Consider the following 380,716-nt stretch of genomic DNA (forward strand, 5'->3'; position numbering starts at 1 on the left):
GATGGCCGCATCGACTGAGCCCGACTGAAGGGCCGGAATCAGACCGTCAAAGGGCAGGCTCTCAAACTCTACTTCCAGATCAGCCTGCTCGCCAATGGCCCGCATCAGATCAATATCGAAGCCCTCTAGCTCACCGCCCGGCCCTTGGGACTCAAACGGCGGAAAAGCAGGTTCGGTACCCACCCGCAAAACGCCGCCAGCCGCTGGGGCCGCTCCGCCAGCGGTTTCGGTTGGGGTCTCAGCCTGCTCGTTTCCTCCACAGGCCACAACCATCAGAGCAGCTCCCAGACCTAGAGCAGCTTGCCGTAAAAACTTCGAACGGGTTATCATCCAACTCATTTTGAAAGGTCCTAATCCAAATTGCTTGAAAACAGGGATTTTCCCGTAAGGGCATGGTAATAGCAAACCTGATGACAGGCAGCACTATCCCCAAAGCAGTATCAAAACTACCCCAATCCCATTAGGCTGGTGGTATGCTTTGAGCCAATTCTTACTAAAGACAACCCCATACACATAAGGACGGGCGCGAGGAATGCAGGACGGAATGCCAGCAATTCTTTTCCGAAATCTCCACAAACGCTACGGTGCCCTGGAGGTGCTCAAAGGGATTAACGGGCAGATTCAGCGGGGAGAAGTCGTTGCGATTATTGGCTCTTCTGGCTGCGGCAAAAGTACCCTACTGCGATGCTTTAATCGGCTGGAGACGATCAATGATGGTCAGCTGATAGTCAACAATCTGGATTTATCAAACCCTGTACTGAGCCGCAAGACCCTGCTGAATCTGCGGGCCAATGTGGGAATGGTCTTTCAACAGTTCAATCTGTTTTCTCACATGAGCGTGCTAGAAAATCTCACGCTCGCGCCCTGCAAAGTGTTAGGAAAGTCTGACAAAGAAGCTGCTCGCACGGCCCGCACTTACCTCGATAAAGTCGGGCTTTTGGAAAAAGCTCATGCCTATCCTGACCAGCTTTCCGGCGGACAAAAGCAGCGAGTAGCCATTGCCCGCGCCCTCTGCATGGAACCCGACGTCATGCTGTTTGATGAACCTACTAGTGCCCTAGACCCCGAACTCGTAGGTGAAGTGCTGCTAGTCATGAAACAACTGGCAGACGAGGGTATGACGATGGTGGTGGTTACCCACGAGATGCAGTTTGCCAAAGAGGTCGCTAGCCGCGTTATTTTTCTAAATCAGGGCCACGTGGAAGAGGAGGGAGACGCCCGTGAGGTGTTGAACTATCCGAAGAGTGAGCGACTAAAAGCTTTTTTAAGCCGAATGAACTTTGCTAAAACGTGAATTATTCCTTGCCCAAGTTTGTAGCTGGGGTTTGCTCAGGGAGAAGCTCTAGATCCTAGGGTTAATTGGTATAAATGCTGTATTAGCCTCTTTTGTGACAGGTTGAGCTGACTTAAACTGACTGCTTAAGCAGCTATCGGGCTTCGCTGGAGTTAAGGTTCAAAAGTTAACTTACGCTCTCCTAAACGGCACTCTTAACGATTAAATGTGACTGAAAAGTGACAGATTCTAAAAACAGTCCTACAGAAGTAACAGGGCGTTTTTTCTGTACATTGTGACGGGTTTTGCAGTCCACCCTTTGAGTGATGGAACCGATTGCGCTGTCTGGCTATTATTCAATCGTGTTGAACGAACTCTTAGGAACTCAAATAATGAACATTCTGGCTTGGGTTATTTTAGGATTTTTGGCAGGTGCGATCGCAAAGATGATCTACCCTGGCACTCAAGGAGGCGGATTCCTTAGCGATATCATTCTGGGTATTATCGGTGCTGTAATTGGGGGTAGCGTCATGTCGCTGCTTCAGACGGGAACGCTGCAGCTAACGGCAGCCTCTCTAAGCATTCCTGGCATTATCGTAGCCGTTATCGGTGCGATGATTGCTATCTTCATTTGGGAATCGTTCATGCGGCGCTCTGTTTAATTGAGTGGCCTTGGAGTGATGGCAACGCCTTCTCGATTCTCCTTTCTCCTGCGTTAGAAACCAACCTACAAGTATTGTTGCTACAGCCCAACTGGTTAAGCAGAAATTGGGCCAGCTGCAGACTCAATAGAGATGCCGTTTGAAGGGCACCTGAGGATCAAGTAAGCTCAGGTGCCTTTTGCTATTTTGCAGCTTGACGACATCAGCGAGATTGAAGCAGGCTAACTCTTCTTTAAAGTCTCTTCTTAAAAACTGTAGCGCTGATTAAACAGCGTAGGGCCGAATTGATCTGCTCAACCTTAGACAGGGTAAGCTTTCTGACGAATTGCTGCCCATTTTGTGGCCATCGTTATATGAAGACTCTGCAAGGCTTCCTGGTTGTCCTCAAGCTTTTTGGTAAAGGGTTAGAGTTGGCAGGGAAATTTCGTTGTCCTGTCCTGTAGGGAACATTAGTTTAAATACTGTCCTATGTGGAGACTGTGAGGACCATGACGCCTGCAGAGTCATTAACAAGTGCCGAAACTTTAGAAACTGCTTCATTGCCCTTGGCTGATAAGCAGGAAGAGGCGGTTTTATCTCTTCCCTCAGCGCTGACCTTAGTAGAAGCAGTTGAGTTTGAGAAAACGGTGCAGGGTTTCTACCAGGCCACGCCCAACCTGAAGAGCCTAGTGCTGGACTTTAGCCAGACAACGTTTATTGACAGCAGCGGCCTAGGGGCTCTGGTCATTTGCTATCGCCATAGTAAGGCCCACAGCAGCCAGCTGATTCTCAGAGGAGTTCAGGCTCAGGTGCGAATGGCCCTGGAAATGACAGACCTCGACCAGCTATTCACCTTCGAGGCCTCCACTTCAGCGCCAGAACCCGCCGTACAGGCTACAGTCCTCGCTTCTCCGCCGTCAACCCATCCCTCTGTTAATTCCTTCGGTAAGCGGCTAATTGATGTGGTGGGCGCTTTGGTGGGCCTGGTGATTACAGCTGTGCTGCTGGTGCCGATTGCGATCGCAATCAAGCTAGAAGACGGCGGCCCCATCTTCTTCAGTCAGGTGCGCTGCTCCTGGCTGGGCAAGCGATTCAAGATCCATAAATTCCGCTCCATGGTGACGGATGCCGAGGCGCTTAAGCACAAGGTCCAAAACCAGGTGGAAGGGCCTTTGTTTAAGAACGAAAGCGATTTCCGCATTACCCGCGTAGGCCGCTTTCTCCGGAAGACCAGTCTGGACGAGCTGCCCCAGTTTTGGAACGTGCTTAAGGGCGAGATGAGCCTGGTCGGCACCCGTCCGCCCACGCCTGATGAGATTGAGCAGTACAAAGTCCCTGAGTGGCAGCGGCTCAATGTCAAGCCAGGCATGACTGGAGAATGGCAGGTCAACGGGCGCTCCCAAGTCAAGAGCTTTGAAGACGTCATTCGCATGGATCTGGCCTATCAGAAAAACTGGAACCTGCTCTATGACCTCCAGCTAATTCTAAAAACCGTCTTAGTTGTGTTCTCTAAGCGCTCTGGAGCTGCTTAAATCAGGTCAAAGAAGGCTCTATACACTTGAAAACCCAGCTACCTTAATCACTGAGCCTACTTCACGGGTGGGTCAGCGACATCAAAGCTGTAACCGTTTTCAGCAGGTGCTCTGGATCAATAGGCCGGGTCAACACATCATCGGCCCCGGCTTTACGGGCAGTGTGTTCTTGGTCGGGCGTGTGGCCATCGGTCAACGCCAACACTTTAATGTCCAGCGTGCCGACATAGCGGCGCAGAGCGCGAATAATGTCATAGCCATCAGAGCCCAAGAGATTGACGCTGGTAATGACCGCCGCTGGCTGCAGCACTTCTACCTGCTCTAGTACACGAGAGCCCTCAATCACCCAGATCACCTGATAGTCAGCTGCCGTCAGCATGTCGCAAACGAGGCCAGCGCTTTCCTCGTTGTCTTCTACCAGCACAATGCGCCCAACACTGGGTTCGACCGGCAAAGGCCGCACCGTTTCCGCCTTTGAATGCTTGGTCAACCGCTGGATCGGCAGGCGCACGGTGAAGACAGAACCCATGCCAAGCTTAGAGGCTACGCTGACAGAGCCGCCGTGCAAGTCAACCAGCTGCTTGGTCAAGGCCAGCCCTAGTCCGGTGCCCTGGTATTGCCTGTGCCGACTGCTCTCTAGCTGCTGAAATTTCTCAAATAGCAGAGGTTGCTGGCTTTCAGAGATGCCGATGCCAGTATCTTCTACCTGCAGGGTCAGCATGTGCTGGTCTCGCCGCAGGCGCAGCACGACTCGTCCCCCAGCCGGGGTGAACTTAACCGCATTGCTCAGCAGGTTTGAGACAATCTGGCGCACCCGCCGAGAATCGGCCACAAAGATATCTTGGTCAGGCAACAGCTTCAGATCTAGGTGCAGGTCAATGCCGTGGCTAGTGGCCTCCATTCGATAGGCATCCAGGCTCTGCCGCCCTAGGGTGGTGATAGAAAACTCACTCACCTCCAGCACTGTGCGACCTGACTCAATTTTGGAAACCTCTAGAATGTCGTTGATCAGGGCCAGGAGATGGGCTCCGCTGTCGTGGATGGTGTTGAGATACTCCCGCTGCCGGGCGCTCAAATCACCAAAGGACCAGCGCAGCAGCGTGGCCGACATCCCAATGATGCAGGTCAAGGGCGTACGGAGTTCGTGGCTCATAGTGGCCAAGAACTCGCTTTTGGCCCGGTTGGCAGATTGAGCAGCCCCTAGCGCATCGCGCAGGTTTTGGGTGCGCTCAATGACGCAAGCTTCCAGGTTGTAGGTCTGCTGCTGGAGCTGCTGATAGAGCTGGGCATGGCTGATGGCAATGGCCAGATGTTCGGCAATGTGCTGCAAAAACTCAATTTCCCACGGCTGCCACTGGCGCGAGTCAAGGCACTGGTGGGCAATCAGTAGACCCCAGAGCTTTTGATTGACCACGATGGGCGCAACCAGTTTGGAGCGCACCTGCACCTGCTTTAGAAAAGCCTGCAGGCAGCTGGAATGCGCGTAGGTAGACTGCACATCGTCTACAGCAAAGGCTCTTCCCTCTAAGGAGCGCAGGCGGCAGTCAGACTGGTCATCAAAGCAATAGGTCTCGGTGTAGTTTAAGGTTGAAGAAATTTGTTCGCTGGCCCGTGACTCGTAGGTGATATAACCGCTGTGCTGGGCTGCGCCGCTGGCAGGCGCAACTGCTGTCACCTTGCTAGCATCATTCATTGAGCGAGTGTCGGGCGTTGCCTCTAGGTCGAACTGGTAGATTAGCAGCCGATCGGTTCCCAAAAACTGGCGCACCTCAGCTACTGTGGTCTGCAAGATAACTGACAGTTCCAGGCTTTCTTGAATTTTGGTGATTACCTGTCCTAGCAGAAGGCTCCGCTCAACCTGCTGGTCAAGGGCTTTTTGAACCGGCTGACAGGCTAGGGTTTGGTCGGTCTGTAGCGTAGCTCGGTTGAGGCTTTCTAGTAGAGCCAGCGTAAAGTCTCCCTGAGCTGCAGGATCAGAAGGATGCAGTTGCGCAATTAGGCTGCTGAGGGTTTTTCGGTGAGCGGCTTTTAGGCTGGGGCGGGCCAGTAAATCCGTGAGGAAATGTGCGATCGCATCGACCTCAAAGGTCATGCCCACCTGGCACTGAGTGGGATCTTGCGGCTGAGGTTGGCTGTTAATCAGCACTGTCAACTCTGGAGACAGCAGCAGCCAAAACTGACTCTCTTGAGTCGCCGCTTTCGGAAACCGGGAATCTGTGATCAAGGTGGCCTGGTCTGCTTGGGCGTATTGCTCTAGGAGCCGTCCAAATTCACCTAAGACTGCACAGGGTAAGATGCGGCAGGAAACACCATCGGAAAAACGAGGCATAAAGCACTATGGGCAAACCAACGCCCACCTGGTTTGGTAAGGGATTCGGAGAAATACTGTAGACACAGGCTTTGGATGCAGACTCTAGACGAGACTTAAGGACGAGGGCATGGTCTCCTGGTTAAGCCCTGATTAAGTAGCCGTCCTATTTATCTATCAGAGTTTGTCTATGTCTGCTATTGATACAGATGAATTGAAGCAGCTGATTGTCGACATTGGCTTATGCTAGCTTTCAGATTCCCCTATCCCCCCCATACACTAGAGTTCCTTCAGATTTAGCAGTTGCTTTAGATTTCATGCACCGCTTAGCAGCAACCCCCGGCGGCTGGACGCCTAGCTCAGAAGGCGTCATTTTTATTGAGCAAACGCCTGCTCCTGTGGTCTTTCTCACTGCCGCCGATACCGAAATCCAGTGCCTAGCCCAGGCCATGTCGAGTTTGCCTGCCGCTTTCCCAGAGATGCGGGTGACCAACCTGCTGCAGCTCCAGCAGCAACTCACCATCGACACCTATGCTGAAGCTGTGCTGCAGCAGGCGCAGATTATTATTGTGCGATTGCTGGGAGGACGGGCCTACTGGTCCTACGGGCTGGAGGTGGCCAAAGCCACTGCCGCTGACTCTGGGGCAGCTCTAATTGTGCTGCCAGGAGACGATCGGCCTGATCTGGAGTTAATGAGCCATTCAACAGTGCCGCTGCAGGTGGCTAACGCGCTCTGGCGCTACCTGATAGAAGGGGGCGTAGAAAATATGAGTCATGGGCTGATGGCAGTGTGCGATCGCATTCTCGGCACCCAGTTCAACCCGCCCGCCCCAATAGCCGTGCCCAAGGTGGGTATCTATGGCAGGGCGCAAAATTCAGCCCAGCCGCAAGGAACCGCCCGGGCAGGCATTCTCTTTTACCGCGCCCATTATCTGGCGGGCAACACAGCGCCCATCACAGCCCTCAGTCAGGCTCTAGAAAAGCGAGGCATCATGCCGCTGCCAATTTTTGTCTCTTCGCTGCAGGAGCCGGAGGTGCAGGAGGATCTGCTGGCGCAACTCAAGCCAGTGGGAGAATCCAGCATCGACATCCTATTAAATACGACCAGCTTTTCGGTCGCCAAGCTCGATGGGGCTGATCTCCAGCTTGACCTGTGGCAGGCGCTCGATGTGCCAGTGCTGCAGGTCATTCTCAGCGGCGGCACTCACGACTTTTGGCAGCAGCAGCCGATGGGGCTGGCCCCCAGAGATATTGCAATGAATGTGGCCTTGCCAGAGGTCGATGGCCGCATTGTGACCCGGGCCGTTTCGTTTAAAGCAGCCCACCAGCACAGCACTCGCTTAGAAACAGATGTCGTGACTTATGAGCCGGTAGCCGACCGGATTGAGTTTGTAGCTGAGCTGGCGGCAAACTGGGTGAAGCTGCGCCAAACACCCCCAGCCGAGCGCCGAGTTGCTTTGATTTTGGCCAACTATCCTAACCGTGATGGACGGCTGGCTAATGGCGTGGGGCTAGACACGCCCCAGAGCTGCATCGAGATTTTGCAGGCTCTGAAGACAGCTGGGTATACCGTAGACGACATTCCTACATCAGGCGATGCCCTGATCCAGCGGCTCACGGCAGGGGTGACTAACGACCCTGAGGGCCGGGAATTTCGAGTGGTGCAGCAGAATCTGCCGCTGACGGCTTACCAGGTGGCATTTGCCAAACTGCCCCTAGCGGTGCAGGCGGGCATGGAGCAGCGGTGGGGCACCCCGGGATCAAGTCTGGAACCAGGCTCCTCAGAATTTGCCATTGCTGGGTTACAGTTCGGCAACGTCTTTGTCGGGGTTCAGCCCAGCCGGGGCTACGATATTGACCCGAGCCTCAACTACCATGCCCCCGATCTGGAGCCAACCCACGACTATCTGGCTTTTTATACCTGGCTGCGGCAGCAGTTCCAGGCACAGGCAATTGTGCATGTAGGCAAGCACGGCAACCTGGAGTGGCTGCCCGGTAAGAGCCTAGCGCTGTCGGCCAGCTGCTACCCCGAAGCCGTGTTTGGCCCCATGCCCCACCTCTATCCCTTTATCGTGAATGACCCTGGGGAAGGAGCCCAGGCCAAGCGCCGCGCCCAGGCCGTCATTCTCGATCACCTAACGCCGCCGATGACGCGGGCTGAGCTATACGGCCCGCTGCAGCAGCTAGAGGCGCTAGTGGATGAATACTACGAAGCCCAAAGCCTGGACCCAAAGCGGCTGCCGATGATTTGCGATCGCATCCTCACCCTGCTAAAAGACACCCACCTCTGGCAGGAACTGGGCCAGCAGACCACCCCAGCAGCCAAAGGACAAAACTCCCTGCAGCCAGCAACCCTGACGAACCTGCTGCCTCATATTGACACCTACCTGTGCGAACTCAAGGAGGCCCAGATCCGCGATGGGCTGCACATCTTCGGGCACTGTCCGGCGGGGCGGCAGCTGCGAGATCTGGTAGTTGCGATCGCGCGGCATCCAGGGCCAGGGCGATTGGGATTAACGCGAGCGCTCGCGGCGGATTGGGGGCTAGAGATTGACCCGTTAATGGACGATTTAGGGCAGTCATGGGAGGTTCCAGAGGCTGTAGAGACGCCATTAATCGCATCTCTACAGGGATGCCGGATGGTGGGGGATGTCGTAGAGGTGCTGGAGGCCGAAGCGGCACAATTGGTAGAAGCTTTAATCGCCGAGCCTGGCTCCACAGAAGCCTTCATAACGTGGGGAATCGGGAATTCTTTAGAGAAAGAGCTGCAGTGGATTCGATCTACGCTCCTACCCGCCCTCCGACAAACCCCCCAGGAGTTGACGAATCTGCTGCGAGGGCTAGCAGGCCAATACGTGCCCAGCGGCCCCTCAGGGGCACCCACTCGCAACCGGCCTGAGGTTTTGCCCACCGGACGCAATTTCTTCTCGGTCGATATCCGGGCCATTCCCACAGAGAGCGCCTGGGACGTGGGCCGCAAAGCCGCCGAAACGTTAGTAGAGCGCTACGTTCAGGAAAACGGCGAATACCCTCAAACGCTGGGCCTGTCGGTCTGGGGCACCTCGACCATGCGAACCGGCGGCGATGACCTGGCCGAAGCGCTGGCGCTGATGGGCGTGCGGCCTGCTTGGGATGGGCCTTCGCGGCGGGTAGTAGACTTTGAGATTTTGCCGCTCTCGGCCCTAGGGCGGCCTCGGGTAGATGTAACGCTGCGCATCTCAGGCTTCTTCCGCGATGCCTTTCCCAATTTGATCGACCTGTTTGACCGGGCCGTAGCTGCTGTGGCGGCATTAGATGAACCCACCGAGCAGAATCCTCTAGCGGCGCGAGTACAGCAGGAAACAAAGACCTGGCAGCGGCAAGGGTTAACGGCAGAGCAGGCCCAAGTGCGATCGCAATACCGCATTTTTGGCTCCAAACCGGGGGCCTACGGCGCGGGATTGCAGGGGCTAATCGAAGCTCAAAATTGGACCGATGACACCGATCTGGCCCGCGCCTACATTAACTGGAGCAGCTACGCCTACAGCCGTAACGCAGCAGGCCATGCCGCTCCCGAAGCCTTTGAGGCCCGACTCAGTCAGCTGCAAATCGTGCTGCACAACCAGGACAACCGGGAACACGACCTGCTCGACTCAGACGACTACTACCAGTTCCAAGGCGGAATGACGGCAGCCGTACGAGCTGTGCAGGGGCAAAATCCTCAGACCTACTTTGGCGACCACGCCTTGCCAGAAAACCCTAAAGTTCGCACTCTGCAGGAAGAAATTGGCCGGGTCTACCGATCACGGGTGATCAATCCTAAGTGGATAGAGGGCGTGATGCGCCACGGCTACAAGGGAGCTTTTGAGATGGCGGCAACTGTGGACTACCTGTTTGCCTACGATGCAACCGCCCACTGCGTAGCCGACTATATGTACCAGGGCGTAGCCGACGCCTATGTGCTCGATCAGCAGGTACAGGCGTTTGTGCAGCAGGCCAACCCCTGGGCCTTGCGGGACATGGCAGAACGGCTGCTGGAGGCTCACCAGCGAGGCCTTTGGCAATCGCCCCAGGCAGACATGCTAGATCAGCTGCGAGACATTGCCCACCAGGCAGAAGGCGTTTTAGAGGCTCGCCAAGTTTAAGCCTAAGTTCCCTCAAGCTCAGCAACTTTAACCAAGCTCAACACTAATGTGAGGAGAAGATGATTACTGCATTCCTATGAATGGCTTGAAAAATGAAATTGTTGTTAAAATAACGGGGATCGTTCTCAACACACCTCGATTGGAGTAAAACTCAATGGAGACGGTGCCTACGGAGGTGGTGCAGCAAGTTGCTGAATATTTCAGTGTGCTGAGTGAGCCCATGCGACTGCGGCTGCTCAACCTGTTGCGGGACGGGGAAAAGTGCGTGCAAGAGCTAGTTGAAGCCACTAAAACCAGCCAGGCCAACGTTTCGAAGCACCTCAAGGTCATGCTCCAAGCAGGCATTCTGTCTCGCCGCACCGAAGGCACATCAGCGTTTTACAGCGTTTCTGATCCGCTGATCTTTGACCTGTGTGGGCTGGTCTGCGATCGCATTGCCAGCCGTATTGAGCAGCAGGCCCAGCATTTCCGTAACTTCAGCCTTGCCACTCCTCGGAGCTAATTGAGCAACCGAGTGTCGCCACAGTAGATGAGAATTAATCTCGATTAGTTCTCATTAGCCAGGTTGAACAAAAAATTGTAGGTTGGACCAAGCGCAGCGCGACCCAACCTTTAATCCAGTATTCACTGTGTTGGGTTTTGCTTTGCTCAACCCAACCTACGGGGATGAGCATACGGGCTATAGGTCAAAGGCCGCCTTAACGTCGTCTCGGGTCATGGGCTGACTGACTTCAATACCTTCGCCGCCTAGGAGCGTTAGCGGCTTGCCCTCCACCGAAATCCAGACAGGCGCATCAGGGTCCAAAGCTGTAGCGGTATAGACAATCTGACCCAAGCGGCCAATCATCGATGTGCTGCCACCGCCTGTTTCAAAGGTCTGCGACAGATCCACATGCACCCCGTCAGACTCTACACTGACATCGAGCACCTGAGTTTTGTCGGGAATGGTGGTGACGGCATCTTGAGAGGGGTTGCCTGGCTTGGAGAACAGGGCCTCGAAGGCGGCCTCAAGCTGCTCATCTGAGGTGCTTCCCGGCAGGCTGACTGATTCGGGTGACAGCGCTAAACGGCCATCGACATCTTTAACCCAAAAGATTTGTCCTGCTGCTTCCTGAACTGCTGGCGCAGTCGGTGGCGCTTCCTGGGCAGGCTTTGGCACAGTAGGGGTCTGGCTGCTCTCAATCGGAGGGTCAACCGGGGCCTCGCTCTCAGGCTGACTAATGACCGGAAACTCAGCAACTGGAGGCTTGACGGGGTTGAGCGTGCGCCATGTGAACCAGGCAGCAGCGCCTCCTGAGGCCAGCACAACAGTCGCCAGCGTGGCCACAATGCCAAGGGGAATGCGTCGAATCCCTTGAATACCTTTTCCTTGAATACCTTTTCTATCTTCCATATTCGTCCCAAGAGTGCGGCAAGGAGGGGGCGGGCCACTAAGGCAGGTAGAGCGAATTTTAAGGGCTGCCTGGAATTGCAGAAGAGTTTGCCTGCTGATTGTTGACCAGCCAGGGAGAGGATGGGTCTACCTTAGCAAAGACGGCAACTTCTAACTCATTGTTGCGAATTTGAAAGTTTAGCACCCGCGCCACGATGCCAGATCGCTCCAGCAAACGCAGGGTCAGCTGCCGATTGGCCCCGTCTATCAAGGCGGTTAGCAACTGGGGTGGTGCTTCTTGGCCGTCAATGCTGAGGCGAGGGTCGATCAGCTGGAGCTGATGGCCGTTTGCGATCGCAAGGCCCAGATCAACGTCAATCGCAATGGTTTCGTTGAGCACCCGATCCTGTAAATCCACGCTCAGGCCAACCCGACCACCCTCCAGAAAGCTGAGCACCGGATTGGTTAGGCCGTAGCGGGCAACCTGTCGGTCGCCGCCCTGCCCAGGTAGGTTGAACTGAAACCGATCAAGCCAACCCTGCACCCGTTCTGTCTGCAAAAAGGCGTTGATGTCGTCTGCCTCTAGCACTAGGCGCAGGGCAACAGCGGCAGGTTCGTCTAACTGCAGGCGGCCCTGCTGCAGGCTGGCCAGGTCAACATCAATAGGGTCGGTTTCCAGGTCAATGGTGCTAATCCGCAGTTCCGGAATCGGGTAAACTCCCCGGCCTGCCATCCGAACGTGCTCTACCCGACCATTGATGAGCTGATAGTTGGGCACGTTGTCGATCCGCACCGACAGCTGTTCGGCCCCACTGATCTGATTGCGAATGGCATCTTCTGCCAGCCGATCGACGACCGCCCCCACAGGAGAGGCAATCGAGAGGAGCCCAGCCAGAATAGCCGCGATAATTTCCATCTGACCCCTTAGCGTCTAACCTTTTAACGCGTCGTCAACCCAGCCCCTTAAAGTAGATACCACTTCCGAGACCACCAATTCCTGAGAGGAATGGGTGGCTCGCTGCACCACCTCCACCTTTCCATCTTTCAACGAACGGCCTGTCACCACCCGGAAAGGTATGCCAATTAAATCAGCGTCCTTAAACTTGACCCCGGCCCGTTCGTCGCGATCATCTAGCAAGGTTTCGATGCCAGCGGCATTGAGGTCTTGGTAGAGCTGTTCAGCGGCGGCTACCTGGTCTTTATCAGCAATGTTGGGAATAACGACGATAGCTTGGTAGGGTGCGATCGCAACCGGCCAAACAATCCCGTCTTTGTCGTAAGACTGCTCCACCGCTGCCTGAGCCAAACGCGACACGCCCACGCCATAGCAGCCCATCACCAGCGGCACTTCCTCACCCTGCTCACTAGTAAACGTCGCGCTCAAGACCTTGGAGTACTTCGTCCCCAGCTGAAAGATATGGCCGATCTCAATACCGCGCGCCGTCTGCAGGGTCTGGGCCGAATCGTGAATCGCCCGATCCCCGGCGCTAGCCTTGCGCACATCGACCGCTAACCGAGGCAAGGTAAGCTCACTGCCCCAGTTAGCGCCTACGACGTGGTAGCCAGCCTCATTGGATCCGGTGACAAAGTTTTTTAGCTCAACAGCCGTTTTATCGACCATGCGCAGAAACTTCGGCGCTAAGTTTTCTACGCCTTTCTGAATGTGGTCATCGGCCAAGTCAGGGGCAATATAGCCCAGAGGCAGCGGCTTAGCGGCCCACTTCTCTTGGGCTTCAGCGGCGGGCACCTCCAGCGCAATCACGGTGCTGCCACCGTAGTCCTTAGCGAGCTTAGTCAGCTCGTTAATCAGCTTCACCTCATTGACATCTTGATCACCCCGAATGCTGACCAGCACCAGCACCATTTTGCCGGTGTCGTAGGTCACCTGGTAGAGAACGTTTTTAACGATCTGAGTCGGGGAGCACTTGAGAAACTTGGCCAGAGAGTCAATGGTGGGGGTGTTCGGCGTTTCTAGCTTTTCGTAGGACTGGAAGGCAGAAGGCTCAGCATCAACCGGCAAAGACACAGCCTTTTCAACGTTGGCGGCATATTTGCCGTCCTCAGTAAACAGCACCTCGTCCTCTCCGGCCTCGGCCAGCACCATGAATTCGTGGGAGCCAGAGCCGCCAATTGCCCCAGAGTCGGCTTCCACGGCCCGAAACTCGAGTCCACAGCGGCGCAGGATGTTGCTGTAGGCCGTATACATCTCCTGGTAGGTCTGCTTCAGGCTGGTCTCATCTGGGTGAAACGAGTAGCCGTCTTTCATGATGAACTCACGCCCGCGCATGAGGCCAAAACGGGGCCGAATCTCATCTCTAAACTTGGTCTGAATCTGGTACAGGTGCAGCGGCAGTTGGCGGTACGAGCGGATCATGTCTCGTGCCACAGCAGTGATGACTTCCTCATGGGTCGGCCCTAGGCCCATTTCCTGCTGCCGCCGATCTACCAGCGAAAACATAATGCCTTCGGCTTTAGTGTAGGTGTTCCAACGGCCCGACTCTTGCCACAGGTCAGCGGGCTGAAGCTGGGGCAGCAGACACTCTTGGGCACCCGTCGCGTTCATTTCTTCGCGGACGATGGCAGAGACTTTGCTGAGCACTCGCAACAGCAGCGGCAAATAGGCATAGACACCGCTGGCAATGCGGCGAATGTAGCCCGCTCTGAGCATGAGCTTGTGGCTGGGAATCTCTGCCTCTGCCGGATCTTCCCGCAGGGTCACAAAGAGCATCTGAGACAGTCGCATGGGTTCCTTTCCTACGTCGAAAAGCGCCTATTCCGTTAAGTCTAGAGCATTTGGGGGTATTTCCGTAGGCAGTTACTAGAAGGCCAGAGGGGCTGTCAAACAACCTCTCTGGCCTTCTGGCAATGGGTTAAACGGCAGCGGATCAGGAAACCTAACCCCCTACACCAAACCAATCTGGAGGGCGCAATTTTGCATCCAATTCAGATGGGTCGCTACAGATCAGATCTACAGAGGCTGGGCCGAGACGTGCTGGTTGAGCAGTTCGGCGATGGCCCGATGTTCAACCGGCGGCTCTGACGGAAACTCTTGGCGAGTATCGGTGATCAGCCAGTCTAGAGCAGCTGCCTGCATGTCGATAGAAGCGCCAGTCTTATCTACACAGTAGCGGCCAAACACCAGCTTATCAACCAAGCGCACGCCAGGGCCAATGCGGGAGTATTCGAAGATAACACTATTGTCGACAATCGCACCGCTGCAGATGCTGCAGTTGTTGCCGATAGCGCTGGGGCCAATAATGGTGGCTCCGTCTTCGATGTGGGTCATGCCGCCAATGTAGACAGGGCCTTCGATTTTGACTTTGTCCCAATTGGCCTTGACGTTCAAACCGGCATAGACACCAGGGCGAATCTCTTCACCAGGGATATCAACCAGGGTGACTTTGCCGGTCAGGACGTCCTGAATGGCCTGCCAGTAGTCGGGGACTTTACCGATGTCCACCCACTCAAAGTCCATCCGGATGCCGTAGAAGGGCGCGTTGTCGGCCACTAGGCAGGGCAGCAGATCACCGCCGATGTCGAAGGAGGTGCCGGGGGGAATGTACTTGAAGATTTCCGGTTCAAAGATATAGATGCCGGTATTGATGTCGGTGCTGAGGGCTTCTTCAACGGCAGGCTTTTCCTGGAAGGACTTAACCCGTCCGGTCTCGTCGGTAACGACAACACCATAGCTGGGCACCTGCTTTAGGGGCACTGCGCGGGTAATAATGGTTGCGATCGAACCCTTCTCCCGATGTCGCCGCACTGCCTCAGTCAGATCTAGATCGATCAGCGCATCTCCACAGAGAACGACAAACGTATCGTCGAAGAAAGGATAAAAGTCCTGAATCTTACGCATCCCACCGGCAGAGCCGATGGCTGCGCCCTCTAACTTGCCGTCTACAATACGTCCTTCAAAGGAGTAGGCAAGCTCCACGCCAAATCGCTGGCCATCTCGGAAATAACCTTCGATTTCGTTGGCTAGATGGCTGACATTCACCATGATTTGGGTAAAGCCGTGCTGACGCAGCAGTTCCAGCAAGAACTCCATCACTGGCTTTTGCATAATGGGGATCATGGGTTTGGGAATCGTGTAGGTAATTGGCCGTACCCGAGTTCCCTTACCCGCAGCCAGGATCATGGCTTTCATAGAGACTCTTCCTCTGTTGTGACAGTAAGTTGTGAAGTAAAAATATTTCTTCTGCTAACGGAAAAAACACAAAAACCGCAGTGCCCTGACGCTCCGAAGGCCATCAGCGGCACCTCGCCATGCTATCAACGACAACTTTGAACCGTAGAGGTGCCGGGATAGACTTCAGCAATTCCTTACATGGCTTTCCAAAATATTAACTAATTTGAACATTTCAGGGGCTATCCTTTCCGGATGAGCAGCGGTAGTCTATGGGCTCAATCTGGTAAAACAAAAGAGGGCAGCTCATCGCCTTCCTCTAGGGGCACCCGTTTCAGGTTCTTTACCTTGAGATCTCGGTAAAACTGCTCCTGAGAAAGCTCGACCTTAGACTGGGCTGACAAAAACAGTAGCCCCCAAAAAACGCCCACCTTCTCATGCACATAGGCGGCCTCGGCGGTATCAAAATGATGGCTGTCCTTCAGTTCTTCCGGCTGGAACTGGGGCCAGGCAACGAGCAGAGCCTCGAAGTCGAGCCACTGCAGGTCGCCCTCTAGCTCATCCCAATACTGATCTAGAAAGGTTTCTAGCGCCGCCGCAATTTCTGACAGGTTTTCCTGGTGAGCCAGTTGGGCAATGGCCCGTACTGCCTGCCGCACGGGCTGGGGCCGAACTCGGCGAGCCCGGTTGTGGGGAGCTTGATCGGTCATCACCTCGGCCATGGCCTCTAGCTGTTCGATCAGCTCTTTGAGGGTGACTCGCCGCTGCTTTGGGGGCGCAGCTACGGCACGGCGATGCAGGTGCCGCTCCAGGTTACGGGGCAGCTTGACCTCAGGCCACTCCTCCTCCTCGACCAGTTCCTCGACTGGTAGGGCGGCTGCATGAGCTTCGACTTCAGCCCGCACTAGGGTATCGGCTTTGAGCAACACCAGCATGGAGGCATATAAGAAAGCCTGCCCTGACTCTGACAGGTTGGCCTCATAGGGCGAGCGCCCATGAGTCTCCTGGGGCTGGGCCTGAGTCTTGAGGGTGTTGAGAAAGCGATCGATTACGGCGATCACCTTGACATCCCAGGGATCAATTTCTCCCTGCTCAGCTAGATCGATGAGAAATGCGATCGCAGTTTGGGCCAAGGAGACAGACATGGGTGCAGCCGTCGCAAAGATTAGTTCACCGAGATTCTCCCGATTCTACTGGGCAAAGACCTGATTAGCATCAGCATCACTGGCATTGGCAGAGGCGGGCAGCATCGGCTTTTGCTCCTCAAGCTCAACTCGGTAGCGCTCTACGTCCTCCTCAAGCTGCTGAATGCGGAGTTCCCGCTGCTCCATCTGCTTGCCGACCGACACGTAGCCCTGCACCTGCACCCAGACGCTAAAGACCCAAGCCATCACAGCCCCGACGCCCATAGCCATAATCAGTTCGATACAGAGGGGCGCTTCTAAATCCAGCCCTCTGACGATATGAATAATGACAGGCTCAGTATTTTCAATGCCAAACAGCACCAGAGCCAGACAAATCACAAAAATAACGACAAAGTTAACCTGCCGCATGGATCACGCCTCAATTCACTACGTCGATTTTGCCAGGGTGGGGATGATCTAAGGACACACAGCGTTTGCTGGACTGCCCTTATTCCCGACCGTTAGCTCCAGACTAATATAGCCTCTAGCAACGGCCCAACGAATTCACTAAAACCTAATCTTTAAGGGAAGCCCAGAGGAGATGAAACTTCTCTCTTCTAGCCCTTAACCTCCGGATTTGGCCTGCCGCCGCCCGCGTCGCAAGCCGTACTTAAAGAAGTATCCCAGCAGTACTAGAGCCGCGATCGCAAGGCCGCCCAAGCCGAGCGGGCTAGGCACCCAAAATACCGCATCGATGTGATTGATTTCCCCCGGCTGCAGCAGCCACGTCCGAACCGGGCCAGTCCCCTCTGGAGCCAGAGAATCAGGCCCTAGAGGGCCGAGACCCCAAGGCGTTTGCAGGGTAAAGTGCAGCTCTAGCCAGTCTGTTGCGCCCCCCAGGAGGCCAGGAATATTTTGCGGCTGCCGAGGCAGGGCGCGCAGATCCAGATCGCAGACCAGGTGGTTGCGGATCGCGACTACCCGATTTTGCTGGCTGAGGCTGAGGCGGGAGGGCAGGTCGGTCAAATCGGCAATGGCCGCTCCCGCTGCGGCCTCAGCCTGAAAAAGTTGATTAAACCGCTTGACCAGGTCGCTGCCGTTGCCAAACGGCACGATAAGCCGCAGAGTTTCTGAATCGGGTCGGCGCACTTGACCGCCTAGGCTGCGAACTTGAGTTTCTAGCCCAGCCAGCCAGGTCTGAACGGCACTGCCCCCCAAAGCAGCAGCCCGTTCGCTGAGCCGGATCTGCTGCACAATTTGGCCGTGGGTCTGGCTATCAAACTCAATGCCCAGATCGTACTGAAAGCAGCCAGAAAGCAAGAACATCAATAGGCTCGACAGCAGTAGCGGTAACCATCGCCGCTGGGGCTTTGCAGCCGGTGCTAAGGCCGCTACGATGATGGCCTGCTCAGGGCTGGCGGGGGGGGTGCCTTTAGCGGTGGGGGGGGGCTGGTGAGTTGACTCAAATGGCGCTTTCAAGGGGCAATTTCTCCATTGTGTAGCCTTGAAGACTGCAAACCAGGCTGCTTTTGCTTACGACTGATGCAGATGACGGGTGAGGAAAAAACGTGACCGAACATGACAAGACAGGGGTAACTCAGGGCAATGGGGGAGCAGGTGCGATCGCAACCTACTTTAACTTCGATGCCCTCAAAACTAACCTGCGCACCGAAACTCTAGCCGGGGCCACGACCTTTGTGACGATGGCCTATATCCTTATTGTTAACCCGGCGATTCTCTCTAACGCGATCTTTTTAAATGAGCCGCAGGATCTCTTTGGTGAGCTTGTGGTGGCAACCGGCATTTCTGCCGCCATTGCCACCCTGGTAATGGGCCTCTATGCCAAGCTGCCCTTTGCGCTGGCCCCCGGCATGGGCATCAACGCCTACTTCGCTTTTACGGTGGTGCTGGGCCTGGGCATAGATTGGCGGATTGCCCTAGCGGCAGTGTTTATTGAGGGCATTCTCTTTATTCTGCTGACCCTCACCAACCTGCGCAGCAAAATTGTCACAGCGATCCCAGAGGCGGTGAAGCACGCGACAACCGCTGGGATTGGCCTATTTATTTCCTACATTGCGCTTAAAGGGGCTGGCATTATCGTGGCCTCAGAGGCGACGCTGACAACGCTGGGAGATCTAAGAGAACCCACTGCCGCCATGGCGATTTTGGGGATCTTGATCACGGCGGCGCTATTTGCTCGTCGGGTGACGGGGGCTTTGCTTTGGGGCATTTTTGCAACGGCGCTGCTGGCCTGGATCTTTGGCGTGTCGCCTTGGCCTACAGGCTTCCTAGCCATTCCCCAAGCTCCGGTAGATCTGTTTGGTCAGGCCTTTGTAGGGCTAGGCCAACTGTTGCAGACCAGTATTTGGCAGATTGTCAGCATTACCTTTGTCTTTCTGTTTGTCGATTTGTTTGACACCATTGGCACCCTCACTGGCCTGGGCATTCGCTCGGGCTACATTGATGAGCGGGGCGGTTTCCCGGGGGTAGAAAAAGCCTTTATGGCCGACGCCATTGGCACCACTGCCGGAGCCGTGATGGGCACCTCTACCGTGACGACCTACATCGAGTCGGCCTCTGGCATCTCTGAAGGGGGGCGCAGCGGTTTTACGGCAGTGGTGGCAGCGCTGCTGTTTATTCTGTCGCTGCTGTTTATTCCGCTGTTTGCCGCGATTCCTGGCTTTGCCACCACGCCTGCTCTACTGATTGTGGGCGTGATGATGATGGCCGGAGCCCGCAACATCAACTGGGATGAACCGGCAGATGCGATCGCAGCGTTTCTCACTATCTTGCTGATGCCGCTGGCGTACTCCATTGCCGAAGGTCTAGCGATGGGCCTGATCGCCTACCCATTAGTCAAAGCCTTTCAAGGCAAGCTGAACGACACCACAATCGGCATGTGGGTTTTGGCGGTGATCTTTATCCTGCGGTATGTTTTTGCCGTTGGGGAGTAGAGGGCAGGCGCTAATTTTCTCCCCTGAGATACTAGTTATCCCCTCGGTTCATGGTCTACCCTGCGAATCAAGCTTCCGGCAGGCAGATTGAACAATGACAGCCATACTGGTTATCCTGGGGGCCGCAATTATTTTGTTTGTGGCCCTTGATATTGTGATTACTACCCTTACGGTAGGCGGAGCAGGGCCGCTCATGAAATGGATTGCTGGCAGTATGTGGTGGCTGGCTTTGAAGATCCATCATCGCCGCCACAATCACACACTGCTGGTAACAACCGGGTGGACGATTCTAGTGCTGATGGTGGTGGTCTGGCTGCTGTTGACCTGGGTTGGCTGGACTTTGGTTTTCTCCGCCGCTGAGACAGCTGTGGTTAATACCGACACCAGTGTTCCGGCTACCTTGTGGGAACGGATCTACTTCACAGGCTTTACCATTGCCACCTTGGGCATCGGCGACTACAAGCCGCAGTATCCCTTCTGGCAAATTTCTACAGCAGTGGCTGCTGCTAATGGGTTTTTCTTTGTCACGCTGGGAGTTGCCTATCTACTGCCGGTGTCTTCTGCTGTGGCAGTGAAGCGGGGATTGGCCCTATACATTTCAACCCTGGGTGGCACTGGGGATGAAATTCTGTCTCGCAGTTGGAATGGGCAGGACTTTGGTCAGCTTGATCAGCACTTGATCAACCTGGTTCCGATGATCAGTCAGCTAGGAGAGTCCCACCTAACCTATCCAATTCTCTACTACTTCCACAGTATTGACCGCTCCCGCAGCATGCCACTGAGCATCGCTGCTCTAGATGAGGCCCTAACCCTGTTGCAGTACGGCGTGCTGGCCGAGTACCGCCCGGATAGCATGGCCCTCGACACTATGCGACGGGCCAACGCCGCTTTTCTTAATACGCTCAGAGCCATCTATTTAAACCCCAACCAGGACGCGCCAACGCTGCCTAGTCTAGATTTGTTGCGATCGCACGGCATTCCCACTGTCAGTGATGAGGAGTATCATCGTGCCGCCAAACGATTGGGTCAGCGGCGCAAGCTGCTGCTGGCTCTGCTGACCAATGATGGCTGGTCCTGGGATGCGATCGCCTCTAGCCAAACCACTAACCGCACCAATCATTTGGATGATGAAGTTTCTTTGATCAACGAGGAAAGCCCAAAAAATATGTTTGGGATGCCTCATCTTTGACAATTTGCTATATGACGATTGCTATACGACTTGAAGCTGTTTGAGCTGATGTCTGAGTTCTACTTGGGCTCCCAGAAATCCTCGGATTTAGGGCTGTTATCGTACAGTTTGGTTGCCACATTAATATCGGGAATGTGTTGATATGCCCATTCCCCCAAAATAGCAAGTGGTTCAGCCAACGACTCACCAAGAGCAGTCAACGAATAGTCAACCCGAGGTGGAACAGTAGGAAATACCTCTCGTTCAATCAACCCAGATCGCTCTAGATTCCGAAGATTTTGCACCAGCATCTTAGGCGATATGCCGGCAATCTGTTGTTTGAGATCGCTGTATCGCTTTTTCCCCTGAGTCAGGGCGTAAATAATTAGAATTGTCCACTTGTTAGCAATTTTTTCAAGGATCTGATGCCCCTCACAGCTGGTATCGAAGATCCCCATATTGGCAATGCGATCAAGTGCGGGTTGAGGCAGGTAGCTCAATTCAGCTTCACTTGCATTGAGATTAGGAGCCATATTGACTTACCAAAAGGTAACTGATGCACTTTTCCGTAAATCCTTTCAGGTGCTTATTCGCCGATGTTACTTGTTTAATACAGTATTTCAGCGAATCAAACAGCTATGAAAGCTATTGTAATCGAACGTTTTGGTGAACCCACCGTTTTCCAAACGGCAGACTTACCCGTGCCTGAAGTTCTGCCTCATCACATCCTAGTTCGCGTTGCGGCAACTAGCATTAATCCAGTAGACGTGAAGATCCGAGCGGGTGCTGTTGCTGATATTGCACCTGCTTTCCCAGCAGTTTTGCATGGGGATGTGGCCGGTGTGATTACAGCCATCGGAGACGGTGTTGACAACTTTAAAGTCGGCGATGAGGTCTATGCCTGTGCTGGGGGCGTAAAAGGAACTGGAGGCGCTTTAGCTGACTATATGCTTGTAGATGCCAACCTAGTTGCTCATAAGCCTCAGTCTCTAACAATGGTGGAGGCTGCTGCACTGCCGCTCGTGTCAATTACGGCCTGGGAAGGTCTCATTGATCGCGCCCAAGTTCAATCGGGTCAAAAGGTTTTAGTCTATGGCGGAACTGGGGGCGTAGGTCATATTGGTGTGCAGTTGGCAAAGTGGGCAGGTGCAACCGTCTATGCATTGGTGTCGAGTGATGAGAAGGCAGCCATTGCCCGCAAACTGGGTGCCGATGTTGCTATTAACTACCGTCAAACTCCTGTCGAAGAATTCGTTGCAGAATACACTGATGGACAAGGCTTTGACGTTGTGTTTGACACGGTTGGAGATGATAACTTGCAAAACGCCTTCAAAGCAGCAAAGCTCAACGGCACCGTCATTTCTCTCGTCTCTTTATCCCAGCAAGACTTAACTTTACTCCATGCCAAGGGATTGACCCTGCATCTGGTTTATATGTTGCTCCCCATGCTGTTTGGTGTAAATCGCTCCCGCCACGGCGAGATTCTTTCAAAGATTGCCCGTCTCGTGGATGAGGCTCACGTGCGTCCCCTTTTAGATGCTAAATCGTTTACCTTCACGGATATTGCTGCTGCCCACGCCCATGCTGAGTCAGGAGCCGCCATCGGCAAAATCGCTTTAAAGGCTGTCTGATTAGAGCAGTTATCTAAGGGCATTTAGAGGGAAATAGACCTCATGCTTTAACTTCCAGTCACCGCAAGAATTGGAGCTTACTTCGGCTCTAAAGCAGCTTTTCACTAAGCCCTATCAGTTAATTCCGCCTACTCTAAGGAAGGGAGTAAACGGGTGCAGGTGAATGCAGGATGCAGACATAGTTGTGATTGGCGGCGGCATTGGTGGGCTAGTGGCAGCGGGGTTGCTGGCCCGTTATGGTCGCCAGGTTATTGTCTGTGAAAGCCATTCAGTGCCGGGTGGGGCGGCTCATGACTTTACCCGTAGCGGCTTTCGGTTTGACTCGGGGCCTTCGTTTTACTGTGGGTTGAGCGATCCCAACTCTCTCAACCCGGTGCGGCAGGTGCTAGCGGTGCTGGGGGAGTCGATTGAGGCTATTCCCTACGATCCGCTGGGCTATTACCACCTGCCGGAGGGCACGCTGCCGATCTATGGCAACGGTGAGCAGTATAGGCGTGCGATCGCACAGTTTAGCCCCCAGGGAGCCAAAGAACTGGCCGACTTAGAGCGGCGCTTTTTGGGCCTGTACGAAGCCCTGCGGGGAGTGCCACTGCTGGCTCTGCGCTCAGACTGGCAACTACTGCCGCTGCTGCTGCGCCGCTATCCCCAACAGCTGCTCAAGCTGCTGCCCCAGCTGCCCCTACTGGGAGCCTCTGCCGGACAGGTGCTAGACCAGAGCGTGCGCGATCCTTGGGTACGACGGCTGTTTGACCTAGAGTGCTTTCTGCTCTCAGGCATGAAAGCCCATGAAACCGTAGCGCCAGAAATGGCCTTTATGTTTGGTGAGCGCCATGCCTCAGTGGTGGACTACCCGGTGGGCGGCAGCGGGGCCATCATTGCCGCCCTAGTGCGAGGACTGGAGCGGTGGGGGGGTGAGCTGCGGCTCAATGCCCACGTTGAGCAAATTCTAGTGGAATCAGGCCGGGTCGCTGGGGTGCGGCTGCGGCAAGGAGAAGTGCTGCGGGCCCCGATCGTAATTTCCAACGCGACTGTATGGGACACCCTAACTCAGCTGCTTAAGCCAGAGGACGTACCCGCCGAGTATCGCCAGTCATCGCTACAGACGCCAGCGGTAAACAGCTTTATGCATCTGCACTTGGGGATTCGTTCTGAGGGGCTAGAAGATTTGGCTGTTCATCATGTGGTGCTGCACGATGGCGATCGCGATCTCACAGAGCCGGGCAACACCTGCATGATTTCTATCCCCTCGGTGCTGGATCCGTCCCTGGCCCCGCCGGGGCACCATGTTATCCACGCCTATACTCTGGAACCTTGGGTCGGCTGGCGGCGCGATCGCACCTACAAGCAGCGTAAGCGTGAGCGGGCAGAACCTCTCTATCGGGCTCTAGAGCGGGTGATTCCAGACTTGCGATCGCCCCAGTTTGCGGGAGAATCGCGCGTAGTGCTAGAGCTAATCGGTACGCCGCTAACTCACCAGCGATATCTCAGGCGCTATCGGGGGACCTATGGCCCGGCCATTGCAGCGGGTCAGGGGGTGTTTCCTGGCTGCGTCACACCGATTGCCGGCCTGTATCGAGTGGGAGACTCGACCCGGCCTGGAATTGGAGTGCCTGCGGTCGCCGCTTCGGGCATTCTGTGCGCTAACTCATTGGTGTCGGCTGCACAGTCTTGGGGTTTGGTGAGCGACTTGGCAGCAGGGGCAGCGGCAATGGGCAGCCGCTGATTGAGGTTAACAGCCCTAGGCGATGACGATGCTGCAGGCAGGTCTTCGGTAGCTTCTTCACAGCGGGCGGGCGCTTGAGTCGAGGGCCGCGCTGTCAGCGGCAGCCTCTCCTGGAGGGGCAGGCTGTCAGGGAAAACCGCTTGTCTCAACGCCACCGACAGAGGCCGATTAATGGTTTGGCGAGCGTCAGAGGCAGCCGTTGAACTGTGAGCCTCTCCTGCGGCGGGTAAGATGGGGCCTGGCACCTCAGATGTAGAGAAGTGAGGCATTGCCTCGCCATGAATGGTGGGTGTGAGGGTGGCCGGAGCGACAGTGGCCGGGGGCACCAGAAAGGGATTGATCCCAGAAGACTGGTGAGGCAGACTGACGGGTTGGGTTGGAGCCGTGGCGGTTTGGGCTGCTGTCTGCCTGCCTGCGGGGCTCTCGGAGCGCAGCAAATTGGGGCTCACCTCGCTCTGGCGGGCGGGAGCGGCCGGGGCAGCCTGACTCGTCTCTGATGAAATGGTGCCCATTGAGCTGATGTGTCTCCCCGGCTGCACTGCTGGGTCAACGGCAGCGGTTACAGGCTGCAAGGAAAGGCCGTTGGGCCGCGCAGCTAGGACTTGCGAGCGATGGGGCGGAGTTTCCCGGGTTGCTGGGGTGATGGCGGTAGGTGCAGTCGCAACAGTGCTTTGGTTGACCGAAGCAGTGACAGCACTAGTGGGGGCACTACCGACTGCTCCGTTACTCGCAGGCTGCCGAACTGGCTGTAGAGGCGCACCAGGGCTGGGGGCTTGTGAGGGCGTTAGAGGCGCTTGATAGGTTGATGTGGGTTCTAGAGGGCGGGCAGCCAGGTCTGGCAGCGCTGCTTCAGGCTGGGCAGCTGCTGGAGGCTGGGGCAGGGTGGAGCTGGCCTGAGCCTGGGGCGGCTGTGGCTGCACGCGACTGGGGGTGGCGGCGCTGGGGCGCACAGCAATTTGGGGCAGGGTGGGCCGATCCTGACGACTAAAGGAGGGGCCTGGCTGCAGTCGAGGCGTGGTGCTGGCGCGCCGGGTTCGAATTTGATTAAGATTTTGCTGGAGTAAGGCCTGAGCCTGAGTCGAAGGGCGAGGGCGCGCTGTGAGATCGATACTTTCTGTTTTAGGTTGGGAAACGATACTTTCTGTTTCGGGTTGAGAAACGGTCTTTTCTACCCGCCGCTCTAGTGTGTCCTGCTGTTTTTCGATGATGGAGTCATTGCCTTCTGGAGAAGGACCCTCCTTAACCAGGTCTTGGGTGACCTGTTGATTTGCTGTGCAGGCGGCAAGAGTAACCAGAGTACCGCAGGAAGCAAGCGCCCAAACACGCATAAAATCAAACTCCGTGATTGACAGAGGACTCAGACGAACAGATCAATTCCCTTTACAAAGAAAGACGAAGATTATCAGGCTTAAGTTCATGAAGATTCTGTAGAGAATACCTTTGCCTTTTTCCTAAACCTTTTTAGGGTGCTGTTGAGCAGCTGGGAAAGACACTCTGCGCGAAGATAGGAAAGTCTGGTTTTACCTTCATTATCTACCCTCGAGGCAATCTGTGATCGACTCTATACTGGCTGTTCAAGGAGAGCTGGCGGCCTTGACAGCCGCTTTTTTGTGGGCAGCCTCAGCGGTGATTTTTGGCCGCTTAGGGAAGTTTCTCTCACCCTTGGTGCTGAATATTACCAAAGGGCTGATAGCTCTCGTATTTATCAGTTTAACGCTGAGCCTGCAACAGCGCCAGACCACCGGGCTAGGCCAAGGAGAAGTTGTCCTACTGCTGGCCAGCGGGGTAATCGGCATTGGTTTGGGCGATACCGCTTATTTTGCCGCTCTCAATCACCTAGGGCCACGTCGGGCCTTGCTGATGGAAACCCTAGCTCCACCCTTGTCGGCGGTGCTGGCCCTATTTTTTTTACAGGAACAGCTCTCGCTGCAGGCCTGGACTGGAATTTTACTGACGCTGATCGGAGTGTGCTGGGTAGTTTCAGAGCGGGTGCCAACGGCCCATCAGCCCATCGGGGGTGAGCTGGGGCGCGGTATTTTCTATGGCGGCATGGCGGCCATCGGGCAGGCGGCTGGCGCAGTCATGTCGCGGGCGGCCTTGGCAAATACGGCGGTGGACCCGCTGTGGAGTACGCTGCTGCGGTTAGGGGGCGGCCTGGTGATCATGGTGGGGATGCTGGCTAGCCAAGGCAATCTTGTGCCCCGGCTGCAGCCGCTACGGTCGGGGCGGCTATTAGGGCTGGTTGCGATCGCAGCCTTTTTCGGCACTTACCTGGGCATCTGGCTGCAGCAAACGGCGCTAAAGTTTGCCCCCACCGGCATTGCCCAGGCTCTAATTTCTACCAGTCCCCTATTTATCCTGCCGATTGCAGCTTTGTTGGGAGAACGCATTAGTTTTCGGGCGGTTCTGGGGGTCTTAGTCACCTTGGGCGGCATCTGGCTGCTGGTGGGCTATCGCTAAGCGAGCCCATCCGGCAGAATAGTTTTAAGCCCAGTGCTGGAGCAAGGGCCACGTATCTTTCAAGCCAGCGTTTACTCTAGAGTCAAGCCTGTTCACGCATTTCTATGGCTTCTATTCTGGATCCGGCCATTCCTGTCAAAATTACCAAGATGAAGGCTCGGGTGTGCTGGCAGCACCCAGCCATTCGCGATCGCAAAATCGATCAAACCCGCCTAGCGCTAGAAACCCCTGACTCAGACCAGAGCGAATTTTCCTTTTTGGTCATTGGCGACAGCGGCTCGGGGCCTCATACCGACTACAATCCCCAGCGGCGAATAGCCCAAGCCATGCTGCCCCATCTGCAGGATTGCCGCTTCTTGCTGCACACAGGTGATGTGGTGTACCAAGTCGGCTCCAGCGAGCAATATCCCCAGAACTTCATTGAGCCCTACCGGGAGTGGCTGGTCGGCGGTGAACGTCCAGAGAGGATCGCCTACGACAAGATGGTGTTTCAATTTCCTTTTTTGGCGGTCCCTGGCAATCACGACTACTACAATCTGCCCTGGGCCTATGGCCTGTTGACTCAGGTCATGCGACCCCTGCGGCGATTGTTGGGAACCAACCTCAATCCCAATATTGGCTGGCACGGCTCCCACGAAGGCGACGCTTACGCCCGAGCTTTCCTAGATTACCTAAAAGCCATCCCGCCCGAGCAGCTGCCGGCCCACCTCGATGCGCACTACACCGGCCAAACTGAAACCGGGCGCTGCCTCCAGTACCGAGTAGGAGAGTTTACCCGCCTGCCCAACCGCTACTACAGCTTTCGCTCTGGCGGCATCGACTTTTTTGCCCTCGACTCCAGCACCTTTAATGCGCCTTCGCCACTGCCCCAAGGGCCGTTGGGCTCTGACTACCGCCACCTACTGCGTTCCCAGCGAGAGGCAGTTGAGGCAGAAAAACGGGCAGTCGTAGAAGAAGCGATTCAGCTTAGAGAGCAAGCACCCCACGCCCAAGAGCGGCTCGATGACCTGCAGGGCAAGATTGAGCAGCTTGATGAGGTGCTGCTTGATATTGAAAAGCAGTTAACCGCCTCGCCCATGATGTCGATTGATGCGGAGCAGCTGCTCTGGCTGAAGGACTCTCTAGTGAGCTCTTGGCGCAACCCTGAGGTGCGAGGGCGAGTGCTGTTTTTCCATCACCCGCCCTACGTGACTGAGGTGACTAAGTGGCATCAGGGGCAAACCCTGGCAGTACGCCATCACCTGCGCTGGGTTTTGAACGAAGCGACTAAGGAACTAGGAAGAGAAGCCGGGGATCGGCCCGTGGTCGATCTGGTTCTCTGCGGCCATGCCCATTGCTTTGAGTATCTCAGAACCTTAGATACTGGCCATGCCGACTCCCATATCAACTGGCTGGTCTGTGGCGGCAGCGGCCTCAGCCTGCGGCGGCAGCGGCCCGACGGGCCAGAGCTGTTCGAAACCTTTCTAGGCGCAGACAGACAAACCTCAGAAAGTCGGCTGGTGGCCAAATCTCAGCTGTACATGGGCCTGATCGGCCATAAAAGCGAACGCCGCAGACCCTATTCCTTCTTACGCATCGACGTTAAAGCCGGGACACCGCCTCGCTTTGAGGTGAAGCTGCACGTCTCAGAGCGGTATCACCAAGACTGGGAGGAGTATGCCTTAGATCCCCTGATGCTTTGAGCCTCCTGAGGTTCTAAGCAATGGTTTGCCCGAACCGCCAGCCCCTGCAAGCATGGACTGGCTACAAACATACCTGAGGCAGACGCTACTGCGGGGATCAACTGGTTAACCTGTTCTTTACCTGAATGGGCAGTTCGTCTGCTCAGGGTCTGCTCAGATCGGCTCTCAAAGACGGGTTCTATGGCAAGGCGTATTGTTTTTCCGACTGCCCAGGCGTGGCAGTTTGAGCTAGAGGATTTCATTCGAGGTATATCCGGCGGTTTTTTGTTTGGCATTCCGCTGCTCTACACCATGGAAGCCTGGTGGATTGGGTCAATTACTGAACCGCCGCAGATGCTGGCCTTACTGGGGGTGACCTATCTGATTGTGTTTCTGCTAAACCGGACAGACGGCTTTCGGCAGGTGCGGCCAGACTCGGTTCGGCAGGCGGCGATGGATAGTGTGGAGGCACTTGCGATCGCAGTTTTCTGCGCCGTTTTGATGCTGATTTTGCTGCGCCAAATCACGCCCTCAACGCCTCTCAATGAAGCCGTTGGCAAAATTGTCATAGAGGGCATGCCCTTTGCCCTGGGAGTTGCCCTAGCCCGTTCGATTCTGCAAGAGGAGGATGAACCCGATACCCACTCTGATGCGTTGGATTGTTCGCCACCCCCGCCCCCACCCCCACACGAGGTAGCCAAGGAACTGCTGAAGGACGTTGGAGCCACGCTGGTTGGGGCCATTATTATCGGCTTTAGTATCGCGCCCACCGATGAAATTCCCATGCTAGAAGCGGCGATTTCGCCCCTCTGGCTGCTGGCGCTGCTTCTTGTTTCCCTGGTGCTGTCTTACTGCATCGTGTTTGTAGCGGGGTTCACTGCCCAGCGGCAGCGGCGGCAGCAAATCGGGCTGTTTCAGCGCCCGCTGACAGAAACGGTGCTCACCTACCTAGTGTCGCTGCTGACGGCAGCCTGTATGCTGTGGTTTTTTCACCGGCTAGGCTTGCGCGACCCCTGGTTCCTCTGGTTTAAAGAAACTCTAATTTTGGGCCTGCCTGCCACCCTAGGCGGAGCCGCCGGACGGTTAGTTCTATGAAACCTATTTCCCAAACAAAATCACCCCGTCGCCAGCGACCGCTGCACATCTCTGCAGAAGTCGTGACGTTTGCGATCGCTTCTCTCATCGTTGCCATTCTAGTGGGCCTAGTGCTCTTTATCTGGGCTACCCAGAGCAACGAAGACCCCATTCTCGCCGTCAACCGCAACGGCGACGTCCACGCCGAACGGGGCTATTACTACGTGCCCTTTAGCGTCACCAACGTCGGGGGTGGCACTGCAGAAGCCGTAGAAGTTGTGGCCGAGCTGCGCCGCAACGGCGAAATCGAAGAAGAAGGCCAGCAGCAGATCGACTTCCTCTCCAGCCAGGAAGAACAGGAGGGCGTCTTTATCTTCGAGCACGACCCAGGGCAGGGGGAGCTGACTCTGCGGGCGTCGGGGTATCGGTTGCCATAAGACTGGCGGGGAAAGGCCGCGTCCCTCCTACGTCTCTCTTAATAGGAAGTAATCAACAGCTCCGTAATCTTCCCCCGACGACAAGCTTTAGAGTTAATCGCTCTAGTGGCCTGGATCGTGTGGATGTTAAATCCGGCGTAAAGGTCTCGAATGAAGGGACAGTCGGAATTGGAGAGCATCACCTGGACACCGCGCTCGGCTAGGGTAGCAAACACCTGGCTAAGCTGCTCTTGGTCGGCTGTGGTGAAGCCGTAGCGACTGTAGCCTGTAAAGTTGCTGGTGGCGCTGATGGGATAGTAGGGAGGGTCGAAGTAGACAAGGTCGTAGCGGCTGGTGGCTCGCTGTAAAACGAAGTCAAAAGATGCCTGCCTTATATGGGCTGACTGTAGGGCCAAAGCTGCCGATCTGAGCAGGTCTGGGTCACAAATTGCTGGTTTTTTGTAGCGACCCATCGGCACATTAAAGTGCCCCTTGGAGTTTTCCCGATATAGGCCGTTGTAGCAAGTTTTGTTTAAATAAATTAGTCGGGCGGCGCGCTGCACCGAGCAACTTAACTCGGTTTGCGATCGCACTGCATAGTAATGCGTTTGGCTGTGCTGCTGCCTGTGTTCCTGGAGTAGCGCAATCAGGTCTTCTACCTGGTTGCGCACACACTGATAGACATTGACCAATTCAGGATTGATATCGGCCAAAACGGCGGTGCGAAAACGGCCCGTCAGGTGGAAGAAAATTGCGCCTCCCCCTAAGAAAGGCTCGTAATAGGTATCAAACGACTTGGGAAAGTAGGGGTAGTACTGCTCTAAAAGCCGCCCTTTACCGCCTGCCCACTTAAGGAAGGGACGGGGCCAGGTCTGAGTCGAGAGGGCAGCAATCACCATGATGGCGTCGAGAGAATTGTAGGGACGACCCATCTCCCCCTGTGGAGATCAAGATCAAATGTACGCGTCTGTTGAAACTCACTATATCAAAAGCTTGAGAAAGCGGGGTTTTTTCGTCGTAGGCTAGGATATTGAAAAGGTTAAATCCTGTTTTTTTGGCAGGATTGCTCTCTCAAATTGCTAGGGAACGCTGGCCTGATCCATGAAAGAATTTTTTGAAAACGTCATTCGCTATCCGCGCTACCTCATCTCGTTCACGCTGGGGATTCTCTTCAACGCAATTCAGCCCCTTGTTCCTCTGCTGCAGCGGCCTACGACGGCAGTTGCGCTGATTGGAGCCTTGGTGGCAGGATTTTTATTTCTCACCTTTACCCTGCGGGCAATGCTGGGCCTCAACATTGCTTAAGCTGAAGCTGTGAACGGCGATAACGCCTGAAAGGAGAAACAATATGCCTAATGACCGTCGGATGGCGCGAGTAGCGTCACTGATCAAACGGGAAGTAAGCCAAATGCTGGTAGACGGCATCAAAGATGACCGGGTAGGGGCAGGGATGGTCAGCGTCACCGACGTAGATGTTTCGGGCGATCTGCAGCACGCCAAGATCTTTGTCAGTATCTACGGCACTGATGAGGCCCGAGCCGAGACGATGGAGGGGCTTGGTGCGGCAACGGGCTTTGTGCGCAGTGAGATAGGCAAGCGCATTCGTCTGCGCCGTACGCCTGAAATCTTGTTTAAGGAAGACCGCTCGGTAGAACGCGGCACCCAAGTGCTGTCGCTGCTAAATCAGCTGAGCCAAGAGCGGGCTGAAAAGGGCGATCCAGACCTGGAGAGCGATGCTGAAAACGGCCTACAAGACAGCGGCGGCACAGAAGAGGACTTGTTCCTGAGCGAGGAAGAGTAGCCTTGGTTAGCACGCTGACCCCCTCAATTCTGCCCCCTGCCGAAAGCCTATCGCTGGCTGAGCAGGTGGCGCAGATGGTAGTTGTTCGCACTACCGGCCATCTGTTTGACCACGAAATTCGCTACCCGGCTTGGGAAGCCACTCAGGCGCAGCTGCACCGCTACCTGCAGTTGGGGGTAGGCGGCGTAATTTTGCTGGGGGGCAGTGCGGCAGAGGTGGGAGTGCGATCGCAAACTCTGCAGTCGCTATCGGCCATTCCGCTGCTGATGGCGGCTGATATTGAAGAGGGGGTGGGCCAGCGCTTCAGTGGGGCCACCTGGTTTCCGCCGCCCATGGCGCTAGAGGCCATCGCCCAGCAAGACTTACCTCGGGCGCTAGAGCTGGCCGAGCAGTTCGGTGCCGTGACAGCCCAGGAAGCGCTGGCGATTGGGCTGAACTGGGTGCTGGCTCCGGTAGTAGATGTCAACAACAACCCGGCCAACCCGGTGATCAACGTGCGCGCCTTCGGTCGGTCATCGCAGCTGGTTTGTGATCTTACCCGCGCCTTTATTCGCGGGGCCAAGCGCCAGCCGGTGCTGACGGCCGCCAAGCATTTTCCAGGACATGGCGATACTGCCGTTGATTCTCACCTGGCGCTGCCGCTGATTCCCCATGATCGGCAGCGGTTGGAGCAGGTTGAGCTTGAGCCTTTTCGAGCTGCGATCGCAGCCGGGGTTGATACCGTCATGACGGCCCACCTGCAGGTACCCGCGCTCGATGCCCAATACCCAACCACGCTCTCTCGGGCCACACTGACCGATACCCTACGGCAAGATCTTGGCTTTGACGGGCTGATTGTCACCGATGCGCTGATCATGGGAGCCATCACCCGGACCTACGGCCCCTACGAAGCCGCTGTGCTGGCCGTCGAAGCCGGAGCCGACATTCTGCTAATGCCGGTTGACCCTGAGGGCGCAATCAATGCTGTCTGCGAAGCCGTGGCCGTTGGTCGCATTTCTGAGGAGCGAATTTTGGCCTCAGTAGAGCGCCTATGGCGAGCTAAGCAAAAGGCCACCTCACCGCTGGGTCTGCCGCCAGCATCTGGCCATGCTTGGGAGCATTTGCCGCCGCCACCGATCCAGCTGGATCTGCTGGCCCAGCCGTCTTCCCGTCAAGCAGCGGTTGCCATCCTGCGCGAATCTGCCACAGTGCAGGGCCGCCTCGATTTGACTGGGTTAAACAGCTCAGATGAGCCTGGGCAAGACAACATTGTGGTTGTGGAAGATGGCGTGAACTGCCCTTTCTTAGGACGGACGGCCAGTGCGATCGCATTGCCCCAGCAGTACGGCTATCGGCTCAAGCTGATTGATAGCCAAGGCTGCTGCCAGTTTCCCGATCCAGCCTCTCTGCGACCCAGCCTGCTGCAACTCTTCATTCGCGGCAACCCCTTTCGAGGCTCTGCTAGTCTCACTGAGATTGCCGATGCCTGGTTCCGTGCCCTGCTAGAGGCTGAGTGTCTACAGGGGGTGGTCATCTACGGCAGCCCCTATGCCTTTGAGCAGTTCCGGGCTGACCTGCCGGAGGGCATTCCCTATGCCTTCACCTACGGGCAAATGCCGGAAGCTCAAACCCAGATTTTGTCAGCACTGTTTGGCCTGCCAGATCAAGATCTTGCAGCTAGAGATCAAGACTTCACAGATTAAGCACCGGGCGCTCTCTGCCAAATCAACAGGCCCAAAGCTATGGAAGACCTCGTCATTGCGAGCAAAGCGCGGCAATCTCTAGAGAGAGCACGCCTATAAAAACTGCCGCAGTTTGCCCTCCACGAGAAGCAAGCACGCACTAAGATGCCGTCAATTCTGAGCTGTCTCGAATTGCTGCCTCAAACCGGCAGCGGCCCATCGACAGATCCATCAGATGCAGGCCAAACTCTTGAGATAACTCCTCAAACACGCGCAGGCCGCGGACACTGTTGCCGTGCCCATCTAGCAGTGGTGAAAAGACCGCAATGCCAACCTGATTGGGCACCACGGCTAAAATTCCTCCAGAAACACCGCTCTTTGCCGGAATGCCCACCCGATAAGCCCATTCTCCAGCAAAGTTGTACATGCCGCAGGTGTACATAATGCTGAGGACATCTCGCACATACTCAGGATGGAGGGCCTGCTCTCCGGTCAGCGGGTTTTCGCCCTGATTGGCTAGGGTAGCCGCCATCACCGCCAGGTCGCGGCAAGTCACAAGAATGGCACACTGCTGGAAATACAGGTCCAGGGCTTCGTCTACTTTCTGGTCAATCATGCCGAAGTTGAGCATGAGGTGGGCCATTGCCCGATTGCGGTGCCCGGTCGAACGCTCAGACACAAACACCGGCACATCAATAAAAACTTCGTGCCCCACATACCGCTGAAACAGAGTCAGCAGGCGGTTGAGCCGCTCGGTGGGGCCATCACCCTTGATCAGGCTAGTAGTTGCGATCGCACCCGCATTCACCATCGGATTATCGGGGCGTTTTGAGTCCTCATCCAGCCGAATTAAGGAGTTAAACGGGTCTCCGGTTGGCTCCACACCTACCTTTTGCAGCAAGCGCTCCCGCCCGTGCTCTTCTAGCGCCAGTCCATAGACAAAAACCTTTGAGATAGATTGAATCGTGAACTTCTGGTCTACATCGCCTGCCTGAAAGACCCGTCCATCGCGGGTAACGGCGCAAATGGCAAACGAGTCTGAGTTGGCCTTGGCCAGTTCAGGAATGTAAGAGGCAACTTTGCCCTCATTCACATCCCGGTATTTCCAGTACAGCTTTTCTAGAAAGGCCTGAAAATCAACCATCAGAGCACCTTTGCCAGCGCAGAAAATAGCCCAATCTCTCTCAACTTTACCGGAATGTAAGGCATCCTACGCATCGCCAAAGCCCCGACTCTACGGCAGGACTTGCTGGGCGAGATTTAGTGGATGCGATCGCAATTTGAGTGTGGCATTTTGCCATTTATCCCAACAAAAATGCAGTTAGTGCATAGTCAGAATCCCCTTTTCGCATCGCCTCTTAAGATAATGTGACTAGATTTACAAAACCTCACCTTTTCTATTCATAAATTGATATGCATCGCAACCAGCACTTTAGTTAAGACAGCAATTTGCAAGCATAGATACTTTCGGAGTTTTTAAAGTCCAGGTTTTTGTTTTGAGGTTGACTGCCTCTTTAGCCTTATCGCTAAGGCAGGGAGTTTTAAGCAAGGTATTACTAGCTCAATGCTCCAGGCAAAAAATACCTCAAGACCGCTCCGTAATTTGAAGAAGCGATCTATTTTGTAAATTTAAATACAGAAAAGGTCAAATCTTCTGAGGCTTCTAGAAGAGCTTCGAGTTTTTCCTGTGAGCAATGGCTGATATTTCCCCGTCAACCTGCATTGTTTAATTGATAACAACCAACGTAAGAATTTACAGATTTAATATCAGTAAATTCTGTTATCAGCCAGACAGCAAATTATTTAAGCCAGCCCTTAACCCCCGTTGCCCTGTTCTATCTTCGTTGCTTTTGGCTCACCCCAAAATGCACCCCGGATGCATTCCTAGTTCAATCCACGCAGTTTCATTCAAAGGACTCTACTGAACTATGTCTAACCTGTCTCGCCGCAAATTCATCGTTACTGCTGGGGCAACCACCGCTGCAACCCTGTTCCTGCATGCCTGTAGCTCTAACAATCAGGGCGGATCTGGCCAGGCAGACACCAGTGCCTCAACGGCTGCACCGGGTCCAGTAGCGGCAGCTGATACGCCAGAAGTCACCGGGGCTAAGCTCGGATTCATTGCCCTGACCGATGCCGCTCCTCTGATTATTGCTAGGGAGAAGGGACTGTTTGCCAAATATGGCATGCCCGAAACCACGGTTGAGAAGCAGGCTTCTTGGGGCGCTACCCGCGACAACCTGGTGCTAGGCTCGGGCGGCGGCGGCATTGATGGGGCGCACATTCTCACGCCCATGCCTTACCTGATCAGCAGCGGCAAGGTGACCGACGGCAAGCCCGTACCGATGTACATTCTGGCCCGCCTCAACGTTAACGGCCAAGGCATTCAAATTGCCAATACCTATAAAGACGTCAACGTTTCCCTCGACAGTACACCGCTCAAGGCAGCCTTTGCCCAGCAGAAGTCAAGCGGCCGGGACATCAAGGTAGCAATGACCTTCCCCGGCGGCACCCACGATATGTGGCTTCGCTACTGGCTGGCAGCAGGCGGCATTAACCCCGATACCGACGTTTCAACAATTACTGTACCCCCGCCTCAGATGGTTGCCAACGTTAAGGTTGGGGCGATGGAAGCGTTCTGTGTGGGCGAACCCTGGCCGCTGCAAACCGTTAACCAGAACGTAGGCTACAACGCCCTGACCACTGGCGAACTCTGGCGCGATCACCCTGAGAAGGCGTTTGCCATGCGGGCCGACTGGGTAGATCAAAACCCCAATGCCGCCAAAGCACTCACAATGGCGGTGCAGGAGGCCCAAATCTGGTGCGACCAGATGGAAAACAAGGAAGAAATGTGCGACATCTTAGCTAAGCGGGAGTGGTTCAAGGTGCCCGTCGCCGACATTTTGGACCGTTCTAAGGGTATTTTCGACTTCGGCAATGGCCGTACCCTAGAAGACACCACCCTGATGCAGACCTACTGGGATCGGGCTGCCTCCTATCCCTTCAAGAGCCATGACCTGTGGTTCCTCACTGAGAATATTCGGTGGGGGTATCTCAGCCCCGATGAAGACATTACAGCCCTGGTAGACCAGGTGAACCGAGAAGATATTTGGCGCGAAGCTGCCAAGGCGCTTGGTCAAGAGGCCGCCATTCCGGCCAGCACCTCGCGAGGCGTTGAGACGTTCTTTGACGGGGTCAGCTTTGATCCAGAAGATCCGATGGGCTATCTCAAGAGCCTTGAGATTAAAAAGGTTCAGGTCTAGAGAAATTAGCTGTTTCGTCGGAGCCTGACTGTCTAAAAAGACACCGACGCACCGAAGGTTACCTGGTCTGAGCAGGTTTAGCCTGAAGCCCATCTCGATATCTCAATAAGCTCTGGCTCAACCTGCTCTTTCTCTGACTCCGATTAACGCTTGTTGTCTTCACCTACTTCGATACTGATATGGCTTCTTCTTCTTACCGTCGCCCGCGCACCCGTTCTGCCCCACCGCTTGTTTTGAAACTGCTTCAGGGATCGAAACGCTGGCTGACCTCTGCGATCGCACTGTTTCTCTTTCTCGCCATTTGGGAGCTGCTCACCCTCAGCCCCGACGCCAACCTGCCCGGTCCCATCCGCGTTCTGCAGGAAACCTGGCCGCTGATTATCGACCCTTTCTTTGACAACGGCGGCACCGACAAAGGACTCTTCTGGCAGATCTTGGCGAGCCTCAAGCGAGTCGCTATTGGCTTCTCCCTATCTGCTGTGGTTGGCATTGCCACCGGCATGATCATTGGCAGCAGCCGCCTGATCTACGACGCCCTCGACCCGATCTTCCAGGTGCTGCGGACAGTGCCGCCGCTGGCCTGGCTACCGATTTCTCTAGCGGCGTTTCAAGATAGTGAGCCTTCCGCTATCTTCGTTATCTTCATCACCGCCATTTGGCCCATCATCATCAACACCGCTGTCGGCGTTCACCAAATCCCCCAGGATTATAAAAACGTTGCCCAGGTGCTGCAGCTTTCTCGCACCAAGTACTTTACAGACGTACTTTTTCCGGCCACAGTCCCCTATGTCTTTACCGGCCTACGGATCGGCGTCGGTCTCTCCTGGCTAGCCATCGTTGCCGCTGAAATGCTGATTGGCGGCGTCGGTATCGGCTTCTTCATCTGGGATGCCTGGAACAGCTCTCTCATCAGCGAAATCATTTTGGCCCTGGTCTACGTCGGCCTAGTAGGACTTCTGTTAGACAAGCTCATGACCCTCGTTGGGAACCGAGTTGTTAAGGGCTCTCAGCAGTAGAAGGCAGAAGAGACGCGGGTAGCGGGAGACACCTTCAAGTTCTCCTCCTTCTCGATTTTCCCCGCGTTCCCAGGTCTCCCCCGCTCCTCACCCTCATTCCTCAAAAAGCCATGTCAGTTTTCGTCGAAGTCGATCACGTCGATAAAGTCTTTAACCTGCCGGATGGCGGTCAGTATATTGCGCTGAAGAACATTGAGCTAAAGGTGCGCCAGGGTGAGTTTGTCTCCCTCATCGGCCACTCCGGCTGCGGTAAGTCTACGCTGCTTAATATCATTGCAGGGCTAGACAAGCCCAGTACAGGCGGCGTCATTTTAGAGGGGCGGGAAGTGCGTCGCCCTGGCCCTGACCGCATGGTGGTGTTTCAAAACTACTCTCTGCTGCCCTGGAAAACGGTGCGTCAGAACGTGGCCCTAGGCGTCGAGTCGGCGCTAGGAAATCTGCCCAAGGGTGAGCAGCGCAGCATCATTGAGCACCACATCAATATGGTGGGGCTGAAACGCGCGGCAGACAAATACCCCCATGAACTGTCGGGGGGGATGAAGCAGCGGGTTGCGATCGCACGTGCCCTCGCTATCCGGCCCAAGCTACTGCTGCTAGATGAACCCTTTGGCGCACTCGATGCGCTGACGCGGGGCAACCTGCAGGAACAGCTAATGCAGATTTGCCAAGAAAGCCAGGTCACAGCCATCATGGTGACCCACGATGTGGATGAGGCGCTGCTGCTCTCCGATCGGGTAGTGATGCTGACCAACGGCCCCGAAGCCCGCATCGGTCAAATCCTCGAAGTACCGATTCCCCGACCTCGCCACCGCATGGAGGTGGTCAACCATCCTCGCTACTACGCCCTGCGCAACGAGATTATTTACTTCCTCAACCAGCAGAAGCGATCTAAGCAGCGGCAGGCCAAGCCCACGGTTGCAGTTGCCCGCCACGGTCTAGAAAAAGTTAATCTTGATATTGGCTTTATTCCCCTGACCGATTGCGCGCCCCTGGTTGTGGCTCAGGAAAAAGGCTTTTTCAAGAAATACGGCCTGGAAGAAGTCACCCTGTCGCGCGAGCCGAGCTGGCAGGCAATTGCCGATGGCGTAGCTGCTGGCCGCCTAGATGGAGCCCAGATGGTGGCTGGTATGCCCCTGGGCATGACCCTGGGCATGGGCGGCAAAGCCCCGCTGCCGATTATCACCGCCCTAGTACTAAGCCGCAACGGCAACGCCATTACCTTCTCTCGCCGCCTCTATGACCAGGGCGTGCGCTCTTTGGCTGACTTTAAGGCCATCTTGAGCCAGACCCCAGACAAGGTCCATACGCTGGGCATGGTTCACCCCGCCTCGATGCACAACCTGATGCTGCGCTACTGGCTGGCCTCCGGCGGCATCGATCCCGATAGTGATGTGAGCCTGACCGTGATTCCCCCGGCCCAGATGTTCTCGACCCTCAAGGCAGGCACAATTGACGGCTACTGCGTCGGCGAACCCTGGAACTCGCGGGCTGTCAGCGAAGGGCAGGGCGTGGTCATGGCTACCGACCTAGATCTGTGGGCCGGGCACCCCGAGAAAGTCTTGGGCGTGCGGGAAGACTGGGTCAACCAGCACCCCGAAACCCACCTGGCTCTGGTCAAGGCCCTGATGGAAGCCTGTGAATACTGCGACGACCGCCGCAACCGGGAGAGCGTGCTGGAGCTAATCTGCCGCCCCGAATATGTCGGCTCAGACCCAGCCTACACGCGCCCCGGCTTTATCGACCCCTACCGCTGGAGCCTCGACGAGCCGCCCGCTAGCATGCTGCGGTTTAACCAGTTCTACGTCGACAGATCTACTTGCCCAGGCCGTAGTGAAGGGCTGTGGATTCTCACTCAGCTAGCTCGCTGGGGCATCACCCCCTTCCCCAAAAACTGGATTGAAATTCTGGAGCGGGTGCGGCGCGTGGATCTCTTTGGTGAAGCAGCGCGGCAGCTGGGCTGGCCCGATCTAGAGGCCGACCGTGAGCCCTTTGCCCTGTTTGATGGGGTGGTCTTTAACCCCGACGATCCGTTGGGCTACCTGGAGCGCCTAACCCTGGGCCGTCGCCCGGTTCAGGTTGAGGAAATTTTGCTTCAGCCCCCAGCGGAAACGCTGTCTTCCCGCTAAGCCCCGTTGGGTGGGCAAGCTCACCCACAATCTGCTCAAATTGCCACTTTAGAGAGCTCGTTGCGATCGCTATGCAAACCCTCACTCCCCAGACAACCCCGGCACCTGAGATGCAGGCAGACTTTCTGCAAATTAAGCAGGTCTCCAAGGTATACCCCACCTCAAAGGGCCCCTACACCGTTCTAGAAGACATCAACCTGACGGTAAAAGAAGGCGAATTTGTCTGCCTAATTGGCCACTCTGGCTGCGGCAAAACCACGCTGCTCAACATGGTGGCAGGCTTTAACCAGCCGACCGTGGGCGACATTTATCTGAAGCATGAACCCGTAGTGCGCCCTGGTCTAGATCGCATGATGGTGTTCCAAAACTACTCTCTGCTGCCCTGGAAGACCGCCTTTGAGAACGTGTATCTGGCAGTGGAGTCGGCTAACCCCAACCTGTCTCGGGCGCAGCGGGTAGACATCGTCAATGAGCACCTGGCGATGGTGGGGCTGACCGAGGCGGCCAAAAAGCGGCCCAGCGAACTCTCTGGTGGGATGAAGCAGCGAGTTGCGATCGCACGCGCCCTAGCCATTCGCCCCCAGGTGCTGATCCTAGACGAACCCTTCGGCGCACTCGATGCCATCACCAAAGAAGAGCTACAGGAAGAGCTGCTCAATATCTGGCGAAGCCACCGAGCCACCGTCTTGATGATCACCCACGATATCGATGAAGCTCTCTTTCTAGCGGACCGAATCGTGATGATGACCAACGGCCCATCTGCCAAAATCGGCGAAATCGTAGAGGTGCCCTTCCCCCGGCCCCGCAACCGCGCCCGCATCATGGAAGACCCACGCTACTACGAGCTACGCAACTTTGCACTAGACTTCCTCTTTCGCCGGTTTGCCCACCACGAGGAAGACTAATAGCCTTAGGGGTGCCGCTGCAGGGCACCCCTCCAGACTTAGACATCTCGCTCTAATAGGACGCAAACGCCTGCGTCCTATTTTCTTGCTTTTACGCCTGGATTAGCGGACTAAATTGCCTAATTAATAGACGCTCCAATCCTTGATCTCATACTGGCTCAAGGCCTGCGTAGCCTGGTTCAGCTCATCTTCAGAGCCTTCGACAATCACCAGGTACTGCCCGGCCAATAGCGCATCGCCATAGTCGCTGGCCTTGTCTTCAGGAATACCTAAAGATGAGAGCGCCTGATAGAGATTATTTGAAGCTACGGCGCTGACTCCGGTTGCAGCGGCAGTCGCAGACAACGCGCCTACTAGAGATCCTGCTGCCAAGATCGGCCCCAGGCCCGGGATGACTAGGCTAGTCAGACCAAATAGAACCACTCCAGCGGCGCTGTTGCTAACCGTATCGGCAACAGCGGTCGCTGCGGGCTTGATTTTGTCTTCACCAACTCGGTCATGGGCCGTAGCCCCGCTAACGTCGGCTCCCTGCTGAGCATCCTTGCCAATCACGGAAACCTTGTCCATGGAGAACCCGGACGACTGTAGCTCCTGGCAAGCTTTCTCAACCGTTTGGGCATTGGAAAAGAAGCCAACGCCTCGTTTCTGCTGGCTAGTTACCATATTCACTCCTGCTAGGTAAGTTAATTACTTACACCCTAAGGCAGCAAACGCTTACCTTCCTTTTCCCTAGGGCAGATTCAAGCAGCGAGTTTTTTAGATGTTTAATGCCTCACGGAGTATACAGGCTGTAGGCATTCAATCACCTTTAACAAGGTTTTTGCCAGACCAGCGAATAACGCCAGAGCAGATGCCTTTTGAAACAAAATCCAGGAACAACAGTGCCTGCAACCACTTTAATCTGCTCAACCGTTAGCCGAGCAGGCCGAGTGGGTGCGATCGCAGTTGACCCGGTGATTGATGCCCGATGCCATTGCAAAAACAAAAAGTTAAGCGGAATAGAGGCGAGACTGTAAGCATAGTCAACGAGGGTTTTCTCTCGATAAAGCCCAAGAATTAACAGCTTTCCAGAAGGGCGCAACAGCAGCTTCATCTTCTTCAAAGCCGCTTCCATATCCATGTGATGTACAGCAGCAATTGACACAATTACGTCGTAGGCTGCCTCAGGTAAGTCCGCTGTCAGAAAGTCAGCTTTTAAGTAAGCAATATTAGGAGAACAGTTAATAGTGGAGGCCCCTGTGAGGGTAGCATCGTCAACATCCAAGGCATCCACAAAGTCGCATTGCTCTGCTAGCTTCCGAGCAAAATGACCTAGACCGCAACCGACATCCAACGCACGGTCAACTCTTTTAGGAATTCGGTGCAATAGATAGCTATGGTAGTGGGTGTTGTGGTTCCACATTGCTTACCCTGATAAACCCAGGTACCAACTCCAGGTACCAACTTGATTGTTACCCAGCCACTTTTGAGGCTCTCAATTGGCCGCAAGCAGCGTCTTTTTCTAGCCCACGAGAATAGCGAACGCTGACAGCGATGTGCTGATCCTCTAGGGCTTTGACGAAGGCCCGAATGCGGCTTTCGCTGGGGCGCTGGTAATCTACTTCGCTGATAGGGTTGTAGGGAATCAGGTTGACGTGGCTCTGAAAGCCGCGCAGATGACGGGCCAGTTCCAAAGCGTGTTCGGGGGTGTCGTTAAGTTCGGCTAGCAAAATGTACTCAAAGGACACGCGCCGCCCTGTCTGCTTGACGTAGTCGCGGCATTCTTCCAGGAGCCCCTCTAGGGGGTAAGCCTGGGCGCTGGGGATTAGCTTCGTTCGTAGGGCTTGGTTAGAGGCGTGCAGGCTGACGGCCAGCGTAACCTGGAGCTGTTCTGCCGCTAGTCGCCGGATGCGGCCTGGAATGCCGACTGTAGAGAGGGTTATGGTGCGCTGACTGATGCCAACGTCCTGATTGAGGCAGCGAATGGCGGCAACCACGTTGTCACTATTTAGCAGAGGTTCGCCCATACCCATGAAGACGATATGGCTAACCCGTTGATCAAAGTCTTCCTGCACCGTCAGCACCTGATCCACAATTTCGTGGGTGGCTAGGTTTCGCAGAAAGCCGCCTTTGCCTGTGGCACAGAAGTCGCAGGCCATCGGGCAGCCCACCTGGGAAGACACGCACACCGTTAGCCGTCGGGGCGAAGGCATGCCAACTGTCTCGATGATGTGACCATCGGCCAGCTTCAGCAAATATTTGACTGTACCGTCGGGAGCTTCTGAGCGGTGATGGATTTGGGCGCGACCCACCGGCACATCGGCAATTTGCTCTCGCCAAGCTTTTGAGAAGACCGTAACTTCTGCTAGGGAGTGAATGCCCTTGTAATAGAGCCAGTCGTGTAGCTGCTTGGCTCTAAAGGTGGGCTGGTTTTGCGATCGCACCCACTCCGTCAGCGCCTCCAAAGATTGTCCCAGCAGCGGCGTCTGAGAAACAGGCCCAGCAGCGTCTGTGAGGATTGCAGATTCAGGAGTGGTCGGCGTGACAGTCATGGCCCTGTGCTCAATGCCCAAAACTCCATCGTAATCTCGAATTCTCTTTCCTGACCACAGACTTCTGTAGGGATTTTTTTCTTCTATAAAAGCCTTCTGAAAGATCGCTGCCATATTCAGACCCACCAAAGTTCACCTGCGGTCTCTGCCTTTCGACCGAAGTAACCGGGAAATTGAGATTTTAGGCTGACAGCAAGAGTATTCATCCCTGCCTATATGTCTAGAGGTCGCCGATAAAGACCTTGATAACGGACTTATTAGACAGGTTGAGCAGCAAGACGTGACGCATTGAGAACGCAAGGATTTTATGGAAAATACCATGAGTACGCGGACCGAGGCAGACCAGCAGCCAGGCGATCTGGAGCGATGGGCTTCCGTGATTGGTGGCGGAGCGATGGTGTTGATGGGCCTGCAGCAGCGGTCTCTGCGCGGGGTTTTGACGGCCCTAGCCGGGGGCGGGCTGGTATATCAGGGCGCTAGCAACAAAAGCACCCTAAAACAGGTTGAAGAAGCCGTGGGCATAGACAAGGCCATCCGGGTTGAAAAGACGGTGACCATCAATCGCCCTGCCTCAGAACTCTACAATTTCTGGCACAACTTCGAAAACCTGCCCCGATTTATGCGCCACCTGGAATCGGTAACGGTGCTCGATGGCAACCGCTCCCACTGGGTCAGCAAGGCTCCTCTAGACAACCGAGTGGAGTGGGATGCCGAGGTCGTCACCGACGAACCCGACCATCTGATCGCTTGGCGCTCTCTAGACGGTGCTGACATCGAAAATTCTGGCTTTGTTCGCTTCCAGCCTGCCACTGGCAATCGTGGCACCGAGGTCAAAGTGGTGATGGAGTACAGCCCGCCGGGTGGAGCGCTGACGGCTGCGATCGCAAAACTCTTCGGCGAAGAACCCGAGCAGCAGATTGGTGACGAGCTAGCCCGCTTCAAGCAGCTAATGGAAGTCGGCGAAATTGCCACCACAGAAGGTCAGCCCCGAGGCGCGTAATCAGCCTGCCCCCATCCATTCCTTAGTAATTTGCCCACCGTGCATTTTCGTGATCCTATGAAATCTCATCTATCTAACCTAAAAAGCTCCCTGAGTCGGCTGGCCCTGATTGGCCTACTGCAGCTTGCCCTATGGCTAGGGGTCAGCCTAATGCCGATGGCTCCAGCCCTAGCTGCCGCCACACCAGAAGCCGAAGCCTATCAAGCCGGACCCAACCGCCAGTCCTACAACCCGCTCAGCGGCGAAAGCACTCAGGGCGGCGTTGATCTAGAAAAGGCTGCCGAGAAAGCCGAACAGCTTTCTAAGGATGTGTTTAGCGGTCAGGAGACCACTATGCGCATTAAGGGCAAAACCCCGCAGCGCAACGAGGCCATTTTGCATGGCCGCGAAACTGCTAGCCAAAAGCTGAGGGACATGGCCGAGCGGGCCCGCAGCGTCGACGCCCCGGCCGACCTCTCGCCCAAAGAGAGCCGGGTCTTAAAGAATTACCAGGGACAGCAGTAAACCAGGAGAAGCATACATGAAGGCAGTTTGTTGGCACGGTGCCCAAGACGTTCGGGTAGATAACGTTCCCGATCCCAAAATTCTCAATCCCCAGGATGCCATTATTAAGGTCACGTCCACGGCCATCTGCGGCTCAGACCTTCATCTATACGATGGCTATATTCCCACCATGAAGTCAGGAGATATCCTGGGCCATGAGTTTATGGGCGAAGTGGTCGAAGTTGGCCCCGAGGTGAAAAAGCTGAAGGTAGGCGATCGCGTGGTCGTGCCCTTCACGATTTCCTGCGGCCACTGCTTCTTCTGCAATCGCGACCTTTGGTCTCTGTGCGACAACTCCAACCCCAACGCCTGGATGGCTGAAAAGCTCTGGGGCCATTCTCCAGCAGGCCTATTTGGCTACTCTCACCTGCTGGGTGGCTATGCCGGAGGCCAGGCTGAGTATGCTCGCGTCCCCTTCGCCGACGTGGGTCCGCTGAAGGTGCCCGATGGCCTATCTGATGAAAAGGTGCTGTTTCTGACAGACATTTTCCCCACGGGCTACATGGGCGCTGAGAACTGCGACATTGAGCCAGGAGATACGATTGCCGTGTTTGGCTGCGGTCCGGTGGGTCTGTTTGGCATCGCCAGCGCCTTTATGCTGGGAGCCGAGCGGGTGATCGCTATCGATCGCTTTCCAGAACGTCTGGCCTTGGCCCAATCACTAGGGGCAGAAATTATCAACTACGAGGAGATGGATGCCGGGGTTGCCCTGAAGGAAATGACCGGCGGACGTGGCCCCGACGCCTGTATGGATGCGGTTGGCTTAGAAGCCCACGGCACTGGGGTTGTCGCCCTTTACGACACAGTAAAGCAGGCAGTTCGCATGGAGACCGGCCGGGCCATGGTGCTGCGTCAGGCGATTGCTGCCGTTCGTAAAGGCGGTCGAGTCTCGGTACCGGGAGTCTACGGTGGCTTTATCGACAAAATGCCGATGGGCTCATTCGTGAACAAAGCCCTGACGATGAAGTCAGGCCAAACCCACGTTCAGAAGTACCTGCGCCCTCTGCTAGAGCGCATTCAAAATGGAGAGATTGATCCTTCCTTTGTGATCAGCCATAGGCTGCCGCTGGAAGAGGCTCCTCACGCCTACAAGATCTTCCGCGATAAGCAGGAAAACTGCACCAAGGTTGTGCTCAAACCCTTTAGTCAACCTGCAGAAGCGGCGGCGGTCTAGTCGTCTAGTCGGGTCAAGGTTCTGCTAGACAAGGGCCGGGGTAAGAGAGACTCAGAGACGCGGGGATTGCTCAGATTGAGCTCATCGCGTCTCTCTGTTTTCCAGTTCCGGGTTTGCTTTGAAGCACTCAGTCAGCTCAGAAATAAGGAGTCTAATCTAAGAAAACGGCTCTCGTAGGTTGGCCTCAAGCGCAGCGTGACCCAACAAACCGGCCAAGGATCGAGAGCAGTTTCAGGGTCATCTCAGTTTTGCCCTCTGCCCAAGTCGTAAGATCAAAAGGCATTTTTCCGTTAGACAATGCCTTGATCTCTGTTGTCTTGCCCTGTCTCAATGAGATGCGCCACGGCTATCTAGAGCGCATCTTGGTCAATCTCGCTGCCCAAGCCGGAGCCAAGGAACTGATTGCTGTTGTCAGCCCTTGCAATGACGACACGCTGCAAACGCTGCGCCAACATCCCCAGTGGCGAATTTTGGAAACCGATGCCCAGAATCGGGCGCAGCGCCTAACCGCCGGCATTTACGCCAGTAGCGGCGAAATTGTGTTGCTGCATCATCCAGCGACGCTGCTGCCAGAAGGAACCGCTCTGATACAGATTGAGGCACTGATGGCCGATCCTAAAGTAGCTTGGGGCGGCTTTCACCATAGCTTTGACCTGGATCACTGGCTGCTGCGGTTTACCTCCTGGTACTCCAATCGGGTGCGATCGCACTACAGCCAAATTCTCTACCTAGACCACTGCATTTTTGCGCGTCGCTCGTTGCTAGAAAAAATTGGTGGCGTCCCCGATATGGATATTTTTGAAGACACGGTGCTGAGCCAGCAGCTCAGCCAGTTTGGAGCCCCGGTGCTGCTGCCAGACAAGATTATTACCTCAGCCCGTCGCTTTCGGCAGCGAGGGGTTTATCGGCAGGCCCTAGTAAATCAGCTCTTGAAGGGGATGTATCACGCCCGCCTCGACCCAAGCTGGATGAATTGGCTTTACGAGCGGCAGAGCCAGATCAACGTGGCCTACGAAGCTCAAGAGCAGCAGAGAACTAAGCCAGAACCAGAAGAAAAAAAAGGATAAAAAAATTCCCCAGCCGAAGCCAGGGAATTAATCAGGGTGCATCTACCAATCCACTCTTCCCCACTTACAGCTGCCATCCGGAAACTCTTTGGCAAACAAACCAAGGTCTAATTTTTTTAACGCCCTGTCAGGCTAGGAAAGGCCCCCTAAAGCGCCTTCCCTAGCCCTAGAACACTCGACCGCATATAGGTTCTCAGGGTATGGCTGAGCCTGCCTCTGTCAAAGGTCGTATTCCTGGCTTTGCTTACCCATGCCAAAATGAACTATTGCTGATTCGTTGCTCCCATGACGACCTCATCTACGCCGTTGAACGCAACGTTAACCGCCTACGACCTGTGGAAATGCTATGGCGATAGTGCGGTGGTGCAGGGCATCAACTTCGTGCTAGAGCCGGGGGAAATTGTTGGCCTGCTTGGGCCTAATGGGGCCGGAAAAACAACCACCGTTGGGATGCTCTATGGGTCGGTAGTGCCCTCGCGAGGGTTTGTTCAGTTTGGGCCTTGGCAGATGCCGGCTCAAGGCCCGCAGGCCCGCACCCAAATGGGCATTGTCACCCAGGAAGACAACCTCGACCCTGACTTTACAGTTTTTGAGAATCTGACCCACTTTGCCCATCACTATCGCATCCGGGGACAGGCAGCCCGTCAACGTGCTGGGGAACTGCTGGATCTGGTCAACCTGCGGGACAAGGGGCATTACCAGATCGATGAACTTTCAGGCGGCATGAAGCGGCGGCTAGTGCTGGCCCGAGCGTTGCTCAACCATCCTCGGCTGGTTTTTCTAGACGAACCCACCACTGGGCTAGACCCCGATGCCCGGCAAGACTTTTGGCGACTGGTGCTGCACCTAAAGTCGGAGGGCTGCGGCGTGCTGCTAACCACTCATTACATGGATGAGGCGCAGCGGCTGTGCGATCGCATTCTCCTCCTGCAGCAGGGCAAAGTCATTGACGAAGGTCAGCCCCTGGATCTAATTGCGCGAGTTGTAGGGCGAGAAGTAGCCGAGATAGAAGGCATTGCTCCCGAAAAGCTGCAGGCCCTAGCCGATCAGTTTGGTGTCTGGAGTCGCCCCTTTGGCAACGCCACCCTGATGACCCTACCGTTAGAGCAGCCCGACACCCTTTGGCAGCAGATAGAAGCCCTCCATCCCCAGCGGTTGGCGCGGCGTCAGGCCAATTTAGAAGATGTATTCCTGCGTTTGACTGGGACTTTGTTGGAATGACTGGAGTTAAGCGAGTTGCCGTTACCCCTTGGGGCGTTTATTCCGTTTGGTGGCGGCACTTTCAGGTATATCGCAGTACTTGGCTGGTGAACTTTTTACCGCCTATTTCTGAGCCCATTATCTATCTGGTGGCCTTTGGCTACGGGCTGACACCGCTGATCGGCGATGTGGTTTACCTAGATCAGCCAGTTTCCTACCCCCAGTTCATCGCCCCCGGCATGATCGCCATTGGGGTGCTGTTTCAATCCTTTTTTGAAGGAGCTTACAGCAGCTTTATTCGACTCAACTTTCAAAAGACCTGGCAGGCGCTGCTGACTGCTCCCCTTAGCTTCACCGACGTTTTCTTGGGTGACTGGCTCTGGGCTGCTACCAAAGGCAGCATTGCTGGGACACTGACCGGACTCGTTTCGGTTGTAGCTGGCCTATACGCCTTGCCCCACCTGCTATTGTCGCTGCCCCTGATTGTGCTCGGCAGTCTTTTGTTTGGAGCCTTTGGCCTGTTCATAGCAGGACTGGTTCGCAAAGTCGATCAGGTCAATGTCCCGATCTTCCTCGTGATCATTCCGATGTTCACCCTTTGCGGCACCTACTTCCCCCGCGACACCTTGCCCCGTGTGCTGCAGGGCATTGCTGGAGTCTTGCCGTTGGCCTCGCTAACGGATTTATTGCGCTGGCCGATGGGCCTGCCAGCCTGGTGGCCGTTTTCCCTGCTCTGGCTGGTGGTGGCTACTGTAATCATGGCGCGGCTGGCCGCCCTAAAAATCTACCCCAAGCTGTTTTCGTAAGCTGCAGGCTAAGCTGTGTGCTTAAGCGGATGATTGAGTTCGGTTAACCCATTTTTCAACTATGCCCAAGCTAGAATCCGCTTCTGCCCCTTCTCAACCCCCCAGCCCCTGGCAATACAAGCCCTGGTGGTGCCAGCCCTGGTCCATCGCCCTCACGGGTGTGGGTCTAATTGGCGGTAGCTGGATTCTCCTAGAGCGCTGGTGGCTCACCCTCCTCATCGGCATCCCCGTCACTGTCTGGATGGCTTTTTTCCTGCTGCTCTGGCCCCGGTTGATGGTTGAGTCGGGTTTGCTGGATTCGCTGGGTGAGGGGAAGGATTTGTAGGGGAAGTGGGTAGATGAGTGGATGGGGCTTCAGGGAAGGCTTGACGGCTCGTACCCAATTTTTAGGCTCATGCAGTGCAGAAACCTCGCTTCCCCATCTCCCCTATCTCCCTCACCTTTTCTGCCATGCTCGACTGCTCCCCCGCTCCTCCACGTCCTACTTCTCCGGCGGCTTCAACACCTGATAGGCGATAAACGTCAAAAAAGTGACGTAGCCAATCGTCAGAGCCCAATCCTGCCAGCTGCCGTAAGTATCCATTGAAGGCCGATCTCTAGGGTAGATTTTCATTGTCTCCGATGGGAGGGGCTTGCTCCTGGTATCAACGGCTATGTTGCCGGGAGCTGAGATGCGCTATTGATGGAGACATGGCAAAACATCGGGTTCAGTAGCCCCCTTATGGTTTGGCTAATGGCTCAGGGCGCGGGGGATAGCGCTTTTACAAGGAAAGGGGGCAGTTAAATGAGATTTAGCCTTAAACGGTTGCCGCTGCGATCGCAACTTCTATTTGTCAGCATTGCGGTGGGGATGCTGCTGCCGGGGGGCTACGTCTACGCCTTTTTGATTCGCTATGCCGTGATGGCAATGCTGTTTCTGTCGCTGCTAGACTGCCGCGTTTCGCTAAAGCTGCTGCTGCATCCTCATCTGTGGCGGCTTTTGGCGATGATGGGGGGAATTGCGATCGCAACCTTTGCCCTGTTTCGCCTAATCAATACAGACTTGGCGCTGATTGCTTTTCTACTGGCCGTTACGCCGACCGCCACTGCCGCGCCTGTAGTCACCCGATTTCTTAGAGGCCGGGTGGACTACGTTACGGCCTCCGTCATTTTGACCAATGGCCTGATGGCGTTAGCTATTCCGCTGCTGCTGCCGCTGCTCAGTGACAGCAGTTCAGCCAGCATGGGGCAAATCCTAAACGCCACTCTATTAGTGATTGCCGCGCCGCTGGTGCTCTCTCAAATCTTGATCCGGACCTCTCCTAAGGTCAGCCAGCAACTCACTGCAATCAAGGATCTGTCTTTTTACCTCTGGCTGCTGGCCCTGCTGCTGGCCTCTTCTAGAACCAGTCACTTCATCCTGTACGAATCCGGCAACTGGAACTCTCTGCCAGGCATGGCTTTAGTCGCCCTCGTTCTCTGTGCCCTTAATTTTGGGGTGGGTCACTGGCTAGGGAAACCCACAATGGCTCAAGAAACCAGCCAGTCCCTCGGCCAAAAAAATACCATGCTTGCCATCTGGCTCTGTCTGACCTTTCTCAATCCCCAAATGGCCCTAGGGCCAATGTTCTACGTTCTGTTTCAGAACCTATATAACTCGTATCTAATAGCCGGGGTAGCTAAATCGTGAAGGGAGCGGGGAGCAGGGAGTAGAGGAGATGAGCATTAGGACAGTACAGACACGCATTAACTTATGCTTTTTCTCCCCTGCCCCTTCTGCCCTACTTTGCTGCCGCCTGCATCATTGGCTCAACTGCGCCTGCCAAGGTTCGCAGCATCTTTGCGGTGGTTTCAAAGTCCACGCAGGCATCGGTGATGCTCTGACCGTATACTAAGGAGCTCAAATCTTGGGGGATAGGTTGGTTGCCTGCTTTGAGGTGGCTCTCGATCATCACACCCAGAATGTGCCGGGAACCACTGCGCATCTGCTCAGACAGATTCTCTAGCACAGGCACCTGCTGCATGTGGTCTTTGTTGGCGTTGGCATGGCTGCAGTCAACCATGATGCGGGGGTTGAGGTTGAGCTTGATTAGTTCTGCCGCTGCCTGGTTGACGTGGTCAGCGTTGTAGTTGGGGCCGTTTTTGCCGCCCCGCAGCACCAGATGACAGTCGGGGTTGCCCGTTGTCGTGACGATGCTGGCCAGCCCGTGGTGGTTGATCCCCAGGAAATGGTGGGGACGGCTGGCGGCTAGCATGGCGTTGGTTGCGGCCTGCAGGCTGCCGTCAGTGTTGTTTTTAAAGCCAATCGGCATCGACAGCCCAGAGGCCATTTCTCGGTGGGTCTGGCTCTCGGTGGTGCGCGCGCCGATGGCAGTCCAGGAGATGATGTCTGCGATGTATTGAGGCGTGATCGGGTCTAGCAGTTCGGTGGCTGCGGGCAGGCCAATGTGGGCCAGATCGAGCAGCAGCCTGCGGGCCAACCGCAGACCCGTATTGATGTCGTAGCTGCCGTCTAGGTGGGGGTCGTTGATCAGGCCCTTCCAGCCAATGTTGGTGCGGGGCTTTTCAAAATATACCCGCATAATGATTTCGAGCTGGCCTGAGAGTTCGTGGCGCAGCATTGAGAGCTTTTGACCGTACTCGTAAGCGGCATCGACATCGTGCACAGAGCAGGGGCCAACGATGACCAGCAGGCGGCGATCTTCGTTGTAGAGAATGTTGCGAATGCGATCGCGAGTCCCAGCCACGATCTCGGCAGCCTCTGCGCTGAGGGGCAGTTCGTGGTGCAGCAGCGCCGGACTGATCAAGGGACGGGTTTCTACAACGTGTAGGTCTTGAGTCTTGTGCATGGAATTGGCTAGAGTGCGGGGATGGTCTCGGAAACGGGCTGAAATAATTCTTACCTGTAGGCCAGGTTGCTTTTCCTATTGTGACGGCTACCTGGCCCATTATGGGAGGAGCCAGTTAGAAATCCAAACGGTTGCAGAGTTTCTCAATATTCTCAGCCCAATGTTCTCACTTTTCTCACGGCCCTAGTCTGCAAATGCCTACAGCTCAGTAGCAGGGGAGTTAAACACTAGAACCCCCAAAAACCTCTGTATGATCAGGGCAGATTTGTCTGGGAGAAACCCGCCGATGTCTTCTCTAAATCGCCCCCTTCGCCTCATCATCAGCTTCATTGCAGCGATAGCCTTGGCCCTGGGTGTAGCGCCAGCCGCCTGGGCTGCTACGGGAGGGACTGCTCAGGCCGTTCTTTACAGCACCACCGATGAAAACCTGGCTCTAGGCGTAGCTCACTTAGAAGAAACCGCTGAGGGTCTCGACATTCAGGTCAGCTTTTTAGGTGCGCCCACCGGCACCCACGGCTTTCATATCCATGCGGGGGATAGCTGTGAGGATGCGGGCAATGCGGCAGGCGGCCATTACAACCCCGATGACGTAGAGCACGGCTACCTAATCGAAGATGGGTTTGCCGCTGCCCACGCGGGTGACTTGGGCAACGTCGTGATTGGGGAAGACGGCACCGCCCTTTATACAGCTCTCGTTCCAGGGCTGACATTGGCAGCAGGAGAGCATCCAGTAACCAATCATGCCTTCATTCTGCATGCCAATCCCGACGATTTTAGCCAGCCTGTCGGCAATGCGGGCAGTCGAGTAGGCTGCGGCCTTATTGTCCAGGACTAGCGGCTGCAAAGCCTGAAGCACAGCTACTCAAGGCGAAAATAGAAAATTAGCGCCACGACTCCAGCCAGGGTTGCCGCCTGCATCAGGTCTAGCTGTAGGCCTAGGCTCAGCCCGTAGTACAGCCCAGACCAAAGCATTAGAGAGAGCCCCAGGGCAGACGTTAAAAATTCTAGAAATGCCAGGATCTCAAGCAGGGCGGCGAGCCAAACCATCGAGACTGCCTCCAGGGGGGCGAGATGACTTAATTATGGTGAGTTCGTCGGTTGGCGAACGGAACATATAGTTAAGAAATCACGGGCTGAAGCGGGGTTTACGGTTAGCGTGCAAAATACTTAGCCCAGGAGTGCTTCCCTTGACCCAGCTAAACGCTCAATCCCACCGGCTGTCTTACCTGAAGCTGGTTTTAACAATGTTTTTGTGGGGCGGCACTTTTATTGCCGGACGTTTGGCGGTGCGGGAGGTAGGGCCTTTTACTGCTGCATTTTGCCGCTTTGCCATTGCTTCTCTCTGCCTGCTGCTGCTCACCTACCGCTTTCAAGGCTCGCTGCCTCGGCTCAAGCGCCCCCAAGTTTTACCCATACTGCTGCTGGGGTTGACCGGCATCTTTGCCTACAATGTCTTTTTCTTCTCGGGGCTGAAGACGATTCCGGCGGGTCGGGCTTCTTTGATCATTGCTTTGAACCCGGTTGCGATCGCACTCGGCTCGGCCCTGGTCTACCGAGAAAAGCTATCGCTGCTAAAGCTGGCAGGTATTGGCCTGTCTCTGCTGGGGGCAGCTTTGGTGATTGGCAACGGCAACCCGCTAAACCTGCTGGCGGGCGGTGTTGGCATTGGCGATTTGTTTATGCTGGGCTGCGTCCTGAGCTGGATGGGCTATACCCTAGTGGGCAAGTCGGTCATGGGTCAGCTCTCGCCTTTTGTAGCCACGACCTATGCCTGCCTAGTGGGGGCGCTTTTGCTGCTGCTGCCCGCGATTGCAGAAGGGTTGGCGGGAGCTGTCACTCAAATGTCTACAGTCACTTGGTTGGGCGTTTCCTATTTGGGCATCTTTGGCTCTGCCGTTGGCTTTGTCTGGTACTACCAGGGCATCCAGGCACTGGGGCCAGCCCGAGCCGGGGTTTTTATCAATCTGGTGCCGGTGTTTGCGATCGCGCTAGCAGCTCTAGTTCTAGCGGAGCCAATCGCGCCTTCGCTGCTGTTGGGAGGCAGCCTAGTGATCGCGGGCGTCACCCTGACCAATCGAGCCAAGTAAACTACACCTCAAAAATTTCTTCAGCTCTACAATTGGGGAAACTTTTTAGTCCCCTTTAGCAGTACTCAAAAATCGTATGGTGCTAAAGCCAAAAGGTCGCCCCTCATCGCGCATTGCTTCACGGGCAGGCGAATTTTCTGACGTGGTGCGCTATGGAGAGACTCACTTACCCTGGAAGGACATCTATCACCACCTGCTGAAGATCTCCTGGCCCGGTTTTATTGGGCTGATGGGTCTGGTTTATCTAGCGATTAATGCCCTCTTTGCCTTGGCCTATCTCCTGGGGGGCGAGGGTGCGATCGCAAATACCCGCCCCGGCTCCTTTACCGACCTGTTCTTCTTCAGCGTGCAGACTCTGGCCTCAATTGGCTACGGGGCCATGTATCCCCAAACCCTCTATGCCCACGGGCTGGTCGTGATCGAAGCTTTTATCGGACTGCTGTTTATTGCGATAACGACCGGCATCAGCTTTGCCCGCTTTTCCCTACCCAGCGCCCGCATTTTGTTTAGCAACTACGCCGTGATCGCTCCCCAAAATGGCGTGCCGACGCTGATGTTTCGCACCGCCAACAAGCGGCGTAACCGCATTCTAGAAGCGCAACTTTGGGTCACGCTAGTGCGCGATGAGATAACTGCCGAGGGGGAGTTTTTCCGGCGTTTCTACGACCTCAAACTGAGCCGTTCCCATACGCCGCTGTTTGCCCTATCTTGGACGGCAATGCACCCAATTGAGGCCAGCAGCCCTCTCTACGGCGAAACAGCAGAGTCTCTGGCTGAAGCAAATGGTGAAATCGTTGTGATTCTAACCGGCATTGACGAGACCATCTCTCAGACCATCCACGCCCGCCACTCCTTCTTAGCCCAGGAAATTTTCTGGAATTACCGGCTGCGCGACATTTTCTGCTGGACTAAAGACGGGCGACGGGCCATCGACTACTCAAGCTTCGATCTGGTTGAACCGATCGCACCCGCACCCGCATCGCCCACTGATGCTGACAGCGACCTGCCTCACCCAACCGCCGGAATTGAGCGGGGGTAGCGCTCCATCAAGCCTCGCACCTGCTCAGCGTGGTAAGAACTGCGAGTCAGCGGCGACGACACCACCTGCAAAAAGCCCATCTCCTCGCCCGCCTGCCGCCACGCCTCAAATTGCTCCGGCGTCACAAAAGTCTGTACCTGTAAGTGCTTGGCGCTGGGCTGCAGGTATTGACCAATGGTGAGAATGTCGCAGTGGTGCGATCGCAAGTCCGTCATCACCTGGCGCACCTCCTCATCGGTTTCGCCCAAGCCCACCATAATGCCAGACTTGGTGTAAACCCAGGGAGCCAATTCGCGGGTTCGCTGCAGCAGTTCCAAAGTGCGATCGTAGTTGCCCTGAGGCCTGACTCGTCGGTACAGTCGGGGCACCGTTTCTGTGTTGTGGTTCAAGACCTCAGGGTTGGCCGAGAGAATCACGGCCAGAGCCTCCCAGTTACCACACAGGTCAGGAATCAACACCTCAATCGTAGTGCCAGGAGAAGCCTGACGCACCGCTTCAATACAGCGAACAAACTGCAAAGCACCGCCATCGGGCAAGTCATCCCGGTTAACCGAGGTAATCACCACATGGTTCAGCTTCATTCGCTGCACCGCCTGGGCCAGCCGTAGCGGCTCTGTCGGATCTAGCGCCTGGGGCTTTTTCTCAAAGTCAATATCGCAGTAGGGGCAGGCCCGCGTGCAGGCCGGACCCATAATCAAAAAGGTGGCCGTTCCAGCATTAAAGCACTCGCCAATGTTGGGGCAAGAGGCCTCTTCACAGACAGTATTTAAGCCCAGATCCTGCAGAATCGCTTTGACATTGCCAACTCGCTCCCACTGAGGCGCTTTTACCCGTAACCAATCTGGTTTTACTGCCACGCTGCCTACCTGTCCCATGCTGTCTAGGACTTATCTTAACAAGACTTGGGAGGGCAGTCAGGCCGGGTTTAAGCGGTTATCCTAGGGGAAAGAGAATCTCATTGCCGAGGCCGGTTTACAGGTTAGACCCATGACTTCCCAATCGCCCATAAAGCGATGTTTTATGGCGCTTTGCTACACAGCAGCCGGACTATTAGCGACGGGGGCATGGCAAGGCTACCTAACCGGTGCCAACGTTCCCAACGACTCGCTGTTTCAATCTAGCGGCACATTGCGGCTGGCCTTTGCCCTAGAGCACATTCCCACTGCCCTGACCGGCAGAAACCAGCAGATTGTAATCGACCTGGGCCAGCGGCGGCTAGAGCTATACCGGGAAGACGAAGTCATTCTCAGCTACGACGTTGCCATTGGCCAAGACGATTGGCAAACTCCCGCAGGCAACTTCATTGTCCGAGACATGCGGCAAAATCCCGCGTGGCTCCACCCGATTACCCAAGAACCCGTTGGCCCCGGCCCTGACAACCCTCTAGGCTCCCGCTGGATCGGTTTTTGGACCGATGGCGAGCACCACATTGGGCTACACGGCACCAACGAGGAAGACTTAATTGGCGAGGCGGTTTCCCATGGCTGCGTGCGAATGCGGGAGTCTGACATTCAAGCTCTCTACACTCAGATCAGCCTGGGCACTCCCGTTCTAGTTAAGCCATAGCGCCTATAGCAAGCTACACAGAAACAGCGATATCCAGATCCATTGAAGCCAGGTCAATCGACTGCCAGCTCTTGCCATCTAGCGCCATCTGCTCAATCAGGCTGGCCAACCGTAGAGCTTTAAGGGCTTGCTCCCCGCCAACTGAGGGCTGCTCGCCCCCTCGCACGCAGTTAACAAAGTGCTCTAGCTCAGCGTGGAGAGGCTCAATGTTACTGGTGTAGACCTTTTCAATCAAACCGTCTTGGCGGTAGAGTACTTGGCCGTAATCGGTCAAACAGTTGGCCGTAGTCTGACGGTGAATCAGAATTTCGTTGTTGAGAAAGTCAGCTTCTGTCAAAGACTGCTTGCAGTGAGCCGTAATAGTGCGAATTTTCCGGTGAGTTACCTTACTCGAGGTCAAGGTGGCAACAATGCCGTTAGCAAACCCTAGTGTGGCCGTTACATAGTCTAGATATCCAGAACTAGAGGCTCGACTGCCTCGCGCTGTCAACGTCACCACAGACGATCCAGCCAATTCCAGTAGCAGGTCAATGTCGTGGATCATCAGATCCAATACGACAGATACATCGTTAGCCCGCTGAGAATAAGGGCTCATGCGACGAGCTTCTAAAGCCAGTAGCTCTTCAGTTTTGAGAACCTTGTGCAGTTCTTGAAAAGCCGGATTAAACCGCTCGATATGGCCTACCTGCAAAATGCAGTTAGAGGCAGCAGCAGCATTCACCAAAGACTCCGCTTCAGTAATGCTGGCAGCAATCGGCTTCTCAATCAGCACGTGTACCCCTGCCTGCAGACAGGCCATGCCGACAGCATGGTGGAGCCGCGTAGGAACAGCAATACAAACAGCATCTACATGCTTAATCAGATCGAGATAATCCTCGAAAAATCGAATGCGATACTTGCCTGCGGTATCTAAACCCCGCTCAACATTGACATCAGAAACGCCAACTAGCTCTACATCCTTCAAGCGGCTCAAGACCCGAGCATGGTGCTGGCCCATATTGCCAATACCAATCACGCCAACTCGAATAGGCTCTGGGAGATTTCGGTGTAAATGCATTTCTTCGGAACTTACGGAAGCCATCTGATCCTGCACGCCTGTCCCTCCTTATACGGGATTCAGGGGGTTTTACTTGGAAAGAGTCGTGTGTGCTAGCGGAAAGTCAAACAGATATTACCACAATGCTTTGCTCTGTAAAGATTCTATGCGGCTCTTTAAGCTAGACCTCAAGCAGCTTGAGCAGAGGGGTTTCTGTTGCCAGTATGTTAGGCAGAATATTGACCGCCTTTTGGCTCTGTGGCAGTTTCTTAAGCGTCCCTAAAGGGCTCTGGAAACAATAAGGGCTGCTCAGATGCGGTCGAAAGTGCAGGCTCTTCTAGAGCCGCTGCCGCATCTGGTCCCTCTAAACGACGGGCTCGAATGTCCTGCAAACGAGGGCCATCTACCGACAACACTACCCACTCAAACCCTTCGTAGATGAGACAGTCTCCCTCCGTAGGAATTTTTTGCATTTGGTAGATCAAAAATCCTCCTAGAGTTTGATATTCTTCGGCAAAGGGAAGATTGACTCTCAACAGCTCGTTGACCGTTTCAATATTGGTCTGTGCCTTTACTAAAAACGACTGATAATCCAACATTTTGACAAGGACTTCAGCCTCATCATCCGCTTCGTAAATGTCCCCAACGATCTCGGAGGTTACATCTCGCAACGTTACAAGCCCAGCAGTGCCGCCAAACTCATCGACGACCATCACCATTTCCTGGCCAGTGCGCTGCATGGTGTGTAGCAGCTCATGGAGCGGCATATACTCTGCGACAAATCGGGCCGGGCGAATGCTGGTCTGAATTGAGCTGTCGAGGTCTAGCTGATCTCGGGCCAAAAGCTGCAGCAGATCCCGCAGGTCAATAATGCCGCGAATATCATCTAAGGATTCGCCAATAGCAGGGTAGCGGGAATGGCCAGCTTCAGCAATGAGCGCCAGCACCTCTTGCAGGGAAGCCTCTTGAGGAACCGAGTCAATTTGGGTACGGGGAATCATAATTTCCCCAGCAGTGACATCTCGAAATTCAAAAACGTTGTTCAGCAGTTCCCGCTCATCTGCCTCTAGGCCGGGAGATTCAGCAGAGGTGCTAATAATTAGCTGCAGTTCCTCCGGGGTGAGACGGCTATAGCCAAACTGATTGCTGTACTTGATGCCAACTAGACCCAAAAGCCATCGAGTAGATTGATTGAGAATCCAAATAAAGGGGTTGAATAAGCGGGCAATGGTGAGACTAGGCGGCCCCAAAAACCGGGCCAGCTGCTCTGGGTAGAGAATCGCGACGGATTTGGGACAGAGCTCACCTAGCACGATTTGCAGGTAAGCAATTAGAAAAAAGGCGAGCGGAATCGACAGGGAGTGAGACATTCCCTGAATCACAGTAGGGGGCAGCGGCAGGCGAGCAATCCAAAAGGACAGGATAACGGCTAGGGTGCTCTCACCAATCCAGCCTAGAGCCAAACTGGCCAGGGTGATCCCTAGTTGGGTGGTTGACAGTAACCGATCCAGGCTGCGCTGGAGCCGCTGCACGGTTTTCGCCTGAGCATCTCCTTGAGAAACGAGCTGGCTTACCCGAGAACGGCGCACCGAGACAATGGAAAACTCGGCTGTTACAAAAAAAGCGTTTAAGCCAATGAGGAGCAGCACCGCCAGCAATCGGGTCGAGATATCTGCAGCTGTTAGTTCGGGGGAGATTACCACAAGCAGTACGTCGAACCAGGGGCACATCCTCTAGCAGGGCTAACACTAGCCGTGAAAGGAGAGAAGGCAAAAACCCAGAGCAAAGAACAGTGGGAATAACTGCTCAAGTTAAGTGACTGCTGTTAGCAGGCTAGGTGCGATCAGACCAAGCTGCAATTGCGACGCTCCTAGACTGAGCTAATACCTCTCATCCGTCATTGTAGTGGCATATTTTTCATCCTGAACCAGGAGATGCTGAGCCTGCCTCAGAAAACTCAGTTGCTTGAGGCCGACCCCCCACTTTGAATGCGGGACTTGACCTCTTGAAGAATGTCCGCTTCGCTGAGAAATGCCGCTGTTCCGTCGCCCCCAGCGCCACTCTCTCGCGTTACTGGGGTGCCGCTTGTAGGTCGGGTCTCTGGCTGCCGGACTCCCGTCAGCGCCTGGCTCCCCAGCGTATATCCCCAGGAAGCACTCACAACCCCTCCCCCAATCATGAGGGACAGCAGAATGAGCGTAAATGCAACAGCAGGATTCACAGAGAACTCCTTTTCATATAAGCAGGGGATGAGAGTGAATAAACAGGGAAGAGTCAGGTGAAATGGCTGAGCCGCCAGAAAATTTGCCGGAAAATTATTGGGCCAGCGTGCTCTTCTGCGAAGATTTGGCTATAGTATTGCGACAAAGGATGCACCTTTGGTTCTTAGTAATAGAATAATAGAAACAAACCCAGGGTTGGCCGAGCGGATTAGGCAGCGAACTCATAATTCGCCCCAGACAGGTTCGATTCCTGTACCCTGGATCTGCCTCGTTAGTCTTACCCAAACCCTTTGCTCCAGAGCACTAGCGTCTGGGAACGGTTTCGAAGATGAACTGGCTGCCTACAACGCCGCCTGAGCTTTGGTAAGTGGGCAGCAGCAGCAGGGTTGTGTTAAAGGGGTTAGCTAGATCGGGAACCCGAATTGTGGGATCAATGGTATTTTGCACAGTCAGCTGATCTTGAATGATGGCGCTGACTGAGTTGGAGTCCCAAGCAATTTGCTGCTCGGAGAACCCTCCTAAACCCAATATTGAGCCGGCGCGCCCCGTAATCGACATATTCTGGAAGAAGTCGCCTGAGTAGTTGAAGAAAGCTTCATCAACGGCTTCTGGAATAGTTGGGGCATTTTGGGCAAAGGCGGCTGGCGCAGCGGCTAGGCAGGCAGCGGCCAAAGCAACGGTGATGCCGGTGATGCGCTTAAGTGGGATACCCATGAATTGACTCCTCAACACTGCTCACGTAAATGTTATTGGCGGTTTTGGCAGACCTCTAGGGCATTCAACTTTAGCCGTTCGATCGCGGCGGCGTGAGTCGGTCTGGCTGGAGGGTCTGTTTGCTAGTCCTTTATACCTCAAACCTTCGAAAAAAGCTCAAGTACAAGGAATTTCATGACCATGAATCATCTGCTGGAGATTGACCTGGGTGCGTTGAAACAGGCAAGTAAGCCAACGCTACGCCAGCACCTACTGAATTTGTTGTGCCAGGTGGCCTACAAGGAAGGAGATTTTGTCCTCTCTTCAGGGCAGCGCAGTTCGTACTACATCAATGGTAAACAGGTAACGCTGCACCCTCAAGGAGCCTGGATGGTGGGCTGGCTGCTGCTGGAGCAGTTACCGGCAGAGGCCCAGGCCGTAGCGGGGCTGACGCTGGGGGCTGATCCGATGGTGACGGCTGTGAGTATGGCGGGGGCTGACTGCGATCGCACTCTCTTTCCTCTAATCATTCGCAAGGAGGCCAAAGGCCACGGCACCCAGGCCTATATTGAAGGCGTAGCTCTGCCCGAGGGCACCCCAGTTGTGGTGCTGGAGGACGTCGTTACCACGGGGCAGTCGGCGTTAAAGGCGGTAGAACGGTTGCGGGGCGCAGGCTACCAAGTTAATCAGGTGCTGGCCTTGGTAGATCGACTGCAGGGTGGCGCAGAGCTCTATCAGCAGCAGGGGCTAACCTTTGAGGCTCTCTTTACAATTAAAGATCTTCAGTCCCGCTGGGCTGAGATCAACCCGGCTTAGCAGGCCATACAGCCAGAACTCTCATGTCATTGCCCCCATCGCGGCCCGATATTGCCTTCATTCCCACCCCAGCAGATGCCATTGAGGCCATGCTGGATCTAGCTCAGGTTACGGCAGCCGATCGGTTCTACGACCTGGGCTGTGGGGATGGGCGGCTGCTGATCCGGGCGGCTCAGCGGTGTGGCTGCCGGGGCGTAGGCATTGATATCGATCCGGTTCAGATTGAAGCTGCGATCGCATCTGCCCAACAAGCAGGGGTGGGCGATCGCATCGGCTTCCGCCAGGAAAATCTCTATGCCAGCGACTTCGCTGATGCCACGGTCGTAGCGATCTATCTGTTGCCCCACCTAAATTTGCGGCTGCGGCCCCGGCTGCTGAGCCAGCTGCGGCCCGGTACTCGCATTGTCTCGCATCAGTTTGATATGGGGGATTGGCAGCCCGACCGGGTGGTTAGGCTAGAGCCCTCAGAAGAAGACTCAACCCTGTACCTCTGGATTGTGCCTTTTGACATCCCTTCTAACCTGGCAACGACTTGAGCTAACCCGATCAAAGCTCAGACTCTAGGGAAAGCTCAACCAGTGCTCGCCCCGCGGCCAGGGCCATCTGGCTTGTCTCGTAGTCTTCTCCATCGTTGAGCACGACCAGTTCAGGGGTAATTACCCAGCAGCGGTAGAGGCCCCAGTTCAGGCTGACCCCCACAATCCACCCCGGGAACGCTACGATTTCTATCAGCCTGCCTTCATTCATGGCCCTCACCTTGCGATCGCACTTACGACTATCACAGCCGTTAATTTGAATGGCTTGCCAGCCCCCTGGGAAAGATTAGGGCAGCAGAGCACAGCCCACTGGCAAAATAAAATCTATTAATTTAGTTCAAGTGTACTATACTTGAGCTTATAAGTGTAAAAGACAGGCAAGTTCAAGTTTTCCCAACGTGAATTCCTTGCCTGCCTGGCCCTGTTGTTGTGGGGTAGCGGTTCTGACCCAAGGTCGGCAACCGCCCTCGGCTGACCTTGCCCGCCCTCTGTTATCCCAGTTATCTCAGGATTATGGCCACTAAAAACGAGTCTAAAAACGAATCTTCAGAGAAGCAAAAGGCACTCTCTCTGGTAATGAACCAGATTGAGCGCAACTTTGGCAAAGGCTCGATCATGCGTCTCGGAGAAGCTAACCGAATGCAGATCGAGACCATTCCCACCGGAGCCCTAACCCTTGATTTGGCGCTAGGCGGTGGACTGCCCAAAGGCCGGGTAATCGAAATTTACGGGCCAGAAAGTTCCGGTAAAACCACTGTCGCGCTCCATGCCCTAGCAGAAGTGCAGAAGCGCGGTGGCGTTGCTGCCTTTGTCGATGCCGAGCATGCTCTCGACCCAGTCTATGCCCAAGCTCTAGGCGTCGACATTGATGAACTGCTGATAGCCCAACCTGACACTGGGGAAATGGGCCTAGAGGTCGTCGATCAGCTGGTGCGCTCCTCTGCGGTTGATGTGATCGTTGTAGACTCGGTGGCGGCTCTGGTGCCCCGCGCAGAGATCGAAGGAGAAATGGGTGATGTCCACGTAGGTCTGCAGGCGCGCTTGATGAGTCAGGCCCTACGAAAAATCACTGGCAACATCGGCAAATCTCAGTGCACCGTTATCTTTTTAAACCAGCTGCGGCAGAAAATTGGGGTTTCCTACGGCAACCCGGAGACTACTACCGGCGGCAATGCCCTCAAGTTCTATGCCTCCGTTCGCCTCGACATTCGCCGCATCCAGACGCTTAAGAAGGGCACCGAGGAGTACGGAATTCGGGCCAAGGTGAAGGTGGCGAAGAACAAGGTAGCTCCGCCCTTCCGCATCGCTGAATTCGACATTCTCTTCGGCCACGGCATCTCCACCCTAGGCTGTCTGATTGACCTAGCTGAGCAGACCGGCGTCGTCAGCCGCAAGGGAGCCTGGTACAGCTATGAAGGTGACAACATCGGCCAAGGCCGCGACAACACTATTCAGCGAATGCAGGAAGACCCAGCCTTTGCCCAAAAGGTTGAAGATCAGGTCAAGGAAAAGCTGCAGATGGGAGCCTTGCCCCTAGCCACCACCAGCATTGAGGTAGAGGATGAAGTTCTAGAGGATGAGGAATAACCCCCTAAATCCCTCATAAGTCAGACGGTACAGGAGCGAATGTTCGACACACTGGGAGTAAGTTTCAACCGCAAACCCAGCAACAGCAACCTTCGCTCCTATGGCTTCTACTGTTCTAATTACCGGCGCATCCCAAGGAATTGGTCGTGCGATCGCATCTCTCTTTGCCCGCCACGGCTATAACCTGATTTTGGCAGCTCGCAATTGCGATCGCCTCAATCAGTTTGCAGAAGAGCTTGTTGCCAACAACCATTCTGTTTTAGTAGTCCCCACAGACGTAAAAGACGCTGCCCAAGTCGAGGCACTGGTTCAAAAAGCCCTAGCGGAATTTGGCACCATTGATGTCTTAGTCAACAACGCCGGCATTTACATCTCTGGCCCAGCCGATGAATTTTCTCTAGAAGACTGGCACCAAGCCATCGACACCAATCTGTGGGGCTACATCCACACCATTCATGCCCTGCTGCCTCACTTTGTAGCGCGGCGGGCAGGCACAATCGTCAACCTTGGGTCCATTGGCGGCAAGGTGCCTCTGCCTTATCTAGTGCCCTACAGCACCAGTAAATTTGCCGTCACTGGCCTCACTCGCTCTCTCCACGCAGAGCTAGCCCCCAAAGGCATCCACGTCTGCGGCGTTTACCCCAACATAATCAAAACCAGCTTCTTAGAGCGGGCCATTTTTAGCGGCAACAGCGAGGCCGACAGAGAAGCCCGTAGAAAGCAGGTAGAGCAGGTAGTCCAAGTTCCCTTTGTAGAAAAACCTGAAAAAGTAGCTGCAGCCGTCTGGAAGGCCGTTACTCAACGCCGCCGAGAAATTGTCGTTGGCTCTGCAAAACTATCCGCCGCAAGCTACCGCCTCCTTCCCCAAGGTATGGAGTGGATGATCCGTAGAGTTTTTCAGAACAAAGACCCCATGGGGCAGAGCAGCCCTGCTCCAGACTAAAACTCCTGAGTCAACACAGGGCGATAGCGCCTTGGAAAACTGTCACGCAACTGGCCTTCTCACGTCGTGCAAAGGAGTGGGTAACTCAATTTCAGAGAAGTCAGCATTGACCAACTCAACAAGATCTTTGAGCTTTTCCTTCCGACGCTGCAGTGGCAGGGTCAAAGCCAGGTTGGCATCCTCCAGGATGTGCTTCCAGGTGTAAAGCCAATCGTATCTTTTCAAAACATTGACCAAATTATCGCGGCGAATTTGGGCTACCCGCTCCGGCTGACTGTCCAGCTCAGCCAACACGTCGGCAATGTTCTCCATGTCAAAAGGCAGGCGAATAACGGCATCAGGCCAATCGAAGTACTGCTCAAAGATTTCTGTATCTGGTGGAGTGCCTAAAACAACTGTACCTGCTGCCAAGCCTTCAAAAAAACGCCAGCCAAATTCTGGGGGGCGTCCCGCTGTAGACGAGTCGTTAATCTTACTGCGGTTAGCAAAAAAATAAGTGGTGCGCTTGAGCTGATTAGCCAGTAAACTCCGGTGCTCACGGTGGTTAGGAGTGCGGAACACCTTAGCCGTATCGTATAAGTAGAAAAACGATTCCTTTTCAGCCAGCTCCATCAGAGCTGCATGGGTGACTTGGGAGCGCCGCCCAATATAGCTAACTTTAATAAACCTTTCTGGCGGGTTGGGATAGGGGCAAAACTTCACTGCATCTATCGTAAAAGGCAGGTATTCGCAGGGGCGTCCTGTCGCTTCCGTGATCTCCTCTGTGGTGTAGAACGTATTTGAGTAGATCTTGTCAAACTCAGCATATTCTCTATGCAGAATTTTCAGATCGTCAATCTCCTTCTGCCACAGCTCAACAAAGTGAGCTACTGCATAGCGGCATTTCTCACGCCAGTTAGGAATAGCCTGCAGGCTGAGAATCTCCCAAGGCTCTGTCAAAATAACGTAGAGCAGATCGTACTCCTGATCTAGCGGAGTTGCACTGACTTTAGGGGCTACAAAGCGCTTGAACGATGTTGTCCAGGCTATCTTTCGCATCAGTTTAAAGACGCCCTTTGTCAACCTATTTGATTGCAGCTTAGTTTTCAGCCACTCCTTGAGAGATCTCTTCAAACCCGTAGTTTCTCTGGCGGCACCAACTTTAGAAGCCTCAGTAGAAGCACGTCCTAGCAAGTGCTGAGGGGTGACAATGTCAGCTGAGTCCATTTCAATAATCCAGTCTTCGAACTCGAAGGGAACTGAATTGGCAACTAGATCCTTACCGGGATTATCTCGCTGAGAGATAACCAGCACACGTTTTCGGTTGTTGACTCGGCGACTGGATTGCATAAGACTTAGTGAATAGCTGAAGGACACTGAAAAACAACATCTAAGGATGTCATCTCAGCTACTCTAATCGGCTGATACTAACAGCAAGTTGGAGCAGCTAACCCTAGTAGATCCCCTCGTGCTCGCTTTGTTAGTAACACAATACCTGGATTCACAAACTTCGGCTGAAGTGATATCTGCATGCTTCACAAAGACTTTGCATAGAAACGTATTTTCTTAACTCTAATTGGAGTAAATTGCTGTTTTAAGTCGTGGTATTTATATAGAAAAATTAACCCCACAACCCTTAGCCTCTTGGCTTATACGCTTTGCTCGCAATGACTAGTTCTGGCTACCTACTTACCAAAAGACTGCTGCGCTTCACAGTCCACAAAAAGCAAGTAGCGCAGTGACAATTTGTTTGACTTGGGCCGCTTGCCTAACAAAGTGAAGCTCTCTCTGGTTTAGCCTGTGGTTTTACAGTATGGTTTTGCTGTAGGTCTTGGGTCTTGCCTAAGACCATTTCCCACAAATAGACTCGACAGCAAAGTGCAGCCCTATGTCAGCCCCCTTGAACTCCAACGCTTTCGTCAAACTAAAAACGGCGTGGCTAATAGCCATTCCCGCTGTGATCATGCTGCCCCTAGGTTCCGTCCTCGCTGCAACCACAGCTCCCCCTGCGACCTCAAACTTGGGCAGGACTGAGCTTCTGCTGGCCCAAGAATCTATCACTGAAACCGTGCTGTACTTCGAAACCGCTAGTAGGGCGGTGCGCATCTATCGGCGCGGCAGTGACCTATTTATGAACCTCTACAACCGTAGAACAGACGTGGTTGAGGTCAACAGCACCCCCGCAGAACTGGTACCCAGCACTCGCGATCAGACAGTGTATAAAAACAGTCTGGGAGAGGTAGATCGGATGGCTCGAGTCACCATTCGGGGCGAAGCTGAACTCGAGATTGTGGCTGCTGATGGAGAAGTCATCTTAAGCGAGCCCGGCAGCAGCACCGTTGTGGGGGTACCTTCGGGAGAAACAGACTTCCAGGGCAACAACTTTGCCCCAGGGACTGGAGCTATTGTCTTAGCCTCACGTTATGCCAATCTTCGCCAAAGTCCTAATGGAGGTAGCAATGTGATTACGACCGTACCTCGCCGGGAATTTGTTGACGTGCTAGATCGGGTGGGCAGCCTCCGCGACGGCTTTATCTGGTATCAGGTGCTTTACAACGGGCAAACTGGCTGGGTGCGTGGCGACCTGCTACAGCCTACCTAGGGAGGCAGCCTACTGCGATGCTCCGCTGATGACTAGCTGGCCTTCTTGAATCTGGATATCTTGTAGGGTAATGCCGCTTTGGGCCAGTGCTTGGCCTAGCTGTGCCTCTAGCTGCTCTTGAGATAGCCCTACTTGACTAGCCAGTTCGGCCAGCGGGAGTTGAAAGCGCCCAATCGTAACAACCGTATTCTCATCTAGCACCAAGCGGCCCGCGTCTATTCGGGGGCTGCCTTTGACCCCGATATAAATATCGCGATCGGCAAGAACCGGAAATCTTTGGGTCAGCTGCGAGAGGGCCTGCTGACCCTGGGCCGGTAGGGCACCTGGAGGAATATCAGATAGGTTGACTACCATGCCGCTCTCAATCTGATTATTTTCTAGAGAAGTATTAATCCCTTTGGCGGCTTCTAGAAGCTGGGCGGTGCTGGGCTCCTGTGCGATCGCACCCAGCACCACCTGATTGACCTCAGCCTCGGTGAGCGTAATAGATAGAGGCGCGTCAGCGGAGTCGGTTGTAACCATTTTGCTGACCAGCAGGTCATTGGCAGTGCCAACCTGCTCAGGCAGAGGCTGGCTCGCTGCAGTGTACCAAGTAGGCAGATGAGTCGCCCGAGTCCACGAATAGGCAGCAACGCCCCCAACAACCCCAAACACAACAGCGACGCTCAGAAAAAATGCCTTGTTCACAGTCAAAAGGTGCAGAGTGTATCGGGCCTACTGTAGCTTAAGCAGGAGAAGATTGACACTAGTAGAGCCAAGGCACCCCACTGCCTGCCTGCTTAGGTGAAGCCTTAAGCTTTCCTTCTGCCCTCTGCTTTTCTCCTTCTGCCTTAAACTAAACCACCTTCAAAACCATACCTTCACGGGCCAAATAGGCATTGGGAAAATGGCCTTGAATCTTAAGCTCTAACTGATCCAAGCAGTCATCGTCGTGGCGAGGATCGTGGTGAAACAGGATCAGTTCTTTGACGTTGGCACTCTTGGCCGTTTCAACCCCAACCTCCCAAGGCACAACACCTTGAGCTCCGTGACCATAGTAATCAGGGTCAGCGTAGGTGCCATCTAAAATCAAAACATCTGCCCCAGCCGCCAAATACATCAAATTAGGGTCAACCCGATGCTGGCTATGGTCAGTATCAGTTGCATATACCAGCGAATGGCCTTGCCAGGAGACCCGATACCCCAAAGCACCCGTACAGTGATTCAGGCCAATCGTCTCTATTACCACTTCGGCTAAAGGAATAACGCTGCCTGCATTGATATTGTGGAAAACAAGCTGGGCCTGCATCTGCTGAAGCGGAGTAAAGAAGTTGGGCCGCAGCATTTGCTCAGTCAAGGACTGTTTAATAGAAGCGCCGTTGTGGGCAGGGGCCCCGTAGATATGGAACGAGTTGCCCGTCTTAAAAGCAGGTAGGAAAAAAGGGAATCCCTGAATTCGATCCCAGTGAGTATGGGTGAAGAAAATTCGAGCCTCCACGTCCGAAGGCTGTCGGGCAAGGTGCTTACCCAGGCTTCGTAGGCCCGTACCGCCGTCAAAGATAAGGCGTTGCCCGCCCACTAAAACTTCGACACAGGACGTGTTGCCGCCATATTTGAGGGTATCTGCACCGGGAGTTGGAACACTGCCACGCACTCCCCAAAAGCGAGCTGTAAAACCGCCAGGAACTTCTAAATCCCTGGTCTCTTTGTCAAAGACCACTGCAGATTTATTCTCTTTTAAGGGTGCGATTTCAGACTCAGTCATTTCCTAGCAGGCAGGTCGAGTGGGGGTGGAAGATCACAAGTTAGCGTAAATGCCCTTGCATCTTTAGAGGCAGCAAGTGAATTGGCTAGAGTTAGCGGCTACCAGCCCCTTGAGTAAGCCGTAAGGGCCTAGGGAACTCAACACCCGTAATGGACAACAGCTAGATCAATAGACTACTGATATTTCGTATATTCAGCAACGCTGCCACGGGTCGGGACGATTGCCGTTAAAAAGGGCAAGACATTTCTAGTAAAACCCGCCACGGTTTCGGCTAGAATGCCCGGCCCTCAAGCGGTTAGAGCTTGTAGAACGCACTTTAAATTTAGGGCTCTGATGACAGATCCTAGCTTTAAGAGTACCCAACCCTGGAATCAAACGCTGCTTTAAGCCGAACTACTTTTGACCTGCTGCCACACAAGCTTCTACCAGGGGATTAACGTGCTCCACATTCTTCCAGCCCAGGATTTCGGTCACCTTTTTCTCTAGATTCTTGTAAGTCCGGAAAAACTCGGCAATCTCATCTAGGCGATGGGGGGCAACGTCGTCTAGGGTCTTGACTTGGGTATAGCGCGGATCAGCAGCAGGCACGCAAAGAATTTTCTCGTCGCGATCGCCGCCGTCAATCATCTCCAGCATCCCAATGGGGCGGGCTGTAATGACGCAGCCCGGAAAGGTCGGCTGATCCATAATGACCATACCATCGAGCGGGTCCCCATCATCGGCTAGGGTGTTGGGCACGAACCCATAGTCGTAGGGGTACTGAACCGAGGCAAACAAGACCCGGTCTAGAGCAAAGGCATTCATATCCTTGTCAAATTCGTACTTATTCTTGCTGCCGCCTGGGATTTCGATCAGCACGTTTAGTAGCCCAGGTTTAGGCTGAGCAGGAATTCTAGAAAGATCCACAACGCTTCTCCAAGTTGATTCATCCAAGACACAAGTCAAGGCAGGCCAACAGACCGCAGGACCGACTTAGACAGCCGATCAGAAGAACCTCGAGAAATCGCTTTTTCGGGGAGTCTCTGCCGTTTGGCCCAGCCTTTGACACTTAGCATTGTACGAGGAATTGACCCCTGCCCTTCAAGGCAGACAGCCCAAGTAACACCGACCCTTTAAAGAGGATCTGGCAGTGGGCAGCAAAAGCTGCCCTATCCACCAAGTGCCTAGACTTAAACTCTGCCGCAAAACCTGCAAGTGGTCTCTAAAGGCCCGGGGTCAGCAGTTGCTACTCTCGTCGAGGCTGGCTAAAAGCTGCCGGAGGCGGTTCTAGGGCATCGATTTGGGCAGAGGAAAAGTGCGCGATCGCAAAAATGGGCAATGTTAACGTCAAAAGCGCAACCACTATTCCGAGCAAACTAGACGAACGACTAGGAGGTTCTTGCGGAGGGTTGTCAGATTGACTGGCAGATTCCATACAAAAATAGTTGAGAGCAATAACCCGTTGAGACGCCAACTCCAAAGCCAAGGGCTGTGGGTGTGCCCCAGACTAACTCAGGGAGCAAAACCCGACGCCTACCTTATCAAACAATCTTAAGGTTCTTCCAACGGCTGGCTGTCTTCAGGGCAACAAAGTGGCCAAAACCACTTCATGAAAACCTAATATTTCACCTTCAACCCTAGCATCTCCTACCCGGAGTGGCACCGTAAAAACCGAACAACTTTGTATTTCTCAAGAGCGAGATTTTAGCAGCTCATGGATGCTCTGAAGCTCTAATAGGATGGCCCGCAGCAGCTCTTGAGTGACGGTTTCAGGGGGCGTTTGTACTTCAATTGTCGGGTTTAGCCCCAAGACATCGCGGGCAAATCGCCTCACTTCTTTGGGGTGAAACAGCAGGGGATCCTCTCGGTTAGTGCGAACTTCGGGATTGAGCTTTTGGGGATCAAAAGGGGGGTTGAGCAGTTCGGAGTCGGTGTTGGCGTAGCGGTAAACTGAGGCTCGCGAACGCTTCAGCTGCTTTTGGACATCTTCGACGGTGAGCAGGGCGGGCTCATCATTGGGAACAGAGGGGGCCGCTTGGGAGACTATAGATTGAAGGCTAGATTGAGTTGAATCGGGGTTCATCGATGAGCAGTACCCTGGCATACATGGCTACTTTATCAGGTCTCGGGTCTCAGGCGTCTCAAGCCGGTTCTGCCTGCCTTCACCCCTCTGTTGAGGCCTCTGATCTTCCAAAATCAATCCTTTTGATAAAAAAACGAATGCTTAAGGGCAGGCTGTGGTAAAACACGTGGCAGGCATCGGGCAGGCATGAACAGAGATCATATGGATGGGGAAGCGTGAGGGGTTCTAAACGGCGTTTACTGCAAAAATACTTGACGGTGCTGGGGCTGAGCACGTTTGGCGTCGGCATGTTGGCGGGATTGGCCGCCTACCGACTCGCTCCCAAAAATACTCAGTCTATCGATCCTAAAACGGCTGATCTAGAGCCCGCCTTGACACTAGGACAGGGCATCGCCCAACCGCTCCAGTTCAACGGTCGGCCTCGGCTCCATCCCTTACCGGCCGCGCAGGAGGTGTGGGAGTGCGAAGTGGCAGTCGTTGGCGGGTCTTTAGGAGGGATTGCCGCTGCCGCTCACGCTATGCAGTCGGGAGCCCAGATCTGCCTGATTGAAGCCGCTCCGTGGCTGGGAGGGCAAATCAGCTCTCAGGGCGTCTCGGCTCTAGACGAGTCGCTCCTGATGCGGCGACAGCAAAATTTTTCTAACAGTTGGGTTCGCTTTAGAAATTTGCTGGAGCGGCAGCCAGTTCAGCTGCCCGACTGGAGCCCTGGCGCTTTAAATCGGCAGGTAGCTGACATTAACCAGTGCTGGGTCGGCACTCTGTGTTTTCCGCCTAAGGCTGGAGCGACTGCCGCAGAAGAACTGCTGCAGAGCTTTGCGGCAGAAGCTCCCGGCAGCCGGTGGGGCAGTGCGATCGCATTTAAAGGAGCGACTTTTGACACCACAGGGCAGACGATTACAGCCCTCCATGCGGTCAAGCGAACTCCTAAAGATCCCAACTACCTGCCCAAGGGACGGCTCTCCGAAGAGCTGGCTGAGTGGTATAGCTGGTCGCCCACAGATACCTTCGATCGGGTGCCCATTCGGCTACAGCCCCCGCCTGGTAAGCAGATGCTGGTAATTGATGCCACCGATACAGGAGAGCTGGTTGCTTGGGCCAGGGTGCCTTATCGGGTTGGCTCGGAGTCGAACCGGACTACGGGCGAAGTTCACGGGGCTCGGTTTGACAATCCGCAGTGTACTCAAGCCTTTACCTATCCATTTGCGATCGCAATTCACGATGACGGCGGAGACAGCCTAGCGACGCTCTCACGCCTTAAAACCACCTTCGCCCTCCACGAACATCAGGCGGAGTATGACCTGGAAGGCTTTCCTATGTTCCAGGAAAAGAGCGTTTTTCACTATCGCCGCATTGTCAGCCATAGCCGCAATAACCCCTATTACGGCACTCCAGCTCTGGGCGACATCTCCATGATCAACTGGAACCGGGGCAATGACTGGAACTGGATGAATCCGCCCCTGATCCTGCAGGATCAGGAACTGGCTGACTCGGGGCAATACCAGAACTGGATGGGAGGTTTGTCTCAGTCGGCCCTCAAGTTTGGCGAAGAACATGCCCTCAAATTTGCCCGCTGGCTGATGGAGACCCAGGCCACACCCGAATATCCCTTGGCCTATCTCTATGGCCCTGACAGCCCTATGGGCACCCTTTCCGGCCTCAGCATGGTGCCCTATTTTCGAGAAGGGCGGCGCATTGTTGGCCGCCCTTCTTACAATCAAGAGGAGTTCCAGATCCGGGAGAATGACCTGCGCTACGACTTCCCCAATCAGCGCAGCTTCGGCCCTTCCGCGGTGGGCCTAGTTCACTACGCCATTGACATTCACGGCTGTCGCTACCGCAACTGGCTGCCCTCAGGAGAAGCCGTTAGTGCTCCCGCTGAAGAACCCCAAGTGAGGCCTCTGCAGGTTCCGCTTGAGAGCCTGGTTCCTCAGGGGGTGGAAAACCTACTGATCGGGGGTAAAGCGCTAGCAGTGACGCACATCGCTAATGCAGTCACCCGCATTCACTACAACGAATGGCAGATTGGCGCTGCCGCCGGAGCCACCGCAGGCTGGTTAGTTCGGCAAGACAGTACCCTTGCCCCGGCAGAGATTATTCCCAGCGGTCAAATGAGTCCGCTCCAGGAGCACTTGGGGCAGCAAGGACTGCGACTGAATTAATCTCCTAAGCTCTACACCTGCTCTTGATGAGGCTGCCGCATTAAAAGCCAGCCCGATATAGCAATTAACCCACTGATCACTAAAAACCCGATGTCGTAGGTGGCTTCGTAGGGGCCCGACTTGACGTGGTGAATGCCGAGGAGATGGTGGTCAATCATCCCCTCAAAAATATTAAAAAGGCCAAACCCTAGCAGCAGTGCCCCTACAAATAATGGAGTAGAGCGGACAACTTCGTCCCGCTTAGCCACCTGCCAGAGCAGAAAAATGCCCAGCAGCGTCATCAGCCAGTCAAACAAGTGAAAGAGCCCATCTCCAAACGTATTGAGCTCCAGACCGGCGACGGTAGCATCTGTTTCGACACTGGAAAACATGTGATGCCACTGCAGCAGCTGATGGATCACAATGCCATCAAAAAAACCAGCCTGACCAATTCCTAGGGTGATGCCAGCCGCTATTAATAGACCGCTGTTTGCCGTTTTCAGCTGATCGACAGCCATAGCCTGACAGTAAACACTGCACTCCAAACTAGGCTGGATTTTGCCATAGAAAATCTGCCTTCAGTAGGAGTTCCCAAGTCAAGATTTTTTCAAATACCGACTGCTAGTTGCTTGAGCTGCTGGTTCTCCAACTGTAGCCTTTGATTTTCTACCAGCAGTCTTTGATTCTCGACCTGAAGGTGCTGTAATAAATCGGCTAGAGTCGCCGGGTTGTTCTCCGGGCTCTGCTCCAGAGGCTGTCCAAATAAGAGGCTTGAATTATGGAATTCCTCGACTAAGCTTGAGAATTTCTTCTTGAAGTATTTAGCCAGAAACTGAATATAGAGATTGGTGGTGTTGATCATGGACTGGGAATGTACCCGGTAGGCGCTGAGCACTTGAGGCACCAGCTTGACGGGTTGCTGGGCGTTAGCCAGCTTCAGCCACATGTCGTAATCTTCCCAACCAAACCATCCGTACTGAATCAGTTCTGTTGAGTACCCGCCCAGGCTTAGCAGTACATCCCGCTTGAGCATGGCCATCGCATCAATGTAGTTGCCGTGAAGCAGATCTGGAATGCTCCATTCATAGAAGGAAAGCAGCCCAATTCCCTCCCCAGTTTCGCTATCAAAGCGATTGATGATGCCGTAGGCAGCTGTATAGTCAGACTCTGCGATCGCACCATACAAAACGCTGAGGCAGTTAGGATAGATCCAGTTGTCGGCATCTAAAATAAAGACATAAGGGGCTCGGGCCAACTTCAAGCCCAAGTTACGAGCATCGGCCAACCCCGTATTGAACAGCTTTTTTACGAGCGCAATAGGCACATCAGATCGCTGGTTTAGATAGTCCTCAGTCACCTGAATCGAGTTATCTGAGGAGCAATCATCAATCACTAAAATCTCTAGCCCGCCCGGTAGATTCTCTGTAATGGCAGCGCAGACACTGTCGAGACAGCCCGTGATGTAGTTAGCGTAGTTAAATAACGTCACGATCACGGTTACAGTGGGAGCAGTCTGAGCTTCGTAGGCCGAGTTCGAGGCTACCTGCCAGGGATTTTTACCCAGACTTTCGGAGAGCTTGGAAAGCTCTACCCGATTCATGACCGCAATTCTGGCTAGTTCGATAGATTGCATATCACTGGGGATTTAACTGCAAATTTTTCCAGCAGGGGAGCTGCCAGCAGGGCTGAGGTATGTTCGCGCTTCAAGAACTCGTAAGCTCGATTAACAATCGAGAGTCTTTCTTCTTCGTGTTTGAGGTAGTACTCACAAGCCGCCGGGATTTCGTCTAGATCGCACATTATAAAATGCTGACCGCTCACCAATGGCTCGATGGCCTCGCTTGTTTCTGAGACTACTAAGCAGCGATTTGCCAGCGCTACCAGCACTCGGTGCCATTCCAGATAGGTGCGATCGCTGGAATGAACATTCACCAGAATTTTGCTAGAAGCTAACAGCTCATTGCGCGCTTTGCCGGTATAAAAACCGGGAGTATTGACTGACCTAGGTTTTTCTAGGCGCGTGATGATCAGCTGGGAGCGAAAGGCATTGAAAAAGCTGGCGTACTTGGAGATAAAACGCTCTCTTTTATTAGACCAAACTCCCATAAAGAGCAGGTCGATTTCCTGGCTTTTGGTCTCAGCACAATGTCCTTTTAGTTCCAGGCAAGGGCTTAACCCTAGCGGAGCATAAACAGCTTCAATACCACGCTGCTTAAATTCTGAAACACCCTGAGCGTTAATATCAAATACGCCTCGGGTGTAGCGGGCATAGTTATAGGCAATTTCAAACCAGCTACTGCCCGGTTGCTCTACGGTTAAGAAATAGACCGATTGAGTAAGATCAATAATCTCATCGTCGCTCTTTTCTTCCTCGAAAAACAAGGGATAAAACTCATGGGGAGCGACGATAACCTGGGGAGATTTATCGGTTTTTGAAGGAAGAACGTCAATCAGCAGTTCTGCCTCTATGCCAGACTGCCTAATGCCCTCTATAAAGATCTGGGCAATTTCAATCATGAACCAGTTGCCCAGGGAAGTTGCGAAAAACTTAATGGGATGAGACTGCATCCTAATGCTCTGGTCCTAACGCTTTTGGAAAAACTGGGACGCGCTGATACAGGATGATATCACTTCAGAGCATTTTGGACAACGCTTTCAAATACACTTTCCAGCTCAACAAATGCACAGTAAATCAAGGGACAGTAGGTAGAATTCTGCTGGCTTAAGGGAAAAGCTCTAAAGTGGGGCAAATTGTTTTCCATGAGTTTAGACTCAGGTTTTGTCAAAATGTGCCCGCTGCGATCGCAAATAATCCCTCTGGTCTAGCTGGAGATAAATCGCTGAATTCTCACGCTCCGCTCGACCGCCAATCCATAGCGATACATTTGGGCTAATGACCACCGCACCCAATTCTCAATTCGTTACCGCCGCTACCGAGTATGGGTCAATAAGGCGTGCTTATTGGTGAGGAAGTGCGATCGCACAAACAAGGCGCTGATCCCCGGTACGCTGCCGCGTTTGCTCGGGATCAGGCAGCAAGCAGGTAACTTTTAACCTGCTCTTACTGAATTGCTTCACAAGCATCACAGAATATTTAAGGATAGAGGTAGGCAGATATTAATACCCTGTATTAATGAGCTGGGCCGTTTTCCTGGCAAAATCGTTTGCCCCTATATTTTTACCTTCTGTAGCCAGCCGATAGGACACCGACACCATGACGAGTTTTCCCATTGATCTGGGCGCATACCAGCGGATCTCCCTCGATGCGTCAAACCCCACCCTCACCGACGAGCAGCGGAATGCTCTCAAGGCCAACATTCAGCTCTGCCGCGATGCGATCGTGTTCTTCACAGCAACGGGAGCAGCCAGAGGCGTTGGCGGTCATACCGGCGGCCCCTACGACACTGTGCCCGAAGTGGTGATTTTAGATGCGCTGTTCCGGGGCAAGCCTGATGCCTACGTGCCCATCTACTTTGATGAGGCAGGACACCGCGTTGGCACCCAGTACCTAATGGCAGCCTTAGCTGGAGATATCCCCGCCGAACAGCTCATGCACTACCGGGAAGCCCACCACGATCTCCCCGGACACCCCGAACTCGGCCTCACCCCCGGTGTGAAGTTTAGTTCTGGGCGGCTGGGCCACATGTGGCCCTACGTCAACGGCGTCGCCCTGGCAAACCCCGGCAAAACTGCCTTCTGCCTTGGCTCCGATGGTGCTCAGCAGGAAGGCAACGATGCCGAAGCAGCCCGTCTAGCGGTGGCTCAGCACATCAACGTCAAACTGCTGATCGACGATAACGATGTCACCATTGCCGGTCACCCGTCGGAGTACCTGGGCGGTTTCAACGTTCGCAAAACCCTGGAAGGCCACGGTCTGAAGGTGCTAGAGGGCGACGGCGAAGATGTCGATGGCCTCTATACTCGCATTTGCGAAGCGATCAACACCCCTGGCCCCGTTGCCGTGATCAACAAGCGCCCCATGTGCCCCGGCATTGAAGGGCTAGAAGGCTCTAACCACGGTCACGATGTGATTTCGGTGAAGGGTGCGATTCAGTACCTAGAATCCAAGGGCTTGACTGAAGCGGTAGAAATTCTCAAGGGCATTTCCGGACGCAAGAATGATTACACCTTCCTGGGTGCTAGCGACAAGCAAGGCTCTAACCGCAACGTCTTTGGTGAAGCGGTGGTCGAAGTCCTCGGCACCATGAGCGAAGAAGACCGCAAGAACAACGTTCTGGTGGTCGATAGCGACCTGGAGGGCTCCTGCGGCCTTACCCAGATCCGCAAGGCTCACCCCGAAGTCTTCATCAGCGGCGGCATCATGGAGCGGGGCAACATTTCGGCAGCGGCAGGCTTTGGCATGGCCGAAGGCAAGCAGGGCATCTTTGCCACCTTCAGCGCTTTCCTAGAGATGTGTATCTCTGAAATCACGATGGCGCGGCTTAACAGATCCAACCTGCTGTGCCACTTCTCCCACGCCGGGATTGACGACATGGCCGACAACACCTGCCACTTCGGCATGAACAACATGTTCGCCGACAACGGGCTGGATGACGGCTATGAAACTCGCCTGTACTTCCCTGCCGATGCCAACCAAATGCGGGCCTGCGTGAAAGCTGTCTTCCACAACCCCGGTCTGCGGTTTATCTTCTCTACCCGCTCCAAGGTGCCCATTCTGCTGAACTCAGAGGGCGGTGAGCTGTTTGGCGGTGACTACACCTTCACCCCAGGCAAAGATGAAGTTCTGCGCGAAGGATCAGCAGGCTACATCGTGACCTATGGTGACTCGGTCTATCGCGCCTTGGATGCGGTAGAGCGGTTAAAGCAGGAAGGCCTTGATGTCGGCCTGATCAACAAGGCCACTCTCAACGTTGTAGACGAAGAGATGATGGCCAAGATTGGCAAGGCTCCCTTTGTGCTGGTGACCGAAGCCTTTAACCGTCGCACCGGATTGGGCAGCCGCTTTGGTACCTGGCTGCTAGAGCGGGGCTACACACCCAAGTATGCTCACATGGGCACTCACCACGAGGGCAGCGGCGGACTGTGGGAGCAGTACGAACACCAAAACATCGGTTCCCCAGGCATTATGGCCAAGGTGAAAGAGTTGGTGGGTTAATTAAGATGCTCGTGAAGGATCCCCCAGTTACTCGAATCGCTAGTTTCTCGATGCCCCCCTATAGCCCTTACGGGCATGCGCCAAAGGCGTAGGAAAAGGGGGCAGGGGGATCCAAGCTCGGCCTTCGAGTATTTCGAACCCCAATTCAACGCATTTCTGCGAACGGGAGCATCCTGAATGCTCTCGTTTTTTATTTCAACGACTTGTGTTGAGAGATACAGAGCAATCCTGCAAAGTATATTCAACTGGAAGTACTTGCGATCGCTGTCCTTCCTCCCCGAGGGCTTGAGTGGCTGAACTGGTTCATCCGTTGCTAGATTCCACTCGCCTTTTATTTGACCTGCAGCAAGTGGGTCAGATTGCGCAGGCCATTTCGGGGTGTCTGGATGCGGGTGCGATCGCAACCCAAGTCACCAATGCCCTAGTAGACCAGTTCGACTGCGTTTTTGCCCGCATCTGGCTAGTTGAGCCAGACCAGCAGACCCTACGGCTAGTCGCCTCCTCCGGGCTCTACACCCACACCGACGGCTCCTTTGCCCGGGTGCCGATGGGAGCCTATAAAGTTGGCAAGATTGCTCAAAACCGAGTGCCCTTTCTCAGCAACCAGCTGCCCGAAGAGTCTTGGGTAAAGGACCGGGACTGGGCTATTGCCAACAACATTCAGGGCTTTGCTGGCTATCCCCTAGCCGTGAAAGACCGAGTCATTGGGGTGCTGGCTACCTTCAGCCATTACCCCCTAGCTCCAGAATTTCTAGAGGTGCTGCAGGTGCTATGCATGACCACCACCATTGCCCTCGATGCCGCACTGCAGGCGCAGCGATCGCTGCAGGTTCTACAAAACAGCCGTCCTGTCGGGTCTGCCGCAGCCCTACCCCTATCTGATCAGCTAGCAGCTGTCCTCACCTCAACTCGGCTCATGCTCATGGGCACAGAGCAATCTCTATCCCCCTGCGTCGTCCACGTCTTTTTAAGAGCGGCAGAGGTCTTAAACCAGCTTGGCTGTAACTACTGCCGCCTCACCTATGGCGACCAAAGCGCGAACCTGGAGGCTTTAATAGCCCTAACGGTAAGCGGACTGCCTACAGACACCGCTCAAACAGCACCTGCCCTCACACCACCCCAGTTTCTCGAACTGCAGTGGATGGCTACTTGTCTAGGAGGCACCCTAGAACTTCAGGTAGGTACCCAGCGGCGAGCACTCCAGTGCTTGCTCCAACTTCCTTACGTCAACCCGTTCCCCCAGGCCATCCCCCTCACCCCCGTACAGACAACTGCCGACCCCCTTCAGGCTGCTCCACCAGAGATTGAAGACAGCAGCCAGCGGCTATCGGAGCGGGAGCGAGAGATCATTAAGCTCCTGGCTCAGGGGATGCGCGATCGCGATATTGCCCGCGAACTCCACATCAGCGAAAGCACAGTCAAGTTCCACATCAACAACAGTGCTGCCAAGCTGAGCGCCAAAAATCGCTACCAGACCGTCTATCAGGCAGCGATTCGCGGCTGGGTTTAGGAGCCAATCACCACTTCGCGGAGCAGCGCTACCTCATCGAGGGTGTGCGTTCGCGGGGCTGCTTTGGATCGCTGACGCGAAACAATATAGTCGGCCAAGTAGCGCGCATCACGAGCAATGCCGGAGAAGCGGCCCGACCCCCAGGTGTAGAGCCAGGGCAAACCCAGGAAGTACAGCCCTTTAACCGGGGTAACGCCCCGATCATGGCCGGGATAGCCCTTGCCGTCAAACACCGGAATTTCTACCCAACGGAAATTAGTTTCGTAGCCAATACTCCAGATCACAGTCTTAATATTGGCCACCTGATAGTCAAGGGATAAGACTTCTTCTTCGGGTTCCCACACCGGACGATAGGGTGGATCGGTTGGCGCATCGATCTGATTCTTGTCGATAAAGGCATCAATCGTTTTCTTGATGCTTTCGGCGACAGCATCAGCCTGGTCTAAGTTTTGCTTGAGATTGCCGCAAAACTCCAGCCCGTTATCCTGAATCTCCTTCAGCCTGCCGTACAGCTTCATCCCCTCTAGGGCAAACTGACGCAGATCAATTTCCCGCCCACCCCCGCGCCCTGTGACATAGTGATTGGTGCGGTGCCGCAGAGTCTCCTTCTGGGGGTGCTCATCAATGGGCAGGTCATAATAGCCCATTTGATCAAGCCAATCGACCACATCTTTACCCCGATATCGTCTGGGGGAACGGGGGGCACCCCCGACACACAAATGCACCTGCCGACCCGCTAAATGGAGATCTTCAGCAATTTGGCAACCCGACTGCCCAGTCCCCACCACTAAAACGGCTCCCTCCGGCAGCAATGCTGGATTGCGGTATTCCGAGGAGTGAAGCTGCACCAGCTCATCCGGCAACCGCTCTGCTATGCGCGGAATTTTCGGCAGGTGGTATCCGCCCGTAGCTACAACGACCTGATCGGCTGTGAAATCTCCAATAGAGGTTGTGACCTCAAAGATCCCTAGCCCGTTTTGGCCTACCCGCATGACCTCAACGCCCTCTTTAAGCAGCGGCTCAAAGGAAGCTGCGTAAGCCTCGATGTAGCCAACAATCTCATCTCGCTGCATAAACCCATTGGGGTCGTCTCCTTGGTAAGCAAAGCCTGGCAGCATACATTGCCAGTTCGGAGTTACCAGACAGAAGGTGTCCCATCGTTTAGAACGCCAGGAATGCCCAATCTTCTCCTTCTCAAATACCAGATGGGCAATGCCCCTTTCTTTGAGGCAATAGCTTATAGACAGGCCCGCCTGTCCTCCACCAATGACGAGAACAGGATAGTGTTTTTCCATAGCGTAGCTATTTGGAGACTTTACGGCTTTGATAACAGCAACTTAGACGGTTAAAAACAGTAGTTCCTGTAACGCTAGCTACACTTCTCAAAGGTTTAGCAATACCAACAGGGAACAAACAAAAGTGTAGCTAGGAGAAGTAGGGACAATAGCCTTGATTGACCTATCACTTTAAACAGGTTTCCGAAATTTTTCGCCTATTTCCTCAGCCTGTAAGGGGCTACCCCTATCGATTGAGGCAGACCTTATTCTTTTGTTACGGCTGATACAGGTGAGGTTTTTTAACCCGCTTAAGGTGCTGGGTAATCAACGCCACAACAGCGCTTGTCGCGACAACAATTTGAGGAATTCAGTTCATGCCTGAAGTAACAATGCCTGCTCACAAATCCGGCGACTTTTTCGTGGATTACGAAGAAAAAGTCTTTCCTGATGTCAAAGCAGATCCTGGTGAAAAGGCTCTAGTAACATTCCACACGGTTGCCTTTGAAGGGTCAATTGGTCTAGTCAACCTGCTTCAAGCAACTCGCCTCATTCGTAAGGGGTTTGAGACCTCCGTTCTGCTGTATGGTCCTGGGGTCACCCTCGGCGTTCAGCGCGGTTTCCCGAAGCTGGGAGACGAAGCATTTCCAGGCCACCAAAACATGAACAATCAGCTTATGAAGATCATGGAAGAGGGCGGCAAGGTTTATGCCTGTCGTTTTGCTCTGCAAGCTCTTTATGGTCACGGCGAGCCCTCTTTGATGCCCGGCATCCGGCCAATTAGTCCCTTGGATGTCTTGGATTTAGTGTTGATTCACCGCAAGGAAAACGCATTTATTCTCGATACCTGGACACTGTAATATAATCAGCTACGGATGAGGGGATTTCTTCTAAAATGAGTCGGCTGTGTGTTGTCTGTTTACTCCTTTCATCCGCTCATAGGCTCTTTGCTTCAGGCCTATTTTTGTAGAGTTTCGCTGCTTGAGTAAGCAGTTCGCAGCAGGGCTTATTCAACCTCTGGATGTCTGCTTTTAACTAATTTTAGCTTGCTTTTTCCTGTCGAATTCTGGTTCGTTGCCGTGGATGATTCCCGCATTGTTCGAGCAGCGGCTGTGCAGATATCGCCTGTCCTGCACAGCCGAGAAGGAACAGTTGAAAAAGTGCTGGATGCGATCGCAACTGCCGCCGCCCAAGGGGCTCAGCTCATCGTCTTCCCCGAGACCTTTGTGCCCTACTACCCGTACTTTTCCTTTGTGCTGCCCCCAGTCCTAATGGGCAAGGAGCACATGAAGCTGTACGAGGAGGCAGTAGAAGTGCCAGGCCCCGTTGTAGAAGCCGTCAGCAGCGCTGCTCGCACTCATGGCGTAGTTGTCGTCCTCGGCGTGAACGAACGCGACCAAGGCTCTATCTACAACGCCCAACTCATCTTCGATGCCGACGGCACTCTACTGCTGAAGCGGCGCAAAATCACCCCGACTTACCACGAGCGTATGGTCTGGGGTCAAGGCGACGGGGCCGGTCTAACCGTCAGCCATACCGCCATCGGTCGCATTGGAGCCCTAGCCTGCTGGGAGCACTACAACCCACTGGCCCGCTACAGCCTGATGGCCCAGCACGAGCAAATCCACTGCGCCCAGTTCCCAGGCTCAATGGTCGGCCCCATCTTTTCCGAGCAGACCGAAGTCACCCTGCGCCACCACGCCCTAGAGTCTGGTTGCTTTGTGGTCAACGCTACCGGCTGGCTCACCCCCGAACAAAAAGCCCAAATCACTCCCGACCCCAAGCTCCAAGTCGTGCTCTCAGGCGGCTGCTACACCGCCATCATCAGCCCCGAAGGCGTGCATCTCTGTGAGCCAATTCGAGAGGGCGAGGGGATTGCGATCGCAGATCTCGACTTCAGCCTGATTACCAAACGCAAGCGCATGATGGACTCAGTCGGTCACTACGCCCGCCCCGACCTGCTCCAGCTTCAGCTCAACGGCACCCCCTACAGCAGCTTTTCAGCCCCCGCGATGGCCCCTGTCAGCCCTATTCCTTCGCTTGTGCACGAAGACCCTAGCCCCGATGGGGTTCTGTCCCCCACACCGTAGTGGGAGAGAAAGGCGCGTCTTCCCCTCCCACTCATTCACTCCCTGCCCATCCACCCCCTAACCTTTCCACTTATGAACGCCCAAGAGGTTATCACCGAACTCCAGTCCAAAGGCCTCAAGCTACTTGACCGAAACCAGGGCGCATCCGGCCGCAGAGGGGGAGCTGGCCCTTCCGATCACAAAGCTATCCAGGTGGGCGAAACCACTGTCATGGTGCCCGTCTTTACTGATACGGCAGCAGACTCTCCCTACACGGTGCAGCTTCAAGAAACTGGAGAACTGCCCATCCTGACCCGAGAGGGCACAGTGATTGGCCCGATCGCCTTTCCCAAGCAGCCCCAGTTCTACGGCCTCCAGACTGCAGACGGCATTCCCTACTGGAAGATTGCGCTGCTGCACAGCCACAACGTGCTCGCTACCACGGTTTTGCAGACCTGCATTCGCTACGACAATCGCCGCACTGCCTGTCAGTTTTGTGCGATCGAGCAATCCCTAGCAGCAGGCCGCACCATTGCCCAGAAGACACCAGAGCAGCTGGCAGAGGTAGCAGAGGCCGCCGTTCGTTTAGATGGCGTCGAAAATCTGGTGATGACTACCGGCACACCTAATACCACCGACCGGGGAGCCGCCTATCTAACCGACTGTGCCCGAGCCGTCAAAGCCCGCGTCAACCTACCGATTCAGGCTCAGTGTGAGCCGCCTAACGACTTCATCTGGTTCGAGCGGCTGCAGGCAGCCGGGGTCGATAGTCTGGGTATGCACCTGGAGGTAGTCGATGCGGCGGTGCGCGATCGCATCATGCCCGGCAAAGCCCGCGTCCCCGTTAGCTACTATTTCCAAGCCTTTGAGGCTGCCGTCAAAGTCTTCGGCTGGGGCCAAGTCAGCACCTACCTGTTGGCCGGCCTCGGCGACAGCCTGGAAACCCTGGTCGAAACCAGTGATCGCCTCATCCAAATCGGCGTCTACCCCTTCGTCGTGCCCTTTGTCCCCATTGGCGGCACCCCCCTAGCAGCCCACCAGCCCCCCTCCAGCGAATTCATGTTCACCCTATACCAGCAAGTCGGTGCTCTGCTCAAAAAAGCCGGTATGTCCTCCGATGATATCAACGCTGGATGCGCCAAATGTGGAGCCTGCTCCGCCCTTAAAGCCTTCGAGAAATAACGGTCTGGCCCTCAAAAACGCTTGGTTAGGAGCACAAGGGTTTGCACCTGATCTCCGCAAGATTCAACCCCATTCTCCTTGTCAGAACAAGCCTTTGCACGAGGCGCAAGCCCTTGCACCCCAACGAAAAACCTTTCCTACCTTCCCACCCACTGATCCACCCCTTATCCATCCACTTTCTACCCGCTCACCCATCCACCCATGACCACCCGCACCTATCGCTTCCAACTCGCCCACACCGACGCCGACATTACCAGCTACTTTGAGCTGCGGCGGCAGATCTTCTGCGAGGAGCAGGGCCTTTTCAATCAGCACGACCGCGACAACCTTGATACCCTTGCCTACCCCATCGTGGCGATTGTCGAAGAACCCGGCCAGCCGGATCAGATCGTAGGCGTGGTTCGGATCTACGAGGAACGACCTCGCCTGTGGTATGGCGGGCGACTGGGCGTGCATCCCGACTTTCGCCGCGTGGGCCGCATCGGCAAAGGATTGATTCAAAAAGCTGTGACAACGGCAAATACTTGGGGATGCGATCGCTTTCTAGCCACGGTTCAGCTACAAAACGTTCGCTTCTTTCAGCGGCTCCACTGGGAATCGCTCCAGGAGATCGATATCTGCGGCCTGCCCCACCACCTGATGGAGGCTGATTTGGCCCACTACCCAGCCAATGGCGAAATTCGCCCCCAGCTACCTGTCCCCTCCGTTGCCTAGGGATACCCGCTTGAACCTGACCGATCTCATTGCCCAACTCCAGCAGTCTGTCGGTATCCTTGGCAAGCGCGACATCCAAACTGCCGCCAAAGCCTTGGTAGATCAGCACGCTTCCGCCCCAGCTATTCGGCCAGGCGACGACTGTGCTGCTATTGCCGACGCCGATGGCTTCCTCCTACTAGCCGCTGAAGGTATGCTGCCCCGGTTTGTAGCCGAAGAGCCCTGGTTCGCTGGCTGGTGCGGGGTGATGGTCAACGTGTCTGATGTCTATGCGATGGGGGGTACTCCCATTGCCGTGGTAGATGCGCTGTGGAGCCAAACTCCGGAAGCGAGCAAACCCGTCTGGGAAGGTCTGCAGGCAGCCGCTAGCGCCTACGGCGTGCCCATTGTTGGCGGCCACAGCAACTGCGCTAGCCCTCACGAAGGGCTGGCTGTCGCCATTTTGGGCCGAGCCCAGCACTTGATTACCAGTTTCGATGCCCAGCCGGGAGATACCTTAATGGTGGTCGTTGACCTGAGGGGCAGTTTCTTTCGCCACTACCCTTTTTGGAATGCGGCGACTGAGGCCGATCCGGCTCGGCTACGGGGCGATCTGGCGCTGCTGCCGGAGCTGGCTCAGGAAGAACTGTGTCGGGCGGGCAAAGACATTAGTATGGGCGGCATTGCAGGCACCCTGCTGATGCTGATGGAAACTTCGGGCTGTGGGGCAGTGCTGGATCTAGATCTGCTGCCCAAACCCGCAGGGGTTGACCTGGAGCGGTGGTTGACCTGTTTCCCTAGCTTTGGTTTTTTGCTGGCAGTACCGTCAGAGCAGGTCGAGGCCGTTAGAGCCAAGCTGGTGCAGCGCGATTTAGCCTGCGAAGCCGTAGGCGTGGTGATGGAGGGTCACGATGTTTGGCTCAAGCTAGGAGACGACACTGCTTTGCTTTGGGACATGGCAAAGTCGCCTCTAACTGGATTTGGGCCTGCCTAATCTATGCCTTTGACCTATGAGTGATTCTCTACGCATTGCGCTGCTAACCTACTCCACCCAGCCCAGGGGCAGTGTAGTTCACACGTTGGAGCTAGCACGGGCGCTGAAAAAGCTAGGTCATCAGCCCAGCGTGTTTGCTCTAGACAAGGACGGGCAGGGGTTTGGGCAGGCTCTACCGTTTGAGACCTATAGTGTTCCAGCAGGCCCCTCTGATAGTGGGGTAGATGGACTGATTCGGCAGCGGATTGAGGAATTTGTCAGTTATTTTAAGCAGCACAGCTCAAGCTATGACATCTTCCATGCCCAGGACTGTATTGGGGCCAATGCCCTGGCAGTGCTGCGGCAGCAGGGGCGCATTCCTCATTTCGCGAGAACGGTGCACCATGTAGAGGCGTTTGAAAGCCCCTACCTACGGGATTGTCAGGATCGTTCGATTCGGCTGCCAGATCAATGCTTGTGTGTCAGCCAATTCTGGCGGGAGGCGCTATGGACAGACTATGGCCTTCGGGCAGAGCGCGTTTTTAATGGGGTCGATACCGATCGCTTTAGCGCTGCACCTAACGGCACAGAAGCGGATCTAGCAGTTGCCTTGGGGATAGCCGGTGGGCCTATCTACCTGACTGTCGGAGGTATCGAGCCCCGAAAAAATTCGATTCGGCTGCTGCAGGCTTTCGCGCAGGTCTTGGTCCAATCTCCCCAGGCTAAATTGGTGATTGCGGGGGGAGCAACCCTATTCGACTATCAGCCTTACCGTCAGACATTCTTAGAGACTGCTGCCGAGCTAGGAATTCAGCCAGGACAGTCTTTATGCTTGCCGGGGGTGATCGCTGAGCAGGATTTGCCTACGCTGTACCGGCTTGCAGATGCTTTTGTTTTTCCTTCGACAAAAGAGGGCTGGGGGCTGGTGGTGCTGGAGGCGATCGCAACTCACCTTCCTGTCATCACCTCAAACCAAGCCCCTTTTACAGAGTTTCTGACTGAGGATCAGGCCCTGCTGGTCAATCCTGAGTCTGTAGATGCGATCGCAACCGCCATGCTGCAGGTGACTCAGCCCAAGGTGCGTCAGCGACTGATTGCCAATACCCGGGGAGTTTGCGATCGCTTTACCTGGATCCGTTCTGCTCAGCATCACATCACTGCTTACCGCTCACTGCTGCTTACAAGAGACTACAGCCATGCCTGAAATTCGCTTTCGCATTGAATGGCCTGATGGAGCCCAAGAGCTTTGCTATTCCCCCTCCCTGGTGGTCAAAGACTACTTCGCACCCCAGCAGAGCTATGACCTGCACGACTTTTTGCAGCGCTCGACAGAGGCCCTACAGATTGCCAGCGACCGAGTGCAGGCCAAGTACGGAATGCCTTGCAACCTAGCTCTGGGGCAGATCCAAAAGATTCAGGCAACGGCTAAACGGTATCAGAACGTTCCAGAGGCCAAAGTTAAGTTGCTAGGCTTTCTCGAGGCAGCGGTTTGAAGTGGCACAATATAGGCTATTCAAAATCGTCAAACCGGTCTCTTAGACTGCTTGAGTTCCTATGGACTTTGCCAGTGATGATGAGCTGCAGGCATTTTTAACGCAGTGGCTAGAAGAACACGGCCATAACGTCTATCGGGAGGTTGCCTGTCCCGACGGCGGAACCATCGACATCCTGACTCAGAAATATGCGATTGAGTGCAAACGCGATTGGTCTCAAGCAGACTTGTCTGCCGCTGCCGAACAGCTGCGGGCCTACGGGCAGCATTTTCCTGAGCAGCAGCCTGTCATTGCCGGACTTGCCTCTGCGCCTGCAGACACCGACTTTGATGCTGCCACCGATCGCCTCAAGACATCAGGGGTTGAAATCTGGTTTATTGACCAGATGGAGGCCTTCACCCACTATTACCGGGAGCTAGAAGCGCGCTCTAAAAACCCTACGCCCCGCCGCCGGTTCAAATTGCCGCCGCTTATAGCCGGGGTAGCAGTTGCCCTGGGGATCGCCGCAATTTTGGCCGGGAGTTTTGCGATCGCATATCACATTCTAGAAGACACCGAAACCCGCCTAACCATTACCGCAGAAGACAAAGAGCAGTGGGATGCCTTTCACAGAGCCGCTGAGGTCTGGGACATTAATACTGCCCAAAATAGCCTAACGCCACTGGCTCAAAGCAAAAATCGCTGTGTTCGGGCCTTTGCGACCCGTCAGCAAGACAGCCTTAATGCCAATGCCGCCGAAGGATTTCGAGAGCTAAACGACATCAAGCGCAGCCTCAATGACCAGGAAAACTGTAAATTAGAGGTCACTCCTTTCTCTTTTTCGCCATAACTCCCCCTGATACAGAGGCCGCTTGAAGAGAAATTGCCTACGCTAGCAGGGAGAAAGCGCTCGATAAAAAGCATCTAGGACTCAAAGAACCCATGCCGGACCTGCTGAGAAATCTCTTCGCTTCGGGTTCCTTCATTCCCCACGGGCACTGCTATCTCTGGCAGCCGGGACTCGTCTGGCTTCACATTTTGTCAGATGCTCTGATTGGCCTCGCCTACTTTTCTATCCCTATTGCCCTCGTTTATGTGGTTAACAAGCGCCAGGAGGCCCCCTTTAGCGGGCTACTGCTGCTGTTTGGGGCCTTCATTACAGCCTGTGGAACGACCCACTTGATGGAGGTCTGGACCCTCTGGCACCCTACCTACTGGCTATCAGGCGTACTCAAAGCCATTACTGCGCTGATCTCGCTGTATGCCGCTTTTGAGCTGATCATGCTGCTGCCCCATGCGATCGCACTGCCTACCCTAGCCGCGACCAACGAGAAGCTAGAGGAGGAAGTCACCGAGCGCAGACTGGCAGAAACGGCCCAACAGCGCTACGCCCAGCGCGTAGAGGGCATTAACGCCATTAGCGGGGCAATTCTGGCCCAGCAATCCTCTAGGGAAACGGCGGAGGTGGCCTTACTACACCTGCGACGACTCGTGCCCTGCCACTGGGCAGCCGTCACCCTATTCGACTTTGCCCGAGGTCAGGCCAAAGTGGTAGCCGGAGATCTCGATGGCGAGCAGCTGTTCCCAGAGGGCAACTGCCTGCCTCTAGAATACTTTTCTACTCAAGCTATCCTGACGCCTGGCTCCGTATACTACGTTGAAGATATTGCCTCCCTGGAGCATCCCTCTTTGATGATGCAGCGCCTGCTGGCTTCAGGCATGTGCTGTTGTATGGTGGTGCCTCTGTTTATTGAAGATAAGCTGATTGGCGAACTCAAGTTTGCCAATACCCACATCCCTGCTTTTACTTCAGAACATGAAGAAATCGCCATCGAAGTTGCAGCCCTGCTAGCGCTGGCGATTCAAAAAGCGCAGATGCTGGAGCAGACCCAGAGCGACCGTGAGCGCTTACACACCCTTTCTGCCCAACTCATAGACGCCCAGGAGACCGAGCGCCGCCACATTGCCCGCGAGCTGCATGACGAGATCGGTCAGGCGCTCACCATCGTAAAAATCAATCTCCAGTCGCTCAAGCGAGCCGCCCAGACAGAGGCAAGTCCGTCCAACCCCTCCCCAACGGCTCAAACCGCAGTTCAAGATAGCCTCGATATTGTGGAAGTTGCTTTGCAGCAGGTACGCGATCTCTCACTCAATCTACGGCCTTCGCTCCTAGATGATTTAGGGTTAACTGCCGCTCTACGCTGGTATGTTGATCGCTACTCCCAACGCACCGGTATTCCAGCCGCCTTCTCTGCCACTTCACCCCCACCTCAGCTCCCACCAAACCTGGCAACCGCCTGCTTTCGCATTGTTCAAGAAGCGCTAACAAACGTTGCTCGCCATGCCCATGCCCATCAAGTCACGATTGAGCTGCAGCCACTAGAGAAGGAACTGCACCTGCTGATTCAAGATGACGGCGTTGGCTTTGATGCCCATGCTGCCCACAAGCGGGCAATGCAGGGGGGCAGCCTAGGTCTGCTGGGCATGGAGGAGCGGGCTCTGCTGGTAGGCGGCCATCTCACGATTCACTCCAAACCCACGGCTGGCACCCAGATCCACGTTCACATCCCGATCACCGATCAATCGCTGATCCCTGCCCCCGCAGAAAAGGGGGGTTGATGCAGCCGATTCGGGTGTTACTTGCCGACAACCACACGCTGATTCGAGCCGGGTTGCGATCGCTATTAGAGTCAATGGAAGCCGTTGAAGTTGTGGCTGAAGCTAGCGACGGTCGAGCCGCCATTCACCTAGTTAAAGCCCACCAGCCCGACGTGGTACTGATGGATGTTGCAATGCCGGAGATGAACGGTTTAGAAGCAACCGCGCGAATCGTCAAGGAGTTTCCCAACACCCACGTGATGATCCTCTCCATGCATGCCAATGAAGAGTATGTCATGCAGGCCCTACAGGCAGGCGCAATGGGCTACGTGCTCAAAGATGCAGGCGTGGCTGAACTAGAGCTAGCCCTCAAATCTATTTCTAAAGGCGAGGCATACCTCAGTCCGGCAGTTTCTAAACACGTGATTGCAGATTATGTGCGGCGCACTGGGGGCGAGTCGAGTACCCCCAGCCATCTCACGCCCCGTCAGCGCGAGATCCTGCAACTCTTAGTCGAAGGGCACTCGGCAAAAGAAATCGCTGCTCGGCTCGTCATCAGCATCAAGACGGTCGAAACGCACCGTTCTCAAATTATGGAGCGGCTAGATATTCACGATGTTGCCGGTCTAGTGCGCTACGCCATTCGCACCGGGCTAGTCACAGCAGACGAGTAGCCGCTGCGCTTGGGCCAATACCTCGGGGTTTTCTGAGAGAGATCTCAGGGTTTCCCTGATATCGCTCTCAAGACCCTCAGGGTAAATTTGAAATTAAGCAACCCCCCCGTAACTTCAGGTTTCCAGCCAAACGCTACCACGCTTGAACTGGCTGACTCAGGGAGAGAGCTTACAGGACGTAATTGTTGTGGAAACAAGCCCATGCCGCCCCTGCGTATTCTGCTAGTAGACGACAGCCTGCCATTTCTAGAGTCGGCCACTCGCTTTTTGGCGACAGAAACCTATCTTGAGATCGTCGGGCGGGCACTCTCTGGTAAGGAGGCCCTAACGCAGGTTTCACAACTGCGCCCTGATCTAGTGCTGATGGATCTGGCCATGCCAGAGATGAACGGTTTGGAAGCAACTCGCCAAATCAAACTGCAAACAGACGCACCCTACATCATCGTTCTGACCTTGAACGACAACAACGAATACCGAATTGCGGCTGAGGCCGTAGGAGCAGACGGTTTCGTTCCCAAACTGGATTTTAGCGATGCGCTACTCCCGCTGATCTCCAGCCTGATTAAGTGACCCAGGTAAGGGCAGCGCCGCCCACCTAACCTTTTCGCGGATACCCATTTTTGATCATGCCAACTTCCGACTACCCGCAAACTTCCGACACATCGTTAGCGGTAGCTACACCTGCCAGCAGCAGTGCTTTCTCAGGGCGCAGCCGCGAAGAGATTACAGAAGAAATTGCAGCCACCTTTGGCTTTGTGCCGCCCTTTTTTGAGCCTGCCGAGTCTCCGCAGGTTCTAGAAAACCTGTGGCAGCAAACGCTTTCTGCCTATGTCCACAATCCGCTGCCCGCCTTATTTAAGGAAAAGCTGTCGGCGTATCTGTCGCGCTTCTGCGATGTGCCCTACTGCATGGTCTGCCACAGCTGTTCACTGCGGCCGCTAGGTTTAAAGGCACGACAGGTATTAGAGCTACTAGATGCGCCCCCACCAGTAGAGACTGACGTTGAGAAATATCTAGCCGTTCTAGCGGCTCAGCCAGTGCCGCTGCAGCCTTGGGCAGAAGCAAACTCGGCGCTAGAAGAGAGCCTGCTGTACTGTGCCATTTTTATTGGTATTGAACATGCTCAAGCTGACTTCTGTCGGCAGGAACTACGACGTATCTTAGGGGCAGCAACGTATCAGCATCTGGTTTCCTTCATTGCCTACACCAAGATGTGCCATGCCTGGATTGAGGCCCATCCTGAAGTTACCTACGAAGTAGACCAACGGGCCCTAGAAAATCTAGGAGCGCTGCTGAAAGAGGAGCCTGACCTAGAAATTTTCTTCCGCGACTACCGTGAGAAAGTCAAGTACGAAAACCAGAGCCGCGCGGCTCAGATCCTAGAGTTGGCAGAGCGCAAGCGCCGGGAGGAGGCACTGCGGCAGCAGATGGAGCGAGAACGGTTGGTCGCTGAAATGGCTCAGCGCATTCGTCGTTCGCTGAATCTAGAAGACATTCTGCACACAGCCGTTTCTGAGGTGCGGCAGTTGCTGCAGGCAGACCGGGTGTTTATCTACCGCTTTGAGCCCGACTGGAGTGGCGTGGTTGCAGTAGAAGCCGTTGTTCCCGGCTGCTTGTCGATTCAATCCGCTCGAATTACAGAATCTTTCTTCATGTCAGCAGCGGGACGTGAACTCTACAAGCAGGGGCAGATTCATGCTGTCCCCGATACTCAATCGGCAAATATCACTCAGTGTCACTTTGATTTCCTGACTCGACTGCAAATCAGAGCAAATCTGGTCGTTCCCATTGTTCAAGGCGAAAAATTATGGGGGCTACTGGTTGTTAATACTTGTTTTGAGCCACGCGAATGGCAACCCTTGGAGCTGACCCTGATCAAGCATCTGGCCACTCAGCTTGCGATCGCAATCCAACAATCTGAGCTGTACCAAAAACTTCAGGTAGAGCTCGAGGAACGGCAGCGCTCAGAGGAAAAAAATCGCCAGCAGGCAGCCCTGCTCGACATCACCAGCGACGCTATTTTTGTGCTCAATCTCGACAGCCAAATCCTGTTTTGGAACAAGGGCGCTGCCACCTTATATGGCTGGCAGGCAGACGAAGCCCGAACCCAAATGATTGATCAGCTGCTGCACCCCAACAGGCCCTATCTCAAAACGTTAGCCACGCTAGCTGAAAAAGGTAGCTGGCAGGGCGAGCTTCAGCACACCAGCAAAGATGGCAGAACCATTGTCGTAGACAGCCGCTGGACTCTGATGCAGCCAGAGGGGCAGCCCCACTCGATTCTGGTAGTCAATACCGACATCACCCAAAAGAAAAAGCTAGAGCAGCAAGCTCTCCATGCCCAACGCCTGGAAATTTTGGGCACCCTTGCCACCGGCATTGCCCACGACTTAAACAACGTCTTCACGCCGATTCTCGGCATTGCCCAGCTGCTCCAGCTCAAGCTGCTAGACGCCGATAAGTCTACCCAGGAACTGCTTCAGCTGCAGGAGTCTAATGTTAGGCGGGGGGCAGCTTTGGTCAAGCGAGTGCTCTCTTTTGCTCACAAAGCCGATAGCAAGCCCACTGTGCTTCAGGTAGAGCCGCTCATTCTAGAGCTGGTTCAAACTGCCCGAGAAACTTTTCCTAAGTCAATCGAGATCCAGACGGAGATCGAGCCCTACCTATGGCCTATCTTTGCTGATGTTACCGAGCTCCATCAGGTGCTGCTAAACCTTTGTGTCAATGCCCGTGATGCCATGCCTCGCGGCACCCTCACAATCGCGGCTGAGAACGTGGTGATCGATGAAGCCGATACCCCCAATCCAGATGCTCAGATTGGCCCTTATGTTGCCATCACCGTATCGGATACAGGAACCGGCATTGCTCCCGACGTACTTGAGCGCATCTTTGAGCCGTTCTTTACCACCAAAGAACTGGATCGAGGCACAGGGCTTGGGCTTTCTACCGTAATGGGCATTGTCAAGAACCAGGGCGGGTTCATTGATGTTCACAGCCAAGTTGGCCAAGGCACTCAGTTCAAAGTATATTTGCCCATGCACATCGAGCGCTACGGACTTTAAGAATTCTTGACTGAATTTCGCTGGCCTGAAGGAAAATGCCATGAAATTGCTGATCTACTATGTGGCTTGCAGTGTTGATGGCTTCATTGCCCATCAAGACGGCTCCTTTGATGGCTTTCTTCAGGCCGGAGATCACATCACCGATTTAGCCGCAGTCTTTCCTGAAACCATTCCGGCCCATTTTCGGGAAGCCTTGGGCGTGAGAGGAGAAAATCAGCATTTTGATACGGTGCTGATGGGGCGCAAGACCTACGAAGTGGGGGTACAGGTAGGCATTACCAGCCCCTACCCCCATCTCAAGCAGTATCTGTTTTCCCGCAGCCTCAAGGAAAGCCCCGATGCTGAAGTTGAGCTTGTCTCACAGGATGCTATCGCTCGAGTCAAACAGCTGAAGCAGGAGACCGGCAAGGGGATTTGGCTCTGTGGTGGGGCCAGTCTAGCGGCCACGCTATTTGCCGAGGACTTGATTGACGAGCTGATCCTTAAAGTCAACCCGTTTCTAATGGGATCTGGCATTCCCCTGTTTTCTAAGACGATACAGCAGAGTGCGCTGGAGCTGTGCGATCGCAAAATCTACAGCACCGGCGTTTTACGGCTACACTACCGGGTCAACCCCCAGTTTTAACAGCAAACCTTAGCCACAGACCAAAGACTCCACAGCCTCAGCCGTATTGGGCAAACCCACCGTCAACACCTCACAACCCTCTGCCGTAATCAGCACATCGTCTTCAATGCGAATGCCGCGCACATCGGCAAACTGCGACAGCCGCTCCCAGTTCACCGAGTCCCGGTAGCGCTCCCGCCGAACCGGGTCTTGCAAAATACCTGGCACCTGATAAAACCCAGGCTCAATCGTGATCGCCATGCCTGCCTGCAAAGGCCGATCTAGCCTCAAAAAGGCAAGGCCAAAGCGATCACTGCGGCTGCGGCCCGATGCATACCCGGCCAGATCGCCTAAATCTTCCATATCGTGCACGTCTAGCCCCAGCAGATGGCCGACGCCGTGGGGAAAAAACAGTGCGTGGGCATCTTGCTCCACCAGCGTCTCTGGCTGCCCTTGAAGGATACCTAAATCGACCAGACCCTCGGCTAGAACCTGGCAAGCCAGCAGGTGCACATCGCGGTACTCCACCCCCGGTCGTGCTTTGGCAATACAGGCATCGTGGGCAGCCAGCACCAGATCGTAGAGATCGCGCTGGGTGGGAGAAAACTTGCCCGAAACCGGCCAGGTGCGGGTGATGTCCGAGGCCCAGCCAGAAGCGGCCTCTGCCCCGACATCGGCCAGCAGCAGATCTCCCGACCCTAAGCGGTGATGGTAGTGCTCGTTGTGCAGCACCTCCCCATGAATTGTGACAATGCTGTTGTAGGCGCAGGTCATACCGTGGGCCATGATTACCTGCTCCATAGCGGCCCGCACTTCAGCTTCTGTAGCTGCCTGACGAGTTGCCGCCATACCCGCCCGATGCGCCTTGACCGATACGGCTGCCGCCTGCCGGATCTCGGCAACAGCCCTAGCATCGTGGCATAGCCGCACCTGCACAATCGCCTCTGCCAACCGTTGGTCCTGGTTCTGTGCCTGGGCTATGCCCACAGAACGCCCCAGCAGAGCCTGCTGTATCGATCGCGTTGCCGCATCGAGCACTGGCAGGGTTGCCGCCTCTGCCACCCACTGGGCTAGCTCAGCTAGAGGGTAGGCAGCATCAGCCCCTATCTGCTGCGCCAGTTCCTGCCGCGTGGGCGAAGGGCCATGCCACAGTGCCTCCGCTGGCGTAGCCTCATCCATAAACAGTGTCAGCTGGCCCCGCTCTAGTCGGATCGCCGCATTTGCTAACGGCACCCCGGCAAAGTAGAGGAAGTGGCTGCTGCTGCGAAAAGGGTGAGTATTTGCCGGGAAGTTACGCGACTGAGGCTGCCCCGACCACAGGACAACCGGAAAATCAACGTGCTGGGCCAGACGTTCGCGGCGCTGGCGCAAGGCGTGGATGAGGGAGGGAGTGGCAGTGATCAGCATAAGGCAAGAAAAAGGGAAGCCAGGAATGAAGATGACACGCAGCAGCCTTTGACTATCGGACTATCGCAAGCCCTTGCCCCTTGTTCCCAGGCAGAGCCTGGGAATACCCGCTAGAGGCTCTGCCTCTCCAATGCCAGGAACAGAATTCAGGCCCTGCTTAAGCAGCCCAGAGGATTTGCCAACAGTCTCTCTGCTATAGCTTATTATCACTCTGGCCAGCTGTCTGCGGCTCTACCGGGCTCAGGCGCTCTAGCCAGTGACCTGTCGCCCGCACAAACTCAGCCGTCGACTCATAGGGCATGACATTGCGTCCGACAATCAGTTCGCCCTCAGCCTTGGGCAAATGCCTCAGGTAAGCATCCAACCGTTGCTGGGCAGGCGTGTCTCGGCTGGCCCGGTCAATGCCCGAGGCCGCTTCGCCAAACAGCACCAACGTTGGCTGCTGAATCTGCTCAATGGCCTGGGTATAGTCCTTGCGCCAAAAACCGGCGAGAAAGGCAAACACGGCGTAGCGGCTGGCAGGGTCTGCAGCTCCTTGATTCAAAGTCCCCAGCCATTCCTGGTCCACATCGGCGGCCTCGGCAAACAGCTGCCGTTGCGAAAAAGACTCGATAAAGGCTTCTCGACGGGCATAGCGGTAAAAGGCTCGGCCCAAGGGACTATCAAACAGCAGGTTCCATAGCAGCTTTTGCAGCAAGGGCGACATTTCCTGAGAAACTAGCTGCCAGCCAGGCGGGCCAGACAGCACCAGCCCCCGCACCCAATGCCCCTCCAGCCGCTGCACCAGCCGAATCGCCACAGAGAACAAGGCTCCCTGCACCACGAGCACCACCGGTCGCTGAATTACTTTTTCAATCAGGTGCTGCAGCTGAGCTGCCCAATCATCGGGAGTATAGGCGACCTGAGGCATATCGCTCTCGCCACAGCCCAATAGGTCTGGGTTGTAAATGGCCTGCGGATAGCCCTGCACAGACCACTCCCGACAAAATCGATCCCAAAAATGCCGGGATAGCCCCACCCCAATAGGATGGATCAACAGCAGGGCAGGCTGCGCCGTCGTTTGGGGCCCGTGCACCTCATAGGCGCAGCGATAGCCGTTCCATTCGTAGAACTGGGTTTGAGACATGGTTTGGAGCACCAAAGCCAGATTGGGTTAACAAGAACTGTGTTTATGCTGACACAGCGGGTGAGAACTTCCTTCTTCCACAGGCGTAACCCTTCTTAGAATAAGTAAAGGAACTTTAGACTTTCTTTAGCAGTTCGTTATGCCCCTGGCTGAACAGTCCCAACCTCAGGTCAATCTCTCGGTCGATTCTCCTGCCTGGAAAATCAAGCTCCTGTATGACGGGCAATGCCCGCTGTGCGTGCGAGAGGTAAATTTTTTGCAGAAACACGATGCCGGACGAGGGCTAGTTGCCTTTGTCGATATCGCCGACGATACTTACCGTCCCGAAGATCATGGCGGCGTTGACTTTGAAACAGCAATGGGCCGAATTCACGCAGTGCTGGCAGATGGCACCGTAATCAAAAACGTGGAGGTCTTTCGCCAGGTCTACACCGTGCTGGGCATGGGTTGGGTGTATGCCGCTACTGGCTGGCCTCTGGTTGGCCCTCTAGTAGACCGGCTTTATGAGCTTTGGGCCGACTGGCGGCTGGCGCTAACCAGACGACCCGATCTAAAGACGTTAATAGCCGAGCGGGAACGGCGTTTAGCCAAAAATACTAAAGGGCAGTGCCGGTTGGATCAACCGTCCTAAGATGGATCCGAAGGGATTAAAAAAAAGTTAAAGTAGCGAGCAATGCTCATCTTTTGAGCATCTCAAGATAGATCTGAAATGTGGGTAGACATAAAGCCTAAAGTAGTTTTTATGTACTATTCTAAGAGAACATCATCTACTGCCTTTTGGGGGTGCTGACTATGCCTTCGATGACGATTCGGCCCGGTTCGCATATTCGCCTCAAAGGGCAGTCTCAGTATGTGCCAGATTTTCTGGTTGTCCGGTGTGAGGGAGACCAGTGTTGGGTGCGGCAGCAAACCTGGAACCTTGATGCTCAGCTCCAGATTGGGGTGACTCAGATTGCTATTCCTGACGTGGATCCGGCCATCATGGCGCAGGCAAGGGGCAAGATAGTTTCTCTCAATGAGTATCGAATGCGTCGGAAGGGATAAGCATTTCTAGGGATGATTGGGGATAATTAGTAACAATTAGACATAGAGTTGTTTGAGTGTGCTCTACCTCTAGTCCGATTCCCCATTGTGGACACTTGCCATGAGTCTACTTGCCCAACTGCTGCAATTCCTTCGTTTTTTGGAAAGTTTGCTGGAATTTTTGGAGTTTTTAACGACTCCAATTGGGTTGGTAGCGCTAGCTGGGCTAATTGTTTACTGCCCCCTTTGCGTTCTGGGCTTAGACGCTCCCACCGCGATGACTGTTGCGGGTTCTGTGGCCTTGACGCTAAGCTGCATTCTCATCAGACCTGAGTTTTAACTCATGCAGCAATCCTTGCGGCGATTTGTTCGCCTGGCAGGCTGGCTAATGCTGGGCTGCCTCTGCCTTTGGATCATCAATCTGGCTCAGGTACAGCCTGCTGCTGGCCTAGCTTCTGCCTCTACCCAACCTGGTCAAGCTAGTCTGTCTCAGCCAAGCATTTTAGAAGCACTGGCTCGAGCCGAAGTGGTTTACCTGGGCGAAACTCACAGCAGCCCAGCAGATCATGCGGCTCAGCTAGAGATTATCCAGGCGTTGGTGCAGGAGAAAGTTAGAGTTGCGATCGCACTCGAAATGTTTCAGCGCCCCTACCAGCCCATCCTCGATGCCTACCTAGCTAGCGAGATTGATGAAGCTGCTCTGGTGGAAAAGACCGAATATGAGCAGCGCTGGGGCTTCCCCTGGGAGTACTACGCACCAATTCTGCGGTTTGCCAAAGCCCAGCAGATGCCTGTCCTCGCCCTTAATACCCCTACCGAAATCACCCGCAAAGTAGCTCAGGCTGGGTTAGACAGCCTCAGTGAAGAGGATTTTCGCTACATTCCTCCCGTCACTGAGATTCATACTGATAATGCTGCCTACCGGGCTTACATTGAGGATATTTTTACCCAAGCCCACGCAGGTCACGGTTCGGCCCTGTCCTTCGACAACTTCTTTGCTGCCCAAGTGCTGTGGGATGAGACGATGGCTGAGGGCATTGCCGACTTCCGGCAGGCTCACCCTGACTACTCAGTAGTCGTTCTCGCTGGGCAGGGGCACGTCATCTATGGCTACGGTATTCCCGATCGGGTAGCCCGCAGGCTGGGAGACGATCTGCAGCAAGCTATTGTCATTCTCAATCCCGATGCGGCGCTGCAGGCTGAGTTTGAAAATGGAGTGGCTGACTACTTCTGGTTTACTGAAGACAGCGCCCTAACTTCGCCGTCATTCTAAAAGCCCTGAGATTTCCCCTTCCCCTATGATTCCTGCTGCCGAAGCCGAAGCGCTTATTCTCAGTCAAGTTGTTCCCCTGTTTTCCCACCACGATGCTGAGGTTATCAACCTAGAGCAGGCGACCGGAAGAATTCTCGCCACCGAAGTCATCAGCCACCTCGACTTCCCCCACTGGGACAACTCGGCCATGGATGGCTATGCCGTTCGCTACGAAGACGTGCAGGCAGCTTCGGCAACCAACCCTGTCACGCTCACCCTTAGCGAAGAGATTCCTGCCGGTAAGCCGCCCCAGCGCCTCCTCCAGCCAGGAGAAGCAGCCCGCATCTTGACCGGATCGATGATGCCGGAGGGGGCCGACACGGTGATTATGCAGGAAGTCACCGAGCGCACAGAAACTCAGGTCAGCGTTCTAGAAGCCCCTGAGCCACAGCAGTTTGTGCGACACCGGGCCAGCTACTACCAGGCCGGCAATCCCCTGCTATCTCCGGGTCTGCGGCTAAATGCACCTGAGGTTGCGGTTCTGGCAGCGGCTCAGTGCGTTCAGGTATCCGTTTTTCGGCGTCCCCGAGTCGCTATTCTCTCGACCGGCAGCGAGCTGGTAACGCCTGATCAGCCGCTCCAACCCGGCCAAATTGTTGATTCTAACCAGTACGCTTTAGCAGCACTAGCGCAGCAGGCTGGAGCAGAGGCCCGCTGTTTAGGCATTGTCCCCGATGACCCAGCAGCGCTCAAAGTTGCTATCGCCAACGCTTTGACCCAGGCTGATATAGTGCTCTCCTCGGGGGGTGTCTCTGTAGGTGACTACGACTATGTTGACCAGATTTTGACTGACTTGGGCGCAACCCTACACTTTCGGGCCGTGGCCGTACAGCCAGGGAAGCCCCTAACCTTTGCGACCTTCACTGCCCAAGACAGACTCGGCAACTCAGCCTCTAGCCGCTCGCCTCTATACTTTGGGCTGCCGGGAAATCCTGTGTCGGCCCTAGTCAGCTTTTGGCGCTTTGTAGAGCCTGCTCTGCGCAAGCTTTCGGGGCTGCCCCACTCCTGGGCTCCCACCTTTGTTACCGCCACCACTCGCCAAGACCTGAGATCTGGCGGCAAGCGAGAAACCTATGTATGGGGTCAGCTACAGCAGACAGCAGCAGGCTATGAATTTATGCTGGCAGGAGGCACCCGCAATTCGGGCAATCTGATTAACCTGGCTGGCACCAATGCTTTGGCAGTTGTGCCCATCGGCCAAAATAGCGTGGCTGCAGGCAGTTCTGTTCAGGTCATGCTGGTGGGTCAGCCCATTCTAAACTCGGGGCAGTAGTAAAGCTGCTCTGATTAACTCGCGTTTTCAGGAATGCCAAAAGCTTTTTCTTTGTAAAAAATAAAGGCAGCTTTTTGGCCTGCAAATGCTCCCAACAGGCTGCGCTGCTTTAATCTGCAGTTAATCCTCGGCTCAGGCCCCCTGATTACAATGGGGGCTAGTTTCAGCCCTCATAACCAGGAGAGAGACATGGCACGGAGTTTGTTGGAACAGCTTCGAGAGATGACCATCGTCGTTGCCGATACGGGCGATATTCAAGCTATTGAAAAGTTCACCCCGCGCGACGCCACGACGAACCCTTCCCTAATTGCAGCTGCGGCTCAAATGCCCCAGTATCAGGAAATCGTCGATGAAACTTTGCTAAAAGCTAAGAGCGATGCCGGTTCTGGAGCGTCGGACAAAGAAATTGCCAACCTGGCCTTTAAGCGACTGGCCGTAGCTTTTGGCCTGAAGATTCTCGAAATTATTCCAGGCCGGGTTTCTACCGAAGTCGATGCTCGTTTGTCCTATGACACTGAAGCCACTCTCGCCATTGCCCGTGACCTGATCGCTCAATATGAAGCAGCAGGGGTAAGTCGCGATCGCATCCTCATCAAGATTGCCTCCACTTGGGAAGGCATCAAAGCTGCCGAAGTTCTCGAAAAAGAGGGCATTCACTGCAACCTCACCTTGCTATTTGGCCTGCACCAAGCTATTGCTTGCGCCGAAGCAGGCATCACGCTGATTTCGCCCTTTGTGGGCCGCATTCTTGACTGGCATGTCAAAGAAACCGGCAGAGACTACGCGCCCCAAGAAGATCCGGGCGTCATCTCCGTCACCACTGTCTATAACTACTACAAAAAGTTTGGCTACCAAACCGAAGTTATGGGCGCTAGCTTCCGCAACCTCGGCGAAATTTGCGAACTGGCCGGGTGTGACCTGCTAACTATCTCCCCCAAACTGCTCGACCAGCTCAACAGCACCGAAGCCGAGCTAATTCGTAAACTTGATCCTGAAAAAGCCGCCAGCATGGATATCGAGCGCATCCCCATGGATGAAGCCAGCTTCCGCCAGATGCACGCTGAAGACCGCATGGCCTCCGAAAAACTCGATGAAGGCATCAAAGGCTTTAGCAAAGCCTTAGAAACCCTGGAGCAGTTCCTCGCCGAACGGCTAACTCAACGGCTAGAAGGCGAAAAGAAGGTCAACCACGCTGCCGATGACTTGTTCCAAGCCTATGACCTCGATGGCGACGGCTTTATCACTCGCGAGGAGTGGCTCGGCACCGATGCTGTCTTCGATGCCCTCGATATCGACCACGACGGCAAACTCACCCCGGCTGAGATCGGCTCCGGCCTAGGATCAGCATTTCAGGTCGTCTAAAGGCAGGGCATTTGAATAGAGACACAGGGAGGAGAAGACGCGGGGAAAGGGAGAGATTTGTAAAACCAATACCTTCTACCTGAACTGCTTATAGCCAACTCCTCCTCATCTCGCCCCTTGTTAGTCCAGTGTTACGGGATAATGACAAGGGGGCATTGAGCATGCTGAGATTGGACTAGGGGTTCTCCAGCAGTAGCCGCCCGCTTCTGATAGTCCTCTGCTGGTTCCTCATGGCTTATTACATTGCACCTCGGTTTCTCGACAAGCTGGCTGTCCATATCACCAAGAATTTTCTGGATTTGCCGGGGGTGCGGATGCCGCTCATTCTCGGGGTCCACGGGCGCAAGGGCGAGGGCAAAACCTTCCAGTGTGAGCTGGTGTATGAGCGCATGGGCATAGAGGCCGTCCACATTTCAGGCGGCGAGCTAGAAAGCCCCGATGCGGGTGACCCGGCCCGGCTGATTCGCTTGCGCTACCGAGAGGCGGCTGAGCTGGTGCGGGTACGCGGAGTGATGACTGTGCTAATGATTAATGACCTCGATGCGGGGGCGGGCCGCTTCGATGCCATGACCCAGTACACGGTCAACACGCAGCTGGTCAACAACACGCTGATGAACATCGCCGACACCCCCACAAACGTGCAATTGCCCGGCAGCTACGATGAAACGCCGATTCGCCGGGTGCCGATTATTGTTACCGGCAACGACTTCTCGACCCTCTATGAACCGCTAATTCGAGAAGGGCGGATGGAGAAGTTTTACTGGGAGCCCGACCGGGATGACCGGGTGGGTATCGTCAGCGGCATTTTTGAGCCCGACAACCTCAGCAAAAGAGATATCGAAACCCTAGTCGATACCTTCCCAACCCAGGCGATTGACTTTTATGGGGCAATGCGATCGCAAATCTACGACGAGCAAATCCGCAGTTTCATCTACGAAGTCGGTCTAGACAACGTCTCTCGCCGCGTCGTTAACTCCACCAATCCGCCCACCTTCCGCAAACCCGACTTTAGCGTGCCCCACCTGATCGAAGTCGGCCATCGCATTGTCCGCGAACAGCAGCGAGTCCAGACCATGCGCCTAGGCGACCAGTACAACCGAGCCCTGCGGGAAAAATCGGGTCGAGATGCCCCCTCACCAACAGACCAGGCGGCTCTTCCCCAAGATCCTTTCTACCGGGCTTATCAGGGACCAGGAAATGGCCATCAGCAGCCCCCTTCCCCTGCAATGGCCTCAGGCGCAACAGCCTCAGCTCCAGCTTGCCCCATAGACAGCCCCCCTACCTCAACCAACGGCGCAACTAACGGCAAGCTCAAGCCCGAAACCATAGACCAGATGAAGCAGCTCCTCAACCAGGGCTACCGCGTTGGTATAGAACACGTTGATCAGCGCCGCTTCCGCACCAACGCTTGGCAAACCTGCGCCTCCATTCAAACCAAAGACATCGGTGAAGCAACTGCCGCCCTAGAGAAATGCCTGGGCAGCTTTCCCAATGAGTACGTGCGGATCATTGGTGTCGATTCCAAGTCGAAGCAGCGGATTTTGGAGCAGATTATTCAAAGGCCATAGAAAGCGGGGAGTAGGGAGTGAGGGAGCAGGTAAGCAAGGGAGCAGGGGCTAAACGTTTTTCCCTAAACCTTCAAAAGCTACAGCTGTCTCCTCCGCCCCCTTACTCACCACGGCGCATCCGGCAACCACGGAATGTCGGTAGCGCCATAGTCATAACCGAGCTGGCTCAGCAGTGTGGTCAGCTGTCCCCGATGATGGGTCTGGTGGTTGAACAGGTGGGTTACCAGTACCCAGGTTGGCAGCACTCGGGTTTTGCCGTCCACGTTGCTGGTGTACTCAAAAGGTTGGGCCAACCACTCCTCTGAGAGCGCAGCTGCCCAGCTCAAGATCTCCTGATCCATTGCTTCCCGTTGAGAGCGCAAATCATCAAAATCTTCGTAGAGGTCTTGCCCCATCTGCTTGAGCGAGGGGAGCTTTCTCTGAAATCGCTCCATCCAGGCGCGATCGCCGTAGAGCAAGTGATTCAAGGTGCCGTGAATTGACCCAAAAAAGGCTCCCCGATCTTGCTTGCGGGGCTCATCGGGGATGCTTGCGCACACCTTGTACAGCCGCTCATTCATCCACTGGTTATAGGTTGCCAAGGCATAGCAGTAATCAGGCGTAATCATATGGGGTGCAGGCTTCGAGGCATTGTAGGGCGGGCATTGTCCACCAAAATTTGGGGTTAATCTCTAGCTCCCGTCACCTCTATCTTCACAAAAGACTCAACCCAAAACTATCAATATCTTCTTCCATATTTATCGGCTTGCCCGATGGCTTTAAAGGCAAAGTATTGCAGAGGATCCCTTGCCAGTTGCGATGCTGCCCGCAATGCTTTGCCCCTAGAGTGCACCATTAATCCTGGCGTTAAACCCATAGACCTGGCGTTCCCCGACTAAGGGCACCAACGTCACCTCGCGCTCATCTCCCGGTTCAAAACGCACTGCCGTGCCCGCCGGAATATCTAGCCGCATGCCTCGCGCTTGGTCACGGTCAAAGCTCAGGGCATCATTCACCTCAAAAAAGTGAAAGTGGGAACCGATTTGAATCGGTCGGTCGCCCGTATTGGCAACGGCCAAGGTCACCGTCGGCCTACCGGCATTCAGCTCGATTGTACCCTCTGCGGGTATCAGCTCTCCTGGAATCATGACCTTACTCCTAGCTGGCTAATTAAATCCTGTCGCTGCTGGTTGAGTTCCCGCTCGGCAGTCTGAAGCGCTTCCTCTAGCTCCCGTCGGAAGGCAGGTTCTTGAACCCCTTCTAGAAGCTGGGTCAGCACAATCAGATGGGCTGTCTTGGGAGCCAGTTCTGCAGGCACCTTCACATCGGGAATTACCCCGGTTCCGTTCCAGTTGGTGCCCGTAATAGGATTAATGGCCCGCCCATTGGGAATGAAGACCCAGAAGTGGTCGTGAAGCCGATGGCCCGACCCCGGATGGGCACCGCCCCGGCTTGTTTCACCTACAATCGTTGCTCGCTGATGGGTTTGTAGGTTATAGGCAAATTCTTCTGCTGCCGAAAATGTTGTCTGCCCGATCAGCACAAAAACCGGCTTGTCGAGATAGCGCTGACCGGGCACGTAGGGCAGGGTCCACCACTGGTGAGTCGAGTCCGTCGTTCGCCAGTAGAGATCGTTCAGGTGTAGAGACGGGTAGGCCGGAAACAAATAGCTGCACAGGAGCGCTACCATGCCTGGGGAGCCACCTCGGTTATGGCGCAAATCGATAATTAGAGCGCTGGTATGGGCCAAAAAGGCCATTGCTGCGGCTGCCGTTTCTCCCGCAAACTCTGGCGGCTCAAAGCCAAACAGCTCCAGATAGCCGACGTTGCCGCGCCACCGCTCAACCCGGTTGAAGTCAAAGTTACGCAGGCTGCTCAAGTGCTGCTGACGGGCGATTTCGGCGGGCGTCGGCTCTGCTGCTGGTTCTAGGTGGGGCAGGGGGTCGGGGCTAAAGTAGAGCCGCAGCTGGGGGTCTTGGCTGAGGGTCTGCAGTTGAGCGGTTACGGTGTCAGCCAGCTGCATCCCGCCAGTAACGTCTCCATAGCCGCCGTTGGCCAGCCGCTGCTGGATATCCTGCCGGATTTGCTCAGCTACCTCTGGGAAAACATAGCTGTCTAGCTGGTCTAGCAACCCAGTCAGTACGGCCTGTCGCACTGCCGGGTCGAGGGGAAAATCTTCTGGAGAGGAGTCGGCAGCAGGTTGAGACATTGGGCCTCTAGCGGATCGGATTGTGGACAGTGACCAGTTTAGTCCCATCCGGGAACGTTGCTTCTACCTGAACCTCGTGGATCATCTCTGCTACCCCGTCCATTACCTCATCTCGCGCCAGCAGGGTGGTGCCATAGGCCATCAACTCTGCCACGGTCTGACCATCGCGCGCCCCTTCTAAAATAGCGGCAGAAATATAGGCAACTGATTCTGGATGGTTGAGCTTGAGGCCCCGGTTTTTGCGCCGTTCTGCCAAAAGCGCTGCCGTAAAGATGAGGAGCTTATCTTTTTCTTGGGGTGTCAGCTGCATAGGGGTGGTTAAGTAAAAATGGGTCGGGCAGAGCCTGCGCCACGGGGAGAAAACAGACCGATATCAGGCCAGGAAAACCTGACTAGAAGGCTAGTCCCAATATCAAGGACAGTTTAGAGGATTTCTGCTGGAATTTCCTATGCGATCGCAACCTCCCCCTCTACCGCTCCCGAAAGGTCAATTCCGCGTTTCCCCTCAAACCCCCCATATCCGAGAAACACAAGCCGGTCGCCCTAAATAAACAGGCCGCAAACAGCTCCAAAGCGCCACAAACCACTGCCGCGCCATCTGACTTGAAGGGCCTCGGTAGCGACAGAGCAGCCCCTGCTGTAGCCGCGTTATCCCCACCTCTGCCGGGGCATTCGGTCGCTTCAAAGCCCGCAGCTTTTCCAGGTCGTCAGAAGTTGGGGTATAGCCCACTAGCACCAAAGAAGCCAATACGGGATGCCCAGCCAATCCATGCAGGTTAGTTAGCGTTTCACTACCACCTGCCAGAAACTGCCGGTCTAGCCATAGCGGTCGGCCCGCCTGCCAGATCTCTAAATGGGATCGCCAATGGCCCTGTTGAAAGGTTTCGCCCCGAGCGCTGCGGCCAAAGCGGGTGATGTCCCACCCCAGCCAAATGCTTCCTGCTGTCAGATCAACTCGGGTCTGCTGATAAAAGTGGGCTCCGTTAAACACAATGGTTTCCTGGGGCAGCCATTCCAAACAAGTGTTTTCTGATAGGGCAAGCTGCGTGACTTGCTGGGCCGTTTGGCCCTGGCTACGGTAAATCTTATTGGCCGCCGCTGAAGTAACTAGGGCGCGGCTGGTTGGGGCTAGATCGGCTTCAATGTGAATGCGATCGCTACCCACCATGCCCCCTGCCGTATGCACCAGCACACTGTGACAGACCGAGTCGCCTTCTGGGTAGAGGGGCTTTTGCAGCTTCAAAGGAGCCTGAGCATAGTTCTGAGCCAGCACAGTCTTACCTTGATCATGGGCATAGACCAGCCGAGCTGAGCCACGCCAAAATTGGGCAGAGTCGGAGGGTAGGGTTGCAGGGTTGGAGGCCATAGCGACTAAGCAGCTTTGCCTGCCGCTTGATACCAGGCCGGAGCCTTAAAGTCTAACAGCAGCACGGTACGATGACGCTCATCTAAATTCCAGGCTTCGTGCTCTGAGGTATCGTCAAACACAAGGCACTTGCCGTTTTCCCAGCGGCGAATCTCTGGCCCCACCCGCAAGCCACAGCGAGGTGGCACATCAATGCCCATGTGGCAGCGCAACACCCCCACCGGCTTACCGGAGTGGGGCACAATGTGGGCTCCCGGTGCAAGTCGCGAAAAGCCTGCGGTAACCAAGCCCGGAATGGCTCTCACCAGACTGGCTGTGCGGGGGCAAAGGTCACAGTTAAGGTCGATTTTGACACCCAAAAAATATAGGCCCACAATGTCCCAGCCGGTTCGCTTATCGAGCAAGTATCGCTCTGGGTAGGGTACAAACACCTCGGGCGGCAGGGCCTCTAGTTCTGCTTTGATGGCGGACCCGTGCTGCTCTAAAGCTGGCACAAACTCAAACTGGCTGGCATCGCAATACATAGGTCCCCCTAGTCGAGGCCGTCTTTGGGCAGAAAAGGTTTCCAGAGAATCAGCCCAACTATAAAGCGGCAGCGGTTGCGCCAGCCCCGAATGCGAGTCGATACCCGCCAGATAAAACGAACATATTCTAGCCCTTGCCCCAGGTCTTGAAGGAGGGTCGAGCGGGTAGACGAGAGGCGAGGCGGTGGACCTTCTAGGGGAGCAGAGTCAGACAGTTGAGGCGGAAGGGTTGGGGGGGAGGGTTCCATAGAGTTGGGAGAAAAGTTTTCGGCTAGAAAGGGCGGACTATGGCTGAAAATAGCGCTCTGGCAGCGGGGCAGGGCTAAATCCGGCTAGGGACCGAAGATTCTGGCAGCGGATTAGATCGATGGCATTGAGGCCGCTGCGCCCCTCAATGCTGGGCACGGTTTCGATTACCGTCAGCAGGGCTTGGGCAGCCTCGGCAGCAGTGTAGCCCCGCCGCTGGGCCACCTCAACCGCTCTCTCGTCAGCGGCAGTTTCCACTCGCACTCCTCGGCTGGTGCGCCAAAGCTGAACGCCTGCCAGGGTAGCTAGTCCGGCTGCGGTCAAAACTCCCACAGCATCGCCCTGCGACAGTTCAAACAGTGTACCGACGATTCCGGTCGCTGCCAAACCCTGGTACCAGCTGGGCCTGAGCAGGTTAACGGCAGTGACCCAACAGATGGTTCTTAGAAACAGCAAATCCCGCTGAGGCTCGGTCAACTGCTGCCAAAGTGCCAGATTGAGGGTAACCGGATGAGTTTGGTTCCAGGGTCGAGGGACATCCGCCGAGATCAGGCCAGGCTGGCTTTCGCTGAGCATCAGCCGGGTCTTCATGCGACCGGAGGCGGGCATTAGATCTCGCAGCCGGTTGATTTCAGCATTTGGGTCAATCACGTTCCCACTGAACAAAAACCACTCCCTAGACTATCAGGCATTGACTTTGTTCTGACCCGTCCTTCGAATATTCTGCTATTTCTGACTCAGTACAGCCTAAGCAGAACTTTAAAGTGCTTTGAGAGTAGGGGCGAGGGATGCGATCGCATCTCCTACCTGAGCCGCGCCAGCGTCTGTCGCTGCCACCGTCAGCAGAAAAACGTTTTCCCCCTGCTGTTTAGCCAGAATAGTACCCGTGACCGGCGCAGGTGGCGCACTGCCCTGGCTCAGTCGGCCTCTCCAGCCAATCTGCAGACCGCCGCCATTAACCGCTTGAAAGCCCGTCGTCTGAAACCCTTCGCCTGAGCCAAAGGCTTCTTCGGCAGCCCGCACCAGAGCCACATCCGGCAACGGATCGGCTGAGCCTGGAGCTAGTGGCACCACCACCACGGTATAGGCTAGACTGCCATCCGGCCGCTGAAACAGTGGACTACCCCCCGCCGAACTGACGGTCATGGTTTCCAGTAGACCAATTTCAAAGCGAGCCTGGGGGTCAGTAAAGGTGCCCCCTAACGGCAGCGGGGCTGCCGGGGCTGCCGGAGTCGGTGTAGGAGTCTGAGCTGATAGCTGCGCCTGAGCCGCTGGCATCCCCCATCGCTGGAAAAGGTTGGCCCCATTACTCAGCACCAGCGCGGCTAGCAGTGCCACCATCGCCAGTGCAGCCCACCCGGTCTGACGGATTTTCATGTCCTACCCCTGTCAGCTGAAATCTTGCCCTAGCATAGCGGCAGATAGACCCTCTGCGCTGAAAAGCAGACGGTTTTTAACGCGCCCTAGCCCGCACAGTAGGCTTCTACACAGCGAACAAACATTTCTACCCCCATCGGCAGCACCGTCTCATCAAAGTCAAAACGGGGGTGATGGTGAGGATAGTCGAGCTGTTTCGCCGCATTGGCCGACCCCAGGAAGAAATAGCAGCCCGGTACCCGCTGTAGGAAAAAGGCCATGTCTTCTCCACCCATGGTCTGGCACTCAGGCACAACGCCGGCAGGAGTCTCCACTACCGACAGCGCTACCGATCGCACCAGCTCGGTAATGGCCGCATCGTTGACAACAGGTGGATAGAGCGCCTGGTATTCAAGCTCATAGGTCGCTCCGTGGCTCTGGCAAATACCGGCCACAATTTGCTCAATGCGCTGGCTAAAAAACCCATCGTAGCCCCGGTCGAAGTAGCGCACTGTACCAGCGATTTCAGCGCTGTCGGCAATGACGTTGCGAGCCGAACCAGCATGGAATTGACCGATAGTAACCACAGCCGATTTTAGCGGATCGACACTGCGGGAAACGATGGTTTGCAGTGCATTCACCACCTGAGACCCCACTACAATCGAGTCTACCGTCTGGTGCGGAATTGCGCCATGACCCCCCTTGCCCTGAATGCGGCAGCGAAACAGCTCGGTCGCCGCCATTAGCGCTCCAGTGCGCACGCCGATGGTGCCTAGAGGCAGGTTATTCCACAGGTGCAGACCGATGATTGCATCCACATTGGGGTTGCTCAGTGCCCCTGCTTCAATCATGGGCTTGGCTCCCCCTGGCCCCTCTTCAGCAGGCTGGAAGATGAATTTCACGGTGCCGGCAAAGTCTGGATATCGGGAAAGGTAATGGGCCGTTCCCAGTGCGATCGCAACATGCCCATCGTGGCCACAGGCGTGCATAACACCGTCGTGCTGCGAGCGGTAAGGCACCTCATTGAGCTCCTGAATCGGCAGCGCATCCATATCAGCCCGGATTCCGAGAACCGGCCCTGGACGATGACCACTCACTATTGCGACAATTCCCGTACCCGCCACGCCATGCTGATGAGGAATGCCCCATTGCGTTAACTTTTGACGGATGAAGTCAGCCGTTTGATGTTCACGAAAACCCAGTTCGGGCTGCTGATGAAGCCGTCGCCGCCAGTCAATCAACTGAGGCTGCAGGCTAGCAATGGTCAAACGAATACTGTCTGACTGAAGAGAGGTAGATTGAGGAACCGCTGAAACCATGACACAAAATTCAATACTGAAAGAAGTTTTCTTAATACAGACGCAATTGGGGGGATCGATTTGAGGCAACTGACAACAGTGTGCAATAGTCTTTCGACAGACGCTGCTAGATTGCCCCTAGAGCATCAGACTTAAGCACAGGGATTAGATTTGTAAAATTGTTATGAACTCCCTGCTACCTCTCTTACACCGCTTAACCGGCTGCTATCCGCACACTTTTCAAATAAGTTGCTAAATCTAAACAAAGTACCTACACCGGGAGACCCAAAACCAGATCCGTGAAAAGCCTGAAGAGGAAGACGGGATCGATGGTTGTGCAAAGCCCAGCCGTTGATCTATGGTATCGCTCGTTAGCGGGCCACTGCACTATACCTATGGTTGAATTGTCCGGGCTGCGGCTTGATACAGGCGAGCTAAGGCTTGGGGCTCGGGCCCTTTACAGCAGCAAGCCCAAGGCTTCAAGCTGAAGCGATGAGCCGACAGCTGAAAGCTTCTCCAGGTCTTCTGGATCGTCTAAGTAGGGCAGCGTTCCCAAAATAGGAACCTGGGTAAGCCGCGTGATTAGCTCGGCAGGAGCCCATTGGGCAACGTCTTCTGGCGATCGGGGCTGACAGCAGTTGAGCACAATGCCGCGCAAGTTAACCTGGCATTGTCGAGCCAAAGCAACGTTGGCAACCGCCTGTGCGATCGCACCTAGCTGCACCGGCACCACCAGCACCACCGGCAGATGCCAGGCCGCCGCCAAATCGGCCACCGCCAATTCCTCGGTTACAGGCGAGCCTAGGCCGCCTAGCGACTCTACCAGCACCCAATCCCGCTCCTGGCACAGCCGTTCTAAAGTTTGCCAGACTGCTGTGAGATCGAGCGATCGCCCCTCTAGAGCCGCTGCCAAAGGAGGTGCCAGAGGGGCTGAAAAATATTGGGGAGTAATCGCCTCCAAGGGCTGATCAGGCAAAAACAGCCGCTGATACAGTTCCCGGTCTCCTACCCCTGCCTGCACTGGCTTTAACAAACCCAGAGAGCGAGAGGATAGAAACTTCTGCCAGTAGGCAGCTAGAGCACTAGTCAGCACAGTTTTACCGACCTCTGTATCGGTACCTGCAATCATCAGGGCATTGAGAGCAGCCATAGGCTAGTTTGCTACCTCAATTCTCAGGGTGAAATTAGCCTGGCTCGCCGACTGCACATCGATTAAAAAGTCTCCGCCGACCGGCAACTGGCCCTCCCAAGCCAACACACCTGAGGCCCCTGGCACCGGTTCCCCTCCCGGAAACCGCACATCTAACCGCACCGGGCCACTGACGTTAGGAGCTTCTGCACTCAAAACCTGGCCCTGCTGAGCGTTGACGACATAGCGGCGGATCCGGCCTGGTCCTACCGACCCCGATACCTGAGTGCTGGTGGCTCCGCCCGGAATTTGTACTCGCTGCTCTAAAACCTCAGGTTCGGGTTCGGGCGTGGGTTCGGGCGTAGGTTCGGGTGTAGGTTCAGGCGTGGGTTCGGGTTCGGGCGTTTCCGGTGCAGCAGGTTCTTCTAGCGTGACATTTAGCGCATAGTTGCTTTGAGAAAGCCCCTGTACCGGGCTTAAGCGGATCACATGCTGGCCTGTAAACGGCAGTTCTCCCTGCCAGCCCAGCACCCGCTGAGCCTGATCATCAACCGGCTCACCGTTAGGGGCTAGAACCGTCAACAGCACCCCTTCACCTTCCATGTTGGCACTTAGCCGCTGCCCCTGAGTACCTTGAAACTGGTAGTTTACCGTCTCATTGGCCCGTAGGCTGCCCCGCACAGTGCGCTCCTCGCCCAGATTCAGAGACAGCTGCTGGCTGTACTCTACAGGCTGGGTGGTAGGTGTCGCCGTTGGAGATGGCGTTGTTGGAGTTGTCGGCCGTGGGGTTGGATTTAACGTAATTTCGGGTGTTGGTGACGTGACTACTGCAGGTTCTCGATTGAGCAGTCTGACTACAGTCCAGCCCGCAAGGCCAGCCACCAAGGCCAGGGCTAGGCCAATCACAGCGACGGCCCAGGGGTTTTCCCAGACAGAAGGTTCTTCTACCGTTCGCGTCACCGGACCTGTTCGAGGCACTGGAGTCGTCACCGAACGGGTCGGCTGATAGGCGCGGCCCACCGCCACCGTCTTCATGGCAGAGGGGTTGGCCGGCACCGCTGCCGCCGCGGCTGGCGGCGGCGCAACAGTCGCTGTCGATTGACCTGCTACCCCCAGAGCCTGAGCCATCTCACTGACCGACTGATAGCGATCGCCGGGCCGGTAGCTCAGGGCTTTATTCAGCACTTGGGCCAATCCTAAACTGGCATTGGGGCAGAACCGCTGCCAGTGCCAGGTCAGGTTGACATCGTCAAAGATGTCTTGGGGTTCGCGCCCAGTCAGCAGCACAACTGCCGTCACCGCCAGGGAATACAGGTCGCTGCTGGGGTAAGCCCGACCCGACTGCATTTGCTCACTGGGGGCATAGCCTAGCTTGCCAACGGTCGTCGCTTGCTGAGTCAGGGTGTCTCGCTGCAGCCGAGTGACGACCTCTTTAACCACCCCAAAGTCAATCAGCACAGGCAGGCCGTCAGCCTGACGACGAATGATGTTGTCTGGGCTAATGTCGCGGTGAATAATGCCTTTAGCGTGAATATGAGCCAGCACCGGCAGTATCTGCTGCAGAAACTGTCTGACTTCGGCCTCATTGAAGCTCATGCCCTGCCCTAGCCGCTGGTTGAGCAGATCTCGGTAGTTTGTCCCCTCAACATAGTCCTGCACCAGAAACAGCCGCTGGTCTTCTTCAAAGGTGGCCCGAAACTGGGGAATTTGCGGGTGCTGGATTTGATAGAGAATGGTTGCTTCTCTCTGAAACAGCTCCGTGGCCTTACCTGAAAAGTGATCGGAGCCCTGCAAAGGCACAAATTCTTTGAGAGCACAGCGTTCGTTGAACCGTCCTAGGTCTTCAGCCAGATAGGTTCGGCCAAAGCCGCCCTGCCCCAATATTTGGAGCACACGGTATCGACTTTGCAGCACAGTGCCAGCAAGAATGGGTGGTTGCATGGTAAGGGGACTTACAGCGCAGGTATTAGAGAATGAGAGTCTACAACAGGAGCTTCCTGAAATACGGACCGGAATACGGAATTTAAGGACAGCTTATAGACTATAGCCTCAGTAGTCTATTTTAGATTCTCGGTTCCATTCTCAAGTCTATCTCCGTGGGATCTCAACAATGGCCACAGCAAGGCGGCTAGTCCCAAGCTTCTCCAAAGAATAAATAAAAGGGGAAATTAACCCTCAATAGGGTGTAAACCCCACTGGGAAGGAGGGCAGCCACCTCTGTAAAATAGAAGCAGCGAATAGAAATAGAAAGAACTGAGGCATCTGGCATCCTGCCGGTGCTCCTAGCAGATTCACCTCACACTCCCAGGACAATAGTAGGGTAACCATGCTCGCAAAACGGCCTATTCTGATTGGCGGCCTCGGTCTGTCGGCCACACTCTGGTTGCTAGATACAGTCCAGTTCCACATTTTTGACTCTTCCACGTTGTTAAGTGCGATCGCACTGGGTTCTGGTATCTGGTGGTGGCGACGTCAAAGCAAGTCGCCCCAGCTAGGAGAGCCCAAGCTTACTGTTGCCGATCGCCCTGCCGTTGAGCGAGCTGTGGCCCAGCTGTTGACCCTAAGAGCAACCTTGGCGACAGCGGTTGAAACAACCCTCAGCCCCAGCGCTCAGGAATCTTGGCAGGCAGTGCTAGCCGCCTTTGAGCAGCAGGTTGCCGACCTTAAGACGGGGCTAGAGCGACAGACGCTTCAGATTGGCCTGGTAGGTGAGCCTCGCAGCGGCAAGAGCACTCTGCTGAGCCATCTGCAGACAGGCACCCTTACGGCTGAACTGAGTGCGGTCAGCCTCAACTTTCAAGAATTTCCTCTGCCCGCAGATTCGGCTACTGTCCCCGATGAACTGACCCACCAGGATGCCGTTTTCTTTCTTACTGCTGGAGACTTAACCGATTCTGCCTACAGCTTCTTAAAGCAGCGACTGCTGTCTGGGCAGCGGCTAATGCTGGTCTTCAACAAGCAAGACCAATACCTGCCTGCAGACCGGGAGAGTATTTTGCAGCAGCTGCGGCAGCGGGTGGCAAGCTTACCTCTAGCAGCGACGGTGGTTGCGATCGCAGCTGCTCCCCGCCCCATTAAAGTGCGCCGCCACCAAGAAGACGGGCAGTTCAAAGAATGGCTGGAACCGGTATCTGCCGACCTCACAGCCCTCACCCCCGCCCTGGGCCAAGCGGCAGCTGACCGGGCAGCCCTGGTCTATGCCACCACCCTACGCCAGAGCGAGACCCTGCGCCGAGAAATGCAAACTGCCCTTAACCAGGTGCACCGAGAGCAGGCCCTGCCCCTGGTAGAACAGCTTCAGTGGATCGCCGGAGCAGCGGCCTTTGCCAGCCCTGTGCCCAGTTTGGATCTGCTGGCAGCTGTTGCCATCAACGGGCAGCTGATTATGGATCTGGGACGGGTCTACGGCTTCCAGTTCTCGTTGGAAGAGGCTAAAACTGCGGCGGCTACCCTGGCCAGCCTAACGGTCAAGCTAGGGCTGGTAGAGCTCTCTACCCAGGCCCTGACTACTGTCCTTAAGAGCCATGCAGCTACCTACGTTGCGGGGGGTGTAGTGCAAGGGCTGAGCGCCGCCTATCTCACTCGCCTAGCCGGGCTCAGCCTCATCGAGCATTTTGAGGCCGCCGCCCTAGCCGGACAGACCGCTCCAACGCTCTCCTTAGAAGGCTTTGGTCAACGTCTGCAGGCGCTATTCCAGCAAAATAGCCAGGGGGCGCTGCTGCTGCGCCTGGTGCAGCAGGGCCTAGAGCGCCTGCGGCCCGCGCCTGCTACTCAGCCCGCCCTACCCGCTCAGGTCTGAGCCCACCCCGAAATGTCTCCCGCCTCTCCTGCGACCGATCCCTCTGCCTCACCTCCCTCTTTCCTAGCCCAGACACGGCAAACGCTGCAGCAAACCCTGCAGCGTTACACTGCGCTCCGTCCGTCTGTCTCGCCCGCTGGTAAAAACACCGCTCCCGAGACAGACGGGCCAGCATTGCAGTCTCGGCTGGAACAGCTAGAGAGCCTCAATGCTCGGCTGACCTCCCACACCTTGAGAGTGGCCGTGTTTGGTCTGGTGAGCCGAGGCAAGTCTGCCGTTATCAACGCCCTCATGGGAAAGCCGGTGCTAGAGACCGGCCCCCTTCATGGCGTGACCCGATGGCCGCGTTCAGTTTACTGGCAGCCTGCAGCGCCTCAGGAGAACGTGGCAGACCCCTGGCAGATTGAGTTTATTGATACCCCCGGCCTCGATGAAATTGAGGGAGCCGGGCGGGCTGAAATGGCCCAGATTGTGGCTCAGCAGGCTGATTTAATCTTGTTTGTGGTCGCGGGCGACATCACTCACACCGAATATACGGCCCTGCAGCAGCTCCAGGCCGCCCAAAAGCCGCTGCTGCTAATCTTCAACAAAATCGATCTCTACCCCGATGTCGATCAGGAAGCCATCTCTGCGAACCTTAGCCAGTTGCAGCAAGCGGCGGCTGAACAGGCTCCTGAGACAGCGCCCCTTTCCATTGACAAGGTGATCAGGACTGCTGCTAATCCGGCCCCGCTGCAGGTTCGAGTCGAATGGCCCGACGGGCAAACTCGTTATGAGTGGGAGCAGCCCACCCCTGAGATTGAAGCTCTACAGACAGCATTGACAACGCTGCTATACCAAGATGGTGCTACCCTAGTGGCGCTAAATACCCTTAGAGAAGCCCGTCAGCTAGAGGCCCAGTTGGTCAACCAGGTAACCACGCTACATGAGGGAGCCGCAGACGATTTGATTTGGCGGTTTGCCCGCTATAAGGGTTTAGTTGTGGCGCTCAACCCAGTTGCCCTACTAGATTTGCTGGGCGGACTGACCTCAGATCTGGTAATGATTCGCTCCCTGGCCCGACTCTATGGGTTTCCTATTACCAACTACCAGGCCAGCCAGCTCTGGGGCACGATTTTGAAAAGCTCCGGGCTGCTGTTGCTGGGAGAACTGACCAGCGGTCTTTTGGGGGCAGGTAAGTCCCTATCAGCGCTGTTTAGCCTGGTCAGCAGTCCGGTTGGCCTGCCAGCTCTGGGCAGCGCTATGATCGTTCAAGCGGCGGCTTCGGGTTACGGCACCTATACAGTAGGGCAGGCAGCCAAACGCTATTTGGAGCAGGGCTGCACCTGGGGGCCTGAGGGCCTGAGCCGAGTCATGCAGACGGTGCTTGAGGAGGCCGAAACTTCTGACGTTTTGGCCCGACTGCGCCAGGATTTGCAGCGCAGCCTCAACCCGTTTGTTGCCCCAGACGATACTTCCAGTTCTGCGCCCAAATCCCAGTAGCTATTTGTCAGTTTTTTCTACTCCAATTCAAAACTAGGAGCCATATTTAGGGTATTGGTTTTGAGCTGAGAATGTCTTCTGCGCGCGCAGAGGACATTCTCCAGATTATGGGCACCTTTGTCGAGTGGCAGAATAAGACTTATGTCACCCATGCGATCGCATCTGGGTAAGCTAACTGCTGATTTACTCCGCTTAGATTCCCCTCAATCTGCCCGGTTCTCACCAGAGCTCTCAACCCCCAGGGTACGATGACACTTTCCCCGGTTTCAGACGATACGGCACAGGTTCACCAACTTCTGGAACCCGGTCTTCCCACGCTGCCGCCCGAAGCATCAATTCACTCAGCGGCTGCCTTAATGCAGGGCTTACCTCATAGCTGCGTTTGGGTAGTCAAAAGCCAGGCCTGCTTGGGTGTGCTGACTGAGCAGGAAATTTTTCAGGCGGTTGCTAGCGGGCAGGATCTGACCCAAACTCCGGTCAGCCAGTTCATGCTGGCCCACACCGAAACGGTAGCCGAAACCGAAGGCATCTTGCAGGCCCAACAAAAGCTCCAGCGCAGCCGCTTGCCCTATCTCCCAGTCGTCAATCAGCACAGCGAGCTGATTGGGCTGGTCACTCGGCAGAGCCTGGATCGAGCAGCTCTAACCCTGCAGCTGCCCGAACACCGAGCCTTACCCAGACAGCCCTCAGCCCAGGCAGCCCTGCCCATTCCCAGGCGAGAAAGCTATCTGGCTACGCTGGTGTTGGTCCATCAGGAGCTAGTGGGTCTGCAGCAGCGCAACCGCCTGCGGATCTTTAATCGGGTGCTGCAGCTGCTGGGGCTAGCCACCAACGTCTCTCGGGTCTACCTGTTTGAGAACCATGTCGATGCCCAGGGCAATCAGGTCAGCAGCAAGCGAGCTGAATGGTGCAACCAGGGCATCAAATCAGAGATTGACAATCCTGTTTTGCAGAACATCAGCTACCGCGACTTTGCGCCACGCTGGTACGATTTGCTCTCTCAAGGAGAACCTGTGGTGGGCTCTGTCACTGATATGCCCCCCTCTGAACAAGAACTTCTTGAACCCCAAGGCATTCAGTCCATTCTGATTTTGCCGATCCGCACAGCCAAGTCGTCAATGGCGCTAACCTTTGGCCAGTTTTATGGCTTTATCGGTTTCGACGACTGCACCCAGACCCGCCAGTGGGACGTTGAAGAAATCAACCTGCTCAAGACGGTCGCTGCCAGCCTATCTCTGGCCTACGAGCACCAGCAGGTACAGCAGATTCTCAACCAGACACAGACCGTTTTCTCCAGCGTCTTTCAGTGCTGCCCTGACCCTATCTCTATTGCCACCTTTCCAGAGGGGCGCTATTTGGCACTCAATCCCAGTTTTGAAGTGCTGGCTGGAGGGGTGCCGCGATCGCAAATCCTGGGCCATACCCCGGTTGAATTAGGGCTCATTCCCAACCCGCGTCAGGTAGCGCGGCTGCTGCGCCTGCTGCGGCAAGGCGGCTCCCTCGAAAGCCAGGAAATGGACTACCGCCAAGGGGTTGAGGGGCCAATCCGCACCCTGCTGATTTCCTGCGAACTGATTGAGTTTGAAGGCAAGACCTGCGTTTTGGCTATCTGTAAAGACATCACTGATCGCAAGCAAATGGAAAATGCTTTGCGTCAGAGCGAAGCTCGGTTTCGAGCGATCTTTGAACAGGCCGGTGTGGGCATCTGCATGGCTGACCTCTCAGGCGTGATGATCGAAGCTAATCCTGGGCTGTGCCAGCTATTGAACTACACTCAGGCAGAGCTGGCCCAAAAGAACTTTGTTGAGATTACCCATCCTGAGGATGTGGAGTCAGATCTGGCTTACCACCGGCGACTTCTGGCAGGCCAGATCCGGTCCTTTTCTATTGAAAAACGTTACCTGGACAGGGCAGGGCAGGTAATTTGGGTCAACCTGACCGTTTGTTTAGTGCGCGACAGCGAAGGCAATCCTCTTTTTAGCATTGGCGTTTCTCAAGATATCAGTGACCGCAAAGCCGCTGAACTGGCCCTGCGCCAAAGCCAAGAGCGTTATGCTCTAGCCACCCGCGAGAGCCGAGTTGGCGTCTGGGACTGGGACTTGACCACCGACCAGATTTACATCAGCTCCAACCTCAAGGCCCTGCTGGGCTATCGCAATGAAGACGTTACTAATCAGATGGAGCGATGGAGAGAGCTGCTTTATGCCGAAGACCGGGCCAAAGTAAACGCCGCCCTGCAGGCCCACTTGGAGGGGCGTACGACCGAGGTCGCCCTTTCCCATCGAATGCTCCATCGAGACGGCAGTATTCGCTGGATTTTGACGCGGGGCGTTGCTGTGCGCGACAGTGCAGGCAAGCCTGTGCGGATGGCGGGCACCGAGACTGACATTACTGATCTCAAATACGCAGAAGATGCTTTAATGCAGTCCCATCGGCAGGTAGCTGACATTCTCGAAAGCATTACGGATGCCTTCGTTGCTCTAGACGAGTCTTGGCGGTTTACCTACATTAATCAGCGAGCCGAGCAGCTGCTGCATCAAAGTCGAGAGCAGCTGCTCAGTCGAGTGATTTGGCAAGAATTTCCTGAAATCGCTCAGCTTAGCTCCTTTACGCAATTTCATCGGGCCGTAGAGGAGCGCATCAGCCTCACGCTGGAAGAGTACTACCCCTCCTTTGATGCTTGGTATGAAGTCCGGATCTACCCGACTCCAGGGGGTTTGGCGGTTTATTTCCATGATATTAGCGATCGCAAGCGCGCCTACGAGCAGCTGCAGCAGCAGATTCGGCGAGAACAGGCCCTCAATCGGGTACTCCAGGCCATTCGCCAGTCCCTTGATCTCGATACCATCTTTTCCACTGCTGCCGCCGAAATGTTTAGCCTGATGCAGATTGATCAGGTTATGTTCTGTCGTTATCAGTCCGAGGCTGCCTGCTGGCAGGTCATTGCAGAGCACCAGCAAAGTCCCAACTTGCCCTCTGTATTGGGCCAGGTCATTCCCGATCAAGCCAATCCTTTATCAGATCGGCTGAAACAGCTCAAGGTCGTGCAGGTCAGCGATACTAATTTGCTAGAAGATACGGCCACCCAAGAGATGGCTCAAAAGCTTCCAGGAACCTGGCTGCTGGTGCCCCTGCATGTTTTAGGCGATCGGCTTTGGGGCTGTATGGTGCTGCTGCGATCGCAGCAGCAAAGCCAGTGGCAAGATTCAGAGATAGAGCTACTCCAAATTGTGGCCAATCAGCTTGCGATCGCTATTCAGCAAGCCCACACACTGGAGCAGGCCCAGCGTGAGCTGGCCGAACGGCAGCGAGCCGAAGCCCGACTGAAGCAGGCCCAGAACATCTCCCATACCGGTAACTGGGAATGGGACCTGACCACCCACGAGATCACCTGGTCCGATGAGATGTTTCATATCTTTGGGCTTACCCCAGCAGATCAGGCTCCTGGGCAGAGCACCATCTGCGCTCGGGTCAATCCCGAAGACCGCGAAGCTTTGTACCAGATGGTCGAAGCCGCAATTCGTACTGGCGTGGCCTACAGCTTAGAGTTTCGCCTGCTCTACCCCGACAACACGTGTCGCCACGTCCATCTGCTAGGTCAAAGCCGCCAGAACGAAAATCATCAGGTAGTTCAGCTCTTTGGCACCCTGATGGATATTACCCAACGCAAGCAAATCGAAGCCCAGCTCGTCTACGAAGCCCTGCACGATTCTTTGACCGGAGCGCCCAACCGCAACTACTTCATGGAGCAGCTCAATCAGGCCATTAATCTGGTTGAACTCAACCCGGGCTACGCCTTTGCTGTGCTCTTTATCGATCTCGATCGCTTCAAGGTGATTAACGACAGCCTGGGGCATCTAGTCGGCGACCAGCTGCTGATTGAATGCACCCAGCGGCTCCAGTTAATCATCCGCAGCGATGATCTGATTGCTCGGCTAGGGGGAGACGAGTTTGCCGTGCTGCTCAGCGCCATTGAAAACATTCAGGAAGCCCTACACGTTGCCGAACGGATTCACGAAGTGCTGCGTCAGCCCTTTGAGCTGGAGGGTAGGGAGATTTTTATCAGCGCTAGCGTCGGTGTTTCGTCAAACTTAACGGGTTCGCTGGCCGCCGTAGATTTCCTGCGAGATGCCGACACCGCCATGTACCGGGCTAAAGAGCTGGGCCGGGGCCGTTCGGCTCTGTTTGACCCCAGCATGTATGAACAGGTAAACCTCCAACTCACCTTAGAAAACGATCTACGTCGGGCCTTGGAGCGGGAGGAGCTAGAACTCTACTACCAGCCCATTTTTGACCTGCAGAGTCAGCAGCTAATTGGTTTTGAGGCGCTGATCCGTTGGCACCATCCCCAGTGGGGCTGCATTGGGCCCTCTATCTTCATTCCCCTAGCCGAAGAAACGGGGCTGATCCTGCCCATCGGCACCTGGACTATTCAAATGGCCAGCCAGCAGCTCAAGTGCTGGCATGATCAAATTCCCCAGGCCGCCGGGCTGGTGATGGGAGTCAACCTGTCGGTCAAACAGTTTGCCAGTGCCAACCTAATTCAAGATCTCGATGGCATTCTCACCAATACTGGGCTAGACAGCTCTCGCCTGCGCCTCGAGATCACCGAAAGCGCTCTGATCGATAACCCCGAAACCGCCGAAGCCATTCTAGGGGCGATCAAGGCGCGGGGCGTTCAGCTTTGCATTGACGACTTTGGTACCGGCTACTCCTCTCTCAGCGTGGTGCATCGGTTTCCGGTACATATTCTCAAAATTGATCGCTCCTTCGTCAGCCGCATGGAAGAAGATAGCCGGGGGGTGGCAATGGTGCAGGCAATTCTAGCGCTGGCTCAGAGCTTGGGCATGGTTGCGATCGCAGAAGGCGTCGAAACCGTCGATCAAATGAACCTTCTGCAAACGCTCAACTGTCCCTATGCCCAAGGCTATTGGTTTGCCAAGCCGCTACCCGCAGCCGAAGCTGAAGCCCTCATTCTCAAAACCTGCAAGCACGACGCTGACTCAAGGCCTCTTAGCCAATGATGGGTAGACTACAGACCCCCTGACCCAGCTTTCCTATACTGGAACCTTGTGGTCACGCCCCTTGCACCATGCCTCCTCTGCTACACCGCACCAAAATTGTCGCCACCATTGGCCCTGCCAGCAGCTCCAAACCCGTTTTAGAGCAGATGCTGCAAAATGGCCTGAGCGTAGCCCGACTCAACTTTTCCCACGGCAGCTACGAAGACCATGCCAACACCGTCGCTCTGCTGCGGCAGGTAGCCAAAGCCCAAGACACCCCCATCACACTGCTTCAAGACCTGCAGGGGCCTAAAATTCGAGTAGGGCAGCTCCCCGATGGAGCCATCGACCTAATCGAAAATCAGCTTATCGACCTGGTGCCGCTAAGCGAGGCGACCCACAGTGCAGATGTGGGTATCGACTATCCTTACCTGGCCGAGGAGTGCCTGCCGGGGATGCAAGTGCTGCTAGATGATGGCTTGCTAGAGCTAGTCGTCGAGGCGGTCGAGCCGCCCAAAGTGCGCTGCCGGGTGATTCAGGGAGGCCTTTTGAAAAGCCGTAAAGGGGTTAACCTGCCTGATTTGAACCTGCGGCTGCCTTCTCTGACCGACAAGGATCAGCGCGACGTCGAATTCGGAATTTCCCAGGGCGTTGACATCATTTCCCTCAGCTTTGTCCGTCAGGCTGAAGATATTCTTGCCCTCAAGCACCTGCTGGCCCAGCACAACCGAACTGACATTGCCGTGCTAGCAAAGATTGAAAAGCCCCAGGCAATCGAAAATTTGGATGCAATTCTAACAGCCTGTGATGCCGTTATGGTCGCCAGAGGCGATCTCGGAGTCGAGATGCGGAGCGAAAAAGTGCCCATGCTGCAAAAGCACATCATCCGCCAGTGCAACCTGCGCAGCATTCCTGTAATCACCGCCACTCAAATGCTGGAGAGCATGATCTACCAGCCCCGACCAACGCGGGCCGAGGCTAGCGATGTCGCGAATGCCATTATTGACGGCACCGATGCCGTGATGCTGTCGGGCGAGTCTGCTGTAGGTCGCTACCCGGTTAAGGCCGTTCAGATGTTAGGACGCATTGCCATCGACGTCGAGCAGGATCTAGAGTTTGTCAACAATCCCCCTGCCCACAACGATGCTACCCATGCCCTGAGCGAAGCGCTTAACGTCATCGACAGGATGCTTGAGCTATGCTGCATCGTCACGTTTACAGAGACCGGCTACTCCGCCATTATTGCCGCCGGAGAACGCCCTCGAGCGCCGGTAATTGCCTTTACCCCCAGCGAACGAGTCTACCACCGACTCAACTTGATCTGGGGCGTTCGGCCGATTCTAACAGAGCAGTCTGTCGATACTTTTGAAGCAATGGTGGCCCAAGCAGAAGAGTACCTGCTGGCCCGCAGCTGGGTTCAGTCAGGAGACAAAATGCTGCTGATGGGAGGCATTCCCGCAAGTCAGCCACAGGGCACTAACTTCCTCAAGATTCATACCGTCAGCGGAGTCTGAGGCGATAGGCCAAGATTTGCCCTTTAGCCGTTATAGCTTTACTGAGACTGAAGAAAGGCTACCTCGACGATGAGATCGTTATAGTCGTCAAGTTGAGGGACGTCCTCAAAGCGAATTTGAAAGAACAGACCGTTTTCGTGCCGAACACGGGTAACTTGCACACCCTCATCATTCCTCCAGCCCGATCCCTGACGATGGTCTCCATCGATGTAGTAGCTGTATCTACCGCGCTCAGAGTTGAGGGCATACCAGCCAGTGGGCGCGCTGGTGAGGATTTCTTGTACTAGGGTAGACAGGGGAGGCAGGCTGTTATCTAGGCGAGGTCCAGCATTTTCTCTGTATATCCTGAGCCGCTGCCGAAACAAGGCTTCGCCCCCTGAGACGCGAAACCAGACTTGGTGAGAGGTTGCCTCACTGGTTGCCCAAATGGCGTAGGCAGATGCGCCGTCTTGCCTAATCGGCTCGTACTGCCGGATAACTCTACCTAAAGACGGTGGAGCCCCTGTCAAGACCGCTTCTTGAGTCTGGGCATGGGTCAGGCTGCTGGTAAGAACAAGGGCCAGAGCGGCCAAAAACGGAACTAGCCCCTTTAAGGGACCTCGCAGGGCTTTCATTTTGATATCTTTTAGAGCTTTCTGCTAAAAGATACCCAAATTCCCTAAAAACAGTGCACTTTCTCACGAACCCTGCGCTTACTTACGCAGGGCAATTCTTTCAAAGGAGGCTTAAATCAGTTTGACCTAGCGGGCTATTAAGCTGCTGCGTAAACCACCTCGACCGGAAAACCGGCAGCTTTCCAGGCTGCCACTCCGCCCCGCAGGATGGAGACATTTTTGTAGCCCGCACTTCTGAGGTGCTGCACAGCAACCGCCGCTTCTTCATCGGTGTCGGCATAAACATATAGATCGCGCTCAAGCTCTAGGCTAGCTATAGCCTGATCGACCAAAGAGTCGGCGGGCATTGAAATTGCGCCCATCACATGGCTCTCATGGAAGCTGTCACGCACGCGAGTATCAATGATGGTAAGAGCCGGTTCGCCCCAGTCCAAACGATCTTTCAAATCATAAACTCGGGACCGAGGCCGGATAGGAGACGGCTTGGGAATCAGGCCAAAAAGTCTGTGCATGGCGGTAAGGTTTGGGCGTGAGAGGCGCTATACCTGAACCGTAACAAATATCCTCTAGGTCTGCAAATTTTTGTTTAAAGAGCTGGACAAAAAGTACTTGCTCCCCATCTTCGTCGTTGATTTCTTTAGAAGATAAGCCCTGCTGTCGTCGGCATTCTACGAATGTCTACAGGGTGTGAGCTATCTATCAAAAGAGGGAGCGCGAAAGAGGAGCCCTCAAATCAGCCTTCCTCAACCAGTCAGTACAGAAGTATTGAGCTGAATGTTAGCCTGGTAGGCAAATCAACAATTCTTCCTTTGGCTTGCTGGTGTACTGATTTTTGTTCACTGGCCCAAGATTCTGATCAACTTCCATGTCTGGCATGACATCCCAAATTCAGTCCTTACCCATGGAGGTCATTTACCAGATTGCGGCTGGAGAAGTGATCGATTCTTTGGCGGCGGTGGTACGAGAACTGGTGGAGAATGCGCTAGATGCTCAGGCTACTCGAATCACCCTGGCCCTCTGGCCAGACCAAGGACAGGTGAGGGTAGCCGATGACGGCCTGGGCATGGCGCTAGCAGATCTGCAGCGGGCCGCCACGCCGCATAGCACCAGCAAAATTCGCTCCCAGGCCGACCTCTGGCAGATCAAAAGCCTGGGATTTCGAGGGCAGGCACTCCATAGCCTCTGCCAGGTGGGAGTTCTAGAAATCTGCAGTCGCCCCCAACTCGATTCTCAGGCCTCGGGCTGGCGCGTGAGCTATTCCAGCCAGGGCGAACCGCTGCAGGTAAAGACGGTTGCGATCGCACCTGGCACCATTGTCACCGTCTCTGATTTATTTGCCGCTTGGCCTGCCCGGCAACAGGCCTTGCCCTCTATTTCCCAGCAGCTCAGGGCGGTACAGCTCTGCCTGCAGCAAATGGCGCTGTGTCACCCCCAGGTAACCTTTCAAGCTGAGCTGAGGGGCAACGCTTGGTTTGCGATCGCGCCTGCAGCAACTGCCCGCGAACGTTTGCCGCAGATCCTCAAAACTTTGGTTCTGGCTGACCTACGGGACTTGGATCGCTCGGTTGACGCTTTACCTGTTGCCGAAAGCCCTACGCCGGAGGTTCTCGATGCTGCTCCATCTCATCTCGGATCGCTATACCTTCTAGCAGGACTGCCCGATCGCTGTCACAGGCAGCGGGCCGACTGGATCAAAATTGCGGTGAATGGGCGGCAGGTGCATTTGCCTGAGGTGGAGCAGGCCGTCATTCGGGCCTTCCGGTTCACCCTGCCGCGAGATCGCTATCCCATCTGCTTCATTCACCTCTATCCTCACCCCAATGCAGTTGACTGGAACCGGCATCCCGATAAATCAGCGATTTACCTACGCGCCCTTGATACCTGGAACCAAGCAGTTGCTCAGGCCATTACCGACCTGCTGCAGCTCAATCCTGAAAGCCTCTCTCAAACAGGTCAGCACCGTCGGGTGCAGCAGTTTCTCAAGGCGGCCGAGTCAGCAGGCCCGTACCCAGCCCCTTTATCTGAGGAGGCTGCAACAGCGCCCCCTGAAGCCAACCGATTGCCTTTGCTCAAAGCCGTTGCCCAGGTGCAAAATCGCTACATCCTGGCTGAACATCCTGGCGGTATTTGCCTAATTGAGCAGCATATTGCCCATGAACGCGTGCTGTACGAGCAGCTCGAACAAAAGTGGAGCCTGGTTCCTCTCAACTCCCCAATCATTCTGGAGCAGTTATCTCAGCCTCAGATCGAGAATCTGCAGCAGCTGCAGCTAGAGATTGCGCCCTTTGGTCCTCAGCTCTGGGCTATTCGCACTGTTCCTGCCCCCTTAGCCCAGCGGCAAGACTTAGCCAATGCCCTGCTAGAACTGAGTTTGAGCAACAGCTTTGATCAGGTATTAGTCGCGGTTGCCTGCCGTACCGCCATCCGCAACGGCACTCCACTTTCCCTAGAGACCCTGCAAACTCTCCTGCAAAATTGGCAAAACACTCGCAATCCCTACACCTGCCCGCATGGACGTCCAATCTGCCTTGCACTCGAAGAAACTAGCTTGGCCCGCTTCTTCAAACGCCATTGGGTCATTGGCAAAAGCCATGGTATCTAGCTCGACAGCCTCTTTACTGGCCCAGTTCTACGCTCCTGCCCAACAAATACCCTCGCGTTGTGGGAGGACGATCCCAAGTTCCACCCTGGCCTGTCCTAATAATTGCCCTACAATTTTGATTGCAGCAGTCGCACTACTCAGTCAAGCTGCACCATTTTTACTGCAGGGTGAGTAAAATCCCCCCACTACCTGCCCTGTCTTTTCTCAAGTCCTGCCAGAATGTATTCCGGTACGCCAATGCGATCGCGATACATCGCTCAAATTAAGCTATAGCAGCGCTTCCCGTTTCGACTTTAGTCCTAGGCCACCCACCCAAGTGTCTTCTGATGCAGATTCCAGGCTTTTTTCGACAAGGTCAGCAGTGGCTCATCAAAACTCCCGAGCGGGCACTCGATCAGGCTTACGAAGCTGCCCAGATGATTGACGCTCTTGAGAAAGAGTACTTTAGCGGTAATCCTATCGCCCCCCAATACGGCAACTATGGAGAGAGTGCCCAAGCATACTTTCAGGGTGAGCTCAAGAAATACCTGAAACTGATTCGGTTTCGATTGGTGGAATTTAGAGCCAGCAGCTCAATAGTGCGAGTGTCAGGCCCTAGGATCACAGAAATTCAGATCCCCTCTCCCGATCAAGACAACCTCACCATCGATCTCATTGACAAACCAGCTGTCTTCTTTCGTAAGCTGCGGTTCATTGACGATGTGCTGGCCCGCTACAAAACGCTCGAACCTCCTGCAGTAGAGCGCACCATTACCCTTTCCGAAGCAGAGAGCCAAACCCCTTTACGGCCCGTCAGTAACGTGAGCGCCTTACAGGCCGCCAACGGGCGCAACGGTAAACTGGCTCCGCCCAAGGCACCCTCAGAGGTAGCAGCAGGTCTAGAAGAAACACCCAATCGGGCTGATGCCCTTAGCGATCGCGCTAATGTCCTGCCTCGCTCTATCTTGCGCACCGTAGACCGCATTCGCCAAGACCTAGATCCGCAAGCGGAGCAGCAGGTAGTCAAAAACTTTCGCAGTTCCAAGGCTAAGACCACTACTGCAGTCAAATTTGTCCTGCTGCTGATCATCGTGCCTTTACTCACTCAGCAGTTCACTAAAAATTTCGTGGTTGGACCGATTGTGGATACGGTTCGCGATCGCACCCACGCCGAAGTCTTTCTCAATCTCGAAATGGAGGAAGAAGCCCTACACGAGCTGCAGCAGTTCGAGGAACGCTTGCGTTTCGAAGTTCTAATTGGCAAAGCAGCTCCCATGCCCGAACGAGAGATTGAAGCAACCGTTCGAGAAAAAGCGACTGAAATCGAGGAAGACTACCGTCACCGCAGCGCCGATGCCGTTAAAAACCTCTTTGCCGACATTGCAGCCGCCGGTGCGTTTGCTCTGCTGCTCATCTCCCGGAAGCAAGAAGTCAGCACCCTCAAAGGCTTTATGGACGAGATTGTCTATGGCCTTAGTGACAGCGCCAAAGCCTTCATTATCATCTTATTCACCGACATGTTTGTCGGCTTTCACTCCCCCCACGGATGGGAAGTTCTGCTAGAGGGTTTATCGCGCCATCTAGGGTTTGCCGCCAATCGAGAATTCATCTTCCTATTTATTGCGACTTTTCCCGTCATTCTCGATACGGTCTTTAAATACTGGATCTTCCGATATTTAAACCGTATCTCTCCTTCCGCAGTCGCTACTTATCGCAACATGAACGAGTAAAGGCGTGGCCATAAGCCTCGCTCTATCTTCGTTCACGCTAGTTATTCTGCATATTGTCCTGAGCATACTCCTGATAGTTTTTGCCTAGCAGTCCTGAAAAACTACCTAGACCGCGACAAATCAATAAAAAGGAGGACACAAGCCTATGTTTTCCCAAAAACACAGAAAATGGAATATAAAAAGAACCCATAACAATTAAAATTGTTGCTTTTACAATCCGCATAATCCGAACACTGATGGAAGGGTAGAGAATGCTCTCGCACAAGCTATGGGAAGCCCAGGTGCGATACCCTCTCTTCAAAATCCAATTGGCAGTAGCTCGGCTCTCTGGGATTGTCTCATAAACAACAGCAGAGTCTGCCCAAACTATCTTATAGCCAGCTTTATAAGCCCGCATAAAGAAATCAGTGTCCTCTCCCCCAGTTAAAGCAAACTTATGATCAAATGCTCGTTCCATCTCCTTAAACAACTTGGTGCTAACCAAAGTATTATTTGTAAATGCAACCTTCAAGCTTTGGCCTTCAGAAAACTTTCTCGCCTGGAAATATTTCCCACGCAACACCCAGTTTGGAACAGACGTGGTTTCGAATCGAGGCTCCACTGGGCCGGTAACAATATCAGCTCCATATCTTTTCTGAGCTAGTAAGAGTTCCTCAAGCCAGTTTGAGGCAGGCACTTCATCATCATCGATAAAAACGACAAAATCCGCAGATGGATGACTACTCTCAATAGCTTTATTACGAGCGTAAGTTACGCCCTGACGAGGTTCTTCAAAACACTTGAGAGTCCACTTGAAGCTAGATTCAAACTCTTGACAGATTGCTTTGGCTTTACCCTGAGCCTCATTGTCAACAATAACAACTTCAATATTAGAAACTTCAGTTTTATCTAGAATTAGCTGATTAAGACCTATGAGCAGGCTCTTCAAGCCCTCAGGCCGCTTATAGGTTGACACACATATAGAAACAAACAAAACCGGCCTCCCCATAAAATCATGTGTTTTGGAATGAGCCTAGCACTTCTTGTATTTTTGAAGTTTGCGTTAGAGCCTATTTGCTAGCTGGCAGTCTAGAGCCTTGAGCTGCACAGGAGGTGTCAACTCAACCAATCTAATTTTTAGGTACTACTTAAATGTTAGAAAATCGACGTTTTACCTTTCTAAAAGCACTTACTAAGCTTGCAGGTATAGGTAATTTGTCAAGTCTAGATGGCGTAATATCACTGCGGGAACTGCGTTGCCCTCCTAAATTTGGGCAGGTAATTAAAGAGGTCACACCTGGAGTTTGATTCCTAAACAAATGGAGTACCGTATCGTAGTAAGCCCCATCGAGAACTAGGTGCCCTTCAGTGGTCGTGAACGGCTCTCTCTGGCGTCTCTCAAGAAAAGTTTCAAGAAACTGAATCAGTGGAGCAAGGCTTTCCCCTTTAACGCCATAGAAGTGAGAACCTGCTGGAGGTAGCGCACACTGCTTCAGAATAATAGGCTGATCCTCTGAGAGACCCTCCAAATCTTCACCATAATAGTCATCGTAGCTATATCCCTGATAGGGAAAGAATCCCAAATGAACAATAGACCAGTCTTGTTGAGACAGCAAATTAACTAAATAGGGTTCTGATTTTTTAAGATTTTTTGAAAAGGCAATGTCATCTTCAATTATTAGAACATTTGATAGCCCTTCTTGATTAGCTTGTTTGAGCACTGCCAAATGGCTTAGAAAGCATCCTAAGACCCCTATACTTGGAAATGCAAGGGAGTCTTCAGGACGAATAGCAGAGAAAATTTCTACCTTCCCCTTCTCTAAGGGCATATCAATAGAATCCAGTTCGTCAGCCACCTCAAGTCTGCGGTCTGCCCGTTCTGGAAGATTAATGATATAAGTTCTTTCGAAAAAGTCTTGAAGTCTATACGCTTTGCTGTTTACTGAAGTTATCATGGCTCACTCAAGACCAATTCTTTGACAACACCAGATAGTTTTACATTAATAGGGCTTTTAATAAGCTGTTTTCTTAAAAATGCCTTCAAAAAAGCGTACTCATCAGGGAGGCATGAGGGTAAACCCTCCTCAGAGTATATTGTTACGCACAGATTCAATGCAAGTAGGGCAGGCAGCGACACAGCAAAATTCATCTAGACTTAACACTTGCAAGTCAACACCTTAAAGGAAAAACATATTTACAATCATCGAGCCTAGGAGGCTTTTGTATAATTGTTCATGGTGCCACCAAACCTTGAGCAGGTATTTCTATATAAGTGAGGCTGTTCACGTCTGTGTAGGATCCATCAATAAGCAACTAGATCTTTACCTGCGAACAAATTCAACACTAAGTTGTAAATTCGTCCGGTCAGGTATTAATTGATACCATGCAAGAGGTGTTTTTAAGTGAAGAAGATCGCGCTTGAAAAAGGAATACTTTTGTTCGAGAAAGTGTTCTTTTTTATATGTGTTATGCACTATTCAGCGGCTATAGTTCCCCTACTGATCACAGGAGGAGCTAGTGAGGGAGACAATATCCCAATGACCAGTTTCAATTGGACTCCCAGCTCTTCTTTATATCTGTTAACCTATATTATTGCTTTTCTACTGTTAACTTTTCGGTGGAAGAAAGTTCTTTCTTCCATGCGAGTAAGGGACTTTCTGTTGCCACTTCTCGTGCTTTTCGCGCCACTGACGACCCTGTGGTCACTTACTCCCGGCGAAACCTTTTCATCAGCAGTTGCCCTCATAGGCACAACCGTTCTCGGCTTCTACTTTGCTAGTCGGTTCACTGTAAGGGAACAGCTTCGCCTCCTTGGTTGGTCCTTCGTTCTAATTCTTATTCTAAGCTTTTCATTTATCGTTCTCATGCCCCAATACGGGATTGAGCATGGAGTGCACGCAGGTGCCTTCCGAGGGGTATTCACTCACAAAAATACTTTTGGAAAGTTCCTAGTTCTCACCGTCATCTTATTTCTAACCCTTGTGCTGGTAGAAAAACCTAAAAACATAGCCGTTTTTAGGTTTGGTCTACTGATGAGCTTCATTTTTCTGCCACTATCGCGATCATCTAGTTCACTTCTGAACGCTTGCTTCTTGGCTGTTCTCGCATTTCTTCTGTATCGAATTTTACACTTCAAGGTTAAGGTTCTTATTCCTTCCGTTATTTTAATTATTTTATCAATTTGGGCATTCTCTTTTATATCCCAGGGAATTGCTGAAACGTTTGCCGGTTTCTTCGGCAAAGACCTGACGCTCACTGGAAGAACTGAGATTTGGGGAGCTGTTATCGAAAAGATTCAAGAACGTCCCCTACAGGGCTATGGATTTAGCTCATTCTGGGCTCAATCGCCGAGCAACATTTTGAGAACTTTTGGGTGGATGCCTCCGAATGCCCATAACGGCTTCCTAGATTTAGCCCTAGATCTAGGTGTTACTGGGCTTCTACTCTACTGCCTAATTTCTTTAAGGATTCTGGTTAAGTCTTTCTTCCTGTCTAGAAGGATCTATATTGACAGCGTTTCTTTCTGGCCGTTCATATTTTTTCTGTTCACACTTTTAACCAATTTGACTGAGAGCGGGTTATTTGGGCGTAATAGTATTTACCCTCTGCTCTTTATCAGTTTATACTTTTCGTTTTTCTACTTCCCCAAAGGTCCTGCTCTCACCTCCCAGTAGAGCGCTTTATCTCAGCATTTCCTAACCTCGGCTTCGAGGGATACTTTTTCAAGATGGAAGGTTGTAGAAACTTTGAACAAGATCAAGTCTATATTTCATGAGCTACGCCAAAAATCTTTGGTTAGAGATAGCTTTTGGATGTTACTGTCGCAATGCTTTAGCATTGTTTTTCAGACATTCTATTTTGTTTTACTAGCAAGAACCCTGGGTGCTCAAGAATATGGAGCCTTTGTTGGAGCTCTTAGTCTCGCGAGCATTATTACTCCATTTTCAGGATGGGGTGGGCCGCACATAATATTTAAGCATGTCTCAAAAGACAGAAATCTATTAAATGTCTACCTAGGAAATGCCCTTATCCTAATTGCCGCCTCGGCTCCTTTGCTGACTATTTTAGCTCTCTTATTTTCTCCAATTATATTTTCAGGCAAAGTACCTTTAATTGTCGTACTTTGCACCTTTGTAGCTGACTTAATTGGATTAAAGCTGATTGAGGCATCTACAGCATCATTGATGTCTACTGATTCAGCAAAGTATGCTGCTCTAATAGGGATTCTACTACACGGTTCTAAATTCAGCGCGGCTCTAATTTTCAGTTTTCTATTTTCGAACCATACCGTCACCACCTGGGCGCTCCTTTATTGCTCAGCTTCTTTGTTTGCCGCTCTAGTAGCCATCTCAGTAGTTATTAAGAGATTGGGCTTTCCGAAGTTTCGGGTTAATACCCTAAAGCCGGAGTTGCTAGAAGGATTCTACTTCTCAATTAGTGGCTTTTCAGACAGTATTAACGGCAGCTTAGATCAGACAATGCTAGCCAGCATATCAACACTAAAGGCCGCAGGAATTTACAATGCTGCGGCGCGATTTATTGGTATGGCAATGGTTTTCATGATTTCTTTTGCAGGAGCTTCTTACTCCAAATTCTTTCAGCATGGTGCAGCTGGTATTAATGGAAGCTGGCGTTTTGCCAGAAAATTACTGCCGCTAGCCTTTGGCTATGGAATACTTATCTTTTTTGTGTTCATCTTTGCCGCGCCATTTATTCCTTATTTGCTAGGTGAAAGTTTTGAAGAGGCAGTTCCTATATTGCGCTGGTTTGCACCTCTTATCTTAATGATCGCGCTGAGCTATTTAGCATCGGATTCATTGACTGGTGCAGGTTTCCAAGGGGTAAGAAGTAGCATCCAAGTATCATCTGCTCTACTCAACTTTTTTCTGAATTTATGGTTGATTCCTCGGTACTCGGTTTATGGAGCAGTATGGGCTACGTTGGCAACTGAGTTGGCTAAGTTAGTCGGTCTTTACACGACAGTGTTCATTCTAAACCGTCGACAGATAGCAAAAAGCAGTAGTCTTTAAGATAGCCGAATTTGTGAAGCCAGGTAGACAAGTCTCTCTTAAATTCTATAATCTGAGAAAGTTTAGAGTACACAATGCAGTTTAACCAACGTTTGGGTAAGTTTGAAGGACTCTAAATATGGCTGAGAAAAAGTTAAAAGCTTTACTAATTGTTGAAAGTTGTAACCCGGATTGGGCGGCAGTCCATTCAGTTGGATATGGATTCTATTCTGGAATCAAAAACTTTGTAGATGTAACACTCATTACTCACGAAAGAAATAAAGAAGCGCTGCAAAAGGCTTTCCCTGATGAAAATAACATTGTCTATGTTTCTGACAGCAATTTAACTAAGCGCTATCTCAAGTTTGTAGATGCCGTTACAAAGTTTGGCGAATTAACAATTTGGCCGCTTTATAACGCCCTGATATATCCAGCTTATGAGGAATTTAATAACACAGCCTTCAACTTGTTTGGTGATGCTGTTCTAAACGGGGAATTTGATATTGTTCATGCTATTACTCCGGTAATACCACGCTACCCAGTTAAGATAGTTGACGTTTGCCAAAAGACGCCATTCTTCATTGGTCCCTTAAACGGAGGGCTGCCATTTCCACCAGGCTTTCAGGAAATATCTAGGAAAGAGTTTTCCTTCTTCAACTTCTTACGGACTGTTGGTCGCTTAACGATTCCAGGTTATCGAAAAACTTACAAAAAAGCCGACAAAATTCTGTCCGGTTCGCTTTATACATTGAACTGGATTAAGGAGTATTTCTCTATTGAGGATGAGCGCATTGGGCTCATACATGAGAATGGAATTGACCCCTCATTTCTAAAGGGCCGTGCAAAGGCAGAAGAACAAAGGAACCCAGGGAAACAGCACCTAGAACTACTTTTTGTGGGTCGCCTTGTTCCTTATAAGGGAGCAGACATGCTCATTGAGGCAATAAACAACTTACAACCTAGTATGAGGGAAAGGGTTCGGCTGACTATTGTAGGAGATGGTATTGAGCGAGATTCCCTTGATCAAAAGATTCTCGCTTACAACCTACAGGACAAAGTCTCTATAACTGGGTGGATTCCGAAGCAAGAGACTTTGCAATACTACAGCAAGGCGGACGTATTTTGCTTTCCATCTATAAGAGAATTTGGTGGCGCTGTTGTTTTAGAAGCTATGGCTAATGGCTTGCCCTGTATTGTCATAGATTATGGCGGTATTGGAGAGTATGTCACAGAAGGAACTGGCTTCAAAATTCCTCCAGTTTCTAAAGAGTATGTAGTCGAACAGCTCAAACATCACATCGAATGTTTGGCTGAAGATGAAAAGCTGCGTGATCAAATCTCACAGCAAGCTATTCAGCGTGCTCAAGAATACACTTGGGAAAATAAAGCTAGGCAAGTTGTTACTCTTTATGAAGAAACTCTCGGCTTGAAAAAAGAGGTAGTTAATGGAGCCAAAAACTCTTAACATCTTCAGCTCTGAAAATTCTTCTGATGTGGCAATAAGCCAAGTTATTCTTGGCAAACTAATTTTGGCACGTAGTCTTTAGTTTTGTATGGGCAAACATTGGCATAAGCTGTTTGCTTTAAGTTGTGGCCACACTGCTTGTATTCGTAACTGTAGGCGGTTGCCCAGCCAAATTAATGCTACCTATAAATATGCTTCGCATACCCAAAATTCATAGAAGGTTTCTTCTATATTGCAGCGTATTTTTAATAACGCTGTTAGTTTCTTGTTTAAGCTCTTTCCAGTCATCAAACATAGCTGCGGTCGAACCTGATATCTTTGTAGATCAGTTTGGCTATCGGCCCCAGGATCATAAAGTTGCTGTCATTAAGCTGGAGGTAGAGGATGCTTCTCAGACTCCAGAGGCTAGCCAAAGTTTTAACGTTCAAGATGTAAAAACGAGAAAAATAGTTTATTCGGGAAATGCGACTTTGTGGAATCAAGGCAAAGTCCATTCTCAATCAGGGGATATTACTGAGTGGTTTGATTTTTCGGCAGTGACTGAACCAGGCGAGTATATCATTGTCTCTCCACAAGGTAAAAGGTCCTTCCCATTTGAAATATCGGAGGACGTTTACCGTAAAGTACTTGTTGCTGCGACGCGCATGTACTTTTATCAGCGGAGCGGCTATGCTAAAAAACCTCCCTATGCAGATTCAAGATGGCAGGATGAAGCAGCATTTTTGGGACCTCGGCAGGACACTGAGGCTAGATATGTCAATGATAGGGAGAATGCTGCTTCAGCACGTGACATGCAGGGAGGATGGTTCGATGCTGGCGACACGAATAAATATGTAACTTTTGCAACCTCTCCTGTTCATCAGTTACTCCTTGCTTATTCTCAAAATCCTGCCGTTTGGACGGATGACTTTAACATTCCGGAATCCGGTAACAAGATTCCAGATCTTCTAGACGAGATTCTGGTCGAGTTGGATTGGTTGAAACGAATGCAGGATGAGGATGGTGGCGTATTTATTAAGCTAGGAACATTAGATTACAGTTCCAATGAGAGACCAAGCTTAGATCGTCGACCGAGGTTTTACGGGTCTAAATGCTCTTCTTCTACCATTGCTGCAGCAAGCATGTATGGCCATGCGGCATTAGTTCTTGAAGATTTTTCTGAACTGGCAGAATATGCGGATGATTTAAAGTTGCGGGCAGGTAAAGCTTGGAACTGGTTTAAGTCTCATCCTATCGAAGACAATTGCGACACTCAGGAAATTAAGTCTGGCGATGCGGATACCCCTGCTGGCGAACAGGTCGCTAACGCTGTTGTTGCAGCAGTTTATCTCTTTGCCCTTACGGGAGAAGAGCAGTATACAAGCTATATCCAGGAAAATCTCGACAGTACAATCCCCTTTTCGGAAGACGTTTGGGCACGGTATGCGGCTCACCAAGGAGACGCTTTATTGTTTTACACCCAATTGCCTAACGCTCAACCAGATTTGCGAGACCGTATTCTTGAGCGGGCCAGATCGCTTGTTCGAACAAATGCTGGGGCTTATGGAGATTCGGGTCAATTAGATCCCTATCGGGCGTACATGCCTGATGACCAGTACCACTGGGGTAGCAATGCTGTAAAAGCAAACTATGGGAACACAAACTACGATGTCACTCTTTATCGGCTTACTGATAATGATTTGAGAGCTTATGAGGCTCGGGCTCTTGATACACTGCACTATTTCCACGGAGTCAACCCTCTTGGACTGGTGTATTTGACAAACATGTATGAGTACGGAGCCGAGTATTCTGCAAACGAGATGTGGCATGAATGGTTTGGGCAGGGCATCTATAAAAATGCTTTGAGTTCTTCTGTAGGTCCTGCACCTGCCTATTTAACAGGCGGCCCCAACAAGCACTACACGGGCTCAGCCCCTATCAAAGACAAACCTCCTATGAAGGTTTACTTAGATAGTAATGAATACGAATTCAGTATGTGGGAAATCACAGAGCCTAGTATTGGATATCAAAGCGCTTATATTAAACTGTTGTCCAAGTTTCTGGAAAAGTAAGCTGTAGTCTGAGAGAGTTTTGCTTATAGGGTAAAGGCAAAGCAGCTTCCCTCAAGAATCACTGGAGCTGTGACCACAGAAATATGTGGTTTTATCCGGATGCCTTCTATTCCCACAGTTTTCCCTTAGTCTAGATTCCTGAGCGCAAACTGAAGCAACTCAAGCAGGCTTATACGCCTCGAGAATAGCTGCAATTCAACAACGATCGGTGACGTTACTCTCCAGGCTACGCACATAATCTCTGGTGTTGCTCAAGTTGCTATAAAAAGATTTTGTGAAGAAATTAAGATTCTAACCAACGTTCCCCAAGTTAGCGAAACAACTAAAAATCTCCAAGGTTTGCATTGTCTGAAAGCCTTGAAAAAAGAGGATCGAGCCGTGTGATCGTTGGCTTGATATGTTTCGGCTTGTTAAGATTGCTACCTTTACTAGAAAATTGACTCGTGCTAAAGCTCCCTTGATACGAGGCCTTTGGGAATTAGTCCAAACAACTCATATAAAAAAAGAATTGTCAATCCGTGGAATATCCATAGAGAAAACCTATGAAGAAATTATGGCTCTAACGAGGTTTTATAGAAAAGAATTTAAAAATACAATAATGAAATCGACCTAAAGGATTACTTTTAGAGCCTTTAGGCAATAATGGTGTTACTCCTGATGGAGTTTGGGTAAGCAATAGCAAGGCATGCTGTTGCTTATGCTCCTATAGCAATTCTTAATTTCCTAAAGTACAGGGTGACTTGTACTTCAAGAGGCTAGGAAGCGCTGTAATGTGTCAGGAAAAATTCAAGCATTAATCTACAACTTATAGTGGGGCAGGTCTTTCAGATGCCATTTCCTGAAAGACCTGCCGTGAGTAGTTTTGCATAGCTTAGTGGTTCCTTTAAGCCTTCTTAAAAGGGTTATAACCCAAAGGATCATTGTTCATGAAAAGAAAACAGTTATCGCGCTTGTTTCACCGGATAAAAATTACTTCTGGACAGCTTTCTTATCCTTTTTTTGATGCCCTGTATAGATTTCGAATGGGCTCTGCTTCAAGGCTGCGTCAAGTTCTCTTAAGTCCACAGGCATCACCTGACTGCAAAAGCTCACTCTTGCTTTATCCAACTCCTCTGTCAATTCGCGAGCCGGAATACTTTGCACCTGGCCCGATAGAAAAAGAGTATTTAAAGAAGTTTAGGGTTCCTAGACGGGGTGGAGAGAGAGTTACTTGCCCGGCAGGAGTTATATCTGCTAGGGATGTAAATGTATCTCTGCCAGTAGGAATGCATCTGTGCAACGGCAGGGTGTTTGATGAAGCTCTTCTCGATCCAGTATTGCTGACTAACCCGAAGTATGTTCTTGATCTGGAAAAAATATCCTTCAAAAAGAAGATAAGGATTACTGAGCCAGTCGTCTTTCTATCTATGCCCTGGCACCACAATCTTTATCACTGGCTCATCGAGATCCTTCCTAGGCTGTTCTTATATGACCAATCCACAGACATTAACCATTTGCGGATTGTCATGCCCAGCTCGGTTCCAGGATTTATCAGAGATAGCCTTGCATTAGCAGGATATCTCGACAAGATTCTGTTTTTAGATGACGGAGTTTATCAATTTGAGGAACTGCATCTTTTAAGTAGACTCTCTCCATCTAGTATGCCTTCGCCCATTGCAATTAAATGGCTTAATGAAAATCTAGCTGAACCAAAAAGTTCTCGGAAGAGACGAACTTATGTTTCACGCGCAGATGCAAAATATCGCTTTGTTACCAATGAATTAGAAGTTCAGGAACTGTTATCTGAATTTGGGTTTGAGACCGTTGTATTGAGCGAATATACGCTTGAAGAAAAAATCCAAATTTTCCGGGAATCCGAGATGGTGCTAGGCAGTTCAGGAGCAGGTTTTTCGGGAATTGCCTTTATGGAACCAGGATCACTGTTCCTAGAGTTCTTTTCAGAAGGGCACTATGCTGACTGTTTTTACAATATGGCCAACCTAAAGAACCTAAAATATGGATTTTTAGTAGGCAAGAAGGATGGTCTTGGATTCTCTGTAGATACATCGCAACTGAGGATGGTTGTGGAGCAGGCTGTCAGGGATGGTCTTGTGAGTGAAGCTAGCCAAGAAGCGTCTCTTTAGGGCGCAGACAGAGGTTGACTGTTGATCTTTGATGTAGCTGTGAGCTGCAAGAAACTTCTATTTTGTCAAGCGTTGGGCTAATGGCTCTAGCCATGACGGCGTTACCTTATGAACTGCTGAAAATCTGAGTGTCTTGCTAAGCTCAAACTTTACTGGTGTGGGTATAGATGCGATCGCACCTACACCCACACCAGTTCCTTAACAGCCAGTAGACTGGACAAACAGCTAGTAGCTCTGTAAAGCTAGGGTGTGCGCTAATCGTTTTCACGAGGAGCCAGGCTGAAGATTTCACTGAGAGTGAATTTTACAGAATCACCTATAAAGATGAAGAAGGTAAGAAGAAGGCTACAGGCAGCTTCAATTCCTGAATCGCCATAGATAGCATAATTTATAAGCCTTCCTAGTTCCAAAACCCCTAGTCCCAAAATAAGAACTAATCAAATGGCAAACAATTGTCAGCCACGCGTTTTCATCGGGATGCCAGTTTACAATGGCGAGAAGCATATTCGTGAAACCATTGATTCGATCCTTAGTCAAACTTTTACAGATTTCCAGCTGCTAATTAGTGACAACGGATCGACTGATCAGACGGGTGAAATTTGCCGCGAGTATGCGGAACGCGATGAGCGTGTGGTTTATTGCCGCCAGAAGGAGAATCTGGGAATGGCAGGCAATTTCAATTATGTTGTACAGCCAAATGGCGCTGATTACTTCAAGTGGGCAGCACACGACGATACTCTAGAACCAGATTATCTACTTAAATGTGTTGAACTGCTTGACAGCAATCCATCCTTAGCGATGGCTCACTGTCTTACTAACAGAATCAGCGATGACAGTACTTGGCTAGAAATCTATAAGGATTTAGGCCTGAGTAGTTCTCGCGTTAGCGAACGCTTCTGGCGGGTTTTATGGACAGTTAATATCTATGAGATTTACGGTGTCATTCGGTCTGAGGCGATTGAAAAGACCAGACCTGTTGGCACGTTCTTTGGTTCTGAGAGAAATCGCCTAGCCGAAGTTCTCCTACAGGGCGATATTGGTTACTTGAAAGAAGCTCTGTTTTCCCGGCGTGATCATGAGAGCTCTTTAACTGCTCTACACCTTGATTCTAAGGAGAATGACAACTTCACTGCTATGCAGGAAGCTCATGCTCCAAAGGCAAAAATGTCTAGTATCCAAGTAGCTGTTCTTAAGCTCAACGAGTATTTTGAATCAATCTTTAGATTCCCCATGCCCTGGTCGGAGCGTATTTCCTGTGTGGGCATTCTCCTAGAGTGGAGCGTCAGGAGACTATTGGAAGGGTCTTCTGAAAAGTATCGGGTCAAGCTCTACTCCACAGCTGAAAGCATGATGAAGATTCCTGAGCCTAGCAAATTGAGCGCCTAAGCTGACGGAGTTTTAGCGCTTCTGGATTCTGAATGAATTGATAACAGCAGTAGGGATACGTCGTCGACCAGTAGCAATGATGAGTTACTAACCTAACTATCCCTGCATTGTTTAAGCCTCTATCTTGCCCCAGCTCTACTAGAGCTTTGGGCTTAAGATGGGGGCTTAAAACTACTTTTTACTTATTTTCTGCCTTTTGTAGTCATTTCAGAGATTGTAGCAGGCAGAATTTCTTATATGCTAGTGCTTACGGGCGAGGTCAAGCATATCTGGGCTGGCATATTTTAGAGGCTCGTAGATTCACTTGTACTCCCCTTATTAATCATGCTTTTAATCATTTCAAGTATTCCTCAGTTCGGCTGCTAGGGACACAAAGCCCTGATTCATGAAGGGTTCTAAAGCGCGAAGTGAATACAGAAGCAGACTACATCACGATCTGCTTTTTCTTACCAAGCAACCTCTTCAGTAAGCGTTAAGCGCTGCTTAAACCTTTCCTCTGACAGATTTTAATACTGAAGATGTTGAGTAAACTTTACGGGTACTTTTCCCCGTCGGTTCCGTAGGGTGAATTACCGAACTTGACTCTTTCCGGCCATCTTTCTTTGTTGTGCTCTTTGATTTGTTCTGAGGCAGCCAAGAAATCTCTATTCCTTCAGGGAACCTTTAGAGCCGTCTTTTAGGATGGCTAGTTCTTGAAGCAGATACGGGTTTTGGCCTTGTTTTGCGTTGAGCACTTCAAGATTTAAGACGTTTCGGCTTAGTTTAGATATGAAAACTCAAGAGAAAGTAGTTCGAGCTGAAGATTCCCTAGAAGGTGCCGCTCGTCTTCGTTCACCTAGTAGGTCTGCTGATAAAAGAATAGGCTATTTAATCCCTGAGTTTCCGGGTCAGACACATAACTTCTTCTGGCGGGAATCCCAGGCGCTCAAGGAAATTGGCCTAGAAACTGTTTTAATTTCAACCCGTAAGCCTCCTAAGGAAATCATGTCGGCTAGCTGGGCTGAACAGGCTCAGAAAAGGACAACTTATTTACTTCCTCTCTCCTGGTCAGAAATTATTCAGGTGTTGACCGTTGTCTTGTCTGCTGGCCCAAGGGCATGGTTGATGTGCACCAAGATGGTGCTTGATGCGTCTGATATGACTTCTCGGCAGAAGCTGCGGTTAATTTTGCTCATTCCCTTCGCTGCTAAGCTGGTGTGGCTTAGCCAAGAGCAGGATTGGTCGCACATTCACGTTCACTCCTGCGCGGATGCTGCCAATATCGCGATGCTCGCAACCTCTCTATCGAAGTCAAGGCTGACCTATAGCTTGACGCTTCACAACCCGCTTTGTGTGTATGGCCCAAATCAAGCCCAGAAGTGGGGCTTTTCAAAGTTTGCGGTTGTGATTACCCAGAAAATTTATCAGGAAGTGGTCAGTAGCCTTAGGAACTGTTTACCTCAAAAGATTGAGGTCTGTCCTATGGGAGTAGATCTGGCTAGTTTTAGAAGGGACTTAACGTATGCTCCCTACGATGGCTCCGATGCATTTCGTGTGTTTAGCTGTGGCCGATTGAATCCCTGCAAGGGATATGAGTACCTCATTCGTTCAATTAGTCTTCTCCGCAGCCAAGGACTGAATGTCAGGTTGGAGATTGCAGGAGAAGATGAGCAAGGAGGAGCTGGCTATCGACAGGAACTGGAAAGGCTGATTGGTGATCTGGATTTGCAGGACAGCGTCACCTTACTAGGCGCTGTTTCTGAAGAGGCTGTTAAACAGGGTCTCAAGAAAGCTCATGTTTTTGTCTTGGCTAGTTTGGAAGAGCCCCTTGGCGTTGCCACTATGGAAGCCATGGCCATGAATGTGCCTGTCGTAGTTACCAATGGTGGCGGTGTATCAGAGTTGGTAGACGATGGGCAGAATGGCATTTTAGTGCCTCCTGAAAATTCAGATGCGATCGCACAAGCCCTCCTCCGAATCTCGAAGAATCAAAGACTGGCGATTGAGCTAGGCCAGGCCGCCCGAGAAAAGGTGGTTCAGTCTTTTAGCTATCGCAGAAGTGCTCAGGCTATTGCTTCTATGCTCGAACAAGCCTAGCCGCTACAGCGGATCAAATCAGTGAAATCAAAAAGATGGCAGGGTTGTTCAAACCCTGCCATCTTTTTTGCTCTAGACAGATAATCTGGTGAAAATTAGGCGGCTAGAAGCTGTCGCAGCACGTAATGGAGAATGCCGCCATTACGGTAGTACTCGACTTCATCCAGGGTGTCTATGCGGCACACTAGAGGAACTTCTTCATGGCTGCCATCAGCCCGGTGGATTACCAGCGTGACGATCATACCTGGCTGGATGCCTTGGCTGAGGCCGGTAAGATCAAAGGTTTCACTGCCATCGAGATTGAGGGTGTTGCGATCGCACCCCTCCACAAACTGCAAGGGCAACAGCCCCATACCGACCAAGTTAGAGCGGTGAATACGCTCAAAACTCTCGGCAACTACCGCTTTGACGCCCAGCAAGCGGGTTCCCTTGGCAGCCCAATCGCGGGAAGACCCAGTACCGTACTCCTTGCCAGCAAAGACAATCAGCGGTGTCCCTTCAGCCTGGTACTGCATTGCTGCATCGTAGATGGACATTTCGGTGCCATCGGGCATGTGCTTGGTGACGCCACCTGAAGATCCTGGCACCATTTCATTGGTTAGCCGGATGTTGGCAAAGGTGCCACGCATCATCACTTCATGGTTGCCACGTCGAGATCCGTAGGAGTTGAAGTCAGCAGGCGTGACCTGGTTGCCAACCAGATAGCTGCCAGCCGGGCTGTCGGTTTTAATCGATCCGGCAGGCGAGATGTGATCGGTAGTGATGCTATCGCCCAAGATCGCCAGGGGACGAGCCCCCTCAATATCGGCAAAACTGTGACCGTTGACCTCGGAGCTCATGCCCTCGAAGTAAGGCGGGTTTTGGACATAGGTGCTGGAGCCTTCCCAGGTGTAGGTCTGGCTGTCGGCGGTGCCGATCTGCTGCCAGGCTGGGGTGCCGTCAAAGACATTGCCGTAGCGGCTGCGGAACATCTCAGGCGTTAGCGCTTCGGCCATTACGGACTTAATTTCTTCGGTAGAAGGCCAGATGTCTTTCAGGTAAACCGGACTGCCGCTGGAGTCTTGACCAATGGGATCATTTTTGAGGTCGATGGCTAGGTTGCCTGCGATCGCATAGGCCACCACTAACGGAGGCGATGCCAGGTAGTTAGCCTTTGTATGAGGGCTGACCCGTCCCTCAAAGTTGCGGTTGCCAGAGAGCACCGCTCCCACAACCAGATCCTTCTCATTGATGGCGCTGACGATGGGATCGGGCAGCGGCCCAGAGTTACCGATACACGTGGTGCAGCCGTAGCCCACCAGGTTAAAACCCAGAGCATCTAGGTCTTCCTGCAAGCCAGCTTTTTGCAGATAGTCAGACACAACCTGGCTGCCAGGGGCTAGAGACGTTTTTACCCAAGGCTTAACCGTTAGCCCTTTTTCTCGGGCCTTGCGGGCGACCAGACCAGCTCCAATCATGACTGAGGGGTTGGAGGTATTGGTGCAGCTAGTAATGGCAGCAATTACAACCGCTCCATCGGTTAAGTCATAGGAAGCATCGGGAACAGGAGCGGAGCGCTTTTCGCTGTAGGGCAAACTACTGAAGCTCGTGAAGTCTTTTTCTTTAAACTGGACCGCTAAGTCAGACAGCAGCACCCGGTCCTGGGGCCGCTTTGGCCCGGCTAGAGATGGCTCAACCGTACCCAGATCCAGTTCCAGCGAGTCGGTAAAGACAGGGTCAGGCATATTAGAGTAGCGCCACAGCCCTTGAGCCTTGGCATAGGCTTCTACCAGGGCCACTCGCTCTGGCTCACGCCCAGAGAACTCCAGATAGCGGATGGTTTCTTCATCCACGGGAAAGAAGCCGCAGGTAGCGCCATACTCAGGAGCCATGTTGCTGATCGTCGCCCGATCGGCCAAGGTCAGGTGGGCTAGCCCCTCGCCATAGAACTCAACGAATTTGCCTACTACTCCTTTCCGCCGCAGCATCTGCACTACGGTCAGCACTAGATCGGTGGCCGTCGCCCCTTCTGGGAGCTGGCCGGTCAGCTTAAAGCCCACCACTTCAGGGATTAGCATGGAGATGGGCTGGCCTAGCATAGCCGCTTCGGCTTCGATGCCGCCCACACCCCAACCCAGCACGGAGAGACCATTGACCATGGTGGTGTGGCTATCGGTGCCGACTAGCGTATCGGGGTAGGCAACGGTCTCACCGTTTTCCTCTTTAGTCCAAACGACCTGAGCCAAATATTCCAGGTTGACTTGGTGGCAAATGCCGGTGCCAGGGGGCACTACCCGGAAGTTGTCGAACGCTCTTTGGCCCCAGCGCAGGAAGGCATAGCGCTCGTGGTTGCGCTGAAACTCCATCTGAACGTTGGATTGAAAGGCGTTGGCACTGCCGAAGCTGTCTACCATCACCGAGTGGTCGATCACCAGATCCACAGGAGACAGGGGGTTAATCTTGTTGGGGTCGCCGCCTAGGTTGACGATCGCATCTCGCATAGCCGCCAAATCGACCACCGCTGGCACCCCGGTAAAGTCCTGCATCAGCACGCGGGCTGGACGGTAGGCGATCTCGCGATCGGAGGTGCGGGTCTGGAGCCAGGTTGCGATCGCACGCACATCATCAGCACTGACAGTCCGCCCGTCCTCGTAGCGCAGCAGGTTTTCTAGCAGCACCTTAAGACTATAGGGCAGGCGACTGACATCCCCCAGGGTCTTAGCCGCCTCTGGCAGACTATAGACGGTGTAAGTTTTGTCGGCAACGGTCAAGGTAGTTTTGGCGTTGAAACTGTTCACGGCAGTGTCTCTCCGAGGCTCTACGGGCGATTGACGAATGAAAAGAAGGGCTGTCGCTGGGCAGGCTAAATGTGTTGCGCTATGTTAACGATGCAATCTTACATCTTACCTAAAACTTCGCTGTAAGCTGGTTAGCCAATTCACAATTGGCAGTTCACAGTTGAGGGCACTCACCCATCACTTCTATTGTCCGCAGGACGACCCTCTGCTGTGTACAAGATCATGCCGTGTTGATCTAAAAAAGTTGGATTAGAAGCCAGCGGTTCAACCCCTGTATTACGAAACAGAGCGGTAAACGCGCCTGCCCCTAAACCCGACTGGGGCCAGAGCCGGTAGCAGGGCCAGTTTGCCAAATGGGACTGATACGATGCTAGTGAGCTCACCGCAACAGGTTTGAACTGGGGAAATTTGCTGAGAAACCACTCACACACCTGCTCATTTTCTTCAGGCGAAAACGTGCAGGTCATGTAGGCGAGATACCCCTGTCCGGCTACCACTTCAGCTGCATTAGCCAGAATCCGCTTTTGTCGATTGGCATTCTTGTTGAGGTTGACCGGATGAAAGCAGCCCAACGCCGTCTCTCCCTTAGCCAACAGCGATTGACCGCTGCAGGGCGCATCCACCAGCACTAGGTTGGCCGATCGAGGCATCTGCTCGGCAAAGACTGACGGATCGAGGTTAAACACCAGAGATGAGGTCGCCCCACACCGCTTTAAGTTAGAAATTAAGATTCTCACCCGCTTACGAATCACCTCATTGCACCAGAGATGGTCCGGCTGCAGCGCTTGCCAGGCAAAGAGGCTTTTGCCGCCAGGAGCCGCACACAGATCCAAAACGGTTGAAACTGGCTCAGCGATCCCAGCCAAAACCGTCGCCGCAAAAACAGAGGAGAAATCAAGACAGTAGAAGTAGCCTTCGCCATGCAGAGGATGCTGGCCGGGTCGAGTGGAGGGACTCAATCGATCTACCCAACCGGGCTGCCAGGACAGAGGAGCCTCCTTTGGGAACGGATCGACCTCAGGGCGCGAACGTGTCCACAGAATTGCGGACGCAAATTCTTGAGGCTGGATCAGGGCCTCAACAAAGGCATCTCGCTCGCCCGGTTCTGGAAATAGCCGCTGGCTCAGTTTGATCAGGAGGTTGGAAGGTTGCGCCACAGACTCCTCACCTAATCAATGCTGAAGCCGCGTACGGTTTCTGCCTTTTTGACTCCGGTAGCAACGGGAGCTTGCTCAATCTGGCGCGACTTAATCCGGTGGTTTTGAAAATGGCCCATCCACTCCTGGGGCGCATCCATCGTTTCGCCGCCATGCTTAGTCAGGCGCTTGCGGATTTGGCACAAGACTGGCGTGTTGACGCAGGCCCCCGAAATAATGACCTGACCTTTGGTCAGTGAAGGCAGTTCCTTAAGCAAGTCCCGGCCTGCTGCTTCAACGCCGTACTTCAGGCTCTCCTGATCCACTGGGTTAACAATCCGCATCAGAAACTGGCTCATGCACTGAGAGAGCACATCGGAGTCGAGCTTACCGGGGCGTTGGGTGATTAGGCCCACGCCCATGCCAAACTTACGGCCCTCGCTGAGAATGGTGCGGAGAATCATTTTGCAGCGGGAGGGTTCGTTGGCTGGGGCAAAGCGGTGGGCTTCTTCGATCAGAATGAAAACCGGATAGGGCAGGTAGTTTTCATCGTCGGCACTGATTTTGTCCCGGGCCGTGTTCATGCGGGCCTGATAGCTCTGGCGCAGCACCGCTGCACAGATCACCTGCTGTTCCTCCTGGCTAATCTCGTTCATTTGCAAAACCGTTACCCGGCCCGGCTCAAACAAATCCTTGGGAGCCAGGTGCTGCATCCGGTGAAAGTACTCGGAGCGCTCTAGCTTGCTGAGCTTCCACTCAATAGCAGGAGCCGAGGAGCCAGTTTTTTCATTGCCTTCTTCGTCGGTGCTGCGATCGCTTTCATACACCGCCGAAATCAAATCCTGCACATCCCAGCGATAGTCGCCCTTGCGGTGCTTCGTCAGCAGGCTAAAGGCCTTGTTGAGAATGGCCTGCTGGCGATCGCTCATGTCCGGCAGCAGGGTCAAAATATCGTAGTAGTCGAGGGAAGACATGCGAATGCGAATGTCTTCTGGCGTCAAGATCTTCACATCCGGACTATAGCCGTCCTCTGCCTCGAAGCTAGTATGCCCTCGCATGTCGGCTAGGGTACCGTACTCACCGTGGGGGTCGAAAATGAGGACGGCAGCGCGGTTGTAGGGCCGCATCAGTTCTTCAATCAGCACCCCTGCCGTATAGGACTTGCCGGAACCCGTCCCAGCTAGAATCGCCATGTGAGTGCTGACCAGTTCCTTCACGTCTAGGGCTATGGGAACGGCATTACCAGGGCGCAGCAGCAGGGAGCCAACATGGGCTGAGCCAACATCACCGGGCTGTTTTTTGTTGACTACATGGCGCAGCGTTTCATCATCGGTCAGGCAAACCTTCGCCCCCGGATCGGGCGTGATGCGCGGGTTGATGAAACCAAGGGCTGGGTGAAAGTAGCCGATGACATCGACGGTAACTTCGTAGATCTCGGGGTTGGGGTAGGCAAAGCCGACTAGGGCTGCGATCGCATCCGGGCTGATCTCGGTATCAGCAAAAATGCGATCAGGCAGGTGGTCGATTAGGCAGCGGTCGGAAATCTTGCCCAAGATTTGAGCCGTCTCGCCCAGATCTGGTAAGTCGATGCTGTAGTAGACAAATTCCCCAATTTTGACCTGCCGGTTGTTAGCCGTAATAAAAACGTATTGATTACCGTTTTCCCCCGGTCCTTTGACCGTGCCAATTACCGGGGATTCCTTCGGCTTTGCTGCCCGCGCCATAAGCTTCTCGGTGTGTGGAACGTCTAATACAAATGTCCTTGTGTCGTTTATAGCAGACCCCAGCTCTGCTGAACATCGCGGCTTAAAAACACTGGAGTAACAACTCTTGTCTAGTATTCCTCTATTTGGGGAGCAAAAGCCTTGTTCTGCCGTTCATTGATAGCAGAATTGCGGATTTGACTGAAGAGTCTTTAGGAAAAAGACTGGAGGATTCACGGATATCGACCGGGCTCTGGATGGATAGGCTATGGGTAGCAACGCCGCAGACTGGGGTCGTGGGCTGACGATCAAGAGCGCACCGCTAGAGGCTACTTGTCAACTCCTAATCGAGACTATGGTACTCAACAATTCTCTAATGCTGTTGGCTGTGCCCTCTTCAAAGGGTACCTCTGGTGCCGCCGGTTCTCTGCCCGAACAGCGAGTTGCTTCGTTAACGGACATGAATCTTCTCACCCGCACTCTCACCCATGCGCTTTATAGCGATAGTCCGCTGCCAGATCTGGCCTCGGGATTGGGCATTCAGCTAGCGGCAGATGCCTGTGTATTTATCGGACGGCACCTGCCCACAGGCAAGATTACCCTGACCCTTTGGCAGCCTCAGACCTTGGCCCAGGTTTGGCAATTTTGCCCAAACTTATCCGCTAGCCTAGAAGCTGCTCAGCTCGCTCTGAAACTGATTCGAGAAGCCTGTCGAGCTGCCGACGCCGAGTGGCAACAGGCTCTAGAACGCCTGCTCAGTCTAGGGAATGGTGGGGATTGGCTGAGGGAAATGAGATCGCACTACATCACCCCGATCAGAGCTTCGGCTGAAACCGAGGGAATTGTGCTGCTGCTGAGTCAAGAAGAGCATTCAGGGCGAACGCTCCATCCCGCCTTGGCCGAAGAGATCGGGGCTTTGGTGGCCCTAGCTTTTCACCAGCACCACCTGCACCAGCAGGCCCAACACAGCCTTGAGCAGCTGCGCTACCTCAACCAGCTCAAAGACGACTTTCTCAGCACCCTCAATCACGAACTGCGAACACCCTTGACTAGCATGATGCTGGCCATTCGGATGCTGCGGCGACCTGATCTAACGCCCGAGCGCAAAGCAATGTATCTAGACATTCTGGAGCAGCAGTGTTCGCGGGAGGTGACGCTGGTCAACGATCTGTTGGCCCTTCAGGCGATTGAATCGGGCAGCGCTCAGGTGACCCTGTCGCCTCTCAATCTGAACCACTTTTTGAGATCGCTGGCAACGGCGCAGCAAGACAGCTTCGACCAAGCCAATTTGAGCCTGCACCTGGAGTTGCCCCAGCGGTGGATCACCGTAGAAACAGAGGCTAACAACCTATCTCGAATCTTTCAGGAGCTGTTGAGCAATGCCCGCAAATATGCCGAGCCTGGAACCACCGTGATCCTTTCAGCTGACTCCAACTCAGCCGATCCTGATTCTGTAATCATCAGGCTGCAGAGTGAAGGAGCTGGTATTGAGCCAGCAGAGTTGCCCCACATCTTTGATAAATTTCGGCGTGGGCAGGGCGTTACTCAACGGGCAATTCCGGGAACAGGGACAGGTCTGGCTTTGGTCAAAGGGCTAGTGCAGCAAATACACGGCCAAATATCAGTTACCAGCCAGCCCACCGCTCAAAAAAACTGCTGGAAGACCTGCTTCACAATCTACCTACCGCACCATGCCGTCAAGTCCCTCGTCACAGGATAATTCACTAGATCTTGCAGTGATCTTTACAAGTTTGCTGCTATTCTGTTGCATGAGTGGATGCTAGGCAACGTTACTCACCCAACGCGCTTAAAATGGTCCTATGAGCCAACATCCTACCAACACCGACCGCTCAGTTCCCATCGAGCTCTCCGTAGCTGACCCGCTGGCCAATGTGCCCACGGGAAGTACGATGCAGGTTGCTCTGGGAGAGGTTGAGATTTTTACCCAAAAGCTAGAAGGACGGCAGCGACGTATCACGGCTGCTATCCACATTCCTTCGGGCCTGGATCAGGTCTGGCAGGTACTCACTGATTACGAGCACTTGGCTGACTTCATTCCCAATTTGACTCAGAGCAAGCGGCTGCCTCACCCAGCGGGCGGCATTCGGCTAGAGCAGATTGGGGCTCAGTGCTTCCTTAATATCAAGTTCTGCGCTCGAGTCGTGCTAGACATGGCCGAACGCTTTCCCCAGGAACTAAGCTTTTCTATGGTGGAGGGAGACTTCCGCCAGTTTGAAGGGGCTTGGAAGCTAGAGCCGATCTCTTTGGCCGAAGGTGAAGCGACGCGGCTGGTGTACGACCTGAAGGTGCTGCCGCCCCGAGCCATGCCCGCCGGACTGATCGAGCGGCACATCCGCCACAACCTATCAGAGAATCTGACGGCAATCCGCGATCGCACCGTGCAGCTATTTGCGATCGCATAACTCCCTTCCATTTCTAAAACGCAGCCCTCTATAGAGACGCGGTCAGACAGCCCTAGCAGACATGCCTGGTTCAACGCGTCTCCACGTTTAAGGGGTTACTAACGGGTCACGACGACGGCACTAGAGGTTTTTGCCGTTCGGCAATCACCGCGTAGAAAGGATCAGCCCCACCCATACCCAGCATTTGCAGGAAGGGGGGCACTGAGGACTGTTGAGAAATCACCTCAGGCGTGCCAAACCCCGGCACCGACTGAAAATACTGCTTCACCAATTCCACCCGCTGGGCCTCCGACCCCTCTCGCCAAGCTGCGATCGCTTTTTGGTAAAACATTCGGTTGGAAAAGCTGAAAATAGCAATTCCCCCCGGCTTGAGAATTCGGTAGACCTCAGCAAACACCTGCTCGGGATACTGCAAGTATTGGACAGAAACCGTATTCAAAACGGCATCAAAGGACTGATCTTCGAGAGGAAGCTGGGGGTTTTCGTTGAGGTTCTGCAGAAAGTAGTGGTTGAGCCGAGGATTCTTAGCCAGCTCTTCTTCATTCAAGCCGTGGCCCTCAACCCACTCAAAATCCACTCCATCGGGCAGGTGAGAAACCCAGCTGCTCATCATGTCGAAGATCCGGCTACCGGGCCGCAGCCGCTGCCGGTACAGATCGGTAAGCTGCTGAATAAACCCATCGTCTACGTGGGTAACAAAGCGAGGATAGTCGTAAAAGAGCGTGTCGCTAGACGAGTCTAGCTTGGCGCGCTGTTCGGGATGCAGCATGGGTTAACCAGATCAATGACGGCTTTTCTTTGAGTGTAAACAAAGATTAAGCCAGTGACATCGCCATTGAGGGGTCAGGCAAACCATTCGGCCAACTGCTGATTCACGTCTTTCGAATCGAAGTGTTCGGGATTGAAGCTCTCACCCGCCTGCTGCCAAAGGGCGTCATACTCTGGATCTTCGGGGTCGTTAAGGCGCTCTAGAAACTCCTCATAGCCCCAGACACCGCCGCTTTTTTCGGGTGGACAGGCCCGTTCGCCATCGATGCAGCAGAGGGCGGCCTGCTCCGGTTGCTCCAGCACTTCGTTGAGTTCTAAGCGGTGTAGCCAGCCCTCAGCCGGGTCATAGGTGTAGAAACAGGGCTGGGGATCAAAGGAGAAGATTTCGGTAAGTGCGATCGCACCTTCATCCTCAACTGCAGATCCAGCAGAGGCCTGACCGTACCGTTTGTCGTTGACCTTAAAGAAATGGGGATACTGGTCCTTCCAGCCCATGACCGATTGAAGCACTGTATGAAGCTGCTCAAGCGTGAATCGGGCCGGCACCTGGAAGCATCGCCAGATAGGCGGGTAGCTGTCTACCAGTTCAACATAGAACTGATAGAGGATTTCAGCCGAGGTATTGTTCATGGAGCGTTGGGATGACTCTAGGGGGTGGAAGGCGAAAGGGAAGGCAAAAGGCAGAAGGTAGGAATCTTTGGGTGTTTGCCTGAAAGCTTTTCTTAACAGCTAAGGTCTTTTATGGCTACCTTGGCCTTCTGTTGTGCTGCCCTAGCCATTTTACCGTGACTGGTTCTATGGAATGGCTGTGATCAGTTTGGTTAGGAAGTTGTCTTCCTGCACCCAGACTGAAACAGAGCCGCCCTGACAACGAAATTCGCCCCAGCCGTCAGCGTTAGTATCAATGGGAGTTGGGATGTGGCCTGTCATATCTATGAAGCGGGTGTTGGGTTTGCCAACTTCCATCCATTTTGAGCCCTCAGCACCATTGCTCATAACTACTGCTAAAGCGCGAGGATTGGCCGCATTACCCAGGCGAGTCCAACCGATGGTGTTGGGGTGATCAAAGTAGTCGTACTGTGGCCCGTAGGCGTAGTACTGTCGGGCGGAGAGCAGCTTGTCTAAAATTGGTTTAAAGCAGGGCATATGGATGGCATATTCGTTGCCATCTTTGCCTTTATCTGTGTAGTCGGCCCCATAGTAGTCGGCATAAAAAATGCACGGATAGCCTTCCTGGCGTAGCAGGATGAGGGCGTAGGCTAGGGGCTTAAACCAGGGTTCCACAGGAGACTCTAGCGCCTGCAGAGGTTGGGAATCGTGGTTTTCTACAAAGGTTACCGCATGGGTAGGGCGGTGCTGCATCACTGTGCCTTCTAGGATCTGGCGCAGGTCGTAGTGGGAGCCTTCTTTGCTAGCCCGGTAGAAGCTGTAGTGGAGACACACGTCAAAGACCGACATTCTGCTGCCCACGGCGTCTATGTACCAGAGCAGAGTGTTGAGATCTGGCACCCAATACTCTCCCACTACAAAGAGGTCTTTACCTACGTGCTGCTCTAGGGCGTCGAGCCAGTTTGGGAAAAACCAGGCTGAGATGTGCTTAATGGCGTCTAGTCGAAATCCGTCTACCCCAGTGGTGTCGAGATACCACTTGCCCCAATCGGTAATTTCGCGGCGCACCCCCTCATTCTGAAAATCAAGATCACAGCCCATGAGGTAAGAAAAGTTGCCCTTCTCCAGGGCGACGTAATCATCGAACTGCTTGCCTTCTACCAGGTAAACGGTGCTGCGATCGTCTGGGTTTGTGGCGTTGTAGTCAACAGCATCGAAGTGGTGCCAGTGCCATTCAAACTGGGAGTATTTTCCCTGACGACCAGGAAAATTGTAGTAGGTGTAGCTCTCGATCTCGTGCAGTTCCCCTTTAGGATGGAGCCGATCGCCTTGCCAGAAAGGAGTTGCTCGAAAGGTTTCCTTGGCATCACCGCCCATTTTGTGGTTCAGCACAGTGTCGGCATAAACCTGGATCTCATTTTTCTGTAGGGCTTTTATTGCCTCTAGATACTGTTCGCGGGTGCCATACTTCGTGCGAACGCTGTCTTTCTGGTCAAATTCGCCCAAATCATATAGGTCATAGACCCCATAGCCAACATCGTATCCGCCGCTAAGACCTTTATAGGCAGGCGGTAGCCAGAGGGCTGTAAAACCGACATCAGCCAAATCCTTCGCAGCTTTGTTAACTTCACTCCAAAGGGTACCATCGGCGGGAGTGTACCAGTGGAAGTACTGCATCATGACGCCGTTGCTTTGTGCCACGATCTGCCGACCTCTGTTGAATGCAATAGCGGAGACAATACCGTGAATTATTGCCTGACGTGGATCAGAACGGTTTAATTAGAGAGCTTTTCTTTAGCTTTCCTCAGACTGAGTAACGGGCGTTGAATTGAGTGCTCACTTAGCCTTGTTTTACAGCAAGTTGGGGAGCCCGTCGCCACAGGTCAAGCCCGACTTGAATGGCACAAATAAGGGTGAGAATAGCCACCAGATTAAGGGATGAAATCTGGCTTCCGCTTACTGCAAGTAGAAGAATCAGAGCGGCAGCAGTTAATCGATAGGTGCTGAGCACCCTGCGGAATCGAGGCGTACCCAAAGTGCAGGTCATCCAATGAATGCCCGCTAAGACGGAAAGGGAAAGTGCGATCGCACCACACAACAGCCACCGCTCCGCTGTTTCCGGCGGCATTCCAGGGCCATTTTCGATCATTCGCCCTACCCCCACACCAGCAGCCGTAAGGCTAGCCGCCAGCGGTAAGTGCGCATAGAGCCAGGTCAACCCGATGGTCATTTGACCTCGCTTCATAGACTGCAGAGGAGATCCGTCAGCAGAGTCGAAGTAGAGCCACCAGAGACTAAAAGCCAGGCTCAAACCTAAAAAAGCGGTCAAGCCCGCTTCAAAGCTCCACTGCAGTTCCTCCAAGCCATTGACCACAGCAATAATAGATTCTCCCAGCACAATGATAGTGAATAGGCCAATTCGCTCTGGAATGTGGGTCAGGCTAGGGGGAATCAGCACTACCAACTTCCTTGCTGTTAAAGGAGTGCCGAGGTCAACCAACATACCTACCGCCCAGAGCACATAGCGCCAGGGCACCGGCACAAATATGGAGGCAAGCCAAAGCATGACACTACTGCCAAAGCCCAGAGCATAACGAGTGGTTAAGCCACGCGCTTCGGCAATAAAGTGCCCAGCAATTAAGTACTGCACCACCAGCAAGCCTCGAAAGAGGACATAGCAGAGGGCAAATCCAACTGAACCGTCTTCCAATCCGTGGTGGGCGTTGACCGCCATCGCTGCCACAATTCCCATTTGCAGAAAGGTGAGCAGCCGGTCAGGAATAGCATCATTGTCAAAGCGGGTGGCGTAGAAGGTTGCCCCTACCCAGCACCACCAGATGGCAAAAAAGAACAGCGCAAAACTCATTAGGCCCCCACCTGACAGGTGATCCCTCAGGTAGTGAGCCAACTCTCCAATGGCCGCTACAAAGACCAGGTCATAAAACAGCTCCAGCCAAGTTGCCCGCCGTTCTTCTGATTCTTCTCCATCCCGTCGCAGGGTCGGGGGTTGCCACAGGGCTCTCAACATCGAGTTCACCTTGATAGCTGGGCTATTGGGCCGTTTCTATAGGTCAGTCAGTTAGAATACCGCTTCTACAATGAAACAGAGCTAAGAGCACTGTCAGTATTTTGGAGTACCAAAAATCCTCTGTTCTCTTATCCCCGCTTTTCCTTTAGCAGTCTTATCAGATTAACTTTTCAGCAGCGGCTCTTTCTAGGACTTGAGGTGGCTTCTGTCAACGTTGGTTGCCCCAAGGTGAAGCCTGAACAAGCAGACTCCACCTTGGAGGAGATTAGGCTGCCATGTCGAACAGCAGCACTTCAGCTTCGGTGGCGGCAGCCAAGGTCAGGACCTCTGAATGGGTGACAGCGGCCCCATCCCCTGCCGTAAGAGTGTAGCCATTGAGATCAATGGTTCCTCGCGCTACCTGCAGCCAGGCAACTCGCCCCTGCCGCAGCGCATGGTCTACAGCCTCACCCTCCTGCAACGAAGTGGCATAGAGATTCACGTCTTGGTGAATGGTGACTGAGCCTTCTCGACCGTCGCGAGAGCCTACCAGCCGCAGCTTACCCTGCTTCTCTTCAGAGGAGAAATGGGTTTGCTCATAACCGGGTTCAATGCCGCTCTGATCCGGCAAAATCCAGATCTGCAGAAAGTGAACCGGGTCGGTTTTGGAGGCGTTGTACTCGCTGTGGAGAATGCCAGTGCCTGCCGACATCCGCTGCACATCGCCAGGGCGAATGATGGAACCATTGCCGATGTTGTCTTTGTGCTCCAGGGCTCCCTCAAGGACGTAGGAAATAATTTCCATGTCTCGGTGGCCGTGAGTACCAAATCCTTGGCTAGGAGAGACTTTGTCCTCGTTAATCACTCGCAGGGTGGCAAAGCCCATGTGATTGGGGTCGTAGTAGTTACCGAAAGAAAATGTGTGGCGACTGTCTAACCAACCAAAATTCGCCGCACCTCTTTCATTTGCCGGACGAATCGTGATCATGGGAAACCTCCTAACGTGTATTTGCGGAAGATCGTTCATAGCTTGGAACCAACCGCATAGTCCTAGAATAGATTGAATCTAAATAAAAGACAATACTCTATAATGGAAACAGTTTGTCTCTTATTCGGAAGCAATAAACAGGTTTAGCGATGGACAGGTTTGAAAGCATGCGGGCCTTTACCCGAGTGGTAGAAGCTGGAGGATTTGCGGCAGCAGCGCGCGAGATAGGGCTGACGCGATCGGCCGTTAACAAACTGGTGATGAACCTAGAAAATGACTTAGGGGTGCAGTTGTTGCACCGCACTACCCGCAAGGTCACCCCAACGGATACCGGAATTGCTTTCTACGAACGTTGCGTGGCTATTTTGGCGGACTTAGAAGAAGCTGAGCTAGCCGTTACCCAACTGCATGAAGAACCCAAAGGGACGCTTCGCATCAATGCTCCCATGAGCTTTGGCACGCTGCACTTGGCTCCTCTGGTAGCAGACTTTTTGGGGCAGTATCCAGACTTGCGGATTGAGCTGGTGCTGAGCGATCGCATTATTGACCCCATCGAAGAAGGCTTTGACATCACCGTGCGAATTGCCCAGCCCCCAGAATCTGCCCACCTCATTGTCCATGAACTGGCACAGGCTCCAATGGTCATTTGTGGGTCCCCGAGCTATCTGGCACAAAAAGGCATTCCCAACCACCCGCAGGATCTCAAACACCACAACTGCCTGCATTATGGCCACATTGCCTCGACCAACTACTGGCAATTGATAGGCCCAGATGGAGAGCACCAAGTCAAAGTCCACGGTCCCCTATGTTCAAATAATGGGGAAGTTCTACGAGATGCCGCCATTAAAGGGCAAGGACTGGTGCTCCTACCCATATTTATCGTCGGTAACGAGCTACAGCAAGCCATTCTCAAGCCTGTTTTAGAAAAATATTACGCTCCCAAACTTTCTATTTCCATTCTCTACCCCGTCAACCGGCATCTCTCGACTAAAGTGACCCTCTTTACCGAGTTCCTAAGTCACTCCATCAAAAATAATCCTCTACTTCAAGCACAGAAGTAGCCCAACAGCATGCCTTGACCGGCCTTTGAGAATAAACAGAGAGCCTTTGTGCCCCTACAAGACATGCTCAGGCCTCAGTTCCTATTTTCCAGCTTTGACGAAATATTTACGAACTTCTTCAAGCCCAAATTTTTTGCATGAACCTTGTTCCCAAGAGTTGCCAGCGTTTCTAACACTTCGCTAAGTTAATACGTAATTCTACGGATATGGATCTTTTGTTTAGTTCCAGCAAATTTAGGAACATTGCCAAGGCTGGTCTAAAGGGAGATTAGTCTTGCCTGGGCAAAACCTGTTTTGCCGGATCTATTGCAAGCGTTTCCTACAGCTGGCTTCATACCAGGCTTGAGCATCTCCAAAGAACTAAGTGGGCGCATCCTACCTTCCCTCTCTTACGACCTACTTGAAATTATTGGAAGCTACAGGATGGTTAGGAAGCAACTTCTCAGCATGTTTTGCCTGAGTATTTTGAGCACAGGTGTCGGGCTGGTATTTTTTTCAGAGATAGCTCTAGCAGTAGCTAATGACGCTCCCCAGAACGGAGCTCAAGATTACAGAACAGGCTCTCCAACGAATGGCTCCAGGGAGAGCTCAAGCAACCTAGTTGGCCAACCCTTTACTGTTGCCAGTGAGGACATTACCCTAGAGAGTTTTTCATTCCGGATTCGTGGCAGTTTTAATAACTCCCAACCGATGTCATTCACTGCCTATGTGAGCGAGTGGACTGCTGCGGGTCCTACTGGCGAAATCCTGCACACAAGCACCATTCAAACTAAAGCTGCGGATGAGAAATCTGAGCAGTTTAGCTTTGCCGCCAACATGCTTGAGTTAAAGGCAAACAAAAGTTATGTCGTGTTTGTGACAGTGAATGACTTTGGTGGTAGCACCAGCTTAGAGATTGAAAACGTAGAGTTCAAAGCTTCACGTAAGTCGACCGGTGGCAGCGGTGGTGGCGGTGGCGGTGGCGGCGGTGGCAAAAGCCTTCAAGCAATAACGACTCTAGCCAGTCCCCTCATCGGTTATCTGTTGAGCTCTAGCAGCCCCAACAGGAGTTCCCAATCATTAAAGGCAACTGTCTCAGAGACAGTTGCCCGTGGTTCTTCACCAAACTCGAAGACTGAACCTGAAGGGCCACAAACGCCTAACCCAGAGAATCCTTCTGTAGGGAAGAACCCCAAGGATCCAACCCCCGATCCAACCCCCGATCCAGCCCCAAATCCAACCCCAGATTCAAGGGCTGTTCCCACACCGGCTTTGCTCCCAGGATTAATTGGCATGGGGGCTAAACTTTGGACGAAGCGAAAAGCGGAAGCGCTGGAACCAGGTAGTAACTAGCATTTGGCCAACATCTATGCCAACTGGCTAAGAAACCTACAGACTTCTTGACCAGTTGGCTACCAAACCTAGATCAAAGCCGGTTGCCGTGCTCGTCAAGCCAGTCTTTGCCCAGCTGAATTGTTACATCCGAATCAAGAATGCCGGTGCTCTCGACCCGCACCTCTCCCACTCTCAAGAAGCGGTGCAGCATTTCTGCGCTGGCAACATCTCCCTGCTGAGCCAAGATGCGAGTGATCGGCAACTCATTATTCCAATCCTGATCGGTGTAGACGTTGGTGTAGCCGCTCTCGTACAGTGTGTCGATTAGAGCCTGAACAGCGACTGAATCTCCTGTGCTGTCTTGAATTGCAATCCGAACGTAGGAGGGATCGTGAACAGTAGAAGCGGTAGCCGCCCTAAAGCCGAAGTACTGATCGACCATGGAGTCGATCGCACTGTAGTCGGGTAGCCAGTAGCTCAGCTCAAAATCATCGGGATTGCTGAATTCACCTGGCAACATCAGCATCTGCACATTAGAGCGATTGGTTTGAGCACTGTAGCCTACCAGAGCTAGCAGCTCTTCTATGGTTAGGTTGGTATCAACATGCTCCTGAATCACCGACAAAATCTTCGGCATGCGGGCAATGGTAGCCGGGTTTAGGGTCTGCTCTACGACAGCCCGCATCATCATTTGCTGGCGCTGAATGCGGCCAATATCGCCTTTTTCATCGTAGCGGAAGCGCAGAAACTGAAGAGCCTGGTTGCCGTTGAGATGCTGTTCTCCGGCTTTGAGATTGATGTAGAGGTGCTGACTGTCATCTTGGTACTTCATGTCCTGGGGGACGTTGACAGTAACACCGCCTAGGGCATCAAACAGCTTCTCAACACCCTGCACATTAATTCGCACATAGCGATCGACGGCAACTCCGCCCAGCAAGTCGCTGACCGAAGACGCCGCCAAGGCCGGGCCTCCGTCTCGGTTAGCCTCGTTTAACTTGGTCAGACTGCCATTGATTTGGGTGCGGGTATCGCGGGGAAGTGAGAGGATGACGAGCTGCTCGGTCTGAGGATTAAACCGCAGCAGCAGCATAGTATCGCTAAGCCCTTCAAAGGAATTGACTAGGGCATGGTATCCCAAGTCTTGTAGCTCTGACGGCGCATCTTCAACATCTGAGCTGAGGACTTTGGTACCCAGCACCAGGATGTTCACTGGCCGGGTGAGCCGAGGCAAACGCAGATTGCTCCCAGTCGAGATCGGGTTACCTTGGCTAAAAATCTTAGCTTCTTCTGGGCTTAGCTGCCCCTGCATCAGCGGGGTGCTGGACAGAGACGTCGCTAACAGGGCTCCAGCTGTTGCTGAAATACTGGCAACCCCTGCCAGAGCAATACCCAAGCCAATCCACCGGGGAATACGTGCAGGCTTTTTCTGAAAACTTTGTTTAGATGGTTTGGGTGGAATAGGGCGGTTTGGGTTGTGTGTGGACACCAGATAACCTCAGATGTTGATCAGACAGGGGTACGTATTGGATCGGTAGGCCTTCACCCAGATTCTCATAGGTGCCATGAGCCGCTGAAATTATGGGCTACATTGGCGAAATGGTCAATTCCTAGGATTTTTAAGCAGCAGTTTAGCAGCTATTTCCGGAAGCAGATTAAGAAGTCTCTGGTTTATCAATTAATTTACGTTAAACCGCCTGCGCTCAAGGCTCTAGGGAAGACGATTACTCAACTGACTGATACCTGGCAGCTTGACCGGCTTGCCTTTTAGCAGGCGGATCATCAGCCAGAGATTGGTTGTAAAGTACCCAGTCGTTACTAGAGTGCTGCTGACCAGCAGCCGAAGCGAGAGAGAGGGCGCAAGCTGACCCCCCACACTGAGAATGCCAAAGGTCAACAGCCATCCTATAGCTAGGGTGACAACCAGGCGGCTAATAGCCTTTTCCTGGCGGCTGCCCTGCTTTAGATACAGGCTCCAGAGGGCTGGGAAGAAACCAAAAACAGGCACCAGATAGAGGAGCAGCTGCAGGCGCTCCAGGGTTTGGCTAGCGTCGGGATCGGATTTAGGCATGGGGAGACGGGTGGGGTTGAAGGGTGAGGTGGGGTTTTGGTGGGCAGGAACCCACTACCCCGGTTCCGCTTGAGCGTACCCTAGCGCCCTGCAAAAATTAAGGCAAGGCGCTTTTGGGAGGTTGTCAGAGCCGCTTCGGGAGGCTCTCCTAGAAGGCTGGCTTCGATGGCACGACCGAAGTTTTCAGACAGGTAAGTGTAGCCGGGAAGAATGGGTCGGGCTTTGGCCCACTGCATCTGGTCGAGAAATACGTTCAAGGTCGGGTTCTCGCGGATGAAGTCTTGGTAGGCTTGGCTCGCGCGCACCTTTACGTTGACCGGCAGGTAGCCAGTGGCCAGAGCCCATTCCTGCTGGAAGGTTTCGCTGAGGACGTACTCAAAAAAGGTCAGGGCAGCCCGGGTCTTTTCGGGGGTAGTTTGGCAGAGAAAGAGGTTTTCACCACCGACTACGGCAGCGGGCTGCTTGGCTACGGGAAAGGGCATTACGCCAAAGTCAATGCCTGCTGACTGCATTTGGGGCAGGTTCCAGGGGCCTGTGACTTGCATGGCCACCTTCCCAGCAATGAAGCTATCGGTTTCATAGCCTCGCTCGGGCGGCGAGAGGATAGCTGAGCCGTCTTGAATTAGGTCTTGAGCGAATTGGAGGGTTGCGATCGCACCCGCATTCACCAAGTCAGGCCGATCGGCCTGACTGATCCAGCCACCCGAGCTGTAGACAAAGGGCAGCCAGGCAAACACCGACCACTCGCCCTTCCCCAGTGACAGCCAGATGCCATGCTGATCGGCGCGACCGTCATTGTTTGTATCTTGGGTAAGCTGCCGAGCGGCTGCCCGCAGCTCCGGCCAGGTTTTGGGCAGCTCTGTAATGCCAGCAGCTTCAAACAGGCTGGGACGGTAGAAAATAGCTGCATTGTTGGTAGCAAAGGGAATCGACCAGAGATGCCCTTCTAGGCTCATGGTGTCGAACAGGGCTGGGTCGATCTGGGCCTTGAGAGGCGACTGATCCAACCAGTTCTCCAGCGGCTGAATTGCCTCTAGTTCAACCAGTTGCCCAGTGAGCTGAGGCACGTACCAGAGAATGTCTGGGGCGGCATTGCCGACAATGGCTGTGAGAATCTTGGGAATCTGCTGGTCGGGCTGCCCAACGTATAAAGACTCCACCTCAATATCAGGATGGGTCTGATTAAACTGAGCCACCAGAGATTGAAACACCTCGCGGTTAGCGGGAGGGCTAATGCCCTGCCAGAGCGTGAGATGTACCTGCTCAGGGGAAGCCGTTGGCTGCGTCTGACAGCCTGAGAGCAGCAGGACACAGGCCAGAGCCGAAAATAGCCAGCGACGCCATTTACCCATTTCGCGCGTTTTCTAACTTATTACTGAACTCTAGCAGGGCAAAAAGAGCCTTTCTCCCGGTTTGCTTCTAAAATCCGTCTATGGTTACGAGGAAATTCCATGGAACCGGCTAAACCAATCCGCCAGCTAACCTTGATCGTGCAAGAAACGGCCCAAGCCATTTTGCAGGATCTTTCTGCCGTGCGCTGCATTGGCGACCACATCTGGCTGGGCTCCGATGAGGGAACAGATCTGGAGCGGCTAACGCTAGAGGGCGACACCACCAGCGACCACCAGAGCATTCCCGTAGCCCGGTTCCTCGACCTGCCGGAGGGTGAAAGCAAAGAAATCGATATCGAAGGGCTGTCCTATGCCGACTATTACCTGTGGATTGTCGGCTCCCACAGTCTAAAGCGCAAAAAGCCCAAGCTAGACAGCTCCCATGAAGAAGCTTTGGCACGGCTACAGGTAATCACGCGGGAGGAAAATCGCTACCTGCTGGGCCGCATTCCGCTGGTAGACGGGCAGCTATATCGGGAATACCCCCATCCAGAAGATCCCAAGAAAATGCTCACTGCTGCCCAGCTCAAGCGCAAGCAGCAGGGCGGCAACCAGTTGACCCACTGCCTGCAAGCTGACCCGCACTTGGGGGCGTACTTGGCAGCAGCTATTCCCGGCAAGGAAAACGGCTTTGACATTGAAGGCGTGGCCGTGAAGGAGAATCGCGTCTTTCTGGGGCTGCGGGGGCCAGTTTTGAGAGGCTGGGCCGTTTTGCTAGAGCTGAGCCTTACAGACGATGGACCAGGTCTCTTGAAGATCAAGAAGCTGGAGGGCACGCAGCGCTACCGCAAGCATCTGCTGGATCTGCAGGGGTTGGGCATTCGCGATCTGTGCTGGGATGGCGACGACCTGCTGGTGCTGGCAGGCCCAACGATGGATCTCTCGGGCTTAGCTGAGGTCTTTCGCATTCCAAACGCAGTCGAGACATTGAGCCAGAACGCTTGCCTAAAACCGGAGCCCATTCTAGACCTCTTAGATAAGAGAGACAGCGACAAAGCTGAGGGCATTAGCCTGATGGCTGGTTCGCCGGGGTCAGTCCTTGTGGTCTATGATGCTCCTTCGGCAGAACGGCTAACTGATTACACCGTAATCGCCGATGTCTTCTCCCTTAACCAATAGCCAGGCTAAACCCAAAACGTTAAATTGTTTGTCAGGATGTAGCCAGCTACTGGGAAGCTGCCCAGGTGCAATTCCCAGCGGCTAAACGGCATTGAGGTCACTTTTTAGCTATGCAACCTCGCAAACTTGGCAATACAGATATTTCAATTACGCCTGTTGTGTTCGGCACATGGCAGGCGGGCAAACGAGGCTGGGTTGGCGTTGAAGATGAGCCGGTGATTTAGGCCATGCAGGCCGCTTTCGAGGCTGGCGTAACCACCTTTGATACGGCTGAGATCTACGGCGAGGGCTATTCCGAAGAACTAGTGGGCAAGGCATTGGCGGAGGTGCGCGATCGCATTATTCTCGCTACCAAAGTTTTTCCTAACCACCTCAAGGCCGACCAGGTAATCACTGCCTGCGAAGACTCCCTCAAGCGCCTCCAAACCGACTACATCGACCTCTACCAGATCCACTGGCCTGCCGGAGCCTTTAACAGCGAAGTTGTCCCGCTGGCCGAAACGATGGGCGCGTTGACCCAGCTCAAAGATCAGGGCAAGATCCGGGCGATTGGCGTGTCTAATTTTTCGCGATCGCAACTCCAAGAAGCGATGCAGTACGGGCCTATCGACAGCCTGCAACCGCCCTACTCTCTATTCTGGCGGCAGCTCGAACAAGAAACGCTGCCCTTCTGCGTTGAAAACAACATTACCGTTTTGGCCTACTCCTCCTTAGTCCAAGGCCTGCTGACCGGCAAGTTTAGCCCCGACCATGTCTTTCCCCAAGACGACATCCGCAGCAAAAACAAACTGTTTCAGGGAGAGCTGTACCAGAAAGCTCAGGCCGCTCTAGATCAGCTTCGCCCCCTAGCTGCAAAATATCAAACTACCCTGGGCAACCTGGCCCTGGCCTGGCTCATCGCCCAGCCCCAAACCTGTGCGATCGTCGGAGCTCGTAACCCCAAGCAGGCCCAAGAAAATGCCTTAGCAGCGGCGATTAACCTCTCAGCAGAAGACTTAGCTGAGATAGACACCATTAGCCACAGCGTTACGGAGCATCTAGATCAAGACCCAGTAATGTGGCGTTTTTCTGCTTAAGATAGCGATTATCTTTTTCAGGCTGCTCGCTCTACTAGCGCGTCTAGCTTAAACTGTTGGGTTGTTTTGAGGCGCTAGAGTCCTTAGAACAGGCTTTATAAGGCGGAAGGCTAGTGAGCCATTCATCCACCCGAATGACTCGCTTGTGTCCTGATGTCTCTTTGCCTTGCAACCCCAAAGCATTCTGCTTCCCGATCTCGATCTGAAGCGTTTGCCCCTTCGGATTTTGTGTCGTGCCACGCTCGTATACATCTATGAGTTCCGCACCGACAGCCAGTGGTGTATCCACGGTACAACGGTAGCGCCAGCCATAGTTGGGCAATTCCGTTCGGTAAAACTGCTGAACACGATGGGCTGCTCCTTGATCGATTTCAAATTGGGTGATCCGCTCCACATCGTTGGAGGGATGGAACACCTTGAGGGAGGTGGCCTCTGCTGGAATGGGAGGCTGCACATGAAATCGCCAGCGCCACTGCGGATCATTCGATAGGACAAGGACACTTAATCCAATGGCAATAAAGCTCAGTAGGCTAGCGATCCCAACCCAGGCCTTACGGAACCACATCTGTTTCATAAAGATTGTAGGCTAACGATTGCACTAATACATTCGTCAGTACTATTCCCCTTTCCTGATTGATGCAATTAGGATTTCTGGGAAAGGCTAACGGTGAAGTTGTGCGGCGGCAGATAACCTCGAACTCCCACCGATAACCTCTATACCGTCCGCACCAACGAGGTGTTAGGCGGCTTTAGCGAATATAGGGTTGCTCCAGACTCAAGCCTGAGATGACTTTGTAGTGCTTCACTGCCCCAATCCTCCATTTGCCCCGGTTACAAAAGCAATTGAATTTGCAACGTCCATGATCTCTCCTAAATAATTCAAAAGCCTACAAAATGCCGCCGTTCACTTGAATGGTCTGCCCGTTCACCCATCGGGCATTGTCAGAGGATAGGAAAGCAACCACATCAGCAATATCCGCCGGCTGTCCTAAGCGTCCTAGGGGAGTGGACTGAACTAATTCTTCCAGGGCATCCGCAGGCATAATTAATCCATCAGTGTTGGTCACTCCGGGTGAAACCAGATTCACCGTGATTCCCCGATGCCCTAATTCTTTAGATAGAGCAAAGCTAAATTGCTCGATCGCAGCTTTACTTGCAGCATACAACCCTCCTGTGGGAATGCTTTGCTTGGTTGCACCACTTGACAAACTAATGATGCGGCCACCATCGTTGATATGCTTTGCGGCTTCTTGTAGGGCAAAAAATGTTCCTTTAGCATTGGTGTTGAAGACTAAATCAAAATCGAATTCTGTAATGTCAGCCGTAAGTTTGTAGACCGATACACCAACGTTATTGACAACAATATCAAGCTGGCCAAACGTGTTGATAACTTGCTGGAAAAGGTTGCGAGTTTCTTCAATTTTGCTTATGTCTGATTGGATTGCGATTGCCTGTGTTCCATTTTTTTTGATCGTTTCGACAACGGCTTCCGCCTTCTCTCGACTCCCGGCATAGGTAATGGCAACACTCGCACCGTCACACCCTAACCGTTCGGCGATCGCCTGACCAATTCCTCGCGATGCACCTGTAACAAGTGCTACTTTTCCTGCCAACGACAGCATGTACAGCCTCCCCAATTCCCTAGAGGTGAGATTAAACCAATTATTAAGGTATACTCTCACTGTTTTTTTAGGAAGTACTTACTTTTTTGTAAGCTCTAATAAACTGGTAAGGAGGTAATTTTCATGCAATCAGAACAAACTGATGCTACAGTCTTTGTGCAAACCACCCTTAGTGTATTGGGTGGCAAATGGAAGCTTTTGATTTTATGGCACCTCAAGATGATGGAAAGCGTTACAGTGAATTGAAACGATTGATTCCTGCAATTAGCGAAAAAATGCTAATTCAGCAGCTTCGAGAGTTGGAAAAGGACACAATCATTAGCCGCAAAACCCTATCAGAGATGCCCCCTAAAGTTGAGTATTCCTTCACAGACTACGCCAGAACTCTCATACCTGTCTTTCAACCACTGTTCGATTGGGGGCAAACGCACTTTAAACGAATGAATATAGACAAATTAAGTTGATTTAATGAGGATTTTTATATCGATCTGTCTACTTAAAGCCTTGCGTTGCAAGATAGTCCGAATAAACCGATCTATGAAAGTAATCATAAGGCGGCATGATAACCACAGCCAGAAAATCAAGCCGCATAACAATTATTTAGAGGAAAATTTTCTGCCTAATACCCCTATAAGGGTGATTAGGTAGAATTCCGTCAGCCTAATACCCCTGTGGGGTGATTAGGTGGAAATTTGTCAGCCTAATCCTCCTGTAGGGGTGATTAGGTGGAAACTTTCTGCATAATATCCTGCCAATGTAGAGGAGTCGGAAACTTTAAGACTGTCTTTAATGTGCGATGGTCGTACATCCCTCAACTGTTAGGTTGCCCTCTCTCAGTAAGCCTTAACCAACAAAAAAGCGAGCTTCTTCAAGAAGCCCGCTTTTGGGTGTATCGGTTTTTACTTGAAATCGAGGATCAGATCGGCTAGTATCTTTCCTCATAGCTGTGTACAAGCAGCTTGTCTTCCCCCGAAAACTTGGTCTGCGGCACTGGCAAATGCTACCAACATCAACCAGCGCCTAACCCGTTGACAGAACACACCTGTCTCAGGGCTTTGCCTATTTTAGGTCGCTCTGTTAATTCAGCAATGTCAAGGGCTGCCATTTTTTCGGGGATTCCTACCCGTTGATTTCAAAGGAATCCCTGAAATGATTCAAATTCAATACTTTCTGTCGTCTCCCTACACCGAGACGACACGGCCTGCTGCGCGTCAAGTTCCTCTAGTGCAGCCTCGGCGCAGGCGCTTGCGTCTGTATCTAGTCGGCTCCAATGTCGATACCCGCAGCGCCATTGCCAGTCTCCACCATCTTGGCTATGCCGAGCAATTTGAGTGGAGCCACGTCATCGACATTCCCGAAAATGGCTTGTTCGTGCAGCCCGACCCTGGCGACGTGTTGCGCTATCTCCAGCGCTACCCCGCTCCCAGACCCCCTGTGTAGTTTCTATCAGGAATGGCATTGACTAAGGTGGGTAGGGCTCTGGGCATTGTCCAACCTACTCGTGCGTCTACCTCAAAATGTGGGTGGGTGCCGAGCCTTACACCCACCCTAGCCAAGTCGGTATTTGGGCGTAGACGCACTACTTCATTAAGGGGAGAGGTGCGATCGCATTTCCCCACCCCAATGCCGTTCTGCATAAGGTGCACTGTCGCCCTTTGCCCATCTTTTAGAAGCCTATGCTGTGACGGGCACACTTTGCTTTGCCCAGCCTACGAGATCCCAACTGTAAGCCTTACTTGCAGACTAAAGAGTCAAACACCGCTCTTGCATTTGTCTCTGCCTGCTCACCATTAGCCAATACCCAGGCAAAACGGTTTGTCCCGGCGTAGTCTACTGCAGCCAGATAACTCACCGACTGTAAAACTTGATCAGCGCTTCGAAAGGTACCTTCTTCGATCCGCACCGGGACTGTTTGACCACATAGAGGCAGATTTTCGGTTCGCTGAGTTTCCGCCGTATACTCTCCTTCCTGGGACATGCTTTCCTGAAAAGAGTCCAACATAGACGTTTGAGCAGCCTCATCCTGCAAGTAGGCAGGCAGTCTACCCACTGTCAGCAAAACTCCAGGCGGGTCTTGCGCATCTGCTACCTGCGCCAGCTCCACCCCCATTACATTCATGTTGAGCAGCCCTCTCGTCTCCCCTGGAATTTCGTACTCAAAGAGTTCTTGGGCCTGCTGCTCTACGTTCTCAGGATCGATTGAGAAATTTAATGCTCGGCTGAAGAAAACTGTCAATACAACTATCGACAAAACAGAGAGCCCCAGACATCCACCACAGCCAAGAGCAAGCCACTTCCAAGTACCATTGCTCTTGGCTGCAGAAGGCTGAGTCGGTTCAAAGTCCTGCATGATTTTCCCTCAGGTTTGTCAGGGCCTATGCCCTCAATTTTGATACAGCTACAGTCAAGGAATAAAGAATTCCACAATCTTCAAAACAAAATAGGCCCATAGCAAACAGGCCCAAAACAAACCTGCCCAAAGCAAACCAATTCAAACTAAACAGGCCCAAAGCAAACCAATTCAAACTAGACAGGCCCAAAGCAAGCAGACTGACTGCCACTGGCGCGGGTATGGCCTCTGCTCCCCCGGGCCACAAAGCCTTTTGTTAGACTAGAAGGGCATGATTTGCGATACCCCTACTGGCGTAATACTTGGCATGACGGTTGCAACCTCGCCTCTAAACCTGCTTCGCACTCAAGAAATTCCCAACCTGCAGTACAGCGCTACCCGTGAGCGGTTTGATGCTTCCTGGGAGGCCCCTCTCTCTACATTGTTGGGGCTAGGTCGGGCAGCAGGTGCCGATTTTGTTGAGTTCTTTTTGGAGCGCAATAACTACATTAGCTGTCTCGCTGAAGACGATGCGATTACCAGCATTTCTCCTCGCCTGACAACGGGAGCAGGAGTGCGCGTCTTTCGCGGCAAGGCTGACTGCTACGTTAGCACCAACGACCTCTCCTTTAGTGGATTAAAAGCCGCCCTAGAAAAAGGGCTGTCGATTATGGGGCTATCTTTGCCCGGCCCAACCGCCCATATTCCTGAGATCAATCTGGAGATGCTGCGGGACTACGCCACTGTTCGAGGCAAAGAAGCCTGGCTGGCAGCCTGTAGCTCCATGCAGGAAATGGGCGATGTGCTGCTGTCTGCCAATGGAGCTTTGGCGCAGAAGGCAAGCCACGTTCAAGCCCGCCGCGCTGCCTACTTTAGAGACTGGCAGGAGGTTCTAGTAGCCTCTAGCGACGGCACCTTTGCCCGTGATATCCGCCTGACTCAGTCAGTAGGTTTCAACCTACTCTGTGCCGATGGTGAACACCGCGCCTCTATTGGTCAGCGAGATGGCAACACCAGCGATCCAGCCTTTCTGCGAACCTGGAATTACCAAGACACCGCCGCTGCCGTCTCTGAGTCGGCAGGCAAGATGCTCTATGCCGACTATGTAGAGTCGGGGTCTTACCCAATTATCATGGCCAACCATTTTGGCGGCGTGATTTTCCATGAGGCCTGCGGCCACCTGCTAGAAACCACGCAGATTGAGCGGGGCACAACCCCCTTCATGGACAAAAAAGGCGAAAAGATTGCCCACGAGAGCCTAACTGCCTGGGATGAGGGGCTATCTGAGGATGAGTTTGGCACTATCGACATGGATGACGAGGGCATGCCTGCTCAGCGCACCCTGCTGATTGAAAACGGCATTCTCAAAAACTTCCTGTCGGATCGGGCTGGCTCTATGCGTACAGGTCATCCCCGCACCGGCAGCGGTCGCCGCCAGGGCTATACCTATGCGGCGGCTTCTCGCATGCGCAACACCTACATTGCCCCTGGTGACTACAGCCTTGAGCAGCTATTTGCCTCGGTTGAGAAAGGCATTTACTGCAAAAAGATGGGCGGCGGTAGCGTTGGCCCAACTGGCCAGTTTAACTTTGCCGTCGATGAAGCCTACCTGATTGAAAACGGCCAGATCACAAAGCCGCTGAAAGGAGCCACTCTGATTGGAGAGGCCAAGGAGATCATGCAAAAGATTTCTATGTGCTCGAACGATCTGGGCCTAGCGCCGGGCTTTTGCGGCTCGGTGAGCGGCAGCATTTATGTGACCGTAGGCCAGCCGCACCTAAAGGTCGATTCGATCACTGTGGGTGGACGGTAACTCCCCAGAAATTTATTGCCTGAAAAGCACAAGAATAGCTATAAGAAGAAGCTCATGCCGACTGTTCAAGATATTGCGGCCTACGCTGAAACCAGTGCCAAGAAACTGGGCATTCACAAGTACGATGTCTACGGGTCTTCGGTCGATGAGACCAGTGTGCAAGTAGACAAGGGCGAGCCCAAACAGGTAAAAGCGTCTAACCGCTCCAGCGTGATTGTGCGGGTATGGAGTGACCAGGGTTTGTTAGGCGTCACCAGCACCACAGACGTTGACCCAGCTGGGCTGGAACTGGCGCTGAAAACGGCTCAGGAAGCCGCTGCCTTTGGCGCTAAAGAAAACATTCCTGACTTTAGCCCGGAGGCGACTGTGCCAACGACAGAGGTGCAGGTAGATAACCTACCGCCTGCTCCAGTATCAGACTTGATCGAGGGGCTGGTGGGATTGGAAAAGCGATTGCTGGAGGCACACCCTGCGATCGCAAGTGTGCCCTACAACGGGCTAGCCCAGCGCGACATTGACCGCTTCTACCTCAATAGCGAAGGAGCGCTGCGCCATGAAAACCGCTCCTATGCTTCGGTCTACCTCTACAGCAAGACTGAGCAGGAAGGCCGCAAGCCTCGTTCTGCTGGGGCCATGCGAATTAACCGGGGACTGCAAAACCTAGACCTGGAAGGCTGCTTAAAAGAGGCGACTGAAAAGACCCTCAGCCATCTGGACTACCAGAAGATTGCCACCGGCAAATACCGCATTGTCTTCTCGGCAGAGGCTTTTTTGAGCCTGCTCGGGGCTTTTTCCAACCTGTATAACGCCCAGAGTATTTTGGATCGGCGCAGTTTGGCGACCCCAGAATCACTGGGCACACAGATTGCCTCGTCGCTACTCTCTGTCTTTGACGATGCCCTCCACCCTGAGAACATCGGTGCTGAAACCTTTGATGGGGAAGGCACACCGACCCGCCGGGTGCCCATCATCGCTGAGGGGGTGCTGACTCAGTTCCTTCACAGTGCGGGCACCGCTAAGCGAATGGGAGCTTCTCCAACAGGCCACGCTGACATTGGCGCTAAAGTCTCTATCAGCCCCAGTTTCTACCACGTAATGCCCGGTCAAAGTGACAGCAACGGCTTTAGCCTAGAGACGGCAGACAACGTGATTTTGATCGACGATTTGCAGGCTCTCCACGCCGGGGTGAATGCGCTACAGGGGTCTTTTTCCCTGCCCTTTGATGGCTGGCTAATTCGCCAAGGTGAGCGCATCAGCATCGAGTCGGCTACCGTGGCCGGAGATTTTCGGGAGGTGCTGAAATCGATCATTCATGTCGAACCTGAGGCTGAAGTTACCCCTGGCGGCATTTGCCCCCGGATCTGGGTGGATGAGCTTTCTGTTACGGGAGAGGCTTAACCTCAGAGGGAAATAGCACGTCCAGGCTGAAACTACGAGAACCGTAGATTGGCTTGAGCATAGTGAAACCCAACAGCTTCAGGGGATGTTGGGTCGCGCTGCGCTTGACGCCAACCTACCGGAGTGATTTTTAGAGTGGTATTAAGGAACCCAGGCTGACTCAGCGGTGGGTTCCTTTTGCTGTAGGCGTTTTCCGCTGATCTGCCCACGGCTTTAAAGAACAGTCGATATAGTGAAGGTGAAGTACCTATGGGGCATCGGACAAATGGCCGTGTCTATGATGACCGAAGTGCAGCACCGCTTCATTGAAACCAACGGGATTCGCCTGCATTATGTGACGCGGGGGGAAGGGCCCCTGCTGCTCTTACTCCACGGATTTCCGGAATTTTGGTATTCCTGGCGGCACCAGATTCCTGAGTTTGCTCAAGATTACACCGTGGTGGCTTTGGACCTGCGGGGCTACAACGACAGCGACAAGCCCGAAGGCGTAGACGCCTACCGCATGCCGGAACTGGTGAAGGACATTGCGGGCGTAATTCGGGGGCTGGGGTATGAGCGCTGTGTGCTGGCAGGACACGACTGGGGCGGTGCGATCGCATGGGCCTTTGCCTATGAGTATCCCGAACTGCTAGAAGCCCTGATTGTGCTCAACATTCCCCATCCGGCTCGGTTTAGGGCGGGTTTGCAGATGCCCCAGCAGCTCCTAAAGAGTTCCTACATCGGCTTTTTCCAGCTGCCCGTCCTGCCCGAACTGGTGATCCAGGCTGGAGACTATGCGGCACTCACCTACGCCTTTCGAGGCATGGCCGTTCGCAAAGACACCTTTTCTGACGAAGACATTGCGACTTACAAAGAGGCCGCGTCGAAGCCAGGGGCGTTAACCGCCATGCTCAACTACTATCGGGCAATTCCCAGTTCACCCTTCTTTCAAAAGTCTTGGGGCATTTTAGAGGTGCCCACGCTGATGATTTGGGGAGAGGAAGACACCGCTCTCAGCAAAGAACTCAGCATGCAGACCGAACAATATGTGAGCGATTTCCACCTGCGCTATATCCCCAACTGCAGCCACTGGGTGCAGCAGGAGCAACCTGAGCAGGTTAACCGCTACATGCGAGAGTTTTTGGCATTAGAGCGACGACTGCACGGGCAGGCTTAGATCTACCAATTTGCTACGGGCTGCTAGTTAGAGAGGGCATCGCTGCCAGTTTGGAAGGAGGACGGCCAAAGTCTTTACGCCCTACCATCGGGAATGCGAAGGCCTGCTCCTGTAGCTGTAGCTGAGGTGGCCTGATGGACGCGCCTGCGATCTTGGGCACCTTAGATGCTACTTTCCCCTAAGCACCCATGTCTTTTGCTGCCAGCGTACGGCATTTCCAGACCCTGGTTCTGGCCTTTCATCCGGCAATTGTAATTGAAACGGTTGAGGAGGAGCGGGTTCATACCCTCATCACCAAAGCCTGCAACGAGCTGCAGATCTCGGTGTTCGAGTGGAGTGTTGCCCAGGGGCTGGTGCGATCGCAAGGCAACCTGCACAACCGCTGGCAAAACGAATACGCCCCACCCAACACTCAGCGGCCTCAGCCGATCGAGCAAACAGCTGATCCGCTAGACATGCTAAGGCACATCCAAAGCATGAGCTGTCGGGGCATCTACTGGCTCAAAGACTTTGCTGAACACCTGAAAGATGCAACCGTCGCCCGCCAGTTTCGAGAGGTCGCCGACCAGTTTGCCTACAACCAGTCCACCCTAGTAATCACAGGCGATGATGTAGCCCTACCGGCCTCCATTGCCCACGACGTAATTTACTTCGACGTTAAGCTGCCAGAGCCCGACGAACTGTACCAGACCATTTCAGAAGTGGTGCGATCGCTCAAGGGCAAAGTCAAAGTCGAACTCACCCCCGAAGACATCCATGCCTTGGTGCAGGCAATGCAGGGCATGACCCTAAAGCAGGCCCGCAAAGTCATTGCCTACGCCGCTCTGTACGATGGCAAGCTCAATGCGGAAGACATCAAGCGAGTTTTAGAACGCAAGGTGCGCATTCTCCATGAGGAGGGGCTGCTGGACTATTTTCCGCCAGAGACCAACGTGGCCCAGCTAGGGGGCTTTGAAGGGCTCAAGCAATGGCTAGCCTGTGCCAAAGTCGGCTTTACTCCCCAAGCCAAAGCCTTTAACCTACCCGCTCCTAAAGGTATCTTGATCGTCGGCATTCAGGGCTGCGGCAAATCCCTCGCGGCCAAGACTATTGCCCGCGAGTGGAGCCTGCCCTTACTCAAGCTCGATGCTGGGCGGCTCTACGACAAATACGTGGGCGAGTCGGAGAAAAACTTTCGGCGGGCCATCACCCTGGCTGAAACAATGGCCCCTTGCGTACTGTGGATTGACGAAATCGAGAAAAGCATGGGCCAGTCGGGCAGCGATGCCGATGGCGGCCTGAGTCGTCGCCTGTTTGGCTACTTTCTCACCTGGCTGCAGGAAAAATCCCAAGAGATCTTTGTCGTCGCCACTGCCAACGACCTCGCCCAACTGCCGTCCGAACTGCTGCGAAAAGGCCGCTTTGACGAAATCTTTTTCGTCGATCTGCCCGAGGCTCCAGAACGGCAATCGATTTTGCACATTCACCTGACCCGACACCAGCAGCAGCCTTTGCGGTTTGACCTAGCAGCTCTAGTCCAAGCCACCGATGGCTTCAGCGGAGCCGAAATCGAGCAGGTGATTATCTCAGCCATCTACCGCGCCATTTACGAGAAACGCCCCGTCGATACGACCCTGATCATAGACGAGGTCAAGCGCACAGTGCCCCTATCTGTCTGCCGCCGCGAAGATATTCAGCGCCTACGCACCTTTGCCCAATCTCGTTTTGTCAGCGTAAAATAAGCCGCCCAGACACGCCAGACTAAATGCCTAGATCTGCCAAAACAGCCTGAAACGCCTCCCAACTCACCCCCTGCTCCAAATACTGAGGGTTGCTGGGGTTGTAAGGCCCTAGCAGTCGATCAATGGAGCTAATCACAGCCTCCTCCGGCAACACCGGCACATCTGGGTCAAAGGCAGTAGGCCGCATCAAAGAACTGGAGAAACCCCGAAACACCAAGATCTGATCTGCCTCACCTGCAACTTCAGCAGCGACCAGTAGAACTTCCTGTGGCCGCTTCAGAGTGTATTGTTCCAAGCGTTTCCCAGCATCCATAAACCGCGTCTTAAATAATTGCGCCCTACTTAAGCGTTCTTCTGACCCTTGAGCCAGGCTCTTACACCCCTAACCCCTTCTCATTTCTAGGCACAGGCCCATACACCCCTACCAAAACCCCTTCCGCCCTTATACCCTCTACCCTTTTGCCTTCCCCTTAATTAATCGCCTGCCGCCCCTGCTTACCCAGGCGCACAAAAACAAACCAGGCCAGAGTCAGCATATAAATAATCAGGCCGACAATACCGAAAAAGCCTAAAAACCCGTTGGTGTAGTTGGCGTGTAGAAACTCCTTATAGAGTAGGGGAGCTTCTAGCCATGCCTGACAGCTAGCAGAGGCCAGCCGCGCATTAGAGAAGGCGCAGGGTAGATAGGTCAGGGAAATGGCGGTGCCAATGATGCCATAGAGAGTGACGGCCCAACGCCAAGAGTTAAACGTCAATTTCAGAGCACTATCGGGCTGCTCTCGGATTTCCTCATTGAGATCCACCCAAAACCAGAGACCAACAGGAATTAAAATCCGCGCCATGACCGCCGAGACGAAGCTGATGCTAAAACCGCCGATCATCAGGTAGATCGTAATCATCAGCAGACTGGACACTTTCCAGTAGATCGTCAGCAAATGCTGGATAGCTGTATTTCGCTTGTAAGCCGCCCAAATTAGCAGCACCAGCGGAAAAGAGACGAGAAACAGCACTGCTAGCCGATAGTCGGTCCAGACCAGGGATCGCAGTATTAGAGGGTCCAGCATGATAGGTTTTGACTCGCTTGTCGAACGGGCGATACAGCCGCAAAAATTTCGCCATTTACCAGATTAACACTCGACATAGAGCGGTTGGTTCTAGAGATGTTTCTTCTGCTTGGTCTTAGTGTTGGTGTAGGGGCAAGCGAGGGCCTATCCTGCACCCCTTAGGCCAAACGAATCTGCCGCAGCATCTGCCGGTGCTGCTGGGCTGAGGCCAGAGTGTTGGCCGTGATTAGGCCGCTGGCGGCGACTGCTGGCAGACCAATGCCCGGAAAGGTTGAGTCGCCGCAGCAGAGCAACCCCGGCAGCGGCGTTTTGGGGCCAGGGAAGAAGCCATCGCTGGCGGCTATGGCTGGGCCATAGGTGCCCCGGTGGCGGCGCAGGTAGCGTTCGTGAGTCAGAGGTGTGCCCACCAGGCTGACCTCACAGCGGCGGCGAATATCGGGAATGACTCGCTCCAGCGCCCACCACATAACCTCGGCTCGCTGCTCTTTAAGTTGGGCGTAGGTTGGGCTGTTGCGATCGCATCCCTGCCACAAATCATAGGGTTCGCTGCCGGGGGTGTAGACGTGGATAGCGTGTTTACCCGCCGGGGCTAGTGTGGGGTCGAGCACAGAGGGAATTGAGATCAGCACTACGTTTTGGGGCGCAGTAACTCCTGGAGTCCAATCGTTCACCACGATGTAGTGGCAGGCTAGATCGGCGGGCAGGCCATTGCCGTCAATGCCTAGGTGCAGGTGCATGAAACTTTCACATTCTGGGGTGGACTGCCGCTGTTCGACGAACGACTTGGGCACTGCATCCTGGGGCAAAAGCTTTAGCGTGTCCCAAGTAGAAGCATTAGAGACGACAGCTCGCTGCGCTCTTAAAACTTCTCCACTCCGCAGCCGCACCCCTGTGGCCCGACCCTCCTCGACCAGGATTTCTTGCACGTGGGCGCTGAATCTAAGGGAGCCGCCAAACTTCTCCAAACCTCGCACCAGAGCATTGACCAACGCCCCGCTGCCGCCGATGGGGTAGTCGAGTTTGACACCGGGACGATACCACTCAGCAAACATAAAGGCCGTCTCTGCCGCACTGGTGCCGCTGGCTGGCAGACCAGAGAGCAAAAAGCACAGCAAATCCAGCCAGTTGCGCAGAAACTCATCTGTAATCACCCCGTCCATGACTCGGCTAAAGGGACCATTGAGTTGACCCAAGCTGGGCGCGTGTCGCAGCAGTTTTGGGGCAAAGGGGGCAACTGTGCTCAGCACTTTCCAGTCAAAGCGCAGGGCGGCGGGAGGCAGTGCGATCGCACCTTGCCCCAGCGGCCCCATCACCTGCTGCAAAGCTCGCCATTCCTGTACGGCCTGTTCACCTCGAATCTGCTGCAGCACCTCACAAAACTGATCGGCCCCCACCGTCGTCAAAAAATCGCCCTCCGGCAAACACACGCCCCAGGTATCGTAAGTGGCCCAGTCCAAGTCTTCCTCAAGGGCATCGAGCACCTGCCGCAGAGGATTCGTTGAGGGGCTGTGGGAGAGACCGGAGTAAAGCGAAGGGCCAGAGTCAAAGGTAAAGCCGCTCCGCTCAAAGCTATGGGCCGCTCCACCAGCAATAGAGTGGCTTTCGCAGACTGTTACGCTATTGCCATAGCGGGCCAGCAGTGCCGCACAGCTCAAGCCACCAATGCCGCTGCCGATTACCAAAATGTCTGCGGTCATACGGTTTCATCCCCTATCAACGGTTCACCTTGAGATCCTAATGTTCTGATGAACTGACGGGCAGGCACAGTACCGATTCAGCGCGACCGGATATGGTGAAAAGGATCTAGAAGGATCTAGACAGTTACATTAGGGTGAGAAAAGTAAAGATGGTGAAGTTGGTATACGGCGATCGCATTGGCAGGCTAGGTCACATCATCGTGGGCTGTTCTGCCACCATTCGAGACGGTAACTGGGAAAAAGTACTGCTCACGCGCCGCACCGACAACGGTCGCTGGTGCCTGCCGGGAGGCCGCATGGACCCAGGTGAAAGTATTGAGGAAGCCTGTTGCCGAGAAGCTTTGGAAGAGACGGGGCTACAGGTCGCGGTCAAGCGGCTACTGGGGATCTACACCAGTCCACACTGCCTGCTGGAATATGCTGATGGAGAGCGCTGCCAGGTAGTCGCCATGAATTTTGAAGCCGTAGTGATCGGAGGCGAGCTGCGGCTCAGCGACGAAACCACAGAATACGGCTATTTTTCTGCAGCCGAGATCGATCAGCTCGATGTCATGGAGCACCATTTAGAGCGCATCCACGATACCTTTGCCAGCCATGGCAGCCCTCTAATCAAGTGATTCCAGTTGGCTCGGCGAATCAAAAATGTGCCCTAAACAAAGGAGCACTTCCAGATCCCTGGGTTCTCAGGAAAAGGCAGAGATCTACACCTACGGTCAAGAACCCAGGGATCTCGCGTAAGGAGCACTTCCAGATCCCTGGGTTCTCAGAAAAAGGCGGAGATTTACGACTACGGTCAAGAACCCGGGGATCTCGCACAGGGGACGCCTCCAGCTCCCCGGGTTCTCGGGAAAAGGCAGAGGTCTATAGCTCTAGCGAAGAACCCGGGGATCTCGCATAAGACGAAGATCTGCGGCTACCGGCAAGAACCCGGGGATCTATAGGCTCACCGAATCACCTCGCCAATATTAAAATCTATCCGAATCCAGCTTTGCAGCTTTCGCAGATTGTCTAGAACCAGCAGGGGAATCTGCCAGTGATGCACCATCAGAAACGGCAGCGGATCGTTGACCTCAAAAATAGCCTCTTTGCCGCGCCAGATATTGCGCCACCAGGTTTGAAGCTGAGAGAGCGATCGCACCTCATTGAGCCGCCAAAGTTCGTGGTAGAGCCAGTAGGTGGGCCTGCTGTTGACCAAAGGCTCTAGGGGTTCGCCTGAGAAGGCAGGATCGAGATAGGCCTCTGCTACCTGAGGATGGTTGTAGAACAGGGTAATGGCTGAGTGCGTGCGGGGGTTGCACTCAATGGCATAGGCCGTGCCATCTGGGGTCTGAATAAAGTCAAAAGAGGCTTGCCCAAAGCCGTCAACCCCTTTCAAAAAACGACGCACCCACTCGCTAATTTGGGGGTTATCGACTATTTCGTAATTGACCTGAAAGGCAGACGACTCGCAGCAGCAGTAAAGGGTCGATTGCCCACTACGGACAGTGCTGTGGGTGCAGTATTCTTGGCCGGGGATGAACTCCTGCATAATCCAGGGCGTTTTTTCGCTGATGGGCAGGCTGTTGACAAAGGCGGCGGTCTCTTCGGGCGTAGGGCAGGGCAGCTTGGTCAGATTGAGGCGGCGACAGGCATCGTAGGGAATGCTCTTGAGAATGTACTGCCGCTGCTCCTGAGAAAAATCAAAATTGAGCACCTGCTCCGGCGCGGTGATTTTGAAGGATTTGGGCACCGAGAGGCCGAGCGATCGCGCTTTCTCAGCAAAGGCAAATTTGTCGTCTAGCATGCCGGTGACAGCGACATCAAAGTGGCATACCTCACAGTAACCTGCCAGCGGGTGCTGCTCCATCCCCTCCGGATAAACCACAGAAAAGATGGCAACGGGAATAAACAGATTGATGTTTTCCTGCTGGGCAATGGCCTGGAGCTTTTGGGTATAGCCCGCTAGGTCTTTCTGCGGGTCGGGAACGGTGTAGAACCCGGCAACCGCGTTGGAATATTGATTTCCGTTGAGCCAAAACTTTTCGGTGTCGATCAAAATCACCCGATGCCCAGCCGCGTGAAAAGTACGGGCCAGCAGCAGGGTTTTCGTCATCCTGGCCCCAGCAATAAGAATGTTTTTGGGGGACTTAACCCTAACGGGTGCCTTATGAAAGGGGCGGCTCACCCAGCTCCACACCAGCGCTAACAGCACAGCCACACAGTTGAAGGGAAACGCAAGGGCCAATAGCATCAGCGTGCCCAAGTTTTGCCAGAGGGCTTGAATTGGGCTGTCTGAGCTTTGCCCCTCAGACGGTAAAGGTTGGGCAGCCTGCTGTGAGGCTGCGGTTGTTTGAGTCGGCGTCTTAGTTTGCATTAGCTATCTCAGAGAAATGGCAGTAAATGCTAGTGGCTGCCCCAACAGGTGCAGGGCAGCCACAGCCCCAATGGGGGAGCGTCTAGCGGTTGCGAGACTACACGCGCCGAATCAGAGTCAGCCCGTCTCGCAGCGGCAAGATCACCTGCTCCACCCTAGGGTCGGCGGCGACCACCTGGTTGAACTGTGCGATCGCAGCCGCACTCACTGAGCGCTCGGCCTCAGGCAAATAAACCTGCCCTTGAAACAGCGTGTTATCGACGCAGATGTAGCCCTGGTCTGAGAGCAGGCCGCTGTCTAGCAGCCTCTGGTAGTACTGCACGTATTCCTGCTTATCGGCATCGATAAACACAAAGTCAAAGCACTCACCGTGGGCGGCCAGACGCTCTAGCGTCTCCAAAGCTGGCCCTAGCTCAACCTGGATCTTGCTGCCGTAGGGTGACTTTTGAAACAAGGTTTGGGCAAAGCGGGCAGCGTAAGGATCGACCTCACAGGCAATCAGGTGACCGTCGGCGGGGAGGGCTTCGGCCATCGCCAGCGCCGAGTAGCCGGTGAACATGCCGATGTCCAAAATGCGGCTGGCGCGAATCATGTGAACAAACAGCTTCAGCGTCTGTCCTTCAATATGGCCAGAGAGCATTTCCTGCTCCAGGGGACGAACGGTTTCGCCTTCATCAAACTTTGCCTGCCAGGGTTCGTGGTGGGTTCTCTCGGCAATTTCTGTGAGCGCCGCAGAGGCTGGCGTTGCGGTCTGCTCCAGGTAGGGATCTAGCCCCGACATCAGATCAAACGCTTTTTGCAGGTGGTGTGCCGCCTCGGCAGAGAGGTTGGTTGGAGAATTGGCTGCCTGGTTTAGCAGCGTAATGGCAGACTCTAGATGACCCACCGCAATGCCCAGAGGCGTGACCGGACGCGGTGCATTTGGGGTCGTTGGGTTCGCGGCTGCCTGCATTACGCTTTGCCTCCTACCAGCGTGGGTGCGGGCTGTGCAGACTCCCCGTCGCCGACGTAGGCATCGATGCCAGCTCCAGATCGAGGGTAATCGGCACAGAGTCGCTTGTGAGTGCTGAGAGCAGCATCAAGCTCTGTTCGGGTCAGGTCATTGATGAATGCACAGACGCCGATGGGCTGGGGCACGGCTGCCCGCAGCAGGCCATCGCGGGTGAGGGTGATCGACTGCGTGGCCTGCCAGAGCAGGTCGCTGTCCATTAGGGGGTGATCAAGGGCCAAGCCCAGACGGCTCATGAGATTGAGAATGCGATCGCGATCGGCCACCGTAATGTAGCCTCGCTCGGCAGCCAGAGTCGCAGAGAGCGCCATGTCAATGTTGACAGCATGACCATGCAGCAGCGGTGGCTCTGGCGTCAGCTCCAGCGTGGGGCTCCAGGTGTGGCCATAGGCAATCACGCGATCTAGCATCAGCTCGTGCAGGTTGGACGTCTCTAGCTCCAGCATGGTCTTGATCGCCCCGTAGTTGACGCGATGCCCCACCTGGCGCAGGAAAGCATCGTCAGTTAGATAACCGAAATGACTGTAGAGCAAGTCTTCGCCGTAGCGATCAAGCAAATCAAACACCTCAGCATTAGCAACTACGGCAATTTTGACCAGCTCTGCCATGCCGTTGCGGATTTGATCAACCGGTAAAGTCTTGAGGAATGAAAAATCGAGAAAGATTTCCTTGGGCGCATGATAGGCCCCCAGTCGATTCTTAAGCTTGCCGTGGTTGACCGCAACTTTGATGGCAATACCTGCATCGATCAGGCCAATCAGCGTCGTAGGAATGCGGATGTAGTTTGTGCTGCGGCGATAGGCGGCGCAGGCAAAGCCCGTTACATCTAGAACTAGCCCGCCGCCAATCACCAAAACCGGCTCTTTTCTTAAGAGGTTAAACCGGCAGAAGGCATCAATAATGGTTTGAAACGTTTCGATTGTTTTGTCTGGCTCTTCAATCACTACCGGAAAGACTGTCAGTTCCACACCATAGTGCAGGAAGTACCGGTGCAGTTGAGCCCCGTAAAACTGATAGACGTTGTGATCTACGATGGCAAGACAGCGCCTGAGTGCAGTGTAATGGCTGGCTAGATCGGGCTTTTGAATATCAAAAATCCCTTCAACAAACTGAAAGTCCAGCTCAATCTTTTCGTACGCTTCAACTCGAAAGCTGGTTTCAGAAGTAGATAGCTGCGCTTGTATGTTGCTCATGATGACTATGCAAAGATTAAGGTGTGCAATTGGTTAGGGCAGAGGCAATCGCCCAACACGGCGCATCGATTTATTAGGTTGCCTACTGCCGAGAACTAACCCAGATTCTGTGTCGCTGAAGTGTTCAAACTACAGGTAAATACTCGCTCTGTGCGAAGTTGACAAGGTACTCCAAAGTGCCTGCCGGACCCCTTGCTTCAGACACGCTGAAAATTACCCTTGCCTCTGGTCGCTAGGCACTATAATCCTGTGTTCTAAAGGGGCTGCTAACGACCACATAGAACGGTTGAGTAGCCAAACAAATCAGCCTGTCACCAACTAGAAATTGGCGACAGCGATGTATCCGCTTAAGGCTCAGTTGCCAAAAGCAGACAGCGGCTTCTAGAAATGTCAGATAAATCTTTAACGGGGTTTAAGCCCTTACCAGCCAATCTGTCGCCGAAAATTGCGAACAGATAAAGACACGGATACGAATAGATTTGGCGAACTCCCAGTAGATGACGAGTCCAAAAATACCTTTGATCTGGCTCATTTGCGGAGCACACCATAGACTGAGAGTAGCTTAGTAAGTCCTCGTGCAGAGCTCAAACTGTCGATAGAAGTAGAGCAGCTCTCTCCAAAGGTAGAGAAGTACATCTGTATGCATAAAATTTGAACCCCCAAGATCAGTTTTAGAAGAGGTTAAATACACGCTGGGCGAGAATCACCGCTTTTAGGGAGAGTTTTTTTGCGTAAGGTTATGTCACTTTGGGGCAGTAAGCTTAAGCAGGAGAAGACCATGACCCTTGAGGGCGTGATTTTAGATGTAGATGGCACTCTAGTCTTGAGCAACGATGTTCATGCTCAGTGTTGGGTAGAAGCCTTTGCAAAGTACGGCTACACCGTTGATTTTGAGAAGGTGCGCCCGATGATGGGGATGGGGGGCGATAAGGTCATTCCTCAATTGTTTCCGGATTTGAACGACGAAGAGGGGCCGGGTAAAGAGGTTGCCGACTACCGCAAGGAGCTGGTGCTAAATGATTTCCGCGATCAGATTGAGCCAGCCCAGGGGTCACGGGCACTGGTGCAAAAGCTACGGGCAGAAGGATTAAACCTGATTATTGCCACTTCAGCCTCTGCAAAAGAGCTTGAAACTATGTTGAAGATTGCTCAGGTTGACGATTTGCTGAAGCAGGCTACCAGCTCAGATGATGCCGACGCGTCTAAACCCTCTCCAGATATTGTAGAAGCGGCTCTGCACAAAGCTGATCTCGACCCCAGCCGTACCGTCATGCTTGGGGACACACCCTACGATATTGAGGCTGCGGGAAAAGCAGGCGTGGATGTCATTGCTTTTCGCTGCGGTGGCTTTGATGATGAGGCGCTGAGAGATGCGATCGCAATCTACGATGACCCTGCCGATCTGCTGAATCACTATGACCAGTCTCCGCTGGCACAGAAAGCTTAGCAGTAGGCTATTTGGGGCTTTGGCTCTGTCTAGGGATGGACTGTTAGCACCTGAGTTTCCCTCTTCTGAATCACCAGAGCGGTAGAGTCGGCGAACTGCTCAGTCAGGTAACTTTAACCTTGAATGGAATATTTCAAACGAGGTTAATTATGCTGACTTTTTTAGCAACTGCTGCTGATATAACTGCTGCTGATGGTCCCCATTTTCCTATTTCGGCAACCCTGGTTTATGTAGTTGGTTTTATTGCAGCTACCACTATCGGGTCTATCGCCTGGTACAACTCCAAGCGTCCGGTTGGCTGGGAAAATAAAGAGCGCCCCGACATCGTTCCTGAAGTCGATTCAGAAGTTTAAGGCAAAGCTAATTGGGGCTCAAATGCCGTAAACCCCAAAGGGCGAAAGCCAGCTCGCATCTGCTAGAACTGCGCGGACGCCCTCGCCCCTTTCCCTGGCCAGAAGAAGTCAAGCTGCCTTGTTAAGCAGCCCCTCACGCTGAAAAGCACTAAAACAATGGGTACTGTCTTAAACAGGCGATCTCAAAGTAGTCATTGTGAGCAAAGCGTATAAAGTAGCTGCCACGAGGCTGCTGCGCTTCGCACTCCACAAAAAGCAAGCTACGCAGTGACAGCTATACCTAATTAGAACACTCACTAGCGCTGTCCCCTAGACGAAACGACGTCTGGGGGACGGCGCTAAAGTGGCTGCTTCTAAAAAGTTCCTTATTCCTAAAGAAACTTCCCTAAAAGAAAGATTAGTTTATGTAGCGTGACCAAAAATAGTTCGGATTAACAGACGTCATCAGCAAATCTTCAACGTCTGTTAAGAACTTCCACGTTTTACGTGAAGCGCCATTCTGTTACCTAGGGAACATATCTACACTGGAGTCATGCTATGAAATGGCTGGCTTTTAACGAGGGTGACTCAGCCTCCTGTCTACGCGCGTTAGCCTCAAGCTAGATGCGCTGATGACTTCCCCCGCAATGAGCCTTGAGAATCGTCTCATCCTCAAAACCAGCCATCGCTATTTTGAGACTGTAAAAGGAAGTGAAATTATGATGCAGGTTCCGCCCCAAAGTGTGTATGACAAACTTCAGGAACTCGACAGCGTAGACATCGCAACCAGTGCAGCCTACCGCCGGCTGGCCCAAGAAGTTTTGGCCGACGATGACATCAGCTTGAAATGGCGCGAAGCCATTGCTGAAAGGCTAAACCAAGCCAACCAGCTACTGGGTATTCAAACGGTCGGTGATAAAGACGACAGCTACTAAACAACATCAACCAGCGGTTTCAACCAGTCTATGAGGTCAGCAAAGCCCTCGCACTCATCCGTAGAGTGTTTTCTGGCTAGACGTGACTTGAGTGATTTTGAGCTGGCTTGAACCGTCCATATTTGTGACATTTTAAGTTTGAGCTATACAGTTGCTTCTGGGTTTATACTCAGGAGCAACTTTTTATTGTGGTCTAGTTACCGCTGAGACTAAGGGCTGACCTGTGCCTGAGCGCTTTGGGGAGACTGTCATAAAAAGCCAACATCATCTCAGCCATTTCCTCGGAAACACCTAAAGTTCTTAATAAATGACCTGGTAACTGTAATCCATATGTGACAATTTCCTTAAGACATGGCGCTCGTTTGCCTTTCTTGCTAGAAAATCCGTTTTAGCTAGAGTAAGGTATTTTTTCCAGCATAGAAAAATAAATTGGGCTTACCAGTCTACGGATTTAACAGAGGGCCTAACGAAAACTCTCTGTGAGAATCTGACTGACTGCTTGCCGTTCTCTAGATGACTCCCTCAAGGCCGCTTCCCGGGTTTTCAAAATGACACTCTTCAATTTGCCCTCCAAACAGGGTCTATACGACCCTCAATTTGAGCACGATGCCTGCGGTGTCGGCTTTATTGTGCACATGAAGGGGAAACCCTCCCACGATATTGTTGAGCAAGCGCTGACTATTCTGCTGAACCTGGAACACCGGGGCGCGGTCGGAGCCGAGATCAATACTGGCGATGGTGCCGGTATTTTGATGCAGATACCGCACCAATTTTTCCAGAAGTTCGCAGCGACACATGCGATCGCACTGCCTGCTGCAGGCGAATACGGCGTTGGCATGATCTACAGTTCACCTCAGGCGGCTGACCGCGAGCAGGGGCGGCGAGCTTTTGAGCAGATTGTGGCCGAGGAGGGGCTGCAGGTTTTGGGCTGGCGCGATGTGCCGACAGACAATGCCTCTCTGGGAGATACGGCCAAAGCCAGCGAACCCTTCATGCAGCAGGTCTTTATCCAGCGGCCTACAGGACTCGATGAGCTGGGGCTAGAGCGCAAGCTGTACGTGATCCGCAAGCGATCCCACAGCGCTATTCGGGCAGCGGAGATTGATCCCTACTGGTACCCGGCCAGCCTCTCCTGCCGCACCCTGGTTTACAAGGGCATGTTGACGCCAGCCCAGGTCGGCGAGTATTTCCTAGATCTGAAAGACCCCGATCTGACCAGTGCGCTGGGGTTGGTGCATTCTCGCTTTAGCACCAACACGTTCCCGAGCTGGGAGCGATCGCACCCCTACCGCTACATTGCCCACAACGGCGAAATCAACACCCTGCGCGGCAACATCAACTGGATGCACGCTCGGCAGTCGCTGTTTGAGTCAGACCTGTTTGGCGATGCTCTCAAGCGAGCGCAGCCGGTGATCAATATCGACGGCAGCGACTCGCTGATCTTTGATAACGCCTTGGAACTGCTGGTGCTGGCCGGACGCTCCCTGCCCCACGCCATGATGATGATGATCCCCGAACCGTGGGCCGCTCACGAGTCTATGAGTCCGGAGAAAAAGGCGTTTTACAAGTACCACTCCTGCCTGATGGAGCCGTGGGATGGCCCCGCTTCCATTGCCTTTACCGATGGCACCATGATGGGTGCGGTGCTCGATCGCAACGGCCTACGCCCCTCTCGCTACTACGTCACCAAAGACGACCTAGTGATTATGGCCTCTGAGGCGGGCGTACTGCCGATTGAGCCAGAGCGAATTGCCCAGAAGGGCCGCCTCGAGCCGGGGCGGATGTTCCTAGTAAATATGGAAGAGGGCCGCATTGTCTCAGATGAGGAGATCAAGAGTGCGATCGCATCTGAGCAGCCCTACCAGGAATGGCTCGATCAGCATCTAGTGCCGCTGGCCAGCCTGAAGGAAGCGCCAATAGATCGCACCTTGCCAGAAATTCCCCTGCTAAAGCGCCAGATGGCCTTCGGCTATACCTTTGAGGAGCTGCGCCTGCTGCTGACCCCGATGGCGCGAGACGGCGTGGAGGCGATTGGCTCAATGGGCACCGACACTCCCCTAGCGGTGCTATCAGATCGGCCCAAGCTGCTCTACGACTACTTCCAGCAGCTCTTTGCCCAGGTCACTAACCCGCCGATTGACTCCATCCGAGAAGAGATCATTACCTCGCCAGAGACGACGGTGGGAGCTGAGCGCAATCTGCTCAAGCCAGAGCCTGAAAGCTGCCACCTGATCGAGCTAAAATCACCGATTCTCAGCAACGGGGAGTTGGCCAAGCTCAAGCATGAGTCGGGCGACTTCAAATCTGTTACTCTGCCCATCCTGTTCGATCCCCAAGCCGGAGTGAAGGGGCTGGAAGCAGCGCTGGAAGGTATTTCTGCCGCAGCAGATAAGGCGATCGCCTCAGGCACCAGCCTGATCATTCTTTCTGATCGAGAGATGAATCCGGCCCAGGCTCCGATTCCCGCTCTGCTGGCGGTTTCGGGGCTGCACCACCACCTCATCCGCCACGGCACTCGCACTCGCGTTGGCCTGGTGCTGGAGTCGGGTGAACCGAGGGAGGTGCATCACTTTGCGGTGCTGATCGGCTACGGCTGCTGTGCTATCAACCCCTACCTAGCCTTTGAATCAATTGACTCGCTGATTCAGCAGGGTCTGCTGGTCGATACCGACTACCCCACGGCCTGCAAAAACTACATCAAGGCCGCCACCAAGGGCGTGATCAAGATTGCCTCTAAGATTGGCATCTCCACTATCCAGAGCTATCGGGGAGCGCAGATCTTTGAGGCAATCGGTCTAAACCAGACTCTGATCGATCGGTACTTTACCTGGACGGCCTCTCGGATTGAGGGAGCCGATCTGGCGGTGATTACCCAGGAAGCCATTTTGCGCCACGCTCATGCTTTCCCTGATCGGGAGGCTGACAGCCCCACCCTAGACGTGGGCGGCAGCTACCAGTGGCGCAAGGAAGGAGAGCGGCACCTGTTTAGCCCCGAAACCATCCACAACCTACAGAAGGCTGTGCGCACCAACAGCTACGAGCTCTACAAAACCTATGCCGCCCTGATCAACGATCAGGACAAGCACCACTTCACTCTGCGCGGTCTGCTCGGTTTTCAAGAGCGGCAGCCGGTGCCGCTGGAGGAGGTAGAGCCCATTGAAGCGATCATGCAGCGCTTTAAGACCGGGGCCATGAGCTATGGGTCAATTTCGAAGGAAGCTCACGAGTCGCTTGCGATCGCAATGAACCGCATCGGCGGCAAGTCCAATACCGGCGAAGGCGGCGAAGACCCCGAACGCTACACCTGGACCAACGAGCAGGGCGATTCTAAAAACAGCGCCATCAAACAGGTGGCCTCTGGGCGCTTTGGCGTCACCAGTCTCTACCTATCTCAGGCCAGGGAACTGCAGATCAAGATGGCCCAGGGCGCGAAGCCCGGTGAGGGTGGCCAGCTTCCAGGGCGCAAGGTCTACCCCTGGATTGCCAAGGTGCGTTACTCTACCCCCGGCGTGGGTTTAATCTCGCCGCCACCCCACCACGACATCTACTCCATCGAAGATCTAGCTGAGCTAATCCACGACCTCAAGAACGCCAACCGCAAGGCCCGCATCAGCGTCAAGCTGGTGTCGGAGGTGGGCGTCGGCACTATCGCTGCCGGAGTCGCCAAGGCCCACGCTGATGTGGTGCTAATCTCCGGCTTTGATGGCGGCACAGGCGCATCTCCCCAGACCTCGATCAAGCACGCCGGACTGCCTTGGGAACTGGGCCTAGCCGAAACCCACCAAACCCTGGTGCTCAATAACCTGCGTAGCCGCATTGTGATCGAGACGGACGGGCAGATGAAGACCGGGAGAGATGTTGCGATCGCAGCCCTGCTCGGAGCCGAAGAATTTGGCTTTTCCACCGCGCCCTTGATCACCCTAGGCTGCATCATGATGCGCGTCTGCCACCTCAATACCTGTCCCGTTGGAGTCGCCACCCAAAATCCGGAGCTGCGCAAGTACTTCACAGGCGACCCGCAGCACACGGTCAACTTCATGCAGTTCGTTGCCCAAGACCTGCGGGAGATCATGGCCCAGTTAGGCTTCCGCAGCCTCAACGAAATGGTAGGCCGCACCGATGTGCTGGAGGCCAAACAGGCCGTCAACCACTGGAAGGCCAAGGGCATTGACCTGTCAAAGATTCTTTACCAGCCCCAGATGGGCCCTGAGGTTGGGCGCTACTGCCAAATTCCCCAGGATCACGGTTTAGAGAAGTCTCTGGACATGACCGTGCTGCTAGATCTGTGCCAACCCGCCATCGAACGCGGTGAGAAGGTGAAAGCCACTCTGCCTATCCGCAACGTGAATCGAGTCGTCGGCACCATTCTGGGCAACGAAATCACCAAACGCCATTGGGAAGGTCTGCCAGAAGACACCATTCACCTACACTTCCAGGGCAGCGCCGGACAGAGCTTTGGCGCGTTCATTCCCAAAGGCGTCACCCTGGAGCTAGAAGGCGATGCCAACGACTACCTGGGCAAGGGCCTCAGTGGCGGCAAGATCGTGGTCTATCCCTCTTCGGGCTCAACCTTCGTGCCCGAAGACAACATCATCATCGGCAACGTGGCTCTCTATGGCGCAACCGGCGGCGAAGCCTATATCTATGGGGTAGCTGGGGAGCGCTTCTGCGTTCGCAACTCCGGCGTCAACACCGTTGTCGAAGCAGTGGGCGACCACGCCTGTGAATATATGACCGGCGGCAAGGTAGTCGTGCTGGGTCACACCGGACGCAACTTCGCAGCCGGTATGAGCGGCGGCGTCGCCTACGTGTTTGACGAAACCGGCGACTTCCCCACGCGCTGCAACACCCAAATGGCCGACCTGGAAACGCTAGAAGATCCCGAAGAAATCGCCGATCTGCGTCAGCTAATCCAAAAGCATGCTGACTACACCGGCAGCCAAAAAGCCCACACCATTCTCGCCAACTGGGAAACGCTGCTGCCCAAATTCGTCAAAGTCATGCCGCGCGACTACAAGCGAGTTCTCCAGGCCATCAAGCGAGCCTTGGCCGATGGCCTCAGTGGCGACGATGCCCTAGCAGCAGCGTTCGAGGAAAACTCCCGCGACGTCTCCCGCATCGGCGGTAGCTAATCTACACCTCCAGATCCCCAGATCCCCGGTTTCTTAAAGAAACCGGGGATCTGAACCCCCCTCGGCACCCCCTATACCCTTCACCCCTCACCTAACCCATGGGAAAACCAACCGGCTTTATTGACTACCTACGCGAACTGCCGCCCGAGCAAATGCCCATTGAGCGCGTTCGCAACTGGGACGAGTTTCACCTGCCCATGGAGGAGGAAAAACTCCGCACCCAGGGCGCGCGCTGCATGGACTGTGGCACTCCCTTTTGTCACACCGGCGACATGCTCAGCGGCATGGCCAGCGGCTGCCCCATCAACAACCTGATCCCTGAGTGGAATGACCTAATTTACCGAGGATTGTGGAAGGAAGCGCTGGCCCGGCTGCACAAGACCAACAACTTCCCGGAGTTCACAGGTCGAGTCTGCCCCGCTCCCTGTGAAGGTTCCTGCGTGCTGGGCATCACCAACCCGCCCGTCACCATCAAAAATATTGAATATTCCATTGCCGAGCGCGGCTGGGAAGAAGGTTGGATTGTCGCTGAACCGCCCCAAAAGCGCACTGGCAAAAAGGTTGCCATCATCGGCTCTGGCCCCGCCGGGCTCTCAGCGGCCGCTCAGCTCAACAAAGCAGGCCACTGGATCACGGTCTATGAGCGGGCCGACCGTCCGGGTGGGCTGCTGATGTACGGCATCCCCAACATGAAGCTGGACAAGCAGGACGTGGTGATGCGCCGCATTGAGCTGCTCAAAGCCGAAGGGGTGCAGTTTGTCTGCAACACCGAAGTGGGCAAAGACTTGCCAACCGAGATGCTGCTGAAAGAATTTGATGCCGTTGTGCTCTGCACTGGGTCAACCCGTCCCCGCGACCTGCCCATTGAAGGGCGAGATCTAGCCGGCATTCATTTCGCTATGGACTTCCTAACGGCCAACACTAAAGCAGTCCTAGAGGGTCAACCTGGCGATGGCTATCTCTCTGCCGCCGGTAAAGACGTGGTTATCATTGGCGGCGGCGACACTGGCACCGACTGCGTAGGCACCTCCATCCGCCACGGCAGCAACAGCGTGGTACAGGTTGAGATCATGCCCAGACCTCCCTTGGAACGGGCAGCCGACAACCCCTGGCCCGAGTATCCAAAGGTCTACCGCCTCGACTACGGCCAGGAAGAAGCCGTCGCCAAGTTCGGCAACGACCCCCGCACCTATCTCACAACCGCCACCGGCTTTGTTGGCAATGACAGGGGCCAAGTCGAAGGCGTTCGCACCGTACAGGTCGAATGGCAGAGAGACGAGCAGGGGCGGTTCACCCCCAAGCACGTTCCCGGCAGCGAGAGGGTGCTGCCAGCCCAGCTAGTCCTGCTGGCAATGGGCTTCCTCGGCCCCGAACAGCCCTTGCTAGACAGCCTGGGCCTAGATCGCGATCCGCGCAGCAACATCAAAGCAGACTACGGCCAATATGCCACCAGCCTTCCCGGTGTCTTCGCCGCAGGCGACTGCCGCCGAGGCCAAAGCCTAGTGGTGTGGGCCTTCAATGAAGGAAGAGGGGCGGCGCGGGAGTGCGATCGCTATCTCATGGGCACGACTGAGTTGCCGTAAGCGGAGACATGGGGACACGGAGACACGGGGACGTAGGCATGTCTCACTACCTGTGTTCCCTCTACTGAACCGGCCTCATCTCTGCATCTCCGGGTTTCCCATTCCCCGCATCTCCCCTTTGGTAAACTGCTCTCGCACCTGCTCATGAACAAACCGATAGCCGCCACCCACTTTTTGGAGGAGGCGCTGGCTGGCGGCAAAGTTGAGAAAGTGGGCGTAGTTCCAAGGCGTTGAGCCACTGGCGCTGAGGAGAGCCCGAATGACAAAATGCTGGATGCTGTAGGAGGCCCACAGGCCAAAGGCGAGACCTGTGGCTAGGAGCCCTTGCAGGAGATCGGTATTGACCAAGTCGCGGACAGCAAGACCGCTACTTAGGTTCAGCAGGGTCAAACCAACCTGCACCAGCACTCCCAAAAGGGCGAGGACGATGAATAGGTTGCGCACTGCATTAAAAATGTCTTGGTTGGGCCGCCGCCGTACTTGAATGCTGCTTTGCAAGCCCGAGCGCAGCTCAAACAAACAGCCGAAAATCAGGCCCAGTCCCAACCCAATCAGGCCGCCCAGGGTGAAACCTGTTCCACCCTGACCAAAGCGACCGCCAACCAGTCCGGCCAGTCCTCCTAGCACCAGGGCCAGCAGCAGCCCTGGAATAAAGGCCCGCAGCAGAAGCGATAGACCACTGCCCCAAGAGAGCGATGCAATTGACAGTTTGTATTTGGGGTACGCCTCTAGATCTACCTGGGAAGCCATAAGGCCCACAGCCAAGCCAAACATAGGATGCACAAATACTCCCGTCAGCAGGCCCAAAATTAGCCCTACCAGCAGGCGGTACAGCCAGCGCTGAGAGTCTAAAAGCGCGCTTGAATCAAGAGACTCAATGTAGAAGGTGCGATCGCGTTTCTCCAAGTGATTTGCTAGCCAGGTTAGATACCGATGCCTGTCTCTAGGGGAAAAGGGCTTTTTCGGAGCACCGCCTATCGTGATCTGATGGGTAATAAAGCGCTGCAGCAGATCGCCCTGATTGGCTACTGGCTGACCCTCAAAAAATTCTGCCAAACAGTTGAGCAGAAAAGGGGAGCGGGCCAGGGGCTGCAGTACTTTACTGGCCTTAATGCCCTTCCAAAGGTCGGCCTGGTCCAGACCCGTGGCGTAGTCCTTAACTTGCTGAGCCCCTAGCGGCATTAGATGCACACCGCCATTGAACTGGTCAAAGGGAATGCCCGATCGCTCCATCACCTGACGCTGACAGCAAAGTGCCAAGGTCTGATCCACATTGCCCCGCAAAAAAGCATCGATCTCTGCTGCACAGGTACGCTGCTGGCTCACCTCCAGATTGTCAAAGCCATCCAGCATTAGAGTCAGTTGGGCATTGATGAGCCAAGCACGGGCGCAGTTGTCAGGTACCCGGTAGAGTTCCCAGAGCTTGGCAACGGCCCAGCTAGAAATAGGTTCTCCCCGCCAGCTAGATAGATCTAGCAGCACCGGGACAGGAGCCGTTGAGGTACGAGACTTCTTTAATAAGTCACTCGCTAGAGTTAGCAGCGTCTGAGTTTTGCCAGACCCCGGCTCTCCCAAAATCAGCAGGCGGCCATCCATACCGTCCCGCTGAAACAGCTTGACAACCTCTGATGGGGAAGACAGTTTCTGGGTGGCCTGCTTCCCCATCTGCAGAGACCAAATTTGGTATTGCAAAGTGACCAAAGAAGGAACAGATTTAACCGCAGTGGCTTGGGCCGTTGACTGCCTACCGCTGCCTACGGCAACCGTTGTACGGCGTTTAGCTTTGGCCTGTTGCAGAACGTGTAGCGCAGTCTGCTGCTGCCAAGCAATCTGCTGATTGACAGCAGTAATCAGCAGAGCGCGATCATAAGCACTCGGGGGTCTTAGCGGCGTTAAATCTAGCAGAGAAGGGGTTGCCATAGGGGGCTCACTGAGGCAGCAGAGGGCCTAATTGTAAGGGGTACTGGTCACAACTATAACAACGGTTCTTAACTGCAGCATTCAGGAGACAAAGTCTTTAAGTTAGGGCTCTTAGAGATAGGTTGGCTTTCTTTATAAAGCAGTAAACCCTTGACAGGTGTGCCTTTTGGCTTAGTTCCTGCGACCGAGGTAATGCCAACAGAACTCGTTACGCTGCAGAAAGGTAATGGTTCTAAAACTCAGCTCTAAAATTTAATGACTGCTATTCAACTCAAGCCAATCAATCAGCAAGTGGTTGCAGTGGTCGGTGCCTCTAGCGGCATTGGTCGAGCCACCGCGCTTCAGTTCGCTCAGCAAGGGGCTAAGGTTTCTGTCTCAGCCCGTAGCCAATCAGGGCTAGATTCTCTGGTTGAAGAGATTAAGGCAATGGGGGGAGATGCGATCGCAATTACCGCCGATGTCGCCGACTTCGATCAGGTCAAAGCCATTGCCGACAAAACCGTTGAGTACTTCGGACGGCTCGATACCTGGGTTCACGTGGCCGCCACCGCCGTGTTTGCCCGCTTTGAGCAGCACACCCCCGAAGAGTTTCGGCGCGTCATCGAAGTTAACCTGATGGGCCAAGTCTACGGCGCAATGGTCGCCCTGCCCTACCTGCGTCAAACCGGTCAGGGTGCGCTGATTAGCGTCGGCTCTGTGGAAGGACACCGCTCCCTGCCGCTGCAAAGCGCCTACTCCTCCTCCAAACACGCCACTGAGGGCTTCCTCGACTCTCTACGAGTCGAACTGATCCACGACAAAGTGCCCATCAGTGTCACCAACATCATGCCCGCTACCATCAACACTCCCTTTTACAACAATGGCCTGACCAAGCTAGGGAGAAAACCCAAAGGCGTGCCCCCCTTCTACCAGCCCGAGCTGGTAGCCCGCTCCATTCTCCATGCCGCTGAAAATCCAGTCCGCGAACTGATCGTGGGTGACGTAGGCCGCATTCTCGATATTGCCCAGAAGCTCGCCCCCGGCCTGGTCGATGTCGCACTCGCCCTAATCGCTGTTCCCGGCGAGCACAGCAGCGAGCCCAAATCCGAAACCGACCCCAACAACCTCTATACCCCCGTCGAAACCGACAACCGAGTGCGCGGCGATTTCGATAACCAGGTCATCCCCAGCTTCCTCGACTGGTTTGACTGGCACCCCGCCGCTAAATGGGGCACCGTCGCTGGCATCGCGGGCCTAGCCCTGCTGGCCGTTCAGAACCTGAGCGACAACAACCCCGCTTAGGAGAGTGGATGAGTAGATGAGTAGATGAGTAGATGGTGAAATCGTTGCCCTAACCCTAAACCCTCTATCTTCTGCCCCATCCCTACCTCTAAACTCACCCACCCCCTACCCATCTACCCCCATACCCCTTTAACCCTAAACCCTCAACCTCCTAACCCCTTATGAAAGCAGTCTGCTGGCGTGGAGCCACCGATGTTCGGCTCGAAACCGTCCCCGATCCTAAGATCCTTAACCCTCGGGATGCCATTCTCCGGGTCACCGCTACCACGATTTGTGGCTCTGATCTGCATATCTACGACGGCTACATCCCCACCATGCAGCCCGGTGACATCATTGGGCACGAGTTTATGGGCGAAGTTGTCGAGATCGGCAGCGAGGTGAAAAAGCTGCGCGTGGGCGATCGTGTGGTCGTCTCCTCCATCATTGGCTGCGGCCATTGTCTCTACTGTGAGAGCCAGCGCTGGTCTCTCTGCGACAACTCCAACCCCAACGCCTGGATGCAGGAACCAGCTATGGGGTTTGGTACCGCTGGCATCTTTGGCTATTCCCACGCCTTTGGAGGCTACGCCGGGTCATTTGCCGAGTATATTCGGGTGCCCTACGCCGATTTTGGTGCGATCAAGGTGCCCGATGGGCTGCCGGATGAAAAGGTGCTGCCCGTCTCCGATGCCTTCCCTACAGGCTTTATGGGTGCGGATATGTGCAACATTCAGCCGGGGCAAATTGTTGCAGTCTGGGGTGCAGGGCCAGTGGGCCTGTTTGCCATGATCAGCGCTTACATGCTGGGGGCTGAACGGGTGATTGCCATTGATCACGTACCCGAGCGGCTGCAGATGGCTCAAGACTTTGCCAAAGCCGAGCCGGTCAACTTTATGGAAATTGACGCCGGAGAAGCTCTTAAGCAAATGACTGGCGGGCGCGGCCCCGATGCCTGTATTGATGCGGTGGGGCTAGAAGCTCACGGCATGGGACCAGAGGGCCTCTACGACAAGGCCAAGCAGGCAATTCGCCTAGAAACTGATCGACCCCACGTGCTGCGGCAGATGATGTTGGCCTGCGGCAAAGGCGGCACGCTCTCTATTCTGGGAGTCTACAGCGGCTTTATCGACAAAGTCCCGATGGGTGCAGCGATGAATAAGAGCCTCACTTTCAAAATGGGGCAGATGTACGGCCAGAAGTACATCCCCATGTTGCTAGAGCGGGTTGCCAATGGGGAAGTAGATCCCTCTCGCGTCTTTACTCATCAGCTACCGCTGGAAGAAACTCGCCAGGGCTTTGAGTTGTTTAAGCACAAGAAAGACAACTGCATTAAGGTGTTGCTCAAGCCTTAGTGCTTATCTGTAGAGACGCAGACTTAATAGTCCCTTGAGCCATAGTTCTTCAGGCCATAGCCCGAAGGACTGTGGCTGCTTGGGGCTTTACTAGCGCGTCTCTAACACTGTTTGTTTATCTGTGCGCTATGGCTATGCGATTCGGCAAGATCCTCACACGGCAGACGGATAAGTACATATGAACTAAACAGCTCCCCAGGTAGAGGGGAAAAGGCTGCTAACCCTCTACAACAGATATGGTGACAAGGGAAATTAGTGAATGGTGACGAATATGGCACTTGAAGAACTGCGGAAAAGTGATGTAATGGCCCATCTGCTCGACGCCCTTGAGTCTGGGCAAGATATTGGCCACTACGGCAGATTGGTATTTACCATGGTGGCCCACCACTTTATGGCAGAAGATGAGCTGGTGCAGTGGCTGCAAAAAGACTCTGACCTGAGCGAGCAAGAGGCGCGGGCGCTGTACCTGCAGGTGCAGGGTAAGGACTACAACCCTCCCAAACGCGATCGCATCTTAGAGTGGCAGAAGCAGCAGGACTTTCCTATCTGCCCCAACTCAGACGATCCCGACGCTTGCAATGTCTACAAAGACCTGTCCTTCCCCGAGCAGGTGTACGAACACATCGCCGAATACTACGAGCAAAAGTCTCACTAGTGCCTACGGCTTAAAGATCTCTGGAGACCCCTGCTGCGATGGGTTCCCGTTCGCGGCTAGGGGTCTGCCAACGGTTCATCACGTCTTTGACCAGTACTTCCCGCAGCCAAACCTGCACTACCAAGAGCAGCGGGATAGCCATAAACAGCCCCAAAAAGCCAAAGAACACGGAGAAGACAACGACAGAGAGCAGGGTAAATAGGGGCAGTATAGAGACCTCATGCTTCATCACAAACGGTACCAGCACAAAGCTCTCAAACTGCTGGATCAACACATATAGAATGACCACAGCCACTGCTTTCCAAGGATCCACTAGCAGCGCCAGCAGCAGCGGCGGAATGACAGAAAGCGTCGGGCCAATATTGGGAATGAACTCCAAAAGGCCTGCTAGCAACGCATTCACTAGAGGCAGCGGCACTCCCAAAATCAGTAAGCCTAAATAGCTGACCGCAGCCACGACGGTCATCGCAACAAAGGTAGCGCGAATCCACCCCACGAGCGAAAGCTCGCATTCGTCCAGTATCTGGTTGATGCGGGGGCGATAAAAGGCAGGAAAAGCCATGATAAAAATGCGCCGATACTGAATCGGGTTGATCAGCAGCATGATGGCAGCTGCCAAAAAGAGCAGGAAGTTGAGCACAATTCCCACCGAGTTGGTAACAAACGAAAAGAGGTTACCAACAGCCAGCGTTGCCCAAGTCTGCAGTTCCCGAATCAGATTGTCGATGCCCTCATTATTTGGCAGCAAATTTCCAGGAATTCTAGCCTGGATACTGCTATAAGTAATTTCCAAACGATCTACAACTTCTGGCAAGACCTGCAGCAAGAGCTGAAACTGCCCGGCTAAGCGCGGTAGGATAATCGCGAAAAGACTAAATAGCGCTAGCAGCAGCAGCAACAGGGTAATTGCGATCGCAGGTCCCCGCTTAACATGCATTCGCCGCAGATAGCGCACTACTCGGTTAAGAATAGTGGACAACACAGCGGCAGCGAACAATAGCAAAAGCACATTCCGGATTTGCCACAGAATGTAGATCGCAATCCCGAGGGCGAGTAAACTAACCCATTGCCCTAGCCGCACAAGCCTGCCTCCTTAAGCCACCTATAAAACCATGACCCTGTCCGCAGGCAGGGATTGCCTTGACAGTAAAACAGACTACATTCATGAACATCTATTGCTAGGAAGAAGAATTCTCTGTGAAGCAAAGAATTAGCCTTTACTCTTAGACAATTCCTTTCTCATATGCAGGTATTGCTTGCCCTTTTCGGTAATCTCAACCGTTTCTTTGAGATCTCCATCTGCAGGTAAGGTCTCAATTGGTTCAATCGACTCAATCAAGCTTAGGTTACAAAGCCGCTTCAACTCATCCAAAAGATGATCGTTTTTCTTATAAAAGAAAGGATCAGGGCCATTTAATTTGCTCAAATGGTCAAATTCGTAATCGGTCACAAAACTGTTGATGATGAATTCAACATTCTCAGATTGAGGAGTCAAATCCTCTTGAATTTCGACTGGGCCGATTTTGGCCTTATTAATATTGGTCTCAGAGAAGTTTTCTAAAAGCTTGAGTAAGGGCTGGCGAAAAATCAAAACAGCCACAAAAATGACAAAAGGCCAAGAAAATATAATTGGACCTACTACCGAAATCCAATCAAGAAGCGTTGCTGAGTTTTCCATTTCAATAGACCTGCCGCAAAAATGCCTTTAAGCATCCTGCAGATAAAGATATAATTTTCTTCGTTAACTGGCGTCTATCCTAGGGATAGATACTGTCGCGTCGTGCTGCTTAGATCTACTTGACTGGCAAAAAAAATTGGTTAAACTCAAGTGCTGAAACAGGTCTGCCAAACAAGTATCCCTGCCCCATCTGACAGCCGTGAGACAGCAGAAAATTAAGCTCCTGCTCTGTTTCAATTCCTTCGGCAATCAAATCTAGATTCAACTCCTTAGCAAGCTGAATAATGATGCGAGTAATGGGAATATTGCCAGGGTTTTGATGAATGTTGCGAATGAAAGACTGATCGATCTTCAAAACATCAAAGGGAAACTGCTTAAGGCAGCTGAGGGAAGAGTACCCCGTCCCAAAATCATCTATAGCAACCTCTATGCCCAAAGCTTTGAGATCTTCAAGGGTAGACAGGGCTTTTTGAGTGTCTTCTAAAATTGAGCTCTCGGTCACCTCCAGCACCAACCCTTGGGGAGCTAGCCCCGTCCTCTGGAGAACGCTTTCAACCTGGCCCGTCAAATCCGGCTGGTGAAACTGCCTAGCAGATAGGTTGACGCTGATGGTGAGAGATTTAGCCAACGCTTGCTGCCAGTAGCAAGCCTGTCGGCAGGCAGTTTCTAAAACCCATTCTCCAATCGGAATGATCAGCCCGGTTTCTTCTGCAATTGAAATCAGCTCAATGGGCGAGATATATCCTCGCTCAGGCAAGTACCAGCGAATCAGGGCTTCTGCCGCTATCAGGCGCTGACTAGCCAACTCCACTTGGGGCTGATAAAAAACCTGCAGTTCATCGTTCTCTAAAGCGTGGTGCAACTTCGATTCCAGCGTCAATCGCTCCAGCGCCCGAACATGATGCTGCGGGGTATAGAAATAAAACCCCACATCCAGAGGCTTGTCGCCTTTGTACTTGTTTCCTTTGTAAATGGCTCCCTCAGCGCAGCCCAACAGCCGATCGAGCACCTCTCCATTTTCTGGGTATAGAGAAATGCCGATAGTCGGCTTAACAAAGATTTCTTGGCCGGCTACTAGAAAGGGTTTTCGCAACTCTTGCAGCAGAGACCCTGCCAGCTCAGCGATCTGAGCCTGTCCCATGGCAGGACGGCTCAGCATCGCAAACTGACGACCGCCGAGATAGGCAATTACCTCTAGGGAAGGCAAAGCGGCGGAAAAGGCCATTAGTCTTTGAGCAAAGGACTCTAGCAGCAGCTTGCGCATCCGGTGACCGAGAGTCGCGCTGATGTGCTCTAGCTGGTCTAGCTCCACCACCAAAACCGCCAGCGACACAGTTTGCTGTTGGGCGTAGATTTTGGCAAGGTCAAAGTGCTTCTCTAGAAGCTGATAGTTGGGCAGCCCAGTATCCCGGTCGTAGTGCTGCAGAAACTGAGCGGCTTCCTTGGCCTGTTCTAGCTGTTGGTTGAACCGATCAACCAGGCCCAGGTGTTTGTTGAGGCGCACAGACACTGCTTCTAACAGGTCTTCGGGCGAAAATGGCTTTCTCAGGTAGTCGTCAGCCCCTAGCTGCATCCCTTGGCGCAGCGCGTCTTGCTCAGAGCGGGCCGTTAGGAAAATAAAAGGCGTATTGGCGGTTTCAGGATGCTGCCGAAGTTCTGTTATCACCCCATAGCCGTCTAGGCGAGGCATCATCACATCGCAGATGATTAAGTCGGGGGCCTGCTGTTTGGCCAACTCCACACCGCTCATGCCATCTGCTGCTGCCAGAGTGGTGTAGTCAGCCAGCTCTAAAATTTCGCAGATGTTTGCCTGAACCTGAGGTTCATCCTCAATCACCAAAATTGTGCTCATAGTTTTGGGGGAAGGCGTAGCAGTGGAGCAGGTTCCCGCTTCGCTGGTAGAGCCAGGAGTGTTAGAGCCATGAGTAAGGCTGTCCTGCGGGAATACTCGGGCGTTAATGTTAAGATTACCCAGCTTAACCGGCCAACTTTACACCAGAGTTGGGGTCGCCCACTGCACACCGCTGTTTTGGGGAACCTCAGCGAGGAACTGATCGAGCTGCTGTAGGGTGAGCGGAGTAGGCATAGGGAAGCGGTCAGGAAGCTTTTTGAGCTCAGTATAGTGGCGAACGAAAGAAGCGCCATCTCGGGGATATTTCCGCTCATCTACGCCGAGAAAATGGCCCTGACGGGTAGCCTGCTTCAGCACTGTTCGCCACTCCTCAATAGAGGCACCTCCCAAGGCCTCTAAGCCATTGGAAAACAGCGTTAGATAGATATCGTCGTAAGGGGGGCTGCTGTCTAGATAGCGGTTGAGCAGTTCTAGAGAGGTGCGATCGTTAAATACTTTCCAGTACGGCACTAGCCCCAGCCGCAGTGCCCACCAGGGCTGCAAGTAGACAAAAGACTCGACGAATAAGCGATTGCTGGGCAGACCCCGCTGTTGATACCACCAGCGATAGAGATCAGCCACTAAGGGGCTCAGATCCTGGGGGTCGTTAAAGCAAATTCGGCGCACCCGAAATCCGTTCTCTCGGGCAAAGGCTTCCACGTCTTCGCGCAGCTCTGCGTCAAAACCCCACTCTGACTCGGGTATCCAACCGCTAGCGAGGGGCGGCTGCCAGCGGCGGTGCTTTGACCCGCGCTGGTGGAGAAACTCGGCTAGCTCAGGGGTGGGCTGGAAATAGTCGATGGGGGTAAGCTTTCCCTTGCCGCCGAACTGAAAGGAGTGGCGCTCATCGGCCTGAGTTGCCAGCCACTGATACTCACACTCCAGCAAAAACAGAGTCGCTCCAGGTTCTAACGTGTCTTTGAGAAACTGCTTATACTGCTCTCCTAAGCGGGTGCGCTTGAGCCGGAAATAAGTGACATGCCCCACCTTCAACCGATCCTGGTTGGGATCGTGCATTTGATAAACCTTAAGGTCGGGGTTGTTTTTTAGCAGGCGTTGGGCAGGGTCTGTAGCCCAGGCTAGCTCTTGTTCAGGGTCGTCTTTATCCACGGAGTGGCGCAGACAGGTAAGCAGGGTTTGGGGCAACCAGGGCATACCCAAGGCTGCACAGAGATGGACGGCTGCGCCATTGGACGAACCGATCATGGCCCCAGGGTAGTGACGCTTGGGGTATAGGTTAACGACCCAGCGCGATACCGTTTCTGCCCGCACACTATCGGCTACCCAGGGACCAGAGGCATCTAACCAGCCGGAGAAAGTAGAAACTGTTTCAACCCACTTGTTGGGGAGGCGGTTGCCAACCTCAGCCAGAGTCGCCATTAGTTCAGGCGCTACTCCTCCTGATCGCAGTTCTTTGCCATGCAGATACTGAGCAATGCCCTTAAGCGCTACCGTGGCTGAATCAAGCCCAATGACGTAACCGGGCTTACGTCCTTTTGAAACGAGGTAGTCAGTTAAGCGGGCGTAAAGGGACGAAACAGGCATGAGGCTGAGCTGGTTTTCTTCCCCTAAGTTACGCAACCTCAGTCTTAAGGAAATCGGGCCAGAGGCAGAGAACAGAGGTTAGCCTTTCAGTAGAAGCCTTTTGGCTGACTAAAACTTACTTTAGGGGGGATGTTTTGCTGCTGCGGCTGACATCGAATAGAGCGTTTGCTCTGCCTTGAAGTGTTTTGGGATGGCCTATGGGGTTTCTGCACAAGGTGATGTTGCGGGTTCAGGCGCTGCTGCGATCGCTATTTTTTCTCCAGTTTCTTCCAGCCTCTTTTCTCTATGCTTTTAAGCGCGATCGCAACGAGCGCCGCTTTGCCAGCTCTGCCGCCCCCGCCGATCCGACCGCCCCTGGAAAACTGCAAAAGGCGGCAGCTACGGAGCGGGGCGCTCACTTCGTCTTTGAGCAGGCCACCCTTGATCTAGAATTTCTCGCCGCAGACTTGGTGTGCCTTACCTGGCAGCCAGGACTTTTGCCAGTGCCCTATGCCATTGCCCGTCAGGACTGGGAACAGGTCCAGACTACACTCAAGCCCTCTGAAGCAGGCTGGATGCTGACCAGTGAGGCGCTAGCGGTGACGGTGGAGCCAGCGGGGGCAGTAAAGCTGTGCGATCGCAACAACAATCTCTTGCGCCAGGACGATCCCCCAGAGTGGCGCGGAGAGACTTGGACCCATCGCACGCCGCTGCCGCAGGAGGCTCATATCTACGGCCTGGGCGAACGGATAGCCGGGCTCAATCTGCGGGCCGCCCGCAATGCTCAGGGCCAGCCCAAGACCTTCAGCCTGTGGAACACCGACCCTGCCAATATCAGCGAGCCAGGGCAAGACCCGCTCTACATCACGATGCCGGTGTATCTCGGGCTGCATCACCAGGGCAGCTACCTAACGTTTTACGAAAATTCTTTTAGGGGGGAGATGCAGTTTGGGGAGGGGGATGCGATCGCAAACTTCTCTGGTGGAGCCTTGCGCTACTATCTGGCAGCAGGCGATCCGCCCCAGCTACTAGAGCGCTTTAGTGAGCTGACTGGGCGAGCCCCTTTGCCGCCCCGTTGGGCTTTGGGCTACCACCAGTCGCGCTGGGGCTACCGCACCGAGGCCACAGTGCGGGCCGAGGTGGCGCTGTTTCAGCGCCACGACTTGCCGATTAGTGCAGTACATCTCGACATTGACTGCCAGGTTGGGCACCGCTCCTTCACCCTCGATCCCGACCGCTTTCCTAACCTCTGCCAGTTCACCCATGAGCTGCGAGAAGCCGGGGTGCGGCTGGTGGCAATCAACAACCCCGGCATTAAGCACAGCCGCCACAGCAACCTGTTTCTAGAGGGCCGGGTGCTCAACGCCTTCTGCACCTATCCCGACGGGGAGCTGGTGGTGGCTCCGGTGTGGCCCGGGCAGACCGTCTTTCCCGACTTTACCAACCCTCAGGTACGAACCTGGTGGAGCTACCAGTTTGCCTACCTGCTAGATGTCGGCATCGCCGGGTTTTGGAACGATATGAACGAGCCGGTGACCTTTGTCAGCTGGGGCGAGGCCACCCTGCCTTTGGTCACTCAGCACAGCTTGGAGGGGCGCGGCGGCGACCACCGCGAGGCCCACAACCTATACGGCATGTTGGAATCGCGGGCAGCCTATGAGAGCCTCTGCCAGCACCGGCCAGAGCGGCGGCCTTTTATTGTGTCGCGCTCTGGCTGGGTGGGCATGCAGCGCTACGCCTGGACTTGGACCGGCGATACCCTCTCCACCTGGGAAGCCCTGCGGTTGACCGTAGGCACGGTGGTGGGCTTGGGCCTGTCGGGGGTGCCCTTCAGCGGCCCTGATATCGGCGGTTTTTTGGGCAATCCTTCGGCAGAGCTATACGTCCGCTGGTTCCAAATGGCGACGTTTTTGGCCTTTTATCGCACCCACTGCTCCATTGGCGTTGACCCGCGTGCGCCCTGGACCTACGGCGAACCGACTCTCAGCACCATTCGCTATTTTCTGCGGCTGCGCTACCAGCTGCTGCCCTACCTTTATACGCTGGCTTGGGAAGCGGCTCAAACAGGTCATCCCCCGGTTCGCCCCTTGTTTTGGTACCACAGCGATGATCCCCAGCTTTGGGGGATTGAGGATCAGTTTTATCTGGGTGAGGCGCTGCTGGTCTGCCCAGTGGTGCAGGATGGGTTGCGATCGCGCCCCGTCCACTTACCTCAGGGCCACTGGTACGACTTCTGGAGCGATACCTGCTGGGAGGGTGGCAAAACTCTTGAAATAGAAGCCCCGCTAGAGCGTCTGCCACTGCTGGTTAAGGCGGGCACCGTGTTGCCGCTGGAAGCAGAGGAAACGCTTACCCTGCACCTCTATCCACTGCCCCAGGGCGAGAGCCAGAGCCAGATCTACAGCGATGCGGGAGAAGGGTACAGCCCTTCCCGGCTAGATCACTTTTGCCTATCTCGCCAGGACAATGAACTCACCCTGTCTTGGACCGCCTCTGGAGACTATCCTTGGCCCTACCAAAAGGTGAGGCTACAGGTTCACGGCCTGTCGCTGCAAAAAGCTTGGGTAGACGACCAAGAGGTTCTACTCCAAGATAACCAGGTAGAATGCCTGCCCTTTCAACAGGCCCGACTGGTCTGTGCTGCTCAACCCTGACAACTCAACTCTGACAATAGGAGGGCAGCGTAACGGTGAACGTCGTGCCGACCCCCAACTCGCTGCTGAGCTGTACTGTGCCGTGGTGTAGGTCTACGCATTTCTTGACAACCGATAGACCTAACCCGGTCCCCTGAATAGTGCCGACATTGCTGGCCCGATAAAAAGACTCAAACAGCAGTTCAATATCTGCCGCCGGAATGCCCAAGCCCCAGTCCTGCACCACAAAGCGGGCCTGTCCCTCCTTTAGATACAGGGAGAAGTGAACTGGGCTGCCCTCAGGTGAATACTTGATGGCATTGACCAGCAGATTTATCAGAATTTGCCGCAGCAGCTTTTGATCCATGCACACGACGGGCATATCTGAGGGCGGCTGTGACGTGCCAGCACTTGAATACACCGAAAATTGCAGGCTGTGATGATCACTGCTGAGCTGCAGTTCCTGGGTCAGCGTCTGGCAAAACGGGACTAGGCTAAAGGTAGTAGGAATAAAGGCTAGCCTGTCGGCCTCTGCCCGGTTAAGCAGCAAAATGTCATCCAGCAGATGGGTGGTGTGCTGAACGTAGGTTTGAATGGTTTGCAGATGCTGCTGCTTTTTCTCTTCACTAAGACGGCTGCCAAAGCTCTTGAGAATGCCTGCAGAGGAGGCAATGACCGCTAGCGGTGTCCGAAATTCGTGGGAGGTCATGGAGATAACGCGAGATTTGAGATCGCTAAGCTCCTTTTCTCGGGCCAGAGCACGGTGCATCTCCTGTTCACTGCGCTTGCGATCGGTAATGTCAGTCACCCGCACCAGATTAATCACTTGGCCCTCAACGGGAATGGTGCGAGCGGCAAGATTGCCCCAAAACTCATTGCCTTTTAGGGTGATGTACTCAACCTCTCGGCTCCAAAAGCCTTTCTGGCTCATCTGCTCGACAATGGCCTCTAGTTCTGAGTCACTAAACAAATGCTTTTGCAGCGCTTCTCCGCCCACAATGCCAATCAAGTCTGCTTTGCAATCAGCTTCGAATAGTTCTACTGCTCGGTCATTGCAGTCAATCGTCAGAAAAGTTTCTGCATCTACTAGAAAAAGGGCATCGGTAGAGTTGTTGAAGATGGCGTCTCGCAGTTTTTGGGAGCGCTCGATTTCGGCTTCGACCTGCTTGCGCTGGGTAATATCGAGGAACAAACCGTCCCAAAGAATAGAGCCATCTTCCCGCAATTCTGGTTCAGACATGCCCTGTACCCAGACCAAGCGACCCGAAGGGGTATAAAAGCGGCCCTCCCAAATCCAGCGGGTCAGAGTAGCGGCGGAGGCTTGAATAGTTTGGCTTAAAGAGTCCTGGTCGTCTGGGTGGAGCAGCCTAAGAGCAGTGTCAGCCTCCTGCTGAATGACGGCAGCATCGATTTCTAAAATTTCGGTGATGCGATCGCTCATATAAGGAAACTCGCGCCGCCCATCGCTGTGCAGCACAAACTGATACATGGCCCCCGGTGCGTTGGCAGCAATGCGCTGAAAGCGGGCCTGGTTGCGGCGAACGGTTTCTTCTGCGAGACGACGGGCCGAGATGTCACGAACCATGACCAGCACCGTATCGTCTTCGCAAAGCGTTAGGCGGGCCTCCTCATGTACGGTCTGACCGTTGATAACAATCTGGTACTCCTGAGTGCGGCTTACCCCTGTATCTAGAACCTGACGCACACAGTTCAGTCGGCTCTGGGCAAGGTCTGGCGGCAAAACGTCAAAAATATTGGCTCCTGGCATCAGCTTTTCCAAGTTGACCAGGTGCACTCCGGCACTCCTAAAGATATCTAGGTACGTACCGTTGCGGTCCACTCGCACCAGCAGATCAGGAATGGCATCAATTAGGGCTCGCTTGGTTCCTTCACTCTTTTGCAGAGCGGCCTCTGCCAGCTGCCGCTGAGTGACATCGCGGGCTGTGCCGACAAACTGCAGCACCTTTCCCTTTGAGTCTCGCTTAAAAACAGTGTCGTGGCTCTGAAACCAGCGCCAGGAACCATCGGCCAGTCGGATTCGGTACTCGATTTGCGCTATTTCCCCTTCGCCCAGATTTCGAATCTGCTTGAGATAGGCAGACAGTCTCCCCACATCGTCAGGGTGGATATAGGACTGAAAGAAGCTAGCACCCATGCTCAAAATAGATTCCGGCGGGTAACCCAGGAGATCTTGAATGGCACGGTTTATATAGACATAGCGACTAGCCGACAGATCGTAGATATAGAGGATGTTGGGGCTCCTATCGGCAATGCTTTCAATGAACTGGCGACTTTCTCGCAGGGCTGCTTCAATCTCCTCTCGCTGATGAATCTCTAGCAATAACAGGTGATTGCTCTCTGCTAGCTCCCGGGTGCGGGCAGTAACCCGCTGCTCTAACTCCTGATTGAGGTTGAAAAGCTCCAGTTCAGCCTGCTTGCGCTCGGTGATGTCGCGCACAATCACCATAGACTCATCTTCACCGCAGGGCACAATTCGCACTTCCTCACGGCGTTCTTCCCCATCTAAAACAATGGTCTGCTCATAGACCTGCAGCTTCCCGGTTTCTAAGGCCTGCTGTAAGTAATGTAGGCGCTGGCGGGCGATGTCTTCGGGCAGTCCATCTGCCGCCATGTTTTCTGAGACTATCGGGTTAGGTAGCGGAATGAAGCGAACCCCACCGCCGCTAAAGAAATCTAGGTAGCGACCCTCTACTGTCATCCGCATAATTAGGTCGGGTAAGGCTTGGAGCATAGCCCGGTTTTTGGCTTCGCTGCGGCGCAGAGCTTCCTCAGCCTGCTTGCGCTCGGTCATGTCGCGCACCACCACTAGAGCCTCATCTTCGCCACAGGGAACAACGCGCACTTCTTCGCAGTGCGGTTCGCCCTCAATAATCATGGTCTGCTCATAGATCTGCCGAGACTGCGTTTCAACTGCCAAGCGCAGGTACTTCAACCGCTTGTGAGCCTCTTCGTCAGTCAGGGCGTCAAAGACAGTGTTGTCGGAAGTGGTAGGGTTGGGCAGCGGTACAGTTTTGAGATCTCCACCGCTAAAGAAATCTAGGTAGCGGCCATCGACTGTCATTCGCATAATCAAATCGGGCAGCGCCAGCAGCATTGCCTGGTTGCGAGCTTCGCTGCGTCGTAGGGCTGCTTCGATACGCTGATGCTGGGCTATGTCGTGGTGCGCAGATGGCGTTCCCTGACAGGCGAGCTGAGTCTTGGCCCTGACAGCTTCAATGGCCCAATGCAGCGCCGCTGGGGTCAGTTCCTCCCAGTTTAGATAGGCCTGGGCTCCTGCCTCAATTGCTCGGCTGATAGTCGTCTCATCCCCCGGATTCACTAGAATCAAGGCTGGGAGAGGCTGACTCCCCTGCTGCCCCAAAGCCCGGAGAACTGTTAGCCCATCTATTGCCGGAGGCTGATGGCTAATCAAAATAGCCTCGGGCTGAGAACTTTGGCAGTGCGACAGGGCTGCTGACTCTGTTGCTGCTTCTGCTAGGGAGTATTGGGTAGTCGGGTGATTCAGGCAATAGCGCAGGCGGTGGCAGTCTTCTGAAGCGCCTACCAGGAGTACATTGCAGAAATTCATAGCGGGTTTTGCAAAGACTGGGCAAAGGAAACGCGATCGCACCCGGACATGACCGTTTCTTAGAGTATGCCTTGCGTCTGCCTTTACTGGCCTTTGGCTAGCTGCAAAATCATCCGCACTAGCTTTAAAGGCTCTACGGGCTTGCCAATGTGCATCTGAAAACCTGCGGCTAAAGCGCGCTGTTGGTCGTCTCCGCGGACGTAGGCAGTGAGGGCAGCGGCGGGAATTTGGCCGCCTGCTTGGGGAGAGAGAGTGCGGATTTTGCGGATCAAAGAGAAGCCATCTTCCTGGGGCATCCCGATGTCGCTGATCAGGATGTCGGGTGGGTCTTGCTGGAAGTAGGTGAAGGCTTCTTGGGCGGAGGCGGCTGCGATCGCGACCGCGCCAAACTCCTCCAGCACAGCCAGCAAAAACTCGCGGGTATCGGCTTCGTCGTCTACTACCATGACCCGTAGCCCAACTAGAGACAGCCTTGGGCTGAGGTCGTCCGACACGGGTATGAGGGCATGGGATGGAGATTTGGGGGCGAGCAGCGGCAACGCCACAATAAAAGTAGCGCCCTGCCCTTCTCCGGCGCTCTCGGCCCAGGCCGTACCGCCATGCAGCTCAACCAAGTTACGCACAATCGCTAGTCCCAATCCTAGACCGCCTTGGCTGCGGGTCGAACTGGCGTCGGCCTGGCGGAAGCGATCAAACACGTGGGGCAAAAAGTCCGGCTGAATGCCATTGCCGGTATCCCTTACCTGAATCTGAACTAGAGTGTCTACCTGCTTGAGAGTAATCGTCACCTCACCGTGGTCAGGGGTGAATTTGATGGCGTTGGAGAGCAGATTCCAGACGACCTGCTGGAGCCGTTCTGAGTCGCCGGAGACAAGGCCCACCGGGGTATCGAGGTGGCTTTTTAGGCAAATGGACTTAGTGCTGGCTGTGGGCTGCACGGTATCGACAGCGGCCTGAACCACCGTTGCTAGATGAAGGGGCCGCAGGTGCAGCCGGATCTTGCCCCGAATAATGCGGGAAATGTCGAGCAGGTCTTCGATTAGCTGAGTTTGGGCCTGAGCGTTGCGCTCAATCGAGGCCAGGGCCTGCTCTGTTTTTTCGGGGCTGAGTTTGCGATCGCGCAGCAGCCGCGACCAGCCCAAAATTGCATTAAGAGGCGACCTCAGCTCATGGGAGACAATCGCTAAAAACTCGTCCTTCATCCGGCCGGCCCGCTCCAGCTCCAGACGGGCCGCTCGTTCTCGCTCTAGGGCCTGAACTCGCTCTTCGACAGCCAACTTCTGGTCATGAATATCGGTGCAGGAGCCAAACCACTTCAAGATGTGGCCCGCTTCGTCACGCAGGGGCAGCGCCCGGCCCAAGTGCCAGCGGTATTCGCCATTGCTAGCCTGGCGCAGGCGATACTCGACCTGATAGAGATTGCCTGTCTGCAGAGAGTCTTGCCAGATAATTTGGGTGTGCTCAATATCTTCTGGGTGCAGAATCGTCTGCCAGCCTTCACCTCGGGTCTGCTCCAGAGTTGCCCCTGTATAGTCGTACCAGCGCTGATTGAAATACTCGTGGTAGCCGTCGGGTTGGGTGATCCAAAACATCTGAGGCATGGCATCAGCCAGGGTGCGGAAGCTCAGCTCACTTTGCCGCAGCGCCACTTCAGCCAGTTGCCGCTCGGCCTCAATGCGTTTTGAAGCACTGACATCAACATTGACACCAACCATTCGCAGGGGTTGGCCGGTACTGTCAAACAGCACCTTAGCTCGGCACTGCAGCCAGTGCATGCTGCCATCTGGCCAGAGTACCCGCCAGTCGGTAAACAGCTCCCCAGCTTGAAGGGCCTGCCCAATCTCAGCCTCTACCCGAGGCAAGTCTTCAGCATGAACCATCTGGGCCCAGTCTTCATAGGTACCGCCAAAAGTACCTTTCTCCAGCCCGTAGAGGGCTTCAATCTCAGGTGACCAAAGACTGATCTGGCCCTGGATATCCCACTCAAAGCTGCCAATTCTAGCGACGGACTGGGCCAGATCTAGCCTTTCCTCAGCCCGTTTACGCTCAGTGATGTCTTGCGTAATGACCATGCCTGCTATCACGGCACCGCTGCTGTTGTGAAGGGGCAGAATATGGACATCATTGACACGGTCGCCGAAGGGAATCTCTAAATGGCAAGACTCTCCAGCTAGGGCGCGATGGTAGGCTGGGACGACAATGGCGGCAGTAGCGGGTGAAACGACCTCCCAAACCGCCTTACCCACCAGCTGTTCACGGCTGCGCTTGACTTCAGCCAGCCCCATGCCCTCGGCCAGCAGGTAGCGCAGATCGGCATCAAACAAAAAAACAGCCCCATTGGGAAAATTTTCGAGCACCGCCCGATTCAGCGCTTCACTGCGGCGCAGCTCGGCTTCTTTCTCCTTTAAATGAGTGTTGGCATCGCTTAGCAGGCGGTTGAGCTGAAGGAGCTCTTCGCTAAACTGGGCTCGGGTTTCGTACTCGGCCCGGCGCACCTGCTCCTCAGCTAGAGCAGACTGGATGGCCACTCGCTCGGAAATGGCGGTGCCGACGAGCAGTGCGATCGCACCCTGTAACAGCAAGCTGAGCTTATGGGTGTGCAGCAGCTCTGGATCGACCGGAAAAAAAGGCAGATTTAGGGCCTGGGGGTAGACGATTAGGTAGGCCAGGAGAACGATAAAAATCCGCAGGCTGGCAGTCAAAATGCCGCCTTTGACGCCAAACCGAATCGCCGCCCAAATCACCGGAATAAAGCCCAGCAGGGAAAGCTGTAGGGTCAAAAAAATGCTGGTTCGGGTTCCAAACACCGTCATCAGGGCAGTGCCAATGGCCAGCGCCAGAATGATCGCCCCTTCCCACCCGTGGGTACGAAAGAGGGGAATGCTGCCTTGGCTTGGGCGGTTTGACTCAGACAGCGTCAGCCAGCCCCGTCGCTGCAGAAGGGGGGTCAACAGCAGTAGGGCCACTGGCACTAGGGTCATCGTTCCCAGAGCGTTGCCTAACCACCAGTGAGCTAAGGTTGCCCCTATCGCTTCTGGCGCAATCCGGCCCAAACCAGTTAGCACCAGGCAGCCGACCGTCGCTGAAGCCGCACAAGCTGCCAGGGGCGCACTGAGCAAAAAGGCAATGACGCTGTGCAGCCCCCACAGCGTTAAAGAGCCGCTAAATAGCTTGCGGTAAAGCAGCCAGGCCACCGCAGGCTCAACGACATCAACTAAGCCCACCAGCCTAAACCAGCCCTCGCCGCCCCAAGCCGGAGCCACCATCACCGAGGCCAGCCCAGTTAAGACAATTCCCAAAGGCCCAAGCCAGAGGGTCAGTGCGATCGCAACCCCCGAGGGCGGAAACCAAAGCGAAACAGCAGGCTGAATTCTAAAGAGCAGGGCTGCCCCATGAGCCAGCAGCAGCACCAAAAACCCTAATAGAAGCGCCGACCAATTAATACGAACGCTGCTTGCGGAGCGGGGATGATCCTGCCCTTTCACCGTAACCCTGCACTGCTAATGTTGCTCCGCTCTTCGCCACCAGGCCAGGAGCCGCCCCTAGGATAGATCCCTAAACGACAAACATACTATAGCGACCATAAATCCAGGTCTATCCTTAGATAGACCTGCACCTAACAAAGGGGCTAACACTGCCGCAGCCCTAAAACTTACCGAGCAGCACCTCTACACAGCGTTCGCAGATAGCGGGATGCTCGGCGTTTTGACCGACCTGGGTGGAATAGTTCCAGCAGCGATCGCACTTTGCCCCTTCGGCATCGACCACCCCAACCCCTAAAAAGTCGGCTTCGCTGCGGTACGGCAATTCCTTCAGAGCATCTGCCGACTCTAGCAGCTCAACCTGGGATACCAGAAAGAGATAGCGCAGCTCATCGACATGGGCACTGCCCGGAGCGATGCTGTCTGCTGGGTTCATTGCCGTTAGCGCCTGTCGCAATTCTAAATCGGGCACGTAGAGCAAGAGCTTAGCCTCCAGAGAGGAGCCAATTGCCTTGCCGGTTCGGGCCTGCTCTAGAACCTTATTAACCTCCTGGCGAATGGCTCGCAGCTGAGTCCAGCTCTGGGCTAGCTGGGGCTGCTGCCACACTTTCTCCAGCTTCACCCAACCCGCTTGAAAGACCGACTGATAGGGCGTGGAGTAGGGCAGGTTTTGCCAAACATCTTCGGCCATGTGGGACAGCACAGGTGCGATCGCACGGGCCAGGTTTTCAATTGCGATCGCCAGCACGGTCTGACAGCTACGCCTGCGGAACGAGTCTGCCTCGCTGATGTAGAGGCGATCTTTAGCGATATCGAGATAGAAGTTAGACAGGTCCACCACACAGAAGTTCTGCACCGTCTGGAAGAACCGGAAAAACTGGTAGCTCTCAAAAGCATCCTGCACATCGCCAAAGATCTCCGTCATGCGGTGCAGCATGTAGCGATCTAGCTCCGGCAGCTGGTCATAAGGAACGGCATCCTTAGCTGGGTCAAAGTCATACAGGTTGCCCAGCAGGAACCGAGCCGTGTTGCGGATCTTGCGGTAGACATCGCTCAACTGCTTGAGGATGTTTTTACCCAGAGGCACATCCGAAGAATAATCAACCGACGACACCCACAGCCGCAGCACGTCCGCCCCGTAGGGTGGCTCTTGCTTCTGGTTTTTCCCGCCCTCGATCACAATGCGAGGATCGACCACGTTGCCCAGAGACTTGCTCTGCTTGCGGCCCTGCTCGTCTAGCACAAAGCCGTGGGTCAGCACCTGCTTATAGGGAGCTTGGCCGTGGGTAGCCACGCTGGTTAATAGGCTCGATTGGAACCAGCCCCGGTGCTGATCCGACCCTTCCAAATACAGATCCACAGGGTAGTGCAGCTCAGCTCGCTGCTCTGCCACCGCTGCCCAGGATGAACCTGAGTCAAACCACACGTCCATTGTGTCAGTACCCTTGCGGTAGGCGCGGCCATTGCTGCGGTAGGGTTCTGGCAGCAGCTCCGACTCGGGCCGTTCCCACCAAATGTCAGAGCCATGCTCGGCAAAGAGCTGCTGCACATGGGCAATTGTCTCTGCATTGAGCAACGGTTCACCCGTCTCTTCGTCGTAAAACACCGGAATCGGCACGCCCCAGCTGCGCTGACGCGAGATACACCAGTCAGAGCGATCAGCCACCATTGACGTGATCCGGTTCTCGCCCTGCGCCGGAATCCACTCGACCGTCTTGATCGCCTGCAGCGCCTCATCCCGGAAGCCCTCAACCGAGGCAAACCACTGCTCAGTCGCTCGGAAAATTGTCGGCTTTTTGGTGCGCCAGTCGTAGGGATATTTGTGGGGATAAGGCTCGTGCTTCAGCAGCGATCCGGCCTTTTCCATCGCCTCGATCACCGCTGGGTTGGCATCTTTGAGCACGTTTAGGCCCTCAAACTGCCCAGCTTCAGCAGTCATGTTGCCGCGCTCGTCCACCGGAGAGAGCACTGGCAGCCCGTAGCGCTGCCCCACCCTAAAGTCTTCTTCTCCATGTCCAGGCGCAGTGTGCACCAGGCCCGTCCCCGACTCAGTCGTAACGTAGTCACCCCCGATCAAAATGGGGCTGACCCGGTCAAACAGCGGGTGCCGGTAGGTAGAGTGCTCTAAGGCAGCGCCTTTGAGTTCAGCTTTCACCGTCAGGCCCGTTCCCAAAACCTGGGTCATGCGCTCTACTAGATCTTTGGCGATGATCAGGTAGCGGAAGGGGTGAGCCGATTCGACTTCAACTACGGCATAGGTGAGGTCGGGGTTAACCGCCACCGCCAGGTTCGCCGGAATGGTCCAGGGCGTCGTTGTCCAGATGGCTACGCCCAATTCAGCCAGGTACGGCTCCAGTGCCGCCTTAGCGGTATCAGACGCGCTCACCATTGGAAACGCTGCGTAGATACTGGGGGAGATGTGGCCTTCGGGGTACTCCAACTCAGCCTCAGCTAGAGCCGTTTGCGATGACGGGCTCCAGTGGACAGACTTGAGACCCCGGTAGATGTAGCCTTTCAGGTACATCTCACCAAATACGCCGATCTGAGCCGCTTCGTATTCGGGCTTGAGGGTGAGGTAAGGCTGTTCCCAGTCGCCCCACACCCCGTAGCGCTTGAAGCTGTCTCGCTGCTCGTCAATGGCTTGAAGCGCAAAGGCAGCCGCTTTGCGGCGCAGGTTGATTGGGGTAAGCCCTTGCCGCTCTTTAGAATCCATTGCCTGCAAGACCTTCAGCTCAATCGGCAGGCCGTGGCAGTCCCAACCAGGGACGTAGCGCACCTTGCGGCCCTGGAGCAGCTGATACTTATTAATCGTGTCCTTCAGAATTTTGTTCATGGCGTGGCCAATGTGCAGGCTACCGTTGGCGTAGGGCGGGCCATCGTGCAGCACAAACAGGTCGCCGGGGTTTTCCTGTGCCAGCTTTTCGTAAATCTGATGATCTGCCCAGTACTTCTGAATCTCAGGCTCTCGCTTGGTGGAGTTGGCCCGCATGTCAAAGGCGGTCTGAGGCAGCAGAACGGTTTCTTTGTAGCTCTTGGTGTCTGTCACAGCTGGAAGGACAACGATTACAAGATGTATCTATATAAGGGTAGGTCAGGTTTGCGCTTAATGGCAGTATCCGCCCTGAGGTTTTGGTAATTGCCTAAAGCTCTCGTTCTTAGCCGTAAGGCTTTGCCACTTGATTTTTGTGACTTGCAGGGGCCAAGATCCCCGGGTTCTTCTGCGCTAGTGCAGTTCAACTTCTAGCACCCAAAAAGAACCCGGGGATCTGCAGGTGGGGATCCTCAGGGTTTAGATCCCAAGGTTTACGGATACTCAGAGTGATAGATTAGCCCGGAGGTTGAGAAACCGGGTTTCTTCTAGCAACAAACATATTTTGATTTGCTAGAGGAGAAACCCGGTTTCTGATAGATCGATTAGGGAGAGGGGGCAAGTGCGATCGCATCTCCCGCTTTTTCCTTGTTTGGGCCTTCTGCCTGCGTGTTTACGTGGGAAAAAGGTGAGTCAGGCATGTAAACAATCAGGTCAAACCAGAATGTGGTGCCCACCCCGACCTCACTGACCAAGTGCACCTGGCTGCTGTGCTTTTCGATAATATTTTTGACGATTGACAAGCCCAGGCCAGTGCCCTCTAGGGTATGGACCCGGTTCTCTACCCGAAAGAAGCGATCGAAAATAGCCTGCTGATCTTCAGGGGCAATGCCGATGCCCGTATCGGAAACCTCAATTCGAATGCTGCTGGAGCGACCATGCCCAGCTTCCAAGCAGGGCAGCGAGTAGGCCCGCAGCAAGACTTTCCCACCCGCTCGGGTAAATTTGAGCGCATTGCCCACCAAGTTGCCAAACACCTGCAGCAGCAAATCATAGTTGCCCAACACAGGCGGCAGATCTGGCTCGATTTCGTGGCCCAGTTCAATTTGCTTATCGCGGGCATTGAGCTGGTAGGTTCGCAGAATCTGCTCGACAGTCGGCACAACCTCCACCGAAGTGAGCGGGTACTGGCGGTTCGACTCTAGGCGCGAGAGATCGAGCACATCGTTGACCAGACGGGTAAGACGGTCGGTTTCGTGGTTGGCCGTTTCCAGAAATTCCTGCCGCTCGTGATCGCTGAGGTCTTCCCCGTACTCGTGCAGAGTTTCAATGAAAGATTTGATATTAAACAGCGGCGTTCTCAGCTCGTGGGAGACGTTGCTGATGAACTGGGCTTTGGCCTCGTTGAGGGCCACTTCGCGAGTAATGTCCTGCACTGTAATGGCAATGCCTTTGACGTTTTCTCGCGCCTGGTCTAGCACCGTATTGAGCAAAATCCGGATGGTGCGAACGCTGGGCTCATGTAGGGAAATGCGAAACTCCATGCCCTCTGACTGGCCTGCTACCGCCTGGAACAGGGGCCGGGTCAGCTGCACTCGCACTTCGCTGGGTAGGTGATCTAGTGCATTGCCCTGATCCAAATCCCGCCCCTCCCAGCCAAATATGCGGCGGGCGGTAGGGTTAACCAGCACCACGTTCATGCTGGTATCGAGCAAAATCGCGCCATCGGCAATGGTCGACACCAGGGTTTCGAGCTTGGCTTTTTCGGCAGTCATCTCTTCGATGTTCTGCTCTTCGTAGCGCTCTAGTCGCTCAGCCATATCGTTGAAGCTGTAGATCAGCTCCCCCAGTTCTCCGCCTAAGGGCAGATCGATGCGCTGCCTAAAGTTGCCCGCCGCAATATTTTTCACCCCCACCAGCAGCTCTTTGATCGGCTGAGTAATGGTGAGGGCATTAAAGACAGCTCCCAAAATCACCATCACCCAGATCGAGACAAATACCGCAATCGTGACATCGCGGGTGAGGTGGGAGGAGGCAACAACAGTCGGATTGGGGTTGATGCCCAGGGCCAACACGCCCAAATGCTTGCCGTTGTAGTTGAGCGGCACAAAGACATCGGTGACTTCTCCCGCTGGGGTCAGGTGCTGCCGCACCATCGGCTTGCCAGTATTGCGAGCATAGTCTTCGGGCAGCTGCATACGCCGCCGCAGCGTGAGGGAGTTTTGAACGGCTGCTTCAGAAAACGGAATGCCAAAGAAAATGCTGCCGTCTTCGTCGGCATAGAGCATGTAGCGAACGCTAGAGGTGCTCTGGTAAAAGCTGTAGGAGAAGCGGGCCAGCTCGGTGCGGTTGTTTTCGCTGACCAGAGGGGCGACGTTGGCCGCGAGCAGCAGCCCTAGGTCACTGCCAAAGCGGGTGTCGTTGAGGCGGGCATCTTGCTGAATTGTGTTAACCGCCCAGAAGGTCAAGCCACTCATGATCAGAGACACCACGAGGGTGGCCCCGGCCATTAACCGGGTCTGGAGGGTGAAGTCGCCCCACCAGCGCACGATGAGTTCTCGGATTTTTTTGAGTAGCTCAATCAAGACGGTTCAGGGTTAAGGATGCAAGTGCCTTTATTCTGGCACGATCTTTGACAGTTGCTGCCCTGGCACGCCAATTGGCTGCCTGATAAAGGGAGGGAATCTGCTGTCGCTACCGAGCCTTCACCCGATGACCAATGTCCCGCCGGTAGTACATGCCGTCGTAGCTGATGCAGGCGGCGGCGGCGTAGGCATTTGCGATCGCACCTTCAAAACTATCCCCGACCCCAGTAATGCCCAACACCCGACCGCCATCGGCTATCGTCTCCCCCTTCAGCTTGCGAGTCCCGGCATGGAACACTAGCGCCCCCGTTTCTTCAGCAGCGTCTAGCCCAGAGATAGCCATACCCTTGCGATGGGTGTCTGGATAGCCCTCAGCAGCAGCTACCACACAAGCCGCGGCCCCCGGCTTCCACTCTAGCGGCGGAAACGACTCCAGACGGCCTTCTACACAGGCCAACATCAGGTCAGCTAGGGGAGTTTCTAGCAGCGGCAGGATGGCCTGAATTTCAGGATCACCAAAGCGGCAGTTAAACTCCACTACCTTGGGATCGCCCTCCGGCGTGATCATCAGCCCAGCATAGAGCACACCTCGGTAGTCAATCCCTTGATCCTTAACCGCCTGCAGCGCAGGCTCTAGGATTTCTCGCTGCACCCGCTCCATCAAGTCTGGGGTGACGATAGGAGTAGGGGCATAGGCTCCCATACCGCCCGTATTAGGGCCTGTATCGCCCTCGCCAATAGTCTTATGATCCTGGGCTGGCAGTAGCAGTCGCAAGGTTTGACCATCGGTCACCGCCAGTACGGAGGCTTCTTGACCGATCAAAAACTCTTCGATCACCACCCGCTCTCCAGCAGCGCCAAATTTGCCGCTAAAGGCGGCCTCAATGGCGGCTGTCGCCTCATCTAGGCTATGGGCCACGGTTACCCCTTTGCCTGCGGCCAAACCGTCTACCTTAACCACAATAGGGAAACCCTGGTGCTGCACAAACGCCAGAGCCGACGCCGCGTTGGTAAACACCTCAGATTGGGCCGTTGGAATACCGGCCTGAGCCATAAGTGCTTTAGACCAGGCTTTGCTGGCCTCGATCTGGGCTCCGGTCTGGGTCGGCCCAAACACCTTCAGGCCCTGCTGCTGCAGAAAATCAGCAATCCCATCAGCTAGGGGCTGCTCAGGGCCAACAACAACCAGGGGAAAGTTATTCACTAGAGCAAACCGGGCGATGCCTTCAAAGTCATTGACGCCCATTCCCACATTGCGGCACCTGGGCAGAGCCGCAGTCCCGCCGTTGCCCGGAATGCAGACCACCTCGCTCACTTTAGGCGACTGAAGCAGTTTCCAGGCCAGTGCGTGTTCACGCCCACCGCTTCCAACAACAAGGGCTTTCACCGTTTTTACTAGCTCCCCTAAAGATCAAGCGCCTCCCATTGTCCCACGTGTATGAAGGGATCGGTAAAAGTCGTGGAAAGGGAAGTGAAAAGAAGGGGGTAGGTGAGGTGCCTGAGCAATCTTCCCAAGTTCAAAAGAATAAAGAATGATGTCCAGAATACCGATCGATGCCTGCAGTATGGTTCATATTAGAAAGCCCAAGGGTGCAACCACAAATCTGTGCGGATTGTTCTGGCCCGTGATCTGTCGCCATGGCGTCTATCGCCAGTCTGTCATCATAGTAAAGAGACACACTGAGCGAGCAGATCAAATCGAGCGGATCAAACAGAAGCCAGGTGGATCTTGATAACGCACAGTCTGTGAACTGTGCTGAGTGAACTGTCTCAACTAGATCCACAACTTTCTCACAGTCCAAACCGGAATCACGCAGCACAGATGCGTAGATGAAAGTAGGTTGGCGCACCTTGTAGCTTGAGCTTCTTATGACTGAAAAACTACCCTTGACGGCTGGCAAGCTGAGCCAGAGGCCGCAACACATGGCTGTCTCAGTGGTGGGAGACAATACTGACCTATCTCAGGCTGACATCTCGCGGGAGCTAGAAGCGCTGCGGCAGGAAAATCAGCAGCTGAAACAGGAGGTGTGCGATCGCACCGCCACGGTCGACCAGTTAAAGCAGCAAATTGCCCGGCTAGAGCAGCAGTCTGAAGAGCATACAGCTGCCCTGCGAGAGTCAAACGACAGCCTGATTGAAGAAATTGTAGAGCGGCAGCAGGCAGATGTTGCCCTTAGAGCAGCCCATGACCAGCTTCAGGCCATTCTAGATGCGGTTCCCGGCATTGTGTCCTGGATTAGTGCTGACCTGCGCTACTTAGGGGTCAACCGCCACCTAGCTAGCACCTTCAATCTGCCCGCAGAAGCTTTTATCGGGCAGGATATTGGCTTCCTGCACACCAGCAACGAATTCAACACCTTCGTCAAAGACTTCTTTGCCGCCGACCAGCAGGATGCCTACCGAGAAATCTCGGCCTATGTAGGCGGCTCCAAGCGGCGGTTTTTAATCGTGGCCCAGAAATATAACCAGGGCCACGCCGCTTTTACAGTCGGCATTGACATCTCCCAGCGGAACGAGGCTGAAGAGGCACTGCGAAAAGCCGAGGCCAAATACCGCAACATCTTTGAAAATATTGTCGAGGGCATTTTCCAGACCACTGCCGATGGCCAGTACCTCAGTGCCAACCCCGCCCTAGCTCGAATCTACGGCTACAGTTCGCCTGAAGAAATGATGGCGAATCTGACCAGTATTCAGCAGCAGCTCTACGTCAAGCCCCTGCGCCGCGAAGAATTTATCCAGGCGCTGCTGCTGCAGGGCGAAGTCAAAAACTTTGAGTCAGAAATTTACCGCAAAGACGGCAGCGTTATCTGGATTTCAGAAAACGCCCGAGCGGTGCGAGACGAGACGGGCACGCTGCTCTACTTTGAGGGCACTGTCGAAGACATCACAGAGCGCAAAGAAGCTCAGGCAGCCCTGCAAAGGGCCAATGAGGAATTGGAGCAGCGAGTTACCCGCCGCACCGCCGCCCTCACCGACTCCAACCAGCGCCTGCTGGGAGAAATCCGCGAACGCCAGCGCGTAGAGCGGGCCCTGCGAGACTCAGAAGCCGAACTGCGGGCGCTCTTTGCCGCCATGACCGACGTGATCACGGTATTTGATGCCGAGGGTCACTACCTCAATATGGTCGCCACCAACTCCGAACTGCTCTACAGCCCAGATACTGAGCGCATTGGCAAAACGGTCTACGAGGTGCTGCCGCCTTACCAGGCCACCCTGTTCATGCGCCACATTCATCAGGCACTCAATACAGGGCGCGCCGTTCGCCTGATGTATAGCCTGCCAATAGGGGAGTGGACAGGACAAAATCCAACGAACGGTGAAGTGGCCGCTGATGACTTTGAAAAAACGGCCTGGTACAGCGCTATAGTGTCGCCGCTGCCAGGCAACCGGGCAATCTGGGTAGCCCGCGATATCACTCAGCGCCGACGGGCAGATATCGCCCTGCAGCGAGCTGAGGAAAAATACCGCAGCATCTTTGAAAACGTGGCAGAAGGCATTTTGCAGGTCACGCCCGAAGGCAAATTCCTCAGTGCCAACCCAGCCCTAGCCGACATGCTGGGCTATAGCAGCCCGGCAGAGCTGATGGGTCAGGTCAGCGACATTAACCGGCTTTATGTCGATCCCGAGCTTCGCCGCCAGATGGTGGAGCGCCTCCACAGCCAGCCTGAGGGAATCACGGGGTTTGAGTCTCAGGTTTACCGGGCCGATGGTGAGATCATCTGGGTTTCAGAAAATAGCCGGGTCGTACGCGACAACTACGGAGAAGTCCTCTACTACGAGGGTACCGCTGCCGATATCACCCAACGTAAACAGGCAGAGGATGCCCTGCAGGAAAGCCAACGGGCACTGGCGACCCTACTGGGCAACCTGGCGGGTATGGCCTACCGGCGTCTGTGCAACGACGAGCGCATCTTAGACTTTGTCAGCGATGGCTGCTTTGAGCTGACCGGCTATCATCCCGAAGATCTCATTCACCAGTCCAAGCTGTCCTTTGGCTCTCTGGTTCACCCTGAGGACCACGGATACGTGGGCACCTATCTAGAAGCGGCCCGCTTAGAGAAACGCTCCTTTGAGATGATCTACCGCATCATCACCGCCTCTGGGCAGGAGAAGTGGGTGCTAGAGAAGGGCATTTGGGTCTGGGATGAGGCTGAGGAGCCCGTGGCGATTGAGGGCTTTGTTACCGACATCACCGATCGCAAGCGGGTCGAAGAAGCCCTGAAGGCCGAGCAGGAAGAATCGGAGCGGCTGCTGCTCAACATTCTGCCTCAGCCCATCGCCGAGGAGCTAAAGCGTGAGCAGAAGTCGATCGCTTATCGCTTTGATGAGGTGACGATCTTGTTTGCCGATATCGTCAACTTCACTGGGCTTTCTTCAGCGGTTTCACCGGCTGAGCTAGTCGATACGCTCAATCAGGTGTTCTCGACCTTCGACCGGCTGGCTGAAAAGCACGGCCTGGAAAAAATCAAGACCATTGGCGATGCCTACATGGTAGTGGGCGGGCTACCGCAGCAGATGACCCGCCATGCGGAAGCAGTGGCTCAAATGGCGCTGGACATGCAGCAAGCCATCAGCCTATTCAAGCGGAGCGACGATAACAGCCCCTTTAACCTGCGAATTGGCATGGACACAGGGCCAGTCGTCGCTGGTGTGATTGGCATGAAGAAGTTCTCCTATGACCTCTGGGGCGATGCTGTCAATGTCGCTAGCCGTATGGAGTCGCAGGGCCAGCCCAACCGGATTCAGGTGACGGCGAACCTTTATGAGCAGTTAAAAGACAGCTACCAGTTTGAGCGGCGCGGCATTATCGATGTCAAAGGCAAGGGCCTGATGACGACCTACTGGCTGCTGGGCCAGAAGTGAGCTGATCACAACCCGCTATGCCCAATCCCTCAACGGTGATTGCCATGCCGCTGAGGATGCTGGATGATCAGGGTGGTTTCCGGCTGCTCTCATGCCCACAGATATCCTTGAACGAATTCGTCAGGACTACCAGCGATTCCCCTACGACCAGAGCTACGACCTCTACGCCAAAGGGGTCTGTTTCAAAGATCCGCTGACTCAATTTCAGGGCGTTGACCGCTATCGCCAGATGATCGGCTTCATGGCGCGGTGGTTTAAGGCAGTCCAGCTTGACCTACACGCCATTGAGCAGCCAACGGCAGAGCTGATCAAAACTCACTGGACTTTGAGCTGGACGGCTCCGGTTCCCTGGCAGCCCCGCATGAGTATCTCTGGTCGGAGCGAGCTGCGGCTGAACGAAGCTGGCCTGATTTGCGCCCACATCGACTACTGGAACTGCTCTCGCCTATCCGTACTACGTCAACTGTTTGGTGGGTAGTGAATAGGATGGACAAAGGGCGATAGCCCATCTTTTAGGGACATGAGCTTTGATGAGCACGCTTTGCTTTGCCTATCCTACGGTACCGTTTGGTCGGCAGCTCTCGTAGGTTGGGATTTGCCGAGCCTCAACCCAACAGCTTCAGGAGTTTGTTGAGTCTCGCAAGTCCCACACCAACCTACAAAACATAGCAATACGGCACGGTGGGGGTCATAGGGAGATTAGAGTGCCGCCGGTTTGGAGGGATTGGGATAGAGCGGTTAGGGTTTTGACGAGATGGGTTGCGATCGCACCTCCCGAAATCTCCGGCTCTGCCTGTCCTTGAATGCGGGCTAAGAAGTGTTTGCACACCTGGGTTAGGGGCTGGGTGCGGTCATCTGGAAGAGGCAGAGGGTCAACCCCGCTCGGCAAAAACGGCGCAGCTTCGCCCTGAATTGCGCCCTGATATAGGGTTAGCCTGTTTGGAGCCAGTTCATCAAAGACCAGCGTACCCTGGTCACCCACGACTCCCAACCGCCGCTGCTTGTCGGCATTGAGCCAGCTGACGTGTAGGGTGGCCTCAAACTGATTGGGATACACTAGCCGCACCCAACCGACATCAGCCAGCCCAGCGGGAAACAGGGGCTGGGGCTGGGGCTGCAGCCAAGCCTTGCCCCAGGCTGCAACCTGAACCGGGACGGCTTCTAGCCAAAAGTTGAGAATCGCAATGTCGTGAATTACCAGATCCCAAAGCGCATCTACATCAGAGCGCACTGGGCCGAGATGGGTGCGGGCGGCGTAGCCATAGCGCAGGCGGCCCAGGCGGTTTTCTACAAACACTTGCTTGGCGGCTTTAACGGCAGGATGGAACAGGTAGGTGTGGTCTACCACGAGCTGAAGCTGGTGCTGTGCCGCCAGGGTGCACAGTTCCTGGCATTCTGCCACGGCGAGGGTCATGGGCTTTTCGGTCAGCACATGAAGATGGCGCTCTAGAGCCGTTTTTATTAAGGGATAGTGAGTGGCGGCTGGGGTTGCGATCGCAACGGCCTCTAGCCCCGGCAGATCCATTGCCGCTCGCCAGTCAGTTAAGCCCTGCACACTATCTGGCAGCTCAAACTGATCCTGCAGCCGAGCTAGAGCCTCAGCTTGGGGGTCAATAACGGCCACTACCCTAGCCTCCGGCAGGGCCAGAAAATTTCGAACCAGATGCTCACCCCAGCGGCCCAGCCCAAAGATCGCCAGCCGAATGGGAGCCGTCATGGGGTTGCAGGTTGCGCCTGTTCCAGGTGCTGCTTGAGATCGGTATAGGCCTTTTGGGCAGCAGTTTGCTCTGCCTGCTTCATGGAAGCGCCTCGGCCACTGCCCCAGCACTGATCCATAAACCACACTTCCGAGGCAAAGCGCTCGGCATCGCCGTGGATATGGCTGACCTCCTGGGTTTGGTATTGGGGCAGCGTCTTAAAATGGGCTTGGGTCAGCTCCTGCAGGGCCGCTTTGTAGTTTTGCAGGGTGGGGTCTTGCCAAATCTGCTGGGCCAGTCGCTGCAGGTGGCTGTCGAGCCACACCCGAATCAGGCTAAGGTTGTGGCGCTCCAGATAAAGTACGCCCAGCACCGCCTCAAAAACGTCTGCCAGTCGGGAGCGCCGTCCGGCCTTGTCGCCCCAGGCGCTGCTAGACATTTGCAGGAAGGGTTCTAGACCTAGGTCATCAGCCAAGTCGGCCAAGGCCTGATCGCTTACCAGTCGCGATCGCACTGCCGCCAATTCTCCCACCGAGGCTTCAGGATAGGTCTCCATCAAAAACTCAGCTGCCGCCAGCCGCAGCGCCGCATCCCCCAAAAACTCCAGGTACTCATAGTTGGCCGAAGAAGACGCGGAGGAATGGGTAAAGGCCAGATCCAGCAGATGCCAGTTAACGGTGGTTTTATCAGGCAGTCCCAGCCGTTGCAGGCAGCGCTGCAGCTGTCTTTGGCGAGCAGGATCGGGCAGATCGGTCATAGTCGTGTCAATCAAAAAGTGGGGAAAGAGCCGGACATAAGCCGGGTTCTGTTCTCCTGACGGAGGGCGGTTATCTATCTGGGACGGCTGTTACCAGCCGCCTCTTGCGGTTCTCTTTAGCGGAGCTGGAAAAAGACCAACCATCGCCCCTGCGACCTTGCTCCCAACCGGGGTTTACCGAGCCAGCACCTCTCGATGCTGCTGGTGCGCTCTTACCGCACCCTTGCACCCTTACCTGTAAAAGACCAGAAACCAGAGACTCAGGACAAGGTTTCCCTTCTATCCGCTGCCTTCTGCCCTCTGCCTTCCCATCGGCGGTATGTTTCTGTGGCACTCTCCTCACGGTCACCCGCACTGGGCGTTACCCAGCAAGTCTGGTCTTTGGGGAGCCCGGACTTTCCTCAGACGGGCCTAAACCCGCCCGCAACTGCCTGCGCCAACTCTTTCCTTAGCTCTTAGTCTAGTCGAGATGGCTCCCCCTGACGTGATCTTGCAGACAGAATCTTGTAGTCGGAGTTGACCGGTTAATCACTCAAGATTCAGCGAAGTTTGCCGTCCACCTTTCGGTTGGTATTCTCGTCGCGTCGGCTCAATATCCAGCGAAATAGCGGAATTGCGGGCTGGTCTGGCAGCACACCAATTTCAAAGCGAAACGGCAGCAGCAGCCGAATCACCGGCTGGTTAAGAGAGACCATTGGTTGAATACCAATTAGCAGCTCTAGAGCGTAGGTTCGCAGGGGTGGCGGCAAGGCCAGAACCTTACCGAGATTAACCAGTGGAGCAGTCGGCTGCAGGAGCTGAGTGTCAGGGCTGCGGCCAAAGGAATCTTCACTGGTGACGGTGGCGCTGAAAGACTGGCGAGGGTTGATCACGCTGTGCACCTGAGCCTGCACCAGATCCATCCGCATACCCGGAGTTTGGCGAATGACGCGACGGCCCAGGTTGTTGTGTAGGCTGAGGCTGCTGCTATCCCAGTCCACAATGACCTGAGCGGCGGGAACGGTGTTGACGATCTGCACTGTCAAGCCACCAATGGGTGGCTCAATGGGCCGGGTGCCCTGGGGTGAAACCTGAACGGCAATAGTGCCTTCCACCACCTCATCCTGCACCTGAATCGGTATTGTCAGACTCAGGCAAGCGGCCCGATTGAGCGGCATCGGCCCGGCATCTAGGATCTCCACCGGCAAATCTTCATAGCCCTGCTGCTGCAGCTGGTTTGCCACCGAACTCTGCAGCAGCTCTCGATCCAGCTGAATTACGATCTGGTCTTCTAGCTGGGCCTCGACAGACAGGGCCATCTTATAGACCACGTAGGAGACGACAATGAAGTAAATGGTCAGAAGTAGGATGTCAATTTCCATGCCAGTTCCCGCCTGCGCCCCTCATCATATCGCTGAACCCAGAGCTTGAATAATTTTCAGCGGCAGAGTGGCATTACAAAGCGTGGCATGGGACTACGGCCAATAAAAAAGGGATGCCTTTGACAGGCATCCCTTGAAGCTTTTACCTAGCCTTAGCCCAGCAGAGCCTTGGCGCGGTCAACAACGTTGTCTACGGTATAGCCAAACTTCTCCATGACGATGCCGCCGGGAGCAGAAACACCAAAGCGATCAACGCTAATGCTGTCGCCTTCAGAGCCGACATAACGGCACCAGCCGAAGCTGCTGGCTGCTTCTACCGCCAGACGCCTGGTTACGGCCTTGGGCAGTACAGACTCCCGGTAGGCAGCATCTTGAGCATCAAACAGCTCCCAGGAGGGCATGGATACCACTCGCACCTGCTTGCCTTCAGCCCGCAGCTTAACAGCCGCCTCAACGCAAAGGAAGACTTCGCTGCCGGTGCCGATCAGAATCAGGTCGGGCGTGCCTTCGCTATCGGAGAGGATGTAAGCTCCCTTGGCAACCGCATCAATGGAAGATCCTTCCAGCTGCGGCAGGTTTTGGCGGCTCAGGGCCAGCAGGGTCGGGATTTTGCGGTTTTCAACGGCTACCTTGTAGGCTCCGGAGGTTTCGTTGCCGTCGGCAGGGCGAATCACCACTAGGTTAGGAATGACCCGCAGGGAGGCAATGGTCTCGACTGGCTGGTGGGTAGGGCCATCTTCGCCCAGACCGATGGAGTCGTGGGTCATGACGTAGATGACGCCTGCGCCAGCTAGAGCCGAGAGACGGATGGGGGCGCGCATGTAGTCAGCAAACACCAGGAAGGTGGCGCAGTAGGGCACCAAACCCGAGTTGTGCAGGGCAATGCCGTTGCAGATTGCGCCCATGCCGTGCTCCCGCACACCAAAGCGCAGGTTGCGGTTTTCGTACTGCCCCTTCAAGAAGCTGCCGGAGATTTTCAGCTCGGTCAGGTTGGAGTGGGTCAGGTCAGCGGAACCCCCAATCAGCTCAGGCAGCACCGGAGCTAGGGCATTGAGGGTCATCTCGGAGGTTTTGCGAGTAGCAATGGCCTTGTCGCCAGGGCTGTAGGTAGGCAGCGCGTCGGCCCAGCCCTCGGGCAGCTTGCCTGAGATCATTCGCTCTAGCTCAGCGGCTTCGGCGGCATACTGGGTGCGGTAGGTGGCGAAGGTTTCTTCCCACTCGGCCTCTAGGCTAGCGCCGCGCTCTATAGCTTGGCGCATGTGGTTGAGGGCATCTTCGGGCACTTCAAAGTCGCCGTAGGTCCAGCCTAGGTTTTCGCGGGTGGCTTGGATTTCGTCGCTCCCCAAAGCAGCTCCGTGTACCCCAGCAGTGTTTTGCTTGTTGGGGGAACCGTAGCCGATGGTGGTGGTGACTTTGATCATTGTGGGCTTGTCGGTGACCGACTTGGCCTCTTCGATGGCTTTTGCGATCGCATCCAAATCCGTATTGCCATTCTCCACGTGCAGCACGTGCCAGCCATAGGCTTCAAAGCGCTTGCTGACGTCTTCGGTGAAGGAAATATCGGTAGAGCCGTCAATAGAGATGTGGTTGTCGTCGTAGAGCGCGATCAGCTTGCCTAGGCCCAGGTGTCCTGCCAGGGAGCAGGCTTCGCCAGACACCCCTTCCATGTTGCAGCCATCGCCTAGGATGACGTAGGTGTAGTGGTCAACCACGGTGCAGTCAGGCTTGTTAAAGCGAGCGGCCAGGTGCGCCTCGGCCATCGCCAGACCCACACCATTGGCAATGCCCTGACCCAGCGGGCCAGTGGTCACTTCAATGCCAAGGGTCTCGAAGTTCTCGGGGTGGCCCGGCGTGCGAGAGCCCCACTGGCGGAACTGCTTGATGTCATCGAGCGTCACGCTGTCATAGCCGGTCAGATACAGCAGAGCATACTGCAGCATGCAGCCATGTCCGGCAGAGAGGACAAAGCGATCGCGGTTGAACCAGGCAGGGTTCTTGGGGTTAAACCGCATAAACTTGTCCCACAGGACAAACGCCATAGGCGCTGCGCCCATCGGCAGACCAGGGTGGCCCGATTTAGCTTTCTCAACGGCAGCAATCGCCAGAAAGCGGATGGAGTTGATACAAAGCTCTTCCAGTGTTTGGGTTGCGACAGCCATAGTTTCCACAGCTCAACGACGGTTTACCAGGGGCCAGCCCGGACAAGAAGCCCAGAGATTAGCCATCAACAGAAATTTCTACCCCGTTGCCCTAGAAAAGGCTGGGGAATACGTAAAAAATCAAGCTTTTCACGAAGGAGCAGTCAGAAGACCCTAAGAGCACTCTAACCCCTCCCCCGAGAAAATCTTGAAGTTTAATAAAGCTCACTTAATGAGTCATTATACCTATGAACCTGTAGCCTCAATTACGGTATTTCTGGAAAACCAGCGTCACGTTGTGCCCGCCGAAGCCAAACGAGTTGGACAGGGCCACATCTACCGTTAGAGCGCGACTCTTACCCGGCACGTAGTCTAGGTCGCAGCCCTCATCGGGAGTCTCCAGGTTAATGGTGGGGGGAACCTGGTCGTGTGCGATCGCAAGTGCCGTGGCCACCGCCTCAATACCGCCCGAGCCGCCCAGCAGGTGCCCAGTCATCGACTTGGTAGAGCTGACAGAAACTTTGTAAGCAGCCTCGCCCATCGCCGTTTTAATCGCCTGGGTTTCGGTCGGGTCGTTAGCCGGGGTGCTGGTGCCGTGGGCATTGATGTAGCTCACCTGCTCTGGGGTAATGCCCGCATCCTTGAGCGCAAGCTGAATGCACCGAGTTGCCCCAGCACCACCCGGCACCGGAGCCGTCATGTGATAGGCATCGCAGGTCATACCGTAGCCAACCATCTCCGCGTAGATGCGGGCTCCTCGGCTCTTAGCATGCTCTAATTCTTCCAAAATCAAGATGCCGCAGCCTTCGCCAATCACAAAACCATCGCGGTCTTTGTCAAAGGGGCGACTGGCGTGGGTGGGGTCGTCATTGCGAGTTGAAAGCGCGCGAGCCGAGCCAAACCCAGCGACGGACAGAGGCGTAATGGCCGCCTCGGTACCGCCGCAGATCATGGCCTGAGCATAGCCACCCTGAACTAGGCGAAATGCATCACCAATCGCGTTAGACCCAGCAGCACAGGCAGTCACCGCACAGGAGTTAGGCCCTTTAGCCCCGGTGTGAATTGCCGTTAGGCCAGCGGCCATATTGGCAATCATCATTGGCACCATGAACGGGCTACAGCGGCTAGGGCCTTTGGTGAGGTACACCTCTTGCTGCTCTTCCATCACCCGCAGCCCCCCCACGCCTGTGCCAATGGCAATCCCGATCTGCTCCGCATTGAGATCGGTAATCTCCAGCTGAGCATCTTGCAGCGCCTGCTGGCTGGCAACCACCGCAAACTGAGCAAAGCGATCCATCCGCTTGGCCTCCTTACGGTCGAGAAAGCTAGTCGGGTCAAACCCTTTAACTTCCCCAGCAATCCGGGCTACGTGCTTAGAAGCATCAAAGGCCGTAATTAGGCCGATGCCGTTACGACCTGAGGTCAGCCCCTCCCAGTATTCTGCCAGCGTGTTTCCAATGGGAGTAATGGCCCCCATTCCCGTTACCACAACGCGCTTTTTCTCAAGATTTGCCATGATCTAACTCGGTTTTAGAGGCAAAACGCCCACTATCGAAAACCGCCAAAGGCGGCTTTACAGGTCAACAGATAACTTCGCTTAGGCAGCAGTTTTTTCTTTGATGAAATCAACGGCGGCCTGTACCGTGCCAATCCCTTCTGCAGCTTCGTCAGGAATTTCGATGTCAAATTCCTCTTCGAGCGCCATCACGAGCTCAACGGTGTCAAGGGAGTCTGCCCCCAAATCGTTGGCAAAGCTGGCTTCGGGCTTGACTTCTGCCTCGTCTACCCCGAGTTGCTCGGCCACAATTTTCTTGACTTTCTCAAAAACCTCTTCGCTCATATCACTCCTTAAGAACCTTTGCGCAGCGATTGACAGTCAGCACAATACCCTAAAACCATGAGCTTTGTCCGATTTCTGTACAAAAAACCGGCCCATCGGGCAAGAGAAAACTCATAGAAATAGGCATCTCTTCATCTTATAAGAAAGCGTGACTGACATTGGGGAAATCCTGACCAGATTGACTCACTAACGCTCTAATGTGGATCCTGATCAGCCTGGCCTGAAAGGGCCGTCAATATTACGTTCCATTAAGGTTTTCAAAGGCCAGGGGTAATGGGCGAAAAGCGTCGCTATAGACTATTCAATGATTGGGAAACCCTTACTGATAAGCAGTTCTGGTAAACCTGATTTTTAAGGTTCGCCTAGTCTGTCTAGACGCAGTAAATTAACATTGGAGTCTTCATTCAATGTCTCATACAGTCAAAATCTACGATACCTGTATCGGCTGCACGCAGTGCGTACGGGCTTGTCCTACGGACGTTCTGGAGATGGTGCCCTGGGATGGCTGCAAGGCCGGTCAGATTGCCTCTTCCCCTCGGACTGAGGACTGTGTTGGCTGCAAGCGTTGCGAGACGGCTTGCCCAACCGATTTCCTGAGCATTCGGGTTTATCTCGGTCCTGAGACTACCCGCAGCATGGGTCTGGCTTACTAGATCCCACTTTAAGAAACTTCGTTTTTCTTAGCTCTTCCAGATTTCTTTCTGGGAGAGTTTTTTTGGTTTGATACAGGAGAAAGGGTTGGTGCGGGGTGGATTACACGAGGGTTGCGGGCTGCCTTTGGAGTCCGTCCCTGAGGCCCTTTAGCTTAGCCAGTAGGGTGTGTATGTGTCGCCTGGCGGAACACAGCCATTCGCAGCGAATTCGCCAACGGAACCCGCTTCTCGCTAGATTGGGTGCGTCACGCATTGCGATAACACACCCTGCTGGGGCTATCTGGGGCTACCTGTTTAGCGACGAAGCCTAGCGCAGGGCAAACTTGCGTACCGCTAGTAGGCTGCCCATCAACCCCACTAGCATCCCCATGCCCAGCAAAGAGAGCGGCAGCATGATCAGCTGCTGAGCGCTGAGCTGCAGACCATTGGCGAGAAACTGAATGAAATCAGGCTGCTGACTGGCCACTTCCTGGATAAATTGCTGAATGCCGAACAGCAGCCCCCAGGCAATACCAGCTCCGGCTAGGCCAAAGGTAGCTCCCTGCAGAATAAACGGCAGGTAGATCCAAACGTGAGTGGCTCCGACGAGCTGCATGACTTCGATTTCGCGGCGGCGGGCCATCACAATCAGGCGGATGGTGGTGGTGATGACAGCGGTTGCAGTCAAGCTCAAAATGCCGATGATAAACAGACTGACCCACTTCAAGCCATCGTTGAGCTGGGCCAGACGAGTCACTGCTTCATCAACGTAGCGCACTTCGTCAACACCCTGCATCTCCGTGAGTTTGGTGGCCAGGTTGGGAACATCTTCGGAGGAGCGCACCTTGACCTTAATTTCGTCTACCAGCGGATTGCCATTGAGCTGCTCAGTGGCTCCTTCAATGTCAGAAATACCCAGGTCTTCAACCAGTGCCTGCCAGGCAAACTCTTTGCTTACGGGCCTGACCGAAATCACCTCCGGCATTGCCTGCACAACAGGCAGCAGGGTATCTGCCTGCACACCGCTCTCTAAATACGCTGACACCTCTAGCTGGCTGCCAAACTGGTTGAGCAACCGCTCAACCTGCCAGGTTGACTGCAGGCTAATGCCAAACAAAAACAGCAGAACGGTAATGGTGCTGACGGCGGCCCAGTTCATCCAGCCGCCCCGGCGTAGGCCGAGCAGCGTTTCTCGCAGCAGGTAGTCGGTCTTGGTCAGGAACTTCAACATAGCTAGTCCTAAACACGGCGGGTGAGAGGGTGATTCAGACTCGATGCTGCCCCGATGAAATTGCCCAATGACTCATTCAGTGAATGTCCAGAGTGAAATTGTCCAGTAGATCGCGCTAAGCATGGTTTAAGCTAGGCGGGGATTGGGCCTCTGTCAAGCCTAATTTTGCAATTGATCACGCTGTTTTTGAGAGTTTCTGTAGCCTTTTTTTGAAGTTGCTGTAGCATTGAGCATCGCAACTCCTGCTGGCATCCTCCAGTAAGTTCATCAATTTTCCGTAGAAATCGCGCCAAGTCTGGATTTCGTTGCTACACTCACGATCGATTGCTCCCCTTTTTGCCCCTTCATGTCGAAGCGTCGCTACCGTTCCCTGCCTCTCAAGCGTCAAAGAAGACAGCGTCGCCTAACTCGCCTCTCGGTGCTCTGCACGGCTACCATGGGCGGTGCGGCGGTGCTGCTACAGGCTTTTATCACCGTGGGCAACTTCTTGAGTCAGCCTGGGGCACCGCTGTCGCAGGGCCTAAGAGAAGGGGCTGCCCAGGCCGAATCGGGTGCAGAGGCAGAACCGTTGATGACGGCCAACGGACGGCCCAGACTCGATCCTCTACCCCAAGCAGCAGAAGTTTGGGAGTGTGAAGTTGTGGTTTTGGGCGGCAGCCTGGGTGGGGTGGCAGCCGCTTCCCACGCCATGCGAACAGGAGTGACGACCTGCCTGATTGAGCTGACGCCCTGGCTAGGCGGGCAGATCAGCGCTCAAGGGGTATCGGCTCTGGATGAATCGCGGGCAATGCGATCGCGCGACAATTTCTCTCCCAGTTGGGAGGCCTTTAAGCAGCTTATTCGCAATCAGCCGGTCAACCTGCCCAGCTGGACAAACCTGCCCTCGACTCTACCTGTATCCGAGCTCAACAACTGCTGGGTGGGGGAACTGTGTTTCTCGCCCAAAGCAGGCGCGACAGCAGCTGAAATGTGGATGCGTGCTGCATCGGCCGAGTCTCCTGAGAGCCGCTGGTCTACCTCGACTGCCTTTAAGGGGGCTTCGTTTGATGCCTCAGGCCGCCAAATCACCGCTGTCTACGCAGTTAAACGAGTTCCGCGAGATTCTAGCTATGTGCCTGAGGGGCGGCTGTCTAAGGAGCTGAGCGCCTGGTATTCCTGGTCGGCTGATGCCGTTTACAACAAAGTTCCTATCCGGCTGCAGGCTCCGCCCGGTGGCCGGATGATGGTCATTGATGCGACTGACACGGCAGAGCTTGTGGGTTGGGCCAACTTCCCCCACCGGATTGGTTCTGATGCCCAAGCCGAAACCGGGGAAGTCAATGCCGCTTCTATGGCCAATCCTGACTGCACCCAGGCTTATACCTATCCCTTCATTCTGGCAACGTTCGACGATGGCGGCGAAAGCTACAATCGGCTGCAAAAAATCGAGTCTGACTATCCTCGTGAGCGACACCGCCAGCAGTTTGACCTAGAGGGCTTTCCCTTTTTTGATCGGGGCAGCGTTTTTAACTACCGCCGCATGGTGGGCCGCTACCCGGGCGCAGGAGCCGATTTGTCTCAGCCCGGAGAAAAAACGCTGGTCAACTGGAACCGGGGCAACGACTGGCACATCATGGAGCCACCCCTGATTCTGACAGAAGAGGACATTGTGCTCTCGGGGCAGCGGCAAAACTGGCTTGGCGGTCTCTCCCTCAAATCTTTGAAAGACGCCGAAAACCACGCCCTGATTTTTGCTGAGTGGCTAATCGAGACCCAGGCACAGCCCTACTTGCCGCTGTCGCTCCTATCCGGACCAGATGCGCCTTTGGGCACGCGCTCAGGGCTTAGTATGGTGCCCTACTTCAGAGAGGGGCGGCGGATTTTGGGTCGCCCTGCCTACGGCCAAGACAACCTCATGCTGGTAGAAGCAGATCTGCGAGAGGACATGACCGGCGGGCGCAACTTTAGCCCTACTGCCGTAGCCCTAGCCCACTACGATATCGATATTCACGGCTGCCGCTACTGGGACAAGCGCCCCACCTACGAAGCCTCTGGGGCCAGCATCAAAGAATTTGTCGTGCGCCCCCTGCAAATCCCGCTGGAGGCCCTAGTTCCTCAAGGTGTAGACAACGTGCTGATCGGCGGCAAAGGGATTGCCGTCAGCCACATTGTTAACGGCGTCACCCGAGTTCACTACGGAGAATGGAGCGTCGGCGCTGCGGCAGGAGCCACCTCAGGCTGGCTGCTGCAGTATGGCCGACCCACGGACTTGAATCCGTCTCAGGTAGTCGTGACCGGGCAAATGCCAGCACTGCAGCAGTTTTTGATTGATCAGGGGTTGAGGTTTACTTGGTAAAGCAGAAGGCAGATGCTCTTGGCTCCCCCTTCCCCAGCTCCCCACCCCTCGAATGTGGCAGCTAACCCCTAATTGCTATAGCCTGGGCACAAGCTAATGTGAGGAGCCCTATGCGTCAAATATTCAAGCTCTGGTTGGCGGTTGGCTTGGTGGGTCTGCTGCTGCTGGGAGGCTGTGCGATACCTCGGGTGAAGGCTGAGGATCGGTTGTTTCTCAGGGTGTCGGTGGACTATCTAGATGAGTATCGGCTGCCTCAGCAGGATTTTGAGGGGACGACGGTGGGGGGGCTAAGTGCGATCGCATATTCCCCCCAGACCAATCAGCTCTATGCCCTCTCTGATGACCGGGGCCGCCTGGGGCCACCTCGCTTTTATACGCTGACGCTGGGGCTGACCTCCGATAGTGCAGGCACGCCTGCCTTTGAAAGCCTGGCTGTAGACTCTTTCACGGAGCTGACAGATCCAGAGGGGCAGTCCTATGGTGTAGGCCAGCTTGACCCTGAGGGCATGGCTCTGTCGCCTCGGCAAACGGTTTTGATCAGCAGTGAAGGAGACGCTAGCCAGGGCGTTGCTCCGCTGATTGGGGAGTTTGACCTAGCGACAGGGCAAATGCAGGCGGCTTTTCGGCTGCCGGAGCGCTACCTGCCCAATGACGAAACACCGCCTAGCCAAGGCATTCAAAACAACCTCAGCCTAGAATCTTTGACCGTGAGCCTGGGGCAACCGAGCAACGCCCTGATCGAGCCGTTTCGCGTCTTTACCGCTACAGAATCGGCCTTGGTGCAGGACTACGACGATGATCCGGCCCGGTCTCTCAACAACCGCTTTTTGCACTATCTGATTGGGGAAAGCCAGTCTACAGTCATTGCCGAGCACCGCTACCCTCTAGATTTAGAACCCCAGGGGGCTCTGCTCAATGGCTTGACTGAGCTACTGACCCTCGATCAGGGAGGGCATTTCCTGGCCTTGGAGCGGGCCTTTGGCCTGCGGGGTTTTCAGGTCAAGCTGTTTCAGCTAGCGACTGGGGGAGCCACCGACATCTCAAGGGTTGCTAGCCTCAAAGGAGACGTGGAGGGCATCCAACCGATTCGCAAGCAGCTGGTGCTTGATCTCACGGCAGCCGGTATCGCCGCTGAAAACCTGGAGGGGATGACTCTAGGGCCTCGCCTGCCCGACGGCAGTCAGAGTCTCTTGATGGTCAGCGACAACAATTTCGAAGAGTCTCAAGAGACTCAGTTCCTGCTGTTTCGGCTAAAGGTGGGCTGAGGCTAAACCTTTTAGTCTGAGAGTTTTAGGTGTCATCAGCAGTATTCCTGCCTACCGAGATCTTGCGTTGGGTGGTTTACAGGTTCACCAAACCTGATACATTGGGCGAGTATCAGCACAGTGTTTGAATAAGCGACATGAGAGTCCTAGTAATTGGTGGCGACGGCTATTGCGGGTGGGCAACTGCTCTGTATCTTTCCAATCGCGGGTATGAAGTCGGCATTTTAGACAGTCTGGTGCGGCGGCACTGGGATGCTCAGCTCTGCACCGAGACCCTGACTCCGATTGCCCCCATTCAAGCTCGCCTCCAGCGCTGGAAAGACCTCACTGGGAAAACCATTGACCTGTTCATTGGTGACATCAACGACTATCCCTTCCTAGAAAAGTCGCTGCTGCAGTTCCAGCCAGATTCTATTGTTCACTTCGGTGAGCAGCGGTCTGCCCCGTTCTCCATGATTGATCGGGAGCACGCCGTGCTAACCCAGTCAAACAACGTCATTGGCAACCTCAACCTGCTCTACGCGATTCGCGACCATTTCCCTGACTGTCACTTAGTGAAGCTGGGCACGATGGGCGAATACGGCACGCCCAACATCGACATCGAAGAGGGCTACATTACCATTGAGCACAATGGCCGCAAAGATACCCTGCCGTACCCCAAGCAGCCGGGTTCGTTCTACCACCTGAGCAAGGTTCACGATTCTCACAATATTCACTTTGCCTGCAAAATCTGGGGCCTGCGCGCGACTGACCTAAACCAGGGCGTGGTTTACGGCGTGCTGACCGAAGAAACCGGCATGGATGAGCTGCTGATTAACCGTCTCGACTACGATGGCGTGTTTGGTACGGCGCTCAACCGCTTCTGTATTCAGGCCGCTGTGGGCCACCCTCTAACCGTGTACGGCAAGGGCGGCCAAACCCGCGCCTTCCTCGATATCCGCGACACTGTGCGCTGTGTGGAGATTGCGATCGCAAATCCCGCCGAAGCCGGCAAGTTCCGGGTTTTCAACCAGTTCACTGAAATGTTTAGTGTTGGCGATCTGGCCATGATGGTCAAGAAAGCCAGCACCACAATGGGCTTAAACGTAGAGGTTGACTACCTAGACAACCCCCGCGTGGAAATGGAAGACCACTACTTCAACGCCAAAAACACCAACCTGCTAGACCTCGGTCTGCAGCCCCACTACCTCTCTGACTCGCTGCTCGACTCGCTGCTCAACTTCGCTGTGAAGTACAAGCAACGGGTTGATAACGAGCAGATTTTGCCCAAGGTGCAGTGGCGGCGGTAAAAAGAGTAGGAGGGAGGAGAGAGGAGCTAGAGGAAGGCGGAGGGCAGAAAGGAACAACAAGGCAAAAGCCTCAGATCTTCCCGCCACCCCACTCCTCCACCCTCCTCACCCCCTCTATCTCCCCCACCCCCTAACCATTCACCCATCCACCCCCTACCCATCCACCCTCTATCTAGCCCCTATGCGGATCGCCCTCTTTACTGAGACCTTTTTGCCCAAGGTTGATGGCATTGTCACGCGCCTGAAGCACACGGTAGAACATCTCCAGCGATCAGGCGACCAGGTATTAGTCTTTTCTCCCGAGGGGGGGCTGCGCGAGTACAAAGGGGCAAAAATTCATGGCGTGTCGGGCATGGCGTTTCCGCTGTATCCGGAGCTGAAGCTGGCGCTGCCCCGGCCCTCAATTGGCGAGGCGCTGGAGCAGTTCAACCCCGACCTCATTCATGTCGTGAACCCAGCAGTGCTGGGACTGGCCGGGATTTACTACAGCAAGTCTCTAAACCTGCCGCTAATGGCTTCATACCACACTCACCTGCCCAAGTACCTGGAGCACTATGGGCTAGGCATGTTGGAAGGGGTGATGTGGGAGCTGATCAAGGCTATGCACAACCAGGCCCAGCTCAATTTGGTGACTTCGACAGCAATGCGGTCGGAGCTGAGCGAGCATGGGGTGGAGCGGGTAGAGGTGTGGCAGCGTGGGGTAGATACGGAGCTGTTTCGGCCTGAGTTGGCAAGTGAAGAGATGCGATCGCACCTCTCCCAAGGCCACCCCGAAGCGCCGCTGCTGCTCTACATCGGCAGGCTCTCCGCTGAAAAGGAAATTGACCGTATTAAGCCTGTCTTAGAAGCGATTCCTGGGGCACGTTTGGCCCTAGTGGGCGATGGGCCGTTTAGGGCTGAGCTAGAGAAGCACTTTGCCGATCTGCCGGTTCACTTTGTCGGCTACCTGGCCGGGGAACAGCTTGCCTCTGCCTATGCCTCCGCCGATGCCTTTGTTTTCCCCTCCCGCACCGAAACGCTGGGGCTAGTGCTGCTAGAAGCGATGGCGGCAGGCTGTCCGGTAGTGGCGGCAAACTCTGGCGGCATTCCCGATATCGTAACCAACGGTGTAAACGGCTATCTGTTTGACCCTACCGATGAGCAGGGAGCCATCAAAGCCACCCAAAAGCTGCTAGAAGTGAAAGCCGAACGCGAACAGATGCGGCTCAATGCCCGTGCTGAAGCCGAAAAGTGGGGCTGGGCTGCTGCTACTCGCCAGCTACAGCAGTTTTACAAGGCCATTTTGGATCAATCCTCGCTGCCAATGGCGGCATAAGGTTCCTTTGTTGTTAGAAGCCGTTGTTGTTAGAAGCCAGGCTTCTTGAAGAAGCCCGGCTTCTCGAAGGAGTTAGGGCGAACGGTAGCGTTGCAGATAGCGCAGCACGTCGTCGGTGTCGGGGCGTATTACCAGGCCATTTTCGGGCATGGCGATGACTCGGCTCCACTCGAAGCGCTCAGCATAGCCCAGGATATGCAGGCTATCGATGGCGCTGCGGGTATCGGCTTCGGAACCGACTAGGTACAGCCGCAACCGTCTGCGCCTCGGCTGGACTGTAACGTTTACAGACGCAGGAGGCTGTGCCGACTCTCCTAAAGGAGCCGACAAGAAGTATTGAATTTGAAGCATTCCAGGGATTCCTTTGAAATCAATGGGTAGGAATCCCCGAAAAAATGGCAGCCCTTGACATTGCTGAAATAACAGAGCGACCTAAAATAGGCAAAGCCCTGAGACAGGCTGGATCTGTCAATGGGTTAGGCGCTGGTTGATGCTGCTAACATCTGCCAGTGCCGCAGACCAAGTTTTCGGGGGAAGACAAGCTGCTCTCACACAGCTATGAGGATGAATCGTAGCCGATTTGATCCTCAATTTCAAGTAAAAACTGATACATCAGAAAGCGGGCTTCTTGGCGAGGCCCGCTTTTTTGTGAGGTGGGGAGTGGCGGGGGTGGAGGGGGGGGGTGCGATCGCACCTTGAAAACGTTAAGTACGCTAAAAAGAGTATGAAAGTTTCCAGCAATTCTCACATCAGCAAAATATTATGCAGAAAGTTTCCACCTAACACACCAGATCAGCGGTTAGGCAGAAACATTTCTATCTAATTGCCCTACAGGTGGGTGATTAGATAGAAATGTTTCCACCTAATCATCCCAAATAGGTGATTAGGTAGAAAGTTTCCCTCTAAGTAGTTGTTATGCCGACTATGCTTGGTTTGGTGAGTATCTGTGACCTTCAAGATCAAGCATGTTCAAGACTACTGGTGAGAAAGTGCTTTTGAAATTGCTGGCAGGATAGCAAGGGTAAGTTAAGTTAGGAGCGATCGCAAATACTAAGGTATGAACAGCTCAAGAAGTTTCACTCTAAATCGTTCTGGTTATTTAGCAAAGCTCCTCAGACTAGAGGATGCGACAGTATTGCAAAACCTTTACGAGCAATGCACGGAGTTTGCTCTGCTAACTGATGGTCAATCGCCTTCATCGACGGCAGCGCGTGACGAATTTGATGCTTTGCCAGATGGAAAAATGACTGAGGACAAATATATTCTGGGGTTGTTCAATCCACAGGATGTGCTGATCGGGATGATTGAATCGATTCGACATTAACTCAGACAATCAAACATGGTGGTTAGGGTTGATGATGTTGAGTCCCCAGCAACGAGGTCAAGGATTAGATTCAGAGTTTTATCAGGCGTTTGAAAATTAGGTATCAGCACAGGGAGTCAAGCAAGTATCATTGTCTGTAATTGAAGCCAATGAGTTAGGCTTACAGTTTTGGAGAAGCTTGGGATTTGAGGTTATCCGCAAGACAGAACCTCGACAATTTGGCAATAAAATTCATGCAGTTTATGTGATGAGTCGTCCTGTAGCAGCGACGGCATAACAAGCCGCTTGCACACCGACCGTATCAAGATGGTTGCTTGAGAACGAAAGGTTACCAGCGGCGGGTGAAGCGGAACGTTATGCCACTTAGGTTATCGGTTAGGGCAGTTTTTGGGAATGCTCTTATAAGGAGAGTTTTGGTTTTACTAGGGATATATGAAGACTCTGTTTTTAGACATGGAGTGGGGGCAAGTTTATGGTTCTTATAGAAGACATTTTATTCCCATAGAAGTCGGTGTAGTCATCTCTGGTTCAGAAGATGGTGTGCCTGTTTTAGAGGGCAGAAAGTTCCGTCATGATATTGATCTAGTCATACGAAAAAACACTATTAATCAAATAGGTAAGACAATTGGGTTTTCAGAATGGGTTGCCAATGTTGGGCGAGGAGAATATCAAAAACCATTCGACCCCAATTACCGGCTCAAGAAAACTGAAAAGATAGAGGCAGGAAAGCTATCCCTCAAAGCTCTGGGCAAACTGCGTCAATATCTTCACAGCTTGTTAAAGAAGTACCAAGTTTCTCAAATTGTATTGTTTGGAGGGCGTGAAGATCTCAACCTGTTGCGGAAAGCAAATATCAATACATTCAACATTACTATTGTTGATATACAGCGTATTGTTCAAAATGAAATACATTACTTGTTTTCCCTTGATAAAATTTCATTGATTATTAGCTTTTACTCAAATAACAAGACTTTTGGCTCTAAAAATCTTCGATACCCGTTACCAGAGCGCTACAGATACTTGATTAAGCCCCATAAAGCTATTGGGGATGCGTGTAGAATTTTCGTGATTTATGAAGAGTTTTTCAAGGTTAATCCTGAGTTTGTTCAGCGATGTAAAAACTATCTTCACGCAAATCAACAAGCGACCACTAATGTTTCGGCAAAGTCGTTATGACACGGCATAACAATTCGGGCGCAGCGGATTGACGAGAGTTTCTTGTGATGTTGAAGATTTTTACTAGATTTCTTGGGATGGGCAAAGCAAAGCGTGCCTATCCCAGGATAAACCTCTAAAAGATGGGCACGGGCTGTTGCCCTTTGCCTATCCTACAAATGTTACTTGTGCGATCGCGGTTCAACAATTCGGTTGGAGCAGGTTACCAAGAGCCCTCGGTGAAAATGCGAAGGTTGCTTGCAGCTGCTCAACAGAGCCGTTAGACTGCCGTTAAAGGGCGTGGCTAGGATGACTAACAAACAATCGCCAAGTTTTGTGGTTGCTATAAGTGGCCCCTCTGGATCAGGAAAAACTTCTCTGGTTCAAAAAGTAACCGGGTTGCTAGAAGATGCTGTATCTTTCTATTTCGACGACTATGCTTCCGTATCGAAATACCCCTCGGACTTCTCTGAGTGGATTAGAGAGGGAGCTGATCCCAATCAATGGGAAACTCCACAGCTCCTTAAAGACTTGCAGATGTTACGGCATAGGGAAGCTGTTTCTCTCCCCAATAACAAAGGAGTGATCAAGGCAGCCAGCTTCATTGTTATAGAGGAGCCGTTTGGTAGAGAGCGAGCCCAGATGAACGAGCTTATTGATTTTGTAGCGGGTATCGACCTTCCGCTAGAAGTTGCCTTAGCACGTCGATTGCTTCGAGATATTGAATGGTGTCTCAGTGAGAAAAATCCAGAATACCTGGCAACCTATCTCAAAGAATACCTAACAGGGTATCTCAGTGGTGCTACCCGCGAAATGTATCTTGAAGTAAACGCAAGGGTCTTGAAGAATTGCGATTTAGCTCTAGATGGAGTCAAATCTCTGGATGAACTGGCAGATGAGACAGTCGCTGCGATCAAAACAAAACTGAGAACAGTCTAACTGTGAGTCCGAAAAGTCACTAGCGGCGGGTGAACGGGGTCGTTAGACTTAATTCACTATACATAATACATATTCAGTTTGGTAGACTTAGGGCATTAATTGGGCCAAGTTGACCTATGACTATTGCAGTCGATCAAGCAATTCAACAGAAGCCACTTAGCTTTGACGAATTTCTCGCTCGTCATGGTGGCGACAACCGCTATGAACTGATCGACGGAGAGGTATTTGATTTGGAACCAACAGGTTTACATGAAGAAATTGCCGCCTTCATTACCGCAAAGATCTGTGTCCAGATTGACGCAATGGGCTTACCTTGGTTTGTTCTCCAGCGAGGCCTATTACGCCCTTCTAACACTGGTATGACAGCATTTCGACCTGACGTTGTAGTGGTTGATCGCGGTGAACTGATTAAAGAACCGCTTTGGTCTGAGCAATCAATCTTAACGCTGGGCAGCTCAATTAAATTTGTGGCAGAAGTGGTCAGTAGCAATTGGCAAAACGACTATGCTCGTAAGGTCGAAGACTATGCAGTTTTGGGCATTTCGGAATATTGGATTGCAGACTATGCAGGATTGGGTGGGACTCGACACATTGGGAAACCCAAACAACCCACTCTTTCTGTCTGTACGCTAGTGGACGGGGAATATGAAATTCGGCAATTTCGGGGTAATGAGGCTATTGTCTCTCACACCTTCCTAGATCTAAAACTAACCGCTGAACAGGTTTTGAAGACTGCTGGGTAACACCGCATGATTCGCCTGTGCTGGTGTGAAATCTATATTTTTCAAAGCTAAACTGAAAAGAAATCTCAGATTTAGCTGTGAGCAAATTTCGTTGGTGAATTGGTGCGCCGCGCTAAACGACGACGCACCCTGCCGATACTGCCCCCTCAACAATTTAGGGTAAGTCAGCTTTGTTTACGGATTGGCAGTGCGCGGCATTTGAATGTAGCCCCACTTGCCACCCCGAAGCTGGCTGGAATAAAAGCAGCCGTCACTTTGGGTACAGCCCGTCTGCACTCGCGTCCAGGTGCCGCCCACATTGACCCGTGCCATGCCATCCGAGACACGATCAGCATCTACAAACTGAGTTGCGATCGCATATCGCCCCGTGCGGTCAATGAACCCAGCCTGCTCGCCCCGACGCACCATGGCAATGCCCCCCGAAAAGGGAGTCGTCACTGGGCCTTGATACTCTGAATGGGCAAAGAATTGAGGTTGAATGGCAGTTTCACCGACGCGGTTAATGTAGCCCCAGGTTCGTCCGTCACCATTGAGGCCAAGAACGGCAGCCAATCCCTCAGAAAAAGGCTCAGCATCGTAATACTGAGGCTCGATGACAAATGCCCCGGTGCGATCGATATAGCCCCACAAAGCACTAGCTGTGGGAGAAGGACGCACTTTCACAGCGGCCAACCCGTCTGAAAACGCTCTGACTTGCTCAAACCGAGGCTGAATCACCATTGCCCCCGTTTTGTCGATAAAGCCAGATTGACCATTTACTGAGATTGCGGCTAGCCCTTCCGTAAAAGAGGTCGCGTAATAGGGCTGAGGCTGAATTGCGATCGCACCCGATTTGTCGATGAATCCAGTCAGTCCACCCTCAGTGCGAATGGCCGCCATGCCATCAGAGAAGTCGTCAGGGCGGGTCGTAAACTGCAGGGGAATGGCGTAGGCTCCCGTGCGATCGATAAAGCCCCATTGAGCCCCTACCCGCACAGCCGCTAACCCGTCTGAAAACGTTCCCCCCTCGTCAAACTGCGGCGCAATTACAGTTGTCCCCTGTTGGTTCATATATCCAACTTTTCCATTGAATAAGAAGGACACTAGCCCCTCTGAAAAGCGATCAAACCCTCCCATCTCCGGAGGAATCGTAAACACCGTACGATCGCCTGCCACATACTGTACGGGCACCGTCCGAGCAAGGTTGAGAGACTGGCAGATCAAAGCCGCCACCTCGCCCCGAGTGATGGCTCGATTGGGCTGCAGTTGCCGCACGTTCGGATGGTTCACGACTAAGCGCCCAACCGTTCCGGCTGCGATCGCATTTCTAGCGTAGGCTGGCACCTGCTGAGCATCGTCAAAATATCGCTGCAAGACGGTTTCCGCTGTTTCTGGGCTGCTCATGTGAGTAGCATTCGCCAGAATTGCGATCGCCTGCACTCGGGGAATGGCTTCTGTAGGTCGAAACGTACCATCTGGATAGCCTGAGAAAAATTCCCGCGCGTAGGCGTCTCGAATAGCTCGATAGCCCCAGAAGGTAGCGGGCACATCTCGAAACGTCGGAGCACTACGAGTCGGCTCAACATCGCCAAACGAATTGAGCATGAGAACAGCGAATTCAGTGCGAGTAAGGGTTGCCTGGGGCCGAAAGCTGCCCTCGGGATAACCACTCACGCGACGTTGCGCCGCTAATTGGTCAATACAGGTGGCTGCCCAATGAGATTGGGTGTCTGAAAAAGCAAGGGCACTGGAAGCGGCTAAAGCCCAAGCGAAAGTTGCGGTTGCTGAGAGGACAATGGAGCGAAGCAGGTTAGGAGCGGTCATTCTACACCAGATAGGTCAATGAAATGGAATGCAGCTTTAAGAATTATCAGCAGACAATAGATGATCAATGTCTAATTGTTTCATCTGTTAAAACTATTCCCACCTCTATAGCTATAGTCAGGCTCAAAATAGGGCTGGATACAGACGTACCTGCTGAATGTGCCTGCTGATAGATGCTGAGGCCGCTGCCTGTAACGATAGGATGTTCACGCCCTTACTTACAGGCGATCATGCTAGATCTTTGGTACAAAGACGCCGTCATCTACTGCCTTGATGTAGAAATCTACATGGATGGAAACGGAGACGGTATTGGAGACTTTGTCGGGTTAGTCGATCGCCTTGATTACATTGCAGGTTTGGGAGTCAACTGCCTCTGGCTAATGCCGTTCTACCCGACGCCCAATCGAGACAATGGCTATGACATTACCGATTACTACAATGTCGATCCTCGGCTAGGAACATTAGGCGATTTCGTTGAATTCACTCGGCAAGCAGAGCAACGTGGATTACGGGTGATTGTAGATTTGGTGGTGAATCATACCTCGACAGATCATCCGTGGTTTCAAGCTGCCTGCAAAGACAAAGGCTCTAAGTACCGAGATTATTATGTCTGGGCTGACGAGAAGCCAGAAAATGCTGACGAAGGCATTATTTTTCCGGGATACCAAGACAGCACCTGGACTTATCAAGAAGAAGCCGGAGCCTACTATTTTCATCGCTTCTACGATCACCAGGCAGACCTAAATGTCGCCAATCCTAAGGTGCGAGAGGAAATCTACAAAGTCATGGGCTTCTGGCTGCAAATGGGAGTATCCGGCTTCCGAGTAGATGCAGTCCCTTTTCTAATTGAGCTAGAAGGCATCAAAGACACCGCTGAAGCCAAAGATCCGCTGCTGTTCCTCAAGGAAATTCGCAACTTTCTGTCTTGGCGTCGAGGAGATGCGATTGTCCTAGCAGAAGTCAACGAACCGATGGACAAGATTGCCGACTACTTCGGTGACGGCGATCGCATGCAGCTATTGTTCAGCTTCATGGGCAATCAGACGTTGACTCTGGCGATAGCTCGAGAAGAGGCAGCCCCCCTGATCAATGGCTTAAAGGCACAACCCCATCCGCCTGAGATTGGGCAATGGGCGTACTTTGTGCGAAATCATGATGAGCTGACGTTAGACAAGCTCTCAGATGAAGAACAAGACGAGGTCTTGCAGCGATTTAACCAGAATAAGGAAGACGTGTGGATTTTTGATCGCGGCATTCGTCGCCGCTTTCCACCCCTACTAGACAACGATCCGCGTCGAATTCGCCTAACGTATAGCCTGATGTTGACCCTACCCGGAACGCCAGTGCTGTTTTATGGCGAAGAAATTGGCATGGGGGATGACCTGTCGCTCGAAGCCCGCGACGCTCTGCGCACACCCATGCAGTGGTCGGCTCAGAAGAACGGTGGATTTTCAACCGCTTCCCCTGATGAGTTGGTGCGTTCGGTTATTGACGAAGGCCCCTATGGCTATCAGCAGCTAAACGTCATTGCTCAACGACGCGATTCCGAATCGTTGCTCAACTGGATGGAGCGCGCCATCCGCATGCGGAAGGAGTGCCCTGAGTTCGGTTGGGGCAGTTGGGAAATCATTGATACAGATAATCCGGCTGTTTTTGCCCATCGCTGCCAGTGGAAAGATGGCACCGTAATCGCAATCCACAACTTATCAAGAGAAGCTTGTGTCGTGACGCTAAAGCTGAAAGACGACGAGGCAACGTGTCTCACTGACCTCTTGGAAGACCAGCCCTATGAGGCGGTTCAGCAAGGGTCTCATGAAATTCAATTAGAAGGATACGGGTATCGGTGGTTTCGGGTGGGCGGCATTCATCTTTAGGTCATTAACCGTCAGTTTACTGCGCGCTGCTAGGGAAAGAGCAGGTTGTACGTATAGAGTTCGGCAAAAGTAGTTGCGATCGCAAGAGCCATATTTCCAATTAAATTCCAGATTAAGCGAGCATTCTTTGCAGATTGACTAGAGAGAAATCGCACCTATTCTAATCGGGCTACATAGCGAAAATTCACCTTGCCAACTCAAAATATCATTAAGTCGAAAGATATCTTGCGCCCACGATGTAACCAAAAAGAGAGAAGATTTCTAAGGAGATATTTAATAAACTTAACAATGTAGACAAAGAAACAGTTCAGTATGAAATTTTTGACCCAAACAACCGCGAAGCTTGCCGTATTTGCGAGCATTCTCGGTTCAGGTGCACTAATAACTGCTCCTGCCCTAGCAGACAAGCATTTTGATTCGTCTGGTTCATCTAACTCCATGGAACAAATGGAGATGCAGCCAACAGAGATGAATCAGCCTGGTGCTGCTACGACAAACAACATCGTAGATATCGCTGCTAACGGTGAATCATTCAGTACATTGGAACAGGCAGTGCAGTCAGCAGGACTGGTTAATACGCTGTCGGGCGAAGGTCCTTACACGGTGTTTGCGCCTACGGATGAAGCCTTTAGTCTGCTGCCCGATGGTGCAATAGAGTACTTGTTCCAGCCTGAAAACCAAGACTTGCTGCGGCAAGTTCTGACTTATCACGTGGTTCGTGGCGAAGTTACGGCTAGCGAAATTGCGACCGGCCCCGTTGAGGCAATTGGTGGTGGACTAGCCGTTCGAGTGGCTGATGATGGTCGCGTTATCGTCAACAATGCCAGCGTAGTCAATGCCGATATTCAAGCTAGCAACGGCGTCATTCACGCGGTGAATCGAGTTCTCCTACCTGAGACGCTGCAACAGACTTTGGCATCTCGCTTAGGTCTGCAAGATATCTACCAGTAGTCTCTGAATCGAGCAATCGCGCGCTGATCTTTACGTAGATTAAGACAGTAGAGATGAATCAGCAAGCTTGCCCATATCGTCTCGACACGACTGCTCTCAACCATTTCACTATCGCTGCTCGGACCACCGGGTGGCGTTTTGTTCTTCCACGGAACTAGCATCAGCGCTTCTACTGATGTAGCGCCTCAGAAGGCTACCCAACCAGCCACCCCCCGGCCACCGCTCGCTCAGCTTTCAGGCAATAGCAGTCAGTCCTCAAGAAACCGTTGCACCCCTCGATCGAGACCCTTGAATCGGAAGTTGAATCTTAAACTCAGCGCCTTCACCCGGAGCTGACAGGCAGATCAGTTTACCGCCATGCTTCTCTACGATTTGATAGCTGATTGACAGTCCTAAGCCGGTGCCTTCCCCAACCGGCTTAGTCGTAAAGAAAGGATCAAAGAGCTTAGAGTGAGTCGCTTCACTCATACCAGGTCCATTGTCTTTGATGGCAATCTCTACCCAGTCTGCATCAAGCTGATGAGTTTTAATAACGATGGTTCCGGTAGCTGCTGTGAAGCCTTTTGCCGTTTGGGCATCCGCCTGCTGATGCAGAGCATCAATAGCGTTATTAATGACGTTCATAAAGACCTGATTGAGCTGTCCGGCATAGCACTCAACCAGAGGCAAATCGCTGTATTCCTTAATGAGAATAACGGCCAGGTGTTCTGGTTGGGCCTTTAACCGATTTTGCAGAATCAGCAGCGTGCTATCGAGCCCATCATGGATATCGACAGGCTTCATCTTGGCCTCGTCTAGCCGCGAAAAGTTGCGCAGCGTCAGCACGATTTGACGAATCCGGTCTGAGCCAAGCAGCATTGATGACAGCAGCTTGGGCAAATCTTCCTGCATGAAGCCTAAATCCATCTCCGAAATGCGCTTCTGCACCTGGGGGTCGGTGTAGGCATAACCCTGCTGATACAAATCAACCAGGCTCAATAAATCCTGCAGATAGTTTTGAGCGTGGACAACGTTGCCATGGATGAAGTTGATGGGGTTATTGATTTCATGAGCCACCCCAGCCACCATCTGACCCAGGCTAGACATTTTTTCGGTGTGGATTAGCTGAGTCTGGGTCTGCTTTAGGTCTTGCAAAGCCTGCTGTAGGCGAATGGCCTGCTTCATCGCCGTTTCTGCCGTGATGCAGCTACGCTCGTACAGTTTTGCCTGCTTGATAGCAATCTCAGCCTGCTCAGCTAGCTGTTGCAGCAGCGCTATTTCAGTTGCTTTCCACTGCCGAGGGGCGCGGCATTCGTGGGCGACTAGCAGACCCCAGAGCTGGCTACCAATGCGAATCGGCACAACTAGGTTGGACTTGACCTGCAGGCTCTGCAAAAACTGAATATGGCAAGGGTGCAGAGACGAGCCCTCTACATCATTGACGACGCTGACCCGGTTTTGGTCGCGGTACTGCAGAGCATATTCGAGGGGAAAGCAAATATCGTCGTAGACTTCGTGAAGGATCGAAATCCACTCCTCTTGCACATCCTCGACAACAACGGTGCCCTGGTAGTTGCGGGCGAATTTGTAGATCACCACCCGATCAGTATTGAGTAGCGATCGCACTTCGCGCACAATCGTTCGCAGCACCAGCTGATAGTCGAGCGTGCTGCGAATCTGGTCGGTCACCTGCCGCAGCAAATGAGCTGACTCTAGCGACTGCTGCAGCTCAGCCGTGCGCTCCTGCACCTGCCGCTCCAGACTGCTATTGAGGGTTTGCACCTGCTCGTATAGAGAATGATGCTGAATCGCCATGGAAAACTGGCGCTGCAAAACTTGGGCTAGATCGATGTCCCTGGGTTGCCAGCCACGAATTTGTCCCCGCTTAAGTTCGCGCCAGGCAGCAAAAGACTGACGCGGCTGCTGCTGCTCTTGGGCCGGGTTAAACCGACCGGCCCACCAGGTTTCGGTCTCGGTTTCGTGGCGAAAAACGCTCAGGTAGCCCAGCAGCACCTGATTGTACTGCAGCGGCACTACTAGCAAACTGCGCAGCCGCTGCGGCTGAAACGCCTCAGCAATAGGCTGGAGCGCAGCTTCTTGAGTAAGGTCATCAATAGCCCAAATGCGATCGTTTGGCCCCTCGGGATGAACAGTCTGTTGCCAGAGCGGATGGTGCTCCACTGGGCACAGGTGATCCTGGGAGAGTAAGATCGGCTGCTTACCTACTGTGTAGACCTGAGCAAACAGGTGATGATCGGTGTTGAGGTATAGCCGTCCACCCACGCCCTGTAGCAGCTTGACCGTTTCCTCTAGCGCCTCGTGAAGCTGAATTTTAGGAAGAGAGTGCAGCAGGCTAGTAATTTTATTGAGAGCCGCTTCCCGCTGCGCCTGCTGCTGCGCCTGAACTAGCAGCGTCGCCTGGGCAATCGCTAGCGCTGCCTGATCGGCAATCTGCTGCACCAGCCGCAGCTCCTTCACCTTAAAAGATCGGGGTTGGGCATGGTGCGCCACCAGCAGACCCCACAGCTGCGGCTCAACCTGCTGCTGCTGCAGGTCGTAGTGCAAAATGGGCACCACCAGCGACGCCTGCACGCCCATTGCCGTTAAATACTCAACGTGACAAGGGCTGACCGTCCGGTAGTGAATATCCTCAACGGCCAGCGGCTCACCATTTTCAGGGCAAAGTAGGGGACTAAAGCCAATCTGCTGCAGATGCACATTCACAATCGATCGCTGCCGCGCCCTAAGATATAGCTCCCGCGCCCACAGGGGAATATCGTCGGCTGGGAAGTTAAGCCCTAGCAACGGCGGTAGGCAGCGATCGCGAATCGTTTCAGCAACCACCTCACCGCTGGCATCGGCATGAAACTGGTAGAGCATCACCCGATCTAGGCTAAGACAAGCCCGGACCTCTTCTACCGTAGTTTCTAGAATTGCACTTAAATCCAGGGAGCGCCGAATGCGGTTGATGGCCCGCTGAAGAGATATCTCCTGCTGACCACTCAAGGTGGACTCGCGTTGCTGATACATAAATTTATATTTGATTAAAAAATTTTGCCCCTTAGAAAATAGTATTCATGAGCGCAGCCGAACTTAGCATTAAAACTAGACCAACCTACACAAAAATTAAGTAAACCTTAAGTAGGTACGTTGCTGCAACGCGTTCAGTATCACAGAGTCGGCAAATTTTAAAAAAGCGTTGGGGCAGGTTGCGTCTGCATCGTAACAGCTATTCAATGAATATTGAGTTTGCTTAAAACCTTCCGGGTTTCTACAGAACGGACTGAATAACGAAGACTTCGTGCCTCAGACAGACTCCTAGTGTTTTTTGGGAACACAGCTCTGTTACTTTTGGTCATTATGATCAGCCCTTTGCATGAAGTTGTTCTACCGAAAACTTCTATAAGCTTGAGAGTGGGTAAATTAATCTAGCTAATATTGCCTTGTCAGATATTTGACTATGGCAACTAGTCTAATATTTCTCCCTTTAGAGGCTTTCTTTAAAGATTTAGAAATAGGGAGAAATAGTTGGAGCTTAATTATTTTCTAAACCCCTTTTGACAACGTTAAAGCAGATATTTGAGGACGCGTGAGTATGCTTCAATTTTCAAAATGGCAGCTAGGTGGGGCAGCCTTAGTCGCCCTTGGAACCGTTTCTGGGGTAGCTAGCACTCTAGTCACTACGGCTCCTGCTGAAGCCCAACAGGCAAACTTTTCGGATGTTAGTTTTGGCTACTGGGCTCGCCCCTTCATTGAGCGCTTGGCTCAGGAAAACATCATTGCTGGCTTTCCTGATGGCACCTTCAAGCCTAACCAGCCGGTAACTCGGGCCCAGTTTGCGGCGATTGTGGAGCAGGCGTTTGACCAGCCTGGGACCCGTTCAGCCCCAAATTTTCCTGATGTGCCTAACAACTACTGGGCTGAAGACGTAATCTCTGGGGCCTACAGCAGCGGCTTCTTATCCGGCTATCCTGACGGTAGATTCCAACCTGCCCAGGAAATTCCCAGAGTGCAGGCGCTAGTGTCTCTGGCTAACGGACTGAACTTTAGCCCTCAAGGCAGCGTTAATGAGGCTCTAGATCGTTACCAAGATGAGGGAGAGATCCCTCGCTATGCCCAGGAGGCTGTAGCTGCCGCAACCCAGCGTAACGTGGTTGTAAGCTATCCCACCCCTAACACCCTCAACCCGCAGCGGCCAGCTACGCGGGCTGAAGTTGCGGCCTTTGTGTACCAGGCTCTAGTCGCCCAAGGTAAACTCCCTGCCCTAGAGGCCAATTCGGAAGCCGCAAGGTACATTGTCGGCTACGGAACAGGTACGGCTACAGGTACAGGTACAGGTACAGGTACAGGTACAGGGTCAAATCCGACTACCTCAACTAACCAAAACTCAAACCTGAGGGTTGAGGCGGGCACTCCCATCAGCGTGCGCTATCCCAATGCGGGTGCCAACCGGATTGATATCATTGTGGCCCCTGGGCAAACGGTTGCGACCTCTCTAGAAGTCGCCCAGCCTATTCGTAATGCAGCGGGCCAAGTGCTGGTGCCAGCAGGCAGCACCCTTCAGGGCCGGATTGTGCCGGTCAACATTCAGGGCTCGTCGATTACGGCAGCTCAGTTTGTAGCCGATTCACTGACAGTTGGCAATAATAACTACCCAGTCCGGATCGTTTCTAGTCCGGTTGCGGCTACCCAAAACGTCAACCAGGCTACTCTACAGGGTGCGCTGGTCACCACGGCAGCCCAGTCAATTCTAGGGCCTCTGGTGGGGAACCAGAATATTGGCAATGTGATCGGTCAGGTGATTACCGGCAGCGGCAACACTACCTCTCAAAATGCGGTGGTTGTAATTAATCCTAATCAGCTGGAGCTGCGGGTAGATTCTGCGTTCTCTGTCAATTCGGTTGCACAGAACTAGTTCAGTTCTAGGCATCTCAATGAGTTGAATCATCAGAAAACCCCGGCAAGACCGGGGTTTTCTGTGGAGCTGTCTATTGCTGCTCAGAGCGGGCTCCATTGAGCGGCTTGCTTTCCTCAAAGTTGCGCTGGTCATAAAAGTGCAGAGTGCGGATGGGGTAGGGGATGCTGATCTGGTTGCGATCGCAAGCCTCCTTCAGCGCCATAATTACCCGCGAACGGGTTCGTCGCACGTCAGCAATTTGCGGTGCCGTCCAATAGCGCACCTTAAAATCGATAGAGCTGTCGCCAAAACCTACTGCGTCTACCTCCGGGGCCGGTTCCTTCAGCACTCCTTCAATATCGCTGTTGAGCACATTCAGAAACGCTTCTCTGGCTAGCGGCAGAGGTGTCGTGTAATCCACCCCAATATCTAAGTCAGTGCGACGGCATTGCTTAGCTGTGAGCACCCGCACAGCATTGGTAAAGACGATGGAGTTAGGAATTTCAACCAGTTCTCCCGTGTAGTTGAGAATGCGGGTCGTGCGAATCTGAATTGATTCAACAATGCCCTCATACTCATTGACCACAATTTGATCGCCCAGCTGAAACGGCTCCTCGATCAGCAGCAAAATGCCCGCCAAAAAGTTCTTAAAAATATCTTGGAAAGCAAAGCCAATCGCAACAGAGCCTAACCCCAGCAGGCCAATAATGTCTCCTAGCCGTAGGTCAGGAAAAGCCACAACCGCAGCAATCATAATGCCTACAACCCAAGTGCCAATGCGGCAGCTCTGGGTAAAGAGAAGCTGTAGAGAACGGCTCTTTAAGATGCGCCTACCAAACCGCTTACTAACCTGATTGACCCCCCGCACCACATACTGGGTAATCAGCAGAATAACCAGCGCCAGCAGGATTGCCGGGAGCAGCCTCACTGCTCCGCCCACCAGATCTAGTAGGCTCTCTTGAACTCTTTTCACCAGTGCGTTCATAACCTTTCACAAATTGTCGCCTTGTCGTTGCTCAGTGGGGCCTATAGCCCACTAGAAGCGGTTGTAAAACCCCTAATGTCTTAACGCATTCTGGCGCGAACGGAACGTTCAGGATCTGCTACCTGTCTCTCAAAATCCAGGGACACTCACGAAAGCCCTTAAACTCGTTAATAGGCTATCGTGTGGGCTGGAGGCATTTCTGTGGCGAAGTTTCAACGCCTGCACCCAATTTATAGCTGGTTTTCGAAGCAGGGTTGGCAGCCGCTGGCGTTTCAGCAGAAGACCTGGGAAGCTTACCTATCGGGCAAAAGCGGCCTAATCCAGGTGCCCACTGGGTCAGGCAAGACCTACGCAGCCGTCATGGGACCGATCGCAGCCATGCTAGAAACGCCGGGGACAGGGCTGCAGCTGCTCTATATTACGCCGTTGCGATCGCTATCGAGAGACATCGAGCAGTCCATCCGGCGACCCATCGAAGAGATGGGCTGGGGCCTGCGGGTAGAGTCGCGCACTGGAGACACCAGTTCAGCCCGTAAAGCCAAGCAGCTCAAAGCTCTACCCGACATTCTCATCACCACACCCGAATCGCTATCGGTAATGCTGTCTTACCAGGACGGGGCTAAGCGGTTCAGTACCTTGCGCTGCGTGATCTTAGACGAGTGGCATGAGCTAATGAGCACCAAACGGGGAACGCAGACGGAGCTGTGTTTGGGCTATTTGCGATCGCTTCAGCCCAACCTGCAAACCTGGGCCGTCTCTGCCACTCTAGGCAATCTAGAGGAGGCGGCTCAAACCGCTGTAGGGCTGGGGCCGAAACCCGCCATCATCCAATCGGACTTGAAACGAGAAACGGTGATTAAGAGCATTTTGCCGGAGTCGGTAGACACCTTCCCCTGGGCGGGACACCTGGGCCTGCGGATGTTCGAGACGCTGGTAAACGCCCTCGATATTGAAAAGTCTACGCTCATCTTTACCAACACCCGCAGCCAGGCAGAGCGCTGGTTTCAGGCCCTAGCCTTTGCCCTCCCAGAGCACTTAGACAAGATTGCTCTGCACCACGGCTCTATCGACGTAAAAGAGCGGGAGGCAATCGAGGCCGGAGTAAAGCGGGGCGGCATCAGGTGGGTCGTCTGCACCTCCTCTTTGGATCTGGGCGTAGACTTTCAGCCGGTAGAGCGAGTTGTGCAGATCGGCAGCGCCAAAAAACTAGCGCGACTGCTGCAGCGGGCAGGCCGTTCAGCTCACGTTCCCGAAGGCACCTCAGAAGTATTCTTTCTGCCGACCAACGCGCTGGAACTGCTGGAAATCTCGGCCTTTCGACGGGGATTAGCTTGCGGGGATGTTGAAACCCGAAAACCTCAAAACAAGCCTTACGATGTGCTGGTGCAGCATTTGGTGACGCTGGCTTGCGGCGATGGATTTGAGCCAACATCAATTCTGAAAAACCTGCGGCAGACCATAGCCTACTCTGATCTAAGTAACGAAGAATTTGAGTGGATTCTTAACTTCACTGAGAAAGGAGGCAAATGTCTCAGTGCCTATCCCCACTACCGCAAAGTAGGGCTGGAAGAAGGCATGTATCGCATTGCTGATGACAAGCTCGCTCGAATGCATCGGATGGGCATTGGCACCATCACGTCTAATGCAGCAGTTCGCATTGTCTACACCAACCGCAAAGAAATTGGCACGGTCGAGGAAGGCTTTGTCTCCCGGCTGAACAAAGGAGATGTCTTCTTTTTTGCGGGGCGACAGCTAGAGTTTTTTCAGATGAAAGACATGGTGGTGTATGTCAAAAACACCCAGCGAAAATCGACCGTTACGCCTACTTGGGGAGGCAGCCAACTCGCCATTTCAGACACCCTCAGCCGCCATCTGCGACAGGAAGTGGAATGGGTCCAGCAGCAGACTAAACCCAATGAGGAGCTAGCCTGCATCCAGCCGATTCTAGCAACTCAAAATCGCCTTTCCTCACTGCCCACAACCGAGGAACTGCTGATCGAATCCTGCAAAACTCGCGAGGGGCAACACCTCTATGTCTTTCCCTACGAGGGACGATTTGTGCATGAGGGCTTGGGCTTCTTGTGGGGCTATCGCTTTGCCAAACAAAAGCAGGCAACCTTTACAATTTCAGTCAACGACTACGGCTTTGAGATTCTAGGCCCCAAAGACTACCCCTACAAAGACCTGTTTTCAAAGGACTTTTTTAGCCTCGATAACTTAGAAGACGACATCAAAGCCAGTCTCAACATTTCAGAGCTGGTTCAGCGCAAGTTTCGAGGTGTAGCCCAGGTAGCAGGGCTGGTGTTTAAGGGCTATCCGGGGTCGCGCAAAACCGCCAGTCAGCTGCAGGTCAGCTCTTCTTTGATGTATGACGTCTTTAGCAAATACGAACCCGACAACCTACTGCTAAAACAGGCAGAACGCGAAGTCTTGCAAGATCAGCTAGAAACGCATCGGCTAGCAAAGACCCTAAACCGCCTCAACGAGTTGTCAGTAGTTTGGAATGAGACCAAGCGCCCTTCCCCCTTTGCCTTTCCGCTACTGGTCGAGCGCCTGAGTTCCCGCATGTCAAATGAGTCTCTGCTAGAGCGCATTGAGCGAATGAAACAGCAGTGGGGCAAAAAGTAGACGGTCTTGCTGACTCTGTCACCAGCTCAGACAAGCAATGTAGTAGAGCAGCTAGTCCTTTTTTGTAGGTTGGTGTCAAGCTTGCGCTGGCGTAGCCTCCTCTTTGGAGATAACCCAACAAACCTCTAAAACGGTTGGGTTTTGCTGAGCCTCAGTCCAACCTACTTGAGGCCCTATCCAAATCAGCCTTTTTGGTAGAGATTCGCTATTTCTACGGTAGACGCTGCTGAACCCCAGCAAAATCCCGTAATAACGCTGGCGAATTTTCGATGAAGCACTGGGCTCCCTGGACGTGGTGCATCAGAGAAAACAATGGTTGCCACTGCTGGGATTGTGCTTTGCCTGGCCTACTGTGTTGGGCTGTTTGTTGTGAGTCTGCTGGTTCAACATATTGGACTCGAGCCGCTACCAGGAACGGTAATCAGCAGCATTGGCCTGCTGGGATTAGGAGGATTGGCCGCAATTCTGATGCCGCGCCGCTGGCGGCTGGGTCCCCAAGCTCAAACCTGGCTGCTCGCCACCCTCTTCGCTCTACTCGCAGCCCTTAACTACTGCTGGCAGTGGCCGAGTCCAGCGCCCAACGACATTAGCCAGGTTTTGAACCGGGGAGAACTGGCCGGGGCAGAGCAGGTAATCTGGGGCACGGTGCAAGACACGCCGCGCCAGAACCGGGCTGGCCGAGGGCGGTTTTGGCTCAAAGCAGATCAGGTTCGCGCCCTTGATCAGACAGGCAACCCCTTTGGCAAACCCGAAGCTGTCAGCGGCAAAGTTTACGTAACGGCAGCGTGGGAAAGGGCAGAGCCATTCTATCCGGGGCAGAAGGTTGAGGTCACAGGTAGCCTATACGCTCCTAGCCCAGCTAAAAATCCAAACGGTTTTGACTTTCAGGGCTATCTGGCAGACAACAGTAGCTTTGCTGGGTTTACGGCAAAGCGAATCGCGCCTCAGGAGAAAGGGTCGCCGCCCCAGTGGCGACTCTGGCAACTCAGAAAGCGGATTGCCAAGGCGCAAGAGGCTGGGCTAGGGACACCTGCAGGGCCGCTAGTCAGTGCAATGGCACTAGGCAGGCAGGCGGTTAATCTGCCCTACGAGATCCAAGATGCTTTCATGCAGGCTGGCATGGCCCACACCTTGGCGGCGTCTGGCTTTCAGGTGTCATTGATGCTGGGCGTGCTGATGGCAGTTCTGAAAAACCAGCCTCCGCTGTTTAAGGTCGGTGCTGGCGCATTTGCTCTGCTCAGCTTTGTGGGCCTAGCTGGGGCAGAACCGAGCGTCATGCGGGCGGCGCTGATGGGGGGTGGTGTGCTGATTGGGTTAGCCCTAGAGCGCAAGGTCAGGCCACTGGGCTGTCTGCTGCTGGCGGTGACGCTGCTGCTGGTCTGGAACCCGCTGTGGATCGACAGCATTGGCTTTCGCCTGAGCGTGATGGCGACCTTTGGGCTGATGGTGGCGGCTGCGCCGCTGACAGAGCGGCTGGACTGGCTGCCGAGTAACCTAGCTTCCTTGGTGGCGGTACCCATTGCCGCCTACGTTTGGACCATTCCCCTTCAGCTCTATTACTTCAACACAATCTCGATTTACAGCATCCTTTTGAACATTGTGACGACGCCCCTGGTAAGCCTGCTTAGCTTGGGCGGCATGGCCAGTGCGGTAGTTGCAGCCCTAGTGCCGGGGGTAGGCAGTATGCTGGCATGGCCGCTCTACTGGCCTACGCACCTGCTGATTGGGCTGGTGAATTGGGAGGTGGGGCTACCGGCCAACTCCATCGCGACGGGGCATATCTCCCTGATTCAAATGTTGGGCCTGTATGGGCTAGTGTTTTTGGCTTGGCTACAGCCCTGGTGCCGCAGACGGCAGTGGGCCTTAGGACTGGTGGCTTTTGTTGTGGCGGTGGGGCCGCTGTGGTATCACACCAGTACTTCCGCTCAAGTGACCGTGTTGGCAGCGGGCAGCGATCCGGTGTTGGTGGCGCAAGACCACCGCAAGACACTGCTGGTCAACAGCGGTGAACCCAAAACGACCTTCTACACGGTGCTGCCGTTTCTGCGCCAGGCTGGGGTAAACCGTCTGGACTGGGCGGTGGCGCTGCCGGGGAATTTGCCCGAAGCCTGGGAGATGGTGGTGCAAAAAACGCCAATTGAGATTCTTTTTAGCTCTGACGGTAGCCGTCCTTGCGAGGCGGGCATCAAATCATTTCAGCCGCTACAGGTAGGGCATAGCCTCGAATTTGGGTCAGGGCAAATCCAGAACCTGGGCACAGAGAACCCGATTCTGCGGCTAACGCTGGTGGAGGGGCAGGGATGGCTGATGCTGCCGAAGTTGGGGCTGGAGGTGCAGCGGCACTTGGCTAAGGCTGGAGCGGTGCTGGCGAGCGAGGTGCTTTGGTGGGATGGCAGCCCGCTGGCGGATGAGCTGGTGATGGCGGTAGGGCCGAGGGTTGCGATCGCATCTACCTCCCACCTCAGTCCCAAAACCGAAGCCCAACTTCAGCAACAAAACATTCAGGTCTTTGTCACCGAACGAGATGGGGCTATTATCTGGACACCAGAAGCCGGATTTGAAGCGTATTTGCACGGCCAGCATCGCCGCCAGGTAGACCTTGATGGGGCAGGCTGACTCTGAATCCTTCTACCAAGACCCCTCAGAATCGGTCAAACAGAGGTAAAATAGCTGGACACCTGGAGAGGTGGCAGAGTGGTTGAATGCGCTTGACTCGAAATCAAGTTTGGGGTCACACCCAACGAGGGTTCGAATCCCTCCCTCTCCGTTGAATTTTTAACTCTATCGGTCGTCAGACGCCTCTTACTGCTGCCTTATTTAAGATCATTAAGGATAGCTTGGCAGAACTAAGGAGCGTAGATGGAGCGGGAAGTCACCGATGGCGAGGGCATTACCTGGACCTGTGTGCAGCCGTTGAGCGGCATTTCTGAGGCGGCGGCTCAGGTCGAGGGGCAAGACGCTTACTGGGTGGTGTGTACACCCAGTGGCGGGGCGCAGTCGGTCAGGGTGCAGCTCGGCAAAGATTGGCAAACAGATTGCCCAGATGAAACGCTGCTGGAGAAAATTGCAGCGGCCCAGGAGGACTAGGGGTGTTGCAGGAATCGCAGGACAACGCAGCTACAGGTTCGAATCAAGGAAGTTCTGTCAGCCTAGAGCCAGCAGGCGAGGTCAATGCGTTTGAGCGGTTTGCGATCGCAGCCGAACAAATCGCTGCCACAACCAAACGCTTGGCCAAGGCCGCTATTCTAGGCGAGTATCTAACCGCGTTGGCCGATGAAGATTTGCGTTTAGCGGCTCGCTACTTTGCCGGGTCGCCCTTTCCCCTGTCGGATCAGCGGGTGCTCAACGTTGGCGGGGCAGCTCTACTGAATGCGCTGCAGGCAGTTAGCGGTGCAGAGCGCTCATCCTTACAGGAAGCACTGGTCAAGCGGGGGGACTTAGGCGATGTAGCGCGTGAGGTATTGCCCGCAGCAGATTCTCCCACGCTACTGCTGACGGACGTCGAGAAATCCCTGGCAACGCTAGTAGAGACGCGAGGCAACAAGCGCAAGCTAGAGGTGATTACGGCGCTGCTGCAGCGGGCCACGCCGCTAGAGGCCAAGTACCTGATCAAGCTGATGACGGGGGATCTGCGGATTGGTCTGCGGGAGGGAGCAGTCGAGGATGCGATCGCACGTCTAGCCCAGGAAAAAGTTGAGCGTATTCAGTGGGTCAACATGCTCACAGGAGACATTGGGGAAGCGGCAGTCTTGGCCCGACATCGCCAGCTAGACCAGGCACAGATGCGGCTATTTCACCCAATCAAGTTCATGCTGGCCAGCCCCGTCGAAGACTTCACTGAAATCACCAGCCGCATGCCTGAGGGCTTTGCCGTAGAAGACAAGTACGACGGCATCCGCGCCCAAGTTCACATTGCCCCTGTGAGCGATAACGCCGACCCGTTGCTGCATGGCGTGCCCCATGCCGGTGCTCGCGTAGCCCTGTTTTCCCGCACGCTTGACGAAATCACGCCCAGCTTTCCCGACCTGGTAGAGCCGCTGGCTTCGCTGCCGCCTGTAACCTTTGGAGCAGGACTCATTCTCGATGGCGAGATCGTGCCCTACCGAGACGAGCGCATTTTGCCGTTTCAGGCATTACAAAAACGCCTGGGCCGCAAAACCTTGCCCGAAGATCTGCTGCGGGAGGTGCCGGTCGCCTTTGTCGCCTACGACATTCTCTACCGCGACGGTCAAGTGCTGATTGAAGAACCCTACCAGGCACGACAGGTTATGCTGGCAGCGCTGGAGCTGAACACGTCAGCCCTCCAGCGAGCTGCCTCTCAACAGTTCACAGACGCCACGGCTCTAGATGACGAGTTTCAGGCAGCCCGCGATCGCGGCAACGAAGGGCTAATGGTCAAGCATCTGCAGTCACCCTACAAACCCGGTAAGCGCGGCAAAGACTGGCTGAAGGTGAAACGTGCGATCGCAACCCTCGATGTCGTAGTAACCGCCGCCGAAGTCGGGACTGGCAGACGGAGCCGTTTCCTCTCCGACTACACCTTTGCCGTTCGCGCCAGCGAAGACGACCCCACCCTGCTCAATGTCGGCAAAGCCTATTCAGGCCTTACCGATGTCGAAGTCACTGAACTGTCAAACTGGTTCAAAGCCCACACAATCGAAGAGTTTGCCCACGGCAGAGTGCGAACCGTCGAACCCAAAATCGTGCTAGAAGTCACCTTTGATCGAGTGCAGGCCTCTAAGCGGCACAAAGGCGGCTACGCCTTGCGCTTCCCCCGCATTTTAAGAATTCGAGACGACAAACCACCAGAAGAAATCGACACCTTAGAGACGGTTCGCAAGCTGGCTGAGCATATGGCTGAGTAGGTTAAGTTGTAACGAAGAACGGCATAAATTCTATTTCTGAATTGGCCCTAGCTTAGCGTCTACCACTTTGAGATAATCCGCCGGAGACAACTGCAGCATACGTCCTCGCTTACCCGCCGAAACTGTAATCTGCTCTAGCGCCATTGCAGAATCATCTAGATAAACTGGGTATGGCTTCTTGCAGGCTAGAGCCGTGACACCCCCTCGGATATAGCCAGTTAAGGGCTGCACTTCCTTTAGGGGAACAGTATCTACTTTGCGATCGCCCGTCACCTTTGCCAGTGCCTTCAAATCCAGTTCTGCACTAGCCGGGATAACGGCGAGACAAACGCCGTGACGATCTCCTCGCACTACCAACGTTTTAAACACTTGCGCGTAGGGCAATCCTAACTTTTCTGCGGCCCGCTCAGCTGCCAAGTCTTCTGGATCGACATCATACTCCAGCAGTGTGTAGGAGATTTTTTGCTGATCTAAAATACGGGCAGCATTGGTCTTCATGGAGAGGGATATGAACGGTAGTTATCCCCAGGTTAAAGTTAGAGAGCAGAGGGCAGAAGGCGAGAAGCAAACCTGATTCCATAGCCTTAAAAACATTCAACAAACACACGACTTCTTGCTCCTCACCCCCCCTGTGCTTAGGGATAGCTCTTCCATGCTTTGAGTAAACGATTGAGGAACTGCCGATCTTCATCGCTTTGAGCAGTTTTGAGAGTCTGCTGCAGTTCTTCAACCTTTTTGTATTTCAAGTTCAGTATTTCTTCAGTGGTCATTACTCTAGCCTCTATCAACATCAGCGATTGCAATACAAACTACTGAGCAATCGGGAAAAAGTGGAGATAATGTAAGCCCTGATGTTTTTAAAGATACAGAAGTTCAGACAGAACCCCGTACTCCTACTGACAGATTTGCCTGGGGTATTTATTCTTCCGCTGCGATATAGCGCAGCTGTTCACTAAGATAGGTTTCTTCATCTTCGGCAGCAGCTACCTCTAACGCTGCCAAATCCAGCAGCAGTTCGTCTCGGTAAGCTGCCAGCTCAGCCGGTAAGGAACGGCCAGCAACCAGCGCCAGAGCGTCATACCACAGACCAGCCTCAGCGTAGTGCTGTGCTAGCTGCATCGGATCGGCAGCAGCATCAGGCATTAGCGCATCCGTGGGGGCAATCACCTGAAGCTCGGCAGTGGTCACCAAGTCCCTAGAGGGCAGACCTACTACACAGGTAGACACAACTTGCCAGCGGTAGATTCGTCCAGCCTCTAGACCTGGCTCACTCTCCGGCCAGGCAAAGGCCATGATACCCGCCGGACCCTCCTCTAGCGTGAAAGTGCTAAGCCGTTGCCATTGACCGCTATCACTCTTCTCATAAACCTCCAACTCCAGCGGTTGGCGAATGTCTGCCGGAACGAACCAGGTCAGCGTTGGGTGGCTGGACAGCGTCTGACCAATGTGGTGCTGCGGCGCTAGGGCTATGAGATCGATGTCCCCAGCTCCTTGGCAACCACCCCGTCGTCCGCCACTAGTAGAGCGGGAGGTGGGGGCATCGGCATCCGCCGGGGGGACGTATCCGGCTAAAGCCGACGGCATCAGGCCAACTAAAACCGTAGCAAACCCGGCAAAAACCCCTAAGTAAGAAGACATATGGCGTTTTTTAACCCCTATTGATACCATCGTGTTTGCCTCCTAAATCGGCGCATGGAAAATCGCTGATAGCAGAATTGCACAATTTGTATAGTCCAGTACAGCGTACTGAGGACAAGCAGCATCGTTCCCAAGCACTGCAGCCAAGGCAGATTCAGGCCGAGGTTGGTTACCGCCAGAATAATTGCATCATCCAAAAAGCTCAAAGCCAGGGGAAAAGCCTTCTGCAAGACGGATTGGAGTAAGGGGGCGGGGTCTACTTGCATGATGTCAGAGGTGTTTTCTCAGCGACATCTCTAAGGTAGAAACTTTACCTTTGCAAGGCAGTAGATCTTTGAGCCAGGTTGCTGACCGGATGATGCCACTAACCTTGCAGTTTTCGGCAAAGCATCTATCGGACCCAAACACTTCATTAGCCTGTAAAGTGCCTCGATTCAAACACCTTTAGTTCAAACACCTTTAGTACGGTGAATGCTCCCTATTGGATGCCCTTTACGCTAAAAATTTCCAGCGGTGGGGCGGAGCGGCAGGCCATCGCAGCTCGCAGCACATGCCCTTGGGCGAGACAGGCGATCGCAAAAATTCTCCCCTCAATCGCCGCGCTAGCTGTTGAGCCTGCTGAGTGCCCCGACCGCCGATGCGGGGAGGGTCAGTGGGTGCCGCTGAGACAGCCTGGCCGTTGTCCTGTACTCGAATCAGATTTTCGCCGTTGGTACATAGGCAGGTAACGGTGAGCCGGGTAATTCCCTGAGCATATTTGCCGACATTGCAGAGGGCTTCTTCTAAAAAGCGGCAGAGGGCACGTTTGTCATCGGAGGTGAGGCGAGGCGTCACCATTGGCTCAAATTTCACCACATGAACGCGAATCGATTTGAAGTGGGGAAAGTCTCGCTCTAAGGTTTGGGTGTAGACAGCATAGAGCACTTCGTGGAGCGGGTTTTGCAGATCGAGGGGGCGCTGGCCGCTGTCAAGGGAGAGCTGGTTGCTCTGGGGCTGCGATTCCTTTAACAGCATGTTGTAGATGTCGCGCAGCTCTCGATTGAGGTCGTGCAGTTTGGGTAGGGTCTGTTCCCAAGTGCGCTCGTCGTCTTCCTGGCGCAGGACTTGAGCCAAGGTTTGCAGTGGCCCGTTATGAATGGCGTCGTAGGTTTGGTCGATGACCCGCTGGCGCTCGTCAATGCGCGATCGCAACGTCTGGTCATACAGATAAAACCCAGGCAGTACCAGGCCATTAAGGGTAAACGCTACCAGCGTTGGCACCACCGGAATCCACCAGCCGCCTAGCCACAGCAAGGCAAAGCTCCCTCCCAACAGCCCCAGCCCCGACAAAACAATCACCGGCAAGTAGGCAGAAGGTTTCGGCAGCCACCGCACTAGCACCATGCCTGCGCCCCCCCAAAGCACAATCCATAAATACTCCCAACCCTCCGGCCAGACCCGCAGGAGAGGCCGTTCCTCCTGTACGGCACTGAGGATCTGGCTAATGGCATGGGCCTGCAGCTCTACCCCGTTGACTAGACCAGGATTGTCAGCCACTACCGCTGCTGAATTCACCACATCCTTGGTGCTGAGTGAGGTAATGCCTATCAACACGATCCGATCCCGGACCCAGGCCGGATCAACATTCCCCGCCATCAAGTCCTGATACGACACCACGCGAAAAGGATTGGCTCCGCTACGCACGTTGAGCAGCACCTGATTGCCCCCGGCATCGGCCCCCACGTAACCGCCAGTATTAGCCCGAAAGCGAGTTAGTTCTGTCTCCCCCAGCCGCATTGCTGCCAGGTCTTGAATGCCGTTTCCCAGAAACACATCCTCTGCTGCCAGATAGTGCTCCGCCAAGCGCAGCGCCAAAGAGAAGTGGTATTCGCCTACCTCATCCACTGTCCCCAGCAGGCTGCGGCGAATAAACCCGTCCCGATCGCCAATAAAGTCTGAAAAGCCCACCCGCTCTGGCGGCAGAAACGGCGGCGGTGGCACTGCTGGCTCTAGCACCTTCTCAATGCCAAAGACATGGGGCATTGCCTCAACTGTATCTAGCAGGTTCTGGTGGCCCGGTTCTACGGCAAAGTCTCGAAAAATATCTAGACCAATGGCTCTCGGCTGGTACTGAGCCAGCGTTTGCAGCAGTTGAGTCACTGTCTGATCTGGCACGGGGTAGGTGCCGATCTGTTGAATAGAGGCATCGTCGATACCGACAATCAGCACCCGCTCATCTAGCGGTTCGGCAGGCCGCAGCCTGAGAAAGGTATCTAGTGCCCGCCATTCCAGACCTTGAAACAGACCCAGCAGCCGCGCCAGCACCACCAACCCCAGCACCGTTAGGCCGGGCAGCAGGCTTCTTTTCCAGGTCGCTAGCCCCGGCAGCCGCTCCCCAAGCCGGAGCCTATTCTGAGCAGCCATGACCTAGTCAATCAGCCCTTCTTCGCGGGCTCGAATTTCGGTCTGAATGCGGATATTTTTGCCCGACTCAGGATACACGTCTAGGGCATCTTGCACCTTGGTCCAGTAGTGGCGCACAGTACGCTCAGAAACGTTCATGCGATCTGCGATCGCTTTGTCCTGCAGCCCCTCCTGAAAGGCCAGATGCAGCACATCTAGCCACTCTGGCTTGACTTCCAGCCCAGTTCGCATGTCCCTAGGTGTGTAGATAAGACCCTGCATTGCCCAGTCCACTTTGGTCAGCATCTCCCGCAGTGGCAAGTTTTTATCGGCAATCGTAAATCCGGCCTGGTGGGTATCGATGATCGGCTTCAGCCGCACCAACGCCTTGACGTGAGCACTCTGCACCACAATGTTCAATTCTGGGTAGCGCTGCATGAGCGATCGCAACATTTGAATGCCTGTCTCTGTCTGAGCGGTATCTCCCGACTTCTCAGGAATCGACAGATCCATCACCAGCAGATCGGGCAGCGCCAGGGCCAGAGACTCCGTGGCCTCCTGAGCAGTGCGCGCGGTGCGGATATCAGCGTCGGCGTACTGCTTCTCTAGCGCAGCCACCGTCCCCCCGAGGACTGCTTCGTGATCATCGACAACGAAAATTTTGGTTTTGGTTTGAGGAGCTGGCATAGGGGTGGGAGAGTGGATGGGTAAAGGGTGAAGGGGTGGATGAGGGAGCAGGGAGGATGGGAGCGGGTTGAATAGAGGGTAGTAGCACTGCTTCTTTATTGAAAATCTGCCCAGTGTAGAGACTACAGCAGCCTTTAGGAAGTGTAAGTTTTCTGCTGGTTACTTGGGCTGATTTAACGAAGAATCAGGGGTCCAGCTGTGGCTTACACAAAAACTGGACATTCCCGCCTTTTACCTTTTACCCTCCAATTAAGTTTGCCCTGAATGCAGGTTCACCACGTCAACACCCAAGTCAGGGCATGAGCTTGCTGATCCATCTGGGTAGTGCCGTTGCTGAGCCATTGAAATGTTTGCAGTAGAGAGGTCATGTCTTCTGACTTGCTCAACTTTGCCAGGGGTTGTGGCAGGTTTCGGGAGTAGTTTACCTGCAGGGTGAAGGCTTTAGCGGCTGCTTGGTGCTTTAGGGAAACGTATAGTCGGTGAGGGGTTTCTTGAGCGGATGCTACTGCCTGGAGCACCTGATTGAGCAGGGCCAGCAACACAGCGATGTGCTCAATCGGTTCAGTTTCCCAGAAGCCCATCAGCTCAACCTGTAGATCTAGTCCAGACCGCCAGGGCTGAAGAAAGTGCTGCAGAGCTAGGGGTAGCGACTCTTCTAGGTAGGGGGAGCTAATGCGATCGCTAAGGGCCTGGAGGGATTTGTAAATATGCTCAACCTCTTGCAGGCACGACTCATAGGAGTTGCCGTGATCCTGAATTTCAGGCTGGCTAACCAGTTCTAAATGGCGGCGCAGGGCAAAGACATCTTGAAGCACACCATTGCGCAGGCTGTCGGCCTCTTCGATCAACAGTCGGGTCTGATACTGATACCACCAGCGCAGCAGTGATTTGGCCTTGCTACATGGGTCAACAGGTTCACTCAAAACACTGTTTCCTCCCTCAGCTTGGAATTGACGGTGGGCTATGGTTTTGAAGCGTACAGTAGAAGTCACGTTCTCACCTCAGAGCTTTCGGACAAATTAACGGCATCTTTTGGCAAAGTCCTTTGCAGAAAAGTACAAAGTCAGAATCCAACTTCACTGTGCAACAACCTCATAACCGAGTTCACCCAGGCCACCAGCGTTTCTGCCAGTTCCTGCGCCAGATGAGGATAAACCCAGCCAAAAGCGCTCCAGCCCCGACGGTTGTAGTGCTCTAAAGCTTCTCCTGTAGTCTCTTGTGAACGCTCCTGCTGAGCCTCCCGCAGTTCCTGCTGACAAAGGGCATCGAGCGTGGCTAATAGCTCTCGCTCCAAATTGGCTCTGGCCGTCATAGGAACACCCTGATACGCCGCCCCCACCCGCGCGATGAGCTGCTGCCGCGCTACCCAGATAAAGGGCAGCAGCATGTCCTTAAACCGCACCTCGGCCAGAGGCAAGCCAAAGTAACTGTCCATGTTTAGAGCCTGCCAGCTACCGGGCGCAGTTGTCAGCGCTACAGACTCAACTGCTTGCAATACCTGCCGATAACTTAGAGCCGGGAAAGTGTTGTCAGAGAAACTAGCTGCAGAAGGCACCAATGACACAGGCCGGGTAGAACATTCAGTCATCATCATGGGGGGAACCTCGGGTGGAACTACAGCTCAGAATAGGGGGAATGCCGCTGCTAATCTGGGCTGCTGTCTGCCAACCCTCGGGGAGGAATTAGCCAACTCGGTTACTGGAAAGTGCAACTGGAGACGCAGGGACGCAGAGAAGAGGAGATAGAGGCCACAAGGAGCGTAGTTTCTGGGAAGGCTCTCTCACTCATCTACCCCTACCCCAAGCCCTCATAAATCTCCAAATGCTGCTGCGCGATCGCATCCCAACCAAACCCTTGCACAAACGCATATCCGCTTTGACTCAAGCGGGTTCTAGCATCGGCGTCCTCCAGCAGTTGGGTTAGGGCTATCGCTAGGCTGTCTGAGTTACGTGGCGGCACCCGGTCTACAACTTCTCCGGTAGTGAGGACAGGGTCAGTTTCTTTGGATTGGGTAATGAGGGTAGGCAGCCGATGGGCTAGCAGGGCCAGCAGAGAGCCGCTCTTGAGGGTTACCCCAGGGTTAAACGGTAAAACGCCGATGTCGGTTCCTGACAGGTAGCGAGAAGCGTCTTCGGCAGGAATGTAGCCTGTGCAGGAGACGTGGTCCTTGAGGCCAAGGTCTGTAATTTGCTGCTGTAGCTTGTCCCAATAGTTCTGGGCATCTGTTCCTTGTAGTGCCAGGGTTTCGACGCCGCCGATTAACAGCAGCCGAGCCTGGTCGTGGGTTTCGATCACCTGCTGAAAGGCCGGCAGTAGGGTTTCTAACCCTTTAACTGGGTGCAGAAAGCCGAAAAAGGCGACGACGGGCGATGCTTGGGGCCAGCCATAGGACTGCCGCAGGTGTTGCCTTGCAGTCTGAGTTTCGACTGGGGCAACTTCAATATTGGCAGCAATGGGAATGGGGTAGATGCGATCGCACAGCCTTGGCAACCGTTCGCCCATGATGCGGGCAATGTTGTCGTTGGTAGTGATGATGGCGGCGCTGTTGGTCAGCAGAAAGCCATCTTCCCGATCCCACCAGCCTCGCTGCTGGCCCCACTGCTTGAGGAATTCCAGGGCAGGGGCGGGCAGCCAGCGGGGTTGCCACTCCCACCAGCCATACTCGTGGGTGGTGGTGACAATCGGCTGTCGGTAGCCCAATCGTTTTAGCAACTCCGGCAGCAGAAAAATGGGCCGCTGAAATTCAAAGCTGCCCGCCGCATGCTGAATGTGGAGGATATCAGTTTCGGTGGCTAAAATCTTGCGGGCTAAGGGTAGCAGGTTAGCCAGATTCCAACGATTGACTGCACCCTGCACGCTGGGGTCTTGGAACGTTTGGGCAGCGGCGTAGGTGGTAATGACTGTAGAGGCAACTCCCTTTTTGAAAAGGTGCGATCGCAAGTTAGCCGTATAGTCTGCCACCCCGCAGCGGTCAGGTCGGTAGGCTCCAGTAACGAACGTTACTCGCATCACAAACTTCCCTCCATAAGAGCCTGTGCTGTTTGCTGTTGCAGGGTGCGGTAGCGATTACCCACAGCCGTCAAATGCTGGCAGCGAGCGTCGTAGTTCCTGTCAATTTGGCTGACCAGAGACAGCAGGTGATCGAGATCGAGCGCATCTGTTTTGGCCGCAAATTCTAGACAGTCAACTGATGACAAAAAGTCATCACACTTAGGCGCATACTTTAACGCCACAAACGGCACCCCACAACCACAGGCCAACACAATAGAATGGAGCCGCTGCCCAATCACTAGGTCATAGCTTTGAATCCGTTCCAAGGTCAATTTCGCCTGGTAGAAATGGGGCCAGAGAGACACTAGAGTCGGCTTAAATTGCTGAGCAATGAATCGGCTGATTTTAAGGTCGCCCGGATCAAACGGCAGCAGCTCAACTCGCCAGCCTCTATCGATTAGTTGCTGCACCAGTGCGGTGACGATTTGATAAACGCGTTCCTGATCACCCCAGAGGGTACCGTGACTGCCTACGTTGAGACCGATTGTGCCAGTGCGCCTGTGAGGCGTAATTCGGGGACGGCACATTGACAGAGCCGGATCGCCAATGAACTCAGGCCGAGGCAGCCCATAGCTAGCCAAAATCTGAGCTGAGTGGGGACCGCGCACTTTCACCACAGCCACATCTTTTAAGACAGGTATCCACTGCTTGATCTGCTGCAAAAAGTCTTCGCTGCGGTCCTGCTCATGCCAAAACATAGGGTCGGCTACGCCTGTACCAAAGACCGCGCAACGGTACTGCTGCACAGCATGGCCCAAACGGCTGAGATAATGGCGGCGGTTGATGAGCGTACCTCCGCCTAAAAAAACCAGGTCGTAAAAAGGCCCTGGTTTGACGACGCGGCGGTAGAGAGCCAGCTCAGCCGGATAATAGCTGAAAGGAGGGTTATGCACCCGATCAACAGCTCCGTCGTAGGCCAAAAGTTGCAGGGCCGGAAAAAGCTTCTTGAAGGCATCGAACAGGATTTCATCCCCCAAGTTTTGGTGCCCCAAAAACCCAATGTAGCCAGCGATTGGCTGAGGCTGAAGGTAGGCCATTGGTGAGTTGAGCTGTTTGGCGGTGCGATCGCAAAACAGCAGCTGATTGGCCTGCTTTACTCTTGTCTGAAAAGTTGTAAGTAGACGAGTGGCCAAGGTGGGGAATCGGGCTCTACTGCTAACACCCTAAGTCGTTCATCTCTGCCCTCAATCATTCTCAAGGGAGAGTTACAAGCAAAGAGAGATATCAGAAACTGTCGTTATGCAGAAATTCCAGAAAGGCAACCCTGCCCTACTGCTCGCCAATCTGCTAAAAACAGCTCTCTAAAAACTCCCTTTTAAACAGCCCTCCACACCCTGGAAGGCCAAGCTAGGGAGCTTACCAAGCCCAACTACAGCAGGAAATTGTCAGCCGCCAGATGTCGAAGAAGCATTTTGTTAAAAAATGTGACTTAGATCTGCCTCAATAGCCGCTGTGGCCTCGTAGCTAGAGACCCACCTGTTTTTTCCAGCTTGACGGCTTCTGGAAGTTACGCGAAACTACATCTAGTTGATGTGCAGACTCGCCAGTTCAATAAGCTGCATTAAATTTCACAATGAAACTTTACTCATAATTCTCAGATTGCTCAGTAGGATTAAGAAAAGTTTCAGGCCTACACAGTTCGATTCATAAGTCAATCGATAGAGGCTAGTGCAGTTTACAGAACTTAATGTAGTAGCAGTAAGAGGTTCAGAAGCTGTATGGAAACACTTGAGTTCATCATTTATCCTGACGGACGGGTTAAGGAAATGGTGACGGGCATTGTTGGAGCTTCCTGCATGGAGGTTACTGCTGCTATCGAAGAGCAGCTCGGTCATGTAGTTTCTCAGCAGATGACGTCTGACTATTACACTCAACCTGTAACTCAAGCGGTTTCCGAGCAGACCCAGGCTCAGGTTTCTTACAGCGAGTGGTAATTGGGTTTTAGTCCTCCTTTATCTAGTTCACCCCGGTTAACATGTCACACTTTAGCCAGATTAAGACCAAAATTCGTAACATCGAGTCTCTGCAAGCCGCTCTAACCGATCTGGGCACTGACTGGAAGTCTGGCCCAGTAGAGGTACGTGGTTATCAGGGACAAACTCAGGTAGCTGACGTTGTCATCGAGCAGGAAAACGGTTACGACATTGGCTTCCGCCGCAACAGCGACACCCAAGACTATGAATTAGTTGCTGACCTGCAGTACTGGAAGCAGCCGCTGACCGTAGACGGGTTTCTCAACCAGATAACTCAGCGCTACGCCTTCCACACTGTGCTCAATGAGTCTACCCGGCAAGGTTTCCAGGTAGCCGAGCAGCAGGTCAATCAAGACGGCTCCATCCGCCTGGTAGTTCAGCGCTGGAACGGCTAAAGCTCCCAACTTCAATTTGGCTGTCGAGACAGGGGGCGCAGGCCCCCTGTTTTGTAAGCGGCCTGATCGGCTCATTAGTGAGCTTCTAATGAGCCTTTGTTAATCGATAGGATATCTCCCAGCGATGGACGCACCGTTTGACCCCCAATCATTTGCCCCAGAAGCCTTTAGTTCTGAAGACCTAGGCGATCAGCCAACCGGGTTAGAGCCTGAGTTGGGCGGCTTCTTGCGGGAACAGGAAGATCGCACCGGCTTTGAGCCTGAACTAGGCGGGGTATTACGCCAGAAGGGCGTCTACGTGGATGAGATTACCTGCATCGGCTGTAAACACTGCGCCCACATTGCCCGCAACACCTTCTACATGGAGCAAGAGCACGGTCGCTCTCGCGTCTACAACCAGGACGGCGACCCTGAAGAGGTGATTCAAGAAGCGATCGACACCTGCCCAGTAGACTGCATCCACTGGCTTGACTACACCGAACTTAAGAATCTAGAAGAGGAACGCCGCTTCCAGATAATTCCAGTGGCGGGTTTTCCGGTAGACAAGGCGATGATTGTAGCTCGCCAGCGGAGAGCAAGGAACCGCAAGAAGAAGACTGGCGAGAATTGAAGAAGACAGAGAGCGGAATGCACGCACTGTGCTTGACGCTAACCTACAGCTTCTCTCCCAAAGCCTTTCTATCTCCCTCATCCTCTCCCCTCGCACGTTTCCCCCTCGCCGCGTTTCTCCCTCCTGTCTGTTCCGGCGCTTTCTCTAAAACTGTCACATCAATCAGTTTTTCCTCATCAAGGCTGTCCACAATCGAGCCATCAGCGCCGTAGCGTACCTGATTTAGAGGAGATACTGTGATGCGAGTTGGCTATCTCGGCTTGGGATTGGTCCTGTTTATGCTGCTGATTTTTGGGATATTGCAGTGGTGGCAAATTCCGGTGGGCAGCTTTGCGGATTGGGTAGTGGCGGGGGCGACTTTTGGCTGGCTGCTAACAATTACGACCGTGCCTTGGAACATCCACTTTGAGGCCAAAGAAGCGGTAGGTGAAGCGGCCCTATCGGCAGAAAGAGGCATCGCTGTAGATAGCCAGCAGATAGCTTATGTGCGGTTGGTGGCGAGGCGATCGCTGTGGGCAGCGGTGCTGCTGCACTTGGTGTCGGCACTGGGGCTGTATGGTCTAGCGATCGCAAATGTCAGCCAAATCGGTTATTGGGGATCTGCCGCGGCTCTACTGCTGACGCTGCTACGCCCTGCCGTTCGCACGTATCAATACTTCGCGGCTCGCATTGCTCAGATTCGCAGACAGTTTCAGTACCCACGTGAAGACGTGGTGGAGTTGCGCGATCGCATCACCCAAACTGAAACAGCGCTTGAACTGCTGCAAACTCGGCTCGATTCGGAAAATCCGGCTTCTTGGGCAGCGACCCAGCAGCGCCAGTGGGAGGCTCTACGCGCCGACTTGACTACCACAATGGCTGAACTCTCTACGCTTAAGGCCACCAACCAAGCCGAACATGAGCGTCTCTCGCGAGAAGCTAGAAATGCGATCGCACAGCTCAGCACCGATGGTCAGGTCCTTGAGCACGTTCGTGAGATTATCCGCTTCTTCAAGACAGCCTGATCTCCATACCGATTTTTTGTCTATGGCAGAAATTGTCTCAGGAGGGAGTAGGGGTGTGATCTCCCATCTCGCCAAACCGCGCTGCGTTTAAAGTGTTGCTGATGTTCAGCGGAGTTTTATAGAGCCCAGTAGGGTGGCTACCGCTGAGCAAACTCTCTACGCTTTGCAGGTAATGCGATGATTACATCCGAAGATGTATTGCCCCTCTTGCTGGAGGTCTGTCTCTCCTTCTCAGAGCGCTGGACGGAGCAGCGGGCGTTTTTTGGAGAAGGATTTCTCTATGGCGATCTAGATGAGTTTATGCAGCACATCGTCGAACTGCATGAAGCAGGTCAAACAGAAGAGCTGCCGCGAGTCTTTGAGGTGCTAGAAAGGTTTTACCTAGACGGGGACGATGAAGTGCAGGCGGCAATCACCAACGTCGTGCTAGAAGGAATTCGAACAACGGCTAAGGATACCGATGAATTTATCCCATACCTCCAGCCAGAATCGATTAAGCAGTGGCAGCAGTTAGAGAACTTTTGGGAGGATGAAATCCCGTTGGAGGAAAATTCCCTTAACGAGGCATAGCCCTATCTGGCCGCACAGCAGATCTAATTGGTTCGTTTAAGGGCCGTTGGCGCGATCGCAAAAATCAGTTTCTTAGAATGGACTCACTACCGCCCCCTTTGTCCCCCGAGGGGGGCGAGTCCTTCTCTTCAAGGCAAACAGAATGGAAACTGCAACGCTGAATCCAGCAACGGCCCAACAGCCGCCTCTAATTCCCCGAGAAGTGCTCTTTGGCAATCCGGAGCGCACTCAACCCCAACTCTCACCTGATGGAGCCTACTTAGCCTACATTGCCCCCAACGAACAAAACGTGCTGCAGGTGTGGCTGCGAACGGTGGGTCAGGAAGATGACCGACCCCTGACAGCAGACCGCAAGCGAGGTATTCGAGCTTACTTTTGGGCCTACGACGGCAGGCACCTGATCTACTTACAGGATGCCGATGGCGACGAAAACTTCCACTGCTACTCAGTGGACATTCAGTCCCAGGCGGTGCGGGATCTAACGCCGTTTCAGGGGGTCAAAGCCCAGCCGATTGAGCTAGATCCAGCCTTTCCCGATCAGTTCTTGGTGGGATTAAACCTAAGAAATCCTCAGGTTTTTGACGTGCATCGGGTCAACCTGACGACTGGGGCAGTGGAGATCGACACCGAGAACCCGGGAAGTGTCTTGGGCTGGACAGTTGACGCTGAGTTTAAGGTCAGAGCTGCGATCGCAGCCACCCCCGAGGCGGGTTCTGCCCTGCTCTACCGAGAAACCGTAGACCAAGACTGGCAGACCCTACGCGAATGGGGGCCAGAGGAGGCGGGCAGTAGCGTAGGCTTTTCGGTCGATGGCCGCACGCTCTACCTCACAGCTAGTCACGATGCCAATGCCGAGCGGCTGCTGGCGCTAGATCTCGTTAGCCGAGAAGAAACGGTAATTGCTGAAGATGCCCAGTACGACGTGGGCGGCGTGGTGACTCACCCGACTCAGCACACGCTGCAGGCAGTGGCCTTTTACCGGGAGCGGCTGGAATGGCAAGTGCTAGATCCGGAGATTGCAGAAGACTTTGATGCGATCGCAGCTATCCGCACCGGAGAGTTTGGCATTGTTAGCCGTACCCTGGCCGACGACCGCTGGCTAGTGTCTTACGCCACCGACGATGGCCCCGTTTACTACTACACCTACGACAGAGCCAGCCGCACCAGCACCCTCCTGTTCAGCAACAAGCCTGCTCTAGAAGATTTGCCTCTAGCCCCGATGCAGCCCATTCAGTACACCTCGCGAGACGGCCTCACTCTGCACGGCTACCTCACGAAGCCTGTAGAGAGTACAACTCCGCTGCCTACGGTATTGCTAGTGCATGGCGGCCCTTGGGCTCGCGACCGCTGGGGCTTTAGCCCACTGGTACAGTGGCTAGCTAACCGGGGCTATGCCGTGCTACAGATCAACTTTCGCGGCTCCACCGGCTACGGCAAAGCCTTTCTCAATGCGGGCAACCGGGAATGGGCCGCCAAAATGCACGATGACCTGATTGATGGGGTCAACTGGCTAGTAGAGCAGGGCATTGCTGACCCGGCCAAAATTGCCATCATGGGCGGCTCTTATGGGGGATATGCCGCGCTGGTCGGGCTGACCTTTACACCGGAGGTGTTCGCTGCAGGCGTGGATATCGTCGGCCCCAGCAACATCCTCACCCTGCTCAACAGCATTCCGCCTTACTGGGAAGCAATGCGGGCGCAGATGTATCACCGCATCGGCAATATCGAAACCGAAGAAGACTTCCTTAAGTCCAGATCGCCCCTGTTCAAGATCGACCAGATCCAAAAGCCGCTGCTGATTGCCCAAGGAGCTAACGACCCCAGGGTAAAACAGGCAGAAAGCGACCAGATCGTATCAGCCATGCGCGAGGCGGGCAAGCCGGTTGAGTACGTGCTCTACACCGACGAGGGCCACGGGTTCGCCCGACCGGCCAATCAGCTGCATTTCTATGCGATCGCAGAGGCCTTCCTGCAAAAACACCTGGGCGGACAATGCGAACCCGCCACTGACATTGCCGGACATTCTGGCGTACTGAATTAATAGGCGGAACGTCCCTGGCCTGGTAAGGGCCTGCACCCACTGTCCCCGTGATCAGACCAAGAGAGAACCCATAAAAAGCAGGCCGAGGTCTAGCTAGTTTGCTAAACCTCGGCCTGCTCGTAACTAACGGGTCATTTCGCGATCAGCAGCCCCCACACTGCTCTACCGGGCGGGGAAACCCTGGATCAACCCACGGAGGTAGACCGGTCTGCGGTGCCGTTGATTCGGTTGGAATAGCTCGGCCGTGGGTGGCAGATGCGATCGCATCCAGCGGTATCTTCGGCGTGCGGTCGATATAGAGCAGGCCGTTGGCCTCCTGGTAGGTGTCGGTCAACTGGGTATAGCAGAAGCCACTAAATATCTCGACCCGGTTAACCGCTGCCAGCAGGCACCCATAGCGATGCTGAAAATCAGAGGCATCGCCAGAGCGAGCATAGCCCCAGGTGTTACTGGCTGCCTCATCGTCTGGGCGGGTAAAGGCAATGCCGCCAAACTCAGTCAGCATAATCGGCTGCCCTTGGTGGGAATAGCCGTCTAGAGTTAAGACCCGCCCCCCCGGACGCTGGGTCTGAAACAGGTCAGCCAGCTTCACTTCTGGGCCATAGCGCTTGGCCAAGCTGAGTGGGTTGTTGTCGTAGTCGTGAATTGCCAAGATATCGGTCGTGGTGCTTTCCCAACCATCATTGCCAATCACCGGACGGGTAGGATCGAGGGTTTTGGTCAGGTAATAAAGCGCCTGGACGTAGTAGCGATGGGCGGGCGTTTCGGTCAAGTTTGGCACACCCCAAGACTCGTTAAACGGCACCCAAGCCACAATGCAGGGATGGCTAGAGTCACGCTCAATCGCCTCTGTCCATTCCCGGGTAATCCGCTCTACAGCTTTGGGGGTAAAGCGGTAGGCGCTGGGCATTTCCTCCCAAACCAGCAGGCCCATAACGTCGGCCCAATAGAGGAAGCGTGGGTCTTCAATTTTTTGGTGTTTGCGCACCCCATTAAAGCCCATTCGCTTAATTAGCTCTACATCCTGGCACAGCGCCTCGTCAGAGGGTGGCGTCAGCATAGTGTCGGCCCAATAGCCCTGATCCAGCACCAGCCGCAGATAGTAGGGATGGCCGTTGAGCATGAAGCGATCGCGCTGCACGCCGACGGTTCGCATGGCGGTGTAAGACTTCACCTCATCTAGCAGCTGGCCGTTGCGCCAAAGCTGCACCTGAGCATCAATCAGAGTCGGCTTTTCGGGGCTCCAGAGCAGCGCGTTGCGGTAGTCGTCAATACCGGGGTCGGAGAGCGCAATGCGGCGATGAATCTCATTGTTGACCACCTCATAGAGGTCGTTGGCGAGCAGCCGGTCGCCCACCATCAGCCGTACCTTAATCTGTAGATCTTGGTTCTGCCCGCCTGCGACAAAGGCTTCAAAGCCAATCTCCCAGCGCTCAAAGTGAGGAGCCCAGCAGATTTTCTCTAGATAGGTCTCAGCTACCCGCTCCACCCAAACGGTTTGCCAAATGCCAGTGGTGCGAGGGTACCAAATACTGTGGGCCTCTAGCTGCCAGTCTTGTTTGCCCCGAGGCTTAGCTAGATCGTGAGGGTCATCTTGAGCCCACACGGTAACCTTTTGCGGCCCCTCAGCAGACAAAACCGAGGTAATGTCTAGCTTAAAGGGCGTGTGCCCCCCCTGGTGCTCTCCCACAAACTGGTCATTGACCCACACCCGAGCGCAGTAATCGACCGCGCCAAAGTGCAGCAAAACTCTTTCAGGCTGGATCGCTAGCGGGGGCTGATCTAGATCAAAATCCCGCTCGTACCAGCAGTTGGGATGAAACCCCTGATCGCCGATGCCGCTGCGCTGCGACTCGGGGGCAAAGGGCACTTCAATCGTGTGGGTCCAGGTATCGACATCTGCAGGCTGTAACCACTGCCCTGCATCATCATAGGCAAACCGCCAAGGACCATTCAGATTAAGCCAATTGGCTCGTTGAAACTGGGGCCGGGGGTAGCCCGTTTCGAGCTGGCGAAACCGGGCAATCGTGCTGGATTCAGAGAGAGGGTCGTTCTCGAGAGGTCTACCAAGTAATTTCATCGCCTGAACCGTATCCACTAAAGGAGGGTGCCCCTGAGGGCTAGCCCCAAAACATGAGCTCGCTGAACTTTGGCTGAACTTTAAAGTATGAATCTGGCTAGGAAACCGAAATCAGTTTTCAACAGCAACCTTCTAAGCCCTAGGGCAAGCCGCTGCCATTTCCATGAAATCAAGTTTTAATAAAGCCGAAACCAGGCATTTTATGGTTTATGCCTGCGCTGAAGACACTTAGATTAAGACGTCTTGATACTGCGCTTTAAAGCACTCCGCCTAGCCGCTAGGGGCGTAGCAAGCTCTCTCTATTAATACTTAGGAGAGTTGGGGCCGGATGGGACAGGCTCGACTCAGACTGCGCAATTATACTCAGCTGCTTCGATTCAACCTCTTGAAAACAGCGAAATTAATCGTTCTATCTTCCATTATTACGTCTTTGGGACGATTCGAGAGCAGGTAAATCAGTGAATTAATTGGGCGGGTGGAGGAATGTAGCCGGTGGCGAAATATTCAGTAAATTTCGTTGATCAACGCCCACTATCGAACGATATGTCGCTCGATCTAGTGAAAGCTCGTTAATACGCAGCGTAATTCAATTTGTCGGAGAATAATGCAGCCAGAGATCGTCATTGTCGGAGAATAATGCAGCCAGAGATCGTCATTGGCAATGCTCAGCGGGAAGGCAACCTGCGAAAGGGCTGGTTTGTCGGTCATTTTATGCCATCGGAGAGCGGCCCCTGCTCCACTTCTGAGGTAGAGGTCAAGTGGGGAGTTCATGCAGCCGGGGAAGGTAGATCAGAATGGGGCGTCAATCCCCAGGCAACGACGCTTTCAATTTTGATTAGCGGGCGGTTTCGACTGCAGTTTCCCCAACAGGAAGTGGTGCTGGCAGAACCAGGCGATTATGCGCTCTGGCTTCCGGGTGTGGGGCATACATGGTTAGCCGAAGCGGACTCGACAATTGTATCGATCCGCTATCCTTCTGTACCGAGTTAATTTGCAGTTGGATGCTCAGTTAAAGAAGGTGCGTTGCGCCGAGGCGACAACACACCCTACCTAACTACTAAGTGACTTTATCTAGCCGTGCCGTTGCTGGTGCCACTGCCAGGCGTCGCGGATGATTTGAGTCAGGTCATCGTATTGGGGCTGCCAACCTAAAACGGTGCGGGCTTTTTCGCTGCTGCCGACCAGAGTGGGGGGATCGCCAGGGCGGCGATCGCTTTCAACGATTGGAATGTCTCGCCCGGTGACCTGCTGCGCTGCCTGAATTACTTGACGCACTGAGAAGCCGCTGCCGTTACCCAGGTTAAAGACTTCGCTCTCGCCGCCCTGCTGCAGGTACTTGAGACCAAGAACGTGGGCTTGGGCCAGGTCGCTGACGTGAATGTAGTCGCGAATGCAGGTGCCATCTTCGGTGGGGTAGTCGGTGCCGAAGATGGTGATGTCGGGACGCTTGCCTAGAGCTGCCATCAGCACCAGGGGAATCAGGTGGGTTTCGGGGCTGTGGTCTTCACCTAAGCGGCCTTCAGGATCGGCCCCGGCAGCATTAAAGTAGCGGAATCGCACAGACTTTAGGCCGTAGGCAGGGTCGAAGTCAGCCAGCATTTTTTCCACCATCTGTTTGCTGGTGGCATAGGGGCTGATGGGGGCCTGAGGGTGGTCCTCGGTGATGGGGACAAATTCGGGCGTGCCGTAGAGGGCACAGGTTGAGGAGAAGACAAACCGCTTGATCGAGGCGGCTACCATTGCCTCTAATAGGGTCAGGGTACCAGCGACGTTGTTGCGGTAGTACTTAGCGGGTTCGCTAACCGATTCGCCGACCGCGATAAAGGCCGCGAAGTGCATCACCGCATCGATGGTGTAGCTGGAGAAAATATTGTCAAGTAGGGTGCGATCGCAAATATTGCCCACGATCAGTTCAGCCTTTAACCCCTGCTCAACCAGTTCTCGGTGGCCGTAGGACAGATCGTCTAAAACAACCGGGTCATACCCAGCCTGTTGCAGCGCGAGTACAGCGTGAGAACCAATATATCCAGCTCCTCCAGTTACCAGAATTTTCGATTTGGGTTGTGACATCATAAAATTTCTTTGGCTATATTTTTACTCAATAATCTAACTGGAAATTCAATTTTTATCAGGACGACTTCAGAAATATCTTAGAAAAAACACACTCCTTGCAGTCAATGCCAGGCTTCATCCTAAGCCCCAATGAATGTTATGGCATCTATATCCAAGGAAATAGTCTATGTTAACTCCTCAAGTTCGAACATTCAAACTAGCTGGCCATTCCAGCAACTGAATTACTTTTTTCCTGCCCAAAAACCAAATCAATCTATCCCTAAACTTCTTGAGTTTACCTAGGGAATTAGTTCTCAAGGTAGATGCTTTGCGGCGCTAAGAACTGTTAACTTTCATTTGCAATCAAAAAACATTAGCTTTTTGACGCCTTTACCTGTCAGTTTCTCTTCTATTCCAGAAAGCTGCTTTTTGATTCAAATGTCCTGTCTATTTCTGTTAGCTTTCTGTTAGTTATTTTTTGGTCACTCTTCAACCATTAATTCTTACACCTAATTGAGGTAGAAAATGTCCTCATACCAAACTCCAAACAATGCTAATCGCATTGATTTGTCGATACATCCAGATACTGCTGGAGCTGCTCAGGCCAGCTCTAACAGGCTGCGGTGCTCTGAGCAGGACAGAAAAAACCTGGAATCTGCCGCTTCAGGCGGGCCAGATCTAGTCTGTCTGTCTCACCTGCGGTGGGATTTTGTCTACCAACGACCTCAGCATTTACTCGGGCGATGTGCCCAGGCCAGAAGAACCTTCTTTTTTGAAGAACCCGTAATTGAGTTCACTGATTCTTGGTGGATCGACGTTAGCCAACGAGACTGTGGTGTGTGGGTTGTTGTGCCGCACATTCCTGAGTTTGTCAACGAAGAGTTGGCGGCAGCTATGCAGCGCAGCTTGATCAACGAACTATTTGATTGCTGCGGCATCGCCAACCCCATCCTGTGGTACTACACTCCAATGGCGCTGACCTTCAGTGACCACCTGCAGCCCTGTGCAACGGTGTACGACTGTATGGATGAACTCTCGGCTTTTCAAGGTGCCCCGCCCGCATTGCGAGCACTGGAGAAAGCGCTGCTTAACCGGGCAAATGTTGTTTTCACAGGTGGGCAGAGTCTGTATGAAGCCAAGCAGCATCAGCATGACAACATCCACGCCTTTCCCAGCAGTATTGAAGTAGCCCATTTTGCCCAAGCCAGAATGCAGCTCGACGATCCCGCTGACCAGGCTGCAATTCCTCATCCTCGGCTAGGCTTCTATGGGGTGATCGATGAGCGCATGGATCTAGAGCTGATCGACGGCATCGCCCAGGCGCGGCCCGACTGGCACCTCGTCATTGTGGGGCCTACGGCCAAGATTGACCCGGAGCAACTGCCGCGCCATGCCAACATTCACTACTTGGGCGGCAAGACCTATCAGGAGCTGCCCCATTATCTAGCCGGTTGGGATGTGGCTATTTTGCCCTTTGCCCGCAATGAATCAACCCGCTTTATCAGCCCCACCAAGACTCCAGAATACCTAGCTGCCGGAAAACCCGTTGTCTCTACCTCGATTCGAGACGTAGTGCGTCCTTACGGTCAGCAAAACTTGGTGCATATTGCCGACACCGTAGAAGAATTTGTGGCCGCGGCTGAGCAGGCGCTGGATCAAGCCCGGCAAGATTCGAGCTGGCTACAGCAAGTTGATACCTTCTTAGCCAATACCTCCTGGGATAAGACCTGGGCTCAAATGAATGGGCTGATTGAAGCTGCCATTGCTCAGGATATGGCTCTGCAAGCAGTGCCCAACTCCAGGCAGAGTGTTGCTGCAAATGCCTCGCAGTCCTCAAACTCTTCCAAAGCTTCTCGCAAGGGCTATGCGGCTCCCGTTGCGAACCTAACCAAATCTAACGTTGGCTAGGCCGTTTTTGTCGTCATCTTTAGCATTACCATGTTCGATTATTTAATTGTCGGTGCAGGCTTTGCTGGCAGCGTTCTAGCAGAACGACTCGCCAGTCAGGACGGAAAGAAGGTACTAGTTTGCGATCGCCGTAGCCACATTGGTGGCAATGCCTACGATCACTACAATGATGCCGGCGTTTTGGTGCACCGCTACGGGCCACACATTTTTCACACCAACTCCCGTGACGTATTTGAATACCTCTCTAACTTCACGGAGTGGAGGCGCTACGAGCACCGGGTCTTGGCCAGCGTGGATGGTCAACTAGTGCCAATTCCTATCAACTTAGACACAATTAACAAGCTCTATAGCTTAAATCTAACTGCCTTTCAGGTAGAAGAGTTTTTTGCCTCCGTAGCTGAGCCTAAGGATTCTATTCGCACCTCAGAAGATGTAGTGGTGAGTAAGGTTGGGCGAGAACTGTACGAAAAGTTCTTCCGCAACTACACCCGTAAACAGTGGGACATGGATCCCTCTGAGCTAGATCGATCGGTGACAGCTCGGGTGCCGACCCGCACCAACCGCGACGATCGCTACTTCACCGATACTTACCAGGCAATGCCGCTGCACGGTTTTACCCGCATGTTTGAAGGCATGCTAAACCATCCCAATATCAAGGTCATGCTGAATACGGACTACCGTGAAATTCAGCAGGTCATTCCTTACAAGGAGATGATTTACACCGGGCCAGTGGATGAGTTTTTTGACCTGCGCTTTGGCAAACTGCCCTACCGCTCCCTGCAGTTCAAGCACGAGACGTTGAACGAAACGGTGCATCAGCCTGCAGCGGTGATCAACTACCCGAACGAGCACCTGTATACGCGGGTGACGGAGTTTAAATATCTGACCGGGCAGGAGCATCCTAAAACCAGCATTGTTTACGAGTATCCCAAAGCTGAGGGCGATCCCTACTACCCAGTGCCTCGTCCCGAGAACGCGGAACTCTACAAGAAGTACAAGGAGCTAGCCGATTCGACCCCCAATGTTCACTTTGTGGGACGGCTAGCTACCTATAAGTACTACAACATGGATCAGGTGGTGGCTCAGGCTTTGGCGCTCTTTGCTAAGCTGAGCGAACGCCAGAGCTGGCATCCTACTGAGTCTCAGGTTCCTGAGCAGCCACAAAAAGCGGTTGCTCTATCGACTGCGAGTCAGCCAAGCGGCAACGGCAAAACCCCTTCTCTGAACTAGTAGAAGACAATGGTCGGGTAGGCAGTGCCCACCCGACCCCCTATTTGAGCACACTGAGTTGAGGGTGGGAGCTGTCCATCCAACCGACCGCAACACGCACCTTTGAGCACTGCTGAGTTGACGGTGGGCATCGCCTGCCTTCCTTGCCGTGCCCTTACTTAGGGCTGGCTTGAAATATTTCAAATCAACATTTTCTCAAGAATTGCGATCGCACAGGAGACTCCCATGAGTGCAGAGCCGATGACCCCGCTAGAGGTGTGGGCGGGAATAGAATGCACAGTAAATCGTGTTGGCGATAATTACAGTGACCAGCTGCAGCGCAACGGTCATGACAATCGCATTGAAGATCTCGATTTATTTGCTTCGCTGGGCATTCGCGCTATCCGCTACCCGGTGCTGTGGGAGCGCACAGCCCCCAATGGTGTAGAGCAGGCCGATTGGTCTTGGGCTGACCAGCGACTAGAGCGGCTGCGCCAGCTCAAAATCTGCCCCATTGTGGGCCTGCTGCACCACGGCAGCGGCCCTCGCTACACCAGCATGGTTGACCCGCTCTTTGCCGAGAAGCTGGCCGAATATGCCGAGGCAGTTGCTACCCGCTACCCCTGGGTGAGCCACTACACCCCCGTCAACGAGCCTCTAACCACGGCCCGCTTTAGCGGCCTATATGGTCACTGGTATCCCCACGGCACAGACGATCGCACCTTTTTCCGCACCCTGCTGAACGAGTGCCGCGCCACTGTACTGGCCATGCAGGCCATCCGCCGGGTCAACCCCCAGGCTAAGCTGGTGCAGACCGAAGACTTGGGCCACATTTTCAGCACGCCTCTGCTGGCCTACCAGGCTGATCTGGAAAATGAGCGCCGCTGGCTCAGCCTGGATCTGCTGTGTGGTCGGGTTAACCGCAACCACCCGCTCTGGAGCTATCTCTGTAGCGGAGGAGTTGAGGAGGCTGAACTGCAGTGGTTTGAAGAAAACCCTTGCCCGCCAGATATTGTGGGCATCAACCGTTATCTGACGAGCGATCGCCTGCTAGACGAGCGGCTGGAACGCTACCCGGCTCAGTTTCATGGCGGCAACGGCAAACACCGTTACGCTGATGTCGAAGCGGTGCGCGTCTGTGCCGACGGCATCCCCTCACCCTATACGCTGCTCAAGGCGGTATGGGAGCGTTACCAGCTGCCTGTTGCCGTCACCGAGGTCCACCTAGGCTGCACTCGCGAAGAACAGCTGCGCTGGATTAAGGAGGTGTGGGAGGCGGCCCATCAGCTCCGGGCCGAAGGTGTAGACTTGCGGGCCATCACTGCTTGGTCACTGCTCGGTGCTTTCGACTGGAACAGCCTGCTGACGCGGGTCGCTAACTTTTACGAGCCGGGAGTTTTTGATCTCAGATCACCCGAGCCTCGCCCCACTGCGATCGCACAGATGCTGCGTCAATTAGCCCACGGTCAAAATTACGATCATCCCCTGCTAGAAGTTCCCGGCTGGTGGAAGCGAGACGAGCGGCTATTTTATCCCCCAGTACGCTCTGTAGGAACAGGGGAAGGTCTACTGTCTCTGGTTGAAGATACGACACCAGACGCAAGCGCTTTCGCCCCCACCTATAGACAAGTCACAGACACCGCCCCTGCAAGTTCCACCCATCCACCCACCCACCCATCTACCCCTTCACCCTTGCTGATCGCTGGAGCTACCGGCACCCTCGGACAGGCTTTTGCTCGACTATGTGAAGTGCGGGGCATTCCCTATCGGCTACTGAGCCGACAGGAGATGGATATTACCAGCCCTGCGTCCGTCAAAGACGTTTTGAAGGAGCTGCGCCCCTGGGCAGTGGTGAATGCGGCAGGCTATGTGCGAGTCGATGATGCTGAGCGAGAGCCGGAGTTGTGTCGGCGGATCAATGCAGAGGGAGCCGCCATTTTGGCCGAAGCCTGCATGGAACAGGAAGCCTCCTACGTCACCTTCTCCTCGGATTTAGTCTTTGATGGGAACGAATCTGAGCCTTATGTTGAGAGCAGCGCCGTCGCTCCGCTCAACGTCTACGGCCACAGCAAAGCCGTTGCCGAACGTTGGGTTTTAGACAAGAACCCCTGCTCGTTAGTGATCCGCACCAGTGCCTTCTTCGGCCCCTGGGATGAGTACAACTTCTTGGCAGTGATGCTGCGATCGCTAGCCTCTGGCAACCCTTTTATCGCCGCTGAAGATGCGATCGTCTCGCCTACCTACGTGCCAGATCTGGTCAACACCGCCCTGGATCTGCTGATCGATGGCGAGTGCGGCCTGTGGCACCTAGCCAATGCTGGGGCTATTTCTTGGGCTGCCCTAGCTCAAGAAGTCGCTGTTCTAGCCGGGCTTGACGCCTCTCAGGTTGTGGCCCGTCCCTCTAGTGAATTGGACTGGCTGGCTCCTCGGCCGACCTACAGCGCCCTCACCAGCGAGCGGGGAATTTTGCTACCCGAACTCGATCGAGCCATCGGCTGCTACCTCAACGAGCGCGTCTGTTAGATCCTGCAGTGGTGTAGCTAGTCCTTTTTTGTAGGTTGGTGTTGAGCTGGCGCTGGCGTAGCCTCTCCTTGGGAGATAACCCAACGAGCCCCTGAGCTTGTCAGGTTTTGCCGAGCCTCAACCCGACCTACAGCTATTTCAAGGGGATTTTTCACCCTAACTCTTGCCTATTCGAAAGAGGTTTCTTCTAGGGTGACGTCTTCGTATAAGGCAGTAAGAGTATCTAAGAAGTCAACACTATTGAGGCGAAAACTGTTTGTCTCAATAGTGTAGTACTGCAGCACCCAAAGGCCCGCTTCGCTGCGGCGAAAGCACTCGACTCGCTGGTGGCGAGTGTTGATCAAAACATATTCTTGCAGGCTTTCTAGGAGTTGGTAATCGGCGAACTTATCGCCCCGGTCAAAGGCTTCTGTAGAGTCAGAGAGCACTTCGACAATTAGTTTCGGGAAGCGCTTGTAGTCCGAGGTTTCCTGATCACGGGGGTCGCAGGTGACCATTACATCAGGGTAGTAAAAGCGGTTGCGGGCTTCGATACGGGCTTTCATATCCGAGATGTAGGCTCGACAGCCAGTGCCCCGAACATGGCTCCGCAAGAGGGCAAAGAGATTGCCTGCAATGGTAACGTGAGCATCGCTGGCTCCGGCCATCGCATAGACTCGGCCGTCGATGTACTCATGCTTGATGGCGCTTTGGGCCTCTAGCTGAAGATATTCATCGGGGGTAAGGGGAGGCTGAGGTGAGGCAATCATAAGGGCCGTTGGAGTCAGGGATATGAGCAGTCAGCCTGAGAATCTTCGACGGTTAAAACTTTAGCCTTATGTGTTAAATGTTACTTGTCTTCGAGGATCGGATGAACTAATGTCGATCCTCATAGCTGCTGCAAAGCGGCTTGTCTTTCCCCGAAAACTGGAACTGACGCTACCGGCAAGTGCAGCAACACAAACCGGCAGCTGACCCGAGACAGAAACAGCCTGTCGTGCGGGCTTCGCTTATTTTAGCGGCCCTGCTACTCGCAAACGTCTTTGGAAAAACCAGGATTCGGGGATTCCTACCCACAAACTCAAGAGGAATCCCCTGATCATGCTGCAAATTCAATATTTCCTGTCGGCTCCCCAGGCGTTTACCTGGCAGGAGGCGACCCAGCCTGCTGCGTCCCAAATTCCCCTGGTGCAGCCCCGGCGTAGGCGGCTGCGCCTGTATTTGGTGGGGTCTGATGGGGATACGCGGGGTGCGATGGTCAAAGACCGGCCCCCAAGGGCCATCGCAAGTCTCCATCACCTCGGCTATGCTGAGCAGTTTGAGTGGAGCCACGTCGTTGACATTCCCGAAGGCGGTCTGCTGGTACGGCCCGACCCTGGCGACGTGCTCCGCTACCTTCAACGCTACCCATCGGTAAAGCCGCTGTAGGGTCATGCTGGGATGGGCACGCTTTGCTTTGCCCATCCTACGGAACTGAGGGTTACATCTCTGTTTCGGCGGCGGCTATTAACCGCTTGAGCAGGGGTTGAAGCAGTTGGGCCTCTTCATCACTGATATGAGTTGCAAAGTGGGCGGCGATGGCTTCGCTGTAAACCGCCCACATCTGCTCCTGCATGGCTAGCCCAGCCTCAGTCAGCACCGCAAAGGTGCCTCGGCGGTCGTTTGGGCAGGATTGCCGACACAGCAGTCCTGCCCGCTCTAGTCGATCAACGAGACGAGTAAGGTTGCTGCGGCTCAGCAGCACTTTGTCGGCCAGATCGCTCAACCGCAGGCGATGGTCGGGCGCTTCTTTGAGCGTATACAGTACGTCGTACCACTCCATAGACGGTAGATCGGCCTGGGCCAGCTTTTGCTCCATCCGCTCTAGCAGGCGGGTGTGGGCTGTTAGAAATAGTCGCCAGAGTGAACTTCTCAGGCTGTCTAGCGGGAGTTGAGTGCTCATAGTACCAGTATGCCGAAAAAGTAGTTGCACTTTCAACTACTGGGTGTTATTTTGAGTTTAGTTGCAAATGAAATTACTTCAAATGCAACTATACAAAGAGTCCTTAAACCCTGTTTCTTTTGGAGAATCACCATGAGTACCGAACTGCAAACCGCAACTGATCTGAGAGCCGCTTTTGAAGATATCAAGCAGCTTTTCTTTCAAGGCAAAGCCCTAGAAGCCTTTGAAAAGTACTACGCCGACACCGTAGTCATGCAGGAAAATGAAGCTCCAGCCACCGTAGGCAAAACCGAAAACCGCCAGCGAGAAGAAGAGTTTTTCGGCAAGGTGACCGAGTTCCGGGGCGCAGAACTCAAGAGCGTAGCCTTTGGTGACAACGTCATCATCTCTGAATGGTTCTACGACTACACCCATGCCGATTGGGGCGATCGCAAATACCACCAGGTATCGGTGCAGCGCTGGCAAGACGGCAAGGTCGTTCACGAGCGGTTTTATTACGGCGCATAGGTGGGATAGTGGGGTGGTGGGGTAGCAGCCTATTACGCACCCACCATCCCGCCTTCTCACTATCCCATCCACTAGGGAACCAAAACACTCCCCTGATGCCCAGTCTGCCGATAGCGCTCCAAGGCAGACTTTGCGATCGCAACTCCCTCCCCAGCCTTCACTAGCGCTACGCAAGCTCCGCCAAACCCGGCTCCGGTGAGGCGTGCACCAAACACGCCCGGACTAGCCTGGAGAATGTCTACTAGCTGATCGAGCCCTTCCACAGAAACCTCATAGTCATCGCGCAGGCTGGCGTGAGAGGCATTCATCAGCTCTCCAAACTTCTGAGCAGACACGCCCTGCTTAGCCTGCAGCACTCGGCCATTTTCAGTGATCACGTGGCGGGCTCGTTGCTGCAGCGGTTCGGCTAGAGGTGCGATCGCATCTAAGTCAGTTACATCCCGCAGCGCTTTTACCCCAAGTTCCTGGGCGGCTTCTTCGCACTCAGCTCGCCGCTGGTTGTAGCCGCTGCCTGCCAGGGTGCGGGGGATGCCGCTGTCCATCACCACGATTTCTGCGCCTTCGGGCAGGGGCAGCAGCGCCCGTTCCAGGGTGCGTGTATCGAGAAACAGCAGGTGCTCGGCATCGGCCAAACTAGAGGCCATTTGATCCATGATGCCGCACTGCACGCCCGCATACTGCCGCTCGGCCTGCTGACCTAGCTGGGCAATTCGCACGTCGTCGAGATCGAGGCTGAGGAGCGATCGCAACCCTCGCAGCACAGCCACTTCTAGCGCGGCACTGCTCGATAGGCCAGACCCCATTGGCACTGCCGAAGTGACGTAGATATTCAATGGTGGCACAGCAGTGCCCTGCTGCTCCAAAACACGAATGCAGCCCACAATATAGCTGGCAAAGTCTTCTGGGGCGTCGTCGGTGGGAAGCAGGCTGATCTGCTTGTCTAGCTCCTGAGAATAGATATGGTGCTGTTCGTCGGGGCTAAGCCCCAGGTAAACCGTTGTTTGCTGAGGAATGGCCGTTGGCAGCACAAAGCCATCGTTGTAGTCGGTGTGTTCGCCCAGCAGGTTGACTCGTCCGGGAGCACTGGCCTGAACCTGGGGTTCTGTGTTGAAGATTTGTTGAAACGTTGTCATTTGAGGGGTTTTCAAGTCGTTTTACCGGACCCACGGCACAGGACGCTTGCGCCCCTGTACTTCAACGTGAGGCCAGTTGGGATCAAAGGTTAAATTTTCCAGGCTGCCGTCGTCGTGCAGCAAGAACGTGTCTTCAATCTTGGCCCCTCGCAAGCTGGGGTTCCAAGCCATGGCAATGGGGGCAGAAAGAAGATCGTCGGTGGTGGGGTTGGCGACTACTTCACGCGAGAGATAGCCGGTGGTGCCGCCTTGGTGGTGCTCTGCGATCGCATTGGCATAGCCCTGCTGCTCATAAGCCTGCTTTAGCGTGAAATAGACCTGATTCAACGGGGTTCCAGCCTGGCAAGCATTTAAGGCAATGGCCTCGATTTCGCGGACCTGCTGGTGCAGCTGCTCGTGCTCAGGAGAGAGCGGGCTAAAAGAGACAAAGCGGGTCAGGTTGGCATATAGGCCAAAGCCACGAGCGCAAAAAACCAGCATGGCTATCTGCCCTAGAGGTTCTGCCTTAGCCGTTGCATGGCGGTAGAGCGGCAGCCGCCGTTCCCCTGCCACCAGAGTCAGAGTGGGATGCAGCCCCCGAACCCATAGGGCGGCAGCGCCCGCTGCGGCTAGCTGGTACTCGGTCCAGTCAGGTTTAGCTTTAGATAGCGTTTGGGTCATCGCCTCACTGGCCAATCGCCCCACTTGGCGGTAGCGCTCGATCTCGGAGAATAGCAGGGTGCGCTTGGCCTGCATCAGTTCAGGGGGCAGGGCAGCTTCTGCCTCAGTCGGCAGATCGCTCAAAACCTTGCCGTGGGTGACCGATCCTACAAACGCCTCACGTTGATCTGCCATTGCCCAAGGGTTCACTGCCCACTCAAAGCCAGTGGGCACCTCCTCATCCTGAAGCCGCTGGGCCTCAATTTCATCGGTCAAGATCCAGGCCCCGTCCAGGGTTATCAGCACCTCAGCCACGCCTGTTTCTGCTGCTAGCAGCACTGTGTTTGAGCCGCCAGCCGTGGCCCAGGCAAACCAGTCTGTTCCCCGCAGGCGCACACCTGTCGCTCCGGTATTGGCTAACACGGTTCGAACTAACTTCAACTTGTGGGTAACTTCTGCGGCGCTCATAGACGGACGGGCTCTTCTATTGTGATGGCAACGGCCTGCAATTCCTGGGCTTTCTCCTCGGGCAGGGCGTCATTGGCAAACATGCCTGCCGCTAGCTCTGTTCCCGCCAGGTACTTGAGCTTGTCGGGGGTGCGGTAAGGTGGGTAAAACTCGGCATGCAGGTGAAATTCAGGATGGGGCTGACCGTCGATGGGGGCCTGATACCAAGCCATCAGGTAGGGGAAAGAGCGGTTCCACAGTCCATCGTATTTAAGCGTGACGGTCTTTAAAGCCCTAGCTAGGCTGTGGCGCTGCTCATCGGTCAGATCTGCCAGCGTGGCCACAGGCTGAATGGGCGCAACCCAAACTTCGTAGGGGTAGCGGGCGCAGATGGGGACAAATGCGATCGCACTCTCATCCCGATACAAGATCCGCTGGTCATCGGCAATCTCCTGGTGGATCAAGTCCTGCAGTAGGCTGCGCTGGTGCTCACCGTAGTAGGTCTGCTGCTGCTCCAGCATCCGAGCAGGCACAGGCGGTACGAAGGGATAAGCGTAGATCTGTCCGTGGGGATGGTGCAGCGTCACGCCCACCTCTACTCCCTTATTCTCAAAGGGCAGAACGTACTGAATTTGAGGAATCTCACCGAGGGCGCGAGTGCGATCGCCCCACACCTCAATTAGCAGATCCAGGTGATCTAGCGGCAGAGCGCTGAGCGAAGTCTGCGGATCTTGGGTAAAGACCACCACCTCACAAGCCCCATTAGCAGGCAGCGTATCCACAATCAGATCTGGTGGATTGGCGGCCTGAGGCTGCAGCGAGGGAAAGCGGTTGTCAAACACCGCCACATCGTAGCGACCCTGAGGCAACTCAGTCGGCACCGCCGGATTGGTAGTCGGGGCCAGCGGATTGTACTCCGGCGGCGGCATAAAGGTGCGACCCTGGCGATGGCTGGCATAGGCCACCCACTCCCCCCGTAGCGGATGCCAGCGCAGATGAGGATTTGCCTGCACCGGCTCATTGCTAGGGCTAGGAGCCTCGATGTCGGGCTCAATGGGGAAACGGCTATAGAGGGTTAGTGCCCGTCCATCCGGTTTACGGAGTTTCTGAAAATGCATATCGATCTGCCTATCTAGAGCCACGCCCAGCGGCAATAGAGGCAGTCTACAGCCCAATTTGAAGCGTTAACCCCTATCAAAGGAGACATCCATATAGGGATTGCTTCGCTGCGATCGCACAACAGCGCAATATCAGCGACATCAGAAGGTCGAGTTGGCAAAAATCTGGTCGTACTTCTGGTTTAAGAAGGCCCCAACTGCAATAGGCTGAGCCTCTGAATGAGCTTGACCTAGCAGCGACCCCGGATACACCACACAGTCATGGTTTGTCTCACAGAAGAATGCAACTGAGTACCGAGTTTTGGCCAGCTGTTGGCGATTGGTAACCCGCACCCGGTGAGGAGCCGAATGCAGCGTATTGCCGCTCCACCGCTGCATCACTTCACCCGCAATCACCCCAATACAGCCAAGAGGAACGTCAACGGCAACCCACTCACGCCCAGGGGTCAAAATCTCTAACCCCCCGGTTGAGTCTTGCCACAGCAGCGTGATGCCCGAGTAGTCTTGGTGTGCCCCCAGCCGAATCGAGCCCACGGTAAAGTGGGGCGCGGGAGGATAGTGCAACAGCCGCAAAGTGCTGTTTTTGCCGTGCTGATTCACCAAAGTACCGGCAGGCTGACCGTAGACTGTCTCCAACGCGGCCAGTATGTGATTGGCCTGCTCCTGAAAAGCGCCAAAGGTTTGGTAGAGCGACTGTGCTACCTGGCTCAACATCTCACCCTCAGCCAACCGAGAGTCAGAAGTGGGGGAGAAGCCCTCAGCCAGTCGCCGCGCCTTCCACCGATTGATCCAGCGAGCATAGGTGCCGCTTTCGAGATTGAGATCGAGCACTTCTTTATGATCTTGCTGGTCGTCCGCTAGCTGTTCCTGGCCTAGTGCAATAAATATGCCCTGCCAAGGAGAGGTTAGCTGCTGAGCCAGGCTTCGCTTTTGCAGCTCACTGAGATGGAAGAAAGACTGTAGGGTATGCAAGAGGTTGCGATCGCAAATCCCCTGCGCCACCGGAATATAGGCTGCCCCCACCTGAGAGAGCGCAGTCGAGAGCTGCCGCGCAAACTCTGCCTGCTGAACTACTGGATCAGGCAATTGAGGAATACAGATTGCTGTCTTCATAGATCAGGTGCGTGGGGTATCTCGTTGCAGTATGAATGTTTAGCCCTATCTACCACCCGCTCCTAACGGCAGAATCTTGATGGCAGATGTTTACTGACAAATCCAGAGCCGATTGCCTAACCTTTTGAATTTTTTAGCAGCAGCTGACAGCCACAGGAAAATGGATTGGGGCTCTCAATTCGAGCGTCTTGAAGCACTTCGATTGGCAGGTTGCTGCTGTAAAGTAGCTCGTCATAATCCATCAGAGCATTCCACTTAACTTTGCCCGTTGGGAAACCAGTTTGCGATGCGGTATCAAAAATCAGCTCCTGCCACTTCTGAACTTCAGGGTCGCGCGATTTGCAGTAGTCAAGAACCGCAATCAGCGCCCCCGGCTTGGTGACTCGCAAAATCTCTTGCAGGGCTCGAACCGGATTGTCAACAACGCAGAGGGTAAACCCCGAGGCTGCCGCATCAAAGCTGTTATCAGGCAAATCTAAATTTTCCAGGTCTGATATTTTTAAGGTGATGTCAGCAGAGACCTGCTTCTTACGCGCTTCTTCAAGCATGCCCTCAGACAAATCAACTCCCGTTACCTGCACCCCAGCAGGGTAAGCCGGAAGGTTAAGCCCTGTCCCTACGGCAGCATCCAATACCGTTTGTCCTACACTCAGCTCCAGAGTTGCAATGAACGGGCCGCGCTCAACGTGCCAGTAGCGCGCCATAATCGCTTCGTACTCTGCGGCCCCTTGGCTGTAGGTCTCAATGACTTGCTGGGTCTGCATACGCTCTTTGCGGTAAATCCTATCAGTAGAATCCCTGTAGTTTATCACTTGAGATTAGTAGGCAAAGCGGGGACAGCAGCTACGGATTCTCCCGCTTAAGAAAAAATACATACCAAAAGGTAGAGGTCAACACCTGAGTTAGAGAAGAGAATAAAAGACTTAATCAACAAAAGTTTGATAAGGAAACTGCACCTCGGGCCAACAGCTCGAGGTTTTTTCATAGTTCCTTTATAGCAACGCTTGGCCGCAGCGCAGACGGGCACCTCATCGAGAGTGAGCCGTCTAATTCTTTGTCATTGCAAATAAACGGACAAGGGCTACAGCCGAAAGACAGAGGCTTTAGAGGTTAGGGAATCTAACCTACGAGGCTTTTTCTAACTCAACCCCTTTTCCGATGATGCAGAACACTAGCCTAACCTCGCCCAAAGAGGGCTGGGATGAATGAGGCTTAGCAAAGCGTGCGGGAGCTCAAATCATGAAACTGCTACAAGAGGCAATGCTGCTGGTTAGCAACGATGCCGAGTACACTCTGCCCAACTACGTCAAGCTGCTTGAACTGCACAACCAGGCCAGCGGCGACGAAGCCAGGCAAATTGGTCAACTCATTGAGACGTTTTTGGTGAAAGTCCCTATGGAAGTCTTGAGCCAGATCATGAAGATGATTTGAGGCTGTAGGCAGCAGCAAAGAGCCTGCACTTGCCTCGTCTAGCCTGTCATGGCAAGGCAGCATTGCCGCATTTGCTAGTGGCGTTGGCCTGTTGTCGCTTCAAAGAGAAAGAGCCGCTCTAGATCTAGGCGAATGGGCAAGGTGTCGCCCGGCTGGAGCACAACATCAGGGGCAGTTTGGAGGTGAAGCACCTGAGGAATGGTGCGAGCGCTGTCGGGTAAAATGCCGCGTACCAACGTTTCTCGGCCCAGCGGCTCAACTACAGCGACCCGGATATGCAGGTGGGCTGCTTCGGGCGAGGTGATATGGATGTGTTCAGGCCGAATGCCCAGGTTTACTAGCTGGCCTTTGGTGGCAGGTAGGGCATCGACAAGCTCTCCGGGACAGGCAAACTTTTGGGTATCTACCCGGAAAATACCGTCGTTCCAAGTGGCTTCTAGGATGTTCATAGGAGGGTTGCCGATAAAGGTGGCAACCATGCGGTTGGCGGGCTGAGCATAGACCTCTTGAGGCGTACCGATCTGCTGAATCTGGCCCTGATGCAGCACTACAATTTTGTCGGCTAAAGTCATGGCTTCAACCTGATCATGAGTAACGTAAAGAGTCGTAATGCCAAACTGCTGATGGAGCTGCTTGAGTTCGGCTCGCGTATCATCGCGCAGCTGAGCATCCAGGTTTGAGAGGGGTTCATCCAGCAAAAAGACGCGAGGCTGTCGTGCGATCGCACGCCCCAATGCCACCCGCTGCTGCTGCCCCCCCGAAAGCTGCCGGGGTTTTCGATCCAACAGGTGGGCAATATCCAGCGAGCGGGCTACAGCTTCAATCCGGGCCTGACGCTCTGCCACAGGAGACTGCCGCATCCGCAGCCCAAAGGCCAGATTTTGGGCCACGCTCATGTGGGGGTAGAGAGCATAGTTTTGAAACACCATCGCCACATCGCGATCGCGAGCGGCCACTTGGTTAACCAGGGCATCGCCAATGTAGAGGTTGCCCTCGGTAACAGGTTCTAGCCCCGCAATCGTCCGCAAAATGGTGGACTTGCCGCAGCCAGAGGGGCCAACCAACACCCAAAAAGCGCCATCGGGCACCTCAAAGGTGATGTTGTGGATGGCGGTGCTGCCGCCAAAACGGCGGGTAATGTTGTCGAGTTTAACCCTAGCCACAGTGATTTCGGAGAAGGAAGTTTTTAACAGCGGCTGTGCGAGACTCAAGAGCGGCCCTTGAAGCGATCGCAGCGCAACTTCATCTTACGGGGGAAACCCAAAGCAAGCACAAGATTGAGCAAATTTGCTGATGCCTGCGTGCTAGTTAACCGGCGACTCTAGAGACCCGACATATACTTTGAGCGCTTCAATAATAGTGACATTAGCCTTAGGGAAAGGATACTCCTCGATCTCATCTAAGGTGACCCACTTCACTTCGTCGCACTCAATCGGCTGCGGCTCCCCCGACAGATGGCGGCAGTGATGCACGTTCAGCGTCACCTTGAAGTGGGTGTAGGCGTGTTCGACCACAATCAGCCGCTCGCCCACCTCAATCTCGATGCCCAGTTCTTCCATGATCTCCCGCCGAATGCAGTCTTCTACCGTTTCATTCGGCTCGATCTTGCCTCCCGGAAACTCCCACAGACCGCCCAGCAGGCCCTCTTGGCGGCGACGATCAATCAAGATCTGGCGCTGCTCATTCCAGATCACGGCTACGCCAATCTGCTTGCGCGGCAAGGGTCCACGGCTCTCGGTCATAGGAATCTCCGACTGTAGGTTCAATAGGTAAGCCCGACAGTGCTCTCGCCAGGGGCAGAGCAAACAGGCCGGGTTATGTCGAGTGCAAAGCGTCGCACCCAAGTCCATCAGCGCCTGGTTAAAATCGCGCGGCTGATGGAGATCGAGAATAGCTTCTGAAGCCTGCCAAAGCTGATCCAGCGCCTGACTGGGCGGCAACTCTAAGGCCAGCAACCGGGCCAGTACCCGTTTGACATTACCATCTAAAATCGGCACGGGTTGGTTAAAGGCAGCACTGAGAATGCCGCCTGCAGTCGTGCGCCCGATGCCCGGCAAAGCCATTGCCTGGTCAAACTGCTGCGGGAACTGCCCCCCGTGGTGCTGCACAACGGCCTGAGCCGCCCGATGGAGGTTACGGGCGCGAGCATAATAGCCCAGCCCCTCCCAAGCTTTGAGCACCGTCTGCTGCTCTGCCGCCGCCAACACCTCGACAGTAGGAAACTGCTGCAGCCACCGTTCGTAGTAGGGGATGACCGTCTTTACCTGGGTCTGCTGCAGCATGATCTCTGAAATCCAGATGGCGTAGGGGTCGCGGCTACGCCGCCAGGGCAGGTCGCGCCCCTGGGCGGCATACCAAGCCAACAGCGCCTGCCGCAAGGCCTCTACGGCAAAACCCGACGAGTCGCTCAGAGGACTCGTCGGGTCAGTGGAAGCTGGGGAGCTAGGAAATACAGCAGAAGCGATGCTCGTTTTCGCTGCATCGCCCGCCTGCTTCACTTCAAGTTCGCCGCTCGATTTAGCAGACCTCACTCGGCCTCAAAGGAGGATTCGGTTTCGTTGGACATAATGGACTGTTCAAAGGCTAGGCGCTGCTCAGCCCCGCGCAGAAAATATCCGCTCATCATAGCAGAGGCCAACAGGCGTCCTAAGTGCTCCCGGCTGGTGGTAACGCTGATATCAAAATTTTGAGTAGGCAGCCCACCCAGCAGCCCAATAATGTTGTGCTCCATCACCTGCATCACTTCTGAAGAGACCGGTCGAGAGAGATGGGCAATGGTCTCAGGCCCCATCGCCTGCACATACTGCAGGAGTGCGTTGGCAGACTCGGTGTGGCCACCGCTATTACCGCTATTGAGGAATTCAGGAGTTTGTCCGGGTAGGTTCTTCACAGTCAATACCTCTCTTGGTGAGCAGCAAAGTGCTAGTTAGAATGTTGCGTCTTCTTAATATGCAATCAATGTAACAATTGCGATAGCTGGATCAGAGTCGGTAGAACCGAACTTGAGAAGGGTAAGTTTCACCCTTTTAGATACAGGTTTAGATACAAGTTGGGTTTCCAGCTTTCCGCAGCTGCTTTGGCCCTTGCCGCTTTAGCCCTTACTGCAAGGATAGTGGGCCGCAAACCCTCCTTGAAAGAAAGCCCAAGGCCAGCAGGCTACCAGGTGGGATCTACGTAGAGATTGATCGTTAGGGTTGAACACCCCGATGGCACTGCCGCGATGCAGGCACAGACTGGCTCTGTATCATCTTCAAGTTCGACCTCACAGGCATGGCAAGATCCCATGAGACAGCCGGTGGGAATAGAAACCCCGGCCCGAGCTGCGACCTGCAATAAGGGTTCCCCAACCTCTGCCTGAATGACAACATCGTTGGGTAAAAACCGGATGGAAACAGTCATGGGCGTGATCGAGCGTGATTGGGATCTGAGAAAATCAGTGGGCTTGGTCCTGTTTGAGCATGGCGACCAGGGTGTGGTGAGCATCTTGTGCGCCGGTCAAGGTGTGGTCAAAGGTAACTCGCACAGGCACAGGCAAGCCTTCTACTGTAGCAGTCAAATCCATGCCCTCAGCATCGATCGCGTTCATTACGGCCGAGGTCGCTTCCTGCTTGCCGCCATAGACTTGGGCGTACATCAAGATTGAGTCAGCATGGTCGTCGTTCATGTGCTTGCAAATGCGATCGCTCACCGCAGGCGTAATTGGCTCAGCCATGACTCTTCCCGTAAACTACTTCAAAAACATTATGTTTTATTAACGATGATACCGTCTTTGCCCCAGGAATCGGAGCAACCTTGGCCCTCAGGTCACATCTTTCAAAGCCCCGGTGCCCACCTGACTTATCGGGTAATTGGCCCCTGCTGCCGCCTCTTTGACCGAGAGGAGCTGCCATGGCCCTGCTGCCGCATTCAATGGCGCGGCAAAGAGCCTAGCTGGCGGCGCATCGGCAAGCGGTTTGTGCCCGATCTGGCTACCCGGCGCTATCCCTCCTACAGCGTAGAAATCGTCGGCCAAGGATACCGAGCCGAGCCCTTTGTCATTACCCTGTTTACTGCCCCTCTCGAACGATCTGCCCAGGCTTGGTGGCATGCTCAGCGGGTTAGTCAGGATGAATAGGGAGGGAGTGGGAAGCAGCAAGCAGGTCAGTACAAATCCTTACAGTTCTGAGTCAGCACTACCCTCAACGGCTTCAAGCTTCTCCACGCTTCGGCAGTCACGGCGGTACTCACCGTAAGACATTTCGGCTCCGCAGAGGGTTGCCCCGGTAAAGTCGGCGCTGACAATACGAGCTCGGCTCAACCTGGCCCGAGATAGCAGGGCATCGATAAAGAGAGTCCCTTCGATGTAGGTGTAGTCCATGATAGCCCCATAGAGGGAGGCTCCGGTAAGGTCGGCTCGCAGCAGGCTGGTACGGCTGAGGTCGGCAATGTTGAGCACAGCGCCCTGGAGACTAGCCTCGCCCAAGTTGGCGCGCTTTAGGTTGGTGCGGGCCAAATTAGCGCCATCCAAACGGCTGCGAAAGAAATTGGCGTTTTCCAGGTTAGACCCTTGCAGGTCAGCCTCAGACAGATCTAGGTGGCGCAGGTCGGCATCGCGCAGATCACAGTTGAGGCATTGTCGAGTCTGCATTAGAGTCTGCAGATCAGCCGGATCAAAGGCATAGCTAGGCTTAGTGACAAGGGTCACAGCCGCTACCAGTGCCAGCCGGAGAAAACGCTGCTGCAAACGCTGTTGGGAAGTCGGCGGCACTATGACCTTTCCTTGCAATCTCAGTGGTTAATTAATGATTAAGCCGCAGCCCAATCCCTCTCATAGTGTCAAACAGAGTTGCAAGGTGGCAACTGAAAATCATGACTGCAGTTGTCCACTTTGTAAACTGGTCTGTTTTAACCGTCAAAGCATGGCCTCAGCGGAGATACTGAATTTCTAAGAATTTTGTTGAAGGTAAAGTGTTCGCCAAAGATTACCTTTTACAATAATGGGGCTTAGAGCCTGCTAGCTAACGGGTTTAAGCTTTCATGGGTGGAGTTAGACTCGCTATCTAGTAAGGCAGTGAATAGCTATTTACAGTTCACTTGCCGTTCTTGTTCCAGTTGGATGATTAGTTCTTAGAAAAGTCAGCGCTGGTGATCCCAATCTAATGTGTTTTGTTTGGGTCGGCTGCTGCAATTTGGATAACACTACCGATATCTTTGAAGGGTGACTTATGAAATCGCTAAAGCACTTGAAAGTCGCTGCACTCGCTGCTGCTGCACTGGGGGTATTTGGGGGAGTGGGAAGTGCGATCGCATCCACCACTAATTCCCATAATGCTGTCACTATTAACCAAAGCTTAACCCAATCCACGCAACTGTTAGCACAGGCTCAGCAGTTTGGTGAGCAACCGGTTATTGATCAGAGCCGTCTGCTGCTGGTGGCTGCCCCCGGTAGTGCGCTCAACCCCAACCAGTTTTTTATCATTGAGCAGCAGAGCAACGCTCGTCCCTGCTGGAATGAACCCAGCCCCGGTACGATTGATCCCCTGTGGACCACCTTTGACTTTACCGGCATTTGCGGTCGGGTTTCTGACAGCAACGGCTACTCGATCCGCACCAACGGGATTGATCAAGGAGCCAATTATCAGTTCAAGCTGGAGCCAAGTGGCAATGACTTGGTGCTCTACGGTCTACCTAGAGCTACCAACCCCGACAAACGGCGGCTCGTAATCGGCCGCACCAACGGCAGAAGCACTACCGGCTTTGCTCGGATCAACCTGGAGCCAGGCTGGTCACTCGCCAAGCGAACCTTCAACGGGCAGACGTTGGGCCACGTTTACACCACTAACCAAACTGCCCTAGCTCAGCTGCTAGATGCTGGTGGGGCAGCGCCCACTCCTACCCCCGGCACCCAGCCTCCTGTGGTAGTTCGTCCCCCTGCAACTCCCGCGCCTTTCCCCGACATTCAGGGCAACCTCTATGCCGCTCAAATTGCTCGCGCATCTCAGCTGAACTTAATCTCTGGCTTTGAAGACGGATCCTTCCGACCCCGTAACACCTTGACCCGCGAACAAGCGGTTTCCATCGTAATGGAGGGCCTTCAGCAGAGAGCACCGCAGTCAGTGCTGGCTGCCCTGCCTCAACGGGCTACTGCCAATCCCTTTCCAGATGTGACAACCAACCGCTGGAGTGCCCTTAAGATTGCTCAGGCAAAGCAGCTAGAGATTATCACAGGAGACTTTGGAACAGGGCGCTTCCGTCCTAGTGACAACATCACTCGGGCCGAGCTGATAGCGATGCTGAGGAAGGCTGCCATGGTCGAGTTCTCTGAGCAGACTACAGTTGCGGGCACCCCGACTGCAAGCTTAGTCCCCACTCAGGCTCCAGTCGGCTTTACCGACATCAGCGGTCACTGGGCAGCCAATACGATCACGGAAATGTCTGCTTACTGCGGTATTGCCTCGCCCCTAAACGAAACGGGCGGCAGCTTTGCCCCCAATACTCAGGCATTGCGAGACTTTGCTTCTGCCGCAGTTGTGCGCTGGGTTGACTGCCCTACCAGACGGCAGGGCGTCTAAGCGTCAGGCTTTTATGACTTAGCCATAGCCTTAATTAAGGTTTATCAGGGAGTCTCAGGTGAGGCTCCCTTTTTTGCAGATATTTCCCCTCAGCGGATTCCCGTCAGCAACCCATAGCGAATCGTTCCTTGCTGGAACCCCTGACGCATTAGACCGAGGGCAAAGGTGCCCTGAATAGTAGGCCAGCCCGCTTTTATCAGACCTGCGATCGCATCCCAGTTAAGTGCCGACTCAATTACCCGATCCCAAAAAGGGGCAACTGCGGTGGACCAGTCTGCGGTACGGATCTGCTGAAAGCCGCACTCAGTTGCGATCGCTTCGTACTCTGGTAGAGAGATCACGTAAGGCAGGGCATAGAGCCGATAGATCTCGGCTAACAGGCGCTGCTCGTCAGCGGTCAAGGCTCCAGCTAGAGAGGTCGTCGGGCGATGGCACCAGGTCGCCATTAAGAACCGTCCCCCCGGCTTTAGCAGCCGATAGCACTCCCTTACAAAGGCCCCCTTATCGGGCATGTGTTCACCGCTTTCCATTGACCAGATCAGATCAAACTGCTGGTCTTCGAAGGGGGTATCTTGGGCGTCGGCTACTTGAAACGTAGCCCGGGTGCTCAGACCCGCAGCAGCGGCGCGTTCGGTTGCCCGCTCGGCCTGCACTGGGCTGAGGGTGATCCCGATTACCTGAGCCTGGTACTTCTCAGCCAGGTATAGGGCGCTGCCGCCAATGCCACATCCGGCATCCAGGATTTGGGTAGCGGCTGTCACCTCACCCCAAGCCAAAAACTCTTCATTTAGATCAATCTGAGCTTGTCTGCGCTGCTTCTGAATCGTGCCGGTAGGGCCATAGTAGCCATGGTGCATGTGCTCTCCCCAGGTCTGCTCCCACAGGCCCGAAGAGGCATCATAAAACTGCTGAATCTGCTGGTATAAAGTCGAGGTCATAGAGAAGAAATCTGCGACAGGGCTGCAAGCTCTACGGGCATAGTAGCCGGGAGAGACAACTCATGGAAATATAGGGGATGCCCGACCTTTATCCCTACCGATGCCGTAGCCTATACGCATGACGGTTTCTCGAACTATTTGCCTGGGCTTTCTAATCATGATTGTCCTGGGCACTCTGCTTCTGTTTTTACCTCTGGCGACCAACGATGGTCAGTGGAACGATCCCCTCGTAGCTCTGTTTACGGCGACCTCTGCTGTTTGCGTAACCGGGCTGATCGTGGTGGATACAGGCACCTACTTCTCAACCCAAGGACAGGGCATTATTTTGGGGCTGATCCAGCTGGGTGGGCTGGGCTATATGACTGCCACTACCTTTTTACTGCTACTGCTAGGGCGGCGGTTGGGCCTACGCGATCGCTTGGCTGTCCAGCAGTCCCTCGATACGGCAGAACTGGCCGGATCACGCTCCCTGGTGGTCTCAATTATTGCCATGACGCTAGTGTTTGAGCTGACTGGGGCTTTTCTGCTGATGCCTGTGATGATTCGCGACTACGGCCCAAGCTCTGGGATTTGGCTCTCTATTTTCCACAGCATCAGCGCCTTCAACAACGCTGGATTTAGCCTATTTGAAGATAGCTTGGTGCGCTATGCAACCTCAACCTGGGTGAATTTTGTCATCATTGCCCTGGTTGTTTTTGGTGGCATTGGCTACCAGGTCATCATGGAGGGGTTTATGTGGATGCGCGATCGCATTCACGGTAAGCGAGAGCGCATTGTGTTTTCGCTTCACTTCAAGGTCGTCACCAGCACAACCATTACCCTGATCATCTTGGGAACTTTGGCCATACTAGCCATTGAGTACTACAACCCGGCCACGTTAGCGGAGGTTAATCCTGACTACCGGCTACTGATAGCCCTCTTTCAATCCGTCATTACCCGTACTGCTGGGTTCAATACCATCGACATCGGGGCGATGGAGGGAGCCTCTCTATTCATTGTCATTGGGCTAATGTTTATTGGTGCTAGCCCGGCCAGCACTGGCGGCGGCATTAAAACGACGACTCTGCGGCTATTGTTTACCTGCACCCGCACGGTGTTGCGAGGTAAGGAAGAGGTGATTCTCTACCAGCGACAAATTCCCTCCTCACGGCTCTTAAAAGCAGTCGCAGTGATCTTCGGTTCACTCATGGTAGTGACGGCGGTAACTACGCTGCTGTCTCTGTTCGACCCAGAGTTCAGGTTTATTCAACTCCTGTTTGAGACGGTTTCTGCCTTTGCTACGGTCGGCATGTCTACAGGCATTACTGCCGATCTGACATCAGTTTCAAAGCTGCTAATTATTGTCACGATGTACGTAGGTCGAGTTGGGGTGCTGTTGCTGATCGCTTCTCTTTTGGGCGATCCTCAGCCCAGCGTTATTCACTATCCTGAAGAAGATGTGCTGATAGGCTAGGGCAGACGAACCGGTGGAGGCCCAAAAATGAGGCAATGCGGGCAACCCAAAAGCTTCCCTGCAGCTACCGGCGACAAAGCACGCTAGATCTCTCCAGTAATCGGGCGCTGCTGATTGCCGTTAACCTCCTGGGCACTGCCTTGTTCTTTACACCGAGCAACTTTTGGATTCAAGGGGTCTATGCGTTTGCAGCGGCCCCCAAGTGGTACATTCTCCGCAACCAGCACCTAGTCATTACCCTGGCCCCACTGGTGCTGATTACGGGCGCAGGGCTGCACTGCTGCTGGCTGTGCCGCTAGCGGTCGTGCCAGGGCTGCTGCTGGCGCTAGTAGTTAATGCTGCAGGGGCGGTGGGCGACCTGGTAACAGCGGGCTGGCTCTTGACTCAGCCCAAGCAAGCGTATGTGAATGACTACGGGGATGGGATGGCGATTTACTATGCTGAAAACTGCGATCGCATTGTCTGAAAATGTAGCTGTTTAGCGAGTTGGCATCTCCTATTTTGGGATTACGGGCAAAGGGTGGTCTCTTACGCCCGCCCCCCATCACACAAGGAGAACCCTGCCATGCGTACCTTCCTCCCCCCAGGTATTCCATCCTTAAGTCATCTTCAGGCTGCTGCAATAGCCAAAGGTCGGCTCTCAAGAGCGATTGTGCTCTCCCTTGGCTCTGCCTTGGCGCTGTCAAGCTGCACCTTTACTGTTTACCTGTCTCAGGAATCAGTTGAAAAGGCAATTGCCGAGGGCTACCAGGAGCAGACTCAAATTGCCCTCGACTCAATTAGCTGTCCTGAGGAAATGGCGGCGACTGCGGGTGAAGTTTACGAGTGCAGCGGCAAAAACGCAGACGTGAGCATTCTCTTTACCGTTCGGCCCACGGGCGAAGGCACCGACCTTGAGTGGGAGACAGCTCAAATTGCTATGACCGACACTGCTGTTGAGGAACTGCTTAAGGTCGGCATTGAGGAGCAGATAGAGGTGACCCTTGACTCTATTAACTGCCCCGGCGAAATGATTGCCGAAGTGGGCCACCTCTATGAGTGCACCGTTACCACCGGCGAGGAGACGGCCACAGTAGTAGTAGAGCCTACAGGTGAAGACACGCACTTTAACTGGAGCTTGAAGCAATCCAGTTAGGGCCTTGAATTTCCAGATCGCTGGCTACACGGTTTTTTTAGATTGAATTAAGCTGTCTCGCTCTTATCGGGCGAGACAGCTTTGTATCTAGGCCAGAAAACCGGCAGGAAAGGAAACTAAGGTTTTTAACAAAGCTTAATCGAACTTTGGCTTAAGTTCATAAACGCGATTTTCGCACTGGTTCGCTACAGGGCTGACGGTGGGGTGTAGCTTGGGCGTCTTTGGGCAGGTAGCGCCTAGTCCACAAAGCTTTCGGATGTTGGTGCTGGAGAGTTGCGATCGCAAAGAACGCCTATGAACGGTTACTTGTCAAGAATATTAGCCTTTTCAGGTTTACTTTTATTAATATTTTTTGTTAGATTAATTAATAATTCCGCCCATTATTCATCCATCCCCAAAAGCTAATTCTATGATTGCGACTGCTCGGCTCGCTGCTCTCTTCAAGCCAAATTTCAACCCCAACTTTGCCTCTCAAACGACCTGGGCCATTCTCCGCGTCGTAGTCGGAGTCATGATGATCCACAACGGCCTAGACAAGCTCGGCAATATCGAGAGCTTTTCCAAAGCCTATGTCGAGTTTATTGGCCTGCCCTTTCCTATCTTCTTCAGCTATGTAGCTGCTTTCACAGAGCTGATTGGCGCGCCGCTGGTTGCCATCGGCCTGTTTACCCGCCCTGCCGCCCTAGGACTGTTCTCCACAATGTGCGTGGCCATGTATCACCACATCCTAGTAGCCGGGTTCAGTCTGCCCTACCTCGAACTCTCAGCCATCTACGCTTCCTGCTTCCTGTTTTTCCTGGTCAATGGAGCAGGGCTGTTTTCAACCGATGCACTAATCGCCAACTGGCTAGACAGCAGCGCCCTCTCTCTACGAGCTAAGCAAATCATGCGTTTAGAGAAAGCCTTGCAGGGCACAGAAGCTCGTCAGCCAGAAACCAGCCTCTAGTTTTCATCAGAGGCTACGCTGTCATAGTCCTTTGTGGCTCGTGAGCAGATAAAGTCAAAGAAACTAACTGAATAATAAAAGGGGTGCAGATCTTATAGATCTGCACCCCTTTTATAGGAATAGAAACTTACGAGGAACTCAGCTTAGTCAGCTGTAGCCAACTCAGTGCTGCCCCGACGACGACGGCTCGTTAGAGTATTGAAGAGCATCTGACCAATAGCCTTGATCAGGTTGCCTTCTAGCTCTTGGAACATCTTCATGTTGAGGCCAAACGCGTCGTTTGCTTCTTCAACGATGAGATCGGCCATGGCTTCATCCACTGGAGCCTCATCCAAGTTCTGGCGGTACTTATCTTTAAACGCTTTCTCGTCAGAGATGTCGGCAAACTCATAAAAGGCAGTGCCTTCGCCCTCGGATAGGTTCATAGCTCGTTGAGCAATGCCCTTGAGGATTTGACCACCAGAGAGGTCGCCGATATAGCGGGTGTAGGAATGGCCTACCAGCAGTTCGGGTTGAGTATTGGAGACTTCCCGGATGCGGTCTACGTAAGCTTGACCAAATTCTGTGGGCGCAACCTGCTCTCGCCAGTTGGAACCAAAGTAAAAGGTCAGGTCTTCTTCCAGGGTGGCTTTGCGGTGCAGCTCAGGGAAGTAAACTTTGGAGATGACTGGATGGTCCTTATGGCGCTCCAGTTCTTCTTCCATCGCTGTATAGACAAAGTAGAAGTTAGCTACCAGTTTGCGGTAGGAGTTTTTTTCTACAACGCCTCTGAGAAAGCAGCGAACAAAGCCCATGTTCTCTGCTGCCGTGTGGGCCTTTTTCGTGCCTTCGCGGAGTTTGGTTGCCAGATTGCTACTCATGCTCAACGTCTCGCTAAATGTCTCTCTAAACGTTTGACTCTAAAGTTTGGAGTGCCGGTTTAATAAATCACATGATTGTTAAGGTAGACCCTTTTGATGAGCGTTTTCATTACAAATTCTTACGCTAAAGGGCTAAACCAACCGACCGGAAGAGCCATTTTGCGGCAGATGTTTACATAATTCTAGCTTTGTCTACAGAATCCCTGCAAAAGGAAAAATAGCTTAATCGAGGTCAGACCTTGGATCAGACGCAAGTGCTGGCCACATAGATTATGAGGCCTGGCTAGCAAGGACTCCCCCTACCCCCCAGAGGAGGTTGAGGGAGTCCAGATAAGCTCTACTACTTCTCAAGCAGGCTCCACACCCAGATTGAGCCGAGTTTAGATGTCGAGATCTTGCAGCTTCAGACGAGGGCCATGAGTTTCGATAAACTCCCGACGGGGAGCTACCCGATCACCCATCAAGATCGTGAAGATCCGGTCGGCTTCGGCGGCGTCTTCGATCTCTACCTTCTTCAGCATGCGGGTAGCGGGATTCATAGTGGTATCCCAAAGCTGAGTCGGCATCATCTCGCCTAGACCCTTAAACCGCTGTACGGTGTAATTGGCGTTAGACGGAAACTCGCGCTCAATCAAGTTTTGCCGCTCCCGTTCGTTGTAGCAGTACCAGTGGTTGCGGCCCCGTTCTACTTTGTAGAGCGGTGGGCAGGCGATATAGACGTAGCCCTCATCGATTAGCCCTCGCTGATAGCGGTAGAAGAAGGTCAGCAGCAGGGTGCGAATGTGGGCCCCATCCACGTCTGCGTCGGTCATTAGACACACGCGGTGGTAGCGCAGCTGAGATGCGTCAAACTCTTCGCCTTTGATGCCTAACCCCAGGGCCGTAATTAGAGCCTGGATCTCGGTGTTTTTGTAGATTTTGGCGTCGTCGGTCTTTTCGATATTGAGGATTTTGCCTCGCAGCGGCAGGATGGCCTGGAATCTGCGATCGCGTCCCTGCTTGGCACTGCCACCTGCTGAGTCACCCTCTACGATGAAGATTTCGGACTCTGAGGGGTCGCGGCTGCTGCAGTCGGCCAGCTTACCCGGCAGGGTAGAAGATTCTAGCACCGACTTACGACGCACCAGTTCTCGGGCTCGCCGCGCTGCCTCTGCTGCGTTAAACGCCTGCACCGCCTTCTCAATGATGGAGTCGGCCACATTGGGGTGGAAGTCCAGGTATTCAGTCAGGGCTTCGCCCACTACCGAATCGACAATGCCGCGCACTTCGGTGTTGCCCAGCTTGGTCTTGGTCTGGCCCTCAAATTCCGGGTCAGGCACCTTCACGGAAATAATCGCAGTCAGACCTTCCCGGATGTTTTCTCCGGCCAGGTTATTCTCGCCGTCTTTGCGCTTATTGCGCTTGCGGGCGAAGTTATTGAGGGTGCGGGTCAGTACCGCCTTTAGACCTTCTAGGTGGGTACCGCCATCAATGGTGCGGATGTTGTTGGCAAACCCCAGCAGGTTGTCAGAGTAGGCATCGAGGCACCACTGCAGCGCTGCCTCGACAATTACCCCATCTTTCTCTGCTGAGATATGGATGATTTCTTCGTGGAGAGGCTGCTTATCGACGTTGATGTAGGCAACGTATTCATTGATGCCGCCCTCATAGTAGAAGGTGCTGACACGGGGCTGTTGGCTCCTTAGCAGTTCCAGCCGGTTGTCGGTAAAGATGACGTTGATGCCCGCATTCAAGTAGGCCAGTTCACGAAACCGACCTGCCAGGGTATCGTAGTCGTAGGTGGTGTCGGTCGTGAAGATTTGGGCATCGGGCTTGAACGAAACAGAGGTGCCCTGGCGATTTTCAGGATCGGGTGCTACCTGCAGCTCGTTCATGGGCACGCCCCGCTCGTAGCGCTGTCGGTGGACTTTCTCCTCCCGCCAGACCGTTACTTCGACCCATTCTGATAGGGCGTTGACCACAGAAATGCCCACCCCGTGGAGGCCACCAGACACCTTATAGCCACCGCCGCCAAACTTACCGCCAGCGTGCAGCACCGTCATCACGGTTTCAAGGGCTGACTTGCCAGTGCGGGGATGAAGGTCAGTGGGAATGCCGCGCCCGTCGTCAGTGACGCTAACGGAACCGTCGGCATTGAGGGAGATATCGATGCGAGTGCAGTGGCCTGCCAGGGCTTCATCGACGGAATTATCGACAACCTCGTAAACTAAGTGATGGAGCCCACGGGGTCCAGTGCTGCCGATATACATGCCTGGACGTTTGCGAACAGGTTCAAGTCCTTCCAGAACCTGAATCTGATCTGCACCGTAGTTGGTTGTCATTCTGTGCTCCTCTATATTGGCTTGAAGCCAGTTGAATACTCTTCAGGGCAAAACACAAGTAAATTCTAGCACAAACGGGTCAGGCGCGGTTTTGAGGCGGTTCTAGATGCAGTCTGAGGGTAGGGTCAATCAGGTAAATTTTTTCCGATTTCAACCGGCTGCTTTAGACCCTAGCAGAATTAGTTCATCTGTACCAATTTTAATTGTAATCGGTGGGGCTACTGCAACGGGTAAATCGGGTCTTGCGATCGCACTGGCCCAGCGGCTAAACAGCGCTATTCTAAGTGCAGATTCCCGACAGATCTATAAAGAATTCGATATTGGGACGGCTAAGCCTTCTCCGGCAGAGCAGGCGCAGGCTCCTCACTATTTAATAGATATCTGCGAACCAACCGCCACGCTCACCCTGGCCCAGTATCAGCAGGCGTCCCAAAGCCTGATCCAGCAGGTACAGCAGACGGGAGGTGTGCCGCTGCTGGTGGGCGGCACAGGTCTCTATATAGATGCTGTGGTGCGAGGGCTGAAAATTCCGCCGGTTGCGCCGCAGATAGAGTTGCGATCGCAGCTCACTGCCCTAGGCCAGCCCCACTGCTACAGCTTGCTACAGCAGCTCGATCCCCCCTCCGCCCAGCGCATCCACGCCAACGACTCAGTCAGAACTCAGCGGGCTCTAGAAGTCTTTTACGTTACGGGTCAGCCCATCTCCCATCTCCAGGGCGAACAGCCCCCGACCTACCCCATTCTTTATCTAGGGCTAGACTGTGAAACCAGCGACACCCTCAGACACCGGATTGAAACCCGAACCCACGCCATGCTTGACCAAGGGTTTGTCGCCGAGGTAGAACGGCTGCTGCAAAAACATGGCCCCGACCTCCCCCTCATGCAAACCCTTGGCTACGCCGAAATGCTCCAATACCTTCGGGGCGACCTTACTTTAGCCGAAGCCGTCACTTTGACAGTCCAAAACACTCGCCAATTCGCCAAGCGCCAGCGCACCTGGTTTCGCAATCGAGCTAGCGTGACCTGGCTTGATGCCGATGCCCCTAATCTGATAGAGCAAGCTTGGGACCTCATTGGCCCCTTCTTGAAACAGATCACAGGCTAGTACTGCAGCAGTCCTGCTAGTAGACCCAATAAGACAGCTAGCTGGACTCAAAATGTGTCTAAGCCATCCCAAAAAGAGAGCACTAAAGATCTTTTTCCCTTCTGCAGAAACCAATAGATTTACTTTGGCAGCATTACGACGAACCGTCCCCTACGCCTTCTTGAAATCAATTTTCTAAATAGCCACTACTCATCTGCCCATCCACTCTCAAACCCATCCACTCTCGCACACCCCTATCCGCAGCACTTTTTTCTGAAATTGGTACCATCACCCATGCCAAACCCCTTTGAATACACCCTGCCGCAGGACGACTCAGACGCTAAACGCCTTAGCCAGCTGCTAGGCCAAAGTTTTGTGGTCGATCCTGATGCCGAGCTAAGCTACATGACCCGCATTGGCTACCAGCAGATGCGAATCATGCGCCAGGGAGAAGCCCTGCTCGGTGGACTTGCTATTTTGCCGATGGGCCAGTGGTTTGGCGGCCAAAGAGTCACCATGAGCGGCATTGCTGCCGTGTGCATTGCGCCCGAAGCCCGAGGCAGCGGCGCGGCTCTGGCAATGATGCAGCAAACACTCCTGGAGCTACACAAAAATCGGGTGCCCCTCTCCACGCTCTACCCCGCAGTGCAGCAGCTCTACCGACGTGCCGGCTACGAGCAGGGCGGCACCTACTGCCACTGGACCGTTAATCCTGCTGCCATTGCCGTCAAACAGTTACCCCTACCCCTCACCCCCATCACCCTAGAGCCAGCAACCTTAGCCCCCTTGGCCCAGCAGCAGGCGCGTCACCACAATGGACTGTTAGATCGACATCCCTTGATCTGGCAGTGGGTCATCTCTCCGCCCGATCAGCGTTGCTACGGCTACGTCATCGGCCCCGCCGAAGCCCCAGAAGGCTATCTTGTCTTCACCCAGATCCGCACCGAATCAGGCACCCGGCTAAAAATTCTCGACTGGAACGCCCTAACGCCCCAAGCCGTCACCAGTCTGTGGGCTTTTTTAGCTAGCCACCGCTCCCAGATTGAGCAAATCCAGTGGATTGGTGGAGCAATTGACTGGCTATCCCTGGGCCTGCCAGAGCAAACTGCCAAACTACACAGCATCAGTCGCTGGATGACCCGCATCGTCTGCGTACCCGAAGCACTAGAGGCGCGGGGCTATCCCTCATCCCTCACAGGAGAGCTGCATTTGGCCATTACCGACGACCTGCTGCCCGAGAACCAAGGTAACTGGCTGCTGACGCTAGACCAGGGCCAAAGCCATATCACCCAAGGCGGCCGAGGCGAACTTAAACTCAGCATTCGCGGCCTAGCCTCCCTCTACACCGGCCTATTTTCCCCCCACCAACTCCAGCAAATGGGTTATTTAGACGGCCCAGAACCCTCACTCTCCCTAGCCGCTCAAGCCTTTGGTGGCGCTTCTCCCTGGCTGGCAGACTTCTTCTAGAGGACAGAGAGACGTGGGGAAGGGGACGCGGGGAGTTCAATCTTCAAGTTCCCCGGCCTTCCCCATCACCCCCACCTTCCCTATACCCCCTGCTCCCCGTGCCTCCACGCCTCCCATCTGTGCCTCCAACGACCAAATTCACCCCACCAGACTGTTACGCTTGTCATAACAAGTGTGGAGCTGCCTATGCCCGAGCAGATGTGGAGAAACCACGACCTCAAATCTTCCTACGATGTGGTGATTGTGGGTGGCGGTGCCCACGGACTGGCCACAGCCTATTACTTAGCCACGCATCACGGCATCACCAACGTGGCGGTGCTAGAGCAAAAGTACGTGGGCTTTGGGGCCTCGGGCCGCAACACTGCCATTCTTCGGGCCAACTACCGCACGGCAGAGGGCATTCGCTTCTACAACCAGAGCCTGAAGCTGTATGAAAATCTGGCTCAGGCGCTAGACTTCAACCTCATGTTTAGTCAGCAGGGACACTTCACCCTGGGCCACAGCACCGCTTCGATGACGGCCCTGACTACCCGCGCTGAGATGAACAAGGCCGAGGGTGTGGACAGCTATATGGTGACACCCCCAGAAATTAAGCGAATGATTCCGGAGATCGACATTTCCAGTCGGCCCCGCTACCCGATTCTGGGTGCTCTATATCATCCCCCTGGCGGCATCATCCGCCACGACGCGGTGGTTTGGGGCTTTGCCCGAGGGGCCGATCGCAATGGCGTTCACGTTCACCAACTCACCCAGGTAGAAGACATTCTCACGGAGGGCGATCGCATTGTCGGTGTCAAGACTAATCGCGGCACTGTGGGCTGTGGGGCCGTTGTCTCAGCAACGGCTGGCTGGAGTTCAGAAATTTGTCGGTTAGTCGGCATTAAGCTGCCCATTGCCACCCATCCCCTTCAGGCGTTTGTGACGCAAGGGCTCAAGCCTTGGCTGCACCACGTCGTCGTCAGCTCAACGCTGCATATCTACTTGAGCCAGAGCGATCGCGGTGAACTAGTTTGTGGTGGTGCCGTCGATAGTTTCCCCCAATATTCCCTCCGCTCCACACTAGATGTGCTGGAGAGCTATGCAATGCACGTGCTGGAGCTATTCCCGATGCTGCACAACATCAAGGTGCAGCGGCAGTGGGCCGGGATGTGCGATATGACTCCAGACTATGCGCCCATCCTCTCGCCTATCGATGCCTACCAAAACTTCTACATTACCTGCGGCTGGGGCACCTGGGGCTTTAAGGCAGCCCCAGCCAGCGGCTATAACATGGCCGAACTGGTAGCCACTGGCAGCGTTCCTGCCACCATTGCCCCCTTCAGCTACGACCGTTTCCTCAAAAACCAGCTGCTGGGTGAAAAAGCCGCCGCCTCAGTCGGCAGTTAACCCAGGTAATACCCTCTCCTTAAAAAGACGCTGCCCTGGGCACAGCCCCCTGTGCCTCTAATGCCAGTTCCAGAAAAAAGTGCTGCAGATGGGGGTGGGAGAGTGGATGGGTGGATGAGTAGCGGCTATCTAGAGAATTGGTATAGATAGGCGTCTCTGTAGGCAAACTTTAGCGAACTGATAGAAAGCGGAGACGCAGTGGAAGATAGGCAACCTGCTTTCCACCGCGTCTCTACTCTCCGCGTTCCCGCGTCTCTCAAAAATCGTCAATCTCGACTATCAAACCATTAGGTTTCAGAGGTTGAAGATTTATTCAAGGTTGGGGTAAGGTAAGCAACCAAAAGGCCAATGGCAAATCCTGCACAGTTGCGGATCAGCGGCAGCAGATCATGGGTGCGGGTGACGACGGGACCAATCCCAAAGGCAATGAAGAGAATGCCCCATAGCGGCGAGAAGATCAGCGCCCACTGCCAGGCAAAGGCCTGACCTTCCTTGCGGGGATGGGCCGCAAAGCCACAAACCACCCCACCTACAACAGAAGTAATCAGCGTCAAAATCCACTGTTCTTGGGGCAGGCCGGGGACGACCTGACAGCCGCCTTGGCGCAGGCACTGCTCAATGGAGCCGAGGGCTTCGAGAATAGAGTTGTCTTCACCGTTTTCTCGAACAAAAAATTGGTTGCCGTAGCGAGTTTGCAGTTCAATCCAGAAGGTGCGGGGCAGCAGGTCGTATACGGCATCTCCCACGCTGAAGTTAAGGAGGTTACCGCCTCGCGGATCGGCCACTAGCATGATGCTGTGGTCATCTAGGCCCCAAAAGTCTTTTACGGCTCGACCAGGGGTGCGGTCGTACTGGGTAAGCACGCGCAGCTTCCATCCAGTCTCTTGCTCTAACTGAGATAAGCGGTCGTTCAGCGTGCCTTCCTGCACCTCGGTCAGGGACTTGGCCAGATCAATAATCGAGGTGGGCTCGTCTGGCAGCAGATCCGGGTTGTCGTAGGCATGGGCCGCTGGCATGACTCCCCAGGAGGCAAGAAACACCAAACACACCATTGCCACCTGAACGGTGACTTTGGCAAGAGATCTTATAGAGGAGTGAGGCATAGCGGATCGCACTCTTAATAGGGCTAAAAACGAGTGCCCAAACCGACAGCAGACACAATTGGCGGCTGCCTCTGGGCCTCGTTCAACTTTGTTACAGTTGTTTACTTAATTCTAATAATATGGACGGATGAAAGAAACCGTCAATCAACGTCAGCAATTTCATGGCCTGGCTCTGTAGGCTGGCTCAGATTAGAGGGGTCTATCAACTCCTCTGGCATAGAGGCTTGGGGCAGTTTTTGCTGGGTCGGCGTGGGCGCTGGCCGCGCTCTACGATCGGTTGCTGGGAGCCGGGACTTGGGGGCTGATGGAGCAGAGCCCTGGAGCGATCTCAACTCAGGACTGCTGCCATTTCCTTTGCGAGTGCGGGATGGGGCAGGCCGATCTGAAGTGATGGCGGGGGGACGCGATCGCAAATTACGCCCCTGCGGCGAATATTTCTTGGTAGCAGGTGGACGCTGCCAGGCTTGCCAGGCGGCTTTAACCCCAGCCATGAGGCTCTGAGTGCCTACCTGTAGCTGCTGGGCCTGATGCCGAGCCGAGCTCACGCTCTGATCGACCTGCTGAATAACTTTGCCCGCCTGATTGACCCCTTCACTCACCTCATCAGTCAGCTCTGTAAGCTCCAGCCCGGTCAGCCGAATGGCCTCTAGGGTAGGCGGTAGTTCCCGATTAAGCGTGTCAAACAGTTTCTCCGCGCTGCGTGAGGCCCGCCCTAATTCACGCAGCGCTGGCACTGCCGCCATCAGCACTGCTGTCAGACTCACGGCTACCAGCAGGAGAGACAGTGCCAGCCAGAAGAGAGGATCAAACACAGGAAAAAGATTAGGGAAACACTACTCAGCTGTGGACTTGCCCACCCCTACAGAGCGGGGCTGACGGGAGAGGGTTTCGTATTCCCGCTGGCTAGCGACTTGGCCCGCTGCAATGGCCTCGCGTAGACGATTGAGGGTCTGCTCCCAGTTACTTAGGGCTGTCTCAGACAGTCGGTCAGCCTGCAGCTGCACCGAAGTCGAGAGGTCTTCGACCAGTTCTGGCAGCGCATCTGCTGACTTCTTTAAGATCTGCCGCGTTTCCCGACCCGTTCGGGGAGCTACCAACAGCCCAGTCACCGCTCCAATTGCGGCCCCAATCATCACACCGCCCAAAAACGAGCCTGATTTGCCTGACATATGTCTCTCCCAGCCAGCCTTGACGACACCACACTGTTTCTAGTTTCTACACCGTTGCTTCAAGAGCAAAGTTGCTTTGAGCGCAAACTTCTTTAAACCATAGCGCCATTACCGGCGAAAAAAGCGGCGTTTACGGCCCTGCCTAAAGCCACTCTCTGGTTTGCGCCGCACCCACCGCCATCCCAGCGGGAGCAGCCCTACCAGCGCTATTAGCTGCTGTAGCTGGCTGATTTGCCGCTGTAGCTGACTGTAGTGCGATCGCAGCTCGGCAGCCCCTCGCTGCCCCACCAAAATTAGTTCCGGGGTGGTTTCAGCGTGCAGCAGACGGTGGCTCTGGCGTTCCCAGGCAGCCAGCGCATCCGCCATCTGGGCCAGACTAGCGCGCCAGCACCAGATGCGCCAAGCCGTGTAGAAACCCAGCAGGGAAACTAAGATATTGATGCTGACAACAACTGCAACCACAGAGCTGACTCCCTAGTCACCAGGCAACTTTTCGCCCCAACAGCTTTGTGCAAGATCTCACATTGAGCAGGGCCACCAAGCACTTTGATGTGGCTAAATCATATCTGTAATCTCAGCTCACTGTCGTTCATAAACCCTAGTTAGGGTTAAGGCATGGTTCAAACCGTCTCCCAAGTCCTCCAGGTTGACCCCCGCAGCGGCCAAGACCCGCCGCAGGGAGCAGCCACCGGCCCCTTCAAAACCCTCACAGCAGCGCTGCGGCAGGCCAGCGGAAATACCCTGATCCAGCTGGCTCCGGGCACCTACACCCAAGAGAGCGGTGAGAGTTTCCCCCTGGTTTTACCCGCTAACACCCTGCTCAGCGGCGATGAAGCTAATCAGGGCAAGGCGGTCATTATCCGAGGAGGAGGCCCTTTTCGAGGCAGCCAGCTGGGAGAACGTAGCTTCACGCTGGTGCTGCAGGGCGAGGCCCAGGTGCGAGGCGTGACCATTACCAACCCCCAGGGCGTTGGCATTGGCATTGAGATGGGGCGGCCTTTGGTGCGGGCCAGTCAGATTCTCCAGTGCAGCCAAGATGGTATTGCGATCGCAGGTGCGGCCATGCCCGCTATTCTCGACTGCCAAATTGAGAGCATCGGCAGCAACGGCATTTTGTTTAGCCAGCGAGCCAAGGGGGAGGTGCGGCGCTGCGGCCTGCGGCGGTGTGGCTACGGCATTGCCATCCAAGACGAAGCGGCTCCCCTAGTGAGCGAGAGCCAGTGTGTCAACAACCGGGTCGGCATCGGTATCTTCAAGACAGCCCGGCCCGTACTGCGGCGCAACCAGCTGGCGCAGAACCAGTCCGTTGGGCTGCTGGTACAGCAGACAGCCTGGCCAGATCTCGGCCAGCCCCAAGATCCGGGGGGCAACGTGATGCGCTACAACACCGAGGCCGACGTGCTGAATGAAACCGGTCGAGCCTTGATTTCTGTGGGGAACGATGTCTTGCCACAGCAGCTAAAAGGGCCAATTTCTCTAGGGGCTAGCCAGGTTCCCGAGGTGGGAGCGGTGCCGCCGGTTCTAATTGGCAGCACTCAGGTCGGCCAGCCTGCCCCAGGAGGCCAACCCACGCCAGGCAGCACAGTGCTGCAGCCACCCGTTTCTAGTGGAGCGACTAGCCGCTTTAGGGATATGGTCGGGCACTGGGCCGCTGCTTACGTAGAGGCGCTGGCAGCAAGAGGACTGGTTCGGGGACTAGAAGACGGCAGCTTTCAGCCTAACCGAGCGGTGACGCGGGCTGAATTTGCCGCACTCATGGTGTCTAGCTTTCCAGCGGTGCCTGAGAGCAAACCTGCCGTTCGATTTGTCGATGTGGGGACCGGTTTTTGGGCTCAAGGCGCGATCGCAAAAGCCCAGCGACAGGGGTTTCTCAGCGGCTTTCCAGACCAAACCTTTCGCCCCAATGAGACGATCAGCCGAATTCAGGGGATTGTTGCGATCGCAAACGGCCTGGGCCTACCCACTGGACCTGCCAGCAGCCTAGTGGTCTACCGAGATCGGGCGCAAATTCCTAGCTATGCCGTCTCAGCCACTGCTGCCGCCACGCAAAATCGGCTCATTCTCAATTTTCCTGACCCTAACCAGCTCCGCCCCCTGGCCGCCCTCACCCGTGCCGAAGTGGCTACTCTGGTCTATCAGGGGCTGGTCTACCAGAACAAAGCCCCCGTCATCGAATCTGGGCTGATTCCCCGGCTCAGCGACTCCGCACCTGGATTTAGTGACCTGTCAGGTCACTGGGCTAGGCCCTTCATCGAAGGACTAGCTCAGCATCAGCTGATCAGCGGCCTAGAAGCCGGCCAGTTTGCCCCTAATGCTGCCATGACGCGGGCTCAGTACGCGGCTCTGCTAGCCAGAGCATTTCAGCCCCAGCCCAAACAGCCCCCTACTAGCTTCGTGGACGTGCCGCCTAACTTCTGGGCGGCCGATGCGATTCAGATGGCCTACCGGGCCGGTTTTCTATCGGGGTTTCCAGACTATACCTTTGCCCCTGACCATTCTCTGCTGCGGGTGCAGGCCTGGGTGTCGCTGGTCAACGGCCTGGCGCTACTGGCAGAGCAGCCGAGCAATCCTAGCCTGCTCAGTCGCTTTGTTGATAGCCAAACCATCCCAGCCTATGCCCTCAATGCCGTTGCCAAGGCGACCCAGCTGGGCCTAGTGGTCAATGCGCCCGACCTGCAGCAGCTCCGCCCCAACCAGGTAGCCAGCCGAGCTGACATTGCTGCTGCCGTCTATCAAGCCCTGGTGGTACAGCAGCGACTACCGGCAATCACTAGCCAGTACATCGTCAAAGTCTAGGTAAGCGCAATTCGCCATTTTTCCCTGACCGATAAAATGTAACAATATATGTTTAATCTCTTAATGCTTCAATAGGAAAAATTGGTATGGCCGAAATTCAATTTGCCCGTGGGATCGCTGAAGAAGTTATCCCCGATGTTAAGATGACCCGCGCTAAAGATGGCACCAACGGGACAGCCACCTTTTACTTCGACTACCCCAAAGCCCTGTCTCAGGAAGGCATCGAGATTACGGGGATGTATCTGGTCGATGAGGAAGGCGAACTGGTCAGCCGAGACGTCAACGGCAAATTCGTCAACGGGGAGCCTGCTGGCATCGAAGCTCGATACATCATCAAGAGCGTTGAGGAATGGGAGCGGTTTATGCGCTTCATGAACCGCTACGCCGAACAAAACGGATTGGGCTTCACCAAGAGCTAACCCCCTCCCATGACAGTCCCCCACCCCGATACACTTAACCAGCCGGTTGCCTGCGCCGTTGTCACGCTCAGTGATACTCGCACTGCTGCTACTGACAGTAGCGGTCAACTGATGCAAAAGCTGCTGACCGAGGCCGGACATCGAGTGGGGGATTATCAAATTCTGCCAGACGAGCCCAATCAGATCCGGGCGCTACTCTCGGCCTATTGCCTGCAGCCCCAGATTCAGGCAGTCATCTGCAGCGGCGGTACCGGCATTGCCCCCCGCGACACCACCTATGATGCGATCGCAGCCTTGCTGGAAAAAGAACTGCCGGGCTTTGGCGAGATTTTTCGCTACTTGAGCTACCAGGAGATAGGCTCACGTGCGATCGCATCTCGCGCTACGGCTGGCATCTACCAGTCCACCCTAATTTTCTCCCTTCCTGGCTCTAGCAAAGCAGTCAAGCTAGCGATGGAAGCCCTAATTTTGCCCGAATTGGTTCACCTCACCCGGTTAGTGAATAAACCCAATCAGGCAAACCCCTAGAATCATTCCGGCTCTCATGGTCTCAACAGCAAGCGGCACAGCAAAATGCTGCACCGCTTACCTGATTAGCATGAGTAGTGGGTCATCTCAAAACGTGGCAGGCCACTAGTAAGCGTCCTGTAGCTCATAGAAATCGGGCGAAATGTAGTCCTTACGCAGCGGCCAGCCAACCCAGTCTTCTGGCATCAGCAGACGCTTCAGATTGGGGTGCCCCTCGTAGAGGATGCCGTACATGTCGTAGCTTTCGCGCTCCTGCCAGTCAGCAGATTTCCAGATCCAGTAGACCGAAGGCACCCGTGGATTATCGCGCGGCAAAAAGACCTTGACCCGCACCTCTTCAGGCCGGTCGGCATCGTCTGCCAGCTTAATCAGGTGGTAAAAGCTGACTAGATCTCCACCAGGCCCCGTATCATAGGCTCCCTGGCACTGCAAATAGTTAAACCCGTAGGCATACAGAGCTGTGCAGATAGGGACTAAAAACTCAGCCTCGACCTTGAGCATTTCTACGCCCGAATGGTCGCGCTCCATGATGTCGTGGCCAAAGCCATTCTCAGTCAGCCAGCTAGAAACCGCCCCTGGTTCAACAATAGAGGCGATTTCAACCGATTCAACCGATTCAGCCGATTCTGTAGACTTGTTTTCTTCTTCAGCCATGCTTACACTTCCTCTTTCTGAACCGTCTCAATGAGCGCAGGCTCTACCGGCAGGCCCATTGACTCCATCAGTTCCTTGGGCGGAGCCTGACGAGTATCAGAACGCAGATAGCTGCCGGTCAAAATTGGATCGACAGAATTCAGGCCGTGGTTGCGGGTGTAGAACCGGTGGGTCTGCATTGTGTAAGCCCGTTCCTGCATAGACTCGTTGGCGATCTTTTTACGCAGCTTGATGATGGCATCAATGATCGCTTCTGGTCGGGGCGGGCAGCCAGGAATGTAAACATCAACCGGAATTAGCTTGTCTACGCCTCGCACCGCTGTCGGCGAGTCGCTGCTAAACATACCGCCGGTAATGGTGCAGGCTCCCATCGCAATGACGTATTTGGGGTCGGGCATCTGCTCATACAGCCGCACCAGAGCCGGGGCCATCTTCATGTTGATAGTGCCCGCAGTGATAATCAGGTCGGCCTGACGGGGGCTAGAGCGAGGCAGCAGGCCAAAGCGGTCAAAGTCAAAGCGAGAGCCAATTAGAGCCGCAAACTCAATAAAGCAGCAGGCTGTTCCGTAGAGCATGGGGAACAGGCTAGAAAGCCGGGTCCAGTTGTAGAGATCGTCAACGGTGGTGAGAATGACGTTCTCTGAGAGATCGTGGGTGATGCTGGGAGGAGCTGCAGGGTTCATCAACCGCTCATCCGGAGCAAGCAAAGCATTTTTAGGGGAAATTGAGCCAGGATTCATGACCATTCCAGTGCTCCTTTACGCCAAGCGTAGACAAGGCCGATAACAAGAATTGCAATAAAGATGAGTGCTTCAAGGAAAGCCAACAGGCCCAGCTGGTTGAATGCAACGGCCCAGGGGTAGAGGAAAACGGTTTCTACGTCAAAGATGACGAAAACCAGAGCAAACATGTAATAGCGAATGTTGAACTGAATCCAGGCGGCCCCCATCGGCTCCATGCCCGATTCGTAGGTGGTGCGCCGAGCAGGGCCGCGGCTGACAGGCCGCAACAGCCGAGATAGCCCCAGCGCCACTGCGGGCACCAGGCTAGAAATCAATAAGAAAACGAGGAAGTACTCGTAGCCACTTAAAACAAACACCAGTCTTTCACCGTAGGTAACACAAGGGAAAAAACGGTCGGGCGCTGCGACTCTCGTCACGCTCACTCCAGTTTACATCCCCACTTCTCTCTAGCAGATAGCCTCTGGCAAATGAAAACCTGCTCTGCTGGCTCGGTTGGAGTGCGATCGCAGCCAGACGCTCCAGTTGGGATCGGCTGGGATCAGAGGGAGGAGACCATTTGTGTCATAATTGTTAACACATCCTTATTTTAAAGCGGATGCGCCGAAGGTGCTATCTGTTCTGAAATAGCGATTCAGAATTGTCGTCATTAATGAGTCCTATGAGTGCCGAGTCTGAGACACCCCTACCCTCCTCAGCAGAGACTCCTGCGACTGAGATGCCTGCCGCTGAGGTTTCTGAAGCCGAGGCTCTGGCAACCCCGCTAGAGCCCAAGGATATGGATCGCTACGAGTGCCGCGCCTGTGGCTATGACTACGAGCCAGTCAAGGGCGATGACCGAGGGAAAATTCCAGCGGGCGTGCCCTTTGAGGAGATTCCTAACAGCTGGAAATGTCCCGTCTGCGGCGCTCAAAAAACTCAGTTCAGCAACATTGGCCCAGCAGGATCGCCTTCGGGCTTTAAGGAAAATTTGGGATACGGCTTGGGGGTTAATGCCATGCCGCCGGGTCAGAAGAACATTTTGATCTTTGGCAGTCTGGCGCTGGCAGTTCTGTTCTTTCTCAGCCTCTATGGCTTGCGGTAGGCCAGGACCGAGATTCCAACTAGTTTCCAAAGCGTTCTAGTTTTCAAAGCGTCTAGAGCCTAAGCCCTACACGCTTTACTCGCTTATTCCATCGGTTATTGCTATTAGATTAGGTTGTTTAAATCCAATGCATCCTGTATTGAGCTGGCTTAGAAGAGGGTTAGTGGTGGCCGTAGCTGCGATCGCACTGATGGCGACCGGCTGCTCTAACGCCTTCCTCCCCGACCTGCAGCAAAATCCCTGGAAAGTCATTCAGCTTCCAGTAGAAACCAATTTTTCTGATATCGCCTTTACTAAAGACCCCAACCACGGCTGGCTAGTCGGCAACCGCAGCAGCCTGCTAGAAACCCGCGATGGCGGCGAAACTTGGGAAGAGCGACAGCTAGAGCTGGGCGATCAGAGCTACACTTTTACCTCCGTTGATTTTGCTGGGGACGAAGGCTGGATTGTGGGCGACCCCAGCCTGCTGCTGCACACCACCGATGGCGGCACCACCTGGGAGAACTTGCCCCTCAGCGCCAAGCTGCCCGGCACTCCTTTTCTGGTGACGGCACTGGGGCCTAAGTCAGCTGAAATGGCAACCAACATCGGCGCTATCTACGTCACTCAAGACGGGGGACGCAACTGGAAAGGTTTGGTTGAAGGCGCTGTCGGCGTCGTTCGCAACATGGCCCGTTCAAAAGAGGGGCGCTATGTTGCTGTTTCATCTCGCGGCAACTTTTACTCCACCTGGGCTCCCGGTCAGCGAGAGTGGCTACCCCACAACCGGAAAAGCTCTCGCCGCCTGCAAAATATGGGCTTTGACGCCGAAGGTAAGCTCTGGCTAGTAGCTCGGGGCGGGCAAATCCGTTTCTCCGAAACCCTGGGCTCCGACGCCTTTTTAGACGCGATTACCCCTGAGTTTTCCACCAGTTGGGGGCTGCTAGATATCGCTTACCGCACCCCTCAAGAGCTTTGGGTAACCGGCGGCGGCGGCACCCTACTGTTCAGCCCAGATGGGGGCCAGACCTGGTTAAAAGACCAAGCCGTAGGCGATGTTCCTTCGAACCTCAACCGGATAATCTTTACCGATGCGAATCACGGGTATATCCTGGGTCAGCGGGGAGTTTTGCTGAAATACGAGGAATCTAGCAGCGCTGCTTAACCCGACAGGAAAAATAACTGCTTGTAAGGGCCTGCAGCGTTCCGTATGATTGTTATTAAGCTTTCTTTGCCTAAGTAGGAGACGTCGACATGGCAGGTACAACTGGCGAGCGTCCATTTTCGGACATTATCACCAGTGTTCGCTATTGGATTATCCATAGCATCACGATCCCCATGCTGTTTATTGCCGGGTGGCTGTTTGTGAGCACTGGGCTAGCCTATGATGCCTTTGGCACGCCCCGTCCCAACGAGTACTATCCCGACAACCAAATGCAGATTCCCATCATCAATGACCGCTTCGATGCGAAGCAGCAGATTGATGATTTCACATCACGTTAGCAGTTCAACTTGAGTTTGAAATAAGCCCTATGCAGTCCAACACACCCGGCGAAATTACCTATCCCATTTTCACCATACGCTGGCTGGCCGTACACACTCTGGCCGTCCCCACCGTATTTTTCCTAGGCGCAATCGCCGCAATGCAGTTCATTCAACGGTAGGAGACACTCGTGGATCGGATACCCAACCCTAATAAGCAGCCCGTCGAACTCAACCGAACATCCCTCTTTCTGGGCTTGCTGATGGTCTTTGTTCTAGGACTCTTATTTTCCAGCTACTTCTTTAACTAAACCCTGTTAGTCAGATTTGTCTGTCTAGTTTGCCAGACAAGCCTGACCCAAATTTTCTAGCTGTGTTTGAGATAAACGGTAGGAGGTGTTAGCAATGCTTCAAAGTGGTCGGATTCCTCTGTGGATTGTTGCAACTGTTGCAGGTACGGGCGTTTTAGTGGTTGTGGGCTTGTTCTTCTACGGGGCCTACGCCGGTGTCGGTTCTTCTATGTAGATTGGGCTGACCCGATTTTGGATTGCCTCATCTAGGTAAGAGAGATCGCAATAATTGCGATCTCTCTTGCTCTAAAATTGCCTCGAAATCGCCAGAAAGCTTTCCTGGCGATTTCGCATTTAAGGCTGACCAATGGGAAACTCGTCAAATTTGACGGCTGCCGAACTGGGTTGGCGGGTATCAAAGTAGTAGCTGCTGATCAGCCCAGTGCCCGTATCAAAAATGCTGAAAACGGTCACCTCATTGCTAGCCAAAAACGGCTGCGGAGTTTCCGTGTCGTTTGGCGGAGAGACCAGAGTCGGCATGACGGGTTCCAAACCGTTGGGATCGCCCGTAGCGGTGTAGTAGCTTGCGGTAAAGCCCGCATCCCCTGAAGGCACCGGACGCGCCTTGTCTTGCCAGTACGCCCCATAGGTATTGCCCACGTTAGAAGCTTCTAGGTAGTGGGTACCGCTGGGGCTAATAAAGCGATTCCAGAGGTGGGAGTGGCCGTAAAACACCAGGTCTACCCCAGCATTCTCCAACAGAGGCACTAGATCTCGCATGATTTGGTCGTCGGGCTTGGGGTATTCGTAGCGAACCGCCTTCAAACTGCCGTCGGGCCAGCGGTCATATACCGGCACCGGGTCGGCAAAGGGCGGCACGATGTTATCGCCCAGCGTATGCGGCGGATGGTGAAACATCACCACCTTATAGCGGGCCCGCCGAAAGGCCTCGCTGGCCAGCTCCTGCTGCAGCCACTGATACTGCAGGCTGCCTTGGGCAATAGACTCAAAGATGTGATGGCCATACCCCCAATTTTGGGGCGTGCCTAAATCCTGCTCTCGCTCCTGGTAGCGGCCTCTGGCTGTGGGGCTAAGATCCGGCGTGCGCCAAATTTGAGCCACGTAGAGCGACACCAGACGGACATCACCAAAGGTCACCGCATAGTAGCGAGACGTTTCCTCTGGCCGCTCTGGATTGAGCACCGAGGTCACGGGCAGGCTAAAAATTTCCTCATAGGTGTCTGAGTTAAAAGAGTTATTGACAATCCACTGGCGGCGCAGGCCAGGGTCGTTGCTGGGGTTGAATAGATCGACGTTGGCTTCATAGGTTTGCAGCGCGGCACTGCGGGGCAACGGGTTGCCGAACTGGGCATTGAGCGAGGCGCTACTGGAGTAGCGGCCCATGACCTCATGGTTACCGAGGGCTGGGAAGAGGGGAGCGTGCTGGATCAGCTCTCCCCCCCGGTAGCGGGTTGTCGTGCCGTTGCGCTCTAGAGAATAGTCGGCGCGGCCTTGGAGCGAGGGAAAAAAGGCATTGCCCAGAGCATGGTCAAACCACTCTGAAGCCCGATCGGGAATGTTCACCAGATCGCCTGCCAGAAACACGGCATCGACCTGACCTACGGTTTCCTGCACCTTTTGTAGGTTAGCTGGAGTCATGGGCATAAGCTGGTGGTCGGAGGTCAGCAGGATTTTAAGAGGCTGGCCTGGAGACGGTGCCGCAGCCAGGGTAAAGACGCGGCTTTTGACCACGCTGCCATCGTCGCGCTGGCTGATCACGTGGTAGGGCACACGAACGCCGGGGGATAGCCCGGTTACCACAGCTTCATGCCGCCAGATGGCACGGCGAACGGCCTGCTTTAAGTCTTGAAACTCAGGCTGGGTAACTTTAGAATCAGCATCTTCGCGGGTTCGGCTGAGTTGGGTGGTGGTTGCGATCGCACGCCGTTCGCCTTCGTTCCCAGCCTCCAGAACCTGCGTGCTCTGCCCCGGCTGGCCATAGATCACCTCGTGATCTTGACCCTCAAATTCTGTGAACCAGACCACCCGAGTTGAGGTCGAAGTTGGGTACTGTAGGAAGGGATCGCTCAACAGACCTGTCTTCATTACGACCGGCTCCTGTCCTTGAAATAAAGAAGAAACTCGTGGCTCAAGCGTCACCAGCAGCAACGTTGTTAGCACCAGCAAAAGGCCGGGTATCAGTAAAGTAAAGTCTTCACGCCGTCTCATAAACCCTGAGAACCCTCTTTAAAGCACCTCCAGCCTAGACTAGCCGCAATAGAGCCGCTTAAGAAACTGTCTGCGCAACTGTCATTAGCAAGAAAATGTTGTAACACTGAAAAGACCCGGTACTGAACTCGGATTACTCGAAGGAACTATGGCGTCCTGCCAGACTTCATCGCCCAAGCGCCGAAAGATCAAACTTTTCCTGGGAGCACCGCTGCTGCTGGCATCCTTGGCCTTCCATGGGCTAGTTTTGTCGCTGCCGATGCCGGGCGAAGAGACCGAAGAAGAGGCTGTCGTAGAGCCTGGCAGCCCTGAGGCACCCCTTGACGCCATTCAGGTGTCGCGGCTGCCCTCAGCGGCAACCCGCCCAGATCCGCCTTCGAATGAGGCTTCTACCAAAGCCAAACCACCCCCCACCGCTGCCCAACCTGCGGCTCCCACTGCCACCCCAGCCCCAGCTCAGGCCCAAGCACCGGCCCCAGTTCAAGCTGAGCCTGAGCAGCAGGCCGCTGCCGATCCGCCCCCACCGTCAGATTTAGAACCACTGCCCGCCGAACCTCCACCCCCCACGTTGGAGGAACGATTGCGTGATTCATCCTCCTACACGCCTAACAACCTCGCTAAAGAGGCAGCGGGCACCTCTGACTTCACCAACTGGTACCTCGCCGCCCTTTCTACTCAGGGCGACGGTTCGTCCCTAGAGATGGGGGACAAGGGTCTAGAGCCGCTGAGGATACAGTATCCGCTCAATACATGCCTGACCCCAGCCCCGGTAGAAGGCGGTCTAGGGGTAGTGGTTAATCCCGATGGTACGGTCAACCGAGAACCCGAGATCTTGGCCAGTACCGGCTACGACGTTCTAGATGATCAGGCGAAGGCTGCCATTTCTAACTATCCCTTCCCCCAGAGAGGGGCGCTGGTAGCCTATGGTCTGTCAGTCGTGGTGGAGTACGATGCAGCGACCTGTGTGCCGCCGAATTAGGTTTGATGCTCTTTCGTTAAAGGTGTGAGGCGCAAAGATCGGATGTTTGGGGCATTGAGCTTGCGATCGCACAAACCCGCTAGAACTCTAGCCGCAGCTGCACATAGTCAACTTCGACAGGCGTAAGGTTAGATAGGGTAATGCCGAGCAGGCGAACGGGCTGCTGCCGCTCCAGGTGGGCCAGCAGCAGGTCTTGGGCCAAGGGCAGAATTTCAGTGGGCTTGATCGGCTCTGGTAGAGTACGGCTGCGGGTGACCTGGCGGTAGCTGGCATATTTGATCTTGAGGGTGAGGGTGTGGCCCTGGCGGCGCTGCTGGATCAACCGCTCGCTAACTTCTGCCGCGATTTGCTGTAGAGCTTGAGTCATGCTGTCCAGGGTTTTTAGGTCGGTAGCAAAGGACTGTTCAGCCCCAATCGACTTACGGATACGGTTAGGATTGACCGGGCGCTCATCTTGGCCTCGGGCTACTCGGTAGTAGAATTGGCCCGCTTTGCCAAAGCGCCGCACCAGATCAGCTTCAGGCCACTGCTTCAGATCAGCGCCTGTGTAAATGCCGAGCGATCGCATTTTTGCCGCTGTTTTTTCACCAATACCGTGGAACTTCTCAATCGCCAGAGTTTCTACAAATGCCTCGGACTCTTCTGGAGCGATTAGGGTCAGGCCATCGGGCTTGTTCAAACCAGAGGCCATTTTGGCCAGAAATTTGTTGATCGACACCCCTGCCGAGGCCGTCAGATGAGTTTCCTTGAGAATGTCCTGCTTGATAGCCCGTGCGATCGCCATCGCGGAAGGAATGGCCCGCTTGTTCTCTGTCACATCTAAGTAGGCTTCATCTAGAGATAGGGGCTCAACCCAGTCCGTGTAGCGGTGAAAGACCTCTCGAATCTGCTGCGAGACCTGCCGATACACCTCAAACCGAGGCTTGACAAAGATTAGCTCTGGGCAGCGCTGCTGGGCAATGCGCGACGGCAGCGCCGAATGCACCCCAAATTGGCGGGCCTCGTAACTAGCAGCCGCCACGGCTCCCCGCTGATCGGGGCGACCGCCTACAGCAATCGGTTTGCCCCGGTAGGCCAAATGGTCGCGCTGCTCAACCGAGGCGAAGAAAGCGTCCATATCAATGTGGAGAATCTTGCGCAACTCAGCCATGTCAAGGCCTATCTCCAGAAGGACGGTTATACACCCTTAGGCAGAGAGCTTTCCAGACCCCCAATCCCACCCGCCTCTTCCACCATTTAAGTATGGATATTTTAGGCACGGTTACGTGCTGATACAGCGAAGGAGGACGACATGCTGCGCTCACCTTGGTCACCCATGGAATCTTTAGGCCCCAACTATCAACACATGGCAGCGCTCTGGTCGGCGCTGGCTCCCCTAGATGGCTTTGCCAGCCAGGCCGTTCCCTCTCTAGAACTGCGGGAAACCGAGGATAGCCTCTTAATTACCGTCACTCTACCTGGCCAAGATCTCAGGGATGTACAGGTGCAGGCCACACCCCACAGCCTGATGCTCGTTGGTCAACAGCAGCGCGGCTATCAAGACCGCTACGGCTACAGCGCTGGCTACGCGCAGTTTCAGCACACCATTCCCCTCCCCGTTCCGGTACAGGACGACCAGATGCAGGTTGCTTTCCAAGGAGAACTCCTAGTAGTGACGTTGCCTAAAGCTCGGCAGCAGCCGTTTTGGCGCAGCCCTACCCAAAAGCTGGGCACTGCACTGGAAGACTGGACGCTGATTGACGAGGTGAAGCACCAAGGCCACCGGCTAGGCCGAGGCTGGCGACAGTTCAAGCAGTGGCTGGGCCGACAGCTGCACCGGATAGGTGACTTACTTTTACAAGATTAGTCAGCGAAATCTAAAGGCTCGCTAAGAAAATGCAACGGTTACACCCTTGTGAGTGACACTAAAAATCTACTGTTGCGAAAAACTAACTTCAAATGAGCGAGTTCTTTGATTTCTTGAAACACAAGTACGCCTATGTTGCTGTGGGCGAATTCAAGCCGGGCTGTTTTGGCGAAGCCCGCCAGCTTTACGAAAAAGCAGTTTCTACTTATCGCAAGGGCTTTAAGGGAGCCTATCTGCTACAGGAACCCGGCACAGAAAAGGGCATTGCCGTTATCCTTTGGGACAGCATCGAGGACATGGACGAGCACAAGAACGAAATCTATAACCAAACGCTGGCTAAAATCGCTCACCTCTATGCCGCACCACCTGTCACTTCGTTTTATGAAGTCTGTAGTGAAATTGGCCTGCCGGGTGAAATCAAATCGGCTGAGGCAATTGGCAGCTGAAGCAGTTGGCCGCTAAACTCTGGCTTGATTTTCTGGCGGTTTGCCACTTCTGACTGTTTGATAAACAACCCTTTAGAATCTTAAAAGCAGATTTGTCAGTACAGCGTTTAGAAGTTATGGCGAAACATACCCAGGCCCATATGTCCCGAACGGTGCCCAAGAGTCAGTCGGAGTTTACTAAGCAGCGCACCCGTAGCCAGATGGAGTACTACATGGGGGCAAAGCTGATTGAGGTGGGCGTTAACCCCAAGTCGGCTATCTACCGCTGGGCCACCGAGGACAAGGGCAGCAATGAGGTCTGGACCTACAGTGCCTACTGGGGTGATTCGCGCGAAAAAATCGAAGCGGAAGAATCATTGACCTAACGAGTCAGCGCCACCATAAAAAAGCCGTCCATATTATGCAGATGGGGCCAAACCTGCACCCAACCCTGCTCAGTAACCCAGGGAGCAACGGGTGAATCGGCAGGTGGCGCTTGAATGTGCCAGTCAGGGTGCTGCTGTAAAAACTGCTCCACTACGCCCTCGTTTTCTTCGGGATTGAGGGTGCAGGTGGCGTATACCATCGTGGCTTCGGGTTTGGCCCAGCGGGCGGCTTCTTCTAACAGCGCTCGCTGTAGCGTCACCAGTTCGTGGGCTGTTTCGGGACTTTGCCGCCAGCGAGCATCGGCATGGCGGTGCAGGGTGCCCAGGCCCGAGCAAGGAGCATCGATCAGCACTCGGTCGGCCTGCCCATGAAACTTGGGTAGGTCGCGGCTGTCGCCGGTGTAGGTCTTTAGGCTATTGAGCTGGAGGCGGGCACTGTTGGTCTTGATTTTTTTAAGGCGGGAGGTGGTGCGATCGCAAGCCCATACCGTTCCCTGGTCGCCCATGAGTTCAGCCAAGTGGGTCGCTTTGCCGCCCGGTGCAGCACAGGCATCGACAATGACTTCTCCCGGCTGTGGGTTGACCAGATAGGCCACTAGCTGAGCGCTGGCATCCTGCACGCTCCACCAGCCCTCAGCATAGCCAGGCAGCGCCGTGACAGACCCAGCTGGGTTGGTTAGGCGCAGCGCATCTGGCAGCGGGTTCAGCCGCTCCGTTTGAACTCCGGCAGCGGCGAAAGCGGCTTCTACATCTTCTAAGGCAATTTGGCAGCGGTTCACCCGCAGATCGATGTGGGGCGACTGGTTAAACCAGCGGCAGAGGTCTTCAGTAGCTTCTAGGCCCAGCCGCTCATACCAGAGCCGCACGATCCAATCAGGATAGCTGTGCCGCACGGCCACGGCAGCCACCGGATCGGAAGGCAGCCAGAGGGGATCTTGAGGGGTGTCGGATTCTCCTTTTTGCAGGCGCAAATACTGTCGTAAAATGCCGTTGACGACGCCAGACAGACGACTCAAGCTGCCCGCCTTGACCAGGTCGACGCTGGTGTTGACTGCTGCTGAGGGCGGCACGGTGCTCAGATAGCGCAGCTGATATAGCCCCAAATGCAGAATCGCCCGGATCTCGGCCGGTTGCTGGTGAGCCTTCTTTTTGCCGAGCTGGTCAATCAGCGTATCGAGCGTGCGCTGACGGCGCACGCTGCCATAGACCAGTTCGGTGACAAAAGCTCGATCTAGATCGCCGAGCGGCACTTGAGCCAGGGACCGGTGGAGCGCCACATCTGCGTAAGCCCCTTTATGCACCGCCAGCAATACCTCATAGGCCAGTTGCCGGGCAGATGGTTTGGGTGGGGTGGGTAGAACCAACAAACCTCTCCTCAGAATCGTCTAAAAACACAAAAAACTCGGGGGATAACTGTTGAGCAGTTTCCCCCGAGTTAAAGAGCAAATCGAAATTACTTATCGCTTCGAGCGCCGTCGGGGTTGCTCCTGGTCGCGTTTACGACGGCGACGGTCTCGCCACTCGGCAGCCGTCAAGTAGACGATGCCTCCGGTCACCACCACCATTAGCGCCAGTGCCAGAACCGCCAGAATGCTATAGGCTTGTGCCTCTAATGGGGCTTCCATTGTTGTGCTAATCTCTTGCGCTCAGGATTAGAAGCCGTTGCGGCCCCAAACAACCATTGACAGGGAAAAGGTGAAGACCACCAGCATAGAAACCCAACCTAGCGAAAGAATGTCCATATCTGTCAGCAATCAGTAGGTGTTAAACAGCTTTTTTCCATCATACGGTAAAGCCTTACCCATACGGAGCCGCTGTAGGCTAGAAAGTTGCGGCTGGAGCTGCGGCTTCGATGTGGGTTGCGATCGCACCTAAAAACTCCTGCTCCAGATAGGGTTTAGTGAAGTAGGCAGTTGCCCCTAGCTGCATTGCCAGCCAGCGGTGCTTGTCATTGCTGCGCGAAGTTAGCATCACTGTTGGAATTTCAGTCAGTACCGGGTTTTGGCGGCGCTGCGTGAGAAATTCAAAGCCGTTCATGTTAGGCATTTCAATGTCGCAAACCACCAGTCGCACCCAGGGATTTTGCTCCAGCTGCTCTAGCGCTTCCTGTCCATCTCTAGCCTGCAAGACCCGATATCCGGCCCGTTCTAAAGACAGGGTAAGAATGCGCCGGGATGTCACCGCATCGTCTACTACCAGAACCGTGTTGGCCTGATTGATGCGGATGACGGGCTGTTCCTGAGGGGCTGCTGTCTGCAGCACTATTGTCTCTAGGGCCTCGGTGACCGTGGCAGCCGGGCGCTCAGCCAATTCCCGGTTAACCAGCGTATCGAGAAAAGCCCGACCATCAATCACCGGAATCAGGCTGCCGTCTCCCAAGACAGTGCAGCCGTAGGCATAGCTGGGCGGTGTCAACGCCGAACCAAAGGGTTTAATCACCGACTCTTGCTCCGTCACCAGCCGCTCAACCTGCAGGGCAAACGCCTGATCACCGCGCTTGAGAATCAGCATTGGCGCTTCCCAATCAGCAGGCGAGGGCACCGCTGCCAGCACTTGGCTAACCGGCCTCTCCGGAATCGGGCAGGCGTAGGACAGCAAATCAGACAAACGGTAAGCCGGAATGTCCTGTTCCTGCCAACGCAGCTTCTGCTGCTGCCCCTCCCAGCTCAGCTGCTCTGGTCGAGGAATGAGAATTTCTGTAATGTTGTCGCTTCGCAAGGCTACCGGAGTTGAGCCAACAAAGCACACAAGCAGGTTTACTATGCTCAGCGTTAGCGGCAACGTCAGGGTAAAGGTAGTGCCTTGGCCAGGGGTCGACTGCAGGGCCACTGTTCCCTGCAGCAGCTCTAGCTGTTCCCGCACGACATCTAGACCAACGCCACGACCAGAGAGGTCGCTGACCTCCGAGGCGGTCGAGAAGCCCGGTTGGAAGATAAATTCGCTCAGCTGGTTAGGGGGAGTAGCCGCTGCTGCTGCCGCCTCCAACCAGCCCAACTCCACGACCTGCTGACGAATGCGCTCTAGATCCAGCCCCTGCCCATCGTCGCGCACCTCAATGACAATCCGGCGGCCCTGATAAGACGCTTGAATATCAATTCGTCCCGTTTCAGGCTTGCCCTGTTGCCGCCGCAGATCGGGGGCTTCTAAACCGTGGTCAAAGCCATTTCTCAGCAGATGCAGCAGCGGGTCATAGAGCTTTTCCAGCACAGCCCGGTCTACCAGCAGGTCAGTTCCCTGCAGCACCAGTTCGGCAGGCTTATGGTAGGTGTTCGACAGGTCTCGCAAAATTCGGGGAAACTGGTTGAGCACTTCCCCCACAGGCACCATGCGCGCCCACATCAGCTCATCTTGAATCTGCGAGAGCATTTTGCGGTGCTGCCGCAACATCTGGTCAGACTGGCGGTTGAATAAAAAGAGGTCTTCTATGCCTTCCTCTAACTGCAGCATCTCCTCTAGCAGGGTCTGAGTCTGGGTGTAGAGAATAGTGTAGGAGTCCATCTCCAGGGAGTCGAAACTGGCCTGGCGCAGAGTATCGACCGCCATCATCGGAGGCTTGCTGGCATGGCCATTTGCGGCTGGTGTGCTGCGCCGCTCAGGGGCGATCAGCATTTGGTCGGATAGGGTCTGCAGCTGCTCTACGGTAGATCGCAGGCGATCAAAACGGCTCATCAACTCCCGCAGCCCCAGACGCAGCTGATCGTTCTGCAACGCTAGACCATTGCGGTTGATTGTCAGCTCACCCAGCGTATTGTCCATCCGGGCCAGCCGCTCCGTATCCACCCGGACGGTGAGGCTAACGGCGGCTCGGCGCTGGGGTTGGGGCTCACTGCGAATAGGAACAGGGGCAACCTGGGCAGCGGGTTTAAGGCCCTGCTCCAATGCTCCCTCAGTTGCCTCCTTAGTGTTTCCCCTAGTGTTTACCTGCACTGCCAGTGGTGCGGCCTTGTCACTGCTCAATGGAGTGATCTGGGGGTCTGGTTCTCCCGGCTGGGGCCAATCCTCTGGCGGCTCCAACAGCTCTGCCGCCAGCCCAGAGAAGATTTCTTCGATCTCAGCTGCCTCGAACTCTGGGAAAAGCAGTTCGGTAGTACTTTCGGCGTCTGTTTTAGAATCAGACTCCAGGGCCAGGGCCTCCAGCTCAAAGCTAGGGAACAGCTGAGTCACACTAGCAGCCGCTAGTGCTTCATCACTAGAAGTATCTACAAAAGGATCAACAGGAGCATTCTGGGCAGTGACCTCCTGAGCAGCGACCTCCACATCCTCAGGCAAGAATAAATCGCCCACAGAAGCATCTGTGCTGCCCAGTAGGGCAACCAGATCAATCACGTCTACCGCCTCTAAGCCAGTGCGGATAGGATCTGCCAGCGCCATCAGCGCAGCTGATGGCGAGCCTCCCTCGCTTACCTTGCCCGCCAAAACTTCCTCCCGACCGGCGCGAAAGTCCTCCCAGGCCAGGGCCGCGATTTCTAGCGCCTGATCAGGGTTGTGCTCTAGCGCCTGCAGGGCAGTTTGGGCAATGTGAGCAAACCCAGGCAGGCTGAGCAGCTCCGCGAATCCAATGAAGACTTCGGCCTGGGCCCGGAGTTCTCCAGCAACTTCATAGCTAGCGGGACTGTCCAGGATTGCTTTGAGATGGTCTAGCCCTTGGCCCACGTCAATGTCGAAGATTGACAGGGCCATGTTGATGCCCAAATCGGTAGAGCTAGGGATGTAGTTCTCAGTTTCGGTAATAGCCTGCTGAAACCGAGTCTCTAATTCCGCCAAAACTGGATCGGCGGTAGCCAGAGCCTGTTGAGCATCAAAGTAGCCTTGGGTTAGCTGCTCAGTCAGGGGTAGCCGCAGGCAGTCAAACGCCCTCAACAGCTGGCTCTCCAACTCGCTGTCGAGCACCAAGCTGTCGCTATAAAGGGCTTTGAAGAGGGTCTCTAGCCGGTGAGCAATGGCCTTGATGGCATCCAACCCCACACTGGCGGCTCCCCCTTTCAGCGAGTGTGCGGCCCGCATAATCTGGTGAACCTCCGCCGTATTCCGCTCTTGGCGCAGAGTAAGCAGCCCGGTTTCAATGGTTTGCAATAACTCCGGGGCTTCTTCAACGAAGAACCGATAGGCCTGGTCACGGATATCAGAGTTACTTGCCATAGGGATTTGGTTTGAAAGCGGTTTGGGAGGGGGGACGCAGGAAGGTGGGAGAGGGTGGGGAGGCTTGTGTTGGGTGGGTCTGGAGGATAAGGAGAGGGGCTTTGAGCCTTTTTAGAAGACCCGCCCTTCCTGCCTTCTGCCTTCCTCTTCGGTTAGCTCACCTTGAATCGAGCCACTTCACTCTCCAGGGTCTGGGCTACGGCGCGAAGTTGCTCGAAGGATTGAGAGACTTCGTTGGCGGCGGTGGAGTTGTCGGTTGCGATCGCAGCCACCGTGTTCATCACCTCCGTCACGTTTTCAGAGGCTTGGGACTGGGTGACAGTGGCTTGGGCAATTGATTCCACCAGTTCGCTGATCTGGCGGCTGACTGCAGTGATTTGGTTGAGGTTTTGGCGGGTTTCGTCTACCAGCTGAGTACCGGCCACTACCTGCTCCGTACCGGCCTCCATGGCGGTTACCACTGCATTCGTCTCGGACTGGATGCTGGCCACCAGCTTTTCAATTTCGGTAGTGGCTTCCGCCGACTGCCGGGCCAGTTCTCGAACTTCTTCAGCAACGACTGCAAAGCCTTTGCCGTCTTCTCCAGCGCGGGAGGCTTCGATAGAGGCGTTGAGTGCCAGCATGTTGGTCTGGGCAGCAAAGCCACTAATCAGGTTGACGACGTTGGAGATTTTTTGGGAAGACTCGCCCAGGCGCTTCACCTTTTTGGTGGTTTCGGCCACCGTCTCTCGGATGGCCATAAAACCTTGCACTGTACGGTTCATGGCCTCGTCCCCGGCCTCTACCGTTTCAGCGGCCTGCTGCACCGCCATTTCAGCTTTTTCAGCGTTGGTTGAGACTAGGCGCACTGAGTTGGCCATGTCCTGAACCCGCTCAAGGGCTGCCAAGATTTCTGCGGCTTGCTGTGCCGCAGAATCTGATAGCGATCGCACCGAGGTCTGGTTGGTATCGGTTGTCTCCGACACCTGTCGAGCTGCCTCCTGCACTTGGCCTACAATCTTTCGCAGGCTGCTAATAGTAGCGTTGTAAGAGTCAGCTACCGTACCAATTTCATCTTCTGTCACCTTGGCTCGCACGGTCAGGTCGCCCTGGCTCACCGGGTCAACGTCCATCAAGAGCTGTAAAGCATTGCGCTGCAGCCCTTCCCTAATCTGTCGCTGCTCCTCAGCCAAGAATCGGGTTTGCTCCAGCAGGTTTACCCGGTCGATTACCAGACCTACCTGCAGACCGATCTGCTTGAGGAAGTCGATTTCAGCCGGTTGCCAGGCGTGTATTCCTTTGCAGTGGTGGGTAATCAGCAGGCCAAAGAGTCGCCCCTGGCTCAGTACTGGCACGCCTAGAATAGATTTGACCTTCAGGTTGTGCAGAAGCGCCTTGTGTTCGGGGTGAAACTTAGCATTAACGACATCTTTTTCGACCAGCATGCCCTCCGACAGGTACTTCTCCAGAGTTTCTCGGGGAATACAGGGATCGCCCAACTGCTGCTCATAGGCGCTAGGTAGAGCAGCCTCTACCGACTCGGCTACAATCGCACCACTCCAGTCTGAATTAAACTGATAGACCACCATCCGGTCAGTTTGAAGAATCTCACGGGCTTCTTCAACAACTCGGCTGTAGAGGGACGGCAGCTCCTCTGTAGATAACACCTTGGAACCTGTAATTTCTGCCGCTAGGGTCGCTCGGCGCGCATTTAAGGTCTGTTCCCGCAGTGAGGCCTTTACCCGAAAGACCAGGTCATTAAAAGTTTCAGCCAGCGTCCGAGTCTCAATCGAGCCCTGAGGTTCAGCCTTAACGTCCAGATTTCCCCCAGACACCTGCCTAGCTTTGATAGAAAGTTCATTCAATGGGGCCGACAGCCGCTGTGACAGCGCAACCGTCAAAGCCGCCGCCATACCTCCCAACGCCAGCGCCAGCAGACCCAAAACAACCAGGTTTCCCTGTCCGGTAGCTCGAATTTCAGAAATATTCATGGAGGCCACAGTTACCCAGTCCAGCTGCGGCACAGTGGAAAGGACATATCGCTTGCCCTGATAGACAAAGGCAGCAATGAGTGTCTCTTCTGCATCTTCACCATTACGCCCAACTCGAGTAGAGGAAATCTCCAGATTTCGCACTGGAAAATCTGAGCGCAACTGTCTCTGAAGATCTTCGTTACTGAGCTGCTCCTGGGCTGTTTTAGCCCCTACCAGCTGCACAGCGATATCTTTCACGACATCTTCACCGTTAAGAGTGAGAGATCTGGGAGTCAAGGCAATCTCTTCGCCCTGTGCACTAAAATTAACCAACACGTAGTTAGCGCTGGTGTCGAGCAGCTGCACCTGCTGCGATCCTTGGATACCAGCATTGGCCAGGTAGTCATTGAGTTGCTCAAATTTAAGGGCGGTTACGAAGAGCTTGGTCACCCCCAGGAACTTGCCGTTGTTGGGATCTAAAATCGCACGGCTGAGGTTAAAGCCTACGCTAAACGTCACCTCATCGTAGCTTGGATCGCCCATCCAAATAGTTTGTTCTTTCGCCTGATTCCACCAGTCCTCATCTTTTTGCACAAAGTCAGAAGGGAAGCTACTGTAGGCAACGTTTAAGCCATTAGCTTCAGCTACGATAATCTCGGCCACGTTCTGGGTGCCAGCGGCCCTAGCAAGATATTTATTGAGCGCAGCATTGGGCTCAATCTGCTTGTTAAGAATAAACTGGCGTTCTAGATCCTCTATGGCAGCCTGATCCAGCTTGTCTGCCGCCGCTATTCTGCTTCCTTGGCGCACCTTCTCCAAAATCACTGGATTCTCTGAAAAGAGCTGGGCGGCTCTAAATTCATCAACAATAGTTTGGCTCACAGTTTCACTGGCCAATAGCGCTTGACCTTGAAGGGCTGTGGCCACCTCTGCCCGAGTACGACTCTGAGTCAGCACATAAGTTATCAAGCCTTGGCTAGCTAGAGGAATAAGAGCTAGAGGTAATACTGTAAACAAAAGCTGCTGCCTCAGGTTGCGACCCCGCCGGGAGCTAACCTTCAGCCCAGTCAAATAAGAAGCTATGGAAGCAGGGCTTGAAGACTGCGGTATTCCCGTCAAACTTACATCTTGATCTGTAAGAGAGGATTTAGGAAAGGGAGGCACTTGGGTCATAGCGAGAACCTATAGCATCTAAACAGGTGAACAAAAGTAGCCGCTGGTGACTCAACGACTGCAAGTTATTAGTGAGTACTGCTGAACAACAAATTCAGGAGGATGGGCTCACGGCTCTAAATGGGCTGCTGCTCTTAAAATTGCAGTGCTATCGAGAATCAGGTGGTTTGCTCCGGTGCCTGCCTGCCATACTCCACTCAAAAAGGGCATCAGACCAGGTTCAGCAAATCCCGTCGGCAGGGGTTGAATAGCCTCTGAAGGAGACGACACCATCCCTTCGACTCGATTGACAATAAGCCCTAAAGTAGGCCGATTATCTTTGGCCCACTTCTCTGCGGAGCGCGGAGCTTTAATCACAACGGCTGTGTGTTTGGTCATTGAATTGTCCTGCTCGTACCAGGGGGGCAACCCCAAAAAATGATTGAGATCCATCATCCATAAAACTTCCCCCCGGCAGTTGTAGACGCCCATGACCCAGGGAGCCATTTGGAACATAGGCACTACCTGGTCAATCGAGATTTTTATAATCTCAACTAGAGTTTTCACTGGCAGCAGAAAAGACAGATCTCCATCTAGATAAATCTGCAGAAACTGTTCTTCTGAAGAAGACGCCTCAAGCTCCTCTAGAGAAGCTTCAGACAGTACCGTAGCCACTTCTTCCAGGATCATTTAACTGCTCCTCTATTCTTTTTTCTTGACCAGGTTATTAACGATTTGGGTCAGCTCTTCTTGATTAATAGGCTTAGCCAAATAAGCATCTGCTCCCTGCTTCATACCCCAAAATTTGTCCATTTCAGTGCCTTTGGTAGAGCACATAATGACAGGAACTTTTCGAGTTGTCTCAGCATCTTTAAGCTCTCGACAAATCTCGAATCCGCTCCGATCTGGCAAGACCACATCTAAAATAATGACGTCAAACTGGTGGCTTTTAATTTGGTCAAATGCCTCTTCTGCGCTTTTGGCGGTTAATACAGTGATGCCGCAGTTTTCTAAGCATAGCGACAAGACTTCTTTATCAGTCAAGCTGTCTTCAACAATCAGAGCTGTTCCCATGTCTCACCTTTTTTGTAAATATGAAAAACTTAGTAGATTTAGTCCAAAGCAGATCTGATGGCTCGCAGCAGTATTTGCAAATAGGCCTCTTTGAGACAACGGCTAGCTGAGCATTTTGTAGCGCTACACCATCGCTATCTGCCCCAGATACTTTTGAATAACGCTTAGAATAACAACAGGCTCCATTGGCTTACTGAGAAAATCTGTTGCCCCCAATAGGCGAGCCCGCACTTGATCGACCAGGCCATCGTTGCCACTCAAGATAATGATCGGCGTTTCCTTAAATAAAGAGATCTTTCTCAACTGACTACAGATTTCATAGCCATTAGTATCGGGCATTACCAGGTCAAGAAAGATCAGGCTGGGCCTCTTGATTAACAACATTTTGATTGCTCTAGTCGCCTCCGTAATAGAAATAAATTCATAGCCTGCAGATTTAATCACCTGCCCTACAGACTGACAAATCATAGGACTGTCATCAATACAGGCAATTAGCGGGGCAGATTTGCTGGAGGGATTACGCTTCACTTCTGTCCCGCCTGGAACAGAAGGATGGTCAGGAATCTTAATCAGCTCTAGCCAGCCCGCTTCTAGATAGGGTTTTAGCGCCTGGGTAAACTGTAAAATCTCTCGTTTTGTCTTAGTTGCAAGGTCACGCAGGCTCTGTTTCCCATCTAGCAACACAGTTAGCCCTCGATATGCTTGGGGTGATACAGCCGCTTGCATCGCTTCGGGGTTGACAATAATAGGTGCGAAGGAGGGAGAATAGCTCTCCAGACCTGAGCCGGACCAGTCTTGCCAGAGAGTTTTAACAGTCTCAACTACCGTCTCTTCAGGAATAGCAAACCTAGTATTTTCAAGCGAAGGATCTTCTGTTTTGTAAAGCTCATGCCTAACGGTGTCTACTTGAACTACGTCAAATAGAATTTCACTGATAATTTGGCGTATAAACTTGGCATGGTCCGCTGCAGCAAATCTTTCCTGCTCTACCCAGCTAGACAGCAGACTATATTCCTGTAGTGCCGCATAAATCAGCTCTGGCGTCTCTGCAGTATCAGCCGTCAATACATTCAACTCATGGCATAAAGGCGCGTATTGAGGCTGAAGATAGCGGTAGCGCCGTCGCCGAGGATGTAAACCTCCCGCTGCATATAAGATGTCACCAGAGCTAAGCAAAAACACCCACTGCTGGCCTCTAGGTGACGACCAGATGAGTTGACCACTAAAACGCAGCCGACTGAGAACCTTCAATAGCTGTAGGCGGTTAGTTCTTGAGAGACTTTTGAGATGGTGATAGGTTTGAGTGTTGTCTAATTTCATGTCTATGCATTGCAGTCAAGAGTCTCGAAACAACCAAATGATTTTTAGGTAGAGGAATATCTGTCCTAAGCCAATCTATTTGTAGAGCGAGAGCCTCAGCAGAATTGTGAGGAATCGGAAGGGAAATGCCTACCTCGAATATCGAAACTCAATCTGCTGAGCCACCGCTAATGTTACGGCCGTCAATTAAGGCAGCAGCAAAAAAGGTATCTAAAAGAACTCTATCGGCGATAGCAGTGTCTTCTAGTTAGAGCAAGCCAACTGACTCCAATGAACGTACGACTTGGTAGGAGCAGCTTGATTTTGGTTAAAAGATAGGGCAATAAACGGTAGAGGTGCTTATTCGTTGGCCAGAGCTGATTGATTTATTAATTACTGTAATACTCTCAGCTACAGCCTGTTTCACCAAGGAAACACCCTTAAACTTTGAAGGGAATTTATTTTCAGTAAAGCAATATCAAGAGAATGTTTGTTTTTGCTTTCTTTTCAGGTTTTGTAATTTCGGCAATTTTAGCTTTTCAGAACTGACTAACTGAGGGGTCAGACCCCTCAGGGGATGTGTTGCAAGGAGTCGGTAAATGGCAGCGGAAAGTTCATTCAGCCCAGCAGAACGTTTGGAATCGCTAAAGGCAGCAGTACTCACGGGCTTTAATGCCGGAGTTGTAGCGGCCCTACTGCTAGTCGCTCACCGGACCCAGAGCTTAGGTTGGGCTGCCGCCTTTGCTTCGACCACTGCAGCTGGATTAAGTGGTTGGGGATTTTGGGTCGGGGTTGCCATCTCAGCTTTTTCCGGCAGCCTCTTTGGTTTGACCTACCGGTATGCCGTCCGCCGAGATTCAAACCCCCAGCTTAAATTGGGGGTGGTGCTGGCCTTTGTGCTGGTCAGGGGGTTAGCTCAGGTAGATATTGGCTCAGCTCTAGCCCAGCGGGGGTGGCCCTTTTTAGCAGCCCTGACCGAAAGTCTGCTGCTGTTTGCTACTGCCGGAATTTTGTTGGACCTGGCTTTGCAAAATCACTGGATTAAGCCCTTTGGCAGTGATTAAAGAGCCAAGACGGTTTTCCGCCCACCGATGTGCCCAAATGAGTCGGTAAAATCAGAGTAAATAGTGCGATGGATATCAGCTCCATGATCCCAACCGTTATTGAACAGTCTGGCCGTGGCGAACGTGCCTTTGACATCTACTCTCGCCTACTGCGGGAGCGCATCATTTTCCTGGGCCAGGAAGTAACCTCCGATTCGGCCAACCTGATCGTTGCTCAAATGCTCTTTCTGGAAGCTGAAGATCCTGAGAAAGATATCTATCTCTATATCAACTCCCCTGGGGGCTCGGTGACAGCTGGTTTGGGTATTTACGACACCATGAACCATATCCGTCCTGATGTCTCCACTATCTGTGTGGGTCTTGCGGCCAGTATGGGGGCTTTTCTGCTGACAGCTGGCAAAAAGGGTAAGCGTATGAGCCTGCCCAACTCGCGGATTATGATCCACCAACCCCTTGGCGGTGCTCAGGGACAGGCCACTGACATCGAAATTCAGGCCAAGGAAATTTTGTACCTGAAGCAAAGGCTCAACGAGGCTCTAGCTGCTAATACCGGGCAGCCTTTGGAGAAGATTGCCTATGACACCGAACGGGACTTCTTCCTGTCTCCCCAAGAGGCGATGGAGTATGGCCTGGTGGATCAGGTGATTGATCGGCAGTCGGTGGGTAGCCGCCCTCTGCCCATAGGCTAGGTACGGGCTTGTCCCGCAGATTAGCGTTCTATGGGAGACGGTTGAGTCTCTAGGAACAGCAGAAATTCTAGCAGTTCCTGATCAGTGAGATCGTGGCGCGACCGCTTCCCGTAGGTCCTTTCTAAAAATTCACGCCCCTGCCCTACAGTCCACCCTAATCGCCGCAGTTCTACATCTGTTTGAGCGATGATATCTGAAAGATCAACCGGACTAGCAGTACCTATATGCTGTCCTGCGGTAGGTTCATTTGGGGTCGGCCTATCTGGCGGTGGGGGCGGGGCGGGTTTAGGCTGAGTGAGGGGTTCTGGCTCAAGCTCTGAAGTTGGAGCGGAACTACTTGCCCAAGGTGCTGTTTCTGTCATCGACAACAGAGGGAGAGCAGCTTTTTCTGGCAAGGGCAATGGGGGCACTTCGACCGGATCTGGGGTCAGGGTTGGGGTTGGGGCTGTCCATGGCGGCTGTAGCTCAGTTCCCCCGTTAGCCTCGATGAGCCCAGGCGCTGGGAAGGGAGTAGCTGAACTAGAAACAGCTGGTTCAAGGCTGAGTTCGACAGAGTCTGCTTCTGGGCTTGAATTCGGCAAACTCAGGCACTGTAAGGTCCGTAGGCAGGCCCTGTCTTCTGCGGTTTCTAGGACAGGGTCGGCGGCCATTGCGCTGGCTAGCAGTGCTCCCTCAACCCAAACCTGGGCTCTGACAACATACTGATTGTCATGGATCGCTAGCAGATCCGTTCTCAGGCAGGCGGTTGGGTATTGGCGGCGAAACTCGTCAAGTTGGGGAATGGGCACGGGCCGTTTTGACCTTCTGCGGGCTAGAGACTATCCGATCTATTCTAAGGACACGGGGCAATCGCGATGCTGATTCATACCTGGTTCATGGCATCGGTTTGAATAACCCTTTAAGATATTTAGCCGTTAGAGACTGTAGGACCCAACTGAATGCTGGATAGACTGCTCGAACTTTCCAACAACATTGGGGTAGATACCCTGCTGCTGCTACCGGTGCTGATCGCACTGGAAGCGATTTTATCAGCAGATAATGCGATCGCACTGGCTGCCATTGCCCAGGGCCTAGAATCAGAAAAGCTACAGCGCAATGCCCTAAATCTGGGCTTGGTCGTTGCCTTTCTGCTGCGAGTAGGTTTGATTTTAACCGCCAAATGGGTTTTACAGTATTGGCAGTTTGAGGTAATGGGAGCGGCTTATCTGCTGTGGCTGGTCTATCAACATTTCATGACCGACAGCACAGACGCTGAAAGCTCTCATCACGGTCCTCGATTTACTACGGTCTGGCAAGCCATTCCCACCATTGCTCTGACAGATCTGGCCTTTTCCCTGGATAGCGTCACAACGGCCATTGCCCTATCTCGCGATATTTTCGTGGTGCTCCTGGGTGGCATGATTGGCATTATCACCCTGCGCTTTATGGCCGGTCTCTTCATCCGCTGGCTGGATGAATATGAGCACCTGGAGGATGCAGGCTTTGCTACCGTGGCCTTCGTTGGCGTTCGCCTGCTGCTGCGGGTTGTGAATCCAGACTGGGTGCCGCCCGAGTGGATCATGATTTCCTTTATCGCCGTCCTGTTTACTTGGGGCTTCTCCAAGCGCATTGAGGTAACTACCGCTGATGGTGCTGCAGCCTCTTTACCAGAGGGTGAAGCTGAGCGGGGTGCTCACGATATTGACAACGCAGAAAAAGATGCTGAAGAAGCATCTCAGTCTGATGTGGAATTTGTAGAGCAGCCCTGAGAGGCTCTACTCTACTTACTCTAAAGGTGAAGCACTGCAGCCATCGTTCCAGCAAACTCGCTAAAACGATGGCTGCAGTGCTTCACACCTACGAAACAAATGCTTTGCCTAGCTAGCTAGATACTCCCGAATAACGGCCTGGCGCTTTCTTAGCTTAAGCAGAGCCTCGCGCTCAATCTGGCGGACTCGCTCGCGGCTGATGTGGAGATGGTCACCAATTTTTGCCAGAGTCATCATCTGTCCGTCTGCTAGACCAAAGCGCATTGAGATGACTTCTCGCTGCTGAGGTGTCAATTCAGCCATTAGAGCTTCAAGGTCTTGGCGCAGAGAGGTTTGAGTTGCAAACTCTTCCGGCGATTGGCCCATGTCTTCCAGCAGCTCGCCCAATTCAGTGTCCTGGTTATCTCCGACCTTGAGATCGAGAGAGAGCGGTGTCCGTGATTTCTCTAGAAAATCGCGTACCTGCTTGGGAGTGAGCTCTACTTCTTCTGCTAGTTCGGCAATGGTCGCTGCTCGACCAAACTCCTGCGCTAGCTGGCGTTGGGCTTTCTTCAGCTTGTTGAGCTTTTCGGTAATGTGGATGGGCAGGCGAATCGTGCGGCTCTTTTCTGCGATCGCACGCGTAATTGCCTGGCGAATCCACCAATAAGCATAAGTTGAAAAGCGGTAGCCCTTAGTCGGGTCGAACTTTTCAACGCCCCGCTGCATCCCAATTGTGCCCTCTTGAATCAAGTCCAGCAGGTCAACGTTGCGCTTGATATATTTCTTAGCCACAGAAACAACCAACCGCAGGTTAGCCTCTACCATCTTTCGTTTGGCTACCTGACCGGCCTGAAGCACGCGGTTGAGTTCGGCCTCCCTTATCTGGGCAGCTTCTGCCCACTCTACCGGGGTCGGCTCCCGGTCTAGCTGCTCTTTGAGGGCTTCCCGCTGCGACTCGAGAGCGACAAGCTGCTGCACCTGCTTGCCGTACAAGATTTCCTCTTCATGGGTCAACAGTGGAACCCGCCCAATCTCTTTCAAGTAGGTACGGACTAGATCCGTCGAATTTTGTGCAGTTCTCATAACCAGTCCACCTAAGTTGGCAACAGCAATTCCCTACGGACGAAGACACGCAGCTTAAAAAGCTTGAATAGAACTACCGCAACCTGCGGCGCTCTTTCACAGGAATAGGAACTAAGACAGGCTCTGACTCAGCAGACTGCTCAGCTTCACGGGCGATCGCGCCTAAGCCAACTAAAATTGCCAATCCAATCAGGGTTTCTAACAGAGTTTCCATGATGCTGTCTTATTCATTTGTTGCAATCTATGTAAACAAGTGTAACATTTATGAATGAAACGGGGAATGAACAAAAATACCTACTCCTTTAGGCAGAGCAGTTAAGTAGCTGTAAGAATAGGCTAGCAAAGGGTTGGGTGTTGCATCGGGGGCAACAAAAAATCGCTAAAACCAGAAGAAAAGATTAAAATTTGCGGGAAACATTAAGAAACAAAGCGTCAGAAATCCATTAATCTGAGATTCTGCGGCTAATTCTTTTAGGATCCGCTGCCCAAAATCCTCCGTTTGATGGAGCGATAGGAAGGGGCTCAGTTTCTGATCGTTTCTGTCCCTCCTCCTATAGAAAGAGGCAGCCCTTCAGGTAAATCTCTAGAGCTTAGTGAATAACCACGGAAGCATCTGTCAACACCGATGCCTACCATAACAAATTCAGTACATTAGAACTATACATCGAGCTGCTGATTTATACCATTGCCCAAAGTCAGGCTATAGATCACCCTGTAGAAGCTTAGGGGTCTATATGTATGCAGCAGTTGCAGCGTTAATAGGAAAAACTGGTTTCGCGGCGAATTTTTCTGCATTTCATCAAACAGCTTTAGCGCGGCAGGTATGGCCTGCCGCGCTAACATCCAGAATATTCGAAGATGGGATTTAGAAGCGAGACGAATCCTGTCACTAAATCCCGCCATGTCACTACCGGAGTTGGCTAGATTAGGCCGTCATCGCCACCTAGCCCAGCAACCCCTTGGCCCGTGCCACAAAGTTCTCAGCTGTAATGCCATTAAAGGCCATGACTTGGGCTGCGGTTGCTGCCGTTTCTCCCCGCTTCCAGGCAAACACGTCGCGAGGCAGGGTGCTGCGCAGCATTACAGGTTCCAGCATCGCTGAGGTGCCGCCAGTTACGCCGATTAAAGCGTCCCCGCCAAACAGCCGCTCAAACCCAGCATCGTCTAGGAAATCCCCATCAGCTTCAGAGCAGGTATCCCAGGCAGTATCAGTGGGGCGATAGAGGCGACGGGGGCTAACAATTGAAACAATGCGACTGCCAATGCCTGCGGTAGCCAGTTGCTTAGCGGCCTCAAGCACCGGAATCAGCGTCATGTCCCCAATTACGGCAAACACAACGGTTTTGGCCCCAGAGGTAGACTGAACGACGACACCGCCTTCCTGGAGCGCCTGTCGAGTCTGATCAAAGGTTGTGTAGACAGGCAGGGCCGACTTACTGGCCGTAATGGTAACGCCCTTATTGCGGGTGCCCAGTGCCCATTCATAACAGACCTGAATGCTATTGGCATCGGTTGGGAAAAGAGGAAATACGTTGCCATTGCGCATCATGGCCGCAAAGTAGTTTTCGATTTCCGGTCGCTGGTGAGTCCAGCCGTTGCGACCCTGCTCTAGGGCTCCGGCAGTAAACAGGGTGATGGTTGAGGGCGTAGGGCGGCGCAGCTCGGCCATTGCCTGGGTAACGGTTTGCCAGATCGGTAGGCCATTGACTGCAAACGATTCGTAGGAGCACCAGAGGGTACGGGCCCCAAAGAGCGCCTGGGCTGCAGCCAATCCGGCGCACGCATCTTCACTTAGCGGTTCATAGACTTGACCGCTAGGCCCCTGGTAGTAAGTGTCGTCAGGGGTGGGGTGAATGATTTTAAGCGCCTGGTTGATGTTGTTGATGCCAGAGGCAGCGTTGCCGTCAGCATTGGTCACAACGAACTGCGGGTCTTTTTGGCCCACATCTCCCACCAGCACGCCCATGGCTGTGGTTGCGACTTTTTTCTCCCCATCTACAGCGAACTCTTCTAGGGGCAATTGGCCTAGATCAGCTAGGGGCAGCACCGATTCGGTAACGGCGGTTTGAGCGGCAGGGCCTCCAGCTGAGCGCTCATAGTTGGTTCGCACCAGATTCCAGGCGGCAGGGGACAATGCCCGAGCACTCAGGGCATTGACAATATAATCACGGGTGAGGGAGTCGCCAGGGTAAAGGTTGTGAGACTGAGCACCGCGCTTGTGCACGCCTGCCCCTTTGAGCTGCTTGATAATCAGGGCGGTAAGAGTGCCGCCTAGGGCAGATTTTGCAGCTCTGTCGGTGGCTTCTAGTACGGCTTGGGTAAAGGCTAGGCGTTGCTTCAAAGAGAACGCAGTGCTGTCAACGTAGTCACCGGGCTGGTTGGCATCGTCGTAGTCTTTGGCATTCACCAAAATCACTTCTTTGAAGCCGTTGCCACGCCAGTAGGCGACCATCTCTTCATTGGTCTTGGTGGAGACCATACTGTGGTGCTCTTGAGAGTAGCCGTTCCAGACCAGGATGGGCAGGAAATTAGTGGCGTTGGGGTAGGCAGTATTGAAGTGGCCGAAGCTGCTCATGATGTAGGGTTCGCCCAAGCCACCGTCGCCGATGGTGACAGGAAAAAGGGTGCCGGGGTGGAGCTTGGCTCCTGCCATGGCAAAGTGCTGACCCTGGCCCAAAGGACCAGCAGGGCTAAGCAGTCCAGGCATCTGGCCTGAGAGGTGGCCTAGCAGGCCATGGGTTTCGCGAAAGCGATCGCAAAGCTGCTGCACCGTCTCAATCCCCATCACTTCTAGGGATCGATCGAGAAAGACGTTGCTGTAAAAGCCGGGGGCGTGGTGGCCGACTTCGGTGGTGATGTTCTTGTAACCCAGCATGACCAGGGAGGCAATGCCCTCGGCTACGCTGGCAAACCCGCCAGGGTGGCCCGACTCTTTGCTGGCGGTCACTTGCAGGGTGAGGTAGCGCAGAGCATCGGCAGCTAGCAGGGTTTGGTAGACCGCCGCAGGGTCGCTGGGAGATGCGATCGCATTTGCTCCCTCGGCAATGGCCGGAGCCTGTCCATAGGTGTCAAACTCTGGCATTGCTTCGCCAAAGTGCTGAATACCATCGCAGAAAGCGGGAGTTGCGGATTTAGTGGTTACAGCCGTCATGCTTCAGATACCTAACGAGCGCCAGCAAAAGATTATGAAAAGAGTAGTACTTATCCGACCCAAGAAGGAGAAACGCTCTAGCCATGAAAATCGGCACTCGGGCTTGAAGCTGCCGAATGGCCGGGACTTGTGACCTTTGCAGGCCTGGCTAATGTTCTTGGCCCTGTTATAAAACGATCAAATTTACTCTTTCAGTAAACACCATACCAGCAAACTTGACTCAGTTAAATACTGAGAGCCTAGCTCATTGATTTTTATCAATTTATCCAACGATAGCTGTACCTGATGTTAACCAGAGATATAAAGCTTCCTACGGCAATGGAGGGTGCTCGCACCCTCCATCGGTACCTTCAGTTCTGAAGCCTCTTGGTAGGGCTAAGGCTACCCACATACCTTCAACACAGGCAATGCCTGAGCCCTATCCCACCAGGCTCTCAACGCAGCATAGGCTAAGAACTTAGCAGTTTTGGCACCACCTGTTCATACAGCGGTAATTCAAAGCCTTGTCTATGCGAACAGACGCATTTAGGCCTGCAGCTTAGTTGCCACTTCAGCGACTCGTTTACCTAGGGCGCGTGCGATCGCAAGATCCTCCGGCGTGGGCTGCAATTCCCCCTGTCCCCCAGCCGTAGTTGAAGGCCCATAAGGCGTACCGCCCCGACCCTCAGTGTGAATCATGCCTTCTACCGAGTAAGGCACGCCCATGACAATCATCCCTAGGTGCAACAGCGGATGCATCATCGTAATCAGCGTCGTTTCCTGCCCGCCGTGGGTGCTAGCCGTCGAGGTAAAAACTCCACCGGGCTTGCCTTCCATCTCACCGTTTAACCACAGGCCCGACATCGTATCAAATAGCTGCTTCATCTGCGCCGCCATGTTGCCAAAGCGAGTAGGCGAACCAAAAATAGCACCATGAGCCGCTCTCAAATCATCCAGCGAACACACCGGAATCTGCTGCTGCTCCTGCCAGAGCTGCTCCACTGCCGGATTCCCTTGAATCGCCTTCTCCTTAACAATGTCAAATTCCTCAACTCGACGGAGCATCGTCTCTACACCGGGAACCCCCTTTGCGCCCTCTTCAACTGCACGAGCTAATTGCAGAGTGTGGCCGTACAAGGTGTAGTAAACGATCAGGATTTTTACAGAATTCTCAGCCATTTTAGCTCCATTTTGGCGTTTTTCTTCGTATTTAGGATAAAAGCCGTAATCACTTTGCCCCTCTTTCTGTGGGTAGAGGATAGGAGAGAGGGTATAGGGTAAAGGGTTTAGGGTACACGGCAACGATTTCCCCTTATACCTTGTACCTTACGCCTTACACCCTCTTCCCCCACCCTCTACTCGCTTAAACCTCCCGCACCACCCGACACGGATTCCCCACCGCTAACACCCCTGCCGGAATGTCCTTCACAACTACGCTGCCTGCACCAATGGTGGTGTCTTCGCCGATGGTTACACCGGGGCAGACAATCACACCGCCGCCTAGCCAGCAGCGAGAGCCGATGGTAATAGGCCGAGCCGACTCGGGGCCAGCTGTCCGTTCCGCTGCATTGAGGGGATGGGTGGCGGTTAAAAGCTGCACATTAGTCGCCAAATAGGTTTGTGCGCCAATGTGAATAGAGGCACAGTCGAGAAAAACGTTGTTCATATTGATGTAAACCCCATCTTCTAGAGTGATTTGGGTGCCGTAGTCGCAGTAGAAGGGCGGCTCTACCAAAACATCGGTGCCGAGGCTGCCCAACAGGGTTGTGAGAAGTTCAGTGCGTTGGCTTTTCGCTTCGGGGTCGGTGGCGTTGTACTGCTGCCAGAGTCGTCTGGCCCGGTTTCGGCCCACTACCAGTTCCAGGTCTCCGCCGAGGTAGAGATCGCCTCTCAGCATTTTGTCGCGTTCAGTATCGGCCATTTTGGCTGCCCTAAGCCTATTTACTCCTGAATTGTAGTCAGCCGTGCTGGGGAAGCTAAATTCTCAGGATCAAAGTTAGGCCATCAAGGAGGCGATCAAAGCAAGTTCCTGCCGCTGCTCGCTTTTTCTTCCTGTAACAAAATCCAGTCCTTACGTTGCGGTCTTCAAACCTGTGCAAAGTTTCTTGCTGTTGCCCCCCAAGCCTGACTGGCTCTGATACAACCAAGGAAATAGGCTCGTCGTTGTACATGGCCCATCCTGCCGGGAATTGCCAACCGGTCACTCTCGGCAGGTGTTTCATTTTTAAACATGGTTAAATCTCCCCTCGCCCGGTCACGACGCACGGCACCTGCCGCCTCGCTTCAGGAGCAAATTCAGCTAGCGCTGGCGCTGGCCGATGAGGGCAGCTTGCGATCGCTCCTCACCGATAGTCTGCCAGCCATCGCCCGACCCCATGAAATCGATCAGGTGCGGGCCGAGGTTGGCATTCCGGTGCCGGGTGCCAACAGCCGCTGCGTAGATGGTTTAATTCGCTTTGAGCAGATCCGGTGTGTGCTGGCTGGTTCGCGGCCCGATCTAGCCCTGCCTCGACTAGCTGAGCACCCTAACTATCAGCACTTAACAAACTGTCAGTCTGAGCTGGTGACCTTAGCCCAAAATATTGCGCTCTCTGATGCGATCGCACTGCTCTCCCATGCCGGGTTTGATGCCAAGCAAATTTCTCAAATCTTGCACTTGCCCAGTCAGGCCTGGCACAAGTCCTGGTGGTTCATGGCTGACTTTGAGGGCAGTTTGACCATTCCCTTTCAGCGGCTGATGCGGGTGCGCCACTTTGGCGACGGCACCCTCACACTTCAGTACAAAGACTTTTACGCCCAAGAGCGCCCCCCCGAATTCAAAGGGCACCTGGTTCACGTCCCGGTCGTGATCCGCCAGCCGTCAGAGGGGTTTTTCGCAGTCTTAGAGCGGATCAACGTCACTCGTCAGGCATTTGGTACCCCACAAGTCATTCTGATTACAGAGCAGATTTCAGAGCTAGAAGCCGAAGGCCTCATCCGCCAAAACGTGAGCCTGTTCACAGCTCAAGACAGACTGCGAATACCGGAAACAGCAGACTGCAGCCGTTGCCAGCAAAGCACCTGTCCGCTTCAGGGAGAGACTCATTCACCCGTAGTTAAGTGCCGTGCCTTTATCACCCAAAAGTAGGGTAGTCAGCCTGCCCAGTATCTAAGCGATCGCGCCAAAGTTGCTGTAAGAATCCGGAACGCCTCAAGTTATTGCCCCTTCACGGACAGGTCTAACCTGATAGACCTGTCGAAACGATCCGAGCGACGCCTAACCTAGCCCCAGCCAGGTCAAAACGCCTTTGCCGGTCACTAGCTCAATCAACACCACCAGCACGAAACCCACCATCGCAGCGCGACCGTTGAGGCGCTCAGCATAGTCATTAAACCCTGCCTTGGGCCGCTGAATATTAGGAGTGACGGTAGGGTTTAGGTTAGCCATTGTTCGTTACTTAACTTTGCGTTACTTACAGTTCTATTCTCATAATCCGCTTCCCAATCGTCAATACCGATTTGCCGATCAGCCTTGGTCTGCAATACCGCCAATCTGCTTGAAGAAACCTCGATAAGCTAGGGATAGTACAGGAGAAATCCATGAATATTGGCGTTCCTAAAGAAATTAAGGATCAGGAATTTCGAGTCGGTCTCAGCCCTAGCAGCGTCAAAGTTCTCAGCGATCGAGGGCACCGAGTAGTCGTGCAGACAGAAGCCGGCTCGGGGGCGGGGTTCACTGATGCAGATTACCAGGCCGCCGGAGCAACCCTCACTGACTCGGCTGAAGATGCCTGGAATCAGGCATTGGTAGTCAAAGTCAAAGAGCCTCTGCCCGCCGAATACTCGCTAATACAGCCAGGACAGCTTCTCTTCACCTATCTGCACCTGGCTGCCAACCGCACCCTCACAGAGAGTTTGATCAAGAGTGGGGCGCATGCGATCGCATACGAAACCGTTGAAGTCAATCACCAGCGCCCGCTGCTCACCCCCATGAGCATCATTGCCGGACGGCTCTCAGTTCAGTTCGGGGCTCAATACTTAGAGCGCCAACGAGGCGGGCGGGGCGTTTTGCTCGGCGGCGTCCCCGGCGTTCGCCCTGGCAATGTCGTTATTTTGGGCGGCGGAGTCGTCGGCACCGAAGCCGCCAGAATGGCTGTAGGCCTAGGCGCACGCGTGCAAATTTTTGATGTCAACGTAGAGCGGCTAGGTTATTTAGAAACCCTGTTTGGCTCTCGGGTAGAGTTGCTCTACAGCAGCGCACCCGAAATTCAAAGCGCTGTACCCACCGCCGACTTGGTAATTGGGGCCGTGCTAGTACCCGGTCGTCGCCCACCGATTCTCGTCTCGCGCGATCTGGTAGCCCAGATGCGCCCCGGCTCAGTTATTGTTGATGTCGCCGTCGATCAGGGCGGCTGTATCGAAACTCTGCGCCCCACTTCCCACAGCGAACCCACTTATGTTGAGGCAGGTGTGTTGCATTACGGCGTGCCTAATATGCCGGGGGCTGTTCCCTGGACCGCTACTCAGGCGCTAAACAACAGCACGTTGCCCTACGTCATCAAGCTTGCCAACGAGGGATTAAAAGCACTAGACAGCGATGCGTCTTTAGCGGAAGGCCTAAACGTCACCGAGCGTAAGCTGATACATCCGGCTGTTAAAGAAGTCTTTCCAGATCTGTAGGCAGTTTCTATCGAGTACCTTTTGCCCAGACTGTAGAGCTATTGCACTACAGCGGCTCTTTTTTAACCCAGCTGATTCCGGAATAGCGATTCACCGTGTAGTATTTGTATTATATGTAGTTTATCAATCCGGAGGGTAGGTCTATGCGTACTCGTCCCCAACGGTCCATTCTGTTTAGACTGGCAACTCACCTTCTGCTGTACGCCATCTTGACCCTATTTGGCCTAACCCTGTTCGCCGGATTGTCCACCATTTTTGCCGGACAGGTTCTGGTCGAGTGGTTGGCCTACTGGGTTGGCTTCGGCATCTGGCGAGTTGCGATCGTGATTCTCTGCCTGCTGGCCGGAGGCGTTTTAGCAGAGTCGTTACGGTAATGGCACTCAGCCTTGATGCCTGTCTAAGACAGGCCACGCCTGCAGATCTAGAAGTACTCCTGACGCTTGTTCAGGAGTACTACACCTACGACCAAATCGATTTCGAGGAGTCGCGCCAGCGAACAGCCCTGACAGGGCTGCTGCAAGAACCGTCCCTAGGCCAAATATGGCTGCTGGAACAGGGCCAACCCTTTGGCTATGCAGTACTCACCTTCGGCTACGCCATCGAGTCCGGTGGTCGCGATGCCATCTTAGATGAACTGTACCTGCGTGAGGCTTATCGAGGGCAGGGCCTTGGCTCCCAGGTGCTTGCTTTTATAGAATCTTTTTGCCGACAGGCAGGACTCACTGGACTTTACCTGGTCGTTGAACGCAAGAATCTCCGTGCTCAGTCGGTCTACCGCAAGCTCAACTATGTTGAGTCAGACCGACTGATTTTTGGCAAGTTTCTAGATTGAGAGACTGAATTAGCCTTGTAGCAATGACCGTCCTTGAAATCTAGTGGGGCTGTTGATCACAATAAAAAGGTAGGCTCTCAATTCAGCTGATGCCTGACTGTGTGAACTGCCAGCTTTGCAATCGCACCCTTCCCTCTCTTACCGTTCACCACCTCATTCCCCGACAGCACACCAAACGCCGCAAACAGGACCCCGGCCCCACAGTTGATATCTGTGCCGCCTGTCACAAGCAAATCCATACCCTCTTCGACAACCGTTACCTGGCTCAAGAACTCAATACCCTAGAGAAGCTGCGAGATCATCCCCAAGTGACCAAGTTTATTGCCTGGGTACAGAAACAAAATCCTCAGAAGCGGGTCCGTAGCTTTCGCAGGACGGGCTAATACCAATTCAGAAAGTAGATGGGGGTGGGGAGAGTGGATGGGTGGATGAGTAGCAGCTATTTAGAGAATTGGTGCAACCCGAAAAGGTCAAATGGTGCAAAAGAAGACCCGATGGATACCATCGGGTCTTCCTCATAGATCGGGCTAATTCATTTAGTGATCAGAGACCACCTTACAGCCCAACCCCCTCATACCGGGCAATAGAGGACTTGTCCAGCATCCGGCGACCGTCTACCACCAGCGGCGGCTCGGCCAAAGTGCTCAACATTTCAGGCAGTGCATTGAACTCGGCCCAGCGAGTCATCACCAGGATGGCGTCAACTCCCTCAATGGCTTCCGCCAGAGATTCGCAGTACTGGATCGGCTCGTTCTCAAACAGTTTCTGGGCCTCATGGGTCGCTACTGGGTCATAGGCTTTGACCTTGGCAGATCCCTTGAGCAGTTCCTGCACTACAGGGATAGCGGGAGACTCTCGCATATCGTCAGTACCGGGCTTAAAGGCCAGGCCCAAGACAGCGACCTTAACCGCATCCAGGTTGGGGAAATGCTTATAGAGGCGAGTCATCACCTGCTTGTACTGCTCTGCATTGACCGCAATGACTGACTCTAGCAGCTGCATTGACTGGCCTTGTTGAGCCCCAAAGACGTTGAGCGCCTTCACATCCTTCGGGAAGCAGCTGCCGCCGAAACCGCAGCCCGCTTCAATATAGGTGGTAAACGAAGGAATGATACGCTCACCGCTGTCGAGAATTGGAGTCAGACGCTTGTCTAAATGCACACCGCGCATGACTTCTACTACGTCAATACCGCCCACTGCTGCACTCAGGTTGCCAATCTCATTGGCGAAGGAAATCATCGTGGCTAGCAGGGAGTTGGCTGTGTACTTGATCATCTCTGCAGTTTTGCAGTTAGTCTCAAGCTTATCGACCCCTTCAAAGACGTCGTACAGCTCACGCAACAGCGCGATGCTTCTCTCGTCAATCCCACCCAGAACAATCCGGTCGGGATTCATGAAGTCTTTGATGGCTTCCCCTTCCTTCAGAAACTCAGGGTTCATGCCAACCCCAAAGTCAACTCCGGCCTTTTTGCCAGAGGCTTCTTCCAGGATAGACAGCACCACTTCATCAGAGGTACCCGGCACTACTGTGCTCTTGACCACCACTAGGTGATAGTCATCTTTATCCTTCAAGACGGTGCCGATCTGGCGGGCAACTTCCTTCACGTATTTGAGGTCAATCTCATCGCCCTTAAAGGGAGTGCCTACCGCAATCAGAGAAATCTGGCTGTTGAGCACCGCATCGCGCAGATCGGTGCTGGCCGTGAGACGAGTACCAATATTAGCCTTCAGCAGATCCTCTAGACCCTCTTCATAGATGGGAGGAATGCCCTGGTTGATCTTGTTGACTTTATTCTCATCGATGTCAATGCAGACAACCTGGTGCCCTTTGGCAGACAGACAAACGCCCGATACCAGACCAACGTATCCTGTTCCAACGACTGAAACTTTCATTTATGCGTCCTCCGCCTCACGATTATCTTGGTACCAAACCATCGACCGCTTCAAACCCTCATCGATGGTGATGCTGGGGTCATATCCCAGATCAGCACGGGCCTTGTCGATGATCGGACAGCGGCGGTTGGGGTTGTCCACCAGGTAGTCCTTATCGGCACTGGCCTGACGCACTACCTTGCCCTCGTAGCCCCAAAGTTCTTTGGCCAGGGTGACCACCCGCTCAGCCAACTCGGCCATAGAAATTTCGGGAGTTTCCACGCCGATGTTGTAGGCTTCGCCGGGCCGACCTTTGGCCAGAATTTTGTAGTAGCCCACGATCGCATCTGCAATGTAGCAGAACGTGCGTGTAGGTGCGCCATCGGAGAGCATAACAATGTCGCGGCCATTGAGCACGTCCCGCACAAAGTCAGGCAGCACCCGGCGATCGGTGATTTTGAGGCCAGGGCCGTAGTTGTTGAAGGGGCGCGCCGTTTTGATCGGCAGGTCGTACTGCTGAGCAAAGTTGACACACAGGGTTTCGCCGTAGCGCTTAGACTCGTCGTAGCAGGCCCGAGGCCCGGTGCAGGAGACATTACCCCGGTAGGTTTCGGGGGTGGGGATGTCACCTGGCGTGGGGTCGCCATAGATCTCGCTGGTGGAGTAGAAGAGGAAGCCCTCTACTGGGGTACCAGCTTCTTTTTGTTGGCGGCAGTACTCTAGCAGGTACCGCAGACCGTTGACGTTGGCATCCATCGTCTCGATCGGATACTTCCGATAGAAGATTGGGGAAGCAATGGAAGCAGCGTGGATGATGAATTGAAAGTTGCCGATGTCAGCCGGTAAGGGGTTGGTGATATCGTGCTTCACCAGGGTCAAGTTGGGGTTGTCCTTAAGGTTAGTCAACCAGTCAGGAATACCGCGAATAAAGTTTTCGTAGATAGTCAGTTGAATGGGCGGCTGACTGGGATGAATCGTATTCCAGTGAAATACTGATTGAACCAGGTAATAGCCCAAGAATCCGGCTCCGCCTGTAATCAGAAGCTGCTTGCCCGACATGGCAGCGAACTCTTCTTTTAGATGATCGCAGATGTAATTAAGATCTGCCTCAATGACGTCTTGAGCCGTGTTTAGCTCAACTAAACTGGGTGCTTGAACCATTGCTTTAATAACTCCTTATACCTGGTTGAAATTAAGCTATAGATTGACTGCGAACTCTAGGGAAGAGGTTTGTACTCCTCCCAGAGAACCTGTTTATACGGTGGCTGGAACTTTGCGGGTAGCAAAGTAGGCGTCTTGCTCTACTCGCAGCCGATGGGCTGTCCGGCCCTCGGGTAGTTCAACATCGTCATAGGTGAGCACCTGATCTTTGGGCACATCCCGCTTTAGGCGGCAGCCCTCAGCCAGCCCCATCGGCAACAGATTGTCAGAGGCGACAAGCTCTGAGTTTTCGCACATGCCGTAGGTCAGGTAACCCCCAAGGCCGTCTAAGGTCTCTCCAGCTTGGAGATTAATTTTGGCAGTGGTGATAACGTCTACCACTGGTGCGCCAAGGGGGGCAATGACGACATCGCGGAACAGCACAGCGCGGGCAGCCGAGAGGGGCACCTCAAAGACAGTGAGGTGGTAAGGCACATAGAAGCTGTAAAGCGGGCCTCCCCCAAGTTTGCCGTAGTTCAGGTAGTGGGCCTGGACGGGATCGTCGTGGGTGGCGTAGACAAATACGCCAGGGCTGGGCTTGGTGCCAACGACGTATTCCACAATGCCGCCTAAGGACTTGAGCTGCTCGACATCGTAGCGATCGACCATGTCGTCGATGTGGCCGTCGTAGTGATACCCCAACATGCCCCGCTGAGCCACCTTCATCCCAGTCGCGTTGGCAACGATGGCCTGCTCAAAGGAGATTTTGGTGCCGTCAGCAAAGCTGGTGACCATGTGAGCGGTCTGGCCCCACTGCTTGGCAAAGCTTTCTTGAGTGGTGGGGTTGCGGTAGCGATCTTGCAGACCTTTGATATTGCCACACACAACTGGAGTCAGGCCGATGCTCTGCACAAACCGGTAAAGGTTCATCTGCACACCGGGTTGGTCACCGTCGCAGCCGGTCAGCACGACTCCGGCCTGATCAGCGTATACCTTCAGGATGGGGCCTACGGTGGCATCGAGCTCAGCATTCATCAAGACCATGTGCTTTTTGTGCTTAATGGCCTCTAGCGTGACCTGAGCGCCATACTCCACATGCCCTGTGGCTTCGATTAGAACGTCGATGCTTTCTGACTGGCAGAGGATGCTGGGGTCATCGGTGACGGCATATTGCCCTTGGGCAATGGCATCTTCTAGCTCGGCAACCGTTTTGACCTCTTTAACGTTTTCAACGCCCACTTTGGTGTAGGCATCCATTGCGTTGGAGACGGTGCGGTTTGCGATCGCAACCAGTTCCATACCTGGAATGTAGTTGGCAATCTGGTTAACCACTCCACGGCCCATAAAGCCTGCGCCAATCATGCCGACTCGCACCGGATTGTTTGCTTCGTGGCGAGCCTTCAGGGCAGTATCTACAATAATCATAGGTAAACCTCTGGTTTAACGGAGTTGAGCAGGGGCCATGCAGTGTCTTTCTCAGAGATTTCGGTCACCGGCAAAGGCCATTTGATATTAAGGGTTGGATCGTCATAGCGCAGCCCTCGTTCACAGCCCGGCGTATAAAACTCGCTTACCATGTAAAACGCTTCGGAGCCGTCGGTGAGCGCCTGATAGCCGTGGGCAAACATCTCTGGAATATACAGAGCACTTTGGTTATCAGAAGATAGCTCGATGCCAAAATGCTGCAGGTACGTTGGAGAGTTGGGGCGCATGTCAGCGATGACATGATAGTTAGCGCCTTTAATGCAGCGAAACAATTTAGCTTCGGCAGCCGGGGGAACCTGATAATGCATTCCCCGCAGAGTGCCTTTGACAAAATTGCCAGCCAAATTACACTGCACCCCCACAGGCTTTAAGCCATGTTCCTCAAACTCCTTAGAACAAAAAGCGCGCGAAAAAAAGCCTCGGTGATCTTCCTTCTTCTCCAAAGAGATGACAAAGGCACCACTCAGATGGGTTTCTTCAAAAATCATAAAGGGTTAGGGTTAGCAGAATTTTGACAGCCTTATTTGACAGCCTCAAAGGAGGCTAAACCTACACAAGAATTCCCTAACTAGCCACGGGCTACCAGACTTTCCAGGGAGCTTTACCCTTTTTCCAAAGATCTTCTAGATAGTTTTTATCGCGTAGCGTGTCCATGGGCTGCCAAAAACCGCTGTGGCGATAAGCGGAGAGCTGATCCATCTGGGCCAACTTTCGCAGGGGTTCCTGTTCCCAAATGGTTTCGTCGCCTGCAATAAAGTCGATTACCTGGGGCTCTAGCACAAAATAGCCACCGTTAATCCAGGCACCGTCTCCCTCAGGCTTTTCTTGGAAGGTCGAAATTTTGGTTTGCCCTTCTGTCAAAGAAATCGCCCCAAATCGCCCAGGAGGCTGAACTGCCGTCAGGGTAGCCAGGGTGCCTGCTTCCTTGTGGAAATCGAGCAGTTCCGTGACATTGACGTTGCTGACGCCATCGCCATAGGTGAAGCAAAAGGTTTCCTGACCGATGTGCTCTCGAACCCGCTTGAGACGACCTCCGGTGAGGGTTTCCTCGCCTGTGTCCACCAGAGTTACCCGCCAGGGCTCTGCTTTACCGTGGTGAATATTCATTTGATTGAAGCGCATGTCGAATGTGACGTCTGACATGTGCAGAAAGTAATTGGCAAAATATTCTTTGATGACGTAGCCTTTGTAGCCGCAACAAATAATAAAGTCATTGATACCGTGGGCTGAGTAGGTCTTCATAATGTGCCAAAGAATTGGCCGCCCACCCACTTCAACCATTGGCTTAGGTTTGATACTGGTTTCCTCGCTTAGACGAGTACCCAGCCCACCTGCCAAGATGACTGCTTTCATAGAAGGAACCCTAATTTGAAAGGATAAAATTTGGGGTTGAAACTCGCAGCTCTCTAGCTGATTGTTCTCAGTAGCTGCATCAAGATAAAACTTACTGGCTTTCGAAAACTATCCCCAGAAAAATTTCGCAAGGCCTCAAACTTCAAGACATTAAAGACTAGACGGCCTATGGGAATCAGTCACAAAAGTCAATTAAACAACAGGGAACATATCCAAGACTGGAAGACGTTGTTTATTGTTTCCTGTCTTATGCTGAGCGTAACAGGAATTTCAGAACGGGTTGTGAGGTCACGATAAACAAAGCCTCTCTCTATGTGAAAACCCTGTAAAAAGCGCATTGAGGTAGATTTTCGCCCCTCAAAAAATAGTCCTCCAAGCATCTCAGAAGGGAGTTGGAGGAGCATTTTTTATCAAGATTTCGTGGGTTGAAGGAGCGATCGTAGCTCTCTACGTGATACTTACATGAATTTCTGAAATATCCCTAGTTAGGGACAAGACATCTTTGGGGTGAACCCGTAGAATATATGCTCCCTTTTCTGTCATGGCTTGAGTGGTGTGCTGCGTCTGGGTGACGGGGTACCAGTCCAAGGGAAAGCAGTCTCTGGTGTAGAGGCTCAAGAAAAGGCTGTGGGTGTTGAGCAGATCTGGGGGAACCTCTAGTCTGACCGCTTCGTCTGTATTTAAGGCACCGTAGTAGAACTGCGTCTCGGGGTTGGGCACTGGAAGAAAGGTCTGCTTGACGAAGGCTGAGGGGAGCCAACGGCGGTAGCGCAGCAGGGGATAGACATAGAAGTTCAGCCAGGTGTAAAGCCAGCCCCGACGGTGAACTAGGTTTCGGTAGAACTGGTTGAAGTTAGCAGGAGCCGTCAGCGGTTGAGCGGCCAAGGCTGGCTGGTCATCAACCTGAATCGCGGGCAGCTGAATGGGGTCACTCCACTGATAATGGCGAACACCAACCAGATAGCGACCTGGGGGCAGCTCAATACTCTGCCAGTCGCGATCGGTAGGGATGCTGAGGGAGCTGACGCTGGTGATAGTTTTGTAGCCCTGGAGGGTATAGACTACCGCTGTCCAAGACTTGGCCGAGCGATTGAGAGCGGTCAAGTCTAGAGACAGGGAGCTGCTGACGCTGAAGGGGCCTGCGATCGCAATCAGCGAGTGCAGGTTCCAGCGGGCTCGGCTCATGGTCCACAGCAGCTTGACTGGCCCCTTGAGAAACTCCGCAGACACCACCTGCCACTCTGGCTGGGAGCGCTGGCTAGCTGGGTTGTAGTAGCGGCTGACGAAAGTCAATGTCCACTTAACAACCCGAGAAAACAGGTAAGACAACACCCCTAGAGGGACTTCCCACAGCGCTTCGAGTTCAAATCCCTGCTTCATGAATGATTTCCTGAGAGTTGATTCAGCATCAGTGCCGCGATTTGGCCGGGCACTTCAGCAGGCAGATTGTGGCCGCCCTCTAGCATAATCCGCTGAGCTTGGGGCAGCGCTTCTTGTTGCAGGGCCAGATCTTCAGGCCGGTTGAACTGGCTGTGGCTGCCGTAGACCAGAAGAGTCGGCATCTGGATTTGCTGCAGCAGCTGTTCGTACTGCTGGCGGCTGAAGGCACCGCCGATGCCAAGACTGGTGCGGGTCTGCAGGCGAGCATCCCAGCGCCAGCGAACGCCCTCTGCATGGGGTTCGATCAGCCGCTCTGCCAGCTTTAGAGCGGCGGCTTCGGGCAGAGCCGAGTTAAACTGCCGCAGCCGGGCCGCAGCCGCAGCCAGATCGGGGAAGGTGGGATGGGTGGGAGCCTGAGCCAGGTAACCCAAGTGCGCCGTTAGCTGACTAGCCACCGATTCAGCCGCACCTGTACCGGGCACAACTGGTTCAATTAGCATTAGCTGCTGGAAGCGTTCAGGCCGGAGGCTGGCCAGGGTCGCTGCCAGCACTGCCCCCATCGAGTGACCCACCAAAACCAAGGGCGTCTCCGGCAGATCCCGCAGCAGAGCATCGATATCGCCCAGGAAGTCGAGGAACTGGTAGCTGCTGTCGAGGCCAACATGGCTGGAGCGGCCATGCCCACGCAGGTCAGGAGCAATAATGCGGTAGCCTCGGTCGGCCAGGGGAGATGCAATCGCATCCCACGCTGCCCCCTGGTCTAAAATGCCGTGCAGACAGAGAATTAACTGCCCTGCTGATAGCCCCCAAGTGCAGAGGCCGGTCTGCAGCCCGCGTAGCGTGATTGTTTCCTCGCGCATTGTGGCTAGCGGTTCACCAACTTGAGGCAGCTCTGGGCGAGGTGTAGTAGCCGCTGTAGATTCTCGCGGCAGCTCGTAGCCAAAGTCGGCAGATAGGGCCTGGGTCGGTGCAGTCAGAGTCAAGGGCAGCTCGACCGCTCGCCACGCCTCTGCTAGATTGGCCTCAATTCGGCGGCGCTGCCGGAAGTTAGGGTCATCAACCGCCATTGAGTTAGCGCGAACACCATCAGTCATGCGCTGGCCTTCGTAAGGCGTGAGCACAGCCGGATCAAAGGGTAGCTCTAAGAACGCACAGAGCTGCCGCATAGCGGTTTCTGGGTCGGTGACTAGGTCTTCGTAACGCAACACCTGCTGCCGCTGTGGATCGACCTGCTGCAGGAAGGTTTGAATGTTGCGATTGCTAACGTCCCAGACCTGTTCGGCCAGCTGATACGGGTTTTCCGGCTCCAGGTTAAAGATTTTGTGCATCCGATTCTTTACAAAGGAGTCGATTACCGCGTAAGGATGCCGCACCAGATGAATGAATCTAGCATTTTCAAACAGCAGTTCAGACCGCTGCAGGGTTGCTAGGCTGAGGCTGTAGGTGGGCGACTTGTCCACCAAGAGACGATCTCCGGCTAGCTGCTGCAGCTTGTCATAGATAGCTTGAACCGGGGCGTTGTGCTCCATCCACTCACTCACTAGGCTTTGAGTGGCATCGGCATCTAGCTGCATTAGCTCCATGAGTGCCCGCTGCAGTCCTTCCTCCAGATAGCTACCGCCTAGAGCTGCATGGCGATCGCCCAATGTATCAAAGGGCAGTAAATGCAGTTCGGGCGGGCAGAACAGCTGGGGATGACCCGCCAGCATCACGCGCAGCAGGGTAGAGCCGGAGCGGGGGCTGGAGAGCAAAAAGACCATGCTGCGGTTGCGCTGGGGGGGGGCTTCTGGAAGGGCATGGCTGGTCCAGAAGCCTTCGGGGAGGGGGTCGGAGGGTGGAGGGGTAGAGGGGTGGAGGGTTAGAGGAGTGGGGGTGGGGTGCGATCGCACCAATTCCTTAGCCATGTACTGGGCTAGGGCTTGGATTGTTGGGTGGGCAAAGACTTCGCGGGGGTACAGGGTAATTTTCAAATCTCGCTTGCAGAGATTTAGCAAGTCCACTGTCATTAAGGAGTCGATACCTAGATCCAGCAGGGGTCGATCTACCGGGGCTGTGCCCTGCAAGCCCAAAACCTGGCCCACCTCTCGCTGCAGGTAGGTAGTCAGTTCGGCTTCTCTGTCCGGGGTGGGCAGCGTCAGTAGGTGGGCAAGCAGCTCTGGCTGTTTGGGGACTGCTGGGCTGGCACTTGCTGCGGTCGGGGCCGCTGGCTGGGCCTGTTTCTCAAGCACTCGGCTGAGCAGAGGAGGCAGATCAAAGGGTGAGCTTTGTGCGATCGCAGCCCAGTCAATCGCTGCTAGTCCTAAATGGGGTTGGGGTGCCGTTAGCGCTTGGCGCAGCAGGGCCAGCCCCCGCTCTGAGGAGAGCTTTTGCAGGCCGCGTAGGCTTTCTGTTCCGGCGTCTTCGCCAGCAGCCATACCTGCACCAGCCCAAGGGCCCCAGCTAAGACTTTGAGCGGGCAAGCCCTGCTGCTGTCGGTAGTGGGCCAGCGCATCTAAAACGGCATTAGCGGCAGCATAGTTTCCTTGCCCTGGCGAACCGAGCAGGGAGGCAATGGAAGAGAAACTGACAAACCAGTCAAGCGCATCTGCCAGGGTAGCTTGATGGAGATTCCAGGCTCCCTCTACTTTGGCCGTCATCACTTTAGTAAACTGAACGGCAGTGAGATTTAGCAGCGTGCTATCGGCCAGGGTGCCTGCTGCGTGGAGCACGCCTCGCAGGGGTGGAAGCTGCTGTCGCACTCGCTGGAGCAGCGCCTCCAGTGGGGCCGCCTTGGCGACATCTGCTTGTTCAACCCATACCGCAGTCCCGGTCTGTCGCAGAGCTTCTAGTTCGGGCTGATGCTGGGCTGAGACTCCGCTACGGCTAACTAGAACCAGGGAGCGTGCCCCCTGAGCGACCAGCCAGCGAGCTACTATCAGGCCCAAAGCTCCGGTTCCCCCGGTAATCAGGTAGGTTCCTTCGCCGTGGACCGAGAGTGGGGCAGAAGCCTCAGGTAAGGTCACGGTTTCTAGCCGAGCGACGTGCCGCTGCCCTTGGCGAAAAGCAGCTTCGTCCTCCCCATCCTGGGCAAGCAGATGCTGCACTAGCACTTGGGCAGACTGCGCTGGACTGTCTAGGGCATCTGCATCTAGATCGACTAGCCCACCCCACAGTTCAGGATGCTCTATTCGCAGGGTGCGCCCCAAGCCCCAAAGAGCGGCTTGGCTGGGATGGGTCAAGTCAGTTTGCTGGGTGACGGCCTGAGCCGATTGGGTAACTAGCCAGAGCTGAGGCAGGGGTTGCCACGAACCTGTCAATAGGTGCTGCAGTAGCGTCAGCAGCGCCAGACTGGCGCTGTGGTCTGCTGGGTTGGCACGATCTGATGTGTTGGCCAAACCCCATAGGTAGAGAGCGCCGCTCCAGGGCGCATCAGCATCGGCAGATAGGCTCTGGAAGAGTTGCGAGTAGTCCTTAGGCTGGGTGGGCGAGAGCTGAAACTGGTCGGTGGCCAGCCTGCAGAAGCCGTCCCCTGGCCTAATCTGAATGGCCTGGCCACCGGCAGCCTGAATTTGGGCTGCTAGGGCCTCGCCTAAACCATTAGGGTCAGAGAATATCAGCCATCGCCCGCTGATCGCTGGGTTTGCAGAGGTTACTAGGGGTTGAGGTTGCCAGGCCAGCTGGTAGGCATTCTGAGCAAAAGATTGCTCAGGGACTGTTCTAACTTGAGCCGCAGGTAGCTCGGTTGTCGGGGGCAGAGCCACAGGCAAGTCAATCCAGTAGCGCTGCCGCTGGAAGGGATAGGTAGGCAGGGAGAGCTTGCGCCGCTGGTAAGGCTGATCAAAACCGGCCCAGCTGATCTTGACGCCCTCGCAGTAGAGACAACCCAGGCTAGCCAGCAGCGTTTCCCACTCATCGGTGCCTTTGCGGAGAGAGGGTAGCCACTGCATTGCCGGATCGGCGATGCAGCGTTTGCCCATAGCGCTCAGGATAGGCTGCGGGCCAATTTCCAGAAAGACTCGGTAGCCCGCCTGCTGCAGGGTTGCGATCGCATCGCCAAACCGCACTGGCTCCCGCGCCTGACGTCGCCAGTAGGCTCCATCTAGCACTTCTCCCGCTGCTAAAAATTGCCCGGTCAGGTTCGACACTAAGGGAATTTGAGCAGGCTGACAGGGAACGCGCCGGGCCGTGTGCTCAAACAGATTCAGCACCGGATCCATCAGGGGTGAGTGAAAAGCGTGGGACACATCCAAGGAGCGGCTGCCAATGCCCCGCTCCCGCAGCTGAATTAGCACCTGCTGCACGTCCGCTTTAACTCCGGCAATGACGGTATTTTCAGGGCCGTTGAGAGTGGCTAGGGAGACTGTGTCGGCAAACGGTGCGATCGCTTTTGCTACGGTGGCTTCATCAGCAAAGATCGCGGCCATGCCGCCGCCTGCGGGCAGAGACTGCATCAGCTTGCCTCGCTGGGCGATCAGCCGCAGCCCGTCCTCCAAGCTAAATACGCCAGCGATGCAGGCCGCGACATACTCACCGACGCTGTGCCCCAATACGGCCGCAGGTTCTACCCCCCAGGTGCGCCAGAGCTGGGCCAGGGCATATTCAATGGCAAACAGCGCGGGCTGGGTGTACTGGGTCTGGCTCAAATCTCCGTCGTCTGCCTCAAACAGCACGGCCAGCAGAGATCGACTGAGATAGGGCCGCAGCAGCTCGTCGCAGCGCTCCAGGGCAGCGCGAAAGTCAGGCTGAGTTTCGTAGAGCTGTCGCCCCATCGCCCAGTACTGCGACCCTTGCCCGGTAAAGAGAAACACGACTTCCGGTGCCGTCGCCTCAGAGGCCTGGCCTAGGTGCCCCGTGGTTAGGGAGTCTCCGGCGGCGAGGGGGGCTAGCTGATCGGCTAACTGGGTAGGGCTGGTGCCTGCGATCGCAAGCCGGTGAGAAAACGCCGTTCTGCCCACGTTGGCTGTGTAGCAGATAGAGGCCAAGTCAGCCGCATCGGCCGTCTTGAGAAAAGCACTGAATTGATGAGCCTGATCGCGCAGGGCAACGGCGGTCGGTGCAGACAGCGTCAGCAGATGGCGGGGCCGCTCTGGCTGGGCAGCTACCGGCTTAATGTCTGGCACCGCCTGGAGCACCATATGGGCATTGGAGCCGCCAAAGCTAAAGGAGCTAACCCCGGCCACCGGCAGCTGGCCTGAGTCGGTCCAGGGTTCCTGAACCTGCTGCACTCGGAGCGGCAGCCGATCAAAGGGAATGTAGGGATTGGGGGTATGGAAGTGAATGCTGGGCACCAGGGTGCGGCGCTTCAGGCAGAGGGCAACTTTGATTAGGCTGGCAACCCCGGCAGCCGCCTCTGTGTGACCAATGTTGCTCTTGAGCGAGCCAATTCGCACCGGGTTTTGCAAAGACCGTTCAGACTGAAAGACATTGCCCAGAGCTTTGGCTTCAATGGGGTCACCGAGCAGGGTGCCGGTGCCGTGGGCTTCGATGTACTCTACCTGACGCAACGCCACGCCTGCCTGCTGATAGGCCTGCCGCAGCACCGCCTCTTGGGCTTCGCGATTGGGCGCAGTGAGGCCGTTGGTGCGGCCATCCTGGTTGACAGCACTGCCTCGGATCAGGGCATAGATGCGATCGCCGTCGGCCAACGCCTGAGACAGCCGCTTCAGGACCACTACGCCCACCCCTTCTGATCGCACAAAGCCGTTGGCCGAAGCATCAAACGCCTTGCAGTGACCGTCGGGGGAAAGAGCCGTCAGCTTGCTAAAGCCTACCGTCAGCGCTGGCGTCAAAATCAGATTGACGCCCCCTGCTAGGGCCAGGTCCGTTTCTCGCCGCCACAGGCTCTGACAGGCCAGATGAGCCGCTACTAGGGAAGAAGAACAGGCCGTATCAATGCTGAGGCTAGGCCCGCGCAGGTTGAGCAGGTAAGACACCCGATTGGCCAGCATGGTCGAGGCCAGACCAGTGGTCGTGTAGGTGCCGATGGTCTGAGAGCCGTGCAGCAGCAGCTGACCGTAGTCTAGGGTAGAAGATCCGGCAAACACACCGGTCTGGCTGCCGCCTAGCTGCTGCGGGACAATCCCAGCATCTTCCAGAGCCTCCCAGACAACCTCTAGAAACAGGCGCTGCTGCGGATCGATGTAGGGCACTTCGCGGGGAGCGATGCCAAAAAACTCAGGGTCGAACTGATCTACCTGGTCTAAAAAGCCACCCCAGCGGCAATAGCTTTTGCCCGGTGCTGCTGGATCTTCATCGTAGAAAGTCTCGACATCCCACCGGTCGGGGGGCACTTCCCGCACCGCATCGTGGCCTTCGCACAGCAGCTGCCAAAACGCCCGAGGATTCTCTGCACCCGGCAAACGGCAGCCCAGACCCACAATCGCAATGGGTTCGGGCAAACCTTTCTTCTTTTGCAGCTCTATTTCTAATAGCAGCCGCTTCTCTGGCGAAAGATTGGCAATTCGCCGCGCGAGATCCTCCACAGGTTAGCTCCTAGCTTTACTAGTTATTTTGCTGGCCCAGCAGCGCTTGAATTTCTGCGTCTGACAGCATTTCTAATTCTCTGACGAGCTGATCGACCTCAATGTCCCCCATCTCAGGAGCCGATTCAGTCACAACAGACGCAGTTGCGGGCGTTTCCTGGCGGGCCAAGTGGCGAGCCAGGGCTTCAATGGTGGGGTATTCGTAGGCTAGAGTTGGCTCCAGGGTGAGGCCCAGAGCAGTTTCTAGAGCATCTGCCAACTCCACTGCAGTGACAGAGTCCAAGCCATACTCGGCAAAGGGCCGCCGGACATCAATAGTGGCTTCAGGAGTTTGTAGAGCCTGAGCCAGCCAGCGCACCATCCAACGCTGAATGTCCTCAGCACTAGAGAGGGTGGCGGCTTTGACCACCGGGCCGGGGGACGGCGATGCGATCGCATCTGCAAGCCGCTCCTTAAACACCGCACTACTCGCCTGCCGCTCCTCAGGCTCCTCAAGGACGCCTTCCGACTCCTCAAACGATAGGCTAGAGAGCGTCTCCGATTCCCAGGTATAGACCGCATCGAGCTGTCGGTCCAAAAAGCCGCTGCGACAGAGAAAGCGCTGAATCTTACCGCTAGAGGTCTTGGGCAAACTGGTGGTCTTGAGCAGCACAATGGCCGACACCTGCAGCTCATGCTGCTCGGCCACACTGCGGCGGATAGCACTACAGACGGCCTCATGATCGGCCTTACGCAGCTGACTGCGCTCAAGTTCCTGCACAACCACTAGCTGCTCCGCATTGCCTAAATCGACCGAAAAAGCGGCCCCAGCGCCCGCTCGTAGAGCTGGGTGGGCCGCTTCTACTGTTGCTTCAATGTCTTGGGGATAGTGGTTGCGGCCCCGGATAATAATGAGATCCTTGAGCCGACCAGTGACATAGAGCTGTCCTTGGTGTAAAAAGCCTAGATCGCCCGTTCGCAGGAAAGGCCCTGTGCCGCCCTCCACCAGTTCTGCCGCGAAGCTGTACTCGGTTGTATCCGGTCGCTTCCAGTAACCCTGAGCGGTACTGCGAGAATGGGTGACCCAGATTTCTCCAATCATGTCTTCCGGGCAGGGCTGCCGGGTTTGCGGTTCGACGATCTGCACCTGCTCTGGGCTGGCTGGCTGGCCGCAGCCTACCAGCCATCGCACCTCATGGTTTTCCTGCGGTGGCTTCACCTGGTTGAGCTGCAGGGCTTTGGCGTCAGCTTGGCGCACCTGCGGCGGCTGCCCTTTCTCAGTACCAGTCACCATCAGTGTGGTTTCGGCCATGCCGTAGCAGGGGTAAAACGACTCCCAGCGAAAGCCAAAATTACCAAAAGTTTCGACAAACCGCTGCAGAGTTTCGTGGAGAATCGGCTCTGCGCCGCTAAAGGCCAAGGTCCAGCTCGACAGGTCTAGATCTTGCCACTGATCGGGCGTGGTTTTACGCACACAGAGGTCATAGGCAAAATTGGGGCCGCCGCTGGTGGTCACCCCGTAGTGGGAGATAGCCTGTAGCCAGCGAATGGGCTTTTGCAGAAAAGCCACCGGGGGCATGAGCGTCATCGGAGCACCGACATAGAGCGGCTGCAATAGCCCTCCCACCAGCCCCATATCGTGGTAAGGCGGCAGCCATGAGACGCCCGAACTGGCGGGAGTATCTTGAAAGAACTCATTGATCAGGCTGGAGTTGTGCAGCAGGTTGTCGTGGCTGATCATGACGCCCTTGGGCGCGGCTGTTGAACCTGAGGTGTACTGCAGCAGGGCCAAACTCTCTGCCCCGATGCCGGGTCGCTGCCAGGCATCTGATAGCTGCTCATTTAGAGCATCGGTGCTGAGCCAGTAGAGCGATCGCAACTCTGGGCACTCAGCAAACCGCTGCTCTAGCTTAGAAAGCACAGCTTCTTGGGTAAGGGCCACCGTCGCGCCTGAATCTTGGATGATGGCCTGGATCCGCTGCAGCGAGCGGTTGGGTCGGGGCGGATAGGCCGGCACTGCGATCGCACCTGCATACAGGCAGCCAAAGAAAGCCGCCACATAGTCTAGCCCCGCCGGATACAGCAGCACCACCCGCTGCCCCTGGCACTGGAGTTCGTTTAGCAGAGTTGCGATCGCCCTAGCCCGGCAGTCAAGATCGCGATAGGTCATGAGCACCTCATCGCCAACCACCCCCTCCGGCAAAAACCGATAGGCTATTTGATTAGGTTGCTCTTGGGCTCGCCAGTGCAGCAGATCGACGAAAGTGGTTAGCTCAGGAGATATCTTAGCCGGGCCTCTACTCATGGACACGCTTCTCTATAACCTTGATTTAGTGCTTTCTTTCTAAAACTCACTCTACAGTTGCGACCCTTGGGCCGCAGCAGTCTTCCAAGCAAAACCGTTGACCAGGCTGATTTAGCCCAACGACCTGCCACAAGTCTGCACTCTGCAAAACGCCTTAAATATATCCACGACCCATTCCAAGCAACTCAGTTCCAGCCTCAGGTCAAACAACAGCCCGAAATTCAGAATAATCCTAGATCCTATTGTCCTAGATTTAAGGCTGAACTGCCTCAAATACCTCAGTCTATAGAAGCGCGATAAGTTGTTTTTCAGTATAAAGGGCGAGATTGAGCCCAGTGCTGGCAGCCATAGGAGATTCTGTCAGCGGGCGAAGCCAAGGTCAGAAGCCGCTCGTTCTAAATGGAACCCTAACGCCACCTGACATCGAGCAATTTTAGACACAGCCGAGAATAGCGGGCATTTTGAGCATTAGGTTAGATGTAGATCTATTACTCCTCACCAGCAAGAGTTTTTGCCTATACCAACAGGGGGAATTCCAGAAGTGGTAAACTAGCATCTCACCAGGGGCGCAAGTGATGCAGTGAACTAGATGAACTGGTGTTTCGGGCTTTCCCAGTGATTACTGATGGTTGAGGCATGGCAACAACTGAGCGACGACCCATTCTGCTGGATTTTGAGAAACCGCTGGCTGAGCTAGAGGCCCGAATTGCCCAAATCCGGGATCTGGCTGAGGAGAACGAAGTTGATGTTTCAGCCGAAATTCGCAAACTAGAGTCGCGCGCCAATCAGCTGCGGCAGGAAATTTTCACCAGCCTCACCCCGGCCCAGCGCCTACAGGTCGCCCGCCACCCTCGCCGTCCTAGTACCCTGGACTACATTCAGGCGATGACCGACGAATGGATCGAACTGCATGGCGATCGGCGCACCGGCAAAGACGATCCGGCTCTAGTCGGCGGCGTAGCTCGATTGCAGGGCCGTCCAGTAGTTATGCTAGGGCACCAAAAGGGCCGAGACACTAAAGACAACGTGGTTCGCAATTTTGGCATGGCTTCCCCTGGGGGTTACCGCAAAGCGATGCGGCTGATGGAGCACGCCAACCGCTTCAAAATGCCGATTATCACGTTTATTGATACGCCAGGAGCCTACCCTGGCTACGAAGCTGAGGAGATGGGCCAGGGAGAAGCAATCGCCTACAACCTACGGGAAATGTTTGCCCTGGAGGTGCCTATTTTGTGCACTGTCATTGGAGAGGGCGGTTCTGGAGGAGCCTTGGGGATTGGTGTGGGGGACCGGCTGATTATGTTTGAGCACTCGGTCTACACGGTGGCTAGCCCCGAAGCCTGTGCCGCAATTCTCTGGAAAGATGCCTCTCGTGCCGCTCAGGCAGCTGAAGCACTCAAAATTACGGCCTGGGATCTGAAAAATCTGGGCATTTTAGACGACCTGCTGCCAGAGCCGGTCGGCGGTGCTCATGCCGATCCGCTTAAAGCAGCAACCATTCTCAAAGACGCCTTGCTGCGGCACCTAGAGGATCTGTCTAAGCTGTCACCGCAGGAGCTCCAGCGTCTTCGCTATGAGAAGTTTCGGCAAATTGGCGTTTTCTCTGAAACCGTGGGCTAGCGCCCCGACTGGTGCCCGTTTTAAGCGGCCGTTAATCTCTTTGGGTTCCAAGACGGAGTATTCTAGCGAGGAGACCGAACTTCGGGAATCAGACAAAAGCTTCTAATATTCTCGTAACGTTTGTTAACATATTCCATAGCAAGCGGCGATCAGGGCTGCAGTTGAGTCATGTTCTCCATTGAGATCTCCTGGCTCTAGGTTTCCTGAGTCCGTACCGTTGCCGCTTTCCCCACAAACGGTGTGTTGATTTGGACAATTGGATGAATCCCAGTACCCCCCACCGCGCTCTGATTACGGGCGCTAGTAGCGGTATCGGCAGGGCTACTGCGATCGCATTTGCAAAGTCAGGCTTTGACGTAGCGCTGGTCAGCCGCTCCCTAGAGAAGCTACAGGCCGTCGTTGCCGAACTAGCAGATACCGGCATTAAGGCCAAAGCCTATGCAGTTGATCTGGCAGATGTGGACCACGTTTCTGCTGAGATTCATCAGGTGTTGGCAGATTTCGGGACCGTCGACGTGTTGGTTAACTGCGCCGGTATGGGCTACACAGGCTCGCTGGCAACTATGTCCCTAGCTGACTGGCAGCAGGTCATAGGGCTCAACTTAACCAGCATCTTTCAGTGCATTCAGGCCGTTTTACCTGATATGCGGCAGCAGCACCGGGGCACCATTGTTAACATTGCCTCGATTGCTGGGAAGTCTGCTTTCCCGGATTGGGGCGCTTACAGCGTCAGCAAAGCCGGTCTGATGTCCTTGTCCCGCGTTTTGGCCGTTGAAGAGCGCGCACATGGGATCCGAGTTGTGACTGTTTCTCCAGGGGCCGTGAATACGGCTATTTGGGATACCGCCACCGTGCAGGCAGATTTCGATCGCTCGCGCATGCTCACGCCGGAGGTGGTGGCCCAAACCATCTTGAATACCGTTGTCCTGCCCGAGTATGCCGTCATTGAGGACCTGACACTCATGCCCAGCGGTGGAGCCTTTTAGGTCAAGCTGCCGCCAGGGTATCGTCAGTCACAAATGATGGCTTGACTTTCTTGTGTTTATTTGGAGTTACAAAGAATCACTATGACTATTGCGTCATCAAATGGCTTCAACGGCAATCCAACCGCAACTCCTCTAGGCAGCAGCGGTGCCAAAGAGGTTCAGCCGGTAGTTCGCCCTGATCGGACCACCAGCCACGGTCACGAGGCCTACCCCTATCCTATCCCCGAAACGTCTCAGGACGATATGCAGGACGCCGTCCACACCATTCTGCGATCAGTCGGGGAAGACCCAGAGCGGGAGGGGCTGCTCAAAACTCCTAAGCGGGTTGCGGAAGCTATGCGCTTTCTCACCAGCGGTTATCAGCAGTCACTCGACGATTTGCTGAACGGGGCCATTTTTGACGAAGGTCATAACGAGATGGTGCTGGTGCGAGACATTAACCTGTTTAGCCTGTGCGAGCACCACATGCTGCCGTTTATGGGCCGCGCCCACGTTGCCTACATTCCCAATCAGAAGGTGGTGGGCCTAAGCAAGCTCGCCCGCATTGTGGAGATGTACTCCCGTCGTCTGCAGGTGCAGGAGCGGCTAACCCGTCAGGTGGCTGAGGCGATTCAGGAGATTCTAGAGCCTCAGGGAGTGGCAGTGGTGGTAGAAGCCAGCCACATGTGTATGGTCATGCGCGGCGTGCAAAAGCCTGGTTCATGGACGGTGACCAGCGCTATGTTGGGCTCTTTCCAGGATGACTCCAAAACCCGTGAAGAGTTCTTGAGCCTGATTCGCCACCAGCCCTCATTCTTCTAAAACCAATTTGGTAGCCTAATCCGTTTTAGGTGTTCCGTTTTAAGTGTATAGAGACGCGATCAATCGCGTCTCTATTTTTTTTGGGACTATTCTTCCAACCACGGCCGCAGCCGCTCAAACAGCCGCTTAACCTGGTCTAGGTCTTTGACGCCAGGAGAAACTTCCACGCCGCTGGAGAGGTCAATGCCGTCGGGAGAGAGCTGAGTTAGGGCATCAACAACATTGTCAGGCGTTAGTCCACCCGCTAGCAGCCAAGGACAGGCCGGATGGAAGGATTGCAGGGAGGCCCAATCAAGGGTCTTGCCCGTACCGCCGAGGAGCTGGGGGTGGTAGGCATCGAGCAGCAGGCCATCGACCTCAGGCTCAAAGCGAACTGCCTGAATTAAGTCTTGAGCAGATCGAATTCTCAGCGCTTTAATAATGGCGATGCCGGGCAGCTGCTGCCGAATCAGCTGGCATAGTTCGGGAGACTCATTGCCGTGAAGTTGAATGCTGCTAAGTTGGCCCGTTTTAACGGTGGTTTCTAATGTCTTGAGGTCAGCATCTGCGAAGACTCCGACCGTTTCTAGAGAGCGCTGAATCGTATCTTTAAGCGCTTCTCCAATATTGCCAATGTGTTCTGGGGTAATGTAGCGGGGCGAGGCCGGAACACAAATGAAACCAAGGGCTGTAGCGCCCAAATGTGCGATCGCAACCGCCTGGTCTGCCTGAGTAATGCCGCAAATCTTAACCCGCATGTTAACTCTATTAAACAGTTCGCAAGATTGATTCTACGGCTCTTTATAATCCTTAGTGTTTAGCAAATATCGATATTATTTGCGGGGGGATTAGACTTTGTTAACTTTTGCTATTTTACTGGCTCAATCTGTGCCCACCACACCTCAGTGGTCACCCAAGGTCGCCATTGTCATGATTGCCTGTAACTTATTTGTTTTAGCAATCGGCAAATATGCGATTAGAAAACCGGGAGCCGGGCCTGCTCTCCCGTTTCAAATGCCCATGCTGTTTGAAGGATTTGGTGTGCCCGAACTGCTGGCCATCGCGAGCTTTGGCCACATTTTAGGGGCCGGTATGATTTTGGGCATGGGCAACGCTGGTTTGCTGTAGCTCCTGAGCACTGTAGTCCTCAAAAGCGGCTTCAGGCAGTCATTTCAAGCTCATCCTTCACACTCCAAGCCGAACCTGCTCCAGGGAGGTACCTCTGCGGCACCTCCTTTTTTTAGGTGAGGTTATCCCCAAAGTAGCCTCTCTTAGCCCACCGTTAGAATGGGGCTAGGGCTGTGAGGGCGCTGGTCACACCACTCCTAAGCAACCCCATCAACGAATTCAGGATTTCAGCCTATGCAATCGGGTTGGCGCGTTGGCTCCCTGTTTGGCATTCCCTTTTTCATCGACACCTCCTGGTTGGTCATTCTCCTATTGGTGACCTATTCCTATGGAGTTGACCCTGTGTGGCAGAGCGCTTGGGGCACTTTAGCTTGGGGCATGGGCCTGCTGCTGGCCCTGCTGCTGTTTAGCTCGGTGCTGCTGCATGAATTAGGCCATAGCCTAGCTGCCAAGAAGCAGGGCATTCAGGTCAACTCGATTACCCTCTTTCTCTTTGGGGGAATTGCCGCCATTGAGCAGGAGTCTAAAACGCCGGGAGAAGCATTTCAAGTTGCGATCGCAGGCCCTCTAGTCAGCTTTGGCCTGTACCTGTTGCTGTCTGCCCTAGGCACCCTGCCCGCCTTGCCAGAACCAGCCCAGGTGGTTGCTACCAATGTGGCTCAGATTAACCTGGTGCTAACCCTATTTAATCTAATTCCAGGACTGCCCCTAGATGGCGGTCAGGTGCTCAAAGCGCTGGTCTGGAAGATTACCAACAGCCGCACCAAAGGAATCCGCTGGGCCGCTCGTTCTGGGCAGTTGCTAGGCTGGCTGGCGATTTCCCTGGGGCTGTTTGCCGCCCTGGTATACCAAATCTGGTTTGGCCTGTGGATTGCCGCAATTGGCTGGTTTGCCCTCCGCAATGCGGCCACCTATAACCGGGTCACCGACCTGCAGGAGGCAATGGCTTCCCTCACCGCTGCCGATGCGATGGGGAGAGAGTTTCGGGTGGTTGATGCCAACATTACCCTACGCCAATTTGCCGACGACTACGTGCTTCAAGAAAAACGCACTCCTGTGTATTTCGCCGCCTCCGACGGTCGCTACCGAGGTCTAGTAGCAGCAGACGACCTGCGCGAGATTGAACGCAGCGAGTGGGAAACCCGCACACTACACAGCATTGCCCATCCCTTGCTAGAGATTCCCTCAGTGCGTGAGCAGACTCCCCTGCCTGACGTGATCAACGCTCTAGAAACTAACCTGCTGCCGCGCATTACCGTGCTCACACCAGCCGACGCTGTTGCTGGCGTTGTGGATCGAGGAGACGTCGTCCGGGCACTGGCCGGGCAACTTGGATTTGCCATCTCAGAGAGCGTGATTCAGAACATCAAGGAAGAGGGCAAGTATCCGCCGGGCCTGCAAATTCCGGCCATTGCCAAGGCTGCTCTAGAGTAAGGTTCTAAAGGGGGCTGGTTAGGAGAACCGTCTAAACCGGCAAAGAAAACGCCTCTACTGCCGCCTCTACCTCTGCTTCCGTCAACGCTGCCACGTCGAAACAGGTATTAAAACAGCGTTCAGCGGCTGATTTTAGCTCCGCGATCAGCCGCTGAATTCGGATTTCTTCAGGCAGTTCCGCCAACGCTTGCGGCAATGGACAGACCGAATTTCCCGGTTCCCCAAAGACCTCTCGATATAGCTCACTATCAGCAGAAAGCCGAATTGAGCCGTGCTGTAAAAGATAACCGGCACTCCAGAACTGAGCACTGCCTATTATCTTCTGGGCTGGATCTGCCGCCCCAACTAAATCAGCTCCCGTTGCAGTGCCAAAGCAGCTGGGATTGTGAATGTAGCCCCGCCCTGCTGCCCCCAACACAAGCCGCACACCCAAAGCCTCTAGCCCCTCCACCAAAAACTGACAGACCTGTCGGTACACCTGCAGACGTTCTCCTTTAAAGCCAGAAGCCACCAGGGCATAGGTCAAGTCCCCTGCGTGGAGTACAGCCCGTCCACCACTGGGTCGCCGCACGAGGTCTACCGGCTGCCCCTGCCAAACTAGGTTGCGCCACGACTGGGGCCAGCGCCGCTGATGATAGCCCAGGGAAATTGCCGCCGGAGACCAGGTATAAAACCGCAAAACAGGAGGAGATTGGCCTTGCTGGTGCTGATGCAGCAGCCAGCGGTCGACAGCCATCTGCACGGCTCCAGGAGCCGCCATAGGGGGAATAAAACGCCAAGGCTCGGTCAACGCCAATCCTTCAGGTATGCAGCTTCAGCGCAGGAAAAGAGGGATTTTTCAACCCCCTTTTCAGAGGGCAGAGGGGATTGCTAGAAAGCCATGCTCTGCTCGATTGACCCCTTAAACAGCACCATACTCTTCAGCCAAAGCCTCATCGTTATCGTCGGCAATCGTTGCGACAATCGTCATGAGGCGAGAAATTTCAGCCGGAGTAATCCCCTGCAAAATACGGCTAGACAGCACCACTACCTGCTCACCCAAAATACCGAAACAGGCTTCAAAGGTTTCTCCGCAATTCATCTCAAGCAGGTGCCGCATGAGCCGAGTTTCTTCTCGGGCAGGTAAAGACAAGACTGGAGACCACACAGTGAGCGTGTCGGTTTCCTCAGTGCCGGTTAGCTGGACATAAACCTCTACGCTGCCGTACTTAAACTTCCAGAGGTGGCCGTCTTCCGTATGGCTGACCAGAGCGCTATTGTCCTGGTCGAGACTAGAAATAACAGTCTCGATAACATCGATATGGTTGGCAGTATCAGCCTCAGAAATTTCTTCCATCAACATGATCAGCGTAGTTCCATCGCGTAAGTTGGCTTAAGCCACATCCTACACAGGCAAACAGCAAGAAGCAGTCACCCAAAGGCATGACCTAAGCCAACTGTATCGCTAGATAGCGTTTTTGCCTGGGGGTCTGTAGATATTTTTTTGCGGCTAGAGTTTCCTAGTGCCGATGCTCTACAGCTTCCCCAACAAGTTTCCTTGCCTAGGCAGGCTTACGACAGATCCAGTACTTACTCATAAAGTGAACCTGGTTTGTGACTGCCTCAAACCCCGCTTCGCTCAGGCGTACATTCAGGTCGTCCGTCACATAATGCCGGTAGTAGGGTTCATGGAACAGGGAGGGGAAGTTTTCCATCGTCACCTTCAGCTCCGGCGAATCGCTTACCTGAATGGAGTCACAAATGACAAAGGTGCCTCCTGGCTGAGTCACCCGGAAGGCTTCGTTGATGACGTTTTGACGGGCAGCCGCGGGCAGCTCGTGGAATAGGAAGACGCTCGCTGTTGCCTCAAAGTAGTTGTCTACGAAGGGCAGCGACTCGGCGTTGGCCTGCACTAGCTGCGGCAGCACACTGGGCTTTTGAGACAGCGTTTGGTTAGCCTTACGCAGGTAAGCCGGGGAGAGGTCAACCCCATACAGCGACGCCTTGGGCAATGTTTCGCGGATCATGTTCAGGGTACGCCCTGTGCCGCAGGCAATGTCTAACACCTTGCCACCGCCGGACGGGCTGAGAGCCATTAGTCCCTGTTTGAGGGGCGCTAGAATGCGGCGACGCATAGCGTCAGCCGTGCCATTAAAGAGAATCTCGACCTGCAGATCGTACAGATTGGCCGACAGGTCGCTGAGATAACCGTTGGTCTGGTGGTGGAAGTTTTGCAGATAGTACTTGGGATAGCCCGATGTATCAATATCTGAGTCAAACCGATGGTACTCACGATTGTTGGCCCGATCCCAAATCATGGGCGTATCGAGGCACATGAGCGGGTAGTAGCGAAAAAAATCGTCCCAGGGATTGTCAAACAGGAGATCTTTGGGATAGACCCCAGCTTCGGCATCCTGCCAGTCTGTCTCTAGCAGAGTCTCCATACGACCGTAAATCAGCCTCAGCAGGTCTGGATCAAGCGGCTTGGATTGGATAGCTTTGGGCGGACTAACCATTTGTAGAAGCTGAGCGCTCACAGTTTTATGAGTCAACCCAAAGAAGCTTTTTCCCTGCTGGAAAGTTTGATAGGCCAGCTTTGTCAATGTGTCGGGCATATGACCAGATCGATGTAATTCGGTGAGGAACTTTCCTTCTGTAAAAGATTGTAACGAGAATCTCTCAGAACTGGGGTCTCGCATAGTCCCTCAAAAGACAGAAATAGGGACGTGGTCATCACGTCCCTATTACAGGCCCCTATTGCGGGCTATGAGTGCCGAAGTTACAGCTTGTAAAGAACCTTAGCAGTCGTAGTAAAGCGCCAACTCATAGGGATGGGGCCGTAGACGCATGGGGTTGACTTCGTTGTCGAGCTTGTATTCGATCCAGTTGCTAATGAAGTCTTCGGTGAAGACACCCGTGCTGGTCAAGAAGCTGTGGTCGGCTTCCAGTGCCTTAAGGGCGTCCAGCAGCGAGCCGGGGGTCGAAGGAATCTTCGCTAGCTCCTCGGGGCTGAGGTCATAGATGTCTACATCTAGCGGATCGCCGGGGTCGATTTGGTTTTTGATGCCGTCGATACCGGCGCAGAGCATCGCTGCAAAGGCCAAATAGGGGTTAGAGGTGGCATCCGGACAGCGGAACTCAAGGCGCTTGGCCTTGGGGTTGTCGCCAGACAGCGGAATGCGCACAGAGGCCGAGCGGTTGCCCTGGGAGTAGGCCAGGTTTACCGGCGCTTCAAAGCCGGGTACCAAGCGCTTGTAGGAGTTGGTCGTGGGGTTGGTTAGAGCCAGCAGCGCCGGAGCGTGCTTGAGGATGCCGCCGATATACCACAGGGCCATTTGGCTTAGCCCAGCATACTGATCTCCAGCAAAGAGGGGCTCACCATTGTTCCAGATGGACTGGTGGGTGTGCATGCCAGAGCCGTTGTCGTTAAACAGCGGTTTGGGCATGAAGGTGACGGTTTTGCCCCACTTCTTAGCAACGTTCTTGATGCAGTACTTATAGATCATCAGCCAGTCGGCGGCTTCGATCAGACGACCAAAGCGAATACCCAGCTCACACTGGCCGCCGGTAGCCACCTCGTGGTGGTGCTTTTCGATGGGCACGCCCAGCTTGGCCATGGTCAACAACATTTCGCTGCGCATGTCCTGCGAGGTGTCGGTGGGGGCGACAGGGAAGTAGCCCTCTTTGTAGCGGGGTTTGTAGCCCAGGTTGCCGCCTGCTTCTTCGCGACCAGTGTTCCAACGGCCCTCGACGCTATCGACGTAGTAGTAGGCGGAGTGCTCGTTCTGGTCGAAGCGTACGTCGTCGAAGATGAAGAACTCAGCCTCAGGACCAAAGAAGGCGGTGTCGCCAATACCGGTGGACTTGAGGTATTCGATCGCCTTGGTTGCGATCGCACGCGGGCAGCGGGAATACAGTTCGCCGGTACGGGGCTCTTTGATGGTACAAATCATGCTCAGGGTCGGTTCCGCCATGAAGGGGTCGAGCCAAGCGGTGTTGGGGTCGGGCACCATCATCATGTCCGACTCATTAATGGCCTTCCAGCCGCGAATGCTAGAGCCGTCGAAGGCCACCCCATCGGTAAAGCTGCTCTCGTCAATCTGGCTTTTGTGCAGGGTAAGGTGCTGCCAGATACCGGGCATGTCGATAAATTTCAGGTCAATTAACTGAATGCCGTCATCCTCAATCCACTTCAGGATGTCTGCTGGGGTTGCCATGAATTACTCCTTAACCTCTCTAGCGTTCAAAATTCAGGAGAAAACGTGATTTTCAGACTCAACGGGTGCCTGGATGCCGTGCGACGGTTAGGAGCCAGCTGGCGACTTGCGACGTTGCCTGTCTCTAAATCCATGCCCATAGCGCCGAACCCTGGGGCGAAAAGCAGCAGATGCAGGACTGGTAGGCCAGCCCTGCCGTCCGTTTGCTGATCAACGTCCAGGCATTTACTCATCTGACATATGGTAGGAATAGGGTTACACCAGTTTTGTATCAGAAATCACACTTTTTCACGAGTATGCCAGTCAGTCCTCCAAAAGCCTTGATATCAGAAGATTACAGGCTTCAAGGCAGGCCTTTAAAGGTTTTGCCACGCAGGCTTTACACCTGAGGTCGCCGCCGCTAAACCTCATTAAGTGCGAGAAGGGGTAATATCTTTCAGGTATTCCTACTCATTCAAGCTGACATCCTAAACTGGGGAGCGCAGCTTTTTGTTTGGGTTGGATTATTGCAAAAATTTTCGGATTGTAACAATCCACTCATTTAAGCCGTTACCTTCAGGGACTAAGGCGGTTTGCGCCTAATCCAGCGTGATAGACTGACTCCTGGTAAACCTAGAACTACCCGCTGGGCAGGCTGACAGCCCCGGATTGTTAACGTTGACACGACCGTTAATTAGTCAGTTTTAAGAAAATCATTGCTGTTTGCTGAACGAGAGTTGGGAGACTATATCAATGCGGGATGCCGTAACGACGCTCATCAGAACCTATGACAACACAGGACGCTACCTCGATCGCAGCGCCCTAGAGTCCCTCAAGTCCTACTTTGATACAGGTCTAGATCGGGTGAAGGCGGCTGCCGTTATCAGCGCTAACGCCGCTCAGATTGTCAGAGAAGCCGGGGCTAAGCTGTTTGAACAAGTGCCTGAGTTGATTCGGGCCGGTGGCAATGCCTACACCACTCGCCGCTACGCAGCCTGCCTGCGCGATATGGACTACTACCTGCGCTATGGCAGCTACGCCCTAGTAGCCGGAGACCAAGACGTTTTAGACGAGCGGGTGCTCACCGGCCTGCGGGAGACCTACAACTCCCTCGGTGTACCCATCGGCCCTACCGTCATGGGTATCCAGATCATGAAGGAGATTGTGAAGGCCAAAGTCGAGGAGGCTGGTGTGGCCAATGCGGCCTTTGTAGAGCAGCCTTTTGACTACATGACCCGCGAACTGTCTGAGAAAAACGTGTAAAACCCGACGAACCACAGCTTTCTGCGGTGAAGGTAGCCAGTGGGGCATCTGAGGATGCCCCATTTGCGTATCTAGGCATATTTAGGACGGCCAATGAACATAGATTTGGCACTGGGAATTGACTTCGGTACGTCTGGAGCCCGGGCTGCTGTGCTAGACAGCGATTATCAGGTGGTTGAGGAGGTTCGCTGCGCCTATCCCTCTACCCAAGCTGATGAGCTGGCTGAGGGCTGGAGAAAAACGCTATTTGCCCTACTGAACCAGCTCTCCCTTGAGTGGCGACGGCGGGTGGGTGCGATCGCAATTGATGCCACCTCTTCCACAGTCCTGCTGTGCGATACCCAAGGACAGCCCCTAACCGCGCCCCTACTCTACAACGATGCGCGGGGACGCTCCCTCGTACCTCAGGTGGCCCAGGTAGCTCCATCCGGCCACACCGTTTGCAGCAGCACCTCCAGCCTGGTAAAACTGCTCTGGTGGCAGCAAACCCTGCCCCCTGAAGTCTGGTCGCAAGCCCGCTTTTTGCTGCACCAGGCTGATTGGCTAGGCTTTTTGCTTCATGGGCAGTTGGGCCTGAGCGACTATCACAACGCCCTCAAGCTGGGCTACGACGTGGGCAGCTTGCGCTACCCTGACTGGTTATTGAACTTGGAATTCAGCCATCTGCTGCCAGAGGTAAGGGAGCCGGGAGATGCGATCGCACCCCTATCCCCCGACATTGCTGCCCACTATGGCTTTCCAAGCCAATGCCAGGTCTGTGCTGGGACTACCGACAGCATCGCCGCCTTTCTCGCCAGCGGGGCCAGCCAGCCCGGCGATGCCGCCACCTCGCTGGGGTCTACCCTGGTGCTAAAGCTGCTCAGCACCACCCGCGTTGATGACAGCCACTACGGCGTTTACAGCCACCGGCTAGGCGATCTGTGGCTGGTAGGAGGCGCTTCAAATACGGGGGGAGCAGTGCTGCGCCAGTTCTTCTCAGGTGAAGAATTGACCCAGCTCAGCACCCAGATTGACCCTGACCGAGCCAGCTCTTTGGACTACTACCCACTGCTCCAGCCCGGTGAACGGTTCCCTGTTAACGATCCAGATCTGCCCCCTCGACTAACCCCATCGGCAGACTCTCCTGTGGCGTTTTTACACGGTTTGCTGGAGAGCATGGCCCGAATTGAACACCAGGGCTACCGCCTATTAGAAGATCTAGGGGCCAGCCCTGTGCAGCAGGTCTATACAGCCGGAGGCGGGGCCCAAAACCCTACTTGGACCGCTATTCGGCAGCGCCTTCTACAGCGGCCTGTCAGCACAGCTCGCTACCCAGAAGCAGCGATTGGATCAGCCCATCTAGCTCTACAAAAGCTCAGAGGAACTACCTCATAAAACTCACCCCTAAAAATAAAAAATTCCGCCCGGTTTAAACCGTGGCGGAATAGTGCCTTAAAGCTTAAGCCTGGTCTAAAGGCCGAGCTGATCGCCCCGGCGATACTGCTGATAGGCCGCCACAAACAGGCCCAACAGAGTGATGGGAATCAGACCTAGCACAATTCCAGACAGTAAGGGTTCTACCACGCCAGTTCTCCTCTAAATTGCTTTAGCAACAGTTAGCATCTGGTTCAGCTGCTTCTCAGTTTTAGTGTAAAGGGAAATGCCCTCCTTTCGGGAGCCTATTTAAGGCTTTAAGCCAGTGACAGCAGAAATCCTGGGCCGCCCCTTAACTGAGAATCCTTAAGATTCTGTAGCAATCCCCCTGGGTATTCTTTAAAATGCGTAATCATAACGAAACGTAACTCAACGGCTCAGGCTTGACACAGGAGACCTTCGAAGAACAGCCTTCAGAACTCACAGTGCTGCTGCAAAAAGTGGCCCGGGTGCTGGTTGTGCTATTTGCAGCTGTGCTGACGGCAATTCTTTTGAGCCGTTATCTAGAGGCAGCAGACCCCTATATTCATCAGGTTTTGGCGCTTGAGGGAAGCCACAATCGAGGTGAGGCTATTTTTAGAATGAATTGTGCTGTTTGCCACGGTCTTGAAGCAAGTGGGGAAGTTGGCCCCGACCTTCGAGGCGTTTCAGACCACAAAACCAAAGTCAACCTAATCAAGCAGGTCACGAGTGGCAAAACGCCTCCCATGCCCCAGTTCCAGCCCAATCCTCAAGATATGGCCGATCTGCTGGAGTATTTGGAAGGACTTTAACTTGCCCCACCAATTCTAAGTTTGATTTCGGGTCTCTTATTTCCAGGTTCCGGCTTCACAGGTCAGCAGCTTATCTAGAGTTGTCACATCTCCTAGAAGCCGGTTTGTGGCCGTTACATCCACCTCTACCTGCCGAATCTGCGCCTCTACAGCCACGTTCACTAGCTCCATCCGCAGGCGCTCAGCATAAGCTTGCCGAATATCATCACTGCCGCTGATTCGCTGGCCCAATTGGTTTTGGCTGAAGGACTGGCTCAAGGCAAACCCTAATTCCTGCGCTAACGATTCAACCACAAACCGCTGCTCTGGGCGGGCGGTCTGTAGACTGTCAGCCAACGGGCGGGAGATCGCCTGCTGCACAAGCGCCTCAGAAGCCTGCCGCTGTAACCAAGCTTCTGACGTAGAAATCGGCAGATCCGGCGTGACGGCATCGACTTTAGAGAAGGCATGGGCTTCGGCAAAGGACACTTGGCCGTTTTGGTCGTAGTCGGCAGAGGGAACCGGGTCGCCAATGCGATCGCGCCCGCTCAAGCCCGCAAAAAAGCTGGAGCTGTAGTCTTCATAGTCAGACTCATTCACCAGCGGCGTGCAGCCTACCGAAGGGCGAGTTTTAACCGTGGCAAAGAACCCACAGCGGGTCTGCAGCGCCACCGGACGATCTGAATCACCATTCTCATAAATCAAGTTGGCAAAAGATCCGGCATAGCACTGGGCCATCATCGTGACAAAGGGCTGGTCTGCTGGCAACGTATCTAGCTTCTGGGCCAGTTCTTGAACCGATAAAAAGTCTTCACCCCAGAGAATCATGGCATTGTTGTCTGGGTTTTCTCGGTTCAACGCACCATGCCCTGTGAAATAGAAAAAGGTTGGGCAGGCTTGTGATCTCAAATCCTCAAACCAACCCATGACGTTATCCCAGGTAGCTGCCCCCAGCAAATGGGGAACTTCCGGCACCTTAAACTGCTCTCGCCCTAAAAAATCTAGGTAGCGAACTGTAGCCTGCCTATCATCACCATTGGCAAAGTAAACGCTAGCAGCTGCCGGATCAATGCCCAACTGGGTCAACGTCCGCTGGAAGTAGTGAACATTTTTTTCGAGCGCGATTTCGTTGTATGCCGGAGCACCACCCCCAGCCACCACCAAAAACCGAGTCTCTGGAGAAGCGGCAAAAACACCTGCAGGCTCAATGGCTAGGTGACCCTCGCGAGCCTCATCGGGTAATCCCGCAGCATCAAGCCAATGGCTCGCCACAAAGCCGCAGCCCGCAATAGTTCCTAATGCTGCGACAAAAACTTTCCAGCTAACCCTTAGCAGCATCCTAACCTCACTCACTCAAGGGTTCTCTTACCCGGCCTCACCCAGCACATCATTCGCCAAGCTCCAGATCAAGGTTTATTACTGAGAGCTTCGGTCGCTGCACGTTCGGCGGCGCTCTCAGTTTTGGCGCTTCCCTCTAGCGCTCTCATTTTTAGTGTAGCAAGGGGGGCATATCCAACCGGGCAGCCTCTCATCTGTGCCCTCAAGCCCAAGTGTCAGAGGTTGTTACAGGTTTGTTACAGGCTCTGGGAAAAATATCTCAGGCCGTAAATCTTTCTCTAGAGGCTAGAAATAATCATTAATCTCCTTGGAAGAGGGAAAATCTGCCAAATCAGCTATACCGGCTGTCCCAATCGCTAAAAAATGCTCACAGTCTCGGCTTTAAGCCCTAGCCTCACCCTGGGCCAAACTAACCGATTATGAGAAAGGTAACTCTTTTCAGCAGGTTGGGCTTTACAAAACTCCATGCTTTGCTTTAATATTCAGTTACGCGGAAGCACATAAGTTCATCCGCTTACCTTGAAACTAATAAATACCAAGGAATTATCCATCATGACGACTACTCTACAGCGGCGCGAAAGCGCCAACCTGTGGGAGCAGTTCTGCCAGTGGGTGACCAGCACCGACAACCGCCTCTACATTGGCTGGTTCGGCGTACTGATGATCCCCACTCTGCTAGCTGCAACCGCTTGCTTCGTAATCGCCTTCATCGCCGCTCCTCCTGTTGACATCGACGGTATCCGTGAGCCCGTTGCGGGTTCTCTGATGTACGGCAACAACATCATCTCTGGTGCTGTTGTGCCTTCTTCTAACGCCATCGGCCTGCACTTCTACCCCATCTGGGAAGCAGCTTCTGTCGATGAGTGGCTCTACAACGGTGGCCCTTACCAACTGGTCATCTTCCACTTCCTGATCGGTGTATTCGCATACATGGGTCGTGAATGGGAACTGAGCTACCGCCTCGGCATGCGCCCTTGGATCTGCGTTGCTTACTCTGCTCCTGTAGCAGCAGCTTCTGCAGTCTTCCTGATCTATCCTCTGGGTCAAGGCTCCTTCTCTGACGGCATGCCTCTGGGCATCTCGGGCACCTTCAACTTCATGCTGGTGTTCCAGGCTGAGCACAA

Annotated in this window: 322 protein-coding genes, 2 tRNA genes, 1 other RNA gene and 4 pseudogenes (1 of these 329 only partly in view); 168 read left to right on the top strand and 161 right to left on the bottom strand. The window is 54.2% G+C overall.

The annotated features are described in order from the left end of the window. Positions 1–339, bottom strand: a pseudogene (locus H6G13_RS07835) (basic amino acid ABC transporter substrate-binding protein); its annotated part reaches 486 nt to the left of the window's first position; the annotation flags it as partial. A 193-nt stretch (positions 340–532) separates the two neighbouring features. Between H6G13_RS07835 and H6G13_RS07840 the strand changes: the two are divergent. From H6G13_RS07840 to H6G13_RS07850, 3 genes are all read left to right on the top strand, one after another. Then, on the top strand, positions 533–1,294 hold the full coding sequence (locus H6G13_RS07840; RefSeq protein ID WP_190482575.1) for an amino acid ABC transporter ATP-binding protein: 762 nt from the start codon (positions 533–535) through the stop codon (positions 1,292–1,294). A gap of 371 nt (positions 1,295–1,665) precedes the next feature. Continuing rightward, positions 1,666–1,935 carry a GlsB/YeaQ/YmgE family stress response membrane protein gene (locus tag H6G13_RS07845; RefSeq protein WP_190482576.1) on the top strand — a complete coding sequence of 90 codons (270 nt, stop codon included), beginning with the start codon at positions 1,666–1,668 and terminating at the stop codon, positions 1,933–1,935. Positions 1,936–2,423: 488 nt separating this feature from the next. Continuing rightward, positions 2,424–3,446, top strand: coding sequence for a sugar transferase (locus tag H6G13_RS07850; RefSeq protein ID WP_190482577.1), 1,023 nt, complete (start codon positions 2,424–2,426; stop codon positions 3,444–3,446). Positions 3,447–3,507: 61 nt separating this feature from the next. Here the strand turns inward: H6G13_RS07850 and H6G13_RS07855 are convergent, their stop codons facing one another. Beyond that, the gene (locus H6G13_RS07855) at positions 3,508–5,775 is read right to left on the bottom strand and encodes an ATP-binding protein (RefSeq protein WP_190482578.1); all 2,268 of its coding nucleotides are present in this window, start codon (positions 5,773–5,775) and stop codon (positions 3,508–3,510) included. 296 nt (positions 5,776–6,071) lie between these two features. Between H6G13_RS07855 and cobN the strand changes: the two genes are divergently transcribed. Then, positions 6,072–9,878, top strand: coding sequence for a cobaltochelatase subunit CobN (gene cobN, locus H6G13_RS07860; RefSeq protein ID WP_190482579.1), 3,807 nt, complete (start codon positions 6,072–6,074; stop codon positions 9,876–9,878). 154 nt (positions 9,879–10,032) lie between these two features. After that, positions 10,033–10,380, top strand: a complete 348-nt coding sequence (locus H6G13_RS07865) for a metalloregulator ArsR/SmtB family transcription factor (RefSeq protein ID WP_190482580.1) — start codon at positions 10,033–10,035, stop codon at positions 10,378–10,380. Positions 10,381–10,557: 177 nt separating this feature from the next. Here H6G13_RS07865 and H6G13_RS07870 read toward each other — a convergent pair whose 3' ends face one another. The 7 genes from H6G13_RS07870 to H6G13_RS07900 form a co-directional block, all read right to left on the bottom strand. Continuing rightward, a complete protein-coding gene (locus H6G13_RS07870; RefSeq protein ID WP_190482581.1) occupies positions 10,558–11,271 on the bottom strand; it encodes a GerMN domain-containing protein in 714 nt (237 codons plus the stop codon). A gap of 58 nt (positions 11,272–11,329) precedes the next feature. Next, positions 11,330–12,166, bottom strand: coding sequence for a DUF2993 domain-containing protein (locus H6G13_RS07875; protein WP_190482582.1), 837 nt, complete (start codon positions 12,164–12,166; stop codon positions 11,330–11,332). Between the two features lie 15 nt (positions 12,167–12,181). After that, a complete protein-coding gene (locus H6G13_RS07880) occupies positions 12,182–13,993 on the bottom strand; it encodes a proline--tRNA ligase (RefSeq protein WP_190482583.1) in 1,812 nt (603 codons plus the stop codon). Positions 13,994–14,218: 225 nt separating this feature from the next. Continuing rightward, positions 14,219–15,397 (bottom strand): NDP-sugar synthase, encoded by a 1,179-nt coding sequence (locus tag H6G13_RS07885; protein ID WP_190482584.1) that lies wholly within the window; start codon positions 15,395–15,397, stop codon positions 14,219–14,221. Positions 15,398–15,654: 257 nt separating this feature from the next. Next, positions 15,655–16,521 (bottom strand): segregation/condensation protein A, encoded by an 867-nt coding sequence (locus tag H6G13_RS07890; RefSeq protein WP_190482585.1) that lies wholly within the window; start codon positions 16,519–16,521, stop codon positions 15,655–15,657. Positions 16,522–16,566: 45 nt separating this feature from the next. Beyond that, a complete protein-coding gene (locus H6G13_RS07895; protein WP_190482586.1) occupies positions 16,567–16,929 on the bottom strand; it encodes a LapA family protein in 363 nt (120 codons plus the stop codon). Between the two features lie 195 nt (positions 16,930–17,124). Beyond that, positions 17,125–17,979, bottom strand: coding sequence for a DUF3153 domain-containing protein (locus tag H6G13_RS07900; RefSeq protein WP_190482587.1), 855 nt, complete (start codon positions 17,977–17,979; stop codon positions 17,125–17,127). An 89-nt stretch (positions 17,980–18,068) separates the two neighbouring features. Here H6G13_RS07900 and H6G13_RS07905 point away from each other — a divergent pair, with 89 nt between their 5' ends. Together H6G13_RS07905 and H6G13_RS07910 are read left to right on the top strand one after the other, a co-directional pair. Continuing rightward, a complete protein-coding gene (locus H6G13_RS07905; protein WP_190482588.1) occupies positions 18,069–19,454 on the top strand; it encodes an NCS2 family permease in 1,386 nt (461 codons plus the stop codon). Positions 19,455–19,548: 94 nt separating this feature from the next. Next, entirely contained in the window at positions 19,549–20,643 is a 1,095-nt protein-coding gene (locus H6G13_RS07910; protein ID WP_190482589.1) for a two pore domain potassium channel family protein, read from the top strand. Positions 20,644–20,702: 59 nt separating this feature from the next. Here the strand turns inward: H6G13_RS07910 and H6G13_RS07915 are convergent, their stop codons facing one another. Continuing rightward, complete coding sequence (locus H6G13_RS07915; protein ID WP_190482590.1) at positions 20,703–21,155, bottom strand: helix-turn-helix domain-containing protein; 453 nt, start codon at positions 21,153–21,155, stop codon at positions 20,703–20,705. Between the two features lie 105 nt (positions 21,156–21,260). Here H6G13_RS07915 and H6G13_RS07920 point away from each other — a divergent pair, with 105 nt between their 5' ends. The 6 genes from H6G13_RS07920 (at position 21,261) to H6G13_RS07945 (ending at position 29,608) form a co-directional block, all read left to right on the top strand. Then, positions 21,261–22,253 carry a zinc-dependent alcohol dehydrogenase family protein gene (locus tag H6G13_RS07920; RefSeq protein ID WP_190482591.1) on the top strand — a complete coding sequence of 331 codons (993 nt, stop codon included), beginning with the start codon at positions 21,261–21,263 and terminating at the stop codon, positions 22,251–22,253. Between the two features lie 163 nt (positions 22,254–22,416). Further along, positions 22,417–23,976 carry an NAD(P)/FAD-dependent oxidoreductase gene (locus H6G13_RS07925; RefSeq protein WP_190482592.1) on the top strand — a complete coding sequence of 520 codons (1,560 nt, stop codon included), beginning with the start codon at positions 22,417–22,419 and terminating at the stop codon, positions 23,974–23,976. 1,551 nt (positions 23,977–25,527) lie between these two features. Further along, on the top strand, positions 25,528–26,436 hold the full coding sequence (locus H6G13_RS07930; protein WP_347277442.1) for a DMT family transporter: 909 nt from the start codon (positions 25,528–25,530) through the stop codon (positions 26,434–26,436). Positions 26,437–26,540: 104 nt separating this feature from the next. After that, a complete protein-coding gene (locus H6G13_RS07935; protein ID WP_190482593.1) occupies positions 26,541–28,118 on the top strand; it encodes a metallophosphoesterase in 1,578 nt (525 codons plus the stop codon). A gap of 180 nt (positions 28,119–28,298) precedes the next feature. Further along, positions 28,299–29,192: a TIGR02587 family membrane protein gene (locus H6G13_RS07940; RefSeq protein ID WP_190482594.1), complete on the top strand. Its 894-nt coding sequence runs from the start codon at positions 28,299–28,301 to the stop codon at positions 29,190–29,192. After that, positions 29,189–29,608, top strand: coding sequence for a TIGR02588 family protein (locus tag H6G13_RS07945; RefSeq protein ID WP_190482595.1), 420 nt, complete (start codon positions 29,189–29,191; stop codon positions 29,606–29,608). The genes H6G13_RS07940 and H6G13_RS07945 overlap by 4 nt, the downstream gene beginning before the upstream one ends. A 38-nt stretch (positions 29,609–29,646) precedes the next feature. Here H6G13_RS07945 and H6G13_RS07950 read toward each other — a convergent pair whose 3' ends face one another. Then, positions 29,647–30,486, bottom strand: a complete 840-nt coding sequence (locus tag H6G13_RS07950; protein WP_190482938.1) for a DNA adenine methylase — start codon at positions 30,484–30,486, stop codon at positions 29,647–29,649. Between the two features lie 202 nt (positions 30,487–30,688). Between H6G13_RS07950 and H6G13_RS07955 the strand changes: the two genes are divergently transcribed. From H6G13_RS07955 to H6G13_RS07965, 3 genes are read left to right on the top strand one after another with little or no spacing between them, the layout of a single operon-like run. Continuing rightward, positions 30,689–30,892 (top strand): DUF751 family protein, encoded by a 204-nt coding sequence (locus tag H6G13_RS07955; protein WP_190482596.1) that lies wholly within the window; start codon positions 30,689–30,691, stop codon positions 30,890–30,892. Positions 30,893–30,935: 43 nt separating this feature from the next. Continuing rightward, entirely contained in the window at positions 30,936–31,388 is a 453-nt protein-coding gene (gene rbfA / locus H6G13_RS07960; RefSeq protein ID WP_190482597.1) for a 30S ribosome-binding factor RbfA, read from the top strand. Positions 31,389–31,390: 2 nt separating this feature from the next. Then, on the top strand, positions 31,391–33,070 hold the full coding sequence (locus H6G13_RS07965) for a glycoside hydrolase family 3 N-terminal domain-containing protein (RefSeq protein ID WP_277882484.1): 1,680 nt from the start codon (positions 31,391–31,393) through the stop codon (positions 33,068–33,070). Between the two features lie 139 nt (positions 33,071–33,209). On the opposite strand, the gene glsA is transcribed toward H6G13_RS07965, so the two are convergent. Beyond that, the gene (gene glsA, locus H6G13_RS07970) at positions 33,210–34,193 is read right to left on the bottom strand and encodes a glutaminase A (protein WP_190482598.1); all 984 of its coding nucleotides are present in this window, start codon (positions 34,191–34,193) and stop codon (positions 33,210–33,212) included. Positions 34,194–34,977: 784 nt separating this feature from the next. Between glsA and H6G13_RS07975 the strand changes: the two genes are divergently transcribed. From H6G13_RS07975 to H6G13_RS07990, 4 genes are all read left to right on the top strand, one after another. Then, entirely contained in the window at positions 34,978–36,312 is a 1,335-nt protein-coding gene (locus H6G13_RS07975; RefSeq protein ID WP_190482599.1) for a CmpA/NrtA family ABC transporter substrate-binding protein, read from the top strand. Between the two features lie 179 nt (positions 36,313–36,491). Then, the gene (gene ntrB, locus H6G13_RS07980) at positions 36,492–37,328 is read left to right on the top strand and encodes a nitrate ABC transporter permease (protein ID WP_190482600.1); all 837 of its coding nucleotides are present in this window, start codon (positions 36,492–36,494) and stop codon (positions 37,326–37,328) included. A gap of 110 nt (positions 37,329–37,438) precedes the next feature. Next, positions 37,439–39,454 carry a nitrate ABC transporter ATP-binding protein gene (locus H6G13_RS07985; protein ID WP_190482601.1) on the top strand — a complete coding sequence of 672 codons (2,016 nt, stop codon included), beginning with the start codon at positions 37,439–37,441 and terminating at the stop codon, positions 39,452–39,454. 71 nt (positions 39,455–39,525) lie between these two features. Continuing rightward, positions 39,526–40,359, top strand: a complete 834-nt coding sequence (locus tag H6G13_RS07990) for a nitrate ABC transporter ATP-binding protein (RefSeq protein WP_190482602.1) — start codon at positions 39,526–39,528, stop codon at positions 40,357–40,359. Positions 40,360–40,482: 123 nt separating this feature from the next. Here the strand turns inward: H6G13_RS07990 and H6G13_RS07995 are convergent, their stop codons facing one another. The 3 genes from H6G13_RS07995 to rlmN form a co-directional block, all read right to left on the bottom strand. After that, on the bottom strand, positions 40,483–41,022 hold the full coding sequence (locus H6G13_RS07995) for a general stress protein (RefSeq protein WP_190482603.1): 540 nt from the start codon (positions 41,020–41,022) through the stop codon (positions 40,483–40,485). A gap of 145 nt (positions 41,023–41,167) precedes the next feature. Next, positions 41,168–41,761, bottom strand: coding sequence for a class I SAM-dependent methyltransferase (locus H6G13_RS08000; protein ID WP_190482604.1), 594 nt, complete (start codon positions 41,759–41,761; stop codon positions 41,168–41,170). Positions 41,762–41,810: 49 nt separating this feature from the next. Continuing rightward, positions 41,811–42,890: a 23S rRNA (adenine(2503)-C(2))-methyltransferase RlmN gene (gene rlmN, locus H6G13_RS08005; protein ID WP_190482605.1), complete on the bottom strand. Its 1,080-nt coding sequence runs from the start codon at positions 42,888–42,890 to the stop codon at positions 41,811–41,813. A gap of 319 nt (positions 42,891–43,209) precedes the next feature. Between rlmN and H6G13_RS08010 the strand changes: the two genes are divergently transcribed. The 7 genes from H6G13_RS08010 (at position 43,210) to H6G13_RS08040 (ending at position 49,005) form a co-directional block, all read left to right on the top strand. Further along, positions 43,210–43,890 (top strand): SRPBCC family protein, encoded by a 681-nt coding sequence (locus tag H6G13_RS08010; RefSeq protein WP_199305762.1) that lies wholly within the window; start codon positions 43,210–43,212, stop codon positions 43,888–43,890. Positions 43,891–43,947: 57 nt separating this feature from the next. Beyond that, complete coding sequence (locus tag H6G13_RS08015) at positions 43,948–44,394, top strand: hypothetical protein (protein WP_190482607.1); 447 nt, start codon at positions 43,948–43,950, stop codon at positions 44,392–44,394. Between the two features lie 16 nt (positions 44,395–44,410). After that, the gene (locus tag H6G13_RS08020; protein ID WP_190482608.1) at positions 44,411–45,607 is read left to right on the top strand and encodes a zinc-dependent alcohol dehydrogenase; all 1,197 of its coding nucleotides are present in this window, start codon (positions 44,411–44,413) and stop codon (positions 45,605–45,607) included. 302 nt (positions 45,608–45,909) lie between these two features. Continuing rightward, positions 45,910–46,674, top strand: coding sequence for a glycosyltransferase (locus H6G13_RS08025; RefSeq protein ID WP_242028188.1), 765 nt, complete (start codon positions 45,910–45,912; stop codon positions 46,672–46,674). A 285-nt stretch (positions 46,675–46,959) separates the two neighbouring features. Continuing rightward, positions 46,960–47,895 (top strand): ABC transporter ATP-binding protein, encoded by a 936-nt coding sequence (locus H6G13_RS08030; protein ID WP_190482609.1) that lies wholly within the window; start codon positions 46,960–46,962, stop codon positions 47,893–47,895. Further along, complete coding sequence (locus tag H6G13_RS08035; RefSeq protein ID WP_190482610.1) at positions 47,892–48,680, top strand: ABC transporter permease; 789 nt, start codon at positions 47,892–47,894, stop codon at positions 48,678–48,680. Before H6G13_RS08030 ends, H6G13_RS08035 begins: the two co-directional genes overlap by 4 nt. A 61-nt stretch (positions 48,681–48,741) precedes the next feature. Then, on the top strand, positions 48,742–49,005 hold the full coding sequence (locus H6G13_RS08040) for a DUF6737 family protein (protein WP_190482611.1): 264 nt from the start codon (positions 48,742–48,744) through the stop codon (positions 49,003–49,005). 156 nt (positions 49,006–49,161) lie between these two features. Here the strand turns inward: H6G13_RS08040 and H6G13_RS29075 are convergent, their stop codons facing one another. After that, a complete protein-coding gene (locus H6G13_RS29075; protein ID WP_277882485.1) occupies positions 49,162–49,293 on the bottom strand; it encodes a hypothetical protein in 132 nt (43 codons plus the stop codon). Between the two features lie 171 nt (positions 49,294–49,464). Between H6G13_RS29075 and H6G13_RS08045 the strand changes: the two genes are divergently transcribed. Beyond that, positions 49,465–50,349 (top strand): hypothetical protein, encoded by an 885-nt coding sequence (locus tag H6G13_RS08045; protein WP_190482612.1) that lies wholly within the window; start codon positions 49,465–49,467, stop codon positions 50,347–50,349. A gap of 91 nt (positions 50,350–50,440) precedes the next feature. On the opposite strand, the gene H6G13_RS08050 is transcribed toward H6G13_RS08045, so the two are convergent. Continuing rightward, positions 50,441–51,508 carry a 3-deoxy-7-phosphoheptulonate synthase gene (locus H6G13_RS08050; protein ID WP_190482613.1) on the bottom strand — a complete coding sequence of 356 codons (1,068 nt, stop codon included), beginning with the start codon at positions 51,506–51,508 and terminating at the stop codon, positions 50,441–50,443. A gap of 286 nt (positions 51,509–51,794) precedes the next feature. Between H6G13_RS08050 and H6G13_RS08055 the strand changes: the two genes are divergently transcribed. Further along, positions 51,795–52,343 carry a superoxide dismutase family protein gene (locus tag H6G13_RS08055; RefSeq protein WP_190482614.1) on the top strand — a complete coding sequence of 183 codons (549 nt, stop codon included), beginning with the start codon at positions 51,795–51,797 and terminating at the stop codon, positions 52,341–52,343. A 23-nt stretch (positions 52,344–52,366) separates the two neighbouring features. Here the strand turns inward: H6G13_RS08055 and H6G13_RS08060 are convergent, their stop codons facing one another. Beyond that, positions 52,367–52,555, bottom strand: a complete 189-nt coding sequence (locus H6G13_RS08060; protein ID WP_190482615.1) for a hypothetical protein — start codon at positions 52,553–52,555, stop codon at positions 52,367–52,369. Positions 52,556–52,695: 140 nt separating this feature from the next. Here H6G13_RS08060 and H6G13_RS08065 point away from each other — a divergent pair, with 140 nt between their 5' ends. Continuing rightward, complete coding sequence (locus H6G13_RS08065; RefSeq protein WP_242028189.1) at positions 52,696–53,595, top strand: DMT family transporter; 900 nt, start codon at positions 52,696–52,698, stop codon at positions 53,593–53,595. Positions 53,596–53,671: 76 nt separating this feature from the next. Further along, positions 53,672–54,634, top strand: a complete 963-nt coding sequence (locus H6G13_RS08070; protein ID WP_190482616.1) for an ion channel — start codon at positions 53,672–53,674, stop codon at positions 54,632–54,634. Here the strand turns inward: H6G13_RS08070 and lipA are convergent. Further along, entirely contained in the window at positions 54,604–55,491 is an 888-nt protein-coding gene (lipA, locus tag H6G13_RS08075) for a lipoyl synthase (RefSeq protein WP_190482617.1), read from the bottom strand. The two genes, H6G13_RS08070 and lipA, sit on opposite strands and share 31 nt — an antisense overlap. A gap of 130 nt (positions 55,492–55,621) precedes the next feature. On the opposite strand from lipA, the gene H6G13_RS08080 reads away from it, so the two are divergent. Continuing rightward, a complete protein-coding gene (locus tag H6G13_RS08080; RefSeq protein WP_190482618.1) occupies positions 55,622–56,200 on the top strand; it encodes a L,D-transpeptidase in 579 nt (192 codons plus the stop codon). Positions 56,201–56,213: 13 nt separating this feature from the next. Here the strand turns inward: H6G13_RS08080 and H6G13_RS08085 are convergent, their stop codons facing one another. The 3 genes from H6G13_RS08085 to H6G13_RS08095 all read right to left on the bottom strand — a co-directional run bounded on the left by H6G13_RS08085 (position 56,214) and on the right by H6G13_RS08095 (position 59,457). Beyond that, positions 56,214–57,281, bottom strand: coding sequence for a Gfo/Idh/MocA family oxidoreductase (locus tag H6G13_RS08085; protein ID WP_347277443.1), 1,068 nt, complete (start codon positions 57,279–57,281; stop codon positions 56,214–56,216). 224 nt (positions 57,282–57,505) lie between these two features. After that, positions 57,506–58,966 carry a hemolysin family protein gene (locus tag H6G13_RS08090; RefSeq protein WP_190482619.1) on the bottom strand — a complete coding sequence of 487 codons (1,461 nt, stop codon included), beginning with the start codon at positions 58,964–58,966 and terminating at the stop codon, positions 57,506–57,508. Positions 58,967–59,193: 227 nt separating this feature from the next. After that, positions 59,194–59,457 (bottom strand): hypothetical protein, encoded by a 264-nt coding sequence (locus H6G13_RS08095; RefSeq protein WP_190482620.1) that lies wholly within the window; start codon positions 59,455–59,457, stop codon positions 59,194–59,196. Between the two features lie 190 nt (positions 59,458–59,647). Here H6G13_RS08095 and H6G13_RS08100 point away from each other — a divergent pair. Further along, positions 59,648–59,720 (top strand) — tRNA-Ile (locus H6G13_RS08100). Between the two features lie 41 nt (positions 59,721–59,761). Here the strand turns inward: H6G13_RS08100 and H6G13_RS08105 are convergent. Further along, the gene (locus tag H6G13_RS08105; protein WP_190482621.1) at positions 59,762–60,172 is read right to left on the bottom strand and encodes a hypothetical protein; all 411 of its coding nucleotides are present in this window, start codon (positions 60,170–60,172) and stop codon (positions 59,762–59,764) included. 180 nt (positions 60,173–60,352) lie between these two features. Between H6G13_RS08105 and pyrE the strand changes: the two genes are divergently transcribed. After that, positions 60,353–60,967, top strand: coding sequence for an orotate phosphoribosyltransferase (pyrE, locus tag H6G13_RS08110; RefSeq protein WP_190482943.1), 615 nt, complete (start codon positions 60,353–60,355; stop codon positions 60,965–60,967). Between the two features lie 23 nt (positions 60,968–60,990). Continuing rightward, on the top strand, positions 60,991–61,503 hold the full coding sequence (locus H6G13_RS08115; RefSeq protein WP_190482622.1) for a class I SAM-dependent methyltransferase: 513 nt from the start codon (positions 60,991–60,993) through the stop codon (positions 61,501–61,503). A gap of 10 nt (positions 61,504–61,513) precedes the next feature. On the opposite strand, the gene H6G13_RS08120 is transcribed toward H6G13_RS08115, so the two are convergent. Then, positions 61,514–61,714: a hypothetical protein gene (locus H6G13_RS08120; RefSeq protein WP_190482623.1), complete on the bottom strand. Its 201-nt coding sequence runs from the start codon at positions 61,712–61,714 to the stop codon at positions 61,514–61,516. Positions 61,715–62,016: 302 nt separating this feature from the next. On the opposite strand from H6G13_RS08120, the gene recA reads away from it, so the two are divergent. Next, on the top strand, positions 62,017–63,090 hold the full coding sequence (gene recA / locus H6G13_RS08125; RefSeq protein WP_190482624.1) for a recombinase RecA: 1,074 nt from the start codon (positions 62,017–62,019) through the stop codon (positions 63,088–63,090). 100 nt (positions 63,091–63,190) lie between these two features. Continuing rightward, the gene (locus H6G13_RS08130; protein ID WP_190482625.1) at positions 63,191–64,033 is read left to right on the top strand and encodes an SDR family oxidoreductase; all 843 of its coding nucleotides are present in this window, start codon (positions 63,191–63,193) and stop codon (positions 64,031–64,033) included. Positions 64,034–64,075: 42 nt separating this feature from the next. On the opposite strand, the gene H6G13_RS08135 is transcribed toward H6G13_RS08130, so the two are convergent. Next, on the bottom strand, positions 64,076–65,362 hold the full coding sequence (locus H6G13_RS08135) for a glycosyltransferase (protein ID WP_190482626.1): 1,287 nt from the start codon (positions 65,360–65,362) through the stop codon (positions 64,076–64,078). Positions 65,363–65,900: 538 nt separating this feature from the next. Between H6G13_RS08135 and H6G13_RS08140 the strand changes: the two genes are divergently transcribed. Beyond that, positions 65,901–66,614 (top strand): SH3 domain-containing protein, encoded by a 714-nt coding sequence (locus tag H6G13_RS08140; RefSeq protein ID WP_190482627.1) that lies wholly within the window; start codon positions 65,901–65,903, stop codon positions 66,612–66,614. A 9-nt stretch (positions 66,615–66,623) separates the two neighbouring features. Here the strand turns inward: H6G13_RS08140 and H6G13_RS08145 are convergent, their stop codons facing one another. The 4 genes from H6G13_RS08145 to H6G13_RS08165 form a co-directional block, all read right to left on the bottom strand. After that, on the bottom strand, positions 66,624–67,301 hold the full coding sequence (locus tag H6G13_RS08145; RefSeq protein ID WP_190482628.1) for a hypothetical protein: 678 nt from the start codon (positions 67,299–67,301) through the stop codon (positions 66,624–66,626). 148 nt (positions 67,302–67,449) lie between these two features. Continuing rightward, positions 67,450–68,358, bottom strand: coding sequence for an MBL fold metallo-hydrolase (locus H6G13_RS08150; RefSeq protein ID WP_190482629.1), 909 nt, complete (start codon positions 68,356–68,358; stop codon positions 67,450–67,452). Between the two features lie 393 nt (positions 68,359–68,751). Continuing rightward, positions 68,752–69,264 (bottom strand): inorganic diphosphatase, encoded by a 513-nt coding sequence (locus H6G13_RS08155; protein ID WP_190482630.1) that lies wholly within the window; start codon positions 69,262–69,264, stop codon positions 68,752–68,754. Positions 69,265–70,027: 763 nt separating this feature from the next. Beyond that, positions 70,028–70,420, bottom strand: a complete 393-nt coding sequence (locus tag H6G13_RS08165; protein WP_242028190.1) for a resolvase — start codon at positions 70,418–70,420, stop codon at positions 70,028–70,030. 215 nt (positions 70,421–70,635) lie between these two features. Between H6G13_RS08165 and H6G13_RS08170 the strand changes: the two genes are divergently transcribed. Then, the gene (locus H6G13_RS08170) at positions 70,636–72,579 is read left to right on the top strand and encodes an FAD-dependent oxidoreductase (protein ID WP_347277444.1); all 1,944 of its coding nucleotides are present in this window, start codon (positions 70,636–70,638) and stop codon (positions 72,577–72,579) included. An 11-nt stretch (positions 72,580–72,590) separates the two neighbouring features. Here the strand turns inward: H6G13_RS08170 and H6G13_RS08175 are convergent, their stop codons facing one another. From H6G13_RS08175 to H6G13_RS08185, 3 genes are all read right to left on the bottom strand, one after another. After that, a complete protein-coding gene (locus tag H6G13_RS08175) occupies positions 72,591–73,076 on the bottom strand; it encodes a DUF2243 domain-containing protein (RefSeq protein WP_190482632.1) in 486 nt (161 codons plus the stop codon). Positions 73,077–73,165: 89 nt separating this feature from the next. Next, a complete protein-coding gene (locus H6G13_RS08180; protein ID WP_190482633.1) occupies positions 73,166–74,191 on the bottom strand; it encodes a glycosyltransferase family 2 protein in 1,026 nt (341 codons plus the stop codon). Next, complete coding sequence (locus H6G13_RS08185; RefSeq protein WP_190482634.1) at positions 74,173–75,126, bottom strand: glycosyltransferase; 954 nt, start codon at positions 75,124–75,126, stop codon at positions 74,173–74,175. The genes H6G13_RS08180 and H6G13_RS08185 overlap by 19 nt, the downstream gene beginning before the upstream one ends. Before the next feature lie 646 nt (positions 75,127–75,772). On the opposite strand from H6G13_RS08185, the gene H6G13_RS08190 reads away from it, so the two are divergent. Both H6G13_RS08190 and H6G13_RS08195 read left to right on the top strand, forming a co-directional pair. Continuing rightward, positions 75,773–77,674 (top strand): transketolase C-terminal domain-containing protein, encoded by a 1,902-nt coding sequence (locus H6G13_RS08190; RefSeq protein ID WP_190482635.1) that lies wholly within the window; start codon positions 75,773–75,775, stop codon positions 77,672–77,674. Between the two features lie 310 nt (positions 77,675–77,984). Continuing rightward, on the top strand, positions 77,985–79,184 hold the full coding sequence (locus H6G13_RS08195) for a LuxR C-terminal-related transcriptional regulator (protein ID WP_190482946.1): 1,200 nt from the start codon (positions 77,985–77,987) through the stop codon (positions 79,182–79,184). Here H6G13_RS08195 and H6G13_RS08200 read toward each other — a convergent pair. After that, positions 79,181–80,479, bottom strand: a complete 1,299-nt coding sequence (locus H6G13_RS08200; protein ID WP_190482636.1) for an MSMEG_0569 family flavin-dependent oxidoreductase — start codon at positions 80,477–80,479, stop codon at positions 79,181–79,183. The genes H6G13_RS08195 and H6G13_RS08200 overlap by 4 nt on opposite strands. Positions 80,480–80,835: 356 nt before the next feature. On the opposite strand from H6G13_RS08200, the gene H6G13_RS08205 reads away from it, so the two are divergent. The 13 genes from H6G13_RS08205 (at position 80,836) to H6G13_RS08265 (ending at position 93,806) form a co-directional block, all read left to right on the top strand. Continuing rightward, a complete protein-coding gene (locus H6G13_RS08205) occupies positions 80,836–81,318 on the top strand; it encodes an MSMEG_0572/Sll0783 family nitrogen starvation response protein (RefSeq protein WP_190482637.1) in 483 nt (160 codons plus the stop codon). 219 nt (positions 81,319–81,537) lie between these two features. After that, entirely contained in the window at positions 81,538–82,548 is a 1,011-nt protein-coding gene (locus H6G13_RS08210) for a Nit6803 family nitrilase (protein WP_190482638.1), read from the top strand. Between the two features lie 72 nt (positions 82,549–82,620). Then, positions 82,621–83,709 carry an MSMEG_0568 family radical SAM protein gene (locus H6G13_RS08215; RefSeq protein WP_190482639.1) on the top strand — a complete coding sequence of 363 codons (1,089 nt, stop codon included), beginning with the start codon at positions 82,621–82,623 and terminating at the stop codon, positions 83,707–83,709. Between the two features lie 201 nt (positions 83,710–83,910). Continuing rightward, positions 83,911–84,423 (top strand): MSMEG_0567/Sll0786 family nitrogen starvation N-acetyltransferase, encoded by a 513-nt coding sequence (locus tag H6G13_RS08220; RefSeq protein ID WP_190482640.1) that lies wholly within the window; start codon positions 83,911–83,913, stop codon positions 84,421–84,423. After that, complete coding sequence (locus H6G13_RS08225; RefSeq protein ID WP_190482641.1) at positions 84,380–85,396, top strand: sll0787 family AIR synthase-like protein; 1,017 nt, start codon at positions 84,380–84,382, stop codon at positions 85,394–85,396. Before H6G13_RS08220 ends, H6G13_RS08225 begins: the two co-directional genes overlap by 44 nt. A gap of 16 nt (positions 85,397–85,412) precedes the next feature. Then, positions 85,413–86,579 carry an MSMEG_0565 family glycosyltransferase gene (locus tag H6G13_RS08230; RefSeq protein WP_190482642.1) on the top strand — a complete coding sequence of 389 codons (1,167 nt, stop codon included), beginning with the start codon at positions 85,413–85,415 and terminating at the stop codon, positions 86,577–86,579. After that, entirely contained in the window at positions 86,572–86,868 is a 297-nt protein-coding gene (locus tag H6G13_RS08235) for an MSMEG_0570 family nitrogen starvation response protein (RefSeq protein ID WP_190482643.1), read from the top strand. Before H6G13_RS08230 ends, H6G13_RS08235 begins: the two co-directional genes overlap by 8 nt. 61 nt (positions 86,869–86,929) lie before the next feature. Then, entirely contained in the window at positions 86,930–87,697 is a 768-nt protein-coding gene (locus H6G13_RS08240) for a hypothetical protein (protein WP_190482644.1), read from the top strand. A 92-nt stretch (positions 87,698–87,789) separates the two neighbouring features. Then, complete coding sequence (locus H6G13_RS08245) at positions 87,790–89,466, top strand: GAF domain-containing sensor histidine kinase (RefSeq protein ID WP_190482645.1); 1,677 nt, start codon at positions 87,790–87,792, stop codon at positions 89,464–89,466. Then, the gene (locus H6G13_RS08250; RefSeq protein WP_190482646.1) at positions 89,466–90,119 is read left to right on the top strand and encodes a response regulator transcription factor; all 654 of its coding nucleotides are present in this window, start codon (positions 89,466–89,468) and stop codon (positions 90,117–90,119) included. Before H6G13_RS08245 ends, H6G13_RS08250 begins: the two co-directional genes overlap by 1 nt. A 201-nt stretch (positions 90,120–90,320) precedes the next feature. Beyond that, the gene (locus tag H6G13_RS08255) at positions 90,321–90,689 is read left to right on the top strand and encodes a response regulator transcription factor (protein ID WP_190482647.1); all 369 of its coding nucleotides are present in this window, start codon (positions 90,321–90,323) and stop codon (positions 90,687–90,689) included. Between the two features lie 56 nt (positions 90,690–90,745). Continuing rightward, on the top strand, positions 90,746–93,181 hold the full coding sequence (locus H6G13_RS08260; RefSeq protein ID WP_190482648.1) for a GAF domain-containing protein: 2,436 nt from the start codon (positions 90,746–90,748) through the stop codon (positions 93,179–93,181). 40 nt (positions 93,182–93,221) lie between these two features. Further along, the gene (locus tag H6G13_RS08265) at positions 93,222–93,806 is read left to right on the top strand and encodes a dihydrofolate reductase family protein (RefSeq protein ID WP_190482649.1); all 585 of its coding nucleotides are present in this window, start codon (positions 93,222–93,224) and stop codon (positions 93,804–93,806) included. A gap of 9 nt (positions 93,807–93,815) precedes the next feature. Here the strand turns inward: H6G13_RS08265 and H6G13_RS08270 are convergent, their stop codons facing one another. Beyond that, entirely contained in the window at positions 93,816–95,192 is a 1,377-nt protein-coding gene (locus H6G13_RS08270) for an aminopeptidase P family protein (RefSeq protein ID WP_190482650.1), read from the bottom strand. A 193-nt stretch (positions 95,193–95,385) separates the two neighbouring features. Next, the gene (locus H6G13_RS08275; RefSeq protein WP_190482651.1) at positions 95,386–96,318 is read right to left on the bottom strand and encodes an alpha/beta hydrolase; all 933 of its coding nucleotides are present in this window, start codon (positions 96,316–96,318) and stop codon (positions 95,386–95,388) included. Between the two features lie 139 nt (positions 96,319–96,457). Between H6G13_RS08275 and H6G13_RS08280 the strand changes: the two genes are divergently transcribed. From H6G13_RS08280 to H6G13_RS08310, 7 genes are all read left to right on the top strand, one after another. Further along, positions 96,458–96,949 (top strand): DUF393 domain-containing protein, encoded by a 492-nt coding sequence (locus tag H6G13_RS08280; RefSeq protein ID WP_190482652.1) that lies wholly within the window; start codon positions 96,458–96,460, stop codon positions 96,947–96,949. A 161-nt stretch (positions 96,950–97,110) separates the two neighbouring features. Beyond that, positions 97,111–97,362 (top strand): hypothetical protein, encoded by a 252-nt coding sequence (locus tag H6G13_RS08285; RefSeq protein WP_190482653.1) that lies wholly within the window; start codon positions 97,111–97,113, stop codon positions 97,360–97,362. A 100-nt stretch (positions 97,363–97,462) separates the two neighbouring features. Then, a complete protein-coding gene (locus H6G13_RS08290) occupies positions 97,463–97,681 on the top strand; it encodes a hypothetical protein (RefSeq protein WP_190482654.1) in 219 nt (72 codons plus the stop codon). Between the two features lie 3 nt (positions 97,682–97,684). Beyond that, positions 97,685–98,614, top strand: coding sequence for a ChaN family lipoprotein (locus H6G13_RS08295; RefSeq protein ID WP_199305766.1), 930 nt, complete (start codon positions 97,685–97,687; stop codon positions 98,612–98,614). Between the two features lie 25 nt (positions 98,615–98,639). Then, the gene (glp, locus tag H6G13_RS08300) at positions 98,640–99,926 is read left to right on the top strand and encodes a gephyrin-like molybdotransferase Glp (protein WP_190482655.1); all 1,287 of its coding nucleotides are present in this window, start codon (positions 98,640–98,642) and stop codon (positions 99,924–99,926) included. A 189-nt stretch (positions 99,927–100,115) separates the two neighbouring features. Further along, positions 100,116–101,288 (top strand): transaldolase, encoded by a 1,173-nt coding sequence (locus H6G13_RS08305; protein ID WP_190482656.1) that lies wholly within the window; start codon positions 100,116–100,118, stop codon positions 101,286–101,288. A 230-nt stretch (positions 101,289–101,518) separates the two neighbouring features. Further along, a complete protein-coding gene (locus H6G13_RS08310; protein ID WP_190482657.1) occupies positions 101,519–102,856 on the top strand; it encodes a ribulose bisphosphate carboxylase small subunit in 1,338 nt (445 codons plus the stop codon). A gap of 104 nt (positions 102,857–102,960) precedes the next feature. Here H6G13_RS08310 and H6G13_RS08315 read toward each other — a convergent pair whose 3' ends face one another. The 12 genes from H6G13_RS08315 to H6G13_RS08370 form a co-directional block, all read right to left on the bottom strand. Then, positions 102,961–103,464: a DinB family protein gene (locus H6G13_RS08315; RefSeq protein ID WP_190482658.1), complete on the bottom strand. Its 504-nt coding sequence runs from the start codon at positions 103,462–103,464 to the stop codon at positions 102,961–102,963. Positions 103,465–103,677: 213 nt separating this feature from the next. After that, a complete protein-coding gene (locus H6G13_RS08320; RefSeq protein ID WP_190482659.1) occupies positions 103,678–103,983 on the bottom strand; it encodes an urease subunit beta in 306 nt (101 codons plus the stop codon). Further along, a complete protein-coding gene (locus tag H6G13_RS08325) occupies positions 103,980–105,044 on the bottom strand; it encodes a S41 family peptidase (RefSeq protein WP_190482660.1) in 1,065 nt (354 codons plus the stop codon). The genes H6G13_RS08320 and H6G13_RS08325 overlap by 4 nt, the downstream gene beginning before the upstream one ends. Positions 105,045–105,051: 7 nt before the next feature. Then, positions 105,052–105,354: an urease subunit gamma gene (ureA, locus tag H6G13_RS08330; RefSeq protein WP_190482661.1), complete on the bottom strand. Its 303-nt coding sequence runs from the start codon at positions 105,352–105,354 to the stop codon at positions 105,052–105,054. A 195-nt stretch (positions 105,355–105,549) separates the two neighbouring features. After that, positions 105,550–106,410, bottom strand: coding sequence for an urease accessory protein UreD (locus tag H6G13_RS08335; protein WP_190482662.1), 861 nt, complete (start codon positions 106,408–106,410; stop codon positions 105,550–105,552). 5 nt (positions 106,411–106,415) lie between these two features. After that, a complete protein-coding gene (locus tag H6G13_RS08340; RefSeq protein WP_190482663.1) occupies positions 106,416–106,934 on the bottom strand; it encodes an aspartyl/asparaginyl beta-hydroxylase domain-containing protein in 519 nt (172 codons plus the stop codon). Positions 106,935–106,942: 8 nt separating this feature from the next. Beyond that, the gene (locus H6G13_RS08345) at positions 106,943–107,182 is read right to left on the bottom strand and encodes a hypothetical protein (RefSeq protein WP_190482664.1); all 240 of its coding nucleotides are present in this window, start codon (positions 107,180–107,182) and stop codon (positions 106,943–106,945) included. A gap of 37 nt (positions 107,183–107,219) precedes the next feature. After that, positions 107,220–107,846 carry a DUF3318 domain-containing protein gene (locus tag H6G13_RS08350; protein ID WP_242028191.1) on the bottom strand — a complete coding sequence of 209 codons (627 nt, stop codon included), beginning with the start codon at positions 107,844–107,846 and terminating at the stop codon, positions 107,220–107,222. A 93-nt stretch (positions 107,847–107,939) separates the two neighbouring features. Further along, entirely contained in the window at positions 107,940–108,557 is a 618-nt protein-coding gene (locus H6G13_RS08355; RefSeq protein WP_190482665.1) for a hypothetical protein, read from the bottom strand. A gap of 86 nt (positions 108,558–108,643) precedes the next feature. Continuing rightward, positions 108,644–109,855: a M20 family metallopeptidase gene (locus H6G13_RS08360; protein WP_190482666.1), complete on the bottom strand. Its 1,212-nt coding sequence runs from the start codon at positions 109,853–109,855 to the stop codon at positions 108,644–108,646. A gap of 436 nt (positions 109,856–110,291) precedes the next feature. Next, positions 110,292–110,984: a dethiobiotin synthase gene (bioD, locus tag H6G13_RS08365; protein ID WP_190482667.1), complete on the bottom strand. Its 693-nt coding sequence runs from the start codon at positions 110,982–110,984 to the stop codon at positions 110,292–110,294. Between the two features lie 3 nt (positions 110,985–110,987). Beyond that, complete coding sequence (locus H6G13_RS08370) at positions 110,988–112,904, bottom strand: serine/threonine-protein kinase (protein ID WP_190482668.1); 1,917 nt, start codon at positions 112,902–112,904, stop codon at positions 110,988–110,990. Positions 112,905–113,289: 385 nt separating this feature from the next. Here H6G13_RS08370 and H6G13_RS08375 point away from each other — a divergent pair, with 385 nt between their 5' ends. The 4 genes from H6G13_RS08375 (at position 113,290) to pyk (ending at position 122,761) form a co-directional block, all read left to right on the top strand. Beyond that, entirely contained in the window at positions 113,290–114,762 is a 1,473-nt protein-coding gene (locus H6G13_RS08375) for a YcjF family protein (protein ID WP_190482669.1), read from the top strand. Between the two features lie 12 nt (positions 114,763–114,774). Then, positions 114,775–116,244, top strand: a complete 1,470-nt coding sequence (locus tag H6G13_RS08380) for a DUF697 domain-containing protein (protein ID WP_190482670.1) — start codon at positions 114,775–114,777, stop codon at positions 116,242–116,244. A gap of 248 nt (positions 116,245–116,492) precedes the next feature. Beyond that, a complete protein-coding gene (locus tag H6G13_RS08385) occupies positions 116,493–121,268 on the top strand; it encodes an EAL domain-containing protein (RefSeq protein WP_190482671.1) in 4,776 nt (1,591 codons plus the stop codon). Between the two features lie 68 nt (positions 121,269–121,336). Next, positions 121,337–122,761: a pyruvate kinase gene (gene pyk / locus H6G13_RS08390; protein WP_190482672.1), complete on the top strand. Its 1,425-nt coding sequence runs from the start codon at positions 121,337–121,339 to the stop codon at positions 122,759–122,761. Between the two features lie 38 nt (positions 122,762–122,799). Here the strand turns inward: pyk and H6G13_RS08395 are convergent, their stop codons facing one another. Both H6G13_RS08395 and H6G13_RS08400 read right to left on the bottom strand, forming a co-directional pair. Beyond that, positions 122,800–123,375: a hypothetical protein gene (locus H6G13_RS08395; protein ID WP_190482673.1), complete on the bottom strand. Its 576-nt coding sequence runs from the start codon at positions 123,373–123,375 to the stop codon at positions 122,800–122,802. Positions 123,376–123,512: 137 nt separating this feature from the next. Then, entirely contained in the window at positions 123,513–123,887 is a 375-nt protein-coding gene (locus H6G13_RS08400; RefSeq protein ID WP_190482674.1) for a rhodanese-like domain-containing protein, read from the bottom strand. 362 nt (positions 123,888–124,249) lie between these two features. On the opposite strand from H6G13_RS08400, the gene mutL reads away from it, so the two are divergent. Together mutL and H6G13_RS08410 are read left to right on the top strand one after the other, a co-directional pair. Continuing rightward, entirely contained in the window at positions 124,250–125,977 is a 1,728-nt protein-coding gene (mutL, locus tag H6G13_RS08405; RefSeq protein WP_190482949.1) for a DNA mismatch repair endonuclease MutL, read from the top strand. Positions 125,978–126,303: 326 nt separating this feature from the next. Then, entirely contained in the window at positions 126,304–127,686 is a 1,383-nt protein-coding gene (locus tag H6G13_RS08410) for a proton extrusion protein PcxA (protein WP_190482675.1), read from the top strand. A 37-nt stretch (positions 127,687–127,723) separates the two neighbouring features. Here H6G13_RS08410 and H6G13_RS08415 read toward each other — a convergent pair whose 3' ends face one another. Both H6G13_RS08415 and H6G13_RS08420 read right to left on the bottom strand, forming a co-directional pair. Then, positions 127,724–128,659 (bottom strand): glycosyltransferase family 2 protein, encoded by a 936-nt coding sequence (locus tag H6G13_RS08415; protein ID WP_190482676.1) that lies wholly within the window; start codon positions 128,657–128,659, stop codon positions 127,724–127,726. 154 nt (positions 128,660–128,813) lie between these two features. Beyond that, a complete protein-coding gene (locus tag H6G13_RS08420) occupies positions 128,814–129,620 on the bottom strand; it encodes a glycosyltransferase family 25 protein (RefSeq protein ID WP_190482677.1) in 807 nt (268 codons plus the stop codon). A 447-nt stretch (positions 129,621–130,067) separates the two neighbouring features. On the opposite strand from H6G13_RS08420, the gene H6G13_RS29380 reads away from it, so the two are divergent. From H6G13_RS29380 to epsE, 7 genes are all read left to right on the top strand, one after another. Then, complete coding sequence (locus H6G13_RS29380; protein ID WP_190482678.1) at positions 130,068–131,339, top strand: O-antigen ligase family protein; 1,272 nt, start codon at positions 130,068–130,070, stop codon at positions 131,337–131,339. A gap of 72 nt (positions 131,340–131,411) precedes the next feature. Continuing rightward, positions 131,412–132,695 carry an oligosaccharide flippase family protein gene (locus tag H6G13_RS08430; RefSeq protein ID WP_190482679.1) on the top strand — a complete coding sequence of 428 codons (1,284 nt, stop codon included), beginning with the start codon at positions 131,412–131,414 and terminating at the stop codon, positions 132,693–132,695. A 118-nt stretch (positions 132,696–132,813) separates the two neighbouring features. Then, the gene (locus tag H6G13_RS08435; RefSeq protein ID WP_190482680.1) at positions 132,814–134,139 is read left to right on the top strand and encodes a glycosyltransferase family 4 protein; all 1,326 of its coding nucleotides are present in this window, start codon (positions 132,814–132,816) and stop codon (positions 134,137–134,139) included. 125 nt (positions 134,140–134,264) lie between these two features. Continuing rightward, complete coding sequence (locus tag H6G13_RS08440) at positions 134,265–136,190, top strand: glycoside hydrolase family 9 protein (RefSeq protein ID WP_199305768.1); 1,926 nt, start codon at positions 134,265–134,267, stop codon at positions 136,188–136,190. A gap of 926 nt (positions 136,191–137,116) precedes the next feature. Beyond that, positions 137,117–138,313, top strand: a complete 1,197-nt coding sequence (locus tag H6G13_RS08445) for a glycosyltransferase family 61 protein (protein ID WP_190482681.1) — start codon at positions 137,117–137,119, stop codon at positions 138,311–138,313. A gap of 441 nt (positions 138,314–138,754) precedes the next feature. Further along, entirely contained in the window at positions 138,755–139,699 is a 945-nt protein-coding gene (locus H6G13_RS08450; RefSeq protein WP_190482682.1) for a glycosyltransferase family A protein, read from the top strand. A 768-nt stretch (positions 139,700–140,467) separates the two neighbouring features. Further along, entirely contained in the window at positions 140,468–141,775 is a 1,308-nt protein-coding gene (epsE, locus tag H6G13_RS08455) for an exopolysaccharide biosynthesis GT4 family glycosyltransferase EpsE (protein ID WP_190482683.1), read from the top strand. Positions 141,776–141,870: 95 nt separating this feature from the next. On the opposite strand, the gene acnA is transcribed toward epsE, so the two are convergent. The 3 genes from acnA to H6G13_RS08470 all read right to left on the bottom strand — a co-directional run bounded on the left by acnA (position 141,871) and on the right by H6G13_RS08470 (position 147,412). Then, complete coding sequence (acnA, locus tag H6G13_RS08460; protein WP_190482684.1) at positions 141,871–144,552, bottom strand: aconitate hydratase AcnA; 2,682 nt, start codon at positions 144,550–144,552, stop codon at positions 141,871–141,873. Positions 144,553–144,722: 170 nt separating this feature from the next. After that, a complete protein-coding gene (locus H6G13_RS08465) occupies positions 144,723–145,709 on the bottom strand; it encodes an RsmB/NOP family class I SAM-dependent RNA methyltransferase (protein ID WP_190482685.1) in 987 nt (328 codons plus the stop codon). Between the two features lie 11 nt (positions 145,710–145,720). Then, positions 145,721–147,412 (bottom strand): ATP-binding protein, encoded by a 1,692-nt coding sequence (locus tag H6G13_RS08470; protein ID WP_190482686.1) that lies wholly within the window; start codon positions 147,410–147,412, stop codon positions 145,721–145,723. Positions 147,413–147,659: 247 nt separating this feature from the next. Between H6G13_RS08470 and H6G13_RS08475 the strand changes: the two genes are divergently transcribed. Together H6G13_RS08475 and H6G13_RS08480 are read left to right on the top strand one after the other, a co-directional pair. Then, positions 147,660–149,111 (top strand): HAMP domain-containing sensor histidine kinase, encoded by a 1,452-nt coding sequence (locus H6G13_RS08475; RefSeq protein WP_190482687.1) that lies wholly within the window; start codon positions 147,660–147,662, stop codon positions 149,109–149,111. 100 nt (positions 149,112–149,211) lie between these two features. Next, positions 149,212–149,814 (top strand): SRPBCC family protein, encoded by a 603-nt coding sequence (locus H6G13_RS08480; RefSeq protein ID WP_242028192.1) that lies wholly within the window; start codon positions 149,212–149,214, stop codon positions 149,812–149,814. A 106-nt stretch (positions 149,815–149,920) separates the two neighbouring features. Here the strand turns inward: H6G13_RS08480 and H6G13_RS08485 are convergent, their stop codons facing one another. The 5 genes from H6G13_RS08485 to H6G13_RS08505 form a co-directional block, all read right to left on the bottom strand. Then, positions 149,921–150,583 (bottom strand): class I SAM-dependent methyltransferase, encoded by a 663-nt coding sequence (locus H6G13_RS08485; protein WP_190482688.1) that lies wholly within the window; start codon positions 150,581–150,583, stop codon positions 149,921–149,923. A 74-nt stretch (positions 150,584–150,657) separates the two neighbouring features. Then, positions 150,658–151,212, bottom strand: coding sequence for a plasmid pRiA4b ORF-3 family protein (locus H6G13_RS08490; protein WP_190482689.1), 555 nt, complete (start codon positions 151,210–151,212; stop codon positions 150,658–150,660). Between the two features lie 165 nt (positions 151,213–151,377). After that, positions 151,378–152,892 carry an alpha-amylase gene (locus tag H6G13_RS08495; RefSeq protein WP_190482690.1) on the bottom strand — a complete coding sequence of 505 codons (1,515 nt, stop codon included), beginning with the start codon at positions 152,890–152,892 and terminating at the stop codon, positions 151,378–151,380. Between the two features lie 139 nt (positions 152,893–153,031). Further along, entirely contained in the window at positions 153,032–154,219 is a 1,188-nt protein-coding gene (locus tag H6G13_RS08500) for a low temperature requirement protein A (protein ID WP_190482691.1), read from the bottom strand. Positions 154,220–154,484: 265 nt separating this feature from the next. Then, on the bottom strand, positions 154,485–155,186 hold the full coding sequence (locus tag H6G13_RS08505; protein WP_190482692.1) for a pirin family protein: 702 nt from the start codon (positions 155,184–155,186) through the stop codon (positions 154,485–154,487). A 149-nt stretch (positions 155,187–155,335) separates the two neighbouring features. Between H6G13_RS08505 and H6G13_RS08510 the strand changes: the two genes are divergently transcribed. Beyond that, a complete protein-coding gene (locus tag H6G13_RS08510) occupies positions 155,336–156,247 on the top strand; it encodes a LysR family transcriptional regulator (protein WP_190482693.1) in 912 nt (303 codons plus the stop codon). 294 nt (positions 156,248–156,541) lie between these two features. Beyond that, positions 156,542–157,579, top strand: a complete 1,038-nt coding sequence (locus H6G13_RS08515) for a PTPA-CTERM sorting domain-containing protein (protein ID WP_190482694.1) — start codon at positions 156,542–156,544, stop codon at positions 157,577–157,579. Between the two features lie 73 nt (positions 157,580–157,652). Here the strand turns inward: H6G13_RS08515 and H6G13_RS08520 are convergent, their stop codons facing one another. The 3 genes from H6G13_RS08520 to H6G13_RS08530 all read right to left on the bottom strand — a co-directional run bounded on the left by H6G13_RS08520 (position 157,653) and on the right by H6G13_RS08530 (position 160,981). Further along, the gene (locus H6G13_RS08520) at positions 157,653–159,050 is read right to left on the bottom strand and encodes an LCP family protein (RefSeq protein ID WP_190482952.1); all 1,398 of its coding nucleotides are present in this window, start codon (positions 159,048–159,050) and stop codon (positions 157,653–157,655) included. 219 nt (positions 159,051–159,269) lie between these two features. Further along, on the bottom strand, positions 159,270–159,629 hold the full coding sequence (locus H6G13_RS08525) for a hypothetical protein (protein ID WP_190482695.1): 360 nt from the start codon (positions 159,627–159,629) through the stop codon (positions 159,270–159,272). Between the two features lie 80 nt (positions 159,630–159,709). Further along, complete coding sequence (locus tag H6G13_RS08530; protein ID WP_190482696.1) at positions 159,710–160,981, bottom strand: ABC transporter substrate-binding protein; 1,272 nt, start codon at positions 160,979–160,981, stop codon at positions 159,710–159,712. A 99-nt stretch (positions 160,982–161,080) separates the two neighbouring features. Here H6G13_RS08530 and H6G13_RS08535 point away from each other — a divergent pair, with 99 nt between their 5' ends. Next, entirely contained in the window at positions 161,081–162,139 is a 1,059-nt protein-coding gene (locus H6G13_RS08535) for a DUF3616 domain-containing protein (protein WP_190482697.1), read from the top strand. 110 nt (positions 162,140–162,249) lie between these two features. Then, a pseudogene (locus tag H6G13_RS08540) lies at positions 162,250–163,215 on the top strand (aldo/keto reductase). Positions 163,216–163,258: 43 nt separating this feature from the next. On the opposite strand, the gene H6G13_RS08545 reads toward H6G13_RS08540, so the two are convergent. Beyond that, positions 163,259–163,789 (bottom strand): hypothetical protein, encoded by a 531-nt coding sequence (locus H6G13_RS08545; RefSeq protein WP_190482698.1) that lies wholly within the window; start codon positions 163,787–163,789, stop codon positions 163,259–163,261. A gap of 313 nt (positions 163,790–164,102) precedes the next feature. Then, positions 164,103–164,837 carry an SDR family oxidoreductase gene (locus H6G13_RS08550; protein WP_190482699.1) on the bottom strand — a complete coding sequence of 245 codons (735 nt, stop codon included), beginning with the start codon at positions 164,835–164,837 and terminating at the stop codon, positions 164,103–164,105. A gap of 123 nt (positions 164,838–164,960) precedes the next feature. Between H6G13_RS08550 and H6G13_RS08555 the strand changes: the two are divergent. Together H6G13_RS08555 and H6G13_RS08560 are read left to right on the top strand one after the other, a co-directional pair. After that, positions 164,961–165,301 (top strand): annotated as a pseudogene (locus H6G13_RS08555) (winged helix-turn-helix transcriptional regulator). A gap of 685 nt (positions 165,302–165,986) precedes the next feature. After that, complete coding sequence (locus tag H6G13_RS08560; RefSeq protein WP_190482700.1) at positions 165,987–166,277, top strand: hypothetical protein; 291 nt, start codon at positions 165,987–165,989, stop codon at positions 166,275–166,277. On the opposite strand, the gene H6G13_RS08565 is transcribed toward H6G13_RS08560, so the two are convergent. Together H6G13_RS08565 and H6G13_RS08570 are read right to left on the bottom strand one after the other, a co-directional pair. Continuing rightward, positions 166,250–166,474: a hypothetical protein gene (locus H6G13_RS08565; protein WP_190482701.1), complete on the bottom strand. Its 225-nt coding sequence runs from the start codon at positions 166,472–166,474 to the stop codon at positions 166,250–166,252. The two genes, H6G13_RS08560 and H6G13_RS08565, sit on opposite strands and share 28 nt — an antisense overlap. 95 nt (positions 166,475–166,569) lie before the next feature. Beyond that, positions 166,570–167,187 carry a hypothetical protein gene (locus H6G13_RS08570; protein ID WP_190482702.1) on the bottom strand — a complete coding sequence of 206 codons (618 nt, stop codon included), beginning with the start codon at positions 167,185–167,187 and terminating at the stop codon, positions 166,570–166,572. Between the two features lie 307 nt (positions 167,188–167,494). On the opposite strand from H6G13_RS08570, the gene H6G13_RS08575 reads away from it, so the two are divergent. The 4 genes from H6G13_RS08575 to H6G13_RS08590 all read left to right on the top strand — a co-directional run bounded on the left by H6G13_RS08575 (position 167,495) and on the right by H6G13_RS08590 (position 173,254). Next, positions 167,495–168,979, top strand: coding sequence for a TldD/PmbA family protein (locus H6G13_RS08575; RefSeq protein ID WP_190482703.1), 1,485 nt, complete (start codon positions 167,495–167,497; stop codon positions 168,977–168,979). 54 nt (positions 168,980–169,033) lie between these two features. Next, positions 169,034–170,377, top strand: coding sequence for a TldD/PmbA family protein (locus H6G13_RS08580; protein WP_190482704.1), 1,344 nt, complete (start codon positions 169,034–169,036; stop codon positions 170,375–170,377). Positions 170,378–170,642: 265 nt separating this feature from the next. Next, positions 170,643–171,533: an alpha/beta hydrolase gene (locus tag H6G13_RS08585; RefSeq protein WP_206756516.1), complete on the top strand. Its 891-nt coding sequence runs from the start codon at positions 170,643–170,645 to the stop codon at positions 171,531–171,533. Positions 171,534–171,721: 188 nt separating this feature from the next. Continuing rightward, positions 171,722–173,254 carry an AAA family ATPase gene (locus H6G13_RS08590; RefSeq protein WP_190482705.1) on the top strand — a complete coding sequence of 511 codons (1,533 nt, stop codon included), beginning with the start codon at positions 171,722–171,724 and terminating at the stop codon, positions 173,252–173,254. A gap of 19 nt (positions 173,255–173,273) precedes the next feature. Here the strand turns inward: H6G13_RS08590 and H6G13_RS08595 are convergent, their stop codons facing one another. The 3 genes from H6G13_RS08595 to H6G13_RS08605 all read right to left on the bottom strand — a co-directional run bounded on the left by H6G13_RS08595 (position 173,274) and on the right by H6G13_RS08605 (position 176,015). Further along, entirely contained in the window at positions 173,274–173,567 is a 294-nt protein-coding gene (locus H6G13_RS08595; RefSeq protein ID WP_190482706.1) for a hypothetical protein, read from the bottom strand. 157 nt (positions 173,568–173,724) lie between these two features. After that, positions 173,725–174,318, bottom strand: coding sequence for a DUF3177 family protein (locus H6G13_RS08600; RefSeq protein WP_190482707.1), 594 nt, complete (start codon positions 174,316–174,318; stop codon positions 173,725–173,727). Positions 174,319–174,476: 158 nt separating this feature from the next. After that, positions 174,477–176,015 carry an NAD(P)/FAD-dependent oxidoreductase gene (locus H6G13_RS08605; protein ID WP_190482708.1) on the bottom strand — a complete coding sequence of 513 codons (1,539 nt, stop codon included), beginning with the start codon at positions 176,013–176,015 and terminating at the stop codon, positions 174,477–174,479. Positions 176,016–176,164: 149 nt separating this feature from the next. Between H6G13_RS08605 and H6G13_RS08610 the strand changes: the two genes are divergently transcribed. Beyond that, positions 176,165–176,632: an NUDIX domain-containing protein gene (locus tag H6G13_RS08610; RefSeq protein WP_190482709.1), complete on the top strand. Its 468-nt coding sequence runs from the start codon at positions 176,165–176,167 to the stop codon at positions 176,630–176,632. A gap of 326 nt (positions 176,633–176,958) precedes the next feature. On the opposite strand, the gene H6G13_RS08615 is transcribed toward H6G13_RS08610, so the two are convergent. The 3 genes from H6G13_RS08615 to H6G13_RS08625 form a co-directional block, all read right to left on the bottom strand. Then, complete coding sequence (locus H6G13_RS08615; RefSeq protein ID WP_347277453.1) at positions 176,959–178,245, bottom strand: ATP-grasp enzyme; 1,287 nt, start codon at positions 178,243–178,245, stop codon at positions 176,959–176,961. 220 nt (positions 178,246–178,465) lie between these two features. After that, positions 178,466–179,320, bottom strand: a complete 855-nt coding sequence (locus H6G13_RS08620; RefSeq protein ID WP_190482711.1) for a class I SAM-dependent methyltransferase — start codon at positions 179,318–179,320, stop codon at positions 178,466–178,468. After that, positions 179,320–180,570 carry a sedoheptulose 7-phosphate cyclase gene (locus H6G13_RS08625; RefSeq protein ID WP_190482712.1) on the bottom strand — a complete coding sequence of 417 codons (1,251 nt, stop codon included), beginning with the start codon at positions 180,568–180,570 and terminating at the stop codon, positions 179,320–179,322. The genes H6G13_RS08620 and H6G13_RS08625 overlap by 1 nt, the downstream gene beginning before the upstream one ends. Before the next feature lie 778 nt (positions 180,571–181,348). Here H6G13_RS08625 and H6G13_RS08630 point away from each other — a divergent pair. The 5 genes from H6G13_RS08630 (at position 181,349) to gltD (ending at position 189,999) form a co-directional block, all read left to right on the top strand. Next, positions 181,349–182,017, top strand: coding sequence for an HAD family hydrolase (locus H6G13_RS08630; RefSeq protein WP_190482713.1), 669 nt, complete (start codon positions 181,349–181,351; stop codon positions 182,015–182,017). A gap of 149 nt (positions 182,018–182,166) precedes the next feature. Continuing rightward, a complete protein-coding gene (locus H6G13_RS08635; protein ID WP_190482714.1) occupies positions 182,167–182,370 on the top strand; it encodes a hypothetical protein in 204 nt (67 codons plus the stop codon). A gap of 611 nt (positions 182,371–182,981) precedes the next feature. Beyond that, positions 182,982–183,284: a hypothetical protein gene (locus H6G13_RS08640; RefSeq protein ID WP_242028195.1), complete on the top strand. Its 303-nt coding sequence runs from the start codon at positions 182,982–182,984 to the stop codon at positions 183,282–183,284. Positions 183,285–183,832: 548 nt separating this feature from the next. Continuing rightward, the gene (gene gltB / locus H6G13_RS08645; RefSeq protein ID WP_190482715.1) at positions 183,833–188,416 is read left to right on the top strand and encodes a glutamate synthase large subunit; all 4,584 of its coding nucleotides are present in this window, start codon (positions 183,833–183,835) and stop codon (positions 188,414–188,416) included. 98 nt (positions 188,417–188,514) lie between these two features. Further along, entirely contained in the window at positions 188,515–189,999 is a 1,485-nt protein-coding gene (gltD, locus tag H6G13_RS08650; protein ID WP_190482716.1) for a glutamate synthase small subunit, read from the top strand. Positions 190,000–190,074: 75 nt separating this feature from the next. Here the strand turns inward: gltD and H6G13_RS08655 are convergent, their stop codons facing one another. Beyond that, positions 190,075–191,919, bottom strand: a complete 1,845-nt coding sequence (locus H6G13_RS08655) for a hypothetical protein (protein WP_190482717.1) — start codon at positions 191,917–191,919, stop codon at positions 190,075–190,077. Positions 191,920–192,183: 264 nt separating this feature from the next. On the opposite strand from H6G13_RS08655, the gene H6G13_RS08660 reads away from it, so the two are divergent. The 3 genes from H6G13_RS08660 (at position 192,184) to H6G13_RS08670 (ending at position 195,186) form a co-directional block, all read left to right on the top strand. Further along, a complete protein-coding gene (locus tag H6G13_RS08660) occupies positions 192,184–193,200 on the top strand; it encodes an SDR family oxidoreductase (protein ID WP_190482955.1) in 1,017 nt (338 codons plus the stop codon). Between the two features lie 161 nt (positions 193,201–193,361). Next, positions 193,362–194,531 carry a zinc-dependent alcohol dehydrogenase gene (locus H6G13_RS08665; protein ID WP_190482718.1) on the top strand — a complete coding sequence of 390 codons (1,170 nt, stop codon included), beginning with the start codon at positions 193,362–193,364 and terminating at the stop codon, positions 194,529–194,531. A gap of 271 nt (positions 194,532–194,802) precedes the next feature. After that, the gene (locus tag H6G13_RS08670; protein WP_190482719.1) at positions 194,803–195,186 is read left to right on the top strand and encodes a hypothetical protein; all 384 of its coding nucleotides are present in this window, start codon (positions 194,803–194,805) and stop codon (positions 195,184–195,186) included. 10 nt (positions 195,187–195,196) lie between these two features. On the opposite strand, the gene H6G13_RS08675 is transcribed toward H6G13_RS08670, so the two are convergent. The 4 genes from H6G13_RS08675 to H6G13_RS08690 all read right to left on the bottom strand — a co-directional run bounded on the left by H6G13_RS08675 (position 195,197) and on the right by H6G13_RS08690 (position 200,300). After that, positions 195,197–196,267, bottom strand: coding sequence for an AI-2E family transporter (locus H6G13_RS08675; RefSeq protein ID WP_190482720.1), 1,071 nt, complete (start codon positions 196,265–196,267; stop codon positions 195,197–195,199). Positions 196,268–196,396: 129 nt separating this feature from the next. Beyond that, on the bottom strand, positions 196,397–196,864 hold the full coding sequence (locus H6G13_RS08680; protein ID WP_190482721.1) for a hypothetical protein: 468 nt from the start codon (positions 196,862–196,864) through the stop codon (positions 196,397–196,399). 115 nt (positions 196,865–196,979) lie between these two features. Continuing rightward, complete coding sequence (locus tag H6G13_RS08685; protein WP_190482722.1) at positions 196,980–198,716, bottom strand: EAL domain-containing protein; 1,737 nt, start codon at positions 198,714–198,716, stop codon at positions 196,980–196,982. 138 nt (positions 198,717–198,854) lie between these two features. After that, positions 198,855–200,300 carry a hypothetical protein gene (locus tag H6G13_RS08690; protein WP_190482723.1) on the bottom strand — a complete coding sequence of 482 codons (1,446 nt, stop codon included), beginning with the start codon at positions 200,298–200,300 and terminating at the stop codon, positions 198,855–198,857. A gap of 197 nt (positions 200,301–200,497) precedes the next feature. Here H6G13_RS08690 and H6G13_RS08695 point away from each other — a divergent pair, with 197 nt between their 5' ends. Continuing rightward, the gene (locus H6G13_RS08695) at positions 200,498–202,933 is read left to right on the top strand and encodes a glycoside hydrolase family 31 protein (protein ID WP_190482724.1); all 2,436 of its coding nucleotides are present in this window, start codon (positions 200,498–200,500) and stop codon (positions 202,931–202,933) included. Positions 202,934–202,937: 4 nt separating this feature from the next. On the opposite strand, the gene H6G13_RS08700 is transcribed toward H6G13_RS08695, so the two are convergent. The 5 genes from H6G13_RS08700 to purD all read right to left on the bottom strand — a co-directional run bounded on the left by H6G13_RS08700 (position 202,938) and on the right by purD (position 216,764). After that, the gene (locus H6G13_RS08700) at positions 202,938–206,501 is read right to left on the bottom strand and encodes a PAS domain S-box protein (protein WP_190482725.1); all 3,564 of its coding nucleotides are present in this window, start codon (positions 206,499–206,501) and stop codon (positions 202,938–202,940) included. An 83-nt stretch (positions 206,502–206,584) separates the two neighbouring features. Continuing rightward, positions 206,585–209,986: a PAS domain-containing protein gene (locus H6G13_RS29385; protein WP_190482726.1), complete on the bottom strand. Its 3,402-nt coding sequence runs from the start codon at positions 209,984–209,986 to the stop codon at positions 206,585–206,587. A 160-nt stretch (positions 209,987–210,146) separates the two neighbouring features. Then, positions 210,147–213,029 carry an isoleucine--tRNA ligase gene (gene ileS, locus H6G13_RS08710; protein ID WP_190482727.1) on the bottom strand — a complete coding sequence of 961 codons (2,883 nt, stop codon included), beginning with the start codon at positions 213,027–213,029 and terminating at the stop codon, positions 210,147–210,149. 368 nt (positions 213,030–213,397) lie between these two features. Beyond that, positions 213,398–215,377 carry a two-component system sensor histidine kinase NblS gene (gene nblS, locus H6G13_RS08715; protein ID WP_190482728.1) on the bottom strand — a complete coding sequence of 660 codons (1,980 nt, stop codon included), beginning with the start codon at positions 215,375–215,377 and terminating at the stop codon, positions 213,398–213,400. Positions 215,378–215,486: 109 nt separating this feature from the next. Beyond that, positions 215,487–216,764, bottom strand: coding sequence for a phosphoribosylamine--glycine ligase (gene purD / locus H6G13_RS08720; protein ID WP_190482729.1), 1,278 nt, complete (start codon positions 216,762–216,764; stop codon positions 215,487–215,489). Between the two features lie 482 nt (positions 216,765–217,246). Between purD and H6G13_RS08725 the strand changes: the two genes are divergently transcribed. Further along, positions 217,247–220,240: an adenylate/guanylate cyclase domain-containing protein gene (locus tag H6G13_RS08725; protein ID WP_190482730.1), complete on the top strand. Its 2,994-nt coding sequence runs from the start codon at positions 217,247–217,249 to the stop codon at positions 220,238–220,240. A gap of 91 nt (positions 220,241–220,331) precedes the next feature. Then, positions 220,332–220,718, top strand: coding sequence for a DUF2358 domain-containing protein (locus tag H6G13_RS08730; protein ID WP_190482731.1), 387 nt, complete (start codon positions 220,332–220,334; stop codon positions 220,716–220,718). A gap of 210 nt (positions 220,719–220,928) precedes the next feature. On the opposite strand, the gene H6G13_RS08735 is transcribed toward H6G13_RS08730, so the two are convergent. From H6G13_RS08735 to acpP, 7 genes are all read right to left on the bottom strand, one after another. After that, entirely contained in the window at positions 220,929–221,957 is a 1,029-nt protein-coding gene (locus H6G13_RS08735) for a Gfo/Idh/MocA family oxidoreductase (protein WP_190482732.1), read from the bottom strand. After that, a complete protein-coding gene (gene rnc, locus H6G13_RS08740; protein WP_190482733.1) occupies positions 221,954–222,694 on the bottom strand; it encodes a ribonuclease III in 741 nt (246 codons plus the stop codon). Before rnc ends, H6G13_RS08735 begins: the two co-directional genes overlap by 4 nt. 22 nt (positions 222,695–222,716) lie before the next feature. Next, positions 222,717–223,138: RNase P RNA component class A (rnpB, locus tag H6G13_RS08745), an RNA gene on the bottom strand. Positions 223,139–223,233: 95 nt separating this feature from the next. Then, on the bottom strand, positions 223,234–224,055 hold the full coding sequence (locus H6G13_RS08750) for a hypothetical protein (RefSeq protein WP_190482734.1): 822 nt from the start codon (positions 224,053–224,055) through the stop codon (positions 223,234–223,236). 152 nt (positions 224,056–224,207) lie between these two features. Further along, a complete protein-coding gene (gene tkt / locus H6G13_RS08755) occupies positions 224,208–226,214 on the bottom strand; it encodes a transketolase (protein WP_190482735.1) in 2,007 nt (668 codons plus the stop codon). A 241-nt stretch (positions 226,215–226,455) separates the two neighbouring features. Further along, positions 226,456–227,709 carry a beta-ketoacyl-ACP synthase II gene (gene fabF, locus H6G13_RS08765; protein WP_190482737.1) on the bottom strand — a complete coding sequence of 418 codons (1,254 nt, stop codon included), beginning with the start codon at positions 227,707–227,709 and terminating at the stop codon, positions 226,456–226,458. Positions 227,710–227,790: 81 nt separating this feature from the next. Next, positions 227,791–228,033 (bottom strand): acyl carrier protein, encoded by a 243-nt coding sequence (gene acpP / locus H6G13_RS08770; RefSeq protein WP_190482738.1) that lies wholly within the window; start codon positions 228,031–228,033, stop codon positions 227,791–227,793. A 407-nt stretch (positions 228,034–228,440) separates the two neighbouring features. Between acpP and psaC the strand changes: the two genes are divergently transcribed. After that, positions 228,441–228,686 carry a photosystem I iron-sulfur center protein PsaC gene (gene psaC, locus H6G13_RS08775; protein ID WP_190482739.1) on the top strand — a complete coding sequence of 82 codons (246 nt, stop codon included), beginning with the start codon at positions 228,441–228,443 and terminating at the stop codon, positions 228,684–228,686. Positions 228,687–228,993: 307 nt separating this feature from the next. Here the strand turns inward: psaC and H6G13_RS08780 are convergent, their stop codons facing one another. Beyond that, positions 228,994–229,896 carry an ABC transporter permease gene (locus H6G13_RS08780; protein WP_190482740.1) on the bottom strand — a complete coding sequence of 301 codons (903 nt, stop codon included), beginning with the start codon at positions 229,894–229,896 and terminating at the stop codon, positions 228,994–228,996. Positions 229,897–230,242: 346 nt separating this feature from the next. On the opposite strand from H6G13_RS08780, the gene H6G13_RS08785 reads away from it, so the two are divergent. The 4 genes from H6G13_RS08785 (at position 230,243) to H6G13_RS08800 (ending at position 236,100) form a co-directional block, all read left to right on the top strand. Beyond that, entirely contained in the window at positions 230,243–232,231 is a 1,989-nt protein-coding gene (locus tag H6G13_RS08785) for an FAD-dependent oxidoreductase (protein WP_242028196.1), read from the top strand. A 110-nt stretch (positions 232,232–232,341) separates the two neighbouring features. After that, on the top strand, positions 232,342–233,496 hold the full coding sequence (locus H6G13_RS08790; RefSeq protein ID WP_190482741.1) for an esterase-like activity of phytase family protein: 1,155 nt from the start codon (positions 232,342–232,344) through the stop codon (positions 233,494–233,496). Between the two features lie 137 nt (positions 233,497–233,633). Further along, positions 233,634–234,785, top strand: coding sequence for an NAD-dependent epimerase/dehydratase family protein (locus tag H6G13_RS08795; RefSeq protein WP_190482742.1), 1,152 nt, complete (start codon positions 233,634–233,636; stop codon positions 234,783–234,785). Positions 234,786–234,966: 181 nt separating this feature from the next. Then, complete coding sequence (locus H6G13_RS08800) at positions 234,967–236,100, top strand: glycosyltransferase family 1 protein (RefSeq protein WP_190482743.1); 1,134 nt, start codon at positions 234,967–234,969, stop codon at positions 236,098–236,100. A gap of 72 nt (positions 236,101–236,172) precedes the next feature. Here H6G13_RS08800 and H6G13_RS08805 read toward each other — a convergent pair whose 3' ends face one another. After that, entirely contained in the window at positions 236,173–236,451 is a 279-nt protein-coding gene (locus H6G13_RS08805) for a hypothetical protein (protein ID WP_190482744.1), read from the bottom strand. A 706-nt stretch (positions 236,452–237,157) separates the two neighbouring features. Here H6G13_RS08805 and H6G13_RS28300 point away from each other — a divergent pair. From H6G13_RS28300 to H6G13_RS08825, 4 genes are all read left to right on the top strand, one after another. Beyond that, entirely contained in the window at positions 237,158–237,424 is a 267-nt protein-coding gene (locus tag H6G13_RS28300; RefSeq protein WP_199305770.1) for a hypothetical protein, read from the top strand. 432 nt (positions 237,425–237,856) lie between these two features. Next, positions 237,857–238,600, top strand: coding sequence for a hypothetical protein (locus tag H6G13_RS08815; protein WP_190482745.1), 744 nt, complete (start codon positions 237,857–237,859; stop codon positions 238,598–238,600). A 288-nt stretch (positions 238,601–238,888) separates the two neighbouring features. Next, positions 238,889–239,518 (top strand): hypothetical protein, encoded by a 630-nt coding sequence (locus tag H6G13_RS08820; protein ID WP_190482746.1) that lies wholly within the window; start codon positions 238,889–238,891, stop codon positions 239,516–239,518. Between the two features lie 116 nt (positions 239,519–239,634). Further along, entirely contained in the window at positions 239,635–240,261 is a 627-nt protein-coding gene (locus H6G13_RS08825) for a Uma2 family endonuclease (protein ID WP_190482747.1), read from the top strand. Positions 240,262–240,435: 174 nt separating this feature from the next. Here the strand turns inward: H6G13_RS08825 and H6G13_RS08830 are convergent, their stop codons facing one another. Continuing rightward, complete coding sequence (locus H6G13_RS08830) at positions 240,436–242,064, bottom strand: WG repeat-containing protein (protein WP_190482748.1); 1,629 nt, start codon at positions 242,062–242,064, stop codon at positions 240,436–240,438. A 230-nt stretch (positions 242,065–242,294) separates the two neighbouring features. Here H6G13_RS08830 and H6G13_RS08835 point away from each other — a divergent pair, with 230 nt between their 5' ends. After that, on the top strand, positions 242,295–243,938 hold the full coding sequence (locus H6G13_RS08835; RefSeq protein WP_190482749.1) for an alpha-amylase family protein: 1,644 nt from the start codon (positions 242,295–242,297) through the stop codon (positions 243,936–243,938). Positions 243,939–244,376: 438 nt separating this feature from the next. Then, on the top strand, positions 244,377–244,889 hold the full coding sequence (locus H6G13_RS08840; protein WP_199305771.1) for a fasciclin domain-containing protein: 513 nt from the start codon (positions 244,377–244,379) through the stop codon (positions 244,887–244,889). Positions 244,890–245,144: 255 nt separating this feature from the next. Here the strand turns inward: H6G13_RS08840 and H6G13_RS08845 are convergent, their stop codons facing one another. Beyond that, positions 245,145–247,898 (bottom strand): GAF domain-containing protein, encoded by a 2,754-nt coding sequence (locus tag H6G13_RS08845; RefSeq protein ID WP_190482751.1) that lies wholly within the window; start codon positions 247,896–247,898, stop codon positions 245,145–245,147. Between the two features lie 565 nt (positions 247,899–248,463). On the opposite strand from H6G13_RS08845, the gene H6G13_RS08850 reads away from it, so the two are divergent. Continuing rightward, complete coding sequence (locus tag H6G13_RS08850) at positions 248,464–249,783, top strand: S-layer homology domain-containing protein (protein WP_190482752.1); 1,320 nt, start codon at positions 248,464–248,466, stop codon at positions 249,781–249,783. Between the two features lie 73 nt (positions 249,784–249,856). On the opposite strand, the gene H6G13_RS08855 is transcribed toward H6G13_RS08850, so the two are convergent. Further along, positions 249,857–250,750 (bottom strand): mechanosensitive ion channel family protein, encoded by an 894-nt coding sequence (locus H6G13_RS08855; protein WP_190482753.1) that lies wholly within the window; start codon positions 250,748–250,750, stop codon positions 249,857–249,859. A gap of 201 nt (positions 250,751–250,951) precedes the next feature. On the opposite strand from H6G13_RS08855, the gene H6G13_RS08860 reads away from it, so the two are divergent. The 5 genes from H6G13_RS08860 to H6G13_RS08880 all read left to right on the top strand — a co-directional run bounded on the left by H6G13_RS08860 (position 250,952) and on the right by H6G13_RS08880 (position 258,243). Next, positions 250,952–253,378 carry a ligase-associated DNA damage response DEXH box helicase gene (locus H6G13_RS08860; protein WP_190482754.1) on the top strand — a complete coding sequence of 809 codons (2,427 nt, stop codon included), beginning with the start codon at positions 250,952–250,954 and terminating at the stop codon, positions 253,376–253,378. A gap of 312 nt (positions 253,379–253,690) precedes the next feature. Beyond that, entirely contained in the window at positions 253,691–255,994 is a 2,304-nt protein-coding gene (locus H6G13_RS08865) for a ComEC/Rec2 family competence protein (protein WP_190482755.1), read from the top strand. Between the two features lie 64 nt (positions 255,995–256,058). Continuing rightward, a tRNA-Ser gene (locus H6G13_RS08870) sits at positions 256,059–256,145 on the top strand. A 92-nt stretch (positions 256,146–256,237) separates the two neighbouring features. Next, positions 256,238–256,465, top strand: a complete 228-nt coding sequence (locus H6G13_RS08875; protein WP_190482756.1) for a hypothetical protein — start codon at positions 256,238–256,240, stop codon at positions 256,463–256,465. 2 nt (positions 256,466–256,467) lie between these two features. Further along, positions 256,468–258,243, top strand: a complete 1,776-nt coding sequence (locus H6G13_RS08880) for an ATP-dependent DNA ligase (RefSeq protein ID WP_190482757.1) — start codon at positions 256,468–256,470, stop codon at positions 258,241–258,243. 30 nt (positions 258,244–258,273) lie between these two features. Here H6G13_RS08880 and ybaK read toward each other — a convergent pair whose 3' ends face one another. From ybaK to H6G13_RS08920, 9 genes are all read right to left on the bottom strand, one after another. Continuing rightward, complete coding sequence (gene ybaK, locus H6G13_RS08885) at positions 258,274–258,741, bottom strand: Cys-tRNA(Pro) deacylase (RefSeq protein ID WP_190482758.1); 468 nt, start codon at positions 258,739–258,741, stop codon at positions 258,274–258,276. A 137-nt stretch (positions 258,742–258,878) separates the two neighbouring features. Then, entirely contained in the window at positions 258,879–259,013 is a 135-nt protein-coding gene (locus H6G13_RS29090; RefSeq protein ID WP_277882486.1) for a hypothetical protein, read from the bottom strand. A 148-nt stretch (positions 259,014–259,161) separates the two neighbouring features. Further along, the gene (locus H6G13_RS08890; RefSeq protein WP_190482759.1) at positions 259,162–259,881 is read right to left on the bottom strand and encodes a DUF928 domain-containing protein; all 720 of its coding nucleotides are present in this window, start codon (positions 259,879–259,881) and stop codon (positions 259,162–259,164) included. Between the two features lie 492 nt (positions 259,882–260,373). Further along, positions 260,374–262,284, bottom strand: coding sequence for a CHASE2 domain-containing protein (locus H6G13_RS08895; protein WP_190482760.1), 1,911 nt, complete (start codon positions 262,282–262,284; stop codon positions 260,374–260,376). Positions 262,285–262,287: 3 nt separating this feature from the next. Beyond that, positions 262,288–262,950, bottom strand: coding sequence for a response regulator transcription factor (locus H6G13_RS08900; RefSeq protein WP_190482761.1), 663 nt, complete (start codon positions 262,948–262,950; stop codon positions 262,288–262,290). 272 nt (positions 262,951–263,222) lie between these two features. Beyond that, positions 263,223–263,942: a hypothetical protein gene (locus tag H6G13_RS08905; protein ID WP_190482762.1), complete on the bottom strand. Its 720-nt coding sequence runs from the start codon at positions 263,940–263,942 to the stop codon at positions 263,223–263,225. A 71-nt stretch (positions 263,943–264,013) separates the two neighbouring features. Then, positions 264,014–264,544, bottom strand: a complete 531-nt coding sequence (locus H6G13_RS08910; protein ID WP_190482763.1) for a hypothetical protein — start codon at positions 264,542–264,544, stop codon at positions 264,014–264,016. 200 nt (positions 264,545–264,744) lie between these two features. Continuing rightward, positions 264,745–265,959 (bottom strand): glycosyltransferase family 4 protein, encoded by a 1,215-nt coding sequence (locus tag H6G13_RS08915; protein ID WP_190482764.1) that lies wholly within the window; start codon positions 265,957–265,959, stop codon positions 264,745–264,747. Next, positions 265,959–267,134, bottom strand: a complete 1,176-nt coding sequence (locus H6G13_RS08920; RefSeq protein ID WP_190482765.1) for a polysaccharide pyruvyl transferase family protein — start codon at positions 267,132–267,134, stop codon at positions 265,959–265,961. The genes H6G13_RS08915 and H6G13_RS08920 overlap by 1 nt, the downstream gene beginning before the upstream one ends. Positions 267,135–267,719: 585 nt before the next feature. Here H6G13_RS08920 and H6G13_RS08925 point away from each other — a divergent pair. From H6G13_RS08925 to H6G13_RS08950, 6 genes are all read left to right on the top strand, one after another. Further along, a complete protein-coding gene (locus tag H6G13_RS08925) occupies positions 267,720–267,935 on the top strand; it encodes a DUF2997 domain-containing protein (RefSeq protein ID WP_190482766.1) in 216 nt (71 codons plus the stop codon). Between the two features lie 41 nt (positions 267,936–267,976). After that, positions 267,977–268,369 carry a DUF1257 domain-containing protein gene (locus H6G13_RS08930; RefSeq protein ID WP_190482767.1) on the top strand — a complete coding sequence of 131 codons (393 nt, stop codon included), beginning with the start codon at positions 267,977–267,979 and terminating at the stop codon, positions 268,367–268,369. Between the two features lie 124 nt (positions 268,370–268,493). Then, entirely contained in the window at positions 268,494–268,979 is a 486-nt protein-coding gene (locus H6G13_RS08935) for a ferredoxin (RefSeq protein WP_190482768.1), read from the top strand. Between the two features lie 239 nt (positions 268,980–269,218). Then, on the top strand, positions 269,219–269,983 hold the full coding sequence (locus H6G13_RS08940) for a hypothetical protein (protein WP_190482769.1): 765 nt from the start codon (positions 269,219–269,221) through the stop codon (positions 269,981–269,983). A 177-nt stretch (positions 269,984–270,160) separates the two neighbouring features. After that, complete coding sequence (locus tag H6G13_RS08945) at positions 270,161–270,553, top strand: hypothetical protein (RefSeq protein WP_190482770.1); 393 nt, start codon at positions 270,161–270,163, stop codon at positions 270,551–270,553. A gap of 142 nt (positions 270,554–270,695) precedes the next feature. After that, positions 270,696–272,594, top strand: coding sequence for a S9 family peptidase (locus tag H6G13_RS08950; RefSeq protein WP_190482771.1), 1,899 nt, complete (start codon positions 270,696–270,698; stop codon positions 272,592–272,594). 142 nt (positions 272,595–272,736) lie between these two features. On the opposite strand, the gene H6G13_RS08955 is transcribed toward H6G13_RS08950, so the two are convergent. After that, a complete protein-coding gene (locus H6G13_RS08955) occupies positions 272,737–274,674 on the bottom strand; it encodes a sugar-binding domain-containing protein (protein WP_190482772.1) in 1,938 nt (645 codons plus the stop codon). A gap of 636 nt (positions 274,675–275,310) precedes the next feature. Here H6G13_RS08955 and H6G13_RS08960 point away from each other — a divergent pair. Beyond that, entirely contained in the window at positions 275,311–275,664 is a 354-nt protein-coding gene (locus H6G13_RS08960; protein ID WP_190482773.1) for a signal peptidase I, read from the top strand. A gap of 81 nt (positions 275,665–275,745) precedes the next feature. Here the strand turns inward: H6G13_RS08960 and galE are convergent, their stop codons facing one another. Then, on the bottom strand, positions 275,746–276,744 hold the full coding sequence (galE, locus tag H6G13_RS08965; RefSeq protein WP_190482957.1) for a UDP-glucose 4-epimerase GalE: 999 nt from the start codon (positions 276,742–276,744) through the stop codon (positions 275,746–275,748). Between the two features lie 507 nt (positions 276,745–277,251). Between galE and H6G13_RS08970 the strand changes: the two genes are divergently transcribed. Both H6G13_RS08970 and glf read left to right on the top strand, forming a co-directional pair. Further along, positions 277,252–278,634, top strand: coding sequence for a glycosyltransferase family 1 protein (locus tag H6G13_RS08970; RefSeq protein ID WP_190482774.1), 1,383 nt, complete (start codon positions 277,252–277,254; stop codon positions 278,632–278,634). A 30-nt stretch (positions 278,635–278,664) separates the two neighbouring features. After that, positions 278,665–279,864, top strand: coding sequence for a UDP-galactopyranose mutase (gene glf / locus H6G13_RS08975; RefSeq protein ID WP_190482775.1), 1,200 nt, complete (start codon positions 278,665–278,667; stop codon positions 279,862–279,864). Here glf and H6G13_RS29095 read toward each other — a convergent pair. Next, positions 279,861–279,995, bottom strand: coding sequence for a hypothetical protein (locus tag H6G13_RS29095; protein ID WP_277882487.1), 135 nt, complete (start codon positions 279,993–279,995; stop codon positions 279,861–279,863). The genes glf and H6G13_RS29095 overlap by 4 nt on opposite strands. A gap of 94 nt (positions 279,996–280,089) precedes the next feature. Here H6G13_RS29095 and H6G13_RS08980 point away from each other — a divergent pair, with 94 nt between their 5' ends. Next, entirely contained in the window at positions 280,090–282,366 is a 2,277-nt protein-coding gene (locus H6G13_RS08980) for a family 1 glycosylhydrolase (RefSeq protein ID WP_190482776.1), read from the top strand. A gap of 167 nt (positions 282,367–282,533) precedes the next feature. On the opposite strand, the gene H6G13_RS08985 is transcribed toward H6G13_RS08980, so the two are convergent. Next, positions 282,534–283,115: a Uma2 family endonuclease gene (locus tag H6G13_RS08985; protein ID WP_190482777.1), complete on the bottom strand. Its 582-nt coding sequence runs from the start codon at positions 283,113–283,115 to the stop codon at positions 282,534–282,536. 331 nt (positions 283,116–283,446) lie between these two features. Between H6G13_RS08985 and H6G13_RS08990 the strand changes: the two genes are divergently transcribed. Beyond that, complete coding sequence (locus H6G13_RS08990) at positions 283,447–283,773, top strand: hypothetical protein (RefSeq protein WP_190482778.1); 327 nt, start codon at positions 283,447–283,449, stop codon at positions 283,771–283,773. A gap of 52 nt (positions 283,774–283,825) precedes the next feature. Here the strand turns inward: H6G13_RS08990 and H6G13_RS08995 are convergent, their stop codons facing one another. Next, on the bottom strand, positions 283,826–284,287 hold the full coding sequence (locus tag H6G13_RS08995) for a MarR family transcriptional regulator (protein ID WP_190482779.1): 462 nt from the start codon (positions 284,285–284,287) through the stop codon (positions 283,826–283,828). A 132-nt stretch (positions 284,288–284,419) separates the two neighbouring features. Here H6G13_RS08995 and H6G13_RS09000 point away from each other — a divergent pair, with 132 nt between their 5' ends. Further along, positions 284,420–284,794 (top strand): nuclear transport factor 2 family protein, encoded by a 375-nt coding sequence (locus tag H6G13_RS09000; protein WP_242028198.1) that lies wholly within the window; start codon positions 284,420–284,422, stop codon positions 284,792–284,794. 71 nt (positions 284,795–284,865) lie between these two features. Here H6G13_RS09000 and galK read toward each other — a convergent pair whose 3' ends face one another. From galK to H6G13_RS09025, 5 genes are all read right to left on the bottom strand, one after another. Then, complete coding sequence (gene galK, locus H6G13_RS09005) at positions 284,866–285,927, bottom strand: galactokinase (protein WP_190482780.1); 1,062 nt, start codon at positions 285,925–285,927, stop codon at positions 284,866–284,868. A 21-nt stretch (positions 285,928–285,948) separates the two neighbouring features. After that, on the bottom strand, positions 285,949–287,034 hold the full coding sequence (locus H6G13_RS09010) for a M24 family metallopeptidase (protein WP_190482781.1): 1,086 nt from the start codon (positions 287,032–287,034) through the stop codon (positions 285,949–285,951). Next, positions 287,031–288,131 (bottom strand): galactose-1-phosphate uridylyltransferase, encoded by a 1,101-nt coding sequence (galT, locus tag H6G13_RS09015; RefSeq protein WP_190482782.1) that lies wholly within the window; start codon positions 288,129–288,131, stop codon positions 287,031–287,033. Before galT ends, H6G13_RS09010 begins: the two co-directional genes overlap by 4 nt. Positions 288,132–288,272: 141 nt before the next feature. Then, positions 288,273–289,244 (bottom strand): isopenicillin N synthase family oxygenase, encoded by a 972-nt coding sequence (locus H6G13_RS09020; protein WP_190482783.1) that lies wholly within the window; start codon positions 289,242–289,244, stop codon positions 288,273–288,275. A gap of 116 nt (positions 289,245–289,360) precedes the next feature. Continuing rightward, positions 289,361–290,008, bottom strand: a complete 648-nt coding sequence (locus H6G13_RS09025; protein WP_190482784.1) for a class I SAM-dependent methyltransferase — start codon at positions 290,006–290,008, stop codon at positions 289,361–289,363. 475 nt (positions 290,009–290,483) lie between these two features. Between H6G13_RS09025 and H6G13_RS09030 the strand changes: the two genes are divergently transcribed. Then, positions 290,484–290,675, top strand: a complete 192-nt coding sequence (locus tag H6G13_RS09030; RefSeq protein WP_190482785.1) for a hypothetical protein — start codon at positions 290,484–290,486, stop codon at positions 290,673–290,675. Positions 290,676–290,749: 74 nt separating this feature from the next. Here the strand turns inward: H6G13_RS09030 and ugpC are convergent, their stop codons facing one another. From ugpC to H6G13_RS09055, 5 genes are all read right to left on the bottom strand, one after another. Further along, the gene (gene ugpC, locus H6G13_RS09035; RefSeq protein WP_190482786.1) at positions 290,750–291,838 is read right to left on the bottom strand and encodes a sn-glycerol-3-phosphate ABC transporter ATP-binding protein UgpC; all 1,089 of its coding nucleotides are present in this window, start codon (positions 291,836–291,838) and stop codon (positions 290,750–290,752) included. Between the two features lie 141 nt (positions 291,839–291,979). After that, complete coding sequence (gene mutY, locus H6G13_RS09040; RefSeq protein WP_190482959.1) at positions 291,980–293,053, bottom strand: A/G-specific adenine glycosylase; 1,074 nt, start codon at positions 293,051–293,053, stop codon at positions 291,980–291,982. A gap of 149 nt (positions 293,054–293,202) precedes the next feature. Further along, complete coding sequence (locus H6G13_RS09045) at positions 293,203–293,565, bottom strand: DUF760 domain-containing protein (RefSeq protein WP_190482787.1); 363 nt, start codon at positions 293,563–293,565, stop codon at positions 293,203–293,205. A gap of 266 nt (positions 293,566–293,831) precedes the next feature. Next, positions 293,832–294,074 carry a 2Fe-2S iron-sulfur cluster-binding protein gene (locus tag H6G13_RS09050; RefSeq protein WP_190482788.1) on the bottom strand — a complete coding sequence of 81 codons (243 nt, stop codon included), beginning with the start codon at positions 294,072–294,074 and terminating at the stop codon, positions 293,832–293,834. A gap of 34 nt (positions 294,075–294,108) precedes the next feature. Next, a complete protein-coding gene (locus tag H6G13_RS09055; protein ID WP_190482789.1) occupies positions 294,109–294,387 on the bottom strand; it encodes a DUF2470 domain-containing protein in 279 nt (92 codons plus the stop codon). Positions 294,388–294,432: 45 nt separating this feature from the next. Between H6G13_RS09055 and H6G13_RS09060 the strand changes: the two genes are divergently transcribed. Then, positions 294,433–294,789 (top strand): hypothetical protein, encoded by a 357-nt coding sequence (locus H6G13_RS09060; RefSeq protein WP_190482790.1) that lies wholly within the window; start codon positions 294,433–294,435, stop codon positions 294,787–294,789. 39 nt (positions 294,790–294,828) lie between these two features. Here H6G13_RS09060 and H6G13_RS09065 read toward each other — a convergent pair whose 3' ends face one another. Beyond that, on the bottom strand, positions 294,829–295,422 hold the full coding sequence (locus H6G13_RS09065; protein ID WP_190482791.1) for a pentapeptide repeat-containing protein: 594 nt from the start codon (positions 295,420–295,422) through the stop codon (positions 294,829–294,831). A gap of 457 nt (positions 295,423–295,879) precedes the next feature. Here H6G13_RS09065 and H6G13_RS09070 point away from each other — a divergent pair, with 457 nt between their 5' ends. Next, positions 295,880–297,226: a DUF3747 domain-containing protein gene (locus H6G13_RS09070; protein ID WP_190482792.1), complete on the top strand. Its 1,347-nt coding sequence runs from the start codon at positions 295,880–295,882 to the stop codon at positions 297,224–297,226. An 89-nt stretch (positions 297,227–297,315) separates the two neighbouring features. On the opposite strand, the gene H6G13_RS09075 is transcribed toward H6G13_RS09070, so the two are convergent. Then, positions 297,316–298,164, bottom strand: a complete 849-nt coding sequence (locus H6G13_RS09075; RefSeq protein WP_190482793.1) for a methyltransferase domain-containing protein — start codon at positions 298,162–298,164, stop codon at positions 297,316–297,318. Positions 298,165–298,282: 118 nt separating this feature from the next. Between H6G13_RS09075 and H6G13_RS09080 the strand changes: the two genes are divergently transcribed. From H6G13_RS09080 to H6G13_RS09100, 5 genes are all read left to right on the top strand, one after another. Beyond that, on the top strand, positions 298,283–299,617 hold the full coding sequence (locus tag H6G13_RS09080; protein ID WP_190482794.1) for a TrkH family potassium uptake protein: 1,335 nt from the start codon (positions 298,283–298,285) through the stop codon (positions 299,615–299,617). Between the two features lie 35 nt (positions 299,618–299,652). Next, positions 299,653–299,916, top strand: coding sequence for a hypothetical protein (locus H6G13_RS09085; protein WP_190482795.1), 264 nt, complete (start codon positions 299,653–299,655; stop codon positions 299,914–299,916). Continuing rightward, entirely contained in the window at positions 299,907–300,083 is a 177-nt protein-coding gene (locus tag H6G13_RS09090; protein ID WP_190482796.1) for a hypothetical protein, read from the top strand. Before H6G13_RS09085 ends, H6G13_RS09090 begins: the two co-directional genes overlap by 10 nt. 99 nt (positions 300,084–300,182) lie before the next feature. Next, on the top strand, positions 300,183–300,752 hold the full coding sequence (locus H6G13_RS09095; protein ID WP_190482797.1) for a DUF4333 domain-containing protein: 570 nt from the start codon (positions 300,183–300,185) through the stop codon (positions 300,750–300,752). 409 nt (positions 300,753–301,161) lie between these two features. Further along, positions 301,162–301,698 carry a DoxX family protein gene (locus tag H6G13_RS09100; protein WP_190482798.1) on the top strand — a complete coding sequence of 179 codons (537 nt, stop codon included), beginning with the start codon at positions 301,162–301,164 and terminating at the stop codon, positions 301,696–301,698. Between the two features lie 143 nt (positions 301,699–301,841). On the opposite strand, the gene H6G13_RS09105 is transcribed toward H6G13_RS09100, so the two are convergent. Beyond that, positions 301,842–302,558: a heme oxygenase (biliverdin-producing) gene (locus H6G13_RS09105; RefSeq protein ID WP_190482799.1), complete on the bottom strand. Its 717-nt coding sequence runs from the start codon at positions 302,556–302,558 to the stop codon at positions 301,842–301,844. A gap of 380 nt (positions 302,559–302,938) precedes the next feature. Further along, positions 302,939–304,879 carry a DNA topoisomerase (ATP-hydrolyzing) subunit B gene (gene gyrB / locus H6G13_RS09110; RefSeq protein WP_190482800.1) on the bottom strand — a complete coding sequence of 647 codons (1,941 nt, stop codon included), beginning with the start codon at positions 304,877–304,879 and terminating at the stop codon, positions 302,939–302,941. A gap of 106 nt (positions 304,880–304,985) precedes the next feature. Between gyrB and miaA the strand changes: the two genes are divergently transcribed. The 3 genes from miaA to H6G13_RS09125 all read left to right on the top strand — a co-directional run bounded on the left by miaA (position 304,986) and on the right by H6G13_RS09125 (position 308,816). Beyond that, entirely contained in the window at positions 304,986–305,984 is a 999-nt protein-coding gene (gene miaA, locus H6G13_RS09115; protein WP_190482801.1) for a tRNA (adenosine(37)-N6)-dimethylallyltransferase MiaA, read from the top strand. Positions 305,985–306,257: 273 nt separating this feature from the next. Next, positions 306,258–307,430, top strand: a complete 1,173-nt coding sequence (locus H6G13_RS09120) for a GNAT family N-acetyltransferase (RefSeq protein ID WP_190482802.1) — start codon at positions 306,258–306,260, stop codon at positions 307,428–307,430. Positions 307,431–307,616: 186 nt separating this feature from the next. Continuing rightward, the gene (locus H6G13_RS09125) at positions 307,617–308,816 is read left to right on the top strand and encodes an FAD-dependent oxidoreductase (protein WP_190482803.1); all 1,200 of its coding nucleotides are present in this window, start codon (positions 307,617–307,619) and stop codon (positions 308,814–308,816) included. Positions 308,817–309,103: 287 nt separating this feature from the next. Here H6G13_RS09125 and H6G13_RS09130 read toward each other — a convergent pair whose 3' ends face one another. The 4 genes from H6G13_RS09130 to H6G13_RS09145 all read right to left on the bottom strand — a co-directional run bounded on the left by H6G13_RS09130 (position 309,104) and on the right by H6G13_RS09145 (position 311,550). Further along, positions 309,104–309,868, bottom strand: a complete 765-nt coding sequence (locus tag H6G13_RS09130; protein WP_190482960.1) for a TPM domain-containing protein — start codon at positions 309,866–309,868, stop codon at positions 309,104–309,106. Between the two features lie 191 nt (positions 309,869–310,059). Beyond that, the gene (locus H6G13_RS28630) at positions 310,060–310,731 is read right to left on the bottom strand and encodes a DUF948 domain-containing protein (RefSeq protein WP_347277445.1); all 672 of its coding nucleotides are present in this window, start codon (positions 310,729–310,731) and stop codon (positions 310,060–310,062) included. 21 nt (positions 310,732–310,752) lie between these two features. Further along, positions 310,753–311,088: a YtxH domain-containing protein gene (locus H6G13_RS09140; protein ID WP_190482804.1), complete on the bottom strand. Its 336-nt coding sequence runs from the start codon at positions 311,086–311,088 to the stop codon at positions 310,753–310,755. Between the two features lie 108 nt (positions 311,089–311,196). Continuing rightward, on the bottom strand, positions 311,197–311,550 hold the full coding sequence (locus H6G13_RS09145; RefSeq protein ID WP_190482805.1) for a hypothetical protein: 354 nt from the start codon (positions 311,548–311,550) through the stop codon (positions 311,197–311,199). 153 nt (positions 311,551–311,703) lie between these two features. Here H6G13_RS09145 and H6G13_RS09150 point away from each other — a divergent pair, with 153 nt between their 5' ends. The 3 genes from H6G13_RS09150 (at position 311,704) to H6G13_RS09160 (ending at position 314,831) form a co-directional block, all read left to right on the top strand. Next, positions 311,704–313,884, top strand: a complete 2,181-nt coding sequence (locus H6G13_RS09150) for an S-layer homology domain-containing protein (protein WP_190482806.1) — start codon at positions 311,704–311,706, stop codon at positions 313,882–313,884. 86 nt (positions 313,885–313,970) lie between these two features. Then, positions 313,971–314,303, top strand: a complete 333-nt coding sequence (gene psb28, locus H6G13_RS09155) for a photosystem II reaction center protein Psb28 (protein WP_190482807.1) — start codon at positions 313,971–313,973, stop codon at positions 314,301–314,303. 9 nt (positions 314,304–314,312) lie between these two features. Further along, positions 314,313–314,831, top strand: coding sequence for a molybdenum cofactor biosynthesis protein B (locus H6G13_RS09160; RefSeq protein ID WP_190482808.1), 519 nt, complete (start codon positions 314,313–314,315; stop codon positions 314,829–314,831). Positions 314,832–314,936: 105 nt separating this feature from the next. Here the strand turns inward: H6G13_RS09160 and H6G13_RS09165 are convergent, their stop codons facing one another. Genes H6G13_RS09165 through ndhC form a run of 3 tightly spaced genes read right to left on the bottom strand, consistent with a single transcriptional unit; the run spans position 314,937 to position 316,584 of the window. Next, a complete protein-coding gene (locus H6G13_RS09165) occupies positions 314,937–315,485 on the bottom strand; it encodes an NAD(P)H-quinone oxidoreductase subunit J (protein ID WP_190482809.1) in 549 nt (182 codons plus the stop codon). 2 nt (positions 315,486–315,487) lie between these two features. Then, a complete protein-coding gene (locus H6G13_RS09170; protein WP_347277454.1) occupies positions 315,488–316,168 on the bottom strand; it encodes an NADH dehydrogenase subunit K in 681 nt (226 codons plus the stop codon). 53 nt (positions 316,169–316,221) lie between these two features. Continuing rightward, positions 316,222–316,584 carry a photosynthetic/respiratory NAD(P)H-quinone oxidoreductase subunit C gene (gene ndhC, locus H6G13_RS09175; RefSeq protein ID WP_190482962.1) on the bottom strand — a complete coding sequence of 121 codons (363 nt, stop codon included), beginning with the start codon at positions 316,582–316,584 and terminating at the stop codon, positions 316,222–316,224. Positions 316,585–316,943: 359 nt separating this feature from the next. Between ndhC and H6G13_RS09180 the strand changes: the two genes are divergently transcribed. The 6 genes from H6G13_RS09180 (at position 316,944) to H6G13_RS09205 (ending at position 319,295) form a co-directional block, all read left to right on the top strand. Beyond that, a complete protein-coding gene (locus H6G13_RS09180) occupies positions 316,944–317,309 on the top strand; it encodes a rubredoxin (RefSeq protein WP_347277455.1) in 366 nt (121 codons plus the stop codon). 127 nt (positions 317,310–317,436) lie between these two features. Next, entirely contained in the window at positions 317,437–318,453 is a 1,017-nt protein-coding gene (locus tag H6G13_RS09185) for a photosynthesis system II assembly factor Ycf48 (RefSeq protein ID WP_190482811.1), read from the top strand. Between the two features lie 89 nt (positions 318,454–318,542). Next, positions 318,543–318,791, top strand: a complete 249-nt coding sequence (psbE, locus tag H6G13_RS09190; protein WP_190482812.1) for a cytochrome b559 subunit alpha — start codon at positions 318,543–318,545, stop codon at positions 318,789–318,791. Positions 318,792–318,820: 29 nt separating this feature from the next. Next, complete coding sequence (gene psbF / locus H6G13_RS09195; RefSeq protein WP_190482813.1) at positions 318,821–318,952, top strand: cytochrome b559 subunit beta; 132 nt, start codon at positions 318,821–318,823, stop codon at positions 318,950–318,952. Between the two features lie 9 nt (positions 318,953–318,961). Further along, entirely contained in the window at positions 318,962–319,081 is a 120-nt protein-coding gene (locus tag H6G13_RS09200; RefSeq protein WP_190482814.1) for a photosystem II reaction center protein L, read from the top strand. 94 nt (positions 319,082–319,175) lie between these two features. Then, positions 319,176–319,295, top strand: coding sequence for a photosystem II reaction center protein J (locus tag H6G13_RS09205; protein ID WP_190482815.1), 120 nt, complete (start codon positions 319,176–319,178; stop codon positions 319,293–319,295). Between the two features lie 119 nt (positions 319,296–319,414). Here H6G13_RS09205 and H6G13_RS09210 read toward each other — a convergent pair whose 3' ends face one another. Continuing rightward, entirely contained in the window at positions 319,415–321,289 is a 1,875-nt protein-coding gene (locus H6G13_RS09210; RefSeq protein ID WP_190482816.1) for a metallophosphoesterase, read from the bottom strand. A gap of 148 nt (positions 321,290–321,437) precedes the next feature. Between H6G13_RS09210 and H6G13_RS09215 the strand changes: the two genes are divergently transcribed. Further along, positions 321,438–322,268, top strand: coding sequence for a hypothetical protein (locus H6G13_RS09215; RefSeq protein ID WP_190482817.1), 831 nt, complete (start codon positions 321,438–321,440; stop codon positions 322,266–322,268). A gap of 79 nt (positions 322,269–322,347) precedes the next feature. Here H6G13_RS09215 and dinB read toward each other — a convergent pair whose 3' ends face one another. Further along, positions 322,348–323,418, bottom strand: a complete 1,071-nt coding sequence (gene dinB / locus H6G13_RS09220) for a DNA polymerase IV (protein ID WP_190482818.1) — start codon at positions 323,416–323,418, stop codon at positions 322,348–322,350. A gap of 141 nt (positions 323,419–323,559) precedes the next feature. On the opposite strand from dinB, the gene H6G13_RS09225 reads away from it, so the two are divergent. The 3 genes from H6G13_RS09225 (at position 323,560) to H6G13_RS09235 (ending at position 324,925) form a co-directional block, all read left to right on the top strand. After that, positions 323,560–324,114: an Hsp20/alpha crystallin family protein gene (locus H6G13_RS09225; RefSeq protein ID WP_190482819.1), complete on the top strand. Its 555-nt coding sequence runs from the start codon at positions 323,560–323,562 to the stop codon at positions 324,112–324,114. A gap of 92 nt (positions 324,115–324,206) precedes the next feature. Then, positions 324,207–324,560 carry an antibiotic biosynthesis monooxygenase gene (locus H6G13_RS09230; protein ID WP_190482820.1) on the top strand — a complete coding sequence of 118 codons (354 nt, stop codon included), beginning with the start codon at positions 324,207–324,209 and terminating at the stop codon, positions 324,558–324,560. Between the two features lie 116 nt (positions 324,561–324,676). Beyond that, the gene (locus H6G13_RS09235) at positions 324,677–324,925 is read left to right on the top strand and encodes a hypothetical protein (RefSeq protein ID WP_190482821.1); all 249 of its coding nucleotides are present in this window, start codon (positions 324,677–324,679) and stop codon (positions 324,923–324,925) included. Here H6G13_RS09235 and H6G13_RS09240 read toward each other — a convergent pair. From H6G13_RS09240 to H6G13_RS09275, 8 genes are all read right to left on the bottom strand, one after another. Continuing rightward, the gene (locus H6G13_RS09240) at positions 324,922–326,292 is read right to left on the bottom strand and encodes a 16S rRNA (cytosine(967)-C(5))-methyltransferase (RefSeq protein WP_190482822.1); all 1,371 of its coding nucleotides are present in this window, start codon (positions 326,290–326,292) and stop codon (positions 324,922–324,924) included. The genes H6G13_RS09235 and H6G13_RS09240 overlap by 4 nt on opposite strands. A gap of 90 nt (positions 326,293–326,382) precedes the next feature. After that, on the bottom strand, positions 326,383–326,550 hold the full coding sequence (locus tag H6G13_RS09245) for a hypothetical protein (RefSeq protein WP_190482823.1): 168 nt from the start codon (positions 326,548–326,550) through the stop codon (positions 326,383–326,385). Positions 326,551–326,577: 27 nt separating this feature from the next. Next, positions 326,578–326,667: a cytochrome b6-f complex subunit PetN gene (gene petN / locus H6G13_RS09250; protein WP_190482824.1), complete on the bottom strand. Its 90-nt coding sequence runs from the start codon at positions 326,665–326,667 to the stop codon at positions 326,578–326,580. 79 nt (positions 326,668–326,746) lie between these two features. After that, positions 326,747–330,064: a hybrid sensor histidine kinase/response regulator gene (locus tag H6G13_RS09255; RefSeq protein WP_190482825.1), complete on the bottom strand. Its 3,318-nt coding sequence runs from the start codon at positions 330,062–330,064 to the stop codon at positions 326,747–326,749. Positions 330,065–330,216: 152 nt separating this feature from the next. After that, on the bottom strand, positions 330,217–332,973 hold the full coding sequence (locus tag H6G13_RS09260; RefSeq protein WP_190482826.1) for a methyl-accepting chemotaxis protein: 2,757 nt from the start codon (positions 332,971–332,973) through the stop codon (positions 330,217–330,219). 324 nt (positions 332,974–333,297) lie between these two features. Beyond that, positions 333,298–333,858: a chemotaxis protein CheW gene (locus H6G13_RS09265; RefSeq protein ID WP_190482827.1), complete on the bottom strand. Its 561-nt coding sequence runs from the start codon at positions 333,856–333,858 to the stop codon at positions 333,298–333,300. A 12-nt stretch (positions 333,859–333,870) separates the two neighbouring features. Beyond that, the gene (locus H6G13_RS09270; protein WP_190482828.1) at positions 333,871–334,242 is read right to left on the bottom strand and encodes a response regulator; all 372 of its coding nucleotides are present in this window, start codon (positions 334,240–334,242) and stop codon (positions 333,871–333,873) included. A gap of 123 nt (positions 334,243–334,365) precedes the next feature. Further along, positions 334,366–335,562 carry a response regulator gene (locus H6G13_RS09275; RefSeq protein ID WP_190482829.1) on the bottom strand — a complete coding sequence of 399 codons (1,197 nt, stop codon included), beginning with the start codon at positions 335,560–335,562 and terminating at the stop codon, positions 334,366–334,368. A 578-nt stretch (positions 335,563–336,140) separates the two neighbouring features. Between H6G13_RS09275 and H6G13_RS09280 the strand changes: the two genes are divergently transcribed. Next, on the top strand, positions 336,141–336,605 hold the full coding sequence (locus H6G13_RS09280) for a hypothetical protein (RefSeq protein ID WP_190482830.1): 465 nt from the start codon (positions 336,141–336,143) through the stop codon (positions 336,603–336,605). Between the two features lie 83 nt (positions 336,606–336,688). Then, a complete protein-coding gene (gene clpP, locus H6G13_RS09285) occupies positions 336,689–337,294 on the top strand; it encodes an ATP-dependent Clp endopeptidase proteolytic subunit ClpP (protein ID WP_190482963.1) in 606 nt (201 codons plus the stop codon). 20 nt (positions 337,295–337,314) lie between these two features. Here clpP and H6G13_RS09290 read toward each other — a convergent pair whose 3' ends face one another. Beyond that, positions 337,315–338,082 (bottom strand): hypothetical protein, encoded by a 768-nt coding sequence (locus tag H6G13_RS09290; protein WP_190482831.1) that lies wholly within the window; start codon positions 338,080–338,082, stop codon positions 337,315–337,317. A 150-nt stretch (positions 338,083–338,232) separates the two neighbouring features. Here H6G13_RS09290 and H6G13_RS09295 point away from each other — a divergent pair, with 150 nt between their 5' ends. Next, positions 338,233–339,042, top strand: a complete 810-nt coding sequence (locus tag H6G13_RS09295) for a DUF475 domain-containing protein (RefSeq protein ID WP_190482832.1) — start codon at positions 338,233–338,235, stop codon at positions 339,040–339,042. Positions 339,043–339,150: 108 nt separating this feature from the next. Here the strand turns inward: H6G13_RS09295 and H6G13_RS09300 are convergent, their stop codons facing one another. From H6G13_RS09300 to H6G13_RS29100, 5 genes are all read right to left on the bottom strand, one after another. Then, positions 339,151–340,107, bottom strand: coding sequence for an RNA polymerase sigma factor, RpoD/SigA family (locus tag H6G13_RS09300; protein ID WP_277882488.1), 957 nt, complete (start codon positions 340,105–340,107; stop codon positions 339,151–339,153). A 73-nt stretch (positions 340,108–340,180) separates the two neighbouring features. Next, positions 340,181–340,321: a hypothetical protein gene (locus H6G13_RS09305; protein ID WP_190482833.1), complete on the bottom strand. Its 141-nt coding sequence runs from the start codon at positions 340,319–340,321 to the stop codon at positions 340,181–340,183. Positions 340,322–341,050: 729 nt separating this feature from the next. Then, positions 341,051–343,258: a phosphoketolase gene (locus H6G13_RS09310; RefSeq protein WP_190482834.1), complete on the bottom strand. Its 2,208-nt coding sequence runs from the start codon at positions 343,256–343,258 to the stop codon at positions 341,051–341,053. A gap of 525 nt (positions 343,259–343,783) precedes the next feature. After that, positions 343,784–344,416, bottom strand: a complete 633-nt coding sequence (wrbA, locus tag H6G13_RS09315; protein ID WP_190482835.1) for an NAD(P)H:quinone oxidoreductase — start codon at positions 344,414–344,416, stop codon at positions 343,784–343,786. Positions 344,417–344,600: 184 nt separating this feature from the next. Then, positions 344,601–345,158, bottom strand: coding sequence for a sugar O-acetyltransferase (locus H6G13_RS29100; RefSeq protein WP_190482836.1), 558 nt, complete (start codon positions 345,156–345,158; stop codon positions 344,601–344,603). A gap of 309 nt (positions 345,159–345,467) precedes the next feature. Here H6G13_RS29100 and H6G13_RS09325 point away from each other — a divergent pair, with 309 nt between their 5' ends. Then, complete coding sequence (locus H6G13_RS09325; RefSeq protein WP_190482837.1) at positions 345,468–346,364, top strand: hypothetical protein; 897 nt, start codon at positions 345,468–345,470, stop codon at positions 346,362–346,364. A gap of 129 nt (positions 346,365–346,493) precedes the next feature. Here the strand turns inward: H6G13_RS09325 and H6G13_RS09330 are convergent, their stop codons facing one another. Then, complete coding sequence (locus H6G13_RS09330; protein WP_190482838.1) at positions 346,494–346,664, bottom strand: hypothetical protein; 171 nt, start codon at positions 346,662–346,664, stop codon at positions 346,494–346,496. Positions 346,665–346,816: 152 nt separating this feature from the next. Here H6G13_RS09330 and ald point away from each other — a divergent pair, with 152 nt between their 5' ends. The 4 genes from ald (at position 346,817) to H6G13_RS09350 (ending at position 349,111) form a co-directional block, all read left to right on the top strand. Beyond that, positions 346,817–347,896, top strand: a complete 1,080-nt coding sequence (ald, locus tag H6G13_RS09335; RefSeq protein WP_190482839.1) for an alanine dehydrogenase — start codon at positions 346,817–346,819, stop codon at positions 347,894–347,896. Positions 347,897–348,039: 143 nt separating this feature from the next. Further along, on the top strand, positions 348,040–348,270 hold the full coding sequence (locus tag H6G13_RS09340; protein WP_190482840.1) for a hypothetical protein: 231 nt from the start codon (positions 348,040–348,042) through the stop codon (positions 348,268–348,270). After that, positions 348,270–348,728, top strand: a complete 459-nt coding sequence (locus H6G13_RS09345; protein ID WP_190482841.1) for a GNAT family N-acetyltransferase — start codon at positions 348,270–348,272, stop codon at positions 348,726–348,728. The genes H6G13_RS09340 and H6G13_RS09345 overlap by 1 nt, the downstream gene beginning before the upstream one ends. Before the next feature lie 89 nt (positions 348,729–348,817). After that, on the top strand, positions 348,818–349,111 hold the full coding sequence (locus tag H6G13_RS09350) for an HNH endonuclease (protein WP_190482842.1): 294 nt from the start codon (positions 348,818–348,820) through the stop codon (positions 349,109–349,111). A gap of 172 nt (positions 349,112–349,283) precedes the next feature. On the opposite strand, the gene H6G13_RS09355 is transcribed toward H6G13_RS09350, so the two are convergent. From H6G13_RS09355 to H6G13_RS09390, 8 genes are all read right to left on the bottom strand, one after another. Next, positions 349,284–350,621 carry a UDP-glucose/GDP-mannose dehydrogenase family protein gene (locus H6G13_RS09355; protein WP_190482843.1) on the bottom strand — a complete coding sequence of 446 codons (1,338 nt, stop codon included), beginning with the start codon at positions 350,619–350,621 and terminating at the stop codon, positions 349,284–349,286. Further along, complete coding sequence (locus H6G13_RS09360) at positions 350,622–351,761, bottom strand: NAD-dependent epimerase/dehydratase family protein (RefSeq protein ID WP_190482844.1); 1,140 nt, start codon at positions 351,759–351,761, stop codon at positions 350,622–350,624. Between the two features lie 93 nt (positions 351,762–351,854). Then, the gene (locus tag H6G13_RS09365; protein ID WP_190482845.1) at positions 351,855–353,165 is read right to left on the bottom strand and encodes a Gfo/Idh/MocA family oxidoreductase; all 1,311 of its coding nucleotides are present in this window, start codon (positions 353,163–353,165) and stop codon (positions 351,855–351,857) included. Further along, positions 353,162–353,713 (bottom strand): dTDP-4-dehydrorhamnose 3,5-epimerase family protein, encoded by a 552-nt coding sequence (locus H6G13_RS09370; protein WP_190482846.1) that lies wholly within the window; start codon positions 353,711–353,713, stop codon positions 353,162–353,164. Before H6G13_RS09370 ends, H6G13_RS09365 begins: the two co-directional genes overlap by 4 nt. Before the next feature lie 91 nt (positions 353,714–353,804). Next, positions 353,805–354,578 (bottom strand): glucose-1-phosphate cytidylyltransferase, encoded by a 774-nt coding sequence (rfbF, locus tag H6G13_RS09375; RefSeq protein ID WP_190482847.1) that lies wholly within the window; start codon positions 354,576–354,578, stop codon positions 353,805–353,807. A gap of 447 nt (positions 354,579–355,025) precedes the next feature. Then, positions 355,026–355,958 carry a DUF6208 family protein gene (locus tag H6G13_RS09380; RefSeq protein ID WP_190482848.1) on the bottom strand — a complete coding sequence of 311 codons (933 nt, stop codon included), beginning with the start codon at positions 355,956–355,958 and terminating at the stop codon, positions 355,026–355,028. Continuing rightward, entirely contained in the window at positions 355,955–362,419 is a 6,465-nt protein-coding gene (locus H6G13_RS09385) for a type I polyketide synthase (protein ID WP_190482849.1), read from the bottom strand. Before H6G13_RS09385 ends, H6G13_RS09380 begins: the two co-directional genes overlap by 4 nt. A 19-nt stretch (positions 362,420–362,438) precedes the next feature. After that, the gene (locus tag H6G13_RS09390; RefSeq protein ID WP_190482850.1) at positions 362,439–364,703 is read right to left on the bottom strand and encodes an AMP-binding protein; all 2,265 of its coding nucleotides are present in this window, start codon (positions 364,701–364,703) and stop codon (positions 362,439–362,441) included. Between the two features lie 636 nt (positions 364,704–365,339). Between H6G13_RS09390 and accA the strand changes: the two genes are divergently transcribed. From accA to folE, 3 genes are all read left to right on the top strand, one after another. Continuing rightward, entirely contained in the window at positions 365,340–366,323 is a 984-nt protein-coding gene (accA, locus tag H6G13_RS09395) for an acetyl-CoA carboxylase carboxyl transferase subunit alpha (protein WP_190482851.1), read from the top strand. A 260-nt stretch (positions 366,324–366,583) separates the two neighbouring features. After that, positions 366,584–367,309, top strand: a complete 726-nt coding sequence (locus H6G13_RS09400; RefSeq protein WP_190482852.1) for an SDR family oxidoreductase — start codon at positions 366,584–366,586, stop codon at positions 367,307–367,309. A gap of 81 nt (positions 367,310–367,390) precedes the next feature. Continuing rightward, complete coding sequence (folE, locus tag H6G13_RS09405) at positions 367,391–368,110, top strand: GTP cyclohydrolase I FolE (RefSeq protein WP_190482853.1); 720 nt, start codon at positions 367,391–367,393, stop codon at positions 368,108–368,110. A gap of 86 nt (positions 368,111–368,196) precedes the next feature. Here folE and H6G13_RS09410 read toward each other — a convergent pair whose 3' ends face one another. Then, complete coding sequence (locus H6G13_RS09410; RefSeq protein WP_190482854.1) at positions 368,197–368,847, bottom strand: phosphoribosylanthranilate isomerase; 651 nt, start codon at positions 368,845–368,847, stop codon at positions 368,197–368,199. A gap of 130 nt (positions 368,848–368,977) precedes the next feature. Between H6G13_RS09410 and psaK the strand changes: the two genes are divergently transcribed. Together psaK and H6G13_RS09420 are read left to right on the top strand one after the other, a co-directional pair. Further along, a complete protein-coding gene (psaK, locus tag H6G13_RS09415) occupies positions 368,978–369,217 on the top strand; it encodes a photosystem I reaction center subunit PsaK (protein ID WP_347277446.1) in 240 nt (79 codons plus the stop codon). Positions 369,218–369,451: 234 nt separating this feature from the next. Further along, a complete protein-coding gene (locus H6G13_RS09420) occupies positions 369,452–370,651 on the top strand; it encodes a site-2 protease family protein (protein WP_190482856.1) in 1,200 nt (399 codons plus the stop codon). 31 nt (positions 370,652–370,682) lie between these two features. Here H6G13_RS09420 and H6G13_RS09425 read toward each other — a convergent pair whose 3' ends face one another. From H6G13_RS09425 to glnA, 4 genes are all read right to left on the bottom strand, one after another. Next, the gene (locus tag H6G13_RS09425) at positions 370,683–371,441 is read right to left on the bottom strand and encodes a lipoate--protein ligase family protein (RefSeq protein WP_242028200.1); all 759 of its coding nucleotides are present in this window, start codon (positions 371,439–371,441) and stop codon (positions 370,683–370,685) included. A gap of 111 nt (positions 371,442–371,552) precedes the next feature. Beyond that, a complete protein-coding gene (locus H6G13_RS09430) occupies positions 371,553–371,987 on the bottom strand; it encodes a YbjN domain-containing protein (RefSeq protein ID WP_242028201.1) in 435 nt (144 codons plus the stop codon). Between the two features lie 205 nt (positions 371,988–372,192). Continuing rightward, entirely contained in the window at positions 372,193–373,245 is a 1,053-nt protein-coding gene (locus tag H6G13_RS09435) for a class I SAM-dependent methyltransferase (protein WP_190482858.1), read from the bottom strand. A gap of 183 nt (positions 373,246–373,428) precedes the next feature. Continuing rightward, positions 373,429–374,847 carry a type I glutamate--ammonia ligase gene (gene glnA / locus H6G13_RS09440; protein WP_190482859.1) on the bottom strand — a complete coding sequence of 473 codons (1,419 nt, stop codon included), beginning with the start codon at positions 374,845–374,847 and terminating at the stop codon, positions 373,429–373,431. Between the two features lie 732 nt (positions 374,848–375,579). Between glnA and apcB the strand changes: the two genes are divergently transcribed. Then, the gene (gene apcB, locus H6G13_RS09445; protein ID WP_190482860.1) at positions 375,580–376,089 is read left to right on the top strand and encodes an allophycocyanin subunit beta; all 510 of its coding nucleotides are present in this window, start codon (positions 375,580–375,582) and stop codon (positions 376,087–376,089) included. A gap of 99 nt (positions 376,090–376,188) precedes the next feature. After that, complete coding sequence (locus H6G13_RS09450) at positions 376,189–377,463, top strand: FGGY family carbohydrate kinase (RefSeq protein ID WP_190482966.1); 1,275 nt, start codon at positions 376,189–376,191, stop codon at positions 377,461–377,463. 75 nt (positions 377,464–377,538) lie between these two features. On the opposite strand, the gene petG is transcribed toward H6G13_RS09450, so the two are convergent. After that, positions 377,539–377,652, bottom strand: a complete 114-nt coding sequence (petG, locus tag H6G13_RS09455) for a cytochrome b6-f complex subunit V (RefSeq protein WP_190482861.1) — start codon at positions 377,650–377,652, stop codon at positions 377,539–377,541. Positions 377,653–377,885: 233 nt separating this feature from the next. Between petG and H6G13_RS09460 the strand changes: the two genes are divergently transcribed. Further along, the gene (locus H6G13_RS09460; protein WP_190482862.1) at positions 377,886–378,275 is read left to right on the top strand and encodes a cytochrome c; all 390 of its coding nucleotides are present in this window, start codon (positions 377,886–377,888) and stop codon (positions 378,273–378,275) included. A gap of 36 nt (positions 378,276–378,311) precedes the next feature. Here H6G13_RS09460 and H6G13_RS09465 read toward each other — a convergent pair whose 3' ends face one another. Further along, complete coding sequence (locus H6G13_RS09465; protein WP_190482863.1) at positions 378,312–379,592, bottom strand: Caspase domain-containing protein; 1,281 nt, start codon at positions 379,590–379,592, stop codon at positions 378,312–378,314. Between the two features lie 552 nt (positions 379,593–380,144). Between H6G13_RS09465 and H6G13_RS09470 the strand changes: the two are divergent. After that, a pseudogene (locus tag H6G13_RS09470) lies at positions 380,145–380,716 on the top strand (photosystem II q(b) protein); the annotation flags it as partial.

Origin of the sequence: Pseudanabaena sp. FACHB-2040, from assembly GCF_014696715.1 — a bacterium.
Taxonomy (GTDB): Bacteria; Cyanobacteriota; Cyanobacteriia; order Phormidesmidales; family Phormidesmidaceae; genus JACVSF01.

Bases quoted from the DNA above. Each gene is read 5' to 3' on its own strand.
- H6G13_RS08265 (WP_190482649.1), top strand. From the start codon at position 93,222: ATGAAATTGCTGATCTACTATGTGGCTTGCAGTGTTGATGGCTTCATT.
- H6G13_RS08590 (WP_190482705.1), top strand. From the start codon at position 171,722: ATGTCTTTTGCTGCCAGCGTACGGCATTTCCAGACCCTGGTTCTGGCC.
- H6G13_RS09030 (WP_190482785.1), top strand. From the start codon at position 290,484: ATGAAACTGCTACAAGAGGCAATGCTGCTGGTTAGCAACGATGCCGAG.
- H6G13_RS09265 (WP_190482827.1), bottom strand. From the start codon at position 333,858: ATGATCCTGGAAGAAGTGGCTACGGTACTGTCTGAAGCTTCTCTAGAG.
- H6G13_RS08055 (WP_190482614.1), top strand. From the start codon at position 51,795: ATGTCTTCTCTAAATCGCCCCCTTCGCCTCATCATCAGCTTCATTGCA.
- H6G13_RS07940 (WP_190482594.1), top strand. From the start codon at position 28,299: ATGGCAAGGCGTATTGTTTTTCCGACTGCCCAGGCGTGGCAGTTTGAG.
- H6G13_RS08135 (WP_190482626.1), bottom strand. From the start codon at position 65,362: ATGCAATCCAGTCGCCGAGTCAACAACCGAAAACGTGTGCTGGTTATC.
- H6G13_RS09160 (WP_190482808.1), top strand. From the start codon at position 314,313: ATGACAGTCCCCCACCCCGATACACTTAACCAGCCGGTTGCCTGCGCC.
- H6G13_RS08080 (WP_190482618.1), top strand. From the start codon at position 55,622: ATGACTTCCCAATCGCCCATAAAGCGATGTTTTATGGCGCTTTGCTAC.
- H6G13_RS08245 (WP_190482645.1), top strand. From the start codon at position 87,790: ATGCCGGACCTGCTGAGAAATCTCTTCGCTTCGGGTTCCTTCATTCCC.
- H6G13_RS08325 (WP_190482660.1), bottom strand. From the start codon at position 105,044: ATGTCTCAACCTGCTGCCGACTCCTCTCCAGAAGATTTTCCCCTCGAC.
- H6G13_RS08490 (WP_190482689.1), bottom strand. From the start codon at position 151,212: ATGAACAATACCTCGGCTGAAATCCTCTATCAGTTCTATGTTGAACTG.
- H6G13_RS09055 (WP_190482789.1), bottom strand. From the start codon at position 294,387: ATGGCTGAGCCAATTACGCCTGCGGTGAGCGATCGCATTTGCAAGCAC.
- H6G13_RS08185 (WP_190482634.1), bottom strand. From the start codon at position 75,126: ATGCAGTCTCATCCCATTAAGTTTTTCGCAACTTCCCTGGGCAACTGG.
- H6G13_RS07870 (WP_190482581.1), bottom strand. From the start codon at position 11,271: ATGGAAGATAGAAAAGGTATTCAAGGAAAAGGTATTCAAGGGATTCGA.
- H6G13_RS08795 (WP_190482742.1), top strand. From the start codon at position 233,634: ATGAGAGTCCTAGTAATTGGTGGCGACGGCTATTGCGGGTGGGCAACT.
- H6G13_RS08470 (WP_190482686.1), bottom strand. From the start codon at position 147,412: ATGGCGCGGGCAGCAAAGCCGAAGGAATCCCCGGTAATTGGCACGGTC.
- gyrB (WP_190482800.1), bottom strand. From the start codon at position 304,879: ATGACAACCAACTACGGTGCAGATCAGATTCAGGTTCTGGAAGGACTT.
- H6G13_RS08825 (WP_190482747.1), top strand. From the start codon at position 239,635: ATGACTATTGCAGTCGATCAAGCAATTCAACAGAAGCCACTTAGCTTT.
- H6G13_RS07845 (WP_190482576.1), top strand. From the start codon at position 1,666: ATGAACATTCTGGCTTGGGTTATTTTAGGATTTTTGGCAGGTGCGATC.
- H6G13_RS09150 (WP_190482806.1), top strand. From the start codon at position 311,704: ATGGTTCAAACCGTCTCCCAAGTCCTCCAGGTTGACCCCCGCAGCGGC.
- H6G13_RS07950 (WP_190482938.1), bottom strand. From the start codon at position 30,486: ATGGTGATTGCTGCCCTCTCGACTCAGACCTGGCCCCGTCCCTTCCTT.
- H6G13_RS08220 (WP_190482640.1), top strand. From the start codon at position 83,911: ATGACCACCCGCACCTATCGCTTCCAACTCGCCCACACCGACGCCGAC.
- H6G13_RS09310 (WP_190482834.1), bottom strand. From the start codon at position 343,258: ATGACGGCTGTAACCACTAAATCCGCAACTCCCGCTTTCTGCGATGGT.
- H6G13_RS08930 (WP_190482767.1), top strand. From the start codon at position 267,977: ATGTCACACTTTAGCCAGATTAAGACCAAAATTCGTAACATCGAGTCT.
- H6G13_RS08385 (WP_190482671.1), top strand. From the start codon at position 116,493: ATGACACTTTCCCCGGTTTCAGACGATACGGCACAGGTTCACCAACTT.
- H6G13_RS07920 (WP_190482591.1), top strand. From the start codon at position 21,261: ATGAAAGCTATTGTAATCGAACGTTTTGGTGAACCCACCGTTTTCCAA.
- H6G13_RS08175 (WP_190482632.1), bottom strand. From the start codon at position 73,076: ATGGCTGTCGATCAGCTGAAAACGGCAAACAGCGGTCTATTAATAGCG.
- H6G13_RS08335 (WP_190482662.1), bottom strand. From the start codon at position 106,410: ATGGCCTCCAACCCTGCAACCCTACCCTCCGACTCTGCCCAATTTTGG.
- H6G13_RS08235 (WP_190482643.1), top strand. From the start codon at position 86,572: ATGCCTGAAATTCGCTTTCGCATTGAATGGCCTGATGGAGCCCAAGAG.
- glf (WP_190482775.1), top strand. From the start codon at position 278,665: ATGTTCGATTATTTAATTGTCGGTGCAGGCTTTGCTGGCAGCGTTCTA.
- H6G13_RS09050 (WP_190482788.1), bottom strand. From the start codon at position 294,074: ATGACTGTTTCCATCCGGTTTTTACCCAACGATGTTGTCATTCAGGCA.
- H6G13_RS08785 (WP_242028196.1), top strand. From the start codon at position 230,243: ATGTCGAAGCGTCGCTACCGTTCCCTGCCTCTCAAGCGTCAAAGAAGA.
- glsA (WP_190482598.1), bottom strand. From the start codon at position 34,193: ATGGTTGATTTTCAGGCCTTTCTAGAAAAGCTGTACTGGAAATACCGG.
- H6G13_RS08615 (WP_347277453.1), bottom strand. From the start codon at position 178,245: ATGCTATTGGCCCTTGCGTTTCCCTTCAACTGTGTGGCTGTGCTGTTA.
- galE (WP_190482957.1), bottom strand. From the start codon at position 276,744: ATGTCACAACCCAAATCGAAAATTCTGGTAACTGGAGGAGCTGGATAT.
- H6G13_RS09180 (WP_347277455.1), top strand. From the start codon at position 316,944: ATGCCTGCCGCTGAGGTTTCTGAAGCCGAGGCTCTGGCAACCCCGCTA.
- H6G13_RS08595 (WP_190482706.1), bottom strand. From the start codon at position 173,567: ATGGATGCTGGGAAACGCTTGGAACAATACACTCTGAAGCGGCCACAG.
- H6G13_RS09275 (WP_190482829.1), bottom strand. From the start codon at position 335,562: ATGAAATTAGACAACACTCAAACCTATCACCATCTCAAAAGTCTCTCA.
- psbF (WP_190482813.1), top strand. From the start codon at position 318,821: ATGCAGTCCAACACACCCGGCGAAATTACCTATCCCATTTTCACCATA.
- rnc (WP_190482733.1), bottom strand. From the start codon at position 222,694: ATGACCGATCTGCCCGATCCTGCTCGCCAAAGACAGCTGCAGCGCTGC.
- H6G13_RS07955 (WP_190482596.1), top strand. From the start codon at position 30,689: ATGAAAGAATTTTTTGAAAACGTCATTCGCTATCCGCGCTACCTCATC.
- H6G13_RS08070 (WP_190482616.1), top strand. From the start codon at position 53,672: ATGGTGCTAAAGCCAAAAGGTCGCCCCTCATCGCGCATTGCTTCACGG.
- H6G13_RS08585 (WP_206756516.1), top strand. From the start codon at position 170,643: ATGGCCGTGTCTATGATGACCGAAGTGCAGCACCGCTTCATTGAAACC.
- ntrB (WP_190482600.1), top strand. From the start codon at position 36,492: ATGGCTTCTTCTTCTTACCGTCGCCCGCGCACCCGTTCTGCCCCACCG.
- H6G13_RS08840 (WP_199305771.1), top strand. From the start codon at position 244,377: ATGGAACAAATGGAGATGCAGCCAACAGAGATGAATCAGCCTGGTGCT.
- H6G13_RS08180 (WP_190482633.1), bottom strand. From the start codon at position 74,191: ATGCAATCTATCGAACTAGCCAGAATTGCGGTCATGAATCGGGTAGAG.
- H6G13_RS09280 (WP_190482830.1), top strand. From the start codon at position 336,141: ATGGCAGCGGAAAGTTCATTCAGCCCAGCAGAACGTTTGGAATCGCTA.
- H6G13_RS09410 (WP_190482854.1), bottom strand. From the start codon at position 368,847: ATGCGGGTTAAGATTTGCGGCATTACTCAGGCAGACCAGGCGGTTGCG.
- ybaK (WP_190482758.1), bottom strand. From the start codon at position 258,741: ATGAAGACCAATGCTGCCCGTATTTTAGATCAGCAAAAAATCTCCTAC.
- H6G13_RS08020 (WP_190482608.1), top strand. From the start codon at position 44,411: ATGAAGGCAGTTTGTTGGCACGGTGCCCAAGACGTTCGGGTAGATAAC.
- H6G13_RS08865 (WP_190482755.1), top strand. From the start codon at position 253,691: ATGGTTGCCACTGCTGGGATTGTGCTTTGCCTGGCCTACTGTGTTGGG.
- H6G13_RS08730 (WP_190482731.1), top strand. From the start codon at position 220,332: ATGCCCACAGATATCCTTGAACGAATTCGTCAGGACTACCAGCGATTC.
- H6G13_RS09125 (WP_190482803.1), top strand. From the start codon at position 307,617: ATGCCCGAGCAGATGTGGAGAAACCACGACCTCAAATCTTCCTACGAT.
- H6G13_RS08485 (WP_190482688.1), bottom strand. From the start codon at position 150,583: ATGCTGCATCCCGAACAGCGCGCCAAGCTAGACTCGTCTAGCGACACG.
- H6G13_RS07985 (WP_190482601.1), top strand. From the start codon at position 37,439: ATGTCAGTTTTCGTCGAAGTCGATCACGTCGATAAAGTCTTTAACCTG.
- H6G13_RS09170 (WP_347277454.1), bottom strand. From the start codon at position 316,168: ATGAACCCTGCAGCTCCTCCCAGCATCACCCACGATCTCTCAGAGAAC.
- H6G13_RS07945 (WP_190482595.1), top strand. From the start codon at position 29,189: ATGAAACCTATTTCCCAAACAAAATCACCCCGTCGCCAGCGACCGCTG.
- H6G13_RS09060 (WP_190482790.1), top strand. From the start codon at position 294,433: ATGATACCGTCTTTGCCCCAGGAATCGGAGCAACCTTGGCCCTCAGGT.
- H6G13_RS09345 (WP_190482841.1), top strand. From the start codon at position 348,270: ATGGCACTCAGCCTTGATGCCTGTCTAAGACAGGCCACGCCTGCAGAT.
- H6G13_RS08360 (WP_190482666.1), bottom strand. From the start codon at position 109,855: ATGGTTTCAGCGGTTCCTCAATCTACCTCTCTTCAGTCAGACAGTATT.
- H6G13_RS08045 (WP_190482612.1), top strand. From the start codon at position 49,465: ATGAGATTTAGCCTTAAACGGTTGCCGCTGCGATCGCAACTTCTATTT.
- H6G13_RS08370 (WP_190482668.1), bottom strand. From the start codon at position 112,904: ATGCAACCACCCATTCTTGCTGGCACTGTGCTGCAAAGTCGATACCGT.
- H6G13_RS09105 (WP_190482799.1), bottom strand. From the start codon at position 302,558: ATGAGTAGCAATCTGGCAACCAAACTCCGCGAAGGCACGAAAAAGGCC.
- H6G13_RS29100 (WP_190482836.1), bottom strand. From the start codon at position 345,158: ATGGCCGATACTGAACGCGACAAAATGCTGAGAGGCGATCTCTACCTC.
- galT (WP_190482782.1), bottom strand. From the start codon at position 288,131: ATGCATTTTCAGAAACTCCGTAAACCGGATGGACGGGCACTAACCCTC.
- H6G13_RS08955 (WP_190482772.1), bottom strand. From the start codon at position 274,674: ATGAAATTACTTGGTAGACCTCTCGAGAACGACCCTCTCTCTGAATCC.
- H6G13_RS08250 (WP_190482646.1), top strand. From the start codon at position 89,466: ATGCAGCCGATTCGGGTGTTACTTGCCGACAACCACACGCTGATTCGA.
- H6G13_RS08935 (WP_190482768.1), top strand. From the start codon at position 268,494: ATGGACGCACCGTTTGACCCCCAATCATTTGCCCCAGAAGCCTTTAGT.
- H6G13_RS09360 (WP_190482844.1), bottom strand. From the start codon at position 351,761: ATGGTTCAAGCACCCAGTTTAGTTGAGCTAAACACGGCTCAAGACGTC.
- H6G13_RS08570 (WP_190482702.1), bottom strand. From the start codon at position 167,187: ATGCAGGACTTTGAACCGACTCAGCCTTCTGCAGCCAAGAGCAATGGT.
- H6G13_RS07975 (WP_190482599.1), top strand. From the start codon at position 34,978: ATGTCTAACCTGTCTCGCCGCAAATTCATCGTTACTGCTGGGGCAACC.
- H6G13_RS08225 (WP_190482641.1), top strand. From the start codon at position 84,380: ATGGCGAAATTCGCCCCCAGCTACCTGTCCCCTCCGTTGCCTAGGGAT.
- H6G13_RS08505 (WP_190482692.1), bottom strand. From the start codon at position 155,186: ATGATCACGATTCGTCCGGCAAATGAAAGAGGTGCGGCGAATTTTGGT.
- H6G13_RS08315 (WP_190482658.1), bottom strand. From the start codon at position 103,464: ATGATTACGCCTGATTACTGCTATGCCTTGGCAACCTATAACCAGTGG.
- H6G13_RS09255 (WP_190482825.1), bottom strand. From the start codon at position 330,064: ATGGCAAGTAACTCTGATATCCGTGACCAGGCCTATCGGTTCTTCGTT.
- H6G13_RS08695 (WP_190482724.1), top strand. From the start codon at position 200,498: ATGGGGTTTCTGCACAAGGTGATGTTGCGGGTTCAGGCGCTGCTGCGA.
- H6G13_RS08285 (WP_190482653.1), top strand. From the start codon at position 97,111: ATGCCTTCGATGACGATTCGGCCCGGTTCGCATATTCGCCTCAAAGGG.
- H6G13_RS08575 (WP_190482703.1), top strand. From the start codon at position 167,495: ATGACGGTTGCAACCTCGCCTCTAAACCTGCTTCGCACTCAAGAAATT.
- H6G13_RS08050 (WP_190482613.1), bottom strand. From the start codon at position 51,508: ATGCACAAGACTCAAGACCTACACGTTGTAGAAACCCGTCCCTTGATC.
- H6G13_RS08780 (WP_190482740.1), bottom strand. From the start codon at position 229,896: ATGTTGAAGTTCCTGACCAAGACCGACTACCTGCTGCGAGAAACGCTG.
- H6G13_RS09235 (WP_190482821.1), top strand. From the start codon at position 324,677: ATGGCGAAACATACCCAGGCCCATATGTCCCGAACGGTGCCCAAGAGT.
- H6G13_RS09300 (WP_277882488.1), bottom strand. From the start codon at position 340,107: ATGAGAACTGCACAAAATTCGACGGATCTAGTCCGTACCTACTTGAAA.
- H6G13_RS08990 (WP_190482778.1), top strand. From the start codon at position 283,447: ATGCTGCAAATTCAATATTTCCTGTCGGCTCCCCAGGCGTTTACCTGG.
- H6G13_RS08560 (WP_190482700.1), top strand. From the start codon at position 165,987: ATGATTCAAATTCAATACTTTCTGTCGTCTCCCTACACCGAGACGACA.
- H6G13_RS08875 (WP_190482756.1), top strand. From the start codon at position 256,238: ATGGAGCGGGAAGTCACCGATGGCGAGGGCATTACCTGGACCTGTGTG.
- H6G13_RS08655 (WP_190482717.1), bottom strand. From the start codon at position 191,919: ATGGCAACCCCTTCTCTGCTAGATTTAACGCCGCTAAGACCCCCGAGT.
- H6G13_RS08980 (WP_190482776.1), top strand. From the start codon at position 280,090: ATGAGTGCAGAGCCGATGACCCCGCTAGAGGTGTGGGCGGGAATAGAA.
- H6G13_RS07925 (WP_190482592.1), top strand. From the start codon at position 22,417: ATGCAGGATGCAGACATAGTTGTGATTGGCGGCGGCATTGGTGGGCTA.
- H6G13_RS09330 (WP_190482838.1), bottom strand. From the start codon at position 346,664: ATGGCTAACCTAAACCCTACCGTCACTCCTAATATTCAGCGGCCCAAG.
- galK (WP_190482780.1), bottom strand. From the start codon at position 285,927: ATGACAACGTTTCAACAAATCTTCAACACAGAACCCCAGGTTCAGGCC.
- wrbA (WP_190482835.1), bottom strand. From the start codon at position 344,416: ATGGCTGAGAATTCTGTAAAAATCCTGATCGTTTACTACACCTTGTAC.
- H6G13_RS08345 (WP_190482664.1), bottom strand. From the start codon at position 107,182: ATGGAACCCTCCCCCCCAACCCTTCCGCCTCAACTGTCTGACTCTGCT.
- recA (WP_190482624.1), top strand. From the start codon at position 62,017: ATGGCCACTAAAAACGAGTCTAAAAACGAATCTTCAGAGAAGCAAAAG.
- H6G13_RS09390 (WP_190482850.1), bottom strand. From the start codon at position 364,703: ATGAGTAGAGGCCCGGCTAAGATATCTCCTGAGCTAACCACTTTCGTC.
- H6G13_RS08260 (WP_190482648.1), top strand. From the start codon at position 90,746: ATGCCAACTTCCGACTACCCGCAAACTTCCGACACATCGTTAGCGGTA.
- H6G13_RS08310 (WP_190482657.1), top strand. From the start codon at position 101,519: ATGGCTTATTACATTGCACCTCGGTTTCTCGACAAGCTGGCTGTCCAT.
- H6G13_RS08510 (WP_190482693.1), top strand. From the start codon at position 155,336: ATGGACAGGTTTGAAAGCATGCGGGCCTTTACCCGAGTGGTAGAAGCT.
- H6G13_RS08835 (WP_190482749.1), top strand. From the start codon at position 242,295: ATGCTAGATCTTTGGTACAAAGACGCCGTCATCTACTGCCTTGATGTA.
- H6G13_RS08890 (WP_190482759.1), bottom strand. From the start codon at position 259,881: ATGTCTTCTTACTTAGGGGTTTTTGCCGGGTTTGCTACGGTTTTAGTT.
- H6G13_RS09225 (WP_190482819.1), top strand. From the start codon at position 323,560: ATGCTGCGCTCACCTTGGTCACCCATGGAATCTTTAGGCCCCAACTAT.
- H6G13_RS08015 (WP_190482607.1), top strand. From the start codon at position 43,948: ATGAAATCTCATCTATCTAACCTAAAAAGCTCCCTGAGTCGGCTGGCC.
- H6G13_RS08475 (WP_190482687.1), top strand. From the start codon at position 147,660: ATGGGTAGCAACGCCGCAGACTGGGGTCGTGGGCTGACGATCAAGAGC.
- H6G13_RS08420 (WP_190482677.1), bottom strand. From the start codon at position 129,620: ATGATAACTTCAGTAAACAGCAAAGCGTATAGACTTCAAGACTTTTTC.
- miaA (WP_190482801.1), top strand. From the start codon at position 304,986: ATGCAGTCTGAGGGTAGGGTCAATCAGGTAAATTTTTTCCGATTTCAA.
- H6G13_RS08750 (WP_190482734.1), bottom strand. From the start codon at position 224,055: ATGGAAATTGACATCCTACTTCTGACCATTTACTTCATTGTCGTCTCC.
- H6G13_RS08735 (WP_190482732.1), bottom strand. From the start codon at position 221,957: ATGACGGCTCCCATTCGGCTGGCGATCTTTGGGCTGGGCCGCTGGGGT.
- H6G13_RS29075 (WP_277882485.1), bottom strand. From the start codon at position 49,293: ATGAAAATCTACCCTAGAGATCGGCCTTCAATGGATACTTACGGCAGC.
- H6G13_RS28300 (WP_199305770.1), top strand. From the start codon at position 237,158: ATGAACAGCTCAAGAAGTTTCACTCTAAATCGTTCTGGTTATTTAGCA.
- H6G13_RS08545 (WP_190482698.1), bottom strand. From the start codon at position 163,789: ATGAAACAGATGTGGTTCCGTAAGGCCTGGGTTGGGATCGCTAGCCTA.
- H6G13_RS08815 (WP_190482745.1), top strand. From the start codon at position 237,857: ATGAAGACTCTGTTTTTAGACATGGAGTGGGGGCAAGTTTATGGTTCT.
- H6G13_RS08150 (WP_190482629.1), bottom strand. From the start codon at position 68,358: ATGACTGAGTCTGAAATCGCACCCTTAAAAGAGAATAAATCTGCAGTG.
- pyk (WP_190482672.1), top strand. From the start codon at position 121,337: ATGCCTCCTCTGCTACACCGCACCAAAATTGTCGCCACCATTGGCCCT.
- H6G13_RS09340 (WP_190482840.1), top strand. From the start codon at position 348,040: ATGCGTACTCGTCCCCAACGGTCCATTCTGTTTAGACTGGCAACTCAC.
- H6G13_RS08915 (WP_190482764.1), bottom strand. From the start codon at position 265,959: ATGCGAGTAACGTTCGTTACTGGAGCCTACCGACCTGACCGCTGCGGG.
- H6G13_RS08230 (WP_190482642.1), top strand. From the start codon at position 85,413: ATGAGTGATTCTCTACGCATTGCGCTGCTAACCTACTCCACCCAGCCC.
- H6G13_RS09080 (WP_190482794.1), top strand. From the start codon at position 298,283: ATGACGGTTTCTCGAACTATTTGCCTGGGCTTTCTAATCATGATTGTC.
- H6G13_RS08910 (WP_190482763.1), bottom strand. From the start codon at position 264,544: ATGATGATGACTGAATGTTCTACCCGGCCTGTGTCATTGGTGCCTTCT.
- rfbF (WP_190482847.1), bottom strand. From the start codon at position 354,578: ATGAAAGCAGTCATCTTGGCAGGTGGGCTGGGTACTCGTCTAAGCGAG.
- H6G13_RS08895 (WP_190482760.1), bottom strand. From the start codon at position 262,284: ATGGCTGCTCAGAATAGGCTCCGGCTTGGGGAGCGGCTGCCGGGGCTA.
- H6G13_RS08630 (WP_190482713.1), top strand. From the start codon at position 181,349: ATGACCCTTGAGGGCGTGATTTTAGATGTAGATGGCACTCTAGTCTTG.
- H6G13_RS09270 (WP_190482828.1), bottom strand. From the start codon at position 334,242: ATGGGAACAGCTCTGATTGTTGAAGACAGCTTGACTGATAAAGAAGTC.
- H6G13_RS08640 (WP_242028195.1), top strand. From the start codon at position 182,982: ATGACTTCCCCCGCAATGAGCCTTGAGAATCGTCTCATCCTCAAAACC.
- H6G13_RS08380 (WP_190482670.1), top strand. From the start codon at position 114,775: ATGTCTCCCGCCTCTCCTGCGACCGATCCCTCTGCCTCACCTCCCTCT.
- H6G13_RS08400 (WP_190482674.1), bottom strand. From the start codon at position 123,887: ATGCACAGACTTTTTGGCCTGATTCCCAAGCCGTCTCCTATCCGGCCT.
- H6G13_RS08845 (WP_190482751.1), bottom strand. From the start codon at position 247,898: ATGTATCAGCAACGCGAGTCCACCTTGAGTGGTCAGCAGGAGATATCT.
- bioD (WP_190482667.1), bottom strand. From the start codon at position 110,984: ATGGCTGCTCTCAATGCCCTGATGATTGCAGGTACCGATACAGAGGTC.
- H6G13_RS07995 (WP_190482603.1), bottom strand. From the start codon at position 41,022: ATGGTAACTAGCCAGCAGAAACGAGGCGTTGGCTTCTTTTCCAATGCC.
- H6G13_RS07850 (WP_190482577.1), top strand. From the start codon at position 2,424: ATGACGCCTGCAGAGTCATTAACAAGTGCCGAAACTTTAGAAACTGCT.
- H6G13_RS08200 (WP_190482636.1), bottom strand. From the start codon at position 80,479: ATGGAAAAACACTATCCTGTTCTCGTCATTGGTGGAGGACAGGCGGGC.
- H6G13_RS08295 (WP_199305766.1), top strand. From the start codon at position 97,685: ATGCAGCAATCCTTGCGGCGATTTGTTCGCCTGGCAGGCTGGCTAATG.
- H6G13_RS09095 (WP_190482797.1), top strand. From the start codon at position 300,183: ATGCGTACCTTCCTCCCCCCAGGTATTCCATCCTTAAGTCATCTTCAG.
- H6G13_RS08830 (WP_190482748.1), bottom strand. From the start codon at position 242,064: ATGACCGCTCCTAACCTGCTTCGCTCCATTGTCCTCTCAGCAACCGCA.
- H6G13_RS08340 (WP_190482663.1), bottom strand. From the start codon at position 106,934: ATGTATTGCGATGCCAGCCAGTTTGAGTTTGTGCCAGCTTTAGAGCAG.
- H6G13_RS09085 (WP_190482795.1), top strand. From the start codon at position 299,653: ATGCGGGCAACCCAAAAGCTTCCCTGCAGCTACCGGCGACAAAGCACG.
- H6G13_RS08090 (WP_190482619.1), bottom strand. From the start codon at position 58,966: ATGTGCCCCTGGTTCGACGTACTGCTTGTGGTAATCTCCCCCGAACTA.
- H6G13_RS08790 (WP_190482741.1), top strand. From the start codon at position 232,342: ATGCGTCAAATATTCAAGCTCTGGTTGGCGGTTGGCTTGGTGGGTCTG.
- H6G13_RS09325 (WP_190482837.1), top strand. From the start codon at position 345,468: ATGGTTAAATCTCCCCTCGCCCGGTCACGACGCACGGCACCTGCCGCC.
- H6G13_RS09295 (WP_190482832.1), top strand. From the start codon at position 338,233: ATGCTGGATAGACTGCTCGAACTTTCCAACAACATTGGGGTAGATACC.
- H6G13_RS08725 (WP_190482730.1), top strand. From the start codon at position 217,247: ATGACTGAAAAACTACCCTTGACGGCTGGCAAGCTGAGCCAGAGGCCG.
- H6G13_RS07990 (WP_190482602.1), top strand. From the start codon at position 39,526: ATGCAAACCCTCACTCCCCAGACAACCCCGGCACCTGAGATGCAGGCA.
- H6G13_RS08480 (WP_242028192.1), top strand. From the start codon at position 149,212: ATGAGCCAACATCCTACCAACACCGACCGCTCAGTTCCCATCGAGCTC.
- H6G13_RS08530 (WP_190482696.1), bottom strand. From the start codon at position 160,981: ATGGGTAAATGGCGTCGCTGGCTATTTTCGGCTCTGGCCTGTGTCCTG.
- psb28 (WP_190482807.1), top strand. From the start codon at position 313,971: ATGGCCGAAATTCAATTTGCCCGTGGGATCGCTGAAGAAGTTATCCCC.
- H6G13_RS08115 (WP_190482622.1), top strand. From the start codon at position 60,991: ATGTCATTGCCCCCATCGCGGCCCGATATTGCCTTCATTCCCACCCCA.
- H6G13_RS09305 (WP_190482833.1), bottom strand. From the start codon at position 340,321: ATGGAAACTCTGTTAGAAACCCTGATTGGATTGGCAATTTTAGTTGGC.
- acpP (WP_190482738.1), bottom strand. From the start codon at position 228,033: ATGAGCGAAGAGGTTTTTGAGAAAGTCAAGAAAATTGTGGCCGAGCAA.
- H6G13_RS08395 (WP_190482673.1), bottom strand. From the start codon at position 123,375: ATGAAAGCCCTGCGAGGTCCCTTAAAGGGGCTAGTTCCGTTTTTGGCC.
- H6G13_RS07910 (WP_190482589.1), top strand. From the start codon at position 19,549: ATGACAGCCATACTGGTTATCCTGGGGGCCGCAATTATTTTGTTTGTG.
- H6G13_RS08030 (WP_190482609.1), top strand. From the start codon at position 46,960: ATGACGACCTCATCTACGCCGTTGAACGCAACGTTAACCGCCTACGAC.
- H6G13_RS07915 (WP_190482590.1), bottom strand. From the start codon at position 21,155: ATGGCTCCTAATCTCAATGCAAGTGAAGCTGAATTGAGCTACCTGCCT.
- psbE (WP_190482812.1), top strand. From the start codon at position 318,543: ATGGCAGGTACAACTGGCGAGCGTCCATTTTCGGACATTATCACCAGT.
- clpP (WP_190482963.1), top strand. From the start codon at position 336,689: ATGATCCCAACCGTTATTGAACAGTCTGGCCGTGGCGAACGTGCCTTT.
- psaC (WP_190482739.1), top strand. From the start codon at position 228,441: ATGTCTCATACAGTCAAAATCTACGATACCTGTATCGGCTGCACGCAG.
- H6G13_RS08130 (WP_190482625.1), top strand. From the start codon at position 63,191: ATGGCTTCTACTGTTCTAATTACCGGCGCATCCCAAGGAATTGGTCGT.
- H6G13_RS09215 (WP_190482817.1), top strand. From the start codon at position 321,438: ATGGCGTCCTGCCAGACTTCATCGCCCAAGCGCCGAAAGATCAAACTT.
- H6G13_RS08035 (WP_190482610.1), top strand. From the start codon at position 47,892: ATGACTGGAGTTAAGCGAGTTGCCGTTACCCCTTGGGGCGTTTATTCC.
- H6G13_RS08280 (WP_190482652.1), top strand. From the start codon at position 96,458: ATGCCCCTGGCTGAACAGTCCCAACCTCAGGTCAATCTCTCGGTCGAT.
- H6G13_RS09025 (WP_190482784.1), bottom strand. From the start codon at position 290,008: ATGCAGACCCAGCAAGTCATTGAGACCTACAGCCAAGGGGCCGCAGAG.
- H6G13_RS07875 (WP_190482582.1), bottom strand. From the start codon at position 12,166: ATGGAAATTATCGCGGCTATTCTGGCTGGGCTCCTCTCGATTGCCTCT.
- H6G13_RS09000 (WP_242028198.1), top strand. From the start codon at position 284,420: ATGAGTACCGAACTGCAAACCGCAACTGATCTGAGAGCCGCTTTTGAA.
- H6G13_RS07890 (WP_190482585.1), bottom strand. From the start codon at position 16,521: ATGTCTGTCTCCTTGGCCCAAACTGCGATCGCATTTCTCATCGATCTA.
- H6G13_RS08665 (WP_190482718.1), top strand. From the start codon at position 193,362: ATGAAAGCAGTCTGCTGGCGTGGAGCCACCGATGTTCGGCTCGAAACC.
- H6G13_RS07895 (WP_190482586.1), bottom strand. From the start codon at position 16,929: ATGCGGCAGGTTAACTTTGTCGTTATTTTTGTGATTTGTCTGGCTCTG.
- H6G13_RS09020 (WP_190482783.1), bottom strand. From the start codon at position 289,244: ATGAAGACAGCAATCTGTATTCCTCAATTGCCTGATCCAGTAGTTCAG.
- rlmN (WP_190482605.1), bottom strand. From the start codon at position 42,890: ATGACTGTCACGCCGACCACTCCTGAATCTGCAATCCTCACAGACGCT.
- rbfA (WP_190482597.1), top strand. From the start codon at position 30,936: ATGCCTAATGACCGTCGGATGGCGCGAGTAGCGTCACTGATCAAACGG.
- H6G13_RS08305 (WP_190482656.1), top strand. From the start codon at position 100,116: ATGGCACGGAGTTTGTTGGAACAGCTTCGAGAGATGACCATCGTCGTT.
- petN (WP_190482824.1), bottom strand. From the start codon at position 326,667: ATGGACATTCTTTCGCTAGGTTGGGTTTCTATGCTGGTGGTCTTCACC.
- H6G13_RS08855 (WP_190482753.1), bottom strand. From the start codon at position 250,750: ATGAACGCACTGGTGAAAAGAGTTCAAGAGAGCCTACTAGATCTGGTG.
- H6G13_RS08320 (WP_190482659.1), bottom strand. From the start codon at position 103,983: ATGATTCCAGGAGAGCTGATACCCGCAGAGGGTACAATCGAGCTGAAT.
- glnA (WP_190482859.1), bottom strand. From the start codon at position 374,847: ATGGCAACCCCAGCAGACATCCTGAAGTGGATTGAGGATGACGGCATT.
- H6G13_RS09120 (WP_190482802.1), top strand. From the start codon at position 306,258: ATGCCAAACCCCTTTGAATACACCCTGCCGCAGGACGACTCAGACGCT.
- H6G13_RS08410 (WP_190482675.1), top strand. From the start codon at position 126,304: ATGCAGATTCCAGGCTTTTTTCGACAAGGTCAGCAGTGGCTCATCAAA.
- H6G13_RS08925 (WP_190482766.1), top strand. From the start codon at position 267,720: ATGGAAACACTTGAGTTCATCATTTATCCTGACGGACGGGTTAAGGAA.
- H6G13_RS08000 (WP_190482604.1), bottom strand. From the start codon at position 41,761: ATGTGGAACCACAACACCCACTACCATAGCTATCTATTGCACCGAATT.
- H6G13_RS08215 (WP_190482639.1), top strand. From the start codon at position 82,621: ATGAACGCCCAAGAGGTTATCACCGAACTCCAGTCCAAAGGCCTCAAG.
- H6G13_RS08580 (WP_190482704.1), top strand. From the start codon at position 169,034: ATGCCGACTGTTCAAGATATTGCGGCCTACGCTGAAACCAGTGCCAAG.
- H6G13_RS08970 (WP_190482774.1), top strand. From the start codon at position 277,252: ATGTCCTCATACCAAACTCCAAACAATGCTAATCGCATTGATTTGTCG.
- H6G13_RS08105 (WP_190482621.1), bottom strand. From the start codon at position 60,172: ATGGGTATCCCACTTAAGCGCATCACCGGCATCACCGTTGCTTTGGCC.
- H6G13_RS08010 (WP_199305762.1), top strand. From the start codon at position 43,210: ATGAGTACGCGGACCGAGGCAGACCAGCAGCCAGGCGATCTGGAGCGA.
- H6G13_RS09245 (WP_190482823.1), bottom strand. From the start codon at position 326,550: ATGGAAGCCCCATTAGAGGCACAAGCCTATAGCATTCTGGCGGTTCTG.
- H6G13_RS08525 (WP_190482695.1), bottom strand. From the start codon at position 159,629: ATGCCTAAATCCGATCCCGACGCTAGCCAAACCCTGGAGCGCCTGCAG.
- H6G13_RS09350 (WP_190482842.1), top strand. From the start codon at position 348,818: ATGCCTGACTGTGTGAACTGCCAGCTTTGCAATCGCACCCTTCCCTCT.
- H6G13_RS08700 (WP_190482725.1), bottom strand. From the start codon at position 206,501: ATGAATTTCTGCAATGTACTCCTGGTAGGCGCTTCAGAAGACTGCCAC.
- H6G13_RS07840 (WP_190482575.1), top strand. From the start codon at position 533: ATGCAGGACGGAATGCCAGCAATTCTTTTCCGAAATCTCCACAAACGC.
- H6G13_RS08945 (WP_190482770.1), top strand. From the start codon at position 270,161: ATGATTACATCCGAAGATGTATTGCCCCTCTTGCTGGAGGTCTGTCTC.
- H6G13_RS08900 (WP_190482761.1), bottom strand. From the start codon at position 262,950: ATGCCAGCTCCTCAAACCAAAACCAAAATTTTCGTTGTCGATGATCAC.
- H6G13_RS09380 (WP_190482848.1), bottom strand. From the start codon at position 355,958: ATGAAGCAGGGATTTGAACTCGAAGCGCTGTGGGAAGTCCCTCTAGGG.
- H6G13_RS09400 (WP_190482852.1), top strand. From the start codon at position 366,584: ATGAATCCCAGTACCCCCCACCGCGCTCTGATTACGGGCGCTAGTAGC.
- H6G13_RS09010 (WP_190482781.1), bottom strand. From the start codon at position 287,034: ATGAGCGCCGCAGAAGTTACCCACAAGTTGAAGTTAGTTCGAACCGTG.
- pyrE (WP_190482943.1), top strand. From the start codon at position 60,353: ATGAATCATCTGCTGGAGATTGACCTGGGTGCGTTGAAACAGGCAAGT.
- H6G13_RS07935 (WP_190482593.1), top strand. From the start codon at position 26,541: ATGGCTTCTATTCTGGATCCGGCCATTCCTGTCAAAATTACCAAGATG.
- H6G13_RS07885 (WP_190482584.1), bottom strand. From the start codon at position 15,397: ATGAAAGCCATGATCCTGGCTGCGGGTAAGGGAACTCGGGTACGGCCA.
- H6G13_RS09370 (WP_190482846.1), bottom strand. From the start codon at position 353,713: ATGATTTTTGAAGAAACCCATCTGAGTGGTGCCTTTGTCATCTCTTTG.
- H6G13_RS08060 (WP_190482615.1), bottom strand. From the start codon at position 52,555: ATGGTTTGGCTCGCCGCCCTGCTTGAGATCCTGGCATTTCTAGAATTT.
- tkt (WP_190482735.1), bottom strand. From the start codon at position 226,214: ATGGCTGTCGCAACCCAAACACTGGAAGAGCTTTGTATCAACTCCATC.
- H6G13_RS09430 (WP_242028201.1), bottom strand. From the start codon at position 371,987: ATGGAAGAAATTTCTGAGGCTGATACTGCCAACCATATCGATGTTATC.
- H6G13_RS08685 (WP_190482722.1), bottom strand. From the start codon at position 198,716: ATGAGCACAATTTTGGTGATTGAGGATGAACCTCAGGTTCAGGCAAAC.
- gltD (WP_190482716.1), top strand. From the start codon at position 188,515: ATGGGAAAACCAACCGGCTTTATTGACTACCTACGCGAACTGCCGCCC.
- H6G13_RS08535 (WP_190482697.1), top strand. From the start codon at position 161,081: ATGGAACCGGCTAAACCAATCCGCCAGCTAACCTTGATCGTGCAAGAA.
- cobN (WP_190482579.1), top strand. From the start codon at position 6,072: ATGCACCGCTTAGCAGCAACCCCCGGCGGCTGGACGCCTAGCTCAGAA.
- H6G13_RS09355 (WP_190482843.1), bottom strand. From the start codon at position 350,621: ATGAAAGTTTCAGTCGTTGGAACAGGATACGTTGGTCTGGTATCGGGC.
- H6G13_RS09210 (WP_190482816.1), bottom strand. From the start codon at position 321,289: ATGAGACGGCGTGAAGACTTTACTTTACTGATACCCGGCCTTTTGCTG.
- H6G13_RS09465 (WP_190482863.1), bottom strand. From the start codon at position 379,592: ATGCTGCTAAGGGTTAGCTGGAAAGTTTTTGTCGCAGCATTAGGAACT.
- H6G13_RS08355 (WP_190482665.1), bottom strand. From the start codon at position 108,557: ATGAAAATCCGTCAGACCGGGTGGGCTGCACTGGCGATGGTGGCACTG.
- H6G13_RS08940 (WP_190482769.1), top strand. From the start codon at position 269,219: ATGCGAGTTGGCTATCTCGGCTTGGGATTGGTCCTGTTTATGCTGCTG.
- H6G13_RS08805 (WP_190482744.1), bottom strand. From the start codon at position 236,451: ATGCTTCAAATTCAATACTTCTTGTCGGCTCCTTTAGGAGAGTCGGCA.
- H6G13_RS08500 (WP_190482691.1), bottom strand. From the start codon at position 154,219: ATGTTGAGAGCCCTGTGGCAACCCCCGACCCTGCGACGGGATGGAGAA.
- H6G13_RS09185 (WP_190482811.1), top strand. From the start codon at position 317,437: ATGCATCCTGTATTGAGCTGGCTTAGAAGAGGGTTAGTGGTGGCCGTA.
- H6G13_RS09130 (WP_190482960.1), bottom strand. From the start codon at position 309,868: ATGGTGTGTTTGGTGTTTCTTGCCTCCTGGGGAGTCATGCCAGCGGCC.
- apcB (WP_190482860.1), top strand. From the start codon at position 375,580: ATGCGGGATGCCGTAACGACGCTCATCAGAACCTATGACAACACAGGA.
- H6G13_RS08435 (WP_190482680.1), top strand. From the start codon at position 132,814: ATGGCTGAGAAAAAGTTAAAAGCTTTACTAATTGTTGAAAGTTGTAAC.
- H6G13_RS08600 (WP_190482707.1), bottom strand. From the start codon at position 174,318: ATGCTGGACCCTCTAATACTGCGATCCCTGGTCTGGACCGACTATCGG.
- H6G13_RS08450 (WP_190482682.1), top strand. From the start codon at position 138,755: ATGGCAAACAATTGTCAGCCACGCGTTTTCATCGGGATGCCAGTTTAC.
- H6G13_RS08205 (WP_190482637.1), top strand. From the start codon at position 80,836: ATGCCTGAAGTAACAATGCCTGCTCACAAATCCGGCGACTTTTTCGTG.
- H6G13_RS29090 (WP_277882486.1), bottom strand. From the start codon at position 259,013: ATGACCACTGAAGAAATACTGAACTTGAAATACAAAAAGGTTGAAGAA.
- H6G13_RS08690 (WP_190482723.1), bottom strand. From the start codon at position 200,300: ATGCCTGTTTCGTCCCTTTACGCCCGCTTAACTGACTACCTCGTTTCA.
- gltB (WP_190482715.1), top strand. From the start codon at position 183,833: ATGACACTCTTCAATTTGCCCTCCAAACAGGGTCTATACGACCCTCAA.
- H6G13_RS08140 (WP_190482627.1), top strand. From the start codon at position 65,901: ATGTCAGCCCCCTTGAACTCCAACGCTTTCGTCAAACTAAAAACGGCG.
- H6G13_RS08120 (WP_190482623.1), bottom strand. From the start codon at position 61,714: ATGAATGAAGGCAGGCTGATAGAAATCGTAGCGTTCCCGGGGTGGATT.
- H6G13_RS08445 (WP_190482681.1), top strand. From the start codon at position 137,117: ATGAAAAGAAAACAGTTATCGCGCTTGTTTCACCGGATAAAAATTACT.
- mutL (WP_190482949.1), top strand. From the start codon at position 124,250: ATGACATCCCAAATTCAGTCCTTACCCATGGAGGTCATTTACCAGATT.
- H6G13_RS08995 (WP_190482779.1), bottom strand. From the start codon at position 284,287: ATGAGCACTCAACTCCCGCTAGACAGCCTGAGAAGTTCACTCTGGCGA.
- H6G13_RS09435 (WP_190482858.1), bottom strand. From the start codon at position 373,245: ATGCCCGACACATTGACAAAGCTGGCCTATCAAACTTTCCAGCAGGGA.
- epsE (WP_190482683.1), top strand. From the start codon at position 140,468: ATGAAAACTCAAGAGAAAGTAGTTCGAGCTGAAGATTCCCTAGAAGGT.
- H6G13_RS07880 (WP_190482583.1), bottom strand. From the start codon at position 13,993: ATGCGACTGTCTCAGATGCTCTTTGTGACCCTGCGGGAAGATCCGGCA.
- H6G13_RS07865 (WP_190482580.1), top strand. From the start codon at position 10,033: ATGGAGACGGTGCCTACGGAGGTGGTGCAGCAAGTTGCTGAATATTTC.
- H6G13_RS09100 (WP_190482798.1), top strand. From the start codon at position 301,162: ATGATTGCGACTGCTCGGCTCGCTGCTCTCTTCAAGCCAAATTTCAAC.
- H6G13_RS08275 (WP_190482651.1), bottom strand. From the start codon at position 96,318: ATGTCTCAAACCCAGTTCTACGAATGGAACGGCTATCGCTGCGCCTAT.
- ald (WP_190482839.1), top strand. From the start codon at position 346,817: ATGAATATTGGCGTTCCTAAAGAAATTAAGGATCAGGAATTTCGAGTC.
- H6G13_RS29095 (WP_277882487.1), bottom strand. From the start codon at position 279,995: ATGCCCACCGTCAACTCAGCAGTGCTCAAAGGTGCGTGTTGCGGTCGG.
- H6G13_RS09230 (WP_190482820.1), top strand. From the start codon at position 324,207: ATGAGCGAGTTCTTTGATTTCTTGAAACACAAGTACGCCTATGTTGCT.
- H6G13_RS08610 (WP_190482709.1), top strand. From the start codon at position 176,165: ATGGTGAAGTTGGTATACGGCGATCGCATTGGCAGGCTAGGTCACATC.
- ureA (WP_190482661.1), bottom strand. From the start codon at position 105,354: ATGCAGCTGACACCCCAAGAAAAAGATAAGCTCCTCATCTTTACGGCA.
- H6G13_RS08290 (WP_190482654.1), top strand. From the start codon at position 97,463: ATGAGTCTACTTGCCCAACTGCTGCAATTCCTTCGTTTTTTGGAAAGT.
- glp (WP_190482655.1), top strand. From the start codon at position 98,640: ATGATTCCTGCTGCCGAAGCCGAAGCGCTTATTCTCAGTCAAGTTGTT.
- dinB (WP_190482818.1), bottom strand. From the start codon at position 323,418: ATGGCTGAGTTGCGCAAGATTCTCCACATTGATATGGACGCTTTCTTC.
- H6G13_RS08635 (WP_190482714.1), top strand. From the start codon at position 182,167: ATGCTGACTTTTTTAGCAACTGCTGCTGATATAACTGCTGCTGATGGT.
- H6G13_RS08850 (WP_190482752.1), top strand. From the start codon at position 248,464: ATGCTTCAATTTTCAAAATGGCAGCTAGGTGGGGCAGCCTTAGTCGCC.
- accA (WP_190482851.1), top strand. From the start codon at position 365,340: ATGGCAACAACTGAGCGACGACCCATTCTGCTGGATTTTGAGAAACCG.
- H6G13_RS08605 (WP_190482708.1), bottom strand. From the start codon at position 176,015: ATGACCGCAGACATTTTGGTAATCGGCAGCGGCATTGGTGGCTTGAGC.
- H6G13_RS08255 (WP_190482647.1), top strand. From the start codon at position 90,321: ATGCCGCCCCTGCGTATTCTGCTAGTAGACGACAGCCTGCCATTTCTA.
- H6G13_RS09070 (WP_190482792.1), top strand. From the start codon at position 295,880: ATGAAATCGCTAAAGCACTTGAAAGTCGCTGCACTCGCTGCTGCTGCA.
- fabF (WP_190482737.1), bottom strand. From the start codon at position 227,709: ATGGCAAATCTTGAGAAAAAGCGCGTTGTGGTAACGGGAATGGGGGCC.
- H6G13_RS08270 (WP_190482650.1), bottom strand. From the start codon at position 95,192: ATGCTGATCACTGCCACTCCCTCCCTCATCCACGCCTTGCGCCAGCGC.
- H6G13_RS08820 (WP_190482746.1), top strand. From the start codon at position 238,889: ATGACTAACAAACAATCGCCAAGTTTTGTGGTTGCTATAAGTGGCCCC.
- H6G13_RS08040 (WP_190482611.1), top strand. From the start codon at position 48,742: ATGCCCAAGCTAGAATCCGCTTCTGCCCCTTCTCAACCCCCCAGCCCC.
- H6G13_RS08550 (WP_190482699.1), bottom strand. From the start codon at position 164,837: ATGCTGTCGTTGGCAGGAAAAGTAGCACTTGTTACAGGTGCATCGCGA.
- H6G13_RS09420 (WP_190482856.1), top strand. From the start codon at position 369,452: ATGCAATCGGGTTGGCGCGTTGGCTCCCTGTTTGGCATTCCCTTTTTC.
- H6G13_RS09140 (WP_190482804.1), bottom strand. From the start codon at position 311,088: ATGTCAGGCAAATCAGGCTCGTTTTTGGGCGGTGTGATGATTGGGGCC.
- H6G13_RS09205 (WP_190482815.1), top strand. From the start codon at position 319,176: ATGCTTCAAAGTGGTCGGATTCCTCTGTGGATTGTTGCAACTGTTGCA.
- H6G13_RS08165 (WP_242028190.1), bottom strand. From the start codon at position 70,420: ATGAACCCCGATTCAACTCAATCTAGCCTTCAATCTATAGTCTCCCAA.
- H6G13_RS08240 (WP_190482644.1), top strand. From the start codon at position 86,930: ATGGACTTTGCCAGTGATGATGAGCTGCAGGCATTTTTAACGCAGTGG.
- H6G13_RS09075 (WP_190482793.1), bottom strand. From the start codon at position 298,164: ATGACCTCGACTTTATACCAGCAGATTCAGCAGTTTTATGATGCCTCT.
- H6G13_RS07855 (WP_190482578.1), bottom strand. From the start codon at position 5,775: ATGCCTCGTTTTTCCGATGGTGTTTCCTGCCGCATCTTACCCTGTGCA.
- H6G13_RS08375 (WP_190482669.1), top strand. From the start codon at position 113,290: ATGCTCGCAAAACGGCCTATTCTGATTGGCGGCCTCGGTCTGTCGGCC.
- H6G13_RS08960 (WP_190482773.1), top strand. From the start codon at position 275,311: ATGCAGCCAGAGATCGTCATTGGCAATGCTCAGCGGGAAGGCAACCTG.
- H6G13_RS08190 (WP_190482635.1), top strand. From the start codon at position 75,773: ATGACGAGTTTTCCCATTGATCTGGGCGCATACCAGCGGATCTCCCTC.
- H6G13_RS09365 (WP_190482845.1), bottom strand. From the start codon at position 353,165: ATGATTATTGTAGATACTGCCCTGAAGGCTCGCCACGAAGCAAACAAT.
- H6G13_RS08985 (WP_190482777.1), bottom strand. From the start codon at position 283,115: ATGATTGCCTCACCTCAGCCTCCCCTTACCCCCGATGAATATCTTCAG.
- H6G13_RS08670 (WP_190482719.1), top strand. From the start codon at position 194,803: ATGGCACTTGAAGAACTGCGGAAAAGTGATGTAATGGCCCATCTGCTC.
- H6G13_RS08680 (WP_190482721.1), bottom strand. From the start codon at position 196,864: ATGGAAAACTCAGCAACGCTTCTTGATTGGATTTCGGTAGTAGGTCCA.
- H6G13_RS09165 (WP_190482809.1), bottom strand. From the start codon at position 315,485: ATGGCTGAAGAAGAAAACAAGTCTACAGAATCGGCTGAATCGGTTGAA.
- folE (WP_190482853.1), top strand. From the start codon at position 367,391: ATGACTATTGCGTCATCAAATGGCTTCAACGGCAATCCAACCGCAACT.
- H6G13_RS08625 (WP_190482712.1), bottom strand. From the start codon at position 180,570: ATGAGCAACATACAAGCGCAGCTATCTACTTCTGAAACCAGCTTTCGA.
- H6G13_RS08085 (WP_347277443.1), bottom strand. From the start codon at position 57,281: ATGGCTTCCGTAAGTTCCGAAGAAATGCATTTACACCGAAATCTCCCA.
- H6G13_RS08565 (WP_190482701.1), bottom strand. From the start codon at position 166,474: ATGCAGAACGGCATTGGGGTGGGGAAATGCGATCGCACCTCTCCCCTT.
- H6G13_RS08620 (WP_190482711.1), bottom strand. From the start codon at position 179,320: ATGCAGGCAGCCGCGAACCCAACGACCCCAAATGCACCGCGTCCGGTC.
- H6G13_RS08950 (WP_190482771.1), top strand. From the start codon at position 270,696: ATGGAAACTGCAACGCTGAATCCAGCAACGGCCCAACAGCCGCCTCTA.
- H6G13_RS08800 (WP_190482743.1), top strand. From the start codon at position 234,967: ATGCGGATCGCCCTCTTTACTGAGACCTTTTTGCCCAAGGTTGATGGC.